Genomic DNA, 461,373 nt, shown 5'->3' with positions numbered 1-461,373 from the left:
GAAATTTACAGCATGATTTGGTTGAATCTTTCAAAGCGACCTTAGAAGAAACACTAGAAGCAAGCTTACTTTTGCATGTAATTGACAGCAGTAGCCCCAACATGCCTGAACAAATTGAAGCAGTAGAATCTGTGCTGAAAGAAATTGGAGCCGATGCACCACTTCTTCATGTTTACAATAAAATTGATCTCAGCGGTGATACGGCAAAAATTATTTATAAAGCAGCGGATTTACCTGATCGCGTTTATGTTTCTGCGCATTCTGGGCAGGGATTGGATTTACTAAGCCAAGCTGTTCAACAATGCCTCATGGGACAGTTACAACATTTCGACTTAGTTCTCAAACCTGCTTACGGTAAACTACGCACACAACTTTATACACTCAATGTCATTCAAACTGAACAATATGATGAGCAAGGTGATTTGCATTTATCAGTTTGTATTGCTCCACAAAAATTGCATCAACTGATCAAACAAGCACATCTACCATTAGATGAAATTCTTGGAAACCAAGCAGCTTTATTTCACAGGCCTTTGGAAGAATTTGAAAAGTAAGCATCAATGTAATAATCGTTTATAAGTGAGAGTTAGAAAAAAGATGAAAGAAATTGATTGGACAGCCTGGTTTTGCACGATTCTATTAATTATTGTATTTCGTGAAGGTGCTGTTGCTATTACCACGGTCTTTCATCATCCAGAATTAGGTAATCTCGTCGGACTGATCAGCTTACTTGCAACTTTATTAATTTGGAGAAGATTTAGAAAAATATCCAATCGTCTTATAGATACCAACAACAAAATCATGAAAGAAAGTGCTTTTGCCTTTTTACCAATCTGTGCTGGCTCTTTGATCATGTTGGTACATTTAGGCAAAGAAATTCCAATCTTTTTATTTGTCTTAACCTTGAGTACTTTATTGCCATTGTGGATTTACGCCAAAATGGCGAAACGCTGGTTATAGGAGTTCATGAATATGTTAATGGTTATATATGGATTCGTGATTACCTTAATCAGTTATCTCATCGCAAAACCTTTAAACAAAAAAATTCCACAGATTCCATTAATTGTTTTTGCGATGTTTATTGTGATCGGACTACTCGCAATTTTGGGTATACCCTATGAACAGTACATGAATAATGTGAATGGTGTCTTTAATCATTTGCTTGGTTATGTGACTGTCGCTTTGGCAATTCCACTGGCTGCAATGCGTTATGATGATTTACCAATTAAATCGATGATTGGCATTTTGTGTTTTGCAAGTATCAGTGCAGTTGCATTGCCGATGGGGCTTGCATATTTATTACACATGTCAGAACCAACAATTATGGCTTTTGCAACCCGAGCTGTAACGACGCCAATTGCTCTGAATATTGCCACACTATTACACGCTCCTCTGATGATGGTATCACTGATTGTGATTTTATCTGGAGTCATTGGCGCCGCATTTTCTCCGTGGATTTTAAAACATATCCATGATGAACGGGCTTCAGGCTTAGCTTTAGGTTTGGCTGCTCATGCAATTGGTACAGCACAAGCATGGCAGCGAGGCCCTGTTACAGGTCGTTATGCTGCTTTTGGTATGGCTGTGAATGGTGTATTTACTGCTATATGGCTACCCACTTTTATTTTGTCTCTTTCTTAATTTGTCACAAAGATGTCAATTTATATTGAACTAGTTGTCAAAAATCCTACATAATGAAAGTTCAAACGTTAAAAGGATTTTTAATGATGGGAAAACAATTATTCGGTGCGTTGATTTTATCTGTAATGAGTAGTCTAAGCTTTGCAGAAGATATTACAGGTATGTGGCAAAGTATCGATGACAAAACTGGTGCACCAAAAGCTTTAGTCGAAATTCGTAAAGAAGCGAACGGTACTTATGCGGGTAAGATTGTAAAGATTACTCCACGTGCGGGTTACACACCAAAAGAAACGTGTGTAGACTGCCCAGCACCATATACCAATAAACCTATTTTAGGCTTAGACGTGATGACAGGCCTAAAACAAGGTGAGGGGCTGAACTATGTTAATGGTCGTATTCTAGATCCAAATTCTGGCAAAGTTTATAGTATGAAAGCAAAATTAAGTTCTAATGGCAAACGCTTACATTTGCGAGGCTATGTTGGCGTATCTGCATTAGGTCGTAATCAAATTTGGCTTCGCGATGAATAAATTTTAAAACGACATAATCACGCCGACCATCTATATTGGATCAAATTGATCACGGTTTAGCACTATAAAACACCTTTATTTCTTTCAGAATTAAGGGTGTTTTTTTATTAAATTTTAAAAAATTCCTTGAAATTTCAATTATTAATAAAATACACAATTGTAAAATAATAATTGAATCTAGGATTAAAAATCCGAAATAATAGAGAGACAATAATAGTGGCTGAGTAGCTTAGACATGTACACAAAACTCATTACGTTTTTCTTCTTATTTAGTCTTAGCCATCTGACTTTTGCACAAGATATCGTAGGTACTTGGCAAAGCGTTGACGATGTAACAGGAGCGCCTAAAGGACAGGTTGAAATTATCAAAGAAGCTGATGGAACTTATATTGGTAAAGTTATTAAAATTACCCCGCGAACAGGTTATACACCAAAAGAATTCTGTACGGGTTGCCCTGCTCCTTACACGAACAAACCCATCTTAGGCTTAAATGTAATTACTAAGCTGAAGTATAAAAAGGATTTGTCTTATGCAGATGGAAAAATTTTAGATCCAAACACTGGTCGTATGTATAGTCTCGCAGCAAAGTTAAGTAACAATGGACAAAGGTTACATCTACGAGGTTATGTTGGCGTATCAGTATTGGGTCGTAGTCAAATCTGGATTCGTGTGAATAACTAAAAATCTAATCAATAAAAAAGCCCTCAATTTAAGGGCTTTTTTATATTGCTATAACTGTAGTTTAATGGCTTTGTAACTTTGCGTAGTCAATCAAAACATTTGCAGCTTCTGTAATAAAGGTTTCTTCTTCAGGCAATGCTGGTCGTGCATAAGCTTTCATTTTGGCACGTGACTCAATTAATGCATCAATCGAAGCCTGATAGCTTTCCCAGTTGGCATAAGGTGCCTGACCTGTCGCTATACGACGCTGATTTTCAGCATTGAGTGTTTGCTTTTCTAAATCAATTAGCTCAGCTCGACGTTGAGCAATATCTAACTCAACTTTCTTCTGATCAGAACTTTTTTGTGCGATCAGTTTTCGAGCTTCTAAATAATTAAATTGTGAATCAGCTTTCACCCGCTGTTCAGAAGATTGGGTAAGCTTAGCAATATACGGTTGCACAGAACCTTCGCGCTTGAAAGGAGCTGTTGGAATGGTATCCCATTTCAATGCATTTTTAGCTTTACGCTCACCAAACTCTTCATTGTAAATATCAACAAGTTTGATATCAGGAATCACGCCTTTGTTCTGCGTACTTCCACCCGTGACACGATAGAATTTACGTTGAGTTAACGTTGCCTGACCATGTGCTAAGGAGTCTAATTGAACCTGAGCGGTGCCTTTTCCTGTCGTGGTACTACCTATAATAATACCGCGCTCATAATCTTGGATTGCCGCAGAATAAATCTCACTCGCAGATGCAGAGGCTAAGTTAACAAGCACTGCCATTGGCCCAGCATAAATTTGCTCTCCGCCATCAGTGTCTTCAAAGACATTCACATTGCCATTGCCATCCCGAATTTGTACGACTGGACCAGACTTAATCACCTGACCCAGCATACGAGCAACTTCTTCTAATGAACCACCTGGGTCATTACGTAAATCAACCAGAATACCTTCTACTTTCTGTGCTTTAAGAGATTCAAATGCTTTTGCTGTATCTTCTGAAACTGAACGATATTCTGTACCAGCTCGACGTGAACGATAATCGAAATAGAAAGATGGAATTTCAATCACACCGAAAAGATGTTTTTTTCCATCACGTGTAATTTCAACTGTACGTGAACGAACACCCGCATCTTCTTCCTGAATCACATCTCGAACTAAACTCACATTACGTGCTTGGCTCATGGAAGCACCCGCACCGAGTAAGCGAACCGTTACTTTAGTTCCACGCTTACCACGAATCAATCCAACAATTTCTGAACTCGACCAACCAATGACATCAATCATTTTTTCGCCGTCTTGGGCAACGCCAATGATTCGATCTCCTGATTTGATTTGACCAGATTTACTCGCTGGCCCACCTTCAACAATGGTTTCAATCTTGGTGTAATCTTCATTACCTCGTTCTGGGCGAATAGATACCCCAATGCCTTCAAGTTGCAATGTGGTCTGGCGATTTAATTCCATCGCATCAATAGGAGGGTAATAATTACTATGTGGATCGTAAGTTGCCAACATTGCATTTAATGTTTTATCTAAAACATCATCGCTCTTTACACGACCAATACGTTCAAGCTGGCGCGTATAACGTTTTGTCAGCGTTTGTACTGGTGTTAAATCTTCTGGACCAGTTAAATCCTGACCATTTGCAAGCGATGGATCAGCTTTCAAAGCCTTTTGCTTCGCTTGCTCTTCTTCTTTGCTAATCGTTAAATTAATTAGCTGAGACACCAACATTCTCTGCCAATGTGCTTGTTGCTCGGCAGAAGTCTGAAAATAAGGCGCTTTTTCGCGATCAATATCAAGGTAAACACCCTTTTGCTGTAAATTTTGTGGCTTCTTCAATTCAGCCAACATAAATTCGTAGAATTGTTTCAAGCGTTCACGATATTGGGCATGAATCGCAAAAGGTCCAGTTAGGTTTCCTGCTTTTAATGAGCTACCAAAATTTGAACCATATTTATTTTTATATTCTGAAACTTCACTGCTCAGAAATAATGAATGATCTGGATCTAAGCTATCCAAATACATATCTAAAATACGATTTGATGTCGCAGCATCTAAACGCATATTCAGATAATGCTGACGATCAACTAATGTTGCCAACTGACGTGCGACCAATGCTTGTTCTTGTGATGGCTTGATCACGGTTGAAACAACAGGAGCTTCCGTTGCCGCAAATGCCTCATTCATTGTATGAGAAAAAAATAAACCACCAGTCGCGATTGCAACTGCACACGCTATCATTTGAAGTTTCATAAAATTTTGGTACTTCCTTGGATATGGCAATTATTACATGCTAGTACAATCAATATGAACATATTTCATTCAATATTTTTACCAAACTGTAGTACAGGTTAATCATTATAAATAAATGACCAACAAGCACTTATCATCAATATCATGTAGTTTTATCATATTCTGTACTGACAAAATGTAGCAAATCATTGCACAATTTAGCTATCGCTTTTTTTTACATCAAAATTCAAATGGAATCTATATGATCGGCGCATTGATGCTAGACGTTGCTGGCACAGAACTTACTCAAGAAGATATTGAACTATTACAAGCTCCGCAAGTCGGTGGCATGATTTTATTTGCACGAAATATTGAGTCTCCTCAACAAGTTCGTGCTTTAACTGATCATATGCGCCAAGTCCGTCCAGATATTCTGATTGCTGTCGATCAAGAAGGTGGGCGTGTTCAACGTTTAAGACAAGGCTTCACCTTGTTACCTGCAATGGGGCGACTTGGTGAACATTATGTACATCATCCCGAACAAGCAATTGAGTTAGCCCAACAGTGTGGTTGGTTAATGGCAACTGAAGTTCTCGCTGTAGGTATTGATTTTAGTTTTGCTCCAGTCTTAGATCTCAATGATATTAGTGATGTGATTGGTGATCGAAGCTTTGCTAAAAATATGCAAGACATCGTTCCACTAGCTGATGCCTTTATGCGTGGAATGAAACAAGCAGGCATGGCGACAACTGGAAAACATTTCCCTGGACATGGTTCTGTAAAAGCTGATTCACATGTCGCTGCGGCGATTGATAGTCGCTCATATCAAGAAATTTACGACAAAGATATGCAAAGCTTTATCAAATTAATGCCTCAACTTGATGCTTTAATGCCTGCGCATGTGATTTATGATCAAGTCGATCCAAACCCTGCTGGCTTTTCTTCATTTTGGCTGCAAAATATCTTGCGCCAGCAGTTCAAATTTGACGGCGTTTTGTTCTCTGATGATCTCAGTATGCAAGCTGCATGTGTTGCTGGTGGTGCTGATGCACGTATTCAAGCGGCATTAAATGCGGGTTGTGATATGGGATTAGTGTGCAATGATCGAACAGCAGCATGTACAGCTTTAGATGGCATTCAAAAATTGGCTTTACCAAATCAACAACGTCTAGAGCGTATGCGCGGTAAAATTCCAAACATCCAAGTAGGCTCGACACTAAATTTAGATGAAAGTTGGCAGAACGCAAAAAAAGTCATTGAAGACTTTAAGAATTCGTTTTAACTTGCTAATAAGCAAAAGATGATTTAACACACCATCTTCAATTGATCTATTTAAAAATGAATAGGTCAATTTCCTCGCGCAAATGGGTTGTGCATGGGAACAGAATAAAATGAAAAAAATTGAGTCTAGGACAGATGACACAACAACTTTCGAAACACCGCCATATTTCTTTTACTGCACACTATACCGGCTATATTTGGTATCAAATGGGCATTTCCCATCCTGCATTAGCGACAACTAAAGGAAAAACACTAGCAGCCTTAGTCCATCCGATTGAAAGTTGGGCAGAAAAGTATGTTGGTGGAAGTATGCGAACAACCTTGAAACAACGCCATACCATGCTTGATACGCATTTAGAGCAATTGATTCAGCAATATCCAAACCTACAAGTACTTGAAATTGCATGTGGCTTATCGCCACGAGGTTGGTGGTTTAGACAGCATCACCCAGACATTTGCTATCGTGAGCTTGACTTACCTGATATGGCCGCTACAAAACAAGCAGCATTACAACAAATTGAACCACATGTTGATGATGTCCTATCCGTTGATTTATTTACAGAAGCATTTGCAAACGTATTTAAAGTCTTTGACCCTAAACGACCTCTGGTGATTATTAGTGAAGGCTTAATTAACTACTTTGAAAAGCCGTTACTTCAGCAACTTATTCAAGCAATTGCGATCTATGGGCGCGACTTCAAAGAACTTCATTATTTAACCGATCTTTATCCAGAACCCACTCAAAATAAATTAGCAACCATTATCTGGAATAGTAGTCGTTTATTGAAATTAATGTCACGCAGCGCTTTTAGCTTCCACTTTAAGACACCAGCGGAGGTAGAGAATTTTTTTCATGAAGCTGGTTTTAAGCAAGTTGAAGTGCTTCAACCTAAAGAATTCTTTGAACAAACACATTTAGAAAACAAGGAACAGCATCTCGGTGATCTTGTTTGGATGATTCAAGCCACCAATAAATAAAAGTCAAAAAAAGAGAAGTGAATTCAAAACACTTCTCTTTTAAAATTCTATTAAAGATAATTAAATTTGTTTCTGACGCTCAATAAAACGAGACAAACGATCCGCAACGTCGAAACTACCGTGTTTAAACAAGATACGTAAACCCTGTTCAGTTGCCTCAAATGTTAAACATTCTATTTTAAACTCACCTTCTTCATCAGCTAAATGTAAGGCTAAATCTCGTGGATGCTGGCTAACAAAATCAAGCTGATCCAAATGATCAAGTTTTAAATACACCCCAAAGAACGTAATATCTACAATCTTTACTGCTACTTCGGTATCTGAATGTCGATGTGATAATTTAGTGTCTGGTTTTAAAACAGGGATACGTTCTTCACCACGACGCTCAATGTTTTTCATCTGTTCGCGGTTCATTGGAATAACACCATCAAGATTGTCGATGGATTCTCCCTTTAAAAACGTAGTAAAAAGCGTCATCGTTTCTTTGCGGCGTTGTAATTGTGGAACATGGTCTGCATTGGCAATTAATGCAAATTCCATATTATTACATTGCAAAGCAAAGTCAGCATTTTCATGTGGCAAAGTAAAGCTGTCGTACTGCCCTGCTGCAACGAGAGTTTTACACTGCGCAACAGGTACATCGCTTAAACGGAGTAGTCGATTGCAATTAATCTCGTAACGCTCACGTTCAGTTGCAGTAAACTCTGCCATCTGTCTAAAGAATAAACGTTTTGCAGTTGGAGACATCCGCGTTTTATCAAGCTTGGCATGATTCACAAGATACAAAATAACTGCTTGCCCAAACTCCTCCATACGATCTTCACGCATCAAGTGTAAAGATTCCTCGAGCAACATACGCCAGCTTTTACGGGTTTTTTGCATCACACCCATCAAGACCATGCGATCAATCAGTTCAGGGCGTTGGTGTGCAAATGAAGATGCAACAACTGATCCCAACGACATGCCCATGACCGAAACTTTATCAATCCCAACAATATCAAGCCATTGACCCAACATTTTCGATAAATCTGGTAATTCAAGAATTCCTGCTGACTCGCCTGTATCCACATTTCGAATCTGCTGATTTGCGCCCATTGATGGTAAATCAATCAATATGACAGGTCCACTCTCAAAGAGTTGCTCGACACAATACTTATAAGAGTTAAAATTTTGAAATGCGCCCCCGACAATTACAATTGGCGTATTGTAGATCGTCTTAGGATCTGCAATTGCCATATATTCAATTTTCCAACCATCTATCCATGTAGTACGCGCTGGTTGTTTAAAACTGTTTTTATTGTATATGTCGAAAAAACCAAACCCTGTGTAGGTATGATTTAAATCCGAGTCCATTTGGATTATGGAATTCATATCCTTCCTCCATCCTTGTTTATTTTTTTGCTGTAATTAGTCTCATTTTTAGTGAGTTCTAGTTACAAGTTAACAAATTTATAAAATTTGTATTACATTTATCCTATACATTTTTCATTCTATACAAATGCATGATTTATACGCAATCATTTCCTTAACCACTTATCTTGTTTAGATCAATAATATTTTTCAAAATATGTAATCAGCTTGTAAATTCAATTTTAAATCAAAAGAGCTACTCAAAATTTACAATCTATAATTTTTTGAATTATCAGTTCAGCCTATTCATTGTTCAGCATTTGACTGTTACTATCATTATAAATATATGCAATCGTCAAAATGCTATGCAAGATTCTATTCAAAACTATATGCAACAGGTTGGTACTCAGGCGCGTAAAGCGTCTCGTATCTTAATGAGCGCATCAACGCATCTAAAGAACCATGCTCTGTCTGCAATTTATACTGCTTTAGAAAATAATCAAGCACAAATTTTGGCAGCCAATCAAATTGATATGCAAAATGGTCACCAACGTCAATTAGATTCTGCCCTCCTTGATCGTCTTGAACTCACTCCTGCTCGCTTTAAAGGCATGCTACAAGGGTTAAAAGATGTTATTGCACTTGTTGACCCAATCGGCGAAATTACGGATTTAGCTTACCGTCCATCGGGTATTCAACTCGGTAAAATGCGGGTTCCTTTAGGTGTAATCGGTATGATCTACGAATCGAGACCGAATGTTACCCTTGAAGCCGCATCATTAGCACTAAAGTCAGGAAATGCCATTATTCTACGCGGTGGTTCAGAAGCAATTGAATCGAATAAAGCAATTGCAATCGCAATTCAGCATGGTTTACAAATTGCTGGCTTACCTGAACATGCTGTTCAAGTGATTGACACACCTGACCGCGCAGCAGTAGGTCATTTAATCACAATGACTGAATTTGTAGACGTGATTGTCCCTCGTGGCGGTAAAAGCTTGATTGAACGTGTAACGAATGAAGCACGTATTCCTGTGATCAAGCATTTAGATGGCAATTGCCATGTTTTTGTTGAAGCACAAGCAGATTTACAAAAAGCATTACCAATTGCGCTCAACTCAAAAACACATCGTTATGGCGTATGTAATGCGATGGAAACATTACTTGTTGATGAAGAAATTGCAGAAGATTTCCTACCAAGTATTGCTGAACTATATGCAGATAAACAAGTTGAACTAAGAGGTTGTGCGGAAACACAACGTATCTTAGGTGAGTCTGTTAAAACAGCCACCGAAGAAGATTGGTACACTGAATATTTAGGTCCTATTCTTGCAATCAAAGTCGTTACAGGTATGGATGAAGCAATCGAACATATTAATAAATATGGTTCTCATCATACCGATGCGATTATTACTGAAAACTTTAGTCTAGCACGTGAGTTTCTCGCACGAGTTGATTCAAGTTCAGTGATGATCAATGCTTCAACCCGCTTTGCTGATGGCTTTGAATATGGCCTCGGTGCAGAAATAGGAATTTCAACAGACAAAATTCATGCACGCGGTCCAGTTGGTCTGGAAGGTCTAACCTCTCAGAAATGGATCGTATTTGGTGATGGTCAAATACGCCAATAAGGCATTTAGATCCAAGTAAAACGCTGCACGGTAAAGCTCATTTATTTGATCTTTATCGTGTTTTCACATATTTTCATACAAAAAACCTGATCAAAATAAACAGATTCATCCTAAGAAGTTTGTATTTACACTCTATAATCATTAGATTCAATTATAAATCAGTTGTATAGGCTAAAGTCTATCTTCGCCAATATGACAACCCATGTTAAAACATTGCACGTGATTGCTCTGCTCGACACGTTGCAGCAAGATCAAAAGTGTTCGTCATAAAATTCAAAATTTGTTAGGTGTTCAAACGTGGCTAAATCTGTACTTGTAATTAACTGTGGTTCATCTTCAATCAAATACGCGCTTATCTCAGAACGCCGTGAAGATCGTATTTATGGATTAGCAGAAAACTTAGGTTCTGCTGAAGCGCGGATCAAAGGCGTTACGATTGGTGGTGAACCACTTGAACTTTCGATTCCACATGCAGATCACGCCAAAGCACTTGAAACTCTTCTTGCACGTTTAGCGAACTACAATCCACAAGCGATCGGTCATCGTGTTGTTCATGGTGGCAATTTAACCAAAGCAGAACTATTAACACCTGAAATTGTAAGCCGCATCGAAGCTGCAACACCACTTGCACCTTTGCACAATCCTGCACATTTGATTGGGATTGAAGCAACCATGCGTTTGTTCCCTGAATTACCTCAGGTTGCTGTATTTGACACTGCATTCCATCAAACCATGCCTGAACACGCGTATCGTTATGCTCTACCACAAAATTTATATACTGAACACCATGTCCGTCGCTATGGTTTTCATGGAACAAGCCACGCTTATGTGACTGAACGTGCAAGTGAACTCGCAGGTGCAAAAAATCAAGGGGGCTGGCTCAGTGCTCACTTAGGCAATGGTAGTTCAACTTGTGCGGTTTGGAATGGTCAAAGTCTTGATACTTCTATGGGCATGACTCCATTAGAAGGTGTAGTGATGGGTACACGTAGTGGTGATGTTGACCCAAGCCTACATTTATTCCTTGCAAGTAATTTAGGCTGGAGTATCCAGAAAATTGACAGTATGTTGAATAAAGAAAGTGGCTTGCTTGGCTTATCTGGTCTGTCAAACGACATGCGCACTTTAGTTGAAGCTTCGGGTAATGGTCATGAAGGAGCAACACTGGCGATTGAAGTATTCTGCTATCGTTTAGCAAAATCATTATCTGCTTTGAGCTGTGGTTTACCGCGTTTAGATGGTTTAGTTTTCACGGGTGGAATCGGTGAAAACTCAGCTTATGTTCGTGAAAAAACCTTGGCTTATCTACCACACTTTGGTTTGCAATTTAGTGCAGAAAAAAATAATGCCTTAGCACGCGGCACTGAAGGTCGAATCGATAATGGCACAGGTCCACAAATTTGGGTTGTACCTACAGACGAAGAAGGACGCATTGCGAAAGAAACGCGTCAAGTCATTGAACAGCTCGCTTAATTCACAAAATTTAGATAAATTTTAAGGTTCTTATGAATACGATTTTACTGATTCCAACAGGTGAAGGGGTTGGTCTTACATCTGCCTGTTTAGGAATGATCTACGCTTTAGACTGTAAAGGGATTAATGCTGGTTTTCTTAAACCATTTTCTCAATTAGCAGATTCAACCGTTGATCGTACTGCAACACTTTATCGTCATTTATTTCAACATCAATCTGTTGAACCGATTGCTTATGAAAAGCTCACCCAGCTTCTTGGTTTAGGCGAAACAGATGAGCTACTCGAAGAAGCTGTTGCACTGCATCGTAAAATCTCAGCCAATCACGATGTGATTATTGTAGAAGGACTTGTTCCAAATGGACAAGATCACTTTGCCAGTGAAATTAATGCCGCACTTGCACAAGCACTCGATGCCCAAGTCGTTTTGGTCAGCACAGCAGATTTAGCAGACCCACGTAAAACAGCTGAAAAAGTTGATGCACATTTGCGTCAATTCGGAGGTGCTGCATCACCGCGCACCACAGGCATTTTATTTATGCGAACCAAAGGTCTTCCTGAAAGTACAGCAGCAATTCCTGTCACACTTGATCCAAGTTTGCGTTTAGATAAGCAAATTGCTGAATTTTCAATACAATTACAACGTTACAATCGTTTTATTGGCACAAGTGAATTACCTATCATTGGTTTAGTGCCATTCAGTAATATTCTCAGCGTACCGCGTAGCTTAGATATTGCCACTGTTGTTAATGGTACTTGGTTAAATGAGGGTGAAGCAAAACAACGCCGTATTTTACATACCAGTTTAATCGCATCGGATATTGAAGCCGAATTACATAAATTTGTTGCTGGCGAACTCATCATTAGTGCATCTCAACGTACAGATGCCCTACTTGCAGCAAGTCTTGCAAGCAGTAATGGAATTCCTTTGGCGGGTTTAGTTTTAGCTGAACAAGCCGCTCCAGCCGCGAATATTTTAGAATTCTGCCAAGGTGCTATTAAACAAGGTCTACCAATTTTACACACTTCGCTAGACACATTAGAAACAGCACAACGCCTATATCATTTTGGCAATGAAATTCCCGTAGATGATATTGAGCGTGCTGAACAAGTGACGCGTTTTGTTTCAAGCCATCTTGATAATAGTTGGCTCGATCAACATACCCAGAACAACCTGAATCCACGATTATCTCCATCTGCATTCCGCTACGAGCTAGTACAAAAATCGATTGCTGCGAAAAAACGCATTGTACTACCTGAAGGTGATGAACCTCGTACTGTACAAGCCGCAGCGATTTGCCAATCACGTGGTATTGCTGAATGTATTTTATTAGCGAAACCTGAAGCTGTTGCTGAAGTTGCTAAAGCGCGTGGTATTCAGCTTCCAGCTGATCTGCAAATTATTGATCCCGATAGTATTCGTGACCAATATATTGAACCTATGGTTGAATTACGCAAAGGTAAGCTAGATGCATTACAAGCAAAAGCACAGCTACAAGATACTGTAGTCCTCGGTACGATGATGTTGGCACTTGATCAAGTCGATGGCTTAGTATCTGGCGCAATTCATACCACTGCCAATACCGTTCGACCTGCATTTCAATTGATTAAAACAGCCCCGAACTACTCATTAGTTTCATCAATCTTCTTTATGTTGTTGCCTGATGAAGTTTATGTCTACGGCGATTGTGCAATTAATCCAGATCCAAATGCTGAACAGCTTGCTGAAATTGCGATTCAATCTGCAGACTCTGCTAAAGCCTTTGGTCTTGATCCGCGTATTGCCATGATTAGTTATTCAACAGGTACGTCAGGTGCAGGTGCCGATGTTGAAAAAGTGGCTGAAGCAACCAAGATCGCCCAACAACGTCGTCCTGATTTACTGATTGATGGGCCTCTACAATACGATGCGGCTTCAGTTGAAAGCGTTGGACGTCAAAAAGCACCTGAATCTAAAGTTGCGGGTCGTGCCAATGTATTTATTTTCCCTGATCTCAATACTGGTAACACCACCTATAAAGCAGTACAACGTGCAGCGAATGTGGTCAGTGTCGGTCCAATGCTACAAGGCTTAAACAAGCCCGTAAATGATTTGTCTCGCGGTGCTTTGGTTGATGATATTGTGTTTACCATTGCCTTAACGGCGATTCAGGCAGCGCAACAGGATTAAATCACGATCTTGATATTATAAAAAACCATCTACCAGATAAAAAGTAGATGGTTTTTTATTAGACTTGTTTTTCCATGCGGCCAGCCACACATAAGGAAAACTAAAAATTTCAACACGTCTCCTGCCTATTTAGACCTTTAGCCAAATCTAAGCTAAAACTCCCACATTCATTGCTTTTTGTCATATAATTTAGCCCGCCAGCTAATCGCCCGCTCAAGAGAAATTTGATATGACAACGATCATCAAACAAGATGACTTGATTACATCAATCAAGGATGCCCTGCAGTTTATTTCTTACTATCACCCACAAGACTTCATCCAAGCGATGAGCCGTGCTTATGATCGTGAAGAAAACAAAGCTGCAAAAGATGCTATTGCCCAAATCCTGATCAACTCACGTATGTGTGCTGAAGGTCACCGACCAATCTGTCAGGATACAGGGATCGTTAACGTTTTCCTTGAAGTCGGCTTAGATGTTAAATTTGATTTAACCATGAGCTTGGATGATGCTGTAAACGAAGGTGTACGCCAAGGTTACCTAGAAAACTCAAACGTACTCCGTGCTTCTGTTTTAGCAGACCCAGCTTTTGGTCGTAAAAATACCAAAGACAATACCCCTGCCGTGATTCACTACAAACTCGTTCCGGGTAACAAAGTAGATATTACAGTTGCTGCCAAAGGTGGCGGTTCAGAAAATAAATCTAAACTTGCGATGTTAAACCCATCTGATTCAATTGTGGATTGGGTACTTAAAACTGTTCCAACGATGGGTGCAGGCTGGTGTCCACCAGGTATGCTCGGTATTGGTATCGGTGGTACTGCTGAAAAAGCCATGATGCTTGCCAAAGAAGCACTTATGGAAGAAATCAACATGGACGAATTACTTCGTCGTGGCCCACAAAGCAAAATGGAAGAACTCCGTATCGAGATCTTCGAGAAAGTGAATGCGTTGGGTATTGGCGCACAAGGTCTGGGTGGTTTAACCACAGTTCTTGATATTAAAATCAAAGATTACCCATGCCACGCAGCAGGTAAGCCAGTGGGTATGATTCCAAACTGTGCTGCCACACGCCACGCACACTTCCAGTTGGATGGTACTGGTGTTGCACATATCCAAGCACCTAAACTTGAAGACTACCCTGCTGTAACATGGGATTCATCTCAATCTAAACGTGTCAACCTTGATACCATTACTCAAGAAGAAATGAATGCTTGGAAGCCAGGCGATACATTACTTCTCAATGGTACCATTTATACAGGTCGTGATGCTGCACATAAGCGCATGGTTGACATGCTAAATAATGGCGAAGAACTTCCAGTCGATCTAAAAGGTAAATTCATTTACTACGTTGGTCCTGTTGATCCTGTTCGTGATGAAGTCGTTGGTCCTGCAGGCCCGACAACCGCAACCCGTATGGATAAGTTCACTCGTCAAGTGTTAGAAGCAACTGGCTTGTTCGGCATGATCGGTAAAGCGGATCGTGGTCCAGCGGCTGTTGAAGCAATCAAAGACAATAAAGCAACTTACTTAATGGCTGTGGGTGGCGCTGCTTACCTCGTGTCTAAAGCAGTTCGTGAAGCTGAAGTTGTTGCATTTGCTGACCTAGGTATGGAAGCCATCTACAAGTTTGTGGTTGAAGATATGCCTGTTTCTGTTGCAGTTGATGTGAATGGTACGTCTATCCACGCGACTGCGCCAAAAATCTGGCAAGCCAAGATTGGCAAGATTCCAGTAGTTGATGCTGCCGCTCAATAATACTCATACAATAATCTTAGCCGAATCATCGTATTCGGCTATTTTTTTGCCTAAAGCATCTGTTAAATTATAAAAAACAATAAGGATAACAAGATGAATAAAACAATATCGATCCTAATAATGAGTCTTTGCTGTGTCATGGCAACAGAAAATACATTTGCCAGTCCTGCTCAAAAAAAATCTGTAAAAGAACTAATTAGACTCAGTGATTTAGAAAACCTTTTACATTCGTCTCTAGATGAGATGCAGCCTGCATTAGACTCTAAAGCCGAAAGTATGCTTTTAAAAATTTTGGGTAAAGAGAGACTGACAACCAATCAAGAACATCTAGCACTTGTAGAACTCAGTCAATTATTAAAAGACAAAAGTTCAAAAATGTTTATGCGGCCTGAAACATTACAAACAATTGAGCAAATTTATACAGAAACACTGAGTGAAGAGGAAGTACAAGCTTATTTAAAATTTTTGCGAACGCCAGAAGGAAAATCAATCAACCAAAAAAATTTAACAATTAGCAGCAATGTTTTTCAATACATGAATAATTTAAATCAAAAGACCTTAAATGATCCTGAGCAAAATTTAAAACTCAAAGAGCAGCTTTTAAGCATCATCAAACCCTTAATTCAAGATGAATAAACGCTGCTCAATATTGACTACCACGTCAATGGATTCCAAAGTTTAAATGGCTTAACCAATAAGACCTCAGATTTTTCATCATACTTAGCTGGCTTTAACTCTTGAGGCTTAGACCGAATTTTACCTGAGGCATCTTGTGCCACAAAGTTATAGCTTGATGATTTTAGGCGAGTAAAGGCAATTTCCTGATGTGCGACTTTATCGGGCATGATCATAAATGGTCCCGTATGTTCGCTGCGAGAAATCTTATTTTCTTCATCATATTTAATAAAATAAGTTTGTGATGCATCAACCGTGAAATCTAAATACTTTGGTTTTTGGAAATGCATACCAGCCAATGGGCGGCTCACACTCAAACGATAGGTACCTGCTGGTAGTTCCACCCAATAATAGTGATTATGCAATAGGCTTGGGATTCGATGCCCATTAATAAATAAGTTTGCTGCTGCAATTTCTTGACGATTCCAACGTGTATCTGGACGATACAAATAAACCACCGCGGCTTGTTCATTTTGTGGTTTGATCGGTGTGTAAAATTGACCTAATTTTTGATTGACCCATCCACCAACAGTAAAACCTCCCACATGATACTGATCAAGCAGACCTGGCTCTTTTGTTGTATCTACTGGAGGTAAAGTTGCTGTGAGTGTTGTCGTATTTTCTTCAACTGTCTTATGACTTTGACAACCAGCCAATACCCCTGCACAACATAATGACAATATTAAATAACGCATGATATCCCTCAAGGCGTTTTCTTGGATTTATTTTTAACAGCGCAAAACTATGCGGATTTTCCAATTTTTAAGATTAACACCTCATTAATTAATTGCAAATAAAAAAAGCATGAAAAGTCTAAGCTTTCATGCTTTTTAGATGAATGAGAATTAAGCAGATTTTGAATCAATAACTTTCAAATCTTTCTTTTCAACTAATTCCGGTGTTGTCACTTGTGGTAAACGTTCAGCTTTAAATGTTGGCTTAGCTGTACCATTAATTACAGCTTCATCCACAATAACCGTCCCCACATCACTACGACTTGGTAAGTCATACATGGTTTCTAGCAAAACGTTTTCTAAAATTGAGCGTAAGCCACGCGCACCCGTATTTCGTTCAAGTGCTTTCTTCGCTACAGCACGCAATGCAGATTCATCAAAAACAAGATCAACATTTTCCATCGTGAAAAGATACTGATATTGGCGAGTTAATGCATTTTTAGGCTCTGTCAGAATTTGCATTAATGCTTCTTCATCCAGTTCTTCTAAAGTTGCAATCACAGGCAAACGACCAATAAACTCAGGAATCAAACCAAATTTGACTAAATCAGTTGCTTCGACTTGACGGAACAACTCAGAGACTTTTTTACTGTCGTCCTTATTCTTCACATCAGCCGTGAATCCAATACCGCCTTTCTCTTGACGTTGTTGTACAATTTTCTCTAAACCAGAGAATGCACCACCACAAATAAATAAAATATTTGAGGTATCAATTTGAATGAATTCTTGTTGCGGATGCTTACGACCACCTTGTGGCGGAATAGAAGCAACGGTGCCTTCAATCATTTTCAATAATGCTTGTTGTACACCTTCACCCGATACGTCACGAGTAATTGATGGATTCTCCGATTTACGGGTAATCTTATCAATCTCATCAATATAGATAATACCTTTCTGCGCTTTTTCTACATCGTAGTCCGCTTTCTGCAATAACTTTTGTACGATATTTTCAACATCTTCACCCACATAACCCGCTTCTGTGAGTGTCGTTGCATCTGCCATGGCAAAAGGAACATCCAATAAGCGTGCAAGTGTTTGCGCAAGCAAGGTCTTACCTGAACCTGTTGGTCCAATCAACAAGATATTACTTTTCGCAATCTCAATATCTTGATGTGCATGATGCGACTGACCAACTTTCAAACGCTTATAATGATTATAGACCGCAACAGATAGTGTTTTCTTTGCAACATCTTGTCCAATGACATATTGATCCAACGCAGCACGTATCTCATGTGGTTTAGGCAAAGCTTTAGTCGCCCAGTCACCTGCTTCAACTTGTTGACTGGTTTGCACTAAATCTAAGCAGACATCCACACACTCATTACAAATATATGCGTCCTCACCTGCAATCAATTTTCCAACTTCAGATTGTGTCTTACCACAAAATGAACAATGCTTTTGTCCTTGAGGATGTTCGGACATATTTACTCCACAACTTAAATCTTAAAAACTAGGGACGTTTGCTTAATACTTGGTCAACTAAACCATATTCTTTAGCTGCTTGTGCAGTCATAAAATTGTCACGATCTGTGTCACGTGCAATTCTTTCATAATCTTGACCACTATGCTCAGCCATCAGACGGTTTAGACGCTCTTTGATATAAAGAATTTCACGTGCATGAATTTCGATATCAGACGCTTGACCACGGAAACCACCGAGTGGTTGGTGAATCATCACGCGTGCATTTTCAAGACAGTAACGTTTTCCTTTAGCACCCGCATTCAATAAGAATGCACCCATTGAAGCCGCTTGTCCCATGCAATATGTAACAACATCTGGCTTAATAAACTGCATAGTGTCATAAATTGCCATACCAGCAGTTACTGAGCCACCCGGTGAGTTGATATAAAGATGGATATCTTTCTCTGGATTCTCAGCTTCCAGAAACAACATCTGCGCAACGATAAGATTCGCCATGTTATCTTCCACTTCACCAGTCAAGAAGATCACACGCTCACGTAACAAACGTGAAAAAATATCAAATGAACGCTCACCACGTGATGACTGCTCAACGACTACAGGAACTAAAGCATTTTCAATTGTTGGAACATACATATGTTTATTTATTCCTAAATTATTGTGACTCGATCATGCCAACAATATGAGGGATAATCGCCGAAATTGCAAAAGGTTCAACCCTAAATATTCGACTATTTAGACTAAAAGCTGGCAATTTTTCGATAAATTAACACTTTCATAACACGGATAAAAAAAGGCGCATTAAGCGCCTTTCTTCTGAACTTTTAAAAGATTAGCCACGACGAGCTTGTTGTTCTTTTAATAAGTCTTCGTAGCTTACAGCCACATCATTTACTTTAGCAGCAGCCAAGATGTGATCAACAACTTGGTCTTCTAGCACAACTGCTTCGATTTGAGCACGTTGTTGTTTGTCATTTTTGAAGTATTCAACCACTTCTGTTGGATCTTCATAAGAAGAAGCCATGTCATCGATGTAAGCTTCAACACGTGCTTGATCAACTTCAAGTTTAGCATCAGCTAATACTTTGCTAACCAATACACCAAGCTTCACTGATTTTTCAGCTTGTTCTTTGAACAACTCATCCGGAAGCATGCTGCTGTCAAATGCGCCAGCGCCCTGACCACCAAACTGTTGCGTGAACTGCTGAATCATTTGTTGACGTTGACGGTCAATTTCTTGAGCAACCATAGAAGCTGGAACTTCAATTTCGTTTGCAGCGACAAGTGCATCAAATGCAGCTTGTTTAACTTGGTTACGAAGACCGTTGCGAACTTCACGTTCCATATTTTTACGAACGTCAGCTTTTAACTTGTCCAAGCCTTCTTCTTCAGTTAAACCAAAGATTTTTAAGAATTCAGCATCAATTTCTGGAAGTTTTTGTTTTTCAACAAGTTTTACAGTGATTTTGAACTGAGCTGCTTTACCCGCTAAGTTTTCAGCTTGGTAATCTTCAGGGAAAGTAACATCAATCACTTTCTCTTCGCCTTTCTTCATTCCGATGATGCCATCTTCAAAACCAGGAATCATACGACCAGAACCAAGAACAAGTTTAAAGTCTTCAGCAGCACCACCTTCAAACTTCTCGCCATCAACTGTACCTTCGAAGTCGAAAGTCACTTGCATGTCTTTTTTCGCCATGCCCTTGGTTTCAACCCATGAAGCACGTTGCTTTTGCAAGTTTTCAATCATTAAATCAACATCAGCATCGTTGATTTCTGATGATTTACGATCAATCTCTAAGTCAGCAAAAGCTTTCACTTCTACTTCTGGATACACTTCTACAGTCGCTTCATAAACTAAAGCGTCATCTTTGTTTTCAACTTTTTCAATGTTCGGCATGCCTACAGCATTGATTTTTTCTTGTTGAATTGCTTCGAATACTGTATCGCGAATAAGGTCATTCACAACTTCTTGATAGATGCTCGCACCATATTCACGGCGAACAACATTTAAAGGCACTTTACCTGGACGGAAGCCGTTGATCTTCACAGTTTTGGCAGTGCGTTTTAAGCGAGCTTCAAATTGCTCGTTAACACGGCTCGTCGGTACAGAAACATTTAAACGACGGGCAACGCCCGAAACCGCTTCAGTCGTTACTTGCATGGCTTCCTCGATATTTAGTTAGTAGTAACAATTTTTAAAGTGCCACATTATATGACAACTTTGCTGATATACAAAATTCGACAAGCATTCTAGCAGTAAAAGTTGATCTGAACATATCAGCAAGTCATCCACGATTTATTATTTTTCATAATTTATGAACACACTCGGTTGTTTTTGGGTAATTTCGTGAAGAATTCTATTAGATCAATATGCTTAATTTTCACCCAATCAATTACAACACAATCTTACATTTCGCTACACTATTCTATTTCTTTTTCCAAATTTATATGATCCAAGCATCGTTAAATCCAATCGAGAAAAATTGCATATAAGAATAAGAATAATTATTATTTGCATGAATTTTAAGGTTTACATGGATACGATATGTCTTCTTTTATCAGAACACGTAAGAAGTTTGTTTCATCTGCGATTGCATCATCTCTTTCTATGATTGCAACTGCAGCAATCGCGCAAGATAAAGAAAATGTGGTTCAACTCCCAACGATTCATGCAGAAGCAACTGCTGAACAATTAAAAGTTGATGTATCTGCAAACAAAAAATATGTTGCACCATTAAAAGACACACCAAAGACAGTGTCTGTCTTATCTCAAAAGTTATTGAAAGAAACAAATTCAAATACTTTATTAGAAGCACTTCGTAATGAGCCTGGTATCACACTAGGTGCTGGTGAAGGCGGCATTCCGTATACAGATATTCCTTATATTCGTGGTTATAACGGACAAAGCGCGATCTATGTAGATGGTGTGCGCAACTCAACAACTCAAACACGTGATATGTTTGCGATTGAACAAGTCGAAGTAACTAAAGGCTCAAGCTCTGCTCTAACTGGCGGAAGTGGTGTTGGTGGCAGTATCAACATGATTCCAAAAGTTGCGCATGAAGGTGATGAATATCAAGGAAGTGTTGCAGGCGGCACAGATAACTATAAGCATATCGTACTTGACGCAAACAAAGACTTTGGTAATGGAATCGCGGGTCGTGTTATTGCGATGGGTCATGAAAATGAGAAACCAGGACAGCACAATGGTGCAGAATATGCTCGTGTTGGTATTGCGCCTAGTCTAGCTTTCGGTTTAGGAACTGAAAACCGTGCGACCTTAAGTTACTACTTTATCAAAAGTAATGATGAGCCAGATTCAGGCATTCCATTTAACAACCCTAACAATCCACCTCCAGGCTCGATCAAAGCTGATGGTCGCCCAACAAATGTAAAACAAGGTTCTTACTATGGCTGGAAGGATCGTGATTTTGATAAGCGTGAAAACCACATTGGCTCATTGAAGCTTGAACATGATTTTAATGATGACTTAACAGTTTCAAACACTACAACATATAGCCATTCTAAAGCAAGCTATATGTATACAAATCCAGATGATTCACAAAGCAATATCTACAAAGGTAAAGTCTACCGTCGTGCAACACAGACCATTCGTGACACCGATGCATTTACCGACCAACTTTCTTTAGCTGGGAAATTCAAAACTGGAGCATTAGCACATAGCTTCAATGTTGGTGCTGAATATAATCGAGAAGAAACCAATCGCGGTAACTATAATATTAGTTATCCTGGATATACAGGTACAACGACTGCTGGTTTCAATGATAAATGTAATGATAACAATGGCTGGTGCACGGATCTCAATAATCCAAGTCCGAATGATCCATGGTTAGGCACACTCACACCAAATACTAAACAGACTACTATGACCAACGAAACAGTATCTGTATATGCATTAGACAGTATTGAGTTCAATAAATATTGGTTATTAAGTCTTGGCGTACGCTGGGATCAATTTGATACAGAATTAAAATATAACAAAAATGTAACAGCTCGTGGTGCGACAACGCCAGCAGGTACTGTGTATTCAAATGATACAGACTACTTCTCTTATCAAGCAGGTGTAGTATTCCGCCCAACAGAGCATGGTAGTATCTATGCAAGTTTCGCAACTGCTGCCAACCCTGTAGGTATCGATCCTGATCTTGATTCACTTAGTGCTTCAAATAAAGACTTAGAACCAGAAAAAGCTCGTACATTTGAGATCGGAACGAAATGGAGCCTTTGGAACAACCGTGCCAATGCGACAGCTGCAATCTTCCGTACTGAGAAGCAAAATACACGTATTAATATAGATGCGAATACAGTAACTAATGCTGGTGAAAGTAAAGTTGATGGTTTTGAACTTGCTTTGACAGGTCACATTACTGATAAATGGGAAATGGCACTTGGCTATAGCTACTTAGATAGCGAATTAACCAAAGCAGCTTATAACTTAGTTGCTCAAGAAGGTCGTCCTCTTCCATTCGTTGCTAAACAGAGTGCTAACTTATGGAGCACATACCAAGTACTTCCAAAATTAACACTTGGTGCAGGCGTTCAATATCGCGATCAAGTTTTTGCGAATACCAATCCAAACACTGCAACCACTTCAACGAAAATTTTACCAACGTTTACTATCTACAATGCGATGGCAAAGTATGATGTAAACAAGAACGTAAACTTACAGTTGAATGTAAACAACATTTCAGATAAGCGCTATTTTACAAGTGCTCATGCTTCACACTATGCAAACGAAGGTGATGGCCGCAACGCAGTTCTTGCGATCAACTTTAAGTACTAAATCCCTTAAAAAAATTAGGGTATTTACTTAAACTCATCTAAAATAGCCTCTCTATGAGGCTATTTTTTATAACAATCAATTTAAAGGGATATGCTCAGTGATCCATCACATTCCGAATGTTTTGACAAAAGAACAAGTCGCCGAATTCCGTAAATTAATGGAAGCAGCAGATTGGGTCGGTGGAAAAATTACAGCAGGCACACTCTCAGCATCCGTAAAACGTAATCAACAACTTTCAGAGAGTGACCCTTTAACCCACCAACTTAGTGCACTTGTGATGGATGCAATTTGGAAAAATCCAACTTTCCAAGCAGCTGCACTCCCCAAGCAAATGATTCCACCTTTGTTTAATCGCTACGATGAACACGAAAGTTTTGGTTTTCATGTCGATAATTCAATTCGTTTAGTGAGAGGGACTCATCAACAACTTCGTACAGATTTATCGTGTACTTTATTTTTGAGTGAACCTGAAGAATATGATGGTGGTGATCTCGTTATTGAAGATACTTATGGCTACCATGAAGTGAAATTACCAGCAGGTGATGTCGTACTCTACCCTTCAACAAGCTTGCATGAAGTCAGTAGTATTACGCATGGCACCCGTTTTGCTTCTTTCTTTTGGGTACAAAGTTTGATTAGAGATGATCAAAAGCGTCATATGCTGTTTAATTTGGATGAAAGTATTCGTCAACTTCGCATAGATCATGGTGATGCATATCCAGAAGTAATGAAACTCACCAATATTTATCACAATCTCATTCGTATGTGGTCAGAACTCTGACCACTTCATTTTTTCGCCATGCTGAATAAATTCCATAATTTTTATTAAAAAATAGACTTATTTAGAAAAAATATCCCACTCAACTATCAATTCTTGCAAAAAACAGGAAAACATTTTCCACAATTAAGAGCTAGAATGCTGTTATAGACCTTTGCAGCCAGCTTATTTTCACCTAGACTGATTCAAATTAGGTGATTAAGATAACTGCAAAACCCAATACTTTTGCTTTGAACGGTAGATGATGAAAACAAGTGATGATTTTAGCCATCCGTCTGATATAAAAAACCTCACTGCTCTCCTGATGCTGCGCCTCGCGCGCGTATAAATTTTTACCTAGATTTTAGGTACTCAATACATATTCTCTTTAAATTGATTCTTATAGACACCATATATATTCGTAGCACGTTGCATTTATTTTGAAGCAGCAACCATGCTACAACAAGGAGTTATCTCATGATGTTGGCTGACCCAAGCAAAAAATACCGCCGTATGTATCAACGAGTGGATTTACCAGATCGTCAATGGCCGAATAACGAAATCAACCAAGCACCGATTTGGATGAGTACCGACCTTCGTGATGGTAACCAAGCGATTTTTGAACCAATGAATATGGATCAAAAATTAAAGATGTTCCACATGTTAGTCAAAATCGGCTTTAAACATATTGAAATTGGTTTCCCTTCAGCATCTCAAATTGACTTTGACTTTACTCGCAAGTTAATTGAAGAAGATTTGATTCCAGAAGATGTGTATATCGAAGTTTTGGTTCAAGCTCGAGATCATTTAATTGCGCGTACCTTTGAGTCTTTGGTTGGTGCAAAACGTGCGATTGTGCATATCTACAATTCAAACTCACCAACATTCCGTCAAAAAGTGTTGAATGTAGATGCAAACGGCGCAAAGCAACTTGCCATTAATGCAGCAAATAAAGTCAAAGAATACGCAGCACAATATCCTGAAACAGAATGGATTTTCCAATATAGCCCTGAATGTTTCTCAGCAACAGAATTAGAAGTTGCCAAAGATGTTTGTGATGCGGTCACGGAAATTTGGGAAGCGTCTCCAACCAATAAAGTGATCTTAAACTTGCCTGCAACGGTTGAAGTTTCAACACCAAATGTCTATGCCGATCAAATCGAATGGATGCACCGTAACTTGGCGCGTCGTGATGGCGTGATTATCTCAGTTCACTGTCACAATGACCGTGGTTGTGGTATCGCTGCTTCTGAATTGGCGATCATGGCGGGTGCTGATCGTGTTGAAGGTTGCGTGTTTGGTAATGGTGAACGTACAGGTAACGTCGATGTTGCTGCGATTGCCTTGAACATGTATACCCAAGGTGTTGCACCAAACTTAGACTTCTCTAATATCAATGAAATCATTGCAACTGTTGAAGAATGTACAGGTTTACCTGTGCACCCACGTCATCCATATGCAGGTGATTTAGTCTTTACCGCATTCTCTGGTTCACACCAAGATGCGATTAAAAAAGGCTTCGAATTCCAGAAAAACGAAGAGATCTGGGATATGCCGTACTTACCAATCGACCCTAAAGATTTAGGTCGTGATTATGATGCGGTGATTCGTGTCAACAGCCAATCTGGTAAAGGTGGTATTGCGTATTTATTGGAATCAAATTACAACGTTGCTTTACCACGCCGAGTACAAATCGAGTTCAGCCAAATCGTACAGCAACATACTGATGAAAACGGTACAGAAATCAGTGCACATGAAATCTGGACCTTATTTCAAAATACCTATGTGGATGTGAAAAATAGCCATTACCAAACCAAACATTATCAGTTGTCTGATATCAATGGCACACAAATCATTGAATTAGATATTGAAATTAACGGTGAAGTACAACGTTTACGCGGTGAAGGTAACGGTCCAATTTCGGCGATGCTCGATGCGTTACAATTGCCAATTGATGTTGTAAATTATGAAGAACGTAGTATCAGTTCTGGTGCAAATGCTAAAGCACTTGCCTTAATTGAACTTCAGGTCAAAGGCACAGGTAAGAGCGCATTTGGTGCAGGGATTCATGACAACATTGTCACCTCATCCATTGAAGCGATTATTGCATGTACCAATCGTTTAATTGAACAAGGCGTACTTACAACTGAGCAAGTTGCTGCTGCGGCAGTTTAAGCAAAGCTAAGTTGTAATATCAGAAAAAATGACTTTTGAAAGGATACCTGAATTGGTATCCTTTTATTATTGATCAAAGATTTATACAAGGCGAATCATTCCAGTGTCTTTTCCATCGGATTCAGTGGGTTTAGTCACACCACAAAAATTTCAATTTGAGCAACCATTAGAGCTTGAATGTGGGCGTATCCTGCCACGTTTTGATTTGATGGTTGAAACCTATGGAACACTTAATGCAGATAAATCCAATGCAATCTTAATTTGCCATGCATTATCTGGGCATCATCATGCTGCGGGTTATCATCATGCAGATGATAAAAAAGCAGGTTGGTGGGATAGCTGTATTGGTCCCGGAAAAGCGATTGATACCAATCATTTTTTTATTGTTTCCTTAAATAATATTGGTGGTTGTAATGGTTCAACAGGCCCAACATCGCCAAACCCTGAAAACGAAAATCGTCCTTATGGTCCAGATTTTCCATTAGTCACTGTTCGTGACTGGGTGAAGACCCAAGCCATGCTATCTGATCGCCTCGGAATTGATGTTTGGTTTGCCGTGATTGGTGGTTCGTTAGGTGGCATGCAAGCACTACAATGGTCATTGGACTATGCTGATCGTTTAAAAAAATGTGTCATTATTGCCAGTGCACCAAAATTATCGGCACAAAATATTGCCTTTAATGAAGTTGCTCGCCAATCGATTCTCTCTGATCCAGATTTCCATCATGGGCGTTACTTGGAACATGACAGTTATCCAAAACGTGGGTTAATTTTGGCGCGTATGGTCGGTCATATTACGTATTTGTCTGAAGAAGCCATGAAACAGAAATTTGGTCGTGATTTGAAATCTGGCAAATTTATGTACGGCTTTGATGTCGAATTCCAAGTTGAAAGTTATTTACGTTATCAAGGCGAACAATTTAGTCGCAATTTTGATGCAAATACTTACTTGATTATGACCAAGGCCTTGGATTATTTTGATCCATCTCGTGAGTATGAACATTCCTTGACTAAAGCAATGAGCAAGCCTAAATGCAAATTCTTGGTGATTTCATTTACGACTGACTGGCGTTTTAGCCCAAGTCGTTCACAAGAATTAGTTGATGCTCTAATTGATAATCATAAGCCCGTCAGTTACTTAGATATTGATGCAGAACAAGGTCATGATTCGTTCTTGTTCCCTATCCCACTCTATGTGAAAACATTAAGAGCCTTTTTAGGTGGAGAACAACAGTTGCACGCTACACCGCAGGAGCAGCACTAATGCGAATAGACCAACGACTCGCTGAAAAATGGATCAGCCCGAACTCTAGCGTATTAGACTTAGGCTGTGGTGATGGTGAATTACTGGCGCATATGAGCAAACAGCACAATATTCGTGCTTATGGCTTAGAAATCGATCAAGAAAAGATTGCAATTGCCATCAGTCGAGGGTTAAATATTATCCAACAGGATTTAAACTTGGGTTTAAGCCGTTTTGCCGACCAGTCGTTTGACTCTGTGGTTATGGCACAAGCTTTGCAAGCTGTAGATGCGCCCGATGTATTACTTCGTGATATGGTGCGTGTCGGAAAACAGGCAATTATTACTTTTCCAAACTTTGCGTATTGGAAGACTCGTTCTTTTCTTGCATTGAAAGGGAAAATGCCTGTTTCGGAAGCTTTACCCTATATGTGGTATAACACCCCGAATATTCATTTATGTACTTTCCGTGACTTTGAAGCCCTATGTGCTGAGAATCGGATTAAAATTATTAATCGACTTGCCGTCAATGGTGACCAACAAGGTAGTATGCTCAGTAAGCATATGCCGAACCTATTTGGTGAAGTCGCAATTTATCGAGTGAGCGCTCTATGAAAAAGACATTTATCAGCACATTTTTATTTGGTCTGATCAGTATACAAGCGCACGCTGACTATGTTGCTCAACCACAATCAGTTGCAACACAGGCAGCGCGATATTCAGTGATGGGTATCAGTGAATTACAAAGCGCAGCAAAATCTGGTCAAGCTGGGGCACAGTTTTACTTAGCAACCCGTTACCAGTTTGGTAAAGAAGTGGCTAAAGATGAAAAACAAGCTTTCACTTTATTCAAGGCAGCAGCAGATCAAGGTTTATCTGCGGCGCAATTGAATGTCGGTCGTATGTATGCAGATGGCATCGGTACGAAGAAAGATGAAGCTTTGGCGCGTAAATATTTCGAGAAAGCGGCGAGTAATGGCGATAACCGTGCTAGCTTTAATCTCGCGATGATGGAAGAGCAAAAGAAAAACTATGTTGGTGCTTACCAATGGTATGAGCTTTCAACACGTGACGGTATGCTGGATACTAAAGTCATTAGTCTTTCTGAAGGTAAGAAAACAGCGTTGGCTGCAAACTTAACTCAGGACCAGATTCGTACTGCACGTGACCGTGCTGATAAATGGATTCAAGCGCAATAATCTTTTTAGATTTATTGAATGATATAAAAACCGACTTGTGATAGTCGGTTTTTGTTTTTTTAGAATACATTCCATAATTGGATTAAAACCAATACTTTTGCATCGCTTTTAAAAATTCTTGTGTTATTAAGTCATCAGACTTTAGGTTAATGATGGCATCAATACTACAATTTAGACATAAAGCGGTATTAGCATCATCACACCAATCTTGAATGTTTTTATAATCAAAAATATCCAGGCAATAAAAACAACCACAAAATGCGCTATCTCTTAAAATATGACGATGATAGCTTGAAGATTTATGAGCTTTAACGACGTCAGCTTGATCAAAATTATTCATTACTCTAACTAGAATGGTAGAGATTATTACTTATACCTATTATGAAATAGCACATACACAAGATATGCTCAAATTTTTCTAAATTCTAAACCTATCATCAAGAATACGATAAGATACACCTAATTCTCGTTAACAGCATTATAAATATGTCTACTCCATCATGGCTTAATCAAGGCAGCCTTGTGCTTGCAAGCAATAACAAAGGTAAAATTGCTGAATTTGATCATCTTTTTCAGCAACTCAATCTGCCTGTTGAAATTATTCCCCAAGGAAAACTCAACATTGAAGATGCCATCGAAGATGGTTTGAGTTTTGTGGAAAATGCCATTATCAAGGCACGCCATGCATCTAAGCTATCAGGTAAACCTGCGATTGCGGATGACTCTGGTTTATGTGTTCCAATCTTAGGTGGTGCACCAGGGATTTACTCTGCACGCTATGCAGGCGAACATGGTAATGATGCTGCCAACAACCAAAAACTATTGGCTGATCTTGCACCTTTGCGTAAAGATGGCGAAGCAATTGAAGGTATGTTCGTGTGTGTATTGGCTTTAGTTACACATGCCGAAGATCCATTGCCACAAATCTTTCAAGGCATTTGGAAAGGTGAAATCCTAGAAGCAGCGCGCGGTGAGAATGGGTTTGGCTATGATCCATTATTCTGGCTACCAGAACTCAATCTTTCAAGTGCTGAACTTAGCAAAGCTGACAAAAATAAAATCAGTCATCGTGGTCAAGCAATGCAGCTGTTTAAAGCAAGTTTGATTTAAAGATCATTTGCCCTAGCTAAAACCTAGGGCAAATTATTTAAATCTAGATTGAATAAAAATACTGAATAATGAGTAAAAAACTTACCTCAACGAAGCATTAATTACAAACCAAAAAGTAAAAAATTTTCCATCAATCTACTTAATCTCATAATTTTTTGTCGCAAAATTGCAATATAAGTGTCACATCTTTGTCATGCCAAACTGTTGAGATATAACCAAAGTTATATAGGAATAGAATTATGGCTGGTTTATCAATTTGGCACGTCGTTATTTTTGCAATTGTCGTGATTTTACTATTCGGTACATCAAAGCTTAAAAATTTAGGCAAAGATGTTGGTGGTGCTGTTAAAGATTTCAAAAAGTCTATTAAAGAAGATGAAGTTACTGCGCCACTCAATGAGCCTCGTACCATTGATGCTCAAGTTAAAAATGCTGAAAGCTCAGTAAAAAGCTAAGCGAGCGGAATTATGCTGAACTTGGGAATGACTGAGATTTTTTGCTTTGCAGTTATTGCATTATTGGTTCTCGGTCCTGATAAATTACCTGAAGCTGCTCGATTTGTAGCAAAATGGTATGGGAAAATTAAAAAATTTATCAACAATATTCAGAATGAAATTGATCGAGAGCTCCGTCTTTCTGAGTTCCGCGAAGAAATGCAAAAAGAAATTGAAAAGATTACTGAGCTTGAACGTCGGCTACAAAAACAATTAGATGAATTAAAAACTCAAAATCATGAGGTAGAGACTGCGCCATCAGTAACTAAACCTCAAAATTCGATTCGCTATGTGCCATATCACTCAAGTTCTATTATTCCTTTTTGTGTTCAATACCAAAAATCATCTGTGATTGGTATGGAAGCATACCCATCGTTGAATCAGTTTGATAACGAATTAAAGATTGCCGTATGAGCCAATTACCATCAACTTCAGTCAGTACTGAAGAAACCCTACAACAAATGCCGGTCATGCAGCATTTAATCGTACTTCGCCAATATCTTTTTAAGATTGTTGGCGTAACAATTTTTCTGTTTTTTTGTTTATTACCTTTTAGAAATCAAACCTATCAATGGCTGTCTGAACCATTGAGACAACAATTACCCGCAACATCAACCATGATTGCGACGGATGTCACGGCGACATTTATGGCCCCCTTTAAGCTCAACCTGTTTGTCGCTTTTATGCTGGCAATGCCCTATATCATTTATCAAATTTGGTCATTTATAAAACCTGCACTATATGAAAAAGAACGCCACTTAGCCATTCCCCTATTGTTGGGCAGTATTGTGTTGTTCTATTTAGGAGTGGCTTTTGCCTACTTCATTACCTTGCCAGCCATTCTGCATTTCTTTATTAGTGTGTCTCCTGAAACTGTTGCACCTATGACAGATATTAATAGTTATCTGAGCTTCTGCTTAAAACTATTCTTGGTTTTTGGTTTTACCTTTGAAATTCCAATTATTACTCTAGTGCTGATTTTGATTGGTGCCGTGAGTACAGAAAGCCTCATTGAAAAACGCCGTTTTATTGTTGTTGGATGCTTTTTCGTGGCGATGTTTGTTACCCCACCTGATGCTTTATCCATGATTATGCTGGCTGTTCCGATGTGGATGCTATTTGAAATCGGTTTACTTTTTGGAAAAATATTAGAAAAGCGTAAAGCAGTTTCAGAATAATAATATCTCTGTTGAATCCCTGAATAATCTCAGGGATTTTTTTATTTTAAAATTATATTTTTCATATATTTATAAAAATTAAATTGTCTTCAAACTGCCTTAAAAGTGTCAAAAAAATGTCATCTATCAAACATAAAATCAATGTAGATTTATTTACCATTTATTAAAGATATGGATTTATTATGACAACCAATACAAATCAGCCAAGTCGTCGTGATATTTTAAAGTGGTTCGCGGGTGTTCCGTTTTTACCACTCGGGGCAATGGGCACAGCAGCAGCTTTAGCAGGTTGCAATGATAATAACGATACTACCGTTACCCCAACCGTACCTGCTGCAAAATTTAAAAATGCAAAATTTACACCTATGGCGGCACCTTCAACTGTACCAGAGATGGCTACAACTTCAGTTAAATCTGCTTTGACGATTACGTGGGATGACAATACAACCACCGAGTACAAACTGGGTTATCAGGAGTTTTTCCGTACAGGTGCGGAAGTTGATAACATTGATGGTGGAAAAATCATTGCAGGTAGTTATTATGATATTAATAATCAACCGATTAAAGATACTTCTGTAATCGGTCAAGAACGCCAGTTTTTCTCTGACTCTCCTGATGGTTCATCTTTAATCCACATCAATGGCGCTTCTGTATCTGGTGTGGCTAACCCTGTATTCCACGTTGTTCAATTTGAATACACGACTAAAAATCTGGCAAATCAAAATATGTACGGCAAGTTGCCATCACCAATTGCGGTGCTTACGCTGGATCAGGATCAAAAGACGGGTCATCTGGCATTGAAGAAATACCACAATGTCGATATGTCTAAAGTTCATGGTCTATGGATCACCTGTGGTGCTAGCCTTTCTCCGTGGAATACTCACCTTTCAAGTGAAGAATATGAGCCTGATGCATTTGACCAAATCGGTTCAGATCTGGCAATGCTCAAAGCATATAGTAAAAATCTATATGGCAATGAAAATACTGCAAATGCCTATAACTATGGTCATTTGCCAGAAATCATCCTTGATGGCAAAGGGCGTGCAAAAGCAGTTAAACACTACTGCTTAGGTCGTATTTCACATGAACTGATTCAAGTCATGCCAGATAACCGCACTGTAATCATGGGTGACGATTACACTAACGGTGGTTTCTTCATGTTTATTGCAGACAAAGAAAAAGACTTATCTGCTGGAACATTATATGTTGCGAAATACACATCAGAATTGAATGAGACCTCTACCGCCGCAATCAAATGGATCAAGTTAGGTCATACTGATAGTAAGACCATCGAAGACCTCGTGAATGTTCGAGGAATCAAATCTGAAAACATTATGGAAAGCTTGAAAACAGCACCAGCTGATTTAACAGGTTATACCAAGATTGTGTTAGATGGAAAATCGCTGTGGGTTAAACTGAAAGAAGCCAACAATGGCTTTAGCAAAGCTGAGATTGAGCTTGCTGCTGCATTCCTAGAAACACATCGATATGCTGCCCTAAAAGGCGGTAGTATGGCTTTCACAAAAATGGAAGGTACTACCGTAAATATTAAAGATAAAGTTGCTTACTCTGCACTTGCCAATATTCAAGAATCAATGATTGGTGGAAATGCAGCTTGGGTTGAATCACATAATGTTAAGTTTAAGAGCACGCTAAAAGCAGGTGGTGTCCTTGGACATGACCTCAAAGGTAGCCAAGTTGATCATCTTAATAATGTGATCAATAGTGAATGGACACCTTACCAAAGCCATATGGTTCTTATGGGTAAAGATATTACTGTGGATAGCTTAGGTAACACGGCAGATCCAAATAATATTGCAAGCCCAGACAATTTAAAATTCTCTGAAACTTTACGCACATTATTCATTGGTGAAGACAGTGGTAACCATACCAATAACTTCCTATGGGCATATAATGTTGATACTAAGTCTTTAGATCGTATCCTCTCTACTCCAGCAGGTGCAGAGTCAACAGGTTTACATGCGGTGGATTCGGTCAACGGTTGGACTTATATCATGAGCAATTTCCAGCATCCAGGCGACAGCTCAAAGATTCCAGCAGATGTAAAAACAGCAGTGCTAAAAAACTATAACAATGGCTTTAGCGCGTGCGTGGGCTATATCACGGCGGATATTTTGCCATCAGTTGAGAAAAAGGCTGCAACTACAAAGTAAGCCAGATTATTCAATGCAGATGCCGACCTTATGTCGGCATTTGTTATTTCAGCAAGTCAATCTTCATTTCCACAATATTTCCCTGATCTCCACCCTGTTGGGACTTTTCCAGCCACAGCCATTGCTCAGCTGTCAGCCTTAAAAAATTTGAACAGCGTGTGCCATAAATTGGGCTTTGAATAAAAGTTGAAGATAATAATTCCTCCATCTCCACACTAATCCCTGTATCTGGTAACAAATCTGGAATAATTTTTCGTTCATCTTCCAAAATATCCCAGACTGAATATTGCAAATCAGATTCTGTCATCGTTGATTGTTGCAACATTGGTAAAAATTCTTGCGTAAAGCGTTTACGTAAATGTTTGGTTTTCTCCCAATCTTCTGACATTAAACCGTTGGAAACAACATAAACACCATTCGCTAAGACTTGTGGTGCTTCCCCCCGATTACTCATATAAACCGCTTGCTCTCGATCACCAACAAACAAATTAAAACCAGCGTAGTCCTGTTGTTGCTGTTCTAATTGTTGTGCAAAACGAAAGGGGGCTAAATCACTTTCTAAAAAAGACTGGATTAAATGCCCACGTGAAGTTGAATATTGGTTCTTATCTCGTCCATTGCGAAAATTAGTCACGATTGCCCAACGCCCAGACTCAGTGACCCCCATCCATGCCCCACCTGACTGTAAATCTTGCCCAGCAATTATCGAACTGTGATCCCATCGATGTAAAACAGTACTTGGTCGATGATAAAATTCATCACGATTTGAAATTAAACACAACGGCATATCATCAAGAACATGCCATGCAAAAGCGACAATACACATTGATTCTGTTTTCACTCATTTAGCGTCTGTTGACTTTCACATTGAATGTACAACATTTTTCACATCATTCCGCTACAATCTGCTCAAAACTTAATTTCAAATTCTAAATTGAGGAACAGCAATGCTGACCTATCCAAATATTGATCCAGTGGCACTGAGTTTAGGGCCAGTCAAGGTACACTGGTACGGATTGATGTATCTCTTGGCATTTTTATGCGCTTGGGGCTTAGCCTCTTATCGTGCTAAACAACGTGATGGTTGGACTGCCGATATGGTCTCCGATCTGGTGTTTTATGGCGCTCTAGGCGTCGTACTTGGTGGTCGTATTGGCTATGTCTTGTTTTATGAGTTTGGCAAATTCTTAGAAAACCCGCTTTGGTTATTCCAAGTCTGGACAGGTGGAATGAGCTTTCACGGCGGTTTCTTGGGTGTCATGATCGCAATGCTATTCTGGTGTAAGAAATATCAGAAAACATGGTTTCAAACCTTGGACTTTATTGCACCCTGTGTACCGACAGGTTTGATGTTTGGTCGTATCGGTAATTTTATTGGTGGTGAATTGTATGGTCGTCAAGTTCAAGACCTTAGCTATCCATTTGGTATGATTTTTCCAACTGATCCTTTAGGTTTAGTTCGCCATCCGTCGCAAATTTATCAAGCGCTCTGTGAAGGTCTGATTCTATTTATCATACTTTGGTGGTTTAGTGCTAAACCACGTCCTCGTATGGCGGTTTCAGCATTATTCCTAATGGGCTACGGAGTTGCACGTTTCTTTATGGAGTTCTTCCGTCAGCCCGATGCAGATCAAGGTTTTATTCTATTCGGTTGGATGACTAAAGGTCAGATTCTCACTGTACCAATGTTACTGATTGGACTGTGGATGATGTGGTATGCCTATCAGAAAAAAATCTACGATTGGCAAATTAAAAAATAAAATAATGGGAGCAGATGCTCCCATTTTTAGATCTAAACTTTTCCTAACAACGCTTTTACGACATCACCTAAACGTTTGCCCTGCGCTTCACAAAGGATTTTTTCATCCTGACTTAGGCTCTGGTCATGGCGAGGCCCACTGACATGACTTGCACCATAGGGTGTGCCGCCTGTTTTGGTATTGGATAATGCAGGAATTGAGTTGGGTAAGCCCAGTATCACCATGCCATGATGAAATAATGGCGGCAACATGCTCAGCAAAGTACTTTCCTGCCCACCATGCATCGAGCCAGAAGAGGTAAACACACATGCTGGTTTATTGTGCAATGCGCCATTCAGCCATAAACTGGTGGTTTGATCCCAGAAATACTTCATCTCACTGGCCATGTTGCCAAAACGTGTTGGTGAACCAAGTGCCAAACCTGAGCAATACGTCAAATCATCTAAAGTACAATAAACATCCCCCTCTACAGGAATGCTTGGTTCTGCTTGGGTAACAACAGTTGCGAGATTAGGAACGGTTCGAATACGAGCTGTGATACCAGAAGACTCAATTCCATCGGCAATTAGATGAGCCATTTCTCGAGTTGAACCATATTTACTGTAATAAAGAACAAGAACGTAAGGTTGCATCACTTTAATAAATTTTGTTAAAAAGAACACTATACGACATTTTTCCTCTTTTTAGCTGTAGTCAATGCTGTGCTAACACAGGATTTTATTAAAAATAACTAGGATAGAACCCATGATCTTAAATCGTTATCTAAAAAATCTGCCTTTTTTAGAAAAAACATGGTTTCAATTTATTGTATTTGTGTTACGGCGTTTCGAAGCTGATCGCTGTAGAGAACAAGCTGGAGGACTCACCTACACCACCTTGTTTGCAGTTGTTCCAATGCTGACCGTTTTCTTAGTCATTATCTCATCAATTAAAGCTTTAGAGCCTGCTCGACAACAACTACAGCAATTGATTTACAGTAATTTTTTACCAAAAAGTACCATTGCCTTTGACAAAGCATTGAACGCATTTACAGATAAATCCAGTAATCTCACAATTATTGGGGTGCTATTTCTGTTTGTGACCACCGTACTTATGCTCACCTCAATCGAAAATGTCTTTAATCGTATTTGGCGTGTCAAAGAAACTCGAACAGGTCTTGTTGGTTTTATGCGTTATTGGACAATCATCTCTTTAGGTCCAATCATTCTAGGCAGTGCTTTTGTACTTTCATCTACTGTCGCCTCAATGAATATTCTGAGCAATAATTTTGCGGGCTATCAATTAGATGGCTCCTTCCTTTTATGGCTTATTTCATTCCTACTTACAATTGTTGGCTTTTTCATTCTTTACTGGACCATTCCTAATCGTAGCGTCCCTATTCTTTCCGCTGTTATTGCTGCATGTTTTAGCGCAACAGTATTTGAAATTTTAAAAAATTTCTTTGGCTGGATTATGAGTAATTTCACCAGTTATGAAATTGTGTATGGTGCTTTTGCTGCTGTTCCAATCTTCCTTCTGTGGATTTATTTGTCTTGGAACATTATCTTATTAGGCGTAGAAATCAGTTATGCACTGACTGCTTTTCATTCAGATAAAGAACAAAAGCGTCATCCTATCTTAATGTTATTAGACATATTGGAGTTATTTTATAAAAAGCAACAAATTGGAGAAAGTGTCAGTGAACAAGAACTTGTTGGGATTATTGGACGTGGTGAATTAGGACGTTTACCTGCATATATCTTACAGTTAGAAAAACAGAATTTAGTCAAACGTACAGACAACGATGAGTATGTATTGGCTAGAAATCTTGCGCAAGTCGATTTCTGGAGTTTCTTTACCGCACTTCCATATCCGTTACCTCTACGCCCCGATGTTCTCAATGTGCATCAGGATGATGAATGGATGGAACGACTTGGCCCAGCCCTCATCGAGAGTAATGATTATTTAGCTGCAAAACTTTCGATTCCTCTTTCGACGATCTTTGAACAGAAGTAAAAGAAAAGACCTCAACTGAGGTCTTTCTTTTACTATCTCGCTTATACGAAATTAGGTAGACGCTATTTATTAACAGCACGTGTTTTTAATCATTATGCTTGAACAAATGTATCCCAATCATATTCTCCTGATTGGGTTATTAGTTTCATAGTTAATTGATCATTTGGGTGTAATGCCCCGACGCCAGCAGGCGTACCCGTCATAATAACATCACCCGCTTCCAAACTAAATGACTGATTAATTTCAACCAATAATGCACCAATATCAAAAATCATGTCTTGGCTAAAACCATGTTGGCGTTCAACGCCATTAATCATTAAAACAAGCTCTAACTGTTGTAAATCGCCAATTTCATCCGCTTCAACCCAGTCTGCCAAGATACATGCACCGTCAAAAGCTTTTGCTCGCTCCCAAGGCTGCCCTTTCGCTTTTAAGTCATTCTGCAAATCACGTAAAGTTAAATCCAACCCTAAAGTCACAGCACCAATCGCTTCTAAAGCTTTGCTTGGATTGGTTTCCTGCGACAATGGGTGTGCGATCTGCAAACAAATTTCACATTCAAAATGACATTCACCCAAAGCCTGATTCCAACGGGCACCTTGGGCTAAGCTACTCAAACTACTTGGTGGTTTGATAAATAAAATTGGGCGATCAGGAATTGCATTACCTAGTTCTTTCGCATGTTCAGCATAATTTCTGCCTACACAAACAATTTTTGACGGACGTGTGCTCATAAAAGCTCCTTGTTCCTTAAATCGCGAATGAAGTTATTTTTTAAAACTATTTTCAAATTTGGTTTGATCTGCTGGATCATTGAATGAACGCTTTGGAACAATAATGACGGTATGATTCTTCAGCTCTAACATATACGTGAGCTTTCCAACTGCAAAAGATTGCACCTCAGCATACTGCGCTATTTGCTTTTTACCTGTTGAATAAAGTTCAAAATGATCTTGATAAAGGTCAATTCCCTGCTCACTTTTTCCAAATTGGTAGCGAACAAATTGACGTTTAAACAACATCGGTAACAACCAATAGCGCATCAATCCTTGCATAATCAGAAAAAAAGCACCTAATGCAACGTAATAACGACCAACGTCTGAGAAACCTAAATAGATTCCCCAACCAATAATTGCAATACTAATAACAGGTGTTAGAAAACGACTAAAGGTCTTTTTACCAAAAGTGACAAGAGCAAAACCATCTTGTGATTCTTCTAAATTAAGATAATAGCGCACAGATACAGTTGGACGTTGTTCAGACATTTTTGATTTCAATTTGTTTCATCATGGATGGGCGTAAATATTACACCAGTTTAGGGGCTAAGACGTTGTTTTACACAATATGGCTATTCTTTACACACAAAAAAATTTATAACTATTTTCCAATTTACTGGCATTGATCAAGATTGAAATGCTGAATTTCTAACTCAGTCACTTATAAAAAATCAAAGGAATGTGATGTCTTATTTTACCCGCCTGCTATGTACAGGTATTTTATTCGGGATCAGTCAAATTGGTTTTACTCAAATCATGACATGGACAGACAATATCCCAAGCGCTTTACAACCTTTTCAAAATAACCCCCAGCTTTTGGCAAACTACACGCAAAATAATATTTTCATTTATGCGCATCCAACAACTAAAACTAACCTCCCCACTCTCAAATCCAATTCACAACCAAACGCCAGTTTTACATCCGCAGCACTTATTGTTCCTACCAATGTACAACAGGTTACTAAGACCCTGACTGACTTTAATCACTATGTCGGTCTATTTCCAACACTTAAATCGGCCAAAATACTAGAACAATCTGGCAATACTGTAAAAATGAAATATCGTGTCTCCATTCCAACGCCTATTCCAGTGCTCAATTTTAATGAAGACGTTACCTTACAGCATCAGATTAAATCGAACAGTATTTCCAGTTTAGTGATTGATTCTCCTATTCCATACGGTTTAGGAAAGTTTGAATGGTTTGCCTTAGATGATCATCGAACTTTAATTACGCTCACCCAGTGGGGAGATTTAAATCAACCTAAAGGTTTTATTTTTAAAAAAATTCTGAATGCGATTCCAGAGGTCAAATTAGGGATTCCAAGCTCAACCAATGCTTTTATCCTAGAATCACTTCGAACACGCTTTATTAAACAGAATATCGTTGCCTTAAATTCAGGACAAATACCAAGCCCTCAATTAAATGAAGCTCAATTGGCTAAGATTGCACAACTGAGTCAGACTGCACAGCAGCCTGTAAGCTACCTACATGCACCGACTAGTATTTTGTACACCCATGGACGTGAAGCCATGCGCTTCACCACCACCTATCAGTTTTATCAACAGCCAACACAGCGATTAAATAAATGGTTAAACCCTTTAGCCTATCAAGAATTATTTCCAAGACAAATCAAGAAAATCATCACCTCTCCAATCCAAAATCAGGGTCAAGATGCGGATATTCAAGTGAATGTGGGTTTAGGTGTGATTAATATTCCTTTTGCATTTAAGCTGCATTTCAACTATCCAAATACTGTTGAAAATAACTTTTATGCCAATGGTGGTGATTTACGATTGATTAAAGGAAAAATGATTGCCTCAGAGCTTAATCAAGGTACTTTATTTAAAATCACTAGCTCAATGAAAATTGATGAAAAAGCACCCTTTTTATTAAGGGCTATGCGAAGTTTACCCTATCATGATGTACTCCCCGCAGTTGGTGGTAATACTGTGTTTGTTCAGAAAATTAAAACAAAAATGTAAGGCACAAAAAAACCGCATTTAAGCGGTTTTTTTCAATCTTTATCTTTCGATAAATTCAAATTGGTGCGCTCAGAGAGATTCGAACTCCCGACCCCTTAGTTCGTAGCCAAGTGCTCTATCCAGCTGAGCTATGAGCGCATATTTGATGGAGCGCATTATACGCATTTTTTCCCTATCGATAAGTGTTTTTTAATAAAATAGAAATCAAATGGTGATAGATTGATCGTTACAAGTTTATAACACAATAGTTATTATATTTAAAAACAGCATAAGCAACTGATTTTATTATTAATAAAAAAATGAAGCGCCTTAATTTGAACATCAAATAGATATTTTATCGTTTAACTATTCCAACTTAAAGGCACAAAAAAACCGCAATTAAGCGGTTTCTTCTATTAAGTTGGTGCGCTCAGAGAGATTCGAACTCCCGACCCCTTAGTTCGTAGCCAAGTGCTCTATCCAGCTGAGCTATGAGCGCATTACTTATGTGCCTATTCAGGCGTGTGTTACATTAATCTTTACTTGGTGCGCTCAGAGAGATTCGAACTCCCGACCCCTTAGTTCGTAGCCAAGTGCTCTATCCAGCTGAGCTATGAGCGCTTTAAGTAAAGTGGCGGTGAGAGAGGGATTCGAACCCTCGATACAGTTACCCGTATGCATCCTTAGCAGGGATGTGGTTTCAGCCACTCACCCATCTCACCGTAACACGAGCGCAATAATACAAACTAAAACCGCATTACACAAGGGATGTTCCTGTTTTTTTCTGCTTTTTCAGTTCAATCAAATACTTTTTAATCAATTTCCGCATATTTTCAGCATTTTTTAACTCAACGCTTGTTAATATAGTGTTCTCTCCTTTATTCAGATTGGACAATAAACAGAATCTTGCAATCTTTGACGTGCAGTTAAAGTTTGAATGACTTATGCTAAACCGATCTGCCAGATGTGAAATGAAACGATATGACTACAAATTGGGTTGATCCCGAAGCAAAAGCAGAAGCGCAACGTTACGATAATCCTATTCCTAGCCGAACTCTTATTCTAACTACATTAGAACAATTAAAAACTGCACAGTCTCATGCAGAACTGGTTGATCACTTTAATATCCCAGATCAAAAAAGTATTGATGCATTGAATCATCGTTTAAGTGCAATGGTTCGCGACGGTCAGTTAATGAAAGATGGTTTTAAATACCAACCTGCAACCGATTTACCAAACCATGAAGCAACGGTCTATATCAACAGTAAAGGTCTAGGTACGGCCAATATCGCAGGTCAGGATGATGTACTCTTACCTGAACGTGAATTACGTCTAGTCTTTAATGGTGATCGCGTTAAAGTACGCCAAACTTCTGTTGACCGTAAAGGTAAAGCTTGGGGCTTTATTACCGAAGTCGTTCAACGTCGTGTCAAACAAATTATTGGTAAAGTCGCTGAACATGAAGGTGAATACTTTATTCAGCCAAGCAATCCAAATCAGCACCAACCAATTACCTTAGAAAAAGAATTGATTGAACATGCCAATGCCAAAGTTGGCGATATGCTACGTGTTGCGATTGATGATTACCCGACTCGTGAAGAATTAGCGACAGGTCATGTTGTACAGTCTATGGCGGACAAAGCTGACACTGAAATTATTATTCCGCAAACCATTTTAGAATTTGGTTTGCCTTATGAATTTCCAGAAGCCGTCATTAAAGAAGCTGAGAGTTTTAAAGAACCTTCAGAACAAGATCGCAAAGGTCGTGTTGATTTACGCGATTTACCACTCGTCACGATTGATGGCGAAGATGCCCGTGACTTTGACGATGCCGTGTATGCAGAGAAGCGTGCAGGCGGTGGTTACCGTGTTGTCGTGGCAATTGCAGACGTGAGCCATTATGTCCGTTTAGGCTCACCTTTAAATGAAGAAGCTGAAGAACGTGGTACATCGGTTTATTTCCCACACTTTGTTTTGCCAATGCTGCCAGAAGCATTATCGAATGGATTGTGTTCTCTCAATCCACATGTTGACCGTCTGTGTATGGTCTGCGATTTAAAGTTGTCTCGTGCAGGTAAAGTCACAGGTTATGAGTTCTACCCTGCGGTGATGCATTCCAAAGCACGTTTGACCTATAATCAGGTGGCTGCTTATTTTGACGGCGCAACCGATGCCATTCCACAAGATAAAAGCGTTCATAAATCGTTAAATACCCTATTCCAGCTGTATCAGACACTAAAAGAACTACGTGCCAAACGTCATGCGATGGAATTTGAAACCATTGAAACCTACATGACCTTTGATGAGTTGGGCGGCATTAAAGAAATCTTGCCACGTACTCGTAATGATGCGCATAAACTGATTGAAGAATGCATGTTATTGGCGAACGTTGCCGCAGCTGAATACTCATTAGAACATGATATTCCAATGTTGTATCGTGTACATGAAGCGCCAGAATTCTCACGTATTCAAAAAGTCCGTGATTTCGTCAAATTACTCGGTTTGCCATTTCCAGAGCAACCAACCCAAGCTGATTACCAAGCCGTGATTGAAGCGACCAAAGATCGTTTAGATGCGCCAAGTATTCATGCAGTGTTATTACGCTCAATGATGCAAGCCTATTATGGTGCGAATAATGCAGGACATTATGGTCTTGCTTATGAAGCTTATACGCATTTCACTTCACCAATTCGTCGTTACCCAGATTTATTGTTACACCGCGCAATTAAAGCCTATCTCGATAAGAAAGCTTATCCATTGTCTGGTGCGGCTTTAGATGATGCAGGTGAGCATTTTTCACAAACTGAACGTCGAGCCGATGAAGCTTCACGCAGCGTCACCACATGGTTGAAATGCCATTATATGCAACAGCATTTAGGCGATGAGTTTGTTGGTATCATTAGTGCGGTGACTGAGTTTGGTCTATTTGTGACGCTGAAAGACCTCTATGTCGATGGCATGATTCATGTCAGTCAGCTCGGTGAAGACTTCTTCCTGTATGATCAAGCCAGCCAAAGTTTGATTGGTCAGAATCGTGGACAGTCATTTAGCCTCGGTGATGAAGTCAAAATTCAAGTGGCGGGCGTAAATCTGGAAGAACGTAAGATTGACTTCCAATTGGTTCAACAACTGACGCATTTGGGACGTACAATTCGTCAAAAAGCGCCAAGAACCAATACTTCAAATCGTGCTTCAACCACTGAAGAGGTATTTGGCAAACCACAATCGACAACAGCTAAAGTTAGTGAAGATGGCGAAAAGCCTGTGCGTAAGAAAAAGGATAAGAGCAAATCAAGTTCTAATTCTTATACCAAAAAAACAGGTAAAAAATCTTCTGCGAAGTCTGAAAGCAAAGAAAAGCCAAAGAAGAAAGTGAAAAAGAAAAAGTCGAATGCCAAGACCAAGAGTGAATAACATTTAATTAGAGAGCTTCGGCTCTCTAATTTTTTGGTCTTGATATATGTGCGTTAGAAATGAATAAAATTTATAGAACAACAAAATACTCATCTAATAAATAATCAATCAGCCTTGATTTATAGAGGCTTAAGCCCTACATCTATAATTATGTTTAAAGATGAATATGGCAAAAATACAATGACACTCCAACAACCGACACTCCCCCTTCCTCAATTTCATCAAATTCAACTTGCCGATTTAAAACAACAGATCGAACAAACGATTCAAAACGGTCAGAACTTCTTAAATCAACTCAATAAAGTTCCGCAAGGCTCTGAAGCCCAACGAGCAACCTTGGCAGAAGTTGATCAACTTGAAAATAACATGAGCGAATCGTGGGGCATTTTGTCACATCTCAATGCAGTCATGAACAATGCCGAAACCCGTGAAGTGTATCAAGCCCTGTTACCAAGTTTAAGTGAATACTATACGCAGCTTGGACAACACACAGTGCTGTATCAAACCTATCAGCAGATTCATGATAGTAATGTATTTCAAACATTGAGCGAAGCACAACAAAGCGCGATTAAACTGGCGCTACGTGACTTTAAACTGTCGGGTGTTGCACTCCAAGGCGAAGCGAAAAAACGTTATGCAGAAATCTCGGCACGTTTGTCTCAGTTATCTTCAGACTTCTCAAATCACGTCTTAGATGCCACCCAAGCCTACTTTAAACCGCTAACAGAAGCGCAACTTAAAGGCTTACCGCAAAGCAGTGTTGAATTATTAAAACAATACGGACAACAACGTGAGCTGGAGCAAGCCGTTGCCACACTGGATTTCCCTGCTTATTTTGCGATTATGACCTATGCCGATGATCGTGAATTAAGAGAAGAACTCTACAAAGCTTATGTGACCCGTGCATCTGAGCAGTCCGACAAGACTGAATTTGACAATACACCTGTGATGGAGGAAATCCTGAGCTTACGTCAGGAGATGGCGCAACTGCTTGGCTTTAATAACTTCGCTGAATATTCCCTTGCCAGCAAAATGGCACCCGATGTTGAAACTGTTCATCAATTCTTAGTGGATTTGGCAGAGCATGCGCGTACGCCTGCACTGGCTGAAATTGCTGAACTCAAAAGCATTGCACAACAAGATGGAATTGAGGAACTCAAACCTTGGGATGCAACCTATTATTCTGAGAAGTTGAAACAGCAGCAATTCAATCTTTCTCAAGAAGCGCTTAAACCGTATTTCCCTGCGCCAAAAGTGGTGGACGGTTTATTCAAGATCGTGCAACGTCTTTATGGAATTCAAATCGTCGAACGCCAAGCCCCTGTTTGGCAAAATGATGTACGTTATTTTGAAATTGAAGATCAAGGTCAAGTGGTCGGTGGTTTCTATTTTGACTTATATGCCCGTAACGGCAAACGCGGTGGCGCATGGATGAGTGGTTTCCGTTCTCGTGTGCAAACGGCCAATGGTCTACAAAAACCAATTTGCTATATGGTGTGTAACTTTACCCCACCGATTGGCGATCAACCTGCGCTACTCACCCACGATGAAGTCATTACTTTATTCCATGAGTTTGGTCATGGCTTACACCATATGTTGACCGAAGTAGATAACATCTCTGTTGCAGGCACACACGGCGTGGCTTGGGATGCGGTGGAGTTACCAAGTCAGTTTATGGAATTCTGGGCATGGGATAATGAAAGTTTAGATGTACTCAGTGAACACACCGAAACTAAGCAAACTTTGCCACAAGAATTGCTGTCTGCGTTACTCAATGCGCGTTTCTTCCAATCAGGCATGCAAACATTACGTCAGATTGAATTTGCATTGTTTGACCTAAGCATTCACCGTCAGGCACCTGCCTTAAACAGTCAGCAAATCCAAGCGACACTGGACGATATTCGCGATAAATTTGCCGTGGTTCCTGCGGTACCTTATAACCGTTTTCAACATAGTTTCAGCCATATTTTTGCAGGCGGTTATGCGGCAGGCTATTACTCTTATAAATGGGCAGAAGTTTTAGCGAGTGATGCCTTCGATCGCTTCGAAAGCGAAGGTATTTTTAACACTGAGACAGGCAAAGAGTTTAGAAAGTTTATTCTAGCAGTTGGCGGAAAAGATACTGCACTTGATTCATTTCGCAATTTCCGAAAAAGAGAACCAAAAATAGATGCATTATTACGCCATCAAGGTTGGACGAACACCAATAAAACCGCTTAAACTACGTCATTATTGTTCACAGGGTGGTAATTAACTGACATGAAAAGACAGTTCATCGCGGGTGCAAAATGCCCTAAATGTGGCGCCTTAGATCGTGTGGTTAAGATCATCACTGTGGATGACGAGTGGATTGAATGTATCGAATGTGCTTATAGCGAAAAACGCCCGACCCACGTGGAAGAGCAACAAACCGCTGAGCCAGATGAAATTGGGGTGATACAATTCAAACCTCGTCATTTTGACTAGAAGGTTAAAAATGATGTCCACATACCAAACTCAAAATTCCAAATTATTATGGATGATAATTGGTGGAATTAGCGTTGTTGTGGTTTTGTTTCTTGCAATTCAATGGTTTTTATCACAAAAAAATCAGAAATCGACAAGCACAGCTACACAACCAATTGCCGAAAAAACAATTATATCCAAAGCAGAAACAACTGTTAGTCCAAATATAAATACGGCGAGCAGTGAAGTTGCTGCACCAATACAATTAGTCGAAGAGTCAATTGTCAAATCACCACTTCCGAGCAATGACAGTTTAGCCAAAGAAGAGATTGCAAAGCTAGATGATATTCAACAGCAACTACAAGACCAACAGCGTGACTTGAAACAACAAAATAATGATGTTGATACTTTACTTAAGCTCAAAGAAGATCAAATTAAACTTTTGGAGGCTCAAATCTCCGCACAACATAAATCTTAAAACAACAAAAGGTTTAATCCAGTTTAAAAGCACATTTCTTTCATCCGTTGAGAAGCATAGAATAACTTTAGTCTCAAAGCCTCGCGTCTAATATGAATTCACTTCAAACTAATCGTAACCTTTTACTTGCGATTGGTTGCCTAACAACCTCGGCCCTTCTCTTTTCGATCATGGGTATCTGTATTCGTTATGCATCACATACGGTTGATAACTATACAATTGTATTTTTCCGCAACGTGGTTGGACTCATCCTGTTTCTGCCTTTTATTTTTAAACAAGGTATTGGCTTTGTAAAAACAGAAAAACTATGGATGCATAGTTGGCGTAGTATTGTTGGACTTGCAGCTATGTATGGTTTCTTTTACGCAATTGCGCATTTAAAGCTATCAAATGCAATGGTATTTACCTACTCTTCCCCAATTTTTATTCCAGTTATTGCATGGTTATTTCTAAAAGAAAAAATCACCATTGCTATGCTTTGTGCCGCGGGACTCGGCTTTATTGGGGTGTTCTGTGTGGCTAAACCCGATCAAGGTCTACTGAACTGGATTTCGGTGATTGGTATCGCCTCTAGCTTACTTGCATCAATGGCTTTTGTAACCGTTCGAGCACTCACTCAAACCGAACCACCTGAACGCATCGTATTTTATTTCTGCTTGATAGGATCAGCACTTTCTGTGATTCCAATGTTTTGGATGTGGCGAACCTATCATGTAAAAGAATTATTATTTTTGATTGGCGCAGGGATACTTGCGAATGTCAGCCAAATTTTTATGTCTCATGCTTATCGACTTGCGCCAGCAGGACAAATTGCACCTGTGAATTATATAGCCATTATTTTTGCAGGTGTATGGGGCTTCTTACTTTGGGATGAAGTACCTGATTTATACAGCGTGATTGGATTTTGTATTATTTTGCTGGCAATTTTATTATGCAGTCCATTGAGTCAACGTCAAAAGAAAATGATTCAACACTAAAATATTTGATCTTTAAAAATAACTTATCAACATTAATAATGTCTAAAGCATTTTAAATCTTAAAAAATAAAAAAGCACCCGAAGGTGCTTTTTTATTTCAACACTTAGTGTTTATACCAACCAAACATTTGGAAGATATATGGTGCATAAGTCACCAACACTAAAGATGAGAACAATACGATAATCGGTAATAACCAACGCTCATAACGATAATAGAAACTTGTGTATTTCTCTTTTGCTTCCTTATCAGCGGCTGATACTTCTTCATCCCCAACTGAGAGTCGCGTCAACAAATGGTTTAATGCAACAGGTGGTGTTACATAACCAAATTCGAATGCAACCAATACGATCATCCAGAAGTGAATCGGATGAATACCGTTCTCATAAGCAACTGGCGCTACTGTCGCAGCAACTAAGATTACCGCACCAAATGGATCTGTAGTCATACCAATAATTGCAAGTAAAATTGCAATAAAGGCAAGAGAAATATAGATATTATCCAAGTGAGTTGGTAATAACTCAACCACTTCAGCACGCTCGATTAAACCACCAACGCTCGCAGATAATGCCATCAGTAGAATCAAGGCACCGATATGACCCACTGTTTCTGAAGTTGCAAAACGTAATGCCCCACCAAAACCAAAACTCTTACCACCATGAGGATCATGGCTTTTTAAGAAGTCTGATTTCTGTTCATGTTCAAGAACTAATGCCTCATGCTTTGCATCAATAACTGGAGCTGGTGCAAGTTTTGCTGCAAACAATTTGTCAAACAAAATCATTGCAATCAACACCAATGGTAAAATCATTGGCGCTGTAAATTCATTCATTGATGTATCTAACGCAAGTTTATAGAACATCACAACTGCAAAACCAATGATTACATAAGGAATCACAGGTACACATGCACGTAGCATTCCAGGTACAGCAACTTTTGGTGAAGCAACACGGAACTTTTCTTCAGCAAGAATCAATGAAACGCCAAGGAAAATAAATGCAGTTAACCAGAAAACATAGATACCATGATCAAATAATTCTGTAGACGTTACATGGCGGCTATCTAGCATTGAAATCAAAATTACAAGTAAGCATGGACGAATCACCACACCTAAAGAACCCGACATTGCCGATACAGCTAATGCATATTGACGGCGCGCACCAGAGTTCCAAACCTCTTTATAAATGATTGCACCTGCGGCAATAACGAAAATACCAGAAGCGCCTGTATATGCTGTTGGAATTGCCGCTGCAATTAAGATTAACCAAGTTAAAGTTTCAGGTGCTAGATTCCACGGACGCAGGATATTTAAGAATAAATCCATCACACGCGTTTGGGTCAGTAACATACCTGCCCAAATAAACAATGCAAGGTTTAAGAAAATACCAGAGAACTCAACAATAATTCCCAAGTAGATCCCTTGCCCCATTGGATAATCCATGAAGAAAGTAAAGATTATCCCCGTGATCAGTGACATCTGTGCATACAATGGTACGCTCAGCACCGCCAAACCAAAATTACCTTTAGGTTGCGCTGTTTTAGGAATTAAAAATAATTGCACTAAGCTGATTACGGTTAAAGAGACAAAGAGTGCTATCCATAACCATGAAATCGCCAATGTCTTCGTAGTCAATTCTACGCCAGAATTCAGCAACGAGTTATATTGACTAATTGTCGATAAACTCAGTAGAGCATTACCTACAACCATATATGCTGAATAGACACGATAGTCCATCTTCGTTTTAGGTGCACGTAAACCAATGTGGTGATAGCGTAAAGAAGCTGTGATAGATGTAAACAACACCATAATCAGTAAAAGTACAGTCTGGTTTTCAGAACCTAACTTAAAAATACCGAAGAATGTGGTTTCAACTTGACGATAAGTACGAATACTTGGATGAGCTTCCAAGTGCTTCATTGCTTTATCATAGAACTGATATTTTTCTTCACACTGTTGTTGTGCAGCTAATAAAGAAGCGCGTACATCTGATTCAGATGCTGTACCAAACATACTTGCAAACTCATCAGCAGCATTTGCTTTCATCTGCTCTTGAACTTGCGCTTCAATATTAGGATGTCGATCACAAGATGGTTTTTCAGGTTCAGCTCGTAAAAACGAATACTGCATTCCTATTTTTTCATCACCATACAAACGCTCCCCCATACGGAGCATTTGACCGTGAATCATCTCGCCAGTACCAATAAGCAAAGTCATTAGCAACAAAGCAAGAATGATGAATGTTGATATCCAATCATTCCAGATATAACCCAGTCGGGCTAATCCAGACTTTTTCTCTTGATCATTTTGCATGTATATTCCAGTTTATTGTTATCAACACCCATCCAAAGATGTTGAATCATGCGATGTCCATGGTTGATAGATAAGTGAATTTACCCTCTTCGTAACCAATCCCTTTTAACCGCCTAAATTTGCAGCAATCTTTCCCAAAAAAGAATGACTACAATCATTTTTTTGTTGGTTTTTTTTATCAACTTATATGTTCTCTCTCTCTATCCTTCTTAACAATGAATAACCTAACCCACAGAACAAACCACCAATCGCACCAATCAAATGAGCTTCTGTCAAAACAGGACTACCAATTAACTGTGCAGTACCCGTCTGGCCAAAAGTATTTTCCCATATTAATTTTGCTGAGATCAGCAACAAGACCAATAAGGCAAATTTTCTTTCTTTGGGATATTTCAGATACACGAGACCAACAGCAACATATAATCCATGCAACACGCCAGAAAGACCAGCATATGCATCGATATAAGGTAAGTAGAAATAAAAGGTAAGACTAATAAACGGAGGAAGGATTAAAAGCAGAACACATAAGTGCCAATTACGAGCATGAGGAAAAATAAAAGGTAAACATGCAAATGCCAGCATATTTAAGAAAAAATGCATCCATCCAACATGAACCCAATGTGCAGTCCATAAACGCCAAAACTCAGCGAATAAACTAGGTTTCCAATAAATGAAGTGATCTGCAAATACTTGCAAGCACGCTGATATAGAAACACATACAGCGATTAAAATAACTTTCGGTATCCATACGTGATCTTTCATCCATTACCACCCCATGAAAAAACTGACCTTTTACCAGTTTAAATGTTTCACTTGTAAAAGGTCGTTTAATTCAAGTTTACTCTGCTGGTGCTGATGCGCCATCTCCATCATCAAATAAAGCATCCAATTCAGATGAACTTTCTTTCTTATCGTCCCAGAAAGAAGTCAAACCTTCATCACCAGAACGTACACCTGTATTTTCAGTCCAATAACGATCAGCTATACCACGGACCATCAAACCAGCCATCTTATCGATCAATCTAAATTGAGGATTTACTGGTTTATCTTCACCTGTTGCAGCAGCATAAGAACGGAAAGCATCACGCAGTTTGGCATCATCACCACTTGCTTGTGCAGCAACTGCATATAATGCATGTGATAAACGAACACCTTTTTTCTCACCAATTTGCATTGATTCTTTCATGGTTGCATAAGGTTCAGGTTTACCGTCACCCGCACCTGGTAATAAAGTCCAAATCACTGCGCGCGTCGCCATCGGCGCGCCCCAGAATTTTTCATTATCCAAACAGGTCATGCCACGCTCAACAATACCCGCAATATCTTTCGGGACATTAACCGCACCACCAGAGTTAATATCATTGGTCATCGCTTGCAGACCACTTACCATCCCTAAAAGGTAAACTGTCTGATCTAAATCATTGCGCATTGTTGGGCATGAATCACCCAATTTATATTTATATTTTGATTCCCAACGATTTGCAAAAAGTTGATAACCTGCATATTGACGTTCAGCAGCAATCCCCGCCCAACGTTTTTGTTCAATACGAGCATCTTGAGCTTCAGAAACTTGACCTGCTTTCGAAGCACGCAAATAGCGGAGTTCCGCTTCTAAGGCTTTATTTTCAGCACAAATACCTGCTGAGGTATACAATAACACCGCCATACGTGTTGGATCAGCACCCATATCCTTGGTTGACATCACCGCTGGAGTTAAGGCATTACCTGAATTACACACCATTTCGGCGTCATCCATCGCCAAAATTGGTGGAACAATATGATTTTCACTAAAACTTAATGCGACATTAGCCCCTGTTTTAATGATTTGTGAACACCCTGATAATATTGATGTTGTGAGTAACGCAACCGCCACACCCTGTCCCATTTTTTGGAATTTAGACATTCTTCCTGTCCTCTAATTAATTTGTTTTTCCTTTTAGACGTACCTTATCAGATGCAATACTTGAATTAAAGAGTAATTGCTCTAATTTAACATGCCCATTCTGACACAATTCACAGATAAGCGAATTGACAGAGAGTTGAAAATACAAAAATTTTAGGCAAAAAAAAGTAGCATTGCGACGGTTCAGCACATGCTACTTATTAACTGGTAAAAACTTGAAACTCTTTATCTTTTAGTTTTGTTGAAAGTAATCCTTGAGTAATGTTCCCGCTCTTCCTATAACAATTGCAAAAACAATTGCAATCACAAGAAACGACCATGTTGGAATTTCCATTACTTTGGACCTCCACCACACTTTACGTTGGTGTTTGTACTTTAACGAAAATGAATACAAGTTGATGGTCAGATTGTCTGACAATTTATATTTTCACGAAATTTCAGAATATTTAATCTAACAATTTAAATGAACGCAAAGTAAAACCAACATAAAAAATTGAAAATAAACATATAATTAATTATATACAGTTGTAGAATTGTCCAACAATTAAAGCATTTTTATTAATAATTTTAACTTTTTCCACTGCGAAATTGACAATTGATCCCACCAAATCGTTAAAGGTTGGTACTGAGTATCAGAAAAATAAATCGTAATATAAGCTTGGTGATCAATAATTTTAGTGATTGTTCGACCTTGGATTGCGATAGAAGTATCCACAAACTCAAATGACCAATGCTGATGATCCAAATACTCAAAACGCTTTATTAAAGGACGCCGTAACAATAGAACCCAAAATAAAACCATCACAACAAGACTAAGCAGCCAAAATGAAAGAGTTAGCAATTGGTAGGCTAAAATTAGAACAGTGACAAAAACAAAAAGTTGCAATACAAGCGAAAATCGACTGTATTGCAACTCAAAAACACGATTAGCCATGAACATAATGTTTTAATTTTCGAATAAAATCTTTTAACTCAGCACGAGGTGGCTCACCCACTTCCATAAACCAATCCAATAAATCTGGATCTTCTTGATCAACCAACTCTGCAAATAGCGCCTTTTCATCAGCATCGGCGGTTAAATAATAGTTTTTAACATAAGGATCGAAATACACATCAATTTCTTTTAAACCACGACGTGCGCGATAAACGACCTTACGTTCTTCCAAACTTATTTCATCAGACATTATTTGTTCCACTATGCAACAATTTTATAGTCATAGTGTACTCGATCCCCCATTAACTTCGCAGCGTTTTTTCTCAAGTGACCAAATACATCAATCAAATTGAGCATTGATCACATTGTTCACTATTTTCAATTTCTTGTATCGTGATGATGATCGTTTATATCCAATGACTAGGGAAAAAATAACAAATGCAATCAGGTGCAATTCGTCCAATTCCAAATATGCTCCCACGTAAGCTATTTACTTCTGATCATGAAGCATTTCGTGAAACTGTACGTAAATTTTATGAAAAAGAAGTTGTGCCAAATATTGAAAAATATGAGAAACAACAACATGTTGACCGTGACTTATGGAACAAAGCAGGTGAACTAGGTTTACTCTGTACCACAATGCCAGAACAATATGGTGGCTCTGGGGTTGATCGTTTGTACAGTATGATTCTCATTGAAGAACAAGCTTATGCAATGGACTCAAGTACAGGTTTCTCATTACACTCAGACATCGTTGCCAATTATGTCAATAACTTTGGTAATGAGGAACAAAAACAACATTGGTTGCCAAAAATGGCAACAGGTGAAACAGTTACAGCGATTGCCATGACTGAACCAGGTACAGGTTCAGATCTTCAAGCAGTTCGTACTACAGCTGTGCTTGATGGCGATGAGTATGTCATTAATGGTTCAAAAATTTTCATTACCAATGGCTACCTTTGTGACATGGCAATTGTCGTCTGTAAAACAGGCAACAATGAAAAAGGCTCAGCAAATTTATCATTAATCATCGTTGAAGCTGATCGTGCTGGTTTTAGTAAAGGTAAACCTTTAAATAAAATTGGTATGAAAGGTCAGGACACCTGTGAACTGTTCTTTGATAACGTCCGTGTACCGAAAGAAAACTTACTGGGCATGGAAGGTATGGGTTTTATCATGTTGATGAAAGAACTGGCTTGGGAACGTATGTTGGTTGCGATTATTTGCCAAGCAGGTGCAGAAGCAGCATTTGCGCATACTGTTCAATACACCAAAGATCGTAAAGCATTTGGCAAAGCCATTAGTACCTTCCAAAATACACGGTTTAAATTAGCTGAATTACGTACTGAAATTGATTTCTGCCGTACTTATTTAGATCGTTGTATGGAATTACAACTCGAAGAAAGCTTAGGTGTGGATGCCGCAGCAGCAGCCAAATACAAAATTTCAGATATGTTCTCAAAAGTTGTAGATGATTGCTTACAGTTACATGGTGGCTATGGTTATATGTTGGAGTATCCAATTGCACGTGCCTACATCGATAACCGTGCTAACCGTATTTATGCGGGAACAAATGAAATTATGAAAGAATTAATTTCTCGTACACTTTAAACATAAATTGGAAAGTTAAAGGGATCGTGTTTAATTACACGATCTTTTTTATTTATTTAGTTTCAGATTTTTCAGTTGTTTGAGCTGGCGTAGGCGTTGGATTCATTCGTGCCATTAGTTGCTTTACCGTTGGATTATCAATATGTTGCTGCATAGTGACATTCAAAGCAGTACGTGCATTTTGCGTAGTGAAATGTGCAACTTCACTCCCTATCTCACTGGCTTTTTTAGCCCATGCTTTCCCTTCTGTAGATTGATAAAAGGTTAATGCGGCTTGTAATTCCTTTTGACTAAATGTTTCAACATAGCGTTGAATAATGAATTGCTTACGCTGTTCACTATTTAAATTTTTGATCAAATCTACGTAAAAATTTTCAGGTATATCTTTAGGCAAACGCATTCGGATTTGCTCTAAAATCATTTTATCAGTGTTTTGTAAACCTTGTTCGGTTCCATCTACAGATACCAATTTTTGAGCAATAACTTCTTTCTGTTTTACATCATCAGCAAAAACAAATGTACTGAATAATAATGTCCCCAAGATTAATAGCTTTTTCACTCAGTCATCCCTGTTTTAAATGTTATTGCGCTCAATATACGCGATATTTTTTATATTTAAATAGCCACTCAAATAAAAACCCTATGCAACTGCATAGGGTTTAAAAACATTCAAGCAAAACTTATGAGACTAATTTTGGCTTACGATTTGTTTGATCGCCACGCTTATGAAATTCTAAAACCCCGTCATTAAACTTGGCATCTTTCAGTTCTTTACGATCAGCTAGGTAATTATTGGTGATCTTCCACGGTGCTTGTTTACCTTGTTTAGGCATTACATCAGCTGCACGTGCAATATAACCAGAAGACATTTTACCCATGATTGTATCATTTTCACGCTGTAAAGGATCAGCATGTGCAATCACTTCATCAAAACCATTTTTATCCATATGATTGATTAAGCGACAGATATAATCAGCTGCAATATCAACCTTTAATGTCCATGAAGCATTGATATAACCAATGATCATCGCCATGTTAGGGACATCACTCATCATCACGCCTTGATACAGCATATGTTGAGATGTGTTCATTGGCTTACCGTCAATTGAACCTTGCACCCCACCTAGAATCTGAATTTCTAAACCAGTTGCCGAGATCACAATATCCGCTTCTAAATGTTTTCCAGATTTTAATTGGATACCATTCGCAGTGAACTTCTCAATTTGATCCGTTTCAACGCTTGCCTTACCTTCACGTAATGCCTTGAACAAATCACCGTCTGGCACAACACATAAACGTTGATCCCATGGATTATAGCTTGGCGTAAAGTGTTTCATATCCACTTTACCTTTAAGCTGTAATTCAATTCCTTTCAACAATAAACGACGTACAGTTTTCGGATATTTTTGAGCTAATGCATAAATAGCACGTTGCATACCAATATTACGTGCACGAGTAAATTTATACGCCGTTTCCTCAGACATAAATTTACGTGTTTTCTCATAAATAAAGTCAATTGAAGGAATCGTAGCAATATAAGTTGGTGAACGTTGTAACATCGTCACGTGCCCTGCCCCACCTTTCACCATTGAAGGTACAAGCGTAATTGCAGTTGCACCACTACCAATAATCACCACTTTCTTACCCGTATAATCTAAATTTTCTGGCCAATGTTGTGGGTGAATAAACTGACCTTTGAAATCTTCTTGTTTCGGGAATTTAGGTGCATAACCCTGATCATAGTTATAGTAACCGGTACAACCGATGACAAAATTTGCAGACCAATTTTGTTTTTTCTTATTGTTATCTTCGATCTCAACTAACCATTTTTTCTTTGTAGAATCATAGTTTGCTGAAATAACACGATGGCCAAAGCGAATTTTATCTTTTAACTGATTTTCACTGATCACATCGCTTAAATAGCCCTTGATTTCAGCGCCACTTGCCAATACTTTATCTTTTGCCCATGGCTTGAAGTTAAAACCAAAAGTTGACATGTCCGAATCAGAACGAATACCAGGGTAACGGAATAAATCCCAAGTCCCACCAAAGCTCTCACGACGCTCTAAAATCTCAAAGTTACGTTGTGGACAGTTTTTAGAAAGATGCACAGCCAACCCAATTCCAGAGATACCTGCACCAATAATTAATACATCAACTTGCTTTTCCATTTTTTTTATACCCTGTATAAACCATGACTTTATTAAAGCACAAATTTGACAATACACAATGTCAAGTTTATTCATTCATCGGCTTTTTCATATCAGTTCGGGACATTTTTAAGAAACATAAGGGAAAAATCTTGAGATTTTTACTTGGGTTTACGTTTAAACTATGTTGTATTGAATACGAAAAATTAAGCATAAATCTTTATAAAATTTTTTAATTGAAGATTTTTTAGAAAAATAAATGTTATAAAACACATTAAAAAAAGTTCATCAATCCCTTAGAAAATCCATTAATTTGTTTATTCGCTTGAAGTATCAATACTTTTAAAAAAGACAACTCTACTTTTTAGTTGTTCAACTTCATTCTTGATTTCACTTAGATCATTGTCACTGAGATTATATGAAGTTGTTATTTCTCCGTTTAATGCTAGCCCCACACCATTAGAAAATGCAGACAGAATAGCACCAGATAAATGATAGAAATTATCAGCATCTGGTAAATAATTCGGCTTAAAAAGATAGCTTTCATCATCAGATAAATTATTTATCCAATCATATTCTGATACAACATACCAAATATTGGATAATTTTTTACACTTATTGAATCTGGACTTAGAGCTGCTGCTTCGGCTGTAATGAATCCTAATACCTATCTATCATACAAATTTCCATTGTATCCAAATATAAAATTAGCATGCCGCCTTTTCAATCCATTAATAAAACAATATTTTTCAGAATCCATGATCTTCTTACTTATAGTAGTAATACTCGTATTGACTTATCTAATTGTATCTTGATGATTTTATTTTAAACATTATTAAACAATAAAAAAGGTCGGTTATTACACCGACCTTTTTTGGAACAACTGACTGTTCTACACGTAGAAGTATTATTTTACTTCACGGTCAACGAGTTCAACGTAAGCCATCGGTGCAGCATCACCTGCACGGAAGCCCGCTTTAAGAACACGAAGATAACCGCCGTTACGTTCTTTGTAACGAGGGCCAAGAACGGTAAATAATTTACCAACAGTTGCTGCTGAACGAGTACGAGCAAACGCTAAACGACGGTTTGCAACAGTATCGTTTTTAGCCAAAGTGATTAAAGGCTCAGCAACACGACGAAGTTCTTTCGCCTTAGGCAAAGTTGTCTTAATTAACTCGTGCTCTACTAAAGCATTTGTTAAGTTTTGAAACAACGCCTTACGGTGGCTGCTTGTACGGCCTAATTTCACACCACTATTACGATGACGCATGGTGATAGTCCTACTTAATTAACGGCTACGATAGGCAAATCGGTCATCCATACGGAGGCTAGCTGGTGGCCAGTTCTCTAAACGCATGCCGAGTTGTAAACCTTTCGATGCCAAAACATCTTTGATCTCTGTTAACGATTTTTTACCTAAGTTAGGAGTTTTTAACAACTCAACTTCAGTACGTTGAACAAGATCACCAATGTAGTAAATATTTTCTGCCTTCAAACAGTTAGCAGAACGAACAGTAAGCTCGAGATCATCTACTGGACGAAGCAAAATTGGGTCAACTTCTTCGCGAGGTTCTTGAGCGACAGGAGTTTGATCTTTCTGAAGATCAACAAAAATTGCAATTTGTTGTTGCAAGATCGTTGCCGCTTTGCGGATAGCTTCTTCTGGATCAACAGTTCCGTTAGTCTCAAGATCGATCACTAACTTATCAAGATCGGTACGCTGTTCTACACGAGCATTTTCTACTGTGTAAGAAACACGCTTGATTGGGCTATAAGAAGCATCTAACTGTAAACGACCTACTGGGCGTGTTTCACCTTCTGGGAAACGAGAGTCAGATGTCTCATAACCACGACCTTGAGCTACTTTAAGGCGCATTTTCAATGAACCAGAAGAACTCAAAGTACCAATTAAATGATCAGGGTTAACCACTTCAACATTATGAGGTAAACGAAGGTCAGCTGCTGTTACGTCACCTGCACCTTGCTTCTCTAATGTTAAATATGCTTCATTTTGATCGAACAGCTTAATAGACAATCCTTTTAGGTTCAGCAAGAGCTCGACGATGTCCTGCTGCAAGCCTTCTAAAGTACTGTACTCGTGCTCGACGCCTTCTATCTCAACTTCAACCACAGCAGCGCCAGGTAAAGAAGACAATAGAATGCGACGTAAAGCATTACCTAGAGTATGGCCAAAACCACGCTCTAAAGGCTCAAGAATCACTTTTGCCGAGGTCCCGCTCACCGCTTCGACCTTGATCGCTTGCGGAGTTAGAAACTCGTTTGCAGTACGCGTCATTTATTGCTACCTCAAGGATTATTTAGAATACAATTCTACAATCAAGCTTTCGTTGATTTCAGCAGGTAAATCAGAGCGATCTGGTGCAGCTTTAAACGTACCTTCCAACTTAGAATGATCAACTTCCATCCAAGCAGGGATACCACGTTGAGCAGCTAATTCAATCGCGTTTTTGATACGCAATTGTTGTTTAGCACCTTCATGCACTGCAATTACATCACCCGCTTTTACTTGAATAGACGCAATATTTACACGACGACCATTTAAAGTAATAGAACGGTGAGATACCAACTGACGAGCTTCTGAACGTGTAGAACCAAAACCCATGCGATAAACTACGTTATCAAGACGGCTTTCAAGCAATTTCAACAAGTTTTCACCAGTTGCGCCTTTAACACGAGCTGCTTCTTTATAGTAGTTACTAAATTGACGCTCTAACACACCGTACATACGACGTACTTTTTGTTTTTCACGTAATTGTAGTGAATACTCAGATTGCTTACCACCACGAGCCTGACCATGTTGACCAGGTGCTTTATTGTGTTTTTTGGTTTTTACATCAAACGGTTTAACGCCTGATTTAAGTTGCAGGTCTGTCCCTTCGCGGCGAGAGAGTTTGCATTTTGGACCAATATAACGAGCCATGAATGTTTCTCCTTACACGCGACGTTTTTTAGGTGGACGGCAACCGTTGTGAGGAATTGGTGTCACATCGGTAATGCTGTTAATCTTATAACCCACTGCGCCTAATGCACGAACCGCAGACTCACGACCTGGACCAGGACCTTTTACAAGGACATCTAGGTTTTTCAAACCGTAATCCAAAGCTGCTTTACCAGCAACTTCAGCAGCTACCTGAGCAGCGAACGGAGTTGATTTACGTGAACCACGGAAGCCTTGTCCACCTGAGGTAGCCCAAGCCAATGCATTACCTTGACGATCGGTAATCGTTACAATGGTGTTATTAAAAGACGCGTGAATGTGTGCAACACCTTCAGAGACGGTACGAGTGACCTTCTTGCGTGTGCGAGTATCTTTAGCCATCTTTTAGCTTCCAGAAATCTTACTTTTTAATCGGTTTGCGCGGACCTTTACGGGTACGTGCGTTAGTTTTGGTGCGTTGTCCACGAACAGGCAAGCTGCGACGATGACGAAGACCGCGGTAGCAGCCTAAATCCATTAAACGTTTAATGTTCATGGAAATTTCGCGACGTAAATCACCTTCGGTCGGAACCTTAGCAACTTCTGCACGAATCGCATCAAGCTGAGCATCATCTAATTCACGGATTTTTGTAGTCTCAGTAATACCTACAGTTGCTAAGATGTTCTTAGCAGTGTGGCGACCGATACCAAAAATATACGTGAGAGAGATAACAGCATGCTTGTTATCCGGAATGTTTACACCGGCAATACGAGCCATTCAATTTTCTCCAAAAAGGCAGTCAAGATAATCAACCGCCCCACAAAAATCTTGAGGGGCGGATAATAACCTAATTAGCCTACTGAAATCAACAGGTCTTAATTAAATTAACCTTGACGCTGCTTATGACGAGGTTCTGCGCTACAAATCACGCGAATAACCCCATTACGACGGATAACTTTGCAGCTACCACAAATTTTCTTTACAGAAGCTTGTACTTTCATGATGAAACCTCTAAGTGCGCTTATCCCTTAGGATGAGCAGTCGTTTTTCTCATTAACGTTTGATTATCATATTGATGCGAAGTAAGGTGCGCTTGAAGTTGCGCCATAAAGTCCATTACTACTACAACTACAATCAGTAAAGATGTTCCACCCAAATGGAATGGAATACTAAACGAACTTTGTAGCACCATAGGCATTAAACACACTACAGTAATGTAAATTGCACCAATAAAAGTCAAACGGTTAAGAATATGATCTAAATAACGAGCCGTTTGCTCACCTGGGCGGATACCAGGCACATATGCTCCGCTGCGTTTTAAGTTCTCTGCAACTTCTTTCGGGCTAAATACTAGCGCTGTATAGAAATAACAGAAGAAAATAATTAACGCACCAAACAGCATTAAATACAACGGCTGTCCAGGCGATAACACCAATGCCAGATCTTGTAGGCTACGCTTCACAATCCCTGCATTTGGATCAGCACTACCTAACCATTGCCCCAAACTCGCTGGAAATAATAACAGTGAGCTTGCAAAAATCGCTGGAATCACACCGGCCATATTAATTTTTAATGGCAAATGCGTTTGCTGTGCAGTAAAAACACGACGACCTTGTTGCTTTTGTGCATAGTTCACTGGAATACGACGTTGTGCTTTTTCAATAAACACAATCGCAGCTAAAACGGCTAATGAGAGTAAGCCAAATACAGCCAAACCAATTAAACTTCCTTGACCATTATCTACAGACGTAAACGACTGTATTACAAGATTTGGCAAGCCTGCCACAATACCTGCAAAAATGATCATCGAGATACCATTACCAACACCACGTTCGGTAATTTGCTCTCCTAACCACATCAGAAACATTGTTCCCGCAACTAACGAAGTAACTGCAGGAACATAGAATGCTAAGCCTGATGTCAAAGTAATACCTTGACTGATCAAACCAGCACACATCCCTACACCTTGCACGAGTGCAAGGAATAAGGTGCCATAACGTGTATATTGATTGATCTTTCGTTTGCCTTGCTCGCCTTCTTTTTTCAAAGCTTCTAACGAAGGAACAACCGTAGACATTAACTGCACGATAATCGATGCAGAAATGTACGGCATAATCCCCAACGCTAGAATCGACATGCGTTCTAATGCACCGCCAGAGAACATATTAAATAAGCCTAAGAAGGTACCTTCATTCGCCTTAAAAAACTGTGCTAGCGCTATATTATCAATACCTGGCAACGGAATATGCGCTCCTAGTCGAAAGACCAATAACGCGCCAATCAAAAACATTAATCGACGAATAATTTCACGATATTTCACATGAAATGGTTGGCCTTTCATCATGTTTACATGACCTGAAGAACTAGGAGTCATAGACACTCGAGATTACTCCTCGACTTTACCGCCAGCAGCTTCAACAGCAGCTTTAGCGCCTTTAGTCAACACAACACCTTGAACAGTGAATGCGCGAGTGATTTCACCAGAAAGAACGATGCGAGCACGAATTTGATCACAACGAACAACGTTCGCAGCTTTTAAAGTTTCAAGGCTAATTACATCACCTTCAACTTTATTCAATTCAGACAAACGTACTTCAGCAGTTTTCAAAGCGATTTGGCTAGTGAAACCGAATTTTGGTAAACGACGATATAACGCTGTTTGACCGCCTTCAAAGCCTGGACGAGTACCACCACTTTTACGTGAGTTTTGACCCTTGATACCACGACCACCAGTCTTACCAACGCCAGAGCCGATACCACGACCTAGACGACGATTTTCACGCTTAGCACCTTCAGCAGGTGCAAGTTCATTTAAACGCAGAGTCATGGCTTATTCCTCTACACTAACCATATAGTAAACTTTGTTGATCATACCACGGTTAGAAGGCGTATCTTGCACTTCTACAGTATGACCAATACGACGCAGACCTAGACCTTGTAAGCAAAGTTTATGATTTTTTAAACGATGCGAAGAAGATTTAGTCTGGGTAACTTTAATCGTTTTCATGATTGATTACCCTTGAATTTGTTCTACTGAAAGACCACGTTTCGCAGCGACTTTCTCAGGAGAAGTCATATCACGCAAACCTTTGAAAGTTGCGTTTACTACGTTAGCAGCATTTGTAGAACCATAACATTTAGCAAGTACGTTATGTACACCTGCAGCTTCGAGAACAGCACGCATCGCGCCACCAGCAATTACGCCAGTACCTTCTGAAGCAGGTTGCATGTATACACGGCTTGCACCATGACGAGCATTCACAGGGTGTTGTAAAGTAGTCCCCGCAAGGTCTACAGTAATCATGTTACGACGTGCAGCTTCAAGTGCTTTAGAAATAGCAGCTGGAACTTCACGCGCTTTACCACGACCAAAACCTACACGACCATTACCATCACCCACAACAGTTAATGCTGTGAAAGAGAAGATACGACCACCCTTAACAACTTTGGCTACACGATCAACGGCAACCAGCTTTTCAACGAGACCTTCGTTTTGTTCAACTTTCGCCATGATTAGAACTCCAAGCCGCCTTCACGAGCAGCATCAGCCAAGGCTTTGATACGACCATGATATTTAAAACCAGAACGGTCAAATGCAACTTTAGTAACGCCAGCTGCTTTCGCACGTTCTGCGATTAAAGCACCAACCTTAGTTGCTGCATCGATATTACCAGTCGCACCACTACGCAAAGATGCATCTAAAGTTGAAGCTTGCGCTAAAACTTTGCCACCATCTGCTGAAATAACTTGAGCATAGATGTGACGCGGAGTGCGGTTTACACACAAACGAGTCGCACCCAATGCACGAATGTGCAAGCGTGTGCTTTTTGCACGACGCAAACGGGTTTGTTTCTTTTCGTTCATAAGAACCTCGCGCCTTATTTCTTCTTAGCTTCTTTACGAAGAATAACTTCATCCGAATAACGAACACCTTTACCTTTATATGGTTCAGGAGAACGGTATGCACGGATTTCCGCTGCTACTTGACCTAACAACTGCTTGTTTGCTGATTTCAAAATGATTTCAGTTGCAGTTGGAGTTTCCGCTGTTACACCTTCTGGTAAAGCGTAGTCAATTGGGTGTGAATAACCTAAAGCAAGGTTAACGACAGTGCCTTTAACTGCTGCTTTGTAACCAACACCAACTAGCTGTAACTTACGTTCGAAGCCTTCGCTAACACCTTTTACAAGGTTGTTCAATACAGCGCGAGCAGTACCAGCTTGCATCCAAGCATCTTTCGACTCTTTAACTGGAGCAAGTTGAAGTTTACCTTCTTCCTGTTTTAGCTCGACCAGCGCATGCAGGTTGAAAGACAATGTACCTTTAGTGCCTTTCACTTCGACCTGCCGGCCGTTCTGAGTAACTGTTACACCATTAGGTACAGCTACTGGGGCTTTAGCCACACGAGACATGAGGAATCACCTATTAAGAAACAAAAGCAATAACTTCACCACCAACGCCCGCAGCACGTGCAGCGCGATCAGTCATGATGCCTTTGCTTGTAGAAACAATTGCAATACCTAAACCTTGCTTAACGCTTGGAAGTGCATCTTTACCGCGATACTGACGTAGACCAGGACGGCTTACGCGCTTCACAGTTTCGATAACTGGTTTGCCTTCGAAATATTTTAACGTAATAGTCAAAGTAGCTTTTGCATCTTCTTGAGCAACTTCTACATTTGAAATATAACCTTCTTGTTGAAGAACGTTTGCAATAGCAACCTTCAACTTAGAAGAAGGCATAGAAACAACTTGTTTCTTTGCCATTTGAGCGTTACGAACACGCGTTAACATGTCGGCAACGGTATCTTGCATACTCATTATAGTCGCTCCTTACCAGCTTGCTTTAACAACGCCTGGTACATCACCCTGCATTACTGTATCGCGTAATTTGTTACGGCTTAAACCGAACTTACGGAAGTAACCATGAGGACGACCAGTTAAACCACAGCGGTTACGAAGACGTACTGGAGATGCATTACGTGGTAATGCTTGTAACTTCATCATCGCTTCGAAACGCTCTTCATCAGATGCATTTACGTTTGCAATCGTTGCTTTTAATTCAGCACGTTTTGCAGCGTATTTAGCAACTGTCTTTTCGCGTTTCAATTCGCGATTAATCATACCTTTCTTAGCCATATCGACCTCTTATTTGAACGGGAAGCCGAATGCACGCATAAGCGCACGGCCTTCGTCATCGCTACGAGCAGTGGTCGTAATAGTGATATCTAAACCACGGATACGATCAATTTTGTCAAAATCGATTTCAGGGAAAACGATCTGCTCTTTTAAACCCATAGAGTAGTTACCACGACCATCAAATGATTTCGAAGAGAAACCACGGAAGTCACGGATACGAGGGATAGCGATCGAGATCAAGCGATCCAAGAATTCGTACATTTGGTCGCCACGTAAAGTAACTTTACAACCAATTGGCCAACCATCACGGATTTTAAAACCAGCGATTGATTTACGTGCAAGTGTCACAACTGGTTTTTGACCAGCAATCAGTTGCATATCAGCAACAGCGCCATCTAATAATTTCTTATCAGTTGCAGCTGCGCCTACACCCATATTCAGAGTGATTTTCGTGATGCGAGGAATATCCATCACATTCTTAACGCCAAGTTCTTCTTGTAACTTCGCTTTAAGTTCGTCGTTATAACGTGCTTTAAGTCTGGCCATCGCCTATTCAACCTATTACTTCGCTACCGCCACTGATTCACCATTTGATTTATAAACACGAGTTTTCGCGCCATCAATCACTTGGTAACCAATACGGTCAGCCTTTTGGGTTGTAGCATTAAAAATTGCCACGTTTGAAATATGAAGCGTTGCCTCTTGAGTAACGATACCGCCTTCAGCGCCAGTTACACGGTTTGGCTTTTGATGCTTCTTCACTAAGTTAAGACCTTCGACCTTAACTCGATCTTCAGAAACAGACAAAACAACACCTTGTTTGCCTTTTTCTTTACCTGCGATCACAATTACTTGATCGCCTTTTTTAATCTTAGCCATGATTGCCTCTTATAAAACTTCAGGAGCCAATGAAATGATTTTCATGAACTGTTCAGTACGAAGTTCACGAGTCACTGGTCCGAAGATACGAGTCGCAATCGGAGCTTTGTTGTTGTTCAAAATAACAGCTGCGTTATCGTCGAAACGAATAACAGAACCATCTGGACGACGGATGCCGAATTTTGTACGTACAACTACAGCATTCATCACGTCACCTTTTTTAACACGTGCGCGCGGAATTGCTTCTTTTACAGTAACTTTAATAATATCGCCAACTGAAGCATAACGACGGTGTGAACCACCAAGTACTTTAATACATTGTACGCGGCGTGCACCACTGTTGTCTGCTACGTCGAGCATACTTTCGGTTTGAATCATTGCCCTACTCCAAAACCGAGCATCACCGGTCGCAATTTCGAAAGGCTCAAAGAGTACTCGAAATTGTCCGATGATGCAACAAGAACGTCTAATTACTCAGCAGCTGCTTCAACGACTTCCACTAAAGTCCAAGCTTTAGTTTTAGAAATTGGGCGGCTTTCTTTGATGGTCACTAAGTCGCCAGTTTTAGCAACATTGTTCTCATCATGAGCGTGTAATTTAGTTGAACGGCGGATTGATTTGCCGTACAACGGGTGTTGAACGCGGCGTTCAATAAGCACAACAATAGACTTGTCCATTTTGTCACTTACAACTTTGCCGGTTAACGTGCGGACTGTTTTTTCACTCATTGTCCGTTCCCCTGTTTTTCGGTAAGGAGTGTCTTGATACGAGCAATTGTCTTACGAGCAATTTGCACTTCATGCGATTTGCCTAATTGACCAGTTGCTTTCGCCATACGAAGACGGAATTGGTTAAGCTGTTGCTCATCAAGCAAAGCTTTCAACTCTTCTACCGACTTTTCACGTAGATCTTTAATTTTCATTACATCACCGTCCGAGTCACGATAGTGGTTTTAAACGGGAGTTTAGCAGCGGCTAAAGCAAAAGCTTCACGCGCTAACTCATCGCTAACACCTTCAATTTCGTACAGGATCTTACCTGGCTGGATCTGACAAACCCAGTATTCCACACTACCCTTACCTTTACCCATACGAACTTCTAATGGTTTTTCGGTAATTGGTTTGTCTGGGAATACGCGGATGAAGATTTTACCACCACGTTTAATACGACGGCTAATGGTACGACGTGCAGCTTCAATCTGACGCGCAGTCATACGACCACGTTCAGTTGCTTTAATTGCAATCGAACCAAATGATACTGTACTACCACGATGCGCTAGACCAGTGTTACGGCCTTTGTGCACTTTACGGAATTTGGTACGTTTAGGTTGCAACATGGATTATTCTCCCTTGTCAGCAGCACGGTCACCGCGACGACCACGACGCTCTTGACCTTCACCACGACCACGACCGCGTTTAGCTGGACGCTCTTCAGCAGGAGCAGGGTTCATGACTTGTTTCATGCCACCTAAAATCTCGCCACGGAAAATCCAAACTTTAACACCGATCGTACCGTATGTTGTTTCTGCACGCATAGTAGCATAGTCGATGTCAGCACGAAGTGTATGCAAAGGTACACGACCTTCACGATACCACTCAGTACGAGCGATCTCTGCACCACCTAAACGGCCAGAAACTTCAACTTTGATACCTTTAGCGCCAGCACGCATTGTGTTTTGAACCGCACGCTTCATAGCACGACGGAACATAACACGCTTTTCTAATTGAGAAGCAATTGCTTCAGCAACTAAACGTGCATCCAAGTCAGGGCGATCAATTTCATTGATGCTAACTTGAGCTGGAACACCCATAATGTTGGTGAGTTCGCGCTGTAATTTCTCAATATCTTCGCCTTTCTTACCGATCACGATACCAGGACGAGCAGTGCTAATTGTTACTTTAGCAGCACCTGTAGGACGTTCGATAAGAATATTGCTTACCATCGCATTCTTAAGTTTTTTAAGCAAAAACTCACGAACTTGAAGATCTTTAAGCAAGTATTCAGCGTATTGTTTCGGACTCGCATACCAGTTAGCGTTATGACGTTTCACAACACCTAGGCGGATACCGATTGGATGAACCTTCTGACCCATATCAAACCCCTACCTTAACGGTGATGTGACAAGTACGCTTAGTAATACGATCTGCACGGCCTTTAGCACGTGGCATAATACGTTTAAGGCTCATGCCTTCATCAACGTAAATCGTAGTTACTTTAAGGTCATCAACATCTAAGCTGTTGTTATGTTCAGCATTCGCGATTGCAGATTCAAGTGCTTTTTTAACGAGCACAGCTGCTTTCTTGTTGCTGAAGTTCAAAATGTCTATCGCACGTGCAACCGACTTACCACGGATCAAATCAGCAACTAAACGTGCTTTTTGTGCCGAGATAGCGGCACCGCGTAATTTAGCAGTTACTTCCATCATAGCACCTATTAACGTTTAGACTTCTTATCAACACCGTGACCACGATAGGTACGAGTTGGTGCGAATTCACCCAATTTATGACCAACCATGTGTTCAGTAACAATTACTGGAACGTGGTTACGGCCATTGTGAACAGAAATTGTTAAACCAACAAAGTCTGGAAGGATCATTGAACGACGTGACCATGTTTTGATCGGCTTACGGTTGTTAGCAGCAATCGCAGCTTCAACCTTAGCGAACAAATGCGCGTCGACGAATGGACCTTTTTTTAATGAACGAGGCATTATTCAGATTCCCTTACTTGACGCGACGGTCGCGAATAATCATCTTAGTCGTACGCTTATTGGTACGTGTCTTGTACCCTTTAGCTTTTTGACCCCATGGACTTACAGGTTGAATACCTTTACTACGTCCTTCACCACCACCGTGCGGGTGATCTACCGGGTTCATCGCCATACCACGAACGGTAGGACGAATACCACGCCAGCGCGCAGCACCAGCTTTACCCAATGAACGAAGGTTGCTTTCTTGGTTAGAAACTTCACCAATTACAGCACGACATTCAACGTGTACTTTACGCATTTCACCAGAACGTAAACGAACGATAGCGTAAGAACCATCACGACCCAACAACTGAACTGAAGTACCAGCCGAACGTGCTAATTGAGCACCTTTACCGATTTTAAGTTCAAGGTTGTGAAGCGTAGAACCGATTGGCATATTGCGAAGTGGCAAGCAGTTACCTGGACGAATTGGAGCATCGTTACCAGATTGTACTTTATCACCAGCACGTAAGCCTTTAGGTGCAATGATGTAACGACGTTCACCATCAGCATATTTCAATAAAGCAATATGAGCTGTACGGTTAGGATCGTATTCGATGCGCTCTACAGTCGCTGGAATACCATCTTTGTTACGTTTAAAGTCAACAATACGGTAGTTTTGCTTATGACCACCACCCACGTGACGTGTAGTGATGTGACCATTATTATTACGACCACCAGTACGTTTTTTAGCTTCTACCAACGGTGCATAAGGAGCGCCTTTGTGAAGATGGTCATGAACCACTTTCTCTACAAAGCGACGTCCTGGAGACGTTGGCTTACATTTTTGAATTGGCATAATTCTCGTCCTTATTCCGCTGCGTTTTCAGCGGTATCGCCCAAGTCAGCCATTTCTACATCTTGGCCAGCTTTCAGGGTGACGTATGCTTTTTTCACATCAGAACGACGTCCTAATGTTTTACCAAAGCGTTTTGTTTTACCTTTAGTGATCGTTGTATTAACTTTTACAACTTCAACACCAAAGAGCTGCTCAACTGCTTTTTTGATTTCAAGTTTGTTTGCATTTAATGCAACTTTGAACACTTGAACACCAGCAGTATCACCTAAAACTTGTGCTTTTTCTGAGAATACTGGTCCTAATAGGACTTGATAGATACGTTCGTTGTTCATCCGAGTTCTACCTCAATTTTCTTAGCAGCAGCTACAGACATTACAACTTTATCAAATGCAATCAAGCTAACAGGATCAATAGCAGTAGCATCAACCACATCAACGTGTGGAAGGTTGCGAGCTGCAAGATACAAGTTCTCATCTACAGCATCTGTAATGATCAATGCACGAGTTGCATTCAAGTCTGTAAGTTTTGCAAGCAAGTCTTTAGTTTTTGGAGCTGCAACAGCAAACTCTTCAACCAATACAAGACGATCTTGGCGAACAAGTTCAGCTAAGATACATTGCATTGCACCGCGATACATCTTACGGTTTACTTTTTGAGACCAATCTTGTGGGCGAGCAGCAAAAGTTTTACCACCACCAACCCAGATCGGGCTACGAATAGAACCCGCACGAGCGCGACCAGTACCTTTTTGACGGAATGGTTTTTTACCACCGCCAGAAACGTCTGCACGTGATTTCTGAGCCTTCGAACCTTGACGACCACCAGCTAAGTAAGCTGTAACAACTTGGTGTACAAGCGCTTCGTTAAACTCACGTCCGAAAGCAACTTCAGACAATTCAACAGCAGAGCCGGAAACAGTTTTTAAATTCACAGTATTTCCCCTCAGGCCTTGATGGTAGGACGTACAATAACGTCACCATTCGTTGCACCAGGAACAGCACCCTTAACAACTAAAACAGAACGTTCAGCGTCAATAGATACAATTTCAAGACCTTGAACTGTTACGCGTTCATCACCTAAGTGACCAGCCATTTTCTTGCCTTTGAACACGCGACCAGGAGTCTGGTTTTGACCTGTAGAACCTAATACACGGTGAGATACAGAGTTACCATGAGTAGCATCTTGCGTACGGAAATTCCAACGCTTAACACCACCTTGGAAGCCTTTACCTTTTGATTGACCAGTTACGTCAACAATTTGACCAACTGTGAACAAATCAACACCGATAGAAGCACCAACTTCACGGCCTTCAAGCTCAGCTTCAGTAACACGGAACTCTTTAACTAAACGACCAGCAGCAACACCCGCTTTCGCGAAGTGACCTTTCTGAGCGTTAGTTACGCGCGATTCGCGACGTTCACCAGTAGTTACTTGGATTGCTTGATAACCATCAGTTTCAAGTGTTTTGATTTGCGTAATGCGGTTTGGATCGACTTCGATCACTGTTACTGGAACAGAAACACCTGCTTCAGTAAAGATGCGAGTCATACCACATTTGCGACCGACTAAACCAATAGCCATGTGCATAAACCTCTAAAAAAGCGGCCTAATTAACTTAGAGTTAATTAACCGAAAGCCTTAACCCAAAGCGATCTGAACATCAACACCAGCAGCAAGATCTAACTTCATCAATGCATCAACAGTTTTATCTGTAGGTTGAACGATGTCGATCAAACGTTTATAAGTGCGGATTTCGTACTGATCACGAGCGTCTTTGTTGACGTGTGGTGAAGTAAGAACGTTGAAGCGTTCGATGCGAGTAGGCATCGGGATTGGACCACACACTTGTGCGCCAGTACGCTTAGCGGTTTCTACGATCTCTTGAGCAGATTGATCAATCAGGCGATGATCAAAAGACTTCAAACGGATACGAATTCTCTGGTTAGACATACCAGTAAACTCCAAGCCAAATATATAAAGAATCACCCATGACGCACCTCACCTTATTGGCAAGTGTCAAGGGCAGTGAAAATCACTAAGGTCATGATCGATGCCACGACTGTAATGCGTTAACTACTTTCTTCGTAGTGAACGCCCTCCATTTGAGGGTCGCCCATTATAACGATTGTTTAAGTCTTATGCAATTCTTCTTTTATTTTTTTAGTTTTATAGTTGATTAAGCATTCACCACATACTCTATTGCTCGATTTAGTAATTGATTACCCTGTTCAAACTTACTTTTAATCGTTTTTTTTAATTCTGCGATTGGCTGAACATATTCACCATTAAATGCCGCACTATCTTCTTCATTTTCAATCAACAATTGCAAAGCATGTGGTGTCATTTCAGGATGAAATTGAAACCCCAGTACATTGCGCCCAATTTGATACATTTGATTTTGACAAACATTATTCTGCGCTAAACGGACTCCTCCACGGGGTATTTCGAAGGTTTCACTATGCCACTGCATAATGTTAATTTTTTCTGGTATTTGAAAGTAATTTTCGGGTACGTGTGAAACACGACCCACGTCCATCCAACCTAACTCTTGATGTTGATTTCGACTCACAGATGCACCGAGTGCATTGGCAATCAGTTGCCCCCCTAAACATAAACCAATCGCAGGCTTACCCGCAGAGAGATAACGTCTTAACCATCTTTTTTCCAATTTTAACCAAGGATAATTTGCTTCGTCATTCACACTCATGGTTCCCCCCATAATGATCAGCAAATCAACTTCATCAATATTAGGTAGGGCCTCCAATTCAAGAGATAAATCAACGGGTAAAGCAAAGAACTCTGTGGCGGTAATTTTTGCTTGATGTGCCTTTAAATATTCATAGCAACTGCCAAAACCTTCACCAGCAATGTGCTGAAAATAATGCACTCTTAAATGCGACTTCATGCGCGTAAACCTATTGTAGTTAGAATGATAATTAGTCTTAGCAAAAATAAAGCCAGTTTTGACTAAAAGCTTTGATTCGTAACGATTCTGTACAAAATATGCAAATCACTAGCAGGATTCGATATTTTCTCTTAACCTAAATCATTCTATTGATTTAATTTTGCCCCATGACTAAACAAAATAGCTTACAAACCACACTCATTCATGCACCACGCCAAGCTCCCCAATACATAGAAACGATTCAACCTCCCCTATTTCGCGCATCAACGATTATTTTTAAAACAACAGCGCACCTTTTTGATCGCCACTGGACTGACCCTTATGATTATAGTTATGGCACACACGGTACACCGACGACGTTTACATTAGGAGATAATATTGCTCGAATTGAAGGTGGAAATTATTGTTTACTTGCACCCAGTGGCTTATCTGCAATCAATTTAGTAAATAGTACTTTTTTAAGCTCAGGGGATGAAGTTTGGGTTGCAGACAATATTTATGGCCCAAATCTGGAACACTTAAAGAATCTGCAAGACCGTTACGGCATTCACGTCAAAATCTACAACCCAATTGATGCAAATAGCTTTCAACCAACTGAAAAAGCTAAATTAATTTGGCTAGAGGCGGCAGGTTCTGTCACCTTAGAATTTCCCGACCTCAAAAATCTGGTTAAAAAAGCTCAGCAAGCGAATGTTCTCACTGCATTGGATAATACATGGGGTGCAGGGCTAGCTTTTAATGCATTTGATTTTTCAGATGAGCATTTGTCTGTGGACATCACTATACATGCACTCACCAAATACCCAAGCGGTGGTGGCGATATTTTAATGGGTTCAGTGGTTACACGAGATCCGCAATTACATCATAAACTGTACCGTATGCATGCAACCCAAGGGATCTGTGTTTCAGGCGATGATACCGCACAAATTCAACGTAGCTTGGCTCATATGCCACTTCGTTATGAACAACAATCTAACAGTGCAATAGCAGTGCTTGATTGGCTAAAGCAACAATCTCAATTTTGCCAAGTTTTACATCCAAGTGATGCCAACTCAGCAGGCCATTTATTTTGGCAGCAAGTCTGTGAAACAGGAAAAAGTGCAGGTTTAGTCAGTGTCATTTTCAAACCTGAATATGATCTCGCAGCGATTCGAAAATTCTGCGATAGCTTAAACTTATTTAAGTTGGGATTCAGTTGGGGTGGCCCTGTCAGCCTTGTTATGCTTTATGATTTAAAACAGATGCGAGAACTAGAAAATACACATTTACAACAAGGTTTATTGGTTCGCTTCTGCATAGGACTAGAACATCCAAACGATTTAATCCAAGATATTCAAAACGCACTAAAACAACTCGAATGAAATAAAGCATAGGTGAAGAATGAATACACCCATTATTATTGCAAAAAAAACCTCAGATACAACGCAAGATATTGTTTTACATTCTCAATTTGCAAACCGCCACGGTTTAATTGCAGGTGCGACAGGCACAGGTAAAACAGTGACTCTGAAGGTATTAGCCGAAAGTTTCTCACGGCTGGGCGTACCTGTCTTTTTGGCAGATGCTAAAGGTGATGTCTCTAGTTTGGCTAAAGCAGGAAGTAGCAACCCCAAATTTGATGAGCGTTTAAAAAACTTACAACTTGAACCCATTCCATTTGCTGCTTCCCCTGTTATTTTTTGGGATTTATTTGGGCAACAAGGTCATCCTATTCGTACCACAATTTCAGAAATTGGTCCGTTACTTTTGGCACAAATGCTCAATCTGAATGACACACAAGAAGGCGTTCTTTCGGCCGTTTTCCGCGTTGCAGATGATCAAGGGCTTTTATTAATTGATTTCAAAGACCTTAAAGCAATGCTGACCTATGTCAGCGAAAATGCAGCCGAATTAAAAGCTGAATATGGCAACCTTTCTCCAGCTAGTCTTGGGGCGATTCAACGTAATTTATTGGCTTTAGGTGATCAAGGTGGAGAGCAATTTTTTGGTGAGCCTAGCCTGAATATTCTCGATTTTATTCAGACCGATACCAATGGTCATGGCTATATCAATATCTTAGCTGCCGACAAGTTGATGAATACCCCGAAGCTTTATGCCACATTCCTGTTATGGATGCTTTCTGAGCTATTTGAGCAGCTTCCAGAAGTTGGCGATATGGATAAGCCGAAACTGGTGTTCTTCTTCGATGAGGCTCATTTGTTATTTGATAATGCCAGTCCAGCCTTGCAACAGAAAATCGAACAGGTAGTTCGCCTGATTCGCTCTAAAGGTGTGGGAATTTATTTTATTACCCAAAACCCACTGGATTTACCGGAAAGTGTCTTAGGGCAATTAGGCAACCGTGTGCAACATGCCTTACGTGCATTTACTCCAAAAGATCAAAAGGCGGTCAAAACCGCAGCGGATACCTTTCGAGCCAATCCAGCATTCAAAGTTGATCAAGCGATTACAGAACTTGCTGTAGGTGAAGCATTAATTAGTTGTCTAGATGAGCAAGGGACACCGCAAATTGTAGAGCGCGGTTGGGTCATGCCACCTTACTCTTCATTTACGCCAATCACGCCAGAAGAACGCCAAATTATTATTTCGCAAAGTATTGTTGCAGATGTTTATGATCAAGCTGTGGATCGTGATAGTGCTTATGAAATGCTGCAAAAGAAAGTGCTACAACAGTCTCAACAAAAACAGGCAGATGAATTAGAAAAGCAGCAAAGCAAAGAACAAGATGCTTTAGCCAAACAACAGGCGAAAGAACAAGAACGCTTTGCAAAAGAGCAACAAAAAGCCGCAGAGAAAGCACAACGAGATCGAGAGAAACTCACCCAAGATATTGTGGGAACTTTTGCAAAAAGTGCGGCTCGTAGCTTGGGCGGCTCTACAGGTCAAAAGATCGTTCGCGGTTTACTTGGTTCATTATTTGGCAAATAAAAATCTTTATTATTTTAAAAATCAGAGGATAATCATTTATCCCCTATTTTTTTATGGTTTTAGTCAAAACAGATCTTGCAAATAAATTTTATAAGGTATATTTTAAATATATCTTATAAATGATAGCCAAGAGAGATCACCCATGACTCCGCAGCAAATTGACCTTGTAAAAGCAACTGTACCTGTACTCCGTGAAAATGGTGTGGCACTCACTGGTTACTTTTACAACCGTATGTTAGGTAATAACCCCGAATTAAAAGAAACCTTCAATATGGGGCATCAACGTAGTGGTGCACAAGCACAAGCACTTGCGGGTGCTGTACTAGCTTATGCGGAAAATATTGAAGATCCTTCTGTACTTTTACCTGTGGTCGAATTGATTGCACACAAACATGTGAGCTTGAATATTCAATCACCTGATTACAGTATTGTGGGTGAGAACCTACTACACTCTATCAGTGAAGTACTGAATATTTCGATGGAAGATCCATTGATTGGTGCATGGGCGGCCGCTTATGGTCAATTAGCTGACTTATTTATTAGCACTGAAAAAGCGATCTATGATCAACATCAACAAACCAAAGGCAGTTGGTTAGGTTGGCGTAATTTCAAAATTGCCAAAAAAGTCGTTGAAAGCGATGAAATTACTTCATTCTATCTCGCACCTGTGGATGGTGGTGAATTACCTAAATATGAAGCGGGTCAATACATTTCAGTTCGCGTGTTTGTACCTGAACTCAATTTAAGACAACCACGTCAATACACACTATCAACAAGTCCTCAAGCAGATTACTTACGTATTTCAGTCAAACGTGAGGATGAAAAAGGTGAGTTAGCAGGTGGTTGGGTATCAAGCACCTTACATGGCTTGGCTGAGGGTTCAGAAATTGAGGTATCTGCACCTACAGGCAACTTCTACCTGATTGATAGCAAAAAACGTAATGTGTTTATCAGTGGTGGTGTTGGCTTAACTCCAATGATTGCTATGCTGAATCAATTAGTGACAGAAGATATGCCTCAGCCTGTCAGCTTTATTCATGCCTGCCGTAGCAGTCAGGTGCATGCCATGAAACAGCATATTCATGAGTTAAAGGCAAAATATCCACGCCTGAGCACATTTACTGCCTATGAATTCCCACATGAAAGTGATGTGCTAGGTGAAGATTATGACGTTGCTGGCCGTCTGGATTTAGCAGCGATGGATGCCGCTTTACTGCCAATCAATGCAGACTATTATCTGTGTGGTCCAATGCCATTTATGGCGGAACAGCATAAGGCACTGGTTGCCCGTGGTATTCCTGCCGAAAACATTCATAGCGAAGCATTCGGTACGGGTGGCGTAAAACTCAGCTAATCGGTGCTGCGTTTTGCATAGGGCTAGTCTATGTTAGACTAGCCCTTTCTGTTTAAAGCAATAGATTGAGTGAAAACCCATGCAACTCAATAAGTTTACTGATTATGCACTCAGAATCTTAATGTATGTCGCTCGTCCGAGTGATGTACCGTATACGATTGCAGATATTGCACGGGACTTGCATGTATCCCAAAATCATTTAGTGAAAATCGTTCACTTCATGGGAAAACAGCATTGGATTGTAACGATTCGCGGCAAAGGCGGTGGACTTCGTTTAAATCCAGAAGCCAAAAGTTTAAAACTAGGTGAAATTGTTCGTATCCTACAAGGCAATCATCAAATCGTAGAATGTAATACGCCACCTTGTGTTTTACGCTCTCATTGCGGACTGAAAAGTATTTTGGATCAAGCTTTAGAATGTTTTTATCAAAGCCTAGATCAATATACACTTGGAGAAGTGCTGCAATATGGCATTCTTCCCTCTTCTACAAATTCAAATATTGATTTTTTACAACTCGTTCAAAAAGCCTAAACATCAAGATTCGCACGAATCTCTCACATCCTTTATAATAGTCGTTGCTATTTCAATTCAAAAAGTAAGCTTCTATGCGTCGTAGTGAAAAATCGAAAGACACCAAAGCCAAACTCGCACCTAAACAAAAAATCAGTTATGAAAAAAAGACTGATCCTGCAGTAACCGCATATGCAGTGCAGTCTTTGACTTGGTTACGCCAAGCTGAATTTTTGATGAGTGCACCTAAACTGGATTTGTGCGTAGAAGATACAGGTTATGAAATCGCATTTGCAGGTCGTTCCAATGCAGGAAAATCGAGTGCAATTAATGCTTTAACCAATCAAAAGCAACTCGCACGCGCTTCAAAAAGACCTGGGCGCACGCAAATGATTAACTTTTTTAGCTTAGGTAATCCAGATCAACGTTTGGTCGATTTACCAGGTTATGGTTATGCGGCTGTACCTGAAGCCATGAAAATCGTATGGCAGAAAGAACTTGAGAACTATCTAATCCATCGTAAAAGCTTACAAGGCTTAGTACTGTTAATGGACATCCGCCATCCATTACAACATTTTGACTTAATGATGCTGGAATGGGCACATTCACGCCATTTGTTTGTGCATATCCTGCTTACTAAAGCCGATAAATTAAACCGTGGCCCTGCCAATAAAGTACTATTAGAAATTAAGCAGCAGTTGAAGAAAATGAAACTTGATTTCTCGATTCAATTATTCTCTTCACTCAATCGAATTGGTTTAGAAGAATTGGCAAGCGTCATGGGTGGCCGTTTACATTTCACACTTGATCAACCAGCAGAATTTGACCTTGATCAGATCCCAGAAGCTTCAGAAGTAGACGTCGAAGAATAAATAATGCATTTTATACAACTTGATGCATTAAATAATTTCTAATTGTCCCGAATTGCTAAACACAAACACTAGGTAGTTTTCATATACTGCTTAGTGTTGGTTCATTGCACTATCGATTAGGACTAAACGATGAAATTACTATCAATTATGAAGAACAAAGTGCTTGGTTCTTCGATTGACTATAAAATTCTCCCACGCAAAGTGAAGTTTGACTGGAAAAAAACACCAGTGGATTGGATTCCAAACCAGCCTTATGCCAGTTATTTTATTAATGAAATTAACAATATTTTGCCTGCTGGTGAGTTTTGGTTCTGCCGCTTATACAACAAAGTTCTTCCAGAAATTACTGATGAAAAATTAAAACAAGACGTTCAAGCATTTATTCGCCAAGAAGCGATGCATGCGGTTGCACATACGTCTGCGAACAAAGAATATCTTAGCCAACGTAATATTGATATTCAGCGTAATCTCGATATTATGGATTTCTTATTTAACAAAGCTTTAGCTGATAAGCCTTTTGGTAAAGAAGTTCCTAAAATACTTGACCATCAATGGGATTTGTTCCGTCTAGGCATCATTGCAACAGTTGAACACATGACTTGTGTATTGGGTAAATACGCACTGTATAACAAACGTTGGGAAGAGCTCGGTGCCGATCCTGAAATGATTGATCTGATTAAATGGCATGGTTCTGAAGAAATCGAACATCGTACCGTTGCCTTTGATCTATATCGTCATTTAGGTGGTGGTTATATTGCACGTTATTACATGAGTGTCGCTGTAATCGTAGGTGTACTTGGTTTATGGGTTGATGGCGCGGCACATATCATGGGTCAAGATCCTCGTTTTACCGACAAAAAACCAAGCTTATTTAGACCATGGGTTTGGATGGAATGGTACAAAATTGGTCGTCAAGATAATCAGGTTTTACCAAATCCAATTTGGTTAGTCGCTCAACAAATCGACTATCTCATGCCTTGGTATGATCCTGTGAAAGAAGGTAATACTCAAGATGCGGTGAATTATTTAAATAATTCACCAGCAGCAAAACGCGCTTTACAACAAGCTGCATAAGCATTTCAATAAAAAAGCAGGAGTCTTCTCCTGCTTTTTTTATTTCTTAAATCGCATCAACTTGATTCAACTTCTGCTTGCTTAGCATAACGATCAACAACAACGCTGATCATCATATCACCCTGTACATTCACCACTGTTCGTACAGTATCTAATACTCGATCAATCGGTAATAAAATCGCAATCGCTTCCGCAGGCAAACCAACTGATTGTAAAACCATAATCATGGTCACCATACCTGCGCTGGGAATACCTGGTGCTCCCAATGAAGCAATCATGGCAGTTAAACATACGATAATTTGCTGTGTTAAGCTCAAGTCCAAGCCTATCAAATTTGCAATAAACAAAGCAGCGGCTGCCTCATAAAGTGCAGTACCATCCATATTTAATTGTGTTCCTAAAGGAATCACAAATCCTGCCGTCTGTGGTCGCACACCTAAATTTTCTTGTGCACATTTCATACTGAGTGGCATCGTCGCGGAACTTGAACTAGTCGCAAATGCAGTGACCAAAGCTGTGCGTGCACCTTTAAAGAAAGTGATTGGATTCATTTTTCCAAAAATCCAAAGTAATGTCGGCAAAACAACAGCACCGTGAAAAATCGTTGTTCCTGTGACAACCATTGCGAATTCCACTAAACGACTTAACACGGAAAGATCTTCGCTCGCGATCAATTTAGCAAGCAATGCAAAAATACCGATTGGCGCTAGCTTCATCACCCAACCCACAAGCATCATCATCATGACAAAGAATTGTTGGCAGGTATTGCGAACCAAACTAAAGCTTTCACCCCCTTTGACTAATGCGACTCCAAGGAATAACGCAAAGACCACAACTGCAAGTACATTACCCTCACTAAATGCTTTAAAAGGATTGATCAAGGTATTTTGGATAAAACTGGTCAGAAAACTTGAAGGCGTCAGCGTATCTGGCGTCTGATGGTTTTGCATGGCTTCTTGGAAGATTTGAATATCTACGCCTTTACCTACTTCAAATAGATGTGCACAACTAATCCCTAAAATCAAAGCTAAGGTTGTCGTCGTGAGACAGCTTAATGCTGTAATTTTCCAAACTCGCCCAAATTGTCCACCAGCCTGTAAATTTGAAACACCTACAACGATCGAACTAAAAATAAGTGGGATGAGCAACATTTTTAGTAAACCAATAAAAATACTGCTTAAAATCCCCAGCCCATACAAACTATGTTCAGCAAAACTAGTCTGCGGATACAAAGTCAAGAAGAACCCATATATAACACCCAGTACGGCTGCGATTAGAATTTGTGTATTTAAATTCATTCTGATTAATAAAATATTTTAGCTTGTGGGTACTATGGCACGCTCATATTGAAGAATCGAGCAATTTTTTGTCACAACCTTATGACAAAAAAAGCCATCTAAACGATGGCTTTAATTTGAATTTTTCAAATCTAACTTACTGGGTTTCAATTTCTCTTAAGCGAATTAGCCCCTCTTGCACAGTGCTACATACCAGCTGACCATTCTGCCACATGCGTCCAAAATTCAGACCACGTGAACTGGCACTAATCGTTGCTTCCATATCGTAAAGCATCCAATCATCAGCACGTAACGGGCGATGGAAGTAAATGGTATGATCAATACTTGCACATTGTAAATTTGGCGAAATCCAAGATAACCCGTGTGGACGCAGTGCTGTAGTCATCAAAGTAAAGTCTGAATAAAACGCAACGATGGCTTGATGTAATGAAACGTCATCAACATTTTCTGCAATACGATCATGGGTACGAATGTAGTGCGCATAATATGGTGCTTCAGGCTGCGGCTGAAAAGGATTAACTGGTCGAGTTGGTCTAATTTCCACATGACGTTCGCGCATAAAACTCGTACGTGCATTTTCTGGAACGAAATTGAGCATACTTTCTTTTAATTCTTTCTCAGACTTCAGCTCTTCAGGACTCGGATACTCTGGTTCTTTATGTTGATAATTTAAGCCTTCTTCTGGATTGGCAAAAGATACCATCGCCGAGAAAATTGTACGTCCATGTTGGATCGCACGCACTTGTCGACTTGCAAAACTTTTACCATCTCGCAATGGATCAACTTCATAAATGATCGGTGCATCGACATCACCACCATATAAAAAATAAGCATGCAACGAATGTGCTGGACGGTTTGTGGTATATGACGCCGCTCTTAATGCTTGTCCAAGAACTTGCCCACCGAATACTCGTTTCCCAACCAAATTGCGACTGTTGCCTCGGAAAATATGTTCTTCCAACTTTTCCAAAGTCAAAAGTTCAACCAGTTCTTGAGTTAACGCATTCATGTAATAGCCTTCCAACATCAATGAGGAGAGATCAACTAATCCATTCAGGATTGATCATTTCGATTGTGCCACAAATTCCAATAAATATGCTCAGGATAAAATGATTCATCCGTCACATTAATCTTTATTTATAACCGCTAAAAATACGATTTTTAACGATAAAATCTACCAAATACGCTATATTTTGTCAGAAAATAACATATCGTTTCATGGCAGAATATCGCAGAATGTCGTGTTGACGTTTGTGTTCATCGAGCTATGCCGTACGCTGTGGTTTACGGCACTATAACAACGCCTCATGCTCAAGGTTATCATTTAGGAGTCTGTAATGTCCAAGACTGGATTTGGTCAAATGTATCGCCAACTGTCGAGTAAGTTACTTGACCTTGTGGTCACTCCACATGTTCTTGGTGAAGTTCCTACAGAATCAACAACAACTGAGCAAAGCACACCAGATTCAAATAAAGTGATTTGTTATGTACTACAAAATTATTCACGTAGTAATGCTTTGGTAGTTGATGGTGAAACGCGTCGCCTTCATCTAAAGCCGGCTTTGGATGCCATGAGTTTTGGAACTTATCATGAAAAAAACTCGATTCTATTTTTACATCAGAATGAAAATAACTTTTTTAATACTCAAACATATCCCCCACGCCTTCTACAGTTGATCGAAGCATTAGAACAAAATCAAGAAGTAGATGTTCAATTAGTTCCCGTTACAGTACTTTGGGGACGCTCACCTGATAAAGAAGATTCATGGTTTAAATTATTATTTTCTGATACTTGGGCAACACCAGGTACTGTTAAGCAACTCATGAATATTGGCTTACATGGGCGTGATTCATATTTAGAATTCCATGAACCTCAATCTCTACGTGAATTGGTAGATTATGCCAAGAGACATCATCCAAACATCTCTCCTGCCACGTATATCGCAAGTTCACTAGATGGCTACCTAGACCAGCAACGCGAAGTGGTACTTGGGCCTGACTTGTCAGACCGCCGCAACGTGATGCAGTCTATCATTAAGGCACCCGATGTACAGGATGCCATTCGCCGTGAAAGCATTCAGCATAAAATCAGCATGCTTGAGGCAGAACGCCGCGCAATTGGCTATGTCAATGAAATCGTTTCTGATTATTCAGCGTCAGCAGTACGCTTCGCAGATATGGCTTTAACACGATTATGGACACAACTATATGATGGCGTTGAAGTTCATAATTTCAGTACAGTTCGCGAACTTGCGAAAGACTATGAAATTATTTACACACCATGCCACCGTAGCCATATCGACTATTTATTATTGTCCTATGTGATTTATAAACGTGGCTTGATGATTCCATATATTGCTGCGGGTGATAACCTGAACTTACCTTTTGTAGGTCAGTTATTGCGTGGAGGCGGTGCATTTTTCATACGCCGCTCATTCCGCGGAAATGCACTGTATACTTCTGTATTTAAAGAATATTTATACACCATTCTATCGCGCAATACGCCTATCGAGTACTTCATTGAAGGCGGTCGTTCACGTACTGGTCGCTTGCTACCACCGAAGACAGGTATGCTTGCAATGACCGTACATGGTCATTTACGCGGTCGTGCTAAGCCAATCGTATTCTTACCGACATATATTGGTTATGAGCGCTTGATGGAAGGCTCAACTTATGTAGGTGAAATGCAAGGTAAGCCAAAAGAAGCAGAATCAATTTTCGGTATCGTCAAAACTTTACGTAAAATTGAAAGAATTTTTGGCAAGGTACACGTTAACTTTGGTGAACCTGTTTTCCTCGATGATATTTTAAAGCAGCATAATGCAGACAAAATTCAGATCGAAAAAAATGATGCGCCAATTCCAGCTGAAGTATCGAATGTTGTTTCAAGCTCAGCTAATGTTATTTTAGAAAATATTAACCGCGCGGTGGTCATCAACCCTGTTTCATTATTATCTTTGATCTTATTAGCAACACCAAAGCATACATTAGATGAAGAGATCTGTGCGAAACAGCTTGATATTTATCGTGATTTAGCGACTCAACAACCATATGATGAACGCACGCAAGTCACTTCTTTATCAGGTAAAGAAATCATTGCTTATGGTCTAAAGCTCAAACTGATCAAACGTGTGCAGCATGTTCTAGGTGATATTATTGCCATAGAAGACAATCAAGCTGTTTTATTAACCTATTTCCGTAACAACATCTTGCATGCTTTTGTCTTACCATCACTGGTTGCATCATTGGTTGAACATAACGGTAAGATTAATAAAACAGATTTAAGTAATGTGATTCGTACATTGTATCCATTCTTAAAAGCTGAATTATTCATGAAGTGGAAAGCTTCTGAATTGCAACAGCATATTGATAACTATATCAACGCACTTGTTCAAATTGGTCTAATTTTCCAAGATCATGATGGGAACTTATTTAGCCCAACACCAAACAGTGAAGAGCATCAGAAACTTTTGACTTTAGGCATGCCAGTTAAACAAAGCTTAGAGCGTTATTACATGACGCTTGCACTGATCACCCAACGTGGTTCTGGCAACATTTCAACCAAACAAGTCGAAGAGTTAAGTCACTTATTAGGTCAACGCCTATCTGTACTATATGAATTTAACTCACCTGAGTTCTTTGATAAGTCTTTATTCCAGAGCTTTATTAAGGTTCTAACACAACAAAATTACATTCGTAATAATGAACATGGTTTCATTGAATATGATGATAATTTCAGTGAAATGGCCGCAGGTGCACAGTTGGTACTGGATGAAACGACCTTGCAAATGTTGCAACACATCACAACATTTACAGATAAAGAACTTGCAACCGCTTTAGAAGCAATGGCTTCTCAACAGGCAAAACGTCGTTTAAAACGCAAGAAAGCTTAATGTTTCGGTATTCACTTCTGATGGGTTAGTCAAAAAAATTGGCTAACCCAATTTATTTGCGGCATTCTAAATATTTCGGATCATCTAGACATCTGAGTCGTTTGATTAGCTCGACAAAATAGGCATCGTAGTAACCTGAATCCACATAACGATTACGAATCTTAGCAACCAGCGCCTCATAGCCCTGCTTTTCATAACCCGAAATATCAGCCCAATAATACGCTGGTAAATGATTTTCCCATTGCATTGCTTGTGCAGCTAAAACATTACTATTTTTTACAAACCAAGTTCGGATTTGGTGTCCAAAACCATTGGGATACGCTTGAGGTCGAATCACAATATTAATTGCGAAATACGCGACTGGAAAATTGACAACTTGGGTCGATTCACCAAACTCTTTTTTCAAGTTATAAGGTAATACGCCATACGCTGGTGCAGCCAATATATCGATCTTCTTTTGCTTGAAAGAATCAACTGCCGTAGCAAAATCCACATAAACAGGTTTTGCCGATACACTTTGTACCAATGCCAATTGAGGCGGATTATTTTCCAAAATACCAATGGTCTTATTCTTTAATTGTGAAACTTTCCTGATCTGCTGAGTATTCATGGTCATATATGCCGTGCCAATTGGAATCATGCCTAGCACTTCATAATTTTGATCTAGCATACGTTTTTCGACATTTGGATTGGTCAATAACTGCAACAACATACGTGCAACACGATTGTTTGAAATCAAACCAATTCCACTGGTACTTCCCATAAAATGGTTGTAACGATAGGTATGAAAATTAGATGCCACTAAACCTGAACATTTATTTTGGTCAAATGCCTGAATCGCATTTTTTTCATCCTTAAAAGTATCAAATTTCAACTGAGTTTTATGTTGAAGTGCATAGAGACGAATATCTTGTAAACGACGACTAATATCGCCCTGAGTACTCAATGGATCAAACACACACCATGTTTGTGCGCCCGCCCAACTTGTTGTTGCTACCAACACCAGCATCATCGTAAAAATTATTTTTCTCATATCCACCCCTTAATGCCTCATCACAAACCATGTGCACAACTCAGGCAGTTCCTTTACGGAATCTGTTGGTATTTTATCATCAAAATCTATACCAACTATTCAAATTGTCTTGCAGTTTAATCTAGGGTTTGTTGAGAATTACCGAGAGTTAATTAAACTAGCGCACAATTGAATCATGGCTTCAAAACTCGTATCTGTTTTACAACTACGCATCGCTATACGTTTAAATTCTTTTAACTTACAGAAATAGTTTTCAATGAGATGACGCCATTTATACATAATCGTATCAAATGCTCTCATTACTTTTCGATTAGATTTGGGTGGGATCACCACTTTCACTTTACGTTCATTTAGTTCTTGAATCAGCCAATCTGCATCAAATGCTTTATCCGCTAGTAATGCTTGAAAATCAACATCTTCAATTAAAGGTTTGGTTTCTACTAAATCGTGATATTGACCAGGCATTAATCGAAACTTAATGAGGTTGCCTAGACTATCCACTAAGGCAAGAATTTTACAGGTCATTCCACCTCGAGATTTACCTATAGACTGTTTGAAAGTCCCCCTTTTGCACCTTGCCCATGTCGATGAACTTTAACAATCGTTCCATCAATCATGGCGTATTCCAAATCAACATCTTCATTTACAGATGCAAAAATAGTTTCAAATACACCAGCTTTCACCCAGTCACGGTATCTTTTAAAGACGGTATTCCATTTACCAAAATGAGGAGGTAGATCACGCCATGGACTGCCTGTACGGGCAATCCAGAGGACTGCTTCTAAGAATAATCGATTATCTTTTCCACTACGACCTCGATCGGTCACTTTACCTAGGCAAAAAGGTTCCATTTTTGCCCATTGGGCATCAGTAAGTATGTATCTATCCATAGTACTATTATAAATTAATCAGTTGCCTTTGTTAATTCTCAACAAGCCCTAATTATTTTTCATTATCATGTACCGACAACAGCGTCTGATAGTCATTAAAGCAAATCTGATGTTCAAATTTAAATCCCGTTTGTGGCAATCGAGTTGCATAAATTCGCTTCCCAGTTACTTGCTCAGACATAAGTTGCAACTGAGGCAAGTTTAAATATTGTTGAAACCAACTTAATATTTCATGCATGGGTAAAGGATTGTTATTACTAATAATATAACTTGATTCCACAATATCTATGACAGCTAATAACGCTAAAAACTTGGCTAAATCATCGATATGAATTCGATTACTAAAATGTATCGTTGGATAAGTCAGTGTTTGTTCAGCAAGCTTTTTTAAACGAGCAATTGAGGTCCCATAAATTCCTGCTGGTCGGACAATAATGCTCTGATGAGGATAATGTGATTGCCACAACAACTCCATCTTCCGAAGCAGATGTCCCTGCTCATCGATGGGTTGAATGAATGATTCATCATCGATTCGCTCCCCTGCATTTTCACCATAGACTCGTGTCGAAGAAACGATGATGATACGTCGAACAGGATGATTTTTGAGAGCATTAGCAATTGGTTCAACGCTATCAACATAGGTTTGTTGATATGCTTCTATGCCGCTCTGCGAAGGTGCAAGAATGACATAAACCAAATCAATTGGATCAAGCTGAGTCAAATCTAAATAATGTATATCTTGGATATAGTGTCTTGCATAACAATCCATTTTTGGACTACGGCTAATTGTGCTAATGTGGTGACCTTGCTCAAATAAGTGTTTAGCAACGCGCTGAGATGTTTTACCATAACCAATAAATAAAATATGCATATACACCCTTGAATAGAGATGACTTCAGTCCAGCAATTACAAGGTGTTGGTGCCGCCGCAGCAACCCTATTAAAAAAGCTTCATATTTTTAGCACGGATGATTTGCTGTTTCATCTTCCTCGTGACTATGAAGATCGTAGCACCATTATTCCAATGAATCAGCTGGTTGTTGGACGAAGTTATTTGCTCGAAGGTGAGGTTCGATCCGTAGATTTTCCTCCAGGCAAAAAGAAATCACTTGCAGCCTTATTACAAGATGATTTTGGCAAGGTTACTTTACGGTTTTATCACATTTATAAGGGATTAACTGATCGCATCAAAATGGGACAACAGCTTCGAATATTCGGTGAAGTTCGTGTTGGAGCACGCGGTCTTGAAATGTATCATCCAGAAATACAAGTCATCCAACAGCATACGCCGTTACCCAAAACCCAACTCACGGCAATTTATCCTAGCACTGAAGGTCTGACACAGCCTAAATTACGTGAATATATTCGTCAAGCGTTACAACATCATAGCGATGACTTGGCTGAGTTATTACCGACTAAATACAGCAACGGCTATGAACTTAAACAAGCATTAGAATATATTCATGAGCCACCTGTTGATGCCAACATGCAACAACTCAATCAAGGTTCGCATCCTGCCCAACAACGATTAATTTTTGAAGAGCTAGTCGCCCATCAAATTAGCCTATTAACACGCCGTGCCTATATCCGCCAAATTGCTGCACCTCGTTTTGATAGCAGTAAGGTCTTGGCTAAGGCATTATTAGATGGTCTTCCTTTTCAAATGACCAATGCACAAAAACGAGTTTCTAAGGAAATCTTGCAAGATCTCAAGCAAAATCAACCGATGCTCCGCTTAGTCCAAGGTGATGTAGGAGCAGGTAAAACACTCGTTGCAGCAGTTGCAGCCTGCCATGCACTAGAAGCAGACTGGCAAGTTGCACTGATGGCACCGACTGAGATCTTAGCAGAACAACATTATTTAAATTTTAAACGCTGGTTTGAGCCACTAGGCATCCAAGTGGTATGGCTTTCAGGCAAACAAAAAGGCAAAGCACGTACACAAGCTGAACAACAAATTAAACAAGGGCATGCACAACTTATTGTCGGTACGCATGCTTTATTCCAAGATGCCGTGGAATTTTCTAAACTAGGCTTGGTTATTATTGATGAACAACATCGTTTCGGGGTCGATCAACGCCTTGCTTTAAGAAATAAAGGCGCTAATCAATTTACCCCACATCAATTGGTGATGACAGCCACCCCGATTCCCCGCACACTCGCGATGAGTGCTTATGGTGATTTAGATACTTCAATTATTGACGAGCTCCCCCCGGGACGCACCACAATTCAAACCGTAACAATTCCTTTAGATCGCCGTGAACAAGTCCTGCAACGGATTGCCAGCAACTGTCGTGAAGGTAAACAAGCATATTGGGTCTGCACCTTAGTGGAACAATCTGAAACCCTAGATGCTCAAGCCGCCGAAGCCACCTATCAAGAAATCAAGGAACGCTTTCCAGACATCAATATTGGTCTGGTCCACGGCAAAATGAAAGCAGATGAAAAACAAGCGGTCATGCAAGCCTTTAAAGATAATCAATCACAACTGTTAATTGCCACTACCGTGATTGAGGTTGGGGTCGATGTACCCAATGCATCCATCATGGTCATTGAGAATGCTGAACGTTTGGGTCTCTCGCAATTGCACCAACTTCGAGGGCGTGTTGGGCGTGGTGCTACCGCTAGTTTTTGCGCTCTACTCTACAAAGTACCTTTGTCTCAAAATGGTCAGGAGCGACTGTCTATTTTACGAGAAAGTAATGATGGTTTCGTAATTGCTGAAAAAGATTTGGAAATACGCGGTCCGGGTGAACTCTTAGGAACAAAACAAACTGGGGATATGGGCTTCCGTGTGGCACGTTTAGAACGTGATGATCATTTACTCACACAAGCCCATTATGTGGCTGAACAAATTCTAAAAGATTATCCACAGCATGCTGATGGACTATTAAAACGCTGGCTACCTGAAGCCCCAAGATACGCCTATGTTTAAATTAATTCAAACATCAGCAAAACAAATCTTTGATTATCTAACGCCATGTAGCCTGTGTGATATTGGGATTAGGAAGCAATACGGAGTATGTCAAAGTTGTTGGAATCAGTTACCTTGGTTAAAACAATCCATTCAACGTAATCAACAACAAATATTTGTTGTATGCCATTATCAATATCCGATTGATCGCATCATTCAGCAATTTAAATATGAACAAAAATTGCATCATCAACGACTATTGGAAGGACTGCTACAACAACTCAAGCTTCCTAAAGTTCATGCCATCGTTCCAATGCCGATTTCAACTGATCGATTAGTTGAACGAGGTTTCAACCAAACGCTTTTACTGGCCCAAGCACTTAGTAAAAGCTTAAATATCCCTATCTGGCAACCTATACAACGCTTGGATCAACACTCGCAAAAAGGCTTATCGCGCATCGAAAGACTAGAAAATATTGAACAGCAATTTGTGGCTGCACCGCCCAATCATCTTCGTTATCGCAAAGTCTTGATCGTCGATGATGTCGTCACAACGGGCAGTTCAATTACCGCCTTATCTCAAGTCTTGCAACAACTTGGCTGCCAACAGGTTTATAGTATTTGTTTAGCAGCCCCTATCCGTAATAATGCTAGTTCTCTAAATTTTGCTGACACCATGGAATCACCACGTGTTGAGTAAGAGGTGCAAGTAAAGTGACTTGATCTTCCAAATCAATCCATTTCATCTCTGCAATTTCCGCAGCGATACGTGGTGTTTGTTTCAGTTTCACCTCATAAACATAACTCACTAACAGATGATCAGGCTCATTTGCAGCAGCCGTTTCAAAGCGCCCGATAAACTGTTTGATCTCAGATTCACACGCGATTTCCTCTAAAATTTCACGCTGTATTGCAATTTCAGGCGCTTCATTCAGTTCCAGTTTTCCACCCACCTGCATAAATGCCTGCGTATTCTGTTTACGCACTAAAAGCAATTGATTTTGGTCATTTAAAATGACAGCGGCAGCCACAGTAATCGTTTTCAATACCCTTTCCTCACACTTAAATTTCAACCGATGCATTCATTACAATGGAACTAAAGAACCATAAACTCGGTATTGTCCTGCTCAGCCATGACTTATCTAGACAACGATAATTTTTTAGATCAATAGAACCATAATCTGGCAGCCTCACACAAAAAACACATATAGAATTCATACAATTAAAACCGTTTTATATAACTGTCATGCTGATAAAGTAGGCTGTGTAACAAGATTTTTTAGAAATTAACGTTTAGGCAAGTGTTTTTCGTTTCATCCTTGTCTAAAATACACGCTGGTTTTCGGTACAATGCTGAAAATCTCACATTGGCTGCGCGAGGAAAAAAGACATGCTTGAAGCCTTTTATGCCACAGAGCGCGGTAGTCTAGAAGATGCAACAATCAATGGGAGTTTTGATCTCCACCCTGAATTGGTTTGGATTGATCTAATTGCTCCATCTCAAGAAGAACAACAGTGGGTATTTGATGCTTACGAGCGAAACCTACCAACATTAAAATCACTTGAAGACATTTCCTCATCCGCACGATTTTACCGTGATGATGATGGCATCTTGCATATCAGTACATATTTTTTAACAAAGAATAAAAATTATCAGGTCGATGGCGATACAGATGAGTCATCTCATATGCTTGCAACAGTACAAACAGTTGCCTTCATTCTGCATAAAGATCGTTTGTTTACCATGCGTGGCGAAAAATTAGTTGCATTTCGTGCCTTCCGTGCGCGTGCACGCCGTAATGATTACAATATGGACTATAAAGATCCCACTTGGATCTTGCTCGGGTTACTTGAAGCAAAACTAGATGAGCTTGCGGATATCTTGGAAGATATCCACAAAGACTTGGAAAGATACTCCACAGAAGTACTCAATAACCATCATCGTGAAACCCTGCTCGATCTTGATGACATGATTACACGACTCGCACAACAAGAAGATATGCTTGGAAAGGCGCAACTGTGTTTGATCGATTTACGTCGTGTGCTTACCTTCCTTTCTCGTCCTCGAGCTTTAGGCAGTCATATTTATGATGCAGATATTCGAGAATTAAGTGAGGATGTCCGTTCACTGGTCGAACATGATGCATTCTTATTCCAGAAAGTCCGCTTCTTACTGGATACCACATCAGGCTTCATTAACACCGAACAGAATGACACAATTCGTCGATTCTCGATCTTACCAAGTATGCTTGCCCCTCCGATGCTGATTGCTAGTATTTATGGCATGAACACTGAGGTCTTACCTTTCGCACATGGTAGTCTGAGTTTCTGGATTGTAGCGAGTATCCTGATGGCGTTCCTTGTACTCCCAATGGTGTACTTCCGCTGGAAGAAATGGATTTAATAAAAAAGCACCTTGCGGTGCTTTTTTATTACAAGACTTTTTTCATATCAATTTCAAATCATCTTGCAAATGACAGGCTTGGATGATTTTCAGCATCTTATCAGACACATTTTTAAAATGCAGCCCTTTACTTTCAGGTGTCTGACGCAGCCATTGCACCAATACCGCTAAAGAAAGGGTATTTCCTTGTTCAAGCTGACCCAGATCAACAATGAGAGGAAAACTCTTATGTTGCTGGATATGCTTTAAACCTGCTCGATAAACCTGTTCTGCATTCGAGAAATCAATTGTTTTTGAAACAATTAATTGCTGATCAATATACTGAATCACCCGTCACCTACTTATTTTTTATTAACAGCAGCATCTGCATCTGGCTTAAAGGTTGCAATCGCTTTATTCAGATCACCACCATTGCGCTTAACAGTAGCAGCAAACTGATTACGGAATTGCAAGCCTAAATCAATACCAGAGACATTAATATTACGGACTTTCCATTGGTCGCCTTTATCTGTCAACTGGAACGATACAGGGATTTTCTCACCATTATGCAAGAAGTCTAATGTAACAACGGGATTCTTACTATTGGTCGACTTAAAAGGACGCATAGTATAACTTTGGTTGGTATATTTAGCGAAAGCACCACCATAATTTTCAATAATCACCGCACGGAAATTTTGTTCAAACTGAGCACGTTGCGCAGCAGTTGTATATTGATTGTTTGCATACGTACCTAATACGATACGTGTAAATGCTTGTGAATCAACATACGGATCAAGGTTTTGACGAATAATCGATTTAACTAAAGCAGGATTACTTTGTAATTTCGCATGATCTGCTTTTAGACGTGTAATTAAACCATCAGCAACACGTTTAACAAAATCAGGTGGGGTTTCTGTTGGTGCTGCAAATGCAGCACTCGCAAGCATGGTTGATAATACACTTGCTGTTAACGTCTGTTTCAATAATGTATTCACTTCAATCTCCTAACCTGAATTACTCAACAAATGATGGTTCTGCTTCAGTAGCAAGTGGCTGCGATGCCGAACTCTCTGAAGTTGTTGAGCTTGATGTGGCTTTACCAGCACCACCAGTAATAAATTTACTGATCAAATCTTCTAAATCCATTGTACCTTGGGTATTTGAAACAACATCACCACGCTTTAGGTAATTCACACCACCACCTGGTACAACTTTCAAATACTTCTCACCCAGTAAGCCATTGGTTGCAACCATAATATAAGCATCCTCATCCAAACTGGTGATGTAGGTCATGTTACTGATAAGTTGCTGTTCCATTGCTTTTTGTTTCGCAGCATCAGCTTGTTGATAATCTGAGCTATAACGCAATTCTTCTAAGGCATTTTTCTGCACTTGTTTTAATTGCTCAGTATTAAAGCTGGTTAATTTACCATCCAAATCAAACTTAACTGTTGCTAAACGTGTTACTGGATCAAGCGTAATAGACTCTACACGGCCAATAGTCACACCACTCATGGTCACCTTTGCTCGTGGTTTTAAACCATTTACGTTGTCAAACTGCGCTGTCATGCTATAGCTATCACGTAGATTTGTACCCACTAAACCACTAACTTTCATCGCAAGAAAAAATAGAGCGATACCGAAGATAATCACAAAAATACCTACGGCCAGCTCACTAGTACGTGATTTCATTAAATCCCTCCGAACATGACCGCAGTCAACACGAAATCAAAACCTAATACACAAAGTGAAGAATATACGACCGTTCTGGTCATCGAAGTCGCGATACCCTCTGGTGTTGGATCACAAGCATAACCTTGATAGACCGCAACCCATGTACAAATCAGCGCAAAAACAATACTTTTAATAATAGTGCCATTAAAAATATCATGCCCAAACTGAACTGTACTTTGCATACCACCCCAGAAAGAACCTTCATCAGCACCTAAAAAATCTACGCCAACCAACTTGCCGCCAATGATACCGATCGTTGCAAAAATCACAGTCAACATCGGCAAACTCACAATACCTGCCCACAAACGCGGAGCCACAATTTGACGAAGTGGATCAACGCCAATCATTTCCATACTGGCCAATTGTTCACTCTGTTTCATTGAACCAATTTCGGCAGTGAGAGCCGAGCCTGCGCGCCCTGCAAATAGTAATGCAGCAACAACCGCAGCAAGTTCACGTAACAAAGTTAACGAAATCGCTGTCCCTAACATAGCTTCACTACCAAAAGTGACCAAAATGCTATACATCTGTAAGCCAAGGACAGCGCCAATAAACAAACCTGACACAGCAATAATCAGCAGAGACATGACCCCAACACGATGCATTTGATAGACAAAGCGTTGAAAGCCACCCTTTGAAGGCGCTGAAAATAAAATCTGGATGAGCATAAGTGATGCTGCACCTATCCCCTTTATTCGCTCAATAACGAGTCTACCTAACCAGGCAATCGTATTCATGCACGAACCTCGTTATCTAAATATGCTTGATGAGTAAATTGATATTCAACAGGGCCCTCAGCTGAGCCTGTTAAAAATTGACGTACAAATGGGGAAGCATGTGCCTGTAGCTGCTCAGGTGAACCTTCACCCTGAATTTTGCCTTCAGCAACCACATAAATATAATCAGCAATCGATAATGTCTCTGCGACATCATGCGAGACAATAATTGTTGTTAAGTCTAAAGCTTCACGCAAAGAACGAATCAATCGTGTTAGAACACCTTTAACAATTGGATCTTGGCCAGCGAATGGCTCATCATACATAATCAATTCTGGATCAAGTGCAATCGCACGCGCTAAGGCAACACGACGATTCATACCTCCTGAAAGTTCAGATGGCATTAAGGGTTCAGCACCACGTAGCCCAACCGACTCCAACTTTAAAGCGACTAACTCAGCAATCAAATGTTCTGGTAATTGTGTATGCGCACGAATAGGAAATGCAACATTTTCATAAACTGACATATCAGTAAATAACGCACCGCTCTGGAATAACATCCCCATACGTGCGCGTGCAGCAAACAAGTCTGGACGAGACATGGCTGCAATATTTTTACCATCGAGCAATACTTCACCATGATCAGGGATTAACTGCCCACCAATCAAACGGAGCAAAGTGGTCTTACCTGTTCCTGAAGGTCCCATAATTGCAGTAATTTGACCACGTCGAATTTTAAGACTGACATCATCATAAATGACGCGTTCCCCTCGGTTAAAGCTCAAGTTTTTAACTTCAATGAGGGCTTCAGCATCGAGAGGAGATTTGTTATTCATACTGGCATTCATTCCTGCACTTTTTATGCACGCATACTATACACTGAAAGATTAAGCGCTTGTTTTTATTTTGATATGCTACGTATGAAGATTATTAATTTATGTAATTGTTCTTTTTATCAACTTCTGTGCTCAACTCATGTTGTGAACTTGCATTCAAAGAATCGGTATTATTGCGTGCAATAAGTGCATATGCAAAAAATAACCCATTACAAAGCATTAAAATAACAAATAGACAAGGCAACCCTTCACCACAAATGAATGACCATATTTGACTTAAAAGACTTTTATTTTGTTTAAGTTTATTCATTTCTTCTATAAAATTTGAATTAGTAGACATTTTTTTAATTTTACATGACTAATCTTAAATAAAAAAGCCAGTTTTACAACTGGCTCTTCTTTTCATCGGTTTTTTTAACGATTAAAAATCGTTTTTGCGACGACGGTCACCACCGAAGCCACCTTCACGTGCTGGACGATCACCAAAATCACGCTTTGGACGGTCTTCACCACCGAAACTACGCTTTGGACGGTCTTCACCACCGAAACTACGTTTTGGGCGATCTTCACCACCGAAACTACGTTTTGGACGGTCACCAAAACCACCTTCACGTTGTGGGCGATCACCAAAATCGCGCTTTGGACGGTCGCCGAAGCTACCTTCACGACGTGGTTTGTAATCTACACGGTTACCACGATTGTCATCATTCGAATCAAAACGCGGTTTATCATTGAAACCACCTTCACGACGCGGGCGATCTGAATTGAACTCGCGACGTGGACGGTCTTCACCACCAAAACTACGCTTTGGACGATCTTCAAAACCACCTTCACGACGTGGGCGATCTGAATTGAACTCGCGACGTGGACGGTCTTCACCACCGAATGATGGACGTTCACCGCGTGGTTTATCATCGAAGCTACGACGTGGACGGTCTTCAAAACCACCTTCACGACGTGGACGATCAGAATTGAATTCGCGACGTGGACGATCTTCACCACCAAATGATGGACGTTCACCACGTGGTTTATCATCGAAGCTACGACGTGGACGATCATCGCCACCTTCACGACGTTTGAAATTGCTTTCGCCTTCAAAACGACGACCGCCACCAAAACCACCACGACCACGACCGCCGCCATCACGACCACCGCGACCACGACCGCCGCCATCACGACCTGAACGTGCAGGAGGTGGAGATGGCTCTAAACCTTCAATTTCAGACACATTTAAACGTGCATCTAAATAATCTTCTAAAGCACGGATTTTGCCACGCTCACGATAAGTCGCAAGTGTAATCGCCTGACCTGTACGACCCGCACGACCTGTACGACCAATACGGTGTACATAGTCTTCGTTTTTCATCGGTAAACCGAAGTTAATCACGTGAGAAATAGTTGGTACGTCTAAACCACGTGCTGCTACGTCAGTTGCAACTAAGATTTTTGCACGACCTTCACGGATGCTGCGTAAACGACGGTTACGAACGGTTTGTGGCATAGCACCATGCAATGCAACAACTGAGTGACCTGCTTCAGCCAATTCTTCAGCAAGCATATCTGTATCTTCTTGCGTGCTTGCAAAGACAACAGCTTGATCTACTGACTCGTCAGACAACCAGTGAGTAAGTAATTTTTTCTTATGCTCAAAACCATCTGTCCAATGTAATGTTTGTGTTACATCAGTGTTAGTGCTGTGACCAGTTTCAATTGCGATACGTTGTGGATCATTCATCATACGTTCAGCAAGACGAATAATACGATCAGCAAAAGTCGCAGAGAACATTAATGTTTGATTACGGTTTGCAGCTAACTCGCCAATTGCTTCTAAATCTTCAGAGAAGCCTAGATCAAGCATACGGTCAGCTTCGTCGACGATTAACGATTCAACTTTATCAAGTTTCAATTGGCGACGATTTACCAAGTCAAGCAAACGACCTGGCGTTGCAACAATCACTTGTGCGCCTTTAAGCTGTTGAATTTGCTTACCAAAAGGCATACCACCCATGATTGCAGCAATACGAACACCTTTCATATGACGTACAAATGCAATCGCATCTTGGCTTACTTGTTGAGCCAATTCACGCGTAGGACATAAAACCAAGATGCTTGGTTGAGTCACAGCTTTCATGCGTTCTTTAAATGGCACAAAAGTTTCCTGACCTGCCAAAGCATTTAATGTAGGGAGTAAAAATGCTGCAGTTTTACCAGAACCTGTCTGGCTTGAAACTAATAAATCTTTTCCATCTAACGCAGCTGGAATCGCTTGTTCTTGCACAGGAGTTGGGCTTGTAAAACCTAAACCTTCTAGGGCTTGTTGTAAGGTTTCGTGCAAAGAAAATTCGGCAAAAGTTTTGCTCATAGAGAGTTTCACCCTAATGGGTGCTCCATTTTAATAAATACAAAAAATAGACATCGGCAAAAAGCGGCAAAGCGACTCAAGCTGAAAATAGATGAAGTTCAGCGGCAATCCGAATAACGACGATGTGGACTAAACGCACGCTTGATTACTGCCTCAACCTGAAGAATCGCTAAGCGATTTGGGCGCAAGATATGGTCCTCTCTATGGACAGCGTGCGCTAATATGAATAGAACTGAATGTTCAGGTAATGAACTGGAATTTAAGTGCGTGGGCGGATTATAGCAGAATAATTTTAAAAGTCACCCTTTTTAATAGGTTTTTCTACTGGATCACCTTTATTATTTTTATCTGACCGATTAAAAAAGATGAAATTATAAAAATAACTCCTTCATTATGATCAGATCATAATTAAAAAACCCTCAAATTATTGAGGGTTTTTTAATCTAAAATTTATTTTGCAGCATCGCCCCAAGCTGGAACAACTGTTTGCATCAATGGTTTTAACATTTTCAATGAGCAAGCAAGTACTTGACCATTATCAAATGATTCATTACCACCACGAGCATCCACAACCACACCGCCCGCTTCTTTTACAATCAGCTCACCCGCAGCAATATCCCACGGTTTTAAACCAAGCTCAAAGAAACCATCAAAACGACCTGCAGCGACATAAGCTAAATCCAAAGCAGCAGAGCCACCACGACGGATTTGCGCGCCTGATTTAGTTACAGCCAACAAAGAAGCGAAATGTTGTTCTGCATAAGAAACAATTTCACCATTACGTTTCGCACGATAAGGATGACCTACCGCAAGGAATGTGTTTTCTAAAGAGTCTTTAACATTGACACGGATACGGCGTTGGTTCATGACTGCGCCACGACCACGGCTTGCAGAGAATAATTCATCACGCACTGGATCATAGATCACACCGTGCTGAGTTACGCCTTTATGTTGTACAGCGATAGAAATACAGAAATGAGGAAAACCGTTGATAAAGTTTTGAGTACCATCTAAAGGATCAATCACCCAGCACCAATCTGCATCGTGACCTTTACCTTCTTGCATACCAAACTCTTCACCAAGGAAGCTATGGTTTTTATAACTTTTACGAAGCGTATCAATTGTAAGTTGTTCCAAGTAACGATCAACACGTGTTACTGGACCATCAATGCCCTTTTCTTCAACTTGTAAATCGAGTTTATGACGATTTTGATGTGCCTTTAAAAGCTCTTGACCAACTGTTTGAGCCGCACGCGCAGCCATAACCACCATAGGTTCCATTGAACACCCACTACAAATTTGAAGATTTTGACAAAGAATAATGCATAAAAGCCCTTACATTCTATCAAATATAAGGGCTTTTAGGGGAAAAATGTTTACGAAAGATTATTTTCTAATTTACAAAGCGTTAGCGATCTATAACCAAGCTTTCTCAATTGAAGCAAAAATGCCTTGTCCATCTAAACCACAATCTGCAAGCATTTGCTGATGAGTTGCTTGATGTAAAAATGCATCTGGCAAACCTAGATTTAAAATTGGCTTAATGATTTTAGCTTGTGCTAAAAATTCATTTACTGCACTTCCCGCACCCGCCATAACCGCATGCTCTTCCACAGTTACAAACAGTTGAGTACGAGGCGTTAAATCACGAATGATTTGTTCATCCAATGGCTTCACAAAACGCATATTCACTACACGTACAGCAACCGAATGTTTACTTGCAAATAATTCTGCTGCTTCAACTGATGCTGCAACACGACTACCAAAAGCAAGGATACTGATCTGCTGATCTGCGTCCTGATTAAATTGCGCAACGATTTCAGCTTTACCAATTTCTAAAGCAGTCATTTGCTGTTGAATTTCAGCACCTGTACCAACACCACGTGGATAACGTACGGCAGTTGGTCCATTATAGTGATATGCCGTATGCAACATCTGGCGACATTCATTTTCATCTTTTGGTGCCATGATCACCATGTTAGGTACAGTACGCATATAGGCATAATCATATGCACCTGCATGGGTCGGACCATCTTCACCGACCAAACCAGCACGATCAATCCCAAAAGTGACATCTAGATTTTGCAAAGCAACATCATGGATCAATTGATCATAACCACGTTGTAAAAAGGTCGAATAGATTGCTACAACGGGTTTTAAACCTTCACACGCCATACCCGCTGCTAAAGTCACTGCATGTTGTTCAGCAATCGCAACATCAAAGAAACGTTCAGGGTATTGCTTTGCAAACTGAACCATCCCTGAACCTTCACACATCGCTGGAGTGATTGCGAGTAAACGATCGTCTTGCGCTGCTTCATCACATAACCATTGTCCAAACACGTCCGAGTATTTAGGCGGTGATTTTTTTGCAGGTGCAGATGCTCTAGCTGCTATTTTAGTAATCGCATGATAGGTAATCGGGTCTGCTTCAGCAGGCGCAAATCCTTTACCCTTTTTGGTATAAATATGAACTAAACGAGGGCCTTTACGTTTTTTTAGCGCATGAAAAACTTGTGTGAGTTGTTCAACATCATGCCCATCAAATGGCCCAAAATAATCAAAACCAATCGCTTTAAATAAGTTATCCGCCGCATCTGTTGCAGACTGATGTAATCGTGAGTTATAAGTCCATTTGGGATGTGGTTGAACATAGGCTTCACCTTGTTCATCTACATTGACCAGTTGACCTGTTTCCCAAATTGCAGCCAAGTGTTTAGCAAAACCGCCGGTACTGCATGAAATCGACATATCGTTATCATTTAAAATAACGATCAGATCAGCATCATGTGCAACCGCATCATTCATGGCTTCAAATGCCATACCTGCTGTCATTGCACCATCACCAACAATTGCAACCACATCACACGGATCTTTTTGATAACGACGCGCAAGCGACATTCCTAGACCCGCAGAAATTGCTGTTGACGAATGCCCTACACCAAAGGTATCAAATTCAGACTCTTCACGCGCAGGGAAAGCAGCTAAACCATCTTTACTACGAATCGTAGTAATTCGCTCACGACGCCCCGTCAGTACTTTATGTGGATATGCTTGATGACCCACATCCCAAACTAAACGATCATCTGGTGTATTGAAACAGTAGTGCAAAGCAACTGTCAGTTCAATCACACCTAAATTTGCGCCAAAGTGGCCACCGCTTTGCCCTGCCGCATACAAAATATATTGACGCAACTCATCCGCCACTTGTGCGAGTTGGCTTTGCTCGAGCTGACGTAATTGTTGTGGATGATCAATTCCATCTAACAATGGCGTAACAGGACGTTGAGTTGGAATTTCGGTATACAACATAATGTGGCAAAGCCTTTTTAAGCCTGGCAAATCCGAAGCTGGGTTAAATGGGGGCAATCATACAATTAAATACGATCTACCTTCAATCAGCCACATGTGCGAATGATGTAGTGCTGAACATTCTCAAGCCAATCTTAAACAACTGACTTACAGATTATCCTGAATTATGTCACTGTTTATCAACCATTATTGTGTGCTTTCTATGAAAAAGAAAAACTTATGTGAAAAATCAGAACTTGCAATTCACTCAATCTTCACACATTAAGCTATACTTTGACAGTTTTTACTAACATAGCGAGCTCTCTGTGCCGATTGAATTTATTGCAACATCAAAGCTACCAACTGCTTTTGGTGACTTCAATATTTCTGTGTTTCAAGACCCTCAAACAGGCGAAGAACATGTGGCGCTTTCTAAAGGTTTAGAAACTCCCCCAACAGGACCTGTTTTAGTCCGTATTCATTCAGAATGCTTAACAGGTGATGCTTTCGCTTCATTAAAGTGTGACTGTGGTCCTCAATTACAAGCGACCCAACGTTTGATTAATGAAGCAGGTCAAGGTGTGATTTTATATCTACGCCAAGAAGGTCGTGGGATTGGTTTAACGAATAAAATCCGCGCCTATGCTTTACAAGATCAAGGGCATGATACGGTTGATGCTAACTTATTGTTAAATCTTCCTGCGGATGCACGTCGTTATGATATGTGTAGCATTATGCTGGATCATCTACAAATCAAAGAAGTTAAGTTAATTACGAATAACCCGTTAAAACTTAAAGCCCTAACTGATTTAGACATTAATGTGGTTGAGCGTGTACCGTTAACAGTAGGTCGTAACCCATTTAATGAACAATATTTAAAGACCAAACGTGAGCGTATGGATCATCTTTACCAGAAGGATGACTTCTAAGTCATCCTTGATTCAATCAATCTCATGATAATTCGAAAAATAAGCGATTGTTTTATATCGTCATAGAAAAAATACGGTTATTGGGTATTTTGCGGCGAAGATGTAAATCAAATGCCATGCAAATATTTCTTACGAATGGTTTGCCTTGTTCGGTTACTTGAATATCCTTTGATGTCATCTTTAACAAACCGTCATTCTGCATTTCCTCTAGTTGTGCTAATACTTCAGGTAACTCTGGAAAATACAATGCTTCATTCTGCCATGAAGTACTAAAGTGACACATTAAATTGAGTATATGTTGGCGAATGACTAAATCCTCTTCTGTTAAAAGATGTCCACGATATACAGGAATCTCATTCTTCTCTAAACGTGCATAATAATCTTCTAGCGTTTTTTCATTTTGCGCAAAGCTGTACCAACTATCACTAATTGAAGACAAACCTAGGCCAATCATGACTTGCGTTTTTGATGAGGTATACCCCATGAAATTACGATGCAGATTTTCTTGTTGGAAAGCTTGATACATTTTGTCATGTTCCAAAGCAAAGTGATCCATACCAATTTCATGATAACCCTGTGCTAAAAGTTTTCTCTTTCCCTCCTCATATAACTGGCGTTTCAACTCATCTTTAGGTACGTCCTGATCTTTAAAACCACGCTGTCCATTGCCCTTAATCCAAGGTACATGAGCATAGCTATAAAATGCTAAACGATCTGGCTTTAGACTATTCGTTTGTTCAATCGTATGTAACACATCAGTCAAGTTCTGAAATGGTAAACCAAAGACCAAGTCATGTGAAATCGAGGTATAGCCAATTTCCCGTGCCCACGTTGTAACCTGTTGTACATGAGCAAATGGTTGAATACGGTGAATTGCTTTCTGAACTTTTTCATTATAGTCCTGCACCCCATAACTTACTCGGCGAAAACCAAGATCATATAGGGCTTGTAAATGCTCTCGAGTCGTATTATTAGGATGCCCTTCGAAACTAAATTCATATTCATCGCATATATCTGCATTTGCCAATAACCCATTAATCAACTCGATCAAGTGTTGTACAGAGAAAAATGTCGGAGTTCCTCCGCCCAAATGAATTTCTTTAATCCGCGGTTTGTCGACAAGCAACTGGCAGTACAACTCCCATTCTTTTAACACGGCTTGAATATAAGGTTGTTCCACTTCATGGCGCTTGGTCACACGCTTATGACAACCACAAAAAGTGCACAAACTTTCACAAAACGGCAAATGGATATATAAACTAATCCCTTCACTCGTATTTGTCTCATCAAATGCCCGTTTTAAAGTTTGCTTCCACATTTCCAAACTAAAATCTTGTTCTTGCCAGTACGGAACAGTCGGATAACTGGTGTAACGTGGTCCTGCAACATTGTATTTTTGAATAAGTGAATGAACTTGAGTCATAACGTGCCTATCTGATGTTCAGCTTGCAACAACAAGCATTATCAATACATTCTGCTGAGCTTAACCCAAGAAATCAACCAACTCTTTTGGTCGGAATAATTATGGTTAGATCGATTAGATCCTTTAAGCTGTTCAACTATCTAATTGCAGTTTGAATCAAAAAATCAGCTTATTTTTTTTATGATTTCATGGTACATATCCTTCCATCTTTTTTAATGATTAGAAGGTTGAAATGCAGCATCCAACTTCAGCTGATATTCAACGTGTTCGTGAGTTTTTACTCGATCTACAGGCACGGATTTGTGCAGGGCTAGAGCAACAGGAACGTGCAGGCGGTGGTACCGCTGAATTTATCATTGATGATTGGCAACGAACCGAAGGTGGTGGTGGTCGCTCTCGCGTTTTGCAAAATGGTGACGTGATTGAAAAAGGCGGAGTGATGTTTTCCCATATCAACATCAGTAAACTTCCTGCTTCTGCAACGGAACGCCATCCTCAAATCGCAGGTGCAAAAGCACAAGCTTTGGGCGTTTCTTTAGTGATTCATCCTAAAAATCCCAATATCCCAACTTCACATGCAAATGTACGTTTATTTGTTGCTGAACCTGAGGGTCAAGACCCTGTTTGGTGGTTTGGGGGGGGCTTTGATCTCACACCTTTCTATCCAGATGATCAAGATATTCAAAACTGGCATCAAACCGCTTATGACTTATGCCAACCATTTGGCGAACATGTTTATGCTGAACATAAACAATGGTGTGATGATTATTTCTACTTAAAACATCGTGATGAACAACGTGGTGTAGGTGGTTTATTCTTTGATGATTTGAACCAATGGGACTTCGAAACTTGCTTTAAATATATTCAAGCCGTTGGTAATGGTTATTTAGCAGCGATCTTGCCTATTTTTGAAAAGCATCGTGAACAGCCGTATACCGAAGCGCAGCGTGAGTTTCAGTTGTATCGCCGTGGTCGCTATGTAGAATATAACTTGGTGTATGACCGTGGTACGTTGTTTGGCTTACAAACAGGTGGACGTATTGAATCCATTTTAGTGAGTTTACCGAATCTTGCAGGCTGGTCGTATCGTCCTGAATGGGATGAAAACTCGCCTGAAAAACGTCTCACCGATTATTATTTAAAACCAAGAGATTGGTTGAGTTTAAATAAGTAATTGACCGTAATTGTTCAAAGCACCTGAATTTAGGTGCTTTTTTGTACCTAAAGATTATCGTATATTGTCTCAGCATAAGCATTCAAATATGTTTAATAGCCTCTGTCCCCTCTTTCAACTTTGGATAAAAGTATGACCAAACAATTTGCTGTCATTGGGAATCCGATTGAACAATCCCGCTCACCAGAATTGCATCATGCTTTTGCAGCAAAAACCGGCGTTGATTTAAACTATAAAAAAATTCTTGCACCCTTAGATGGTTTTGAAAGAACAACAAAAGATTTTTTTGCTCATGATGGCATTGGAATGAATGTAACTGTGCCATTTAAAGAACAAGCATTTGCCTTATGCGACCAACTCACTGAGCGTGCAAAAATTGCAAAAGCTGTGAACACCTTGTGGATGCAAGATGGCAAACTATTTGGAGATAATACCGATGGTCAGGGTTTAGTTGCCGCCATTCAAGCCTTAGGTTGGGACCTTAAAAATAGTCGCATTTTAATTTTAGGTGCTGGTGGTGCAACACGTGGTGTCATTTATCCTTTAGTACAAGCAGGTGCAAAACAGATTGTCATTGCCAATCGTACACTTGCTCGAGCTGAACAATTGGTCTCAGATTTAAAAGATGCCGTGCCACAGGCACAACTCTCAGCGCTCAGCTTGGAACAACTTGTTGGTGAATTTGACTTTGTCATCAATGCCACTTCTGCCAGCTTAACTGGTGATACTTTACAGCTTCCTGAATGCTTGGTTTTTCACCATGCTTATGAAATGGCTTATGGCAAACCCTCGAGCTTTTTGAATCAAGCTCAAGAGCGTCAAGTTCCATCAACAGATGGTTTTGGTATGTTGGTGGGTCAAGCAATTGAAGCTTTTTCTATTTGGAATGGGGTCAAACCTGAATTAAAAGATTTCTTATAACCCATCTATAAATTAGTAAGCAAAAAAGAACCTGCATTGCGCAGGTTCTTTTCAAGTAACCACCAATTATTTTGCCGTTAGCATTTTCAAATACACTTCTTTAAAGATTTCATAATCAATGAATTCATTGTGCTCAATCTTTAATGATTTAATGCTCTTTTCAGATAACTGATTTTTACGAGCATCGACATATACTTGTCCCAAAATCGTTGCGGTTTGTGCTAATAGTAGTTTTTCCTCACTCGAAATTCCATTAGCACGCTCAAATTGAACTTGATACTGTTGAGCAAATAGCTGCTGTGGCTGCTTATATTGAGCTTGTAGATTTTTCCAAGCTTGACGATCTTTATCACCATGCATCGCATCATTTACAATACGATTAACAGCTTGTCCCAACTTGTCATCAAACTGATCATCTTGCTCAAGATGATGTTTCTTCTGTAATGCTTCAATGCTCTTCAACGCCTTACCTTGTGGGTTATAGATGTCATCTGTGGCATACCAATAGGCATAAACAGACGCGATTTCCTGCAATTCCTGACTTGTATAACGTTGTGCAATTTCTGCTTTATTTTCTATCAGCTTGGCAATAAATACTGCTTTAAATGTTTGCTCATAACTGTGTGTAGCATCATATCGCTGTTCTGCAATGATTTTGAGTTGATCTTCTAAAGATAACGTATAAGGTTCAGCTGAACGCTCTTGAATGCCAGTCTGTCCCAGTTTCTCTGAGAAACTGCCGATTGCTTGTTCCAACATTGAACCTTTACTTGCTTCAGCCCATGTTTTCGCTCGTTTCAATTGAGCCTGATCAATTGGCGTTGCTTGGCCATAATTGGAAATCAACATATCTGCTTTAAGATTAAAACGAGACTTCAGTTCAGGGAGTGCATAATTCAAATCATAATCAATTTTAACTGCTCGCCCTTGTGCATCTAAACCAATATCCATGGTAAATGGATTACGTTTGTCTTGAGGAGGCAATGCTTTTTCAATCTCAGCCTGATGCTTAATCCATAGTGCTTTAAATGCCTGATCATCAATAAATTGATTTTCATCATATACAGCAAATTCTTTTTCTACGCTTTGTAATTTTTCAACATAAGATAGAAAACCTGATTCGGATTTTTTCGTATTAAAAACATCAATATCGTAAATACTTTCACAATACTGTGCATCTCCATAAGCAGCCTGTTGAGCATGCTGAAGCGCTGTACATTGGGCCTCTGTTAAACCTTGCTGATCTTCTGAGGAAGAAGCTGCATCTGCGGCAGCATCAGCTGATTCTGAATCGTCAGCAACTATCCCATCTTCTTTAGCAGCATCCATCGCTTGCTGCGCTGCATCGGATACCTTTGGATCAGCTTCATCTTCAACACCAAAGTGCTGATTCACTAAACGATATAATTGCTGACTGACGACACTTGCATCATCTGCGGAATCTTTACTCGCTAATATGGATGCCGCTGCATCAGGCTTGGTTTTGCTTACAGCATTGGTTTCATCAGCAATCAGCTTTTCTAAGTTTTGTTCTTTAATATTTAAAATGCTTTGCATTAAATATTTTTCATTCACTTTGCTGTACAAATTCGCTTGTAAAATTAATTCTTCAATCGATGTTTTTAAGCGAATTTTTTCGACTACTCCTAAATTTCGATCAGCAGCGGAGACAGACAATGCTTGAATGTTATTTTGATCAGCCAAACGGTAATAAATAGCACTTGAAGCTTTCACATACTCTGCAAATTTTTTGTAATCCACTTGCTTAAACATTGCCTGATATTTTGAAAAATCCAAATAAGCTAAATTATTTTGATTTTCTTTGTTCACCAAATACGGCATCAAAGCAAAGTAATTGATATAAAACTTATAATTATTTAAATCTAGAACCATCGGCACTTTTGCTTGAACTAACAAGGTTGGTTTTTCATAACGTGCTGTCAGATTAAACGACCCCATTTTCTGACGATAGTGGACTGAGCCATCATATTCAAATTGCATATCATTCAATATATTGGTCATGATCTGAGCAAATTTATCAGCTTTAGAACCACCAGAACTTTTGGGCTGTTGTGCCAAGGCATTATAGAGTGCCTGCTTTTGTTTGCTGTTTAAATTAACCTTTTGTTCTTGTAAATATTGATCCACTTTTTGTTTGAGTGCTGCATCTAAAGCCGCCCTTTCTGACGAGGTGTTTGATTTATTTTGATCTAGGTCGACATGAATTTTAAATTTGCCACGATAATCGTAACTCGGATATTCATACATTGCATTAAGACTATTAATTGCCTTTTGCTCTAAATTCTGAGAACCTGAATTGGTTTTAATGACATGCTGTGAACATGCAGAAACACTAAGACCTAACAAGCATAATGTTAAATATTTTAAACGCATAGTTTTACCAAATACCCTTATATCATTATATTTACAACTGTAAATTTAATCATTTTCATATTTAAAATGAGTTTCAAACAGCAACAAAAAGTTGACTTTTGCACGCCTCTCTCATCTGATTAATTCGCTTTTCTGACAGTCTTTTCCATAGTGTTTATCAATGTATTTTTATCACCATTGTGAATAATCAAAGTATCGAAACAGATAATCCAAAACGATTCAAATACAGGATTAAGATTATGCCAGCTTATAAAGCCCCGCTCCGTGATATTCGCTTCTTAATGAATGAAGTGTTTGATTATCCTGCACACTACCAAACTTTGGCAAGTGGACAGAATGCTGATAAAGATACAGTTGATATGATTCTTGAAGGTGCGGCAGATTACTGCGAAAACGTACTTTCTCCACTGAACCAATCGGGTGATGAAGAAGGCTGTACCTTTAACAACGGCGAAGTAACAACACCTAAAGGCTTCAAGGAAGCTTATGACCAATTCGTCATGGGTGGCTGGCAAGGTCTTTCTTACCCAGAAGAGTTTGGTGGTCAAGGCCTGCCAATGTCTTTAAACCTCATCAAGTCTGAAATGATGGGTACTGCAAACTGGTCATTCACCATGTACCCTGGTTTAAGTACAGGTTGTATGAACACCATCATCCAGTTCGGTACAGATGAGCAAAAAGCGACTTATATGCCTAAACTGGTTGAAGGTACTTGGTCAGGCACAATGTGCTTAACAGAACCTCAATGTGGTACAGACTTAGGTCAAGTTAAAACTAAAGCTGAACCTGCTGCTGATGGTACTTATAAAATCTCTGGTACTAAAATCTTCATCTCTGCGGGTGAGCATGATTTAACTGAAAACATTATCCACATCGTACTTGCACGTCTTCCAGACGCACCTGCTGGTACCCGTGGTATTTCATTATTTATCGTGCCTAAGTTTATCCCAACTGCTGACGGCGGTGTAGGTGAGCGCAATACCGTATCTTGTGGTTCAATCGAACACAAAATGGGTATCCGTGCTTCAGCAACTGCTGTATTGAACTTTGACAATGCAACTGGTTACCTCATCGGTGAAATCAACAAAGGTTTACATGCAATGTTTACCTTCATGAACACTGCACGTATCGGTACAGCGGTTCAAGGTATTGCTCACGCTGAACTTTCTTTCCAAGGTGCATTACCTTATGCGAAAGATCGTATGTCTATGCGTGCCCTTTCTGGTAAGAAAGAGCCTGAGCGTGTAGCTGATGCGATTATTCACCATGCTGATGTTCGTCGTATGTTGTTAACTCAAAAAGCGGTTGCAGAAGGCGGTCGTTCAATGATCTACCACGCTGCAAAACTTGCAGACAAGATGGCGGATGCATTGGCAAGTGGTGATCAAGCTGCTTATGAAGCTGCCGATGACAAACTTGGTTTCTATACTCCAATTCTTAAAGGTTTCTTGACTGAATTAGGTTTGGAAGCTGCAAACCATGGTATCCAAGTATATGGCGGTCATGGTTTCATCAAAGAATGGGGCATGGAACAAATCGCACGTGATGCACGTATCTCAACATTGTATGAAGGTACAACGGGTGTCCAAGCACTTGACTTATTAGGTCGTAAAGTTCTTTTAAGCTCAAAAGGTAAAGTTGTTCGTGACTATACTGCTGAAATCTTAAAATTCTGTGCTGCACATGCTCGCAACAAGTATTTACGTCGCTTCGCTTGGGACTTAACTAAGGTTTGCGCTCAATGGAACACATTAACTGTTCGCATTATGCTTGCAGCACGTAAAGACCGTGACATCGTATCTTCTGCTTCTGCTGATTTCTTGATGTTCTCTGGTTATGTAATGATGGCTTACTTCTGGGCTCAACAAGCAGTGATTGCTTCTGAAAAACTAGAAGCTGGTAACGGCATTGAAACGCCTGAATTCTATAAAGCAAAAATCAAAGTTGCAGATTTCTACTTTGACCGTTTATTGCCACGTGCACAAGGTCACGCAGAATCAATGGTAACGACTTCACGTACTTTGACTTCACTTGCTCCAGAACACTTCAGCTTCGATTACTAATCGGAACTGACAAAAAAGAGCGCTTGATGCGCTCTTTTTTATACTCATTTTTCTATTCCGCCTTTTCAAACACATAGGCTTTTTTAGGAAATGGATATTCCTTAAAGAACTTACGGTTGCGACCCTGATCCCCATTCCAGATTTTATCCAGATCCATCACAAGATTCTGGTCCTGATTGATCCGATAATATAAATTCACATCCACCGCATCACAGCGCACAACGATCTCTTGTTCTGTGGGCTCAACATGCCATTGCACCTGCTTACAGGTTCGCTCTATTTTGGCCATATTGCGCGATGGATCTGAACCCAAACGCCCGAAACTGGTATTGGTCCAATAAACTGAACCATCTTCTAATAAATTTAAGATATATTCCGCTTCTTTTTCATCTTTGACACAACCGGCAAATGCATCAGTACAAGGAATACGCGCATGATAGCGCCCAACATATTGCATATCTTGTTGAGTCGGTTGCGTCATATGTTTAGAAGCAACATGAGGAACTGTTGCTTGTCCAGCAACCTCAGTCAGTGACATTCCTTCACTTGCACTTGTTAGTGCTTGCTCAGCATCTAACATGACTGGAATAGAACTTTCATCACTAGTTGGCTGCGCTTGGTTTGATGTTTTCATTGAATCTGGATGATAGCTATCACAAGCACTCAAGCCCAAACTCAATAAAAATCCTACACTAACATGCTGTAAGAAGAACCTGAACTGCATATCCACAAATCTCTAATATCAACATCGTTGTCACACTTTTTTCAAAAACATCCGATGGTTCTGCAAAATATAGGAAGCATTTCAATATTCGTCTATTCCCTCAAATGGGTAATTATGGCGGACGTAACTTGATGAAATAGCAAATTAACAAAGCAGTATGCTTTAAGTCGGTGCATTTTAGGTGATACTGTCGTTTTTTCCATCAGCCTTTTACACACCGTAACGATTCTCCCATCTGTTTAAACTTTAAAAAAACCAGTTCATCCCTATCTCATTATTAACAGCGACTTATCATGAATGAAGCCTCATGCTATTGCTGTATCAAATATTTTAGGAGAAAAATTAAATGACCAATTCTGGTTTATATCGCTCAAACCGACAAAGCATGATCGCTGGTGTAATGGGCGGTATTGCGGAACGTTTTGGTTGGAATGCAAATTTATTACGCTTGATCTTTGTAGTGATTTCACTCATGAGCGCAGCTTTCCCTGGTATTTTGGTTTACCTGATTTTGTGGTTAGTAATTCCAAAACAACAGCAAAGTCGCGTTGATTATGTACAAGGCTATAATCAGCCCGTAAAAACCGTTTATGAAGACCAAAGCATAAAACGTTAATTTCTTTGCCTCTTTTGGTCGCTACGGTTGAATTTCCCCCTAATACAACCGTAGCTTTTTTTTATTCTGATTGAAGCTTTTGACGATTGAGTTGTTGTTGAAGCGCAGCGATCATATCCGCACGACTAATCATGCCAATCAAACGTTGATTTTCCACGACAGGAATATAATTAAAAGATTTTTCTACAAAATAAGGAATAAGATCTTGAATCGGTTGTAGCGGATCAACCGTTACCACGCGATGACTCATAATCTGCTTTACATAATGCTGCCATGAATTTCTTGGATCGGCGGCCCCCTTAAACCATTCCACCACCTCATATAAAGCCAGCGTTCCAACCAGTTTTTCTTCCATATTAACCACAGGCAGGCTCATCAGGTTAACTTCCTTGAACTTCTCTAACGCCTGATGAATATCATCATCTTCATGCAGCTTGATCACATCCTGACTCATGATATCGCGACAGATAAAATGACTGTTCAAGCGTTCACTTGCATGTTCCTGTGCTTCCAGAATGATTTTTTCCAGATCGTATTGGCTGATGTCCAGCAACTCGGTGTGTTGTTCCAAAGCATATTCAATGTCTTTCGGTTGAATCGAGACTTTTTGTGTCGGTGTCGGGTCTTTAGAACGCTCATTGACATGCGCTGTAATCGGATAATGACGTCCAATCAAACGATTGAAAAAGACAGCAATCAACAAAAGTAAAATTGAGTTGAGTAATACGGGATATAAAATAAAGTGGAATCCTAAACGATGTACAGCATCACCGCCTAAAACCGCGGTAATCGCCACTGCACCGCTTGGAGGATGCAATGAATCAGTTGTCATCATCATAAAAATGGCTAACCCAACTGCGACACTAAAAGCAGAGGTTAAATCAGGTAATAACTGTGTGCATGTCACACCAATTAAACCAGCCAATATGTTGCCAACCACAACATTCCACGGCTGCGCTAAAGGACTATTCGGAACTGCAAAAAGCAGTACAGAAGAGGCACCCATCGGGGCGATATACCATGCATTCATACCGCCCAATACATACCAACTAATTAAAGAGGATATTGCTAAACCACAAAGCGCACCAAATCCTGAAAGTAAACGTTCTTTCAAAGGTAATACTTTGTAATTCGGTTTTAAGAAATTTAGCCAGTCTGATTGGGTTAAGCTCACAATGCACCTTGCTGGAATAGTGTTGTTTCATTGGTTGCAGCAGTATACGCCGACTCAGACTGAAGATGTATTTAAATTACAGTTTTAAATAATAACGAAAACTGATCAAGGTTAATTTAAATACTCCTCCAATTGCTCCAATCGCTCTGCATATTTTTGCATGGGGCAAAACTCATACATCGGCGAACCGATATAAGCACCAGCATTTACCTGCACAATCTGCTTTGCATATAAAGTTTTGGTTCTGGTACTACAGATCTCCACCACAGCATTATTGATATTGCCCAGTTTTAGCTGTTGAATTATGTCATCGACACATTGGCTATAAGGATCTATCGCTTTATCTTACGTTTTGGCAAATACCAAAGTACTCAAACAAGCCATAATCAGTACTGCTGTTTTTAAAACTAATTTAGTCATGAATGTGCTCTTTTGTTATGTTGGTATTTTTAAAATAATAATCAAAAAAATGCCTTAAACATATTTTTCATTCAAATATCGCCAATAACGTTTTGGCAAATATTGCACATGCAATTTCACATTCTGACGTTCTTTAATATTGATACTATTGAAATAATCTTTCCAAAGCTGATCATATAATTCTTCTTGTTCATCTAATTCTAATTGGAAGTTTTGACTAGCCCCATTTTCAATATTACAGTCAATCTGATGAGCATCTAGAGACACCTCATGAATCTCGTGTAAGTCATAATACAGTCCATATTTGCGTTGTTCGTCATAAATTAACCAACGTTGATCTTGATAACGACGCTTAAAATGCGGCTGTATCAAAGGAAGCACATTAAAATCAGGACGAACCAAACTTAAAAACAATCCATCTGTGGTTTTCTTAAACCGCACAAATGCTTCCATACGATGCTTTTCGCGTCCCACCTTTTTCGTCCATTGCGAAATCGCTAAAACACTGGGATGAGAGTAATTTTTTTCGACTGAATGTTGATGCCGAAAAACATAGATACAGTAATTAAATAAATGCTGATAGGCATCCAACGATTCCGACAAATAAGCAAAATAAAATTGCCTCAGAGATGAATGCGAAAGTTTCTGCTGTAAGGCTGACCAAACACGTGCTGCATGTTGCTCGTGATTTGGAATTTCAACTACAGTGGCAAATAAACCATGCTGTGCACCTTGGTTTAAACACAATTGCACGTGGAATTCTTTAAATTGAAAAGCACGAAATACGCAGTTGAGTAAACCGACCATAGAGCCATCAAAGTAGTAATAAACCACCGCATCACTGAGCATGTTTAAAATCCTAAACTCAATTGCGGTGACAGTTGTTTCACGTATTTAGATGAACCCTGCGTTAATATTTGCTGACGAATATCAGTCGTAGAAAGTTCCTTTTGAAACCGTGGACTGTCTTCACAGCGAATAAAAAACTGGGCACGTGAATACGCCACACCGAGTTGCTTCAATAAATCAGTATGTATCTTGCCAAAACGACGCGCTTGCACGATTTTCTTGGCTGACTTTACGCCGATGCCTGGTACACGAAGGATCATACGATAGTCAGCACGATTTAAATCCACTGGAAACTGCTCAGGATGACGCAACGCCCAACTCAGTTTTGGGTCTACATCCAAATCTAAATGTGGGTGTTTTTCATTGACGATCTCATTGACTTCAAAACCATAAAAACGCATCAACCAATCACTTTGATAAAGACGATTTTCACGCAACAGAGGTGGCGCCGAACCGACCGCTGGTAAATAGTTATTTTCTGTGTTGATTGGAATATAACCTGAGAAATACACCCGTTTCAGTTTAAATTCCTTGTAATGTCGATCTGCCATCACAAGTACGTCTTGATCAGTTTCTTGATGTGCGCCGACCACCATTTGGGTGGTCTGCCCTGCGGGTACATATTTCGGCACATGCTTAATAATTTGACGTTCATCTTTGAGTTGAATCAGTCGATCTCGTACTAAGCCTAAGTCTTTTTGTACTTCCTGATGTGATTTTTCAGGAGCAAATGCTTTTAACCCAACCTCGGTTGGCATTTCTAGATTAATGCTCATGCGGTCAGCATAAAGCCCTGCTTCATGAATCAGTTCAGGCGATGCACCTGGAATAGTTTTGAGATGAATATAGCCATTAAAATTTTCTTCGAGACGTAGCTTTTTCACCACTTGAAGCATCCGTTCCATCGTATAGTCAGCAGATTTAAAAATGCCTGAGCTTAGGAATAATCCCTCTATATAATTACGACGATAAAAATTAATGGTCAGGTCAACCACTTCTTGTACGGTAAATGCAGCACGTTTGACATCATTGGAACGGCGTGACACACAATAGGCACAATCAAAAATGCAGACATTGCTGAACAGGATTTTCAGTAAAGAAACACAACGCCCATCTTCGGTGTAACTATGGCAAATCCCTGCCCGACTGGCATCGCCTAAACCTTTGTCTTTATTTTTACGGTCACTACCACTGGAGGAACAGGACACATCATATTTAGCTGCGTCCGCAAGAATTTGTAATTTTTCACGAATGCGATCAGACATAGCAAACACCTCAGTGACAACATCATTTCAAAGCTAACATTTCATGATTTGAAAATTAAGATTGGTAAAGATGTTATGCGTCATGAGGTGACGTTTATGTGAATGGTCTCCCATTCAGGACTTTGCCAACTGGGAAAATATTTCTGCTATTGGGTCCGTTTTGAATTGACTCGAAAATTAAACAAAAGCGTTTAAATAATTTATTATCAGAACTTGTCGCTGAAACGCTCGAATCCTTTGCACTGCACCCGAAAATCCTTATACTTAACCACAATTTTTGTTTGATTCCAGTGGATGCACCATGAGTCGTGCTATATCGCATATTGATACATTTCAGGGCTTAATTCTTGCCCTACAAAACTATTGGGCGGAGCAAGGCTGCGTCGTATTACAACCATATGATATGGAAATGGGTGCAGGAACATTCCACACTGCAACTTTCTTACGCGCATTAGGTCCAGAAACTTGGAACGCGGCTTATGTTCAACCATCACGTCGTCCTAAAGATGGTCGTTATGGTGAGAACCCAAACCGCTTACAACACTATTATCAGTTCCAAGTGGTACTTAAGCCAAACCCAGACAATATCCAACAGCTTTATCTTGATTCGTTAAAAGCGATCGGCATCGATACACTGACTCACGATATTCGCTTCGTAGAAGACAACTGGGAATCTCCAACACTAGGCGCTTGGGGCTTAGGTTGGGAAGTTTGGTTAAATGGTATGGAAGTGACTCAGTTCACTTACTTCCAGCAAGTCGGTGGTGTTGAATGCTACCCTGTTACTGGTGAAATCACATACGGTTTAGAACGTCTTGCAATGTACCTTCAAGGCGTAGACTCAGTTTACGATCTTGTTTGGACCAAAGGTCAATTCGGTACAGTCACTTACGGTGATGTATTCCATCAAAATGAAGTGGAACAATCGACCTATAACTTCGAATATGCGCCAGTCGATAAATTATTTGAATTATTCGATTTCTATGAAGCTGAAGCAGCTCGTTTAATGGAAGCTGAACTTCCACTTCCTGCTTATGAGCAAGTGATTAAAGCATCGCATAGCTTTAACTTATTGGATGCGCGTGGTGCGATTTCTGTAACTGAGCGTCAACGTTATATTTTACGTGTTCGTACCTTAGCGCGTTCAATCGCTCAAAGTTATGTGGCTGCGCGTGCGAAACTCGGTTTCCCAATGGCAGAACCACATTTGCGTGATGAAGTATTAGCGCAGTTAAAAGCACAAGTTGAAGCAGAAGCAGCACAAAACAAAGCCAATGCATAAATGGGAAAAAATCTGATTTAGGAAAATAAAATGCCAAGTGTTGTGATTGAAGTAAGACGTGAATACTCAACTGAACAAGAAATAGCAATCATTGATGCTGTTCAGTCTGCTTTGGTACAACACTTTCATATTCCTGAAAAAGACAAACATATCCGTTTTTTCGCTCATTTACCGCATCGTTTTGCTTGTCCACCACATCAAGATCAACCTGAGTTTTATACTCAAATTAGTATTGATGCATTTGCTGGACGTTCTGTGGATGCAAAGCGCAATCTTTATCAAGGGATTGTCAATAACCTTGAAGTGCTCGGCATACCACCAAAATACGTGACGATTATTATTCGAGATATTCCCTTAGAAAATTGGGGTATCCGTGGCGGTCAAGCAGCGTGTGATGTTGCATTGGGATTTAAGGTAGATGTTTAGATCATCTTGCTTATGACAGATAAATATTTTTAGAAGACATTTGAAATGACACATACCGTACTATTTGAATTGGGCTGTGAAGAACTTCCACCCAAAAGCTTAAAAACTTTACGTGATGCTTTAAAAGCTGAAACGGAAAAAGGCTTAAAAGATGCAGGCTTAAATTTTGCTGCGATCGAAGCTTATGCTGCACCACGTCGTTTAGCGCTCAAAATTGTTGATATTGATGCTGCTCAAGCAGACACACAAAAACGTTTTGACGGCCCTGCTGTTCAAGCCGCTTATGATGCAGAAGGCAAACCAACTAAAGCACTTGAAGGCTTTATGCGTGGTCAAGGCATCACGGTTGATCAGCTTTCGACGTTCCAAGCAGGCAAAGTTGAAAAAGTTTGCTTTTTGAAAGATGTGAAAGGTCAAAGTCTTGATGCTTTACTGCCACAAATTTTACAAACTGCATTAGACAACTTACCAATCGCAAAACGTATGCGTTCAGCAGCAAGTCGTACTGAATTCGTGCGTCCAGTAAAATGGGTCGTATTGTTGAAAGATGATCAAGTGGTTGAAGCAATCATTCAAGATCATAAAGCAGGTAATGTGACTTATGGTCACCGTTTCCATGCACCTGAAGCCGTGACTTTGGCGCATGCAAATGACTACCTTGCTGCTTTAGAAAAAGCTTATGTCGTTGCGAATTTTGAAAAGCGTCAAGCAACCATTCAAGAACAAGTGAAAACGTTAGCTGATGAAGTCAATGCCACTGCGATTGTTCCAGCGGACTTACTTGATGAAGTCACCAGCTTGGTTGAATGGCCAGTTGCATTACGTGCGACTTTTGAAGAGCGTTATTTAGCTGTTCCTCAAGAAGCCTTAATTACAACCATGCAGGACAACCAAAAGTATTTCTGTTTGGTCAATAGCGACAACAAATTACAGCCTTATTTCATCACCATTTCAAATATTGAGTCGAAAGATCCGACTCAAATTATTGAAGGGAATGAGAAAGTTGTACGCCCTCGTTTGTCTGATGCAGAATTCTTCTTCTTACAAGACCAGAAGCAACCGCTTGCATCTCGTAAAGAAAAACTCGCCAATATGGTATTCCAAGCGCAATTGGGCACACTTTGGAACAAATCAGAACGTATTGCTAAATTGGCTGTGGCATTGTCTCCAATTACAGGTGCAAATGCAGCCGATGCTGAAAAAGCAGCTTTACTGGCTAAATGTGATTTGACCTCTGAACTTGTGGGTGAATTCCCTGAACTTCAAGGGATTGCAGGCACGTATTATGCTCGCCTTGAAGGTGAGAATCATGAAGTTGCTGAAGCTTTAGGTGAACAATACTTACCTAAGTTTGCGGGTGACGTGTTACCACAAACCAAGACAGGTACAACGATTGCGCTTGCAGATCGTTTAGATACGCTTGTTGGTATTTTTGGTATTGGTCAAGCGCCTACGGGTTCTAAAGACCCATTTGCATTACGCCGTTCTGCAATCGGCATCTTACGTTTGATCATTGAAAATGAACTCGATGTGACGATTGAAGAACTGGTGAACTTTGCGCTTCAAGGTTATGGTGACGTGGTTAAAGATCATGACAAGACGCGTGCGGATGCCGTTGCGTTCCTTGAAGGTCGTTACCGTGCTAAGTATGAAGACCAAGGCGTAGCAGTTGATGTGATTCAAGCGGTTCAAGCACTTGCTCCAAAATCTCCTCTTGATTTTGATAAGCGTGTGACTGCGGTCAATCATTTCCGTACTTTACCAGAAGCGGCTGCATTGGCTGCGGCTAATAAGCGTGTTGCCAATATTCTTGCGAAAGAAGCAACACCTGAAGGTGCTGTGGTTGAAGCAAATCTAGTTGAAGTGGCTGAAAAAGCACTTTATGCAGAATTATCAGCTTTAACACCAGTGGTTCAGCCTTTACTTGCTGCACGTAACTATACAGAAGCCTTGTCTAAGCTTGCTGCACTTCGTGCGCCTATTGATGCTTTCTTTGAAGGTGTAATGGTGATGGCAGATGATGCTGAATTGAAAGCCAACCGTTTACGTTTATTGGCTCAGTTGCGTGATTTATTTACAGCAATTGCAGATGTAAGTGTGCTGCAGGGTTAAGTATTTATAATTCTTGATCTTTCAAATAAACCCCGCTATACAATAGCGGGGTTTATTGTAAATTAGAAGAATTATGAAAAGTTTAGAATTATCTATTGTTAATTTATTTATGTGGGGAGGAAAATCTTCTTATAGTGGCGGACCTAATGATACAACTATAATAAAGTGTGATGGCTATACGTTTAAATTTAAACAATATGATATTCATTTAAAACATAAAGACTTTGAAAATGAAAGAAAAGTGACTACACATGTTGAAGTGCAATACACTGAAGAAACGCAAATACCACAAATTTTCGAAATTATTGATGATATATGCTACTTACTATCTTTTGCCCAACAATCATATGTTCGTTGTGAAACCTTTGCCCTAAACTCAACTCAATCTCGACCACACTCTGATGTACAAACTATGCGTGCACAAAAGAATATTATTGATATGCATGGTTTAGAAATTTGCAACTTTATTGAGGAAACTTACCCAACATTCAAAAAACTAAAGTCATCTAGGCAGCTAACTGTTGTATTTGACTATTTATGTGAAGCCAATCGTGCAAATCTAGCCACAGAAGCATCACTTATTTTGCATTATGTAATTATTGAAAACTTGAAACACACCTATGCTCAAGTAAATGGCTTTAATAAACGTAATGGGACAAAATTTTCTCACCCTTCATATCCCGATTTAGAGAAAGAACCTGGAGATATAGAAAATTACAAAGAAATTACTGAGAAAAAGAAAAAATTATACCGTCACATAAAATATGGGGAATGTGGTTCGAATGAAATGATTAAACGCGCCTTTGAAGATATTGGCATCTCAAGAACAATAACAGATGCAATTGTAGATAAGAGAAATAAAATAATTCACGAAGGTCTATTATTACCTTTAAACGATTCTCAATATTCAAAGCAAGCTAGAGAAGACAAAAATGAAGCTAGTAATCTAATAAGAGAATACTTGCTCACTCTTCTAAACTATAAAGGCACTTATTGGCTAAGTCATGATCGAATAGGACCGTCAGGGCTTATTGATTAAGTACCATCCCAAGAAGTTTTCATTTACCCAAAGCACAACGGTTTACGCACTGTATCAATTTCACATCACCTACATTCTTTTCTTGAACTTGACGATAAGCTATAAAACTTGAATTGCAACGTTATTGCCAAAAGGATAGAAAGATGATGAAAAAAGTACCTGCTCTGTGTTTAACGACTGCACTGATCGCATCCTCTTCTCTCTGGGCAACCGAAAATACAACAGCCACAAATGCAAACACGACTACGGCTGAAAAAACACTCCCTTATGGTGACAACCCGAGCCTTGGTCGTGTGTTACTGTATAAAACAGGCAAAGGGCTACAAAACTTAGGTGATTCAATTCAAGGTGCATCTGAAAACACATCACAAAAAATGAGTGAAAAGTGGAAAACCACCAAAGAATACACTGCTGAACAATCTGTCATTGTTCAGGAACAAACCGAAAAAGCCAAACAATATACTGCTAAAAAATGGCAAGACACCAAGGATGCGGTTGTTGGTACAAATAATGGAAATGTGCCAATCGAACGTGCTGAACTTAGTCAGCCATGATCAAATTAATACGATTGAACAAAATTTATAGGAATGAATGAAACAATGACAGTTATGCCTTTTAAAACCATTTTGCTTTGTTTAGTTAGTAGTATTGGCTTTACCGCGTGTTCAACGCTCTCTTCTCAAACCGAGCAGCCTTTACAGCAACTGCAAGTGGTTCAGAACATTGATGCCCTACCCGATACCAAGACCAATGCCGCATCCTTAAATAAATACAAGAATCATTGCATGATCCAGTTTACAGGTTATTTTGATGGTGGGCAGAGTACGGAATCATGGGAATTTAAAGGCAATCAGTTGAGTCGGGCTTTTTCTGAGACCTATCAATATGTGCCGAATCGTTTATTCAATGCGGCCACTGAAAAACCTGTATTAGATCAGAAAACGCGAAAAACCACAGTATTTGACATTCAGAAACCTGAAGTAAAACATAACTTTGACAAGTTAAAAAGCTACTTTAACCAAACCGTTTTGGACCAATGTGGCTAAGTTTGTCATCTCCACAATTTCTATCCAAAGTGTTTTTAAGGTGTAATCTGGTTGTAAAGTTTTGCTGAAATGCATACATTTCTGCTTTTTGCCCGTTATGATGCAGTTGCGTTGATGAAGTACCCCAAACGGTACATCGCTAAGGAAATCGCAATGAAGAAAATGATCAAAACAGCTATCGTGACAACAAGTATTCTCGCTTCTGCCTCTATTTTCGCACAAAATGTTGGGGTCAATGCCAATGGCTCAGCTCAGGTTAATGTCCAGTCTGGTGGCTTGATTAGCGGTGTTGCAGGTGCGGTCAAAAATACTGCTCAGGGCGTAGGTCACGCAGCACATCATGTTGGCCATGCTGCTGTACACACAGGTGTAAATGTGGGTTCACAGGTGGTAGACAAAACCGCGAAAGTGGTTAAAAACACTAAGGATTATGCGGTAGAGAAAGCTGCTGATGGCAAGGAGTTTGCTGCTGAAAAAAGAGTAGAAGCAAAAAAACGTCATCAGCAACATCAGGCTGAGCAAAAGTCGATTGGCCTGAATACCCAAGCAGGGGTTAACGTTGGAAACTCATCCATTCAGGCACAAACGGGCTTGAATGCAGACAGGAAACAGGCTCAGGCAGGTGCCAATGTTGGTGTGAAAGTATTAGGTGTAAATGCGAACGTAAATACCAATGCAAAAGTGGGTACAAACTAATTTTCGAACCCATCGTTAAAAGCCCTTTGCTTAAGCAAAGGGCTTTTGATTATGTGATTTAGTCTATCAATTGTAGTTTGGTCTGCTCATCTGCATGATTTTCAATAAAATGTCCCTGCCCATGATCATCACAACTCAAGGTCAAGTTTTTATAACTGAGTTGATAAAATTCAGGATAGCGTTTAAAAATCAATAAAGACTGATCCAAAGCCAAAGCTTCACCCACTTTAACTAACTTATGAATCCCACGATCATTCATCGTCAAAACATAAGATTCTGCATTTAACTCAAGTTCAACAACGGCATTCGCACTAGCTTTCAATGGCAGCAAATATTGTTGATTCGCCTGAATTGCTTCAGCGTTATAAGCCTCTAGCTTTAAGCTAACTAAATTAAAAACTAACCATGTATTTTGAATCGTGAGAATGGTTGGCACTGAGCTGTCCATCTGTTGGATAAAATGCGGATGAATACCTAACTTCCGTAAATTTTGCTCAGTACCCTGTTGTAGATTAAATAATTGTTGAACCAATTTTTGCTTAAGAACAGCATCAAAATAACGTTCATCTAATTCAAAATCGTTATTTTGCAAGATTCGTAATAAAACTTGATGATGCCTGCTCAATAATGCATCTAGTACATGGCGATAGTAGAACTTACTTTGCTTTTTAACCTCTCGAACGCGCTTATAAAAATAAGTAATCTCAAAAGGTTGCTCAACAAAATCATTGAGTAATTGCGAACTTGCCAAAACCGAGAGTGCTTCATGTCCTGTAAAAGGCAAATGAATCACCTGCATCTTTGGTAATAAGGGCTGTATTTTTAAGAAATGTTCTTTATCTTCTGCATAATATGGATCATAGACAATGATGTATTCACGAGATGAATCCACTTCATCTGCCTGAATTTGCATATTTTGATGAATAGATGCGTCAAAAAATTCTGCATAACGGCGATCATGAACCACATCAGGGTCTATCGAATATTGTGGTACAAAAGCAACGATTTTATGCATATTCAATAAATTAGAATATTTAATCGCAGCATAGCCCCCCATTGATCCACCATAACCCACAATCTGCTCAAACTGTTGTAAGGTCGGTTGAATCTGTCGCTGCATTTCAAGCATGCTGCTTTGAGGAAACCAAGATTTTTGCTTCGGCATAATACCGATGACATTGTATTGATATTTTATGAGTGATTTTTCAGCATTAATTGACATTCCTTTGGCACGACTAATCAAATCGCCAAACGAAACCACTAAAGTGTCACTTGAACCTTTTAAAAAAATAACGCGAATATGTTCATCTTCAAATATTATTTGCTTATCCATGCTCACACTGAAAAATTAATCCTAGGCTTGTCGCAAAAAGCCATCAAATGATGTCTTTGCCAAACCCTATTTGCGGAGTATCTTATTTTATAGAGATAAGACAGATTAAAAAGCGCAAAAAATGACACAATCCTTACATCCTTCGGCTCAAAAAGGCTTTAGTTTAGGGGCTGAACTGTATCAACAAGTTCGTCCCAGTTACCCACCAGAAATCGTCTTTTGGCTGCAAGATCAGCTCAAAGTCGGTGAAAATTCCACTGTTATTGACCTCGGTTCAGGGACTGGCAAATTCTTACCTTTCCTGCTTCAGACACAGGCAAAAGTGATTGCAGTTGAACCTGTGACAGCGATGCGAGAACAACTGGAGCAAAGCTATAGCACAGTCGAATGTCTACAAACTTCAAGCGATCAACTTCTGGTGAAGGATGAATCCATTAACGCCATTATTTGTGCCCAATCTTTTCACTGGTTCTCAAATATCGAAACGCTCAAGGAAATGTATCGGGTATTAATTCCTACGGGGCATCTTGGACTGCTTTGGAATCAACGTGATATTACTGTTGACTGGGTCAAAGCGTTGGCTGATGAAATCGCACCATTTGAAGCAGATACACCACGTTATCATAGTGAGAAATGGAAACAGGTTTTTGAGCAACAACAGCTCTTTCAATTCAACGGTCTTCAGACCTTTCAACTCAAACATACAGGCACAGTAGAACAAGTGGTCAGCAAACGCTTACTTTCCACGAGTTTTATTGCAGCAATGCCAGAACATCAACAACAGCAATTGAAAGCAAGATTTGAACAAATTGTATTTGATTTTACAGGCCAAACTGCTCAAGATCAGATTGATTTTCCTTATACAACCTTTGCCTACCATTTCCAAAAAATAGCAAAGTAACAATAAATCAGGTGTTTCTATGACCTTTAAATTTAAAACCACGATTGCACTCAGTTGCTTGATCGGCTCTACACTATTACTGAGTGCTTGTAACAAAGACCCTAAAGCACCCTCTCAGCAAGAACAGCAAACTCAAAACTCTAATGATGCCATTGGTCAGCTTAAGCAAATCCCGATTAAGCAGTTCCCTACAACGGCTGACGATGCACATGATATTGCAATTTTAGATGACTATGACCGTCGTTTTACCGAAATGAGCGACAGTATGGAAATAGAGCTGGCGAAGATGAAAGAAGCCAATACGCTCACTCCAGCGTTTGAACAGCAACGCCAAAAAGATAATGTTCAATCGGCATTGAATATGCTGAAAGAGTTAGAACTTAAAACAGAACAAGGTCGTTATATTCAAGGACTTTTATATGAATACTGGGATAATCAAGCCAAAGTACTCGAGCAAAGTACCTTAGCGAGTACCACAGAAAATACTGATACGGCCAAACAAGTTGATCATTTAAATGAATATCTACATGCGCAAAGCCAACTACACCATTGGAAAAGTTCTCAACCAACAGAAACTAAAAAGGCGAGTGAGTGATATAAAAAATTGAGGGTCATACGACCCTCTCTTGTTCAACAAGATTAGATTTTTTGTTTTTCTATCCACTGAATTGAATTAACACGGAATAACTCACAAGCACCATCACCCGTATCCGTAGGTGTTAAAGAAGATCGCCAAACCAAATCTTTATCCCGAATCTCAACCAACTCACCTTTCAACTGCACCAAATCCCCACGCTTCACTTGTTTGATTTGCTGGGCAATTGCAGGATTTGCGGGAATAATATGCATATTGGAAACCATTTGCATGGCTTGATTTGCAGGAACAGGCAGCTTATCTATTTTCCAATTCAAATAGCGGTCATATTGATTTACTGAGATTTTACGTGCGATCTCGGGCTTGGCAAACAAACCCCAACTCACGGCATAATCAATCGGAGAAAATTTTGCTTGTTCGTCATCTTGGTACATTTTAGAACCAAGAATACGGAAGTTGCCATAAAAAGGCTGTAACACCGAAATAGACTGATCCTTTGCGATCGGCGATAAACCATTGGCAATGTTATATTCTATTCCGCTGGTCGATGCATGTGTCTGCCCAAGCATAACCACCATGCCTAAACTCATCCATAGACGTTTTTTCATGGCTTATCACCCTCAAAATCTAACTAAATTCTTAGAAAAGCGTATATCTTCATAGTATGCTTAGACGATGAAAAAAATTACTTTTTTTAGTAACAATCAAACTTACTTTAGTCATATTTTTGTGGCTTTGTTACTGATTTCTCTAATCTGAATCAACGAATGGATCTCTATGATTTATCAATTCTATCAACGTCGAGTTTTCCCATATTTACTCAATCAAGTCATGCAGACTGCAAGTTTGATGGATAAGCGTCGTGAATTATTGGTTCCTATCGAAGGTGAAGTCCTCGAAATAGGTTTTGGTACAGGTTTAAATATTCCTTTCTATGGCAATGTTGACTCACTTTATGCTTTGGAACCCAATCCAGACATTTATCATCTTGCCGTTGAACGAGTTCAGCATGCGCCTTTTTATATTAAGCATGTACAATCCAGCGCAGAAAAACTTCCATTCGCCGATGCAAGTTTAGATCATATTGTTTCCACATGGACTCTCTGTAGTATTCCAAAACTTGATGTCGCCTTAGCAGAAATTTATCGAGTATTGAAACCTACAGGCACCTTTCATTTAATTGAGCATGTGAAACATCCTGACTCGATCAAATTACAATCCTTACAGACCCTACTCACTCCGCTACAAAAAAGGATTGGAGATGGATGCCATCTCAATCGCGATATTGAACGACACCTTGCACAAGCTAAATTTAAATTTCTTGAAAAAGAATATTTTGATGCAGATGGTATTCCTGCGATTGCACAAAAAATGCTATTGGCTCGCGTGCAAAAGGTATAAATTCAAAGCAGTCATTAATTTTCAAAATCAATTCTTAGCGTTTCAAAACGAATACGTCCTTCACGTACTGCTTGAGCAATTGCCTGCTGTCCTTTGCTCAAGCGCGCACCGCCACTTTTAATATCAAGTAGAATCACTTCAATATCATCCGCAGTCCCATCACCATCACGAAAATCGGTATAGCCATCAAAAACCACGTAATCGACAGGATCACCGAGAAATTTTGCATCACTGGGTAAATACTGAAATTCAGGTAAAATCGGCGCAAACTGTTCTGCCATTTTTCCTTTTAACACCGCACGACTGGTATTTACACTACGTTTCTGTGCATCTAGCAAAGCTTGCTTATGTTCTAATTCTAATTCAGCAATATATTTTTCATATTCCGCCTGAATACGACCATTCCGCGTATTGGACAAAATCAGCGTGGTAATCACAACACCAATACAACCACCAATTAACATTGCAAGCCAAACTGACATAAAACTTTCCTTTTTCTGAATCTGCTATTTAACTGCAACATTAAACTTTTGTCATGTGTCACACACTCTACTGAAAAAGATGCTAAGGTATAGTTGAATACAAAATGCTTGTTAAAAAATCTAATTTCATGAAAACCATATTAATTGCAAATCAAAAAGGTGGCTGTGGTAAAACCATGACAGCCATTACGCTTGCCGCAGCAATGTCACAAAAGGGCTATAAGGTTGCGTTGGCTGATGCTGATAACCAAAAATCATCATTACAATGGTTAAAACAACGCCCTGAAAATGTTGCTGCCATTCAAAGCCTCGACTGGAGGCATGAGAAATCAATTGGTGATGCACCTAAACATCTCGATTATTTAATCATTGATGCTCCAGGCGCACTGTCAGGTGAGCATGCAGAACAATTGGTCAGCGAAGCCCATGCGATTGTGACCCCTTTACAGCCCTCATTCTTTGATATTGATAGTACGCGTCGATTCCTAAAACATTTACAAGACATCAAACGTATACGTAAAGGAAAAGTACAAATTCTGTTGATTGCCAATCGCGTGAAAGCGAATAGCTCTAGTTCAAAAGACATTCAAGACTTCTTTAATAAGATTGAACAAGAGCCTGTCGCATGGATTTCAGAACGTAGTGCTTATGGCACGTTGGCTATGCAAGGTTTAAGTATTTTTGATAAACCACAGAAAAATTTTGTGAGTATTCAAAGCCAATGGCAACCCGTTCTGAATCAGTTAGTCGATGATCCAAGTGAATGGTTTTAAGCCGCCTTGCTCCATTAGCAGGATGGAACAAGGCATGAGGCCATTGATGTAACTGCATTAATAAAACTTATCTTTATTTAGGTTCAATGAAAGGTGCGGGATTTGGGCTAGTTTGGTCTGTGTCATCACCCTCATCTTTCAGGTTATGCCTCATTTCATCACTATCGAGGTTTTCCATAGCTTTACGAATGGTCTCGTTACCGTGACTGCCATCATTTAACTGGATTGCCTGTTCACGTTCCACACCTTGCTCCTGTAGTGCATTTTCAGGATTTTTAGGAATATCTTCCCTTTCTATAGCCTGCTGTAATTGATCACTGTCCGTCAGGCCTTCCACTTGCTGATAACTGAGTTTATCACCGTTCAAGAGGGTAGCCACTGCGCTTTCGGCTTGTGTACCATTGCTGTTATTCGGTTGTGAATGATGGTCCTGACCTGTTTTTGGAGAGGTATTGTCCTGATTATTTGAATGTGTCATCGAACTGCTCCTTAAATTCACTTTATGGATGTGTGATGAATTCAATATAACAATACGCTTTGTAACTCTTTGCCAACTCTTGTATTAAAGTCGATAGCAAATGTTGCTATGGTAAGTTGCTGTATTGCAGTCTTAAAACTTTCGTAAATGCTGAGATATACATATTGCCGATCACGAGCCACTCCATTGAAAATAATCGGCTGGCTGAAACATGCCAGCGGTTTAGCCCCTGATTCAATTTAGAGATTTCAACGTGAAATTACTGAATGAAAATTTTACTGGACGCATTTTTCAGTTAATATGATTTTATTCAACTTTTAGCCCTAGAGACGGAAGCTTGTGCAACAATACGCTCCCACATTACAACGTGTTTTATTGTTTGGACTGTTCTTTGTCTTAATGTATTTGGGATTCAGCATTCTCAAATACTTTATCGTCCCTGTTCTTTGGGCAGCGATTATTGCTTATATGACATGGCCTGTTTATTTATGGGTACAACGTCGCTTTTTTGGTGAAAATCGACCAACGCTAAATGCAACGATCATGATTACGTTGGTCATTTTAGTGATTGGGGTTCCCTTTGTTTGTGCCATTTTCATGCTGCAACTCGAAGGCCGAAATTTATATTTTAATTTACAAAAACAATTATTTTCAGGTCATATTCAGGTCCCCGAGTTTATAAAAACACTTCCGATTGTTGGTAAGGATATCAGTCGTACAGTCAATGAATTAAGTGCCGATCCGAATAGTATTGCCAAGAATGTTGCCGAATGGATACAAGGTCATTTGAGCTATGGCCGTTTTGTACTGAGCGAGATTAGTCGGAATTTAGTTAAACTGACATTTGCCATCATGACGTTGTTCTTTTTCTATCGTGATGGGCAAATGATTTTATCTCAGGTGAGTCGCGCCTTAGAAAAGATCATTGGTCCTCGCGTACATCATTATCTAGACACCATTTCAGAAACAACACGCGCTGTAGTGTATGGCGTGGGATTAACTGCTGTGGCACAAGCCATTTTAGCAGGTCTCAGTTACTTTGTAGCAGGTGTGCCTAACCCAATGCTACTCACCATGGTCACCTTTATTTTGGCCTTAATTCCATTTGGAACTCCCATCTCCTATTTAGGGGTTGGTTTATGGCTATTTGCTCAAGGCCAAACTGTCGAAGCAATTGGTGTGATTACATGGGGTCTCTTGATTGTAAGTAGTTCAGATAATGTGATTCGACCTTTAGTTATCTCAGGCGCAACTCAAATTCCATTCATTTTAATTATGTTTGGTGTGCTAGGAGGAATCGCAAGTTTTGGTTTAGTAGGCTTATTTATTGGTCCAGTCATCTTAGCTATTTTATTGGCAATCTGGCGTGAATGGCTGCATGAGAATGTTCAGGAGCCAATCGCTGCCATTGAAGCGCCACCTGAAACAAAGTCGTAATCTACTTACACGATTTACCATTTAATCTTACTGACAACTTGCGAGTTATCCCATACTTTATTTGAATCAAACAAATAAAGCTGATAGATAAGGATAATTTGCAATGATTTCAATGATTCAAAAGTTTTCCCTACTGAGTTGCCTCGGACTAAGTATCGCCGCCTGTTCATCGGTTAATCTGGATAACAACGCAGATAAAATCCAGACACAGCCTACATCAGCAGACCAAAAACAACTCATACAAGTTTACCAAGTCGATGCCAAAGGTGTAGGTGCATCCATTGGAACAGTAACATTTAAACAAACAGCAAAAGGTTTATTAATTACCCCCGCGCTTGGAAAACTTTCCCCAGGTGAACATGGTTTTCATATCCATGAAAACGGCTCATGTGAAGCAGCATTAAAGGATGGCAAAATGGGAGCCGCCCTTGCTGCTGGTAGTCACTTCAACCCAGAGAAAGTTGCCCATCACGGTACGCCACTGGATGGACATTTAGGTGATCTACCAGCCCTAACCGTGAATGACAAGGGTTTTGCAACAACGCCTGTGCTTGCCCCACGCCTGAAACTTACCGATATTCAGGGTCGGGCAATCATGATTCACGCAGGTGGCGATAACTATTCAGATTCACCTAAGCCTTTGGGCGGTGGCGGAGATCGGGTTGCCTGTGGTGTGATTAAGTAAAAAGTATTTTAGGCACTGTGGGTATCTAAAAAGATATCCACAGTTTCGTGGATATTTTATGCAGCTACAAATGACTACACTATTGGTTCAGCATATTATTCACTAATTGATCCCCTCGGCTTTACGTTCTTGCATCACTTGTTTGAGCACAGCTCTTGGTTGCATAAACCAAAAACCGATCAAACTGACACTCGCTAATGCAAAAGCCCAAATATGGAAATGCGTATAAAGTACACGCACCAATTCTATAATCACAAAGAAACTCATCATCAATAGCATTGAAACAGCCGCAGCGACTGTCCCTTTGGATACTTCTGAAGACATTAATGCAAAACGATATAAAACTGAAAAACTAATCCCCTCTCCTAAGCTTATTAAGGTCATACCGATCAATAAACACGGCACTAGATAAGTTTGCCAAATCACACCTAATACCAGAAATAAGGTTCCGAGCAACATAATGGGTAGACCCATCAAAATCGTTTTACCTAGAGGAAAACAATCAATAATCTTAATCAGAATAATATTTCCCGCAATAAGCCCGAAAAATACAGGAAATTGCGCTAAACCATATTGCACACTACTGAGCTTTAACTCATCGACCAAGATGATGGGTGACAGCGCAATCCACAGCATTAATGGCATCCCAACCAAAGGTAAAGCAATGCTTAACCCTAAGAAACGGCGATTGGTGAATACTTTTTTAAAATCATCAAAAATATAAATAAAAGGTTGTCTCGCTCGACGCTCTGGGGTTGCTGGCATAAATTTATTTAGACCAAACCAACTCAGGAATGAAAGGATTGCAATCGCAACAAAACCCCAATGCCAAGAGACATAATCAATCAGAAATGCACCAAGAACAGGCCCAAGTAATGGCGCAAGCAATGAGATATTGGCCATTAATGCCATCACTTTAATGGCATCACGTTCCTCAAATGTTTCCTGAATTGCAGCATAACCCACTGCCGAAATGACCGTAAGGCCAATTCCCTGTAAGAAACGTAAGGTCAGGAATTGTTGGATATTCTGCGTCAATAAGATGAGCAAACAACAGATGGTAAAGAATGCCACGCCTGCCAATAATACTTTCTTACGTCCAAGACGGTCTGACAGAGGTCCAAGCAACCAAGCAACGCTTGCTCCACCCAATAAATAAAAAGACATGGAAGATGGTGCCCATGTTGCACTAACACCGAATTGTTCTGTAATTGCCAACATTGCTGGCTGAATTAAGTCATTACCAATATAGACTGAAAATTCGAATAGCACTAAAGCTAATGGAAACATGAGCGTTATACGGTTTAACGTCATGCTTTGATTGTTCGTCATCATGTTCTATTCACAAAAATAACCAATTCGCGTGCATCCATTTCCTTGAAAAAAAGAAAATAGATTCCGCACCACGTCATTTTATGGTTCTGATTTAAATTAAATTTTGATTTTCATGCAGTGAGAGCGCATGTAATAAATGTGGAAACACCATATTCACAAGGTGTATAAATTGCGTGAGATTCGTAAATATTTTACCTATCGTAAAAATTTACAAGCGCAACTTTAGCACCTTTTAAAAATGCCTGCAATTTAAGCAATAAAATGAATTGTGTGGATATGTGAATAACCAAAAAGTTATCCACATTTTTGTCTATATTTTATCCAGCACCAAATTACAGCTCAGGTTTAAGAGCACAATTCAAACTGGAATTTATTGGTATTGTCCCCTCTCGCACACTGATAGCTTTGTTTTTTATTTACAATCTTCCAGACTTGTTGATCACGCTTTAACTCATATTCGGTACGAATAGCTGCAACAGAATCATCTAATTGGGCTTGTTCAACAGTGATTTCCGCATCTGTTGGGTTTTCAGCACGATTAAACTGCTGATCAATTTTGAGATTAGTTTCATCATGAAATAAATTTGGTTGATCGAGTAAAACCGCATGTATTGCTGTACTTTTTTGTACCGCTGCTTGTTGCTGTGACTGTGTAATCGGCTGATTACATGCGGCTAAAAATAAGCTACACCCTAAAACCATCCAAATTTTATACATTTTGTACCTTTCCTATTTACCACATGCATTTATGCTACTATGCAAAACTGGATTTCAAAGCAACAAAATGTATGTGACTTATGAGAGATTTGTTGTATTGATCAATCATTTGAACATCATCACAAGTCAATAAAAAAACAAATTTTATAACATAAACATCACCACGGATTAGGCATCACCAATGTCAGATTTAGCAAAAAAATTAGCAATTATTTTAGTCCTCAGTAGTACGATTGTCGGCTGTTCGAAAAAAGAAGAAAGTGCTGCAAGCGATGCATCTGTAGCGACAGAAAGTGCGGCGCCCAATAGTGAAACAATTCGAGCAAATGCAGCAAAAAACCCCGAACAGTTAGTAAGCACACAACAAAGTGCTCTCGAACAAAATCGGCAATTAATTAAAAGTGCTGAATTGAAATTTGAAGTGAACGATGTATTAAAAACCACATCTACGCTTGAGCAACAGTTATTGCAATACAATGGCTATATTGAGAATAAGCAAATTGACTATCAAGTGAGTGACCGTTCTCAACATGATCGTATCGATGGAACCGTGGATATTTATGAAAAAATCACGCCGACGGTACAACTGATGGTACGTATTCCAAATGATCAGGTGACAACATTTCTAAATCATTTACTGCCTTTAATGCTGAATTTTAATACACAAAGCTATGAAGCAAAACGTTATGAATTAAAACTGTTAGAAGAGAAACTCAATACAGCAAACCAAAGTAATAGCGCATCCAATACAGTAAATAATCAATTACAACAGCTCACTGATTTAGAAGTGAAAGATCGCCTAGCGTATAGCACCATTCGTTTAGAATTTTTCCAACAGCCAAAAGTGCGTAAGAGTCATGACCTCAATATTCATCGTATTGCATCACTAGACAGCGATCCATTACTCACCCGAATAGCCGAAGCATTCAAAATCGGACTATCATATTTTAAAGGAACGCTCATATGGTTGATCCAATTTTGGGCGTTTTATATCGTGATTATTGCAATTTGGTTGATCCGTAAAGCCTATAAAACACGAAAACAGAACCCATAATTATTGATTTTTAGTCAATAGTATTTTGCTTATTTATACATTTTTACTCATGAATAGATTCTCTAAAATGTGTCTAAGTTCTAGAAATCTATTTTTGAGTTTAATTTTATGAGCAATATTTTAATTATTAATGGTGCTAAACAATTCGCTCACTCGAATGGTGAATTGAATGACACCTTAACTGATTTTTCCGAATCACATTTAAAAACCTTAGGTCATACGATACAAGTAACACGTACCGACAGTGACTATGACATCCAAGCCGAAATTGAAAAATATTTATGGGCAGATGTAGTGATCTATCAGATGCCAGGCTGGTGGATGGGTGCACCATGGACCATGAAAAAATATATTGATGATGTTTTTACGATTGGTCATGGTTCTCTCTATGCAAGCGATGGACGTAGCCGTTCTGATGCTTCTAAAAAGTATGGTTCAGGTGGCTTGATTCAAGGTAAAAAATACATGTTGTCGTTGACATGGAATGCACCAATGGAAGCGTTCACTGATCTTGACCAATTCTTTCACGGCGTGGGCGTTGATGGTGTTTATTTACCTTTCCATAAAGCCAATCAATTCTTGGGTATGGAATCATTACCTACATTTATCGTCAATGATGTAATCAAAATGCCTGATGTCCCAAGCTACATCGAAGCTTATAAAGCACATTTAGATCAGCTTTTTGCGACTGCCCATTAAGAGAGAAACCCTATGTTGACGATTATTTCAGAAATTCAGACACATGCAGGTGCAGAACATCGCCAAGCAGTTTTAGATGCTTTCCAAAAAATCATTCCAACTGTACTGGCAGAGGATGGTTGTCATGGCTATGTCCCATTGATTGATCACCTGCCAGCGATTGCTATGCAGACGCAAGATGAAAATAGCATTGTGATGTTAGAAAAATGGCAAAGTACTGCTCATCTCGAAGCACATATGCAAACTGCGCATATGCAGCAGCATTTTGAAGCAACCAAAGCGCATGTTGCTGATGTGAAAATCCGTATTCTAAACAGTGGGATTTAATAGATAAAACCATTAACCTAAGTTCGACATTAAATATAATCTTCAGAAATGCGTTCACTGAATATTTAAGTCGAACTTAGATAATAAATAAGCGAATCATTTTATTAATAATAATATTGTTTTAAATGGCGACTATATTCAGTTAAATAACACGCTAAGCCCTCTCGACGATCAGCTTTTTGCATTTCTTTAGCGGCTAATTGCTCAATTTTGATTTCCAATAAATTCAGAATCGCGGCTTGTTCCACTTCAGGAAGTTGGGCTTTTTCTTTCTGCTGTTTTTTAATTTCTAAATAATCCTCTGCCCAATGACGTAATGGATCATGCTCAGAGACTTGCACAAATAAATCGGTAATCAATAATTCAGGCATGACTTCTTGGGTTGCTAACTCTGCCGACATCAAACCACGAATTGAATAAAATACTTTCTTATAAGTAAAATTATCCGCAGTTTGCATTACTTTCATGCCACCTTTTGCCAGTGATAAATAATGATGATATAGCGCACTATAATCGATTCGCTCAATCAGTCCATCGCGAAAGCTTTGCCATTCTGGAAAAGCATTAAAATAAACAATATGTGCTCTGGCCCATTCCAATACCGTTGGGTTACTTTTTGCCAATAAGCCAAACATTTTATCGAGGTCATAAGAGACAAAGTCAAAATCACCATCCATGATTTCGATCAGATCACGGTACTTTTTATAATCAAAATATTGGTCTTTGCTTGGTAGATGAAAACCGCGCACATCATAGTCACTGTCAGGGCTTGCCATACCCCATAAACGACTCCCACTTTCAATATAAAATAGTGGAATATCTTGGCGTTGTTCGAATAGTTTTTCGATTTCTTGGTGAATGTTCATATTTCTCTCTAAGATTCGATTAAACGAGAATTTTATTATTTGTAACCTGTCAATTTGATTCTCTACCCTTAGTTTGTCCAATAAAAAATAGTATTTTTAATTTACTAGCTAAGTTAACCTATAACACATCAGTAAAATAGATAAATCCTATCCGTTCATTTTTTAAGTTATGGAGCTCGTAATTCCTAAAGAAATTTAATTCTCCGTCATAACAAAGAAAATTTATCTCACAATGAATAAGCTCTCCTAATATCCATGAAGAGAAGTCTTTGAATATAAATGAACAAGAGTAAAATAGATTTCCAATTTTTACTCTCAACAGAATACGCATACACTTTACATTATGTTCATTATAAGAATGATCAATATAATCTCCATATACTTGATCACTCTCTAGATAAATATAAGCTTGAATTTTCATATTGGTTTTATAAAAAAAGTGCATCTTTCGATACGCTTTTAACAGAAATTCTTTTATTTAATCAAGCATTAAAGATCAAATAATTTTCCTGGGTTCATAATCCCATTCGGATCAAATGCCAATTTCAATGCTTTCATATATTCAATTTCTTCAGGCGAACGAGAATATTCTAAATATGGCTTTTTAGTCATCCCCACACCATGTTCGGCAGAGATCGAACCATCATATTTTTTCACAGTCTCAAACACATATTTATTCACCACCTGACACTTCGCAAAGAATTCGTCTTTAGTTAGGTTTTCAGGTTTTAAAATATTTAAGTGCAAGTTACCGTCACCAATATGACCGAACCAGCAGATTTCAAAATCTGGATAGTTTTGTGAAACGATTGCATCAATTTCTGAGATAAACGCAGGGACATGCGAAATTAACACTGAAATATCATTCTTATAAGGAATATACGGCGCAATTGACTCTGAAATATCTTCACGTAAACGCCATAAGCTTTGAGCTTGTTCTAAGCTTTGACTCATTACGCCATCAATCACCCAACCCTGTTCCATACAATGCTCAAAAATCTGCATTGCTTTGTCCATAATCGGCTCATACGGCGCTTCAAATTCAAGTAATACATAGAATGGGCAAGTTGTTTCAAATGGACGTTGTACATGACCACGATCCAACACTTTTTGCATTGCCACTTCACCAAAGAACTCGAATGCGGTTAAGTCGATTTCTTTTTGGAAAGCATGTAATACAGGCATCACCGCTTCAAAGTCAGGCGTACCCAATACCATGACTTGTAGGTTTTGTGGTTGACGCTCAAGTTTAATCTCAGCCTCTGTCACCAAACCTAATGTGCCTTCTCCACCGATAAACAAATGCTGCAACGCATAACCCGTCGCATTTTTAATCATGCCTTTGTTTAAACGTAAAATGTCACCTTTACCCGTAACAACCGTTAAACCAAGCACCCAGTTACGTGTCATGCCGTATTTGATGACTTTAATACCGCCTGCATTGGTTCCGATATTTCCACCAATTTGACTAGAACCTGTCGATGCAAAATCAACTGGGTAATACATGCCTTGTTGTTCGGCATAATTTTGCAATTGCTCAGTCACCACGCCTGCTTGGACACGAACCATACGATCCGCTGGCAAGAATTCCAAGATTTGATTCATCTTGTCAAAGCTAATCACGATCTCGCCATTGTTCGCTACCGCACCAGCAGATAAACCTGTACGACCACCTGATGGCGTGATTGCCACTTTAAAACGGTTCGCCAGTTTTACAATCTCTTGAACTTGTTCAGTGCTTGATGGAAAAACGATGACTGATGGGTTCGGATCAAAGTGCTTAGTATGATCTCGTCCCCAATTTTCCAAGCTATCGGCATCAGTTTTAATACGGTTTTCACCCACGATTGCCGTTAAGAGGGTCAATAACTCGGGTGTTAAAGCGACTGGAGCATTCATCGTTTTCAGGCCTAGTAAGAAAGAGATATAGGACTTCTGGATGATCCTGAATGTATTTCAAGGGCTTGAAAACAAAGGATTCAAAAACATCCAAAATATAGAAACGCTAGCGAACTATCAAACTGTCTACACAACGAGTTCGAGCTTCGTATTCCTTTATTTTACATGTAAGCAAGCGAGGGATAAAGCACAGGATAAACATCTCGTCATAACAAAATGTGTATATGAACTAAAATTCATTCGAAACTGAAAAAATCTCAACAATTATGCTGAGCTAATTTTAAACGAAATATCTATAACACAAAGCTCTATGCTATGATACCGCAACTAAATTTTGGCCTTTGTAGCGGAGCCGTAATGAGCCAACATCTATCACTACCTAAAGACAAAATCCGTTTCCTTTTGCTTGAAGGTGTGCATCAAAATGCCATCGATACATTAAACGCTGCGGGTTATACCAACATCGATTACCACAAAACTGCGCTTGAAGGCGAAGCTTTGAAAGAAGCGATCAAAGATGCGCACTTTATTGGTATTCGTTCGCGTACTCAATTGACTGAAGAAATCTTTGAAGCAGCGAATAAATTGATTGCGGTTGGTTGTTTCTGTATTGGTACTAACCAAGTTGATTTAAAAGCAGCAATGTCTCGTGGTATTCCTGTTTTCAACGCACCGTATTCGAATACGCGTTCTGTAGCAGAATTGGTTCTTGCTGAAGCAATTTTATTACTTCGTCGTGTACCTGAAAAATCAAAAGATACGCATGCAGGTGGTTGGAACAAATCGGCTGTTGGTTCATACGAAACTCGTGGTAAAACATTAGGTATCGTAGGTTACGGTTCTATCGGCTCTCAACTTTCAGTTTTAGCTGAAAGCTTAGGTATGAAAGTTTGCTATTATGATGCGGTAACTAAATTACCGTTAGGTAATGCACGCCAAGTCGGTTCTTTAGATGAGCTTTTAGAAACTGCTGATGTGGTTTCTTTACACGTTCCTGATGTTCCTTCTACGCGTAACTTCTTCAAGAAAGAACAGTTTGCGAAAATGAAGCCTGGTTCAATCTTCATTAATGCGGCACGTGGTACATGTGTCATCATTGAAGATTTGGCAGATGCGATTAAATCTGGTCACATCGCTGGCGCTGCAGTAGACGTATTCCCGAAAGAGCCAAAAGCAAATGGTGAAGAATTCCAATCTCCACTTCGCGGCTTAGACAACGTGATTTTAACACCGCACGTGGGTGGTTCTACGATGGAAGCGCAAGCAAACATCGGTTTAGAAGTTGCTGAAAAATTCGTTGCGTATTCAGATAAAGGTATGACACTTTCTGCGGTGAACTTCCCAGAAATCGCATTACCACTTTCTGATGGTCAACATCGTTTACTTCACATCCACAAAAACGTTCCTGGTGTATTGTCTAAGATCAATACATTGTTCGCTGAACAAGGAATCAATATCTCTGGTCAATCTTTAATGACTAAAGGTGATATCGGTTACTTGGTAATGGATGTTGATGCATCTGCTTCTCAAGAAGCACTTGATACCTTAAGCCAAGTTGAAGGCACAATTCGTGTACGTGTATTGTTCTAAGCTAAATTTAGAATAATCTATAAAAAGCCACAGCAATAGCTGTGGCTTTTTTATTCGCATTTGAATTATTATGTGAATAATATACCAATTGTTCAAATAATAAGTTGCTTCTCTAATGTTAAAAACCCCACTTCATGCCTTATTGTTATTAATGATTGCCATGTTGTGTGTACAAGGAAGCGGTTCTTTAGCCAAAATTCTGTTCCAAAGTTTTCCAGTCCTTACCGTATCAGCCATGCGTCTGTTTTTTGGTGCACTCATTTTAGCGGTAATTTTTAAAATTTGGACCATCAACTTCAAAGTGGTTCGTTGGAAAGCGATTCTCAGCTATGGTTTTGCACTTGCTGGAATGAACGCCCTGTTTTATTTATCACTAGAGCGTTTGCCTTTGGGCTTAGCGGTTGCCTTTGAGTTTATCGGCCCTTTAAGTGTTGCACTATTTCATGCACGACAGCGCTATGATTTTATTTGGGTGGGTTGCGCTATTCTAGGTTTGGTATTGCTATTTCCTCTACAACAAGCACAACAACATCTAGATTTAGTCGGTGTATTTTTCGCTGTGGCTGCAGGTGCATGTTGGGCGCTATACATTATCGCAGGTCAAAAACCATCAGGTATTTCAGGTAATCATACGGTTTGTTTAGGCATGAGTATTGGTATGCTGTGTTTATTACCTTTCGCCATCTTTTCAGGGGCGCTTGATCGTGTCATTGAATTGCCAAATATCTACTATTTTATTGGACTTGCAATCTTAGCAAGTGCATTGCCCTTTACTTTAGAAATGATCGCTTTAAGAAGCCTAACTCCTTTAAGTTTTGGAACACTCATGAGTCTTGAACCTGCCGTAGCTGCATTATCAGGATTTATTTTTCTGGGTGAGACTTTATTGTGGAATCAATGGCTTGCGCTTGGCACGATTATCATCGCATCGATCGGTTGTACATTTACCACTCAACATGCTCGACAGCAAAAAGTGAATAAATAAAATGAAAGCGCTCCATCACGATGTACTGTCTTCATCTTATAATCAAACCACCTATCTTGTAGGTATTTTTTACTTTGCTTTTGTAGATCTTCCATGAAAAATATCCAGTTGGTCGCGGTGCTGTACATGGTTCTTTCCATGGTGGCTTATCAAATCAGCGCTTCATTTGCCAAACAACTTATTGCAACACTTGATCCACTGACCGTCACGATTCTACGACTCTGTTTTGCAACGATTTTGGTTGCGATCATGTTCCGCTCATGGAAAGTGATCGCTAAACTGAAATACCTAAAATGGCGAGATTTACTGCTATATAGCGCTTCTTTGGGCTGTATGAATATCTTGTTTTATAGCTCTTTAGGGAAGCTCCCTCAAGGCATTGCGGTCGGTTTAGAATTCATCGGTCCTCTTGGTTTAGCTTTACTTTCAATTAAGCAGCGTAGTGATTACATCTGGGTAGCTTTTGCTGTCTTAGGAATTGCACTGATGGTGCCTTGGCATGATGCAAATACCGAGCATTTTTCTTATCTTGGCGCGGCGTGTGCTTTAGGTGCTGGACTATTTTGGGCATTTTATATTTATTTCGGACATCGAGTTGTGCAACAGAATATTGGGATGCATGCCTTAACCATCGCAATTGGTTTATCTGCCCTGACCTTACTTCCCTTTGGTCTGTGGAGTAATGCACCTGCTCTACTCGACACTCAATATTGGGGTAAAGCTTTAGTCATAGCAATTCTAGCAACAGCTATTCCTTATGCACTCGATCTCATGGCACTAAAACGTTTAAGTAAACTCAGCTATGGTACGCTTTCAAGCCTTGCACCTGCGCTTGCTGCTTTAGCAGGACTCGTGTTACTGCATGAACAAATTAGCCTGATTCAATGGGTGGCATTGGGCTGTATTATGATTGCATCGGTTGGAGTGACCTTACGTGGGGAAAAATTTCAAACACAGTAAGAGCACTCCTTACTGCTCATTTTCGTTATAACGAAAATGAGCGATCTGCATTTTTATATTTCTGATATTCAGTAAGATATTTTTTACCTAGTTTTTCCTTTTCATCATCCCCTAAAATTTTTCCAGCCTGTTGGAAAAATTTATGTTCCTCTTCCTTTAAATGATGATGGACTTTTTCACTTAATTGTTTTGCTGTCGCTAACCAACTCGGATTACTCATATCAGTTTCTTCTAATTTTTCAACCAGTTCATCCATTTCATGATGCTCAGATAAAGCATGGCGGGTAATGTCTAAACCCACATCATCAAACATTAGAGGAATATATAAATAACGGTCTTCGGCAACTGAATGCACATAGAGTTCATTCTTAAGCTGTTTAAATAAATCTTCCCTTTCTTGAGTATGTCCGCTGGTCTGAATTAATCGTTCAGCTAAGTTACGTTGTTGTTCGTGGCTTTCTCTGAGTGCCTCAAATATATTCATTCTTTACCTCTGCGATGGCTAGCATAATCAACACTTACTTCAATTCTTATCTAGTTGATCTGTTTGGCTGAGCTTTCATATTAAAAAATGATACTTTTTTAAACAGCGATGTTTGCGTAGGTTTTTGTATGGAAAGTTTATTTTTATAGATTAAACTGCAACAAAGATTTGATAAGCCAACCAACAAATTAAAATACTGACCAAAATCAAAAATAAAATACGAATAAAACCACTACCGTATTTCAAAGCCAAACGTACACCCAATAATGAACCTGCAATATTGGCAGCCGCCATCATAAAACCAAGCTGAAAGAAGATATGCCCTGCGGGAATAAAAAAACTCAGTGCCGCCAGATTAGTCATAAAATTGCCAATCTTGGATAATGCAGAAGCATGTAAAAAATCGACTTGAAGAAAGCGAATAAAAAAGAAGATAAAGAAGCTACCTGTACCTGGACCAAAGATTCCATCATAGAAACCGATCGCTAAACTACCCAATGCGGCAAAAAATAATAATTTTGGTGTGATGTGTTGATCAACATGTACTTGCCCAAATTGCTTTTTCATAAAGGTATAAATCGCAATCACAATCAGCATGACTAAGACAATCGGTCTTAATATATGAGTAGGCACCAATGAAACGCAGGCTGCACCTACATACGCACTGACAAAAGCAAAAATTGCGATCACCCATAATAATGACCACTGCAACTTTACTCGACGTACAAATGAAAAAGCTGCTGAACCGGTTCCAAAAATAGAGGCAAGTTTATTTGTTCCAAATAATGTTGCAGGAGCCGTTTGTGGTAATGCACCCATTAATGCTGGAATCTGAATTAACCCACCACCACCAACTGCCGCATCAATTGTTCCCGCACAGAATGCAAAGAACACCAAACTCAGAATCAGCTCCCATTCCATCAACACTAACTCTATAAATTCAACAAACGTTTTGGCACAAGACGCTTTTTATCTGTAATTTCAGCTAAGCCTAAACAACGCTCACCATCGAATACCAATACTTCAGCAGCAGCTTCGTGCTCAATATTACTTTCTTGACCATTACCAAAATATTTTTCACGCCCTTCGGGTAATTGAACCCGTGGAAAATGCTCAACAGGTGCATAAACAGGCAACAATAATGCATCCCGCTGTTCCTGAGTAAGCCCTTCTAAATATTCGATGGTATAACTTGGATTAATTTCAAAATGACCCGTTTGAGTACGATGTAATTTTGTTAAATGTCCACCGCAGCCCAAAGCTTCACCAATATCTTCACCTAACACTCGGATGTAAGTTCCTTTAGAACACGTCACATCTAAGGTCAAACTGTCTTCGGTAAAACTTAAAAGCTTGAGTTCATAAATAGTGACTGGACGCGCTTCACGCTCAATTTCAATTCCTTGGCGCGCTAACTCATACAAAGGGCGACCTTCTCGTTTCAGTGCCGAATACATCGGTGGCACTTGCTTGATATCACCACGAAACTGTTCTAGAACCTGTTCAATATTAGCTTCAGTTAATGCAGGCACATCTCTTTGTTGAAGAATTTCCCCTTCAACATCACCCGTAGCAGTTGTTTGTCCAAGTTTTACTGTTGTTTGATAACGTTTGGTAGAATCCAATAAATAATGCGAAAACTTGGTTGCCTCCCCTAAGCAAATCGGTAATAAACCTGTTGCAAGCGGATCTAAAGCACCTGTATGTCCTGCTTTCTGTGCATTAAAAAGTCGACGTACTTTTTGCAATGCCGAATTAGAACTTAAACCTAACGGCTTATTTAATAAGAAAACACCACTCAGATGGCGATAAGAACTTTTTTTCATAAATGAAAAGTCAAAGTATAAAACGGTATTTTATCAAAACTATTCATCGGATTTTTAAAAATTAAACGCTCAAAAAAACAACATTCATGATAAATTTATATTCGTTTCCGAAATTAAAAGCAAATGGATTATGCTTAATGAATAAAAATGGAAAAAAAATAGCATTATTATGTAGCTTATTGATCATTTCAGCAGTCACGCTGAGTGTATTGTATTGGTTATATCCAAATCAGTCTCAGCAATCACTTGATTCAACTGATGAATATAGCAACAACAGTAATCCATCACAGCTGCATAAGAGTCCAAAGAATATCAATCAACTCGATACTTCTTTTAATAGCACCAGCCAAATGGATACTGAGATTGACTGCAAATTACAATTCAATAGCGCTAAGCATTTAATTGTGAATGAACGCACGCGGAATTGTTTTGAGTATTTTATTTCTCAATACGGCGAGCGAAATATTGATGAAATTCGGCATAACTTTCAGCTTTATATCGCTAAAACATTTCAAGCTTCACAACAACAGCAAGTTTTAACCTTATGGTCACGTTATTTAGAATATCGCCAAGAGCTCAGTAAATTACAGACTCAACAACCCACACAGGAAAGCTATCAATATTTTCAAACTATTTTTAATTCGATGCATGATTTAAAGCAGCGTTTTTTTTCAAATACCGAAATTGAGGGACTGTTTGGATCAGAGGATATCTATCAACAATACACCCTTGATCGCATGAAAATTCTAGAAAATAACGGATTAGATGCATCAGCGAAAGCAAAACAGCTACAACAACGTTTTGAGCAGCTTCCTCAAGATTGGCAAGATAACCTCAGAGATTTATCTAAGCTCGATGATTTACATTCATTAACTGCACAAATCAAAGCAAGACATGGCTCAAGCCAAGAGCTGCGTGATATGCGTGTCAGTTTAGTTGGAGAGGCTGCTACTCAGCGTTTAGAGCAACTCGATCAACAACGATCTGATTGGAAACAGCGAGTTCAAGCCTATCTTGATGAGCGTAAAACAATTGTAGATAGCAATATGAGCACTTCAGCCAAGGATCAAGCCATTCAACAGCTCAAACAACAACAGTTCCAGTCTCCACAGGAACAGCAACGTCTACAAACATTTGAAACGGTTCATGACCAAGGAGGCACCTTACCTTTTAGCAACTAGGAACACGTAATACAAGACATTGAAATAATGCGATTTAGCAAGGATGCAATGTCAGTTCGCAAGAACATCAAGACCCTGATGAAAACAAAAATCGAGAGAAATATCATGCAAAAACTAATCCGCTGTCTTGCACTATCTATGATAGCAATTAGCGTATCAACAAGTTACGCATCAAACGCAACACAAGTTACAGGTACGGCCTCCTCTACTTATGCAAAAACCAAATATCCGATGGTCTTTGTACATGGTGTCGCAGGTTTTTCACGTGTAGGAAGTGATCCTCTAGGAGTTGATTACTGGCATCAAATCCTACCTGACCTTGCTCGTAATGGTGCAAATGTCTGGGCGACACGACTTTCACCTTTTAACTCAAATGAAATTCGTGGTGAACAACTCGCGCAACAAGTTGAAGAAATTATTGCGATTACTGGACAACCTAAAGTTAATTTAATTGGTCATAGCCAAGGCGGTCCAACGATCCGTTACGTGGCTGGCATTATGCCAAGTAAAGTTGCATCATTAACCAGTGTAAGCGGAACCCATAAAGGCTCACCCGTTGCCAGTTTGATTATGAATGTAGATGGTACTGTCTTAGGTACAGCTGGCTCTGCCGTCGTGAACTTTTTCTCAGGAGCGATTACATGGTCACAAGGACTTAATCCAAAAAGCTATCCTCACGATGCTTTAGCCGCTGGACGTAGTATTTCGGTAGAAGGTTCAACCAAATTCAATACACGATTCCCAATGGGCGTACCAACTACAACATGTGGCGAAGGTAATTATCAAGAGAAAGGAATATATATGTATTCATTCTCAGGGACTCAAGCAGTCACAAACATTCTTGACCCTCTTGATCCACTATTTGCAGGTACGAGCCTAATTGTCGATATTAAAGGAGATAATGATGGTATGGTAAGCCGTTGTAGCGCTAAGTTTGGACGTACAATTAGAGATAATCTCCCTTGGAATCATGCAGATGAAGTGAATCAGGTTTTAGGTTTGAAATCACTGTTTGCACCTGATCCAATTGATATTTATCGTCAACATGCCAATCGACTAAAATTACAAGGATTATAAAACAGCCATAAAAAAATGCGCCAAAGGCGCATTTTTTTGCTTTACAACAAAGTTAAAATTAACCTTGTTTACGAGCTGGTAACTTTTCACGAATACGTGCAGCTTTACCAGACAACTCGCGTAGGTAGTAAAGTTTAGCACGACGAACGTCACCACGACGTTTCACTTCGATTTTAGCAACGATTGGAGAGTGAGTTTGGAAAACACGCTCAACACCAACACCGCTAGAGATTTTACGAACTGTGAAAGCAGAGTTTAAACCACGGTTTTTCTTCGCGATTACAACACCTTCAAATGCTTGAAGACGCTCACGGTCACCCTCTTTTACTTTAACTTGAACGATAACAGTGTCACCAGGAGCAAAAGCAGGGATATCAGTTTTTAACTGTGCATTTTCAACAGCTTGAACTAAAGGATGTTTACCACTCATTGTGGAATCTCCAATATGTGCGGGAGAGAAGAGGTCTCTTACACCGCTGAGGATAGAGGCTAAAACGCATATCGCTCGTTTAACTTTCCCTTTAAAGCAAAATTACCCTAAAGAGCCTATTTTCAACTTAAACTCAGTTTAAGTAGTAACTCGAAGCAAAGCTTCTCGTCTGTTGCAAACACAAACTTCTAATAGTTTAGTCTTGCGAATCTTTTAGCCATTTTTTTTGCTGTTTAGTCAACTCAACTTTTTCCACCAACTCTGGTCGACGCTCTAAAGTTCGTTGATAACGCTGCAAAAAACGCCATTTCTCAATATTGGCATGATGTCCTGATTTCAGTACCTCAGGCACATCTAACCCTTCGAAATGGTCTGGCTTGGTATATTGTGGACAATCCAGTAAACCATCCACAAAAGAATCTTGGATCGCAGATTGCTCGTCAGACATGACATTCGGCAAACGGCGAATAATACTATCAAGCAACACCATCGCTGGCAGTTCACCACCCGATAAAACGTAATCCCCAATTGACCATTCTTGATCAACATAATGCTGGATTAAACGCTCATCAACTCCTTCATAACGCCCACACAATACAATCAAACCATCATAATCAAGGAATTGTTGTACTGCCTGTTCATTTAAAGTTTTCCCTTGCGGTGACATATACACCACTGGGGCATGAACACAGCCTGCTTGTGTTGCAAGTTGTTTGGCATGGTTAATCGCTTTTGCCAAAGGCTCAGCCATCATCACCATACCAGGACCACCACCGAAAGGACGTTCATCCACTCGTTTGTAGTTGCCCTCTGCAAAATCTCGTGGGTTAATGCAAGTCACTTGCACGATGTCACGCTTTGCTGCACGCCCGCTAATTCCGTGCGCTGTAATCGCTTCAAACATTTCAGGAAATAATGTGATGACTGCAAAAAACACCGCAGACTCCTTTATTTTCCTGCTGCGCTACTATTCCAAAAAGGATTAGTAGTCTACGCCCCAATTGACGTAAATACGACCAGCTTCAAGATCAACGCGTTGTACCACATCTTTATGCCAAGGAATCATTCGCTCTTCAGCATCAATGCTATCAGGTGTCGCTTTCACGACCATGACATCATTAGCACCGGTTTCAAACAGTTCGTAGATTTGACCGAGATTCACTTCTTGTTCTTCATCATTAAGACCTAACACTGTTAGACCTTTAAGATCAGACCAGTAGTACTCGTCTACATCTGCTTTAGGAAGCTGTGATTTGGCAATCCAGATATTTGCACCAACTAAGTTTTCTGCACCCGTGCGATCATTCACGCCTTTTAATGCAACAACCAAGCCTTTGCCATGTGGTTTCCAACGTTTTACATCTATGGTTTGCCAACCTGCCTTGGTCTCAATGTACCAAGGAAGGTAGTCAAACATATTGCTCATAGGTTCTGTATTAGAATAAACCCAGAGCCACCCATTCAATCCATAAGCTGAACGTAACTGTCCAATCTGAATACGATCTTCTGGCACATTCTGTGTTGATGTCATGGGCTACCTACGACAATTATGCAGTAGTTGCAGCTTTTTTAGCTTGAGCAGCTAAAGAAGCAACGCGATCTGAAGGTTGAGCACCTTGAGCAACCCAATGAGCAAAACGGTCAGCATCTAAACGAACTTTTTCAGCTTTACCTTGAGCAGTTGGGTTAAAGAAACCAATACGTTCGATGAAACGACCATCACGTGCATTGCGGCTATCAGTTACAATGATTTGATAGAATGGGCGTTTTTTTGCACCACCGCGCGCTAAACGAATAACAACCATGAGAACAACCTTATAATTTTTACGGATTATCCCTGCGCCGACCATCGGCAACACTTCAAACCCCTTTCATAGAGGGCGATATTCTACGCTATATTTGATCCGAATAAAAGATGCTTTTTAAAGTTATCCGCAAGTTTGAATTTATCTTTCGGACCACGCTAAACACGTACCCGAAGCGTCGTCTGTTCCTTTGTACCAACACTGCTGGTTTGCAGCGTTTAAACTCACAGCCCCATCACCAAGTTGGGCACCAGCAGGCGTAGCCAACAAATACCATGCATTTAAGTTTGCATTTGCATCAGACAAATCAACAAATTTCGTAGGATCAGTTGCATCTTGTGTTTTCAGACTGATTGTATACGTCTGATCTCCTGTAATTGGAAAACTCGAATTACCACCGATTACTGATAAACTTGCACCACTTAGACTACGATTTACTAATTTATAACTTGATAATTTATGCGAAAGCTCCATCAGATAAGATTGAACTTCAATCCGCTTGGCTCGTTTGGTATAGTTTTGGTAGCTGGGATAAGCAATAGCAGCAATAATCGCAATAATGGCAATCACGATCATCAGCTCAATTAGTGTAAATCCCTGTTTGATTTTGCTCATCATTTTACCAATCCTTTGAGTCATTACCACAATCATCACTGGTTGATGTTAATATAGGTGTAGAACTACTTGAATCGTAAGGTTTCATACACTTTAGCCCTAACGAATTAATTAAAAGTGAATCAGACTTCTTTAGAATCAAACTTTTACTTTGGTTCGGTACAGCAATAATTTTCCAGCCTTGTCCCAATGCAGAATCTTCCAGCGACTGAGTTTGCGGATTAGCCTTGAGTGTATCACTTGTGGCATAGGTATAATTAATATCCATTACCCTGATTTGATAATCATATTCAGTACTACTACTTCCATAAGGGAGGTTCACGATCCCTTTCTGCCCACTTCCTGTATTTTGATGTTCAGGAATATACCCCGCATAAGTCAATTGTTTACTACGGTAATTTTCCAACCGTTCAGAAATTTTTAACATTTCTGCCTGAGCCTGAGCTTTTCGTGTTTTTACAATAAAATATTGATAGCTTGGGATGGCAATCGCTGCAAAAATTGCAACGATTACCAATGCCACCATCAACTCCAGCAAGGTAAAGCCTTTGGAGGATTTTAACATTTATTAAATACCTCCTTAACGTTCATACCATCGGGTTGGTTTGATTTTACGGGCTTGTGAATAACTATACAAATTCTGATTAGTCAATGATGTTTTATTATCAGGACAATGCCCCACACAAGCCTCCTGATTAGCAGCGACAGCTCCTACCAACCCCGAAGTACGAGAATTTTCTGTGGTTAACCCCATAATTGGACCTAAAATACCCTGATAATCCTGTTTAACGTAGGCTGCACAATCCGCATACGGTGCACAAATACGATGCGTAGTTGACAGTCCCTGCACACCTCCACCACAACCACTTGCAACTCCATTTAAACTTGCTTGAGAATCGTACACATTGACATATAGATCATTAGAAACCAATTGAGACTCTTCAAACGATTTTGAATATTTTTGTGTACTATTATCTCCCACAGAACTTAAATCAAATTTCCAGCCACGTTTTGCACCTGATGGTCCCATTTCAGCAACAGCCTTGTCATCGCTAATACTTCCATTCGTTCCCCAACTACTAATCGTAGTGCTGGTTTTACCCAATATACCACGAGCCAGAATATTACTGCTGGTGGCGACTGCTTTAAAGTTAGCGTCTGCATAAGTTGTGCTTTCAATTCCTTTTACTGCAGCATCATAGTCCAGAATTCCATAGACCTTGTTACGCGTATTACTTGCTTCCAGTGGGAAGCTACGATTACCCGAACCTGCGCTAACCAATACAAAACGATTAGTACCATCCCCAAATATTGCTGTCGTTAAACGATCATAAAAACGTGGTACAAATAGATTACTTCCTGAACCCTCTCTCAGGTCGGCAATCCTTTTCACACGCACACCAACATTGACATCGGTTGCGGTCGAGGTTTGGGCAGCATTATTTAAATCTACACGGAACATTTGCCCACCAAGGTCAGCAAAATAGATCATGTCGGCTAAACCATCTGCATCATAATCACGTACTACAGGCTGCCCAACAACACTGTACAGCATCTCTGACGATGTGATTTTTTTATAGCTATCTGCTACGGCTGTTGTATCTGAACTTGCCATCCATAACAATGTACCATTACTCGCATCAACAATATAAATTGCATTGCCCTGCGTTGCAGTTGTCGGTTCAGTAAATGTTGCATTGTTTCTTTCATAAACAGCAGCATCATAACCTCCACCAAAGATCAGTACACGTTTACGTACCCCTTTCACACGAATATCCGCAAGTGTTGGCTTAGACCAAATCTGTCCCATACGAGAGAAACCTGTCGTACTTGGGGTAATACGGAACAATAAGGATGGACTTGTTGGCGTTTTGATATTTAAACCATACAATGCTGCACCCCCCATACGTAAACCACCATAAATATTGATTTTAGTTGCTTCGTATTTGGTCGTTGATGCTGTACCCGATGTTGTGGTTTTTACCTTAAAGGTATTGTCTGCTGTCCATGGCGCATCTACGCCATAAGACATTGTGCCAGTGGTTTTAAATTCCCAGTTTGCCAGCGTCTTACCACTATCATTATCGAGAGTTTCTTTAGGTACAAAGACAGATTGCTCTTCACCGTTGCTGGCATCCACCACATGCAATCCGCCCTCCATCGAACCATACACCACATATTCTTTACGGCTACCAACCCCATTACCATCACTATTAAGGGTAGCAGACTGCGTCACCACCAATGGTGTAGAGTGAATCACTCCACCCAAATAACGGTAAGGACTCGTTGGCGTGGTTGCCAAACCATTTACATCTGATGTTGTTAAGGTCGTACCTGCGCTCGCTTGATATCCCAAATAATTGAGCAAGTTATAACGTTGCGCCACAGTTATATTGGTAGTATTTGATAATGCGGCTGGATCTGTACCTGAATAGTCCGTTGCCAGATTGGCTTTTGTCACTTTTTTAAGTGTTGTACCATCTATGGTAAACACGTTACGAATACTGTCTGATTTACTTGGTTCATTCTCTATATTTAATGTAGAAGGTACAGGAATTTTATTCCATGCCCCACCACTCTTGACTGAGGAGTGATCATCTGTGGTTGCGGCAATTGACCATAAGTCTTTAGCGCTACTATTAATCACCTGTTGATTATTGGTGGTGGTATAAATAGCATTATTACCACTGTCTTTTAATGTTCCTCCTAGCACTTTATATTTTTTCAAGTTACCAGCCCATGTCATTACATTAGTTGCCTCTTGAGGTAAAATCATGGGGAAAAAACCTGTACTCATCATCCTGGTTTGATCCAGTGGATCACGCGGTACAGAAATTGAACCTAAACTGGAAGGAGGAAAGGTTACTTTTACATTGTTTACAAAGTTAATAATACTATTTTTAATATCATCTGAGTTTTCAGCATAATAGAAGCCACCATCGCCATAATCCTTACTTCCCCACAGACAGGCATTTTTGGCATCATCATTTGGTGCACTGGCACAATTGTAAGTTCCATCTGCATTTTTGGTTAAACCTGCAAAAGATGCTCCAAACCCTACTACCGCCGTTTTAATATTCATATCAGCAGGATTTTTTTGCGTATTAGAACTGTCCGTACGGTTACGCAGCTTTTTGGCATATTCACCAATATATTCCCAACCCCCTGTTTCCCCAGAGAACAGACCCGATTTTAAGGCAGGAGAAATCAATACACCCGACCCTATTGGTTTGGCAGAAAAGCCATATGTTCCAGCTGGGCTACCTATTGTTAAAGTACTGGTGAGCGTATCATTCATGATCGCTCTTGCCATGGTATCTTTGGTGGAGTTGGGCGCACCATCGGTTAAGAAATAAATCCCATTACCATCACAGGTATTGGTTGAACCACCTGCATTATATTTATTTCCAGCCGCATTTTTGGTGTCACTGGCAGAATAAGAAATCCCACCACTCAGGTTATCTGTATAGCCATTTTTATCTTCGGTTAAAGCAAAAGGATTGGTTCTATATGCGACCAAGTTACGAAAATTCTTGATTGAATCTCCATCCCAAGCGACGGCTGCCACAGGCTCAATATCCATAGGTGGGTAATCGACTTTCATCCAGCCGCCATAACGCCAACCTGATGGAAATTTTGCATATAAATCCCAGTCCTTACTCAACGTTCCCATTGCACTATTGACTTGAGCCTGATTTTGTTTAGTCCATCCCCCACTGCCATCAGGTGCATAGACTCCAGCAGTCACCGTTGAAGCTTTTACTATAGAGCCATCGCGGAAGGGCCAGTTATTGACACATTGATTAACATTCCCGCTTCCACCTAAAGCATTTGTTGTCCCCCTCGTTGTGCCAAGTGCGACACAAACAAAATAGGTTTGATCATTCAAGTCCCCTGAACTACTTCTATTTCGCATAATCGCTGTACCATCATAAAGATAAGATACAACGCCTGATGCGGTGCTGGTTCGGGTTTGTGTCCCCATCATATAGGCAGCAGCTTCGGCATAGGCATGGGCGGTGGGTGTACCACTGGAGGCTTTTTTAATATTTTGTGGTGGATTTTTTGATGAATAGCGTTGTTTAGATACTGTAGTACCCCCATCAGATTCAGTATCTGCGGCTGAACCATCTTGCTTGGTGGTGGTATCCAAAGACTGGAATTGAGCAATCGCCTGAGCCAGTTTTAGACGTTGCGCTCGTCCATTAGCATCTTTGGTTAATGCTGCGCTTGGTACAAGAATATTGCCCGAGTGACCATCAACCAATTGAATATTACTGGTGGATGACCCTACTTTTAAGGCAGTTTGGGTAGAAAAGTGCCCCAAACCAATACTCACCCCCGAAAATCCATCCTCATCCGCCAAAAGCGTGATAATCGCATCTTTTAAACGCGATAAACGGTCGAATTTTCCCGTACTGCTTTCAATCAGCTTACCATTACTATTAACTGTTGCCGTACCGCAACCACGAACATAATAAGGGACTGTTATGCCGTCAATCACCACTTCTTTATAAAAAGATGTTTTATTCCTTGTTGGATTGGTGACCAGTGTATCATTCACTTTGACTTGATTACGGGTATCTTTCGCATTGTATTGAAATTCAAGTACATTACCAGCTTTATTACCACCAGACTCATGAACATTGGTATTGGAACATAAGGGTGTCGTTACATCCCCTGGGCTACCATATTGGTTGGTGCTGGGCAGCACTAAAGAACTAATCCCCATACTTCCTGAAGTATCCAGCATCAGTAAAATTGAGGTTTTCCCTGTGGTATTACCCTTATAAAGCGTTAAATCACTGGCGAAAGTCGCAGTACTGGTTGGCAAAAGTCCAACTGGGAGCATTGCCATCATTATTACAAGAGGTTTTAATTTCATTTTATTCTCCCATTCCTTTTAGCTATTGCTCTTACTATCAGACAAACGCACCACATACTCTGCCGTTTGCGTATTGATAGGCACACCCAACTTATTTAAACACTCATGTAGAGTCTCAACTTTCACCTGTGCAGGTGAAGCACTACTATCCGCTCTATTTCTAAGCAGTGAATCATCCATCATGCGTTGCTTTAAACAGATATTCATATCATCCACCGAAGCCGAAGCAAGCGCTGGAGTAAATGATGTTACTGTGACCCGAACACGCTTGGTTTCAATATTTGCTGCATCCTTTAAATCATTGCCTTTTGCAGCCAGATCGAAACGCCCCATTTCAACTGCTGGGTCGTCAGGATTCACCACAGCAACTTGTGTCACCAATGCCTTACGACTAATGGAGAACATCGTGGCAGGGTTACACACTGCATCATAATTTCCCGACTCTGCCGTACTTTTTGCATCTGTTGTGGTTGCTGAATTACGTTCGATAATACGAAATTCACGCAAATCAAAAAATAAGTTATTTTTTAAAGCATTATCAGAACCTACCTCAGTTGGTTTAAAACAAAACTGGAGTTCCAAACCCTGATTACCATCCAGAAAAACCTGACCAATTGGCGTACCACCTAAATTAGTTGCTTCATTGTCATTAAAGTTCTTTTCTAATCGTGCTAAAGCAACATCAGAGGTTTGCATTAATAAAGTTTGTACTTGCGCACTAGTCGCCATTTTTAAATTAAAAATACTATGGCGTATGGCATACACACCACCAATACTAATCAGCACCAATAAAATCAGCACTACAATAAGGGTTGAACCTTGCTGATAGGAATTTTTTTTCATGGAATGGTGTCTCCTAAACCACCATTACGTAATGCAACGGTTGTCGTGTATACATGGCGCATATATTTATCGTTCGGTGCAGTTAGCGTTTTATCCAGAATCTTATAAGTCCCAACAGTACCATTTGGAACTGTTTCATTAGAGCGAGTCAGTAATCCAAGATTAATGCCTGTAATGGCAGGACGATGCGCTGGGGTCGCAGTGGTATTATCACTATCAACAACTAGAGCCAAGTAGTCATTTATTCCCATGGTTGCAATGGTATTGTTGCTATTCCGCACCATAAGCTGTATACGCATATACTCTACATTCCGAGCAATCATCTCCCCTCCCAAACCATAATCGGCATTGAGCGTTTCTGTAGCTGCAATTGTCGTGGTATTCGTACCGACAGTATGGGTCTGGTTAACTGGCTCTCCTTGTGCAGTAAATAAAGCATCTGAACAATATAAATCTGCTTCATTACTGCTACTTCTTTTTTTAATATAGTAGCGCTCAACTACATACCAACCACGGGTCAAAGCCGTTAAACTACGCACTGGACCTTTAACATTCCGCCCTGTACAGGTCACCATATTTTCAGGAGCCTGATAAATAATTACCAATTGGTCACTTTTAGGGTATGTACTGACAGCACTGTCGTTATAGGCATTTTTAGAGATATAGTTATCCCCTGTTATATTAGAACCATCCGCTTTCTTTAAACCTTTTAAATTACCATCTGGCGTTGCTGGAGGTGTACCTGCTCCCGTTGTGGTTTGGGCACTCAACACAATACCACCATAACGTGTCTCGTCATTCATTGCCCCTGCATTGCCATGATTGGCTAAACGGATATTTTTAGTCACTGCATTTAAACCAAAAACCCCACTGTCCTGCACAGAAGCTGCTGCGGTCTGAATTCGATAATTGACCTGCCCACTCACCAAGAGTTGAATGGCTACAGCAACCAGAATTAAGCCCAATGTTAGGGAAATCATTAACTCAATGAGGGTAAAACCAGTCTGGTGTAATTTATTCATCAATATGCCTCCAGCACTAAACAGTGTGAATCAGGCGCATATTTACCATCTGTACTATTTAAACAACGATCGCTAACAGTACCTGCTCCAATGGTTGCTGTGGTTGAATCCCATGCGGCAATCAAACAAAGTCGGGTTTGGGCACTAGAGGTATTGGCACAATCTGCCACACCTAAACTTATACCCTTAGTATCTGCAAACTGCTTTTGGGCATACAAATCAGCCAAAGCCTGGTTGTCACTATTACAATTTTTCGCTGCAACACATGTAGGTACGGTAGTGGGAACTGCTGCTTTATAATTCCCCGTGGTATTGATACGAATTTTTTCTGCCAAACCATTTAAAATAACCAAAGCATCAGAACGATTTAAGGCTTCATCTGTCGCTGCGGTCGCTCTTACCTGTAACGCAACAAAACCTAAAATTGCAATCGATAGAATGACCATTGCAACTAGCACCTCCATCATCCCCACACCTTTTTGGGCGTTATACATCATTTTTTTCATTAACACGCCCCACCCTCTGTTACTGTAATGACACCTGGCCCATCTACATTAATTGCAAAAGATTTATTGTTACCACATAAGGTAATGGTTTTATTTGTAGTAATCCCCTGCGGATTAAACAAGAAATTATTATCACTTCCTGATTTTATAGAAACGAGACTATCAATTTTTGGAAGTAATACACTGTCCGTTTTCTGCTTATCTGAAAGTGAACCGTATCCTGTAATATTTGCACCACAACTGTCTTTAGTAATGGTACTCGGACAAATGACTGTGGGACTACGTGTTAGAATCGCTCGGCTGCGTCCTTGTTGAATGCCTGTTTTCATTTCCATTACAGATAGTTTAAGTTTCTGATTGATTTGCATTGTACGAAAAGAAGGAGCGGCCATCATTGCAATAATCGCAAAAACGGCAATCGTCACCAACAACTCAATTAAGGTGAATCCCCGATTGTTCCTCATCGCTTACACCCAACTCTTTTAAAATTCCTTACTCTATATTAAATTGTATTCTTACAGAACCAATACAAAGCAGATAAGCATCATAAAAAAACGGATGGAGTGTCGTCCATCCGTTTTGAGTTCACATTTTTCTATAGGAATTAGGCCTGTATCACCTGTATTCGCAACTCTTTGGGTAGACTAAAAGTAATATTTTCCTCTCGCCCCTGTAACTCTTGTGGAGGTGTTGCACCCCAATCCTGTAAACGCTGGATCACTTGTTTAATCAGTATCTCTGGTGCAGATGCACCTGCAGTCACACCGATTTTACTTTCCTGCTTAAACCATTCTTTTTCAAGCTGATCAGCATTATCCACGAGATAAGCAGATTTCCCCATCCGCTCTGCCAACTCACGTAAGCGATTTGAATTCGATGAATTCGGAGAACCTACCACCAACACTACATCACATTGTTCCGCCAAATCACGTACCGCATCTTGACGATTTTGAGTGGCATAACAAATATCATCTTTCCTCGGACCTTGGATCTTAGGAAATTTAGTTCTTAAGGCATCGATGACCTTAGCCGTATCATCAATCGAAAGCGTCGTTTGAGTGACAAATGCAACTTTATCAGGATGCTCAACTACCAAAGCTTCAACATCTTCTTCATCTTCAACCAGATAAATCTTTCCGCCGCTAGACTTATCATATTGCCCCATGGTCCCCTCAACTTCAGGATGCCCCTCATGCCCAATTAAGATTGCTTCCGTTCCTTCTCTAGCATATTTCGTGACCTCAATATGTACTTTAGTCACTAAAGGACAAGTTGCGTCAAATACTTTTAGACCTCGACGATCCGCTTCTTGTTGTACCGCTTTTGAAACACCATGAGCACTAAAAATTACAATCGAGCCATCTGGCACTTGATCCAGCTCATCAACAAACACTGCGCCACGCTGACGTAGATCATCAACCACAAACTTGTTGTGTACGACTTCATGACGGACATAAATTGGCGGATTAAAACATTCTAGTGCGCGATTGACGATTGCTATCGCACGGTCAACACCAGCACAGAAACCTCGCGGATTGGCCAATACAATTTCCATAACATCCTCTCTTATCACCTGAATATTTATGCCAAACTATTTCGTTTAATGGCACGCTACACTACAATAGCCAAGATATTTTATCATATCAGGAAAAATATCATGTCGGGTCTATTGTTTGTCGTTTCTGCGGCATCAGGAACGGGCAAAACATCTCTCGTAAAAGCCCTACTCGATCGAGTCAGCAATTTACACGTTTCTGTCTCTCATACTACACGTGGTCAACGCCCTGGTGAACTTGACGGTGTTCACTATCATTTTACTGATACTGAAACTTTTTTAGCTCAAGTAGAACAAGGTGGTTTTATTGAGTATGCAGAAGTATTTGGTAATTACTACGGTACATCTCAAGCCAAAGTCAAAGAACAATTACAACAAGGTCATGATGTATTACTCGAAATTGACTGGCAGGGTGCCGATCAAGTTCGTCGACTTTTTCCTGAATCAAAACAAATCTTTATCTTGCCGCCAACTCAATATGATTTAAGACAACGATTATCTAATCGAGGAACAGATTCAGTTGAAGTAATTGAACATCGTTTAAGTTGTGCTGTAGAAGATATGCGTCATTTCGCAAATTTCGATTACATCATCATCAATGATGATTTCAATAAAGCTGTTCATGATTTAGAAGCAATTATTACAGCAAATCGTTTAGTTACCTTACAGCAAAGTGCTCGTCACCAGCAATTAATTGAAAAGTTAATCACCCTTAATCGCGAATAACTTGAGTCTTATTTAAAAGCCTTTTATACTATTTAGTCTTTTCAAATGTAATGTTCAAACGAGACAACTTATGGCACGTGTAACCGTTGAAGATTGTTTAGACCACGTAGATAACCGTTTTGAGTTAGTACTGGTAGCGAGTAAACGTGCACGCCAATTAGCACGTCAAGGTATGGAACCAACTGTAGAATGGGATAATGATAAACCAACAGTCGTTTCATTACGCGAAATTGCGGCAGGTCATGTCACTAAAGAAATTTTAAAACAACGCGATCAAGATTATCAGACTTCAAATCTTGATATGGTGTTGTCTACAAACTCATTAAATTTAGAAGGCTTCTCTTTCTAAATTTGATTTGCTTTGTCTAAAAGCCCATTGTGAATACACTGGGCTTTTTTGTTTGTTGAAAATTTCAGTGCTATATTGGTAAAAACAATATATTTCATTGAAAAAATTTACGAGTTTTTCTAATGAACAAATTGACAAGTTTCACAATATGCTTTTCATTAGAAGCTAATCTTATTTATTCCTGAATTCATGTTATAAAAGGTGTTTTATGCCAGGCGAAGAGGTCAGCCAAGCCAAGCAACAACTCAAGGTCATTATTGAAGCCTATCTTAAAGATAGTGATATTCAGAGTGTACTTGCTGCCTGTGATTTTGCTGATTTAGCACATAGTGGTGTTATGCGAAAAAGCGGTGAACCCTATGTTCTTCATCCTATTGCTGTGAGTTGCATTCTGGCGCATATGCGTTTAGATGCCGAGACGCTTATGGCAGCTTTATTACACGATGTCATTGAAGATACCGAATTTAGCAAAGATGAGATTGGTGAAAAATTTGGATCTGTTGTTGCCGAACTTGTTGATGGTGTGACCAAACTCAGCCACTCTAGTGATAAGGAATATAATAAGGCGGCATCATTCCGCAAAATTCTACAAGCCACCTTACAAGATCCTCGTGTCATTATTATTAAACTCGCAGATCGCTATCATAATATGACGACTTTAGGCGCATTACGTCCAGATAAACGAGCACGTATCGCGCAAGAAACCTTTGATATTTTCGTACCTATGGCACGTTTAGTCGGTATGAATGAAATGGCCGACAACCTAGAACACTTATGTTATCAAAATCTTGATTTGGATATGTTTAATGATGTGCAAACCGCATTATTAGAAACCAAACCCAAACGTTGTGAATACCAAGCAGTATGGGAGCAAAAATTATCAGATTTGCTTAAAAAATATAATCTACAAGGTCGTATTAAAAAGAAAAATAATAATATTGAATTACTACGTCATTTCGTAAAAAGTGAAATTGATTTAAATGAGCTCAGTCATAGCCATGCCTTTGAAATTATTTTAAATAGCATTGCAGACTGTGATCGTCTCGTTGAAGCATTAAAAGATAATTTCCAAGTTTTACAATATAACGATTATATTCGCCGCCCATTACCGGGTGGTAATCAATCATTAATGATTAAGCTAAAAGGTGAAAAAACAACATTATCTTTGACGATCCAAACCGAATTAATGCGTAAAGCTGCTCGTTTTGGTGTAGTACTCGGGGAGAATGCACCTCAAGCATGCCGTTCGGCAATTCAAGCTTCGATGCAGAACCTAAATACGCTCATAGACAGTGATTGTGCAAAAACCACTTTTAGTGACTTACTTGATTATTTACATCAGGAAAAAATTTGGGTCTATACGCCACACGGCCAATTACATGAACTTCCTCAAGGCGCGACTGTCGTCGACTTCGCCTACTCAGCCAGCCTGTTTTTAGGCAATCATGCCGTTGGCTCAAAAGTGGATGGTGAAATTCGTCCTCTTTCAACCCCATTGCATAGCGGACAAGTAGTTGAAATTATCACAGACGTATTAGCAACACCGAATCCAGATTGGCTCAGTTTTATTAATACTCAAAAAGCACGCCGTGCATTACAGAATTTGTTAAGAGAACAAGACATTGATGAGCAACGTCTTGTCGGTCAACAAGCACTTAATCGCGCTTTAAAACTATTTCATCGCTCTATAGATGACCTTTCAGCAGAAGACTGGATTAGTGTGCTTGAGTGGCGACATTTAGCTAATAAAGATACGCTATTTGAACAAATCGCAGTTGGGGATTTATTACCTCAATTGGTTGCAAATCATTTATTTGCTCAAGATTACCATTCTCAGCATCATGAAACTTCTGATCGCTTGATTTTAGGAACTGAGGGTGTTGATGTAAAATATGCACACTGTTGCAATCCTGTGCTTGGCGATCCAATTCAGGGACATTTATCTCGACGTGGTTTAATCGTACACCGTTCACGCTGCCGTAATTTACTGCATGAACAGCACCTCCATCCTGAAAACATTATGCCTTTACACTGGCAATCAGAAGAAATTGATGATGTTCGCTTTAGTGCTTTCTTATGTATTCATATGACGATGAGTGACGAACAAATTTCTGACCTGATTTATCAATGCCGAAAGGCCAAAACAGGCGTAGAAATGGTCTATTCACAAGACCAGAAAACCTATGTGAATATAGTCGTGAGCAATCGAAATCAAATTGCCCAAATTATTCGTGATTTACGCATGCATTTTGGCTTCCCACGGATTGAACGCTTAAATATGCCAATCGCCCAACCAGAGGTTGCAAAAGTCAGTTAATCGTTTAATACACGATGTTCGCCCAGAATTAAAATTGAAAGATTCCTTATTCTTAAAGCTAATGAATCATTTGCAAACAATTGCGACTAAACAGTATTCGACCGTTTCGGAGCCAAACTTTTGTGTTAAAGTCACATTGTTTAAGATAGAAACAATGACATAGGAGAGCTTAATGTCACGTCAAGTTATTCATACTGAACACGCCCCTGCTGCTATCGGAACATATTCTCAAGCAATTCTTGTTGGCAATACGCTCTATCTTTCAGGTCAAATTGGCTTAGACCCATACAGTATGGAACTTGTAGAAGGTATTGAGGCTCAGATTCGTCGTGTATTCGACAATCTAAAAGCAGTATGTGCAGCCGCAGGTGGCAGCTTAGCAGATATCGCTAAATTGAATATCTTCCTTACAGATCTTTCTCACTTCCAATTGGTGAATCAAATTATGGGCGAATATTTTGCCCAGCCCTATCCAGCTCGTGCAGCATTGGGTGTCGCAAGCCTACCTAAAGGTGCATTAGTCGAAATGGATGGTATTGTTATCATTCCAACACAGAATTAAATGCGATATTTATCAAATAGATAAAATAAAGAAAGAATACTACCGATCAGGTGGTATTTTTTTATTCAAATTCTCAATAAGAATATATTCACTCTAAGAATGAAATTCATTGACAAACGATAACAATTATCAATAATATCAATTATCGCATTAATATTTGTGGATCACTCCCATGTATGTCTGTTTATGCCGTGGAATCACAGATCAAGATATCAAAGACGCTGTTGCAAACGGCGCTGAAAGTTATCGTGAAATTCGTGATTTACTCGACTTAGGCACTTGCTGTGGTCGTTGTGCACCCGAAGCCCGTTCTATTATTAGTGATGAGCTCGCAGAAATAGCTGCTCGTATTTCAGTTGCTGCATAATCTAAATTAATCCAATATCTCAACAACCTCATTTAACGATCTGTTTACGACTACACCCCTTCTTGTCGAACTTTAACCACTCCTCAGATAAGCGGTTTTTTTATTTCAGTGATTCACTTTAGTACCAATCCAAAATGCTTTTCGTATTTTGATTGTGATTTTCATTTGCCGTTCTATAATTTACTCGTCAGATTATTATTTGTTGATTAAAATCATATAAATTGCCTTAAAAACTAGGGCATCATGGTGTTATGGAGTAAGTGCAATGAAAGGCAATCGAGACGTGATTAATCAACTGAATCAGGTGCTTTATCACCATTTAACTGCAATTAACCAATATTTTTTACACTCTCGTATGTTTAATGACTGGGGAATTGAAAAACTTGGCTCCGCTGAATATAAAGAATCAATTCGTCAAATGAAGCATGCGGATAAGGTCATTGAACGGATCTTATTCTTAGAAGGCCTACCTAATTTACAGCATCTAGGCAAGTTGTATATTGGACAACATACCATCGAAGTCCTCAATTGCGACATTCGTAAAGTAAAAGAAAACATTGAAGCGATTAAACAAGCTGTTGAACTTGCTGAAGCACAACAAGACTACGTTACACGTGATTTAGTTCAGGAAATATTAGAGAAAGAAGAAGAATATTGGGACTGGCTTGATACCCAACTCGACCTCATTGAAAATGTGGGTATTGAAAACTATATCCAAAGCCAAATTTAAAGCATGTCATCTACTTTATCCCTTAAAAGATAAAGTAGATGAATTTTACAAGTTTATTTATTATTTAATTCCATAATTTCTACCAAGCTTATTTTTTGCTTATACAATTGTTGTAAAACAAATAATTGTTGCTCCGCTTCATCAAGCTTATGATTATAAACAAGTAATTGTGCATATTTTTTTAAATTATAAGGTGTAGCCTTATTTTCAACCATTTCGCCAATTACGCTAAGATCTGAATCAGACATCAATGTCTGAGGCTTTAAAGCAATCCAATCTAATCTTTGCTGAAATTGAGTAAGTATCAATATTTTAGAACTTCCCAATATTTCTTCTGAAACTGGTTTTTGCTTAAAAACCAATTTACTATTCTCTTGGAACAGTTTGTAATCTCGCCAAATCAACAGTAAGACAATCAGAGAAACGAGCCATACACAACGAATAATATTTCGATGTAAGCTAACACCGTTTAAATTTGGCGTTTGAGCTTGAATTAACCCCAACAAAAAACCCATTGGCAATAAAAAGTAAGCATAACGCTGCGGAAACTCCAACATCGCATGCATCAAAATTGCGCTGACCATTAATATTGCCACAATCGAAATTGTATCTTTTGCATTTTTACTTAACCAAAATAACCAAATCGCAAAGTACGCAATAATTAAAAAGCCTAATGGCAAACCATTCCAAACCAACAGATCTAACACGATATTATGCGCGCTATTAAACCAAACTTGCACGGTATTAAAATGAATACTTTCCACAACCGCGACACTTGTTTGATTCCAGCCATAACCAAACCACGGACGCTCACCTATGGCATGTATAATTTGCATCCACATCCCAAGACGCTCATGCCCTGAACCTGCACGTTGTGCTAGTGATGCTGTATGGGTTACCGCCTCTCCAACACTTGTCGTCATGACTTGTGCGATAATAGGCAATAAATAGCCCGCAATTAAAAAATAAGTAGCAGCCCAACCAAATAACTTAATAAAATTAAGCCTTGGTTTATTCTTATATTGCTTAATCACCCAATAGATACAAATAAAAATACAGACTAGGAAGGAAGTACGTGACTGAGTTAAGCAGATCGCAAATAAGATAGATAAGCTTGCTGGGATAAGTAGCCACAAAGATGCTTTATGCGTTTCATATAAGAACAATGCCCCCATTAAACCTATAATCAAAAATGTAGCTAAATTATTGGGTTGACCAAAATTTGCATATGGGCGGTTACCTTTGAGCTGAATAACCCAATTAAAGTTTGACTCTAAATTCAACCATTGAACAATCGCAATCAAACTACTTATAAAAGCAACGCTCAGTACGATATAACTCAACCCTTGCATAGAGCGTTGACGATTTTCAGATGTAGAGGACAGGTTATATCCACCTATCATCATCAACCAAAACATAAAAACATATGAAAAACTTAGCAATGCCACACTAAAATCTGGAACGAGTCCAAATAGCCATTGAAATACAGGAATCAAAAGCAACGGCAACATCAAAAGTTGTGGTTTAGGAATTCTAATATTTTGTTTGAACAAAACACCCAGTAACGCCAAAGCAGCTCCGAAGCTTGCCAGCTCACTGGAAAATGTCACCCAGGGATAGGTATGAAATGGTGATAGCCAAGCGAAGCTAAGTAAGAGGCTAGCAAGAATGAGACATAGAAATGGCATACTTTATACAGAATAAAAAGGCTTAGTGAATTATATCGCTAAGCCTTAACACACAAATTAAATATAAGATAAAAACTACAATTTACTTCCAAGGGCGAAGATCTACAATTTTAACAACTTCACCTTTTTCTTTATTAATCAATACCGTCATATCGACTGCTGTTGCTTTGAGTGGAACAAAAGCATCTGCTTGAGGATATTTGGCTAAAATTTTCTGTACAGATTGCTGATCATTGAATTGCTTAAGCAATTCCAAGTTTTGGGCACGTTGTTGGATTTGGTGTTTAACTTCAGCCATCGGTACATAACGCTCAGGTTTTTGAGCGATGGAAATCCCGCCCATCACTTCTACAAACATATCATCATTGCGAGTTTGGATATCTTTGGCAAGTTCCACACCTACATATTGAGGTTTAAACCATGAAGGTTTTTGAAATTCTGACTGTGCTTGCTGAATATTACTGTCAACCAATTCATTTTTTCTAACCAATTCAAAACGATCTACATTATAAACCAACCATGCAGGCCGACCTTGTTCAATACTAAACACCCCATAACACAAAGCCACAATTTGAATGAAAATAATGACACCTAGGTCAAATTTGAGTGTTTTTTTACCTTCTTTATAGACTAACAAGCCTAAAAGTGGTCCTAAAATCACGTCGATGGCCAATAACATTAAAAAGATATGGGTCACGCCAACAGCTGTCGCAAGTGAAGATGGATACCAAATAAAAAAGACTACTCCAACGACCGATAAAGCGACTAAAAATGAGAGCAATAAATGGCTAAGGAAAAACTTTAGGCGTTTGGACATAGAAAAGAGCTCTAGTTCATATACAGACTTTATTTCAGAATATCTGCACTGCCGATTGATATTCTACTAGAAAAATCACGAATTTTATCTTCTGCAATTTTTTCAAATTTAATGCGGTTAGAACTAAATTGTTCTTTGACTGAATCATTTCTATTTTCGGGCTTAATATCTTGCAAAGCTTCTTGAGAAATTTGAATTATTATTCTTTGAGTTACCCCCGCTTCAACATTAATCCCAAATTTTTCATTTTTGCATATTTACCAGTAAAAATTAATATTTTTAATATTCATTTTCATCACCCTATAGAACTTAATTCCAAAAAAAGACTGGCGAACCAGTCTTTTTTTTTGCATAAATTAACGACAGTTAGATGGAGCTAGTTTTGCTTCCAAAGTACCTGCTGTCATTGTAGAAACTTTTTTAGTCGCACCAGCAGCTAGACATTGCCATTGAACAGCATCAGCTGGTGGAGTATACGCTGATGTTGAGTCAGGAAGTGCAGCAGGAGTAGCACCACCAGTGAAAGGAGCTAGAATTAGTGTATTCTTAGAAGCTGGAGCAACAGGAGTATCATACGTAATTGTAATCTCACCTGTTTTATCATCTACAGCAACCGTTTTAACATTGGCAGTAGCTGCTGGTGTAGCCCAACCTAAACTATACTTAGCACCATTAGATGCATTTTCAGCAACAGCAGTTTTTGCACTACCAGCCAAAGATAAGCCTTCCGTTACTTTCGCACGCTTGGTGTAATCCTGATACGCAGGAATCGCAACCGCAGCCAAGATACCGATAATCGCCACAACGATCATTAATTCAATACAATCCATAAATTAATACATATGGACGAATACTATATAATTGATTTTTATTATATTAATTTTAATTTTACCTTGTCCATATGGTCGTATGTTCATGTAGACATGAAAGAATAAACTGTCCATGTCATTTAACTTCAAAATCCAAGGAATTTAAAGTCATAAATTCAATAATAAAGTGCAACTGTGATGGTCTAATAAAGCTGGACGCTCAAATCGGTGGTAAACTTCACCCTAATTCTGTTCTAAACAAGTTAATTCAACAGGCTAGAAAGAAAATACTAAAGTTTAATTCTCAAATACATGCGAAAATTATCTTCATCGAAGGTATGACTCATAAGCAGACTCAACAAATTAAAGATGATTTAAACAACCTTCAACAAAAAGATATAGACTAGCTTATACCTAATAAAGTGACGGCTGTCCTTTATACTATCGAACTTTTTACTCGAATCCACCGTTTATTGTCTATAAGATATTACTATGAAGCAAAAAAAAACAGTACTGGTTTTAGCATCAACTTATCCACGCTGGGAAAATGATCATGAGCCTGGGTTTGTTCATGAACTCTGTAAAAGACTTACTCAGCAATTTCATGTAATTGCACTTGTACCCGATGCTGTAAATGCCGATCCGAATGGGTTCCTAGATGGTGTTCAGGTCGTTCGTTATAAATATGCCCCTAAAAAATTACAATTATTGGTCAATAATGGCGGCATTGTTAACAATTTGAAAGCTTTTTGGTGGAAATGGTTGCTTGTTCCTAGTTTTCTGATAGGACAATATTTTGCAGTTAGAAAAATTTTAGATACACAAAAGGTTGATGTTATTCATGCACATTGGTTAATTCCACAAGGTTGGATAGCAAGTCGATTTAGCAAACAATTCAATCTTCCTTATATTGTAACTTCACACGGTGGAGATCTATTTGGGTTACAGGGGAATATGCTCACGAAAATAAAAAAACAGGTTGCTGAAGATGCCACTACGATGACAGTGGTTAGTCAGGCTATGCAAGACTATTTGTCACAAATGTGCATACGACCTCAACATCTAGATGTAATTCCAATGGGAGTAGACTTACAGCATCGGTTTATTCCAAACCCTAATATAAAACGCCATCATAATGAGTTGCTTTTTGTAGGGCGATTGGTGCCAAAAAAAGGGCTCAACTTTTTGTTGGATGCCTTGGCTATTTTAGTGAATAAGCATCCTGAATTACGTTTAAATATTGTTGGGTTTGGCCCTGAAGAGTCTGCATTAAAACAACAAGTTGCACGATTGAATCTTGGAAAAAATGTTAACTTTTTGGGTGCACGCTCACAAGACCAGTTACCTCAAATGTATCAACAAGCGACACTTTTTGTGGCACCTTTTGTGCGAGCAGATAATGGGGATCAAGAAGGATTACCCGTTGCGTTGATGGAAGCGATTGGTTGTGGTTGTCCTGCAGTAGTTGGACATGTGGTTGGAATAGAAGACTTACTCGGTGAAGATATTCAGCATATTGCAGTTCATCCGCATAATACTCAAGAATTGGTATCTGCCATTTCAAAAACACTAAATGAACCGACATTAGCAGCTGAACGTACTTTAAGGATTCGACAGCATGCGCTGAAATTAATTGATTGGGATAGTGTTGCTTATGCCTATGGCAATATCTTAAAAGACAGCATTCAAAATTTTAACACTAAAATTTCAATGCAGTAATCATTGGTTCAAGACGCTGTATAATAGTAGCCCAATCCTCAACAACAATACTTTGTTGTTGCGGAGATTGTAATTGCTGTTGAATTTTTGAGGCTAAATCATTGGCATTGCCTGTCTGAAATAGAACTTGTGGTGAATCTCTAAACAAGTAACTCATCTCACCAATATTCGCTACAACGACAGGTAAATCGCATGCCAACATTTCATAGGCTTTTTGAGGGAAGCAATAACGTCCAAAAGGGGTATCTAAAATTGAAATGATGCCAAGATCTAAAGCTTGAAAAAGTGTCGAAATTTCATGGTGTGCTAAACTACCCAAATAATGGACTCGTTCTTCTTCGGGAGGTGGATAATCAGGTTGATAGGGGCCTGCAAGTACTAAATGTACGTTAGGCATTTCATGTTTAAGTTTTTCCCATGCTTGATAAATTACTTCCACACCTTTGTCTTTATACAATCCACCTGCCGTGCCAATATATTGTTTATTCGGTAGTAAACCAAATCTTTCCCGTGCATTAGATTTATTACCGGACCTAAAGGTAGTTAGATCAACCGTGCTTGGTAGAGAAATAACTTTAGCTTGTGCTGCATAATCATGAATCACTAATTCTGCTAATGGTTGACTAGTTGTTGTGACTAATTGAGCTTGGCAGACTGCTTGACGTAAAAGATGCTTCATACCAGGGATGCGAGCTTGCCCAAAGCCTTCAAAATTGTCATAGAGATCTGCTATGAAGGGTACTTTAAGCCGTTTAGCACACCATGCACCCCAAACAATATGTGGAATATCTGATGCAGCAATAACAATATCTGGTTGGTATTGTTTTAATTTTTGTAAAAGTAAAAAAGGATAAGTGAATAATCCCAGTTTTTTTAAGCCCTTATAACTTTTTGAGTGCCAAATAAGTTTTTTTTCATGATTGGACTCATCCCAAGTGCCTTCATGATGTGATTGATAACTCAAACAAAAACATTCAACTTGGTGCCCAAGATGTGCCAATTGATTCGGAATCTCGTATAAACGCGCATATTTATCTAAAATGACATCTTTAGACATATATTGTCGTTTACACAAGAATGCGATTTTCAATTATTTTTTCTCCAGTATTTTATCTACAGCATTCAACGCCGCACCTACAACTTGATCCATATTGTAATAGCGATACTCTGCTAAACGACCAACAAAAGTAACATTTTTTTCACAGTCTGCTAAGGATTTGTACTTTTTGAATAAAGCCTCGTTTTCATCACGTGGAATTGGGTAGTAAGGATCACCTTCAGCTGTTGGATACTCCCGAACAATTGAGGTGGCAGGGTGTTGTTGCCCTGTAAGGTGTTTAAATTCAGTAATGCGAGTAAATTCAAAGTCATTTGGATAGTTTATAGTTCCGACACTTTGGTATTGTTTAGTATTTTCTAGGTGTTGATGCTCAAAGCGTAAGGAGCGGTAAGGTAGCTTGCCAAATTTATAGTCATAAAACTCATCTATACAACCTGTATAAATCAGATGATCATACTCGACACCTTGTGCCAGCAAATCTTTATAGTCTGTACTTAATTTAACCGTAATGTTTGGATGATTCAGCATATTTTCAAACATAGCTGTATAACCATGTAATGGCATTGTTTGATAAGTATCGGTAAAGTATCGGTCATCGGTATTGGTACGTGTTGGAATACGTGCCGCTACACCTGCTTTTAACTGTGAAGGATCTAGCCCCCACTGTTTTTTGGTGTAGTTTAAGAAGAACTTTTCATATAAATCTCGACCGACTGAATTAAGTACAACATCTTCACTGGTTAGTACTTTTTCTTTTGGTTCACGTACTTTTTCAAAATATTCAGCTGCTTGTTCTTCAGTTAAATCTAAACCATAAAGTTGATTGAGGGTGTCTCTATTAATCGGGAAGGGATATTCCTGACCATTGACTACGCCACGTACCCGATGTTCGTAGGGGCACCATTCGGTAAATTGGGATAAATAGTTAAATATACGCTCACTATTGGTGTGAAAAATATGAGGACCGTATTGATGGATTAAGATGCCATGTCCATCTTTTACATCATAAGCATTGCCAGCGATATGATCTCGACGATCTATAACTAATACTTTATGTCCTGCCTCTGCCAATTCACGGGCTGTAACTGAACCAGCGAAGCCAGCACCAATAATCAGAACGTTCATTTCTATATTAATCCTCTATGTTCGTGGCGTTTTCCACTTTGAGCTGTCAAACCATCGTACAAACCCAAATAATAAGCTTTCAACTGTAGATATTTATTTTTTTCAACCAGCATCGAGATGCATAATCGAAATAAAATACTGGGTATGGTTTGTGAATAGAGCTTAAACCCAAAATACTTCTTTGCGATAAAAATTCTATTCCGCGTATCGTAGTAACGTTTCCATGGGGGTAACGATACGTAGTTAATTTTTTTGCCTAATATTTTATATTCTTGATGTTGCGCTTTCGGGTGTTCAATTAAACTTTGCCCTGTTAGATAAAGTTTAAAGCCCGCTTGCTTTGCTCTTAAACAATACTCGGTGTCATCAGCAGCGATAAAGAACGAAGTGTCAGGCAACCCAATTTTTTCAACGATTTCACGGTGAATCATAAACCCTAAAAAAGGTAAAGAATACACTTCCATTTCCGCTAAGATATCTGCTGGATTATGCGTTGCTCGCCAAATGTCACCGTTCTTTACGGTCATCTCCCATGAGATTTGTTGATCTTGTATCGCTAAAGACGCATAAATATGTTGAGGTGTCGCATACTTCATTAGTTCTTCGAGAGCTGTAAGATATGGCATAGCATCATCATCCATCATCCAGACATAATCAGCTCCCTGTTCAAAAGCATACTGCATCCCTGCGGAAAAGCCCCCTGCGCCACCTGTATTTTGTGCTAAGGAAAGAAGTTGCATACATGGATTTTCTAATAAACCAGATTGATGCAATTCCTGTAGTGTTCCATCCGTAGAAGCGTTGTCTACAATGATAATTTTACTCAGTGACTGAGTTTGATTGGCTAAGGCAGTTAAACACTGCATGAGCAATTGTTTCCGATTATATGTAACCACAACAGCGAAAACTATAGGTGCGGTTTCAATCATCTAAGATCCTTTGAACAGACTGTAGGTTTTATAAATGATGCGATGAATTTTAGGATTTGCAGCAAAAATAGCAGGGAAAAGCATGTACCGCCAACAAGTTGTTTTATTCAATGAACGTAAAAAAGAGAGTAATAAAAAACATTCTTTTTCGATACATCTCTGAACAAATGCCGTGGCGACAAAACGATCTTCAGCAGCTCTTTTGGTCTGTTGATCAGCATTTACACAATCAACATCATGAACAATTTGTTTAGCGACATAATAATTGGTTTTTAGTCGATAAAGCATTCGATTACGATGTCGAGAAAAACCTTCATTTTCTAACTTTCGTGGCAACCAAACCGAAACATTTTGACGGTATAAGACGAGAGGCTCATGTATATAACTGACGCCATTACTTAAACTCGCTCTTATGGTTAAAGGAATATCTTCAATATTTACATTGGGTAATAAACCGCCAAACGAATTATTTAAATTTTTTGCATAAGCACCACTCGCACCCATGAGCAAATGCACACCATTTTCTGGCTTATATGAAATCAAATTATAGGCTATTGGTTTTAATTCAGATAAAGCAACGACAAGATTTCCACAGTCACGACCATCTTGATCGATTAATTTTGCATCACTATAAATTGCATCAACTTTTTTGTCTAACTCTAACCATCGATCTACAACACCACTAACACGTTGGGGTAAAGATATATCATCACCTGCAGCAAATACGATGAATTCACCTTTTGCCATTTTAAATGCAATATTGACATGTTCCCCAATTCCAAGATTAGTGGGATTAATGTTTAACGCAACTTTGTGCTTCCCAGAATAATCTTGAATAATGGACTGAATAATACCTACAGTATTGTCTGTCGAATGATCATCTGAAATAATTACCTCTAAATTTGGATAATCTTGCGCAAGGGCTGATTCGACAGCCTGTTTAATATACTTCTCTTGATTGTATGAAAATAAGAACAATGTAATTAAAGGGGAATTATTCAATTTAATAAACCTCAGTAATATTATTTTCTATTTTAACCAAAGCTTGACTTAAAAAGTTACGAAACTCGTTAGGATTCAAATAGTATTCCCCATGTATACCCTCGTTCTGACTCTGTTCAGCCAAAATAAAATTCATATCAAGATCAAATAAATGAGAAATAGTTGAATAAACTGAAAAATTTGCAGTCTTCGGGGTGAGCCAACTAATAATTAAAGTATTCTTCTTGCAAAAGATTAAATTTGTAAAAAAAGCACCACTAGGGGCTACGATCAACTTGGCATTAGAAAACAACTGGACTTGTTCCAAAAAGCTATAATCTTCAATATAAATACATTCAATATTAAAGTCATTCATAATACTAACAACTTCATCTTCATTATAATTCCTCTTGTTATAATTGCTAATCCCCACCCCTCTTCTTATAAAAAATTTTTCTGGAAACTTTTTACTCACAACATTGCTAGAACTAGCGTAAGAAGTAAAAATTCCACTTAATTCAAATAAAACTTCTTTTGAAAAATAGCATTGATTTTCTTCAACCTGACCTTTAACATTAAATAATACGTGATTAAATGTAGTTATATAAAATAGATTTTTAAATTCAACAAAACCACCTTGATTATAAAAAACTATCTGAATATTTAACTTATCTCTCAATATTTCCAATGGTATTCTGAAATTATCTATTTCTTTAACAATCCCATTAACAACTATGCATTCAATATTAAGATTATCAATAATGCTTTTTTTTAGTATTAGAAGCTTGGGCAAAATCTCAATCATCCAATGAAAGTAATTATAAGATCCATTACCTCCCAAAAACAAAGCATTCCTGTTTTCAACAAAAATATCTCTTTTCTCACACTTAAATATAGCACTTACACCATCATGTATAATAAGATGTCCATCAGAATAGTCTGCTACATCCTGCTCAATCCATCGAAATCTCTCTATAAAGGCAACATCTTCCGAATAAAAAGAAGATGAATTCAACACACCAACCACATTTTTTAAAGAATACATATATACATGAGGAACATTTTTATAAAATGATCTATTTTTTCCCTTTATTTTTGGCGTACTTATACGGCATATTTCATTTTCTTTTAAAAATTCTATTTGTTTATATTCATCCATCCACGTAATTTTTCTTTCAACGGTTTTAAACCCATAAATAAAAAAATAAATATTTCTCAAAAAATAATTCAAAAATAATATTTTCCTTATTTTTCTTAAAAAACTATTCATCTCTATACCATTTACCTACATTAATTATTTCTATAATTTTCATTATATCCGCAAGTTCAACTAATGGACTTATTGGTAAACTCAAAACCTCACTATGTATCTGCTCTGAAATAGGAAAACTCATGTCGCTCCACTCCCGATAAGCTTGTTGTTTATGAGGTGGAATAGGATAATGAATCAAAGTTTGTATGTCATGTTCGGCAAAGTATTGTTGTAATGCCTCACGATGTTTAGTGCGAATGACAAATAAATGCCAAACATGCTGCTTATAATCACTAGCGTCTTTTTCTATTTTTGGAAGTTGGATTAAAGGATTCTTTATTCCCTGCAAATACATTTGGGCAACATTACGACGGCACTGTGTTTCTTGATCTAAAAATTGGAGTTTAATATCAAGCATAGCCGCTTGAATTTCATCTAAACGACTATTTACGCCCTGTATAAGATTTTGATATTTCTCATGTGAACCATAATTGCGCAGCGCACGAAGCATTTGAGCAAGCGCTTCGTCGTTGGTCGTAATTGCCCCTGCATCTCCCAAAGCCCCTAGGTTTTTCCCAGGATAAAAACTGAATCCTGACGCATCCCCCCAATTTCCAGCTTTTTTACCGTGCAGTTCTGCACCATGACTTTGTGCAGAATCTTCTAAAACTAATAAGTCATGTTTTTGGGCAATTGCCATGATTTGAGGCATTGCTGCTAGTTGACCATATAAATGAACTGGTAAAATAACTTTAGTTTTGTCTGTAATAGCCGCTTCAATTTTGTTTGGATCAAGATTAAACGTATCTATATCAGGTTCTACCAATACAGGTTTAAGTTGATTGGCGCTGATCGCTAAAATACTTGCTATGTAGGTATTAGATGGCACGATCACTTCATCACCATCTTGTAATTTACCAAGTTCTTTCCAAGCCCTTAAAGTTAAAATAAGTGCATCTAAGCCATTCGCTACGCCAATTGCAAATTTAACCCCACAATAGTTTGCAAAATTTTGCTCGAACAGTTTTAATTCTTGTCCATCAATATACAAACCCGAATCTACGACACGAGTACAAGCTTCAATCAGCTCTGTTCGGTATCGTGTGTTAATGGATCTTAGGTCTAGGAAAGGGATCATAGTTACTTTTCCATCTAAAAATACTAATTACGACAATAGGATTTTACGACTAAAGGCTACGATTAAATCCTGTCCATCCCATATTGGCGCAAAAGACAAAGCATCGCCAATTTTTACAATCCGATCTACTGCCCTTGGAGGAAGATTTAATATGAATTCTTTTAACTCATCTTTTGTAAAACCAAAAGTAGTAAGCGTTTGTTCTTTATCACTAAGCTGTATGGCTAAATCTGTAAGCTGATGAACACGGTTTTCTAAAAATAGCCCATTACCGCAATGTATATTTTTTATGGTTTCTTGTAATGGACATTCTAGTTGTAGTTTGAGTGGATATTCGATTTCTAAGCCTTTATTTCCAGTGGGTTTGGCTAAAGCGACTCCAGCATACTCAAAACTTGCATTGATACGTGCCATGTTCATTGCTTCTGAGTTTTCTATAGGATGCGTTGCTATTTCAATATTTAATGCATTCCAAAATTGCTCCTGTGCTTGCTGAATTGTTTTCTCATCTCCTACCCATGTAATTAAGCGTGGTGAGGAACACGCCTGTTGAGCAAACCAAAATGCATCTTTATAGAAATTTGCCGCAAGCCTGTTTTGTTCTTCGATATTGAGTTTAAGCATTGAATCAGCACGAATAGCACAAATTGAAAATCTGTCTGGAAAGCAAATTTCTGTGGCAGTAGGACGTAACGGGATTGAGCGTATAGCTTGTACAGTACTATTTCCACCCCAAACTATACGAATTAAACAGGCTTCTGATATTTCCTGAGTAATGCTAGTGTTATGCGGATAAGTAAGTAATACGATTCTTTCTTGAATAGGTTTACCAACGCATTCATTCAATGTTTCAGCTAATATATTAATTAAAAACGTTTGTGCATCACTCATCTTTTGTGATACTCGCACAATATTTGTATTACCTGCTAATAAAGAAAGCAACCATGAATACATGAATACAGAATCAACATTACTTGGTGCAATATGAAAAGCTAACCCACGCCCTAGTACAAGGCTGTTTTCTGTTTCTGCAGGGTAGTTTTTTATCAGTTGTTTTAAGTTTGCTCCACGAAACCAATGACCTAATGCGACTAATTCAGGATATTGACGAATACCTTTAGTGGTCAAAAGTTTTTGGGCAAAACATTTAACAAATTCAACACTACGCTCATCAAAAGGTTGCCAAACAAGGCAAGAACTTAGATTTTGTAAAACAATTTTTAATGGGGAATTTGAATTACCTACCCCTAGAATATATTGAATTTCGTTCATTAAAATGCCCGTGTATCACTACAACCGCGAATTTCGGCTTTTGGTAACCGTCCATTTACGGTAAAAAATTCCCCTAATCGACCACATTTACAATTATCTTTACCGTGTATCGTTCCTATATCTTCAGTAAGTAGTGAATGACCAGAATAACTCAATGGAATAGAACTTTGCACTTGAATGATACCCTCTTCCCCTATTTTAACAGGTTTTAAAGTGTATGGATTGCGAATAATTATATTTGAATTACTAGAGGTGTGTAAAAAACCATGTTCACACTCCATATAAATAGTCCCAGCTTGTTCCACCATGCCATAATAGTTATGTACATGCTCAATTCCAAATAGTTTGTTTAAACTAGCTTTAAATACATTGTTACTAACACTCTGCTCTATCAATCGTTTCCAACCACCACCATGAATTAACAAACTACCCTTTGGGAATCTTAGTTTTATACCTTGCTTTATGGCACTTTGATATAACCCTTGCCATACTATGAAAGTAAAACCAAAAATTAATACTGGTGTATTGGTGTATTTATCGAGCCAAGATTTTAGGATAGATGCATCAAGTTCTAGTTTATCATTTAAGCAATAACAGTGATCACGCCCATAAATTGAGAACCCTAAAATACCCGCAGTACGAGCATTAAATTTAGTACGATCTTTGAGTAAATCAGCAGAGTCCACTACGACCATGGGTAAACGTTTATTGCCTAAAAATGAAGCTATGATGGCACTGAGTACCTGTGTCTGGCGGATTGATGTTTCACGATCTAAATAAATATGTGATACAGCCTGCCCAGTCGTACCACTAGAAGTCAGTATTTTAATTATTTCTGATTCTGGTACGCTTTTTAAATTCATTGATTTAAATAGGCTTACAGGTAAGAAAGGTACATCTTCTAAAGATTCGGCTTGTATTGTATTGGGAAAAAGACGTTCGACAATGTTAGCATAAGACGGGCAATTTTTTATATGCAGGGTTGTTAGCTCATTTAATACAGCTAATAATGTTACATCTTTTTGTTTAGCACTAAAACCGTAGGGTTGATGAATATCAAGCAAATTGAAAGAGTGGATCATAAGCTTTTACCCATTAAGGCGAGATAATCCTTTTTGCCCGATGTAAGTAATGGTAAGTGTTCAACCAACACCAATTTCGTCATTGTTGGGTGAATAGCATATTGCTGACGTATATAGTCATGAGCGTATTCAACTAAACTTTCATCAGAACTTTCCAACCATATTATTAAGTAATCATCTTTTCCACTTGCTGCGATAGAAACTTCAAGGTGTGACTGCAATGCCTGTTCCACTTCATCTAAACCAATACGGTGACCACCAACTTTGATAAACCTTTTTATTCTTCCTGTAATATAATAAAAACCTTCTTCATCTTGACGTGCTATATCTCCAGTAGCCAAACATCCTTTGTATTGATCGCCTAATGCTAAGTCTTCTCGTGTTTCAGCATAACCAAGCATCACATTAGAACCATAATAAATAAGCTCACCACTAGTCGGATTAAGTTCTAATTTTCCGTTTGGAACAGGGACACCAATAGAACCAATCTTATTGATAATTGTGTTTGTCGGAACATAGCTAATCCGAGCACAGGCTTCTGTTTGTCCATACATAACAAAGAAATGCAAACCTTTTTCTTGTGCATAATTCGCCACAAAACGTTGTAACTTATCTTCCAAATAACCACCTGCTTGGGTGAGTGTTTTTAAACTAGGTAAGTCTTGCTTAAAAAAAGCTGTGCGATATAACATTTGATACATATAAGGTACACCCGCAAAAGAAGTAACCCTTTGTTTATGCATACGCTCAATAAATTCTCGGCTAAGTACACTATCTGTGTTTAGAACTAAAGTTGCACCTTTTAGTAAGTGGCTATTGATAATCGATAAACCATAGGCATAGCTCATAGGTAGAGAAGTGATAGCTCGTTCGTTCTCATTAATATTTAAATACATTACGATCGAATCAGCATTAGCTTGTAATGAGGATCTTGTTAAACGAACTAATTTAGGACTACCCGTACTACCTGATGTACTAAGTAATAAACTCAGGTCTGTATGCAATTGAGCATCTTTTACATTTTTTTGTAATGTTATCACGCCATTATTTGCAATCCAGTGGGGTTGATAAATATCTTGAAGGTTTTTTAATTGCTCACCAGATATTTGTGAGTCTAATAACAGTAGAACTTGGTGTGTTCGTATGCAAGCAAGATAAAGCACGATATCAACCAAACGATTATCGCACAGAATAAACCCCAATGTTCTTTTGGGAAACTTATATAATTGAACTTCTTGTTCATGAACTAAATTAAGTAGTGAACTATAAGTGTGCTCGTTACCATTTTGAGCGATAATCGCAACATTTTCTGGGGGCTGATTTTCCAATTCCCAAAAGTTCATAGACTCATTCCACCATCAATACCAATAACTTGTCCTGTAATATAACTCGCTTGATCGGAAGCTAAGAAGCTCACAAGATGAGCCACCTCATCAGCTTTCCCCATACGCCCCATGCGTACACGTTGTAAATTTTCTTGATGAATATTTTCACCATGTTGGCTATTTAAATCTGTATCTATATAACCAGGTGCGACAGCATTCACGCGGATTTGATTTGGTGCTAATTCCTTAGCTGCTGATAGCGTAGCACCAATTAAACCTGCTTTTGCTGCCGAATACGGTATTTGCCCTTCATACCCCTGTAAACCGATAATAGAAGACATATTAATGATAGAGCCACTTTTATTTCGCATCATTAATTTGGTCGCGCCTTGCATATGTAGGATCGCAGCCGTGAGATTAATATCAAGTGTATGGGAAAGCTGATCATACGCAATCATTCCTAGTTTTGCGGGTTGCATAATGCCAGCATTATTGACTAGAGCATCTAACTTTTTATATCGTTTAAATATAGCTTGAAAGGCTCTACTTATGGCATGTGGATCAGCTAAATCATAAAATAGTAATAAACTATCTGCACAGGATGAAGGTAATGATTTGAGTAAAGTATTTAAGGATTCCTCATTTCTAGCATGAAGCACGAGCTTATATCCTTCTGCTGCAAGTAAATTTGCACAAGCAGCACCGATACCACGAGAAGCACCTGTTATAAATACAACTTTATCATTCATTTTTAATCCATATATTTAGCAACAATTTCTTTTGCTTTAGCAAAGCTATTCATGTCAATTACATCTTCAGCATCAATCATGATATCAAATTCTTGTTCTATGACAGCAATCAGTGTCATATGTGTGATAGAGTCCCATTCAGGAATAGATGAATATTTTAAATCATCGGCAATCTTATCAATAGAAATACCGATGGTTTCAGCAAATATTTTTTGCAGCTTACTGTCCATTTCAAGTCCTCTTTAATATTAAATCCTATCTTAACAAATTTAATCGAGTTATATGATTATTTTAATAACTTTATTAAAATATTGGGTCACATCTTGCTGTGTTATCATAAAAAATAAATTTTTTTCATCTTCATACATCTCTATTGCTCCCATTTTTTTATGGAAGTTAATAACACCTTCATTTCCTTTCATAACATTAAAATGTGATTTATTGCACTTTAATACTTCAAATCCAAACTTATAAATCAAATATGAACATTCCCAAGCTGAGTATGGTGTTTTATCTTCGTTCAATATCCAACTACCCCAACAAAAGGAATCTTCTTTCAAGTCATATATTCGAACAGTACCACATGGCACACCATCCAAACGCTCAATAATAAAATAAAATTGCTCTTTATTTCCCTCATCAACTTTATATTTTTTAATCCAATCTCTTTGCACTTGAATATCATCGCTAACGTTAGATAAAAATTTGTTATAGCGGCTATCCAATCGAAGTTTTAAAATAAATTCAGCATCTAACTCTTCAACAAAGCGTAGGCGTATTGTCTTTAAACTTAAATTCATTTCACAAACTCTAAAAATTCATCATAATCTCGAATATAATCACTTTCATCATAGTATTCACTTGCCAAGACCAATAATATACAATCTTCAGAAAATTCATGTATTTCACGCCAAGTCATACTTTCAATAACAAGTCCCTGGATAGGTGAGTTTAGGATTATCTCATCCTTCTTAATCCCATTATCTAAAACAAAGCGGCATTGTCCATGAATACAAATAACAAGCTGTTTTAGATCTTTATGCGCATGAAAACCACGTGGTTTATTTGCAGTATTAAAAATATAATATACCCGTTTTATTTCAAAGGGTATGGATTGGTCAGATTCAATTGCTATCAATCCACCACGATCATCACTTAAATTAGGTAAATTAATCAGTTTGATTAAACTCATTTTTCATCTACCAAAGAAATCAAATATCGACCATAATAATTCTTATGCATGCTTCGACCGATGGCTAAAACTTGCTCTTTATTTAACCAACCATTATTAAAGGAAATTTCTTCCAAACATGCAATTTTAAAGCCTTGACGCTTTTCAATGGTTTCTACAAACATTCCTGCTTCCATTAAGCTTTCATGCGTTCCTGTATCTAACCATGCAAAGCCACGACCTAAAAGTTCTACATGTAAATCACCACGTTCAAGATACATCTGATTGACTGTCGTAATTTCCACTTCACCACGCTCTGACGGCTTTACTTTTTTAGCAATCTCGACTACATCATTATCATAAAAATATAGACCAGTTACCGCAAAATTGGATTTAGGCTGCTTTGGTTTCTCTTCTAAAGAAATCACACGTTTATTTTCATTAAATTCCACCACACCAAAGCGTTCTGGATCTTTGACTTGATAACCAAAAACGGTTGCTCCAGTTTTACGACTCACCGCTTTTTGTAACATTGGAGTAAAGCCTTGACCATAAAAAATATTGTCTCCAAGCACCAAACACACATTGTTTTTACCAATAAACTCTTCACCAATGATAAAAGCTTGAGCTAAACCATCAGGGCTAGCTTGAACTGCATAGCTTAATTGGATACCAAACTGCGTACCATCACCTAATAATCGCTTAAATCCATCAATATCTTCAGGCGTACTAATAATTAATATTTCACGTATTCCTGCGAGCATTAATACTGAAATTGGGTAATAAACCATAGGTTTATCATAGATAGGTAATAGCTGTTTAGACACACCTTTAGTGATAGGATATAAACGAGTCCCCGACCCACCAGCTAAAACAATACCTTTTGTTGTATTAGACATTGTTATTAACTCCTAATCTTTCTCGTTGGTAGCTACCATCTTGTACTCGATGACACCAATCTAAATTATTTAAATACCACTCTATGGTTTTTTGAATGCCCGTTTCAAAGGTTTCAATTGGTGACCATCCCAATTCCTTCTTAATTTTCGTTGCATCAATGGCATAACGTAAATCATGCCCAGGACGATCTTTCACAAAAGTAATAAGTTCTTTATAAGACTGTCCATTAGCTTGTGGTTTTAATCTATCTAAAATTTTGCAGATGGTTTCTATGACTTCAATATTTTTCTTTTCATTATTGCCACCAATATTATAGGCTTCGCCTACACATCCTTCAGTCACGACCTTGTATAAAGCACGTGCATGATCCTCAACAAATAGCCAATCTCGAACTTGCTGGCCATTACCATATACAGGTAAGGGTTTTGCCTCTAAGGCATTCAAAATAATTAATGGAATTAATTTTTCAGGGAAGTGATATGGACCATAATTATTAGAACAATTTGTAATAATAACAGGTAGTCCATAAGTTCGATGCCAAGCACGTACTAAGTGGTCTGAACTTGCTTTAGAAGCAGAATATGGAGAACTTGGCGCATAAGGTGTCATTTCTGTAAAAAGATGAGTTGTAGTCTCTAAGTCTCCATACACTTCATCAGTTGAAATATGATGAAAGCGAAATTTTTTCTGAGCCTCACTTTTAAGCTTCATCCAGTACATTCGTGTAGCTTCTAATAATGTATAAGTACCCACTATATTAGTCTGAATAAAGTCGGCAGGACCATCAATTGAACGATCTACATGGGATTCTGCTGCCAGATGCATAATTACATCAGGTTTAAAATCTTTGATTGCTTGTGAAATATCTACAGCATTACAAATATCAATTCTTCTAAACTGGTAGTTTGAATCTTGTTCTATTTCTTTCAGTGACTCTAAATTACCCGCATAAGTTAATTTATCAACATTTAATACACTATGATCTGTTTGTTTAAGGATAAAACGAATTAACGCTGAACCAATAAAACCCGCACCCCCAGTAATTAAGAATCTCATTTAAAGCCCCATTAGCGATAAAGATCAAGTATATGGTCACATTTTTCAACGGCACTTTCCCGATGCGCGATAATCACCATCGTCATTTTTCCATTTAAGTTTTGAATAGCTTCATTCACTGCTTGCTCGGTTTCAGTATCTAGTGCACTGGTCGCTTCATCCATAAATAAAACTTGTGGATTTTTATACAAAGCTCTTGCAATACCTATACGTTGCCGCTGTCCACCTGAAAGCATAACACCACGCTCCCCAACAAGTGTATGATAACCCAAAGGCAATTGACTTTGAATAAAATTATCAATTTGTGCTTGCTTGGCTACAAACTCAACTTGCCTTAAATCTATATCTATTTTCGCTACGCCAAAAGCAATATTTTCTGCAATAGATTTATCTGCCAAATAAATATTCTGTGGTACATAACCAACTAAACCTCTCCATTGGGTTATATTATCTGCTGTCAACTCGACATCATCAATATACACTTTACCTTGTTGTGGGGAGAGTAGGCCCAGCATGATATCCATCAGCGTACTTTTGCCACTGCCGCTTTTTCCAACAATACCCAAGCTAGCGTTTTTTTTAACTTCCAAACTAAAGTTGTTTAGGATGGGAGACTCTATTCGATTGGGATAAGCAAAACTTATATTCTCTAAACGTATGGAATTTTCAAATTTCAAATATTGAGTGCTATCTTTTTCTATATGCTTCAACTCATCTTTTTCTAATGCGAACTCAGGTTTAAGCAGTGACAAGACCTGCTCAGAAAACTTAATTTGAGAAATAGCGCGATACATATTTTGTGCAGCAGGAAGCATACGGTAAGCAGCAAAACCATATAGACCAAGCACAGGCAAAATATGTGACACTTCGTTTCCTGAAACCACTAAAAGCATGGCTAAAACAATTAAGCAACCATAACCTACTGTTTCTATAACATTGAGTGGTACTTGTCCTAGTGTTTCGCGTGTAGCGATATGCCGTGCAAATACACGAGAGGATTCCTCAAATTGCTTAATATATCCATGTTCTGCATTGTTAATCATCACGTCTTTAATACCAGCAAGGGCTTCTTGACAGGTTTGGTAACGCTCTTTGTTGGCTTGGGTAAATTCTTGCCCAATTTGTGTCAGCTTTTTTCGAACTAGCATATAAATGCTGGCGTAAAATAGACCGAGCACAAAAGCTGTTGCAATAGCCATGAGCGGATCATACAGCAGAAGAATGCCGACCATAGATAATAATACAACACCATAAGACATGAGAGTTAAAGCGGGTAAGATCATAGTCCAAATGAGTTGATCGACTTCGGACAGAATGTTCTTAACCAAGGTTGCACTATTTCGCTGAATAAAAAACTCATAGTTTTGTTGCAAATAAGTTTTAAGTAAGCGAGTGGAGAAATAGTGACGCTGTAAACTCGCAAAACGATTCACCGCATATTGGGTCACAATTTTGAATATGGTTGAGCATACAACAATAAATAGTGAGAGAAAGCCTAAATATAGTATAAAGTTTTGTTTATTTGCAGCTCCCGTAAAATCATAGAGCTGCTTTAAATAGGAGTTTGACTCAACAACATTGGGGTTCGATAGTACTGCCAAAAAAGGCATAATAGAAATAACACCAGCCGACTCAATAAAAGCCATCCCCATGACTAAAATGAAAACATAAATGACTTTACGTTTATCTAAGGGCGATAGAATTTGCCAGAGTTGTTCTAAACTATTTAACACGATTCTATTTACTTCTCTTTATACATTAAAGCAGTTATCTGCTCTGAAATTAAACCCATTAAAAAAATCATAATACTGCCTGTATAAAGTAACGCACTCATATTGGTAAAACGACCGTACTCATATAGAGTATATCCATACCATGCCGTCGCTAAAATAAATAATAAAACAGCGATAGGTAAAAACATCTTTAACGGTGAATAAAGTGTCGCAATCTTAAAAATAATTAAAAAGAAGCGTACTCCATCTTTCAGCGGTTGAATATGACTTTTGCCTATGCGTTTAGCCGCATGAATTGGCACATAAGTGACCGAATAACCTGCGCGGAAAAATGCCATGGTGCTAGTAGTTGGATAAGAAAAACCATTAGGCAGTAAATATAAAAATTCACGGAATTTGACTGCACGGACTGCACGAAAACCAGAGGTGAGGTCTTCTACTATTTGTTCAGTCATATATGTGGCAAGGTTGTTGTAAAGTGCATTGGCAATACCACGACCAACACTAGCTTGTGAGCCTTTTTGTCTTGCACCAACAACTAAATCATAGCCTTGTTCAATTTTTTCTAGTAAGTGAGGGATGTCTTGCGGGTCATGCTGTCCATCAGCATCCATAAATATAATAATTTCACCCGTTGCAGTACGTGCGCCTGTTTTAATGGCTGCACCATTACCTTTTGAGTAGGGGTGGGAGACGACTTTTGCTCCAGCAGATTCTGCAACTTGTTTCGTTTGGTCTGTAGAACCATCATTCACCACAATAATTTCATGGGCAATATTGAGCTGCTTAATGCGTTCAATGGTTTGCCCGATTGCCCCTGATTCGTTTTTGGCAGGGAGTACAATACTAAACTTATTTTTCATGTGGTGTGTTATCCACTTTGCTACGTTGACTTTCGATTGATTTGATCGTTTCAGCTAGACTTTTTAAACTTTTACGCCATGCATCACCATTCGCATTTGAAGGTGCATATTGTAGTGCTTCTTTTATCCATGCTAATGTTTTTTCATTATTTGCTTGCTTAAAATAAGTAAGCGCAATTTTTTCTGCGATACTTAAACTTGGATAATTGTAGAAAGCTCGGGTTGCATAGGTTAAATAAGCTTCAGTATTATCCATTTCTTGATAGGTTAGAGCAGTTTCATAATTAACATGATGCATGACATTCGCATTTTGTTTAATTTTGGGAACTTGTGCTGCTACCATTAAAAAATTAAGATAATTTTTTAGTGTCACTCCTGCACATTTCTTTTGTCGAATATTCTCCCCTAAACTAGCAATATTTACCGTGATGTCTGCAGGTAGTGAAATTTTAGCTACATTTTTTTTGAGTGAGTTTAATTGATTAATATTTTGCTGAGATGAGTTTTTTTCACAAGTTTCGGAGAAAACTTGCATTTCTAAAGAAATGTTTTTTGGATGTAATTGAGCAAAATCATTTAGTACCTCAATAGATGCCTCTCTAAAACCTTCTTGTTTGTACTGAGCCGCCAACATTTGTGCTGCTCTAGGTGAGTCTGGTTGATAGGTGCTCCACATTTCAGCAGCCAATAAAGGTTTCCCCCATAATGATGTAATTTGTTGTAAGTTAAATAATAAATATAAAATATAAATACCGCCTAATATGTGCCAAGGACTAAGCCCTTGATATTTTTTATATATCTCAGCAAATAGTACTGCGATTAAAACCACCCAGCCCAAACTGGCTAAATAATTACGGTGCTCAAAATATAATTCTAATGGAATAATACTAGACTCAATCTGATGAGCTGCAAAATACCAAACCAAAGCAAATAATAAAAACTTGCCTAATCTATAGGCTTTGTATTTCCAACCCACAAAAATAGCAACCAGCCATGCTATCAAAGCGACATAAGGTTGCCACATTGTCCAATGATAAACGATATGCCCATCATGAAAAGGTCCTAATAATGCGGCTCTTGGAAGGATGATTTGTTTTAAATATTCCCACAAAATGATGATTTGAGTTGCTAGATGATCAGCTAAACTACGGTCCCGATAAAACTCAAAGTGATGATTAATTCCAGCCCAATTTTTGACTAAATAGAGCAGCATAAACAGAGGAACAATCAAGAGTGCTAAATAAATACCAAGTGTCCACAGTTTAGGATAAGCAGGGTAAGTGATACGTTTTAAGAAATAAAGCTCTAGTAGTGCGAGCATTGTGACAACAACCGCACCATTTTCTTTGGAATACACAGCCAAAATCGTACCAATGACGACCCAGCCGATGACCAGTATCAAATTTAAAATGGGTGACTGTTTGCTCGAAAGATATGTTCTAAAGTACACATAACCTAGTAATGTACTTAGCATAAAAAATGCAGAAACATGGGTCATGCGCTGGATGGGAATCAGATTGGCACTGGCGTGAATCGGTAAAATAACCCAAACCATAGCAACCATGAGGGCAAAAATGTAGCTTTGATTGGTATTATTAATATATATCTTTGCAATATTGAAGACTAATAAAAATATTAAGCAGGCATTCAGTAGATGCCAAATCAGCGTAGTTTTTACAAAACCCCATGGATGATTGTTCATCCAGTCATTATAGTTCGCTAAAAAAGTCAGCAACGAAATCGGGCGGCCTGTTGGGCCTGCCACACCGCCAAAAATAAAATTATTTAAACCTTGCACTGAACTAGCATTGGATAAGTCTTTTAAGTTGATATAATCATCAAACTGCCAAGTTAGCCCCATAGCTTGCAGGTAGATATAAAAAAACGTAACAATAAAGCCCAAGCCCAATAATACAATTGAACCCATTACCCCAAAATTCTGTAATTTTTTTTTCATATCATAAATTCGTTGGACAGGATATAAAAGAACCCGAACGAGTCGGGTTCTTGTTAAGCGAAGTTAAAATTAACGGAACGCTTTTGGACGCCATTTTTGATCAAATGAGCAAGTACCTGTCCAAGAAATACTACCACCGTTATTAGCTGGGGTAACACGACAAGTTCCACCACTAATACTAGAATTTGCCTTGTTGCCATAAGTGGCAACAATTACACCACCTGTTGCCAACTCAACCTTAGTTACATAAGAACCTTTAATTGAAGTCGCTGTTGGTAGACCAGCAGCACTATTCGTTGCTGGAAAAGTACCTGAATCATTAAAAACCTCTGTTACAGATGCTTTTGCTCCAGCCATTAGGTTTACCCCTTCAGTTACTTGGGCACGAATGGTGTAGTCTTGGTAAGCAGGGATCGCAATTGCCGCCAAAATACCAATGATCGCTACAACGATCATCAATTCGATAAGAGTAAAACCCTTTTGCATTGTGTTCATAACATTTCTCCAATGTATAAATTTTTATAAGCCTTTCAAGCTACTTTGTATTTAGCATGTTCTATGCCAATCCTTAGCTTAGCCAATTTTAACGCAAAAAAACAGAGACTTAAAGAATATTCTCTTTGTTCATATATAAATCAATCCTGACACACGAAAGACAAAAATGACAAAAAATGTCAACTTTCGCTTTTTATCTTTAACGTAGTAGAGGTTCAACCTTGATTATTTTCTACTTGTTTTAAAAATGAGCGAAACAAATCACAAAAAAAAGAATTTATAAAGATAGAAATTTTGCTATCCGTCTATCTGAATAAAGAGAATATTCTCTATACAATTAAAAATACAGAATATTATTTTTAAAAAAATTTAAAAAATAAAATCAATAGTTTATATCTACTTCAGTATAATGGGTTCATTCGGCAATTCATTTTGATCATGCAGATCAGTTTTTACATAGTATTGATCCAATATTTGACCAATTTCATTCACGCCACCAGTCACAGCTCGCAAATATTGTTTTTGGGTTAAGTTCACAATGATATTTTGGCAAATTTCATTCCATGTCTCAGCTTGTGTTGCATTTTTTAGTCCCCGATCAATCACAATCTCAACTTTGCGCTCACACAGATTTAAATAAAGCAAAACCCCACTATTGAGTTCAGTATCCCAAACACCTAATTCAGCAAATAGCTGCTGAGCACGTAGCCGTGTATTCTGGTGATAGGCTTGTGAACATGGAATATGTCCTTCTATCACTACCTGAATTTCACCAGCATGACCTTTTTCAGCATGCTGCACAGCCTTAGCGATCTGTATCCTATCGTTTTTATTGAAATAATTATGCATAGAAGATATATAGAGGAAGTGTTTAAACCAGCGCTTTAAGCTTGGTTGAACTTGCTCATCCAGCTTAGGCTGGGTAATAATCTGTGTTGTATCTGTCTTTATTACCATGAGCCTGATGCTCCTCCCCCGCCAAAGCTGCCACCGCCGCCACTATAACCACCTCCACTGCCACCGCCAAAGCCTCCTCCACTGCCCCCTCGCCCACCACTCGACAAAAAGGCCTGAAAAACAAGCTGTGCCAATGAAGTAATAAGTAGAAAAAAAATTCCAATACCGAGTAATAAACTCATCACAAGCCCCGCCCCATTGACTAGTCCTGCAACCGTTGCAGCTACTGCCGCAGTGGAGGCACTTAAACGATTGCCAACAATGAATGAACCGACAATACCAGCGATAAGGATAAATAGCGCCATAGTTAGCGTATTATCTTTCGCTTGCTGCTCGTGTAAGGCTTGGTCATGTTGATCCTTAAGCTCTTGGGCAGCCTGTTGGGCAATTTCAGGGTCAAGGTTCACAATACGGCTAATTTCATCCAAACCTGATGAGATTCCTTGTGCATACTGACCTTGTTTAAAAGAGGGTGTGATCTGATTACGAATAATGCGGCTAAGAACCACATCAGGTAAAACACCTTCGAGACCATAACCTGTTAGAATCTGAATTTTGCGATCATTGACTGCAATTGCCATCAACAAACCATTATCACGTTTAGCAGAACCTAATTGCCATTTTTCACCTGTACGTAAAGCAAAATCAAAAATCGCTTCCTGTCCAGTGGTGGGTACAATAATCACTCCTATCTGAGCTTTACCCTGCTGATACAACGTCAGTATTTTTTGATTGAGTTGCTGTGTTTCCGCCTCACTTAATATTTTGGCTTGATCTATGATGGGCTGATTTAATGTCGGTAAACCACGTATGGATTCACCCTCAGCCATATCATTGGCAACTTGCGGTAAAATAGGTGCTTGTTGTGCTGTAGTGTTTGGTTGTGATTGATTTTGTTGTGGCTGCTGAATCATTTTACCTGCAACAACTAAATCAGTTTCATCTGTTGCAGTCGCAACCTCAGCCCAAACTGTATGTTGAAAAAATAGTGTTACAAAAACAATCATGAGGACAGCCGAAAGCTGCTTAAGTTTTTGTCTAATTTCTTCCAACATATGGCAACTCCAAACCCATTAAGAACAATTTCAAATCTTAATTAAATGAAACTGTTGGCGCTTGCTGCGCAGATTGCTCTGCTTTAAAGTTCTCTTTGGTTTTCATACCAATGACTTTTGCCGTCATTGCTTGTGGGAACTGACGCACATATGAATTGTAATCTTGCACTGTCGTAATATATCGATTACGAGCAACCGCAATTCGATTTTCTGTACCTTCCAATTGTGCTTGTAAATCACGGAATTGTTCATTGGCTTTTAAATCTGGATAATTTTCTGAAACCGCAATTAAACGAGATAATGCACCTGTCAATTGAGTTTGTGCTTGTTGATATTTTTCGAATAGCGCTGGGTCTTCTAAAACTTCTTTATCCACTTTTAAACCCGCAACATTCGAGCGTGCTTGAGTCACCTCTGTGAGCACTTGTTCCTCATGTTTAGCATAGCCTTTCACGACATTAACAAGATTTGGAACTAAATCAGCACGACGTTGATATTGGTTTTGTACTTCTGACCATGAAGCACTCACAGCTTCATCTTTCACTTGCAAAGTATTATATCCACAACCTGTGAACAACAAGCTGCTTGTTAATACTGTTGCTAATGCGGTTTTCTTAATAACTTTCATAAAAATTTATCCTCAGGTTTTTCTTTATATTTTTTGCAATAATTCATTGTAATGTGATTTTTTGTTCGCTGTGTAACATTTATTAAAGTTACTTTATACGTATTTAAATAAAAAAGACATTACTGAATGACCTTGAGTAATGCCTTGTTAAGCACAACATTTATGTTTGTAAAAAATGAATTAACTATATAATTTTGAAAATTTTTCTTCTTGAAAACTGACCATACGATACTCATCTACCATACGTGCGTTCCAATAATTCACTAATTTCGTATAGTCATGTTTCGCAGGATGAAAATCTGCTTGATAATAAGACAAGTATTCTGGAATCAGTTGAATAAACATTTTTCCAAGACCAAAAAAATAAGATGAAAAAATAAAGCCTGCTTGAGCAGGCTTTATCGCAATCAAACTAAAAAGATGAATTAGACACCTAAATAATCTAAAATACCTTCTGCTGCTTGGCGGCCTTCCCAAATTGCAGTCACAACAAGGTCAGAACCACGCACCATATCTCCACCTGCGAAGATTTTTGGATTAGATGTTTGGAATTTAAATTCTTGTTGTTCTGCCGCAACAACACGACCTGAACCATCTAAACTTACATTTGCAGAACCAAACCAATCAGCAGGACTTGGACGGAAACCAAATGCAAGTAATACCGCATCTGCTGGTAAAATTTCTTCAGAACCCGGAACAGGTTCAGGGCTACGACGACCACGGCTATCAGGCTCACCCATTTGGGTAGTCACCACTTTAACACCAGTCACTTTGCCATTCTCGCCCACAATCTCGATCGGTTGGCGATTGAATAGGAATTTTACACCCTCTTCATAGGCATTCTTCACTTCGCGCGCAGAACCCGGCATGTTGCTTTCGTCACGACGGTAAGCACATGTCACATCATGCGCACCTTGGCGTAATGAAGTACGGTTACAGTCCATTGCAGTGTCACCACCACCCAGAACAATCACTTTCTTACCATCAACACTGATGTATTCGCTTGGATCTTTTTCCCAACCTTGGCAACGATTGACGTTAGCAATTAAGAAATCTAGGGCATCGTAAACACCATCAAGATCTTCGCCAGGGAAACCACCTTTCATGTAGGTATAAGTTCCCATCCCCATAAATACGGCATCGTATTCAGCAAGGAGTTGTTCAATCGTTACATCAACACCGATTTCAGTATTTAAGCGGAATTCGATACCCATCCCCGTGAAGATTTCACGACGACGTTTCATCACATCTTTTTCCATTTTAAATTCTGGAATACCAAATGTAAGTAAACCACCAATTTCAGGGCGTTTATCAAATACAACTGGTTTCACACCGCCACGGGCAAGAATATCAGCACAGCCTAAACCCGCTGGACCTGCACCAATAATTGCAACTTTTTTATTCGTCCATTTAACGCCAGACATATCTGGGCGCCAGCCTAAAGCAAAGGCAGTATCGTTGATATATTTTTCTGCATTACCAATCGTGACTGCACCAAAGCCGTCATTTAAGGTACATGCACCTTCACACAAACGGTCTTGCGGACAAACACGACCACAAACTTCTGGCAAGGTATTGGTTTGATGGCAAAGTTCAGCCGCTTGGAAAATTTGACCTTCTGCAATCAGCTTTAACCAGTTTGGAATATAGTTATGTACTGGGCATTTCCATTCACAATATGGGTTACCACATCCTAAACAACGGTGCGTTTGATTCGCAGCAACTTCCGCAGTAAAGGGTTTATAAATTTCCACAAACTCTGCTTTGCGGACAGTAATATCTTTTTTCTCTGGATCTTGGCGTGCTACATCCAGAAATTGAAAGTCATTATTGAGGCGTTCTGCCATGTCTCTCTCCGTGGGTAGGTGCAGTGGTGTCCTTCACCTCTGCACCTGCCTATGTCTTTGCAGTCGTGGAATTATTGTGGATCGGCTTGGGTTGTTTTCAAAAGCGATTGCAAATTAGCAGCTTTTGGTTTTACAAGCCAGAACTTACGACTATAGAAGTCGAACTCATTACGGATTTTGTATGCCCAAGCACTTCCTGTCTCTTGAATATGCTCATCGAGAATACGGAGGAGGTTTTCTTTATGATCTTCCATCGCCTCAGTCGAGATACGATTTAGGTCAATCAACTCATGGTTATAGTAGTCAACAAAGTCGTTATCAAGGTCAAGTACATAAGCGAAACCGCCTGTCATACCCGCACCAAAGTTATGACCAACTTTACCTAAGACAGTTACCACACCACCTGTCATATATTCACAGCAGTGATCGCCAGCACCTTCAATGACTGCAAAAGCACCTGAGTTACGAACAGCGAAACGCTCACCCGCAGTACCAGCAGCAAATAACTTACCGCCAGTCGCACCATACAAACAAGTGTTACCGATGATTGCAGTATTTTGTGTCTGGAACGGTGAACCTTTTGGTGGGAAGATCGACACACGACCACCCGCCATACCTTTACCCACGTAATCGTTTGCATCACCTTCAAGTTTGATATGCAAACCACCAGCGTTCCAAACACCAAGTGACTGACCAGCAGTACCTACAAGATTCATGACTACTGGACTGTTTTCCATACCCAAGTTGCCATAACGACGTGCAATTTCACCAGAAATACGCGCACCGATCGAACGGTCACAGTTACCAACAGTGAAGTTAAACGAACCACCTGTACCCGCTTCAATTGCTGGTAACATCTCAGCCACCATTTTCTCAGCTAAAACACCTTTATCAAATGATGCATTACCTTGAACTTGGCAATACTGAGCTTTGCCTTCAGCAGCAGGATGTGATGTCAATAATGCACTGAGATCAAGATGCGCATGCTTTTCAGTTTCGCCTGGTAAAACCTCAAGCAAATCAACACGACCAATCAAATCTTTGAGTGATGCAACACCTAAAGCAGCCAACCATTCACGTGTTTCTTCAGCAATAAACTTGAAGAAGTTGATTAGCATTTCTGGTTCGCCAATATAATGCTCTTGACGTAAATGGTCTTGCTGTGTTGCGACACCAGTTGCACAGTTATTCAAGTGACAGATACGTAGGTATTTACAACCTAACGCGATCATTGGCGTAGAACCAAAACCAAAGCTTTCAGCACCTAAAATAGCTGCCTTGATCACGTCTAAACCAGTTTTTAAACCACCATCCGTTTGAACACGAACCTTACCACGCAAATCATTTACACGAAGTGCTTGATGCGCTTCACTTAAACCCAATTCCCAAGGCGAGCCCGCGTGGTGAATCGATGAAAGTGGAGATGCTGCTGTACCACCGTCATAACCTGAAATGGTAATAAAGTCAGCGTATGCTTTTGCCACACCAGCCGCAATCGTTCCAACACCTGGCTCTGATACTAGTTTTACCGATACCATCGCTTGAGGATTGACTTGCTTCAAGTCAAAGATCAATTGTGACAAATCTTCAATTGAGTAAATGTCATGATGCGGAGGCGGAGAAATCAAAGTCACACCCGGTACTGAGTAACGTAAACGTGCAATTAAGCCATTCACTTTACCACCTGGTAACTGACCACCCTCACCTGGTTTCGCGCCCTGTGCCACTTTAATCTGCAACACTTCAGCAGACGTTAAGTACGCAGGAGTTACACCAAAACGACCTGATGCAATCTGTTTGATTTTCGAGTTACGAATCGTGCCGTAACGTGCAGGATCTTCACCACCCTCACCAGAGTTCGAACGACCACCAATCGTATTCATCGCAATTGCAATTGCTTCATGTGCTTCTGGAGACAATGCACCTAAAGACATTCCCGCAGAGTCAAAACGCGGTAGAATCTCTTCAATCGTTTCAACTTGATCAATCGCAATCGAATCGGTTGTTTTTAACTTGAATAAGTCACGAATCGTAGCAACTGGACGGTTGTTTACTAGCTCAGCATATTCTTTAAAGTCTTGATATTGACCTGAACGAACCGCTTTATGCAATGAGTTAATCACATCAGGGTTGAACGCATGGTACTCTTTACCGAATACGAATTTGAGTAAACCACCCTGATCAATTGGCTTGCGATTTGACCAAGCTGTGCTTGCCAATTTTTTCTGGTCATTTTCTAAATCAGCGAAAGTCGCACCTTGGATACGACTTGGTACACCAAGGAAACATTTATCCACGACTTCAGATGACAAACCTACTGCTTCAAACAGTTGGCCGCCACGATAAGAGGCAACTGTCGAGATCCCCATTTTAGAAAGAACTTTTAATAGACCTTTCTCAATCCCTTTACGGAAGTTTGCTTGCGCATAAATTGGGTCACCCAATAATTCGCCTTTCGCAACCAAATCATTAATCACGTCATAAGCTAAATACGGGTAAATTGCTGTCGCACCAAAACCTAGCAGTACTGCAAATTGATGTGGATCACGTGCGAAACCTGTCTCAACCAAAATATTTGCATCAGTACGTAAACCAACTTGAATTAAGTAATGATGTACTGCACCAGTTACCAATGCTGAGTTTGCTGGCAAGAAGCCTTCACGAATATTTTTATCGGTCAAAACGATTAAAGTTTTACCATCACGAACAGCTTGTGCAGCTTCTTCACAAATACGTGCAACTGCGGCTTGTAAACCTTCGGTTTCTGCATAATTCAGATTGATATCAGCAACAGCATAACCCGCACGTTCTTTTTCAACATCACGAAGCTGCTGCATTTTTGAATGTGACAATACAGGGCTTGAAATAATGATGCGGTCAGCGTGTTCAGGACCCTGTTCAAACACATTTTGCTCACGACCCAAACATGTTTCCAATGACATTACGATCGATTCACGTAATGGATCGATTGGTGGGTTAGTCACTTGCGCAAACTGTTGACGGAAATAGTCTGATACATGGCGAACTTGACGAGACAAGACTGCCATTGGGGTATCATCACCCATTGAACCAACAGCTTCCTGACCACTTTCTGCGATTGGACGCAAAATCTGATCACGCTCTTCAAATGTCACCATAAACATTTTTTGAGCCGCTTTTAATGCATCACCAGTTAAACCTTGATCACTCAATTGTTCTTCAAGCTGAGGATCCGCTTTCAAACGAATCGCATGGTCACGCAACCATTCACGATACGGACGCATGTTTTTAAGGTGATTGCTGACATCTTTCGTATCAAGCACTTTGCCTGTCAAAGTATCTACAACCAAGATTTGACCAGGACCAACACGACCTTTAGACACAACATCTTCTGGTTCATAACCCCATACACCAATCTCTGATGCAAGCGTGATGTAATCATTTTTGGTAATCACCCAACGTGCAGGGCGTAAACCATTACGATCCAACATACAAATCGCGTGACGACCATCTTGGATCACAAGACCTGCTGGACCATCCCAAGCTTCCATATGCTTAGAGTTAAATTCATAGAATGCACGTAGATCAGCATCTAAAGTTTCAACATTCTGCCATGCTGGTGGAACCAACATACGAAGTGCACGGAATAAGTCCATTCCGCCACCAACAAGAATTTCAAGCATATTGTCTAGGCTTGATGAATCCGAACCAGTACGGTTTACAATCGGATTTAACTCAGTTAAACCCGGCAGTAATGGATTTTCAAACTTTGGCGTACGAGCCAGTGCCCAGTTACGGTTTGCTGTAATGGTGTTAATTTCACCATTATGCGCAAGATAACGGAATGGCTGAGCCAATGGCCAACGTGGCAAAGTATTGGTTGAGAAACGCTGATGGAATACCACAATATGCGATTTTAGACGTTCATCAGCTAAGTCGGTATAGAAGTCAGCAATTGCTGCTGGCATCATTAAGCCTTTATATGTGATAACAGTTGTTGCAAGTGTGGTCACATAGAATAATGGGTCATTTTGTAATTGTTGTTCTGCACGGCGACGAGCTAAAAATAACTTGCGGTTAAATTCAACTTCAGTCAAACCCATTGGGCAGTTCACTAGAATTTGTTCAAATGCTGGGAGTGATTGTAATGCAATTTCACCTAAAGCATCATTATTTGTTGGTACAACACGCCATGCCGCAACCGTTAAACCTTCTGCTGCAATTTCTTTATTTAAAATGTTTTTTGCATTTTGAGCTAAAGCAGGGTCAATATTCAAAAATACTGTGCCTGCAGCAAAAATCTCAGTTAGATTACTGCCTAGCTTCTGAGCTTCTTCACGGAAAAATTGTTTTGGCATTGCCAATAACAATCCGCAACCATCTCCTGTTTTACCATCCGCGGCAATACCACCACGGTGCGTCATGCAACTTAAACTGTGAATCGCAGTTTCGACCAGATGATGGCTTGATTCACCCTTCATATGGGCAATCAGACCAAAACCACAGTTATCCTTAAACTCATCAGGCTGATATAAGCCTTGAGCGGGAGCTACAGTATTAGGCGATGGCATGTGCATAGCGTACCCTTCTTTCAACATGGCTCTTTCGAGCAACAAACAATCAATTCATTTTCTGCGATATTGCCGATCAACTCATATAAAGTTCAATGCTTCGCAAAAACATTTTTCCTGGCGGATTTGCAATATACGCCTTTCTTTAAGAAGAAACAGCGTACTCAAGCATATAAAGTGTTTTCAGTTATTACACCTTCACCAATGTTTGTAAAGCACAAAAACTTTCCATTTCACTAAATTAATTGGGTGTTTAGTGTGAAAAAGTGCAATGAGCAGATAAATTAGCACCACAAGGAAGCAAAAAACATACCAATTAATCATAAATTTACTAAATCATTAAAAAAATTAAAATAACCTTAATTTATAATAGGCTAAAGCTATATCTTATCAGGTTTTTTTGCACCAAAATAAGTCATTTCGCCTTAAAAAAGCGCCAATAATGCTCAAAATTAGTGCAATACTAATTGAATGGATCTACCACATCGCGTTTAGAAGAATCTGAATTTTCTTTCAATTTTTCAGGGTTTTGTGTTGAAGATTGGCTTTGTTTGACGTTTACCACGTTACCTTGAGCATCACGCTGTGTGACTGTTGTCTGAGTTGCTATTGCAGGATCAACTGCTGGCTTTTCTGAACTAACACCCAAACTGCCTTGTGAAACCACCGCCCCTGCAGCCAACAAACTCTCGTCCACTTTAGGTAGCGCTGCGGGTTTTAACTGAATATCATAAAGCTGATTTGTCGCTGTTTTTAATTCATCAAACCCTAAATCATTCACAAACTCTGCATATTTTGATAATTGCTGGGCTTTAGGTTGCACGGATTGCGGAAGTACCAAATTCAATTGAGCAAATTGACGATTTGCTTCCTCCATATTTGGTGACATACCATAAGCAAGAACATATTGTTCTGCCTGATCCTCACCAGTTAAGCGGAAATAAATAAACTTTTTCCGATCTAATCGACTCAACAAAAAATTTTTAACAATTGCTTCATCTGAACTACGAAAAATTTCCATCGTCCATTTTTTCTGATTTTCTTTAATAAATTTAGTGCCACGAAATTCTGGTGCATGCTCATTAGAAACAACAACTCTGGTTGTTAAATCTAGCGGCTTCACCTCATTAGAAAAGGCACCTAGATGAGCAGTTGCAGTCACTTTTTCAGGTTGAATTTGAACTTCAGTTTTAGCTGGTTGATCTACCTCAACCAAAGCATCTCCATCAGTAATTCCCCAAAAGACCAATGCAGCAATCAAGCATACAATTGCAAGCGTGAGCCAGCTGTATTGTTGAATATTTTGCCAGATTGATCTAGAAATAAGCATATTTTTCTCAATATATTGATTATGAAGATTGGTTCGCAAGAATCGTTTGCTTCATTAAATCCACATCAAAATCTTTGGTAATTACCGCTTGGCCTAACTTCTTAAGTAAAACCAAACGTAATTGACCATTGAGCACTTTTTTATCATGCGACATATAAGCCAAAAATTCGTCGAGTGGAATCTGTGGACATGATATCGGTAAATGGGCACGTAGAATAATTCTTTTTGTACGCTCAACATCTTCAGCAGATATCCAACCTAGACGGTGTGACAAATCTGCCGCCATGACCATACCTGTTGCAACCGCTTCACCATGTAACCATACCCCATAACCTAGATAGGATTCGATTGCATGCCCAAAAGTATGCCCTAAATTTAGAAGTGCACGCTCACCCTGCTCTTTTTCATCATTAGCCACAATTCTAGCTTTATGTGCGCATGAGCGATAGACTGCTTCTGCGAGTAAATTCGCATCACGTGCAACAAGCGCATCCATGTTCTGTTCTAACCATACTAGAAAATCCACATCACCTAGTAATGCATATTTAATCACTTCAGCCAAACCAGCAGAAAGTTCACGGTCTGGTAAAGTATCAAGCTGTGCCATATCCGCTAATACAACTTGAGGTTGCTGAAACGCACCCAACATGTTTTTACCTAATGGATGATTGATTCCTGTCTTCCCACCCACACTTGAATCAACTTGAGATAATAATGTAGTTGGTACTTGAATAAAATTCACTCCGCGCTGGAAACAAGCTGATGCAAAACCAGCCATATCACCAATGACTCCACCACCTAATGCAAGCACTGTGCAATCACGATTAAAACCTGATTCCAAAAGCGCATCAAAAATTAAATTCAAATGTTCAATGTCTTTAAATTGCTCACCGTCGGGTAAAATACATTGTGCAATCTGTTTATCTAACTGGCGCAATCCATCAACATAATGTTGCAAATATAATGGTGCAACGGTTGTATTGGAAACCAACATCACTTGTCGACCATGAATATATGGCGCTAGCAAATCTCTGGGATTTAAATTACTTCCAATAAAAATAGGATAGCGACGATCACCCAATTCAACATGTAGTGTTTGCATAAAATTAGACCAACAAGAAAATTACTAAATTTGTTTAGATAAAATAAGCTGTAGAATTTTTTGCGCTAAGTCTCGCGCTGCACCCTGATTTGTTTCAACAATGAAATGTGCAACCTCACGATAAAGTGGATCTCGCACAGTTAACAAATCTCTTAATTTCTTTTCTGGGTTTTCTACTTGCAACAATGGACGATTCTTATCGCGATGAGTTCGCTGTAGCTGAAGCTCTACAGGAGTATATAGATAAACAACGATACCTCGCTGTTTTAAAAACTTTCGATTTTCCGATTGTGTTACCGCACCACCACCAGTCGCCAAAACAAGGGCAGAACGTGCAGTTAGGTCATTTAACACATTAGTTTCACGTGCTCGAAAACCAGATTCGCCCTCTTTTTCAAAAATCCAAGGGATTGTAGCACCTGTTTTACGCTCAATTTCATGATCACTATCAATGAATTCACGCCCCAACAATTCTGCTAAATGTCGACCAACTGTTGTTTTTCCTGCCCCCATCGGCCCTACCAAATAAATATTTGGTAGGGTTTCAAACGCTTTGCCTTGCAACGCGCCACCTATATTAATTGCGATTATTCAAAATATATTAATGATTTCTCGTCAAAGTGTCATTAACAATTCTTGGTGTCACAAAAATAAGTAGTTCACGTTTATTTTCAGTTTTCGAATCACGACGGAATAATTTGCCCATGAAAGGTAAATCACCTAAAAATGGCACCTTGGTTTGTTTGTTTAGATTTTCTTGTTCAAAAATACCGCCTAATACCACCGTTTCACCATTATTAACCAAGACATTAGTATTCACCATGTTTTTATTAAAATAGAATTGTCCTTGAGGGGTTACACCAGCAATACTATCTTTCTTAATATCAAGATTCATTTGAACCTTTCCATCTGGTGTAATACTCGGCGTTACATCTAAACTTAATACCACATCTTTAAATTCGATTTTCGGCGTTGCATTTGCCCCAGTACCCGTTGAGGATGAAAAAGGAACTTGAGTACCTGACTCAATTTTTGCAGTTTGTTTATCCGCAGTCATAACTTTAGGCGTTGAAATGACTTCACCATAACCATCCGCCTGAACCGCAGACAGTTCTAGATCCAGCATAAAATCTGACAAACTGATTAAACCAAAAGCAATACGACTCGCACCTACTGCTGTTGCCCCCAAATCAACATTTAGGTTACTTGGACGTTCAATTTCATATTTCCACCCCCCTGTATCACTATCTTTAGTAGGCTTTCTTAAGTTCCATAAAGTAGTATTACTACCACCTACTAACAAATCATTATTACTAGTAATACCTTGCGATAGAATACCCCATTTAACACCCATTTCTTTCGTAAAATCGGTACTTGCACTGACAATACGTGCCTCAATCATTACCTGCTTAACTGATACATCCAGCAAATCGACCATTTTACGAATTTGATCAATTTTTTGTGACGTGTCATTAATAATCAGTGTATTCGTGCGAGGGTCAGTAGAAATCGTACCACGAGGACTTAACAAACTCCCAACACTATCTCCCAATGGATCAGCATTATTATTCGGACCTGAAGAGCTGTTACCTGAGCCACTATTTTTACCCTGAGTAATTAATTTCTCAATATCAGCAGCTTTTGCATAACTCAACTTAATATATTCTGTTTGTATTGGAGAAAGCTTAATACTTTGTGCAATTGCTTTGGCTTCTTCTTCTTCTGCCTTAATTAACTCAGAAACAGGTGCAATCCAGATTACATTGCCATTACGGCGCTTATCCAAATTCTTGGTTTTTAATACAATATCCAGAACCTGATCCCAAGGCACATCTTTCAACCGCAGCGTAATATTACCTTGTACGGTATCAGCTGCAACCATGTTTATACTGGTAAAATCAGCCAACAGCTGCAGAACTCGACGCACCTCAATATCTTGAAAATCTAATGAAATTTTATTCCCAGTATAGACTTGGGCTTTAGCTTTCGGAGAAGATTTATCTTCTGGGCGCTTAAGACTAATCGTTAATTTATTTTCCGCTTGGTAAGCCATATATTCATAACTACCAGCAGACTGAATGGTGATAACACCGTTACCTTTATCATTATAAGCATCTACACTTGCGACAGGTGTAGCAAAATCGTTGGTATTTAAACGACGCGCCAAATGGGCTGGAATTTTGTTCCCCATTGTTCGCACCACAATCTTACTACCTTGCTGCTGTACATCGACAGGTGTGTTATTTCCCAATAGGTCAATAACAACCAACCCCTCGCCATCCTTACCGCGCTGGAAACCAATATTTGATACACCTTGCTGTGGTTGTCTGACAACCGTAGCATTACGAACAGCATTTACTGGTTGAACTGCATTTATTTTAAGAATAAACGTGTTCCCTTCAACACGTGTCGTAAATGCTCCTGCTTCCTTTAAATTAACAACTAGACGTGAACGCTGATCATCAGCTGCAACATCAATTGTTGATGCTTCATTAGTTGATACTGGTATTGATGCCTGTTTCAAATTTTGTTGCGTTTTATCAAAATCTAAAATCAATCGAGAAGGTTTTTCCAATTGATATGCCTGCGGTTGTGGAGGCAATCCATTAAACATCACACGAATTTCTGTACCTTGATCAGCCAAACTCATTGGAACAATATTCGTCATACTCACTTGTGCAGATGCAGCTTGCATGATTGCGATGGCAACAGCACCCATAGAAAACTGACGAAATGCATGATTCATGGTCTTCGCTTCCCCAAATAAAGAATCTTTAAACTGTTTTTTCATTGTTATTCCCTTAATCTACTGTGCTGGTCCAATTAAAACGAGTGTTCTAGGCCTTTCCACATAACCCTCTCGCCCATCTGGCACAATTTCTATTAAATCAATTTGTGTAGGGCTAATTTTAACTACACGCCCTTGGTTCATACCCAAATAACTACCAACCTGTACACGTTCAATCTGACCATCTGGTGTTTGAATCAAGGCGATCGTGTCATTTTGCTTACCACGCATACTACCTTTCATATTCAAGGCCTCAAGAGCATAACTCTCTAATGGCTGTGGCTGACGATTAAAATTAGGATAAACACGCTTACCTGCCATAATCTTAAGTTCAGCAGCCAGAGAACTTGGCATAAACGGGCTTTTTAACTGATGTGCCGCATAGTTAAATAATGGTACAGGTGTAAATATAGGTGCAGGTTCAATCGGTAAAGGTGGCTGATTGCGAATTTCTGCCATCTGCTGATTGACTGCATCAATACGGGAATCACACCCGACCAATCCAACAGCGAATATCAATCCCAGGAAAATTTTATAATTATTCATTAATGTTGCCCCCCTTGTGCAGGTGGAGTACTTGTAGAATTGGTTACACTTGTAGATGGATTGGCATCTGCTTGCTCATCCGCACCGACATAGCGATAAGTTTTTGCTTTTACCGTATAATTAATGACTGGAATATCAGATTTTTTCTGAGTATCTTCTGTTGCTTCAACCGTAAAATCATGCAGGGTCACAATACGTGGCAGGGCGGCAATACCTGTAGTAAATGCACCAAAAGCATGATAATCCCCCGTAGCTTCAATACTAATGGGCTGCTCAATAAAAAACTCTTGCTTTACTTCATTTTCTAAGCGGATATTTTTAAACTTTAATCCAGAGTTCACACCAGTTAAATTAATATCTTCAACTAAACTTGGAATTTCAGTTTCTTTCGGTAGTTGTTCTAATTGTTGATTGAAATTTGCTTCCATTTCTTGTAATTGAGCTTGATATTGCTGCAAATTACGTAATTTAGAATCTTTTTCTTTAAATTCATTTAATAAACTTTGCTCTTGTGCTTGAGCATTTGCAATATCATCAAGTTGACCTCTAATTACGACAAAATACCCTAGAGCAAGCACAGCCAGAAAAATAAAAATCCAGCAGGTTATTTTGACAGACGCAGGCCAGCTACCGTAGTTATTCATATCCAACGTATTAAATTGTTGGAAGAACTGCTCTACAGTCATCTTCTTTTTCTTGATCGCCACCGTCTCTTGATTTAAATCATCTGACTTCTCTAAGTTCATTGCGCCACTCCTGATGCTGCTGGATCAGCTTCCGCAGTTGTCCCTATTTCCCCTAAATCCACGGTTACAACAAAGCTTCCATAGTTTTCTTCAACACGTGGCACAAGAGATGCTGCTGTTTTATCTTTTTTCTCTTCAGCTGCCAGAAATGAATTCATAAAGGCATTGCGATACCAAGGTGATGCCTCAAGATTACGCAACAGTTCAGCCACTGTATTTGGACTTTCCGCCTTTCCTTCAATGGTGAACTTATCCCCTGTACGGGTAAATTTAGTAAGATACATGGTTGGTGGTGTCACACGTACCAGTTCATCAACCAGACGCACGGTAATTGGACGCTGCCCTTGTAAGCCTTGAATCAACTTCATACGCTCAATGATTGCATTACGTCGTTCTTGCAAACCATCTAATGACTTAAGTTGAGTATCTAAATTCTGGTTAGTACTTACAATTAGCTGATTTGCCTGTTCTTGATCATTCAACTTATGGTCAAAGTACATCCACCCAGAAAAAACTGATACTACGCCTAATGCTGCTACCCCAGCACAAAATGCAACGAACTGTTTCTTTTTTTGTTCTCTTAGCTCATCACGCCAAGGGAGTAAGTTAATCTTTGCCACTAATCAAAACTCCTCAATGCTAAACCACATGCAACCATCAATGAGGAAGCATCATTTTCAATTTTTTTAATATCAATCTGCGGAGAAAAGCCCATTTGTAAGAATGGATTGGAAATGGTGACGCGATAACCTAGTTTTTGTTGTAACAACTTGGCTAAACCAGGAATATTGGCATTACCACCTGCCAATAAAATATGGTCAATCTCATTGAACTGTGATGATGAAAAGAAAAACTGAAGTGAGCGAGCTGCCTGTTGAACTACGGCATCTAAAAAAGGTTCGAGCACTTCCGTATCATAGTCGTCAGGCAGTGTTCTTTCTTTTTTCGCACGCCCAGCCTCTTCAAAAGACAAACCGTAACGGCTCTGAACATCCTGGGTTAGCTGTCGACCACCAAATACCTGTTCACGTGTATAGATAATTTTACCTTTCTGCATGACAGATAAGGTGGTCATAGTATGACCAATATCTAAAATACCAACTGTGTTTGCACCTATTGGCAAAGTATCTGCGAATACACTGAAAGCACGTTCCATGGCATAACTTTCAACATCAGCAATTTTTGCAGATAAATTAGCCAGCTCAAGAACATCTACACGTGTGTCAACATTTTCTGTACGCGTTGCCACTAACAATACATTTACACGATTTGGGTTTGCTAATTTGTCAGGTAAGACTTCAAAATCTAGACTTACTTCATCCAATGGGAACGGAATGTATTGCTCAGCATCCATACGAATTTGAACTTCTCGTTCATCGGCTGTCATATCTGCATCCATTTCAATGATTTTATTAATCACCATTGAAGTTGGCACAGCTATAGCCACATTCGTCGTATGCGGATTAGCAAGGTTAACGACTCTTTCAAGCGCGTCACCAACTGCTTCTGGATTGATGATGCTTTTTTCTACGACACTGTTTTCAGGCAGTGGCATCACAGCATAGCTTTCAACCCAATATCTACCGTTCTTTACAGAGAGCTCCAATAACTTAACAGTTGTCGAACTAATATCGACACCCACTAACCCCTTATTTGGTTTACGATATAACCTGAGCACAGTACATTCCTATTTATTTTTTTATCCCCAAAAATACAACTCACTAATTTGTTTTGGTCTTTAATTGATACGGATACAATATCTCATCTAACAATCCGTAAGGCTAAAGGATATACTGACCATAATTAGTTTGCCATTCGCTCTTATTAAAACTTACTTATTATGAAAAAGCTATCCAGTTCTGGTATTGTTCGTCCATTTTTTTTGATGCTTATTATTATATTAGTCTCACTTCCAATGGGATTTTATGGCATGTATCTCTATCTAGCACCCTCTTTGCCTGATATGAGTTCATTAAAAAAGGCACCTTTACTAAAACCATTGCAAGTTTACACGGCAGATAATAAGTTAATTGCAGAATATGGCGGCAAACTTTCCATTCCAGTGAAATACGAACAGATTCCACCAGCGTTTATCCATGCATTTCTAGCAGCAGAAGATTCGTCATTTTTTGAACATAATGGGATTAGTTTTAAGGGCTTGGGGCGAGCACTAACAGAATCTATTACAGGGTCAGATGTACAAACTGGTGGTTCAACCATTACCATGCAGGTAGCAAAAAACTATTATTTGAGTCCAGAACGAACACTTAAACGCAAACTAACTGAAGTTTTTCTTGCTCGCAAAATCGAGCAAAATCTCACCAAACAAGAAATTCTAAGCTCATACGTCAATAAGATCTTCTTAGGCAAAAATGCTTACGGAATTGCTGCAGCTGCACAAATCTATTACAACAAAAATATTAATCAACTTACCATTGCGCAAATGGCAATGATTGCAGGATTACCGAAAGCACCATCAAAATACAACCCTGTCGTCAATCCTGAACGCGCACTTGAACGCCGGAATTGGATTTTAGGGCGTATGCTACAACTTGGCTATATTAATCAGAGTCAATATCAAAAAGCTGTTGCTGAGCCAATCAACCTGAATATGATTGATCGCTCTGTCAGTAATGTTTTCCCGTACGTTGGCGAAATGGTTCGTTCAGAATTGGTTGAAAACTTTGGCGAGCAAGCAATTGATTCAGGATATAAGGTATATACGACGATTGATAGTAACCGTCAACGTTACGCTGAAGAATCAATTCAAGACGGTTTAGAAGCCTATGATCGCCGCCATGGTTGGCGTGGACCAGAAGCACATGACAAACCTCTTAACCAGTTTGTTCCATATGCAAACACCTATCCAGCACAAGTCATAAAAGTGAATAACAATTCTTTTGATGCCTTGATGCAAGATGGCTCAACAGTTACCGTAAATTGGGCAGGAATGTCATGGGTTCGCCCTTATCGGAATGCGAACAGTGTAGGCGGCGCTATGTCGAATGCTTCACAAATCGTTAAAGTGAAAGATATTATTCGATTACGCCCCAATGAAAACAAAACCGTTTGGTCTTTAGTACAGGTTCCTAAAGTTCAAGGTCAATTGATTGCATTGAATCCAAATGATGGCTCCATAGAAGCTGTTGTTGGCGGCTATAGTTTTTATCAATCTAAGTTTAACCGTGCGTTACAAGGGTGGAGACAACCAGGTTCAACTATTAAACCATTTGTTTATGCATTGGCACTTGAACGTGGTATGACACCTTATAGCATGGTGAACGATAGCCCCATCAGTATTGGTAAATGGTCTCCAAAAAACTCCGATGGACGCTATCTTGGGATGATCCCCCTGCGCCGTGCGCTCTATTTATCACGAAATACTGTATCAGTCCGACTATTGCAAACTGTGGGAATTGAACGCACACGCCAACTATTTATGGATTTTGGATTACAAGAAGATCAAATTCCTCGTAACTACACAATCGCATTAGGAACACCTCTAGTACTCCCTGTGCAAATGGCTACAGGCTACGCCACTTTTGCAAATGGCGGTTATCGCATTCAGCCCCATTTTATTAAACGAATAGAAGATGCATCAGGCAAAGTAATTTATGAAGCAAATCCAGAATACGCTTGTATCCCTTGTATTAGTGATCCAAATGCCTATGCAACAGCCGATGCTATTCAAGAGCAAGATGCTGTAAATGAAATCACCAATGAAACTTTAGATGATGTATCTGCCGCATCTGAAACTGTTACATCTAACTCTCAAACAGCCGCAACGACAAATAGTAATTATCGCCAAGCGCAACGCATTTTAAAATCTAGCTCAGCTTATGATATGGCTAATATTTTACGCGATGTGATTCAGCATGGTACTGGACGAGCAGCACTTAAAATCGGTCGTAACGATTTAGGTGGAAAAACAGGAACAACCAATGATGCAAAAGATGCATGGTTTGCAGGTTTTAATGGAAAATTAGTTGCAATCGCCTGGGTTGGTTTTGATCAACCTCGTACACTCGGTCGACGTGAATATGGCGGAGTTGCTGCTTTACCAATTTGGACGAATTTCATGGCGAATTCGCTTAAAGATACGCCATCAGCTTGGGTACATTTCGATAAAGACGCGAAAGATCCAATTTCATTCGACAAATTACAACTGGAGAAAAATGAAGGGCAAAAAGAATATCGTGCTTCCCCACCGTTGGCACGCCCACTTTATCGTCCTGCTCCTGTTGCACCAACTCGCTCCGCGCAAACTGACTTCTCAGATTTACCAGATACAGCACCATCTGATGAAGAGCAAATTATTGTTCCAGCGATGGAAACAGCATCACCCCAAAAAGAACATGATGGTATTGAAAATTTAATTAATAATATTCAATAAGTAAATTTAAAAGAAGCCATCAAATTGATGGCTTCTTTCTTTTTTGGAATACATAAATTTGAAAAGCGGCTGTCACTAAGAAATGCTGTTCTTGTTCTAAAATCATTCTTCGTTCAGGATTCGCTTTATAAGCATAAGGTGTCATAGCAATCAAATTTTTTAGCGCTTGTTGATCTAACTCGATTGCACTCTCGACAAGCTGTTGTTGCTGCAATTCAAATTGACCATCTAGCTGTTCTAAAAATTTTTCTGGTTCGTGTAAATTTACTTGCTCAAATAAAGCTTCACGCAACCTATAGAGATGTCGAGGTGCAGGTGTCACCACAATCAGATGACCATTCTCTTGAAGAACACGTGTAATCTCTTCTTGTGGAATTGGACTAAATAAACTAGTACACACGTCGATTGAATGATCCTGTACGAGCAATGTTGCACCCGTCCCAACAACCCAAGTGACTTTGGAGTTGAGTTTTGCAGCTCGTTGTACAGCTGTTTTAGCAATGTCCACACCTATACAGTGTTGAGTATGCGCTTGCATCGCACTGGTGTAATAACCTTCACCACAACCAATATCTAAAATAGTTTTCGGCCTGAGCCGCTGCAACAGTTCAACAATCGCCTGCTGTAACGGCTGATAAGCACCTGTTTGCAAAAATTCACGACGAGCCAATACCGACTCTGCAGTATCCCCTGGTGTCTTACTATGCTTATGTTGTACGACATGCAGATTGACATAACCTTGTTTGGCGACATCATAATGATGGCCTTTTTCACAACGCCAAGAACGCTCAACCAAATTCAATGATTGGCGACAAACAGGACACATCAATAAATTCATCTATTTTCTCCAAACATAAAAAAAGCTGGTGATCACCAGCTTCTTTTTGAATCATGGTTTAACGCAACTTTAAGGTCATTAAGCCTAACACAACAAGGAAAATGGTAATAATCCAAAAACGAATAACAACCTGTGTTTCCTTCCAACCTTGTTTTTCATAATGATGGTGTAAAGGTGCCATCAAGAAAACGCGCTTATTCCGCATTCGTAATGAACCAATTTGTAAAAACACAGAAACGGCTTCCATTACAAAGACACCACCCATAATCGCAAAAACGATTTCTTGGCGGACCATAACAGCAATTGTACCTAGCATCGCACCAAGTGCCAAAGCCCCGACATCACCCATGAATACTTGAGCAGGATGCGCATTATACCAAAGGAAAGCCAAACCTGCGCCAACCATGGCTGAACACACCACCACCAGTTCAGAGGTATATTTTACATAGGAAATATGCAAATAATTGGCAAACCGAATATCACCTGATAAATAGGCAAATACACCCAAACCTGCTGCAACCATGACAATTGGCATAATTGCCAATCCATCCAATCCATCCGTCAGATTGACTGCATTTGACGCCCCATTAATCACCAAATAAGTGAAAACAATAAATGCTAAACCAAACGGCACCGCTGAAAGTGGAATGGAGAGATTCTTAAAGAATGGAATCAGCAAATCTAGCATATTTGCAGTATTCATTGGATTATCTTGTTGCTTTGCAATTAGATATAAAGCAATACCAGCACCTAATGATGCCACAGAAGTCCAAAAGAATTTTTTACGTGCAGGTAAACCAGCATTATCTTTATAACGAACTTTAATCCAGTCATCTGCCCAACCAACAGCACCAAAGACCACCATAACACCCAATACAATCCAAACATAAGGGTTTGATAAATCAGCCCATAATAAGGTACTAATACCAATTGAGAGCAGAATTAAGATCCCGCCCATCGTTGGTGTTCCCATCTTCTTCGCATGATTTTCAGGAGCAAATGAGCTTACTGCCTGACCATATTTTAAGGCTTGTAATTTACGGATCATCACAGGCCCCAAAGCCAAGCCAATGGTCAAAGCAGTTAATACACTCAACAAAGAGCGTAATGTTAAATAACGAACCACTTGGAAAGAGCTGTTATAGCCTGCCAATTGTTCAAATAACCATAACAACATTTAAATCTTCTCCATCAAGTCAGCCATCAACGTTTCCATATGGGTATAGCGAGAACCTTTAAATAGGAAACTCATGTGCTGGGGTTGATGTGTCTCTACTAAACTCATTAAAAATGACAAAGCTTGCCCCTGATTCAGAAAAGCTTGTAATTTTTTACCGTATTGTGTGCTTCTTGCACCTTCTTGAGTGGCAGGTGAGAATTCACCCACTGCAACTACAAAATGAATACCTTGCATCGAAACCAAATCTCGGCCCAACAAATAATGTTGTTGCGCTGCTGTACTTCCAAGCTCACCAATATCCCCGATTACCATCACTTTAATGCCCGTTTGTTGAGCAAGAACTTCTGCTGCTGCACGCATTGAAGTTGGATTGGCATTATAAGTATCATCAATGAATAAGTGATTTTGGTGTTGAATAAAATTCAGACGCCCTTTGGCACCCTGTGCTTGTTCTAAGCCTTGTACAACATCATCAAGCGCAATCCCAATTGCCAAGGCAAATGCTGTTGCAGCAGTTGCATTTTGCACATTATGAGCACCTGCAAACGGTAGATCTACTGTACGGATACCCTGTGGAGTATGTAAATTGAATTTTGCTGATTGAGGATGTAATTCAACCTCTGTCGCAAACACATCGCCACCATCACCAAAACTCAACATTGAATGAGCTTGAGCATTTTCACGAATAGTCGCTGTAAAATCATCATCAGCGGGAACAACCGATATTCCGTCAGGCAAAATATGCGAATAGATTTCTGATTTAGCGCGACAAATGCCCTCACGGCCACCAAATTCACCCAAATGCGCTGTACCAATATTCAAAATCCCCGCCACATGTGGCTGCACCAGATTCGAGGTGTAATCAATTTCACCTTGGTGACTGGCACCCAACTCCATCACAGCATATTGATGCTCCTGACGCAGTTCCAGCAACATCATCGGCACACCCAAATCATTATTCAGGTTGCCACGCGTGATCAAGGTTGGTGCTAAACGGGATAAAATACTACCCAACATTTCTTTCGTGGTGGTTTTACCACTACTGCCTGTTAAAGCAATCACTTTCAACTGTGGATTTTGCTGACGGCGATACGCTCCAAGATGCCCTAAAGCCAAACGTGTATCTTTAACGACGAGTTGTGCAATATCTGCATCAATTGGGCGCTCTACGATGGCAATCTCACAACCTTGCGTCGCCACTTGTGCTACAAAATTATGAGCATCAAAGCGCTCACCTTTTAAAGCAAGAAAAACATCTCCAGCTTCAGCATGACGAGAGTCAGTCAAAATACGTTTAATTTCGCTTTGTGGAATCTTATGATTATGCCATCCACCTTGAGTCGCTTGTTGTAATTGCTCTGCTGTCCAAGGTTCTAGTGGAACGGTGCTGGTTGTTGAAGTATGCATACGCTTTATTTACCTTTTAACCTTAGTGTGCAGGATAAGCTGAATCTACAGAATGTGGCTGAGCATTAATCGCAGATTGCACTTCGACTACATCATCAAACCAGTGACGAACGCCATCTACTTCCTGATAGTTTTCATGACCTTTGCCAGCAATCACGACAATATCTCCAGCTTGAGCTTGAGCAACCACAAATTTAATCGCTTCACGGCGATCATGAATTTCATGTACGCTGTGTTCTGCAAAATCAATTCCCTGCTTCATATCAGCAAAAATCTGTTCAGGGTTTTCAGTTCGTGGATTATCCGAGGTGAGAACTACTGGATTAGCATGATCAAGCGCAGCCTGAGTCATTAAAGGACGCTTACCGCGATCGCGATCACCACCGCAGCCAAATACCGCCCATAATTGTCCAGTGACATGACGTTTCAACGTGGTTAACACCTGAATCAATGCATCAGGTGTATGTGCATAATCAACGACAAATAGACGATCCGCATCTTGAATGACTTGCATTCGTCCTGGTGCACCCTTAAGTTGCGGAACAAACTGCACTAAATCAGCAAGCGAAAAACCAGCATATTCTGCTGCAATCAAGCTTGCTAATAAATTTTCTACATTAAAATGTCCAAGCAATGGGCTTTGCACAGCAAATCTACCTGTTGGACTAATCAATGTAAAACTTGCACCACTCAAGCGATATTGCAAATGATCAATATAATAATCCGCAGAAGTTTGAGTCAAAGAATAAGTCAAAACTTTCGGTTTTGATGGATTTTCTTTCGCAGCAGCCAGCATCACGTTTGCATGTGCATCGTCGATGTTAATCACAACGACTTTTAATGTAGTAAATTTAAATAATAGCGCCTTAGCTTCTGCATAAGCCTCTAAAGTACCGTGATAATCCAAATGATCACGACTTAAATTACTATAAACTGCTATCTCAAGATCGCAACCATTCAGACGACCTTGTTCCAGACCATGCGAACTCGCCTCAAGTGCAACAAAATTAGCCCCTTGTTTAGCGTAATCATGCAATGCCTGCTGTAATTGCAGCGCATCTAAAGTGGTGTGGGTTGAGGGGGTCAAGTTTGGCAAGATACCATTGCCTGTTGTCCCCATCACTGCACAGCCTTGCCCTTGCGAACTAATTAACTCTGCAATTAAGCGTGAAATCGTGGTTTTACCATTGGTACCTGTGACTGCAATACCACGTAATAACTCTACAGGATCGACCGCTTGTAAATATTGCTGCTGCCATTCACCCATAAGAAAACGTACTTCAGGGCAAACCCATTCGTTCGCAAGCCCCAAACTTGTTTCACTAATGACCGCCAATGCCCCTGCATTCAGCGCATTTTGTGCAAATTGACGGGTTTTTTCAGGTTGGCTATAACTACTTAAAGCAATAAAAATCTGCCCAACTTCAATCTTACGGCTGTCTAGACAAAAGCCTTGAAAAGGCTGAGTGAACCAAGCCGCATCGATATGAATCGGATATATCTGCTGAAAACTAATCGACATAATCTACCTACGGATTGGATTTTATAGAGGTATCAAGTGGTTTATCTAAAGGTACATTCAGTAATCGTAGCGATTCTTGCATAATTCTCGCAAAAACGGGCGCTGCAACGAGACCACCATAATAACGACCTTGAGGATTTTCAACGACGACAATCATCGCCAGACGAGGATCACTCACTGGAGCAATCCCAGCAAATAAGGCACGATATTCATTACTCGAATAACCTTTACGGTCAGCTCGTAATTTATGTGCCGTACCTGTTTTACCACCCACACGATAACCAGGAATATTGGCCTGTGTAGCTGTACCACCTGGCATAGTAACTTGCTCAAGCATCAATAACACTTGATCTGCAATCTTAGGATCAAGAACTTGCTTACCTTGGGGTGCTTGATCTAATTTTCTAAGACTTAATGGCATTTCCACACCATGGTTTGCGAGCATCGCATAACCTTGTGCAACTTGGAGAATGGTTGCGTTTAAGCCATAACCATACGCCATCGTACCCAACTGAGAGGGGTTCAACTTATCACCCGAATACAACAGCCCTGCGCTCTCGCCTGGAAATTTCACATCAGAACGATGCCCAAAACCGACACGACGGAAGAATGATGGAATCGCATCTTTAGGTAACGATAACGCAAGTTTGGCTGAACCCACGTTAGATGATTTAACAATAATACCTGTCAGGGTTAATGCACCATAGTTGTGTGTATCACGAATGGTATGCCATCCCAACTTCATTGAACCTGGTGAGGTATTCACGATTGTGTTTGGCGTGTATTTGCCACTTTCCAAGGCAGCTGCAACAGTAAATGGCTTCATCGTCGAACCCGGTTCGAACATATCGATTGCACCACGGTTACGCATTGCATCTTTGTTGGCTAAACCATTTTTATCATTTGGGTTATATGACGGCCAACTGGTCATTGCTAAAATTTCACCAGTTTTTACATCTACAGCAATAGCGGTTGCCGAACGAGCATTATTTGCAACACCAGCAGCGGTCAATTCACGATACATAATATATTGCAAACGTGAGTCGATACTGAGCGTGACATTTTCACCTGACTCGACTTCTTTAATCACTTCTGAGACTTTAAGACGATTACCTTTTTTATCCCGAATAATTTTTTGTTCACCATCGACGCCTGACAACTGTTTATTCAGTTGCATCTCTAAACCTTCAACCCCAACACCTTCACTATTGGTTAAACCAATAATTTGTGCATTCGGCTGTGGTTGCGGATAGTAACGCTTATACGTCTTTTCAGCATAAACCCCTTGAAAGTTTCGCTTGGTAATGAGGTCAGCTTGCTGTGGTGGAATTTCTTTTTGTAGTACCAAATAACGTGAGCGTGGACGAGCTTCCATTTGCTTTTTGAGATCAGCACGGTCTACACCAACCGCATCTGCCAACTCATCCAAATTCAAGTTTTTATCAGGTAATTGACGTTTTAATTTTCGGTTATGTGGATCTTTTTTTAATTCGGCTGTGATTTCATCAAATTGCTGTTTCGTTTCCCAATAATCTCTTGGGTCAATCACAATTTTCATGATCGGTGTACTAATCGCTAAAGGCACTCCGTGGCGATCACTAATCACACCACGCATTGCTTCTAGGCGTTCCGTACGCAAAATATTGGCATTCGCTTTATTTTGTAAAAAGTCTTTATTGACCACTTGCACATAAAATGCACGTGCAATCAATACAATAAAGCACAGCAATACCGTACCCCAAAGCAAATAAAATCGCCACATGTCTAAAGCAAGTGTCGGTCTTTCAGAAATAGACTGCTGTTTTTTTCGTATTGGTTTACTTCGCTTATCTGCCATACAGCATGCCTTATTTGTCTTGCTTTGAAGTCATAGGTAAAGAAATCACAACCGTTTGTGCTGCGGGTGGTGAAAACATCCGCAATTGTGTAACAGCACGAGAGCCAATCTGCGCAGTTGCACCAAACGTTTGCTGTTCAATCAGCAAGCGCCCCCATTCTGCATTCAGATCGTCTCTTTCACGCATATAAGCACTTAAATCACGATAATCATGACGATATTCAAACACTTGAAAGACCACCATCATTGCGCTTGTGAATACCATCGCAATCAGCACAGCATACACTACAACTTTTTTCAGTCCTTTCTTGCTGCTAGATATGATCTCATCATCATTCTTTTTATTCATTATCTGCCTTTCTGCTCTAAACGCTCTGCTACACGTAACCATGCACTACGTGAACGAGGATTTGCTTTTACTTCTGCTTCACTCGCACGAATACGAGACACTTTCTTTAAACGTCGCGTATCAACCTGTGCTTGAGGCATTCCCCAACCATGATCTTCCGCTAAAGTTGATTCTTTTTGAATAAATTGTTTAATCAAACGATCTTCCAAAGAGTGGAAGCTAATCACAGCTAACTGTCCTTGTACTTTCAACAATTCTACAGCTTGCGGTAAAAACGTTTCAATATCATCAAGCTCTTTGTTAATTGCAATACGAATCGCTTGGAAAGTACGCGTTGCAGGATGTTTATGCTTTTCCCATTTCGGATGAGCAACTTTGACAATTTCTGCAAGTTGAGCAGTTGTCGTAATTTCACCTGCCAATTTAATCGCTTTGGCAATACGACGGCTATAACGCTCTTCGCCATATTGGAAAATAATATTGGCTAATTTTTCTTCTTCGATTTCAAGTAACCATTCCGCCGCAGTTAAACCTTGAGAATTATCCATACGCATGTCTAGTGGGCCATCTTGCATAAAGCTAAACCCACGTTCTGCTTGGTCAAGTTGTGGTGAAGACACACCCAAATCGGCCATAATGCCGTCAACTTCGGTAATACCAATATTTATTAATTCCGCCTGAATATCGGCAAAACTGGCATGAATAATTTTAAACCGCGAATCTTCTTGTTCTAATTGTGCGGCAACTTCAAGTGCCTGAGGATCTTTATCAAAGGCGTAAACACGCGCATTTTGATCCAATTTGGAAAGTAAGAGCTTGGTATGCCCTCCTCGACCAAACGTTGCATCGACAAAAATACCAGTATCGCGACCTGCCAATACGCCATCAACGGTTTCATGAAGTAAGACAGAAATATGCGACATAACAATAGGATCAATAGCTAAAAATGTAACTGCACATTATCACCTTGTTTTATCCCAGTACCAAACGACTTTTTGTAGAGAATTCTTAACTTTTCATAGATAAAACCGTTTTCTTATCATTTTTTATGCAACAAAAAAGCAAATACTCCGTGTATTTGCTTTCCCATATCCAATCACAAATTTTATATATAATTTATTTACTGTTTATCTGCATAAATTTGATCAAAAATCGCACCATTCACAAAGTGGGTTTTTTGCGCTTTTGCCCATCCACCAAATACATCATTAATGCTGAAGAGTTTGATCTTTGGAAATTGTTTTGCATATTTTGCTGCAACTTGCGGATTACGTGGACGGAAATAATGTTTTGCTGCAAGTTCCTGCCCTAAAGGTGAATAAAGAAAATTTAAATAACCGCGCGCTAAATTGCGATGACCATCTTTATCCACGGTTTTATCTACAATCGCAACTGAAGGCTCAGCCAAAATCGAAATTGATGGATAAACAATATCGTATTTATCTTTACCTAAACCTTGGGTCGCCAATAAAGCTTCATTTTCCCATGACAGTAACACATCGCCTATACCTCGCTCAGCGAATGTAGTTAAAGAACCCCGCGCTCCCGAATCAAGTACTTTGACATTTTGGTATAATTTTTTCACTAAATCACGGGCTTTAGCATCATTACCACCGGGTTGTTTCAAGGCATAGCTCCATGCAGATAAATAAATCCAACGCGGTGCACCCACTGTTTTCGGATTTGGGGTAATAATTTCGACACCCGCTTTGGTGAGATCATTCCAATCACGGATATTTTTCGGATTTCCTTTGCGCACAAGGAAGACAACCGTTGATGTGTAAGGTGCAGAATTATTTTTAAATTGTTTTTGCCAATCTTTACGAATGAGACCTGCATTGGCAATTTCATCAATATCATTCGCCAAAGCCAATGTCACAACATCAGCCTGTAAACCATCAATTACCGATCTTGCCTGTTTGCCTGAACCACCATGCGATTGTTTAAAATCGACCTCTTGACCTGTACGCTGTTTCCAATATTGACCAAATGCTTGGTTATATTCTTGATAAAACTCTCGTGTTGGATCATAAGATACATTTAAGAACGTTGTAGCTGCCTGCGCTATGCTACTTAAACCCAAAGCAAGCAATGCTGCGGCGATCACTGTTTTCATTTATTATTCACTCATTTTCTGTATATCTGTGACCACTATATTTATTTAAAAATAATTTACAATCAAATAGTTATATCAATAATTTAGAAATTATTCTTTTTTTTATATATCGCAATATTAAGGATGTATTGCAGTTAAAATGCTAAGTGTTTATTCATGTTATTTTTATTTTGAGAAAAATTATCATTCTCCACTTTTTCTACACATTTGCTTGTTAGATTTGATTTGCACATATTCTAGCCATCAGGCTTACAATACCCAAAAGTGTGTTTGTTTGTTTATTATTTTTTGTAAAAAGTGTGACGTAGTTATACTTTTTATTAAAATTTATGTTTGAATCGTATGATTAAAGCAATACTATAGTCATTTAGTTAGTCTTGTAGACTCGAAGTCATGAAGGGGATGTTACCGTGCAAGCATCAAAACTTAAAAAAACACTATGCTTAAGCTTATTTTTGGTGTTTTCTATTCAAGTTGGACATGCAGCCGCAATTAAAGAAAACAATAATATTAAAATGATAGACAAATCGTCTTCGTTAATTGTGAAAGCGCTTGATCAACAAAAACGTAATACAGCCATGTTGCCTTCAACAGATGACGAATTAAAAATGTTGAATACGATCCGTACAACGCCAACGCAAACGTTCTTTGCAAGCCAACACGAACGTTTTTCACGCTTTGTTCAGACTATTTTTCAACCGCACACATCTTGATCTTTTCAATATGTAACGCTCTACATGTTTAAATAAGCCTAGTCATGCTGTGACTAGGCTTTTTCGTTATAATAGTTTCAATTTTAATTTAAGCTTCGATAATTTATGAAAGTTCGTACCCGTATTGCGCCTTCTCCTACAGGTTTCCCTCATGTAGGTACTGCTTATATTGCGTTATTTAATTTATGTTTTGCTAAACAGCACGGCGGTGAATTTATTTTACGTATTGAGGATACAGATCAACTCCGTTCAACACCTGAATCAGAAAAGATGATTTTAGATTCTTTACGTTGGTTAGGATTGAACTGGTCAGAAGGTCCAGATGTGGGCGGCCCTCATGCGCCGTATCGTCAATCGGAACGTATGGGGATTTACAAACAATATGCCTTAGATTTGGTTGAAAAAGGACATGCTTTCTATTGTTTCGCAACAGCAGAAGAGCTAGACCAAATGCGTGCAGAGCAGCAAGCACGTGGTGAAACGCCAAAATATGATGGGCGTGGCTTAAAACTTTCACAAGAAGAAGTACAACAACGCCTTGCTGCGGGTGAACCACATGTCATTCGAATGAAAGTACCTGAAGATGGTATTTGTAAGATTAATGATTTGCTTCGTGGTGAAGTGGAGATTCCCTGGGCACAAGTTGACATGCAAGTGTTGCTAAAAACGGATGGTTTACCAACTTATCACCTTGCTAATGTCGTGGATGATCATTTGATGGAAATTACCCATGTATTACGTGGGGAAGAATGGCTGCCTTCAGCGCCTAAGCATCAGTTGCTTTACCAATATTTTGGTTGGGAAATGCCAACTTTATGTCATATGCCATTGTTACGTAACCCAGATAAATCAAAACTGTCTAAACGTAAGAACCCAACTTCTATTAACTATTATCGCGACATCGGTGTATTACCAGAAGCATTATTGAATTATTTAGGTCGCATGGGTTGGTCAATGCCTGATGAGCGTGAAGTATTCACATTACAGGACATGGTTGAAAACTTTGATGTACAGCGTGTTTCATTAGGCGGCCCAATCTTTGATGTTGAAAAACTTAATTGGCTGAACGGTCAATGGATCAAAGGCTTAACACCGGGACAACTTCTAGATCGCCTATTAACATGGAAAAGCGACCGTCAAACACTTGAAGACATTGCGGCTGCGATTCAACCTCGTATCAATCTACTCTCAGAAGCTGTGAATTGGGCTGGTTTCTATTTCAATCACATGCCACAAATCAGTAAAGAACAGTTTGAAAGCAAAAAATTGACCGAAGAACAAGTTCGTCAAAGCTTACAATTTGCAATTTGGCGCTTAGAAAGTCAGTTTACGTGGAATAATGATACTGTCAGCCAAACACTGATGGATTTAGCCACTCAAATGGAAGTTAAACTTCGTGACTTTATGCCAGCATTCTTTATTGCGATTGCGGGTTCAACGAGTTCAACGCCTGTGATGCAATCTATGGTAACACTAGGTCCTGATTTGACTTTTGCACGTTTACGTCATGCCTTAGAAATCGTAGGTGGGCCAAGCAAGAAAGAACTTAAAGTTTGGGAAAAATTAAACGAATCACTCAAACTGCCGAAAAATGATGCAAATAGTGAGAATTAATTCAGTTTAATCATTGACGTGTGAGCGCATTCACCCTAATATTGCGCTCACACAAACTGGGGTCATAGCTCAGTTGGTAGAGCGCTACAATGGCATTGTAGAGGTCAGCAGTTCGATCCTGCTTGGCTCCACCAAACTTTAATTTGTGTTGCCTCAATAAGTCCCTATCGTCTAGAGGCCTAGGACATCGCCCTTTCACGGCGGTAACCGGGGTTCGAATCCCCGTAGGGACGCCATATTTTATGCAAAATAATTAAAATTATAATTTTCAACTAAACATTCATTCATTCAGATTGCACATTTCAAAATTTTACATAAAATACCCGCTTCTCCACGCTTGGACAAATTGTGGTATGCAATCTTCCAACTCAAATGCTACCTCTGAATCAAAAACATTAAAACGTGCAATGAGCACCCGTCACCTAGTGATGCTTTCATTGGGCGGTGCAATTGGTACAGGTTTATTTTTAGGTTCTGGCGAGGTCATCGCTCAAACAGGTCCTATCGGCGCAATTATTGCCTACTTTTTAGGTGGTTTAATTGCCTATATGGTCATGCTCTGTTTAGGTGAGCTCGCAGTACATATGCCTGTGGCTGGATCTTTTGGCGCATACGCTCAAAAATATATTGGCCCAGGAACGGGTTATATGATTTCTTGGCTGTATTGGCTGACATGGACCGCAACGCTTGGTACAGAATTTACTGCCGCAGCCTTACTCATGCAAGAATGGTTCCCTCATATTTCAATGTGGATTTGGACCATTATTTTTGCAATTACAATTTTAGGATTAAATTTAAGTTCAACCCGCATTTTTGCTGAATCAGAATTTTGGCTTGCATTAGTCAAAGTCGTTACTGTTATTGTCTTTATCCTTTTAGGTTTATGCGCAATTTTTGGTTTCATTCCATTCCAAGGCACTGAATCAGCACCGTTATTTCATAACTTAACGGCACATGGTTGGTTTCCACAAGGTCTTTTTCCAATTTTCACCACGATGTTAATTGTTAACTTTGCCTTTTCTGGAACTGAACTCATTGGTGTTGCCGCAGGTGAAACCAAAAATCCAGCTGAAAATGTTCCGAAAGCAATTAATGCAGCAATTTGGCGACTATTAATTTTCTTTGTGGGTACGATTGTTGTTATTAGTGCATTACTTCCTTTCCATATAACTGGCCTAGGCGGTGATGGAGTGAGTAGCAGCCCTTTCGTAACAGTATTTAAATACATCGGTATTCCATATGCCGACGATATTATTCGCTTCGTGATTATTACTGCCTTATTATCCGCTGCAAACTCAGGTCTCTATGCGGCTTCTCGCATGATGTGGTCTTTATCTGATCAACGCCAACTGCCAAGCATATTCTCAAAATTGTCTAAGAGTGGTACGCCTATCATTGCGCTAGTGGTAACCATGTTTGGCGCAATTCCCGGATTGCTATCTGAGCATTTTGCCCCAGAGACAATTTTCAAGAATTTACTAGGTGTTGCTGCATTTACCATGGTCATCGTATGGATGAGTATTTGTTGGAGTCAGTTTAACTTTAGACGCCAATGGTACAAGGCTGGACATTCAGCAAAAGATTTAAAATTTGCTGCACCACTTTATCCAATCGTTCCCATCTTAGGTTTTGTTTTCTGTTTAATTACAGGTCTCAGCATGGCATACGATCCTGAAATGCAGGCTGGCTTTATCGGATGTTTATTATTCATTGCTGCGTGTTATTTAAGTCACTATCTTTTCTATCGTGATCGTAAATAAAATGATAATGAATAAAAAATGCAGCTTAGGCTGCATTTTTTATTTAACTTAAATTAACTTGCTTGATAATTTTACTTTAACTTCTTTATTTTGATTATTTATTCTACGATATGTTTTATTTTTAGACACTCACAAGATTTTTTTAGATTTTCTTTGGAAAAGTGTTTGACACCCTATCCAATTCACCCTAATATACGCCCACCTCTGAAACGTCCCTATCGTCTAGAGGCCTAGGACATCGCCCTTTCACGGCGGTAACCGGGGTTCGAATCCCCGTAGGGACGCCAATATTTATTATTGTTTTCAGATGTATGCCTCATATAAGTCCCTATCGTCTAGAGGCCTAGGACATCGCCCTTTCACGGCGGTAACCGGGGTTCGAATCCCCGTAGGGACGCCAAATTCTAAAAAGCCACTGCATTGACAGTGGCTTTTTTATTGCTTACTCACTTCCAATTCCAACTTGGACTTCTAAACGCCCAGACTGAACACGTAAGCCTCGGATCTCAAATTGATCAACTAATTGTTGTACCAATTCGCGACTCTCTTGCAAAATATTAAGTCCTGGCAAAATACTAAAATCAGTCAAGCTTAATAGCTTATCGACCATCCATGAGCGGTTATTAATGAAATCAATAAAACCCGCTTCTTCAAGGTCGATATACCATAAACGATGCCCTTCTTTTTGAATCCCTGGCACATCACGAATGAGGTGATTAATCAAAAATGGGATCGGTAAGGAATTAATCACTTCAAAGCTGATATTACCAACACGTCTTGCTGCCCAATTTGTTAAAGTACCACCATGACGAATTTGTAAATCCAGATGCTCATCGACCTGACAAAGACGTAAATATTTTTCCTGCCCAATACGACATTCTAAAACATTGAATTCTAAAGACAGACGATACAGGAAACGGCGATAGTGGCCATCTAATTCAATATGAAAGCGATCATTGCCACATTCAATTTTAATATCATCAATTTCAGAACGATCCATACGTTTCCGAATTTGATTATTGAGCAGCATTTCAGGCAAATATAAGGTGATGCTACTTTTCCCTAACGATGCACGTGCCATTGCCAACGCAACTTGACGCGCTGCTTCACTGGTTTCTGATACCATACCACGAACAGTATTTCGCATTCCTTCAACACCACGTTTGGTGTGATGGGTAACTTGATCTAAGGCATCTAAGGCGGCATCTGCAACACCTGCAATATTACGAGAGGTATCACTCGCAAACTCAACAGCATCTTGTGCGTGCTGTAATGTCTTATTGATTAACCGACGTGATAAAGACGGTTTTTCATCTGATGATTCTATATCTGCAGGCATAATATCGAACATTGCCTTTTTGTCATCTTGTCGATTCAAGATGTTCTCCCTCTTCCCTTTCTCAGCAACTCAATTTTGATATGAGCAACAATCTGTTTTATCAACTTATTGGCTGTTTTTATGTAGATTAGCATGCTATTTAGCGCAATTTGCGTCTTTTTGTTGCACACTTTTAAATTAATTTAATCGTCCATTTTCTAAATATGTTTCATTGGTTTTCAATTAATTTGATTAGTTGTGATGTATATAGAATATCTTCATCTGTCTCATGCTGGAATTTCCATTGCTTTGGTAACGAGACTTTAAACAATCTTAAAAAGAAATTTGCACTTAAATCAGGACTCTCCATGCTAACCAACATTAGCTTGTCTTGGGTCGAAAGATGACCTTCTCCCTTTTCGATGCGAGCTAATCGTAATTTTAGAAGTTTGGTAGGCAACATGCGATTCCTTGCGCATTATTCAACACATTCAGTTCACAAATTAGCATGACTGATATTATTTTAGCGAACAGGTTTAGACGAGCTGCGGCCGATATGGATTGCTCGAATCAACTTAATATTTTAAAGATAGTACAAAATAAGTAAGTTTATGTATTTGAACAACGTAGGATTTTAGCTTTTTCACAATTTTCGCTAAAATAAGCAAAACCCTATAGGATAAATCTATGCAATACCGTTGCCCTAAATGTCAAAGCGTGAAAATTATGCCTGTCAGTCAGGGTGCAAATAGCCCTCGTCCCAATGTACCTAAAAGCTTAGTACTATTAGTCCCTGCGATCTTTATTTTACTGATCCTTGTCTTAATTAGTATTGGGATGTGGATTTTTGGAAATGGTGCAGGACAAGGCTTACAAATTGCGACAGTTGCTGTATTTGCTGTGTGTGTAATTGCAGGTGTTCTATTTTGGCGTGATCTTCCTGATTTTAAAATTTCAATGCAAGCCTTTATGCAAGCGCAAAAGCATTGGAAATGTCGTGATTGTAATCACGAATGGCAGAATTAATTTAAAAAATAGAAAAGTTCACATCAGCTCAATGCTGATGTGAATGTTCTTGTTCGGCATGTTGATGCGTATGCTGGCAGTTCATTTCAGCATCATCTTCAATTTGTAATGTCACCTCAGCTATACCATGTTCATGTGCCAACATTTCGGTCGCAGCTTGATGTAATTGCTTACGATCAGCATTTGGTGCAAATAAATGTACGGTCAGATGAATATTCTTTGAGGTAATCGCCCAAACCTTAAGTTGATGAATACTCTCAACACCCTGTAACGCCAATAAGTCGTTACGCAGTTTTTCAATATCCACTTCTTCAGGTACACCTTCAAGGAGAATATTGATACTTTGACGAAGTAAAATCCAAGTTCTTGGTAACACCCAAAACCCAATTGCAACGGCAATAATCGTATCAACCCAATACCAATTGGTGTAGTAAATAATGACCGCACCAATGATCACACCAACTGAGCCAAGCGCATCACTTAACACTTCCAAATAAGCGCCTTTCATATTCAAACTTTCGGCTGCACTCGACATCAAAATCTTCATGGAAATAAGATTAATGACAAGACCCAAAGACGCAACGATAAGCATGCCTACACTTTGAATCTCAGGAGGCTGTGTAAATCGTTGATAAGCTTCGTAAAGGATATAGATTGCAACAAAAAATAGCATGGAAGCATTAAATAACGCCGCCAAGATTTCAAAACGCTGATAACCAAATGTGCGTTTATTATCTGCTGGGCGTTTAGCGATTTTAATCGCAGCCAAAGCAATCGCGAGTGCTGCCGCATCAGTAAACATATGCGCTGCATCGGACAGCAATGCCAAACTTTGTGTAATTAAACCCGCAATAACTTCGACGATTAAAAATGTTGTTGTCAGCACCAACGCAATCGTCAATTTTTTTGCGTTGCCTTCAGTAACTACAGCATGACTATGATCATGCCCTTGATGTCCACTCATGTTGGACTCCTTATCATTATTAGCGTAAAACCCAATGAGTTTTACAAGTCAGCCAAAGTTGAAATGCTTTAGCTGGTTTAGTTTCTTCTTAATAAAATGCTTTACTAAGAAGATAACATAAATAGATTAAATGGTGCTTTCCTGACTTTTGCTGGATTTCGTCTCATTCATCCAACGATAAACGATTGGTAAAATGAGCAAGGTCAGTAAAGTTGATGAAATAATCCCACCAATCACCACAGTTGCTAAAGGACGTTGCACCTCTGCACCAGTACCAGTCGCAATTGCCATTGGAATAAAGCCAAGCGAAGCAACAAAAGCCGTCATTAATACAGGACGTAATCTTAAGATTGCTCCCTGCCATGTGGCTTTATGCACATCAAACTGCTCACGAAGTTCTTTAATAAAACTCAGCATCACAAGACCATTCAGCACGGCGACACCAGAGAGCGCAATAAAACCAACACCTGCTGACATCGACAAGGGAATATCGCGTAACCACAGCGCCACCAAACCGCCAGATAGGGCAAATGGCACGCCACTAAATACCAGCAAGCTTTCTTTAAAGTTATTAAACACCGCCATCAACAGAACAAAGATCATCAGCAATGCCAATGGCACCACAATCTGCATTCTGGCTTTTGCCGAGGCCAGATTTTCAAACTGACCGCCATAACCAAGCCAATAACCGCTTGGTAATTTTTGCTGAGATAATTTCTGCTGCATTTCACCCACAAATGAGCCCAAATCACGGTCGCGTACGTTGGTGGTGACTACAACACGGCGCTTGCCATTTTCACGGCTGACTTGCGCCAAGCCTAAAATATTCTCCACTTTTGCCACGTCTTGCAGTTTGATCAAACCACCATTCGGTAGTTGAATCGGTAACATCGCCAATTGCTGCGGCGTACGCATCCCATCATCCAAACGCACCACAAAATCAAAACGACGGTCACCCTGTAAAATCTGCCCAACACTTTGTCCACCAATACTGGCAGCAACCAAATCCTGAATGGATTTCACCGATAAACCATATTGTGCAGCCAGTGCGTGATCGATATCGACATTGAGCAAAGGTAAGCCATCAGTCTGCTCGACTTTGACTTCACTTGCACCAGTAATCGTTCTCAAGGTTTGCGCGACTTTTTCTGCTTCTTGGTTCAGAACCTGCATATCATCACCAAAAATTTTCACCCCAATATCACTACGTACGCCTGAAATCAGTTCGTTGAAACGTAATTCAATCGGCTGAGAAAACTCACTGTTGTTGCCTGGAATTTTCTCAACATAGGCCAACATTTTGGTTCGAAGCTCGTCAATGGTTTCCGATTTATCTGGCCATTGATCACGCGGCTTTAACAAAACGATTGCATCAGAAATATTAGGGGGCATCACATCCGTTGCCACTTCGGCCGTACCTGTACGGGCAAAGATCGCCTTGATTTCTGGAAACTCTGCGAGTAATTGCTTCTCAACACTTTCCTGAATCTTCAGTGATTCTTCAATTCCTGTACTTGGTGCACGCATCAACTGTAAAGCAAAGTCACCTTCACTCAGTTGTGGCGCAAACTCACTACCGACACGCGAACCAATCGCAGCGGTGAGTATCAAAATAGTCACTGCACCGGCCACCACCACATAGCGGAAAGCATAGGCTTTATCCAGCAAGGATTTATAACCGCTTTTTAATGCCGCCATCCAACGGCTTTCTTTCTCTTTGACCTCACCGGTAACAAATAATGCCACCGCAGCAGGGACGAAAGTCACCGATAAAATAATGGCACCGATCAAGGCCAAGACCACGGTCATTGCCATTGGATGGAACATTTTCGCTTCTACACCTGCCAGTGCAAAGATTGGCAAATACACCACCATAATGATGATTTGTCCAAAAATCAGCGGACGTCTTGCCTGTTTTGCCGCCAAGAAGACTTCGGTAAAGCGTTCAGAACGGGTCAGGAGTCGACCTTTATGGTGTTGAGCCTCTGCCAGCCGTCGGATACAGTTTTCGACAATCACCACCGCACCATCGACGATAATACCGAAGTCCAATGCGCCTAAACTCATCAGGTTGGCACTGATTTTCTGCTCCGCCATCCCTGTCAGGGTAAACAGCATGGATAAGGGAATAATACAGGCGGTAATCAATGCCGCACGGAAGTTACCTAAGAACACAAACAGGATCACAATCACCAAGATTGCGCCTTCAATCAGGTTCTTCGCCACCGTCTTAATGGCTTTATCAACCAAGTTACTGCGGTTATATACTGTTTCGACCACCACCCCTTCAGGTAATGAACGTTTGATTTCCTGCATTTTGCTGTCGAGTGCTTGAGCGATGGATTTACTGTTCTCACCCATCATCATCATCGCGATACCCAGTACGGTTTCTTCACCGTTATAGGTGGCACCACCTGTTCTCAGATCATGTCCAATCGAAACTGTTGCAACATCGGCAACACGAATCGGCAAGCCATTCTTGGTACTGACCGTGACATTCTCAATGTCTTGTACGGTTTTCAACATCCCCGGAATACGTACGGTAAGCTGCTGACCATTTTCTTCAATAAAACCCGCACCGCGGTTTTCATTATTTTCAGTGAGTACAGTTTGCAAATCGGTTAAGGGAATTTGCAGTTGTTGCAAACGTTTCAGATCGGGGGAAACCACATAGGTCTTGTTATATCCCCCAATGGTATTGATTTCAGCAACACCTGGCACACGTTGTAATTGAGGACGAACAATCCAGTCCTGAATTTCACGCAGGTCCATAGCCTCATAAGGCGTACCATCTGCCTTTTTGGCATTCGGTTCAGCCTTGATCACCCATTGATAGATCTCGCCTAGCCCCGTTGAAATCGGTGACATTTGTGGATCAATATCATCAGGCAAAGCACTCTTGGCTTCCTGTAAGCGCTGGTTAATCAGCTGGCGTGCCCAATAGATATCGGTACCATCTTTAAAGATCACCGTGACTTGGGACAAGCCGTAACGCGAGATGGAACGGGTTTGTTCCAAGTTCGGAATACCCGACATGGCATTTTCAATCGGATAAGTAATGCGTTGTTCAACCTCAGGGGCAGTGAATCCTCCCGCCTGACTGTTAATCTGCACCTGCACGTTGGTAATGTCAGGTACGGCATCAATCGACAGTTTTTGGTAGCTATAAATACCGACCCCGATCCATGCCACCACAAACAGCATGACCCAAATCGCATTGCGGATTGAAAACTGAATAATCCGATCAAACAGGCCTTCCGCGGGAGGAAGCTGCAACTTATCTTTAGTGTCCATGCTCAGCCTCTCCCTTCTCGATCTCAGATTTCAAAAGGAAACTGCCTTGACTGACATATTGTTGCTTTTCAGTCAGACCCGATTGGATTTCCACCCACTGCCCATCACTTGAGTAATTACCCAGTTGTACAGGTGTTGGAGTGAAATGCATTTGGTCTTTCTCTTGCTTAGCGACAAAAACCGTGGCTTTACCCTCGATCTGCTGAATCGCCCCTTTGGCAACACGAAGCACAGGCTTCTTGTCCGTACCATCTAATAACACGTTTACCATCAAATTAGGTCGAAGTTCTTTGGCTGGGGTTAACACTTTGGCACGCACCTGCAAACGACCTGTCTGCGTATCTGCTGCGGTGGTCAAAGTCTGGATTTGTGCTTTAAAGCTATTATTGGTTTGCAGCGACTTAAACTCGATCTGCTGATCTGGTTGGACATTGATGTTATTGACGCTTGGTAAAATAAACTCAATCCAGAGTTGATCCAGCTGATCAATCACAAATAACTGCTTATCTGCGGTAATTTGCTCTCCCACCACAATATCTTTCAGACTCACCACACCGCTTAAAGGTGCAGTCAAGACATAGCGACCCTGACTGCCACTGGATGCGCCCAAGGCAGATAAGCGGCTACGTGCAGCTTGTACCTGAATCTGTGCCTGACGATAGGCATTGTAGGCACGTTGATAATCCTGACGTGCAGAAACCCCTTGTTCCCAAAGTTGTTTTTCACGTTGATAATCTTGCTGTGCAAGGGTTAAAGCTTCTTGTGCAATACTTAAATTAGCCTGCTGATCTACCAGATCAGGGATAAATAGAGTGGCTAAAACTTGCCCTTTCTTGACTTGTTGGTCAAGTACCGCATTAACACTTTCCACACGCCCAGCAAAGGTTGCTGAAACATGCGCTTGCTGATCAGTATTGGTCACCAGTTTTGCTGGGTAAGCAAATTGCTGTCCGACTTCACCCACACCAACCTGAGCCAGCTTAACCCCATATTCAGTCATCTGTTTTGGGCTGAGATTTAAGCTACCTTCCTCACTTTCCGCCTGCCCAGCCTCACCTTCTGTATGTCCTTCCTCACCTTCGCCATGACTATCAGCTGCTGCATCACTGCTGGCTTTGTTCTTGCCCGTGAAAAATAATAACGCGCTCAGGACTAAGCCAACGGCAATAACCAGAATGACCCAGAACCACTGCTTTTTAGATTTATTTGTCGACATTATTCTGCTCCTACTACAGCGGGAAGGTTATTGGTATCTTTCCAGAGGGTTTGATTAATCTGATTTAAGGCATCACTTGAACTCACCATACTCAGCTCAATTCCTAGTGCTAAACTTTCTGCATCAATTTGCTTTTGCCATGCACTCTTGAGTAACTGCACTTTATTTAAACGTTGATCCTGCAATTGCATGGTGGCTTGCTGCACATCGGTAATGGCATATTTACCGACTTTGAAACCGAGCAACATTTTCTCTTGTACCGTTTCAGACAATGGAATTTGTCGTTGATTGACGAGATCGAACTGTTGTTTCAATCCCGCCAACTCTGCTGTTAAGGTCTGAATCGCATTCAAGTTCTGCTGCTTGTAAAACTGTTGCTGTTTGACCAGTAAATCTTGTTTGGCATTGGCAATTCGCAATGAATACTGTTGACGATTAAAAATATTCAACGGGATATCGATACCCACTCGGAACTTGTTATCGGTCGAATTGGTTTCTGCGCTTTTACTTTGCACCATGCCTAAATTGACGGTTGGATTTGGTCGGTTGGATACTTTTAAATAATCGATATTGGCTTTTTGACGCACGATATCGAGTTGAATAGCACGCTCAAATAAATTGTTCTGCAAATAATCTTGCAAATCATTTTGTTGTGGCCAGACATTGCTTGCCTGAGTAGAGAAGCGGTTATCGGTACTGCCCCACAGATTTGCCAATTGACGCTTTGCAGTGGCTAAAGAGAGTTCGGTTTGTTGAAACAACCGTTGATTTTCAATATGCGCCATCAAGGTACGATCTAAATCGACCTGCGCAATGCTGCCCGCTTTGAGTCTTAAGCGAGTTGCATCCAAAGTGTCCTGACTGGTTTTTAACTGTGCCTGAACCACATCATGTTCCAGCTCTAGCACCACGACTTGCGACCATAGATATTTAACTGCTAACTCAAGTTGCGCATTGTAGAGTTCCTGATTAAGGCCCACTTGAGATGCTTGTACATCGGCAAGCTTAACCGCAGCACGACGTTGACCAAAAATGTCTAATTTTTGTGAAACACCAAATTCCAACTCTTTGTCTTTGCCTGACCTAAAGTCGGTTTGCTGAATAGAAATACTTGGATTCGACCATAACCCGGCTTGTTTCACATTGGCCTCAGCGATTCCTTGCTGCGTTTGCCACACCCCTGTGCCTGCCTGATATTGTTTCACATCCTGCAAGATTTGCTCAAAATTCAGATTACGTTGTGCAGCCTTGGTTGCAGGCTGATTTGCATCAAGTAAAGATTCTGCGGCAATGGATGGACTCAAAATAGCAGTGCTTAAGGCAAGTGCCAACACTGACCACTTCAATGACAATTGAGTACGATTTTTTCGCGTATGCTGCTCAACTGCATGAATACGCTGATTTAAACTAGAAGACATATAAAGCCCCGCAAAGTAATAAGAATGCGGTGGGCTATTTTTCGGCTACCCCACCTATAGCGGGGTTGATAAAGGCGGCGGATTTAGCCCTGAAAGATGTGGAGACTGATAGAAGTTGGACCAGTAATATTTTTGTTCTACGTCCTGACTGTGCAACATCGGTTCATTTACACGTTGCTGAACTTCAGCCACCACCACATGAAAACAAGATGGCAGATGGTCATGATGATCTTGCAAGCTTAACGGCATGGGTAAATCAGAAGCATCTTGATCTGCAACTACTGCATGTTTTTCAGAAACATCTAAATTTTCAGGGATATGATGCCCAAAATGATTCAACGTACGATATTCAGTCGGCTGTTCATGCGCACAAAAAGCCGCCGCCACATTCCAAAAACTTTGGAACATGAACAAACTCAGCAAGAGTGTCATAAATACAGCAGAACGTTGCACGTTACACCAACTGTTCAAAATTTGCGTCACTATAGCAAATAAAGTACATGTAATAAAATTACATTAAACGAACTAAAACAAGATCGTCCTGAAATTTAGCTTTATCGCACAATCCTTGATTTGTATTTATAATTTCTGAAAATAAAAAAACCAGCTCGAGAGCTGGTTTTTTTAGACAGGAAATTAACCTGTAATCTTTTTATACTTTGTACGTTTAGTTGCTGCTGCATCCCCTAAACGAGACTGACGGTATGCTTCGTATTCTGCATAGTTACCTGTGTAGAATTCTGGCTGTTCATTCTCAAATGACAAGATGTGCGTTGCAATACGGTCAAGGAACCAACGGTCATGCGATACCACCATCACAGTACCTGGGAATACAAGAATTGCATCCTCAAGCGCACGTAAAGTTTCGATATCCAAGTCGTTCGATGGCTCATCCAGTAAGATAACGTTTGCACCTAACTGTAAGATCTTGGCAAGTTGTAAGCGGTTACGCTCACCACCAGACAATTCACCTACACGTTTTTGCTGATCTTGACCTTTAAAGTTAAAGCGACCGATATAAGCACGTGATGCAATTTCGTAATCACCAATTTTGAGGATATCTAAACCACCAGAAACTTCTTCCCAAACGGTTTTGTTGTTATCCAAGGTGTCACGGATCTGACCCACATAAGCCACTTTAACTGACTCACCTAAAGTCACCGTACCTGTATCAGGTTGCTGTTCGCCAGTCATCATACGGAATAGCGTGGTTTTACCCGCACCGTTTGGACCCACGATACCCACAATCGCTGTAGGAGGTACAGTAAACGTTAAGTTTTCGTAAAGTAAGCGACCATCGAATGATTTACTGATGCCTTCAACTTCTACAACTTTGTTACCCAAACGTGGGCCAGGTGGAATGTAGATTTCAGAAGTTTCATTACGCTGTTGGAATTCACGTGAGTTAAGTTCTTCAAAACGCTCCATACGCGCTTTGTTTTTCTTCTGCTGGCCTTTGGCATTTGAACGAACCCATTCAAGTTCTTTTTTCAATGCTTTCGCAAAAGATTCTTCTTGTTTGTTCTCTTGCTCTAGGCGGGCATTCTTTTGTTCCAGCCAAGAAGAGTAGTTACCTTGATAAGGAATCCCCATGCCACGGTCAAGTTCAAGAATCCACTCAGCCACGTTATCCAAGAAATAACGGTCATGCGTAATCGCAACGATCGTACCAGGGAAATCTTTCAAGAAACGCTCTAACCAAGATACTGATTCAGCATCTAAATGGTTCGTTGGTTCGTCAAGAAGCAGCATGTCTGGCTTAGACAACAATAAACGACACAATGCCACACGACGACGCTCACCACCTGAAAGCAAAGACACGTCAGCATCCCATGCAGGCAGGTTCAAGGCATCTGCAGCAATTTCAAGCTGATTATTCAGATTATGTGCATCCCAAGCATGGATGATTGATTCTAATTTTTCCTGCTCTTTTGCAAGCGCATCGAAATCTGCATCAGGCTCAGCATATTCTGCAAAAACCTGATCAAGACGCGCTAAAGCATCAAGTGCTTCACGTACACCATCTTCAACGTTACCACGAACATCTTTGGTTGGATCTAATGGCGGCTCTTGTTCTAAGTAACCGATTTTGATTCCTGGTTGTGCACGTGCTTCACCTGAGAAATCTTTATCTACGCCAGCCATAATACGGAGTAAGGTAGATTTACCTGCACCGTTCAAACCAAGCACACCAATTTTTGCGCCTGGGAAAAATGATAAAGAGATGTCTTTTAAGATTTCGCGCTTCGGCGGAACCATTTTCGACACTCGATTCATCGTATAAATATATTGGGCCACGCAGGACTCCTCAATTGAAAAAACAATAAATCGCAAAAAGCGAAAAATAATCGCACGTATTATACGCTGAAAACGGGATTAACATGAAGTTAAGATCATCTTTGTTTCATCCAATCAAAGGATTTTCTTTTTCAAGACATTACACAATTTTGTCTTCAAAACAGAATCATGGCTTTCAATCGCTTATTATTTTGTTTATATGAATAAAAACGCAATAAATCGCATAAATTATGCACCATTTTGGATAGCTTTTCGGCTACACTCGATCAGTATTTAACTCACGTAGATGATGTAATCATGACCTATAAAGATGAAACTTTAGCCATTCATGCGGGATATTCACCAGAAGCCACTACAAAGGCTGTTGCTGTACCTATTTATCAAACCACGTCTTATGCATTTGATAATACACAACATGGTGCTGACTTATTCGATTTAAAAGTTCAGGGCAATATTTACACCCGTATTATGAATCCAACCACCGCCGTACTCGAACAACGCCTCGCAGCGCTTGAAGGTGGTATTGGTGCATTGGCTCTAGCCTCAGGTATGGCAGCGATCACCTATTCGATTCAAACGATTGCCGAAGCAGGTGACAACATTGCCTCGGTTTCAACCCTGTATGGCGGAACTTACAACCTGTTTGCACACACCTTGCCAAAACAGGGCATCGAGGTGCGCTTCTTTGATTATCAAAATCCAGACGCGTTACGCACCATTATTGATGATAAAACCAAACTGGTGTTTGTTGAATCGATTGGTAATCCACTTGGCAATATCATTGATCTGGAAGCGATTGCCAAAATTGCCCATGAATATGGTGTGCCTGTGATTGTCGACAATACCGTGGCAACACCTGCCCTGCTCAAGCCATTTGAATTTGGTGCAGATATTGTGATCCATTCCCTCACCAAATATATTGGCGGTCATGGCAACAGCATCGGTGGTGTGATTGTCGATAGCGGCAAGTTTCCGTGGGGTCAATACCCAGAACGTTTTAAAGCCTTAAATACACCTGACCCAAGCTATCATGGGGTCAACTATGTTGAAGTTCTAGGTGAAGCTGCTTATATCGCACGTGCACGCGTTGTTCCGCTACGCAATACAGGCGCAGCCATTAGTCCGCTGAGTGTGTTTTTGATCTTACAAGGCTTAGAAACTTTAAGCCTTCGTATGGAGCGCCATACGGAGAATGCTCTGAAAGTTGCAAATTATTTGAAACAACATCCAAAAGTAAAATGGGTCAATTATGCAGGTTTAAGTGACCATCCACAGCATCATTTGGCACAAAAGTATGTGAAAGGTAAACCTTCTGCGATTCTTTCTTTTGGCGTACAAGATGGCTTAGAAGGCAGTACTCGTTTTATCGATGCATTACAGCTATTTACACGTCTGGTGAATATTGGGGATGCCAAAAGTCTGGCCTGCCACCCAGCAACCACCACCCACCGCCAGCTCAATGCAGAGGAACTTAAATCGGCAGGGGTCAGTGAAGACCTTGTGCGCTTGTCTATTGGTATTGAGCATATTGATGACCTGATTGCCGACCTTGAACAGGCGCTTGCTCAGGTTTAAATTCAATGAAATCAATGAGCCCTTAACATAGGGCTTTTTTTCTATGCAAAATTCGGAAAATATAATATCATTTTTAAAATATCGGTTTATTTTTTTAGAGTTTTTACTCTAAAAAGATATTAAATTTCAAACATTTACACTAGACAAACAAAAAATATCGGTTAATATACATACAAAATAAAGTGCAGTGCCTAATCACAACCATGACGGCAATGCAAACAACAGCTTGATTAATGTAGGACACGTACATGAACGCAAAACTTAAAAAACTTTTTCAACAAAAAGTCGACGGTAAAACAATCATTGTTACTGGTGCATCAAGTGGTATTGGTTTAACAGTTTCAAAATATCTTGCTCAAGCTGGCGCTCATGTCTTGTTGCTTGCTCGTACTAAAGAAAAATTAGATGAAGTCAAAGCTGAGATTGAAGCTGAGGGTGGAAAAGCTTCTGTTTTTCCATGTGACCTTAACGACATGGAATCAATTGATGCAGTTTCAAAAGAAATTTTAGCTGCTGTTGATCACATCGATATTTTAGTGAATAACGCAGGTCGTTCAATTCGTCGTGCTGTACATGAGTCTGTTGATCGTTTCCATGATTTCGAACGTACAATGCAATTAAATTACTTCGGTGCAGTACGTTTGGTATTGAATATCTTGCCACACATGATGCAACGTAAAGACGGTCAAATCATCAATATCAGTTCGATTGGTGTACTTGCAAATGCAACCCGCTTCTCTGCTTATGTAGCGTCTAAAGCGGCATTGGATGCATTTAGCCGTTGTTTATCTGCTGAAGTTCACTCACACAAAATTGCAATCACTTCGATTTATATGCCGTTAGTGCGTACCCCAATGATTGCACCAACTAAAATCTATAAATATGTACCGACGCTTTCTCCTGAACAAGCAGCAGACTTGATTGCTTATGCGATTGTGAAACGTCCGAAAAAGATCGCAACCAACTTAGGTCGTCTCGCATCAATTACTTATGCGATTGCACCGGATGTAAATAATATTTTGATGTCGATCGGCTTTAACTTATTCCCAAGCTCTACAGCATCTATCGGTGAGCAAGAGAAATTAAATCTTGTACAACGTGCCTATGCGCGCTTGTTCCCAGGTGAACACTGGTAATCTTGTGATTCCGATTTTAAAAACAGCGTATCTCTAGATACGCTGTTTTTTATGATTTAAATAATTTTTGTGGATGTTGTTTGTTTCATCCAATCTGTTGTTTTTGTAATGGCATCCGCTAAATCCCCTGTCTGTATATCCCAACGCTGTCTAAATTGTTTAAGCGGTTCTAAGTCCAGTTGTTCAGTCCTCAAAAAACTTAACATCTCAGCCGACATTTCTAATTGATTTGCCAACCATGTCCAATTCGAAATTAATCGTAAAATAGTCAGCGGCACATGTTGTTTCGGTGCAGAGACATTGAATTGTTGAGCAATCATTTTCGTCAATTCAGACAAAAAATGTTCTGCTCTGGGGCAACTAATAAGGACTGGCTCACTAAACCTGAATCTGTTGCAGCTTGCACTATCACTTTGCATAGATCATCTACGCTCACCAAAGGCAGATAATGTTTTGGTGTTGCAGGAATTGCTCTCATTTTAGAGCATAATCTATATGCTCCCAATCTTTTAATTTAACTAATTCAACCAGAACACCAATCCATAAAAACACGCCAAACTCAGAATAATCGTCAACAAGGTATGTCTAACCTTATACGCAATCACAATGGTTACAATCGTGGCCAGAAAATAAGGATTGAGCAGGGTTGAACGAAATATGCCCTGCTCATCCATAAACACAATCGGAGTCGCAATTGCCGTCAGTAAACACGGTGCGGAGTACTGCAAAGATTGTTGAAACCATTTGGGTAAACGCAAAGGCAGATTTGGTTCAAGTAGAATATAGCGATTCATAAACACCACAATTGCGAGAATAATCAGCAGAAACCAACTCATGCTGTGCGCTCCCTAAAATTCTGTAAGCAGGTTGCCGCAAACATTCCAATCACACCCGCCATAATCGCGGCACTTTTAAAACCTAAGCTTAGAAAAACAACGGTTAAAAGAACCGAAACCAATACTCCAACCAAAGTATTTAAGTTTTTAATAAATGGAACTACGATTGCGATAAATGTCGCAACAATCGAAAAATCGAGATGATATTGATCTAAATTTGGCAGAGAGGAAGCCAACACAATACCGCCAATACTACACAATACCCAAGCCAAATAGAAAAAACTGCCAGCCCCAAGCAAAAAATAAATATAATATTCACGCTTATGAATACCAACAGCAAACAATTCATCAGTCAGCAAAAAACCAAATAACAAACGCTGTTTTAATGGCAGTCTGGCAATTTCTTCACGAAAATATAGAGCATACAAATAATGCTGTGTGGTAATCAAAAATACTGAAATGATAATGGTGAGTGCAGGTGTACCCGCCATAACTAAACCCAGTGTCATCAACTGCGCTGCACCAGCAAAAACCAATGCAGACATTCCTATGGCTTGCCCAGTGGTCAGGCCAGCCTGAATCGCCATTGAGCCTGCCAGCAAGCCCCACGGCAATACCGCGAAACATAGCGGCAGTATTTTGATCACTCCTTGTAAAAAAGCATGCTGGGGGGAAGAAAGATTTTCAGTAGAATCTGGGGACATAAGAACAACAAGTTTGCGTTGGGAACTGAGGAATTATAATAAAGTTCAACATAAAAAGCGGAAAAATCATCTATTTTGAATGTAAAAAACCTCCCCGAAGGAAGGTTTTGTAAGTAGATTAAATTAGGTTATTTAGAACCTTTAATCCCTGCTTGTAATAACAAAGCACCTAAACCACCGATTTTTTGCTCTTGTGGTTTTTCAGTTTTTGGCTTGTTATTTTGTGGACGCTTAAAGTCACCTTCTTTACGTGGCGGACGTTGACCTTGAGGCTTACGCTCTGAACGTTCAGTTCGTTCTTGCTGTGGGCGCTGTTGTTGGCGTGGCGCTTTAGCAGGTACGGAACCTTCTGCACGCATACTTAAGTTCACACGATTACGCTCCACATCAACTTGCATCACACGTACTTGCACAATTTGACCTGGTTTCACCACTTTATGTGGATCAGAAACAAATTCATTTGCAAGTTCAGAGATATGCACTAAACCATCTTGATGTACACCCACATCTACGAACGCGCCAAAGTTGGTCACATTGGTCACTACACCTTCAAGCTGCATGCCTTCAGTGAGTTGAGCAACTTCTGTAATATCTTCACGGAACTTGGCAGTACGAAACTCTGGACGTGGATCACGTGCAGGCTTTTCAAGTTCAGCTAAAATATCTTGAATCGTTGGCAAACCAAACTTGTCATCAACAAACTCATCTGCTTTGATTTGGCGGATAATTTCAGTATTACCAATAATGTCTTTTACTGTTGTGGCTTTTGCTGCAACAATCTTTTCAACCACGCCATAACTTTCTGGGTGAACCGCTGATGCATCCAATGGCTCAGAACCATTTTGAACACGTAAGAAGCCTGCTGATTGTTCAAAAGTACGCTCACCTAAACGTGGCACTTTTTTCAAGGCTTGACGGTTGTCGAAACGACCATGTTCTTTACGATATTCAACGATTTGCTGTGCAATCGCTTTGTTTAAACCTGCAATATATGCCAAGATCGCTGGAGATGCGGTATTTACATCTACGCCAACTGCATTCACACAGTCTTCAACCACAGCATCTAATGTTTTTGCTAAACCAGTTTGATTCACATCATGCTGATATTGACCCACACCAATGGATTTCGGATCAATCTTCACAAGTTCAGCCAATGGATCTTGTAAACGGCGCGCAATTGAAACCGCGCCACGAATTGAAACATCAAGCTCTGGTAATTCTTGAGAAGCAAGTTCACTTGCCGAATAAACCGATGCACCTGCTTCACTGACGGTGATACGCGTCAGTTTCAAGTCAGCATTGGCAGCCATCATTTCTGCAACAACTGCTTCAGTTTCACGACTTGCTGTACCATTACCAATCGCAATAAGTTCCACGTGGAACTCTCGGCATAAACGAGCTAACTCAGCAATTGAACCTTGTTTATCTTCTTTCGGTGCAAACGGGTAAATCGTACTATGTGCTAGAACATTGCCTGCGTCACTCACAACCGCAAGCTTTACGCCTGTACGGATACCAGGATCAACACCTAAAGTGGTACGACCACCTGCAGGTGCAGAAAGGAGTAAATGACGTAAATTTTCAGCAAACACATCCATTGCTTCAGCTTCAGCAGCTAAGCGCTTATCAGTCAATAACGAATGTTCGATTTGCGGACGAATCTTACCAAGCCAAAATAATTTTGCAGTTTGTTTTAAATAATCTTGACGGCTTTGAGGCTGAATTTGTTCAAGATTATATTCAGTTTCAATACGAGCTAACGGCGTATCATCTTCGCCGTCTACTTTTAAACCCAATACATTTTCTTGACGACCACGTAACATCGCCAATAAACGATGCGAAGGTAATTTATTTAGGTTTTCAGAAAACTCAAAATAATCACGGAATTTTTTACCGACTTCTTTTTTCTCTTCAGAAGCAACTGCGCTCTTAAGAACTGCTGTTTTAGAGAAAATTTGTTTTAATTCAGTAGTTAATCCAATATTTTGTGCCCAGTCATCAATCAAGATGTGCTGAATTGCATCAAGTTGGCTTTCGACATCTGGATAATCTTCATGACTAAAATCTGCCAATGCCTCAGTTGGATCAACTTGATCGGCAATAATTTTTTCAGCTATTGGACCTAAACCAGCTTCTTTTGCCTTAAATGATTTACTGGTACGTTTTGGACGGTACGGTGCATAAATTTCTTCTAATGCATTTTTAGTTTCTGCTGCATTCACACGCGCCAATAAATTATCACTTAATTTATCTTGTTCTTGTAAAGATTGAATCACCTTTTCACGACGCTCGTATAAATCACGTAGATAAGTTAAACGCGTGTCGAGTTGGCGTAATTGCGTATCGTCTAAGCCCTGCGTGACTTCTTTACGGTAACGTGCAATAAAAGGAACGCTAGCGCCTTCATCAATTAAACGAATAGCAGCTTCTACTTGGTTTGGACGTACGGCAAGTTCATTTGCCAACTGCTGAACTAAGTCAGTCATCGTGATTGATTCCACAAGGGTTAAGTCTAAAAGCACTGATTATAAAGTCCGTGACTATAAAATCCACTATTGTTTTTTTGAATATTTTTAGAGTAGATTATGCTAATTGATAAATACTTATAAAATACTAAGAATTTTTCGCCTAAATATTGAAAAATAGATCGATTGTCATAATTTTACCTGTATACATTTGGTATCTATCTCTTGATTTTATTGGCAATATTTGTTGCTTTATAACATAGCCAAAACTGTGCAATGAATCGTATACTCAAAGGTCTATTGATATTTCACAATCGCATTGCATAAAGACGATGACAATAAACGATAAAGGAGCACATCATGAGTTTAGTTGTACCTGCCGAATCGACGGAAACTGTACACCATGAGACAGACCGGGTCGAACGCATCTTAGTGGTCGATGATGATGTGCGTCTGCGTACCCTATTACAACGCTTTTTAGAAGATAAAGGCTTTGTGGTAAAAACTGCCCATGATGCAACCCAAATGGACCGTTTACTGCAACGTGAATTGTTCTCGCTGATCGTGCTCGATTTTATGCTCCCAGTAGAAGATGGTTTAAGTATTTGCCGTCGTTTACGTCAGTCTAATATCGACACACCGATTATCATGCTCACTGCACGTGGTAGTGATTCTGACCGCATCGCGGGTCTTGAAGCAGGTGCAGATGATTATTTACCAAAACCATTCAACCCAAATGAGCTATTAGCGCGAATTCGTGCTGTTTTACGTCGCCAAGTCCGTGAAGTGCCAGGCGCACCAAGCCAACAAGTGGAAGTGGTGAGCTTTGGTCCTTGGTCGCTCGACCTTTCTACACGCACTTTAACGCGTGAAGGTCAGGTGGTCACGTTAACGACAGGTGAATTTGCAGTATTAAAAGCTTTGGTTCAGCACCCTCGCGAACCTTTAACTCGTGATAAATTGATGAATTTGGCACGTGGTCGTGAATGGGGTGCTATGGAGCGCTCGATTGATGTCCAAGTCTCTCGTTTACGTCGTTTAATCGAAGATAATCCTGCGCGTGCCCGTTATATTCAAACGGTTTGGGGTGTAGGTTACGTATTTGTTCCAGATGGTGCTGAGTAAGTGCGGGAAACTCAACCTTGAAGCTTGAACCGATTGATCCACAAGCATTTACAGATTTCGCGACTTATTCAGAAAGACCGCGAACAAAATGGGAACGTTTTTTAGATAAAATTAAACCACGTTCTGCGGCCATGCGTACCACGATCTTGGTATTGTTCACGGTCGTTTTTAGCTTGTTTATGTCCTTGTGGTTCTTTTGGCGAACTTTATATTTACCAGAATTACAACAACATGCGCGTTATCTCGCCATTGAGCTTGAATTAGTCAATAATCCAGATATCCGTATTTTACATCGCGATACAGAAGTTGATGTCGATACATGGCTTAAAAACCGTATTGGTATTGAATACATCACTGACCCCAAAGAATTTCCAAAAATTGAAGATAAATTCTTAGCCGAGTTATTTACCAACCAAATCGAAACCAAACTTGCGAAAGAACTAGGAGTCGATAACGCTGATAACGTTACTGTATATTTTAAATTCAAACCAATACCACGTATTTGGATTCAAACGCCTGAAATGCATGGCAACTGGGTGCGTGAACCACTAAAAACGTATACTAACTACAGCGTGGAACTAATTGCAGCATGGCTATTTGGCGTTCCAATTATTTCTTCAATTATTATTTTAATTCTAGTCCGACAAATGAATCGACCATTACGTCGTTTACAGAATGCTGCCAACAATTATAGTAAAACTGGTAAAGCACCTTATCTTGATACCAATCATGGGCCACTCGAAATACGTCAAGTAAACCAAGCATTCAACCATATGGTATATACGCTTGAGCAAACTGAACGCGATCGACAAATCATGCTAGCAGGAATTTCACATGATTTACGTACGCCACTGACGCGTATCCGCCTGACCGCAGAAATGCTCCCAGATGAGTTTTTCCGCGAAGGTCTAATTTACGATGTAGATGATATGGATGCGATCCTGAATCAATTTATTTCGTATATGCGAGATGGATCTGATGAAGAACTATCACAAACCAATATTAATACATTGCTTCAAGAAGTCGCTGTACAATTTAAGCCCTTAGATATTCGTTTTGAAGCACAACAGTTACCTATCATTCCTGCCCGAAGCCTATCTTTAAAACGTTTGATTGCAAATTTAGTCAACAACGCCAAACGTTATGGCGCAGAACCAATTGAATTATCGGCAAGCCATGTAGATGATCATATTCTGATTACCGTCGCTGATCATGGTGAAGGTATTCCACCCGATCAAGTGGAAGAACTCATGCAACCCTTTGTTCGTGGTAATTCAGCACGCACGATTCAAGGAAGTGGCCTCGGCTTAGCCATTGTAAAACGTATTGTTGACATTCATCAGGGACAGATCAACATCCGCAACCGAGAGCAAGGCGGTTTAGAAGTGGTGATTTCACTTCCACTCAACCATGAAAATCTTGAAGAATCTCAAACGAATGCAATTGATAAAATTAAACAGAGCATAACTGAACATTTTTAGAACAATTCATGCTGGAAAAATAACTCTTTTTATCTCTGAAAAAGTATCACGCATTTCACATATTAGACCTTAGCCGTAGTCCAATTCCCTTTTCAAGTTTTAACGCTAAAATCCATATCTAACTAAGAAGTATATTGAGAATGGATCATGTCTTTAAGTCGTATTCGCCTTGCTACCCTACATGACAAAGTGATGAGCGCTGAACAGGCTGCTCGCTTTATTGAAAATGATATGACGGTTGGTATGAGTGGTTTTACTCGTGCTGGAGAAGCGAAAGCTGTGCCACAAGCATTGGTCGAACAAGCTAAAAAAAATCCGTTAAAAATCACATTAATTACGGGTGCAAGCCTAGGGAATGACTTAGACAAACAATTGACGGAAGCAGGTGTACTTGCTCGTCGTATGCCATTCCAAGTTGATAATACTTTACGTCGCGCCATTAATAATGGTGAAGTAATGTTTATCGACCAACATTTGTCTGAAACTGTTGAGCAAATGCGTAATCAACAGCTTAAACGTCCAGATATTGCTGTGATTGAAGCTGTTGCGATTACAGAAGATGGTCATATCGTACCGACAACCTCTGTAGGCAACTCTGCAAGTTTCGCGATTTTTGCTGAAAAAGTGATCGTTGAAATTAATACCTCATTGAGCGAAAACTTTGAGGGCTTACACGATATTTATATTCCAACATATCGTCCAACACGTACCCCACTTCCATTAACTCAAGTCGATGATCGTATTGGTTCAACTGCAATCCAAATTGACCCAGCAAAAATCGTAGGCATCGTTTTTAATAATACGGCCGACTCACCTTCAACTGTGACTGCGCCTGACGATGAAACTCAAGGGATTGCAAATCACCTTATCGCTTTCTTTGAAAAAGAAGTTGCTGCAGGTCGTTTAGCGAAAAATCTAGGTCCTTTACAAGCGGGTATTGGTTCTATTGCAAACGCTGTTCTCACTGGTTTGAAAGATTCAAACTTCGAAGATCTTGTGATGTACTCTGAAGTACTTCAAGACTGTACGTTTGAGTTGATCGATGCAGGTAAAATGAAATTTGCTTCTGGTAGCTCAATTACACTTTCAGCTCAGTGTGGCGAGCGTGTATTTGGCAATCTAGAGCACTACAAAGATAAATTAGTCTTACGTCCACAAGAAATTTCAAATCACCCTGAAATTGTGCGTCGCTTAGGTATTATTGGGATCAACACTGCCCTTGAATTTGATATTTATGGCAATGTGAACTCAACTCACGTTTGCGGTACAAAAATGATGAATGGTATCGGCGGTTCAGGTGATTTTGCACGTAATGCTCACCTTGCAATCTTTGTTACCAAGTCAATCGCAAAAGGTGGTGATATTTCATCAATCGTACCAATGGTAAGCCACGTTGATCATAATGAGCATGATGTTGACATTCTGGTAACTGAAGTTGGTTTAGCAGATTTACGTGGCTTAGCACCTCGTGAGCGCGCACGTGTGATTATTGACAACTGCGTACACCCACTTTATCAAGCTGCCTTAAATGATTATTTTGATCGTGCCTGCGAGCGCGGTGGCCATACACCTCATATTCTTCGTGAAGCACTGTCATGGCATGCGAACTTCGAAGAAACAGGTCATATGTTAGCAAACGAAAAATTAGCAAAAACTGCTTAATTTTTTACTGCACATCTTGAAAAAGGCTGAATCTATTTGATTCAGCCTTTTTCGTTTTGATCAGAATTTCAGACCATATGAAACACCTAAAATATGCTGATCCATTTCAAGATTAGCTTCACCACCGCCAAAGTTCAAAGGAATAGATTGACTTCCTTTTACGGTTTCTTTCAAACCATAGGTATATGCAACACTAAGCTCCTGTGCACGATCAATATTCCACGTCGCCCCCACGCTGAGATGATCTTGAATTACACCAGGTGCAAGAATATTCAAGAAGGTTTGATCTTGAGGAATTGGCTGATCATTATGGCTATATCCAGCTCTTATCGTCACTTGTGGACTAACTTGATATGCCGCACCAATCCTGTAAACGTTGATATCTTTCCAACCAAAACCCTGACCTTTTTCTGAACCAAAACCATTACCCGCCATCACCGAAGCTAGACTAAAAGGATTTCCAACTGAATCTACATCCGAATAATTAATACGCGCTATATCGGTTAATACAGTTAATGCAGGCGTCAATTGAAAAGCGGCTCCTACGCCGTAGCTCTCCGGTACATCAAAACCTCCTGCTTGAGCAAATAAACCGCGATATTGATCAAATTTGTCCGATTTAATTTTTGAAGAATAATTTGCACCAACAGTTACGACATCATTTAGCTTGGCACTCCAGCCGACTTTAACACCTATGCCTGTAGCAGAATCCTTACCATTATTACTCAGTTTTTGCCCATCAACAGAAAATGGTGCAAAACCTGAAATTCCTTTAGCTTCAAATCGTTGATAAAGAATGTTGGTCGCAATACCGATGGATTGGTTTTCGCTATAACGCCAAGCCACAGATGGAGAAATAAAAATCTGCGCTAAATCCACCCCTGCCTCACCTGTATTCCCAAAAGCTGCATACGGATTTTTCTTGTAGGAGGTATTCATACCGCCGTTACCATAAATCGCTAAACCCAAAGCAACCGTATCATTTACTTTCTTATTGACCGCAAATTCAGGTAGAACAAAATATTCACGTCCATTGCCACTGTAATGACCGTTGGCACCTGCCAAATTCCCCTCAATTTCAGCAGAACGCTTAGGGTTAAATATAGTCGCGCCAATATCGACACGACTGTCTAACCAAGCCAATCCAGAAGGATTATTCGCAATCGTTAAAGCATCGTTAAATGCCGCTATGGAGGCTCCTGCGTTTCCCTGCACCTTTACCCCATAGCCATGCATAAAATAACCTGTTGTCGCGAATACTGATGACGATAAAGCGGATAAAAATAATGTAGGAAGTGTAAACCCAAGCAACTTTTGCATAACTTATCTTCAGTAAAAATAATATATGTACAAGTATATTGTTTTTCTTTTATTCAGATAACTAAGTTAATTTGAGAAGCATATTCTTTTTATTCATAAACAGATTTTTTGATCAAAACACATCCCATTTTGCTTCATGCATAAAAGAGCCCTAAACTTGAGTTTAGGGCTTTTTGAATATGGTGGCGGGACCCAGGATCGAACTGGGGACACACGGATTTTCAATCCGTTGCTCTACCGACTGAGCTATCGCGCCAATGGGGTGTATTAAGCCGTATCTCAGCTCAATAGTCAATAATTATCATGAGCTTTTGATTTGATTGCCCATTTTTCACGCAATCAATTTTGGGTAAAAAAAATCCCCGATGGGATCGGGGATTGAAAATACAATTTATGGTGGCGGGACCCAGGATCGAACTGGGGACACACGGATTTTCAATCCGTTGCTCTACCGACTGAGCTATCGCGCCAAAGTGGGCGTATTAAACAATGTTTACACACGTGCGTCAAGCAAATTTGTGGATTTTCCTATCAAACGTCTAATTTTACTGCAAATCGCAAACCAATTAGACTTTAATTCTAGATTTTGCCCAAATGCGATAAACAACGATGAATTGCCCCACAACCTGGTTCAAAATGCTTTACACCTTGTTCCTCTTCGATACGGCACACTTCTTCAACCAAACGCTCTGCAACCCCACGTCCACGATTGGATGGATGTACGACAATATATTCTAAAACACGGCTTTCACCTTGTCCTGTTGCCCAAATTGCACCTATAATTTTGGTGTTAAATTCAGCGGTATAAACTGTGGTATATTGCTGTAGATTTTGCGCAAGTTGCTCCATTGCATCTTGCCCATCACCAAACTCTGGGCTGGTATCGTAGAGTCGCTCGAGCTGAGTACGAATTCCTAGATTATCTAGTGTACTGTAAGCATGTACGGTAATAGGCATTGATAAACCCTCCTGAGCAAACTATGATGCTGTCACTTTTTCGTCACAGCGAAACTATCGGTTTTTAATTCTATCATTTTTGACGTTTTTTGAGGAACGTGTCCATGACGCAACGTATCAGTGAAGTGGTAAGAAACACCAACGAAACCAAAATTCGAGTTCGTCTCAATCTCGATGGTACGGGTCAAGGCACACTCAACACTGGAGTTCCATTTTTAGACCATATGATTGATCAAATCAAGCGTCATGGTTTATTTGATATCGATATTCATTGCGATGGTGACTTAGAAATTGATGATCACCATACTGTTGAAGATTGTGGAATCACCTTGGGGCAAGCATTTGCACAAGCTTTAGGTGATAAAAAAGGCTTACGTCGTTATGGGCATTTTTATGCACCACTTGATGAAGCACTTTCTCGTGTTATTGTTGATCTATCTGGTCGTCCGGGTTTATTTATGGATATTCCATTCACTCGCGCTCGTATCGGCACGTTTGATGTCGATTTGTTCTCTGAGTTTTTCCAAGGTTTTGTCAACCATGCACTGATCACGCTGCATATTGACAACCTGAAAGGCAAAAACAGCCACCACCAGATTGAAAGTGTGTTTAAGGCGTTGGCTCGCGCATTGCGTATGGCATGTGAAATTGATCCACGTGCAGAAAATACCATTGCTTCGACCAAAGGTAGCTTGTAATGACACGTATTGCTTTACTTGATTATGGTATGGGTAATTTACACTCTGCAGCAAAAGCTTTAGAGCATGTGGGTGCAATTGTCGATGTGACCAATGATCCAAAACTGATTGCTAAAGCAGATAAAATTGTATTTCCTGGCGTAGGTGCCATGCGTGACTGTATGCGAGGCATGCATGAGGCAGGAATTGATGAAGTCGTTCGTCAAGCGGCTTTTAACAAACCTGTACTCGCGATTTGTGTTGGCATGCAAGCATTGCTACAAAGCTCTGAAGAGAATGGTGGCGTAGAAGCTTTGGGTATTTTTGAGGGTGTGGTCAAACACTTCCCTGAAATTCCGAATTTAAAAGTTCCGCACATGGGTTGGAACCAAGTACATCAACTTGATCCAAGTCATCCGATGTGGAATAACATTGAGCAGGACGCACGTTTCTATTTTGTGCATAGTTATTATGTTGAGCCAAAAGATTCGACTATTACGGCGGCAACCTGTGATTATGGCGTGAATTTCTGTACGGCGATTCACAAAGACAATTTATTCGCGACCCAATTCCATCCTGAGAAAAGTCATATTGCTGGTTTGCAGTTGTTAAAAAACTTTGTGGAATGGAAGATTTAATCCAATCAAACAGCAGCAATACGCTGAATAACGATTTTCCATAATGAAAAAGCCAAGTTTTCTCACTTGGCTTTTTCATTTCCATAAAACTGTTTAAGCTCAACCAAAAATTTTGAGTTTCATAAAATGGAAATGTAGCAACAAACAACTCTTTTAAAAACTGCGATTGCTCTACTTTTCCAACGCTATTTTGTCAAAAACAAAAAAATCAGCACTTCAAACTGGTCTGTCAAACAGCTAAGTCCTCAACAAATCAATTATGCTGCCGCCGATGCTTATGCCGCATTGTTGATATACCAATACCTATATCATCAGCAGTTACTACCTCCTCAAATTCAACAACAAATAGTAAGAATACTTCAAGGTTCAGCAGACAAGGCTTAGCGATTGATCAATACTTTGTTAATATGTAACCAATTTAAACTTTATGATGACGCTAGGAGCGAAAGCATGCTAATCATCCCTGCAATTGACCTGAAAGATGGTAAATGTGTTCGTTTAAAACAAGGACGTATGGAAGACGATACCGTTTTCTCTGATGATCCTGTCGCAACTGCACAACATTGGGTTGATGAAGGCGCACGTCGTTTACATTTAGTTGATTTAAATGGTGCTTTCGCAGGTACGCCAATTCACAAACCTGTGGTGGAAGCGATTGCACGTGCACAACCAGAACTTCCAATTCAAATTGGTGGTGGTATTCGCTCACTTGAAACCATTGAGCACTATTTGGAAGCAGGCGTATCTTTCGTCATCATTGGCACAAAAGCAGTAAAAGAACCTGAATTTGTTGAAGAGGCATGCAAACGCTTTGCAGGTCATATCATTGTTGGCATTGATGCCATCAATGGTATGGTTGCGACAGATGGCTGGGCAAATGTAACTGACGTGAAGGCAACTGATCTTGCAAAACGTTTTGCAGATGCTGGTGTTTCAAGCATTGTTTATACCGATATCGCACGTGATGGTATGATGCAAGGTGTTAACGTTGAGCAAACTGTTCATTTAGCACAATACTCTGGCTTACCTGTGATCGCTTCAGGTGGTGTGACCAATCTGGATGATGTTCGCAACCTGAAAGGCCAGCAAGGTATTTTAGGTGCGATTACAGGTCGTGCAATTTATGAAGGTACTCTCAACCTTCGTGAGGCTCAGTTATTGCTGGATGAAGATCGCCTGTAATCTGATGCAAAAGAAGCTATCTTTTCGATGGCTTCTTTTTTATTTAATACAACACATTACGAATAAATTTTAATACGCATGTGCCACGATTAATATAACGATAGCTCACATCACTTTCAAAAAGCATTGACTGACCTGCGTAAATCACACGAGTTTCATTTTCAAATTCAAGGCTTAACTCCCCTTCTAAAACATAAATGAGTTCTCGCCAGCCGATTGGATCTGCATCGGCACAATATTCCTCTCCTACCGCAAGTGACCAATTCCACAACTCAGTTTGGGTATGTGTTGATACAGCAGCCAAAAGTGTCGCATGGCTGTCTTGAGCTTTTCCTTGCCATGCAAGCGCATTCACAATTGCGTTTTCACTTACCTCAGGATTACTCACGAGTCTTTTAAAATCGACAGCCAAAACAGCAGCAATCGCATCTAGCTTGGCTAAACTAATATTTACTTGTCCTGTTTCCAAGGCAGCAATAGTCCGTCGACTCACACCTGCCCGATCCGCTAATTCTTGTTGGCTGAGTTGTGATTGATCGCGGAAATAACGAATATTTTTTCCTACATATTGCAGAACAGTTTCAGCTTGGTTCATTTACATTCGTAGTCAAATTAATTTAAGTGCAATATATTGCACAAAACTCTAAAATAATACAATATGTGCAATATATTGCACTCCCATCTTAGGTTTGTTGTTGTGACATCTTTATCTCAATCTCCCAAAGCAGCTCAATTTGCACTCATTTTCATTACCATGATTTGGGGTGGAACTTTTCTAGCGGTGCAATACGCTCTGAATTTTAGTAGCCCTATGTTTTTTGTGGGTTGTCGTTTTGCTATCGCAGCCTTGGCGATTTTTTTAATCTCAATAAAATCAATGCGTGGGTTAACTTTAAAAGAAATACTTGCAGGAACGGCGATTGGTATCGTGATTGCGATTGGTTATGGCACCCAAACCATTGCGTTACAAACGATTTTAAGTAGTGAATCTGCCTTTTTAACCGCACTGTATGTGCCTCTTGTCCCTATTTTAATGTGGGTTATTTTCCAAAAAAGACCTTCTCTGATGACATGGTTAGGAACTGCACTCGCTTTTACTGGATTAGTGCTTTTAACTGGAAATGGCATCTCCAATATCAGTTTAAGCTATGGACAAACACTGACCTTAATTTGTGCCTTTTTGATTGCGCTAGAAATTATTTTGATTGGTTATTTCGCAGGAAAAGTTAATTTAAGACGAGTCACCGTTATTCAATTGGCTGTTGCATCATTTTTATCATTTGCCAGTATGCCATTGGTTGGCGAACATAATATTCCTAGTTTTTCATGGCAATTAAGCATTCTAGTGCTTAGTTTGGGTTTAGCCAGTGCACTGATTCAATTTGTAATGAATTGGGCACAACGAATGGTCGACCCAACCCGTGCTGCAATTATTTATGCAGGTGAACCTGTTTGGGCAGGTGTATTTGGAAGAGTCGCAGGCGAGCGATTACCATTATTGGCTTTATTCGGTGGGTGTTTAGTGGTGCTTGGTGTTTTAGTCAGTGAATTAAAATTCAAAATATTAGAAAAGAAAAAGAGAGCTAAATAGTGCCCCCTTTCTATAATCTATGGTGCTTTCTTTTTTAACAACATCTGTGGCTGATAATATTCAACCGTTGGTATCTGTTCATAGAATGGGTGCAATAATGTTTTCCACTGCTGATATTCAGGAGATTTCCTAAAACCTTCAGTATGATTTTCGACACGATCCCAAAAGACCATCAAAATATAGCGATGCTGGTCTTCGACATGTTTAATGAGCTGTACAGCATTCAAACCTTCCATTGGATAAATAATCTCTTTGGCTTGCTGAAAAGCCAATTCAAAAGCTTCACATTGATCAGGCTTAATATTTAAATGCACATGCGCAATAATCATGGTTGATCCAATTTATTGATACATTGGCTTATTATCATTTAATGCAATTAAACCTCGAATTGCCCGATAAACAATCCAGACCCATGCAGCAAAAATCACGAAACCACAAAATATAGTACTTGAGAGTGCGACACCTGCAAAAGCATTGGCATTATCGCCTGTAAAAAACAGAAAGAAAAATGGGATAAATGCAATGATATTCCAAGCCAAATACCACCAAAAGGTACGAATTTGCCAAGTAAAATGACTCTCAAAAATTGAACCTTGCACATCACTACGTTTTACATAGTTAATAATTAAAGCAATAATCGCCAACAAACCACCACTAAAAATCGCAATGATATAAAGGACATAGAGAACCAAAGTTAAGGTGCGGTTTGGATCTTGATCAACGGAATAATTCATTTTTATTTATCTCCAAAAACTCTCCTCCCAATTAATAAAACACGTTGAGTGGAGAAATTAACCAACATATCAACAATATATGAAAGACTATGGTACAGAAATAAATCTTACGAAACGGTTGTTTTTGTGTTTTATGTCTCAGTTTTTGCTGAGCAAGCCACCCTCCACACCAACCACCCAAAGAATCCACGATATGCAAAGTCTGCTCTGGAACACGGCGATTTCCCAATTGTGCTGCTTCTTTGTCTTGCGCATACAACCAATAACTAACGACATTCATCAAGCTAACAAACAGCAAAGTATACGGCGGCAGCAATTTACTAAAACTTGCAATCAGCATAAATACAATATAAATCACAATACCAATCTGCATCGCTGACCAACGCTTGGCAGATGTCGGCTGAGCAGGTTTGCTGCGATGTTCAATTACTTGTGATGCTTTTAAATAAGTTGCTTGCTGAGCGCGATAACGACCGCGCTCATCCAAAATGACTACATATTCCAAGGCACACCCCACAATTGGACGCGGCCCTGTGCGAGCAAAGTCTTTGATATGGATAAAAACACGATCTTTATGTGCATCATTCGGTTGAATAAAGCCATAGCCTTTATCATCGAACCATTCAACTAAACGCCCTTGATCTCGCATATTCCTACCCTAAACCTAAAACTTGTTGTAAACGGTTTTGTAACATCATGCGCATTTCCATAGGGTTTTTTTGTGAAATATCTTCACCTGTCCGCCCTTCTGCTGCATTTTTCTGTGCGACCTGTAAACGCATACACCAAAAACGACAAGCAGCCATTGCTAGGAAAATATCCAGACAAGCCAATTCATCTTGTGTCAGTGGACGAATGCTTTGATAAGCACCTAAGAATGCCTCAGCTTTTTCTATATCCAAATGGGCTTGTGGATAAGCTGTACAGAAGTCATTGATACTAATCGCAATATCAAATAGCCATTCATCTTGATTGAGTTCATAAAAATCAAGAATACCTTGTAATTGATCTCCCTGAAACAAGGTATTATCCCGAAATAAATCAGAATGAATAAAGCCTATTGGTCGGTTTGGATATGCTTGCGTAATCACTGTAAATAAGTGAAAGACCTGATTTAAAAGTTGTTGATCTGCTTGAATCAATTGAGGACGTAATTGGTTTGCTACTTCAGACCAGTATTGATGATTGCGATTAAAATCACGTTCCAAAGGAAAGCCCTGCAAAGCCAAATGCAATTTTGCCTGCGCTTGAGCAATCGCCTGTACTTGTTTAATACTGGCTTGTTCAGGATGTTCACCCATCAAACGAGGTGCAATCTGAGCAGGTTTATCTGCAATGCTATGAATCGCCTGCCCATTGTATTTTAAGGGCACCGCCACAGGTACGCCTGCCTTACCCAAACAATCCAGTACAGGTACCAGTTCACCTGCCCCCTCAGCATCTAATTCTTCAAAAACCGTTAAAACATAGTGTTGTTTTGATTGATCCACCAAAAAATAATTGGTGTTTTGAATACCGCCTTGGATTGGAATCAGGTCAATTACTGCTAAACCATAAGGCTCAGCGAATGCTTGAACTTCTTCTAAACTCAACGGGGTATAAACCGACATGGAAAACCTGCAAAAAATAGCTGTGAAGTTTGATAGAATACCTGTTCCCTCCATGAAGGTGTAGCACCCCTTTCTTTATTGGCGATTTTTTGGAAAATTTTATGCTCGCAAAACGTATTATCCCTTGCTTAGATGTTGATAATGGTCGAGTCGTCAAAGGCGTTCAATTTCTTGATATTCGTGACGCAGGTGACCCTGTTGAAGTCGCACGTCGTTATAACGAACAAGGCGCCGATGAAATTACATTTTTAGATATTACTGCTACCCATCATGGACGCGATACGACTTACCGTACGGTAGAACGTATGGCTGAAAGCGTGTTTGTACCTTTAACTGTTGGTGGTGGTGTCCGTAAAGTTGAAGATATTCGTTTATTACTAAATGCAGGTGCTGATAAAGTCAGTATCAACTCGGCAGCGGTATTTACCCCTGAGTTTGTTCAAGAAGCTTCTCAACGTTTTGGCGCACAATGTATTGTGGTCGCAATTGATGCGAAAAAAACTGGCGAAAATAAGTGGGAAATCTTTACCCACGGTGGTCGTAAGCCAACAGGAATTGATGCGATTGAATGGGCTGTGAAAATGGCTGACTTCGGTGCGGGCGAATTGCTGATTACCAGTATGGATGCCGATGGAACCAAAGCGGGTTATGACATTGCCTTGATGCGTCAGATCAATGATCGTGTCAATATTCCGACCATCGCATCAGGTGGCGTAGGCAATTTACAACATTTGGCTGACGGAATTTTGAAAGGCGGTGCAGATGCGGTACTGGCTGCTTCAATTTTCCATTTTGGTCAACATACAATTCCAGAAGCTAAGCAATATTTGGCTGAGCAAGGGATTGAAATGCGTCTTTAAACGCGAGTATTACTTAAAAAACAACCTCTCAAAATCATCGTTTGAGAGGTTTTTTTATTCACTCAACATTTCCTCAGACAAAAAAATACCTTGCGGAGCAAGGCATGGAAACTGCGTTTATACAACGCTAGAGGGTAAACGTGAATTTTTTCATTTTGATTAAATTCTGAGCACTTTCAATGCTTGAGCTAAGATAACGGGATAACACATAAAAATATTGACATTAAAAACTCATTTTATTGACAATTCACGACATGACTCATGAAAGCATCGTCACAATGCTTATGCTTTATGGTCACATGTCGCATTTTCCACTAAGCCACTGATTCTTGTTGCTCCGCATCGGCTACAGGTGGTGTCACTAACTTTGGTTTTTGCTCAACCCACTTCGCAGGGAAAACCGATTCAATCGCTTGCGTCAATGCTTTTGAAAGTGGTGCAGGTAACGGTAGACCGAGTGGATTGGCTTCTTTTAAATCAGCCGAGGACACCACACGCGTTCCCATCACATAATCAAACCATGGTCGCGTTACACACCAGTTAGCATCTTGATTTGAGTTCATGTGATGATCATAGTGCCACGGGATCGTGCGCTTCGCCCAATCAGGCTCAAGATGGGCACGGCGATGAACATAATAATAATTCCCCGCACTATAAATCGCTGCAAGTGCCATGCCTTTTGAAAAAGGATAGAACACAACACTGGCCACACCTGCCACAACAGCAAGTGACATTAATTCATTTCGAGTACGCCAGCTATCCAAACCTTCAACATAACAGTCATCGGAAAACTCTTGCTTACGCACTTCACGATGATGTGCCCAGTGTGATTCCATCTGTTTTGGCGTTGGACTGAAACGTGGCTTGCCTTTACGGTGTACCCCATGCAATAGATATTTATGAGCAAACCATTCATATGCATTTGCAACTGCCAAACCTGCAACAAAACCCTTCAACATGGTTTTCTCCAAATGTTTCCTTATTTTTTTAAAGATATAAATTTTTGTAGGCGAAGTATTGACGATACGATATATTTATATTGACAAAACACGACAGAATAAGGAGTAGACAGGATGTCCCAACTCAAGAACTATACAGGCTCTGTTTATGGCGGATTAGGGCATTTATTAAAGGCTTATTGCGAAACAAAAAATATTGAAATTCCTGAGCAATTACAACAAGTCCAAAATCTTGAACGTTTTGATTACGTCGTTTGGCGTGACTTACTTGAAGATCTTAATCGTTTAAATCCCAAGACAGGTTTAGGCTTAGAAATTGCAGAGCACGTACAACCTAAACATTTAGGAATTATTGCTTATCTCGCACTGTCATGTGAAAACTTGGGCGAAGCATTGGCGCGTTATCATGATTTTCATCGCTTAATTTATGATGGTAGCCCTCTCGTCGTTGAATTTAACCCACCCTACGCATCAATCCGCTGGGAAGCTCCAGAACCCAACCCAACCCAATTAACAGATGAAATTGCAATTGCGCTGATGGTGCAATTCCTTAAGTTATTTATGTCAGGTGAAGATCTCAATCTACACGAAGTGCATTTTGTGAATACCGCACCGAAAAACATTATGGTTTATGAGCAGTATTTCCGTTGTAAAGTCCGTTTTGATCAGCCTAAAACTCAGCTACTTCTACCTGTTACCGAAGCCTTTAAGCCACTTCGAACAGGCGATCACACTTTACAGCAATTGTTGCTACAACAAGCTCAAGCTTTATTGGATAAGCTTCCCAATTCCACTCAACTCGATCAACGCTTGCAACATACAATTATGACTGGATTACAAAAAAATCAATATCAGATTGATTTTATCGCTGAGAAATTGGGACTTTCTGTACGACAATTACAGCGTCATTTACAGCAGCAAAACACAACCTTTCAGGAGCGTGTCCAACAAGTCCGCTTTATGTTGGCTACAGAATACTTAAAAGATCCGCACCTGAGTTTGCAAGAAATCTCTTTATTACTTTGCTACTCAGAACAAAGTGCTTTTCAACGTGCTTTTAAACTTTGGACAGGACAAACTCCTCAACAATGGCGAAAGAACAATACCATTTATAGTTCTTAATCAAATTGATAAGGAAACGATGGTTTCTTAAAGCATTTTTTATAGAAATGGATTTTCGATTTCCTGTTCAGGTGGGCGCTGAATTTTCTCAGGGAGATTTTCCTGCTCCAGGGCTGTCACTACCTCATTCATAAAGGCCTGCAACTTTCTGGCAGCCTGTAAACCAACCTGATCTTTAGTGATCTGTAGGTTTCCATATAGACTGACACAATCGACCTGATTTTCCAGCGTCAGGTCATAGATTGCCGAAGACTCATTTCCATCCACAAAAGGCTTAAACATCTCGTTCCCTCATTGTTATTCTCTTTTCATCACAGTGAGCCAAACCCTGATAATTTTCAATAGGCCCTACATTATCTCAACAATTGTAAAAAATACTGAACCAATGCATCAATCAATTGCTTGATTAAAGCTTGTTTGGTTTCCTCATCAATCTGCGGCAAATTAGTCTCATCAGTTTGTGTCTTCCCAGAAGAGAATTGCTGCTGTTGTGCTTGAATACTTGCCGTGGTTGCTTCTTCAGCACATTGACTTTGTCTATCCCAACTCACATAGCTAATTTCTTTATTGGCTTTAACTTGTTGTGCCGATGTAGGCAATTGATAAACATTACGCTTTTGTTGTTCTGTGAGTTGTGGAAATAAATTAATTCCTAACTTTTCTTCTAAATAGCAGATGCTCACCACTTTAACCTGTAATGAATCATTATTCGGTGCATAGTACGCCCCAATAATCCCCTGTTTAGGTAAATACACGGCTTTGTATACCGCTGTAGGAACTATTACGCCATTCCCTATGGTTTTTAAGCGCTTCGCTTCAAAAATTGGTCCAGTCACAACATAAGCATCTTTATGTTGTTTAGTCACAATAGAACGTACTGCTTCTTCGAGTTTACGCCAAACTTCCTGATTATTCTTCGGTGATTGTGGCACCATATTGGCTAAAGAAAAACTGTCATGTTGTGCCGCAGTGTTATTCATATCGCCATTCGGTGCCATATGTCCACGATCGTACCCAGAACCACGGTAGTCCGCTAACAATGCACGATGAGCTAGAGGCACTCGTGTTTCTTCGTGAAAACTATCTTCGCGCTTGATTTTAATACTTAAACGATCTGGGGTAAGGTATTCCGCTGACCACAATGGTGTTTTTGAAATACCTGAATACATCACATTAAAATCATTAAAACATAAAGCATAACTATCTTTTTTTAGACTTTCTTTTGTAAGTAAAGGAGGAACATCTCGATAAAATTGTTCTAAGCAAGCACCATGACTCGATGGCAAAGGAATTAATTTAGAAATTTTCTCATTACCAAATGCAATCGCGAAACTGCCTGTTGCGATCAAAGCAAGAACAATTTTTCCAAAATTTTGGCTCAAAAAAGCAAATTGTGTTTTACTCTTTTTGGTTGTTTTCTTCGCCATAACTAAATCAAAATCAATATGAATGCGAAGCTTAGCAATTCCATATTCAACTGTATATTGAGATAAAGCAAAGAACGACACTTTATGTCGCAAAACTGTTCACTTGATCACCAGATAATAAAAAAGGCACTCTAAAGTGCCTTTTTTTATGTTACCTAAATTTCAATTTGACTGCCTAACTCCACAACACGGTTGGTTGGAATTTGATAGAAGTCACTCACAGGGCTAGTATTACGTTGCATTGAGATAAATAAGCGTTCGCGCCACGGAGACATACCATCTCCCACACTATGAACAATACGATCACGTGAAATAAAGAAGCTAATTTGCATCAAATCGTATTCAAAGCCTAACTCTTCGTAAGCTTGAATCAAGGCTTTTGGCACATTAGGTTCATCTTTAAAACCGTAGAAAATTTTGATGCGATAGAAATGCTCATTCAACGTTTCAACACTAATTCGCTCCTCTTGAGGAACAAATGGAACATCTTCAATCACAACCGTGACTAAAATATTACGCTCATGTAGTACTTTATTGTGCTTAATATTATGTAGCATCGCATGCGGAACAACATTAGGCGTTCCGGTTAAAAAGACTGCATCGCCAGGTACCCGATGAACATTGTCCCCAATACTTTTCACAAATAAATCGAGTGATAGGGTGTCATGTTCAAGCTTAGCAAAAGTAAGCTCACGCCCACGTTTCCACGTCATCAGGATCATAACCGCGACTGCACCGATCAATAACGGTACCCAACCACCTGAGAACATTTTTAATGATGCTGCTGCGACCAGTACGGATTCCAAAATGAAGAATGGAATAATCAACAGCATCACTTTTGGTAAGCTCCATTTCCATGCATAATATATGAATACAGCAACCAAAATTGTGTCACATAACATGGTTAAGGTCACAGCCAAGCCATAAGCACTTGCAAGGTTTGAGCTGGTTTTAAAAATTAAAATTAAGATGACAATCGAGATCAGCAATAACCAATTCAGAAATGGCACATAAATTTGTCCTTCTTCAGAATCAGAAGTATGTTTAATGCCTAAACGTGGTAAATAACCCAATTGGATTGCTTGACGAGCTAAAGAGAAAACCCCAGAAATAACGGCCTGTGATGCAATCACAGCTGCCATCGTTGCCAAGATAATCATTGGGTACAAAGCCCAACTTGGGACTAGTAAATAGAATGGATTTTCAATCGCCGCAGGATTGCGAAGTAACAGCGCACCTTGTCCAGCATAATTTAATACAAGGCAAGGCAAAACGACACTAAACCAACCGAAACGAATTGGACGCGGTCCAAAATGCCCCATATCTGCATATAAGGCTTCACCACCTGTGACCGTCAGAACAACAGCACCCATAATAAAAAATGCTTGTACAGGATGAGTGAAAATAAACTGAATTGCCCAATGAGGACTAACCATACCGAGTACGATTGGTGTTTGCACGACGCTAATGACACCCAAGATCCCCAATGACAAAAACCAGAGTAGCGTAATTGGCCCAAAAAATTTACCAACAAACGCGGTTCCGTGTTTTTGCATTAAAAATAATGTCGTTACAATCACGATTGCAATTGGCACAATAAACGGATCAAGTACATTGGTTGCAATTGATAGACCTTCAACAGCGGAAAGTACTGAGATTGCAGGCGTAATAATACCGTCACCAAAAAATAGCGATGCCCCAACAAAACCAATCGCAATTAAATAAATCTTCTTACTATCGGATATTTTTGCTTTGCGTAGATTCAAAGCAAGTAAAGCCATGATTCCACCTTCACCATTGTTATCCGCACGCATAACAATCGCGATGTATTTAATACTGATAATCAGCATTAAACACCAAAAAATAATCGACAAGATTCCCAATACATTTTCAGGTTGAATTCCTAAGCCATGTGCAGCATGGAAGGATTCTTTCAAAGCGTACAGAGGACTGGTTCCAATGTCTCCAAACACCACCCCTAATGCTGCCAATGCAGTGGCAGGTAAGGCTGCTTTTTTTGCAGTACTTTGCATATATTGTCTTCAATATAGAACGTTATATTCCTTAATATTATCATTAGCCAAGAAGTTTTTCTGCAAATCTGTTCGACTACAACTTGGCAGTCTGCTTTTTTTTAGTTACTATCGCACACCTTGGTGAGGTGTCCGAGTGGCTTAAGGAGCACGCCTGGAAAGTGTGTATACGTTTGCGCGTATCGAGGGTTCGAATCCCTCTCTCACCGCCAAGTTTACTTTCTATGATATCTCATAGAGTCCTAAAAGCTTAAATCTAAAGGGTTTAAGCTTTTTTTATTGCCTTATGTTTTCCAATTAGCCCTATTGAATCCTGAGATAATTGGGGGTATAACTGGGGGTATAATAAATTACCTCCATTTTTATACCCCCAAATTTCCACGGGAAGCGTTGCAATGCTTACAGATGCTCAGGTCAGAAAGATCAAACCTGCTGAAAAGAAAACCAAATATTCTGATGAAAAAGGCATGTATCTGGAAGTCACTCCATCAGGTGGTATGCACTGGCGTATGAAATTTCGTATTAATGGCAAAGAAAATATTTTTAGTATTGGTACATATCCCGACACTACACTTGCTCAAGCAAGAAGAATTCGGGATGAAGCCCGCCTAAAGTTAAAAGATGGAATTAACCCAAACGAAGCAAAGAAACAAAGAAAATTGCAGGTAGATGAAAGCACGCTTTTCAGAGCACTTGCTATGGAATGGATGCAAGACCGTAAAGCCGTTATAAAAGAAGCGACTTACTTACGTGATTTATCGGTATTTGAAAAAGATCTATTCCCTGATCTAGGCGATATGCCAATTGATCAAATTAAGGGGAAAGATGTACTCGCTTGCGCCAAAAAAATTGAAGAGCGTGGTGCATTAGAAATGGCAAAACGCTCTATCCCTTTAACTGGTCGTATTTTCCGTTTTGCAATTCGTAAAGGTATTATTGAGAACGATCCTACCCCACACTTAGGAGAAGCTCTTAAGCCACGTAAAGTAAAGAATATGGCTCGTCTGGATATTTCAGAGTTCCCAGCCTTTCTTGAACGTATGGATCGCTATCGCGGCAATCCTATCATTCGATCAGCCCTACAGTTGATGACGCTTACTTTTGTCAGAACTGCCGAGCTCAGAATGATGGAGTGGAATGAGATTGATTATGAGAATCATTTATGGAGAATTCCAGCACACAAAATGAAAATGGCAATGCCTCATATTGTGCCTCTCTCCAAACAGGCTTTAGATATACTGGAAAAGATTCAACCAATCACTGGTATAAAACAGTACGTTTTCTATAATTACACTACAGCTAAGCCAATAAGTAGTAATGCCCTTTTATGCGCAATTCGGACGATGGGTTATAACGGTAAAATGACGGGTCATGGTTTTCGTGGGCTTGCATCTACAACCTTGCATGAGCAAGGCTATATGCATGATGCGATTGAAATCCAGCTAGCTCATAGGGTTGGGAATGCTGTATCTCAAGCTTATAACCATGCACAACATCTTGAGTATCGGGTTAAGATGATGCAGGAATGGTCTGATTTTATTGATGGGTTGAGAAGTTAACCTATTCCTTTTCCTAGATAAATATGGCTTAGGAAAAAAGGATTCAAAAGGCTACCTCACTTGACTTTTACATAAATTCTTTAATCCTTTTAAGATCAAATGAATAATTTCATCAATAAATTGGCTACTAATAAGCCTATTATATTCCTCAGCTGTTAATCCACTTCTTTGAGCCAAGCTTTCAATTGTTAAACTTTGAATTGTTAAATATATCTGATCATAATGAGGTGTATTTGATCTTTCATTGAGAAAATTCATAAAGTTTTTATAGTCGGAATCATTCTTTTCCTGCCATTCTTGAGTTAGTACCTCAGATATTTTATTTGAGCTGATTGAATCGCAAATATGTTTTACCACCCCACCAAAACCACCAATCAGAAAAATTGGCTTGTTAAATTTTAATGCTATATAAAACTCTTCCAGAACACCTGGTAGAAATCCCTTATATTTCTGAATTTTTCCACCTGCGAAAATTCTAATGTCAGACTCTTCAATAGATTTTTCTCTCATCATACTTAAACTTTTAGAGAATATGTATCTATCTTGGAAAGTTTTAATCTCAAGCCATGAAGATTGATCCACTTCCCCATGAAACTCTTTAGGTAAATCGTAATTTATTTGATTTAACACATCATGATAGTCAGCCTGATAATCTAATGATTCAGGAAGACAGTGCAAAGGCCAGGCTAAATGATTTTCTACCTTGAATGATTGTTCAGGAAGTCTATTTTTGAGGATACTCGCCTCTTCTAGAATAAATTCTGTAAAACCATTCGCTCTCAAATCCCCTCCATAAATAAGAATATTATTATTAACTAGTAAATGTCGTGCAAGCTCTTGAGAAAGCCTCTTCAGCTCATCAGGATGAATATGCAATATATCAAAATCTATTTCACCACAATCTGAGATAGAAATACCTACCCTTAAATGCTGCTCTTTTTCTTCTGTATTAGACCATAGTGGAGTGCACACCTTGACCTTAAGAAAAGTGATCCAATCCATTTCTTCTGCATAGATAGGAGGTTCAGGATAACAAATCGTTAGTTCATCAACTTTCATTTCCTCCTTTAAATATACTATCTGTTGAATTTCTGGAGGTCTCGCTAATATTTTCGCAGATTTGTCTATCCATGCCTGTTCTTTATAGTACTCTAGTAAAGATTGAGAATATCTAAATCTAATAGTTTCCATTAATGCAGCAATTAAAATATTTAGGATTTCTTCTTCTAGCGGTATTTTACCTGGTGTGATATGTACACATGGAACATTACCAGATGGGGGGAATATTCTATCTTCATATATCTGAAGACAATTTACAGAGATAATTGGCCTATCATGCTTTTTTGCTTCTAATATTTCTCTTTGGCACCAATAGCGTGATGAATACTCATCAGTTGTAATTGAAATAAGAGTAGACCTTTGAATATGTTTTATTATTTCCTCATTAAATTTATACCCCACTGAAATTTCTGAAGCATCAAAGAAATTCCTCATATTTGTACCATCAATATATCTCTTTATAGCTCGAGCATAAGTTTCACCTGTCCCTCCTTTCTTAGCATGACTCAGAAAAAGTTGGATTGAAGACTCTATCCCCACAGCCCCATCCACCAAATCACTAAAACCAAAACGGAATAGTTCATGAGAAAGAGATAAAATTGATAGCTGACTCTTAATTTGTTGATCGAATTCATAAGCCCGAACAAAATTCAAATTTTTTAATCCCCCATCCTCCCCAGAATGCTTTAGAGCATAATTATCTAAAGCAATTGGTACAAGATAATTAGAGGTGTTACTTGGAAGATTGTTTAAGTATTCTCTCCATTTAGCGCAAATGAGTGTATTTCTACTTAAACAAATAAAAATTACATTTTTTTGTGCAATAGGTAGGGGAAAATCTTTAGGAGATTCATTTAATGAACTGTAGAAAAAAGTTGGAATATTTAACTCACGTGAAAAAGGCCGCTCTATATCACGAGTCAGATATCTACGAAATAATCCACAAACTTCCTCAAAACTAGCTTCATCTTTCTTGTGCCAAATGAAATGTGCAGCCAAAGGAGGACTAATAGCATTTCCCATATTTCTCACCAATACCAATATTAATCAATAACTTAAAACATTTAATTAATAAATAAGAGGTTTTACTATCATTGTAATGAATATTAAAACCTAAATACGTAATTTTTTTCTTTACGAGATAAAGTAAAACCTCTTCGTAACCAGAGACACCCAGCCTCAAGGCTATACTATAATTACGCTTATATAGTCTCATCAACTAGTCTATTGATCCTAGACAGTATTGTGGACAGCGTCTCCCTCTAAATTCTTAAAATATTTCTGTTCAAATGCTTCAGGACTTAACCAGCCATTTGCAGAATGCCTTCTAATTCGATTGTAATAAATCTCAATATAATCAAACAAGACTGCATTCACCTCTTTTCGAGTGGGAAATACACTGCGATGTATCACATGACCTTTCAACGTATGAAAGAAGCTTTCAGTCACTGCATTATCCCAACAATTCCCCCTACGTGACATGCTTTGAATACAGTTGTTTGTTAATAATAACATCCTAAAATCACGACTACAGTACTGTGAGCCTTGGTCCGAATGCACCATGACACCTGTTGGATAACCCTGACGCGCCATTGCATAATTAAATGCATCACATACCAATTGACGATCTATCCGATGGCTGGTTTGCCAACCTATAATACGACGACTAAATAAATCTAGCATCACGCATAAGTACAACCAACCGTCTTTAGTTCGAACATAGGTAATGTCGGTTGTCCAAACTTTATTTGGCAGAGTGACTGTAAACTGGCGATCTAACAGATTCGGTGCCGTCGGCAAACGATGATTTGAATCAGTCGTATACTTATATTTACGTGCAATCTTACTGCGTAAACCGAGCTTTTTTAGCATCCTTCCAACTGTACGTTCACTCATGCAGTAACCTAAATCATGCATGTCGTGCACCAATGACGGTGCTCCTAAGCGAGCATGGTGTTGCCAATATACAGCTTTTAAATCAGCGTACTTCTGCTTGACGTATATCTGTCTCTTTCGCCAAGCATAGTAGCCCGAAGTGCTAACACCTAGGCATTTACAGGCAGAAGAAACCGTAATTTCAGTCACAGCTAGACCTTGGATTACCGTGTACTTTTCTTGGCATGATCTGTCAGGAAGTACACATGCGCCTTTTTTAAAATATGATTGGCTTCCCTGAGTTGTTTGACTTCTTTTTCTAAATCGAAAATACGTTGCTGTTCTGGCGAGAGCTGTCTTTTGCTGGAACCAGTTGGGTTGGCCTCACGAATCCATTTATCTAATGTTGAATAACCCACACCTAATTTCTGGGCGATAGCAGCCACAGATTCGTGCGAGTTTGAAAGTGCATAATTAATTGCTTGCTGTTTAAATTCTGGACTAAAGCGTTTAGCCATTTTTTACATCTCCAAAGTTAACTTTACGTTAGCTTTAGAGGGAAGCATTGTCCATTATTTTGGCTAGGATCATATATCACTAGTAAAATCATCAAAGTGCTAATGATTTTACCTTTCAAGTCTTACTCATTTTCGCAATAATAACTTATAATTTCTTTAGCATATAGAATACTTCGATCTAATAATTAGACTCTTAAAAATATAATTTTTATTAAATATTAGTTAAAAAAAACTAAACATTAAAAAATTCTCATCTGGACTTGATTTCTTTTTAAAAAACCCTATTTATAAAATCATATTATTTAAAAGGTAAATTGAGTAAAATGCCGAAGAAGAATATTTTTATTAGTCATATTCATGCAGATGATGAGGGACTACAAAAAACAAAGGATCTTGTAAGAGATAAAGGATTTGATATTAGAGATTTCTCTATTAGTGCAGACAAACCAAATGACGCAAAAGCAGAAGACTATATTAAATATCAAATTTTAGCTCCTAGAATCAAGCAGTGTTCTATCCTGATGGTTTATATCACACCTGAAACAAAAAATAGCTATTGGGTTAACTGGGAAATCGAATATGCACAAAAGCTAGGAATTCGAATTGTAGGTGTATGGGCACACGGTCATCAAGATTGTGATATTCCAGAGGCATTAGACAATTGTGCAGATGCAATTGTAGGTTGGAATAGCAACTGTCTAGTAAAAGCAATAACAGGAACACCAACATTTGAGCACTATAAAGCTCCATATGTTGCTCGACATTTATGTGGATAATTTATGAAAGTTTTTTCGTATGTCGTGGATAGAGATATAGGTTTTGCACCTAACCCTTTTTTTGGTTTCTGTACTTTAGCGACATGTAAACCAGATATCCGTAAATTTGCAAAGGTAGAAGACTGGATAATTGGTACAAGTTCTACTACCGAAAATAAGCCAAAGCATATAGTCTTTGCAATGAAAGTTACTGAAAAAATGACTTTTAATGAATACTGGAATGACTCAAGATTTACGAATAAAAAACCATTTCTCTCTGGTTCTAGAAAATATCAATACGGAGACAATATTTATTATCAAGAAAATAAGAAGTGGCTCCAATTGCCATCTCATCATACTGAAGAGGATGGTAGCCCGAATCTATTAAACATTAAAAAAGATACAAAATCTGATTATGTGTTAATTAGCAACCATTACTATTATTTTGGTAATAATAGTATCCCTATTCCCACAGATCTAGAGCAGATTATAAAAAAAAGACGAGGTTTTAAATATGTCAATACAAAACTCAATAATAAATTATTTGATTTATTAGAGAAACACTCTTTAGGTATTCATGGTAACCCTCTTGAATGGGAGGCGTTATTCCTAAAAAATAAGCAGCTCACTTTAGATTTCTAAGCTTTAGGTGGTAATAATCTAATCACAAGTACTATTAACGAGATAAATGTAAAAATAAGTAACCCCGTACGAATAAGTAACTTGCCCTCAATTGTATTTACTTCCTTTCTTAAGTCCAAAATCTCTTTATTATATTTTTCTTTAATTTCATCAATTTCTTTCTTCAATTTAAAGGGGGAAAATATATCGCCAGACATATCTGTAACTTTATCACTAGTAATATTTAGTACAGTATCCTGTTTTTTTACAAAATATTTTTTATAATCCTCTTCATTTGCGCCACTTTTATCTAAATCAGCATACCAAATTAAAGCAAAAGGATTACCTTTCTCTAGAACAACATCACTAGGCCCTGCATTATAAACAGAAAATGTTAGCTTTCCTTTCCAACCTGGATCCACATGAAATCCTGAGACATTGATTAAGCCTTTATATTTATATTTTGCTTTAAAAGAAATAAAAGCAATTGCGTCATTAGGAACCTGAACAATTTCCTCTGTAATAAGCAAAGCGAACTGACCTTTAGGAATAATAAACTGTGAGTTACTATCAGTAAGTATTTTTTTGACTTTAGTATCAGTATCCGAGCTAGGTGTAATATATACCTCATTACCAATTGTTAAAGCTATTGATGCACAATCAATATTATTTCCTCCCTTATAATTGGGTAAAAGAAGCTCAATATTTTTTTTTAATTTATGCCCACTCCAAAACATTACCGTAGATATCCTTCTTTATAATTTCCTAAACTAGAAAAATAAGGATTTTTTTCCTCAACAGCAAACAACCTCTTAGCTATTTCTTTATCTATTTCTTTAATATCATATTTCTTACATAATGCTGATAATATTTTAAATATTGATAAAGAATAACTCTCAAAATTTTCCCTATAGGGATGCCTTTCCATATGGTCCATAGATTCGACCGTTTTTAATACTCTTCCTGAAAGAATGCAAAGATCCATTGCTAACTCTAAACAGCAATTTTCACTTTCCTCATATTTTTGCTGAGAGATATAATCTTGCCCAACCGAATGAATAAGCTGATCAAGACTAGTTTGATCTGTTACACTATTATCACGCAATTGATCACTAACTAAGCATAAAAAAATATTAGCGTATGAGAGGTTAATGATAAGGGAGTCGATGAGTTTCTTCTTTATGATTTCTTCATCTTGATTGATTCGAATAGCTTCTAAAAGTTGCCCACAATATTTTCCAATATGAGCAGCCATATGTCGTGCCTTATCTTGAGTATTAAGCACCCAAATATCTTTATGATAGCAATTGTCATGTTGCAATTGCTTAAACTCTAATTCTTTAAGGATTTTAAAGGCCGACATTTTTTGCTTCCTATTTCTACAACATATAGTATCAAAGAGACAACTACACCACGAAATATAGCATGTTTTGTTAGGTTTAGATAAGTCCTTGTATACAACATCATCCAATTGGGCAACTAATAAAATAAAACATAAGACTTTATACAAGAAGATTGCTAAGCAAACTATAACTATATTTATCAATATATTAGAAAAAACCCATAAACCTGATGTTAGGTTCAAGGAGAGATAGAGGACAACCCCAATAGCATAAATTATTAATATTACATTTCCTAATATGAAAGTAGGCCAAAGAACGCTTTTTTTGCATTTTAAATGCAATGAATACTCACCTCTACCATCGATAACATCCACCAGTGCATGGCTGATATTAAAGAGATAAAAAATAAAATTTAAATTAGGAAGCTCTCGCCGTATACAATATGCAACAAATCTGGCACTAACGTTCGGATATGTAGTTAATTGTTGTGCATATATCTCACGAAGTAGTTTTTCCTGATCCTTTTTCACATCCAGATATCGCTCACTAAAATTTTTTATTAATTTGCTCTGCTCACCTAAACTTAAATATTTCTCCAGGCCTATTGAATTATATTTATATATCATCAACTTAATTAAACAAATTATATAAACTATTATTGAATACAATAGGAAATACTTGCTTAGAAAATTTACACTATCTATCCAGTTCATGTGAATTTTTCATATATTAATAGTGATTGTAATCCTATCAAACTAACTACCTCACTTTCCACATAAAACCAATTAAATCACCTACATATATAAAAATTATATTTTTTATTCTAGATCTTGAATTCTTACAATAAGTAAGATAATCTTACCAAAAATAGTAAGATTATCTTACCAAACAATGTGAGGCTAAAATGAATAAAAAAGATATTGAAGCTGCATTAATAAGTACATTACAAGAAATTCAACAGGTTAGTGGATTGGCATGCCCATCCTTAACAAAAAATATCACTCCTCTTGAGGACCTCCCTCAATTTGACAGCAAAGTATGGCCTATTGCCGTATGCTTGATTGGTGAAAAGTTAGGTATTGACCTTCCAAATGATGTAAATATTTTTAAAAAGGAAGAAAGCTGTGATTCATTAGATATATCTGAGATTGTCAATAAAGTTTTCTCTCTAGTGGAGAATTCAATCCAAATTGAAACCAAAAAGGTTTATCTTTAATGAATATTGAAAATTTAGAAGATGCTCGATTAAAACTAGCGTCACGATTAAAAGAGGCCCGTAAAGCAGCTGGCCTTACACAAGGACATGTTGCAAAAATTCTTAACCTACATAGACCTACTATATCAGAGATCGAGTCAGGAAATCGACGAGTTACTTCTGAGGAATTAAAAGCTTTTGCAGACATATATGATGTAACAGTAAGTTGGCTTATTGGTGAAACTGAAGAGTCTTTAGCAATAGATGATCCAAGGCTTCAACTAGCTGCTAGGGAACTAAGTAAATTAAAAGATGATGATTTAGATCGATTATTACGACTACTTGCATCCATGCGAGATTCCTCTAAATAACTTAGTAGGTAGTTAATGAATATTCTCTCAATTAATAGGCAAGAACTCTTTATGCAAGGGATGCAACTTGCATTAAAGACACGCCTTAAAGCAGGCTTCAATGTTAAGTCACCAATTTGTATCTATAAGTTATGTGAAATAGAAAATGTAATTGTGCGGTTTAACGATATTAACATGGAGGGTATGTATGATCGTAAGCCTAAACCCAGAATACATTTGTCGGCACTAAGACCACTGGGAAGAAGAGCTTTTACATGTGCTCATGAACTAGGTCATCATTTATTTGGGCATGGTTCAACAATTGATGAGCTCCACTCTCAAATCAATAATATTCAGCAGCATCCTAATGAAATTCTTGCTGATGCTTTTGCATCAAATATCTTAATGCCTACACTAGGTATAAAAGAAGCATTTGCAAAAAGGAAAATAGCTCTCAATAACGCTACTGCATTAGATATGTACGCAATTGCTTGTAATTTTGGAGTTGGGCAATCTACTTTAGTAAATCATTTAGCATATGGTATAAATTTAATCTCAAAGTCTCATAGGGATAAACTTGGGAAAATTACCCCCAAAATGATAAGGACAGAAATATTAGGTATTGAAGTACCTGAGCCTTTGATATTCACTGATATATATTGGAATAATGAAACCTTAGACATGGAAAAAGGGGCACTTGTGCTCATACCTCACGGTACTTTTGTAGATGTGAACATGTTATCCTTTCATAGTGAAAATCAGTTTGGAAAAGTATTCCGTGCAATAAAATGCGGTATTACTCGCATAGCTATTCCAGGCACAACATGGGCTACCATTGTGAGAATTGCTCCTCCAAAATACTTGGGCTTAGCAAAATTTCGTCATTTAGAGGAGGATGTTGATGAGTAAATACTCTAGCCAATTTGGTTCTGTCCATATAGTTGATGACAATCTATCACGTGCATGGGCGAAAATTATCCAGCATATACAACAACATCCTCAGAATGAAATCACCCCATTAATTCTATCCCTAACAGGTTTTGACAATAATGGACAACCTAATGAAATTGAAGGCTTCTCAAATGAGTTGAATAATTTATTAATCCAAAGAAATTTTCGAAAAGTTGAGGATGTTGCAAATACTATTTTCCCTAAAATACTATGGCAAACTTGTGGAAATGACAGACATAAGCTTTACAATCGATATTCTAAAGTCTTTGAAACTTATAAAGCGTATAACCCTAGAGAGAATAATAGAGGTTCATACTTTGAACGCCTAATTAACTATGGGAATGAAGATAACAAAATAAATCAATTAGAATGGATTATCTCACAACAGAATTCAAGGAAAGGTGTACGACGCTCAATGCTCCAAGCCAGCATATTTGACCCTTATAAAGATCATGTAGCTACAGCACAATTACAATTCCCATGTATGCAGCACATGAGCTTTGAGCCAACAGAAGATGGTCTTGTCGTCAATGCATTTTATGCGACTCAACAACTTTTCATAAAAGCTTATGGAAACTATTTAGGTATAGCTCAGTTAGGTGCTTTCATGGCACATGAAATGAATATACCTCTCTTCAAAGTGAATGTATTTGTAGGCATTGCAAAATTAGAAAAAATTCCTAAGAATGATGTACAATTAAAAAATTTAGTTGCGTTAGCGCAATTGAAAAATTGATCCTTATCAGGATAAACCTATCTCATTTTTAGCAGCCAGAGTCTACTGTGAATTCTTTCCTTGATACCTATTACGATCCTCAAACTAGTAACAAGGTCGAATATACAAAAAAAATTATTATGGATAAGTCACAATCGAGCCTATCTCCACTTAAGCAACTTAAGACATCACCTGTATATGATACTTACTGGAGATTTGCAGCGGAAAGACAAAAAATTTATTTTGACAGATTAGATCAACAACCCACCCCTTGGACTTCTGACCCTATAATACAGGTACATAAGTTCACCAATGCCTATAGAGCAGCAGACAGAGTCAGTCAATTTTTAATTAAGCATGTAATTTATCGAGAAGATCTCCCAGCTACAAATGAAGAGGTCTTTTTCAGAATTATGCTATTTAAATTTTTTAATAAGATCGAGACATGGCAACTTCTTGAATCGTCATTGGGCTGTATTACTTTTAAAGATTATAGTTTTGATAGATATGATACCATTCTAAAAAATGAAATGTTGAAAGGTAAAAGAATTTATTCAGCAGCTTATATTATGCCTCCTGGAAAAATAGCTTATGGATATGCTCAAAAACATCAGAATCACTTAAAACTATTAGAAGCAATGATGAGCGATAAGCTTGTAGATAAAATTGCAAAGTTAAAAAAAATGCAAAGAGCTTTTGAACTTATTAAAAGCTATCCTACTATAGGCGATTTTCTAGCCTACCAATTTATTACTGATATTAATTATAGTGAAATAACGGACTTTTCTGAAATGGACTTTGTTATACCAGGTCCAGGTGCAAAAGACGGATTAAGAAAATGTTTTAAACATCATGCAGGATTAAGCGAGCCAGAATTAATAAGAGTTATGGCCGACTATCAGGAAGAAGAGTTCGAGAGGTTAAATCTAAATTTTAAATCTCTATGGGGGCGTCGCTTGCAATTAATTGATTGTCAAAATTTATTCTGTGAAGTTGATAAATATTCAAGATTGGCTCATCCAGAAATTGCTGGAATTTCTGGTAGAACACGAATCAAGCAGAAATATGTTTCAACTGGACCTCTTCAAGCTCCTTGGTTTCCCCCAAAATGGGACATCAATACGAAAATTGATAGTTATTTAAGAGGTAATGGAATAAAACCTAAGATTTTTACAAACTAAGATTTTATTCTTTAATTGAGATAGTTATGATGAGCCAATATATTATTTGTCATGGGATTGATCTTTTAGATCTAGATGATTTTTCTAAAATCTTTAACCATTTCCCTACCCAATTTAAAAATGTCTACTTCACTAAAAATGAGCAATTATTGGTAAAGGCTAATGCCAATATGATAGAAAAATTTTCCTCACGTTTTGCAGTAAAAGAAGCCGTAATGAAAGCACTTAAAGTCGGTTGGGGAAATGGTATAGCTTTTACTGATATTGAGGTAATGACGGAAACATCTGGATCATTATCAATTAAGCTATATCGGAAGCTAGAAGAAATACGAGAAGAAAAAGGAATCAAATACTGGTCAGTAAGTACAAGTCATTCACGTACTACAGTAATTGCAAGCGTAATTGGTACCTCCATATAGATGTTTTATATATAAAAAGTCTTTTGTATTTCTTTGATGGCTTAATTACAGATATAGCATTACGATATCTACAATAAATATTAATTTATGAAAACTTATATTCCATTCGATGCTACTGCATTACCATTTACACAACTTACCAGCAAGCAATTTGAACAATATTGCGAATGGCTACTTTATAAAGACAAAGAGTTAACCAATGTTCACCGTATTAAAGGTAATGGACACTATCAGGGTGGGCTTGATATTTGTGCCAATTTTGTAAAATCCCCTAAAAAGCTAGCTGTATATGAATGCAAATGCTGGGGAAATTTATCAATTCAAGAACTAGATAAAACTATAAAAAAGTTCAAACAAAACAACTTACTTCCTAACATAAATAAATATGTCATTATCCTTGCGCAAGAAGAAGTACCTAGAAATATTTCGAAGAAATGGCATGAGATACACAAAGAACTACATGCTTTAGGAATTGAGTCCGAGTTATGGACAGCCGTAACTTTAACCATAATGTCACAGCCCTATCCAGACATTGTTAGCAAGTTCTTTCCCATGGCTCCTGAAAGTCAGTTTTACAATGAATGGATGCTTAGAACTCACTTTATTGAGACATTACATAAAGCGTTAATTGATCCTGATGAAAATAATCGAGAAGCGGCTAAAGAATTTCTTGATTTCTCTTCATTAAACTATTCAGATTTTGACGAATCCTTTTTTGAAGATGGCAATTGGAAAATTAAAAAAAAGTGGATTGAAATTTCGGCTTTATTACCTACACAAAACCATGTCGGCTCTGCCACTATTACGGTTAAAACTCATGATGCTCATGGGGTAAGTGTTATTCTAGAAAACAAATGGATGTTAGAAAATTTCTTAGGGAACTCAGGAGAACCTATCCACTCTCGCTATAGACCATTTTATATTGGTACCCCATCAAATCAATCTGGGGTTATAGACTTACAAAACTGTCACTTTAATCTACCAATTGAAGTTATTCAACAAATTACAGAAGTTGCAGACAATCTTACTACTGCCTATCTCGGAGCAATACAAAAAATTGAAGACATATGGAAAGCTTATAACTTTCCTTTTATTTCAAGGAATGGTCGAACATACGTTGCTTTATGTACATTGTCCAAGGAAATTTGGGACCTAATGATTAAATTTACGAACGTTCATGATGTAGATAATGGAGACACTGAATGGCATATATTTTCAGCATCTCGAAATTTCATACAACTATATACAGGAGAAAAATATAAACCTGTAGAAGATGTTTATCATGGTATGTTTTGGGCAGAAAACATTGAAGATATCAATGACAAAGATGAACTTACCTTGTTATGGGAACCGCCCCTTAGCAAAATCCCTGTATCAGAAAAACAATGGTGGTCTTGTCAAACTTCATTTGAATGGATAACAGAGAGATTTATTCCTGAAGTTATTAGCTGGGATAAAAAGAAAAGCATTTTTACTTATTTTTCCACCTTAAAAAGAATTAAAGGTTTCAAGGATCTAGAAGACTTTGGTTATATCAGAGACATTCGTGAGTTTGCTTTGCTAAAGGATCACTACTATCGGACTTTAGGTATATTGAAAACTATTAAGTTACTTCAAGCTTTTTACATCTCCCATCACAGCAATCGAGCCTATTTCACAACTAATGAAATTTCACAGCTCTATCTTTGTCTAATTCCTTTAGTCGAAAATGCAAAAGGCTATTTTTCTTATATTTCTTCAAAGCTCGATTTCTATAATGAAGAATTTGCAAATTTTGAGGAACTTCTTAATGCACTCAGAGGTAGAGTAGAAGAAGATATTTTTTTAATGAATAATCATGAAATTGAACTTATTTTCAGAGCCATGTGTGAATGTATCTATGGTGATGAATCATGGATAGACATCAATCTACAAGAGAAAATTTATTTAGCTCTTAAACCTTTTATAGAATTTCATGACCGTCAACTACTTATAGATAGATACTCTAAATTTATGTAAACGCTTAGGGCTTATTTATCCACAATAAATATCCATTCTCCTTTGCCTGCTGATACGCCCAACTCGCAACACTATGCGAACGTTGAATATTCGCCAGAAAACCCAGCTTTGATAACTCATCTGTAATAAGGCAATCAAAGTTCTGGTTTCTTTCCTGCCATTGAAATAAAAACTCTTCTGATGCCAAGAAATCACTTTTAGCCGAATTGCACTTCTCATCTGCAAGCACAAAATTATGACCTGTATCTGCTGGGTACATAGCCCAAGGTATGAAATGATCCACAGCCCACTTATTGTGTTTAATTGGCTTTTGACAGTAAAAACACTTACATTCCTGTAGGTCAACCAAGAACTCTCCTACTTGACGAAGCTGATTTCGGCTTGGTTCAAACATGAATGTTGCCAAATCAGGCAAGCCATCTAGAACCAATAAATTACCTTTATTTAACCTGACAAAATCAACCCATTTTTTCTGGCATAGCTCTTCAATAATTTCACTGAATTGACGTAAGCAATACATGACATTTGGCAAAAGTATAAGTTGTTTTTGAGAATCCTCTAAATGATATAAAAATTCAATATTTTGACCTTTCAAATTTTGCAGGTAAGTTACAGGCATCTTCCTTACGATGTCAGCCACTTTCTTTTTCAATTGCAGCCAATACACATGATCTCGTCTGGCTAAGGCAAGAGATTTATAACTTTGTTGGGCAATGTGAATTAAGCTGATAATTCCTGCTTGCTTACCATTATTCTGTTGTAACAGGAACGGTTCATTTTCATTAAAATAAAATGGAAGAGTCTGTTTCCAGTATAAATCTATAAATTTTTCAGCAACATCCAAATAATCTAAGGTTAAGCTTTCATCAGTATCACTTCCCTGCTCAATTGCCAGACGACATAGGCTCATTAACAAGGCAAACTTATAAGTCGAAGAAAAACTTCCTGAATGTAAAATTTGCTGGATTTGTTTCAGGAACTTGAGCTGCTGTTGTGGTGTAGGTATAGATACTGACATTATTTATTCAATTTTGTTTTTGAAATACGATATTCAGCCAATCTTCATTATGATCGGGACGTTTATCAATGGTAATCCATTGTTGTAACAGTAAGATATTATCAAAATTTTTTAGTAAATTCTGCGCCTGTGATTCATCCATATCTGTAAATTGTCTCCCATCCTTGTAACGGTCTCCCTCACCATATTTAAATGACATATAGCAGATACCATTAACTTTTAATGCTTTTAGTATTTTTTCCAGTACCTCATGCAAGCGTTTTCTTTCACAATGTAATAGTGAAGCACATGCCCAAATACCATCATACTGATTTAGCTCAGATAACTCATAGAAGCTTTCAAAACGTACATCAATTCCAGCTAACTCACTTGCCTTATCAACCATTTCCTTTGAATAATCTGTTGCAGCAACCTGATAGCCCTTATTCTTGAAAGCTAACGCATCCCTACCTGAACCACAGCCTAAATCGAGTATAAAGGCATGATCTGGTAGGTAGCGTAAAAATGGTTGGTATAGGCTTTCCATATCCACTTGAAAAGTAGACTCAAAAAACGCTAATGCATTGATATCGTAATAATCTAAATTCTGTTTCATTTATATCATTGGTAATTTCTTTCAATTCTACCAAAAAAATAAGGGAGCAAAAGCTCCCACTATTATTCTTCTCGGCTTTCCAACTTAGACTCAATCCACTGATGGATTTCCCAAGCTGACCAACCAATGCGCATTTCAGTCAATCGTATAGGCTGGGGAAATGTAGGATCATAATACTTTGACTCCTTATTGATCATTTCATAAATTTTAGATCGACTAAGGGCAGTAAATTCAACTACATGCTTAATATTAATGATTTGGTTCATCTGAAAAGTTTGACCTGTGAACGCATTCATGATGTTTTTCTCCTGATCAATGATGCGAGCGCATTTCGCTCAAACAATAGGCCAATTCCGTAAGAAATTATTTTTACTAGTTCAAGGCCTGTACCGACTGTTGCAAACCTTTCTGAATATCCTGAACATGGCCTAAGTCATGAGTTTGTTGTTGCTGCTCTGGCTTCGATTCATCACTGTAAAACTCCTCAACAATATCCAAACCCTCTTCTCCACCCACCTCAAAGCTTGCATTGCCATAACCCTGCCGTGCCACATGATCCAACGCCTCCTGATAAAATCCTGCCACCTTGCTTTGTTCATCCATCTGCTTGGCTGAGATAATTGCCTCCTGTAAATTGATCCCATCACGTAAAGTTAAGTCCACGTAGTAAATCGGGGTACGGTAGCTTTGGGTGGTGCTTTTACCTCTTAAAGTCAGTTGTAAAGGTAGGCATGAAAGCAAATCACCTGATGCAGCATGGTAGTAACGCAACCGTGCCGCCAAAGTACGGATACTATTAAAGCCTGTGGTTCTAAAGATGAATGTGCCAAATTCATCTGATTCATCCAAATTGACATACAGCCTACCGTAGGGTTTGCATAGCCCACCTTGCGCCAGTGGACATAAATCAGGGGATGGACATAGATGCTGTTCAATACCATTTTGCCCAAGTCGCTGACAGGTTTCCCCATTGCCTGAACAGATCAAGCGTCCAGTCTGGCGGTCAAACAGGCTGTACTCTGCCCGCAGGTTTAGTTCAGGATCATTAAAGATCATCCGTACAGGTATGGTTCTCAGTTTCTGGTTTTGTGCCTTGGCACGTAACTGCTCATCCAATGGATGTTTCACCCAGCCGTCCTTGTTCTGAATCTGACTGGTGATGGTAAATTGGTCGTCCCGTTCAGGCAGTCGTTTTCCGTTCTTTTCGACAATCTTGCCGATGCTAATACGACCTAAAACAGGTGGTGTGATGGCTAAACCTTTAATCATAGGTATGTCCTCTGGTATTTTCTTACTGATTCACTGCTTTATGTGAAACGTTGGAAATATTGAATAAATAGATGTGATCGATCAGCAAAAGCCCGTCCATATTGTTCTTCCCTCGGGAAGAACAGGGGCGGCTTTTGTCATTTTTGAATTTGAAGGAATTTTTAGGTCACTTTATCCACCATTGGGATAAATCTGAAAACGCCTTGTTCCTGCTTTGGTTTGAGGAAACTGCTGTAAATATTCAGGGTATTGTTTAAGCAAGGATTTGCTGTCTAGGCTGATAGAGTCTTGTGACTTTTTCCAAGTGACTGAACCACCTGTAAATACCGCTCGCTCAGCCTCTTTCATCATCATTTGCAGTTGATGTTTCAGCTCATCGAAATACTGCTGGTGCTGTTCAACCTTGTGCTTCTCCTCTATAAGCTGGTTGAATAAGTAGTTGGCCTGTTCATTTTGGGTGAGGTCTTCCACCAGTAAGGGTACTTGTTCAGGGTAGAGTTGTTGCAGGGCTTTGGCTGCTGAATCTGAAGCATCAACACTGGGTGGAATATCCGATTCCACACATTGCCAGAAGTGACGTTCGGCATTAATCAGGTGTTGAATCACGGTTTCATTGCGTGTGACTTTGAAGATTTTAGTTTCATGCCCACAGATCAAGGCACAGATATGTGCTGCCTGTTTGCCTGTTACTGCGAGTTGATGTTGTACTTGGCATAGTACATACAGTGGTACACCATCCCGCCATAGTTTTGAGCCGTACTCGCCTACAGTTTTACATTCTAAGATTTGAACTTCTTCATTGCCCACCACGGCATAATCCAAATTAGCCAACATAAAGTGTTTGTCTTCATCAGGATGTTGCAGCACTGCATTGACTCGACGGACTTTGTGGTTGGTGTGCATGCTGTAGTATTCAGCCACCAAGGGTTCAAGTTGTTTACCCCAGTACAAGGGTGCATAGCCTGCACTTTCGTCCTCAATATTTTGTTGCATCCGACCTGTTTTAATCATCCACAGTTCCAGCATCGACAGATAAGGATTAAGTCCACAGGCGGTGGCGGCATCACTGCTACCGATGCCCTGTTTTCGGACTTCAAGCCATTGCTGGTAGTTCATCTGCTTGGTGTTGGCAAAGCGTTTGGCTGTGGGTATTTTTGCTTTTCGGGGTAGACGTTTGCTTCGTGTCCCAACTTCAATCTGCTGACTCTGTTGGTTTAGGTTCGGTAAATAAGGTTGTAGTGGTGGATGGTTTAGGGTGTATTGAATCTGGGTATTGATATTCATTGGACTGTCCTAGTGGGTAAAATGGAAATTTGCGGCATAAAAAAGCTGCATCCGAAGATGCAGCTTTAGAAAATAAATTTGAGTTAAGTTTGCTTAGGCTAATTTAGGCAATCATTCTTAAGGCCTGTTCCAGTCCACGCTGTTTAACAACTGCACCCGCACCGAACCAAGCCGAATCAAGACGGTAGTCCTGACTCATGGCTCGACGCTCGTGGTCAACAAATTCCGTGATACTGCACAACAAACCGTAGGCGGTATCCTTGGCTGAGCTAAGTTCAGCCCCTCGCCCATGTCCATTAAACATGGTCATCACCTTGGACATGGCACGCCCATTGGGTTCAGTTTTATTGTCAGCTTTGTTCGTTGTGGATATTACTGGTACTTGATTTGGCATTGCTGCATTACGGTAGAACTGGACAATACTTTCATCCTGCTCGGCAATACTCAGGCTGGTATTGTTAAACACTGCATCAAAATAGGCTGCGGCTTCCTGCTGTGTCACTTTACGCTGGCTGAGTTGTTTCATTTCATACATGTGCTCATCCCATGCACGAACCGAGATGCCGAGTTGCTGTTTCACTTTCTCTGCATCAAATCGGGTACTGTGGGGAACCTTGACCACACCAGCATTGTTCGCTGTGCTGTTGTGTGCTTTGAGTGCAATCGCTAAAGTGTTGTTACACACCACACGAATCGAAGTAAATTGTGCTGTGGTGGCAAGGGTTCCATCACAGGCAGTTGCCAATAAAATGTAGCCATTACTGATATCCTTGCCTTTTAAAGCTGAGCTTTGTCCTGTTTTAGCTAGTGCCCAGAATTTCTTGCCACCTTTCAGTACCCCTGCGGTTTCCAGTTCAAAACCTGATTGTTCAGTCAGGTCTTTGTAGAAATGCAGGATTTCCATGGGCTGTACTTCCTGAAAGCGTTGGCTAACGACGGATAAAGGTGCATGGGTATCAGAGCGGTACAGCACCCGTTGTTCCTCAAACGGCATGATGATGCTCTGCCCTTTTTCATTTTGTGCCATGTAGCTAACATCCGAAGACTCAATGCGCCAGTCCATGCCTGCCTGTTGTGCCCAGACCTCAATGGGTTGGTTTGGTGTGAGTTCATTGCCTAGGCCATGCCAAGGGGTTTGTCCTACAAATGCCATAGTTTCAACTAAATGTGCCATATGGTTTTCCTTTTAAAAGATTGAAATTGCATGATGCAAATTCAGATTTTGTGCATAAAAAAAGGCCTGCTGGGGGAGCAGGCCAAAGTGAGAAGTTGTTAAATGCTTTTGAATACATTGATTCACCTAGATGGTATATATCTGAAATTTGTTTAAATTCATTTTGTTCATCATTTAATTTTTCTGAATCAATAAATTGACGTGTTCTTTTTCAGCGATTATGATTCCCATGCTGGCCTACATTGCCAGTCGGTTTTGACAGACCGCTTATTGGGTTGCATCAGAGTTATTCTTTTCTGAGGGATAATTTTGAGGGTATATCTCGTCTCCTCCCGTTGCGGTAGGACGGGAGTGGGACACTTTCGAGTGTGCTGGTGTCAATCCAATCCAGTCTGTCAACCCTCTCTCGTTCTGCCACCATAATAATGTTTTGGTAGAACTTCTTTTCCCTAAGAGAATTCTATTAACATGGAAAAATATAAGTTATCAATCCTTTGCGGGGCTATGGTATTAACTGCTTGTGGCGGTGGTAATGGCGGCAATAACAACTCTACAGAAGTAAAACCTGAACCAATCCCTACTCCAACCTGTACAAATACCCAGTATCTTGAGGGAAATATTTGTAAGGACAAAGTCGCTCAAACCATCACAGGTCTAACCTTACCCAACTCAATCAATGTAGACCAAACAGTGTCTTTATCTGCTCAATCCAGTGCAGGCTTAGTACTTACATATACCAGTAAAACGGTTGATCATTGCCGTATTACTGGTGATCTTGGTCAGCAAAAAGTTGAAATGTTTAGTGTTGGCGTATGTACCATTGAAGCCAATCAGGCTGGTAATGGTAAAACACTTGCAGCACTCCCTGTTTCCGCTTCATCCACCATCTTGCCAGTGCTGACGACAACAGGTATTACCTTGTGTGGTACGAATGATAAAAATAACCTTGTTTGTAACGCATCTAATCTGGGTGAACTACTCGGCTTAGGACAGGATGCTGAAGTTCAGGCTGGGAAAAAAATGACCTATAGCCTGATAAAACATAACAATGATGAGTGTATCAAGGATCAGATCACTGGTTTAGTCTGGGAACAAAAAACCGCAGATGCAAAATTACGTGACAGCAACTGGCGTTACTCTTGGTTCAATGCGAATACTCAAACCAATGGTGGCAATGCAGGTTCGCAGGCTAGCTCGACTACCTGTGGCTCTACGCTAACAAGTTGTAATACAACTGCTTATATCGAAGCCCTGAATAAAGCTAACTATTGTGGTTATAGTGACTGGCGATTACCAACCCGTAGTGAACTGATCAATCTGACAGATTACTCATCAAATCAACCCTCTTTAAATCCTATCTTTACCAATACGACTGTTGTAGATCGTTATTGGTCATCAACCACGAGTGCGAAACAAAGTACTCAGGCATGGATGTCTGACTTTAAGGATGGTGCAGCCAGTCCTGCTTTCAAGGACTATATGGGACATATCCGTGCGGTACGTGCCAGCCAATAACAACACCACTTAAAGATAAAAAAGGATTCTAAAATGAAAGCATCTTATAACGCTTTGTTGATTACTGTTATGAGTACCTTATTGGCTCACACTACTTATGCACAAACCTGTAACAGCCAAATCAAAAAAGTTGTACCTGACACACGTTACCAAATTGTTGAAGGTAGCAATGGCAGCGAAGTGAAAGACATTAAAACAGGTCTGATCTGGCAACGTTGTAGCGTAGGGCAAATGTGGGCAAATAATCAATGTTACGGTACACCACAGAGCTATACATGGTCAGAAGCATTACAAAAAACCAAAGCTTTGGGTAACGGTTATCGCTTGCCCAATGTAAAGGAATTACAAACTTTGGTTGAAGAAGCCTGTGTAAGCCCTGCCATCAATGAAACAATTTTTCCGACAACTGCCATCAATGACTATTGGTCATCATCTCCAAAGGCCAGTGATAACCGTTATGCGTGGTCAGTCAATTTTGAGGAAGGTACAGTCAATAGTGATTCCATTTACTACAAGACTGCCAAAAAATTTAATGTTCGTGCTGTTAGAAATTCCAATTAAAACATTTTTGTCGATTGCCTGAGTGCTGCTTATTCAGGTGATCGTCATGCCTTATGGAGGAAAGGTCTATGAATAAGCCAAATAAGGCATGGATGATCTCAGCATCTTTCCTGCTACTGACCGCTTGCAGTAAACAGGAACCTGATATTAAACAGCCTCAAACAACTGAAGCTAAACCAGCCGAACATTCCAGACTTGACCAATTGAAGTTATATGCGATTAAACAAATGTACGCTGAAACTCAAAAAGTAGAATCTGGCAACGACACACTTCCTCGTTATTCCACAGATAGATTTAAGTCAATCCTAGAGATGACCAAACAGTTTCCTGGGGAAATCTGTGGATACAATAGCGACGTTATCATGATGTCACAGGCTCCTGACTATACCAAAATGAATTTCAGCTATAGCTTAAATCAACAGGGTCAGGTTATTGCCAATCTTGGTCGGGAATCGATTGTTTACGAATTAGTGTGTTCTGCCAATTCTTGTTTGGTAGATGATGTGATTTTTCCTGAATATGGAAACAGGCTAAGTTCAGATATTCAAAAAGAGTGTGGTGAACTGGCTCAATATCATCAAGAGCAACAAGCGGCGCAAGAACAACCCCATTACCAATTTTCTTATCATATTGAAAGCCAAAACATGAGTTTTGGAAATCAATCTACCACTATATACACCCTCGTTATTTCATCAGAGTCAGATAATCCCGTAGAACTCAACAAAATTAGTGTCAATCGAGGTAATTGTCCTGTTCACATCATTGGAGACCAAAACAATATTCTTCAATTTGGGCAGAATTTCAAGTTAAGACTACATTGTGATGGAGTCGATGTTAAAGAGGTACGTCTGCTCGTTGACAAGGACAAAGAATTCGTAATGAAGTCTCGGTACTAAATAACGAACGTATTGCCATGAGTAAACGGCATGGTCAACAGCCAAAAAGGAATTAAATATGAAAAATATAAATGTATTCAAAACCACTTTACTCGGTGCATTGTTAGCAACCTCATGTGGCCTATATGCAAATCCACTACCAAGCTATAAAGGTATCCCCAAATCAGACCCTAAATTCGCACAGTTTATGCAAAAAAATAATAATAAACTGGTTCAACTCGACCTTACCATTAAAGACCCTAGTGAATATGATGACATCAGCTATGGATATAAAGGCGTAAGTCCAACATTCTATATCCCGCCTAAAGGCAAGCTCTATTATGATATCTATATCGATTGTGACAAAATTGATAATCCAAATGCGGAGAATAGCATTCAGAGATGCTCGCCATATGTAAAATGGAATACACAGACGGGGCGATTAACAGGCAAGTTTAAGGTTCTGGACAAAGGTAAAAACGGAATGGGTAATAGGCTCTTCATGCTTGTTGCAGTTAAATAAAGAATTTATGACCCTCAAAAAACAGGGAGGCATAAATTGCTTCCCTGTCTTTCTTCAGTAAAAGGATTGCCCACAATGCTGGCATTGAAAGCAAGTCTGCACAGTTTGGGTTGAAGCAGAACCAAACACTGTACCCAATAAACCACCGACTACGGCTCCAGCAATCCCTCCAACCAAGGGGGACACAGGCAAGGTTTTTGATAATGCAGCACCCATCGTGGCAAATGATGCTGACGATGCCAGACTTTGGTTGCCAGCTTGTGAACCGCTATTTTGTACAACACGGATCACATGCTCTGAATGGCAATATGGACAATTGATTTGCATAAGATGTACCTCTGAAATAAGAAAGGCTTACCATTGTGGTAAGCCAATAAAGAGAAGATGTTTCTCATCTAGATGGTACATATCCAAGATTATTTATAGATTATGAATTATTCCGATAACGACGATAATTACGACGATAGCTGCCTGTGCCAAAAGTACGCATTCTATAAGGTTTCACACGTAGGTACTGATCAGTCTTTTCGGGGTTGACCAAATATGAACATGCACTCTTCGCATTTTCCACAGACTTATGATCAGTTCGATAAATCATCCCAACACCTAGTTTATCCAGCTTTCTAAACTGTTCTTTATGCTCCGTACTGTTACAATTAAAACCATAGCCATCTTGTTGCGTTATCTGCTTCCAGCGCTCAATTACCTCATTGGCATAGTAGTAATCTTGTTTTCTCACTGCACCGTTATAAATCAATAATAAATGGCAATGGTAGCCTTTTTCTTCCCCTTGTTCTAATGCCCAAGCATATCCCTCTAGATCACTAAAACACTTGTCCCCATCCTGAATATATCCAATAAGCTTACGGACATCATCCCTAAATAAACGAATATCAATATTGGCGTGTTCTTCTTTCAAATAAGCCAAGTCCACCCTGACAAATAACAGCTTGCTATAGTGCTGAATTAATTGATCAATATAGGTGATTAGTTGCTGACGGTTATGTGCCTCTGATTCTTCAAATTCATCTACTTCCCTTTCATGATGTCGTACAAAGCGATGAAAGATATTTTTGATTTCATTAAATGTCATCTTATTCAGTTGTGCATAGTCAACCTTGCCATAAATGGTATTTTGCTTTTTCAACTCTAGAAAAGCTTGAATATAGGCTGAATACCATAGGCTAGCATCATATTCATAGTTTATTTTCTGTATGAGGCTCACAAGTTCTTGCTTAAAGCCATCCCATGCACGTCTGTCAGATATGGTTCGTTTAACAAATGCCTCTATTTCGATTATTAACTTTGAGTGATTACATGTTGGGTAACGATTCATGACCTAATCTCCTATGTGTTATGACGCTACATAAGAGAGGTGAAATATGTTTTGAATTACAGGTGATCACTCTTGTCGAGACTGTAAATAAAACTGAGTAATTATATCTCTTCAGATTTCCATATAGTTTGTACCATGATGTTCTGTAATACTGTTATTTGTAATAGTTGCAATATCACATTATTATTAATATTTAATAATATTAATAACCTACTAAGCAAACACACATGAACCAAGTATAAGAATAGGCATTTAGCCAGCATTTCATCTCTTCAAACAAAATATATCTCCATAGACACAACGGAGTAGTTGCTGGAAATCATGTTTTTAAGCTATCCCTTTCAACGATATGGAAGCGGAAGTTATCTCCAACCTAAGAAAATTATAAATAAAATGATGGAGGCTAAAGCTCCCATATAGACACACTCATCGGCTATTCAACTTGTTCTCAATCCATTGATGCACTTCCAGAACAGACTAATCAATCCGACCAGTGGTTAAATATATAGGCTTCGAAAATGTAGGTCATAACACCTCATTTTAGTGTTTATAAGCCTGTAATAGTGGCGGCTGATACCTCTTTAAAGAACACAACGTGCTTTAGATCGATGATCAGATGCATGGTAAAGGTTTCACCAACAAATATATTCATTCTGAATTCTCCTCAATGATTAGACTGAGCTGATTTCGCTCAAATAATCATTAAGTTATGTAAAATTAATATCAAAATTGCATTTTCAGGCTCAATACTATTTTTCCGCTTCATATTTATTACTAGATATCACATTTACTACTCTCTACCGCATCAAGAACCCGTTGAATGAATTTAGATCTAAGGTCATCAGAGGAAATTACTTGCTCTTTCTTATCAACATGTTGCTGATCGACACTCTCAGCTTCCTCAATTTTTGACTGAACTAAAGTAGTTGCCTGTTTAGGTTTTGATTGTTTTCTTTTATCTGAAACTACATGCCCTTTCAAAAACTGATCCATATTTTTACTACGATCACTTTCTTCACTCGGGATAAGATTTTCTAGCACATCAAATTTCCATCGGCACAACAGCCCATGAGCCGAATAAAAATCTGCAATTTCAGCTTTGAACAACCCTAATGTTTTACTGTCATGATATCTAATAAGTAAAATATCGGAAGGGTTCCCAGATGTTATCAATTGGCATGATTCAGCTTTAAGATTCCCATCTTTAAAAACATTCATGTAGTTTGGTCGTGTGGCTGCTGATGCTTTTTTATTCTTAGAAATTTTTTGCTCTTTTGTAGAAATATAGAATTTCCAGTACTCACTTACCTTTGTGCTGGTTTCAACCATATGAACTTTATTTTTCTGATCATCATAATCCAATAAATTCTTAGCACTAAAAATCATTGTAATATCAGCATTTAGCACATTATCTATAAATACACGTGTACCCACATAAGCAACTAGACTCTCACCACTGATTTTTCTGGTACGGTTCAAATTTTTTAAAAAGTCTGTAAGCAACGCATTAAACGCTGTAACATTCTCCGTTGGGGTAAAAGCTTCATTTGGTTGATAGGAAAACTCCATCCGAAAAGCAAATACATCGTGCTTGATTGCTTTATTTAAATAATATTTTGCTTTAGCTTGATTGCGTTTGACACTAACTACTTCCTGTTTTTCAATGTCAAATAAGATAGGTTCCCCTTTTAAAGTTTTAGCACGATAATATTCTACATCCTTAAAACGGGTCAGATATGACTTAAGATTATCTACCCCAGACAAACTTTTCTGAAAACTCCATGGATTCTCCACAAACAGGCGCAGAAATACTCTTACCCGCCACCCAACATAGGCTAAGTCCCTTATTTGTTCTATTAAACTAAGACCAAGTTGATTTAACTGTTGCCCTATCACCAAATACTGCTTTGCTTGCTGTGATAAACATTTCAAGGGCGATTTTTCAATCTGACTTTGTGGCAAATATTCTTCAATCAATGCCTGAATTGGGTTGTGCTGGATCAACCGCATGAAATGCTCAATAGATACTAATAACTGTACACAGTTCTCCTGCTCTCTCCACCCTATAGGCAACTTGTTTTTGTATTGCAAATAAAGTAATGCTAACAGCTTTAAATCATCTTTGGCCTTTTTTGGTAAATTATTATTTTTCCAAATCTTCTTACTTTCAGTACTGAAGTCCAAATCAATAAAATTATCAATTCTTTCAATTTCCGTTTTGGTCTGATGTTGCCGATGACTGATACTCTGATTATTAACAGGAGGTCTTTCAATTATCCCTAGCGAAACAGAATGTTCATCATGTCTATCCACATAAGGACTATCAGCTATGCATGAGAGATTAGGCTTAAGGAAATAATCAACACAATATAAGTAGCCAAGTACCCAATATTCAAATGCCTGCCTTTCTGACTTAGAACGTGCCTTAATGACATCTTTGTATTTACTATCCACCAAGTGGAACAGGCGCCCCAAATCACGTATATCAACTTTAAAAGGCTCAGTACCCCAATGGTCATTAGCATTCATCTGTAATTCTAATTCTTGTTGGATAGCTGCCCGAACCATTCTTAAATCCAACGAACCATGGCCTTTAAACAATAATACCCACTGTAAAATAAGGCTTGCATTTTGTCCAATCTCAATACGTGAATACTCAGCAAGCAAACCATACCTATCCGCCAGTAAACGAAAACAACCTTGTAAACCATCCCTCTTCTTGCCTAACGTAACCCACATCTTTTTTATTGTAGTTTCTTGTGGTGTCAATTTGATCTCAAGGCACATTACACGTAATGACTTATGTTTTGCCAGAAATTGATTAAATTGATTTTTACCTTTTTCAAACTTTTCAAAAACATCTATCTTCATTTCATCAGCAAATAGCTCGACTGCTACTGGATCGATCTTTTTTATATTTTCCGATTCAGCAAGTTTCTGTTGTTGACTTATTTCATCTAACTCAGACTGTTTTTCTACTGCTGACTCCTCAATCAAAGTTATTGGTTCTGTCTGCCCTACATGTACACCACCCAAATACTTCTCGAAGAAATCAAAAATAGCTTCGTGGGGAAATGTTTCAACTTTCCACTCACCCCCTTTTTTCCAAAAAGGAGAATCAGGATACTTCGTAAGGTACGCAATATAGGATTTTACATTCTTACTAAAAAAGTGCGTTGGTCGTGCACAATCAATTAAGTCACGCTCAACACGCAATTCTTCATAAAACCTTATAATCTGATTTAGTCTTTGTTCATCGCCATGTTCTTGGGCAACGAAAAATTCATCCCGTGTAGGATAGGCTCTGTCATAAACCAAGCCAAGCTGACGTTCTAGATTCTCCAATAGACATATAGTTTCAAAAAAAATGCCCTCAGAAATCTTTTTACTGCGATCTTTGTAGCTTGCCCATTTATGGTCATATCTTTTTTTCAAGAGACGAAAAAGATCTTCATCCCTGATCAAATACACATCTGAATCGTAACTCTTAGGATAGGTACCAGCATGTTTCGGTCGGTCTGTATACACGTCATCCACCTATTGATTCAATACAATTAATAACTCTGTAAAATAAAACCTGATAGCCTTTAGTAAACAGATAAATATTTAGCTAATATACTACATATAACGTAGGTATTTTCTATGCTATACACTTTAAAATATAAAAAATCTAGATTAAAATTCCAATAAAATAAACAAAATTATCCAGTTTTAAACATCTATTATTCCATTAGATAAATCATCATTCGATTATGCCATCAACATCAGTCATGTCGATTTTTTTAATTTTTATCGACATAACCTCCTATCATGTTTATGCTATCGACATAACTTACGCTCATGTCGATTTTTCCTATTCGTATCGACATAACAATAAATACTGGAATAAATACGATGACCCAATGGAAAGCAACTGAACCATATAACGATCTCCCCCCATTACCACCTGAACAGGATGTAGAGACCAAGACAGTACTCAAGCTATGTATTGAAGCCAGAGCAGCATTGGCTGAGTTAAAGCAGGCAGGCGAACTTATCCCGAACCAAACGATCCTGATTAATATCATTTCCCTATTGGAAGCAAAGGACAGCTCTGAAATTGAGAATATTGTCACCACTACAGACAAGCTATTCCAGCACGCACACGGTCATGATGATCAAGCTGACCACGCCACAAAAGAAGCCTTAAGGTGTCGAACGGCACTCTATAAAGGTATGCAGTCCATTTCAGAACGTCCTCTAAATACACGTACCGCTATCGAAATATGTCAAACGATTAAAGGTGTGGATTTGGATATCCGTGCAACTACAGGCACAGCATTGAAAAATAGCTACACAGGGACGGTAATTTACACGCCACCCTATGGGCAGGAAACCATCCGTAACCTGTTATCAAACCTAGATCAATTTTTACATTACAACGAAGACATCGATCCATTAGTCAAAATGGCAATTGCTCATTATCAGTTTGAAGCCATTCATCCTTTTGTTGATGGCAATGGGCGTACAGGACGAACTCTCAATATTCTGTATTTGATGGATCAGCAACTACTCACCTTGCCAACCCTCTATCTGAGCCGTTTTATCAGTCAAAATAAAGCTAGATACTACGAACTGCTATTGAGTGTAACTACACAAGAAAATTGGCAAGAATGGATTTTATTCATGCTACAGGCAGTGAAAAATAGTAGTGAATGGACAATTGCCAAAATCAAAGCGATCCAACAATTGCATGAACATAGCATCGAATACATTAAAAACCATGCTGAAAAGATTTACTCAAGGGAATTAGTTGATGTAATTTTTGAACAACCCTATTGCCGTATTTCTAATCTGGTGGACAAAGGCATTGCCAAAAGGCAAGCTGCATCCACCTATCTAAAGAAATTAGTTGAGTTAGGAGTGCTAGAAGAAATCGCTGTTGGCAAGGAAAAGTTATTTCTACATCCAAAGCTTTTGCACCTCGTAACCAGTAATGAAAACCAATTTAGCCCTTATAGCAATTCGTAGACGTAGCTCAAGTAAACTATCTGAGTTTTTACTACAGTGCATATTCATACCTACAATAGAAATGTTTCTTATTTATAGTAGATCAATTAATTAAATTAGCCATATGGCTAACTTATTAACCCGAGAGCAGACTATGGCAAGTGGAGCTAAGATTGGCAAAAAAGTACGTGCAGCAAGAAAATCTCTCGGATACACACAACTAAAGTTATCTGAATTGATACGAATCAATAAAACCACTATTTCCGAAATTGAGAATGGACGTTTTACTGGAGCTTTTTATATTTTTGAACATGTATTGGATGCTGTTGGCTTACAATTTGAAGTCACTGAAAAGAAACACACTCTACCCGACTGGGATCAGATTGAGAGCATGTTCTCTGAGGATGATGAATAAATACTTTTAATTTTACCCGCATACGGAATGTATTTCTATTTTTCTACAAAAACTGGGAATATAGTCCCAGTTTTAAAAGACGTTCTGGGAAGAAAATATTTATACTGGATGTTATTCACCAAACAATTGATCTTACTGTTGCAGGTGTCTAGCGGCTCATCTTTAAGATACTTAAGGGAAAATAGAAATTCATGTATAATTAAGAACAGCAGAGGTGAGCCTCGATGTAAATTTTTCCCTTGGCGATTCAGCGTCCCTACCTTCATGTAGTTGGGGGTATAACTGGGGGTAAAATAAAAAATACTATTTAAAAGTTCCATTAATTATCATATATTTAAATTAAAAAGTTTATTCCCTCTCTCGCCAAGATTATTTCAGACGACATCCGACGATGTCTGAAAAGCTTAGACCTAAAGGGTTTAGGCTTTTTTTATGCCCAATACACTACGGCGAATAACGGTAGTATACCGACAACTTTGTCGGTATATTTGTCGGTATAAATCAGAATCAGCCAAATTTTGACCCCCAAATTTCCATGGAATTAGCTTCAAATCCTAGGTTGAAAGCTATTTAAAACCATTGATTGATTGGAATTTACTGCGGTCAATTTGGGGGGAATTGATAAAAAATCAACAATCAAATTAAATTTATCTGTTTGCTCATTTTTTCGCTTGTTTTTTTAAATAGATTCTGTAGAATTATCGCCACGTTGCCGGCATAGCTCAGTTGGTAGAGCAACTGACTTGTAATCAGTAGGTCCACAGTTCGAATCCGTGTGCCGGCACCATCAAATTCAAAAAAGGCTTACTTTTAAAGATTAAGCCTTTTTTATTGCCTAATTTTTAACTGCGCTGACCTGAATATAATGCACTAAACCATCTTGATAGAGTTTTCTACATAACTTTGCTGTCATATCAATTTTTAATTGTGCCAAGTCAAAATGTTTCCTTTGTTTTCTCTTATTTTCAATATAGACAGCAAAACCATTTAAAACAGGTTCGGAAAAATCCTGAATTTCAATCTGGGTAAATCCTTTTTGTATAAGCTTTTGTGTTAATTGTTGTTCACCCATTAAATTTTGCCAATTTACATCAGCGCTTTTGAGCAAATAACGGTATTGTTGTTTTTTTAAATTTGAACACTCTCGCCAAGCATCTGACCACATCAAATAATGAAATGCAATTCGACCTTTTGAATTCAAAACCAAAGATGTCGAATTGAGAAATGAATTCAAATCACTGTGATAAGCTGCATCTATACACAGCACTACATCAAATAAATTTAAAAGTTGCAGTGCGTTTAAATTCAAAAATGATCCACAATGAATTTGAACTTGGGCTAATTGTTTTTGAATTCGTTTGGCATATTCTGGCTGTAGCTCAACCGCACTGAGTTGTTGAATCTGATAATACCTAAGCCAATGTAAAAGACTTGCTCCCTGTCCACAGCCCAGATCTAAAACATGATCAGATTGTTTGAGTTGAATAGAAGCAGCGATTTGATCCGCTAGGCTTTGGCAAGCCTGTGGGTAATCATCATATTGGTTCTGCCAATAACCTAAATTACTCCAAGCAAGTAGAGAATCATCTCCGAGACGTTTTGCATCTATTGCATATTTATGTCCGAAAACTTTCTCAATCCATCCTTGCTTGGAGTAAGCCATATTTAATAACCCAGTTCTGGCGCAACTGAAACTTTCGGTTTAAGCCCAACGAAAGGCAATGGCGCACCTAAAATTTCAGAAATATGCATCGCCGAGGTCACCGCAGATTCTAAAATTGGTAATCCATCACATGACCACGAACCACAATAAAACACTTTACGATTGAGGTCTAAATGACGTTTTTGAATTTGTTTATTCAATGCAACTGTCTCTGAATCAACAACAGCACGGGTGAGCTGTACCTTAGAAATAATTTTCTTAGGGTCAATATCAATTACAGGGCACCAAGTTTGGAATACGGCATTTTTGCCGACTAGGCTTGGTTCGATTGAATTAATCCACACAGTGAATTGCTGGCGGCTAAAATTCCGATCCATCATATAACTTAATACTGCCCAATCTTTACGGCGTTGTGGCATCACGATTGGATCGGTGTGAATAACCAAATCACCTTGTTCAAAACGGAACTTTTTCAGTAATGCAATATCATCTGCAAATTGTGGTTGCTTGAGAAAATTTTCAATGGCTGGTGTTGGTGTTGCAATAACAACTCGATCGAACAATTGGCTTGCACCTTGTCCATTTTCTACCAAAATCTTATCGCCTTGTTCTTCTACTTTTTCAACAGGTGAGCCACTATGGATAGTAATTCCATCAATGAGTCGATTCACGAGTGCAGGTGTTCCCCCTTTCATTCGCAATAAAGCTTCACCTTCTGTGAGTTGGCGAATAAATTCTAATAGGGGCTTGGCTGGCCACTCACCAATCGTTTTTGGATGGCATGTGCAAATGGTATAAAGCACTGGCATTACCGTACCATGCCAGAACACTTCCTCAATATGGTATTGATTCATGAACTCAGCTAGGGTGATGTCTTGATTATCTGATTTGAAAAATTGATGTACAGCTGTTTTGAGTTGTAGCATCCCTTTTACCAGACGCCAGCCATATTGCTGTATCCCTTTACGGTTATTAATAATTGGGAAATTTCCAATTCGGCTACGTGAAGTTGTTAGCCAAGTATCTGTTTTATCTTCAAATAACCAACTACAAGCCATAAATGTACGCACAGGGAACGTTTCTATTCCCAAATAGCTGGCTAAACTTAAAGTATTTTTCCAAAGTTTTGGGTTCATCACACGTAATGGTGCATCAATTAAGCCCCCATCAAAGTCTATACTGTGACTGTCCATGCCGCGCCCAGCAAGTGCTTCGAATATCGTTACGTTATGTCCTGCATCATGTAGGATTCTGGCTGAGGCAAGTCCTGCCATACCACTGCCGATAATTGCAATATCCAAAATTATGTCCCATCAGTTGATGATTTTTCTTGATTATGACTGATAGTTAACCTAAATACGGTATTAAAAAATACCATATTCTGCATTTAAGCTAAACTTTTGTCTTAATGTGTCCATTCACTTATTGTTACATTTTAACACACTTCTTATTTTAAGCTTAAATCAATGATAATATTAACTATATTTTTTTATACATTAAATAAATATACATAACATTCTTTATTTTTCCATTTTTACCCTGTTAGGGACTTTGCAAAGCTGAAATTTAGCGCTATTGTGATTAAATAATAATCAGAATCGAGTCACGTAACAAACTGGATAATAATAAGTGACCTAATATTAAAACAATCAATAGAGAGCCTTATAGCGAAAGCCCATAACTTTAAAGGAGTTATGGGCTTTGTTATATGTGTCTGTATATAAGGAAAATTAAGCTTTACATGCTGCCAAATTTACCACGATTGAAATCATTGATCGCATCTTTAATCTCAGCTTTGCTATTCATAACAAATGGCCCATAACCTTCAATCGGTTCATTCAAAGGTTGACCTGTTAAAATCAAGAATTTACTGTCTTGCTCAGCCTTGATCTTAAAATCAATTTCTTCACGGCTCAGTACAACCAAGCTTGGTGCTGCAATGTGTTGAGCATCATTTAAAATCACCTCACCAGAAAGTAGCACCAACAATGTGGTATGTCCTTCGGTCACATAAAACGTGTGTGCTTGACCCGCCACAATTTTACCATCCCAAACATTGACTGGACTGAATGTTGTAGCTGCGCCAATTGTCTCTTGATATTGCCCAGCAATCACACGCAATTCACTCCCTACATCATCCAAGTGAATGCTTTGGATATCTGTTGCTTCAATAGCTTGATATTTTGCAGGCGTCATTTTCGAATGAGCTGGCAAATTTACCCATAGTTGTACCATTTCAAACAAACCACCTTGATGAGCAAATTCAGGGGAATGAAATTCTTGATGTAGAACACCACCTCCAGCTGTCATCCATTGCACATCACCAGCTTTAATTGTACCACCGCCACCACTTGAATCCTTATGTGTCACTTCACCTTGATAGGCAATCGTTACGGTCTTAAAACCGCGGTGCGGATGGGTACCCACTCCTTGTTGAGCAGTTGTTGGTTCAAAACGGTACGGCGCTGCATAATCTAAAAGTAAAAATGGGCTAATCGCTTGTCCCAAACGATCATAAGAAAACAAATTGTACACAGGGAAACCATCACCAACCCAGTGCATATTTTTATTTTGATAGATACCAAGAACTTTCTTCATTTAGTTTCTCCTATTCAGGTAGAAATTCTTTTCTTGAGACTCATTTTACGCCTTGATGATCAACGCTTATAGATATGGTTTAACAACAAATTATTCCACAAACAGGACAATCTTAAATTTTATAGATAATTTAGTACTAAATTAGGGTCTGTTGACATTTGCTGTATAAAAAATAGCGAGTAAGTAAAATTCAATATTTTTTTAAAAATAAAAAAAGGCATAAAACCAAGTTCATGCCTTTTTTGAATCAGAAGATCTAAAACAATTTAACAAAACCTACTCTCTAGGGTGTGCTAAAATGGTAAATCATCATCTAAATCAGCAGGGGCAGTCGCAGGCTGAGGTGCTGATTTTGGTGTATTAAAACCATTTCCTGCTTGTGGACTACCAGCATAATTACCTTGATTACCGCCAGCAAAACCTCCGCCCTGACCATAACCATTTTGGTTGTTGTTATAACCCGTATTTTGGTAACCACCACCTTGGTTATTGTTGTTATTAAAACGTGGTTGATTAAAGTCACCGCCGCCTTGTTCGCTTTGTTGACGCGTATCTAACATTTGCATTTGATCGCCACGAATTTCAGTACTGTAACGCTCTTGACCGTTTTGATCTGTCCATTGACGAGTACGTAATGAACCTTCGATATAAACTTTTGAACCTTTACGCAAATATTGCTGTGCAATTTCGCCTAAACGGTTGTGTAACACAATACGATGCCATTCTGTTTGTTCTTTACGCTCGCCTGTATTCTTATCTGTCCAAGACTCACTTGTTGCAATCGAAAATTGAGTCAGGGATCCACCATTTGGAAAAGTTTTGGTTTCAGGATCTTTACCCAAAGTACCTACTAAAATAACTTTATTCACACCACGCATTAGCTGTCTTCATCCTATATATTTCTATGTTTTACTTTATAAGAGTTATGTTTAAATGGCTACCTCTTTGCCAATCAAGTGCGTTAAATCTTGTCGTCCAGCATCATCTATACACTGTTTATCGACTTTAATATAAGCAACTTGTTGTTCAGGCATCACCACGACTTCTTCAATACCACGAATTGCCAACAATTTTGAAGTCCATTCGTCCGTTTGTGTCATTTGAGGTAGAGGCAACACAATTGAAGACAAATATCGAGGTTGAGCCAGCCCAAAACTGACCAACAACCAAAGTATAGCAATCCCAGAGAGGACACTCCAGCCAAGTGCAGTATTCTGTAACATCAGAAGCTGTCCGCCCAAAGTACCCCCAAAAAAAGCACCTAAGAATTGGCTACTGGCATTTATTCCCATCGCAGTTGCTTTAGATTGAATAGGTGCAACTTTCGATAACCAAGATGGCAATAACGCTTCCATGACATTGAAGGCGATAAAGAAAATACCAAGCCCTGCGAGCAATACATATTTCGATTCATAACCAAAAATAAGAATCAGTAAACCCACAATAATTCCAGCAATTGCTGACAAGAAAATACCACGCATTTTGCGATATTTTTCAGCAATAATAATACTTGGGAAAGCAAAGAACAGACTCAGCACCAATAATGGTAAATAAATCAAACCATGTTTTGCCAGTGGAATTTGTGCATATTCAATCAACTGAGAAGGAATATAAATAAACATTGCCGTGAGCAATAAGTGCAGAGAAAAAACAGAGACATGTAAGCGATTCAGATCGCCCATTTGAATGACTTGTTTCAACTGCGATAAATAACCTTGTTGGAAATTGCGATGATGTCGTGTGACTTTAGGCACGAGCAATAACATCAAAATCGCAGCCAATCCCATAATCGTTGTCACGAAAAATAGTCCAGAAATACCGACTAAGCTAGTGAGCCAAGGCCCTAAACTAAATGCCACTACGAAAGACAAGCCAATACTCATCCCCATCGCTGCCATGGCTTTAGTCCGCTGTTCTTCACGGGTCACATCGGCCAGTAAAGCCATGACTACGGCTGAAACTGCACCTGCACCTGCAATCGCACGACCAATAATCACACCATAAATTGTGTCAGATAAACCTGCTATCGCACCACCAATCGCAAATAAGAGCAAACCCAGTACAACCAATGGTTTACGACTAAAACGATCAGCCAACAAACTAAACGGAATCTGCAAAATTGCTTGTGTTAAACCATAGACCCCTACAGCTAAACCAATGAGGGCAGGCGTGGCATATTGATAAGATTGTCCTGCCACTGAAAAGACAGGAATAATCATGAACAAACCCAACATGCGTAAGGCAAAAATGCTGCTTAAGGCAAAAGTTGAACGGCGTTCTAAAGCATTCATTATTGATAAGACACTATAACTGGCTTAGCGAATTATAAGCGATTCGCTTAACAAGGTTGTAAGTAGATTATGAAAAACACAATCTTTAGGAGAAAAAATAAAGGAGCAAATCGTGCTCCTTTATTTAAAATATACCACTTAGCTGAAAATAAGCTTAAGAAGCTTGCTGTTCTCGCTTGCTATATTGAATCGATGCGATCACGGCCCAAACGATAAAGGCAACCCCGATCAAGCCCGTTACAACTTCAGGTACATGTAAGCCTGTACCACTTGCGATCATGATAAATGCCAAAGCGCCAATCGCATAATGCGCACCATGTTCCAAGAAAATATAAGCATCTAACGTGCCCTTTTCAACAAGATAGATGGTCATTGAACGGACAAACATTGCACCAATCGCAAGACCTAACATAATAATGACAACATCACTGGTAATCGCGAATGCACCGATCACACCATCAAAACTGAACGATGCATCTAGGACTTCAAGATATAAAAAACCACCAAAACCAGCTTTCACGACACCTGAAGCAGCGCCATTTGCATCATGCGTAACCGCATTACCATTTTCATCAATCTCTGGCTCACCACCAAGGAGATGACTAAGCACCTGTACGCCAATATATACGACAATACCCCAAATCCCTGCCATGGTCACAGCCAAACGTACAGACTCTTCAACATTGGCTGCCATAATAATCATGGCAATCAATGCGAGAAAAACAGACATGGCAGGTACACTGGCTAAATTTGCTAATTTTGCTTCTAACCACTTAAACCAATGCGTTTCTTTACCATCATCAAAGAAGAAGTTTAAAAACACCATTAACAGGAAAGTACCACCAAACGCTGAAATTTCAGCATGATGTGCCATTAAACGTTCTGAATAGGTTTTTGGATCATTCAATGCCATTTTAGCGACTTCAATCATGCCCATATCTGCCGTCACAGCAACAATAACGACAGGGAAAATCAAACGCATACCAAACACGGCGATTAGAATACCCACCGTTAAAAAAATCATTTTCCAAAAATGATCCCAATTACGTAATACCGAAGCATTTACCACAGCATTATCAAAGGATAGCGAAACTTCCATTACGGCCAAGATCGCAGTAATGGTCAATGCTTTAAGCATCGTAGCTACGCCTGCTTCAGGGCCATGCGTGTAGCCCCAATAGGCAGATAGTGCTAAACACACTACCGTAAAGAATATAGAAAAACGAAAATGCTTCATGAACAGCCTTATGCGAAATCGTTGAGTTATAAAAATGTAGCTATTGTAGGCGAGTTTCGACCCAAAAAGAGAAAAGATTGTTGGACTTGTTTGGCAAAAGAAACCATCCAAACCAGACTCTGTTATAGTGCTGAAAGATTTCTTTTATATGTACTTTAATAGGTTCATTTCATGACGTTTTCTCAAGATGTATGGCAACGTAATCACGATTTATATCAAAAAATATTAGCTCTACCATTCAATCAAGAACTAGCTAAGGGTACTTTAGATCGTAAAGCATTTTGTCATTATGTGATTCAAGATGCTCACTATTTACTAGCTTATGGTCGTGCGCTTGCTGTAGCTGCGGCAAAAGCCTATGAAGCAGATGATGTGATTCAATTTTCGGAAGCAGCAAAAATTGCGATTATTGTAGAACGTAGCCTGCATAGTGATTTTATGCAGGAATTTGACATCAGCAAAGCTGAGTTTGAAGGGACACCATTAACACTTGCCTGCCACCATTACACCTCTTTCCTAACCGCAACAGCTTGGTCAGAAAGTTATCCTGTGATTTTGGCAGCATTGCTTCCCTGTTTTTGGATTTATGCTGAGGTTGGTAAAGACATCGTAAACCAATCAGTTCCTAATAATCCGTATCAAGCATGGATTGATACCTATGCAGGTGAAGAATTTAATACGGCAGTGCGCAATGTGATTGCAACTGTAGATAAAGTGGCAGCACGTTGTGATCAAGACACTTTGGCGAAAATGCATGCTGCATACACTATGGGTGCAAAACTGGAATGGTTGTTTTGGGACAGTGCGTATCAGCAACGCCAATGGTTAGGTTTAGATCAAGCTTAATCGTCTAGCAGACCTTCATTTACATTTTTCACAGACATAAAAAAGCCCCTCATAGGGGCTTAGTCGTATATCGTATTGTCCGATATACTGTATGAGGCTCATCTCAAACTGGCTGCATTAAAACATAAATCAGATCGAGTGAATACCTTTAATTGCTTAAAAAAAGTTAACCGCAATTAAGGCAAGCAATGCGGGTACAGATTGGATATAAATAATTTTTTTTTGCTTGCCGTCAAAGCACCATAAATACCTGCAATCAACACACACTAAAAAGAAATTTGCCAAAGCCACCGCATAGGTTTCAGGTGCAATGAGTGCCCAAAACAAACCTGCTGCAAGAAACCCGTTATAAAGACCTTGGTTCTGCGCTAAATTTAGTGAGTTGGGCTTTTTCCAAGCTATTACCAAAAGCCTTTAAACGTGCATACGCACTTTGTTCAGTATGCTGCCAAAGCTGTTCGACTTGTACTTTATAGTCAGCCATGTACTGTTCTAATAGGGCACAACCAAATGCCTCTTTAGACGCAAAATAGTGGTAGAACGAACCTTTTGGCACGTCACAGGCTTTTAAAATTTCTTGTAAACCAACTCCCACAAAACTTTTACGCAATAACAATTCAAAACTAGTATCCAAGATATGTTGTCGAGTTGCTTCACTCTTGATTGATCGTTTCATAGCCACACCATAAATTAATATTAGACCAGTCATGTAGTAAATTTATGTATTTTTATTCTGCAACAGCTTTACGGTAGTAAAATCAAAAAAGGAATGATAAAAATACAACTCGGTCAGGATGTGATACTCGTTATAAATGTGATTTAACCGTCACAATTTGTCGTTTTAAATATTTTTATACCTCTTGAACAATTTTAAGGCGCTATCATATAAGACCCATTCAACAGCAAAATGCTGCTCAGAAATTATTTTAAATTGATTAGTATTGAGCTTTCTTTCAATACATTCAACTTAAATAATGAATGATCTATGAGATTGCTGTTCAATGTATTTTGATCTTCTATTTGCATATTACTGAGATGTTTTCATGAGCCAAAGTCATATCCGTATTCGAGGCGCACGTACCCATAATTTAAAGAATGTGTCACTCGATATTCCACGTGACAAATTTGTGGTGATCACAGGGCTTTCAGGTTCAGGAAAATCATCCCTTGCATTTGACACTTTATATGCTGAAGGTCAGCGTCGCTATGTCGAATCACTTTCAGCTTATGCACGCCAATTCCTTTCGCAAATGGAAAAACCTGAAGTTGACTCAATCGAAGGTTTATCACCTGCGATTGCAATTGAGCAGAAGTCAACTAGCCATAACCCTCGTTCAACTGTCGGGACAATTACCGAAATTTATGACTATTTGCGTTTGCTTTACGCACGTGTTGGAACGCCTTACTGTCCTGAACATGATCTCCCAATGGTGGCACAAACCATTTCAGAAATGGTTGATGCGGTAAAAGGATTAGAAGAAGGCACTGCCCTGATGCTACTTGCACCAGTAGTGCGCGAGCGTAAGGGTGAATACACCCAATTATTTGAACAATTACAAGGTCAAGGGTTTGTCCGTGCGCGTGTCGATGGTGAAATCATTGATATTGATACCCCACCTGAATTAGACAAAAAGAAAAAACATACCATCGAAGTCGTGGTTGATCGCTTTAAAGTCCGTGACGATCTCGGCAATCGTATTGCAGAATCGTTTGAAACTGCATTACGTCTAGGTAGTGATATTGCGGTGTTGTCGTGGATAAATGGCGAACATCCTGAACGTGTGTTCTCTGCAAAACATTCATGTCCTGAATGTGACCGTGCCGTAGCTGAACTTGAACCACGATTATTCTCATTTAATAATCCATTTGGTGCTTGCTCTGTCTGTGACGGTCTAGGAACACGCAGCCATTTCAGCGCAGAAAAACTGATTCCAAATCCAGAAGTTTCGATCAGCCAAGGGGCGATTCGTGGTTGGGACAGACAACGTCCGTATTACTACACCATGCTGCAAAAAGTAGCGGATCATTTCAGTATTGATCTCGATCAGCCTTGGAATAGTTTAGATAAAGACACCCAAAAGAAATTTTTACAAGGCACAGGCAAAGAGAAAATCGACCTCAGTTATATCGATGAACGTGGTCGTAAACACAGTCGTGTGCAAGCCTTTGAAGGAATTCTGCCACATTTAGAACGCCGTTATCGTGAAACTGAATCGAATTATGTGCGTGATGATCTCGCACAATATTTATCCAATGCAGCTTGTGATGCCTGTGATGGTTCACGTCTCAATGAAATTTCACGCCATGTTCGTGTTAAAGATAAGACCATCGCACAAATCACCAAGATGTCGATTGGTGACGCTGAAAACTACTATCAAGACCTCAATCTTGAAGGTGCCAAAGGTGAAATCGCCGATAAAATCTTTAAAGAGATTCGTGAACGTTTACATTTCCTCGTCAGTGTCGGTTTAAATTATCTCAGTCTTGCACGTTCAGCCGAAACATTATCAGGTGGTGAAGCACAACGTATTCGCCTCGCATCGCAAATTGGTGCAGGCCTAATGGGTGTGATGTATGTACTGGATGAGCCATCTATTGGTCTGCATCAACGTGACAATGATCGCCTATTACAAACCTTAATTCGCTTACGTGATTTGGGTAATACGGTGCTTGTGGTTGAGCATGATGAAGACGCGATTCGTGCTGCGGATCATATTATTGATATTGGTCCTGGTGCAGGTATTCATGGTGGTGCAATTATTGCCGAAGGCACTTATGATGAGTTGGCAAGCCATGCTGACTCCCTTACAGGTCAATATCTCTCAGGCAAATTGAAGATTGAAGTACCGAAACAGCGTACCCAATCACCTCGTCCAAATGAAGTGATCAAGCTGTCTGGTGCGAGTGGACATAACCTGCAAAATGTCGATCTGACCATTCCTCTCGGCATTATGACCTGTGTCACAGGCGTATCAGGTTCAGGAAAATCAACGCTGATTAACCGTACCTTATTACCTTTAGCTGCGACCCAGCTCAATGGTGCAACCACACTGACCGCAGAAAAGTTTGATTCGATTGATGGTTTACAGCACTTAGATAAAGTGGTTGATATTGACCAAAGTCCGATTGGTCGTACCCCACGTTCGAATCCTGCCACATATACAGGCTTATTTACCCCAATTCGTGAGTTATTTGCACAAACGCCTGAAGCCAAAGCACGTGGTTACAGCGCAGGTCGTTTCTCGTTTAACGTAAAAGGCGGACGTTGTGAAGCCTGTGAAGGCGACGGCATGATCAAGGTCGCAATGCACTTCCTACCTGATATGTATGTGCCTTGTGATGCCTGCCATGGCAAGCGTTATAACCGTGAAACTTTAGAGGTTGGTTATAAAGGCAAGAACATTTCAGACGTGTTAGAAATGACCGTAGAAGATGCTGCTGAATTCTTTAGTGCCATTCCTGTGATTCACCGCCGTTTAGATACCTTAATGCAAGTAGGTCTAGGCTATATTCGTTTAGGTCAAGCAGCAACCACGCTTTCAGGTGGTGAAGCGCAACGGGTTAAATTAGCGCGTGAGTTAGCAAAACGTGATACAGGTAAAACCTTATATATCTTGGATGAGCCGACAACAGGTCTACATTTCCATGATATTGCTAAGTTACTCGACATTTTGTATGAGCTACGCAATAAGGGTAATACCATTGTGGTGATTGAGCATAATTTGGATGTGATCAAAACCGCAGACTGGGTAATTGACCTTGGTCCTGAAGGTGGTTCTGGTGGTGGTCAAATCATTGCCGAAGGTACACCTGAGCAAGTCGCTGAAGTTGAGATTTCTCACACAGGGCGTTTCTTGAAGCCAATGTTGAAATAAATTTAATCGGTTCTCAAGTACTGGCGTAAATTTAGGTTGATTTCGTTTCTCTAGCTTGAATTTACGCCAACTCAAAGGTCATATCTTAAAAAATGGATAAAGAACGGGCAAAAAAAAGCTCAACCTTGGGGAAAGTCGAGCTAGTAAAACACAATATATTGAGAAAATGTTACGAGAGAATAAAATGCAAATTAAATACCTCTCCGCAACAATTATGTGAATTATATCTCAAAAAGTAAAGTCGATTAAATAGATCAAGTTTAAATTTACAATCGTTTTTCCAAATTAAATTAGCTCTTAAAATTGAACTTCCCAAATTTTTTAATTGTCATGCTTCATTTACAAATTAAATTAATCACATAACACAATTTTAATGAGATTAAAATCACATTTTTATTGGTGATTTATTACAGTTTTACGACATATTAAAACGAAAAAAACGATAAACTCACCCGAATTAAACAATTAATAAATATCGTTTCGAAACAAGGTTACTCTCTTAAATAGTAGATGAAAACAACCTATATAGTCCGCACGCAAAAAACCAATACAATACCGATATGAGTTATCCAATACATTTTAGAAAGAAACTATTAGCCAAGCTTGAAGAAGGTCAATCTATCCGAGCGGTTGCTCAGCACTTCGAAATTAATAAAAATACAATTGTCGAATGGAAAAAACGAATCGAAATAAAAAGAACTCGACCAAGAAAACCATCTAAAGTTGATGATGATGCCTTACGTGTAGATGTTGAGCAATATCCTGATGATTATCAATATGAACGCGCTGCTCGTTTTGGTTGTGGTACTTCTACAATTGGTGATGCGCTCAAGCGTCTAAATATTACAGTTAAAAAAAGACCTTACGGCACCCGAAAGCAAAAACAGAACTCAGAGAACAGTATTTAAAAGATTTAAACCGATTAAGGTATCAACACCCGATTATCTATCTTGATGAAAGTGGATTTAAATCTCATGAACATAGACCTCATGGTTATTCAAAACAGGGAACTCCTTGTTATGGAAAATATAATTGGCAATTAAAAAATCAAACCAACGCAATAGGAGCAATCCATGAGGGTAAATTATTTGCAGTTGGTTTATTTGATAGCAAAGTAAATTCGGATGTATTTCATTTTTGGGTAGATAAGTTTTTATTACCAGAATTACCTCGAATAGTGTAATTGTCATGGACAATGCAGCCTTCCATAAACGACAAGATATACAAGATCTATTAGCCCAACATGGGCATCAAATACTTTGGTTACCACCTTATAGTCCTGACCTTAATCCTATTGAAAAAATGTGGGCATGGGTGAAAGCAAAAAGGAAAAAATGGTTGGTTAACTCAATAGATAAGCTTTTTAGTCGTTTCTTTAACGAGTGTATGGGTAATTAAGCGGGTTGACTATAGCTCTTGGATATAACTTTGCTAATCTTGATGATACTAAATCTCAAAATTTAGGTGTTAAAGCCGAAGCCTATGTACCAACACCTTACGCTCCTGCATATGCAAGCTTAAGCTATAGTGCGACTGATAATGACGGCAAATATGGCGAGAATGATGACCGTGGTCAGCGTTGGGCTGTTGAATTTGGTTCGGTAATCGCTCCTAACTTCCTTATTGCTGTAGGTTATACAAATGTTGTAGAACAAACATCTTTGGATACTTTCAAAATCTTAAATAAAGGTTTTGGTAAAGCAGTTGGTGAAACAGCGACTATCGCTGACAAGCAAGATGCAATCACTGCTCGTACTAAATACGTTGGTGCTATCGATGGCACGCCTATGTCAATCGGTTTCGAAACAGGTATCGTTTACGGTGAAGACACTGCATACGAGTTAAAAACTGATTTGTACCTAAACTCTAAATTTAGCACAGGTGTTTCATACGCTAAATCAAGTTTTGCAGATACACCTGATTCAGCTTGGGGCGTTAATGTAAACTACTTTATTACTCCAGCAGTTGCTGTAGGTGCAAGCTATTTAAATGCGAATGCTGTAGGTACTGATGAAGATATGCAAACTATTGGCTTAAACGCTAAAGTACGCTTCTAATGCAGTCATAGATGTTCTAATTCAGCATCTATGCATAAAAAAACCCAGTTCATGAACTGGGTTTTTTTATTGTCTTTAAACATTTGAATAAACGAATGAGTTATTCAACTTGTTAATTACATCTTTTTATCTTCGATATTTAATGCACTAATTGCTAAAACAGCTTGCGTACGGTTTTGTACGCCTAATTTGCGGAAAATTGCTGTCACATGCGCTTTGATCGTGGCTTCTGATACGTCTAACTCATAAGCAATTTGTTTATTGAGCAGACCTTCTGCAACCATCATCAATACACGAAACTGTTGTGGTGTAAGCGATTGCAAACGTTCTGCCAACGCGGTTTCATCCGCAGCTCTTGGATCGAAACCATGATGCATGGCTAAATTCGGCGGTAGCCAAATTTCACCCTCTAATACATGTTTAATTGCTTCGCCAATATGACTTGGGTGTGATGATTTCGGGATATACCCCATTGCACCATGTGCAATTGCACGTTGGATAATCGAGACTTCTTCATGTGCTGATACAACAATGATTGGAATCGCTGGGTATTGTGCTCGTACGTATACCAAGGCAGAAAAACCAGATGCGCCGGGTAAATTCAGATCAAGTAATACGAGATCAGGTTCTGCACCATGCTCTAAGCGCTCGTAGAATTCATCGACATCCGCAGTTTCCTGAATCTGTGCTTGAGGAAGACTATATCGAACCGCTTGAATTAAAGCATGTCTAAATAAAGGGTGGTCGTCTACAATTAAAATATTCATAAGCGCTGAGCTGTCTGCGAGTACGTCACTGTACGGTGTTTATTCAAATTTAATCTATCTTAGCCTATTTTTTAAATGAACTGTTGGTTAGACATCAAAACTTGTTTATTTCATCATAAATGCAAAACAATACAAACATTGATATAACTCACACAACATAGACCAATCAATACCTACTATACAGAAATAACCAATAGAAACAGAGTATTAAATTCATTTAATTTTTTCTACTGAATCCTTTATAGGTATATATACAAAACAGATAAGCTTGCAGCATTTCCTTATTTTACAACTTGGCATGCGGTGTAGATAAATAAATAGCAATTCGAAATGATCTTTTAGGCCACTATTATGTCCAATCACAATACTCTCGCTACTCCCCTTAATATTGTTGCCGTATCTGGTGGTTTAAACAGCCCATCAAAAACAGAAAGTTTAGTTCAGGCGATTCTTGATGAACTTTCAGAGGCGATTAATATTAAAGTACATTTCGTCAAGCTGAGTGAAATTGGGCCGTTATTGGGTGGTGCGATTTATCGTAATCAGCTGCCACAACGCGTACAAGATGATTTGGCTGCGGTTGAAGCCGCAGATGCTTTAATTGTTGGAACACCTGTTTATCGTGCTTCATTTACAGGCTTATTTAAACATTTCTTCGACTTTGTTGAGCAAACAGCTTTGGTTGATGTACCTGTGTTACTCGCCGCTTCAGGTGGCAGTGACCGTCATGCACTGGTGTTAGAACATCAATTACGCCCTTTATTCAGTTTTTTCCAAGCACAAACCTTACCGATTGGGGCCTATGCCACTGATCGTGATTTCACGCCTGAATACACGGTAAAAAGCGAACAATTGTCTGATCGCGTTACCTTGGCTGTGGCACGTGCTTTACCAATTTTGGAATGGGCACCTGCCAAAGGCCAACGTGCTGCTGCCATCAAAGCCAAAACTGAGCAAGCCAATCAGAATCTCGGCATCAATAAACAAATCGAACAAGCAGAAGTCTTACCATCTGCGGCAGTACCGAATCTGGATGCAGCTGAATCTCGCTTACACCCGAAGTCAGCCAAGAAGTTAACCCACGTCGCATAAACCATATCTTTTATGAAGGATACAACGATGACAATAACAACATTAGCAATTAAATTTGCCTATTGGGTTCCTAATGTGAGTGGTGGTCTCGTTGTAAGCAATATTGAACAACGTACTGACTGGAGCTATGACTACAATGTGCGCCTCGCACAAACAGCGGAACGAAGCGGCTTTGAATATGCCCTTACACAAATCCGTTTTACCGCTGGTTATGGCGCAGAAAACCAACATGAATCCGTGAGTTTCAGCCATGCTTTATTGGCAAAAACCGAAAAACTCAAAGTCATTGCAGCGATCCTACCAGGCCCTTGGAAACCTGTACTCGCCGCTAAACAACTGGCGACCATTCACTACCTCACCCAAGGGCGTATTGCGATTAATGTGGTCAGCGGCTGGTTCCGTGGCGAATTTGATGCGATTGGCGAACCTTGGCCTGAGCATGATGAACGTTATGTTCGTTCGGAGGAATTTATTCGTACCCTCAAAGGTATCTGGACAGCTGACAATTACAGCTTTGATGGCAAATATTACCGATTCCAAAATTACACGCTTAAACCGAAACCTTTGCAAAAACCTTATATCGAAGTGTTTCAAGGTGGCAGTTCCCGTGCAGCACGTAATATGGCCGCGCGTGTATCAGACTGGTATTTTACCAACGGCAATAGCGTTGAAGAAATCAAGAAGCAAGTTGATGATGTTCGCAGCAAGGCCAAGCTGACCAACCGAGACGTCAAAATAGGCGTTAATGCCTTTATCATTGCCCGTGATACTGAGGAAGAAGCCAAAGCAGTACTGAATGAAATCATAGCTCAAGCCAATGTCGAAGCGGTGAATGCCTTCGGTGATGCCACCCGTGAAGCAGGTGCAGCAGCCCCTGAGCGTGAGGGCAATTGGGCAAAATCGACCTTTGATGATTTGGTTCAATACAATGATGGTTTTAAAACAAATCTGATCGGTACGCCGCAGCAAATTGCGGAACGTATTGTGGCCCTAAAAAATGTGGGGGTTGATCTGGTGCTTTCAGGCTTTCTACATTTTATTGAAGAAGTAGAATATTTTGGAGCAAAAGTTCTACCGTTAGTCCGTCAACTTGAGCAACAACAGGAACAGCGTCTCGCAGCAAAATCAGCTTAGTTTTCAGTGCTGAATAAGAAGAAAAACAAAAGAAATGGCAAATCTTCCCCCAAGGCTCGGCTTGGGGCTTTTTTTATTTTAACGGGTCTCAATTTCCCGCATGACCGTTTCAACCGAATATCGGCACCACTGCGACAGTTGCTCAATAAATTCATTTAATTGTGATGGATTAAAATGGCTAACAATCATATAGCAGGCGTTGCCGAGAATTTTAAAACACTCATCCACTTGCTCATATTGTTTGACCAAACGCTCAACCTCAATAAAAGCTTGCTGATCATTCATAAACAGTTGGATGAATTGTTTATGTTCATATTTTATCGCGATGGTGTAATTTTTGATAAAGCCTGCATCCATTAACTGTGCAATACGAGCGCCAACGGCCTGCCCAGTCCGATGCACCCGCTGTCCAATTTCTTTATGGCTTAAACGCGAATCTTGTTTTAGCAATTCAATAATTTTCAGATCAATCGGATCAAGTTCAATATTCATTTTTCATTACGAAAGAAAACCAGCAACAATGCTTTCATCTGAATATAGCGGATTTTTCACACTTCCCCTACTCTTGTTTTATCTTAACGTTGGAAGAAAAAAATGATGAAACAAGCCTTACTGATTATTGATGTCCAAAACGATTATTTTAAAAATGGCAAAATGGAATTGGTCAATCCAGACCTTGCTCTAGCGCAAACCAATCTATTGGAAGACCATTTTATTCAAAACAATTTACCGATTATTTATATTCAGCATATTAACCCTGCCTCTGCCAGTTTCTTTCAGGAAAATACCGTGGGTGTTGAATTACATCCTCAACTTAAAGTCACAGATCAATCAGTGATTGTCAAAAAGCATTTTCCCAATAGCTTTTTGGAAACCAATCTTCAAACCATCCTTGAACAACATCAAGTTGAACAGTTAGTGATCACAGGTATGATGACCCATGTCTGTATTGACTCAGGGACACGTGCAGCTAAAGAACTTGGATACCAACCCATTGTGATCGCAGATGCCACTGCAACCCGTGATCTTGAACATGATGCTAAGATCGTCAAAGCAGCCGATGTACAAACGGCATTTTTATCTGCACTCGGTTTCTTTGCCACAGTACAAAACACGGCTGATTTTTTAGCAAAGAATTAAATCATGCAGAAAAAAAGAGCGTTCCATCGAACGCTCTTTTTAAATTTGAATAGGTTTATCGGTTTGGATAAACCGTGGCAATCAGATGTTCAACCACAGCCGGCTCAGCCAATGTTGAGGTATCGCCTAAGCTATCCAATTCATTTGCCGCAATCTTTCTTAGGATACGGCGCATGATTTTACCTGAACGAGTTTTCGGCAAAGCAGGCGCCCAATGCAGTGCATCAGGGGTAGCCACTGGCCCAAGCACTTTACGCACCCAGCTCACCAACTCCTTGCGTAGCTCCTCAGATTCCGCCACATCGGCTTGCAAGGTGACAAAAGTACAAATCCCTTGACCTTTAATGTCATGTGGCATACCAACAACTGCCGCTTCAGCCACTGCTTCATGTGCAACCAATGCACTTTCAATCTCGGCTGTCCCTAAACGATGACCTGAAATGTTCAGTACATCATCAACACGCCCAGTGATCCAATAATAGCCATCGGCATCACGGCGTGCACCATCACCAGTAAAATAATAGCCTTTAAAAGTTGAGAAATAAGCTTCAATAAAGCGCTCTGGATCGCCCCAAATCGTTCTCATTTGGCCCGGCCATGAGTCTTTAATGACCAAATTACCTTCTGTTGCTCCGTCCAATTCATTTCCTTCGCCATCGACTAACGCAGGTTGTACTCCAAAGAATGGACGTGTTGCTGAACCCGGTTTGAGTGCGGTTGCACCCGGCAATGGTGAAATTAAAATGCCACCTGTTTCTGTTTGCCACCAAGTATCGACAATTGGGCAACGGCCTTCACCCACCACTTCATGGTACCAGTTCCATGCTTCAGGGTTAATTGGTTCACCGACTGAACCCAGCAAACGTAAACTACTCCGATCACTTTCACGCACGTAGGCATCGCCTTCACGCATCATGGCGCGAATTGCAGTTGGTGCAGTATATAAAATCGTGATGTTATGTTTATCAATCACATGACCAATACGTGCCCAAGTTGGATATTGTGGAATTCCCTCGAACATGACCGTAGTAGTGGCATTACTCAACGGACCATAAAGTAAATAACTATGTCCCGTAATCCAGCCTACATCTGCAGTACACCAATACACATCATCTTCTTTTAGATCAAAGACTTCTCTAAAAGTAGTGTTGACATAAACCAGATAACCACCTGTGGTATGTAACACGCCTTTCGGTTTTCCTGTTGAACCCGAGGTGTACAGAATGAAGAGCGGATCTTCTGCTTTCATCGGTTCTGGTGGACAGTGTTCATTTACTTCCATAATCGCAAGGTGATACCAAACGTCACGCTCAGCATTGAACTGAATCGGATTCCCTGTACGATGCACCACAATCACATTTTCGACACTACTGGTGCCATCAATTTCTAAGGCTGCATCTACATTTTCTTTCAGTGGAATAAGCTTACCGCCGCGCATGCCCGCATCCGCAGTAATCACTAATTTTGCTTGACTATCTTCGATACGGCTAGCCAATGAGTCTGGTGAGAACCCACCAAACACCACACAATGCACAGCACCAATTCGTGCACAGGCCAACATGGCAATCGCTGCCTCAGGCACCATTGGCATATATAGCACCACACGATCACCCTTGCGAATGCCTTGTTTTTTTAGCACATTGGCAAAACGACAGACTTCATCGTGGAGTTCAGAAAATGAAATGATTTTATGACGTGAAGGATGATCACCTTCCCAGATAATCGCAGGCTTTAAAGGATTATCTTTAAGATGACGATCTAAACAGTTGGCTGAAACATTCAGTTCACCATCGGCGAACCACTCAATTTTGAAATTATCTGCGTTAAAACTTGTATTTTTAACCTGTGTGAATGGTTTGATCCAATCAATATTTTTTGCTTCTTGTGCCCAAAATACTTCGGGTTGCTCAATTGAATCCTGATAACGTTTGAAATAGTCTGCTTCCGAGATTCTTGCCATTTCTTTGAATTTATCAGGCACTGGGTAGATTTCTTTCATAGCTCACTTCCTTTGTTTTTTATTTCATACCTTAGATATACACATCTATTTTTCGGGTATATTTTGTTTTCTCTCACAGTATGGTCATCATTTACAAGAGCAAACAATGCGGCTTTGGTCGTAAGAATGTTATGCTTTAGCAACCAAATTTTTTTCAAAAATTTACTCAAAATAATTTAAATTTGAACTGCTTGTCTATGCTTTTTACTTTTAAAATAAGTGATTATTTTGATCATTGCTAAGACCTTAAAAGATTTAATAATCAAAAAATAGGAATTCATCATGTTCGATCAAACACGATCTGCCCCAATTCAGCCTCAATACGATCATCCTTTATCTGCTAAAGGACGTTTTAATCGCTTAAGCTATCTAGGTTGGTATGGTTTGTTGAGTGTCAGTTGGACGGTTCTTTTCATTCTTATTGCCACAATTTCGGCGAGTCTAAGTGTAAATAATGTACAGATTCATGAACCAATCTTATCTGCATTTTCAGGAATCGGAGGAATTGCGCTGATTGCACTATGGTTTGCTGGTTTTTATTTTCAGATCATTTTTTTAATCCGACGCTTACATGATCTGAATAAAACAGGGTGGCTATGTCTATTATTACTGGTGCCAATCCTTCAATTCTTTTTTACACTTTATGTCTTATTTGCAGCAGGCACACCTCATCGCAATGATTATGGCGATGTCCGCCCATCCACCACATGGGAAAAACTATTTGCATGGATCATGATTATATTCAGTTTAACGATGATATGTGGCATGTTTATCTTTAGCTATTATTTTGCTAGCCCTGACTTTTGGGGTACACCAACCCAGATCTTACAAAATACAACTGAGTATTTTTAATACTTTATCGAACAGCCAAATTTGAGCTACTCAATCAATAAAACCGTTACGGAATTTATCATGCATGATCAGTATAAATTCATTATGATAGCTCCCCTAATAAATTCCTTACGTTGCGAAATAGAGATTTTCCCGTGGCAAATGAGCAAACGACATTAACTGAGGTCGCTAAAGATACTGGTGAATTGATTCATCAAGCAGGTGCAAAAACCACGCAAACGGTATTGGCACATACTGAAAAATATCATGATGCCTATACCACGATTGACAAGATCATCGACAGTTTCTGGCAACGGGTTCCCTATATTTGCATCGCCATTGCGGTGTTTGTCATCTTTTGGCTACTGACTAAGTTATTTAAATTCTTTATTCACAAAACTTTGGAAAACCGTAGCTATACCCGACAAAACTTGGTATTAGTGCTCAACCGTGTCGGAAGCACTTTTATTCTATTCTTTGGTTTTTTAATTGGATTGGTCATCGCTATTCCAGGTTTCACCCCAAGCCAGTTAATCGGAGCATTGGGAATCGGTTCTGTTGCAATCGGTTTCGCTTTCAAAGATATTTTCCAAAACTTGCTATCAGGTATCTTAATTTTACTCAGTGAACCTTTCCGCATCGGCGATGATATTGTTGTGAATGGTTTTGAAGGCAATGTTGAAGATATCCAAATTCGCGCAACCTTTTTACGCTCACCTGATGGTCGCCGTATCGTGATTCCCAACGCAACGGTCTACACCAGTGCCGTGACAGTGAACAATGCCTACCAGCGCCGCCGTTGTGAGTTTATAGTGGGTATTGGCTATGAAGATGATATGCAGAAAGCAAAAAAAATCATTATGGATATTTTAGACCGTAATCTCAATGTACTGAGCCAACCCGGTTTCTCGGTCAATGTCACCGCACTTGCAGATTTTTCGATTAATTTAACCGTCCGTTGGTGGGTAAATACCACAGAAACCACCACATCTGCATCAATTAGTGAAATTCAAGAACTGGTTGTAACAGCCTTCGATGAAAAAGGAATTTCGATTCCTTACCCAGTACAAGAAGTCAAAGTGTATCGTGGTGATCAATCTGATCATACAGAGAACTTAGATAAATAATCGCCCTAAAATATGTGATACTGCTGTTTCAGTTCGTAAAATTCGGTTGCCTAAGCTCATCGCTTGGCAGCCGTTTTTTATGAGCAGATCAACCTCATACGGAATAAATCCACCTTCTGGGCCAACAATTAAGTGACATGAATGTTGAATCGCATAAGGCATCTGCTGTTCTGCATAAGGGTGTGCGACATAAGCAGGTTTCTGATCCGAAATAAATGTAGGCAAAACATCTTCAACAAAAGGTTTAAAGCGTTTATACAATTGAATTTCAGGTGCAATCGTGTCGCCTGCTTGCTCTAAACCTAAAGTCACATAATCATCGAGTTGCTGTAAAAATGGGCTTTGCCAATAGCTTTTATCCACCCGATAACTATGAATCAAACTGATCCGTTCCACGCCTAAAGTCACCGCATCCATGATGATACGGCGTAACACTTTAGGGCGTGGCAAAGCAAGAATTAAATGAACAGGTAACTTTGCTGGGATTGCTTCAACCTGAATTGGTCTTATGCGAATCTGTTGCTCAGAAACAGATATTACTTCCGTAAGATAGCGTTGACCATTACGCACGCCGACTTTTAAAGTATCACCACAATTCAACTGAATATGCTGTTGTAAATGTTGGAGTTGACGTTGATTTTCAATCTGCCAGATATTATCTGTTGTCGTGATTTGATTAGGTTCAAGTAAAACAATATTCATGACAAAGCTTTAAATTCTAAATAATGATCAATCAATTGAATATGCTTTTGGAGTGAGCCTTTATTTCGTTGCAGAACCAATTCGGCCTGTTCAATCAATTGCTGAGTCTGTATTCGGTCATCTAAACAACTCAAAAGTTGCTGTACCACTTGTACAGCATCTGTTCCAATCAAAATTCCGTGTTCCGCTACAAACTCATCCACGATACTTTGGAAATTAAAATAGCGTGGGCCAATCACAGTCGGTACATCTAAAACCATCGGTTCTAAAATATTATGTCCGCCACCTGGCTCATTCAATGAACCACCAACAAAACAAGCTTGGCTGAGTGCATACCATAACCACATTTCACCCATACTATCGGCTAGAAAAACCTGTGTATCAGTTTGAATTGGCTGTTTAAGACTACGGCGTTGCGTATTTAAATTTAAACTTTGACAAATTTTATACACCTCATCAAAACGCTCAGGATGACGTGGTACCACAATACAGAGCAAATTTGGATTTGAATTTAAATGTGGTTGTAATTGTCTTAATAAATTTTCTTCTTCAGGTGAATGTGTGCTAGCTAAGGTAATCACTTGACGATCGGCCAATTGCCATTGCTGTCTCAACTGTTCCGCCTGCTGGATATAGTGTTGTGGTGCTGCAATATCAAACTTGATATTACCCACCACCTGACTCTTGGCTTGATCTAGCCCCAAATCCATATAACGCTGTTGTGTCGCGATGTCCTGAGCTAACAACCATGTGAGTTGCTGCAACATCGGCTGTGTTAAACGACGAACTTTACCATAACCTTTGGCTGATTTTGCTGAAAGACGAGCATTCAATAAGATACATGGGATTTGTTGCTGTTTCGCTTGGGCAATTAAGTTTGGCCAAATTTCAGTTTCAACTAGAGCAAGAAGTTTCGGTTGATACAACTCAAAAAATTGTTTCAGTAATGGTTTTTGATCAACAGGCAAATAGACCGCCTGAAAAAGTGTCGGATATTTTTCGGAAAATAAACTCTTGGCTCTGGCTTGTCCTGTCTTGGTGGTATTGGTCACTAAAACTGAATGTCCAAGTTTTAGATAGTGCTCAATCAGAGGTTGAGCAGCATTCGTTTCTCCAACCGATACCACATGAAACCAAATCGTATTTAAATTTTTAGGGGGCTGAAATGGTCCAAAACGCTCTAGACACTCTTGCTGAAATAGTGCATCACTTTCAGCCCGTTGTTTAATTTTCCAACGGTATAAAGGCTTGAGACATATCAGTAAAAAGTTATACCAAAATGGTGTTTGCTGTACTGCGTTTTGCTGCGCCATCCTAGACCATAATTTAGAATTTGATTTCAGCTCATTATGCGGAAGTTTCATATGCATTGACAATTGATTATTGTATGTTGCACTTTGATTAAATATTTCTTTATAAAGAAAAATGATATCTTAGAACAAAGAATAATCCATTTTGAGAAAAACAATGCAGCCTGATTGGTTCAAACAAATAAAGCAACCTTCTGATGAAACAACACAAGAATATCTACCTCGTCATCCATTTCAAATTATTCTCCCTTTTTTAATTCTAGCGTTACTGTGCTGCTTATGGGCGCTTCTAGCCAGTCACTTAGGCGCATTAATGAAAGCCAGTTTTTTACTTGTGGTTCCCTTTATTATTGGCGCACTGATTGTATATATCCAGAATTACCGAAAGGCTGTTTCATTTATACAAAGTTTTAAAGTGATTATTATTTTCCTCGTTTTGCTCTTATTGTTCTCGATTGTTGTACTACATGAAGGTGCTATTTGCGTTGTAATTATGACCCCGATTTTATTGGGCGGTATACTGATTGGCGCTTTATTCATGAAAGGGCTGTGTTACAAAATATGGAAACCGAATAAGGGCATTTATAGCCTCGTATTATTACCATTTATTCTGCTGCCTATCCCTGAGAAAACCCAACTGCATTATGATCATGTTGATCGCAGTGTTCTGATCAATGCTCCTGCCAAGGTCATTTGGCAACAACTCAATCATGCCGACAATATTCAACCACATGAATTTAAACCGAGTGTGTTATACAGCATTGGTGTGCCTTATCCTGTTTCGGGGTTGACTAAACCGATGAATGAAGGATTGATCCGATATTCAACTTGGCAAAAAAATATTCATTTTGAGGAAATTATTCAACAATCCAAACCTAATCAATATCTCAGTTGGACCTATCGTTTCTCCCCAACCTCCATTCCTCAAGGCGCGCTAGATGATCATGTCAGCATTGGAGGGAAATATTTTGATCTTCGATATACCTCGTTTGAATTGACACCAATCAATGATCAGCAAACTAAGCTCACACTAAAAATTGATTATCGAATTAGCACCGAAGTCAATTTTTATGCCAATCAGATTGCACAATTGATGGTGCATGATTTTTCCAATGTGATTCTGGATTTTTATAAGAATCGAAGTGAACAGGCAGTACAGCAAATTAAGTCTTAAAAGTAAAAAATCAAGCGGCTAATGATCCGCTTGATCTTTCATCTGAGTTCAGTTCAGATTATTTTTATCCAGCACAGGTTGCTTAGGCTTCCAACTATTCAAAGGTAGGATAATCGGTATAACCTTCTGCACCTGCACCATATAAAGTATCAAATTGAACCTGATTTAAAGGCAAATCATGTTCCAAACGTTCTAATAGATCTGGATTGGCAATATAAGCTAATCCAAATGCCACGGCATCTGCTTGCTCAGTTTTTAAAATTTGTTTTGCTGAAGCTGGTGTTAATTTCTCGTTAGCAATCCACACCCCTTTGAATTTAGGGCGGAGTTTTGGCAATAAGCTGTCTTCTGCTTCATATTCACGGGTAAAGATAAAGGCCACATTGCGCTGATCCAGTTGTTCAACCACATAACCAAAAGTCGCGAGTGGATTATCATCACCCATGTCATGTGAATCACCACGCGGTGCCAAATGCACACCCACCCGACCTGCACCCCATACCTCAATAAAGGCATCCACAATTTGCAACAACAAGCGCGCGCGGTTTTCAATTGAACCACCATACTCATCATCACGAATATTGGTGCTACTTTGCAGGAACTGATCGATCAGGTAACCATTGGCTGCATGCAACTCAACACCATCAAAACCTGCTGCTTTCGCTAACTCAGCCGCATGTTTATATTGTGCGACGATTTCTTGGATTTCTTCATGCGATAAAGCACGAGGGGTCACATAAGCACGTTTCGGACGCAGTAAGCTGACCTCACCTGCGGGTCGAATGGCACTAGGTGCTACAGGCGTATCACCGTCCAATAAATCAGGGTGCGAAATACGACCGACATGCCATAGCTGAACCACAATCTTTGAACCTTGCGCATGCACTGCTTCAACAATTTTGTTCCACGCTTGAGCTTGTTCTTGTGACCATAAGCCTGGCGTATTGGCGTAGCCAGCAGCTTTCGGACTAATCACCGTCGCTTCAGTGATAATTAAGCCCGCATTGGCACGTTGTTGATAGTATTCCACCATTAAATCGTTTGGAATACGCTCAACACCACTACGAGCTCTCGTCAAAGGTGATAAAACCAAACGGTTTTTAATCGTAAAATCACCCACTTGTAACGCAGAATTTAGTCCAGCCATGATCGCCTCAATTTACACTTATTCAGTTAAAGTGTTTGTTTTAAATGTTCGATATATTGCTGAATCAAAGCTTCATTTCTGGTGAAATAGGACCACTGCCCATATTTCTCAACCTGAATCAAACCTGCCTGCTGTAACACAGACAAATGATTTGACATGGTTGATTGTGCAACTTTGCCTAGACGTTCAATATGACCCGCACATACGCCTCGTTCAAAACTGCCACCACATTCCTGCACCGGTAAAAATTGCTCAGGCTGTTTCAGCCACTGCAAAATCTGTCGGCGTAATGGATTGGCTAAGGCTTTGCTAATAATGTCAATATCCATAGACTCACCATGTTGATCAAGCGGCAAAACTTTGTTCAGCACCTAAACCCAGTATATCGTATTTTTTAAATATTAATATCTGTTTTTTTCGATATTAATATCCTATTTTTTCGATTAACTAAACAATGCTGAACGAAGCCACTTTGATATATTTGTTTTCATTGAATAAAGTCTCCATCCGCTCAAGAATAGGAGACTTTTTCTCACACTTTAAATTCGAGTATTCCCTCTCCTGACAGGATAAGGCTAGGGAGAGGGCAAGAGATTTATAGACCTTGCTTTAAACTTGCTTCAATGAACTTATCCAAATCACCATCAAGCACGGCTTTGGTGTTTGAATTTTCAATCCCTGTACGCAAATCTTTAATACGTGAATCATCTAGGACATAAGAACGAATCTGACTGCCCCAACCAATATCTGACTTCGAGTCTTCCAATGCTTGAGCTGCTTCATTACGTTTGCTCATCTCTAACTCATAGAGTTTGGCACGTAACTGTTTCCATGCATGGTCACGGTTCGCATGCTGTGAACGTTGGTTCTGACATGCCACCACGATACCTGTTGGTGCGTGAGTGAGACGAACTGCCGAATCGGTTTTGTTAATGTGCTGACCACCCGCACCCGAAGCACGGTAAGTATCGGTACGGACATCCGATGGATTAATATCAATTTCGATATTGTCATCAATCTCAGGTGAGATAAATACTGCCGAGAATGAGGTATGACGGTTGTTATTACTGTCAAATGGTGACTTACGCACTAAACGGTGTACGCCACTTTCGGTACGTAACCAGCCATAAGCAAACTCGCCATCGACACGGATGGTTGCGGATTTAATTCCCGCTACATCGCCGTCAGACACTTCCATCAATTCAGCTTTAAAGCCATGACGTTCGATCCAACGCAGATACATCCGCAGTAACATCGATGCCCAGTCTTGTGCTTCCGTACCACCAGAACCTGATTGGATTTCAAGGAAACAGGGATTTGGATCCATTGGATTACTAAACATGCGGCGGAATTCTAAGTTACCTAAAGCCTGTTCAGCACTATCAAGTTCAGCCTGAACATCTTCTAGTAAAGTTTCATCATCAGCTTCTACAGCCAAATCAAGCATCGCTTTAGCATCATCTAGCTGCTCTGCAAGACGATCAAATACACCTAAAGTATTTTCTAAACTGCCCTTTTCTTTCGCAATCGCTTGCGCACGACTCTGATCATTCCAAATCGTTGGGTCTTCTAGTTCTCTTAAAACTTCTTCTAAACGCTCAGCCTTTAGATCGTAGTCAAAGATACCCCCGTAGTGTTTGGCTACGATCAGATAAATCTTTCAATTGGACTAAGTACGGATTAATTTCCACGCGTATTTTCTCACAATATTTTTCACTCAATCTCATATTTTAACATAACTGGTTTGTGCGACACAGCCATGTATTTTTAACTAAATTCAGCAGTTCATCCGATACATGGAAATGTATTTTGCTTATATAATTTCATGTTTAAAACTGACTCTGATTACACTAAAAATACGAATAAACACAATCCATCCTAAGTTTTAATAAATCAAAACACTAATATTTTTTATTTAAAATCAATTACATACTAATTAAAATTTACATTTTATCTACGTTTGTACCGTGCAGTTACTTTCTTAAGATTGACGATTAAATAATTTTCTCTAGACTAAAAGTTGTAACAAAAAGTGTAATTAATATTCATTTGGTTCATTATCTCAACAGGGGCATAACCATGAAAAAATTAGCAATAGCATCAGCACTTTTATCTGCGATTGCAGTAACAGGCACTGCTCATGCGTATCAAGCTGAAGTGGGTGGTTCATATACCTATACAGATTGGGACGATTTTGATAGCACAAACAATTTTGGTGTGGATGGGACTTATTATTTCAATCCAGTCCAAACACGTAATGCACCACTTGCAGAAGCAGCGTTCTTAAACCGTGCTAGCAACGTGAAAGCCAATGTTAACTATGCCGACAATAGTGGCGTAAAAGATACAAACTATGGCGCAGGTGTTGAATATTTCGTACCAAATAGTGATTTCTATTTAAGTGGTAATGTCGGTCGTAGTGAGCGTGAAGTAGACAATACTGCCATCGATCAAAAAGTAACAACCTACGGCGCAGAAGTTGGTTACTTACCTGCTCCAGGCTTATTACTTGCATTAGGTGTGAAAGGTTACGACGAGAAAAATGGTAAAGACGGCGCTGATCCAACTGTACGTGCTAAATATGTCACTCAAGTTGGTGGGAAAGATGTCAACTTAGAAGCTTATGGCGCATTTGGTGATTTAGATGAATACCGTGTTAAAGGTGACTACTATCTAGATAAAACACTGAGTGTTGGTGCAGATTATTACAATAACGACCTAACAAATCGTGATGAATGGGGTATCTCTGCGAAGAAATTCCTGAATCAACAAGTGAGCTTAGAAGGTCGTGTTGGTTTTGGTGATGACTATAATACCTATGGTATCCGTGGTGCATACCGCTTCTAAGCAATTATGCTAGATAAAAAATCCGCTCTACTGAGCGGATTTTTTATTGTGCGAGATGTGATATTTGCAATTGCAGACTCGTATTGCCATTAAAAACGTTACGCTCCAGCGTATACACTAGGTCAACATAGCCAAGCATCGGATTGAACTCAAAACGATCTGCCGCATTAAAGACAATCGCATCTACAACTTGCTGTCCGAGTGCCAGCTTTAGCTTTAAATGCTGGTCTTTCAACCAGCGATAATCCATCACTTTAAATCTTCCCTCAAATTGAGGAATTGGAAATTTTTGTCCCCAAGGACCTAGCCGATCAATCCAGTCTAGCGTTTCAAGATGTAAACTAGCATCAGTTAACTCACCATCTGTCCATAGAGTCGCTTGGAATAAATTTTCATCCATTTCAGCAATTGATTGAATAAAAACTGTTTTAAATTCATCAAAATTATCTTTTTTTAAGGTCAAACCTGCTGCTGCGGCATGACCACCAAAATGGCTAACTAAATGTGGGTATTGTTCTGCGACTTGCTCAATAGTATCGCGAATATGAACACCTTCAATCGAACGCGCAGAGCCTTTAATATGTATCCCATCTTCATCAGGAGCAAATACTAAACTTGGTCGGTGAAACTGTTCCTTTAGACGCCCAGCTACAATCCCTATTACCCCTTGATGCCACTGTTCATCAAACATCACCAGTGCAGCAGGTAAAGAATCTGCCTGTAGCTGCACATGCTGTAATGCACTGATCGCTTGCTGTTTCATCTCAGCTTCAACTTGACGACGTTCTACATTCAGTTGATTGAGCTGCTGTGCAATTGGATAAGCTGTTTCTAGATCTGGAGCCAATAAACACTCAATACCTATTCGCATGCTCTCCATACGACCAGCCGCATTAATTCGAGGGCCGAGCACGAAACCTAAATCTTGAGCGCGTAAACTTGCAGCGTCTCGTTTTGCAATATCCAATAATGCTAAAATTCCTGCACGACATTGATGTTGCTGAATTCGTTTTAAGCCAGCATCCACTAAAATACGGTTATTATAATCAAGCGATGCAACATCAGCATAAGTTCCCAACGCAACCAAATCTAAATACTGAGTGACTTTACTGGTACTTTTTCCCTGCTGAGCGCGGTAACTGGCTAACTTTGCCAGCACATAAAATGCCACCCCAACCCCAGCCAATGCTTTGCTTGGAAAGTCACAGCCCAACTGGTTAGGATTCACCACCGCCTCTGCGGATGGAGTTGGTTTGGTCGTCAGGTGGTGGTCGGTAATAATGACCTGCATACCCAAAGTTTGAGCAGTCTCCACCCCTGCATGACTCGATATACCATTATCTACAGTAATCAAAAGATCTGGCTGATAGCTTTGCTTTGCCAACTCAGCAATTTTAGGGGTTAAGCCATAACCGTACTTAAAGCGATCAGGCACTAAATATTCAACCACCGCACCCATCTCTTGCAACACTAACACCATCAGGGCGGTACTGGTCGCACCATCGGCATCATAATCGCCAATAATGACAATCTTCTGCTGCTGGTCAATCGCCTGATCGATCAGTTCAACCGCCGTGTCCAGTCCCTTGAGACTGGGTGCAAGCAGATGCTTGAGTTTAAGCTCAAGTTCCTGTTTAGACTGAACGCCACGTCGTGCCAATATTTCAGCAATAAACGTAGGCACGCCCTGAAATTGTTCAGGGCGTGTCAAAAATGGTCTTTGTTGAATTTGAATCATTGTCATTTATGGCATCAAGCGTTGAATAATCCAAAGTCCATTTTGTTTTTCATAACTTAAACGGTCATGTAAACGGTTTGGTCGTCCTTGCCAGAATTCATAATAATCTGCATCTAAACGATAACCACCCCAAAATTCGGGTTTATCCAACTCAGTTTCATGTACTTGGTTTTGTAAGTTTTGAAAACGCTGTTGCAGTAACTCACGGCTTTCAATAACACCACTTTGTGGTGTACTAATATGTGCTGCAATCTGACTATCACGTGGACGCTTATGGTAATAATCCGTCGATTCCTGTTCTGAAATCTTGGAAACCTGACCACCGATACGTACCTGACGTTCTAAACTCGGCCAGTAAAATAAAAGTTCAGCATAAGGATTTTCCGCAAGGTCTAATCCTTTCTGACTATCATAATTGGTGTAAAAATCATAACCAGCTTCTGTTGCACCACGTAACAAAACGGTTCGCACGTGTGGCCGACCTTGAGCATTTGCTGTCGCCAAAGACATCGCATACGGTTCATGTAATTGAGCAGTGAGTGCATGATTGAACCAACTCAAGAATTGCTCATGGGGATTTACACTGATCTGGGATTCGTGTAACTCACCTTGTTCATAACTTAAACGAAGTTCACTCAGGTCTTTAATGACATCATTCATTATTACTCTCCTTTAAGCAGCTTGAGCATGAGCTCTGACTGCATCGGCTAAATGATTTGCGATGGCATCCACTTCCTGCTGTTGATCTCCTTCTACCATAACTCGAATCACAGGTTCAGTACCTGATTTACGAATCAAAATACGTCCACGCCCAGTCAATTGTTGTTCAGCTTTTTCAAATTCAGCAACAAGAGCAGGAACAGCATATGGATCAATCATATGCTGTAAACGAACATTGATTAACACCTGTGGAAATAATTCAAAGTCTGCAACTAATTCATGTAATGCTTTCTCTTGCTCAACCATCACCGTGAGCACTTGTAGAGCGGCAATAATCGCATCACCAGTTGTGCTCTTATCCAACGTTAAGATATGACCTGAAGGTTCACCACCTGTAACCCAACCATTTTCTTCTAATGCCTGTAATACATAGCGGTCACCGACTTTTGCGCGCACAAAACCGACATCCGCTTTTTGTAATGCTAACTCAAGTGCCATATTACTCATGACTGTTCCAACAATACCTACTGGTTTATTTTTAGCCTGAGTAGCAAGGATATACAGAATATGATCACCATCTACCAGTTGACCATTTTTATCTACCATCACGACACGATCTGCATCACCATCAAACGCAATACCTAAATCAGCTTGGTGATCAACCACGGCCTTTTGTAGAAATTCAGGATGGGTTGATCCACAATTTTCATTGATATTTAAACCATCTGGTTCATTAAAAAGCGGGATTACTTTCGCACCTAGCTCTCTAAAAACTGAAGGACCAACGCTATATGCTGCGCCGTTAGCACAATCCACTACAATTGTGAGATTACTAAGATCGAAGTGGTATGGAAATGTTGATTTACAGAATTCGATGTATCGACCATTTGCATCTTTTACACGAACACTTTTACCTAGGTTAGCCGTATCATCAATCACTAAATCTTTTTCTAATTCTTGATTGATCTCATTTTGTAAGGCATCTGGGAGTTTTTTACCTTCACCTGAGAAAAATTTAATCCCATTATCAAAGTAAGGGTTATGTGATGCTGAAATCACAATACCTGCATGTGCATGCAAAGCACGTGTTAAATGCGCTATAGCAGGCGTTGGTAATGGTCCCAACAAATGCACATACACACCTGCTGCGTTTAAACCTGCTTGGAGAGCTGCTTCTAGAATATAACCTGATAAACGCGTATCTTTACCCATAACCACAATTGGTTTGTTTTTAGGACTATTTCTTTTTAATACTTTTCCTGCTGCAAATCCTAATTTTAATGCAAATTCAGGGGTAATCGGCATTTGTCCAAATTTGCCACGAATTCCATCAGTTCCAAAATAGCTCATTCTTTACTCGCTTTCTTATCTTTATATGACGTATCGTCATATCATTTTTCATCTGTTTTACTTTACACCAAAACAAAAAAACCGTCAGTGGACTGACGGTTTTTTTTATTGCCAAAATTACTAAAGATCAACCTACACGATAGTTTGGTGCTTCTTTAGTAATCGTCACATCATGAACATGTGATTCAGACATGCCTGCCGAAGTAATTTTCACAAATTTTGCATTTTGACGAAGATCTTCAATCACAGATGAACCTGTATAGCCCATAGAAGAACGTAAACCACCCATCATTTGGTGTACGATGTTACCCATAGGACCTTTATAAGGAACACGACCTTCAATACCTTCTGGTACTAATTTTTCAGCACCCGCTTTAGAGTCTTGGAAATAACGGTCAGCAGAGCCAGTTGCTCCCGCCATTGCACCCAATGAACCCATACCACGATACGCTTTATAGTAGCGACCTTGGAAGAATTCAACTTCACCTGGCGCTTCTTCAGTACCAGCAAGGAGTGAACCGACCATGATCGTGCTCGCACCTGCGCCAATCGCTTTCGCCATATCGCCAGAGAAACGAATACCACCATCTGCGATCAATGGAATTTGATCTTTTAGTGCATTGGCAACACTATCAATTGCCGAAATCTGCGGCATACCAATACCTGCCACAATACGTGTCGTACAGATCGAACCAGGGCCAATACCCACTTTAACGGCATCTGCACCTGCATCTAACAATGCTAAAGCTGCATCACCTGTTGCAATGTTTCCACCAATCACTTGAACTTGTGGATAATTTGTTTTTACCCAACGTACACGTTCAATTACACCCGCTGAGTGACCATGTGCCGTATCTACGACAATCACATCTACACCCGCATCGACTAATGCTTCCACACGGCTTGGTGTTTCTACACCTGTACCGACCGCAGCACCCACACGTAAACGACCAAGGTCATCTTTACAGCTGCTTGGATAGCTTTCCGCTTTACGGAAGTCAGTGACTGTAATTAAACCTTTGAGTTCATTCTGTTCACCAACAACTAGAACTTTTTCAATACGATGCTTTTGTAGCAATGCTTGAATATTTTCTTTCGACTCACCTTCACGAACAGTCACTAAACGGTCTTGACCTGTCATGATATTGCTTACTGGTTGTTCAAGATTGGTTTCAAAACGAGTATCACGACCTGTGACAATACCCACAACTTTGCCATCTTTTACAACAGGTACACCACTAATATTATTCGCTTGGGTAATTGCAATAAGTTCACGTACTGTCGTTTCAGGCGTTACTGTGATTGGGTCTTTCACCATTCCAGCTTCGAATTTTTTTACACGGCGTACTTCCGCAGCTTGTGCAGCGATATCCATGTTTTTATGCAAAATACCAATACCACCATTTTGCGCCATTGCAATCGCCATACGAGACTCAGTCACCGTATCCATTGCAGCAGAAACGAGAGGGATATTCAGTTGAATTCCGCGAGTTAAACGTGTCTTTAAGGAGACATCTTTTGGGAGAACAGTTGAGTAGGCAGGAAGTAATAAGACATCATCGAAGGTTAACGCTTCTTGAACGATGGTCAGCATAACAATCTCACTGGTAATTTCCGTGAGCTATTATAAACAAATTTCGATGTGATTTTCATTTTCTATGATGAAAATAATTTGATAAGCGCGTAGAAACGCTTCACTACGACGCCTTATGTCATTTAAGCAACATCGATACAGTTAACAAACTTGATCATAATTCTCATTATTTTCTGAATCTTGTTGTTCAATATTAATCAATGGGATGAGATTGTGCGCAAGTCGTGCTTTATTACAATGATCATCCGCAATCTGAACCTCTTTACACGTTGAGCTTCGAATGGCGTAGATCGAACAACTGACTTGCTGTCCTACTTCTCCTTGTAATGCGATACATTTGACTTGAGCTTGGTTGGTACCTTTCATACAAGAATAAACGGCTGTGAGCGGTTCGACCATGTTTGCAGGCATCCGTTCTGCTTCAGCCCAATAAAAAGAAACACGATAATTTGCACAGCATGCACCACAACTCACGCATGCATCTGAGCTTGCAACTTGAGACAACATTTTTCTTAAAATTCTCGTTATCAAATTAATTTTTTGTAACTTGAATCCTAAGAAAAGTTGTTGATGAACACAATAGATTTATAGAAAAAATATTATGAATTCATTTAGGTCGGACAACTAAACACATACTCATTCATTAAATCTACGCCACATTCCAGACCCTCAATCCAGTCCAGAAACTGGTTGATCATCTCTTTTCCAACAAATGCGGTGCCATGCTGCGGCACAATCATGTCGAGGTCCATCTGGCGAACCATATTCACCCATAAACGGATGACCTTGTTGGAACACATATAACGCTGGTGGAAGCCTTTCATCTTCTTGATGTGAGCTTCAAAATCGGCAATCGGCTGGCTGGCATCATCAACAATTGAGGCCCCCATATCCCCTGAAAAAAGAATTTTGGCGACTGGATCATAAAACTGGAAGTTGCCCACCGAATGCAAAAAGTGAGCAGGAATCGCTACGATTGCTGATTCACCTAAAGGAATCACTTGTCCAGTATCGGCAAGCTCAATTAAGCGCTCTTCCCAATTCCCTTTCATTCGATCACTCATAAATGCTGAGTTTAAATGCGGTAAAAAGCGTGCCCATAATTTAGATGCCACTACTTTCGCATCGGTATAAACTAACCAACGTGGCATCGAAGTAATAATATCGGGGTCTTGATGGGATGCCATCACATAATCCAAATTTTTCAATTTGGTATAGCGGTTTAACTCCATGGTTAAAGGAACATAGGTGAGATCACCACCTGGATCTAGAACCGCTGCACGATCGTGATCAATAATTAAAAATTGATTGGCTTGAATGCCTTCGCCCTTGACCAAACTGGTAAAACTAATGCATTTATGCGTACCATTATCAAATAGTATTTGCGATGTAGTCCGCTCAAAACTCATATCAACCCCATAAAAATTTTTTAAATATGAAATATTTTAATTCCTTAATAAAATAATGGGATTTTATTATTGTTTCAATCAAATATTGTACTTTTATCATAATTTATAAAAAAAGATCCATGCATAAATGATGGATCTTTTTTGCGATTTAAATTTAATTAGAAGAAATAATGCTGTACCAAGGTTGAAATACCAACGACTAAGAAAATCGCAGCACCAATTTTATGAATAAGTGAAATTGGTAACTTATCAGCTAACTTATCGCCGATAAATACTGCTGGCGCATTCGCTAACATCATGCCAAGCGTTGTACCACACATGACCCAAAAAATACTGTCAAAACGTGCAGCTAAAGCAACTGTAGCAATTTGGGTTTTATCACCAATTTCAGCCAAGAAAAATAGAATAAAAGTTGCACCAAATACGCCGAATTTTTGCCATTTATTAATACTTTCAGTTTCATCCCCTAATTCATCAGGAATGAGCATCCAAATCGCCATACCAATAAAACCAAGTGCCAAAATCCATAATAGAATTTCAGGACTTAGGACAGTCGTAATCCATTGACCTAATACCGCAGAGATACCATGATTAATCGTGGTAGCCAGTAAAATTGCAATTAAAATCGGAACGGGTTTACGGAAACGTGCCGCGAGTAATAATGCCAGCAATTGTGTTTTATCGCCCATTTCAGCAAGGGCAACAATTGATGTGGAGATGAGGAATTCATACATAGTTGAATGCTCTGGCTAGCAAAATATACCGATGACCTACCCCTCCTGCTAGCCAAAATCAAGTAGATTGATGCAGAGTGATAAATCAAAGGTCTTGCCAACAAAAGCACAGCTAAACAGCTGTTCTTGGTTCTTTGCTATGATGACCATGTTCTGTGGAACAATTATGTTGACCATCACCTCTTTACTTTGCGTAAAGAGCGGCTACTCCCCAATGAAGTGATACTAGTTTATCAAACTCTTTAAATTTTTTAAATCACTATGCCCAAAATTTTTGGTAACCCCAAATTAGCAAACGGGCAATCCCCAATAACAAAGCTAAATTCACACTCAAGCCAAAAAAACCAAAAATCCCCCAACCACTTGCACCGCCAACATTTTGAGCTTGATATTCCATGCTAACCACAATTGTTGCAGCTAACACTTCCAAACCCATGACGATGTACATCACCCAATCTGATGCAAAATGTAGAAAATTGACCCACAAGCCCATTAATACAAAAATAATCAGTAATATCGGTAATACAACTCGATAAATGATTAACATCCTTGCTCCTTATTCCGAATAAATACTTCTTTCAACTATATTAATTTTAGACAAAAGCTTGCACAAATAAAGTCGATTTTTTAATGCTATAAAATAGAAAACCTCGCATATGCGAGGTTTCCATCGTTGAAAAGTACTAGAGCAATAGGCTACGAATATCTTTTAAAAGCTTGGTCAACTTATTGGTAAAACGTGCTGCGTCAGCACCATTAATCACACGGTGGTCATAAGACAATGACAACGGCAACATTAAGCGCGGATCAAAGTCTTTACCATTCCACACAGGTTGCATGGTTGCAGGAGATATACCTAAAATCGCGACTTGCGGCCAATTGACCAACGGCGTAAATGCAGTACCACCAATACTGCCTAAGCTGGTAATGGTAAAATTGGCACCTTGTAGATCTTTCGGTGACAATTTACGATCACGGGCTTTTTGGCTGAGTTCAGCCAATTCTGCTGCAATTTGCTTAATTGATTTTTGATCAGGATTGCGCAATACAGGCACTGTTAAACCATCTGGGGTTGCAACCGCAATACCCATATGAATTTCGTTACGCAATAATACTGACTTCTGATCATCAGCCAAATGCCCCGCAAAATACGGCTCTTCTTTTAACAAGTGCGCAACCGCTTTGGCAATAAAGGCCAAGATGGTTAAGCTCAAGCCTTGTTTTTTAAAGCCATCTTTCAGTTCGCCACGCCATGCTTCAAGCTCGGTAATATCCGCCAAGTCAAACTGCGTCACTTGCGGAATAAAGTTATTCAATGACAGCTGTGGCACAGACACTTGCTGTAAACGCGTCATCGCTTTCACTTCACCGCCACCAAATGAACTAAAGTCTGGTAACTTCGGCAAGCCTGAAGCCACTGGAGTGGCTTGCGTTGCAGCAGTCGGTTGTGGTGCGGTCAGACGTGTTTTCACATAAGCAAAGACATCGTCCTTCATCACACGACCGTGCTCACCTGATGCTTTGACCTGCCCAAGAACAACACCTAACTCACGTGCCAGTTTACGCACGGCTGGACCCGCATAGACCTTGGCATTGTCAGCTTCTTGCGCTTTGGTCAGTTTCTCAGCTTGTGCAGGCGCACTTGGGGCTGCTGTCGCTGCCGCCTGTGGTTTTGCTGGTACTGCTTGAGTCGCAGGCGTAGCGGCTGATTGAGCTTTTGGCGCTGCTGTTGGTGCAGCGGTCGAGCCACTCACTTCAATCGTTGCTAATGCCATGCCTTGACGAACTTCTTGATTCGCAGACACATGGATTGCTTTCACAATCCCTGCAACCGAGCTTGGTACTTCAACCGATGCCTTATCTGATTCAACCACGCATAGGCTTTGTTGAGCTTCAACACGATCACCAACATTGACCAGAATTTCTGAAACAAGAGCTTTTTCTACACCTAGATCAGGTATTTCAATTTCAACATGACCCGTTGAGATATTCGTTGCAACTGGTGCCTCAGTCGTTGCGACTGGCGCTTCTGTTTGAGTTGGAGTTGCTTGTGGTTCTGGTGCAGCAGCCGAACTTGCGGTCTTGACCTGAATCAAAACCACACCTTCTTTGATGCTATCGCCTTCTTTAATCTGGATCGCTTCCACAATCCCCGCAACCGAGCTTGGGACTTCTACAGTCGCTTTGTCCGATTCAACCACCACAATACTTTGTTCAGGTTCAATCTGATCACCCACTTTGACCAATACTTCTGCAACCAGCGCTTTTTCCACACCGATATCGGGAACTTTTACATCCACAATCTGGCTTGCTGTCACTGCTGGAGCAGCAACTGGTTGTGCTTTTGTTTCAGCTTCGACAGGTTTTACTTCTGCTTTTGGCGCTTCTGACTTCGGTGCATCGTTTGCAGGTGCTTCAGCGGCAGACTCAGACTCTAACTCAATCAATGCGATGCCTTCAGTCACTTCATCGCCCTGTTGAACCAGAATACTTTTAATGATCCCTGCCGCCGTGCTTGGGACTTCTACCGTTGCTTTATCTGACTCTAAAACCAGAAGGCTATCCTCAACTGCAACTTGGTCGCCGACTTTGACCAAGATTTCTGCAACAAGTGCTTTATCTACGCCAATATCAGGTGCTTGGATTTGCATAATTATTTCCCCTCACCTGTTTGTGTTTCATTGTATTCAGCAACTGCCTGGACTTCTGGATGCGCTTGTGGCGCCCATGCCACTGGACGATCCGTATCTAACTCAAAGTTAGAAATTGCATCTTTCACTAAACGTGCATCTACCTCACCTTCGTCCGCTAATTTTTTCAAAGTCGCAACCACGATATGTGCAGCATCAACACCAAAGAAACTACGTAAGTTGGCACGTGTATCTGAACGGCCGTAACCATCTGTACCTAATGCAACAAATGGACGACCATCTGGTAAATATGCACGGATTTGTTCACTGTACGCACGCATATGGTCTGTCGCAGAAACAACAATACCTTCAGTACCACGTAACTGTTTAGATACCCAAGATTCTTTCACGTCTTCAGTAAGCGGGTGTAAGCGGTTATATTCTTCGCATGCCATCCCATCACGTGACAACTCGTTGAAGCTGGTTACACTCCAAACGTTTGAATGGATTTGGTATTCATCACGTAAGATTTTCGCAGCTTTGATCACCTCACGAAGAATGACACCTGAACCCAGTAATTGAACTGTTGCTTTTTCATCTTTTTCGAACAAGTACATACCACGTTTAATGCCTTCCTCAGCGCCTTCTGGCATTGCAGGATGCTCGTAGTTTTCGTTCATTACGGTTAAGTAATAGAACACTCGCTCTTGGTTTACATACATGCGTTGTAAACCATCGTGTACGATCACAGCCAATTCATAACCAAAACATGGATCATAAGATACACAGTTTGGAATGGTGTTCGCCAAGATATGTGAATGACCATCTTGGTGCTGTAAACCTTCACCATTCAATGTGGTACGGCCAGCAGTCGCACCAAGTAAGAAACCTTGTGCCTGTGCGTCACCCGCAGCCCATGCAATATCCCCAATACGTTGGAAACCAAACATTGAGTAGTACATGTACATTGGAATCATCGGCAAGTTATTGGTTGAATAACTGGTTGCCAATGCAGCCCACGCACTCATCGCACCTGCTTCGTTAATCCCCTCTTGCAGCATGTGACCGTCACTTGCTTCACGATAATGCATCAACTGTTCTTGATCTTCTGGCGTATATTTCTGACCATGCGCAGCATAAATACCGAGCTGACGGAACATCCCTTCTAAACCGAAAGTACGTGCTTCGTCTGGAACGATTGGAACGACACGGTCTTTAATTGCTTTTTCTTTCAATAATGCAGCAATTAAACGAACCATCAGCATCGTGGTCGATTGCTCTTTACCGCCAGAGCCATTTAATACAGCATCAAATACTGATAATTCAGGAATCGCTAAAGTTTCACTCTCTTTACGACGTGCAGGTAGATAACCGCCTAACGCTTCACGACGCGCCTTCATATATTTCAATTCAGGCGAGTTTTCACTTGGACGATAGAAAGGCACTTCTTCTAATTGCTCATCGTTAAATGGCAAATTGAAGCGATCACGTACATATTTTAAAGATTCGATTTGCATCTTTTTGATTTGATGCGTTTTGTTTACTGCTTCAATTTCATCAGACAAGCCATAACCTTTAACAGTTTTCGCTAAGATTACAGTGGGTTGACCTTTGGCTGTACATGCTTCTGCATAGGCTGCAAAAACTTTGTACGGGTCATGACCACCACGATTTAGATTATCAATATCTTCATCGCTTAGGTCTTTAATCAACTCAGCCGCTTCTGGGTATTTACCAAAGAATTTTTCGCGTGCATATGCACCGCCCTTCACTTGTAAGCGTTGGTATTCGCCATCCAGTGTTTCTTCCATAACCGCTTTTAAAGCACCAGTGCTGTCTTTAGCCAGTAGTGGATCCCAATGACGGCCCCACACCACTTTAATCACACGCCATCCCGCACCACGGAATAAAGATTCTAATTCTTGAATAATTTTACCGTTACCACGTACAGGACCATCGAGACGCTGTAAGTTACAGTTCACCACCCAAATCAGGTTATCCAGCTTTTCACGACCAGCAAGTGAAATTGCACCCGTACTTTCTGGCTCATCCATCTCACCATCGCCCAGATATGCCCAGACTTTACGATTTTCTTCTTTGATCAAACCACGATTCATCAAGTACTTTTGAATGTGTGCTTGGTAAATCGACATAATTGGACCCAAACCCATGGATACAGTTGGGAATTGCCAATAGTCCGGCATTAAATACGGATGTGGATAACTCGGAAGACCATTACCACCCACTTCACGGCGGAAATTATTCAATTGATCTTCAGTTAAACGCCCTTCCAAAAATGAACGTGCGTAAATACCAGGGGCACAATGACCCTGATAATAAATCATGTCACCGCCGAAATTGTCCGAGGCAGCACGAAAGAAATGGTTAAAGCCCACATCGTACAAAGTGGCGGAAGATGCGAAGCTGGCAAGATGCCCACCAAGATCATCGCCTGTTTTATTGGCACGTAATACCATCGCCAAGGCATTCCAACGAATCAAAGCACGAATACGACGCTCCATATCTTGGTCGCCTGGCATCGCTGGTTGTTCTTCAACAGAAATCGTATTGAGATAAGGTGTATTTAAGCGTTGGATCGGAACATGTTTTGCAATAGCCTGTTGATAAAGTTTTTCTAATAAGAATGCGGCGCGTTCCGTGCCCATATGTTGTAATACTGAATCAAATGCTTCTTGCCATTCCTGGGTTTCCTGCGCGTCTGAGTCGCCATAAAACGCCATACAATTCACCTTTTCCCTTAAGTTATTTTGACCTTATATATTTATCATGTTTTGGTGCTATGGAGGTATCGCCCCAAATGAATACAAATTCCCTTAATATTTTCTTGCTAAATAGTCATTGACTCAAATGAAACAAAAAACATAAAAAAACGCCAATTAAGGCGCTTTCTTTTTAAATTTAATATACAACTGTTAACAAATTAGCTTAAGGCAACATGGCAAGATAAGTTGTTGGATTTTTACGTTGACCATCTTTGACAACTTCAAAATGCAAATGTGGTCCCGTACAACGTCCAGTACAGCCTACATTGGCAATATGTTCGCCTGCACTAACGCGATCACCCGCATTCACCATTAAGCGTGAAGCGTGAGCATAACGAGTGATATAACCGTTGCCATGATCGATTTCAACATATTGACCATAACCTGACCCCCAACCTGATTTGGTTACAACACCAGAACCTGTTGAATAAATAGCTGTACCTGATGGTGCCGCTAAATCAACACCCGAATGATGACGTGTCGTTCCTAATAAGGTACGGTTACCCCATGTTGAACTTACCCGCCCTTCTTGAAGTGGGTGATTAACTAACCACGAATAACGTGTATTTGCTGAAAAAGATGGTGCATTATCTTCGGCAGTCGATGAAATCGCTGAACGACCATATTTTCTTTCGATCGTAGCATTATTCAATTCAATGGTTTTTTCGCGCAATTTAACTGATACATTCGATACGGCAGGCAAATCAATATCATCAGGATGGCTATAAGAACCTTGTGCTAAGGTTTTAGATAATTGCTCTAGGCGGTCACCATCTGTTGCTTGACCAATATTTTGATAATCTGCAAAAGCAACTGAAGCGGCTGAAGCAGCGAGTGAGAATGCAAGTAAAATACGACGCATATGCATAAAAAAACCTCTTGAAACAGTCCTTAAATAGTTCCTTTATCATCTGTTCCTTGATAACAGTTAAAATGAACGCTTAAGATGAGCCGATAACCTCGAAGGAAGTTAACATGTCTGAACCTAGCAACGTTTTTCAACAGAAAGGACAACACATAAAAACTGGAAACTTAACGTTTCTGACTACGCAAGTGACTCGATGGAAACAACTTACGAAAATTATTCAACCTATACTGCCCCAACCAGAGCAATGGCAGGTTGTTTGTTATCAACATGGCGTTCTGATCATAACTGGTGAAAATCAAGCGATGATTAGTCAACTCAGCTATTTACAAAGCAACTATGTTGCGCAGTTAGCTCAATTAGAAGGACTCAAAGACTTACGAAAAATCCAAGTTCGCCTAAGAAACAAAATGAATGTTCCTCGTGAACCTTCTCCCCCATCTAAAACACTTTCTTCAGAAACCCAAGAGCAGTTACGCAGCGCCGCTGAATATGTGAGCGACCCTAAGCTTAGCCAAGCTTTACTACGTTTGGCAAGCAATAAAAATTAAACTACTTATCTTAGGTATCGAAATATACACTTATTTTATGTGAACTAAATCTCAACTTTTATTGTTATAATATAACATAACCAATAAAAGACAATGACTTATATCACACTCACATAAGAAATTGGACAATCATTATCGTTATTAAATGTTACAATTTCATAACTGCTCGGATCATTTTGAACATTGCGTAACAGCTGATTATTGAGTGCATGCCCTGATTTATAGCCATCAAACTTAGCAATTACCTGATGACCCAATAAATATAAATCACCAACGGCATCTAAAATCTTATGACGCACGAACTCATCAGCAAAGCGTAATCCCTCTTCATTGACCACACCTGTATCATCAACACCAATCGCGTTCTCTAAACTCGCCCCTAAAGCCAGATTATTCGCCTTTAAATAATCAAGATCTTTCATAAAGCCAAAAGTTCGCGCTTCACTGACTTCGTATACAAAAGTTTCCGTTGAAAAATCAATCGACACGGATTGGTATTCTTTAGCAAATGCGGGATGATCAAAATCAATCGTAAAATTGAGTTGAAAACCTGAATGCGGGGTGAAAATAGCACGCTTATCTTCAATAAGTGCTTCAACAGGTTTTAGAATTCTAATAAATTTCTTTGGTGCATCTTGCTCTGCTAACTCACCTTGCATGAGTAAATAGATAAATGGACCTGCACTGCCATCCATAATAGGTACTTCAGAAGCAGAGACCTCGATGATTAAATTATCAATGCCTAATCCCGCTATAGCACTCATCACATGCTCAATCGTACCGACTTTTATATCTTCTCGCACAAGATTGGAACACATAAATGCTTCTTGAATGAGTAAAGCATTCGCAGGAATTTCTACAGGAGGATTGAGGTCAATACGGCGAAAGATAATACCTCCATCAATATGGTGAGGAACAAAATTAATCAGCACCTTTTGACCACTATGCAGACCAATACCGCTCGCTTTCACCACACGCTTGAGAGTACGTTGTTTCACCATACCATGACAACTTCATTTGCAAAAACCGATATAACTTAGCATATTTTGCCATTTTAAAAAAATAAAAAAGGGAGCAATTACTTACCCCCTTTCTCTAAACATATGATTTTATTATTTACGCTGCTGATTTTTCAGATAGTCTTGAATACTCATTGGCGATGAACGTGGTGTAGAACTTGGCGCTGCTGTAGCAGGTGCGTCTACATTTGCACGTTTACTGATCGCCGGAACATCATCTTCATCTACAGGTTGTTGGGTTTTAGCGATTGTTGTTGGCGTATGAGTTACTGTACGTTTTTTGGGTTCGGTATCATTGGCATTACGTGTCAAACCTGTTGCAATTACAGTCACACGCAGCTCATCACGCGAATCTGGGTCAAATACCGTACCATAGAAAATTTCACCTTCATCCAAATCAACAATCTGGTTGACCACTTCTGAAATAATGTCAATTTCACGTCCAGTAATATCTTCGCCACCTGTGATATTCACCAATGCACCTTTTGCATTAGTGAGATTCACATTATCAAGCAACGGGCTACGGATAGCCTGTTCAGCCGCCTGACGAGCACGATCTTCACCACGTCCTGTACCCGATCCCATCATTGCGTAACCGCGAGTACTCATAGCTGTTTTCAGATCAGCGAAGTCGAGATTCATATGACCATGGTTCACTACAAGATCAAAAATACTCCGTACCGCATTAAGTAATACATCATCTGCCTTTTTATAAGCATCTTTCATTGAAATATCACCATAAACGCTGAGTAAGCGTTGGTTTGGAATAATAATCAATGAATCAACATGCTCTTCTAAAGCTTCAATACCTTTTTCTGCTAATTTTTGGCGGCGGCGACCTTCAAAATTAAACGGAGTCGTTACCACACCCACGGTCAAGATGCCCATTTCTTTGGCGACCTCTGCAACCACTGGAGCGGCACCTGTACCAGTACCACCACCCATACCCGCGGTGACAAAGACCATATCTGTGCCTTCAAGGTGCTGGCGAATCACTTCACGACTCTCTTCACCAGAAATTTGCCCCATCTCTGGTTTACCACCACAACCTAAACCACGCGTACTTTGTTCACCAATCTGAATTTTAAAAGGCGCATTCATGCTATCGAGTGCCTGTTTATCAGTATTGGCACAAATAAATTTTACACCTTGGATATCTGATTGCACCATATGTTGGACGGCATTACCACCACCACCACCGACACCAAATACTGTGAAACGGGCTTGACCGTTGCCATCGTCTAGTTCATCTTCTACCAATTCAAATGAGGTCATGACCTTTAGATTTCCTAATATATAAAATGGCAGTCACTTCAGCCCGTTACTGCCCTGATTTTTAAAACAACCGATGTTAAGATGCTGTTCAATAATAGCTAGCTTGTCAAGTACAACGGCTCACTATTACAACTTCTTAACAAATTTTCCCCAAAATACGTACAACTTAAAATATAGCTTTTAATTTGCTATTTAATGCATTCCAACCATTGGTCACTCGATCCATAAAACTTCGATCATTCGATTCTTCTGGTTCTTCTACTGCATCCTGCAAATCACTTTGGCTAAACATCAATAATCCTGACGCTGTCGCATACATCGAACGACGTAATGCAGCAAGATGTTGGTCTTCAGCATAGACCTGTAAAGGTGGATTACCTAAATGTGCAGATACTCCAAGCATACGACGTGCCAAATTCACCATACCTTCAATTTGACAAGCATCACCTGTGAGTACTACACCATGATATAAACCATGAATTGCCCCGCTATGCTCTAACTCTTCACGAATTAATGTAAAGATTTCTTCATAACGCGCAATAATAATTTCTGCAAGCTCAATACGACTAATGGTCTGCTGTCCATCAATCGCTTGCACTTGAATCATATGGTCAGGTTTCACTACACTGAGATCAACACAACCATGTAAAATTTTAATACGTTCAGCTTCTTCAGTGGTCGTTTGTAAAACCGCTGCAATATCGCGGGTCACATTTTCACCACCACGTTGCAAGGTACGTACTAATGCTAAACGACCATCTAAATATACTGCGATATTGGTAATCCCTGCACCAATATCAACTAAGCATACGCCATATTCTTTTTCATCTTTGAGCAAACTAGCTTCAGCCGTAGCTAAACTAGATACCACCATTTTCTCTACCCCGATATTCGCACCTTTCATGGCACGATCAAGGTTTTGCATGGTATTAATCGGCATCATCATCAATTGATAATGCCCAGTCATGCTATGAGCCGACATATTGACTGGGTTCTGCACCCATTCAGCCGAATCGCCCAACTCGAAGCCTAATGGAACAGCACTTGCAAAATAATAATCTGGCGATACATGGCTCGCTTTGGCTAACTCTAATGCTCTAACCACTTCATTTGTCGTAATAATATGATCATGATTAGCTACTGGTGTACGGCCTGATGCGTAAAAACTTTGCAATTCAGTACTTGGAATTGACACCCATGCGCTATGGATACGACACTCCGCCATATCTTCGGCTTCAGAAACTGCATTTTTAATCGCAGCAATCACCTTATCCAAGCTTACAATTTTGCCTTTAACCATGCCTCGGTTGCGAGCAGTTGCCATGCCAATCACTTGGATCTTATCCGGTGCATGGACCTTACCAATCAAAACTGAGACTTTATGCGTCCCAATATCAATCGCAACAACTGAGGAAACAGCTTCACTCATTACTTCATTACCATATCTTTTGTTGTTTAGTACGGGCAAACTGCCTGTTATTTTCAAGCCACGTATTATGGCTTTGCCTCAATTGCCCCTGCAAGGCTTGTGTCATCAATCGTTACAACTAACTGACCGTTGACAATCTTTGGCGGGATTGCGTTTTTCCATTGAATAGCGAGACCATTCCGATAACGTAAATCAATTGCTGAGATTTTCGACCATACAGGTTTAAGTTCCGTTTGTGCCAAATGGCTTAAGCGTTGAAGCTTATTCATGGTTTGATCTTGATCAACAATAATCCGTAGACCTGAATCAAACTGCATAAACCACGTCATGCGCTCAGTTAAATACAGCTCCTTTAAGCGCAGGCTCGCTGGATGAAACAACTGGTTGATTTCATTATAGCGGCGCATCATCATTTTGGATTGGCTGACTGGCCCATGTAAAAGTGGCAAGTTTGGATGTACTTTTAATACAGCTTCACTAAAGACATCACCATTGTCACTGAGCAAACGCCCTGTTCCCCAACGCGCAATTGCGTGACGCGGCATAACTCTTACACGAATCCCATTCGGCCAAGCTCGTGATACCACGACACGGTCAACCCAAGACACTTTTAACGCCTGATCTCGAATTTGCTCTAAATCGGAAGTGAAATAGTTATCTTTGATTATTGGACTTAGATATTGTACTAACTGCTGATTTTCAATATCCGAGTTAGTCCCAACCACCTGTAATTGTGCGACTTTTGCATCAGTCATCACTTTATATAAGCCATATAGACCAATTGCCAATACAATAAAAGCAATGACCAACAACGCCCAGCCACCCGCATTCACCATTTTTTGTTTCTGTGAAGGCGGTTTCTCATGAATCGAGCTAATGGCTGGCCGTGTTTTACGGCGCATAGAAGCAGGGAGTTGAGCCATATATCATTAAGCCGATTGGGTTAAAGTTTGCTCTAAAATTGCAACACAGAGCTGATCGAAACTATAACCTACGGCTTGAGCTGCTTTAGGCACTAAAGAATGACTGGTCATTCCCGGTACGGTATTGACTTCTAACAACCAGAAATTGCCTTGCTCATCCTGCATTGCATCAATACGACCCCAACCTTCCGCACCGACTGCTTGAAAAGCACGTAGACACAATGCCTGTAAGCTTTTCTCTTCATCTTCGCTTAAACCACAAGGAATGCCATATTCCACGTCATTGCGTTGATACTTTGCCTCATAGTCATAGAAAGCAACGTCTGCGGGTGGCTGTAAACGAATCACAGGCAACGGCTGACCATTCAAGAATGAAATGGTGAATTCACGACCCGTAATCCACTTTTCAGCCATTACCACAGCATCATGCTGTGTCGCTTTTTCAATTGCAGCGGCAAAATCCTCTGCTTTCTCAACCTTACTCATGCCGACACTCGAACCTTCGTGCACTGGCTTGATAATCACAGGCAAACCTAAATCTGCAATGACTGCATCCAGATCTGAATCTTTTGTAATGATGCGGTATGGTGCGGTTGGTAAATCACTGCCCTGCCAAATTTGTTTGGTTTTGACTTTGTCCATCCCAATCGCAGAACCCTGCACACCCGTACCTGTGTATGGAAGGTTTAACCACTCCAACACACCTTGGATCTGACCATCTTCACCACCACGACCATGCAATACGATAAAAGCACGATCATAACCGACCAACTCAGTCACGCTTCGCTCTTGTGGATCAAATGCTTCTGCTTGCACACCTGAGCGCAACAAAGCCTCTAAAACGGCTTGACCACTATCCAATGACACAGCACGTTCAGCTGACTTCCCACCAAACAACACAGCAACTTTGCCGAATTTTGCAGCATTTGACACGTTTATATCCTTAAAACTGTAAAACTTTTATATTCACGAAAATAAATTATTTGGCATACAAACGATGCTGAGCCAATTCTACCGAAATTGCGCCCACGTTACCCGCGCCTTGTGTTAATAACAAGTCATTCGCTTGTAACACTTTTTGTAAAACATTCGGCAAATTGCCATCAACTGGATCAACTAGAATCGGTTCAACTTGACCACGTAGACGAATACTGCGTGCCAAAGCTCGACTATCCGCCCCCACAATCGGTTTTTCACCCGCTGGATAGACTTCCAGTAATAAGAGTTGATCCACTTGTGATAACACATCGACAAAATCATCAAAACAATCACGAGTACGACTAAAACGGTGTGGTTGAAACAACATCACCAAACGACGGTCTGGATGGCTGGCACGCGCTGCTTTAATGGTGGCTTCTACCTCTTTCGGATGGTGACCATAGTCATCCACCAATTTCACCAAGCCTTCGCCCACTGCAAATTCACCTTGAACTTGGAAGCGACGACCCACTCCACTAAAGCCTTCTAAAGCACGGCAAATCGCACCATCAGAAACACCTTCATCAGTTGCCACACCAATCGCAGCCAATGCATTCAAGACATTATGCAAACCTGGCTGATTGATGGTGACACGTAATGGCTCACGATCTTTACGCAGTACAGTAAAGTGCGATTGCATACCTTCTTGTAACACATCCACAGCACGAATATCGTTATCTTCACCAAAACCATAGGTCAGCGTTGGACGACCAATACGAGGAAGAATTTCACGGATATTGGCATCATCACCACAAACGACTGCCAAACCATAGAATGGTAAATTATGTAAGAACTGAATAAAGGTATCTTTTAACTTATCAAAGCTACCTTCATAGGTGTCCATATGATCTGCATCAATATTGGTCACGATCGCAGCCATCGGTTGCAAATACAAGAAAGATGCATCTGACTCATCAGCTTCTGCTACGATAAAACGGCTTTCACCCAGTGCGGCATTGACACCTGTGCTATTCAGCAAACCACCAATCACGTAAGTTGGATCTAGATTTTCTTCTGCCAGCATCGTCGTTAATAAACTAGTCGTTGTGGTTTTACCATGCGTTCCAGCGACTGCAATACCATGACGGTAGCGCATTAACTCCCCTAGCATTTCTGCACGACGTACAATTGGGGTACGTTGTTCAATCGCAGCTTTAATTTCTGGATTTTCAGGATCAATCGCAGTTGATACCACGAGCACATTGGCATTTTTAATATTTTCAGCCGAATGCCCAATATAAACTTTAATACCATTGCTTTCGAGTTGCGCTGTGGTCTTTGAGGCTTTGATGTCTGAACCAGAAATTTTATAACCTTGATTGGCTAATACCTCGGCGATACCACACATCCCCGCACCACCAATCCCAACAAAGTGGATATGTTTAATACGGCGCATTTCTGGCACTTTGATGAGCTTTTTGGCTTGGTTTGGATTTGTTGGAGACATAAATAAACTCGAATTACAATTTTTTAATCAGATCAACCACATGCTGAGTTGCATTCGGTTGTGCTTGTTGACGTGCTTTAATTGCCATTTCAGACAGTAGTTGGCGATTTAATAATGTGGCTAACAACTCATCTAAAACAGTGGGTGTCATGTCTGCTTGTTGACAAATTTTCGCAGCGCCGACATTTGCTAAAAATTTCGCATTTGCAGTCTGGTGATCATCCACTGCGATAGGCAGCGGAACAAACACTGCAGCAAGACCCGCAGTTGCGACTTCTGTAACCGTTAATGCACCAGCACGGCAAATAATTAAATCAGCGTCACTGTAGGCTTTTGCCATATCATGAATAAAAGGCTCAACCTGAATATTTAAATTTGCAGATGCATCCTGATAACGTTGACGCGTAATCTCTTGCTGATTTTGGCCGCATTGATGAAACACATTCAATGGAACATTGACCTTTTTCAGAGCTTCAGGCAAACGCTCATTCAGTGCTTGTGCACCCAGTGAACCACCAACAATCAAAATATTCAGTGGTAATTGTGCTTGCTCACGGGTTTGATAACGCCATGATGGGTTCAAAATCGCAGTAATCTCAGCACGTACAGGATTACCTGTGGTCACGACTTTATCACTGTTTGCAAATGTATTTGGAAAAGCCTGACACACGGTCTTGGCAATACGTGCCAATTGGGTGTTGGTAAATCCTGCAATCGCATTCTGTTCATGGATTAACACAGGAATACCGAGTAAACGTGCTGCTAAACCACCTGGTCCAGCGACATAACCGCCGAAACCCGCCACAGCATCAATATTTAATTGCTTCATATAGCGCATCGCGCTTAATGTTGCTTTTAGAATTTTAAATGGCGCACTCAACTTACGTAAAATACCATTACCGCGTACGCCTTGAATATCAATTTGATAAATCGGAATATTGTGATCTTTGAGTAACCGATTTTCCATTCCCGTAGGCGTTGCTAGCCAAGAGACTTGGCAGCCATCCTGTTGCAGTTGTTTGGCAACAGCAAGCGCAGGGAAAACATGTCCACCTGTGCCAGCGGCCATCATCATGACATGTTTAGGTTTATTCTGTGGCGAATTGGTCACGGTCTAATTCTTCAACTCAAAAGAAGGTTATCGTCTATTGTTTTCGGAAGTTATTCTAATCCTAAAGCTTCATTCACGAAAAGCGAATTTCACCTGTTTACAACAGAAAGCTGAGCTTTTTTTAATTCTTTGTTGAAAACAAGGTTCTACCAATATCCAAACGCCCATTTGCACATAAATTTAATCCAAATACAAACGGGCAGTTTGGTCAAAAAATGGCGTAATCTTAGCTGTTTCGCCCTGCTTCTAGCACATCAAATAAATTATCTGCAATCGAGGTACCAAACTGAGCATCAATCTCACGAATACAGGTCGGACTGGTGACATTTATTTCAGTCACATAATTACCAATCACATCAAGCCCCACAAAAACCAAACCTTTTTCACGCAGGAAAGGACCGACTTTTGCCGCAATCATTTTGTCATTTTCAGTGAGTGGACGCGCTTGACCTAGACCACCTGCCGCCAAATTACCTCGTACTTCACCATTTTGCGGAATACGCGCTAAACAATATGGAATCGGTTCACCATTGACCATCAAGATACGCTTATCACCTTCAACAATTTCAGGAATATAACGTTGTGCCATGATTGGACATGTGCCCATTTCGGTGAGCATTTCCAGAGTTGAACCAATATTTACCCCATCTTGGTATAAACGGAAAATCCCCATACCGCCCATGCCATCCAAAGGCTTCACAATCACATCGCCATGTTCTTTAATAAATTCACGAATTAGGCTTTGTTGAGACGTCACCAAAGTCGGTACTTGTAACTCTGGGAATTGAGTTGCGAACAGCTTTTCATTACAGTCACGTAGCGATTGTGGTTTGTTAATAATCCACGCCCCTTCACGTTCAGCCTGTTCCAAAATATAAGTGGTATAGACAAAATTCATATCAAACGGTGGGTCTTTACGCATCAACACCACATCGTAATCCGCCAATGACTCTTTTCGCTTCTCACCCAACTCATAATAATGATCGTAATCTTCAAAGACTTTAAGCGGTGAAATCAAACCAAAGGCTTTACCCTGATCAATATATAAATCGTGTTGTAATACATAACCCAATTCATGACCGCGACGGCTTGCCGCCCATAACATTGCCATGGTTGAATCTTTCTTAAGATTCACCGTTTCAATTGGATCCATCACTACAAGTACACGCATAATTTAACGCTCATATTTTTTAATCTTGGCAAAAGTATAGCGAAGTTTATTGATGTTGTTTAAACAAGTTATGTAATTATTAAATCTAAAAAATTCTAATTTATTCAAATCACTAGATTCGATTTATTTAAATAGACAATTTTCTGAGTGATAAAAGTTAAAAAATTACTGGTAGATGATTTCGATACCAGTAATTTTTAAAGCATTGCATTTTAAAGTCAAATTAAGCCAAAAGTTTTTGAATATCTTTGCTAATTTTTTCAGGTTTAGTCGTTGGTGAATAGCGTTTGATGACTTCACCATTTTGGTTAATCAAAAACTTGGTAAAATTCCATTTGATACTTTCACTACCTAAGATACCTTTGGCTTCTGAGGTGAGGTATTTATAAATCGGATGCGCATTTGAACCATTCACATCGATTTTGGCAAACATTGGAAATGACACGCCATAGTTACGCTGACAGAAGCTGCCAATTTCTTCGTTGCTTGATGGGTCTTGGTTAGCAAACTGGTTACACGGAAAGCCTAAAACCACTAAACCTTGTTGTTGATAGTCCTGATATAGCTTCTCAAGTCCTTCAAATTGTGGGGTTAAGCCACATTGACTTGCCGTGTTCACCACCAATAAAACTTTGCCTTGATAGTCTGCAAAGTTCTTTTGCTCGCCTTCTAAAAGTTCAGCCTGAAAATCATAAATTGTGGTCATACCAAATCTCTCTCTGATTCAATCCATCTTATTTGCCTAATAGCTTTGTCTATTTGTTCAGCTATGCGAATTAATATTGCACACAATTATATTGTGTGCAAGTTAATTATGCGCAATATACTTTTTATGTTAATCAAACTATACTGTGAGTTCGCAAAGATGACGTTGAGGAGCAAAGCATGACTGAATTTTCTTACTTGGATAATCAAGTGTGTTTTGCGATGTATTCCGCGACCAATGCGATGATTCGTCAATATCGTCCCTTGCTTCAGGAATACGACCTGACCTATCCGCAATTTATTGTGTTGCTGGCTTTATATGAAAAGGACAATGTGACGTTGTCTGAAATTGGTCAGAAGACCTTTTTTGATTCGGGCACGCTGACGCCAATTATTAAAAAACTTGAAGAAAAACAGTTTTTAAAGCGCATTGCGGTGAAAGAAGATGAGCGTATGAAAAAGGTGATCTTGCTGGAAAAAGCACTTGCTGCAAAAGATGACATTACCTTAATTCCGTTTAAACTCGCCTGCTCTTTGGGTGTTGATCCGAATGATTTGGTGGCGATTCATAATCTATGCCATCGTTTTTTAAAGGGTTTGGAGGATTCTAAATTCGAAAGTTTGAGTGAATAAATGCAGCAAGCGATTGTTGGTTTTCATATCGATGAAGAAAATCATTGGGTTGCTGATCTCGCCTGTGGTCATACGCAGCATGTGCGCCATAATCCACCGTGGCAAAATCGCCCTTGGGTGTTAACAGAACAAGGGCGTAAGGAAAAATTAGGTGTGATGTTGGAATGTAAGACGTGTGAGGAGAAGTGATTCGCATAAGAGATTTTATGTTAAGTCGTCACTATTGTCGTTCAATGATAAATAACTTCAATTAACATCTGGACACATATATCTGGGTCTGGTATATAGTGGTTTTAAAATCCAAATTGAAGTTATTGTTATGTTGAAACTAGGTACAGTGTTTAGTGGTATAGGGGCAATTGAACATGCTCTTGAACGGTTATCTATACCGCATGATATTGCTTTTGCATGTGATAATGGAAATATTGAAATAGATCTTGAACGAGATGAAATCGAGAAAAATTTGGCGGATTTGAGTGGTTTTAAAGAAAAAAAAGCTTATGTTGATGAGCTTTATACTAAGAAAAAAAAGAAAAATTTTGTGGAGGAAAGCTATCAAGCAAATTACAACATTCCTCAAAAACACTTTCATTATGATGTTCGATTTTTGGATGGATACCAATATAGAAATGAAATTGATTTATTTGTAGGGGGAAGCCCTTGCCAATCATTTTCTATGGTAGGTAAGCGAGGTGGATTTGAAGATACGAGAGGTACTCTTTTCTATGAGTTTGCTCGTTTAGTTAATGAAATTAGACCTAAAGTCTTCATTTATGAGAATGTTAAAGGTGTTTTAAGTCATGATGATGGTAATACTTGGACAATTATGCAAAATGTTTTCAGTGATTTAGGCTATAAATGGCATTCCCAAGTTTTAAACTCTAAGAATTATGGTATTCCCCAAAATCGTGAACGATTATTTGTTGTTGGATTTTTAGATCAAACTGTTGAATTTGAGTTCCCAAAACCTCAAGTTTTGACAAAAACAATGCAAGATTTTCTATTGGAAAATACGCCTGAAAAATATTACTTAGGTGACAAAGGCATTGATTTTGTAACAAGTACTAAAAATCTGAATAAGCAATACACACAAATCAATGGTTCAATTGGTTTATGTCAAAAAGCTAATCAACAATTTAATTGGCATGGTGATTTTATTTTTGAAGAGTTACCTAACCCAATTGATGAAAAATATTTCCTTTCTGAAAAACTTGTAAATTATGTGATGGCAACAGGTACGAAAGGCTTTTATACAAGACCAAAAATAGATCTTGAAATAGCTCGTCCACTTTTAGCTACTATGACTAAAATGCACCGAGCAGGTGTTGATAATTATGTAACGACACAAGGTCGTATCCGTAAGCTAACACCACGAGAGTGCTTACGACTAATGGGATTCTGTGACAGCTTTAAGATAGTTGTATCTGATACACAGGCTTATCGACAAGCTGGTAACTCGATTGTAGTTGATGTTTTGATAGCTATTTTAGTGCAAATCAAACAAGTTGTTAGTTTTGAAGAAAAAAATTTTCAAAAACAATTAGATTTGATCTAATACCTATCTAGTTTAAACTAATCTGCTTATTCATCAGCAGATTAGTTTTATTTTCTTAAATGAGGGTTTAGATGGAAATGCAACAACAAATAACTATTGATAATCAAATTTTTGATGTACTGGATGTTAAAGAAAAAATTACTATTGCAGATTCTTTTGTTGTAAACAGTAATAAAATAGGAAGAGGAAATGGTGAAGCAAAATTATATGTAGGTAATGACAGTGAGGAGTTAAGATGGTTCTTTGGGAAAAGACCTTTCGAGATTAAGTGCTTTTTACTAAAAAAAGATCTTATTAAGTATTTACAGGACACACAAATTGAGTATCAAAAGCCTGAGCAATTTTATCGAAGTAAAGATAAGCTCCCTGATCTATTTGAAGAGCGTTTCGAAAGGATTAAATCTCTACCAGATAATATAGTTTTATTTGAAGCGGAAGAACAAGATCAGATAGCTGGGCCAAGAATATATATAAACTCTAGTAATAGTTTCTATCAAATATTAAGGGAACTATCTCTCCCTAACATCACATACATTTCTGTACTTAAACTAAAAAATATTCAAACTAGAGAAATATCATTCTACTTTAAATTGTTTGCAGACTACTTTGGAGAAGTAGAACACCCAGCTATTATTGAAGAGGAAATAGATAACTCTGCTAACGAACAAACAAGACAAGCTAGAAAAGGACATGGTATTTATAGAAGTAAACTTTTGGATCTATGCCCATTTTGTCCAATTACTATGATTACTGACGATCGTTTATTAATTGCTAGTCATATTAAGCCTTGGGTTGATAGTGATACATTTGAAAAAACAGACCCCTATAATGGTTTTATGCTTAGCCCAACTTTCGATTTTCTATTTGATAGAGGATTTATGTCCTTTACGGATGATAAAAAAGTGATGCTTTCTCCTTTCTTATCAAAAATGACATATTCAAAAATAGGTATAAGTGATAATAAAAATATCCCAATGTTACCAGTAGAAGGAAGAGAGGAATATCTAAAATATCATCGGGAAAATATCTTTAAATCTGGTGGAGATATTTAGATTGATTGCACTTATTTAGTATTTCTACAATTAACATAATACACCTTAAGTGAAATACTTGAACTTTTAACATAAATATCAATATCTTAAATTAGGTCGCTCTAGGGTTCAGCGCACTAGAGCGGCTTTTTCATGACTATTCACGTTTCACGCTTATTTTTCAATCATTATTTCCAATTATTGATGAATTAAACTCAACAAAAAAGGAAGCCTTCGCCACTGCTGTCCCACAAATATCACAAGAAGAACCTCAATTGAGGTTCTTCTTGTTTTCGCCATTTTTTATCAGGCACAAAGAGTGACCTTAAAAGTTTCCTTTCAAATAAATTGACCTGAATAATTCTCAGTAAACGCTGAACACTCCATCCTTCTTGTGCCATGTGTTTAGCGAAGTTCACCAGCAAATAGGCAATTAATGCAATCCATATTTGCGTTTGTATCGCATTGCGGCTTCGACCTAGAAATGACTTCAGTTTTAAATTCTGCTTGATGGCTTTAAAGAATAACTCAATCTTCCAGCGATCTTTATAAATTGCAGCAATGGTGGATGCTGCCAGATGAAAGTTGTTGCTCAGAAATTCGAATGTTCTTTTCTTATCTGTATCATAAAACTCTATACGTCTTAATAATTCAGGTGCGCCTCTTTTCTTGGCATGCGCACTGCTCAATTCAATACATTCATCCGCAATAATCCCTTTAGTCTCTAATACGCTGCGGCTTGATTTAACTTGATAAACTGTCTTTGGGCGTAGCCGGGTTACAAAGCTGACGTTCTGAAGTGTCAACTGAGCAAACCATTGATAATCAACATATCCTTTATCAAAGACGATAATGCTGCCAGCAGGAAATTTAAATGCTCTGCCTTGCACCATATCATTTTCAATACCATCCCCAAGCGCTACAAATTCAGGAATGGTATTGCTGTGATTTAAGCCAACACTGAGTTTAATACTGGCTTTGGATTCATGCACTTTTGCCCATGCGCACAATGACAGTGAAAGATCAATATGACTGGCATCTAGTGAATACAGCGGATTTTTGAATCTAAATTTATGTGCAGTTTTAGAGTTTTCACAGCGCTGAAGCAGCTGTGTGAACAATTGCTGATACAGGCTGGCGGGCTGTTCTTCGTTGAGTCTTGCTAAGGTGCTTCGCGCAATTCTCTTCGCGCCAAGATGATAGAGCTTTTCCTGCTGGGATTCGAGATTGGATTGAATGTCTCTTAAGCTTTGCCGACAAGAAAGTTGGGACATCAATATGGCAACAAACTGATCCCAGCGGGTGGCTGATCTTAATTTTTGCCCAGAGTGGTGCAGTTTAGCCAGACGTTCAAAATCTTGTCTTAGAATGGGTTTGAGTAATTGATGAAATACGGTATTCTGATGTGACAAAACCTGAGTCCTTTATAGTTAAAGTGTTTGTTTGCACTCATATTTTAACTATTTAGACTCAGGTTTTTTTTATTTAAAGCAAACTATGGGACAGTAGTGAGCCTTCGCTTCCTTTTTGCTTACACTTAAAACTTAGATGCCATATTTTTCACGATAAGCCTGCATATTGGCTAAAGCGTCTTTCTCGCCTTTGGCATCCAAATAATCCATCAAATCTTTCATTGTGATTAAAGCATGCACAGGGATTTCGAGTTCTTTTTGTACTTCCTGAATCGCTGAAAGCTCCCCTTGACCACGCTCTTGACGATCTAATGCAACCAACACCCCTGCAATCGTCGCACCCGCATTTTTTAAGATGGTCACTACTTCACGAATCGCAGTCCCCGCAGTGATTACATCATCAATGATCCAGACTTTCTGGCCAGCAACAGATGCGCCAACCAACACACCGCCTTCACCATGATCTTTGGCTTCTTTACGGTTAAAACCCCAAGGAACGCTCTTACCATGTACTTGAGACAAGGCCACCGCAGTTGCTGCTACAAAAGGAATGCCTTTGTACGCAGGACCAAAAATCACACCAACGTTTTCACACTGAACCAATTTATCAGCATAACCTTGTGCTAACAAAGACAACGCTTCGCCATCATTGAGCAAACCTGCGTTAAAGAAATAAGGACTGACACGGCCTGATTTTAAGGTAAACTCACCAAATTTAAGCACTCCACGTGATAATGCGAGTTCGATAAAAGCTTGCGGATGAAATGACACAGGCGTTGTCATATAAGGTGCTCCAAATTCTTCAATTGAGGTTAAACAGACGTATGATACCAAAGGATAGCTATCCAAGTGATGTAAAAATTCTTCGAGTCGTTTCAATTAACGTAAATGGCTTGCGCTCATCAGTCACCAAAGGCTTGCTCGAATGGTTAGAACAGTCTGGTGCCGATGTGGTATGTATGCAAGAAAGCCGCATTACCCACGAACAATGGACCGATAAATTTAAACCTGAAGGTTGGTACACTCATCTCTTCCCTGCTGAACGTGCAGGTTATGCAGGTACGGCGATTTATAGCCGCTTACCCTTTGTCTCAGTCAAAGATGGTTTAGGTTTTGAACTTGCGGACTCTCAAGGTCGTTTTGTTACCGCAGAATTTGATTTAGGTCTGTCACATCCTGTTCATATTGCTTCCTTATACTTACCATCAGGTTCAAGCGGTGATGAAGCACAAGCACGTAAAGATTTATTTCTTCAAGAATACGCCCAAATACTCAAACAATGGCGAGATGAAAATAAATCGATCATCGTGTGTGGTGATTACAATATCGTGCATAAGCGTATTGATATTAAAAACTGGTCAGGCAATCAGAAATCATCTGGCTGTTTACCGCATGAACGTGCATGGCTTGACCATATTTATGATGAACTTGGCTATGTGGATACCTTCCGTGAGGTACGAAAAGAAGCTGAATTGTATTCATGGTGGTCAAATCGTGGTCAAGCACGTGCGAAAAATGTCGGTTGGCGTATCGACTATCAAGCCTGCTCTCCTGATTGGAAAGCACGCACTGCAAATGCTTGGGTGTATAAAGAACAATGGTTTAGTGACCATGCACCTGTGATTATTGATTATAAAATACACGAATAAGTGAACAATTGTTCACTTTGTCCGTCTCTTTAGCTTACATATCATGTCGTTTTTTGTGTATTTTTATTTACCAGCTGTAACGGCATTATAGCACCACGGCACAGGGAAGCGGTCAGGATGACCAAAAAAGGATAGGACGCCGTAGGAAGACAAAATAAACTTAGATTAAGTTTATTTGCAAGGATGAGACATTGGACGTTGAAATGAGACCCGCATGATCAGGATGATTAGATGCGGGTTTTCTCTTTTTTAGATATAAAATATTTTTCCTCTGCTTTGTATTTAGCCGTTTAGTTCAAAAACTTAGAAAGATTTAGTCATTTAATCTACGCTTAATACATAACATCGATTCACTTGATAAAAATTTTCAACTGGTACATTCCCTGCCTTTTAAGTTAGGCTTTAACGCATATCTTTCATTGTGTTGTTATGGTTTTCAGTATGTTTAAAATTTATGGAATTAAAAATTGTAATTCGATGAAAAAAGCCTTTGATGCACTACAAGCAAAAGGAATTTCTTACGAATTTCATGATTATAAAAAACAAGGGATTGATGCCGACACTTTAGCAATTTGGCTAAAAGAGATTGGCGCAGATAAGGTTCTAAATAAAAAAGGTACGACTTGGCGTAAATTAACCGAAGCAGAACAGGCTCATGCAACAAGTAATCAGGAAAATTTGATTGAAACTTTAATTGCTCAGCCGAGTTTGATTAAACGTCCCGTTTTACAAACGCCTGAAGGCTTTGTAATTGGCTTTGATGAAGCGACTTATCAAAACCTCTCCGCTTAAAGAAATAAAATAAAAAACCGAGTCACAGGACTCGGTTTTTTCAGTTCAAACTCAAATTAGTTGGCACGAACCCAAGTCTGGTTACGACCGAGTGCTGCAACACCGATATAGCCACGTAGTTTTAGCTTCTTGCCACCCTCGGTCAATTCAGCTTTCAACTTGTAGGTTTTGCCGTTTTTAGGGTCAAGAATTGAACCATTATCATAATTTGTTCCACCCACGTTCTTCAGGTTACGCACAATCGTCACACCTTTAAGTGGTTTGTTGTGGTAGGTTCCTTCACATTTAGAACAGGCATCTTCCTGCCCTGGAACTAAATACTTTTGAATAGACGCTGTTAATGAACCGTCCTTTTGCTCAGTAAACTTCACAATCGCCTTTGGCTGCTTGGTTTCATCATCGATTGTCTGCCAAACGCTACCGTTTAATGCATCTGCCGCATTGGCAAAAGCGGTTAAACCGAGTAATCCTAGTGCTAAAGCAATTTTCTTCATTTTTGTAATATCCTTAAGGGGTCTTTTCAAGACTAAAAGTATTGAGAATTTCTATCAATATTGCAATGCTTGATTATGACTATTGGGTATAGCCTGAGCAACAACAAAACATTGCTGTAATTACAGCGCAAGACACATGAGTCAAAACTCTCTTAGTTATATAGTGAACTAACAATATGGAAAAATTATGAAATTTGGTACTGTCTGGAAATATTATTTTACTGAATCGCTACTAAAAGCGACCATTCGCACGCCAAGTCAGTTTAATTTGGCCCCAAATGCTTTACGCCCCTTGCTTGACCAACTTTGTCGTCTATTCCCCCAAAATCCCACAGTACAAATTCGACCATTGCGCTTAGCAGGCGTGCGTGGTGAAGAAATCAAGGCACAAGCGTCTGCCACACAACTTATTTTTCATATTCATGGCGGTGCTTTTTTCCTGGGGAGTTTAAGTACGCATCGGGCCCTTATGACTGATATTGCTGCGCGCACGCAAATGCAAGTGGTTCATATGGATTATCCGCTTGCGCCTGAACATCCCTACCCTGAGGCAATTGACGCCATTTTTGATGTCTATCAGGCGCTTCTGGTACAAGGTATCCAACCCAAAGATATTATTATTTCGGGGGATTCTTGTGGTGCCAATCTCGCGTTGGCATTGTGCTTACGATTAAAAGCACAACCTGACCTCATGCCAAGCGGTTTAATTTTAATGTCACCCTATTTAGATCTGACCCTCACCAGTGAATCATTACGCTTTAACCAAAAACATGATGCTCTGCTCTCTATTGAAGCCTTACAAGCAGGAATTAATCATTACTTAAAAGATGGTGTACAAGCGGATGATCCGCGTGTTTCTCCTCTATTTGATGATCTTAAAGGCTTACCGCCAACACTGGTGCAAGTCGGTTCAAAAGAAATTTTACTGGATGATTCAAAACGCTTTAGAGAAAAAGCTGAAAAAGCTGGAGTCAAAGTACACTTTAAACTTTACACAGGCATGTGGCATAATTTCCAGATGTTCAATGCATGGTTCCCTGAAGCAAAACAGGCACTGGCGGATATTGCGGATTTCGCCCATTCACTTGACCGTGACTAGGCCGCTTAAATTTTATGCAAAAATGGTCAGCTATGTCTGACCATTGTCACTGTTAATTTAATTTTGTCATCATAAAATAAATCTGATTGGATATTCACATCACCCCCCTTTTTTCAAAAAATTTTCCCGTTATAATTTGCATTAAAAAGCCTAGAACTAGACTTTTTTCTCATTCCAAAGATGTTATTGTTATTTTAATTATTATTCTTCAATATTTTGAGGACAACTCTACAGTTTCTACGGAATCTCATTGCATATAAGGATGCATGCCAATGGTCAAGATTCGTTTGAATTGGAATCGAGCAACCGACCCGGTACAGGGTTGGGGCATTGTGTCTTTTTTTCAAAATCAACTGTTGAGGAATTGGACACTGCTCAATAAAACCATGCTTATACTGTCGCTTAGTATATTTATCAACTTGTTTATGTTGGCTTGGGACTTGTTTGTCTTGTACCACCCGCAATTCTACCCATGGGTCAACTTAGCAGTTATTCATACGCATTTGTCGTTGGGTATGATATTTATGTCGGTTTTTATCGGCTTATTACTGCTTTGTCATTTTTGCAGTCAACAGCGCTGGGTCGAAAAATTCATGCCGATGCTCAGTGTGCAGCTGTTTACATTGGTGTTGCTCTTACATGGTTACTTTGTTGGAAGTTTTAGCCCCACTACTATGGTCGGTTATGTCGGTTGGGCTGGTGTTGGCTTAATTTTATTTGAGCGCAGAGTTGTCTATTTTTCGCTGTTCCCTGCCACCATTTTTCTGTTGTTATGTAATTACCTGAGCATGATCGGGAGCATTACCTATGCACCATTGTTCAACATGCAGGCCATGCAGCAGACCATTTTGCATCCATTTTGGCTACAAAGCCTATTGTTCTTTCTAGTACCGTTGATACTGTCTTGTTGGTTTTTGTTTGAAATTTTACTCACTCAATGGCGTATTCGTGAAGCCACCATTGCAACGCTCAGCCGTATTGACCCACTGACCAATGTCATGAATCGACGCAGTATTGCAAATCAGTTAGAGCAACTGCATCAACAGCGCAAAGCCTTATATTCGGTGGTGTTGCTCGACCTCGATCATTTTAAACATATTAATGATAATTATGGCCACGACATGGGCGATCAGGTACTGATTCAGGTGGCGGAATGTTTAGCACAGCATGTGCGTGAGCAAGACATGATTGGACGCTTTGGTGGCGAAGAATTTATTTTATTATTGCCCAATACCACCACAGAGCAAGCACAGCACGTGGCAGAGCGTTGTCGCATTGCGCTGACCGAGTTAAACTTTGTTTACGAGCAACAGCAACCGTTTAGCATTAGTGCCAGTTTTGGCGTTAGCAGCTCGCAAAACGCCAGTGAACCGCAGCAAATTATCCGTCAAGCCGATCAAGCCTTGTATGCAGTTAAAACCGCTGGGCGCAATCAAGTGCAAATTTATTGTAAATAGCCGTGCATATTAAGACTGTAAATATTGTAGTCGATGCTGCCGATACGGCTCATCAAAAGGCACAAACATCTGTTCTTGCTTCGCTGCCGCAATCCACTGCTGAACGGATGCCAAAGCCAATATCTTTTGCATATAACTTTGGCTAGAAGCAGAGATGGGTAATTTATAACATTCAAAACGCATTACTACAGGCGCATAAAAGGCATCGGCTAGACTAAACTCACCACATAAAAACTGCTCTTCACTTGGTCGCTCTGACCAAATTTGATCAATTCGAGCGACGTCATTCCGTAATTGCTCATGGTCAGCCCAAAGCTGTTTTCCAATATGGGACAAATCAGCCTCAACATTCATTGGACACAAATTACGTAAACTTTGAAAGCTACTGTGCATTTCCGCACTGATACAACGCGCCCTTGCCCGTAATGTTTTATCCCGTGGTAACAATGCCTGTTCAGGGTGCTGCTCAGCAATATATTCACAAATCGCGAGACTATCCCAAATAATCAAATCATCATGCATGAGTGTTGGGACTTTGCCCGTTGAATTCAATTTTAAAATCTCAGTTTTAAATTGGCTATTAGGTTCAAAACTATCAAATTGAATTAAATGCTCCTGAAATGGAATGCCAAGTTGTTTGAATAAAATCCACGGTCGCATCGACCAAGTTGAATAATTTTTATTTCCAATAAACAATTGATACATGATTATAATTTCCCTTTCAGCAAGGTGAGTTGTTGTAATAATTCTGATTTTTGAAAAGCACCAGTTAAACGCAGCGAACGTACTTCTTGTTGTTTTTGATCTAAAAATAAATAGGTTGGCGGTCCTAAAATGTCCCATTGATTTAATAAAGCCTGATGCGACGCATCATAATGACTTAAATCAAGTTTAATCAAATAATAGTGAGATAATGCCTGTTGAACTTCTGCATCTTTTAATACACGATGCTCAATGGGCTGACAAGCCACACACCAGTCTGCATACACATCAATCACAATGGCCTGATCTTTGGGTGCGTTGGCTAGAATCCGCTCAAAATCAGCAGCGGTTGTTGCGACATGCCACTCTGCTAATTTATCTGCCTGAACTGCGCTTAAATTTTGAATATGTTGATATTGGTTAAAAGCTAAAAACGGAACTGAGATCATCAGCAACAATGCATATAACCACTGTAATTGCCCTTTCTTCACAAACAGACGATATATCGCGAAACCAATAAATGCCATGCCCAATACAAGACTAAGTATTTGAATCGCTAATTCAGGTAATAACGGACGGATAAAATAAATACTTAACGCCAACATCAAAAAGGCAAAAATAACCTTAATTTGATGCATCCATTCCCCTGCTTTCGGTAGTGCCTTTGCACCTAGAACACTGGCAAGCAGTAATGGAATACCCATACCAAATCCCAAGGTGAATAATAGTAGAGCACCTTGCCACTGATTTTGCGTTTGTGAAATAAAGAGTAATGTACCCGCTAAAGGTGCAGTCATACACGGACCGACTAACAATGCTGAGATCATGCCCATGATACTTGCACCAAGCAAAGTCCCACCTTGTTGCACTGACTGCATTTGGTCGAGGCGATTCACCCATTTCTGCGGCAGTTTCAATTCAAATAAACCAAACAGATTTAAAGCGAATACAACGAACAATAGACTAAATGCAACTAATGTCGCAGGTTGCTGTAACCATCGTTGGAAATTTAGCCCTGCCACAGAGGCAATTAAACCCAATACGGCATAGATCATTGCCATACTAAATACAAAAGTAAGTGCAATCGTCCACGCTTTAACGCCTTTATGTTCACGAACAATCAATGAGGTCAAAATCGGCAACATTGGTAAAGAACACGGCGTAAATGCCAATAAAATTCCTAAACCTAGAAATAATAACAAGCTATAAGCAAGAGAGTGCTGTGCCAATGTGCTTGACCACTGTTGGTCTTGCGCCATATTGGTTGAATCATCCAGCTTTACATCATTAGATTTTTCAGTTGTAAGTTCATCCGTCTCTGCGGTCTGAGCATTTAAGCTATTCGCAGAACGAGCAACATCTAAAAAACGTTTTTGTGAATTAGAACTGACATTTTCGACACTGACCAACCCATCAGCATCGGTTTGAAATTCAATATTTTGAGGTGGATAGCAAATACGGTCTTTGGCACAACCCTGCCATGTAACACGATAATGTTGAGACGCTTGAGTGCTAATCTCAAACTCTGCTTGCTGATAATAAACTTGGCTATGACCATAGTTTTCATCGTACTGTTCAATTGCTTTGGGTAATTTCAACGTAACAGGTTGATTGCCTTGTTGAACCTCAAATTTATGTTGATAGAGATAATAATTAGGCTGAATGGTCCAGTGTAACCGCGCTTGATTGGTTTTGGTCGATTCAACTGAAAATGCAAATGCCTGTTCAGGAGTCAGTAACGGTGCTGATAGATTGTCTTGAGCGTAAACCAAAGACGTACATAACAACAATAAAGTAGCCAAAAAGTAGCGCATTAATTGGCTAATGTACCCACCCTGAACAGACATTTTCATGTTCATCTCACTGTAACTCTTCCGATAACTTAAGACTCATTTTGTAGAATGATTTCAAAAGTTAGCGGAGATTTTGACTAGAATAAAACAGATAAACCTAAACCACCGTTATAGCTTTTTTGATCGCCATTCAAATCCACACCTATACTGGCATCAAGTTGAGCTCGATCATTTAAGCTATAGACTAAACCTGTTCCTAAACCATATTCATAGTCTTGGCTTTCTGCTTTACGATAAACAAACTCTGAAAAACCAGATAATTTACCCGCAATTTTATAATCAATGGTTGGAATTGCAGTCACGGCCCAATCACTGTTTTGTGCTTCATAACGCATGGTAATTGATGTACCCAGCAAATCGCTGAACTTATACGCAACTGCTGAAGTGAGGCTATAAATATCATCTTGATTCGTGAATTCATCATTGCCAGTCGCAATAATCGCTTCTGCTAACAATGCCATTGTTAAACGATCATCTTTTAAATTAATCGCCTTTTTCAAACCAATACTGACATCACCTAAACCGTTGGTTTCTTTTTTCATGCCTGCATATTTATGTTGCTGCCAAACTGGCCCTTGCCAACCCAATTGTAATTCCAAACCATCAGCTAAACCTGTACGCAATAACATATCTGCATTCAGGGTTAAGGTTTTGTCTTTTGCCCCAGCAACATTGTCCTGCTGATAGCTGACCGAGGGTAGTCCCTGTTCCCAAGCCAAATGCCCTACTGGCGTAATCCCCGTGCCCATGCCAGCCCCAGGACGGTCAAAAGAAAATTCTGCTGCAAATGTTGCTGTTGTCATGATTGATGCAGCAACCAAGCCTAATACTTGAAACTTTTCCATTGTTCTCCCCTTTATATCTTGTTGGCTAGAGTTATGCCGTTAGCTCTTTTGACATTTTTGCGCCATGTTTGCGTAATAATTCGAGTGTTTCACGCTCTTCTACCAAAGATTCTGACCAGTCAATTTCATCAAAATCACAATCAAAAAACAGTTGGCTAATTGAAGACAAAATCGTTAGACCCTCTTCATCTCTTGTGTTTGGATCGACTTTTTCATCGAGTAAGCGTTGAACCACAGGTGCGCATGCTGAACTTGCAGCATCCCAAAGCGGACCATAAAACTCTTCCGCATCCCATAAATGAAGATTGGCTTTCGCTTGAATTAATGCTTCTAAAATGTCTTGATAAACTTGTAATTGTTGTTGTTTGTCTGCTTCAGTCAATGGCTGACCTGCTTCATAAGCTTCACAGACATTCTCCCACCACACAAATAAGCCATCACATAAAATAGAGACTGGGAAACCATGTTCAGGATCAATAAAGTTCGGGTCGAGTCCTTCAGCAAGTAAAGATTGCACTTGGTCTAAATCGAGTTTTTGTATGGCTTGCACCAAGGCCTGCTGTTGCTTACTTAACATGACCAATTCTCACAATGTATTTAATGTTTCTATTATGCCGAATATCCCGACAGGATTTTATAAAACAACCTAAAAATCATGTATAAATTTGATATACACAAAAAAAAAGCCCAAAACTGGACTTTTTTTTCGCGTTTATCTTTACGCTTCATCATCAACTTTTACATCGTCATCGACGTCAACATATTCTGGTAAACCACCACGGTGATGGTCTTTTTTCTCATATAAATGTTCCAGGCTGCGTTTTAGTTTATCAATCGCACCATGGATAGATGCATCGATATTTGCCGCCTTGTTTGTCACAGCAACAGGTTTCAGGCCTGCTGGACGAGCTTCGATCATACAACGTTTGTCATGATCGCCCGTTTTCTCCCCATTCTCATCACTAATATGAACCGAAAAATGTGTAATACGCTCGCTATAGCGTTGAAATTCTTGCGTAAGTTCTGCACGGACATAACTAATTAAACGTTCGCTACCTTGAATGTTCTTATCTGTACGGATTTCAATATTCATAAATATCTTCCTCTCTTTTCTATTGAGACGGTGCTACAAAACTTTGTTATCTGGCACACTTTGAGCATGCATTCATTCAGTGCAGTTGTATATTCTGATTATGTAAATGCTTGTGGTCTCCTTGCTTCGCATCTGTTGCTTTTCAGTAGTTAAGAAGATCTTCTATAACTCCAATATCTGACTTTCATAACAAATATGCAAGCTGATTTTTGACATTTTTATTAAAACTTGATCAAAAAGATTTTTAAATTCATTGGCTTTTTTCTTTTGGTCGGCTCTATACAAATCTTTTGAGCATCTGGTCAAATTTGGCTTTATTTTTGCTTAATTCCTTGTATGCTTGACACGCCATTTTTGGGGGGATTTTTTAAATGCAATTGAAGCAACTTGCAGCGACTTGTTTATTGGTATCTACAGCAGCTTTCGTTCAGGCAAAGCCTATTTGGCAAGATTTTAGCCTCACTGGTTTATACGGTGAGAACTATGAAGTTGTCGATGAAAAACAAACGACTTTAACTGTCGAATACGCTGCAAAAGTACAATATGCCGACGTATTCTTCTTTATGGATCGTATGCGTGGTGGTGACGACAACAAAAGTACCTATTTCGAACTTTCTCCTCGTTTGAGCTTAGGCGAAATTTCTGGTCAAAAACTTGCTTTCGGCCCAGTCAAAGATGTGTTGATCTCAACAACATGGGAAAGCAATAGTGCCAATGGCAATAACTTTGACAACTTCTTGTACGGCGTAGGCTTTGATTTAGCAATTCCATATTTCCAATATGCGAATATAAACTTTTACCGTGCCAATAATGAAAAAACTGCTGATGACTATCAAATGACGATTGCCTATGCATTGCCATTTAAAGTATCAACTGAAGATTTCTTGGTCGATGGTTTCCTTGACTGGTCAAGTGCTGCACACGACGGTAACGAGCGTCACGCAAGTGAACTCAACTGGACGACTCAATATAAGTGGAATGTTGGTAAACATATTTCACCTGAAACACGTTTATATTTAGGTATTGAACACTCTGTTTGGAATAACAAATTTGGTATCCAAGGCAGCGACGAAAACAATGTCAGTGCTTTAGTGAAATATCATTTCTAAACAGTCAATCAATTGAAAAACAGCAAGCTTAGTCTTGCTGTTTTTTTTGCAATCACGCATATTCAGAATATGTGAACTTTCATTAATTCATCCATGCCATTCAAACTTAAGCTTGCAGCACATCCTTTGCATTCACCTTATCAAATTCGTTTTGCCACGATAAATGATTTGGAACAGATTCTTACGATTTATAATCATGAAATCCTGATGGGTACAGCCAACTGGAACGATCAAGCTGTTGCTTTAGAACAATATCAACAACGTTTTCAAGACATGCAACAGCAGCAATTCCCAATGATTGTGGTTGAAGACCAACACCATAATAAAGTTGCTGGCTATGCCTACTATGCTGCATTTCGTAGTATCAGCGGCTATCGTCAGAGTATCGAACATTCTGTTTTTGTTGATCCAAGCTACGCACGTCAAGGTCTAGGCAAAGCCTTGATGCAACAACTGATCCATCTCGCGATACAACAAAACATGCATATCATGGTGGCTGCGATTGATAGTGAAAATATGGGTTCAATCGTATTACATCAACAACTTGGTTTTATTCAAACTGGCTATATGCCACAAGTGGGACAAAAATTTGGACAATGGCGTGACTTGGTTTGGATGCAGCTACAACTTTCAACTACTCAATAAAAAAGCCTCTTACGAGGCTTTTATTAAATCGCCACCAATTCCCTTATTCCCTTTTCAGGCATTTCCGCACCTTGCCCCTGTGCGATCACTTGTCCACGCGCCATCACCGTATAGTTATCTGCAAGCTCTTCAGCAAAATCATAAAACTGCTCGACTAAGACAATCGCCATTTCCCCTTGATCTGCTAATTTACGAATCACTCGACCAATGTCTTTGATGATCGAGGGCTGAATCCCCTCAGTCGGTTCATCCAAAATCAAGACTCTTGGCTCCGAAGCCAACGCTCTCGCAATCGCGAGCTGTTGCTGTTGACCACCTGACAAATCTCCACCACGGCGATGCTTCATTTCATCCAAGACAGGAAAAATTTCGTAGAGATGACTCGGTACTTTCCGCGTTTTCGCACCTGAAAATTTCGCCATACCAATTAAGATATTTTCCTCTACGGTTAAAGTTGAAAAAATATCTCGTCCTTGCGGCACGTAAGCCAATCCTGCACGTACTCGTTGCTCAGGGGACATTTTGGCAATATCTTTGCCATCTAGCAAAATCTGCCCTGATTTAATCGGGAGAATCCCCATCAAGCATTTCAGCAACGTGGTTTTACCAACGCCATTCCGTCCTAGAACGACACTGCATTCCCCTACAGGCGCTTGAAAAGACACGTCACGCAGAATATGACTACCACCATAAAACTGGTTAACTTCTTTCACTTCTAACATGGCAGTCTCCTAGCGTCCCAAATACTTTTCAATCACATCTTCATTGGCTTGTACCTCTGCCAATGTGCCCTCTGCCAAAATTGCGCCTTGCGCCAATACCGTAACTTTCTCGCTGATAGTGTCAATAAAGCTCATGTCATGCTCCACGACCACCAGCGTATGATTTTTTTTCAATTCCAAACACAATTCAGCAGTGCGTTCTGTTTCCGCATCAGTCATTCCTGCCACAGGCTCATCCAATAAAATCAGCTTCGGACGTTGCATCAATAACATACCGATTTCTAACCACTGCTTTTGACCATGCGATAATAATCCTGCGGGCTTTTTTACAAATTCCTTTAAGCGAATTTGCTCCAAACTTTCCTCCAGTGCTAACTGTGCTTCTGGATCAAGTCGGCTAAACAAACTTTTTTTCACTCGCTTATCGCGTGGTGCAGCGAGTAGTAAATTTTCCATGACTGTAAAATTTTCAAATACCGTTGGTTTTTGAAATTTTCGTCCAATCCCAGCTTCTGCGATTTCCTCGGTACTCATTTTGGCAAGATCATAGTTTTGTCCAAAAAAAGCAGTGCCCGTGGTTGGACGAGTTTTCCCTGTAATCACATCCATTAATGTGGTTTTCCCCGCACCATTAGGTCCAATGATGCAGCGTAATTCACCCTCAGCGATGTACAGTGATAAATCATTTAACGCACGAAACGAATCAAACCACACACTGACTTTTTCTAAATACAAGGCAATCCCATGACTAAAGTCTGCGCCCTCAGTTTTGGCGCGTCCATAACCCTCGCCGAGTTGACCGCCATGTTGAGCAGAGTCTACGAATAAATCACTCATTTAATTGCTCTCCTTTTTAAAACGGTCAAATAAACCAATCACACCTTTCGGTAAGAAAATCGTCACCACGATAAATAGAGCACCTAAGATCAATAACCATGCTTCTGGTGCTGCAACTGTGAAATAAGTCTTCACAGCATTGATTAAACCTGCACCAAGAATCGGTCCAATCAAGGTACCACGACCACCTGCGGCAACCCACACTGCCATTTCAATCGAGTTGACTGGATTCATTTCACTTGGGTTAATAATGCCCACCTGTGGCACATACAACGCCCCTGCGATACCTGCAATCACTGCCGATAGCACCCATGCTGAAAGCTTGTACCACAGTGTGCGATAGCCCAAATATTGCAAACGGTTTTCACTGTCACGAATCGCGCCAAGCACTCGACCATAAGGACGATTCATCAGTTGACGTAAGCCGATAAAACACAGCATCAAAACCAAAGCAGTGACAAAACATAAAGTGGCACGCATCGGCGCTGAAGTGATATCAAAACCGAGTAAGGTTTTAAAACCCGTGAAGCCATTGTTACCACCAAAACCCGTCTCATTGCGGAAGAACAAGAGTGCCGCTGCAAAGGTCATGGCTTGGGTAATAATTGAGAAATACACACCCTTGATTTTGGAGCGGAAAGCAAAGAAACCAAAAATAAAGGCAACTAATGCAGGCACAGATAAAACCAAGATCATCGCCCAAGCAAAATGCTCAGTGCCCACCCAATACCAAGGGAGTTCTGTCCAACTGAGGAACCGCATGAAATCAGGTAAGCCATCGCCTGCGGATTCACGCATCAAATACATGCCAAAGGCATAACCACCGAGGGCGAAATATAAACCGTGCCCCAAGCTTAAAATCCCCGCATAGCCCCACACTAAATCCAATGCTAAAGCGACCAAAGCCAAGCACATGATTTTGCCAATCAACGTAATCCAATACGCTGACAGATAAAATGTCGAATCAGGGGATAACAGATGTAACCACGGTAAGCTCAATAACACGGCAAAACATACGGCAATCGCAATTGCACTATACGGTTTATCTGCAAATAAAGAAGTGATTTTCATTGGCTTACTCCACGAAACGACCTTTGATGGCAAACAAACCTTGTGGACGCTTTTGGATAAACAAAATCACAAGAACCAAGAGAATAATTTTTGCTAAAACCGCACCTAGACCAATCTCCAAAACTGTACCGCTAATCCCTAAACCTAAGGCTGCAAGTACTGCCCCCCATACTTGACCCACACCACCGACGACAACGACAAGGAAGGCATCAATAATGTAGTTTTGCCCGAGATCAGGGCCGACATTGCCGACTTGTGCTAACGCACAACCTGCCAATCCAGCTAAGCCTGAACCTAAGCCAAATGCCAGCATGTCGATACGTGCAGAACGAATGCCCACGGCACGCGCCATTTGACGGTTTTGTGTCACAGCACGGATAAATAATCCGAAACGGGTTTTATTTAATAAGAAAACTAAAAGCAGTAAGACCGCCACAGTAAAACCAATAATCGCAATACGGTTATATGGCAACATCAAGCTTGGCGTCAGGGCAATACCACCACTGAGCCATGCGACATTCGACACTTCAACATTCTGTGCACCAAAGATCATGCGAACCGATTGCATCAAGATTAAGCTCACCCCAAAGGTTGCCAATAATGTTTCTAGTTGGCGACCATACAACGGGCGAATCACAGTACGTTCAATCAACATACCGATCAACGCACTCACCAGAAATGCAGCAGGAATCGCAGCCAATAAATACCAATCAACCAAGCCTGCAAAGTGCGTTTTAAAAAAACTTTGAATGACGTAAGTGGTATAAGCACCGATCATGATGAGTTCACCATGTGCCATATTGATGACACCAAGCAAACCATAGGTGATTGCAAGACCAAGCGCTGCTAAAAGTAAAATACTAGCGGTACTGAGACCTGAAAATACATGCCCTGACCATTCACTGATTTGAATGCGCGTTTTAATTTTATTTTGTGCTTCAAGCAAAGCTGCTTTTAATGCAGGATTACTTTGTGGCTGTTGTAAGCTTTGGTTAATCAATGCGAATACATCGGGACGATTCGAATCCCCTAAAACTTTTACTGCTTCGATCTTAGTAAACTCATCTGAGCTATTAAAATCTAAACGTGCTTTCAGTTGTGCCAAACGTGCTTTAACCGCTTCACTTTTTTCATTGAGATAGAGTTGTTTGATCGTTGATACATCGAGCTCATCTAAATTATTTTCTAAAATGTCCACCGCAGCTAAACGTTGTGCTGCATCGTCTGAATTGAGTTTAACTTTGGCTTGTCCAAAGTTCAGTGCCTTACGTAAAGTATTGACCAGCGTCACTTGAGATAAATCTGAGGGCCAAGTGTCGATGGCTTGCAATTGCGGATAACTTAATAGTTTTTCATCGTTTTTTAAAATGTAAGTATGACCTGAACTATCGGTATATAACTCATTTTGATCAATATACGCGACCAATTGATCGAGTTGCTCAATACTGGCTGGCCATTGATTCAACATGGCACGGCGAGTAGCAAAGTCAGATTTAACAAAAGTTTGGATGGCATCCTGAGAAGTTGTAGACGTCACGGTTGTTGGTGAGGTAACTTCTGCCCATGCAGGATTAAACATGATCTGTGCCATGATGCAGAGCATTGCCAAAACATAGTGTTTCGCCATAAGACTCCCCCTTATATTTTCTATTTAAACCAATCAATCAGAAATAAAACTAAGAAAAACCTGCTGCCAAAACAGCAGGTTGCATGGAACAATTATTTAGGAATATATGGGCTCCAAGGCTCAGCTTTGATGGTTTGAGGCGTTTTATAAACCACATCAAATTGACCATCACCACGGATTTGTCCGATCATCACAGGTTTATGTAAATGGTGATTGGTTTCATCCATTTTGAGGGTATAACCTGATGGCGCAGCAAAAGTTTGACCTGCCATCGCATCACGAACTTTATCAACGTCCGTTGTACCTGCTTTTTCAACCGCTTGTTTCCACATATTGATACCAACATAAGTCGCTTCCATCGGATCATTGGTCACAACTTTATCGGCATTTGGAAGTTTGTACTCCACCGCATATTGCTTGAATTTATTCACAAACTCGGTGTTTTTCGGATTTTTAACTGACATGAAATAGTTCCATGCCGCTAAATGACCCACCAATGGTTTGGTATCAATTCCACGTAATTCTTCTTCGCCAACTGAGAAAGCCATCACTGGAATATCAGCAGCTTTAATACCTTGGTTACCTAACTCACGATAGAAAGGAACATTGGAATCGCCATTAATGGTGGAGATCACCGCAGTCTTTTTACCTGCGGAGAATTTCTTGATATTGGCAACAATAGTTTGGTAGTTGCTATGACCAAATGGCGTGTACTCTTCCATGATGTCTGCATCGGCAACACCTTTAGACTTCAGGAAAGCACGCAGGATTTTATTGGTGGTGCGTGGGTAGACGTAATCTGTACCGAGTAAAACAAAACGTTGTGCTTTACCCCCCTCATCACCCATTAAATATTCCACCGCAGGAATGGCTTGCTGATTCGGTGCTGCACCTGTATAGAAAATATTTTTAGACTGTTCCTGACCTTCATATTGCACTGGATAGAACAATAAACCATTTAACTCTTCAACCACAGGAAGAACCGACTTACGCGATACTGATGTCCAGCAACCGAAAATAACGGCAACTTTGTCCTGAGTAATTAACTGACGTGCTTTTTCAGCAAATAGCGGCCAATCTGATGCTGGGTCAACAATGACAGGTTCGAGTTTTTTACCCATCACCCCGCCATTGGCATTGATTTCATTAATGGTCATCAATGCAGTATCTTTCAGAGAGGTCTCAGAAATTGCCATCGTGCCAGAGAGTGAATGTAAAATCCCCACCTTAATGGTGTCACCACTTGCGGCTGGTGCTGCCGCCTTGGTTTCTGTTTTTGCTGCTTCTGTTTTTTCGGCTGGTTTAGAACAACCGACCAGTCCTACCCCCATCATCGCTGCCATAAGAACGGACATTGACATTAATTTGTTTTGCATCTTTGTTCTCCACAGATTGATCTTTTGATTTTTACTGAGTGGAGTTATTCAATTTTTATGCCAACAATTTAAGCTATTGTTTTATTTTAATATTTATTAAATAAAATAAATAAGAATCCAATCTTGTATACAACATTGCATACAAAAAGAACGAGATGAACTAAAATGATGCAGATTAATTTATCCTAAATATGGCTAGACCCTAGATAAAGAAAAGCCAAGCATGCAAGCTTGGCTGACTCATCCATTTAACTAATCGTTTAAACCACAATATCCGCTAAATTACCTTTCTGTTCTAACCAATGCTTACGATCACTCGAACGTTTTTTTGCCAGCAATTTATCTAATAACCCTGCGGTAAAATGCGCATCATCCAAATCAAGTTGGACTAAACGGCGCGTATTTGGGTCCATTGTGGTTTCACGCAATTGACTCGCATTCATCTCACCCAATCCTTTAAATCGAGTGATTTGCGGATTTTTATTACCTTTCACTTTTTTCAAAATGCTTTCGAGTTCACTATCATCTAGCGCATAATAAACATCTTTACCAATATCAATACGATACAGTGGTGGCATTGCGACAAACAAATGACCATCTTCAACTAAAGTCGGGAAATGTTTCACAAACAAGGCACAGAGTAATGTCGCGATATGTAGACCATCAGAATCTGCGTCGGCAAGAATACAGATTTTGCCATAACGTAATTCAGATAGATCATCGCTACCCGGATCAACCCCTATGGCAATCGCAATATCATGTACCTCTTGAGAAGCGAGCACCTCATCCGAAGATACTTCCCATGTATTTAGAATTTTTCCACGAATCGGCATAATCGCTTGGAAATTCTTGTCACGCGCTTGTTTAGCACTTCCACCTGCCGAATCCCCTTCGACAATAAACAACTCACTGTCTTCACGCGTTAAACCGACACAATCAGCCAGTTTTCCGGGTAACGCAGGACCAGAGACGATCTTTTTACGCTCCACTTTTTTCGCTGCTTTTAAGCGACGCCCAGCTTTAGCAATTGCCATTTCAGCTAACTGCGTTGCAATCTCAGCATGTTGGTTTAACCATAAAGCAAAGGCATCTTTGGCAATATTCAGCACAATATTGGAGGCTTCACGACTGGATAAACGCTCTTTGGTCTGCCCCGAAAATTGCGGTTCTTGGAATTTCAGCGATAGAATGAAATTGACCCCATCCCAAACATCTTCTGCCGAAAGTTTCATATTACGTGGTAATAAATTACGTAATTCACAGAACTCGCGTAGAGCCTCCGTGACCCCTGAACGCAATCCATTGACATGCGTACCACCTTGCGCGGTTGGAATCAGGTTGACGTAGCTTTCCTGAATCTGCTCACCCCCCTCGACATTCCAACAGATCGCAAATTCACACGCGGCTCGCTCTGCTTGTCCACTACTGACAAATGCAGGATCAGGTAAAATCTCTCGACCCTCAAGTTCATCCATTAAATAGTCGACTAGACCATTTTCAAACTGCCATTCAATTTTTTCATTATTGATTTTATCGTCATAAATAATTTTTAAGCCCGCCGCTAAAACGGCTTTAGCTTTCAAATTATGCTTCAATGCTTTTAGTGCAAATTTTGGACTATCAAAGTATTTTGCTTCTGGCCAAAAGCGAACGGTTGTTCCTGTCGCACGTTTCGCAACTTTACCTTCTAACACCGATAATGGTGCAACAGGTTCACCTTGTTCAAACGCCATTTGATACAAGTTACCTTGGCGTTGTACCGCAACCTCAACGCGTGTTGATAAAGCATTCACGACAGAAATACCGACACCATGTAAACCACCAGAAAATTGATAATTATCGGTACTGAATTTTCCGCCTGCATGTAATTTGGTCAAAATAATTTCGATACCACTTTGTCCATATTCAGGATGAATATCGACTGGCATACCTCGTCCATTATCTTCGACTGACAATGAACCATCTTCATAGACCGTGACACAAATTTGATTGGCATGTCCTGCAAGTGCTTCATCCACCGCATTGTCAATCACCTCTTGCGCCAAATGGTTTGGACGTGAGGTATCGGTATACATACCGGGACGACGACGAACAGGATCTAAACCTGAAAGAACTTCAAGGGATTGTGCCGTGTATTGTGTCACTGGGTCTGACTTCCTTATTAGAGGGCTGTCGATAAAAATCGGAGTACGAAAGGTAATTTTTCTTCAAAATCATCCATTGCATGATTACCATCAGCGTCGGTTAAAATCAATGCAGATGGCTGTGCTGCATTATAATAACGTTGTGCTTGACGATAATCCAAGACTTCGTCACCTCGTTGCAACAGTACAAGAATTTTATCAGCATGCTTTAACTTCGTGTCAGCAATTGATTGTAATTGCTGCAATTGGTCGGCATCGAGTGTCCATGAATCAGTGACTTTGAGTGGGATTTGTTCAATCCCGAATAAATCTTCGAATAACTGCCATGGTTGCATAGCAGGATTAATCAGTACAGCAGGGCATCCATATTTTGCGACAAGATATGTCGCATAGAATCCCCCTAAGCTACTTCCAACCAATCTCACTTGATCGAGTGGTAAACTTTCAATCAGCTTAGAAACATCTCTTAAAACGTGTTCAGGCGGTTTATTCAAATCAGGTAAATGCACATCAGCATGCTCAACATTTGTGCAATATTGTTCTAATTGTTGCCCCTTTTTTGACATGGGGCTGCTTTGAAAGCCATGTAAATAAATAATTAGCATACGCACCATAATAGACAACAGCTTGACTTATTATCAAATAAATCACATTATTTAGGTTAATAGATAAATAAATAACAATATAAATTACATTTAAGCTTGATATTGTCTGACACAAAAAACGATAGTGCGCTCCGTTCATCAGTATTCTAAAAAAATTACTTATGAAACACATAAGATATAAGCGTTTGTTGTAGTTTATCTAAAGAATATTAAGTCAATTACTTCAAACCTTCGGTATATATCAAGGATGGGGAAATCAATATGCCAAGTTTAACGCCTCTGCATGAAACCTACTGCAAATGGGACAGTACACCCCCGAGTCAGGCAGATGTTTTGGAAGGTTTGGCGCAAGTTGTGAGCACCAGCTTAAGTGGTGTTCACGAATTGGTGCAATTAGTGCAAACAGAAGTGTTACGGACAACACTTGGTTTAAGCGCACAAAAAGCTAAAAAATTACAGAAACTTCCACAGTTACAAAAATTTTATCAATTTTCTTATGACACATTACAGAAGTACGGTAGCAATTTTCTTGCACCAAGTTTACGTCATATTATTGAAAAATTCCCTGTGCTGCATGATAAACCCCTGACACCAACACTGCATTTCGTGGTGGGTGCATTAAACGGGATTTTTGGAGACTTTTTCTTAAAACAACACAACCCAATGGCTTTACCTATGGTGCTTTATGATCATTATGGATCATTACAACAAGGTGAATTAACTGGTCGTATTGTCATTCTTACACATGGTCTGTGTATGAATCATCTCAGCTGGTCAAATAGCCGTTATGGTGGAATTGGTGAACGTCTGCTTGCGCAACGGGACAACAACACCATGTTATATCTGAACTACAATACAGGGCGTCGTATTTCTGCAAATGGTCGAAGCTTTGCCAATGTACTTGAAGATTTAGTACAACGGAATCCAAGAATCACCAGCATTGATTTAATCGGACATAGTATGGGTGGCTTGGTTTCTCGTAGTGCCCTATTTTATGGCAAACAGAATCTCTATCAATGGGTGCATATGGTTGAGAATTTAGTTTGTATTGGTTCGCCACATCATGGTGCGGCGCTAGAACGCTTTGGTTTTATTTTGCAAGATAAATTGGGCGCGTTCCCTTTTATTAGCTTAATTGGTCAACTGATCAACATTCGTAGTAATGGTATTTTAGATTTGCGTCATGGCAGTGTTCGAGATGACGATTGGGAACATAATAATGCACGTATTGGCTTTGCTGATGATAATCGTAAACCTGCACCATTACCCTCTCATATCAATACCTTCTTAATCGCAGGTACTTTAGAATTTGAGAAATTGCGTAATAAAGCACTCTCTGTCATTGGCGATTATTTGGTCAGTGTGGAAAGTGCGCTAGGTGAACATCAAAATCCACGCTTCCAACTTAAATTACCAGAAACCCATAAAGCCGTATTCTATGGTTTAAACCATTTTGAAATTCAGTACCATTCGAGTGTTGCTGAACAGATTACACGTTGGTTATATCCCGATGTTGACGAAGTCGTTGAGGAAGGTATCCAAACACATTTAATCAATGTTCCGAATAATTATACTTTTGATGATTTAGATGGCATCGTAGAAACCTGATGTCAGTCTTCTTGATCTAAAAAAAAAGCCAACGTATCGTTGGCTTTTTTATTATTTAGCAACACTATAATGTCTAAACAACTGCCACAAACATACCAATAAGATCAAACTAAAATACAGCAACGACCACACGGGTAGAGATTGTCCTAAGAAAGTCCAATCTATTACTGCACATTCGCCTGAACCTGAAAGCACTTCCTGAAATACCGCTTTCATTGGCAATGCATCAACTAAATAGTCCAAGCCTGGACCACAACTTGGCACCTTATCAGGTGGTAAATGCTGTAGCCAAACATGACGAGATGCAACGCCCACTGACCAACCGATGGATAAGGTTGCTAATAGTGCATAAAAACGTTTAAAACCATTTGAAATCGGATTATGAATAAATGCGACTAAGGCAATCAATCCCATTCCAATTAAGCCAATACGTTGGAAAATACACAGTGGGCAAGGCTCTAAACCTTGCACATGTTCTAAATACAACGCAAACGAGATACCAATAATACTCGTTAGTACCAATAATGCACTAACTAAGCGGTAAGTCCATCGCATGGGAAGTCCTCTAAAATTTTAACGGTATTGCGCAAGATATTGTTCAAAGCTGATGTCGTTATCTTGTTCAAGTTGCGCCTGTTTTTGCAACGATGTTTGCGCTAATTCTGCAAAATATTGTTCTCTTTCTGCACTCAGCTGATGTTGCTCATAACGATTGACATGTTGTTGAGCCATGACACTCCCAAAGCTCCATGTCCCACCATGATCCAAAGTATCTTTAATCACATGCGCGGAAAGCGTATTTTCAACATGATCTAAACGCTGCTGCATCACTTGGATTGCCTCAGAATATAACTGTGAACCATCCATTTGATCTAACAAAGTAGCGCAGTCTTGAATCGCATTTAAATGACGTTGTGCCCAATCATGCAGTGAAACTATTGTTTCACCATCTATAATTTTAGCATCTACTGCACGTCCACGATTGACCACTTCAGTTTGATTATGATCAATCTGTTCCTGTTCATCGGCAAATAAATCAGGACTGTCATTTAATACACAATACAATGCTAAACTTTCAAGAAAACCCGCTGAAATTTCATCAATTCCAATCGCACTATAAGGGTTCACATCTACGGCACGTAATTCTACATAGCCAACACCACGATTCTTCAAAGCTTGTGATGGGGTTTCACCTGCTTGTGGTACTTGTTTCGGACGAACTAGACTGTAGTATTCATTTTCGATTTGGAGCACGTGATCATTGATTTGAATCGGCTCACCCTGTTTATCATTTAAACCTAAATCGGTAAATTCAGGATAAGGGGTATGTACCGCTTTCTGTAATCCATCAAGATAATCGTGTAGATCGTTATAATGGATGCCCAATTCTTTTTGTGCTGAATTTTGGTATCCCAAGCGCCCCATGCGTAAGGCAGTTGCTTCAGGTAAATAGAGAGTGCCCTTGACCAGTGGCTGTAGATGATGTTCACGGCCTGTTAGGAAACAGCGGCAGACCGATGGGCTTGCACCCAACAAATACATCACTAAAGGGGTAAGTCGGATAAAGTTTCGAATCAGGCCAAAATAACGATGGCTACGATAATCCTGCAAACTGAGTTGTTTTAATTCTGGCTTGGTTTCATGTTGTTGCAATACTGCAAACAATTGATCAGGAAAAGATAAATTGTAATGCACGCCAGAAATGGTTTGCATACGGCGGCCATAACGTACACCTAAACCATGACGGTATAAGGTTTTAAAGCGGCCAATATTAGAAGTGCCGTACTGTGCTAATCGAATATTTTCTTCATTATCATCCAACATACACGGCATGGACAGTGGCCATAATCTTTCGCCTTCTTCTAGCTGCTGATGTACCACGCTATGAATATCTCTTAATTCATCTAATGCAGCCGCGATGGTTGTTTTCGGTGTAGTAATAAACTCCATCAATGCTTCTGAATAATCTGTCGTAATATGCGGATGTGTTAGTGCAGAACCTAAAGCTTCTGGATGATTTTTTTGTGATAAAAATCCATTGCTTTGCATACGTAAACTTTCGCGTTCAATACCGCGTAGCATCCCCTTTAATAGCGAAGCATCTACACAAGTCGGTATCACAGAGGAAGAATGTATGCTGGGTTGATTCATAATTTATATGCTCGCTTATTTAAGATCAGCCAACCACATAAATGGTCGCGACTTGGTTATTCTGCCAATTATAACGACAATTGTGATCTAGTCATCTGATTTAGTTTGGCAATTTTTATCACAATCTTGTTATATAAGACATGCTGAAATTGTGATTTTATTAAAAATAAATCTTCCCATGAGCACTGAACTATGCAAGCAGAGGATATTCTTAATTTTTGGTTTAATCCTGAACACCGTTCACTTTGGTTTGCCAAAAGTGATGAATTTGATGCAAAAATTCGCGACCAATTTCAAATAATTCACCATCAAGCAATCCAAGCAGAGCTTTGGTCTTGGCGACACACACCAGAAGGTCGTTTAGCCGAAATCATTGTGTTGGATCAATTTTCTCGCAACTTATATCGTGATCAAGCGCAAGCTTTTGCCTATGACAACATGGCATTGATGCTTGCTCAAGAAGCAATTAGTTTACAACTCGATGCTCAACTGAATCCCGAACAACGCTCATTTTTATATATGCCATTTATGCATAGTGAATCTAAATTAATGCACGAGTTTGCTTTAAAACTGTTCCAACGTTTAGGGAACGAAATTAATTTGAGCTTTGAAAAAAAGCATAAAGTGATTATTGACCGTTTTGGGCGTTATCCACATCGTAATGCCATCTTAGGTCGAAGCTCGACACCTGAAGAACTGACCTTTTTAACACAACCAAATAGCAGCTTTTAAGTCTTTCGTCTCCTGAGACATTGAACATAGGAATTGCAAAATGAAATCTTTATTCATATGTGCCCCTCTCCTTGTTACATTAACACTGGCAGGATGTGTAACTGTTCCATCAAAACCCAAAACCTTCGATCAACTGGGTCAATTCACCGCTTATCCATTGAATAACAAAACTTACCGTATTGGTTTCCAAGCAGATAATAATTTGAGTTATGGTACGGCAGAGGAAATTACTTTACTCAAAGCCGCACAAACTACAGTCAAAAACGGTTTCCGTTATTTTACTGTTGTTGATGATCCGAGTAACGCACGACATAAAACGCAACGCCAAGCTGTGATTTATCCGACACCCTCTTATTACCCATATGGTTATTATCGCCGACATCCTGCCTTTTGGCCTGACCCATTCTATGATATGCCTCAAGTGGTCAATCTTGATCCAATCCAAGTGTCGTATACTATCGAGTGTTTTCAGACTCAGCAGCAATCACCTGATGCTTTTGATGCGCAACTCATTTTGCAATCATTAGGGCAAAAATACGGATTGAGTCCAACAGGAGACGTGTTGCAGCCCCCTGTACTACCTCAAAACAAAAAGTAAATTGATAAGGATGACTCAATGAATTCAGTCGAAGAAATCCACGTACCGAGCCTGCAAAGAAGTAAGTACTTCGCCACTATGGCATTGATCATTGCGGTTGTAGCATGGATTGGCTTAATGGTCGCGGCGCATTTTTTACCTGAATATAAATGGGTCATTCATATTTTTATGTTAGGTGCGGAAGCAGGTGTAGTTGGTGGGCTGGCTGATTGGTACGCTGTCACTGTACTTTTCCGCAATCCTTTTGGAAAAATGCCTTTACCCAAACTATTGCGTGACCATACCGAAATCATTCCACGGAATAAAGCGCGTATTGCAGAATCAATGGGCCGCTTTGTACAAGAAAACTTTTTATCTCCTCAAATCGTTGAACGCAGTTTAAAAAATGCTGACCTCAGTTTGGCCGTCGGTCAATGGCTAGCCAACCCTCAAAATAACCAACAAGTCGTACAGATGATTCAACATACTGTACCGAAAATTTTTGAATTTGTGAGCCAAGATCAAATTGCCTACTTTGTGCAAAACAATAGTGTACAATGGGTACGCAGTACCAAAATCAATAATCTCGCCAGTGAAATGTTACGTGCTGTTTTGGAAAATGACTTCCATCAAGACGTATTACAACGCGGTCTTGATTTAGCGCATGAGTGGATGGTCTCTCATCCTGAAAAGGCACGAGATCTATCACGTAAACTGTTCCAAGAATTAGGTGTTTGGAAACTAGCCAAAGGCGCAAGCTGGATTGGGATTGATGTGCAACAACGGACAATTGACTCACTGATTGAAAAAGTTGAATCCATGCTGGCCAACCCTGAACATCCGTGGCGGCAGGACATTGAAACCACCACGCATAATCTAATGTTACAGCTTGCGGACAGCAACAGTGAAGCCAGCAAGCGCTTAAATCAGAGCAAGGATGATGTGCTGGACAGTCCGCAGGTGCTGAACTTTATTAGTGGTGCTGTGGCAATTTTATGTGATGCGATTAAAACAGATTTAATGCAGGAACATTCAGGCATTGCCACCAATTTACGAGCAGCTCTTCAACAATTGGGTGAAAGTCTGATTCAGAATGAAAAAGTCCGTCAGGTTCTGAATGAGAAAATGGTCGGCTTAGCGACGAATTTCAGTGAGCAATACAGCGACAAGATCATCCGTTATATCAGCGAACGTATCCACGAGTGGGATTCACGCGAAATGATCGCCAAAATCGAGAGTGAGGTGGGTGGTGATTTACACATGATCCGCGTCAACGGTGTGATTGTCGGTGCTTTTATTGGTTTAGCACTCGGTATCATTCGTGCCATTGTTGAAAATGTTTTATAAATAGCAACAGAACGATGGGGGAATTTGCTCCTCATCGTTATGCAGATTGCGCCAGTTGCTGTTTACTTTCTTGATAATAACGAATCAAAGTATCTGTATCTTGTTTTAAAAATGCAGTTAGATAGGCTTTCACTTGTACCAATGAAAGTTGTTTAAAATGAACTTTTTCTTTCGCCTGTCGTGTAACCAATCCAAACATTTGTTTTTTAGCAACAACTACAGGAATGTCTGTCTTGACAATAAAGTTAAGTTCCTGAGATGACCCATAGGTATTCAATACGATTTCGATCGTCTGTTCTGTCTTTTCATCGGTAATGGTAAACGTTGGGCTAGCACCATCAAGCTGCAGCCAACGGCTTAATTGTTTTTTCCAGCCCATTTTATCAAAAAGAGTTAATACCCCAATGGTATTCAGTGCCTCAAGCTGCTCTACATCTTTTAAATCAATATGATGTGGGTAGCGTATTTTTAGATCGAAACTGTCCATTACTCTATGTCCCATTTCACGATAATTGGTATTTAATTGAACCCCTCGATAGAAATTATAGCGCTTTACAGCAGCAACTAAAATAGCGTATCACAATGAAAAATAACAAATTTTTTAGACAATTTTCAATAAAAAATGACCAATTCCGTCACTATTGTTTTTATTCAGACACAATTACCTGATTTTTCCTGACATAAGACACCTTTTTCAGTCGATTAACGGTAAAATTCAACCTTTACCTTAATCACAATAACTTGGTCAGGCATCACTTTTCACTATACAATCACGGCAAAACAAAACGTCAATCAGGTTAAAAACAATGTTGCAGCTTCAGTCAAAACTTCCAAGCCAAGGCGTGACTATTTTTAGCGTGATGACTGAACTCGCACAACGACTGAATGCACTGAATCTGTCTCAAGGCTTCCCCGATTTCCCTGCTCCACCTGCATTGCTTGAAGCGCTGAGCCAAGCCACGCTTTCAGGTTATAACCAATACCCTGCGGGAGATGGTGTTTTAGTCCTCAGAGAACAACTGGCCAAACAGTTTTTACAGCGAGATCAACTGCAACTCGATCCTGTCACCGAAATTACTATTACCCCTGGCGCAACCATTGCGATTTTTTGTGCCATTCAAGCCTGTATCCATGCAGATGATGAAGTTATTATTTTTGACCCGAGCTATGACAGCTATGCCCCTGCAGTACAACTGGCAGGGGGGAAATCCGTTCATATCCATTTAGAAGCACCAACATTTCAGGTGAATTGGCAAAAAGTTAAAGATTGTATCAATGCAAAAACTCGCATGATTATCGTCAATACACCGCATAATCCGACTGGTGCGATTTGGTCAGAACAAGACTGGCATCAACTGATTGAACTCATTCAAGATAAAAATATCGTTGTGCTCTCTGATGAGGTCTATGAACATCTCATTTTTGATGGACAAAAACATTTTAGTGCACTGCAATTCCCCGAATTACGTGAACGCAGTTATGTAATCGGTTCTTTTGGAAAAAGTTATCATGTCACAGGTTGGAAAACGGGTTATTGCGTTGCAGCACCACATTTAATGCGTTTGTTTCGTCAAATATATCAATTTGCCAATTTTTGCGGAACCACACCTTGCCAAATAGCATTAGCGAACTATATGCAGCAACATCCTGAGCATGTTCAGGAACTCCCGAACTTTTATCAGACAAAACGGGATCTTTTTAATACCCAGATTCAAAACTCACGTTTCCAATTTATTGCATCACAAGGCACTTATTTCCAAAATCTCGATTACAGTGCGATTCGCCCTGACTTGAATGATGTGGAAATGTGCCAATTCCTCGCAGAGCAACACAAAATTGTCGCGATTCCTATTTCCGTTTTTTATCAACAAGCGCCCGAGTCACTACGCCTGATTCGATTCTGCTTTGCCAAAACTGATCAGACTTTACAACGTGCAGGAGCAATCCTTGCAGAGTGTTGATCAACAAAAATAAACCGAACAATCATGACGTCAATATGACCGATGATGGTATGGTGGAAAAAGAAAAAATAGAAACGTTTCTGGGCGAAGCGTGAAGGAAATAGAATGACACCCCGCCAACCTTTGGTCATGCAACCCAATCTCTGGAAAACATTTTTTGTTTTTCTGGTTCCCTTGATTGCCACCAACATTTTACAGAACTTATCAGGAACGATTAATACCATCTTTGTCGGTCAAATGATGGGAGTAGATGCGATTGCTGCAGTGTCTGTATTCTTCCCAATTCTTTTCTTTTTATTGGCATTTGTGATCGGGATCTCCGCGGGAACGACTGTACTGATTGGACAGGCATGGGGTGCCCAGAATCTTGAGAAAGTGCGCTGTGTGATTGGTTCCACCCTGTTCATGACCCTGATTGGCGGTAGTGTGATTGCGGTTTTAGGTTGGAGCTTTGCCGAGCAGATTTTGCAATTATTAGGTACAGATCCTAAAGTCATGCACCTCTCTCTGCCCTATGTTCGATGGATGCTGGTGGGTAGTCCATTATTGTTTGTCTATATTATTTATACTTCGATTTTACGCGGTGTCGGTGATAGTGTTACCCCTCTAATTGCATTGAGCCTAACCAGTCTGATTGGTTTGGCGGTAACACCTGTTTTGCTCAAAGGCTATTTTGGATTCCCTGCTCTGGGCATTGTCGCGCCTGCTGTTGCAACAATCATGGGATATGCCGCAGTCCTTATTTTTCTGAGCTTCTATCTCAATTATAAGAACCATCCACTGAAAATAGATGCCCGTCTATTGAAAAGTATTCGTCACGATAGCAACCTAAGCAAACTAATCTTAAAGCTTGGTATCCCAACAGGCATCCAAATGGTGACAACTTCATTGGCAGGCTTAGTCATTATTGGTTTGGTTAATCATTATGGTGCACACGCGACCGCAGCATATGGTGCAGTGAACCAAGTACTCAACTATATTCAATTTCCAGCCCTCTCTATTTCAATTGCGGCTTCTATTTTTGCCGCTCAAGCGATTGGTGCAGGCAAACCCGAACTATTAGCCAAAGTCACACGAACCGCTTTGGGAATGAATGTCATATTTACTGGTAGTTTGATCACTTTGGCTTACTTATTTTCCAAATATTTAATGGCTCTATTTATTACCGATCACAGCGTCATTGAACTTGGGCAGCAGCTCTTATTTATTGTGTTATGGTCAATTTTATTCTTCGGTGCGAGTGCTATTTTTGCTTCAATCATGCGGGCTAGTGGAACCGTCAATGTTCCCATGATGATTAATATTCTCACTATTATTCTAATTGAAGTCCCTTGTGCCTATTGGTTTAGTTCGTTATGGGGCTTAACGGGCATTTGGACTGCTTATGCACTTTCTTTTGTCTGCTTATGCATATTACAAGCCTCTTATTATCAGTTCGTTTGGAAGAAAACCAAGATCAAAGTCCTTATTTAAAAATTTCTTTGATCCTCAAATAAAAAAGCCATTCTCTAAGAATGGCTTTTTTATGCTTGCAACTTACATCATTTTCGTTGCAATCGCTGCAAGACGTTGATAACCCGTTGGGAATAAACGCTGGAAAGAATCCACAATACGCGCATCTGTACCGATCAGCAGACGGCGTTTATCTTTCAATACTGCATTTAAAATCTGACGTGCAGCTTCTTCTGGCGGTGTACGTAAGAATTTATCAAACTGCTTGATTGACTTGTTCGGGTCCATACCCAAGCTCTTTAAACTGTCATTCATTTTCGCCGCTTTTGCGATATTGGTACGGATACCACCTGGGTGTACACAAAGAGAACTTACGCCACTCTTTTCAATATCAAGTTCTTGACGTAATGATTCAGTAAAACCACGTACCGCAAATTTTGTTGCATTGTATGCGGATTGTGTTGGTTGCGAAGTTAAACCAAAAATACTTGAGATATTGATGATATGACCATCTTTGGTTTGCTTAATGAATGGTAAAAATTCTTTGGTGCCGTAAACCACGCCCCAAAAGTTAATGCCTACAATCCATTCCAAATCTTCATAACTTGCGCCTTCAACAGTTGAGCCAAGTGCCACACCTGCGTTATTAAAAATCATATTCACTGAGCCATGATCTTGAACAGTTTCTTGCGCCCATTGCTTCACCGCTGCACGGTTTGAAACATCAAGAACTTTGGTCGTTACTTTGATTGGATTTTGTTTTACCAACTCAACAGTTTGCGCTAATCCTTTCTCATTGATATCACTCAATGACAAATGGCAACCTTGTTTAGCCAATAAAATTGCCAATTGCTGTCCAATCCCAGAACCTGCACCTGTGATCGCTGCGACTTTATTTTTAAAATTTTTCATTGCCTATCCTTTGTATTTCGAATGATATGCACACATTTGTCTTGATCATGTGCAGTTTAAGCTATAACCAATATAATTTTGACAATACGTGTTGTCAATATAGTACACTACAGCTTTAAGACAAATGGCAATAACCAACATATTGCTTGTCATATTAGGTCTATTTACATTTCATGACGTAAGATGTTTAGACACGATGAAATAAGTTTTACGAAATTTAGTTATTATAAATTCGCAAGACTTGTTTAAAATGCAAATAAATCTTAGACATACGATTTAAAGACTTTTTAGGGAACGGTTTTTCCATGGCAACAGAAGATCTAGCGACACGCAAGAAAAATAATATCGAAGCGAAAGAGCGTCAGTTTAAAGGTCTCTCTTTAACTGAACGCAAAGAAGCTCGCCGCGAAAAATTGATTGAAGCAGGCATTGCGACCTATGGTACACAGGGTTTTTTTTCGGTCACTGTCAAAGATGTCTGTAATGAAGCCAAGCTGACTGAGCGTTATTTTTATGAATCATTTAAGAAAAGTGAGGAGCTTTTCCAAACGGTATTCTTAAAAATGATTGGCAAAATGCAAAATTGTTTAACCCAAGCTGTGCTCATGGCTGCACCTGAACCTAAGAATATGGTCACGGCAGGTTTATCCGCATTATTAAGTACAATTAAAGATGACCCTCGTATGGCACGAATTATTTATATCGATGCCATGTTGGTTCAAGACCTGCATAATCAAGCCACGATTCAGGAAACCTTGACCCAATTTGATCGTATTATTCAAGCATTCATGATGATTACCATGCCAAATGCACCCCAAAGTGGTGAAGAAGTTTCATTAATGGCAACAGGTTTAAATGGATATGTGACGCATATTATTATTCGTTGGGTTTCCGAAGGTTTTAAACAGCCTTTAGAAGATGTGTTATCTGCTTGTTGTGCTGTGTTTTTATCATTTATTGAAACCACCTCACAAAAAAATTAAAATCGTTTTACAGTTTTGTGACGAACAAAATAAAAAGGTTTCGATGGTATTAAAAAAATGAATTCATTTATTTTATTTGCAAACAACTTGTCATTATTTGGTCACTACTCTGCCTTAGAATTGTCACAATTTATTGCTAAATTCGACTTTATTAACTCTTTTGCAATGATATTGTCATAATTAATCTTTGTAATAAGCCTGTCATAACAACAAAACGGTTCACCGTTACAGATTTTAAGGGTATTGCGCAGTGAAAGATGACTATATTTTAATTGTCGATGATGAGCTACCGATCCGCGAAATGATCCATACCTCTTTGGATATGGCAGGCTTCCAATGTTTACAAGCTGAGGATGCAAAACAAGCGCATCAGATTATCGTCGATCAGCGTCCTGCTCTTATTTTGCTGGATTGGATGCTACCGGGTGGTGTCAGTGGTGTAGATCTATGCCGTCGTCTCAAACGTGATGAAAACTTAGCTGAAATTCCTGTCATCATGCTGACAGCACGTGGTGAAGAAGACCATAAAGTGCAAGGGCTAGATGCGGGTGCAGATGATTACATGACCAAACCATTCTCTACACGTGAATTGGTTTCTCGTATCAAAGCTGTATTGCGTCGTGCAAATGCACTCAGTGGCGAAAAAGTCATTGATGCTAATGGCTTAATGCTTGATCCAGTCAGTCAGCGTGTGAGCTTTGGTAACAGTATTCTCGATATGGGTCCAACCGAATATCGTTTATTGGCTTTCTTTATGACGCACCCTGAACGTGCGTATACACGTGCACAATTACTGGATCAAGTTTGGGGCGGTAATGTCTATATCGAAGATCGTACCATTGACGTGCATATCCGACGTTTACGCAAAGTCTTAGAACCTTTTGGCGTAGATCGTTTTGTACAAACAGTACGTGGCACAGGCTATCGTTTTTCTACACGAGCTGATTTAGCAGCAGGTTAAAATCCTTTATGTATGAACCTTATCCCGTCCCTGAACTGGCACGTGAACATCAACGTTTCCGTCACAGCAATTTATGGACGTTTGCAAAACAAGATCTAAGACTGCTACTTTTTTTCTTATTGATTGCGAGCTTAATTGGATTCGGGGTTGGATACTTTTGGAGCTGTATTTTTGTCGCGTTTGTCGTTTTTTTTATACTCCAACTGCGCTCACTGTATTTAGTCAATGAGTGGATCTCAAATCGTCCCTATGATGTTCCCCCAAATCTAAGCGGTATTTGGGGTGCATTATTATTTAATGTCTATCGAGCGCAGCGACAAGAACGTATCGTTCAAGCCGAAATGGTAGGTTTGATTGATCGTGCTCAATCATCTCTGGTTGCATTGGCGGAAGCTGTCGTTTTGATTGATGACCAACATCAGATTGAATGGTGGAACCCCGCTGCCGAAAAGTTATTAGGTATCAATCCTTTGGATCGCGGACGTAATTTACTGGCTATTTTGCGTCAACCCAGCTTTATTGAATATTTTAATCATATCGATCAAGCACCTGATGGTATCCGTTTACAGGCTCAAATGGACGAAGACCGATATGTGCAAGTCAAGTTAACTCGTTTTGGTGGTGAAAGCCGCTTATTGGTGGCATATGACACTACTCGCGTACATAATCTTGAACAAATGCGTAAAGACTTCGTGGACAACATTTCTCATGAATTACGTACACCGCTCACCGTATTGAGTGGTTATATCGAAACATTTATCGATCAAGATGACATTACTCCTCGCTGGAAACGCGCTTTCACTCAAATGCAATCACAAACCAAACGCATGAATGCATTGGTGAATGATTTATTGCTTTTATCCAATTTAGAGAACAATAAAAAAGTTGCTAAAAATCAAATTATTGACATGGCAAATTTGATGAATCAATTATTTGATGATGCGCGTGCTTATAATCTCGATTATGGTCATACTTTAAATTTAGATATCGACAGTCATTGTGATTTAATCGGCTCTGATATGGAAATTGCCAGTGCGTTTAGTAATTTAATCACCAATGCAATTAAATACACACCGAAAGGTGGCATTATTACGATTGGCTGGCATGAAGATGGCGATCACGCTTACTTTACCGTACAAGATAATGGGATTGGCATTAATCCAAAACATCTACCCCGTTTAACTGAGCGCTTCTATCGTGTTGACAGCGCACGTAGCCGTCAGACAGGGGGGACAGGTTTAGGCTTAGCAATTGTCAAACATGTGTTAATGCAACATGGCGCCCATTTAGAAATTAGCTCCAAAGAAAACGAAGGCTCAACCTTTACCGCTGTCTTTCCCAAAGAACGTTTGTATCGTATAGGTTAAAATAGAGGGAGCTAAAATTGCTCCCTAAATATTTGATATTACAATTTAATTACAATAATAATATAATAATATTTTGATTAATTTCACCGCTCACACATTTCTCTTTAGACGTAATATATTTTATGAATTCTCATTTCTTTCGTAGTTTCGCCTTTCTCCTAGGCTTAAGTAGTTCATTTTCAGCAATCGCCATGCCTACTGATCCATTGATCGGTACTTGGAAAGTGGTAGATGAACGGAGTGGTTCTTATCTATCTGATATTGTGATCAGACGTAATTCTAAAACTGAACAATACAGTGCTGTCATTGTGAAAATGTACCCTCAAGGCAAAGAGGCGATTCCTACACTATGCACCCCTTGTACTGGTGCTTTAAAAAATCAGCCGATTATTGGTATGGAAGTACTGAGTAATCTTAAAATGCTGAATCTAAATGAAGAGTTTGGACAAGGTGTATGGATCAATCCTTATGATGGATATAAATATACTTTGAATGCGCGTTTAAGCAAAACAGGTAAAATGCTCACAATAAATGCGAAAAACCCGAATAATAATACGTTTAGAAATATGACGTGGATTCGTCTCTAAATTTGAAATCTTTCCTTCAAATTAGATTAAAAATCCATCAAAAAGAGCGTATATAAATACGCTCTTTTTTCAAATAATTCTTTGATTTTGAGATCAATAACACATAGATAAAAATACATTTCAAATGAAGGAATGACTTAAACAGATACAGGTTTCGACTCTACCAAATGACTGGGTAAATCAAAAATATGGTCGAAAAGATAATTATAAACAAAGGTATAACAAGGTATCAGAACCATCAGGCTTAAATCTAACAAAAATGCTTTTATTAAACTGATCTGCATGATCCTAGACAAGTTATTGTGGCGAGTAAACATTATGCTTTACCCGATCCACGCATTCTGGTTTCTGAAACTTATTGGATGACTGATAATTTGTCGATGGCAATTCAGATGGTCGAGCAAGGATTGGGCTGGGGAAATTTTCCCCTTTCTGTTGTGAAAGCGCATTTTAACCAGCAAAGTTTAGTTCGTTTAGCATTTAGTGATACGACCAATCGGTTAGATATGCCAATTCATGCGATTTGGCCAAGCTACAAACCGCTCAGCCAATCTCTGCAATTTCTTATTGAGTTTTGGGCAAAACAAATTCAAATCGAATAAAAAAAAGCCCGACATCCTGTCGGGCTTTTTCGTATTTCGCACTTTAGGTATAACTCCTGTTCTACCTCACGTCCTGATGCTCAAACTTATCATTCTTGTTTTATGTTTTGGAACTTCCTGTTCCTGATGAGTTGATATTAGGTGATTTGGATCGGTACGAATATGGGTCATTGACTGGAATTGGTGTAAGAAAAAACGTACAGATACGATTAGAGCTCGGCAAAACATATCAAAATTTCTTAGAGAGAATATAATTTTTTTCAAATCGACCTCTCTACAGGCTATTGAGATTTAAAAAACGAATAGGATATCGATCTTAATAAAATAAGATCAAAGCATTTCACATAGTGCCAATTGTGTTAAATTAATCAGTAATTTTTTATAAATAATAGTAATATATTTTTTTAATTTGGCGAACTATTATGTCTAATACCAATAGAGTAAACTCATTTAATGACTTCAAAAATGCCATGCCTCACCAAATTAATGAATATTTTTCTAATAAAAAATTAGAGGAGTTATCAATTCATGAATTAGTTTATACTTATTTGAATGTGAACTGGAATGTAACTAAACTTAAAAATCGTAAAGTTAGTACAAGCTTGCATGATTTAGTAGAAAATATTAGAGCTTCTTACAATAATAATCGAACTAGAACTTATACACCATTACTTGGTTGTTTTATGATTTTAGATCAGTTGGGTAGTATTGTTAATGATCCAAATAAATCATTAAAAAATGGAATAAAACAGATTCTAGATTTGCATACATATGATGAAAAAACTATCCAATATTTATTGGCTCTAAGGAATGGACTAATCCATGATGGGAGTTTGACTAGTCGTGCGCAATATGCAGGACAATATCATACTATTCTTAGACTTGAACCGACATTAGCAACAACCATTGAATTTCCATCAACTGATTGGAATGGTGTTTTTGAAAATGAATTAAGTATTTACTGCTCTAAAATTAATTCAAAGCGATTTTTTGATGAGGTCTTAATAATAATTGACTTGGTTAAAGAAGCTCTCTTGGATAACCGATTAAACTTAAAGATAAGTGATGAAAAAGAATTTTTCTATAAGTTTTTATTTTAAATATTTTCTAAAACCAACATAATACGCCTTATGCGAAATACGTAAAACAAAAAGCCCCTATCTAGGGGCTTTTTAAACTCAACTCTAAATTAAACCGAGTGACCTAAACGCTCACCCATCACTACAGTAGAATTGGCTTTAAACTGCTCTTCCCACACCATTTTATCTTTTTCAAATAAAACCACAGCAGTAGAACCTAAGTAGAAACGACCTAACTCAGCCCCTTTATCTAACTGCATTTGGTGATGTTGTAATTCAACACGACCTGTTGGTTTTACTTTACCCGTTGCAACAGTTTCAATGCCTGCCACAATCATTGCGCCGACCAAAACTACTGCCATACGACCCAGCTCGGTATCAAACAAGCACACCATACGTTCATTACGTGCAAACAAACCTGGTACATTTTCAGCAGTGGTTTGGTTTACTGAAAATAACTCACCTGGAATATATAAAGTTTCGGTCAACGTGCCCGCCAATGGCATATGTACACGGTGATAATCTTTTGGTGATAAATAAACAGTTGCAAACTGACCATCTACAAATGGCTTTGCAAGTTGCGGATCACCAATCAATTTCTCTACAGAAAAACTTTGACCTTTGGCTTGGAAAATATCACCTGCCTCGATCTTACCCAACTGAGAAATTGCACCATCTGCAGGACAAACAATACTATCTGCACGCTCGTCCACACCGCGTACACCTTCCTTCAATGCACGGGTGAAGAACTCATTAAATGATTTATATTGATTCGGATTAGTCTGCTCAGCAATGCTCATGTCAATGCCGTATTTCGCTTTGAATGCCTGAATCACAGCAGTTTTTACCAAAACATTTTCACTGGCTGCCACTTTGCCGATAACACGGCTCAGTTGATGTTGAGGTACTAAGTTTTGTGCTTTGATAAAAAGTTGTTTTTTTAGGTCTGCTGAAAAACTCAAGATGGTGACTCCCCTGAAATAATAGGACTATCGAGGCGATTGCCCCATTCACTCCACGCACCATCGTAGGCTCTCACTTGCCAATTGAGTAATTTTGCCAAGATATACGCCAAGCCCGAACGGTGATGTGACTGACAATACACCACCACAGGTTGTTGTAAATTAAAGCCTAATTGTTCCAAACGTTGTTGAGTGCGTTCAAGCGGGTGTAATTTTAGATGATTTTCACGATTTAGGGCAGTACTCCATTCAAAATGCAAAGCATTTGGGATGTGACCACCACGTCGCGCAGCAAGACGTAAACCCGTATATTCATCTATGGTACGGCAGTCCCAAAGTTGAATATTCTTATGATTGACTTCATTGAGGAGTTCATCATATTCAATACGATGCTGTTGTACTGCCTGCTCATCAATAGCAACTAACTCTGCAACAGGTTTATATGGTTCAACTTCAGACGTGGTTGGTAAACCTGCACCTAACCAGCCATGAATACCACCATTAATCAAACTGGTGCGGTTAAAACCAAGACAATGTAAATTCCAGATTAAACGCCCTGCCCACGCACCACCTTCATCGTCATAAACGACAATATGATGTTGAGATGAAATATTTAATTTTTCGACGAGAGCTTGTAAACCTGCTAAATCAGGTAATACACCATTCGCTTGTTCATGCTGTGCAACCAAGAATTTAGGCTGTAAATGAATGGCATGGGGAATATGCAATTGTTCATAAACCGATGCTCGGCTTAAATCAACGACACGAATCAGCTCATGTCCTAAATAAGGTACAAGTTCTTCAGGCTCAATCAGTAAACCCAGTTTAAAATCTACATCAGTCATTTTTATGCTATTTTCTATCCGCATTGAATCAATTTTAACATAGCCGACTTTTTATCTTTGTCTGATTTTTTGCTTTCAATTAGCAGAAAATCAGCTATAGATTAGCTGACCTCTTCGATCTCAAACACCTGTCTTAAATATGCAAGGAAAGTTTCATTGTCAGTCATGGTTTTGCCCGAACTATCGGAAATTTTGGCCACCGATTGACCATTACACTCAACTAACTTCAATACAATATTTAGAGGTTTTTGCCCCATATCATTGGTCAGATTCGTCCCAATACCAAAACTGACTTGAAAACGATCTTTAAAATATTGATGCAATAGCCATGCTTTTTCTAAATTGAGACCATCACTAAAGGTCAGCATTTTGGTTTTGGTATCAATCTTTAATTTGCGGTAGTGCGCATACGCTTTATCCCCCCATTCATAGGGATCGCCACTGTCATGACGTAAGCCATCAAACAGCTTGGCAAAATACAGGTCAAAATCACGCAGGAACGCATCCATTCCAACCACATCGGTCAAAGCAATGCCTAAATCGCCACGATATTCTTGCACCCATGCTTCTAGAGCCGCTTTTTGAAAATTACGTAATCGGACATCTAAAGCTTGAAACGCTTGTAAAAACTCATGTGCCATGGTTCCAATCGGGCTAATACCCAACTCTTTCGCCAATAGTACGTTGCTGGTGCCACGAAACACTTGCGGTGCAGCCTCATGAAACGCCTGCACTACATGCTTTTGCCAGTCAAAACTATAACGGCGGCGAGTACCAAAATCTGAAACCAAAAATGGCGGATCATTGTCCTGCTGTAGCTGGGCATAGTGTTGCAGTTGGACCAACTTGTGCTGTAATCGGCGCTCACCCTCAACCCAGACCTCATCGGTACGGATGCGGCGGAAATACAACTCATTGACGATCGCCAATACAAAAATCTCAAACATCATGGCCTGAACCATCGGCCCTTCAATCCGAATATCTAACCGACCTGATTCATCAATACTGGCTTGGATAAAACGTCTTTTTAGCTGGAATAATTCAAGGTAATCAACAAAATCACTTTTGATGAAACGTAAAGAACGAAGATATTGCAACTCATCTTCAGCAAAACGCAATTCACAGAGTAAATCAAGCTGATGATTTAGATCTTCTAGAATCTCAACCAAAGGATAAACCGTATCTTCTAAGTTTCGACAGCGAAATAAATACACGCTATGCGTCTGTGGAAATTGATGCAGCACCACTTGTAGCATGGTGAATTTATATAAGTCAGTGTCGAGTAAAGATCGAATAATGGCAGACATAGCGGATGGTTATAACCGATTCTTTTGCATAATAGCTATTCTTATACAACCAAATGGCTGGGATTGAATAGTAGACTTTTGCTGCACAACTCATTTTTATATGCGGTGTCTGTTACACTGCCTCACTCTATTTCACCTATTTTTTAATCTTATGCGCGCATTAATTCAACGAGTTTTAGAAGCGAAAGTCGTGGTTGAGGGTCAAACCACTGGCGAAATTCAGCACGGCTTACTCGTATTCTTAGGTCTAGGTAAAAGCGATACTTTAGAGCAAGGACAAAAGCTCATTGATAAGATTTTAAAATATCGAATATTTGATGATGAACAAGGCAAAATGGGGTGGAATCTAAGCCAAGCTCAGGGTGGACTTTTATTGGTTTCACAATTTACTTTGATGGCGCAAACACAAAAAGGCTTACGCCCTGACTTTGGACCTGCCATGCCGCCAGCCGAAGCGAAAGCTTTGTATGAGCAATTGGTTGAGTATGCACGTCAACAATTTGCTCATGTCCAAACAGGTATTTTTGCTGCTGATATGAAAGTTCATTTAATTAATGATGGGCCTGTGACTTTTAATTTAGAAATTGAATAAATGAGACATAAAAAAAACTCCCTTTTAGGGAGTTTTCTTTCAGGTTGGTTTATTTACCTGTTTTTTCTTTAATAAATGCACGTGCTTGGCGAATTTTTTCTTTTACTGGTTTTGGCACTTTCGGTGGAATCAATTTAGCTGCTTGGTTAAACCAAACTAACAAGCTGAAGTCACCTTCCATTTTAATGCTGCCATCTTGCATACCTGTCATGAATGCAGTTGGATCACCCTTCACCAAAGTTTTTACGCCTTGCTCACTTGAAGCAAATTGCAAAATAAAATCAGCTTTTTCAGGACTACCCGCAACCGTATCAATTTTGCCACGGTTCACAATAATCTGGCGTGCCAAACCTAAATCTGTACCAATTTGAATACGAAATTCACGATCATGAACCAATTCAATAAACTTTGGGCTTGTACGTGCCAATTGCTTCATACGTAACGCCAAACCTGCCACTAATAGATCAAGTGGATCAGTGCTTACATCAACGATCGGTAACTGAATCACAGGTAAAGAAGAAAGCTTCATGACATTTATGCCTACAGTATAATGATGAAAATTAAGACAACCGTATCCTAGCACAATTGTCGATAGGTCTGTAAAAGCTTTGTTGCAGAAAGTTAGCACAAAAAAGGCATGCTGAGCATGCCTTTGATGTAGTTCAAATTATTATAAATTATCGGCTAGAACATTGTTGTTGGTCATCCTTATAGACTGGCGTATGTTCAATATACTGACGTTTCGCCAATTGCTTTTGTGTTTGTTTGTCTTCACGTAAAAGTATGAATGTAACCGTTACCATCGCAAGGCTTAAGGCTGTCAAATAACTATAGGCGACCGACATTTCGAACATGGTTTGCATACCAAAGCGCACCGCTTCTAATAATCCCCAACTCAACATACCCGCTAGCATAAAGCCTAACCAACGACGATAAGGAGAAAAGAAAACAGCAATAACTGCGACAGCGATTAAGCCAAATCCAACCCACATGGTGAAATTCGCTGCTTCCATAGAAACCTCCGTCTTTAAAAAGTGGTTTGGATCGTGTCCAAACCTCATATTTGTTCTGTAATCTCTAAACAATATTCGGTGTTGCATTAACGTCTTTATGCATTATGGAGGGTTTTTTATAGAAAAAAAGAGCTTGAAATTAACCATACGACACAAGGTGTCGCAATATGCTTTTGTCATTACATTTTTTAAAATTACAAAAGTCTCAAAGTGCTATATAGCATCAATTACGGCGTGTCATTACAAAAAAATATCGATCTTTTTAATCATTCAGAAACTTTTTTCAGAATTTTTTTATCGTTGTTTTTCTATACATTTAGACATAAATATGACGGAATTGTGACGTATTTAAAATAAAAAATGCCGCTTGAAAAACGGCATTGGATAAAGCTTAAACAATTTGGGCATTTTTAGAACAATCCGTCTTTAAGCACGGTTCAGGTCCTTGTCATGCATTCCTAGCAAGTACAAGACACCATCCAGACCGACACTTGAAATTGCCTGATTGGCATTTTGACGCACCAGTGGTTTAGCGCGGAACGCCACGCCTAAACCTGCGATTGATAGCATTGGTAGATCATTAGCACCATCACCAACAGCCATCGCCTGCTCTAATGAGATTCCCATTTTGTCTGCCAATTGACGCAATAATTCAGCCTTACGTGCGCCATCCACGATCGCACCTTTGACTTCACCTGTCACCAACCCGTCTTGTACATCTAAAATATTGGCATGTACCTCATCAATACCGAGCTTTGCTTGTAAATATTCAGCAAAATACTGGAAACCACCCGATAAGATTGCCGTTTTATATCCCAATGCTTTCAGAGTTGAGATTAAACGTTCCGCCCCTTCCGTCACGGTTAAACGTTCTGCAATTTTAGGTAATACAGAAGCATCCAAGCCTTTTAATAATGCAACACGTGCACGAAAACTTTGTTGGAAATCGAGTTCACCTTGCATGGCACGCTCAGTAATTTCAGCGACCTGTTCACCGACACCTGCTTCTAGCGCCAATTCATCAATCACCTCTTGTTCAATCAAGGTTGAGTCCATATCGAAACAAACCAAACGACGATTACGACGGTAAGCATTATCTTCTTGTACCGCCACATCAATATTCAGCTCACCTGACAAACTCAAACATGCAGCTCGCATCGCTTGTGCATCCAACATTTGTCCACTTAAACCAAACTGAACACAGGCACGACGTGGAAATTGGCTTTCTCCATCGAGATCTAAACGACCAGATAAGCGTGTTACTGTTTCAATATTGAAGCCCTGACTCGATACAATTTTAGTGACTGCCTGCAAATGCGCAGCCGTAAGCTCAGGTGCAAGTGCCGTCACGATATAACGTGTACGCCCACCTTCACTCACCCATTGATCATATTCTGCGTTAGAGATTGGTTTAAATCGCACAGTTAAGCCAATATCATGTGCTAAAATCAGGATCTCTTTCATTGCCAATGCGGTTGCAGTCTCATTATCCGATGCCACAACAATCCCAAGGGTGAGTTGATTATGGATAACAGCCTGACCCACATCGAGTATTTGCAAAGAATGTACGGAGAGCACCTGCATTAATCGAGTAAACTGATTCGGTTGATCTGGTCCTAAAAAGGATATAAGAATGATTTCTCGCATGAATTGACTCGTGGTTGAGCGACAACTATTGTATGTAAGAATCATAACATAACCTGACCTGAATCTATTTGACTCTTATTTATCTTGGAAGTTTAACTTGAATGCGCCACGCCAAGGGCTATTTGCTAGCCTGCTGATCGTAAGTTTTGCACTGCATACCTTTTTACTGGTGATTGCAACGACACATCAACTCAATGAAAACCGCACCAGTCAGGGACAACTGATGACCAGTCAGCTTGTGGCAGATAGCCTTTCAGAACTGGAACCTGCCAACACGGTCTCATTGGCACTGGTGGCCAACCGTTATGCAACCAACCCAAGTGTCGCATCCATTCGTATCCTCGATGCCAATAAACAAGTCCTTGCAACCAGTGGTATGGCAAAGACCCGTCAAGGTGAAGTCTTTGTTCGAGATGCGCTACAAAATGAAAAGAAAGTTGGAACGGTTGAAATTACGCTTATCCAACCAAGTATTGGTGAAATCTTACGCACGCAGTGGCTGGCGATTTTGGCATCTTTATTTATTCATGGGTTGATCTGGTTGGCGTATCGTGCCATTGCACGTCCAACACGTAGTGAATATTTAGCTCGTATTAACCAAGAAAATCATCTTAAACATGAAATTCAACGTTTAACTCAGGCTCTCGCACTTGAGAAGCAAAATACAGCCACGTTAGTTGCACAAGCACAGCAACAGGCAAAAGCTCAACCAAAATCACGTATTGAGAAGAAGCCAGCCGAACAAACCCAGCTTGACCACGAAACGCTGGCGCTGAATATCCAGTTTTATGATCCAAAGCAGTTGCTAAGCAGTGTAAACCAGTCAGTCTCGGTTCCCTACTTCAAGCTTTGCCAGTTATTTTTAGATAAAAGTATTGATCTGTGTAGCAGACATTATCAAATGGATGCCTCACATATTCATGTGGTACAGGAATTTAATGCCGAGGGTGCCACATTATCAACCACACTGGAAAAGCCACATGCGCTTGAATGTTTGATGATGGTAGGTGCGGTGTTCCAGTTATTGGCAGAGGTGCTGTACAAGCGATACCGTGAAGATAAACGTTTTGCACTACAAACACGCGGTGCTGTTGCTAGTGCTGTAGAAGCGATGCAATTAGATGCGATTGAGGCATCAAAACGCCTCACCCAGCATCTGCATGCAAAAGAGGCTGCCTTGCACCTGAGCCACGAACAGCTTAAAACCATTCAAAATAGTTATGAACTGGTGGCAATGCCAAACCCAAGCAATATCATGACCCGTCATGCCTTTATGATTAACGGCATGAATGAGCAGTGTGCCACTTTGGCGCAAAATCTGCGTACTGAAATTTTGATGGGTAAAAAAGTAAAAGCTTCGACTGAATCTTAGCTCGATCGAATGTATCGGTTCAAATTCAAAATGCAACGCTCCCTTACAGGGCTATAAATGCCCATTAGGATAAACCGTTGCTTTATTATTTGCTTGATTCACTTTTTTAATTGATAAAGAAGCACAGGCGAAATTTTCTAAAATGCGGTAAACTATGCTCGGTTTATCGAATATGAGTGCCTTGAAAGGCAATAATAAGGTGAAAGCGAATGCCGCTGAGTCGTGTTGAAGAGCTTGTCGCAGATATTCGTGCAGGCAAAATGGTCATCCTGATGGATGATGAAGATCGTGAAAATGAAGGTGACTTGGTCATCGCTGCAACGCATGTTCGCCCTGAAGATATTAACTTCATGATTACGCATGCACGCGGCCTAGTTTGCCTAACTTTGAGTCGTGATCGCTGTAAACAGCTTAATTTACCGTTAATGGTAGATCAAAACGGTGCACAACATGCCACTAACTTCACGCTGTCGATTGAAGCAGCTGAAGGGATCAGTACCGGTATCTCCGCTGCTGAACGCGCGCATACAATTCGCACCGCAGTTGCAGCACATGCTAAACCAAGCGATATCGTTCAACCTGGTCATATTTTTCCATTGATGGCTCAACCAGGCGGTGTATTGCACCGTGCAGGTCATACCGAAGCTGGATGTGACTTAACACGCTTAGCAGGTCTAGAGCCTGCCTCTGTTATCTGTGAAATTATCAATGAAGATGGCACCATGGCACGCCGTCCAGACTTAGAAGTTTTTGCAGAAAAACATGGTTTAAAAATCGGTACAATTGCGGATCTGATCCATTACCGCATGACCAATGAACAAACTGTTGAACGTTTGTCTCAAGAAACCATTGATACTGAATACGGTACATTTGAACTGTATAAATATCGTGAAATTGGTAATCCAGATATCCATTTAGCTTTAGTAAAAGGCGAACCAAAACAAGGCATCACCACTGTTCGTGTGCATGGTTTTAATCCTGTTCGCGACTTATTAAAATTAAATAAGGCCGATGGTTCGGCAGCGTGGAATTTAGATCTAGCAATGAAAACAATTGCTGCAAGCGAGCGCGGTGTATTGGTATGGATTGGACAGGACCATCTGGAAGATCTGGGTCATGCGATTCATCACCTGAATCAGCCAAAGCCATTGAAATCCAATGCTGCCCTTTCCCAGCAATATCAGACCATTGGTGTTGGCGCGCAGATTTTACGAGATTTAGGTGTTGAAAAAATGAAGCTTCTGAGTTCTCCACTTCGTTTCAATGCCCTGTCAGGATTTAATTTAGAGGTAGTGGAATACATCACTGCCGATCAAATCACAGCAAAATAATCGAGGTTGCTATGGCAATTCGCCGAATTGAAGGTTTATTACATCTCGCAAGCGAAGGTCGTTATGCGATCTTAGTAGGACGTTTCAACAGCTTCGTAGTTGAACATTTACTTGAAGGCGCGATCGACACTTTAAAACGTCATGGCGTTTCAGAAGATGCGATTACTGTTATTCACGCACCAGGTGCGTGGGAACTTCCTATCGTTGCAAAAAAATTAGCGGCTTCAAACAAATTTGATGCCATTATTGCACTCGGTGCAGTGATCCGTGGTAGCACACCACATTTTGATTTCGTTGCAGGTGAATGTGCGAAAGGTTTAGGTGTAGTTGCACTTGAAAGCACAATGCCTGTGATCAATGGTGTCTTAACGACAGACAGCATTGAACAGGCAATTGAACGTTCTGGTACGAAAGCAGGAAACAAAGGTAGCGAAGCTGCACTGACTGCAATCGAAATGGTTAACTTATTAAAGGCAATTTAAAGCATGTCGCAAACACTTCAGGCCGCTTATGCAGCGAAACGCAAAGCACGTCGTTTTGCTGTACAAGGGATTTATGAATGGCAAATGAGTCATAATCCTGTCCATGAAATTGAAGCACGTACACGTGTAGAAAATGCGATGCACAAAGTTGACCTTAACTATTACCATGAATTGCTCACTCAAGTGGTTGCTCAACATGAAGCTTTAGATGAGTTACTCATCCCTGTACTTGATCGTGAGTTAACTGCACTAGATGGTGTAGAACTTGCAACCTTACGACTTGGTGCTTATGAATTACGAGATCATCTCGAAGTTCCATACCGCGTTGTACTTGATGAAGCAATTGAGCTAGCAAAACACTTTGGTGGTGCAGACAGCCATAAATACATCAATGGTGTATTAGACCGTCTTTCATCAAAGCTTCGTGAAGCTGAAAAACAACAAGCAAAATAATAGGCTTGATGTTGCATGGCTGAGTTTTCCATTATTGAACGGTACTTTAAACGTACATCAAAATCTGATGTCAGTTTAGGTATCGGTGATGACTCAGCCATTGTGACTCCTCCTCCCTCACAACAACTCGTGATCTGTGCAGATACATTGGTTGCTGGTCGACATTTTCCCTTAGATACCTCTGCCCATGCCATTGGCTGGAAAAGTGTCGCGGTCAATTTATCTGATCTCGCCGCCATGGGTGCAAAACCGCATAGTATTTTACTGGCATTAAGCCTACCAACAGTTGATCATGGCTGGCTGGCTGGCTTTAGTCAGGGCTTGTTCGATTGCTGCGATCAATTTGGTGTCAGCCTGATTGGTGGTGATACCACTCAAAGTACCCAACTCACTATAAGTGTCACCGCTTTAGGCTGGATTGAACAAGGTCAAGCCATCACGCGTGCAGGCGCACAAGTCGGCGACTATGTCTGTATTAGTGGACAGATTGGTGATGCCGCCTTTGGATTACAACATTTAGGGCATCCTTTACAACAACGCCTAGATTATCCAACACCTCGTTGTAATTTGGGGCAACAGCTTAAAGGTTTAGCCTCAAGTATGATTGATGTTTCAGATGGACTCGCACAAGATTTAGGACATATTCTGAACGCCTCAAAAGTAGGTGCAACATTACAGCTTGAACAGCTTCCGATAGATCAGTCACTAAAAGAATTAGATTTGAGACAAATTTGGCATTATGCGCTTGCAGGTGGTGATGATTACGAATTATGTTTTACAATATCACCGCAAAATTTTGAAAAACTGTCGCGACAACAATTAGATGTTCCGCTTACAATAATCGGCAAAATTACCCAAAAAACTGGATTGTTATTTGAGTATATGGGTGAAAATTACCCACTACAAATTCATGGATACCAACATTTTGCATAAGCCACCGATTCACTTCAAACAGATGACTTGGTTCGATCGCTGCATCGTTTTCTGCGGTGTCGGCTTTGGTTCTGGCCTCAGTCCTAAAGCACCTGGAACATTCGGTTCAGCCTTTGCCCTGCTGTTTGTGCCATTGTGGCTACAATTGGGTTTCTATGGCAGCTTGATTGCCATCCTGATCATGTCGGTTGTGGGCATTTATATCTGCGGACACACAGCCAAAGTCATCAATGTGCATGATGATGGTCGAATTGTGTGGGATGAGTTCGCAGGACAATCCATTACGCTATTGCCCTTGCTCTATGTACAGCAATTAAACTGGTTATGGGTCATTGTCGGTTTTATTTTTTTCCGTATATTTGACATCTGGAAACCATTTCCGATTAGTTGGGCAGACCAAAAAGTTACTGGTGGTCTAGGGATTATGCTTGATGACATCATTGCAGGTATTTGGGCTGCGCTTTGTATTTTTATGATTCATTTTTATTTTTTGACTTAAGCCATTGAATTAGAGTTAGTTATGTCAACAACTGTGATTATTCTTGCAGCGGGGAAAGGAACGCGAATGCGTTCACAACTACCAAAAGTATTACAACCACTTGCAGGCCGCCCCCTCCTCGGTCACGTCATTCAAACGGCGAAAAAATTACATGCCCAAAATATTATTACGATTTATGGTCATGGTGGTGAACTCGTTAAGCAAAGCTTCGCCGCAGAACAAATTGAGTGGGTTGAACAAGCAGAACAACTAGGAACAGGTCATGCTGTTCAAATGACTCTCCCTGTTTTACCCCAAGATGGTATTTCTTTGATTTTATATGGGGATGTTCCTCTGGTTCGTCAAAGCACGCTTGAGCAGTTGCTTGAAGCTTCTAGCCAATCTGGTATTGGTATGATCACCCTAAATGTTGAAAATCCAACAGGCTATGGTCGTATCGTTCGTCAAGCAAATAAGATTCAAGCGATTGTTGAGCATAAAGATGCCAATGACGAACAGCGTCTAATACAAGAAATCAACACGGGTATTTATTGTGTAAGTAATGCCAAATTACATCAATGGTTGCCAAAACTTTCGAATAACAATGTTCAAGGTGAATATTACCTTACGGATATCGTGGCAATGGCCGTTGCGGATGGCTTAGAAATTGCTTCAATTCAACCTGAGCTTGAATTTGAAGTTGAAGGTGTGAATGACCGCCTACAACTTGCAACTTTGGAACGTCAATTTCAGCAACAACAAGCAAAAGAATTAATGCAACAAGGCGTACATTTAATTGATCCAAATCGTTTTGACCTACGTGGAACTGTGAAATGTGGTCAAGATGTACAAATTGATATCAATGTCATTATTGAAGGTGATTGCGAATTAGGTGACAACGTTCAACTTGGCGCAGGCTGTATTTTAAAAAATACTCGTATTGCGGCAGGCACTAAAGTTCAAGCCTATAGCATTTTTGAGAATGCGATCGTTGGAGAAAACACTCAAATCGGTCCTTTCGCCCGTCTTCGTCCAGGCGCAAATCTTGCGAATGATGTGCATATTGGCAACTTCGTCGAAGTTAAAAATTCAAATATTGGTGTAGGCTCTAAAGCCAATCACTTTACTTATCTAGGTGATGCAGATATAGGTGCTGATTGTAATATTGGTGCAGGAACCATCACTTGTAATTATGATGGCGCAAATAAACATCGTACTGTGATTGAAGACAATGTATTTATTGGTACCAATAACTCATTGGTTGCACCAATTAAAATTGCTCAAGGTGCAACCACAGGTGCAGGCTCAACTTTAACTCGAGATGTGGCAGAGCATAGTTTAGCTGTCGAACGATCAAAACAGTTTGAAAAAGCAAATTATCAGCGCCCCCAAAAGCTGAAAAAATAAGAGGATAAAATTATGTGTGGTATTGTTGGTGGCGTTGCTGAACGATGTGTAACTGATATTCTGATTGAAGGATTAAAACGTCTTGAATATCGCGGTTATGACTCTGCGGGTTTAGCGTTATTGAATAATCAACAAATCTTACGCGAACGTCGTGTAGGTAAAGTTGCAAATTTAGCTGAAGCAGTATCTGAGCAGCATTTGACTGGTAATGTAGGTATTGCACATACCCGTTGGGCAACCCATGGTAAACCGACTGAAAATAATGCTCATCCACATGTTTCAGGTGATGTCGCTGTTGTACATAACGGTATTATTGAAAACTACCAAGAGCTTAAAGATGAATTACAAGCGCTAGGTTATATCTTTACCTCACAAACAGATACTGAAGTTGTTGCTCATCTTGTCAACGATGCTTTAAAGCAAACTGATAGCTTACTTGAAGCTGTACAAAAAGTTATTCCTCGCCTAAAAGGCGCTTTTGCACTGGGTATTGTGCATACCGAACACCCTGATGAACTGATCACTGTGCGCAAAGGTTCACCATTGGTGATCGGTGTAGGTATTGGCGAGAACTTTATTAGTTCAGACCAATTGGCTTTATTACCTGTTACTAATCGCTTCGTTTATTTGGAAGAAGGCGATATTGCCCGCTTAACCCGTAACAGCATTGAAGTATTTGTTGATGGTGAACGCGTTGAACGTCCAATCAAAGAACTGGATGCAACCGTCAGCAATGCATCAAAAGGCGAATATAAGCATTTCATGCTCAAAGAAATTTATGAGCAACCAGAAGCGATTCAACAAACGATTTCACAAGCATTAAATGGCAATAATTTGCGTGAAGATTTTCTTCAACATGCCAATGCGGATTTTGACAAAATTCAGCAAGTACAAATCATTGCCTGCGGTACTAGCTACCATGCAGGTATGATTGCAAAATACTGGTTCGAGCAATTGATTGGTGTACCTTGCCAAGTTGAGATTGCCAGTGAATTCCGTTATCGCACGCCTGTCATTGTTGCTCATACACTGTATATCTGTATTTCTCAGTCTGGAGAAACTGCGGATACGTTGGCTGCATTACGCGAAACACAAAAACGCGCTCAAGCTCAGAACATCGACATTAGTACCATGACCATTTGTAACGTTGCCACTTCATCAATGGTTCGCGAAACAGATCATCATTTACTCACGCTTGCAGGTCCTGAAATCGGCGTTGCATCAACCAAAGCCTTTACCACTCAACTTGCAGCATTGATGTTGTTGATCTTAAAAATTGGTCAAGTTAAACAACGTCTTGCAGATGCTCAATTGAAGGAAATTACAGAAGCGCTATGGCATTGCCCGAAAGTAATTTTAGATACTTTACAAGGCAATACTGAAATTCTGCGTCTATCAGCACTCTTCGTTGAGAAAAACCACTGCTTGTTCTTAGGACGTGGCACACACTTCCCTATCGCTCTAGAAGGCGCATTGAAACTGAAAGAAATTTCATACATTCATGCTGAAGGATATGCGGCTGGCGAATTAAAGCATGGTCCATTGGCTTTAGTAGACAATGAGATGCCAGTCGTGATCTTGGCTCCACAAGATGAAATGCTCGATAAGTTAAAATCGAATATGGAAGAAGTTCAAGCTCGTGGTGGAGAACTATTTGTTTTTGCTGATGAAAACAGTGGTATTCATGGTAAAGATCGCCAACATGTCGTTCATGTTCCAGCTGTCAATGAATGGTTAGCACCAATTGTGTACAGTATTCCTGTGCAATTGCTCTCGTATCATGTGGCTGTATTACGTGGTACCGACGTTGACCAACCACGTAACCTTGCCAAGAGCGTAACAGTCGAATAATTACAAAATAAAAAAAGGAGGGTTAGCCCTCCTTTTTTATTGCCATTGATGATCAGATTTAAGCCACATACCGACTGCTTTTATGATTCAAAAGAATAATTGAATTTAAAATAACAGCCCCTAAAATTGAAATTAGAATCAATTTCCAATCTACGAAAAACAACGAAACTAATAAGATGGTAACATCAATTCCCATCTGCACTTTACCTGCTGGAATGTTAAAGCGTTCTTGTAAATATAGAACCAAGAGGTTGATTCCTCCTAAGCTTGAACGATGGCGAAATAAAATCAGAAAGCTTACCCCCATCAACACATTCGCAAAAATCGCAGCATAAATTGGATTTACACTAGATAAATGAAAAAAATGAGGAATAATTTCAGTAAAACCAGCTAATAATCCAACGGCAATAAATGTCTTGACGACCAATGCCATGCCCATTTTTTTATAAGCAAAATAATAAAATGGAATATTGATCAGGAAAAATAAGATGCCAAACTTCAGGTCGGTAATATAGTGGATCAACAACGATAAGCCCGCTGTACCACCTGTCATAATCCCTGCTTGCTGCAATAAATTCATGGCAAACGATAAAATGAATGTACCAATTAACATGGCCAATCCATCTTCAATCTTAGAGTGTTGGTCAATCACGGGCATGACTGGACTGACCAAAGATATATTCTGATCGGTATTCATAAGGATACAACTCAATAGGAGAACAGCAGCAGGGAGAAAGATCTTTCAAAGAAAGACATGGTATATTTGATCATTTTTATTAAAATTTCGCAATTTATTCTTATATTTTTATCATAAATGCAATTTATACTCAAAATATCCTTTTTTGAATAATCTTTATGCAATAAAGTCCAATGCTTCAGTTTGAATGATATTGATCTAAGAGAAAGATTTTTTACTTAATCGCGATCCCATTTTCTTTTAATTTTTCCAGCACAATCGATGTATTTAAATTACTGACGCCAAAGTTACTAGATGACAAAATCCCAATCAATTTGACCATTTCATCTAAATTTTTCACTGCAACCTTCAGTGCAAAATCATAACTTCCTGTGAGTTTATGAATATCTTTCACCGCAGGTTCATTTAAAAGAAAGTCAACAAAGCGATCGTGTGTCGCATCATTGTAGTTTTGCAATTTCACTTCAATAATGCCCATGATCGGTGTTGGATCTGCGCTTAATGCGATTTGCGCATAGTAACCCGTAATAATTTTATTTTGTTCAAGCTGAATACGACGACGTGAACATTGAGAAGTTGATAATCCCACCAATTCTGCTAATTCTTGATTAGCTAATCTTCCATTCATTTGTAAATAATGAATAATTTTCTGATCAAAATCATCAAGTTCAACTGACATAAAATGCTCAATTCTGTCTGAAGTTAGAGTTTATCTGATATTGATTTATCAGTTTTATAAGTTTAACGCCTTTGGATCAAGCGGCTCAAGCTTATGACAAAATTGTAGTCGATTGAATACGCTCAATCCCTTGCTCTAACATTCTTTGCCATGCGCTTTGTAGTGAACCATCCAAATCAATCGCTTTACAGGCATCTTCAATGACATAAGTTTTAAAGCCCATCTGTGCAGCATCTAAGGCGGTCCACGCCACGCAAAAGTCTGTGGCAATCCCTACGATATATACTGTATCAATTTGATGTTCTGTTAAATAACCCTTTAAACCTGTTGGAGTTTTACGATCTGCTTCCATAAAAGCAGAATAACTATCAATATCGGCATGAAAGCCTTTACGAATTATCAGTTGTGCAGTTGGAACATCCAGATCAGGATGAAATTCCGCATCGTGAGTGCCTTGAACACAATGTTTCGGCCATAACACTTGGGTACCATACGGCAATTCAATGGTTTCAAACGGTACTTTATCGTCGTGATTATCTGCAAAAGAAATATGTTGCTCAGGATGCCAGTCCTGTGTCAGCACGATATGCTCAAACTTTTTTGCAAGTTGATTAATAATCGGAATAATTTGATCTGCTTTTGCAACGGCCAAATTCCCCCCAGGAGTAAATCCATTTTGGACATCAACAACAATTAATGCGACATGATGAGTTTGTGTCTGCATAGCATGCTCCAGTTTTAAGCTTGTATTTTTACAATACCCTGCTGATTATGTTCTGGCTACTCATGTTTTCACTTTTACAAAAGATGAAAACGATTCAAGATAAAGATGAATTAAAGTTTTCCACAGTTTGACTAAAGCATATTGTTCTTATGCCTCCGATCAGTCATAATTTGCGTAATTGTCATTCAACCCGATCGAATTGTTGGATGACCAATCAAAATACTGCAACCATCCAATATTTCGTTTCAACTAATTCAATCTCGGATGGGAAAATAGGATAGTTTTTTAAAATGACTCAGCTAGCACAGAATATTCAAGGCTCAATTGTCGCAATCGTCACCCCTATGTTTGAAGATGGCAGCGTAGATTGGAAGAGTCTTGAGAAGCTCGTTGAGTGGCATATTCAACAAGGTACACATAGTATTGTTGCGGTCGGCACGACGGGCGAAGCGTCTACATTAAGCATGGAAGAACACACACAAGTCATCAAAGAAGTGATTCGTGTAGCCAACAAACGTATTCCAATTATCGCAGGCACAGGTGCAAATTCAACGCGTGAAGCGATTGAATTGACTAAAGCTGCAAAAGAATTAGGTGCTGATGCGGCCTTACTCGTTACGCCATATTATAATAAACCAACACAAGAAGGCCTATATCAACACTACAAGGCAATCGCTGAAGCCGTTGATATTCCACAAATTCTTTATAATGTACCAGGTCGTACTGGTGTCGATATGCAAAACGAAACCGTTATTCGTCTTGCTGATGTTAAAAACATTATTGGTATTAAAGATGCAACAGGCGATGTACCACGTGGTCAAGCCCTCATCGAAGGTTTAAATAATAAAATCGCTGTTTATTCAGGTGATGATGAAACTGCTTGGGAACTGATTTTACTGGGTGCAAAAGGTAATATCTCTGTAACAGCCAATGTTGCACCAAAGCAAATGAGCGAAATTTGTGAAGCTGCGTTAGCTGGAGATAAAGCAAAAGCACAAAGCTTGAATCAACAAATTGCAAATCTACACAATATTTTGTTTTGCGAATCAAACCCAATTCCTGTGAAATGGGCATTGCATGAGATGGGCTCAATTGGTACAGGTATTCGCCTACCATTAACCGCTCTAGCACAACAATATCGTGAACCGCTCCGCACAGATTTAAAAGCTGCGGGAATTATTTAATACGAGCAATTTATGATGCAATTACGTCTTGGTGTTGTCCTAGTCATTTCAGCTTTAAGTTTGGCTGGTTGTGGTCGTTTTGCCCTCAATAATCATTCTTTAGATTATAAAAAAGCACAAGCACTTGAACCACTCAAATTTCCTGAGGGCATAACGGCAAGACCATTTACGCCATTGTATCCAGCGCCTACGGTTGATCCACTTGCAATTGAGCATGCACCAAAGCTTGAAAATGAAAGTGGCAACCGCTATGCATTGCCTCGTCCAAAAGCGATGCAAAATTCAGCCGATAATACTTCAGCAACCGCTTCAACAGTGGGTCGCCCACAGCTTGTCACTGATGGGAATAAAAACCCATTACTCAAAGTTGATGGCCCGACCGCAAGTGCATGGCAATATACTTTTGCAACCTTGAGCAGCCTCAACTACAAAGTTATTTCACAAGCAGAAAATGGCTATGAAGCAACGATTAAGGTAGGTGATCAAAATTACCTACTTAAATTATCGGCTGTAGGCTCAAGCAATACAGTTGCGCTATTCAAACTTGATACAACATTTGCAGACCCTGCCGTTGCAGCTGAAGTGTTAACCCAGATTTACCAAAATTGGCCAGCCTAGTCGTTTACTAGGCATACTTTTTCAAAAGGTTCCCCCATGTTAAAACAAACCTTGCTCTATACTGGTAAAGCAAAATCTGTATATGAAACAGATAATGCTGATCACCTGATTTTAGTCTTTCGTGATGATGCATCAGCATTCAATGGCGAAAAAATCGAGCAACTAGATCGTAAAGGCAAGGTGAACAACCGTTTTAATGCCTTCATCATGGAAAAGTTGGCTGAAGCGGGTATCGAAACTCATTTTGAAAAGTTACTTTCTCCAACAGAAGTGCTTGTGAAGAAATTACAAATGATTCCTGTGGAATGTGTGATTCGTAACTACGCAGCAGGTTCATTATGCCGCCGTTTAGGTGTTGAAGAAGGTAAAGAGTTAACACCACCAACATTTGAATTGTTCTTCAAAGATGATGCGCTTGGCGACCCAATGGTCAATGAATCTCAAGCAATTGCTTTAGGTTGGGCAACAGCACCTCAACTTGAAAAAATGAAAGAACTGACTTACCAAGTGAATGATGTACTGAAAGCATTATTCGATGCAGGTAATATGATTCTGGTTGATTTCAAACTTGAATTCGGTGTATTCCACGATCGTATCGTATTGGGTGATGAATTCTCTCCAGACGGTTGCCGTTTATGGGATAAAGACACCAAGAAAAAATTAGACAAAGACCGTTTCCGCCAAGGTTTAGGTGGTGTGGTTGAGGCTTATGAAGAAGTTGCTGCACGTTTAGGCATTAACTTAGATAATATCTAAGCCTTAAGCTGCCGTTCTTAATAAAAACCAGCCTGATTAGGCTGGTTTTTTATTGGTTTATCTAATTTCCCAGTTTCTGATAAATCAGATTCCCTTAAGTTATCGTGCCCTTATGTTCATCTTCAAAATATTGATAAGCTGCCCAATCCGTCATCGATTTTAAAGCCATATAGGGACTCACGCACTCATCTGCACCTAATACATAATTACTGCGTGTCACTCGATTTACAGTTGCATCTAACATCATCAAACTATTCGGCGGCACAACAGGTGCATCATGATGCTCTGTAAAAATAAGCTGTTTCTTCAAAGCACTTGCCGTTGGTGAAATGCGTGCTGCTCTCGCCTCATCTAAGGTTTGTTGACGATGCCAATCCCCCCAATAGAACGTATGCAATGAGAAGAAAGATGGAATAATATCCAAGGCTTTCAGTTGATCCAGTTGATCGTCACGAATCGTTTGAGGACGAAATGAATACTATGAAATTAAAATATCTTTGTAAGCCTACTAGGGCTTGTTGAGAATTAACAAAGGCAACTGATTAATTTATAATAGTACTATGGATAGATACATACTTACTGATGCCCAATGGGCAAAAATGGAACCTTTTTGCCTAGGTAAAGTGACCGATCGAGGTCGTAGTGGAAAAGATAATCGATTATTCTTAGAAGCAGTCCTCTGGATTGCCCGTACAGGCAGTCCATGGCGTGATCTACCTCCTCATTTTGGTAAATGGAATACCGTCTTTAAAAGATACCGTGACTGGGTGAAAGCTGGTGTATTTGAAACTATTTTTGCATCTGTAAATGAAGATGTTGATTTGGAATACGCCATGATTGATGGAACGATTGTTAAAGTTCATCGACATGGGCAAGGTGCAAAAGGGGGACTTTCAAACAGTCTATAGGTAAATCTCGAGGTGGAATGACCTGTAAAATTCTTGCCTTAGTGGATAGTCTAGGCAACCTCATTAAGTTTCGATTAATGCCTGGTCAATATCACGATTTAGTAGAAACCAAACCTTTAATTGAAGATGTTGATTTTCAAGCATTACTAGCGGATAAAGCATTTGATGCAGATTGGCTGATTCAAGAACTAAATGAACGTAAAGTGAAAGTGGTGATCCCACCCAAATCTAATCGAAAAGTAATGAGAGCATTTGATACGATTATGTATAAATGGCGTCATCTCATTGAAAACTATTTCTGTAAGTTAAAAGAATTTAAACGTATAGCGATGCGTAGTTGTAAAACAGATACGAGTTTTGAAGCCATGATTCAATTGTGCGCTAGTTTAATTAACTCTCGGTAATTCTCAACAAACCCTAGAGACTTTAATTGCAATATCATCCACATAGCGACTATAGGGAGTAGCTAAAACAATACTTATCATCACTGTAAACAAACTCGCCCACAGACCCGCTACCCAATACGAAAAACCCAATTGAATATGAAATAGATTAAAACAAGGAATTGCTAAAGCATAAATCACAGCAAGATGAATCAAATAAATAGAAAATGAGATCTTGCCTAAGAAAACTAAAAATGGTGAATCAAAAAATTGTGCTAACCATTTGCCTTTTAATACCGCATACACGATACAAAAACCGCCAATAAAATTCAGATAATCGTAGGTTTGCTCACCTAAAAATTGAGCAAAAATCCGATAACTCAAACTCTCGTTATGCGCACCACAGAAATATAGCCCCAGCGTGAATAGCAACACAGATAGCCCTGTTGCTAATTCTGATGCATATAGAAGTAAACCCATACCTAAAATAAAACTCAGGATACCGAGTAATACTGTTTGTGAAATCGTATAGGCTATCGCAATACTCAACAGCAAGAACAGACCTGCAAGCATCGGTCGTTTGCTATAAAAATAACTGGCGAAATAAATTACCAATGAACCGAGCAGCTCAATCTGCATCGTCCACAACACCCAGTTATAGCTTGAGTCCCCAAATAAAAATGCTCCGATACTGCCCTCATACAAAGCAGTGGAAAGTTTAGGATGAGAATTAGCTAAGGCAGCGCCCCATTCCGAGACATGGGAAACATCGACAGGCACATAACAGACCAAATAGGCAATCACACAGGAAACAAAGGCGGGAATCGCCAAACGAGGATAACGTTTCAGCAATGACTTTTTTAATCGTTCAGTTGCATTTGGCTTGTTTAAACTGGAAAGGCTCAAGACATAGCCGCTCAGGACAAAGAACACAAAAACCGCGCCTGTTCCTGAATAGAAAAATGCCAGTGGTGAGTTATGCAACTGGGCGAAAAAAGCATATTGCGGAACCGCACTTTCTCCAAAATTATGCAGTTGTGGAAAGAATGTCAGCGACAGGTGCGACAACACCACTGCAAGGCAGGCTAAGCCTCGGATACTTTCCGCAGCATTGATTTTGTTTGTGATCATGGCAGAGCTTTATCATCCGTGATAAACGGCGATAATGCGACCTTTTTCCCTGACCTGTCTAGGGGCGCTTACAAAAAAAAGAATGCCCAAGCTATCCTTTCAAATCAGAGATTGGAACAAGGTCGTCATATCATTGCTGCTGTTGTTCCTGCTGCCAACGGCGTTGCTGCAAACGTTCGGCTTCAACTTCACGTTTATTTAAGGCTCGCTCATACAGCTTCGTACCCCGCAACTCAGGCGGCAAATATTCCTGTAAAACAAAATGCTCAGGATAATGATGCGGATAGAGATAATCCACGCCATAACCTTGTTGCTTCATCAATTTGGTTGGCGCATTACGTAGATGCAACGGCACAGGTAAATTCGCAGTTTTTTCGGCAAGCTCCAAAGCTCGGTTAATGGCGAGATAGGTACTATTACTTTTCGGGCTGGTTGCGAGATATACAGCACATTGACCTAAGATAATTCGTGCTTCAGGCATACCGACCGCTTGTACTGAACGAAAACACTCACCTGCCAACAACAAGGCATTCGGATTCGAGTTGCCAATATCTTCTGATGCTGCAATCAACATTCGACGTGCAATAAAAACAGGGTCTTCACCACCTTTGAGCATGCGTGCCATCCAATATAGGGTCGCATCCGCATCGCTACCACGAATCGACTTGATAAAGGCCGAAACCAAATCATAATGCTGCTCACCTGATTTGTCATAACGTGCAATATTCTGCTGTGCGACTTTAACCACAATTGCATTGGTCACGATATTTTCAATATCAGGCTCAAAAGTACTGGCAATTAAATCAATCAAATTAAGCGCTTTACGTGCATCACCCGCAGCAAATTGAATCAGCGCATCATATTCTTCAATCTGAATAAAACGCTCTTTCAAAAACTTATCACTTTGAATGGCTTTATTGATCAGGGTTTGAATCGCATCAGCATCCAAACTATTTAAGGTATAAACCTGACAACGAGAAAGCAGTGCACTATTCACTTCAAAAGATGGATTCTCTGTGGTTGCACCAATCAAAGTGATTTTGCCTTTTTCAACTGCATTCAGTAAGGCATCTTGCTGCGACTTATTAAAGCGGTGGATCTCGTCAATAAACACTACTGATGTCAGTAAATCACCGCTTTCCGCAATCACTTCGCGCAGCTCTTTTACGCCCGTACTTAATGCAGATAAACTAATAAAAGGGCGATCAACTGCCTGTGCCAATAACAAAGCAATTGTAGTCTTACCCACCCCTGGCGGCCCCCAAAAGATAATCGAAGGCAAATGCCCCTGATCAATCATTTGGCGTAACGGTGCATGCTCACCGAGCAAATGATCTTGCCCGATGATTTCTGACAAATCACGAGGGCGTAAGCGTTCAGGTAAAGGAATATGCGTATCTGACATCATCACGGACTTTATACTGTTTTATCCTAGTCTATTGCGTCTGGTTCAAATCTACAATTTGAATCTGCAACCACGCGACATTCTATTGCGCAGTATTCTTTTGAAGTAACTGCTGCATGACATGGTAGCTTGCAGTAATTCGAGCTTCATTCGGAAAATTAGTGTTAGCGAGCATCACAATTCCAATCTTCTGCTGCGGAATAAATGCAGCATAGGCACCAAAGCCATTACTTGAACCAGTTTTATTAAACAATGTTGCTGCTGGAGCACGCTTTGGTTGTTTGATCGGTGTGACGATATGACTTTCTAAAGCCATTTTGCTGGAATTATCTTGTAAAAGTGTTTCAAGCTTAACAGGATAAGCATATTGCTCCCAGCCTAGCCCTTGGGTCATCGCACCAACTTTAAAATATCCCACATGCGTTGTTTCAACCGCTGCTCTTAAAGACTGTTTTAGCTTTTGTGGGTGAATTTGAATATTGTCGTGCCGTACCAACGTTGGTCTTTGGCTGCCATCTTTGAAAATATTGAAGCATGTCCTGCTGACTAACAACTTCATCTGGAAATTGCAGCGGAAAGCCACCTGCAGTATATATACCTAAATTTAAAATCGTAGCTTTATTCACTGCGGTATTTTTTAATTCTGGGAAATACTTGGCGGGATGATCCGACAATAATAACTGCCCTTGCGCCTGTGCATAGCCCGCCAAAGTTGCATTAAAGGTCTTACTGACTGAGCCAAGTTCAAATAAAGTATGGTTACTTACGGGTTGTTGGTTTGATTTTGATGCCAAGCCATAATTGATAAAATAATGCTTACCATCGAATGTGACACCGACCGCTAATCCAGGAATCTTATATTGATCTAATAATGGTTTAAATTGTTGATCTACAATTTCCCTAACTTGCTGCTCACTGAGCGGTTTTGCCCAAATCGAAGAATTACAGAATAAAAGCCCTGCAAGTAAAAAAAGCATTCTTGATGCGATCATGTCTATTTCCCAAACCCATTTCATTCAAACAAAGAGGCTCTCAAACCACATCGAACTCTCAGTGTTCATCATATGGGAATGTATAGATAAAATACTGCTAAAGTATTGTTTTTTATTGATAAAAACACAGTTATAAGAAATATATATCAAGATCTAACGTACCCAACGTACGACATAATCTTCTATATCATCTTCATTTATATCTTGTTCTGAAATACAGCGTCCAGCAGCCGATTTCTTCGCTTTAATCACACTCTGACGTGAACCCGTATTTAAATAATGCCATGACGGTAAATTTTTACCTTCATTCAAACGACGATAAGCACAACTAGGAGGTAACCATGTAATTGTTTGCAATCGTTCAGGTGTCAATTGAATACAATCTGCAACATGCTGTTGACGATTCGGATAATCAGAACAACGTGCCGTTTTACAATCTAATAATTTACATGCAACTTTGGTATATGCGACTTCTGCCGTTTCTTCATCTTCAAGCTTAACCAAACAACATAAACCGCAACCATCACACAATGCCTCCCACTCAGTATTATTCAACTGATCAAGTGGATATAGTTTCCAAAAGTTAGCGCGCAATTCGGTAGACATGGCAAATGTTTTAGGCTTTAAAAATTTGTGTTGATTATAGCATTTATTCTCAATCAAGCCGTTTTCCAAGCGACTTAAGCGATTAACAATACTTAAGTTATTGAACATTTCAACCACAGAAACACCACATTTGGTGCGAAAAATACACGCTATAGTAATCTCATAACGATAAATTTAGGAGTAAGTAATATGTTCCGTTGGGCTATTATCTTTGCAGTGATTGCATTAATCGCCAGTTTATTAGGTTTTGGTGGTGTTGCTGGTTTATCCAAAGACTTTGCCGTCATTTTATTAGTGGTCGCGGCTATTCTTGCTGTAGTGGGTTTCTTATCACGCGGTAAAGTTTAGTTTAAACAGAAATAAAAATTCAGAAAGAAAAAAGAAGAATCGCCGTATTCTTCTTTTTTTATTATCATCATTTCAGCCGAATAAAAATTTGTCTTTCCGCTAGCATCATCAATTTTTTGCTGTTTTATGCTTTAATCAAAGCATTGAAAATATAGATCAGGATTAAAAAATGAGCTTTCCAATTACAACGCGTGAAATTGAATATACCGCCCCAGATGGTCAACGCCTTATTGGCTATTTTGCGACACCTATCCGAGATGTACCAGTTGCAGGAGTTATTGTTGCTCCAGAGTGGTGGGGACGTACCGAATATACCGAGCAACGTGCGCGTGAACTTGCAGAACACGGTTTTGCCGCTCTCGCAATTGATATGTATGGAGACAAAAAAGTTACCTCTGATGTTCCTCAAGCATCTGCATGGATGATGCAAACATTTGATCATGTAGACACCGTGGTTGAGCGTGCTCAAGCAGGCTTAGATGCTTTAAAAGCACAACCAGAGGTCAATACTGAAAAATTGGCAGCAATTGGTTTTTGTTATGGTGGTAAAGTAGTTCTGGATTTGGCGCGATCTGGTGCCGATTTGAAAGCTGTAGTGACCTTCCACGCGAATTTAAGCCCGAAAGCACCTGCACAAAAAGGAAAGATTCAGGCTGAAATTCTTGTATTACATGGTGAGATCGACACCATGGTTTCTTTAGATGATGTCGCAAGCTTCCGTCAGGAAATGCACGATGCAGAAGTCGATCATGAAGTGATTATTTTTGAAAATGCCAAACATGGCTTTAGTAATCCCCTCGCAGATGAGCGAGCTAAAGCAAATAATGTTGACTTAGGCTATAACGCCGAAGCTGAACATCAAGGATTAGAAGCCATGTATGAATTACTAGATAAACATTTAACCTGATTCAAAATATTGGCATAAACTTTCACAAAGACTTCATTCTGTGTAGGTGGCATTTATGTCTCCTACACACGAACAAATGTTTTTATCATTTAAATAAGTCCACGATTATATTTTCATTATACTAAGCCTCTGCTTTTGATTGTTCTGATTCATGTCTGATTTCTCATTTTCTGATGCACTACTCACGTGGTTCGACCAACATGGCCGCCACGATTTACCATGGCAAGTCGCTGATGATCCCTACAAAGTGTGGGTATCAGAAATCATGCTACAACAGACTCAAGTTAAAACTGTTCTGCAATATTTTGATCGCTTTATCGAAAGATTTCCAACCGTAGACGATCTTGGTCAGGCCAGTTGGGATGAGGTTGCCCCTTATTGGGCTGGTTTAGGCTACTATGCCCGTGCACGCAATCTGCACAAAGCCGCTGTTATCGTAAAGCAGAAAGGAAAGTTTCCTGAAACATTAGAACAGTGGATTGAATTACCAGGCATTGGCCGTTCAACCGCTGGTGCATTAATGTCTCTTGGCTTACGACAATATGGCGTCATTATGGATGGCAATGTGAAACGAGTTTTAGCACGTTTTTTTGCGATTGAAGATGATTTATCCAAGCCACAGCATGAGCGTGCTTTATGGCAAATTGCGGAACAGCTGTGTCCGAAAGAACGTAACCATGATTACACCCAAGCAATCATGGATTTGGGTGCTACCGTCTGCACACCGAAAAAGCCTTTGTGTTTATACTGCCCAATGCAACAACACTGTCAGGCCTATCAACAAGGTTTAGAACAAGAACTCCCATTTAAAAAAGCAAAAAAACCTGTCCCTGTTAAAACGGCGAATGTGCTCCTAATTCAAGCAGGTCGTGAGTGGCTTTGGCAACAACGTGAAGCCCACGGTCTATGGGGAGGTTTGTATTGTCTGCCTATCATTGAAGAGGCAACTGAATTACAACAGATTGAACAACAATTTAAGCTGCAAGCTCAAGTATCATCACTACAGATTAGTCATAGTTTTACTCACTTTACATGGATACTGCATGAACAACTGTTCCACGTGGAACATGACCAAAAAGAACAGCTCAGCATTGAACTGAATGGAATATGGCTCTGTCCAGAAGCCGCGATTGCCAAAGGCATTCCAACGGCCATGAAAAAACTGATTACAGCCAAACAAAAGGCCTAAAACCTGCATGCTGTAAATTCGAACGCAAGGAGTTTGTGTGCGTTACCTGATTTCCCATACGGTTCTTGCCCTATTGATGCTGATCCTTTCAGCCTGTACCACTGCACCAAAGAAGCCCGTGCCCTTGCCTAATACACAGGTGAACAAGCTCCAGATGATGCGTCTGGACAGTCGCCTGCCCGTTCCCGTCAAGGGGATCAGTCGAACTCAATTGCGAGATAGCTGGGGCGCAGCACGCAGTCAGGGGCGTAGTCATGAAGGCATTGACATCATGGCGGAACGTGGTACGAAAGTGTATAGTGCCACTGAGGGCTTAGTGGCTGATTTACGTAATAATAATCTAGGCGGCAAGGTGATCTGGATTCTTGGACCTGCTGGTTCATGGCATTATTATGCACATCTGGATGGTCACAAACGTGGTCTCAATGTTGGGGATTATGTCCGCAAAGGTGACCTGATCGGCTATGTGGGCAATACAGGCAATGCTCGCCATACCGCCCCACATTTACACTATGGCATTTATCTCAATGGCAAAGGGCGTGGCGCAGTCAATCCATACCCATACTTACGTTAGGAATACAGCATGTCAGAAGCATTGATTGAACGTCTGGTTGAATTTGCAGAATCAGGTAATCAGCAGAAAATCATTATCAATGGCACCAGCTATCAGGGCTGGATCATGGAAATTACTGAAGATGCCCTACTGATCAGCACAGGTTTTGCAGATAAATCAGGCAAGGACTTTTGGCTGAAATTTACTGATTTAAATACAGCTGAACTGTATTATTGGGACACTCGCCCAAATGAATGGGTGGCATTCACACTTTCATGATTTTATATGAATAACAATAGGAAGCATCAAATATGACGATTCAACGCTGTGGCTGGTGCTCCAATGATCCACTCTATATTAGCTACCACGATGAAGAATGGGGCAAAGTAGAACAAGATGAAAATCGATTATTTGAGATGCTTTGTCTTGAAGGTCAACAAGCTGGATTATCATGGATTACCGTGCTAAAAAAGCGCGAGAATTACCGTTCACACTTCTTTCACTATCCAATTACTAAGATTGCTGAGTTTACTGATGGTCAACTCGAAGACAAACTGAGTGATGCAGGATTAATTCGTCATCTAGGTAAACTTAAAGCGATTCGAGACAATGCAATTGCATGGCAGCAACTCAAAAATGAAGTTGGTGATGTATCTGATTGGCTATGGGCCTTTGTTGACCATCAGACTCCAAATAACGATGTCATTCATTATCGTGATGCACCTGCACAAACCGAACTCAGTCAAAAACTTTCAAAAACACTGAAGAAACGTGGTTTTAAATTTGTTGGTCCCACAACGTGTTATGCGTTTATGCAAGCGGTAGGAATGGTCAACGATCACGAAAATCACTGTCATTTTAAATAATACGAATTCATTTTGCTTTCCAAGGAGTTATCGAATGAGCAATAACCAAATTCGTGCTTATGCTGCAATGAAAGCAGGAGAGCAATTGGTTCCTTATCAATTTGATGCAGGTGAATTAAAGCCACATCAGGTTGAAGTTAAAGTTGAATACTGCGGTTTATGTCACTCAGATTTGTCTGTGATCAATAATGAATGGCATTCATCCGTTTATCCTGCTGTCGCTGGACATGAAATTATTGGCACAATTATCGCACTCGGTTCAGAAGCCAAAGGACTGAAACTTGGTCAACGTGTTGGCATTGGTTGGACAGCTGAAAGTTGTCAAGCATGCGATCCTTGTATTGGTGGTCATCAAGTTTTATGTACGGGTGGCAGCGTTGCGACTATCGTTGGTCATGCGGGTGGCTTTGCAGAAAAAGTTCGCGCAGGTTGGCAATGGGTAATTCCTCTACCAGAAGATTTGGATCCTGAAAGTGCAGGACCATTGCTGTGTGGTGGCATCACCGTATTTGATCCCTTGCTGAAACATCACATTCAGGCCACCCATCATGTTGGTGTCATTGGGATTGGTGGTTTAGGGCATATGGCCATCAAACTACTTAAAGCTTGGGGTTGTGAGATTACTGCATTTAGTTCAAATCCAGACAAAACTGAAGAACTCAAAGCCATGGGCGCTGACCATGTGGTGAATAGTCGTGATGCTCAAGCGATCAAAGCACAACGTGGCAAATTTGATCTATTGCTTAGTACCGTCAACGTAACTCTGAATTGGCAAGCCTATCTCAATACCTTGGCACCGAATGGTAGTATGCATTTCTTGGGTATTACCTTAGAGCCTATTCCAGTTTCTGTAGGTACTATCATGAGTGGTGCCAAATCGGTTACAGCTTCACCAACTGGGTCACCTTTAGCACTGCGTCAACTACTACAATTTGCCGCACGTAAAAATATTGCGCCACAAATTGAGCTATTTCCAATGTCTCAACTCAATGAAGCCATTGAACGACTCCATTCAGGTCAAGCACGTTATCGTATCGTACTTAAAGCAGACTTTGATTAATTTAAAACCGACAACATACGCTCTCTCACCCAATCCGCCAACTGTTGAATTGCTTGGCGGATTTCGGTGGTCAACGCATGCCCTGCATTTAAACACAGAAAATGCTGATTTGGCACAGGACTATTTAAAAACCCAGAATCAACAGACTTATGAGTTTTGGCGGCTGGAAAAAGTGCAGACTCAGGCCCAACAAAGTACACTCAGGCTGACCTATAAACAACCGACCGAAAATGGCGTGATCATGTCGAGTTTGCTACTCCCGACAGTGGAGTTTATATGTCGCCAGCAACAACAGCAACAGGTCAAAGTTGCAGTACAACAACCGACTGGACAACTTGTTCAAGTTTTAGAACTCAAACTTGCCGAAACAGCTATTGGCAAACAAAAAATCCATGACTTAACTGCTCAGTCAAAAACTCAATAAATAAGCGAACCCGTTTCGGCAAATGCGCTTGTTGATAATACACAGCATGGATGCTTTGATAAGACTGCTCAATCTGATCTTCAAATAGTGCTTCAAGGCGCCCTTCTTTCATATCCTGCCAGATTTCAAATTCTGATAATCGGGCAATGCCCTGCCCACGCAAACAGAGTTGTCGAACAGTTTCGCCACTCGATGCTTTTACTTTCGGTTGGGCTTGAAAATACTCACCATCAATTTTAATGGGCCAAGTATTGATATAAGTGGGACGGGTGAAGCCAATCACATCATGCTCAATTAATGTCTGAGCTTGTACAGGTCTCCCCTTACGCTGTAAATATTCAGGACTGGCTACAATATAAATTCGGCTTTTACACACCAATTTCGCATGCAGACTGGAATCATGTAATTCACCAAAACGAAACGCCACATCAGTCTTATGTTCTAATAGATCTATCACTAAATCATTACTATTCAGCTCAATCTCAATATTGGGATAACTTTGTCTGAACTTATGTACCAATGGCGTAATGACATGCAGAATAAACGGCGTGGCTGAGTCAATCCGAATCACACCCGAGGTATCCTGATCCGATTTTTCTAGAGCTTCTTCAGCTGCACTTAAATCACTGAGAATTTTACGCGCATGTTGTAAAAATTGTTGTCCTTCTTGGGTCAGTTTTAACTTTCGAGTCGTGCGCTCTAGCAAGGTGACTCCAAGCTTTGACTCTAGACGACTGAGAGAGCGGCTCATTCCCGATGCCGTCTGTCCAAGCCGCTCAGCAGCAGCAATAAACGATCCTGTATCGACAATGGTCATAAAAGCAAGTAGTTCTTCTACCGTAGATTTCATTGCCACCTCGTTAATTATTGATATTTAGTCAACTATATTTTGCAAATTCATCTATTTTTTAGCAACAATAATCATCGCAAAATTGCAGCCATCAACAGAATAGTGAAAAAGATTAAGCGAACAATCTGTGTATCGCTCAATTTGGTTGAGTTTAATCCTGCTTCACCGACCTTTATCATCCGGATGCTGGTCTGGATAGGGATGGTTTTTTCGAGTTTGCTCATCCCTTCGGTGGCAAGCTGGCTAATGTATCAGTGCATAAAAAAGCCTGATTGAATCAGGCTTTTCACTCTTAGATTTATTTAAGCAATTCAGGCAAATGTGGCTGTGCATATAATGGGTTGTAAATTTCTTTCCTCATCTTCATCAGCATTTGATACGGTTGCTGCTGCACAAACATATTCACAAAACTCAATGGAATCGAACCTGCTGGGTCGGCATAACCACTAGTCATAACTTTAACCTTATTATTGGCAAGTCTTTGGAACGTCCAATCTCCTGTATATTGATTCAAACGAATCACATCAGGTTGTTCAGGGTAACTATTTTTAATCGCGTTATTCTTAATACTAATACTGCCATCAGCATTCTTATTCATTTTGCCTTTAATGACCAAGTCACGGTCTTTCAAAGGAAATGGGAAATCTAACAGCATATACAGGGTAAATTCCCCTTTCTTTTCATCCCGAGACAAAAGCTGTGCCTTAGCAACATAAGGCACCCATTGGGGTGTGCGCTCAACATCAAGTACTACCGCAACTGCCCGTTCCAAAGGCACATCAAAAGTCGTTTCTGCTTTGTACTGAAAGACCGGATTATTCTCTGTTTGGTAGGTCCAAACTTTAATATTATTGCGATGTAAACTCAGTTTAGGTGCTTCTGCGGCACTGACGACTAAACTTGTCGCACTTAGCAGTGTAGCAAGAACAATATGCTTTTTATTCATGTCATGCTCAATTGTTGTAATGATGGCAAGAGCTTGTTGTATCTCTATCAGAAAGAAAGCTCAACAAGCTCTTTTATAGTACAAAAAAGTACCTTTTAAACTTCAATCTCGTTAAAGCCTAAAACATCTTTCATATCATATTTACGAGCTTCGCGACCGACGACCCATGCAGCCGCACGAACAGCGCCTGAAGCAAAATTCATTCGATTGGTCGCTTTATGTGTGACTTCAACACGTTCACCCTCACCAATAAACATCACGGTATGTTCACCGACGATGTCGCCACCACGAATGGTTTGAAAGCCAATACTTTGACGCTCACGAGCACCTGTATGACCTTCACGACAATACACAGCATCCGTTTTCAAGTCACGACCTAAAGTATCTGCAATCGCCTCGCCCATCATAAATGCAGTACCAGATGGCGCATCCACTTTGTGACGGTGATGTGATTCGATGATTTCGATATCAACGCTATCACCAAACACTTTCGCTGCAAGCTCTAATAATTTGATTGAAACATTCACACCAACTGAATAGTTAGCAGCATAAACGACTGGAGTCTGTGTTGCGGTTTCATCTAAGAAAGCCTTTTGTTCATCCGACATCCCTGTGGTGCCAATCACCATTGCAACACCTGCCTCACGGCATAACTTTAAGTGTTGTTCAGTGGCAACAGGCGCAGTGAAATCAATCACGACATCACAGTCTTTTAAAACTTCACTTAAACTTCCCACAATCTTGACGCCGATGTTGCCAATCCCTGCAAGTTCCCCTGCATCTGCACCCACCAAACTACTTTCTGGACGTTCAACAGCTGCTGCGAGTTGGTAGCCTGCTTGTTGTACTGCTTGAATCAGAATACGCCCCATGCGTCCGCCTGCACCCAAGATTCCAATGCGTGGAGAAGTCGACATAATTTTTCCTAGTCTTTTATTTAAACAATTGAGCTACTATAGCAAAACTCTGTGCCTACGCTAAAAAATTCCCATAAAAAAACCTGCCGCAGCAGGTTTTTTATTGATGCTAATTAATCAAACAAGCGATCAAAGAAAGATTTTTTCTTTGGTGATGCAGCATGACCATCACCATCAAACGACGCTTGTAATTCTTTCAACAATTCACGTTGGCGACTGTTTAAATTCACAGGTGTTTCTACCACGATACGGCACAATAAGTCACCGACCATGCTGCTACGTACAGGACGAACACCTTTACCACGTAAGCGGAATAGCTTACCTGTTTGAGTACCTTCTGGGATTTTTAAGCTGACGCGACCATCAAGCGTCGGGATTTCAATTTCTTTGCCCAATGCAGCATCGGCAATACTGACTGGCACATCCATATATAGATCTGCACCGTCACGTTGGAAGACTTCGTGTTCACGAACTACGACTTCAACGTATAAATCACCCGCTTGACCATCACGAATCGCTTCACCTTTACCTGTTAAGCGAACACGATCGCCGTTGTCCACACCAGCAGGAATAGTGACTTCAAGCGTTTGTTGACGATCGGCAACACCCGAACCATGACAGGTATTACAAGGGTTTTTGATAATTTTGCCTTGCCCGCGGCAAGTACTACAAGTTTGTTGAACTGAGAAGAAACCTTGCTGCATACGTACTTGACCAGCACCATGGCAGGTACGACACGTCTCAACATCATTTGGATTCTTAGAACCTTTACCATCACATGTTTCACACGGCGCTGGTGCAGTAAAAGTAATCGTTTTTTTCACGCCTTTGACTGCTTCTTCAAGCGTCAATTCCATCACATAGCGAAGATCAGAGCCACGACGTTGGCGTTGTTGTTGGCGACCACCGCCACCACCGAAAGCACCACCAAAAATATCACCAAATTGGCTAAAGATGTCTTCTGCACTAAAACCACCACCGAAGCCACCGCCGCCACCAAAACCGCCCTCAAAAGCGCTATGGCCAGCACGATCATACATGCTGCGTTTTTCGCCATCAGAAAGTACTTCGTAAGCCTCTGCTGCTTCTTTAAACTTTTCTTCCGCTTCAGCATTGTCTGGGTTACGATCTGGATGATATTTCATCGCCAACTTACGATAGGCTTTTTTAATCTCATCATCACTTGCGGTTTTCGAAACGCCTAAAACCTCATAATAATCACGTTTAGCCATGGTTGGCGATGCTCCTCACGGAATTGGTTCAATCTCTACAAATAAATAAGCTCTGTTGACATTTTATTAACAAAGTCAACAGAGCCTTAATGTGGGCACTACTATAAATTTACAAGGTCTAGCACAATAAAAAAGCGATAAAATTAGAATACCGCTTTATTTTTAAAATACTTAGCAACACCTTTGATCCATGCATTTAATAAAAACAACCATGCGATTGCACTGAAAATCACACCTGCAACGGTCATTCCTGTCACCCACAATGCACTATCCCATGCAAAAAAGAACAGTGGAATAAACCACAGGGCAGCAAAGAAAGCCATTAGAATAAACAGCAGCACATTACGCATAATCCACAGTGCATGCGCGTGTATCCATACTTCAGCATTATTCGCAGTCGCAACTTTTCGTGCCAGCAGATACGCAAACACTGCAAACACGATTGTAAATAATGCAAGAAACATGAACACGTACGAAATCGCCACATAACGGCGATGCTGCTCAATATTGTCTTGCCCCATGCTCTAGATCACCTCATTCACTGCATTTTGCCAAACCAGTCATGCAATGAAATTCAATTATTTTTTGGTCTTAAAATATAGGTGCTACTATATTGAAATTTTCAATATTTCGCACCTTTATTCACAAAATAATTATGATAGATGTGTTGCTTTCTTGACCTTAAACCACGCTGCATAGAGTGCAGGCAGGAAAAACAGGGTCAACAGGGTAGCCACAATCAAGCCACCCATAATCGCAACCGCCATCGGACCAAAGAAAATACTGCGTGATAATGGAATCATCGCAAGTACTGCGGCAAGTGCGGTTAAGACAATTGGGCGGAAACGGCGCATGGTGGCACCAATCACCGCGTCCCACGGTTCATGCCCTGCCTGAATGTCCTGCTCAATCTGGTCAATCAGGATCAATGAATTCCGCATAATCATTCCAGATAAAGCAATTGTCCCTAACATCGCGACAAAACCAAAAGGCTTATTGAACAAAAGTAAGAATGCAACAACGCCAATCAAACCCAATGGTGCTGTCAATAAAACAATCGTTGCGCGTGACATACTACGTAATTGAATCATCAGCAAAGTCATCACCACAGCCAAGAATAATGGCATGCCTGCATTCACCGAATTTTGACCTTTTGCAGACTCTTCAACCGTACCACCGACTTCCACTAAGTAACCATTGGGTAAATCAGCACGTAAAGCTTGCATTTTGTCTGCCAATTGCTGAACCACTGTTGCAGGTTGTAAATTGGTTCGAATATCCGCGCGGACTGTAATCGTTGGTAGACGATTACGATGCCAAATCAGACCTTCTTCAAAACGTGACTCAATTTTTGCTATTTGCGCTAGAGGTACAGTGGTGCCTTTGGTGGTTGGCACAGCTAAATTTGCTAACGAAGCCACTTCAACACGTTCCGACTTATCACCACGTAAACGAATTTCAATGAGTTCACGTTTTTCACGATATTGATTCATCACCGCCCCTGTCACAGAAGCGTTTAGGAAATTAGCTAAATCAACACTGGAAACACCCATTTGACGAGCACGATCTTGGTCAATTTCAATTGCAATAATTTTGCTTGGCTCGCCCCAATCTAAATGTACGTTGGTTGTATTGGGATCTTCACTTAAAACTTTAGCCACTTTTTGTGCCTCTGCCCGAACCGTTGCCAGATCTTCACCTGAGACCCGATACTGCAATGGATAACCCACAGGTGGGCCATTTTCGAGTAAAGACACACGAGTACGAACCTGTGGCAACAACTGCTTGATTTGCGTCTCTAAAGAACGACGGATTTCATCACGATCATCTAAAGATGATGCCAGCACCACAAACTGGGCAAAACTGGCTTGTGGAAGTTGTTGGTCTAAAGGTAAGTAAAAACGTGGTGAACCTGTTCCAACATAAGCGACATAATTATCAATCCCTTTTTGTTTGGATAGGAATTGTTCTACCTTATGTACTGCTTGTTCTGTCGCCGTTAGTGAAGCCCCCTCCTCCAGTTTTAAGTCCACCAGAATTTCTGCACGATTCGATGGTGGGAAGAATTGTTGCGGTACCAACTTAAACATCGCAACAGACAATACAAAGATACCGACCGTAATAGCAATCACCGTTTTACGATAGGTAATACAGATTTCGACGATATGCCTGAAGGATTGATAGAACTTGGATTGGTAAGGATCATGATGCTGACCATGCGACTCAACCACTGGTGCAGGTTGCTTGCGTAACCTTGCCCATAAACGTAAATACCATGCCGCTTGTTGATTCTGTTTGGTGAAATCAGGTAATAATTTTTCACCTAAATAAGGAACAAATAAAACAGCAGCAATCCATGACACGATCAATGCAATCGTCACCACCTGGAAAATAGAACGTGTGTATTCACCTGTTCCAGATTGTGCCGTGGCAATTGGCAAGAAACCTGCTGCGGTAATCAATGTACCTGTGAGCATTGGAAAGGCGGTGGTTTGCCAAGCAAAACCTGCCGCTTTTAATCGACTGTAACCCTGCTCCATTTTAATCGCCATCATTTCAACGGCGATAATGGCATCATCAACCAACAAACCAAGTGCAAGAATTAATGCACCCAAAGAAATCTTGTGTAGCCCTACATCAAATAAGCTCATCCCTGCAAACGTCATCGCCAGTACCAACGGTATCGACAATGCAACGACCAGCCCTGTACGGAAACCAAGCGAGAAGAAACTCACCAGTAAAACGATAATCACCGCTTCAGCCAGAACTTTTAAAAATTCTTGAATACTGCGTTGCACCGCTACAGGCTGATCTGAAACCTTTTGCAGTTTCATGCCCAAAGGTAAGCTCTTTTGTAAGCTATTAAATTCAGTTTCTAGGTTTTTGCCCAGTGCAATGATGTCTCCACCTTTGCGCATCGACACCGCAATCCCAATGCCGTTCTCGCCCATGAAACGCATACGTGGCTGAGCAGGTTCACTGAAACCACGATAGACTTCGGCAACATCACCCAATTGAATGGTTTTATTCCCGACCAACAACGGCATTTTTTTCAGGTCATCGACACTATGTAAATGCCCACTGACACGAATTTGAATACGGTCAGTACCTGTTTCAAAGAAACCTGCACCTGCCATATCATTTTGCTTTTGAATCGCTTCCTGAATTGCAGTAACGGGTACACCGAGCTGAACAGCTTTAGTATTGGATAATTCAATCCAGATTTTCTGATCTTGCAGACCAACGAGATTGACTTTGCTGACATCTTTGACCCGTTGCAATTGTAGTTGCAAACGATCGGCATATTCTTTCATTACCGCATAGTCAAAATCTTTGCCCGTCAGGACATAAATATTCCCGAAGGTATCGCCAAATTCATCATTAAAAAATGGCCCTTGCACGCCACTTGGTAGCTGTGAACGTACATCATTGACCTTTTTACGCACGTTATACCAAATATCAGGAATCTGCTCAGAACGATAGGAATCCTTAGCAATAAACGTGACCATAGATTCCCCAGGCCGTGAATATGCCCGAATATTTTCATATTGCCCTGTGGTCATCAGTTCTTTTTCAATACGATCTGTCACCAGCGTTGCAACTTCCTGTGCGGTTGCGCCTGGCCAATAGGTCTGCACCACCATCACCTTAAAGGTAAAGGGTGGGTCCTCACTCTGAGAGAGCTTGGAATACGACATCACCCCGACAATGCCCAGCAACAGCATAAAGTAGAGAATGATACCCTTATTCTTAAGCGCCCATTCTGAAAGGTTAAATTTCATAATCAGGCTCCCGCTTTTACCGTGACTTCACGATTATCACGGTCTACAGGATGAATCTTTTGCTGATCACGCAACAGGTGTACACCACCAACCACAACCCAATCTGAAGCTTTTAGACCTGAAAGAATAGGCACACTGTCACGGCTATAAGTTCCCAAAGTCACAGGAACTTTACGTAAGGTTTGATTGGGATTGACCACCCAGACATAGGCTTGTTGATCATTGGCAGTGACGCTGGATAAGGGCACGCTCAGGACATTGTTTTCATTTGCCACAAAGAACACTCGTGCGCTTTGTCCAAGTTGAATCGTGGACTGTCCTTCAAGCAGGGAGACCTTGACAGTAAAGGTACGCGACTGGTCAGCGGCTGGTGAGACCTCACGGACTTTTGCCGCAAAACGTGCTTCTGGCTGAGACCATAAGGTGACCCAGGCAGGCTGCCCGACTTTAATGGTACTGACTGCCTGTTCAGGCACACCAAACACCACCTCACGCTCCCCATCAATCGCCAGTTGATAGGCAGCCTGCCCTGCCGCCACCACCTGTCCTGTTTCAATATTGCGTTGGGTAATCACCCCATTTTTATTGGAGACCAACTGGTTATAGCCTGTTTGGTTAGAGGAAACCTCATAGTTTGAACGGGCCTGTTGCAGTGTTGCCTGTGCCGACTCATACTGGTTTTTAATAGCATCAAATTGTGAACGGCTGACCGCATTAACAGGCAAAAGTTGTTGATAACGCTTATATTCTTCCAATGCAATTTTTGCGGCGGCCTGTGCACTGTCCAGTTGGGCTTTGGCCGCATTCATTTGCAACTGGGCATCTTTCACATCCAGTTTTGCCAACACCTGCCCAACCTTAACCCGATCTCCAACATCGGCATAACGTTCGGTAATCTGCCCCCCGACACGGAATGCCAGTGCGGTCTGCTGTCTGGCCTGCACATCACCTGCATAGCTTTTCTGGTCAATATGGTTGCTACTCGGCTGCGTCACCATAACATAAGGAATTTCCTCAGTTTTGGGCATCTCTTTCTGACATGCGCTGAGGATGACACTACTGACAATGACTAACCCCAATATGATACGATTGATCTGATTCATCTATTTTGCGCTCTTATTCAAATTGATTTTTAGGGCGTGATATGGGCATTATCATAAATTGTTTAATTTTTAATTAATATACTCATGAGTACATTAATTAAAAATTAAATAGAGAACACTGATTTTCAACTGAATTAAAAGAGAACGACAACATGCAGACAACCAGTGGTCGTCCCAAAGATTTAGAAAAAAGAGCCAGAATTTTGCAAGCTGCAAAATCTATTTTTCTAAAAATGGGCTATCACGCCACCAATATGGACCAGATTGCCAAAGAGGCGGCTGTCACCAAACTCACGGTGTACAACCATTTTCAGGACAAGGCCAATCTGTTTACCTGTGCGATTGAGGAGAGCTGTGAGGAGTCCATTCGGGCAAAGCAGTTTGAACTCACACCTGAGTCCGACTTTAGGCAGGCATTGTATTTAATGTGCCAGCGCGCCCTGGGCATTATTTACCTGCCTGAAGCGCTGAAGCTGGATCGGGTGCTGTTTGAACTTGCTGCTGAACAAAGCCCGCTCACCCAGCAGTTTTTTGATGCCTCACACACACGTATGTGTAATGTCTGGTGTGGTTTTTTTGAGCAAGCTATCGCCTTTAAATTTATTCAGGCAGACGCGCCACTCAAGCAAACAGAGCTAATCATCTCGCTGATGTTAGGTATCCGTCATCAACAGGTGTTACTGGGTCTAGCCCCAGTGCCCACGGCGGATGAAATCGATCAGATCATTCAACATGCCATCGAGATTTTTTTGCTTAAATATCAACCGACAATTTAGAGAAAATTCACATTTTTTTACGTTCTGCTCTTGGAATGTCTCCCAATCGCGCTATAGTCGAGTGAGAACAACAGGAGAATTAGAATGATTCAGCAAATCACTGCTCCATTACGTGAAGATGTCCGCTTACTCGGCAATTTACTTGGAGAGACCTTAAAGCAACATGCTGGGCAAGATTTGTTTAATCAGATTGAACAAATTCGCGCATTAGCCAAAGGTGCACGTGACGGCCAGATCGAAGCAGAAAAACAGCTCGAACAATTGTTTCTCGGTTTAAAAGATGAAGAGATTTTGCCGCTGACTCGAGCATTCTCACATTTTCTGAACTTCGCCAACATTGCGGAACAATATCATGTAGTGCGTAGTCGTCGTCAGGCTGAGTTTGACGAACAAGCCCCTAATCCAAATCCTTTGTCACATTTATTTGAAAAATTCAAAACTGAACAGATCAACTCAAAACAATTATTCGAACAAATCTGCGATTTAAAAATTGAATTGGTACTTACAGCGCATCCAACCGAAGTCAGTCGTCGTACCTTGATTCAAAAATATGATGATATTACCGATTGCCTATCTCAACTGGATCAGCAAAAACTAACACCTCGTGAACGCCAACAAACCATCGCCACCCTGAAACAATTGGTCAGTTCAGCTTGGCAGACAGACGAAATTCGCCAACATCGCCCGACCCCTGTCGATGAAGCAAAGTGGGGCTTTGCGACGATTGAACAAACTTTGTGGAATGCTGTACCTAAGTTTATTCGTGAGCTGAATGAACTGACTCAACAGCATTGTGAACAAAACTTACCGCTCAATATCGCGCCAATTCGCTTTGCCTCATGGATGGGCGGTGATCGTGATGGCAATCCCAATGTCACCCATCAAGTCACCCAAGAAGTATTATGGTTATCACGTTGGCAGGCAGCTGATTTATATCTACGTGATATTGAAAATCTACGTTGGGAATTATCTATTCAAAGTTGTTCTGAGGAACTGACTCAAGCATTAGGCTATGAACACCCTGAACCGTATCGTGAATATCTGCGCGACACCCGTGAACGTTTAAAAGCCACCCGCTATTGGTTGGGGCAACGCTTACAAGGCCATGAAGCTGATGATAGTCAGATCATTCGAAATAAAGATGAATTATTACAGCCCTTATTACTCTGCTATCGCTCCTTAATCGAGAGTAACCTCGCTGAAATCGCCAATGGGCAATTGCTTGATTTTATATACCGAATCAATTGTTTTGGAATTGAGTTACTCAAACTCGATATTCGCCAAGAATCAGGTCGACATCGTCAAGCCATTTCAGCGATTACTGAATATCTAGGTCTAGGCAATTTTGAATCATGGACTGAACAGGCTCGTCAAAACTTCCTGATTCAGGAACTACAAAGTAAACGCCCTTTACTGCCTAAATATTTCAATGAACCCGAAGGCAGCTTGATTCAACATCCTGATGTGCTTGAAGTCTTTGCGACCATGCGCACTTTGGCTGAACAACCAACTGAGAGCTTGGGTGCTTATATTATTTCGATGGCAGAATATCCAAGTGACGTCTTAGCTGTTTTACTCTTACAAAAAGAAGCTGGTATCCAAGATCCTCTCCGAGTGGTGCCCTTATTTGAAACCTTAAAAGATCTTGATGGTGCAGCCAAAACCATGAATACCTTATTCAATATGCATTGGTATAAACAGCATATTCAAGGCAAACATGAAGTGATGATCGGCTATTCAGACTCGGCAAAGGATGCGGGCTTTATGTCGGCAAACTGGGCACAATATCGTGCGCAAGAAGAACTCACCGCTGTCGCTCGAGAACATGGGGTGCAATTGACTCTATTTCATGGTCGTGGCGGTTCAATCAGTCGTGGCGGTGCACCAACACAACAAGCCTTGTTCTCACAACCACCAGGCTCAATCTCTGGAGCAATTCGTGTCACTGAACAGGGTGAAATGATTCGCTTTAAATTTGGTTTAGAAGGCATCGCGCTACAAAATTTGGAAATCTATACAGCGGCAACATTAGAAGCAACGTTATTGCCACCGCCAGAGCCAAAGAAACAATGGCGTGATTTGATGAATCAAATGACTGATTTATCGGTACAGGTTTATCGACAAACTGTGCGTGAAAATCCGAATTTTGTCAGTTATCTACGCACGGTCACGCCTGAGTTAGAATTACAAATGCTACCGCTTGGTTCACGCCCAGCCAAACGCAAAGTCAGCGGTGGCATAGAATCTCTTCGAGCGATTCCTTGGGTATTTGCATGGACACAAATCCGCTTGATGCTGCCCGCTTGGTTGGGTACAGGCACGGCGATCAATCAGGTACATGGACAACACCAAAATACCTTAAATGAAATGCTTGAACAGTGGCCGTATTTCCAAACTTTAATTGATATGCTGGAAATGGTTTTATCCAAATCTGATGCAGATATTGCGTTGTACTATGAATCTCATCTCACCCAAGATCAGGACTTAAAAAACTTGGGGGTTGAATTACGCCAACGCCTACAAAATGCTGTAGATACCTTGCTCAGTCTTAAAGGGGAGTCTAAGCTTTTGAGTAATAATGAAGTGCTTGACCAATCTATGCAGGTGCGGAAACCATATTTATTGCCTCTGCATTTATTACAAGCAGAGCTGATGAAACGCCGTCGTCTGTATTTAGCCGAGCATCAAACCGAGCATAGCCCTGTCGATCATGCCTTAATGGTGAGTATTGCAGGCATTGCGGCAGGTTTGCGCAATACTGGCTAAATAAGAGCCTTGCCATCAACATAAATCACAGGTGTTGATGGCAAGATTGGCAAAACATTCCATTTTTAGAAAAAAATTAGAAAATATTTTTTAAATAAGATAGTTAACTTTTCAAATAATTTAGAAAAAAATAAATAATAAATACGATAGTTTATTTTGAAACACATTTTACCAAAAGGTAAAAATACAGATGTAAAAAACATGATCTGGCAATATTCTCAATGACTTATAGGTGAAAGCTCGTTTTAAGACAGGGTATCATACCCGCTGATATCACATAATGAGTCTCATCTATGTCAAATTGGTTTCCAAAATGGCAGCCGTATCAGGGAAAGATTGATCATCGCCCTGTCGCGACAAATGAATATTTACCGCCCTTACAAAGTGCGGTATTAGGGGTACAACACGCATTTGCAATGTTTGGTGCAACTGTTCTTGCCCCCCTTCTGATGGGCTTTAGCCCTAACCTTGCCATCTTAATGTCAGGGATTTGTACTATTATTTTCTTCTTGATCACGGGTGGTCGTGTTCCAAGTTATTTAGGCTCAAGCTTTGCATTTATTGGTGTCGTTGCAGCCGCAACTGGTCATATTACTGGGTCAGGAGCCAATCCAAACCTTGCAGTTGCGCTTGGTGGAATTGTTGCCTGTGGTATTTTTTATGCCTTGATCGGTTTTGCGGTCATGCTCACAGGCACGCGTTGGATTGAGAAACTCATGCCACCTGTTGTCACAGGCGCTGTGGTGATGATTATTGGTCTCAACCTTGCACCCGTTACTATTAAAGGCGTTGCTGGACAGCCTTTTGAAATGTGGATGGCACTCATCACTGTATTAAGCATGGGCATTATTGCTGTATTTACCAAGGGCTTATTACAACGTTTATTACTGTTAGTGGGTTTATTGATTGCTTATGCCGTATATGTGGTTGCAACAAATATTCTAGGATTTGGTAAACCGATTGATTTCTCCCAAATCGCAGCAGCACCATGGTTTGGTATCCCAACTTTTTCACACCCAACTTTTGATTTAAATGCAATTTTAATTATTGCTCCCGTTGCATTGATTTTAGTCGCTGAAAATCTAGGTCACATCAAAGCAGTCGGTTCAATGACAGGCGAAGATCTTACACCTCAACTGGGTAAAGCTTTTGTTGCGGATGGTTTGGCCACAACGTTATCGGGTAGTGTTGGTGCACCGGGTATGACCACCTATGGTGAAAATATTGGTGTGATGGCAGTCACCCGTGTTTATTCTACGATTGTATTTGTAATCGCTGGCGTATTTGCAATTTTCTTGGGGCTGTCTCCTAAATTTGGCGCAGTGATTAGTACGATCCCGACAGCAGTCCTTACGGGTGCTTCGATCGTAGTATTTGGTTTAATTACCATTGCAGGTGCAAAAATCTGGATCGAAAATAAAGTCGATTTTTCTAATAATAAAAACCTTATTGTTGCATCTGTCACTATTATTTTAGGTGCAGGTAACTTTGAATTACTGTTTGGTAGCTTTAATTTAGGGGGAATTGGAACCGCAACTTTTGCTGCGATTTTCCTGAACCTGTTATTCAGTTTAAAAGATAAACATTAGCATCGTGGGCAGCTTCGACTGCCTTTTTATTTATTCCCGACTTTCCTGCTTATATTTATCTTCCAAAACATTGCTGATAATACTTTCAATCATCCAAACTCGATACAAACTATTAAAAACATAGCTCTGTCCATCTATACGTAATTCCAGTACAGGAAAATCTGGCTGATGCTTTTGCTGACAGAGTTCATCATTCTGTTTCAACAAAGCTTCAACATCCTGTTCGGTAATGTTGTCAATCTCTAAACGCTTCTGCATACGTTGAAAGTGGGTTTTGAAAGAAAGATCTTTGCCACGCGTCCAAACACCTTGCAATATCTCATGAATACAATCGATCAGTTCTTCTTCAGGCACGCTATAAAATAGTTTTGCCATTTCATAAGTTGCTTCTTTAGTAGGCCGACAGAATGGGGTGAATGCCACCTGTGTACGTTTGGAAACACGGGTCGCCAAACTCCAGTCAAACCAATCTCGCCCATGATAGCTCAGCGGATAAACGCTCAATTGAATATTATAATAATTGGCCAGTTCTTCTTTGATATAAGCCAATAATAGCCAACTCATCGGGTCTTCAAGTGCAATATACAGATCTAATTCTGGATGTAAGCTTTGGACTTCTGTCAGTGACTCACCATCATTAATGAGATGCTCACGCCATTCAATATGATTAATCAGAAAAATTGGATTTCCGGTGAGTAATTTTTGTTGTTTCAAACGGCGTGTAAGGCGTAATAAATCATCAACGGCCTGATATTTACGCTCACCAAATTCGAAGTAACTGGCTGCAACAGGCACATCTTTAAAAATACGTTCAGGATAATCTTGAGGTGTTTGATGCTGACTTGCCATCGCATAAAGAGTACGTAATTTCCCATATTGTTGTTGCCATAACATGTGGAATACATCTTCGAGTAAATGTAAAAAATTGTGTTCTCTCAGAGGGGTATTTTTTAGAATTATTTCTGCTTGTTGTAATGCTTCTGGACTAGGTATTTCAGGGGTTTCATCGAAACCAAACCGATGTTGTTTGGCGAGAATTTTAGCATCATTCAAACAATAACTCTGCCAATCTTGTTCTGACATACCATTAGGAGGCTCGGCACCCTGTCTTGAAATAATCACTTTTAAAGGTTTTAGTTCATCACTCAAAATTTCATTGAGCTGATCAAGCTGTTGTACTGCAAGATAGCTATAAACATCGTCTAAACGCAGGTAAATACTTAAACCCTGTTCCGTGGGCAACACCGCCTGACGAGAAGGTTTTTGATAGAACCAACTCGATCGGATGGGATCAAACCAACGACGTAACAAAGACATGTCGATCGCCTCTAATGATTATAAAGTGATGAATGGATAAGCTTTCTCTAACTTGAATTCAAACAAGTGAGCAAATAAGTATAATGAGTATCTTATAAAATCAGAAAAAAGTCCCTCTTTATCGTAATAAAGAGGGATGATAAACATTGTCGCTTAGCAATAGTTTACAGAACGCGTACAGCACCTTTCGCAGCACTGGTTGAATGCAAAGCATAAATTTTCAAAGATTTTGAAACTTTTCGCTTACGCTCTTCCGCTGGATGCCAACCTTTGGCTTCTTGAGCTGTACGGCGGTGCGCCATGGTTGCATCATCAACATCAAGGTGAATGGTACGATTCGGAATATCAATTTGGATAGTATCACCATCTTCAACCAGACCAATTGCACCACCTTCCGCTGCTTCTGGAGACACGTGACCAATTGATAAACCTGAAGAACCACCAGAGAAGCGACCATCAGTAATCAACGCACAGTCCTTACCCAAACCTTTCGACTTCAAGTAACTGGTTGGGTACAACATTTCCTGCATGCCTGGACCACCACGTGGGCCTTCATAACGAATGACAACGATGTCACCTGCCACGATCTTATGATCTAAAATCGCTTCAACCGCTGAATCTTGGCTTTCAAAAACACGCGCTGTACCCGTGAATTTAAGAATCGATTCATCCACACCCGCAGTTTTGACGATACAACCATCTAAAGCGATGTTGCCATAAAGGACTGCCAAACCACCATCTTTAGAGAAAGCATGTTCAGCATTACGAATCACACCTTTCTCACGGTCACCATCCAAAGTTGAATAATAACGGTTTTGTGAGAATGCCACTTGAGTTGGAACACCACCCGGTGATGAGCGATAGAACTCATAAACATCTGCATCTTCAGTGCGGATAATATCCCACTTGTCTAAGGCATCTTTTAAGGTTTTTTCATGTACAGTTGGAACTGAGGTTTGCAACAAACCTGCACGATCGAGTTCACCCAAGATCGCCATGATACCCCCAGCACGGTGTACATCTTCCATATGCACATCCGACTTTGCAGGTGCAACTTTAGACAATACAGGTACTTTACGAGATAAATTGTCGATATCATCCATAGTGAAATCAACTTCTGCTTCATGTGCAGCAGCAAGCAAATGCAATACGGTATTGGTAGAACCACCCATTGCAATATCCAAAGTCATCGCATTTTCAAAAGCGGCTTTGGTTGCAATTGAGCGTGGCAGAATGCTGTCGTCATTTTGTTCATAATAACGTTTCGCTAGTTCAACCACTAAACGACCCGCTTTTAAGAACAATTTTTCACGGTTAGCGTGAGTTGCAACAATAGAACCATTACCCGGCAATGATAAACCCAAAGCTTCAGTTAGACAGTTCATTGAGTTTGCAGTAAACATACCCGAACATGAACCACACGTCGGACATGCCGAACGCTCAAATGCTGCAACTTCTTCATCGGTATAGCTTTCATCTGCTGCAACGACCATGGCATCAACTAAGTCGATTGCCTTTTCATCACCACGGAATTTGACTTTACCCGCTTCCATCGGACCGCCAGACACGAACACCACTGGGATATTCAAGCGCATTGCAGCCATCAGCATTCCCGGTGTGATCTTGTCACAGTTCGAGATACACACCATGGCATCGGCACAATGGGCATTGACCATGTATTCAACTGAGTCCGCAATCAAATCACGTGATGGCAATGAATACAACATGCCGTCATGCCCCATCGCAATACCATCATCTACCGCGATGGTATTAAATTCTTTCGCTACACCACCAGCAGCTTCAATTTCTCGTGCAACCAGTTGCCCTAAATCTTTAAGATGCACGTGACCTGGAACGAATTGGGTAAATGAGTTGACGACCGCAATAATTGGTTTGCCAAAATCTTCATCTTTCATACCTGTCGCACGCCATAAACCGCGCGCGCCAGCCATATTTCTTCCATGTGTTGATGTTTTCGAACGATAATCAGGCATTTTTTATTCCCAACAAGTTTGTGCTCGAGATGAATAGGACATTCTCTCTGGCGAAATGATACTGAGCTTTTCCCATCATACTACAAGTTATCGTTTAACTGATGACCAGCGAACCTATCTTTTTTTGTTCAAAGACAATTCCTTTCACCTAATTAGGGGCTAGTGGCTTTTTGGCTTATAATTTGGGGCAATTTTTCTGTGGATTATCTTTGTGAAGATCATTTTTGCTGGTACGCCTGAATTTGCGGCAACCGCATTGGCGGCATTATTAAAAACCCCGCACCAGATTATCGCGGTTTATACCCAGCCTGACCGTAAGGCAGGTCGTGGACAAAAATTAACGCCATCGCCTGTAAAGCAACTTGCACTTGAACACGATTTACCCGTTTACCAACCTTTGAATTTTAAAGCGTCTACCGAAGAAGGCTTGGCAGCTCGACAAGAACTCGCTGCTCTAGGCGCTGATGTCATGGTAGTCGCTGCTTACGGTCTGATCTTGCCACAAGCCGTTTTAGATACCCCAAAGTACGGTTGTTTAAACATTCACGGTTCTCTATTACCTCGTTGGCGTGGAGCAGCTCCGATTCAACGTGCAATCGCAACAGGAGATGCTGAAACAGGTATCACCATCATGCAAATGGCGGCAGGTTTAGATACGGGCGATATGATGTATAAAACCTATTGCCCAATTACTGCGGAAGATACCTCTGCCACATTGCATGACAAACTGGCCATTCAGGGTGCAGAAGCGATTTGTACCGTGCTTGAATCAGAGCAAAGCTTGCAGGATTTTATCGAAAAACGTGAAGTACAAGATGAAGCACTCACCGTCTATGCACATAAATTGATTAAAGCAGAAGCTCGGATTGATTGGAGTGTGAATGCTAGTCAAATCGATCGTAATATTCGGGCTTTTAATCCTTGGCCCGTGGCTTTTATCCAACTGGATGAAAGCAATGCTTTAAGGGTTTGGAATTCGATCCTATCTGAACACAGTAAAACGGATGCTCAATTGGGTGAAATCATAGCAATTGATAAACAAGGCGTACATGTTGCCTGTGGCGACAATAGCACAGTGTGCTTAACCAGTTTGCAATGGCCAGGTGCTAAAGCCCTCAATCCAGTTCAAATAGCTCAAACCCAAAAATTACATCTTGGACAAATTCTTCCATGAGCCAATCGAATCAATCATCTGCAAAAAATTTGAACCTGCGTGCGCAAGTGATCAAAACACTTTTGGCTGTTCAAAATGGGCAATCTTTGTCTTCCGTTTTAAATCAACATATCAATATCGTTTCTGAACGTGACCGTGGTTTATATCATGAGCTTACTTTAGGTTGTTTACGCCAATGGTATTCGTTAAAAGCCATTACCTTACCGTTGCTCACAAAGCCATTAGACAATGAAGCACTCGAAAGTTGTTTATATCTAGGTTTATATCAAATTTTATGTACGCGCATTCCGGTACATGCTGCGATTTCAGAAACGGTAAATGCGGCTAAGCAACTCGGTTTCGAACCCATGAGTGGTTTGGTGAATGCGATTCTGCGTCGTGTTTCACGTGAAACAGCGGAATTTCAAACAGCTTTGAATAGTACGCATGGTTTACCAAGCTGGTTATTCAAGCGACTTAAAAAAGATTGGCCTGAGCAAGCAGAGACTCTATGCCAAGCCTTAAAACAAGTCGCTCCACTCACTCTCCGCATCAATCAACGCCAAGTCAGTCGTAACGAATATTTAGAGATTTTGGACGAAGAGCAGATTGATGCTCGTGCTTGCACGCTTTCAGATGTGGGTATTGTTTTGGAGCAAACGGGCAATATTACCCATTTACCGGGTTTTGAAGAAGGCGGTTTTTCTGTTCAGGATGAACATGCCCAATTGTGCGCGATGCTTTTACCGAATTTAGATAATAAAGTTGTTGTCGATGCCTGTGCTGCACCAGGTGGCAAAACTGCGCATATTGTTGAGCGCTTTAACCCTCAAAAACTGATTGCGCTGGATCATGATGCCAAACGTTTATTGCGTGTTTCTGAAAATTTAGAACGTCTTGCCTTAAATGACAACAATGTTGAGATTATTACCGCTGATGCCACCACTTGGCAGACACCAGAACCCGTCGATTGTATCGTGCTGGATGCACCTTGTTCTGCAACAGGTGTGATTCGTCGCCACCCCGATATTCGTCTGCTCAGACAATCAACCGATATCGCACAAACGGTTGAATTACAAAAACAGATTCTTCAACAAATGTGGCAACAACTCAAAGTTGGTGGAACGCTGTTGTATATCACCTGCTCCATTCTAAAAGCTGAGAATGAACAGCAAATGGCGGCATTCTTCGCCGCACATGCCAATGCCGAAGAAATTAAAATCAATGCGGATTGGGGTATTGAACAGACTTATGGTCGCCAATTATTACCGTCTGCGCACTCTGGCGATGGTTTCTATTATTGCCGAATTAAAAAATTGGCATAATCAAAATAAAAAAGCAGGCTTCAAAGCCTGCTGTTTTTGAATCTATTTTAAAGCGTATGATGATCTTTAACTTCTTCAAGAACATCATCTAAATCTTCTGGATTCTTCATCAGGTGGCGAATCGACAAAGCGAGTCCACCCCATAAAAACACCATTGAAATAATCATCATTACGATTGCTGAAGTATTCATAACTGCGCTCCTAGCGATCTTTCATTTTGCTGAGTATAACTGCAACGACAGCACAGAAAATCACACTGCCCCACCCAAAGATACCTTGCAAGCTCATGCTATACGTATCGTAACCATTTTTGACCAAGTTAAACACAGTCATGCTCAATGTGGTTAATAAGATCAAAGAGGTGATCACAGTTAAAGTGAAATCCCAACCTTTACCCAATTGAATCGTCGAAATACGGTTCACATGATCACGAAGTTCGATTAAAGCTGAACGCTTAAACCAAGCCACACTGATGATGGATAATAATGCACCACCAATAATCCCGATGTTATTGATAAAGTGATCCACAATATCAACCAGTTTAATCGCATTTACGCTTGAAAATAAGATAACTGAAACGAGTGCGCTACCACCACCAATGATGGTTACTGCTTTCTTGCGGCTCCATTTTAACTTATCTTGCATGGCTGCAATCGGTACTTCCAAGATACTGACCATGGAAGAAATACCAGCGACAAAAAGCGAAGAGAAGAACAATAGACCAAATAAATCTGCACCTGCACCCAAGCTTGAAATGATTTTTGGAAAGGCAATAAATGCCAGACCAATACCACCACTGACGACATCTTGTACTTCTTTACCCGCGGTATGAGCCATAAAACCCAATGCTGCAAAAATACCAATACCGGCCAAGATCTCAGTTGAAGCATTGGCAAAACCAACGATCAACCCCGAACCTGTTAAATTGGTTTTCGGCTTTAAGTAAGAGGAGTATGTCACCATGATCCCGAAGCCAACGGATAGCGAGAAGAATGTATGGCCATACGCCGCCAGCCACACTTTATAGTCCATCATCGCAGACCAGTTCGGCGTGAAGAATGCATTTAAGCCTTCAGCGGCACCAGGTAAACGTAATGATTGAATTACCAGAACTGTGAACAGGACGAATAACAAAGGCATGAAAATCTTATTTGATAATTCAACACCTTTTTTAACACCACCATACAAAATCACTAAGGTCAGCGCCCAAATCCCAACAATTGGCCAAAATAAATGGCTGACAAACTGCAAATCAAAGCCAGTTGCTTTCGAGGTCTGTAAGTACGTATTAAAGAAGAAACTTTCTGGGTCACTGCCCCACGCCTGACCAATCGAGAAATACACATAACTTCCCGCCCACGTCAGTACGCTAGCATAGTACAAACCAATAATGATACAGACACAGACTTGCCACCAACCTAGTGTTTCACCACCTTTAAATAAAGCACGATATGCTTTAGGGGGTGAGCCTGTACTACGATGTCCAGTCGCATAATCTAAAAATAAAAGAGGTAAACCAGCCGTAATTAGTGCGAGTAAATACGGAATAAGAAACGCACCACCACCATTTTCGTAGGCAACATAAGGAAAGCGCCAAATATTACCTAAACCTACAGCCGAACCAACGGCTGCAATAATAAAACCAGATCGTGATGTCCAGTTTTCACGAGAATCTGCCATATGACACCTAAATATATACCGCTGGCATTTTTCATACTGCGTTAGGTTTTATTATCCAACAGACATGAAAAGTGCCATAAAAAATATTGTTTTGCTTGCATGAAATTCCAACCTTTTGGGCCTCTCATTTTCATGAACAAACAAGCAAAAACCAAACCATCTTCCTTAAAGATTGGATTTTGTTTTTCTGCTTTTTAATAGCCGAACAATACCTGTTTTTATTTCTTTTTACTGTAATTTCTGTCTGAAAAATTATGTTTTTTAAATAACTGATTATTTTTTAACTGAATGAAATTTTGACCTTACAGTCAATTTATAAAATCAAGTATACAACCTAATCAAGCGAAGCCAGAACTCCGCTTGAACTTCTATTTTATTGTTTAATTGCGAGCAAGCGTTCTTCTTGCATATCACGAATCGCTGAGTGAATTCCTTCGCGACCTAAGCCTGAGTCTTTCACACCGCCATACGGCATGTTATCGACACGGAATGTAGGCACATCATTAATGATGACTCCACCAACATGCAAATGATCCCATGCATACAGCATTTTATTCAGATTTTGCGTATATACCCCTGCCTGTAAACCAAAACGACTTTGATTAATTGTATTAATACCCTGCTCAAACTCTTTAAATTTTTCTAAAATGGCAACGGGGCCAAATGCTTCATCCTTATAGATTTCTAGTTTGGCATCAACATTCTCCAGTAAAGTCGGTTCAAATAATACACCTTGTAAATGTCCTCCCGTCAGAACCTTTGCCCCTTTTTTCTCGGCTTTATCAACCCATTTTTTCAGGCGAACAGCTTCAGCTTCCTTAATCATCGGACCTACCAATGTGGTATTGAGCTTTGGATCATCTACTTTAATTTTTTTCAGTTTCGCAATCAGTTTCTTTTTCACTTCCACATAAAGATCAGCATGCACTAAAATCCGCTGCACACTGATACAAACTTGCCCTGCATGCCCATAAGCGGCACTGATCAAACGATCAATCAGCGCCTCATCAATCACGGTATCTGCATCGATCAGAACCGCAGCGTTGCCACCCAGTTCCAAAGTAACTTTCTTGCGCCCTGCACGCGCTTTCATGTCCCAACCAACCTGATCTGACCCCGTAAAGCTGAGTAATTTAAAACGATCATCTGTTACCAAAATATCCGCTGCTTGGCGATCACAAGGCAACACTGACCATGAGCCTTTTGGTAAATCAGTTTCCGCCAAAACTTTGGCAATCATTAATGCACTGATCGGTGTCAAACTCGCAGGCTTCAATACAAATGGACAACCTGCTGCAATTGCAGGTGCGATCTTGTGTGCAACCAGATTTAAAGGGAAATTAAATGGGCTAATCAGCGAAACTGCACCAATTGGCACATGCTTAACCATACCTCGAAAACGAGCAGCCGCAGGCGTTACTGCCAAAGGCAACATTCGACCATCATCAAGTTGTGTGACCGCATCTGCAGCCAATTGGAACGTATTTATCAGACGTTCCACTTCGGCACTTGCGGCACCTCGCGGCTTACCCCCCTCAATAATCAATATTTCTGTCAATTCTTCACGTAATTCATTAAAACGTTTAACGCAATGTAATAGAACTTTTTGTTTTTCAAATGGCTTAAGCGTCGCCATATCTACCTCAGCTTTAACTGAAGCAGAAATTGCTTTTTCCAACACTTTTTCATCTGCTAACGCAACTCGAGCATAGACCGTATTAGTATATTTATCATGAACTTCTAACCACTGACCTGTCGCTACTGCTTTCCCTGCAACATACAAAGGATAATCCACAACATTTTGTGCATCGGTCATTATTCTTCATCCCATAATTAAAATTTAAAATTAGACTACTGTATATTTTCAAATATCACTATATGATTCGCCCAATCACTGATGAATTCACAACAATTCATTACGGTTTTTGATATGAATTAGGACAATTGAATGAAAATATTAAAAATATCAATCTTAGCTTTAGGGACAAGTCTGTGTGATCTAGCACAAGCAGATGTAATTGGCGTGAAAGCAGATGCAAGCTATTGGTCTTATGATGGTAAGAATCAAGTTCAACCCAATAATACAACGTCTTTATCCAACCAAACTGGCGTAGATAATCTTCTATTGGATCCTTACGCAAACTCTCGAGAATATAATTTAGACCGTAAAGGCTCAGCTCAAATTTCGCTTGCATTTGAGCACCCGATTCCACTCATTCCAAATGCAAAAATTCGCTATGTGAATTTAAAATCACAAACTGAAAATGAAGTTGCAGGTCAGCCAGTTTATGACTTGAACATAGACCATACCGATTTCATTTTATATTATGAAATCTTGGATACTATCGTAAATGCAGATATTGGTTTAGGCGCAACCAGTTTAAATGGTGATGTTAAAACACTCGGTTTAAGCAAAACAGACATCGATAAAACTGTTCCTGTGATCTATGGATCGGCGGGTGTAAAACTGCCGTTTACTGGTCTAAGTGCCAAAGCAGAACTCTTATATAGCAACTTTAATGATACTAAAATTACCGATGCGCAAGCAGAATTACAATATAACTTTATTGATAATCTGTTGGTCGATGTTGGCTTGAAAGCTGGCTACCGTATCTTAGACATTAAATTAGATGACTACGAAAAAAACGATCTTAAATTTAATTTTAAAGGTCCTTATATCGGTTTAGATGTTCATTTCTAAATCCTAATAAGCTGAGAAACGGAATCTATAGATTCCGTTTTTTATCGCTTATCATTTCATCATTCCCGATTGATGTACGCCAAAACCTACAATAATCTCAGCGATTGGCGAATATCCCATTCTAAAGTTTTCACATATCATATAAAGCATAGAGAGACAGGAAGTCTCATTGAAAATAACAAAATACGCAGGAAGCGGTCGTTCATAAGGAATATAAACGACAATAAGCTGAATACTAAGAAGCCCCGTCAGGATGATGGGGCTTCTTTTTATTTATCATTTTATGCGTGATTTAAAGAGTTTTTAGATAGACAACCACATCGGTATTTTCTGCCATTTCAGCAAGCTGTAAGGCGGTGTATTCACCTTTATAAGCGACATTAGCCCCTTTGCTCACCAGTAGCTTCACGACAGCTAAATGATCATTCTCGGCAGCAGCTTGAAGCGCGCTATAACCTTCATCATCGGTCTGGTTTGGATCTATTCCCTCTACCAATAATTGCTCGACTTGTTCCACATCACCAAGGGATGCCCAATACACTAGCTCAGGGAGATGCAATTCTTCATCATCTTCAGGCAGTGGAGAAAAAGAGTTGAGTTTCATAATCATTTTCCTAAAACTATAAATTGACTCAATTTAACTCATAGTAAATGATTTTTCAGTAGAGCTATCATATATAAAAATCTCTTTGAAATTATGTTCAATATTTAAAGCTCTAACTTTTTCTTCTAAAATATTCCATTCTTTTGAAAAATAGCCTATATCTAACTCGCAACAAATAACGGCTTTGTTGCACAAATAGACGAAAGGTAGAGTTGTTCTAATCTTCAGATATTTATGCAACAGCCACCGTTTTAGCTGTACCAAGTTGAGTAAATTTATTCAAAATATCGACTCTTATTTGCAAGTCAACCACCTGACGATTAAAGCATCGACTAGATACACCTTGTCCAAGTCGTTTCAAGGCAAACATTTTAGTCTCTATTCGGGATCGTCGATGATAACCAATATCTCGTTTCCACTGCTTTTGACCCTTGTCCCAACAGCCTTGTACTGCATGATTCCTTGCTTTACCAATTTCATTTTCTGCCCATAAAGCAGCATTGGAACGAGGAGGGATAATTACATTTGCTTGCCGTTTCAAAATCGCATCATAACAATTCACTGTGTCATAAGCACCATCAGCCCTGACAGATGCAATGGGTTCATCAATTTGATCTAAAAGAGGTTGGAGCATTTCAGCATCACCATATTGGCAGGTCGTGACTTCAACCGCTTGTATTTCTCCACTGTTTGCATCTGTCGCAAGATGTAATTTCAGCCATTGACGATGTTGGTTTACGCCATGTTTTTTACGCACCCATTCCCCATCACCTGTAACTTTGATCCCTGTGCTATCAACTAAAATATGCAAGTCTTCCTGTGGATTTTTTGCTGATTTATGTAGAAGTGGCTGGAGCTTATCTGCTCGCCGACTCAATGTTGAGAAGTCTGGAACATTCCAGTCGAGGTGAGCCATTTGAAAAAGGCTTTGAATGAAACCTTGTGTTTGGCGTAAAGCCAGTTGGAACAGGTTTCGTATCGTCAGGGCAAATTGAATTGCTATATCAGTGTAGGTAGGTTGACGTCCTTTTTTTCCAGTAGGTGTTGCAGACCATTGCATTTGGGGATCAAACCAAATGGTGAAAGCACCCCGTTGACGTAAAGCCTGATTGTACTCAGACCAGTTCGTTGTTTTGTATCGGCTTTTTGATTCTGTATTCATCTAACATGTATGGGGATAAAATTTATTTATGCAACAAAGCCACAAATAACTAAAATTGTGTTTTCTGGATAATTTTTTCTCATTTTCTTATGGATTCTTAGAGCAATTAAATCTACAAAATGTTCAATAAAACTAGGATTATCATAGCTAATACATTCTGTATTTATATTCTTACCAATCTTCTTAACTCCATCAGCTGCATAACAATACCCCTGCTTATTTAATAATTCTCTTACCAAATATTCTTTACAGCACAAGTTACTTCTAGGAAATAACTTTCCTCCATTACTTTAATTTCAGCATCAAAACATGCTGCACGTGATGTCCAACAAACTTGAATATAATTTCCTAATCTATATTTAGTTCTTACATATACTGAAATTGGAAGAATTTCTTCTATTAATTCTTTTATATTACGAGGTCTTTTACTTAACTCATAACCATCTCGATCGTGCTCTTTAACATATTCAAATAGATCATAGGCTATTCTGCAGAACTCCAATCCGTCTACATAGCGATCTTTTAACTTATTGAAAAATTAAGCCTCATCTTGCCAATCTAATTGTTTCATAGAATTTGAATAATAATTTTAATAAAAGAACAGTACATAAAACTCTTTGCCAAAAAAACACCCCTAACCGTTAGGTTAGGGGTGTTTAGATTTAAAAGCTGGCGATGACTTACTCTCACATGGCAAATGCCACACTACCATCAGCGCTAAGAGGTTTCACTTCTGAGTTCGGGAAGGGATCAGGTGGTTCACTCTTGCTATTGTCGCCAGCAAACTGTTGTGGTGTTTTGGGGTCTTATTGATCATGTTGTGTTTTCACTTCATGTCTGCCTTACTTACGAACCAAAGAGTTATTAACGGATTAGATATTGAGTCTAACTTTGTGTTCAGCATTTTAACTAGTTTTCACACTAAATCAAGTTATGTATTGAATTTATCTTGAATACAACAACTGTTTGGGTGTTGTATAGTCAAGCCTCACGAGCAATTAGTATTGGTCAGCTTCACACGTCACCGTGCTTCCACACCCAACCTATCAACGTCCTAGTCTCGAACGGCTCTTTAGAGGAATAAATTCCTAGGGAAATCTTATCTTGAGGTAGGCTTCCCGCTTAGATGCTTTCAGCGGTTATCCCTTCCGAACATAGCTACCCGGCGATGCGACTGGCGTCACAACCGGTACACCAGAGGTTCGTCCACTCTGGTCCTCTCGTACTAGGAGCAGATCCTCTCAAATTTCCAGCGCCCACGGTAGATAGGGACCGAACTGTCTCACGACGTTCTAAACCCAGCTCGCGTACCTCTTTAAATGGCGAACAGCCATACCCTTGGGACCTGCTTCAGCCCCAGGATGAGATGAGCCGACATCGAGGTGCCAAACACCGCCGTCGATATGAACTCTTGGGCGGTATCAGCCTGTTATCCCCAGAGTACCTTTTATCCGTTGAGCGATGGCCTTTCCATACAGAACCACCGGATCACTAAGACCTACTTTCGTACCTGCTCGACTTGTGGGTCTCGCAGTTAAGCGCGCTTTTGCCTTTATACTCTACGCGTGATTTCCGACCACGCTGAGCGCACCTTCGTACTCCTCCGTTACTCTTTAGGAGGAGACCGCCCCAGTCAAACTACCCACCAGACATGGTCCTCGCCCCGGATTACGGGGCAGAGTTAGAACCTCAACATTACCAGGGTGGTATTTCAAGGACGGCTCCATTGGAACTAGCGTTCCAACTTCAAAGCCTCCCACCTATCCTACACAAGTAAGGTCAAAGTTCAATGTCAAGCTGCAGTAAAGGTTCACGGGGTCTTTCCGTCTAGCCGCGGGTACACTGCATCTTCACAGCGATTTCGATTTCACTGAGCCTCTGCTGGAGACAGCGCCGCCATCATTATGCCATTCGTGCAGGTCGGAACTTACCCGACAAGGAATTTCGCTACCTTAGGACCGTTATAGTTACGGCCGCCGTTTACTGGGGCTTCGATCAAGAGCTTCGCTTACGCTAACCCCATCAATTAACCTTCCAGCACCGGGCAGGCATCACACCCTATACGTCCACTTTCGTGTTTGCAGAGTGCTATGTTTTTAATAAACAGTTGCAGCGGCCTGGTTTCTGTGGCTGCCAATAGCTCAGGGAGCAAGTCCCATCACCGTCAGCAGCGTACCTTCTCCCGAAGTTACGGTACCATTTTGCCTAGTTCCTTCAGCAGAGTTCTCTCAAGCGCTTTGGTCTACTCGACCTGACCACCTGTGTCGGTTTCGGGTACGATTCCTGTGTAACTGAAGCTTAGAGACTTTTCCTGGAAGCATGGTATCAGCCACTTCACTGTACAAGTACAGCTTGCTATCAGTTCTCAGCATAGAGTACCCCGGATTTGCCTAAGATACATGCCTACAACCTTCCACCTGGACAACCAACGCCAGGCTGACTTAACCTTCTCCGTCCTCTCATCGCATTACACAGAAGTATTGGAATATTAACCAATTTCCCATCGACTACGCCTTTCGGCCTCGCCTTAGGGGTCGACTCACCCAGCCCCGATTAACGTTGGACTGGAACCCTTGGTCTTTCAGCGAACGGGTTTTTCACCCGTTTTGTCGTTACTCACGTCAGCATTCGCACTTCTGATACCTCCAGCATACTTCTCAATACACCTTCATCGGCTTACAGAACGCTCCCCTACCACTTGACTAATGTCAAATCCGCAGCTTCGGCACATAGTTTTAGCCCCGTTACATCTTCCGCGCAGGCCGACTCGACTAGTGAGCTATTACGCTTTCTTTAAAGGGTGGCTGCTTCTAAGCCAACCTCCTAGCTGTCTATGCCTTCCCACATCGTTTCCCACTTAACTATGATTTTGGGGCCTTAGCTGGCGGTCTGGATTGTTTTCCTCTTGACTACGGACGTTAGCACCCGCAGTCTGTCTCCCGGATAGTACTCATTGGTATTCGGAGTTTGCATCGGTTTGGTAAGTCGGGATGACCCCCTAGCCGAAACAGTGCTCTACCCCCAATGGTATTCGTCCGAGGCGCTACCTAAATAGCTTTCGGGGAGAACCAGCTATCACCAGGCTTGATTAGCCTTTCACCCCTATCCACAAGTCATCCCCTGGCTTTTCAACGACAGTGGGTTCGGTCCTCCAGTTAGTGTTACCCAACCTTCAACCTGCTCATGGATAGATCGCCTGGTTTCGGGTCTACACCCAGCAACTAAACGCCCTATTAAGACTCGATTTCTCTACGGCTCCCCTATACGGTTAACCTTGCTACTGAATGTAAGTCGCTGACCCATTATACAAAAGGTACGCAGTCACCGAACAAGTCGGCTCCCACTGCTTGTATGCATGCGGTTTCAGGATCTATTTCACTCCCCTCACAGGGGTTCTTTTCGCCTTTCCCTCACGGTACTGGTTCACTATCGGTCAGTCAGGAGTATTTAGCCTTGGAGGATGGTCCCCCCATATTCAGACAAGGTTTCACGTGCCTCGCCCTACTCGTCATCATTGTGTGTGCCCTTTCGTGTACGGGAATATCACCCTCTACGTTCGCACTTCCCAGAGCGTTCCACTAGAACACACACAACTTAATGGGCTGATCCCCGTTCGCTCGCCGCTACTAAGGGAATCTCAATTGATTTCTTTTCCTAAGGGTACTGAGATGTTTCACTTCCCCTCGTTCGCTTCATAAGCCTATGTATTCAGCTTATGATACCCGCCTTATAGCGGGTGGGTTCCCCCATTCAGAAATCTCCGGATCAAAGGATATTTGCCGCCTCCCCGGAGCTTTTCGCAGGCTATCACGTCTTTCTTCGCCTCTGACTGCCAAGGCATCCACCACATGCACTTAATTACTTGACTATACAACCCCAAACAGTCGTTAACACATACAAGTGAGTGTTAGCGTTGCAAACTTAATTGCTACTGGTTTGTTGTCTGTGAATTTAATCACCATACAGCTTCAATCTAAATTCATATACCAAAACGCTTGATTCAGTGTTTTTGCTAGTTCTCAATATGTTTAAATCAATCAAATTACTTCGATCAACTTAAATTCTTGAGTGAACAATTTATTTCAGACTCAATTTTCTAATCTGTTAATGATTAACTACCACCTCGTCAGCGAGTAGTAAACTGTGATAAATCACAGAAGTTAAGAAGCTATTTGCTTACTAAGTTCTGTAATCTTTAGCTCTAAGCTTCGTTCTATGTGTGCCTGCGCACAGCATAGCTGTTTGCTTAAATTTCAAGGAAAAACGTTGTTTTTCTAATCTTGAAATTTGGTGGAGACTAGGAGAGTCGAACTCCTGACCTCCTGCGTGCAAAGCAGGCGCTCTACCAACTAAGCTAAGTCCCCAGCTTTAATCATAATGAACGACATATCTTTTTATCTAGCAGCTTGTGATTATTCATCACTTCGTCAGTAGTGGTGGGTCTGACAAGACTTGAACTTGTGACCCCACGCTTATCAAGCGTGTGCTCTAACCAACTGAGCTACAGACCCTCAGATACATCTTCGAAGAACAACTTGTTGTGGATTCTTACCGATCGTCAATCTTTCGTTAAGGAGGTGATCCAGCCGCAGGTTCCCCTACGGCTACCTTGTTACGACTTCACCCCAGTCATCGGCCACACCGTGGTAAGCGTCCTCCTTGCGGTTAGACTACCTACTTCTGGTGCAACAAACTCCCATGGTGTGACGGGCGGTGTGTACAAGGCCCGGGAACGTATTCACCGCGGCATTCTGATCCGCGATTACTAGCGATTCCGACTTCATGGAGTCGAGTTGCAGACTCCAATCCGGACTACGATCGGCTTTTTGAGATTAGCATCCTATCGCTAGGTAGCAACCCTTTGTACCGACCATTGTAGCACGTGTGTAGCCCTGGCCGTAAGGGCCATGATGACTTGACGTCGTCCCCGCCTTCCTCCAGTTTGTCACTGGCAGTATCCTTAAAGTTCCCATCCGAAATGCTGGCAAGTAAGGAAAAGGGTTGCGCTCGTTGCGGGACTTAACCCAACATCTCACGACACGAGCTGACGACAGCCATGCAGCACCTGTATCTAGATTCCCGAAGGCACCAATCCATCTCTGGAAAGTTTCTAGTATGTCAAGGCCAGGTAAGGTTCTTCGCGTTGCATCGAATTAAACCACATGCTCCACCGCTTGTGCGGGCCCCCGTCAATTCATTTGAGTTTTAGTCTTGCGACCGTACTCCCCAGGCGGTCTACTTATCGCGTTAGCTGCGCCACTAAAGCCTCAAAGGCCCCAACGGCTAGTAGACATCGTTTACGGCATGGACTACCAGGGTATCTAATCCTGTTTGCTCCCCATGCTTTCGTACCTCAGCGTCAGTATTAGGCCAGATGGCTGCCTTCGCCATCGGTATTCCTCCAGATCTCTACGCATTTCACCGCTACACCTGGAATTCTACCATCCTCTCCCATACTCTAGCTGACCAGTATCGAATGCAATTCCTAAGTTAAGCTCAGGGATTTCACATCCGACTTAATCAGCCGCCTACGCACGCTTTACGCCCAGTAAATCCGATTAACGCTCGCACCCTCTGTATTACCGCGGCTGCTGGCACAGAGTTAGCCGGTGCTTATTCTGCGAGTAACGTCCACTATCCCAGAGTATTAATCCAGGTAGCCTCCTCCTCGCTTAAAGTGCTTTACAACCAAAAGGCCTTCTTCACACACGCGGCATGGCTGGATCAGGCTTCCGCCCATTGTCCAATATTCCCCACTGCTGCCTCCCGTAGGAGTCTGGGCCGTGTCTCAGTCCCAGTGTGGCGGATCATCCTCTCAGACCCGCTACAGATCGTCGCCTTGGTAGGCCTTTACCCCACCAACTAGCTAATCCGACTTAGGCTCATCATTTAGCGCAAGGTCCGAAGATCCCCTGCTTTCTCCCGTAGGACGTATGCGGTATTAGCATCCCTTTCGGAATGTTGTCCCCCACTAAATGGCAGATTCCTAAGCATTACTCACCCGTCCGCCGCTAAGATAAGGTGCAAGCACCTCATCCCCGCTCGACTTGCATGTGTTAAGCCTGCCGCCAGCGTTCAATCTGAGCCATGATCAAACTCTTCAGTTAAAATCATTTTGCACCTTAGTTAAGACAAGGTGCTAATTCTGGCTCATCAATTTTCTGACTAAAAATTCGCTCAAATAAACTTCGAGAAATTTCTACCATTCAATCAATGAAATATTTTCGATCGATCAATCAGTAAAAATCCACACAAGTTGTTCTTCTATTCTCTTAATGATCTTCTCGATGATTCGTCATCATCAAGCTAGGTCGGCTATGTTACTCTAATCTAAATTAAAGTCAACAGGTAATTTCGATATTTTTAAAACTCACCAACCAACCCAAGAACCTAACTACTTTAGCCAAATCCTTGTTTCTCAACAAGTTTTTATCTGCATCACCGCCGATGGATGTGCATTCTACACCATTCCTCTCCCAACACAACCCCCTTTTTTATTATTTTCTTTTGCATGTTTCTTTTTTCTACAAAATTAGTGTTTTCGTTGTTTTTATCAGCTATTTACGTATAAAAAGCAGGCTAATGGCCTGCTCTTTATTTTTTCCATTGTGATTTAATCAGTAAAAGTCACACGAGCAATCGCTTTTTTACCCGATTGGATGATTAAAGTGACATTCTCTTTTACAGAGAAGCTCATATCAACCACGTTCCAGTCAACTTTAACCGCACCACGACCCACGGCATCTTTTGCAGCAGCTGCATTTGGGTTTAAACCAGCAACACGAAGAATTGTGGCAATAAATAACTCACCACCAAACTCACCACGAGAAATCGTCACTTCTGGCGTATCTTCAGGTACTTCGCCTTCGGTTACACGATTGCCTGCGCTCTTGTGTGCATTTTCAGCCGCTTCTGCATCATGGAAACGCTCCACCAGCTCAAGTGCCAAGATACGTTTGATTTCTTGTGGATTGCGACCCGCAGCCATTTCATCCAGCAAGACTTTGATTTCATCCAGTGCCTTAAAGCTGAGTAAATCAAAGTAGCGTTCAATCAAGCTATCTGGCATTGACAGGATTTTTTGGTACATTGCGCCTGGGGTATCAAATACACCAATATAGTTGCCTAAAGATTTTGACATCTTATTGACGCCATCTAAACCTTCAAGAATCGGTACAGTGATGCAGACTTGTGATTCTTGACCGTAACGACCTTGTAAAGTACGTCCCATGAGCAAGTTAAAAGTTTGGTCTGTTCCACCTAACTCAACATCTGCTTCAAGCGCAATCGAGTCATAGCCTTGTACCAATGGATATAAAAACTCATGGATCGCGATTGGCTGGTGGTTGTTATAGCGCTTGGTAAAGTCATCACGTTCCAGCATACGTGATACAGTTTGCTGACTTGCCAATTGAATTAAATCAGCTGCAGTTTTTTGGCTAAACCATTCTGAGTTAAAACGAACTTTGGTTTTATTTGGATCTAAAATTTTAAAAACTTGTTCTTGATAAGTCTTGGCATTGGCAAGTACTTGCTCTTGCGACAACGGCGGACGTGTTGCACTTTTGCCTGTTGGGTCACCGATCATGGCGGTATAATCACCAATCAAGAAAGTAACCTCATGTCCCAAATCTTGGAAGGTTTTTAATTTATTGATTAGAACCGTATGTCCTAAGTGTAAATCAGGAGCCGTTGGGTCAAAGCCTGCTTTTACACGGAGTGGACGATTCTCTTTCAGTTTTTTCAATAAATCTTCATCAGAGATAATCTCGTGCGTGCCTCGTTGAATGAGAGCAAGCTGTTCTTCGGCTGGCAAGAAATTTGACATCACAAAACCTAAACACATCAGTTATTCAATTTGTGCGATATACTAACATTTTTTCAGCATCTTGCAGGATAAGTTGTATATGAGCGCGATCTATATTGGTGTAATGACAGGCACGAGCATGGATGGTGTTGATATTGTTGCAAGTTCATTTGACCCTTTAACACTACATGCCACACTGACTGTGCCTTTTGAGCCTGAATTACGTGATGAATTAATGGCTTTAACGCTTCCTGACGACAATGAAATTGATCGTATGGGTAAAGCCGATGTCGCTTTGGCACAAATGATTGGACATGGCATTAATACGCTGATTGAAAGGAACAATTTAGATCGTAATCAAATCAAGGCTATTGGTTCTCATGGGCAAACTATTCGCCATCGCCCTGAGCATGGCTTTACCTTACAAATTGGTGATCCAAATATCATCACTGAAATTACTCAACTCCCTGTGGTTTCTGATTTTCGGCGTCGTGATATGGCCGCAGGAGGGCAAGGTGCTCCTTTAGTGCCAGCTTTCCATCAAGCTTTGTTTCAGCATGACAGAATCCATCGTGTCATTTTGAATTTAGGCGGTATTGCCAATGTCAGTATGTTGCCTGCAAATGACCTTGACGGTGTTTATGGCTTTGATACAGGCCCTGCAAATATATTAATGGATGCATGGTGTCATCGTCATACAGGGCATCCATACGATGAAAATGGCGACTGGGCTGCTTATGGCCATCCAATACGCTCCCTATTAGATCGATTGCACTCACACGAATACTTTTCGAAAGAACCTCCAAAAAGTACAGGTCGCGAAGACTTCAATATTGATTGGTTAGATGATCAACTGATCGATTGGCGCAATGATTTAACCTATGACGAACTCGAAGATACACCTGAAAATATTCAAGCGACCTTACTGAAACTTACCGTAAGGGCAATTCAAAAAGCAGTCTATCGTTCTAGCATGGAAACAGGCGAACTCTACGTTTGTGGCGGCGGTGCTTATAATTCTTATTTATTGGAACAATTACGTTGGCGCTTACGCAAACACAATTGGTCAGTACAAACCACGGATGCTCTTGGCTTAGCACCGACATGGGTCGAAGCGACGGCGTTTGCATGGTTAGCCATGCGTTTCGTTGAACAACTGAGTGGGAATTTACCTACTGTGACAGGCGCTTCAGGTGATCGTATATTGGGAACCATCACCGCTGTTTAAACTTAAAGCAATAAAAAAGCTTCTCGAATTGAGAAGCTTTTTTATCATTAGAATCTATTAAATCGAGAAAGATGATCCACAACCGCAAGTTGTCGTTGCATTCGGGTTTTGCACCACAAAGCGAGAACCTTCCAGTCCTTCAAGATAATCAACCACTGAGCCAACCAAGTATTGATAGCTAAGTGAATCAACTAACATTTTAACGTCGCCATTGGTAAATTCAGCATCATCTTCATTAACACTTTCAGCGAAATTAAAACCATAAGAAAAGCCTGAGCATCCACCACCCGTTACATAAACACGTAACATCAAGTCGTTATTCCCTTCACTTTCGCGTAATTGACGAACTTTGTTGGCAGCATTATCTGACAATTCAAGAGCTTGGGCATTCATGGTAGATATTCCTCAGACTTCAATACGTCTTTCATAAATAAAAGACCCGATATTCAGTATAGCATACTCAATATCGGGTCTGTATCTGAAGTTTAAAGTGCGATTAAGGACTTTTTAACAGATTATTTATAATTCTCTTCCTGCAAAGCACATTCAAAATTTTTAGCATCTTCGCGACAACGGAATTGCCATAACAACTTCATCATACGCTTATCGTAAATTCCTTTTGCTGTCAGGTTAATACGTGCCTCACGCATTAATTTTTGATAGCCAGGTTTATCAGCAGGAGGTACTTCCATCCAGTATTTTTGTGGAATATCCGCTTTCATTTTACCCAAGATACCAAAAGCACGTGGCAATTGTGCCTTCACCCATTCTCTTGATTTTTGACCAAAACCAGCAGGGAATTTATCAGGATGGATAATCAGGTTGCCTGTCACCTGCAAGATTGGGTAATTGACAATCGCCCCTTTAGTACCTAAACCTTTGTAAAGTTCTAATGGTTTAAACGCGGCAGCAGGTGCACCTATGATGTCAACCTGACCATTATTAAATTTAGCACCAAAATTAGTGATATCTGAACTTACAGCTTGAGCACCCACTTGTGAAGCCATAATTTTTTGTGCTTCATCATAGTCTAAAACCGCAATTTTTTTACCTGCAGCTTTTGCAACGGTATTGATATTACGGTCATTTACTAATAAATATGCATCACCAATCGGAATCACACCAGCCACTTCATATTTGCCATTCACCATCGCTTTGGCAAAAGTTGGACTGGCTAACCCTTGCATCACTTTGACAGCAAGCTTAAGGTCGGTGATAGCACCAATTGCATCTAATGAGCCTGTAAATGGATTGAATTGTCGGCCTCGCATACCTGTGATACTGACGCCATCACATTTCCCTGCTTTAAAATCTTCAGCAATTACAGCTTCATTCGTCGCTACTTTGAGTTCAATATCTGCACCCCAAGTTTTAGCTGCAAGCTGATAATCTTTCATTAATGCATATACATCGCCGCTTTTACCTACGATGTCAAATACACACATTGTTTGTTTTGCTTGAGCTGCAACAGAGACAGTTGCTATGCCTGTTGCAAGTAGTAAAGGCTTAAACCATTGCATATTATTTTTCCTTTGCATCTATATTGTTTTGTTGCGAAACATTTACGTATATGAAGAGCAACGTTCTATCCTAATAAGGTCTTCAAATGAATATATGTTTAAATACAGTCGTTTTTAATCTTCCTGATTAAAACATATTTTAAATCTTCTCGATTTCATTTGTTTTTATATGAGTATGATTGCGATATTTCTATATAAAGACAATGACTTAAATGACAAGCACTTAAAAACAAAAAGCCTAGAAAAATCTAGGCTTTAAGTTACTTTTATGGCATTTGATGATTATTCACCAGGTAATGCACATTCAAAGTTCGCTTTGTCTACTGAACAACGTGCTTTCTTCAATACTGACATCATACTAGCATCATAAATACCACGTTTAGTCATTTCTAAACGACCATCACGCATTAGTTTTTGATATTTTAACTTGTCTTCAGCAGTTAAGTTCATTTTGTATTTTGCTGGAATTTCAGCTTCATAACGTTTTATCATTGCGAAAGATTTTGGAAGTTGCTTCACAAAATAATCACGAGATTTTTGGCCAAAACCAGCTGGGAATTTTTCTGGGCGCAACACAAGATCCGCAGTCACTTGTAACACTGGGAAGTTAAACATCGCACCGTTAGCACCTAAGCCTTTGCTCAACTCTAATGGCTTATATGCATAAGCAGGAGCACCTACCATATCTACTTGGCCATTGTTAAATTTAGCAGCAAAGTTAGAAATATCAGAAAGTACAGCTTGTGCACCTACGCGTTGTACCATAATTTTTTGCGCGTCATCATAACCCAATACTGCAAATTTTTTACCCGCTGCTTTTTCGATTGAGTTAATGCTCTTATCACGCACGAAAATATAAGCCGCACCTAATGGAGCAATACCACCAACTTCGTATTTATTACCACCAAGGTTAGTTACCATTTTTGCTGCATTACGTTGATCTAGAACATAAGTAATCGCACGTTGAGCGATTTCATTACTTGGCGCACCACCTAAAGAGTCAATAGAACCCGCAAACTTGTTATATGGACGAGCACGCATTGCTGTCATTGCTACAGCAGCACATTTACCCGCTTTAAAGTTATTATCAGCGACTTGTTCATCTGTGATTGCAAGAAGGTTTACATCAGCGCCCCAGCCTTTTGCTGCAAGTGCCCAGTCCTGCATCATTTTGTATGATTCACCTGACTTTCCTAATAAGTCGAATACACACACATCAATTGCTGCTTGAGTAGAAGCAGATACACCTAAGATCGAAGTTGCTGCAATAGCTAACGCAATTTTTTTCATATTTTTCATCCTTCCACAAACTTTATGTTTGTCTCCTTGTTCGAAGCAAATATTAATCATGTTTTTCAAAAAAAAATAGAGCTTGTGCTCTATTTTTATGTCAATAATGTTTACTTTTTGTCCTTTTTATCTCATTCACTTATTTTCATAAACATATTTGTGATAAGTGATGACTTTCGTTAATCAATTTATAAATTCAGGAACAAAACTATAACTATTCGGCACTCAAAGAACATTCAAAGTTAGTGCGTTCAACCGTACAACGTGCTCGTTTGAGGACGTTCATCATGCTGGCATCGTAGACTCCTTGTCTGGTCAAGTTCATTCGTCCATCACGCAACATTTTTTGATAGCGAATTTTATCTTCACTAGACAATGTAATTCTTTTCGCATTCATACCCGCTTCTAAACGCTGTACCATTGCGAAGTTACTTGGCAATTTGTTCACGAACCATTGTCGAGATTGGGTACCAAAACCACTTGGGAATTGCCCAGGGCGAATAATTAAATCCCCCGTGATGTTCACAACTGGAAAATTAAATAATGCGCCATTTGCTAAACCTTTACTAATTTCTAAAGGTTTATATGCATATGCTGGTGCAGCAATTACATCTACCTGACCACTATTAAACTTCTTCACAAAATCTGAAATATCAGAGGGTACAGCAACAAGATTTATGCTTTCAACAATCGTTTTTTGCGCTTGATCATAATGTAAATACGCAAATTTTTTGCCTTTGGCCTTTTCAATCGTATCTATATTTTTATCACGTACGAAAGTATAGGCTAAGCCAACTTGAATAATACCAACAACTTCGTATTTCTCACCATTGGTTGTTGCAGTTAAACGGTGTTGGTTACGCTTATCAAGCACATAAGTAATTGCTTTCTGTGCAATCGCATTGCTAGTCACCGCACCTATAGCATCAACAGATCCTGCAAATTTATTATATTTACGAGCACGCATAGAGGTCATATAAACCCCGTCACATTTGCCCGCATCAAAATCTTTTTCTGCTTTCTCTTCGTCCTGATAAGGGATCAGCTCAACATCAGCTTGCCATGTTTTTGAGGCAAGCTTCCACTCTTCAACAAGTTTGTAAGACTCGCCAGCTTTTCCCAATAGATCAAATACACAAATTTCTTGTTTTGCCTGTACAGGAGTAGTCATGACAAATAGAGTCGCAGCACTCAATGCCAAAAGTCCTTTTTTCATTTTGTTTTCCCTTATTTGCTGTTTTTGCATATTTTTCCACCACCGAGAGACGAATATAGTCAGATCTTAACTAAAAGCCTAGTCCTTTTATTTACATACATCGGGTTTTACTGATTTTTAATAGTACTCATCACATTTTACTCATTGATAAAATATCTATTTTCCCTATCAAATGATTTGTTCAAATCACCACACAATTCAATCTGGATTCAGATTTTTATTCACCTCCCAATGAACATTCAAAACGGGTTCTTTCCACTGAACAACGTGCCCGTTTCAACACGCCCATCATCACTGGGTCATAAATACCATCTTTGGTAAAACGGATTCGTTGCTCCCTGAAAAGTTTTTCATAATTCTCAACTTCTTGCTTAGAAAGCGAATATTTATATTTTGTTGGAATGGCATCCTCAAGCCGTTTAATCATGGCAAAACTTGTTGGAATTTGTTGTATAAACCATTCCCGTGAATTCAGAGAGAAACCTGCGGGAAAAGAATTTGGGCGAATAATCAACTCAATCGTAATATTCACAACAGGAACGTTGTCAAACATTGCCCCTATTGTTCCCAGTCCTTTCTCAATTTCCAGAGCTTTATAGGCATAGGCAGGCGATGCAATCACATCGGCCTGATTGGCATTAAATTTTTTGGCAAAATCAGAAACGTCTGATGGCAACCCAACCATTCCGATTGCTTCAAGAATTTTCCTTTGTGCATCATCATGTTTCAGATAAGCAAATTTTTTGCCTTTGGCTTTAGCAAGCGAGTTGATACTTTTATCATGTACAAAAATATAGGCCAGACCAAACTGGGAAATCCCTGCAACCTCAAAGGTATCTCCATCTATTGTTGTGATCAGACGGCGTTTATTACGCTTATCCAACGCAAAATGGATCGCTTTTTTTGCCACCTGATTATTGATCACACCACCAATTGCATCTATTGAACCTGCAAACTTATTGTATTTACGGGCGCGCATGGAGGTCATATATACTCCCTCACACTCACCAGCTTCAAAATCATTCTGTGCCTTGGCTTCGTCCTTATAGGGAACCAACTGAATCTTGGCTTGCCAAACCTGTGCAGCCAGCGCCCATTCCTCCGCGACTTTATACACTTCTCCCGCTTTTCCCATCGGATCAAACACACAAATTTTTTGTTTTGCCTGAGTTTGACCCGCAACGCTGAACAATGTTGCAGCAGCTAAAGCGAATAATCCTTTATTCATTACATTCTCCCTATAGAATTATTTAATCATCAAAAATTTAAAATCTATTCACCACCCAGTGAACATTCAAAATTGGTACGTTCTACAGTACAACGCGCACGCTTTAAAACGCTCATCATACTGGCGTCATAAATCCCCCGTTTAGTTAAACCAATTCGAGCTTCACGCAAAATTTGCTGATAACGCATTTTGTCTTCATTGCTCAGATTCATTTTATATTTCGCTGGTAGTTCAGCCTCGATTCTTTGGATTAATGCAAAATTATTATTCAAACGATTCAAGAACCAATTTCTTGAATTTTGACCAAAGTTGCTTGAGAATTTTTCAGGACGAATGATCAGGTCCATGGTCATGTTGACAGCTGGAAAAGTAATAATTGCCCCATCATTTCCCAAACCTTTAAAGAGTTCTAATGGTTTATAGGCATAAGCTGGTGCTGCCATAATATCGGCTTGGCCATTGTTAAATTTTTTAGCGATATCGGAAATGTCCGAAAGGACCGCTTGCCCACCCAAGCTTTTAACAACGATTTTTTGTGCTTCATCATAGCCGAGAACAGCAAATTTTTTACCTTTGATGTGCTCAATAGTATCCATTTTTTTATCTTTAACGAAAATATAAGCCAGACCAATTTGTGATATACCGACAACTTCGTAGACCTGATTACCTATACTACTGGTCAGACGACGTTGATTACGCTTATCTAAGGCAAAACTAATGGCTTTTTGTGCAATTGCATAACTCGGTACAGCACCAATCGCATCGACAGAACCTGCAAATTTGTTATAACTCCGCGCACGCATAGATGTCATGTACACACCATCACATTTGCCCTGCTCGAAATCATTCTGGGCCTGAGCTTCATTTTGATAACCCAGTAAAGTGATGTCACTGCGCCATGTTTTGGCCGCCAAAGCCCATTCCTCCATCGCCTTATAGGCCTCGCCAGATTTTCCCAACAAGTCAAAAACACAAATTTTAGTATCTGCATTGACCTGCATACTTCCCCCCAACATCAGCATTGCCCCCACGGCAAGAATTGCTTTGTTCATCCCTAATCCTGTCACTATACTTTTAATCTTGTTGCTTATTTTTCACTAAAACTAAATAATAATCTGATTTGCATCACAAAAATAGAGCTTTTACTCTATTTTTTATTGGTAGAATGATTTAATTCGATCAGTTTGATCTGTAATATAAAAATTTGCATTCATGGGCGATCACCTTAAAATGCAGCTATCTCATCGCTATTTTGCATACTCATGATTCAATTTGACCAAGTTTCATTACGCCGTGGTGGGCGAGTTCTATTTCAAAAAGCATCGATGCAGCTTCACCCTGGCTGGAAAATTGGTCTTACTGGCGTGAATGGCGCAGGCAAATCAACACTATTTGCTGCTTTCTTAGGTGACTTGGTTGCAGATGAAGGGAATCTAACTCGTCCAGCGGTTTGGACTGTGGCACACATGGCTCAGGAAATTAAAGCCTTAGAAATGCCAGCAATTGATTTTGTTTTGTCTGGTGACGAAGAATATTGGGACATTCAAGAAAAATTAGCGCATCCAGATCAACTGAGTAATGATGATTTAGCTAAATTACATGGTCGATTTGATGAAATTCATGGTTATGCAGCACCTGCGAAAGCAGCCCAATTAATGGCAGGTTTAGGATTTCTTGACCATCAAATCCGTTTAAATGTCGCAAGCTTCTCTGGTGGTTGGCGGATGCGTTTAAACTTAGCACGCACCTTAATGAGTCGTTCAGACTTACTGTTATTAGATGAACCAACGAACCATTTGGACTTAGACGCCATCTTATGGCTAGAAGATTGGCTTAAAGCCTATGAAGGAACATTGGTGCTGATTTCGCATGACCGTGATTTTCTCGATGCAATTACGGATCATATTCTTCATATTGAAAATCAAGAATTAACTTTATATACAGGCAACTACTCTACCTTTGAAACGACACGTAGCGAGCGCTTAGCACAACAACAACAGGCTTTTGAAAAGCAACAAGAAACGCGCGCCCATCTGCAAAAATTTATTGATCGCTTTAAAGCCAAAGCAACTAAGGCTCGCCAAGCGCAAAGCCGTATCAAACAGTTGGAACGCATGCAACAACTTGCACCTGCTCATGTCGATACGCCATTTACCTTTAGTTTCCGTGAACCCACCAAAATGAGTTCACCCTTGCTGAGTTTAGATGCAGCGACTATTGGTTATGGCGATAAAATGATTGCTGAAAAAATTCGCCTGCAAATTACTCCAAGTTCTCGTATTGGTTTACTAGGGATGAACGGCGCGGGTAAATCAACGCTGATCAAAACTTTAGTGGGTGATTTACCATTACTTGCAGGCGAACGTAAAGCCTCAGAATTACTCAATATTGGATATTTTGCTCAGCACCAGATGGATGCTTTAGATGCTAATGCCAGTCCAATGCTACAATTGGCTCGTATTGCTGATAAAAAGATCAGTGAAGCCGCATTGCGTGCTTTTTTAGGTGGATTTGGCTTTAGTGGCGAACGTATGGATACGCCGTGTGAAAGCTTTTCAGGTGGCGAACGTGCTCGCTTAGCTTTGGCGCTGATCGTATGGCAGCGCCCAAATGTTTTAATTCTAGATGAACCGACCAACCATTTAGACTTAGATATGCGCCATGCTTTAAGTATGGCTCTACAAGATTTCGATGGTGCAGTGGTCTTAGTTTCACATGAACGTCAACTGATCGCCAGTGTCTGTGATGATCTACTTTTAGTACATGCAGGAAAATGTACGGAGTTTGAGGGTGATTTACAAGACTATGCCAAGTGGTTACGTGAAGCGCGCCAACAGCTCATTAATTCACAGAATGCAGTACAGCAACAAACAGTAGCGTCTCAAAATACAGCAGCTAAAGTTGACAAAGAAGCACAACGTAAAGAAGCCGCTCGTCGTCGTGAAATAACTCATCCTATTCGAAAAAATATTGAGAAAGCTGAAACTCAAATTGAAAAGATTCAGCCACGCTTAGCTGCAATTGAAAATGAATTAGCAGATAGCACTCTGTATGAAGCTCATCGTAAAGATGATTTAATCAAGCTAATGAATGAACAAACTGAGCTAAAATCTAAGCTGGAACAGTACGAAGAACAACTGTTAGAGTTGATGATGGAGCTTGAAGAGTTAGAAAGTTCTTTTGAAGTTTAAAATAAATGCCTAATTCTCTTTTTGGGAATTAGGCTTTTTCTAATCATAGAAAAATAAATAACGACATTACGATTTGCTTAGAGACTAAAAAATAATAAAAATACCGATAAAAGTGTCATGATTCTGCCAATCATTTCAGATCAGGTCTAAATTGGAATTTCCTCATAAAATTGAGCTTTAGGTTCAGGCTAGATATACTCAACCTGATCATTTTAAAGTTATTACTTTTAAATGCACATCGAGAACTAAGTTCATTTTATATTTTTGTACTTCAATTTGGTGAGTACTCGATTTTGGATCATACAAACTGAATGAATTCTTTAGATTTTATTTTTAACTTTGAACATATTCTTCCCATTTTAATTCAAGAATATGGCTTATGGATTTATGCGATCCTATTTTTGATTATCTTTTCAGAAACCGCCTTTGTGTTTATGTTCTTTTTACCAGGCGATAGTCTTTTACTCACCGTAGGCGCTTTATGTTCAGTTATTGAATTTATGCATTTGGGTTATATGATTAGCTTACTTTTTATAGCCGCAGCTTTAGGCTACATGGTGAATTATCACATTGGTCGTCATGTTGGTGACCGAATTTTTAATATGGAATCTCGATTTATCAAACAAGAATATCTAAAGAAAACTAATACATTTTTCTTAAAACATGGCGGGAAAACTATTCTATTGGCTCGTTTTATCCCATTTGCACGTTCTTTTGCGCCTTTAGCCGCTGGTTCTAGTGCTATGAATTATACCCATTTCGTAATTTATAATATCTTAGGCGCGCTATTGTGGATTAGTGTGCTGGTCACTGCTGGTTATTTATTTGGACATGCACTCATTCAAGTCAGCGATTTAGTTAAAACCTAATCAACGGAATGTTCCACGTGAAACCTTCATATAAGAAAAGGCGATGCATCAAGCATCGCCTTTTCTTATATACGAGAGAAATAATACAAACTAAATCTCACATTAATTTAATTAAGCATCAATATCCGCATTTAGTGCATTTTCTTCGATGAAGGCACGACGTGGTTCTACATCATCACCCATCAAACAAGAGAACATACGATCTGCTTCAATTGCATCATCAATGGTCACTTGCAACATATTTCGATTTTCAGGATCCATCGTCGTTTCCCAAAGCTGCTCAGCATTCATCTCACCCAAACCTTTATAGCGTTGGATCATCATGCCACGGCGCGAGTCTTGTAAAATATGTTGCCATACTTGATGGAAATTACTTACCTGAATACGACGCTCGCCTTTTTGCAGATAAGCTCCTTCTTCAAGTAACTTAAACCAGCTCTTCGAATTCTTCAATAAACGCGCATATTCAGCAGAATTTAACAGACCAGCATCGAGTAAATACGAATGCGGTAAGTTATGTACATAGACAGTGACACGTGGCCAATAATGTGCTGATTTCTCACCTTGTGCATTTTCACGTTCAAACGTTTCTAATATAATCTCAGGACGTAAGCTTGGTTGTAACTTTTCAATTGCAACACGTAATTGCTCAGCCCATGATTCAACATAGTCACGTTCATGATTGTGATCTGTTTTAAATGCATCCAGCTCAAGTAAACCATCCAATAAACTTGCAGGATAGCGTTGAGTGAGGCGTTGTAAGCTCTTCTGTGACACCTGATAATCCGCAATCACACTCGCTAATGCTGCACCATTAATCGCTGGTGCTTCAGCGCTGACATGTAATGCAAGTTCATCAATCGCATTAGAAATTAGGTAAGTTTCAAGTGCATCATTATCTTTGATGTACTGTTCTTGCTTACCTTTCTTCAACTTATACAATGGTGGCTGTGCAATATAAATATATCCACGCTCAACCAATTCTGGCATTTGACGGAAGAAGAAGGTCAATAACAAGGTACGAATATGTGAACCATCCACGTCCGCATCGGTCATGATAATGATTTTGTGATAACGCAATTTGTCTGGATTGTATTCTTCACGCCCAATCCCACAACCTAAAGCAGTGATGAGTGTACCAACTTCTTGACTTGAAATCATCTTATCAAAGCGCGCACGTTCAACGTTCAAGATTTTACCTTTCAACGGTAAAATCGCCTGCATTTTACGGTTACGACCTTGTTTAGCACTACCGCCCGCAGAGTCACCCTCGACTAGATACAGTTCAGACAATGCTGGGTCTTTTTCTTGACAGTCTGCCAATTTACCAGGCAAACCTGCGATGTCTAAAGCACTCTTACGACGGGTCATTTCGCGTGCTTTACGCGCTGCATCACGCGCACGCGCCGCATCAATGATCTTACCTGCAATCGATTTCGCTGCTTGTGGATTTTCCAGTAAATAAGCAGAAAACTCTTTGTTCATGGCCTGCTCTACCGCAGGTTTTACTTCACTCGAAACCAATTTTTCTTTGGTTTGTGAAGAGAATTTAGGATCAGGTACTTTCACTGAAATAATTGCAGTTAAACCTTCACGGGCATCGTCACCTGTGACAGCAACTTTTTCTTTTTTCAATAAACTTTCATTTTCCATGTAGCTGTTTAAGCCACGAGTCAATGCTGCACGGAAACCTGCAAGGTGTGTACCACCATCTTTTTGCGGAATGTTATTGGTAAAGCAACGTACATTTTCCTGATAACTATCATTCCACTGCAACGCAACTTCAACCCCAATACCATTGTCAGCAGCAACGGTAAAATGAAAAATATCATTCAAATGGTGTTTACCTTCGTTAATATATTTAACGAATTCAGATAAACCGCCTTCATAGTCATAAACATGCTCAAGATTGACACGCTCATCACGTAAAACGATTCGAACACCTGCATTCAAGAAAGATAGCTCTCTTAAACGACGTGCCAAAATATCAACACTAAAAATGGTTTGGCTAAACGTTAGCTCACTTGGCCAAAAACGAACCGTTGTACCCGATTTATCTGTTTCACCAATCACACGTAATGGATATTGTGAATCACCATGCTGATATTCTTGCTCGTGAATTTGTCCAGCACGATAAATTGTAAGTTGTAATTTTTTTGATAAAGCATTTACAACTGAAACGCCTACACCGTGTAAACCGCCTGACACCTTATAGCTATTATCATCAAACTTACCACCCGCATGCAGAATGGTCAAAATCACTTCTGCCGCAGATATCCCCTCTTCTGGGTGAATATCTGTTGGAATACCACGACCATTATCGGATACGCTGACCGACTCATCCTCATGGATCGTGACTAAAATTTCATCACAATGTCCTGCTAAAGCTTCATCGATGGCATTATCCACCACCTCAAACACCATATGGTGTAAACCTGTACCGTCATCAGTGTCACCGATATACATACCAGGACGTTTACGAACCGCGTCTAATCCACGTAAAACTTTGATACTAGAGGAATCATAAGCTTTTTCATTTGATTGTTCTGTTTGAGAGACTGATTGAGACTCTGAACTCATGGTTACTCCCTAGTAAATATTAATCTATCCAAAAATGAGGAAATAAAATTATGGTGCAGCAAGACTGACTTGACCGTGAACAACGTGGAATAATTGAAAAGAAATCGACAAATCCTGTAAGTGTTTTAATACCGACGCATGGTCTAAGGTGGTCATAAAAACTTGACTTCCTAACTGACTCAATCGCTCAATTAACCGTTGTTGTGCGGTCTCATCTAACTCTGCTGTCAGATCATCTAATAATACCACAGTTTCCTTATTACTCGCATGCAGCATTGCAATTTGTGACAGTTTTAATGCCATGATTAACAACTTTTTTTGCCCACGAGAGAGTACATCATCCGCATTGCCAAAAGGTGTTTTTAACCGTAAATCAGCACGATGCGGACCATACTCAGTATAACGCCGATCTAGATCTTTTTGATGCTGCTGAACCAAGTCTTGCAATAGACCTTGCTCAGTATGAAAACCAGGATTGTATTCCAGTTCTATCTCAAGATTAGGTAGCAGAATTTTTAAATCTTCATGGAAAAATTGGTTCCATTGCTCAACAATACTGACCCGTTGTGAATGCAGCATTTCGCCATAATCACTGAGCATTTTATTCCAAGGCTCTAAATCAGCCAAAGTCAGATTGCGCCGTGTCTTGAGCAAACTATTCCGTTGTTTGAGTGCTCGAGAATAATACTGCCATGCAAAATAAAACTCAGGTTCCACGTGGAACATTAACCAATCTAATAACTGTCGCCTAGGCTTTGCGCCGTGGTCAATGATATCGGTACTTTGTGGATCGATATGCTGTAAAGGTAATAATTTTGCCAGTTGACCTTGAGTCGCAATGGTATCGCCATTGACCTTAATCACCTGTTCGCCCGAAGCCAGCTTTTGCATGCCAATACGTTCAGTGGCAGATTGCGCAAAAACAATCGCATCGCCGGCTTCATATTGAATGTAATGTTTTGGAATATGGGTGCGAAATGAACGCCCTGTTGCCAGTAAATGAATAGCCTCTAGAACTGACGTTTTTCCAGAACCATTTGCGCCGTAAAAAATATTAAACGGTTGCAACTCATGGAGTGCAACCGTCTTTAAATTACGTACACGTTCGATATTTAAACGCGTGATTTGCATGCTTTAAAACTCAAACATCAATCGTCATTAAACTCGCATTGGCATCACGACATAAGTTTGATCAGGATGCGCTGGATCTTGAACAAGCACCGACTGATTGGCTTCACTCATGCTCATTTTCACGTCATCACCATCCAACACACCAAGTACTTCAAGGATATATTGCGCATTAAATGACATTTCTAAAGGTGCATCTTGATATTGAATTGCAATATCTTCAACCGCCTCATCTTGTTCTGGGTTATTGGCACGCAACTGCAATGAATCTTGATTAAAATTCAAGAAAACACCACGAAGTTTTTCATTACTTAAAATAGCAACACGTTGTAAAGATTGCTTAAAGACATCATGAGCAATAAAGACATGCTTGTCACCATTTTTAGGAATCACACGGCGATAATCAGGGAACTTTCCATCAATTAGTTTAGTGGTGAAACGCACGGTAATATCGCCATGCTCTTTATCACGGCTTGGCGTATTGATGGTGACATTCAACAATTCACGTCCAATCAGCAAGGTCAGTTGTTCATCCTCAATGCTGAGTAAACGCTGTAATTCACTAACCGCCTTGCGTGGCACAATGGCCTGAATTGATGTGGAGGCTGTCGATGAAGCAGACACTTCACACAATGCCAGACGGTGACCATCTGTTGTGACTGTACGCAATTGATTGTGATCAATTTCCAGCAGTGTACCCGTTAGATAGAAACGAACATCCTGAACCGCCATCGCAAAGGCTGTTTTTTCAAATAAACGTTTTAATTCACGCTGAGTGACTTGAACCTGAGTACCTTGACTATTGTCAGTCGTGAGTAATGGATAATCTTCTGCTGGAAGGGTACCTAATACGAAACGGCTATTGCCTGATTTTAAAATACAGCGTTGGTCTTCTGTTATTTGCAAATCAATCAAGGCTGCTGTCGGAAGGGATTTACAGATTTCAACGAGTTTACGTGCAGGAACAGTTGTTTCACCCACCTCTAAACAAGCACCTTCAGATAAAGTTGTGCTTGCGACTAATTCAACTTCTAAATCAGAACCCGTAATCGTTAAGGCCTGTTGAGTGGTTTGAATTTTGACATTTGAAAGAATATTCAAAGTATGGCGACGCTCAACAGCCCCCACCACATGTGATAAAACGTTGACTAAACTTTCTTTAGCGATTTTCAAACGCACGATTTTATTCCTCTTACAACAGAAGCTGATATGAATGTTAGCAGTGTACTATGCTGCACTTAAAAGTAGTTTGCAACTCTGAAAAATAGATTAACTTTGTAACAGACGAAGTAAGTTTTTATAATCTTCATTAAAAATTGGATCTTGTTCGCGCAAGCTGACCACTTTTTCGCAGGCATGCATCACGGTACTATGATCACGGCCACCAAATGCCATTCCAATCTCAGGAAAACTATCCCCTGTCAGCTCTCGGGCTAGCCCCATCGCTAATTGGCGTGGACGTGCATAAATACGGGTGCGCTTAGGTCCAATTAATTCTTTTAATGGGATACGGAAATATTCACTGACGACGCGCTGAATATTTTCCACACTAATGGTGCGTGCACGAATCGCTAAAACATCTTTTAATGACTCACGCACCACATCCAAATCAATCGCAGTGCCTTTAAAACGTGAGATAGCCACCACCTTATTGAGGGCACCTTCAAGTTCACGAACGTTTGCGACCACTTGTTGTGCAATGAATAAAGCACAATTTCGTGGCAAATCTACCCCACTATTTTCAGCTTTTTTTAGCAAAATTTCGATACGTGTTTCAATATCTGGTGGCTCAACACCAACAGATAATCCCCAAGAGAATCGAGAAACCAAACGCGGATCCAATTCCGTGAGTTCTTTTGGATAACGGTCTGAAGTTAAAATAATTTGTTTAGATTCATCCAGTAAAGCATTGAATGTATAAAAGAATTCAACAAGGCTTGCTTCTTTACCAGCAAGCAAATGAATATCATCAACCAACAATAAATCTAAAGAACGACAATTTTTCTTAAACTCTTCAACCTTACCTTTCTGCAATGAACTGACAAAGTCTTGTACAAAACTTTCCGAGGTCATATACATGACACGTGCATTCGGTTTGGCTTGTAAAAGTGCATTCCCTACGGCTTGCATCAAGTGTGTTTTACCCAAACCTGTTGGACCATATAAAAATAAAGGATTGTGCTGAGATGCGCCTAATTGGGTTAATACCTTACGGCAAGTCTCAGCAGCCATTTGGTTAGAACGGCCTTCAACAAATAAAGAGAATGTAAATAATGGGTTGAGTTGTCTTTTCTTTGGTATTTTCGCGACATTTTGACTTGGTTGCACCAAATCAGTTTCTTTCTTAGCTTTAATAGGAACGATTGGAGTGGTTGAAGTGTTTCCTAAAGCAGCTGTCGTGGTTGCAGGTTGCTCATGAGAAGACAAAATAGTACCTGGACGCGAATCAACCAAGATTTCAACCTGACGTACTCGACCTTCCGATAATTGCTCAGCAAGAATTGAAATTAACTCTAAATGGTTGTCTTGAATATAACGTGTCCAATATGGATTAGGTGCATATAAACGCATCACACCGTCAACTTCTTCAGCAACCAAAGGACGAATCCACATCGCAAAGACGTTGTCAGAGAGCTCTTGTCGCAAGCGAGTTAAGCAGTCTGTCCAGAGCAT

Annotated in this window: 428 protein-coding genes, 14 tRNA genes, 3 rRNA genes, 13 pseudogenes and 1 riboswitch (1 of these 459 only partly in view); of the genes and pseudogenes, 180 read left to right on the top strand and 278 right to left on the bottom strand. The window is 39.9% G+C overall.

The window, feature by feature from the left end; translation table 11 throughout:
* The 5 genes from hflX to CDG55_RS03495 form a co-directional block, all read left to right on the top strand.
* On the top strand, nt 1–554 hold the final stretch of the coding sequence (hflX, locus tag CDG55_RS03515; protein WP_087536495.1) for a ribosome rescue GTPase HflX. 775 nt of this gene lie to the left of the window's left edge; only the last 554 of its 1,329 coding nucleotides appear in the window; the start codon falls outside the window, past its left edge; it ends in the stop codon at nt 552–554.
* Nucleotides 555–597: 43 nt separating this feature from the next.
* On the top strand, nt 598–960 hold the full coding sequence (locus CDG55_RS03510; protein ID WP_004660470.1) for a hypothetical protein: 363 nt from the start codon (nt 598–600) through the stop codon (nt 958–960).
* Nucleotides 961–972: 12 nt separating this feature from the next.
* Complete coding sequence (locus tag CDG55_RS03505; RefSeq protein WP_005156147.1) at nt 973–1,641, top strand: LrgB family protein; 669 nt, start codon at nt 973–975, stop codon at nt 1,639–1,641.
* Between the two features lie 86 nt (nt 1,642–1,727).
* Complete coding sequence (locus tag CDG55_RS03500) at nt 1,728–2,171, top strand: DUF2147 domain-containing protein (protein WP_162620852.1); 444 nt, start codon at nt 1,728–1,730, stop codon at nt 2,169–2,171.
* Nucleotides 2,172–2,406: 235 nt separating this feature from the next.
* Nucleotides 2,407–2,853, top strand: a complete 447-nt coding sequence (locus CDG55_RS03495) for a DUF2147 domain-containing protein (protein WP_005156153.1) — start codon at nt 2,407–2,409, stop codon at nt 2,851–2,853.
* A 61-nt stretch (nt 2,854–2,914) separates the two neighbouring features.
* On the opposite strand, the gene CDG55_RS03490 is transcribed toward CDG55_RS03495, so the two are convergent.
* On the bottom strand, nt 2,915–5,098 hold the full coding sequence (locus CDG55_RS03490; protein ID WP_087536493.1) for a carboxy terminal-processing peptidase: 2,184 nt from the start codon (nt 5,096–5,098) through the stop codon (nt 2,915–2,917).
* 241 nt (nt 5,099–5,339) lie between these two features.
* On the opposite strand from CDG55_RS03490, the gene nagZ reads away from it, so the two are divergent.
* Together nagZ and CDG55_RS03480 are read left to right on the top strand one after the other, a co-directional pair.
* Nucleotides 5,340–6,359: a beta-N-acetylhexosaminidase gene (gene nagZ / locus CDG55_RS03485; protein WP_087536492.1), complete on the top strand. Its 1,020-nt coding sequence runs from the start codon at nt 5,340–5,342 to the stop codon at nt 6,357–6,359.
* A gap of 134 nt (nt 6,360–6,493) precedes the next feature.
* Nucleotides 6,494–7,336 carry a class I SAM-dependent methyltransferase gene (locus CDG55_RS03480; RefSeq protein ID WP_087536491.1) on the top strand — a complete coding sequence of 281 codons (843 nt, stop codon included), beginning with the start codon at nt 6,494–6,496 and terminating at the stop codon, nt 7,334–7,336.
* Between the two features lie 60 nt (nt 7,337–7,396).
* On the opposite strand, the gene CDG55_RS03475 is transcribed toward CDG55_RS03480, so the two are convergent.
* Entirely contained in the window at nt 7,397–8,707 is a 1,311-nt protein-coding gene (locus CDG55_RS03475; protein WP_087536490.1) for an alpha/beta fold hydrolase, read from the bottom strand.
* 344 nt (nt 8,708–9,051) lie between these two features.
* On the opposite strand from CDG55_RS03475, the gene CDG55_RS03470 reads away from it, so the two are divergent.
* From CDG55_RS03470 to CDG55_RS03450, 5 genes are all read left to right on the top strand, one after another.
* Nucleotides 9,052–10,317: a glutamate-5-semialdehyde dehydrogenase gene (locus tag CDG55_RS03470; protein ID WP_005156167.1), complete on the top strand. Its 1,266-nt coding sequence runs from the start codon at nt 9,052–9,054 to the stop codon at nt 10,315–10,317.
* 297 nt (nt 10,318–10,614) lie between these two features.
* On the top strand, nt 10,615–11,790 hold the full coding sequence (locus CDG55_RS03465) for an acetate/propionate family kinase (RefSeq protein ID WP_087536489.1): 1,176 nt from the start codon (nt 10,615–10,617) through the stop codon (nt 11,788–11,790).
* A 32-nt stretch (nt 11,791–11,822) separates the two neighbouring features.
* Nucleotides 11,823–13,958 carry a phosphate acetyltransferase gene (pta, locus tag CDG55_RS03460; protein ID WP_087536488.1) on the top strand — a complete coding sequence of 712 codons (2,136 nt, stop codon included), beginning with the start codon at nt 11,823–11,825 and terminating at the stop codon, nt 13,956–13,958.
* Nucleotides 13,959–14,187: 229 nt separating this feature from the next.
* Nucleotides 14,188–15,714, top strand: a complete 1,527-nt coding sequence (locus tag CDG55_RS03455) for a fumarate hydratase (RefSeq protein ID WP_005156176.1) — start codon at nt 14,188–14,190, stop codon at nt 15,712–15,714.
* A gap of 93 nt (nt 15,715–15,807) precedes the next feature.
* Nucleotides 15,808–16,350, top strand: a complete 543-nt coding sequence (locus CDG55_RS03450; protein WP_087536487.1) for a DUF2059 domain-containing protein — start codon at nt 15,808–15,810, stop codon at nt 16,348–16,350.
* A gap of 17 nt (nt 16,351–16,367) precedes the next feature.
* Here the strand turns inward: CDG55_RS03450 and CDG55_RS03445 are convergent, their stop codons facing one another.
* From CDG55_RS03445 to tig, 4 genes are all read right to left on the bottom strand, one after another.
* Entirely contained in the window at nt 16,368–17,084 is a 717-nt protein-coding gene (locus tag CDG55_RS03445; protein WP_005156180.1) for a DUF2846 domain-containing protein, read from the bottom strand.
* 150 nt (nt 17,085–17,234) lie between these two features.
* Entirely contained in the window at nt 17,235–18,545 is a 1,311-nt protein-coding gene (gene clpX, locus CDG55_RS03440) for an ATP-dependent Clp protease ATP-binding subunit ClpX (RefSeq protein WP_004660446.1), read from the bottom strand.
* A 28-nt stretch (nt 18,546–18,573) separates the two neighbouring features.
* Nucleotides 18,574–19,179, bottom strand: a complete 606-nt coding sequence (clpP, locus tag CDG55_RS03435) for an ATP-dependent Clp endopeptidase proteolytic subunit ClpP (RefSeq protein WP_004660445.1) — start codon at nt 19,177–19,179, stop codon at nt 18,574–18,576.
* A gap of 196 nt (nt 19,180–19,375) precedes the next feature.
* A complete protein-coding gene (gene tig / locus CDG55_RS03430; RefSeq protein WP_087536486.1) occupies nt 19,376–20,707 on the bottom strand; it encodes a trigger factor in 1,332 nt (443 codons plus the stop codon).
* Between the two features lie 384 nt (nt 20,708–21,091).
* On the opposite strand from tig, the gene CDG55_RS03425 reads away from it, so the two are divergent.
* From CDG55_RS03425 to CDG55_RS03400, 6 genes are all read left to right on the top strand, one after another.
* Complete coding sequence (locus CDG55_RS03425) at nt 21,092–23,350, top strand: TonB-dependent receptor (RefSeq protein WP_087536485.1); 2,259 nt, start codon at nt 21,092–21,094, stop codon at nt 23,348–23,350.
* 97 nt (nt 23,351–23,447) lie between these two features.
* Nucleotides 23,448–24,131, top strand: coding sequence for a Fe2+-dependent dioxygenase (locus tag CDG55_RS03420; protein WP_213066147.1), 684 nt, complete (start codon nt 23,448–23,450; stop codon nt 24,129–24,131).
* 453 nt (nt 24,132–24,584) lie between these two features.
* Nucleotides 24,585–26,282, top strand: coding sequence for a 2-isopropylmalate synthase (gene leuA / locus CDG55_RS03415; RefSeq protein ID WP_087536483.1), 1,698 nt, complete (start codon nt 24,585–24,587; stop codon nt 26,280–26,282).
* A gap of 103 nt (nt 26,283–26,385) precedes the next feature.
* A complete protein-coding gene (metX, locus tag CDG55_RS03410; protein WP_087536482.1) occupies nt 26,386–27,546 on the top strand; it encodes a homoserine O-succinyltransferase MetX in 1,161 nt (386 codons plus the stop codon).
* Complete coding sequence (metW, locus tag CDG55_RS03405) at nt 27,546–28,139, top strand: methionine biosynthesis protein MetW (RefSeq protein WP_004660432.1); 594 nt, start codon at nt 27,546–27,548, stop codon at nt 28,137–28,139. Before metX ends, metW begins: the two co-directional genes overlap by 1 nt.
* Nucleotides 28,136–28,723 (top strand): tetratricopeptide repeat protein, encoded by a 588-nt coding sequence (locus CDG55_RS03400; protein ID WP_004964242.1) that lies wholly within the window; start codon nt 28,136–28,138, stop codon nt 28,721–28,723. The genes metW and CDG55_RS03400 overlap by 4 nt, the downstream gene beginning before the upstream one ends.
* Before the next feature lie 82 nt (nt 28,724–28,805).
* Here the strand turns inward: CDG55_RS03400 and CDG55_RS03395 are convergent, their stop codons facing one another.
* A complete protein-coding gene (locus CDG55_RS03395; RefSeq protein ID WP_087536481.1) occupies nt 28,806–29,063 on the bottom strand; it encodes a cytoplasmic protein in 258 nt (85 codons plus the stop codon).
* Between the two features lie 146 nt (nt 29,064–29,209).
* Here CDG55_RS03395 and rdgB point away from each other — a divergent pair, with 146 nt between their 5' ends.
* From rdgB to CDG55_RS03370, 5 genes are all read left to right on the top strand, one after another.
* On the top strand, nt 29,210–29,833 hold the full coding sequence (rdgB, locus tag CDG55_RS03390) for an RdgB/HAM1 family non-canonical purine NTP pyrophosphatase (RefSeq protein WP_087536480.1): 624 nt from the start codon (nt 29,210–29,212) through the stop codon (nt 29,831–29,833).
* 239 nt (nt 29,834–30,072) lie between these two features.
* Nucleotides 30,073–30,288, top strand: coding sequence for a twin-arginine translocase TatA/TatE family subunit (gene tatA, locus CDG55_RS03385; protein WP_087536479.1), 216 nt, complete (start codon nt 30,073–30,075; stop codon nt 30,286–30,288).
* Between the two features lie 12 nt (nt 30,289–30,300).
* Nucleotides 30,301–30,741 (top strand): Sec-independent protein translocase protein TatB, encoded by a 441-nt coding sequence (tatB, locus tag CDG55_RS03380; protein ID WP_087536478.1) that lies wholly within the window; start codon nt 30,301–30,303, stop codon nt 30,739–30,741.
* Nucleotides 30,738–31,505, top strand: a complete 768-nt coding sequence (gene tatC, locus CDG55_RS03375) for a twin-arginine translocase subunit TatC (RefSeq protein WP_087536477.1) — start codon at nt 30,738–30,740, stop codon at nt 31,503–31,505. Before tatB ends, tatC begins: the two co-directional genes overlap by 4 nt.
* Before the next feature lie 182 nt (nt 31,506–31,687).
* A complete protein-coding gene (locus CDG55_RS03370; protein WP_087536476.1) occupies nt 31,688–33,679 on the top strand; it encodes a PhoX family protein in 1,992 nt (663 codons plus the stop codon).
* A gap of 43 nt (nt 33,680–33,722) precedes the next feature.
* On the opposite strand, the gene CDG55_RS03365 is transcribed toward CDG55_RS03370, so the two are convergent.
* Nucleotides 33,723–34,505, bottom strand: coding sequence for an NRDE family protein (locus CDG55_RS03365; protein WP_087536475.1), 783 nt, complete (start codon nt 34,503–34,505; stop codon nt 33,723–33,725).
* A 121-nt stretch (nt 34,506–34,626) separates the two neighbouring features.
* Here CDG55_RS03365 and lgt point away from each other — a divergent pair, with 121 nt between their 5' ends.
* Nucleotides 34,627–35,439, top strand: a complete 813-nt coding sequence (gene lgt, locus CDG55_RS03360; RefSeq protein ID WP_087536474.1) for a prolipoprotein diacylglyceryl transferase — start codon at nt 34,627–34,629, stop codon at nt 35,437–35,439.
* 32 nt (nt 35,440–35,471) lie between these two features.
* Here the strand turns inward: lgt and wrbA are convergent, their stop codons facing one another.
* Nucleotides 35,472–36,071, bottom strand: coding sequence for an NAD(P)H:quinone oxidoreductase (gene wrbA / locus CDG55_RS03355; RefSeq protein WP_087536501.1), 600 nt, complete (start codon nt 36,069–36,071; stop codon nt 35,472–35,474).
* Nucleotides 36,072–36,183: 112 nt separating this feature from the next.
* Between wrbA and CDG55_RS03350 the strand changes: the two genes are divergently transcribed.
* Nucleotides 36,184–37,434 carry a YihY family inner membrane protein gene (locus CDG55_RS03350; RefSeq protein ID WP_087536473.1) on the top strand — a complete coding sequence of 417 codons (1,251 nt, stop codon included), beginning with the start codon at nt 36,184–36,186 and terminating at the stop codon, nt 37,432–37,434.
* A gap of 92 nt (nt 37,435–37,526) precedes the next feature.
* Here CDG55_RS03350 and CDG55_RS03345 read toward each other — a convergent pair whose 3' ends face one another.
* Complete coding sequence (locus CDG55_RS03345) at nt 37,527–38,168, bottom strand: fumarylacetoacetate hydrolase family protein (protein ID WP_087536472.1); 642 nt, start codon at nt 38,166–38,168, stop codon at nt 37,527–37,529.
* Between the two features lie 33 nt (nt 38,169–38,201).
* Complete coding sequence (locus CDG55_RS03340) at nt 38,202–38,699, bottom strand: YcxB family protein (RefSeq protein WP_005156231.1); 498 nt, start codon at nt 38,697–38,699, stop codon at nt 38,202–38,204.
* A 195-nt stretch (nt 38,700–38,894) separates the two neighbouring features.
* Between CDG55_RS03340 and CDG55_RS03335 the strand changes: the two genes are divergently transcribed.
* On the top strand, nt 38,895–40,193 hold the full coding sequence (locus tag CDG55_RS03335; RefSeq protein ID WP_087536471.1) for a hypothetical protein: 1,299 nt from the start codon (nt 38,895–38,897) through the stop codon (nt 40,191–40,193).
* Nucleotides 40,194–40,254: 61 nt separating this feature from the next.
* Here CDG55_RS03335 and CDG55_RS03330 read toward each other — a convergent pair.
* From CDG55_RS03330 to CDG55_RS03315, 4 genes are all read right to left on the bottom strand, one after another.
* Nucleotides 40,255–40,331, bottom strand: a tRNA-Arg gene (locus CDG55_RS03330).
* Between the two features lie 263 nt (nt 40,332–40,594).
* Nucleotides 40,595–40,671: transfer RNA gene (locus CDG55_RS03325), tRNA-Arg, on the bottom strand.
* Nucleotides 40,672–40,716: 45 nt separating this feature from the next.
* Nucleotides 40,717–40,793, bottom strand: a tRNA-Arg gene (locus CDG55_RS03320).
* A gap of 11 nt (nt 40,794–40,804) precedes the next feature.
* Nucleotides 40,805–40,894: transfer RNA gene (locus tag CDG55_RS03315), tRNA-Ser, on the bottom strand.
* A gap of 259 nt (nt 40,895–41,153) precedes the next feature.
* Between CDG55_RS03315 and rnr the strand changes: the two genes are divergently transcribed.
* From rnr to CDG55_RS03290, 5 genes are all read left to right on the top strand, one after another.
* Nucleotides 41,154–43,586, top strand: coding sequence for a ribonuclease R (gene rnr, locus CDG55_RS03310; RefSeq protein WP_087536470.1), 2,433 nt, complete (start codon nt 41,154–41,156; stop codon nt 43,584–43,586).
* A 180-nt stretch (nt 43,587–43,766) separates the two neighbouring features.
* Nucleotides 43,767–45,806 carry a M3 family metallopeptidase gene (locus tag CDG55_RS03305; RefSeq protein WP_087536500.1) on the top strand — a complete coding sequence of 680 codons (2,040 nt, stop codon included), beginning with the start codon at nt 43,767–43,769 and terminating at the stop codon, nt 45,804–45,806.
* Nucleotides 45,807–45,845: 39 nt separating this feature from the next.
* A complete protein-coding gene (locus CDG55_RS03300) occupies nt 45,846–46,052 on the top strand; it encodes a YheV family putative metal-binding protein (RefSeq protein ID WP_087536469.1) in 207 nt (68 codons plus the stop codon).
* 10 nt (nt 46,053–46,062) lie between these two features.
* Entirely contained in the window at nt 46,063–46,509 is a 447-nt protein-coding gene (locus CDG55_RS03295; protein ID WP_087536468.1) for a hypothetical protein, read from the top strand.
* Nucleotides 46,510–46,601: 92 nt separating this feature from the next.
* Nucleotides 46,602–47,486: a DMT family transporter gene (locus tag CDG55_RS03290; protein WP_087536467.1), complete on the top strand. Its 885-nt coding sequence runs from the start codon at nt 46,602–46,604 to the stop codon at nt 47,484–47,486.
* Between the two features lie 104 nt (nt 47,487–47,590).
* Here the strand turns inward: CDG55_RS03290 and CDG55_RS03285 are convergent, their stop codons facing one another.
* From CDG55_RS03285 to CDG55_RS03265, 5 genes are all read right to left on the bottom strand, one after another.
* Entirely contained in the window at nt 47,591–49,795 is a 2,205-nt protein-coding gene (locus tag CDG55_RS03285) for a TRAP transporter large permease subunit (protein WP_087536466.1), read from the bottom strand.
* Nucleotides 49,796–49,978: 183 nt separating this feature from the next.
* The gene (rrtA, locus tag CDG55_RS03280) at nt 49,979–50,557 is read right to left on the bottom strand and encodes a rhombosortase (RefSeq protein WP_087536465.1); all 579 of its coding nucleotides are present in this window, start codon (nt 50,555–50,557) and stop codon (nt 49,979–49,981) included.
* A gap of 76 nt (nt 50,558–50,633) precedes the next feature.
* Nucleotides 50,634–51,698, bottom strand: a complete 1,065-nt coding sequence (locus tag CDG55_RS03275) for a hypothetical protein (RefSeq protein ID WP_087536464.1) — start codon at nt 51,696–51,698, stop codon at nt 50,634–50,636.
* Nucleotides 51,699–52,242: 544 nt separating this feature from the next.
* A complete protein-coding gene (locus CDG55_RS03270; RefSeq protein WP_087536463.1) occupies nt 52,243–52,638 on the bottom strand; it encodes a hypothetical protein in 396 nt (131 codons plus the stop codon).
* On the bottom strand, nt 52,625–52,882 hold the full coding sequence (locus tag CDG55_RS03265; protein WP_004660383.1) for a succinate dehydrogenase assembly factor 2: 258 nt from the start codon (nt 52,880–52,882) through the stop codon (nt 52,625–52,627). The genes CDG55_RS03270 and CDG55_RS03265 overlap by 14 nt, the downstream gene beginning before the upstream one ends.
* 188 nt (nt 52,883–53,070) lie before the next feature.
* On the opposite strand from CDG55_RS03265, the gene CDG55_RS03260 reads away from it, so the two are divergent.
* Nucleotides 53,071–54,243 carry an acyl-CoA dehydrogenase family protein gene (locus CDG55_RS03260; RefSeq protein ID WP_004660381.1) on the top strand — a complete coding sequence of 391 codons (1,173 nt, stop codon included), beginning with the start codon at nt 53,071–53,073 and terminating at the stop codon, nt 54,241–54,243.
* Between the two features lie 52 nt (nt 54,244–54,295).
* Here CDG55_RS03260 and CDG55_RS03255 read toward each other — a convergent pair whose 3' ends face one another.
* From CDG55_RS03255 to CDG55_RS03100, 31 genes and pseudogenes are all read right to left on the bottom strand, one after another.
* Nucleotides 54,296–54,802: a DUF2059 domain-containing protein gene (locus CDG55_RS03255; RefSeq protein ID WP_087536462.1), complete on the bottom strand. Its 507-nt coding sequence runs from the start codon at nt 54,800–54,802 to the stop codon at nt 54,296–54,298.
* A 121-nt stretch (nt 54,803–54,923) separates the two neighbouring features.
* Nucleotides 54,924–56,414: a flavin-containing monooxygenase gene (locus tag CDG55_RS03250; RefSeq protein ID WP_087536461.1), complete on the bottom strand. Its 1,491-nt coding sequence runs from the start codon at nt 56,412–56,414 to the stop codon at nt 54,924–54,926.
* A gap of 886 nt (nt 56,415–57,300) precedes the next feature.
* Entirely contained in the window at nt 57,301–57,666 is a 366-nt protein-coding gene (rplQ, locus tag CDG55_RS03240) for a 50S ribosomal protein L17 (protein WP_004641032.1), read from the bottom strand.
* Between the two features lie 18 nt (nt 57,667–57,684).
* Nucleotides 57,685–58,692 carry a DNA-directed RNA polymerase subunit alpha gene (locus tag CDG55_RS03235; protein ID WP_004660372.1) on the bottom strand — a complete coding sequence of 336 codons (1,008 nt, stop codon included), beginning with the start codon at nt 58,690–58,692 and terminating at the stop codon, nt 57,685–57,687.
* A gap of 18 nt (nt 58,693–58,710) precedes the next feature.
* Nucleotides 58,711–59,337: a 30S ribosomal protein S4 gene (gene rpsD / locus CDG55_RS03230; RefSeq protein ID WP_004641035.1), complete on the bottom strand. Its 627-nt coding sequence runs from the start codon at nt 59,335–59,337 to the stop codon at nt 58,711–58,713.
* Between the two features lie 12 nt (nt 59,338–59,349).
* Nucleotides 59,350–59,736 (bottom strand): 30S ribosomal protein S11, encoded by a 387-nt coding sequence (rpsK, locus tag CDG55_RS03225; protein ID WP_001040166.1) that lies wholly within the window; start codon nt 59,734–59,736, stop codon nt 59,350–59,352.
* Between the two features lie 19 nt (nt 59,737–59,755).
* Nucleotides 59,756–60,112, bottom strand: coding sequence for a 30S ribosomal protein S13 (gene rpsM / locus CDG55_RS03220; protein ID WP_000090816.1), 357 nt, complete (start codon nt 60,110–60,112; stop codon nt 59,756–59,758).
* A gap of 107 nt (nt 60,113–60,219) precedes the next feature.
* Nucleotides 60,220–60,336: a 50S ribosomal protein L36 gene (gene rpmJ / locus CDG55_RS03215; RefSeq protein ID WP_000867907.1), complete on the bottom strand. Its 117-nt coding sequence runs from the start codon at nt 60,334–60,336 to the stop codon at nt 60,220–60,222.
* Nucleotides 60,337–60,356: 20 nt separating this feature from the next.
* The gene (gene secY, locus CDG55_RS03210; protein WP_171287530.1) at nt 60,357–61,676 is read right to left on the bottom strand and encodes a preprotein translocase subunit SecY; all 1,320 of its coding nucleotides are present in this window, start codon (nt 61,674–61,676) and stop codon (nt 60,357–60,359) included.
* A gap of 45 nt (nt 61,677–61,721) precedes the next feature.
* A complete protein-coding gene (rplO, locus tag CDG55_RS03205) occupies nt 61,722–62,162 on the bottom strand; it encodes a 50S ribosomal protein L15 (protein ID WP_087536459.1) in 441 nt (146 codons plus the stop codon).
* Nucleotides 62,163–62,165: 3 nt separating this feature from the next.
* Nucleotides 62,166–62,342: a 50S ribosomal protein L30 gene (gene rpmD, locus CDG55_RS03200; RefSeq protein ID WP_000849088.1), complete on the bottom strand. Its 177-nt coding sequence runs from the start codon at nt 62,340–62,342 to the stop codon at nt 62,166–62,168.
* A 6-nt stretch (nt 62,343–62,348) separates the two neighbouring features.
* Nucleotides 62,349–62,846: a 30S ribosomal protein S5 gene (rpsE, locus tag CDG55_RS03195; RefSeq protein ID WP_004657688.1), complete on the bottom strand. Its 498-nt coding sequence runs from the start codon at nt 62,844–62,846 to the stop codon at nt 62,349–62,351.
* Nucleotides 62,847–62,848: 2 nt separating this feature from the next.
* Complete coding sequence (rplR, locus tag CDG55_RS03190; protein ID WP_004660364.1) at nt 62,849–63,199, bottom strand: 50S ribosomal protein L18; 351 nt, start codon at nt 63,197–63,199, stop codon at nt 62,849–62,851.
* Between the two features lie 14 nt (nt 63,200–63,213).
* Nucleotides 63,214–63,747, bottom strand: a complete 534-nt coding sequence (rplF, locus tag CDG55_RS03185; protein WP_005156281.1) for a 50S ribosomal protein L6 — start codon at nt 63,745–63,747, stop codon at nt 63,214–63,216.
* A gap of 13 nt (nt 63,748–63,760) precedes the next feature.
* Complete coding sequence (rpsH, locus tag CDG55_RS03180; RefSeq protein ID WP_004660361.1) at nt 63,761–64,156, bottom strand: 30S ribosomal protein S8; 396 nt, start codon at nt 64,154–64,156, stop codon at nt 63,761–63,763.
* Nucleotides 64,157–64,168: 12 nt separating this feature from the next.
* On the bottom strand, nt 64,169–64,474 hold the full coding sequence (gene rpsN, locus CDG55_RS03175; protein WP_004660360.1) for a 30S ribosomal protein S14: 306 nt from the start codon (nt 64,472–64,474) through the stop codon (nt 64,169–64,171).
* 9 nt (nt 64,475–64,483) lie between these two features.
* Nucleotides 64,484–65,020: a 50S ribosomal protein L5 gene (rplE, locus tag CDG55_RS03170; RefSeq protein WP_004660357.1), complete on the bottom strand. Its 537-nt coding sequence runs from the start codon at nt 65,018–65,020 to the stop codon at nt 64,484–64,486.
* A gap of 15 nt (nt 65,021–65,035) precedes the next feature.
* Complete coding sequence (gene rplX, locus CDG55_RS03165) at nt 65,036–65,353, bottom strand: 50S ribosomal protein L24 (RefSeq protein ID WP_004641054.1); 318 nt, start codon at nt 65,351–65,353, stop codon at nt 65,036–65,038.
* 9 nt (nt 65,354–65,362) lie between these two features.
* Nucleotides 65,363–65,731, bottom strand: a complete 369-nt coding sequence (gene rplN, locus CDG55_RS03160) for a 50S ribosomal protein L14 (RefSeq protein WP_004657680.1) — start codon at nt 65,729–65,731, stop codon at nt 65,363–65,365.
* A 92-nt stretch (nt 65,732–65,823) separates the two neighbouring features.
* Complete coding sequence (gene rpsQ / locus CDG55_RS03155) at nt 65,824–66,081, bottom strand: 30S ribosomal protein S17 (RefSeq protein ID WP_004641057.1); 258 nt, start codon at nt 66,079–66,081, stop codon at nt 65,824–65,826.
* A complete protein-coding gene (rpmC, locus tag CDG55_RS03150; RefSeq protein ID WP_004660354.1) occupies nt 66,078–66,275 on the bottom strand; it encodes a 50S ribosomal protein L29 in 198 nt (65 codons plus the stop codon). The genes rpsQ and rpmC overlap by 4 nt, the downstream gene beginning before the upstream one ends.
* The gene (gene rplP / locus CDG55_RS03145) at nt 66,275–66,688 is read right to left on the bottom strand and encodes a 50S ribosomal protein L16 (RefSeq protein ID WP_004657678.1); all 414 of its coding nucleotides are present in this window, start codon (nt 66,686–66,688) and stop codon (nt 66,275–66,277) included. The genes rpmC and rplP overlap by 1 nt, the downstream gene beginning before the upstream one ends.
* Nucleotides 66,628–67,444, bottom strand: a pseudogene (gene rpsC / locus CDG55_RS03140) (30S ribosomal protein S3). The gene rplP and the pseudogene rpsC overlap by 61 nt, the downstream one beginning before the upstream one ends.
* 1 nt (nt 67,445) lies before the next feature.
* Nucleotides 67,446–67,775 (bottom strand): 50S ribosomal protein L22, encoded by a 330-nt coding sequence (gene rplV, locus CDG55_RS03135; RefSeq protein ID WP_004657676.1) that lies wholly within the window; start codon nt 67,773–67,775, stop codon nt 67,446–67,448.
* An 11-nt stretch (nt 67,776–67,786) separates the two neighbouring features.
* Nucleotides 67,787–68,062, bottom strand: coding sequence for a 30S ribosomal protein S19 (gene rpsS, locus CDG55_RS03130; protein WP_004641066.1), 276 nt, complete (start codon nt 68,060–68,062; stop codon nt 67,787–67,789).
* 13 nt (nt 68,063–68,075) lie between these two features.
* Nucleotides 68,076–68,900 (bottom strand): 50S ribosomal protein L2, encoded by an 825-nt coding sequence (rplB, locus tag CDG55_RS03125; protein WP_004660349.1) that lies wholly within the window; start codon nt 68,898–68,900, stop codon nt 68,076–68,078.
* Between the two features lie 11 nt (nt 68,901–68,911).
* Nucleotides 68,912–69,232, bottom strand: coding sequence for a 50S ribosomal protein L23 (gene rplW, locus CDG55_RS03120; protein WP_038346096.1), 321 nt, complete (start codon nt 69,230–69,232; stop codon nt 68,912–68,914).
* Nucleotides 69,229–69,831 (bottom strand): 50S ribosomal protein L4, encoded by a 603-nt coding sequence (rplD, locus tag CDG55_RS03115; RefSeq protein ID WP_004660347.1) that lies wholly within the window; start codon nt 69,829–69,831, stop codon nt 69,229–69,231. The genes rplW and rplD overlap by 4 nt, the downstream gene beginning before the upstream one ends.
* An 11-nt stretch (nt 69,832–69,842) precedes the next feature.
* Complete coding sequence (rplC, locus tag CDG55_RS03110) at nt 69,843–70,481, bottom strand: 50S ribosomal protein L3 (protein WP_004777442.1); 639 nt, start codon at nt 70,479–70,481, stop codon at nt 69,843–69,845.
* Nucleotides 70,482–70,538: 57 nt separating this feature from the next.
* On the bottom strand, nt 70,539–70,850 hold the full coding sequence (gene rpsJ, locus CDG55_RS03105) for a 30S ribosomal protein S10 (protein WP_000070912.1): 312 nt from the start codon (nt 70,848–70,850) through the stop codon (nt 70,539–70,541).
* A gap of 226 nt (nt 70,851–71,076) precedes the next feature.
* Nucleotides 71,077–71,805, bottom strand: a complete 729-nt coding sequence (locus tag CDG55_RS03100) for a type 1 glutamine amidotransferase (RefSeq protein ID WP_087536458.1) — start codon at nt 71,803–71,805, stop codon at nt 71,077–71,079.
* Nucleotides 71,806–71,972: 167 nt separating this feature from the next.
* Here CDG55_RS03100 and CDG55_RS03095 point away from each other — a divergent pair, with 167 nt between their 5' ends.
* The 6 genes from CDG55_RS03095 (at nt 71,973) to CDG55_RS03070 (ending at nt 78,544) form a co-directional block, all read left to right on the top strand.
* Entirely contained in the window at nt 71,973–73,166 is a 1,194-nt protein-coding gene (locus CDG55_RS03095) for a PLP-dependent transferase (RefSeq protein ID WP_087536457.1), read from the top strand.
* A 19-nt stretch (nt 73,167–73,185) separates the two neighbouring features.
* The gene (locus tag CDG55_RS03090; RefSeq protein WP_087536456.1) at nt 73,186–74,733 is read left to right on the top strand and encodes a helicase HerA-like domain-containing protein; all 1,548 of its coding nucleotides are present in this window, start codon (nt 73,186–73,188) and stop codon (nt 74,731–74,733) included.
* A 142-nt stretch (nt 74,734–74,875) separates the two neighbouring features.
* Nucleotides 74,876–76,087, top strand: a complete 1,212-nt coding sequence (gene hmpA, locus CDG55_RS03085) for an NO-inducible flavohemoprotein (protein ID WP_087536455.1) — start codon at nt 74,876–74,878, stop codon at nt 76,085–76,087.
* A gap of 79 nt (nt 76,088–76,166) precedes the next feature.
* A complete protein-coding gene (locus CDG55_RS03080; protein ID WP_087536454.1) occupies nt 76,167–76,619 on the top strand; it encodes an RrF2 family transcriptional regulator in 453 nt (150 codons plus the stop codon).
* Between the two features lie 74 nt (nt 76,620–76,693).
* On the top strand, nt 76,694–77,470 hold the full coding sequence (gene yihA / locus CDG55_RS03075; protein ID WP_087536453.1) for a ribosome biogenesis GTP-binding protein YihA/YsxC: 777 nt from the start codon (nt 76,694–76,696) through the stop codon (nt 77,468–77,470).
* A 129-nt stretch (nt 77,471–77,599) separates the two neighbouring features.
* Nucleotides 77,600–78,544 carry a metal-dependent hydrolase gene (locus CDG55_RS03070; RefSeq protein ID WP_087536452.1) on the top strand — a complete coding sequence of 315 codons (945 nt, stop codon included), beginning with the start codon at nt 77,600–77,602 and terminating at the stop codon, nt 78,542–78,544.
* A 56-nt stretch (nt 78,545–78,600) separates the two neighbouring features.
* Here the strand turns inward: CDG55_RS03070 and CDG55_RS03065 are convergent, their stop codons facing one another.
* Nucleotides 78,601–79,842 (bottom strand): dicarboxylate/amino acid:cation symporter, encoded by a 1,242-nt coding sequence (locus CDG55_RS03065; protein WP_087536451.1) that lies wholly within the window; start codon nt 79,840–79,842, stop codon nt 78,601–78,603.
* Nucleotides 79,843–79,978: 136 nt separating this feature from the next.
* Nucleotides 79,979–80,851, bottom strand: a complete 873-nt coding sequence (locus CDG55_RS03060) for an acyl-CoA thioesterase (protein WP_004660328.1) — start codon at nt 80,849–80,851, stop codon at nt 79,979–79,981.
* Nucleotides 80,852–81,179: 328 nt separating this feature from the next.
* Between CDG55_RS03060 and plsB the strand changes: the two genes are divergently transcribed.
* A complete protein-coding gene (gene plsB, locus CDG55_RS03055; protein WP_087536450.1) occupies nt 81,180–83,735 on the top strand; it encodes a glycerol-3-phosphate 1-O-acyltransferase PlsB in 2,556 nt (851 codons plus the stop codon).
* Between the two features lie 52 nt (nt 83,736–83,787).
* On the opposite strand, the gene CDG55_RS03050 is transcribed toward plsB, so the two are convergent.
* From CDG55_RS03050 to CDG55_RS03040, 3 genes and pseudogenes are all read right to left on the bottom strand, one after another.
* Nucleotides 83,788–84,768, bottom strand: coding sequence for a putative solute-binding protein (locus CDG55_RS03050; RefSeq protein WP_087536449.1), 981 nt, complete (start codon nt 84,766–84,768; stop codon nt 83,788–83,790).
* A gap of 138 nt (nt 84,769–84,906) precedes the next feature.
* Nucleotides 84,907–85,619 (bottom strand): annotated as a pseudogene (locus tag CDG55_RS03045) (IS5 family transposase).
* A 91-nt stretch (nt 85,620–85,710) separates the two neighbouring features.
* Nucleotides 85,711–86,529: an NAD-dependent epimerase/dehydratase family protein gene (locus CDG55_RS03040; protein WP_087536053.1), complete on the bottom strand. Its 819-nt coding sequence runs from the start codon at nt 86,527–86,529 to the stop codon at nt 85,711–85,713.
* 18 nt (nt 86,530–86,547) lie between these two features.
* On the opposite strand from CDG55_RS03040, the gene recG reads away from it, so the two are divergent.
* Both recG and CDG55_RS03030 read left to right on the top strand, forming a co-directional pair.
* Nucleotides 86,548–88,593: an ATP-dependent DNA helicase RecG gene (gene recG, locus CDG55_RS03035; RefSeq protein ID WP_087536052.1), complete on the top strand. Its 2,046-nt coding sequence runs from the start codon at nt 86,548–86,550 to the stop codon at nt 88,591–88,593.
* Nucleotides 88,586–89,272 (top strand): ComF family protein, encoded by a 687-nt coding sequence (locus tag CDG55_RS03030; protein WP_087536051.1) that lies wholly within the window; start codon nt 88,586–88,588, stop codon nt 89,270–89,272. The genes recG and CDG55_RS03030 overlap by 8 nt, the downstream gene beginning before the upstream one ends.
* Here the strand turns inward: CDG55_RS03030 and CDG55_RS03025 are convergent.
* Nucleotides 89,223–89,618, bottom strand: a complete 396-nt coding sequence (locus CDG55_RS03025; RefSeq protein WP_171287506.1) for an NUDIX hydrolase — start codon at nt 89,616–89,618, stop codon at nt 89,223–89,225. The genes CDG55_RS03030 and CDG55_RS03025 overlap by 50 nt on opposite strands.
* Nucleotides 89,619–89,962: 344 nt before the next feature.
* Here CDG55_RS03025 and CDG55_RS03020 point away from each other — a divergent pair, with 344 nt between their 5' ends.
* Complete coding sequence (locus tag CDG55_RS03020) at nt 89,963–90,976, top strand: CorA family divalent cation transporter (RefSeq protein ID WP_087536049.1); 1,014 nt, start codon at nt 89,963–89,965, stop codon at nt 90,974–90,976.
* Nucleotides 90,977–91,018: 42 nt separating this feature from the next.
* Here the strand turns inward: CDG55_RS03020 and CDG55_RS03015 are convergent, their stop codons facing one another.
* The 8 genes from CDG55_RS03015 to dxs all read right to left on the bottom strand — a co-directional run bounded on the left by CDG55_RS03015 (nt 91,019) and on the right by dxs (nt 99,915).
* Nucleotides 91,019–91,306, bottom strand: coding sequence for an STAS domain-containing protein (locus CDG55_RS03015; RefSeq protein WP_005156331.1), 288 nt, complete (start codon nt 91,304–91,306; stop codon nt 91,019–91,021).
* Between the two features lie 11 nt (nt 91,307–91,317).
* Complete coding sequence (locus CDG55_RS03010; protein WP_005156334.1) at nt 91,318–91,950, bottom strand: MlaC/ttg2D family ABC transporter substrate-binding protein; 633 nt, start codon at nt 91,948–91,950, stop codon at nt 91,318–91,320.
* Between the two features lie 19 nt (nt 91,951–91,969).
* Nucleotides 91,970–92,647, bottom strand: a complete 678-nt coding sequence (locus CDG55_RS03005; protein WP_087536048.1) for an outer membrane lipid asymmetry maintenance protein MlaD — start codon at nt 92,645–92,647, stop codon at nt 91,970–91,972.
* Nucleotides 92,647–93,426 carry a lipid asymmetry maintenance ABC transporter permease subunit MlaE gene (gene mlaE, locus CDG55_RS03000; protein ID WP_004660307.1) on the bottom strand — a complete coding sequence of 260 codons (780 nt, stop codon included), beginning with the start codon at nt 93,424–93,426 and terminating at the stop codon, nt 92,647–92,649. The genes CDG55_RS03005 and mlaE overlap by 1 nt, the downstream gene beginning before the upstream one ends.
* Complete coding sequence (locus CDG55_RS02995; protein WP_005156344.1) at nt 93,423–94,241, bottom strand: ABC transporter ATP-binding protein; 819 nt, start codon at nt 94,239–94,241, stop codon at nt 93,423–93,425. The genes mlaE and CDG55_RS02995 overlap by 4 nt, the downstream gene beginning before the upstream one ends.
* Before the next feature lie 421 nt (nt 94,242–94,662).
* Complete coding sequence (locus CDG55_RS02985) at nt 94,663–96,603, bottom strand: DEAD/DEAH box helicase (RefSeq protein ID WP_087536046.1); 1,941 nt, start codon at nt 96,601–96,603, stop codon at nt 94,663–94,665.
* A gap of 450 nt (nt 96,604–97,053) precedes the next feature.
* On the bottom strand, nt 97,054–97,884 hold the full coding sequence (locus CDG55_RS02980; protein WP_087536045.1) for an inositol monophosphatase family protein: 831 nt from the start codon (nt 97,882–97,884) through the stop codon (nt 97,054–97,056).
* A 135-nt stretch (nt 97,885–98,019) separates the two neighbouring features.
* Nucleotides 98,020–99,915 carry a 1-deoxy-D-xylulose-5-phosphate synthase gene (gene dxs, locus CDG55_RS02975; protein WP_087536044.1) on the bottom strand — a complete coding sequence of 632 codons (1,896 nt, stop codon included), beginning with the start codon at nt 99,913–99,915 and terminating at the stop codon, nt 98,020–98,022.
* 305 nt (nt 99,916–100,220) lie between these two features.
* Here dxs and ribA point away from each other — a divergent pair, with 305 nt between their 5' ends.
* On the top strand, nt 100,221–100,823 hold the full coding sequence (gene ribA, locus CDG55_RS02970) for a GTP cyclohydrolase II (RefSeq protein WP_004660293.1): 603 nt from the start codon (nt 100,221–100,223) through the stop codon (nt 100,821–100,823).
* A gap of 52 nt (nt 100,824–100,875) precedes the next feature.
* On the opposite strand, the gene hemN is transcribed toward ribA, so the two are convergent.
* A complete protein-coding gene (gene hemN, locus CDG55_RS02965) occupies nt 100,876–102,246 on the bottom strand; it encodes an oxygen-independent coproporphyrinogen III oxidase (protein WP_087536043.1) in 1,371 nt (456 codons plus the stop codon).
* 232 nt (nt 102,247–102,478) lie between these two features.
* On the opposite strand from hemN, the gene hemF reads away from it, so the two are divergent.
* Together hemF and aroE are read left to right on the top strand one after the other, a co-directional pair.
* A complete protein-coding gene (gene hemF, locus CDG55_RS02960; protein ID WP_087536042.1) occupies nt 102,479–103,420 on the top strand; it encodes an oxygen-dependent coproporphyrinogen oxidase in 942 nt (313 codons plus the stop codon).
* Between the two features lie 132 nt (nt 103,421–103,552).
* Entirely contained in the window at nt 103,553–104,341 is a 789-nt protein-coding gene (aroE, locus tag CDG55_RS02955; protein WP_087536041.1) for a shikimate dehydrogenase, read from the top strand.
* Between the two features lie 66 nt (nt 104,342–104,407).
* Here the strand turns inward: aroE and CDG55_RS02950 are convergent, their stop codons facing one another.
* The gene (locus CDG55_RS02950) at nt 104,408–106,735 is read right to left on the bottom strand and encodes a hypothetical protein (RefSeq protein ID WP_087536040.1); all 2,328 of its coding nucleotides are present in this window, start codon (nt 106,733–106,735) and stop codon (nt 104,408–104,410) included.
* A gap of 239 nt (nt 106,736–106,974) precedes the next feature.
* On the opposite strand from CDG55_RS02950, the gene CDG55_RS02945 reads away from it, so the two are divergent.
* Nucleotides 106,975–108,798 (top strand): acyl-CoA dehydrogenase C-terminal domain-containing protein, encoded by a 1,824-nt coding sequence (locus tag CDG55_RS02945; RefSeq protein WP_087536039.1) that lies wholly within the window; start codon nt 106,975–106,977, stop codon nt 108,796–108,798.
* A gap of 52 nt (nt 108,799–108,850) precedes the next feature.
* On the opposite strand, the gene CDG55_RS02940 is transcribed toward CDG55_RS02945, so the two are convergent.
* Nucleotides 108,851–109,522, bottom strand: coding sequence for a hypothetical protein (locus CDG55_RS02940; protein ID WP_087536038.1), 672 nt, complete (start codon nt 109,520–109,522; stop codon nt 108,851–108,853).
* Between the two features lie 346 nt (nt 109,523–109,868).
* Between CDG55_RS02940 and CDG55_RS02935 the strand changes: the two genes are divergently transcribed.
* Entirely contained in the window at nt 109,869–110,138 is a 270-nt protein-coding gene (locus CDG55_RS02935; RefSeq protein WP_005156379.1) for a PspC domain-containing protein, read from the top strand.
* 61 nt (nt 110,139–110,199) lie between these two features.
* Here CDG55_RS02935 and CDG55_RS02930 read toward each other — a convergent pair whose 3' ends face one another.
* The 4 genes and pseudogenes from CDG55_RS02930 to CDG55_RS02915 all read right to left on the bottom strand — a co-directional run bounded on the left by CDG55_RS02930 (nt 110,200) and on the right by CDG55_RS02915 (nt 113,846).
* Nucleotides 110,200–111,312, bottom strand: coding sequence for an HPP family protein (locus tag CDG55_RS02930; RefSeq protein ID WP_087536037.1), 1,113 nt, complete (start codon nt 111,310–111,312; stop codon nt 110,200–110,202).
* Nucleotides 111,313–111,423: 111 nt separating this feature from the next.
* A pseudogene (locus tag CDG55_RS02925) lies at nt 111,424–111,732 on the bottom strand (hypothetical protein).
* 54 nt (nt 111,733–111,786) lie between these two features.
* The gene (locus CDG55_RS02920) at nt 111,787–112,581 is read right to left on the bottom strand and encodes a TIGR03915 family putative DNA repair protein (protein WP_087536036.1); all 795 of its coding nucleotides are present in this window, start codon (nt 112,579–112,581) and stop codon (nt 111,787–111,789) included.
* Nucleotides 112,582–112,583: 2 nt separating this feature from the next.
* A complete protein-coding gene (locus CDG55_RS02915) occupies nt 112,584–113,846 on the bottom strand; it encodes a putative DNA modification/repair radical SAM protein (RefSeq protein ID WP_004757055.1) in 1,263 nt (420 codons plus the stop codon).
* Nucleotides 113,847–114,147: 301 nt separating this feature from the next.
* Between CDG55_RS02915 and glyQ the strand changes: the two genes are divergently transcribed.
* The 7 genes from glyQ to CDG55_RS02880 all read left to right on the top strand — a co-directional run bounded on the left by glyQ (nt 114,148) and on the right by CDG55_RS02880 (nt 120,447).
* Nucleotides 114,148–115,128: a glycine--tRNA ligase subunit alpha gene (glyQ, locus tag CDG55_RS02910; RefSeq protein WP_005403278.1), complete on the top strand. Its 981-nt coding sequence runs from the start codon at nt 114,148–114,150 to the stop codon at nt 115,126–115,128.
* Between the two features lie 30 nt (nt 115,129–115,158).
* Nucleotides 115,159–115,554 (top strand): tautomerase family protein, encoded by a 396-nt coding sequence (locus CDG55_RS02905; protein ID WP_004678669.1) that lies wholly within the window; start codon nt 115,159–115,161, stop codon nt 115,552–115,554.
* 45 nt (nt 115,555–115,599) lie between these two features.
* Entirely contained in the window at nt 115,600–117,666 is a 2,067-nt protein-coding gene (gene glyS, locus CDG55_RS02900; protein ID WP_087536035.1) for a glycine--tRNA ligase subunit beta, read from the top strand.
* A 73-nt stretch (nt 117,667–117,739) separates the two neighbouring features.
* Nucleotides 117,740–118,705 (top strand): hypothetical protein, encoded by a 966-nt coding sequence (locus tag CDG55_RS02895; RefSeq protein WP_087536034.1) that lies wholly within the window; start codon nt 117,740–117,742, stop codon nt 118,703–118,705.
* Nucleotides 118,706–118,851: 146 nt separating this feature from the next.
* A complete protein-coding gene (locus CDG55_RS02890; RefSeq protein WP_087536061.1) occupies nt 118,852–119,259 on the top strand; it encodes a hypothetical protein in 408 nt (135 codons plus the stop codon).
* 45 nt (nt 119,260–119,304) lie between these two features.
* Nucleotides 119,305–119,751 carry a hypothetical protein gene (locus tag CDG55_RS02885; protein ID WP_087536033.1) on the top strand — a complete coding sequence of 149 codons (447 nt, stop codon included), beginning with the start codon at nt 119,305–119,307 and terminating at the stop codon, nt 119,749–119,751.
* A 153-nt stretch (nt 119,752–119,904) separates the two neighbouring features.
* Nucleotides 119,905–120,447 carry a hypothetical protein gene (locus CDG55_RS02880; protein ID WP_087536060.1) on the top strand — a complete coding sequence of 181 codons (543 nt, stop codon included), beginning with the start codon at nt 119,905–119,907 and terminating at the stop codon, nt 120,445–120,447.
* Nucleotides 120,448–120,505: 58 nt separating this feature from the next.
* On the opposite strand, the gene CDG55_RS02875 is transcribed toward CDG55_RS02880, so the two are convergent.
* Complete coding sequence (locus tag CDG55_RS02875; RefSeq protein WP_087536032.1) at nt 120,506–121,780, bottom strand: hypothetical protein; 1,275 nt, start codon at nt 121,778–121,780, stop codon at nt 120,506–120,508.
* A gap of 121 nt (nt 121,781–121,901) precedes the next feature.
* Here CDG55_RS02875 and CDG55_RS02870 point away from each other — a divergent pair, with 121 nt between their 5' ends.
* Nucleotides 121,902–122,681, top strand: a complete 780-nt coding sequence (locus CDG55_RS02870) for a class I SAM-dependent methyltransferase (RefSeq protein ID WP_087536031.1) — start codon at nt 121,902–121,904, stop codon at nt 122,679–122,681.
* A gap of 19 nt (nt 122,682–122,700) precedes the next feature.
* Entirely contained in the window at nt 122,701–123,276 is a 576-nt protein-coding gene (locus CDG55_RS02865; protein WP_087536030.1) for a hypothetical protein, read from the top strand.
* Between the two features lie 44 nt (nt 123,277–123,320).
* Here CDG55_RS02865 and CDG55_RS02860 read toward each other — a convergent pair whose 3' ends face one another.
* On the bottom strand, nt 123,321–123,884 hold the full coding sequence (locus CDG55_RS02860) for a hypothetical protein (protein ID WP_087536029.1): 564 nt from the start codon (nt 123,882–123,884) through the stop codon (nt 123,321–123,323).
* A gap of 169 nt (nt 123,885–124,053) precedes the next feature.
* On the opposite strand from CDG55_RS02860, the gene CDG55_RS02855 reads away from it, so the two are divergent.
* Nucleotides 124,054–124,677, top strand: coding sequence for a class I SAM-dependent methyltransferase (locus tag CDG55_RS02855; RefSeq protein ID WP_087536028.1), 624 nt, complete (start codon nt 124,054–124,056; stop codon nt 124,675–124,677).
* A 14-nt stretch (nt 124,678–124,691) separates the two neighbouring features.
* Here the strand turns inward: CDG55_RS02855 and CDG55_RS02850 are convergent, their stop codons facing one another.
* Complete coding sequence (locus CDG55_RS02850) at nt 124,692–125,159, bottom strand: Holliday junction resolvase-like protein (protein ID WP_005156416.1); 468 nt, start codon at nt 125,157–125,159, stop codon at nt 124,692–124,694.
* Between the two features lie 128 nt (nt 125,160–125,287).
* Here CDG55_RS02850 and CDG55_RS02845 point away from each other — a divergent pair, with 128 nt between their 5' ends.
* Nucleotides 125,288–125,932 (top strand): ParA family protein, encoded by a 645-nt coding sequence (locus CDG55_RS02845; protein ID WP_087536059.1) that lies wholly within the window; start codon nt 125,288–125,290, stop codon nt 125,930–125,932.
* Between the two features lie 73 nt (nt 125,933–126,005).
* Here the strand turns inward: CDG55_RS02845 and CDG55_RS02840 are convergent, their stop codons facing one another.
* The gene (locus CDG55_RS02840; RefSeq protein WP_087536027.1) at nt 126,006–126,410 is read right to left on the bottom strand and encodes a hypothetical protein; all 405 of its coding nucleotides are present in this window, start codon (nt 126,408–126,410) and stop codon (nt 126,006–126,008) included.
* Between the two features lie 339 nt (nt 126,411–126,749).
* On the opposite strand from CDG55_RS02840, the gene CDG55_RS02835 reads away from it, so the two are divergent.
* Together CDG55_RS02835 and sodC are read left to right on the top strand one after the other, a co-directional pair.
* Nucleotides 126,750–127,847 carry an AI-2E family transporter gene (locus tag CDG55_RS02835; protein WP_087536026.1) on the top strand — a complete coding sequence of 366 codons (1,098 nt, stop codon included), beginning with the start codon at nt 126,750–126,752 and terminating at the stop codon, nt 127,845–127,847.
* Between the two features lie 103 nt (nt 127,848–127,950).
* Nucleotides 127,951–128,532, top strand: coding sequence for a superoxide dismutase family protein (sodC, locus tag CDG55_RS02830; protein WP_087536025.1), 582 nt, complete (start codon nt 127,951–127,953; stop codon nt 128,530–128,532).
* 102 nt (nt 128,533–128,634) lie between these two features.
* Here the strand turns inward: sodC and CDG55_RS02825 are convergent, their stop codons facing one another.
* The gene (locus CDG55_RS02825; RefSeq protein WP_162620849.1) at nt 128,635–129,864 is read right to left on the bottom strand and encodes an MFS transporter; all 1,230 of its coding nucleotides are present in this window, start codon (nt 129,862–129,864) and stop codon (nt 128,635–128,637) included.
* Nucleotides 129,865–130,212: 348 nt separating this feature from the next.
* Nucleotides 130,213–130,584 carry a hypothetical protein gene (locus tag CDG55_RS02820; RefSeq protein ID WP_087536024.1) on the bottom strand — a complete coding sequence of 124 codons (372 nt, stop codon included), beginning with the start codon at nt 130,582–130,584 and terminating at the stop codon, nt 130,213–130,215.
* A gap of 181 nt (nt 130,585–130,765) precedes the next feature.
* Here CDG55_RS02820 and CDG55_RS02815 point away from each other — a divergent pair, with 181 nt between their 5' ends.
* The 3 genes from CDG55_RS02815 (at nt 130,766) to CDG55_RS02805 (ending at nt 132,664) form a co-directional block, all read left to right on the top strand.
* Nucleotides 130,766–131,638: a DUF4349 domain-containing protein gene (locus CDG55_RS02815; RefSeq protein ID WP_087536023.1), complete on the top strand. Its 873-nt coding sequence runs from the start codon at nt 130,766–130,768 to the stop codon at nt 131,636–131,638.
* Between the two features lie 108 nt (nt 131,639–131,746).
* Nucleotides 131,747–132,337 (top strand): NAD(P)H-dependent oxidoreductase, encoded by a 591-nt coding sequence (locus CDG55_RS02810; protein ID WP_087536022.1) that lies wholly within the window; start codon nt 131,747–131,749, stop codon nt 132,335–132,337.
* A gap of 12 nt (nt 132,338–132,349) precedes the next feature.
* Nucleotides 132,350–132,664 (top strand): putative quinol monooxygenase, encoded by a 315-nt coding sequence (locus CDG55_RS02805; RefSeq protein WP_087536021.1) that lies wholly within the window; start codon nt 132,350–132,352, stop codon nt 132,662–132,664.
* 104 nt (nt 132,665–132,768) lie between these two features.
* Here CDG55_RS02805 and CDG55_RS02800 read toward each other — a convergent pair whose 3' ends face one another.
* Complete coding sequence (locus CDG55_RS02800) at nt 132,769–133,530, bottom strand: DNA polymerase beta superfamily protein (protein ID WP_087536020.1); 762 nt, start codon at nt 133,528–133,530, stop codon at nt 132,769–132,771.
* A gap of 489 nt (nt 133,531–134,019) precedes the next feature.
* Nucleotides 134,020–135,429 carry an FAD-binding oxidoreductase gene (locus tag CDG55_RS02790; protein ID WP_005403295.1) on the bottom strand — a complete coding sequence of 470 codons (1,410 nt, stop codon included), beginning with the start codon at nt 135,427–135,429 and terminating at the stop codon, nt 134,020–134,022.
* Nucleotides 135,430–135,786: 357 nt separating this feature from the next.
* Here CDG55_RS02790 and serA point away from each other — a divergent pair, with 357 nt between their 5' ends.
* The 3 genes from serA (at nt 135,787) to CDG55_RS02770 (ending at nt 138,964) form a co-directional block, all read left to right on the top strand.
* Complete coding sequence (gene serA, locus CDG55_RS02780) at nt 135,787–137,019, top strand: phosphoglycerate dehydrogenase (protein ID WP_087536017.1); 1,233 nt, start codon at nt 135,787–135,789, stop codon at nt 137,017–137,019.
* 115 nt (nt 137,020–137,134) lie between these two features.
* Complete coding sequence (locus CDG55_RS02775; protein WP_087536016.1) at nt 137,135–138,004, top strand: EamA family transporter; 870 nt, start codon at nt 137,135–137,137, stop codon at nt 138,002–138,004.
* A gap of 93 nt (nt 138,005–138,097) precedes the next feature.
* Complete coding sequence (locus tag CDG55_RS02770; protein ID WP_087536015.1) at nt 138,098–138,964, top strand: EamA family transporter; 867 nt, start codon at nt 138,098–138,100, stop codon at nt 138,962–138,964.
* A 25-nt stretch (nt 138,965–138,989) separates the two neighbouring features.
* Here CDG55_RS02770 and CDG55_RS02765 read toward each other — a convergent pair whose 3' ends face one another.
* From CDG55_RS02765 to truB, 3 genes are all read right to left on the bottom strand, one after another.
* On the bottom strand, nt 138,990–139,448 hold the full coding sequence (locus CDG55_RS02765; RefSeq protein WP_087536014.1) for a hemerythrin domain-containing protein: 459 nt from the start codon (nt 139,446–139,448) through the stop codon (nt 138,990–138,992).
* 150 nt (nt 139,449–139,598) lie between these two features.
* Nucleotides 139,599–140,369: a sulfite exporter TauE/SafE family protein gene (locus CDG55_RS02760; RefSeq protein ID WP_087536013.1), complete on the bottom strand. Its 771-nt coding sequence runs from the start codon at nt 140,367–140,369 to the stop codon at nt 139,599–139,601.
* Nucleotides 140,370–140,380: 11 nt separating this feature from the next.
* Nucleotides 140,381–141,274: a tRNA pseudouridine(55) synthase TruB gene (gene truB, locus CDG55_RS02755; protein ID WP_004660218.1), complete on the bottom strand. Its 894-nt coding sequence runs from the start codon at nt 141,272–141,274 to the stop codon at nt 140,381–140,383.
* Nucleotides 141,275–141,411: 137 nt separating this feature from the next.
* Here truB and CDG55_RS02750 point away from each other — a divergent pair, with 137 nt between their 5' ends.
* Nucleotides 141,412–142,455, top strand: coding sequence for a lipase secretion chaperone (locus tag CDG55_RS02750; RefSeq protein WP_087536012.1), 1,044 nt, complete (start codon nt 141,412–141,414; stop codon nt 142,453–142,455).
* A 105-nt stretch (nt 142,456–142,560) separates the two neighbouring features.
* Complete coding sequence (locus CDG55_RS02745) at nt 142,561–143,532, top strand: lipase family alpha/beta hydrolase (RefSeq protein WP_087536057.1); 972 nt, start codon at nt 142,561–142,563, stop codon at nt 143,530–143,532.
* Nucleotides 143,533–143,590: 58 nt separating this feature from the next.
* On the opposite strand, the gene rplS is transcribed toward CDG55_RS02745, so the two are convergent.
* The 12 genes from rplS to ispH form a co-directional block, all read right to left on the bottom strand.
* The gene (gene rplS, locus CDG55_RS02740; RefSeq protein ID WP_004660214.1) at nt 143,591–143,962 is read right to left on the bottom strand and encodes a 50S ribosomal protein L19; all 372 of its coding nucleotides are present in this window, start codon (nt 143,960–143,962) and stop codon (nt 143,591–143,593) included.
* A gap of 196 nt (nt 143,963–144,158) precedes the next feature.
* The gene (gene trmD, locus CDG55_RS02735) at nt 144,159–144,899 is read right to left on the bottom strand and encodes a tRNA (guanosine(37)-N1)-methyltransferase TrmD (RefSeq protein ID WP_087536011.1); all 741 of its coding nucleotides are present in this window, start codon (nt 144,897–144,899) and stop codon (nt 144,159–144,161) included.
* A gap of 45 nt (nt 144,900–144,944) precedes the next feature.
* On the bottom strand, nt 144,945–145,493 hold the full coding sequence (rimM, locus tag CDG55_RS02730) for a ribosome maturation factor RimM (protein WP_046739974.1): 549 nt from the start codon (nt 145,491–145,493) through the stop codon (nt 144,945–144,947).
* A 16-nt stretch (nt 145,494–145,509) separates the two neighbouring features.
* The gene (gene rpsP / locus CDG55_RS02725) at nt 145,510–145,767 is read right to left on the bottom strand and encodes a 30S ribosomal protein S16 (protein WP_004660208.1); all 258 of its coding nucleotides are present in this window, start codon (nt 145,765–145,767) and stop codon (nt 145,510–145,512) included.
* 141 nt (nt 145,768–145,908) lie between these two features.
* Nucleotides 145,909–146,385, bottom strand: a complete 477-nt coding sequence (locus CDG55_RS02720; protein WP_087536010.1) for a type IV pilin protein — start codon at nt 146,383–146,385, stop codon at nt 145,909–145,911.
* Nucleotide 146,386: 1 nt separating this feature from the next.
* A complete protein-coding gene (locus CDG55_RS02715) occupies nt 146,387–146,947 on the bottom strand; it encodes a type IV pilin protein (RefSeq protein WP_087536009.1) in 561 nt (186 codons plus the stop codon).
* Between the two features lie 15 nt (nt 146,948–146,962).
* Nucleotides 146,963–151,267 carry a hypothetical protein gene (locus CDG55_RS02710; RefSeq protein ID WP_087536008.1) on the bottom strand — a complete coding sequence of 1,435 codons (4,305 nt, stop codon included), beginning with the start codon at nt 151,265–151,267 and terminating at the stop codon, nt 146,963–146,965.
* A gap of 18 nt (nt 151,268–151,285) precedes the next feature.
* Nucleotides 151,286–152,110, bottom strand: a complete 825-nt coding sequence (locus CDG55_RS02705) for a hypothetical protein (protein WP_087536007.1) — start codon at nt 152,108–152,110, stop codon at nt 151,286–151,288.
* On the bottom strand, nt 152,107–153,132 hold the full coding sequence (locus CDG55_RS02700; RefSeq protein ID WP_004757015.1) for a PilW family protein: 1,026 nt from the start codon (nt 153,130–153,132) through the stop codon (nt 152,107–152,109). The genes CDG55_RS02705 and CDG55_RS02700 overlap by 4 nt, the downstream gene beginning before the upstream one ends.
* The gene (gene pilV, locus CDG55_RS02695; RefSeq protein ID WP_228127129.1) at nt 153,132–153,638 is read right to left on the bottom strand and encodes a type IV pilus modification protein PilV; all 507 of its coding nucleotides are present in this window, start codon (nt 153,636–153,638) and stop codon (nt 153,132–153,134) included. Before pilV ends, CDG55_RS02700 begins: the two co-directional genes overlap by 1 nt.
* A complete protein-coding gene (locus tag CDG55_RS02690; RefSeq protein WP_087536006.1) occupies nt 153,638–154,102 on the bottom strand; it encodes a GspH/FimT family pseudopilin in 465 nt (154 codons plus the stop codon). The genes pilV and CDG55_RS02690 overlap by 1 nt, the downstream gene beginning before the upstream one ends.
* Nucleotides 154,103–154,242: 140 nt before the next feature.
* Nucleotides 154,243–155,193: a 4-hydroxy-3-methylbut-2-enyl diphosphate reductase gene (gene ispH / locus CDG55_RS02685; protein ID WP_087536005.1), complete on the bottom strand. Its 951-nt coding sequence runs from the start codon at nt 155,191–155,193 to the stop codon at nt 154,243–154,245.
* 102 nt (nt 155,194–155,295) lie between these two features.
* On the opposite strand from ispH, the gene gmk reads away from it, so the two are divergent.
* The 6 genes from gmk to bfr all read left to right on the top strand — a co-directional run bounded on the left by gmk (nt 155,296) and on the right by bfr (nt 160,244).
* Nucleotides 155,296–155,919 carry a guanylate kinase gene (gene gmk / locus CDG55_RS02680; RefSeq protein WP_004660188.1) on the top strand — a complete coding sequence of 208 codons (624 nt, stop codon included), beginning with the start codon at nt 155,296–155,298 and terminating at the stop codon, nt 155,917–155,919.
* Between the two features lie 70 nt (nt 155,920–155,989).
* Nucleotides 155,990–156,268 (top strand): DNA-directed RNA polymerase subunit omega, encoded by a 279-nt coding sequence (gene rpoZ, locus CDG55_RS02675; protein ID WP_004660187.1) that lies wholly within the window; start codon nt 155,990–155,992, stop codon nt 156,266–156,268.
* 208 nt (nt 156,269–156,476) lie between these two features.
* Nucleotides 156,477–158,585, top strand: coding sequence for a RelA/SpoT family protein (locus CDG55_RS02670; RefSeq protein ID WP_087536004.1), 2,109 nt, complete (start codon nt 156,477–156,479; stop codon nt 158,583–158,585).
* A gap of 172 nt (nt 158,586–158,757) precedes the next feature.
* Nucleotides 158,758–159,147, top strand: coding sequence for a RidA family protein (locus CDG55_RS02665; RefSeq protein ID WP_004660185.1), 390 nt, complete (start codon nt 158,758–158,760; stop codon nt 159,145–159,147).
* A gap of 172 nt (nt 159,148–159,319) precedes the next feature.
* Entirely contained in the window at nt 159,320–159,514 is a 195-nt protein-coding gene (locus tag CDG55_RS02660; RefSeq protein ID WP_004660183.1) for a bacterioferritin-associated ferredoxin, read from the top strand.
* Nucleotides 159,515–159,779: 265 nt separating this feature from the next.
* Nucleotides 159,780–160,244, top strand: a complete 465-nt coding sequence (bfr, locus tag CDG55_RS02655) for a heteropolymeric bacterioferritin subunit Bfr (protein WP_087536003.1) — start codon at nt 159,780–159,782, stop codon at nt 160,242–160,244.
* A gap of 53 nt (nt 160,245–160,297) precedes the next feature.
* Here bfr and CDG55_RS02650 read toward each other — a convergent pair whose 3' ends face one another.
* The 3 genes from CDG55_RS02650 to CDG55_RS02640 form a co-directional block, all read right to left on the bottom strand.
* Nucleotides 160,298–161,932: an O-antigen ligase family protein gene (locus CDG55_RS02650; protein WP_087536002.1), complete on the bottom strand. Its 1,635-nt coding sequence runs from the start codon at nt 161,930–161,932 to the stop codon at nt 160,298–160,300.
* Nucleotides 161,933–162,014: 82 nt separating this feature from the next.
* Complete coding sequence (tfpZ, locus tag CDG55_RS02645; protein ID WP_087536001.1) at nt 162,015–162,749, bottom strand: TfpX/TfpZ family type IV pilin accessory protein; 735 nt, start codon at nt 162,747–162,749, stop codon at nt 162,015–162,017.
* Between the two features lie 356 nt (nt 162,750–163,105).
* A complete protein-coding gene (locus CDG55_RS02640) occupies nt 163,106–163,579 on the bottom strand; it encodes a pilin (RefSeq protein ID WP_087536000.1) in 474 nt (157 codons plus the stop codon).
* Nucleotides 163,580–164,050: 471 nt separating this feature from the next.
* Here CDG55_RS02640 and CDG55_RS02630 point away from each other — a divergent pair, with 471 nt between their 5' ends.
* The gene (locus tag CDG55_RS02630) at nt 164,051–165,277 is read left to right on the top strand and encodes a glycosyltransferase family 4 protein (RefSeq protein WP_087535998.1); all 1,227 of its coding nucleotides are present in this window, start codon (nt 164,051–164,053) and stop codon (nt 165,275–165,277) included.
* Here the strand turns inward: CDG55_RS02630 and CDG55_RS02625 are convergent.
* The 33 genes and pseudogenes from CDG55_RS02625 to CDG55_RS02460 all read right to left on the bottom strand — a co-directional run bounded on the left by CDG55_RS02625 (nt 165,258) and on the right by CDG55_RS02460 (nt 201,592).
* Nucleotides 165,258–166,334 (bottom strand): glycosyltransferase family 4 protein, encoded by a 1,077-nt coding sequence (locus CDG55_RS02625; RefSeq protein WP_228252565.1) that lies wholly within the window; start codon nt 166,332–166,334, stop codon nt 165,258–165,260. The two genes, CDG55_RS02630 and CDG55_RS02625, sit on opposite strands and share 20 nt — an antisense overlap.
* Nucleotides 166,335–166,367: 33 nt before the next feature.
* Nucleotides 166,368–167,462 carry a UDP-galactopyranose mutase gene (gene glf, locus CDG55_RS02620; protein ID WP_171287505.1) on the bottom strand — a complete coding sequence of 365 codons (1,095 nt, stop codon included), beginning with the start codon at nt 167,460–167,462 and terminating at the stop codon, nt 166,368–166,370.
* A 2-nt stretch (nt 167,463–167,464) separates the two neighbouring features.
* Complete coding sequence (locus CDG55_RS02615) at nt 167,465–168,328, bottom strand: glycosyltransferase family 2 protein (RefSeq protein WP_162620827.1); 864 nt, start codon at nt 168,326–168,328, stop codon at nt 167,465–167,467.
* 63 nt (nt 168,329–168,391) lie between these two features.
* Nucleotides 168,392–169,393, bottom strand: a complete 1,002-nt coding sequence (locus CDG55_RS02610) for a glycosyltransferase (protein WP_162620826.1) — start codon at nt 169,391–169,393, stop codon at nt 168,392–168,394.
* A 1-nt stretch (nt 169,394) separates the two neighbouring features.
* Nucleotides 169,395–170,642: a glycosyltransferase family 61 protein gene (locus CDG55_RS02605; RefSeq protein WP_087535993.1), complete on the bottom strand. Its 1,248-nt coding sequence runs from the start codon at nt 170,640–170,642 to the stop codon at nt 169,395–169,397.
* Nucleotides 170,635–171,762 carry a DegT/DnrJ/EryC1/StrS family aminotransferase gene (locus CDG55_RS02600; RefSeq protein WP_087535992.1) on the bottom strand — a complete coding sequence of 376 codons (1,128 nt, stop codon included), beginning with the start codon at nt 171,760–171,762 and terminating at the stop codon, nt 170,635–170,637. The genes CDG55_RS02605 and CDG55_RS02600 overlap by 8 nt, the downstream gene beginning before the upstream one ends.
* A gap of 27 nt (nt 171,763–171,789) precedes the next feature.
* The gene (locus CDG55_RS02595; protein ID WP_087535991.1) at nt 171,790–173,034 is read right to left on the bottom strand and encodes an acyl-CoA reductase; all 1,245 of its coding nucleotides are present in this window, start codon (nt 173,032–173,034) and stop codon (nt 171,790–171,792) included.
* A complete protein-coding gene (locus tag CDG55_RS02590) occupies nt 173,034–174,116 on the bottom strand; it encodes an acyl-protein synthetase (RefSeq protein WP_087535990.1) in 1,083 nt (360 codons plus the stop codon). The genes CDG55_RS02595 and CDG55_RS02590 overlap by 1 nt, the downstream gene beginning before the upstream one ends.
* On the bottom strand, nt 174,113–175,459 hold the full coding sequence (locus CDG55_RS02585; RefSeq protein ID WP_087535989.1) for an AMP-binding protein: 1,347 nt from the start codon (nt 175,457–175,459) through the stop codon (nt 174,113–174,115). Before CDG55_RS02585 ends, CDG55_RS02590 begins: the two co-directional genes overlap by 4 nt.
* Nucleotides 175,456–176,190 (bottom strand): SDR family NAD(P)-dependent oxidoreductase, encoded by a 735-nt coding sequence (locus CDG55_RS02580; protein WP_087535988.1) that lies wholly within the window; start codon nt 176,188–176,190, stop codon nt 175,456–175,458. The genes CDG55_RS02585 and CDG55_RS02580 overlap by 4 nt, the downstream gene beginning before the upstream one ends.
* Before the next feature lie 2 nt (nt 176,191–176,192).
* Nucleotides 176,193–176,420: an acyl carrier protein gene (locus CDG55_RS02575; protein ID WP_087535987.1), complete on the bottom strand. Its 228-nt coding sequence runs from the start codon at nt 176,418–176,420 to the stop codon at nt 176,193–176,195.
* Nucleotides 176,421–176,468: 48 nt separating this feature from the next.
* Nucleotides 176,469–176,990, bottom strand: a complete 522-nt coding sequence (locus tag CDG55_RS02570) for a GNAT family N-acetyltransferase (RefSeq protein ID WP_087535986.1) — start codon at nt 176,988–176,990, stop codon at nt 176,469–176,471.
* Nucleotides 176,987–177,382 carry a sugar 3,4-ketoisomerase gene (locus CDG55_RS02565; protein WP_087535985.1) on the bottom strand — a complete coding sequence of 132 codons (396 nt, stop codon included), beginning with the start codon at nt 177,380–177,382 and terminating at the stop codon, nt 176,987–176,989. The genes CDG55_RS02570 and CDG55_RS02565 overlap by 4 nt, the downstream gene beginning before the upstream one ends.
* Nucleotides 177,379–178,260: a glucose-1-phosphate thymidylyltransferase RfbA gene (gene rfbA, locus CDG55_RS02560; RefSeq protein WP_087535984.1), complete on the bottom strand. Its 882-nt coding sequence runs from the start codon at nt 178,258–178,260 to the stop codon at nt 177,379–177,381. The genes CDG55_RS02565 and rfbA overlap by 4 nt, the downstream gene beginning before the upstream one ends.
* Nucleotides 178,253–179,317 (bottom strand): dTDP-glucose 4,6-dehydratase, encoded by a 1,065-nt coding sequence (rfbB, locus tag CDG55_RS02555; RefSeq protein WP_087535983.1) that lies wholly within the window; start codon nt 179,315–179,317, stop codon nt 178,253–178,255. The genes rfbA and rfbB overlap by 8 nt, the downstream gene beginning before the upstream one ends.
* Nucleotides 179,318–179,328: 11 nt before the next feature.
* Nucleotides 179,329–181,050 (bottom strand): ABC transporter ATP-binding protein, encoded by a 1,722-nt coding sequence (locus CDG55_RS02550; protein ID WP_087535982.1) that lies wholly within the window; start codon nt 181,048–181,050, stop codon nt 179,329–179,331.
* 8 nt (nt 181,051–181,058) lie between these two features.
* Nucleotides 181,059–181,913 carry a glycosyltransferase family 2 protein gene (locus CDG55_RS02545; RefSeq protein WP_087535981.1) on the bottom strand — a complete coding sequence of 285 codons (855 nt, stop codon included), beginning with the start codon at nt 181,911–181,913 and terminating at the stop codon, nt 181,059–181,061.
* Complete coding sequence (locus tag CDG55_RS02540) at nt 181,903–183,870, bottom strand: hypothetical protein (RefSeq protein WP_087535980.1); 1,968 nt, start codon at nt 183,868–183,870, stop codon at nt 181,903–181,905. Before CDG55_RS02540 ends, CDG55_RS02545 begins: the two co-directional genes overlap by 11 nt.
* 69 nt (nt 183,871–183,939) lie before the next feature.
* Entirely contained in the window at nt 183,940–184,356 is a 417-nt protein-coding gene (locus CDG55_RS02535; protein WP_416333005.1) for a pilin, read from the bottom strand.
* 405 nt (nt 184,357–184,761) lie between these two features.
* Complete coding sequence (locus CDG55_RS02530; RefSeq protein ID WP_087535978.1) at nt 184,762–185,322, bottom strand: TPM domain-containing protein; 561 nt, start codon at nt 185,320–185,322, stop codon at nt 184,762–184,764.
* Nucleotides 185,316–186,329: a TPM domain-containing protein gene (locus tag CDG55_RS02525; RefSeq protein ID WP_416333004.1), complete on the bottom strand. Its 1,014-nt coding sequence runs from the start codon at nt 186,327–186,329 to the stop codon at nt 185,316–185,318. Before CDG55_RS02525 ends, CDG55_RS02530 begins: the two co-directional genes overlap by 7 nt.
* An 85-nt stretch (nt 186,330–186,414) precedes the next feature.
* On the bottom strand, nt 186,415–187,005 hold the full coding sequence (locus tag CDG55_RS02520; RefSeq protein WP_087535976.1) for a LemA family protein: 591 nt from the start codon (nt 187,003–187,005) through the stop codon (nt 186,415–186,417).
* A gap of 180 nt (nt 187,006–187,185) precedes the next feature.
* Nucleotides 187,186–187,359: pseudogene (locus CDG55_RS02515) on the bottom strand (metal-dependent hydrolase); the annotation flags it as partial.
* Between the two features lie 71 nt (nt 187,360–187,430).
* Entirely contained in the window at nt 187,431–188,852 is a 1,422-nt protein-coding gene (locus CDG55_RS02510; protein ID WP_087535974.1) for an FAD-dependent oxidoreductase, read from the bottom strand.
* Nucleotides 188,853–188,923: 71 nt separating this feature from the next.
* Nucleotides 188,924–193,402, bottom strand: a complete 4,479-nt coding sequence (gltB, locus tag CDG55_RS02505; protein WP_171287504.1) for a glutamate synthase large subunit — start codon at nt 193,400–193,402, stop codon at nt 188,924–188,926.
* Between the two features lie 463 nt (nt 193,403–193,865).
* Nucleotides 193,866–194,732, bottom strand: a complete 867-nt coding sequence (locus CDG55_RS02495) for a hypothetical protein (RefSeq protein ID WP_087535972.1) — start codon at nt 194,730–194,732, stop codon at nt 193,866–193,868.
* A 19-nt stretch (nt 194,733–194,751) separates the two neighbouring features.
* Complete coding sequence (gene aroB, locus CDG55_RS02490; protein WP_087535971.1) at nt 194,752–195,834, bottom strand: 3-dehydroquinate synthase; 1,083 nt, start codon at nt 195,832–195,834, stop codon at nt 194,752–194,754.
* 24 nt (nt 195,835–195,858) lie between these two features.
* Nucleotides 195,859–196,425 carry a shikimate kinase AroK gene (gene aroK / locus CDG55_RS02485; RefSeq protein ID WP_087535970.1) on the bottom strand — a complete coding sequence of 189 codons (567 nt, stop codon included), beginning with the start codon at nt 196,423–196,425 and terminating at the stop codon, nt 195,859–195,861.
* 10 nt (nt 196,426–196,435) lie between these two features.
* Nucleotides 196,436–198,580, bottom strand: a complete 2,145-nt coding sequence (gene pilQ, locus CDG55_RS02480; RefSeq protein WP_162620847.1) for a type IV pilus secretin PilQ family protein — start codon at nt 198,578–198,580, stop codon at nt 196,436–196,438.
* Nucleotides 198,581–198,640: 60 nt separating this feature from the next.
* Nucleotides 198,641–199,168: a pilus assembly protein PilP gene (locus CDG55_RS02475; protein ID WP_087535968.1), complete on the bottom strand. Its 528-nt coding sequence runs from the start codon at nt 199,166–199,168 to the stop codon at nt 198,641–198,643.
* A complete protein-coding gene (locus CDG55_RS02470) occupies nt 199,168–199,914 on the bottom strand; it encodes a type 4a pilus biogenesis protein PilO (protein ID WP_087535967.1) in 747 nt (248 codons plus the stop codon). Before CDG55_RS02470 ends, CDG55_RS02475 begins: the two co-directional genes overlap by 1 nt.
* A complete protein-coding gene (locus tag CDG55_RS02465; RefSeq protein ID WP_087535966.1) occupies nt 199,911–200,534 on the bottom strand; it encodes a PilN domain-containing protein in 624 nt (207 codons plus the stop codon). The genes CDG55_RS02470 and CDG55_RS02465 overlap by 4 nt, the downstream gene beginning before the upstream one ends.
* Entirely contained in the window at nt 200,534–201,592 is a 1,059-nt protein-coding gene (locus CDG55_RS02460; RefSeq protein WP_087535965.1) for a pilus assembly protein PilM, read from the bottom strand. The genes CDG55_RS02465 and CDG55_RS02460 overlap by 1 nt, the downstream gene beginning before the upstream one ends.
* A 162-nt stretch (nt 201,593–201,754) precedes the next feature.
* Between CDG55_RS02460 and ponA the strand changes: the two genes are divergently transcribed.
* Entirely contained in the window at nt 201,755–204,307 is a 2,553-nt protein-coding gene (ponA, locus tag CDG55_RS02455; RefSeq protein WP_087535964.1) for a penicillin-binding protein PBP1a, read from the top strand.
* A gap of 19 nt (nt 204,308–204,326) precedes the next feature.
* Here ponA and CDG55_RS02450 read toward each other — a convergent pair whose 3' ends face one another.
* The 8 genes and pseudogenes from CDG55_RS02450 to CDG55_RS02415 form a co-directional block, all read right to left on the bottom strand.
* A complete protein-coding gene (locus CDG55_RS02450; protein ID WP_087535963.1) occupies nt 204,327–205,145 on the bottom strand; it encodes a putative RNA methyltransferase in 819 nt (272 codons plus the stop codon).
* A 58-nt stretch (nt 205,146–205,203) separates the two neighbouring features.
* Nucleotides 205,204–206,322, bottom strand: a complete 1,119-nt coding sequence (mraY, locus tag CDG55_RS02445) for a phospho-N-acetylmuramoyl-pentapeptide-transferase (protein WP_004660135.1) — start codon at nt 206,320–206,322, stop codon at nt 205,204–205,206.
* A complete protein-coding gene (locus tag CDG55_RS02440) occupies nt 206,323–207,732 on the bottom strand; it encodes a UDP-N-acetylmuramoyl-tripeptide--D-alanyl-D-alanine ligase (RefSeq protein ID WP_087535962.1) in 1,410 nt (469 codons plus the stop codon).
* Between the two features lie 22 nt (nt 207,733–207,754).
* On the bottom strand, nt 207,755–209,254 hold the full coding sequence (locus CDG55_RS02435; RefSeq protein WP_087535961.1) for a UDP-N-acetylmuramoyl-L-alanyl-D-glutamate--2,6-diaminopimelate ligase: 1,500 nt from the start codon (nt 209,252–209,254) through the stop codon (nt 207,755–207,757).
* Nucleotides 209,255–209,257: 3 nt separating this feature from the next.
* Nucleotides 209,258–211,091 (bottom strand): annotated as a pseudogene (gene ftsI / locus CDG55_RS02430) (penicillin-binding protein PBP3).
* Nucleotides 211,092–211,101: 10 nt separating this feature from the next.
* Entirely contained in the window at nt 211,102–211,440 is a 339-nt protein-coding gene (ftsL, locus tag CDG55_RS02425) for a cell division protein FtsL (RefSeq protein ID WP_004660120.1), read from the bottom strand.
* Nucleotides 211,440–212,363, bottom strand: coding sequence for a 16S rRNA (cytosine(1402)-N(4))-methyltransferase RsmH (rsmH, locus tag CDG55_RS02420; RefSeq protein ID WP_087535959.1), 924 nt, complete (start codon nt 212,361–212,363; stop codon nt 211,440–211,442). Before rsmH ends, ftsL begins: the two co-directional genes overlap by 1 nt.
* Nucleotides 212,364–212,560: 197 nt before the next feature.
* Complete coding sequence (locus tag CDG55_RS02415) at nt 212,561–213,556, bottom strand: sulfate ABC transporter substrate-binding protein (RefSeq protein ID WP_087535958.1); 996 nt, start codon at nt 213,554–213,556, stop codon at nt 212,561–212,563.
* A 467-nt stretch (nt 213,557–214,023) separates the two neighbouring features.
* On the opposite strand from CDG55_RS02415, the gene CDG55_RS02410 reads away from it, so the two are divergent.
* The 7 genes from CDG55_RS02410 to CDG55_RS02380 all read left to right on the top strand — a co-directional run bounded on the left by CDG55_RS02410 (nt 214,024) and on the right by CDG55_RS02380 (nt 218,043).
* A complete protein-coding gene (locus CDG55_RS02410; RefSeq protein WP_372616323.1) occupies nt 214,024–214,269 on the top strand; it encodes a DUF4179 domain-containing protein in 246 nt (81 codons plus the stop codon).
* 105 nt (nt 214,270–214,374) lie between these two features.
* Nucleotides 214,375–215,883: a glutamate--tRNA ligase gene (gltX, locus tag CDG55_RS02405; protein ID WP_004660111.1), complete on the top strand. Its 1,509-nt coding sequence runs from the start codon at nt 214,375–214,377 to the stop codon at nt 215,881–215,883.
* A gap of 58 nt (nt 215,884–215,941) precedes the next feature.
* A tRNA-Ala gene (locus CDG55_RS02400) sits at nt 215,942–216,017 on the top strand.
* A 26-nt stretch (nt 216,018–216,043) separates the two neighbouring features.
* Nucleotides 216,044–216,119: transfer RNA gene (locus tag CDG55_RS02395), tRNA-Glu, on the top strand.
* A 117-nt stretch (nt 216,120–216,236) separates the two neighbouring features.
* Nucleotides 216,237–217,643, top strand: coding sequence for an amino acid permease (locus CDG55_RS02390; RefSeq protein ID WP_087535957.1), 1,407 nt, complete (start codon nt 216,237–216,239; stop codon nt 217,641–217,643).
* Nucleotides 217,644–217,854: 211 nt separating this feature from the next.
* Nucleotides 217,855–217,930 (top strand) — tRNA-Glu (locus CDG55_RS02385).
* Nucleotides 217,931–217,967: 37 nt separating this feature from the next.
* Nucleotides 217,968–218,043 (top strand) — tRNA-Glu (locus tag CDG55_RS02380).
* Between the two features lie 42 nt (nt 218,044–218,085).
* Here CDG55_RS02380 and CDG55_RS02375 read toward each other — a convergent pair.
* Together CDG55_RS02375 and CDG55_RS02370 are read right to left on the bottom strand one after the other, a co-directional pair.
* Nucleotides 218,086–219,021: a hypothetical protein gene (locus CDG55_RS02375; RefSeq protein ID WP_087535956.1), complete on the bottom strand. Its 936-nt coding sequence runs from the start codon at nt 219,019–219,021 to the stop codon at nt 218,086–218,088.
* A gap of 172 nt (nt 219,022–219,193) precedes the next feature.
* A pseudogene (locus tag CDG55_RS02370) lies at nt 219,194–219,424 on the bottom strand (hypothetical protein); the annotation flags it as partial.
* Nucleotides 219,425–219,648: 224 nt separating this feature from the next.
* On the opposite strand from CDG55_RS02370, the gene CDG55_RS02365 reads away from it, so the two are divergent.
* Nucleotides 219,649–219,987: a hypothetical protein gene (locus CDG55_RS02365; RefSeq protein WP_004909706.1), complete on the top strand. Its 339-nt coding sequence runs from the start codon at nt 219,649–219,651 to the stop codon at nt 219,985–219,987.
* A gap of 28 nt (nt 219,988–220,015) precedes the next feature.
* On the opposite strand, the gene CDG55_RS02360 is transcribed toward CDG55_RS02365, so the two are convergent.
* The 6 genes from CDG55_RS02360 to ettA all read right to left on the bottom strand — a co-directional run bounded on the left by CDG55_RS02360 (nt 220,016) and on the right by ettA (nt 229,177).
* Nucleotides 220,016–220,951, bottom strand: a complete 936-nt coding sequence (locus CDG55_RS02360) for a cation diffusion facilitator family transporter (RefSeq protein WP_004909708.1) — start codon at nt 220,949–220,951, stop codon at nt 220,016–220,018.
* Between the two features lie 126 nt (nt 220,952–221,077).
* A complete protein-coding gene (locus tag CDG55_RS02355; protein ID WP_004909710.1) occupies nt 221,078–224,245 on the bottom strand; it encodes an efflux RND transporter permease subunit in 3,168 nt (1,055 codons plus the stop codon).
* On the bottom strand, nt 224,235–225,461 hold the full coding sequence (locus tag CDG55_RS02350) for an efflux RND transporter periplasmic adaptor subunit (RefSeq protein ID WP_087535955.1): 1,227 nt from the start codon (nt 225,459–225,461) through the stop codon (nt 224,235–224,237). The genes CDG55_RS02355 and CDG55_RS02350 overlap by 11 nt, the downstream gene beginning before the upstream one ends.
* Nucleotides 225,461–226,879, bottom strand: a complete 1,419-nt coding sequence (locus CDG55_RS02345) for a TolC family protein (protein ID WP_087535954.1) — start codon at nt 226,877–226,879, stop codon at nt 225,461–225,463. Before CDG55_RS02345 ends, CDG55_RS02350 begins: the two co-directional genes overlap by 1 nt.
* 54 nt (nt 226,880–226,933) lie before the next feature.
* Nucleotides 226,934–227,332 (bottom strand): cation efflux protein, CzcI-like, encoded by a 399-nt coding sequence (locus CDG55_RS02340; protein ID WP_205666451.1) that lies wholly within the window; start codon nt 227,330–227,332, stop codon nt 226,934–226,936.
* 183 nt (nt 227,333–227,515) lie between these two features.
* On the bottom strand, nt 227,516–229,177 hold the full coding sequence (gene ettA / locus CDG55_RS02335) for an energy-dependent translational throttle protein EttA (protein WP_087535953.1): 1,662 nt from the start codon (nt 229,175–229,177) through the stop codon (nt 227,516–227,518).
* Nucleotides 229,178–229,474: 297 nt separating this feature from the next.
* Here ettA and CDG55_RS02330 point away from each other — a divergent pair, with 297 nt between their 5' ends.
* Entirely contained in the window at nt 229,475–230,752 is a 1,278-nt protein-coding gene (locus CDG55_RS02330) for an O-acetylhomoserine aminocarboxypropyltransferase/cysteine synthase family protein (RefSeq protein WP_087535952.1), read from the top strand.
* 248 nt (nt 230,753–231,000) lie between these two features.
* Complete coding sequence (locus CDG55_RS02325; RefSeq protein WP_005156652.1) at nt 231,001–231,888, top strand: SDR family NAD(P)-dependent oxidoreductase; 888 nt, start codon at nt 231,001–231,003, stop codon at nt 231,886–231,888.
* Between the two features lie 56 nt (nt 231,889–231,944).
* Here CDG55_RS02325 and CDG55_RS02320 read toward each other — a convergent pair whose 3' ends face one another.
* The 4 genes from CDG55_RS02320 to CDG55_RS02305 form a co-directional block, all read right to left on the bottom strand.
* Nucleotides 231,945–232,226 carry a hypothetical protein gene (locus CDG55_RS02320; RefSeq protein ID WP_228252564.1) on the bottom strand — a complete coding sequence of 94 codons (282 nt, stop codon included), beginning with the start codon at nt 232,224–232,226 and terminating at the stop codon, nt 231,945–231,947.
* Between the two features lie 180 nt (nt 232,227–232,406).
* Complete coding sequence (locus tag CDG55_RS02315) at nt 232,407–232,724, bottom strand: AzlD domain-containing protein (protein ID WP_087535951.1); 318 nt, start codon at nt 232,722–232,724, stop codon at nt 232,407–232,409.
* Nucleotides 232,721–233,428, bottom strand: a complete 708-nt coding sequence (locus CDG55_RS02310; protein ID WP_087535950.1) for an AzlC family ABC transporter permease — start codon at nt 233,426–233,428, stop codon at nt 232,721–232,723. Before CDG55_RS02310 ends, CDG55_RS02315 begins: the two co-directional genes overlap by 4 nt.
* A 128-nt stretch (nt 233,429–233,556) precedes the next feature.
* Nucleotides 233,557–235,914 (bottom strand): Tex family protein, encoded by a 2,358-nt coding sequence (locus tag CDG55_RS02305; RefSeq protein WP_087535949.1) that lies wholly within the window; start codon nt 235,912–235,914, stop codon nt 233,557–233,559.
* Between the two features lie 339 nt (nt 235,915–236,253).
* On the opposite strand from CDG55_RS02305, the gene ompR reads away from it, so the two are divergent.
* From ompR to CDG55_RS02290, 3 genes are all read left to right on the top strand, one after another.
* Nucleotides 236,254–237,018: a two-component system response regulator OmpR gene (gene ompR / locus CDG55_RS02300; RefSeq protein ID WP_004657337.1), complete on the top strand. Its 765-nt coding sequence runs from the start codon at nt 236,254–236,256 to the stop codon at nt 237,016–237,018.
* A 17-nt stretch (nt 237,019–237,035) separates the two neighbouring features.
* A complete protein-coding gene (locus CDG55_RS02295) occupies nt 237,036–238,499 on the top strand; it encodes an ATP-binding protein (RefSeq protein WP_087535948.1) in 1,464 nt (487 codons plus the stop codon).
* Nucleotides 238,500–238,646: 147 nt separating this feature from the next.
* Nucleotides 238,647–240,161, top strand: a complete 1,515-nt coding sequence (locus CDG55_RS02290) for an acetyl-CoA hydrolase/transferase family protein (RefSeq protein WP_004660065.1) — start codon at nt 238,647–238,649, stop codon at nt 240,159–240,161.
* A gap of 60 nt (nt 240,162–240,221) precedes the next feature.
* Here the strand turns inward: CDG55_RS02290 and CDG55_RS02285 are convergent, their stop codons facing one another.
* The 4 genes from CDG55_RS02285 to CDG55_RS02270 form a co-directional block, all read right to left on the bottom strand.
* Nucleotides 240,222–241,481, bottom strand: coding sequence for an OmpP1/FadL family transporter (locus CDG55_RS02285; RefSeq protein ID WP_087535947.1), 1,260 nt, complete (start codon nt 241,479–241,481; stop codon nt 240,222–240,224).
* Nucleotides 241,482–241,661: 180 nt separating this feature from the next.
* A tRNA-Phe gene (locus tag CDG55_RS02280) sits at nt 241,662–241,737 on the bottom strand.
* 138 nt (nt 241,738–241,875) lie between these two features.
* Nucleotides 241,876–241,951, bottom strand: a tRNA-Phe gene (locus CDG55_RS02275).
* A gap of 109 nt (nt 241,952–242,060) precedes the next feature.
* Nucleotides 242,061–242,438 (bottom strand): GNAT family N-acetyltransferase, encoded by a 378-nt coding sequence (locus CDG55_RS02270; protein WP_005156683.1) that lies wholly within the window; start codon nt 242,436–242,438, stop codon nt 242,061–242,063.
* A gap of 104 nt (nt 242,439–242,542) precedes the next feature.
* Between CDG55_RS02270 and hisB the strand changes: the two genes are divergently transcribed.
* The 4 genes and pseudogenes from hisB (at nt 242,543) to hisA (ending at nt 244,935) form a co-directional block, all read left to right on the top strand.
* Nucleotides 242,543–243,136: an imidazoleglycerol-phosphate dehydratase HisB gene (gene hisB / locus CDG55_RS02265; protein ID WP_087535946.1), complete on the top strand. Its 594-nt coding sequence runs from the start codon at nt 242,543–242,545 to the stop codon at nt 243,134–243,136.
* Nucleotides 243,136–243,753: an imidazole glycerol phosphate synthase subunit HisH gene (gene hisH, locus CDG55_RS02260; protein WP_087535945.1), complete on the top strand. Its 618-nt coding sequence runs from the start codon at nt 243,136–243,138 to the stop codon at nt 243,751–243,753. The genes hisB and hisH overlap by 1 nt, the downstream gene beginning before the upstream one ends.
* A gap of 153 nt (nt 243,754–243,906) precedes the next feature.
* Nucleotides 243,907–244,137: pseudogene (locus CDG55_RS02255) on the top strand (3'-5' exonuclease domain-containing protein 2); the annotation flags it as partial.
* A 66-nt stretch (nt 244,138–244,203) separates the two neighbouring features.
* On the top strand, nt 244,204–244,935 hold the full coding sequence (gene hisA / locus CDG55_RS02250) for a 1-(5-phosphoribosyl)-5-[(5-phosphoribosylamino)methylideneamino]imidazole-4-carboxamide isomerase (RefSeq protein WP_087535944.1): 732 nt from the start codon (nt 244,204–244,206) through the stop codon (nt 244,933–244,935).
* Nucleotides 244,936–244,978: 43 nt separating this feature from the next.
* Here the strand turns inward: hisA and CDG55_RS02245 are convergent, their stop codons facing one another.
* A complete protein-coding gene (locus CDG55_RS02245) occupies nt 244,979–245,530 on the bottom strand; it encodes a helix-turn-helix domain-containing protein (protein WP_087535943.1) in 552 nt (183 codons plus the stop codon).
* Nucleotides 245,531–245,593: 63 nt separating this feature from the next.
* Here CDG55_RS02245 and CDG55_RS02240 point away from each other — a divergent pair, with 63 nt between their 5' ends.
* Nucleotides 245,594–246,526: a DMT family transporter gene (locus CDG55_RS02240; protein WP_416333001.1), complete on the top strand. Its 933-nt coding sequence runs from the start codon at nt 245,594–245,596 to the stop codon at nt 246,524–246,526.
* Nucleotides 246,527–246,543: 17 nt separating this feature from the next.
* On the opposite strand, the gene CDG55_RS02235 is transcribed toward CDG55_RS02240, so the two are convergent.
* Genes CDG55_RS02235 through CDG55_RS02220 form a run of 4 tightly spaced genes read right to left on the bottom strand, consistent with a single transcriptional unit; the run spans nt 246,544 to nt 248,870 of the window.
* Nucleotides 246,544–246,855 (bottom strand): antibiotic biosynthesis monooxygenase family protein, encoded by a 312-nt coding sequence (locus CDG55_RS02235; RefSeq protein WP_087535941.1) that lies wholly within the window; start codon nt 246,853–246,855, stop codon nt 246,544–246,546.
* 12 nt (nt 246,856–246,867) lie between these two features.
* Nucleotides 246,868–247,260, bottom strand: a complete 393-nt coding sequence (locus CDG55_RS02230) for a DUF4870 family protein (RefSeq protein ID WP_005156704.1) — start codon at nt 247,258–247,260, stop codon at nt 246,868–246,870.
* Nucleotides 247,261–247,291: 31 nt separating this feature from the next.
* Nucleotides 247,292–247,909: a DUF1294 domain-containing protein gene (locus tag CDG55_RS02225; protein ID WP_005156707.1), complete on the bottom strand. Its 618-nt coding sequence runs from the start codon at nt 247,907–247,909 to the stop codon at nt 247,292–247,294.
* Nucleotides 247,910–247,913: 4 nt separating this feature from the next.
* Nucleotides 247,914–248,870 (bottom strand): homoserine kinase, encoded by a 957-nt coding sequence (locus tag CDG55_RS02220; RefSeq protein ID WP_087535940.1) that lies wholly within the window; start codon nt 248,868–248,870, stop codon nt 247,914–247,916.
* 101 nt (nt 248,871–248,971) lie between these two features.
* Between CDG55_RS02220 and hisF the strand changes: the two genes are divergently transcribed.
* Nucleotides 248,972–249,730 carry an imidazole glycerol phosphate synthase subunit HisF gene (gene hisF, locus CDG55_RS02215; protein ID WP_004659983.1) on the top strand — a complete coding sequence of 253 codons (759 nt, stop codon included), beginning with the start codon at nt 248,972–248,974 and terminating at the stop codon, nt 249,728–249,730.
* Nucleotides 249,731–250,044: 314 nt separating this feature from the next.
* Here the strand turns inward: hisF and CDG55_RS02210 are convergent, their stop codons facing one another.
* Nucleotides 250,045–250,689 (bottom strand): sterol desaturase family protein, encoded by a 645-nt coding sequence (locus tag CDG55_RS02210; protein ID WP_087535939.1) that lies wholly within the window; start codon nt 250,687–250,689, stop codon nt 250,045–250,047.
* A gap of 114 nt (nt 250,690–250,803) precedes the next feature.
* Here CDG55_RS02210 and CDG55_RS02205 point away from each other — a divergent pair, with 114 nt between their 5' ends.
* Nucleotides 250,804–251,811, top strand: a complete 1,008-nt coding sequence (locus CDG55_RS02205; RefSeq protein WP_087535938.1) for an AraC family transcriptional regulator — start codon at nt 250,804–250,806, stop codon at nt 251,809–251,811.
* 39 nt (nt 251,812–251,850) lie between these two features.
* On the opposite strand, the gene CDG55_RS02200 is transcribed toward CDG55_RS02205, so the two are convergent.
* From CDG55_RS02200 to CDG55_RS02190, 3 genes are all read right to left on the bottom strand, one after another.
* On the bottom strand, nt 251,851–252,093 hold the full coding sequence (locus tag CDG55_RS02200) for a hypothetical protein (protein ID WP_005156717.1): 243 nt from the start codon (nt 252,091–252,093) through the stop codon (nt 251,851–251,853).
* Between the two features lie 71 nt (nt 252,094–252,164).
* Nucleotides 252,165–253,238 carry a DNA/RNA non-specific endonuclease gene (locus CDG55_RS02195; RefSeq protein WP_087536056.1) on the bottom strand — a complete coding sequence of 358 codons (1,074 nt, stop codon included), beginning with the start codon at nt 253,236–253,238 and terminating at the stop codon, nt 252,165–252,167.
* A gap of 155 nt (nt 253,239–253,393) precedes the next feature.
* Nucleotides 253,394–255,271, bottom strand: a complete 1,878-nt coding sequence (locus CDG55_RS02190; RefSeq protein WP_087535937.1) for a potassium transporter Kup — start codon at nt 255,269–255,271, stop codon at nt 253,394–253,396.
* A 122-nt stretch (nt 255,272–255,393) separates the two neighbouring features.
* Here CDG55_RS02190 and CDG55_RS02185 point away from each other — a divergent pair.
* Together CDG55_RS02185 and CDG55_RS02180 are read left to right on the top strand one after the other, a co-directional pair.
* Nucleotides 255,394–255,483, top strand: a tRNA-Ser gene (locus CDG55_RS02185).
* A 183-nt stretch (nt 255,484–255,666) separates the two neighbouring features.
* Nucleotides 255,667–256,830 carry a tyrosine-type recombinase/integrase gene (locus CDG55_RS02180; RefSeq protein WP_087535936.1) on the top strand — a complete coding sequence of 388 codons (1,164 nt, stop codon included), beginning with the start codon at nt 255,667–255,669 and terminating at the stop codon, nt 256,828–256,830.
* A gap of 51 nt (nt 256,831–256,881) precedes the next feature.
* Here the strand turns inward: CDG55_RS02180 and CDG55_RS15445 are convergent, their stop codons facing one another.
* Nucleotides 256,882–258,912, bottom strand: coding sequence for a TIR domain-containing protein (locus CDG55_RS15445; protein ID WP_111313903.1), 2,031 nt, complete (start codon nt 258,910–258,912; stop codon nt 256,882–256,884).
* Between the two features lie 210 nt (nt 258,913–259,122).
* Nucleotides 259,123–260,282, bottom strand: a protein-coding gene (locus CDG55_RS02165; RefSeq protein WP_087535934.1) for an IS3 family transposase whose coding sequence is annotated in 2 segments (ribosomal slippage) — nt 259,123–260,036 and nt 260,036–260,282 — 1,161 coding nt in all. Because the reading frame shifts where the segments join, the coding sequence is not laid out codon by codon here.
* Between the two features lie 323 nt (nt 260,283–260,605).
* Between CDG55_RS02165 and CDG55_RS02160 the strand changes: the two genes are divergently transcribed.
* Both CDG55_RS02160 and CDG55_RS02155 read left to right on the top strand, forming a co-directional pair.
* The gene (locus tag CDG55_RS02160) at nt 260,606–261,058 is read left to right on the top strand and encodes a TIR domain-containing protein (protein ID WP_087535933.1); all 453 of its coding nucleotides are present in this window, start codon (nt 260,606–260,608) and stop codon (nt 261,056–261,058) included.
* 3 nt (nt 261,059–261,061) lie between these two features.
* Nucleotides 261,062–261,679, top strand: coding sequence for a hypothetical protein (locus CDG55_RS02155; RefSeq protein ID WP_087535932.1), 618 nt, complete (start codon nt 261,062–261,064; stop codon nt 261,677–261,679).
* Here the strand turns inward: CDG55_RS02155 and CDG55_RS02150 are convergent.
* Both CDG55_RS02150 and CDG55_RS02145 read right to left on the bottom strand, forming a co-directional pair.
* Nucleotides 261,676–262,395, bottom strand: coding sequence for a dCTP deaminase domain-containing protein (locus CDG55_RS02150; RefSeq protein WP_087535931.1), 720 nt, complete (start codon nt 262,393–262,395; stop codon nt 261,676–261,678). The genes CDG55_RS02155 and CDG55_RS02150 overlap by 4 nt on opposite strands.
* Nucleotides 262,395–263,714 carry a hypothetical protein gene (locus CDG55_RS02145; protein ID WP_087535930.1) on the bottom strand — a complete coding sequence of 440 codons (1,320 nt, stop codon included), beginning with the start codon at nt 263,712–263,714 and terminating at the stop codon, nt 262,395–262,397. Before CDG55_RS02145 ends, CDG55_RS02150 begins: the two co-directional genes overlap by 1 nt.
* A 191-nt stretch (nt 263,715–263,905) precedes the next feature.
* Between CDG55_RS02145 and CDG55_RS02140 the strand changes: the two genes are divergently transcribed.
* From CDG55_RS02140 to CDG55_RS02110, 7 genes are all read left to right on the top strand, one after another.
* Nucleotides 263,906–264,217 (top strand): hypothetical protein, encoded by a 312-nt coding sequence (locus CDG55_RS02140; RefSeq protein ID WP_087535929.1) that lies wholly within the window; start codon nt 263,906–263,908, stop codon nt 264,215–264,217.
* Nucleotides 264,217–264,567 (top strand): helix-turn-helix domain-containing protein, encoded by a 351-nt coding sequence (locus tag CDG55_RS02135; RefSeq protein ID WP_087535928.1) that lies wholly within the window; start codon nt 264,217–264,219, stop codon nt 264,565–264,567. The genes CDG55_RS02140 and CDG55_RS02135 overlap by 1 nt, the downstream gene beginning before the upstream one ends.
* 15 nt (nt 264,568–264,582) lie before the next feature.
* Entirely contained in the window at nt 264,583–265,455 is an 873-nt protein-coding gene (locus CDG55_RS02130; protein ID WP_087535927.1) for an ImmA/IrrE family metallo-endopeptidase, read from the top strand.
* Complete coding sequence (locus CDG55_RS02125) at nt 265,448–266,233, top strand: thymidylate synthase (RefSeq protein ID WP_087535926.1); 786 nt, start codon at nt 265,448–265,450, stop codon at nt 266,231–266,233. Before CDG55_RS02130 ends, CDG55_RS02125 begins: the two co-directional genes overlap by 8 nt.
* A gap of 47 nt (nt 266,234–266,280) precedes the next feature.
* Nucleotides 266,281–267,393, top strand: coding sequence for a nucleotide kinase domain-containing protein (locus CDG55_RS02120; RefSeq protein WP_228252563.1), 1,113 nt, complete (start codon nt 266,281–266,283; stop codon nt 267,391–267,393).
* A 26-nt stretch (nt 267,394–267,419) separates the two neighbouring features.
* Nucleotides 267,420–267,812, top strand: coding sequence for a holo-ACP synthase (gene acpS / locus CDG55_RS02115; RefSeq protein WP_087535925.1), 393 nt, complete (start codon nt 267,420–267,422; stop codon nt 267,810–267,812).
* An 87-nt stretch (nt 267,813–267,899) separates the two neighbouring features.
* Complete coding sequence (locus tag CDG55_RS02110) at nt 267,900–269,810, top strand: hypothetical protein (RefSeq protein ID WP_087535924.1); 1,911 nt, start codon at nt 267,900–267,902, stop codon at nt 269,808–269,810.
* Nucleotides 269,811–269,814: 4 nt separating this feature from the next.
* On the opposite strand, the gene CDG55_RS02105 is transcribed toward CDG55_RS02110, so the two are convergent.
* The 6 genes from CDG55_RS02105 to CDG55_RS02080 form a co-directional block, all read right to left on the bottom strand.
* Complete coding sequence (locus CDG55_RS02105) at nt 269,815–270,828, bottom strand: HNH endonuclease signature motif containing protein (protein ID WP_087535923.1); 1,014 nt, start codon at nt 270,826–270,828, stop codon at nt 269,815–269,817.
* A gap of 7 nt (nt 270,829–270,835) precedes the next feature.
* Nucleotides 270,836–271,423 carry a class I SAM-dependent methyltransferase gene (locus tag CDG55_RS02100; protein WP_087535922.1) on the bottom strand — a complete coding sequence of 196 codons (588 nt, stop codon included), beginning with the start codon at nt 271,421–271,423 and terminating at the stop codon, nt 270,836–270,838.
* Nucleotides 271,424–271,485: 62 nt separating this feature from the next.
* Complete coding sequence (locus CDG55_RS02095; RefSeq protein ID WP_087535921.1) at nt 271,486–271,719, bottom strand: helix-turn-helix transcriptional regulator; 234 nt, start codon at nt 271,717–271,719, stop codon at nt 271,486–271,488.
* Nucleotides 271,720–271,795: 76 nt separating this feature from the next.
* Nucleotides 271,796–272,692 (bottom strand): hydrolase or metal-binding protein, encoded by an 897-nt coding sequence (locus CDG55_RS02090; protein ID WP_087535920.1) that lies wholly within the window; start codon nt 272,690–272,692, stop codon nt 271,796–271,798.
* Between the two features lie 171 nt (nt 272,693–272,863).
* Nucleotides 272,864–273,976, bottom strand: coding sequence for a YqaJ viral recombinase family protein (locus CDG55_RS02085; protein WP_087535919.1), 1,113 nt, complete (start codon nt 273,974–273,976; stop codon nt 272,864–272,866).
* A 103-nt stretch (nt 273,977–274,079) separates the two neighbouring features.
* A complete protein-coding gene (locus CDG55_RS02080; protein WP_111313902.1) occupies nt 274,080–275,150 on the bottom strand; it encodes a DUF932 domain-containing protein in 1,071 nt (356 codons plus the stop codon).
* A gap of 468 nt (nt 275,151–275,618) precedes the next feature.
* Between CDG55_RS02080 and CDG55_RS02075 the strand changes: the two genes are divergently transcribed.
* The 4 genes from CDG55_RS02075 to CDG55_RS02060 all read left to right on the top strand — a co-directional run bounded on the left by CDG55_RS02075 (nt 275,619) and on the right by CDG55_RS02060 (nt 278,624).
* Nucleotides 275,619–276,665, top strand: coding sequence for a DUF1566 domain-containing protein (locus tag CDG55_RS02075; RefSeq protein ID WP_111313901.1), 1,047 nt, complete (start codon nt 275,619–275,621; stop codon nt 276,663–276,665).
* Nucleotides 276,666–276,698: 33 nt separating this feature from the next.
* The gene (locus tag CDG55_RS02070; RefSeq protein WP_087537520.1) at nt 276,699–277,226 is read left to right on the top strand and encodes a DUF1566 domain-containing protein; all 528 of its coding nucleotides are present in this window, start codon (nt 276,699–276,701) and stop codon (nt 277,224–277,226) included.
* 68 nt (nt 277,227–277,294) lie between these two features.
* Nucleotides 277,295–278,122 carry a hypothetical protein gene (locus tag CDG55_RS02065; protein WP_087537521.1) on the top strand — a complete coding sequence of 276 codons (828 nt, stop codon included), beginning with the start codon at nt 277,295–277,297 and terminating at the stop codon, nt 278,120–278,122.
* Between the two features lie 58 nt (nt 278,123–278,180).
* Entirely contained in the window at nt 278,181–278,624 is a 444-nt protein-coding gene (locus CDG55_RS02060) for a hypothetical protein (RefSeq protein WP_087537522.1), read from the top strand.
* Between the two features lie 54 nt (nt 278,625–278,678).
* Here the strand turns inward: CDG55_RS02060 and CDG55_RS02055 are convergent, their stop codons facing one another.
* From CDG55_RS02055 to CDG55_RS02040, 3 genes are all read right to left on the bottom strand, one after another.
* The gene (locus CDG55_RS02055; protein ID WP_087537018.1) at nt 278,679–278,951 is read right to left on the bottom strand and encodes a hypothetical protein; all 273 of its coding nucleotides are present in this window, start codon (nt 278,949–278,951) and stop codon (nt 278,679–278,681) included.
* A 100-nt stretch (nt 278,952–279,051) separates the two neighbouring features.
* Nucleotides 279,052–279,960, bottom strand: coding sequence for a YagK/YfjJ domain-containing protein (locus tag CDG55_RS02050; RefSeq protein WP_087537019.1), 909 nt, complete (start codon nt 279,958–279,960; stop codon nt 279,052–279,054).
* A 774-nt stretch (nt 279,961–280,734) separates the two neighbouring features.
* Complete coding sequence (locus CDG55_RS02040) at nt 280,735–283,488, bottom strand: hypothetical protein (RefSeq protein ID WP_162620825.1); 2,754 nt, start codon at nt 283,486–283,488, stop codon at nt 280,735–280,737.
* Nucleotides 283,489–283,854: 366 nt separating this feature from the next.
* Here CDG55_RS02040 and fic point away from each other — a divergent pair, with 366 nt between their 5' ends.
* The 3 genes from fic (at nt 283,855) to CDG55_RS02020 (ending at nt 286,151) form a co-directional block, all read left to right on the top strand.
* Entirely contained in the window at nt 283,855–284,970 is a 1,116-nt protein-coding gene (gene fic / locus CDG55_RS02035) for a protein adenylyltransferase Fic (protein WP_087537021.1), read from the top strand.
* Nucleotides 284,971–285,103: 133 nt separating this feature from the next.
* On the top strand, nt 285,104–285,364 hold the full coding sequence (locus tag CDG55_RS02030) for a helix-turn-helix domain-containing protein (RefSeq protein ID WP_087537022.1): 261 nt from the start codon (nt 285,104–285,106) through the stop codon (nt 285,362–285,364).
* Nucleotides 285,365–286,075: 711 nt separating this feature from the next.
* Nucleotides 286,076–286,151 (top strand) — tRNA-Thr (locus CDG55_RS02020).
* Nucleotides 286,152–286,199: 48 nt separating this feature from the next.
* On the opposite strand, the gene CDG55_RS02015 is transcribed toward CDG55_RS02020, so the two are convergent.
* The 6 genes from CDG55_RS02015 to CDG55_RS01990 form a co-directional block, all read right to left on the bottom strand.
* The gene (locus CDG55_RS02015) at nt 286,200–287,027 is read right to left on the bottom strand and encodes an SAM-dependent methyltransferase (protein ID WP_087537024.1); all 828 of its coding nucleotides are present in this window, start codon (nt 287,025–287,027) and stop codon (nt 286,200–286,202) included.
* Nucleotides 287,028–287,029: 2 nt separating this feature from the next.
* The gene (locus CDG55_RS02010) at nt 287,030–288,328 is read right to left on the bottom strand and encodes an FAD-dependent oxidoreductase (RefSeq protein ID WP_087537025.1); all 1,299 of its coding nucleotides are present in this window, start codon (nt 288,326–288,328) and stop codon (nt 287,030–287,032) included.
* Between the two features lie 436 nt (nt 288,329–288,764).
* Complete coding sequence (locus tag CDG55_RS02005) at nt 288,765–289,625, bottom strand: pirin family protein (protein ID WP_087537026.1); 861 nt, start codon at nt 289,623–289,625, stop codon at nt 288,765–288,767.
* A 293-nt stretch (nt 289,626–289,918) separates the two neighbouring features.
* Complete coding sequence (ssb, locus tag CDG55_RS02000) at nt 289,919–290,503, bottom strand: single-stranded DNA-binding protein (protein ID WP_005156773.1); 585 nt, start codon at nt 290,501–290,503, stop codon at nt 289,919–289,921.
* A 51-nt stretch (nt 290,504–290,554) separates the two neighbouring features.
* Nucleotides 290,555–291,919, bottom strand: coding sequence for an MFS transporter (locus tag CDG55_RS01995; protein ID WP_034602552.1), 1,365 nt, complete (start codon nt 291,917–291,919; stop codon nt 290,555–290,557).
* A gap of 151 nt (nt 291,920–292,070) precedes the next feature.
* Entirely contained in the window at nt 292,071–293,153 is a 1,083-nt protein-coding gene (locus CDG55_RS01990; RefSeq protein ID WP_005156777.1) for a DUF475 domain-containing protein, read from the bottom strand.
* Nucleotides 293,154–293,324: 171 nt separating this feature from the next.
* Between CDG55_RS01990 and tenA the strand changes: the two genes are divergently transcribed.
* Entirely contained in the window at nt 293,325–293,999 is a 675-nt protein-coding gene (gene tenA, locus CDG55_RS01985) for a thiaminase II (RefSeq protein ID WP_087537027.1), read from the top strand.
* A gap of 156 nt (nt 294,000–294,155) precedes the next feature.
* Here tenA and CDG55_RS01980 read toward each other — a convergent pair whose 3' ends face one another.
* Both CDG55_RS01980 and CDG55_RS01975 read right to left on the bottom strand, forming a co-directional pair.
* Entirely contained in the window at nt 294,156–294,326 is a 171-nt protein-coding gene (locus tag CDG55_RS01980) for a DUF1304 family protein (protein WP_413772785.1), read from the bottom strand.
* Nucleotides 294,327–294,348: 22 nt separating this feature from the next.
* A pseudogene (locus CDG55_RS01975) lies at nt 294,349–294,675 on the bottom strand (TetR/AcrR family transcriptional regulator); the annotation flags it as partial.
* Nucleotides 294,676–295,042: 367 nt separating this feature from the next.
* On the opposite strand from CDG55_RS01975, the gene uvrA reads away from it, so the two are divergent.
* The 5 genes and pseudogenes from uvrA to CDG55_RS01955 all read left to right on the top strand — a co-directional run.
* Nucleotides 295,043–297,874, top strand: a complete 2,832-nt coding sequence (gene uvrA / locus CDG55_RS01970) for an excinuclease ABC subunit UvrA (RefSeq protein WP_087537029.1) — start codon at nt 295,043–295,045, stop codon at nt 297,872–297,874.
* Between the two features lie 560 nt (nt 297,875–298,434).
* Complete coding sequence (locus CDG55_RS01965; protein WP_087537030.1) at nt 298,435–298,782, top strand: IS630 transposase-related protein; 348 nt, start codon at nt 298,435–298,437, stop codon at nt 298,780–298,782.
* A gap of 32 nt (nt 298,783–298,814) precedes the next feature.
* Nucleotides 298,815–299,057, top strand: coding sequence for a transposase (locus tag CDG55_RS15635; RefSeq protein ID WP_213066150.1), 243 nt, complete (start codon nt 298,815–298,817; stop codon nt 299,055–299,057).
* A 5-nt stretch (nt 299,058–299,062) separates the two neighbouring features.
* Complete coding sequence (locus tag CDG55_RS15570) at nt 299,063–299,272, top strand: transposase (protein WP_004703693.1); 210 nt, start codon at nt 299,063–299,065, stop codon at nt 299,270–299,272.
* A gap of 11 nt (nt 299,273–299,283) precedes the next feature.
* A pseudogene (locus CDG55_RS01955) lies at nt 299,284–299,931 on the top strand (carbapenem susceptibility porin CarO); the annotation flags it as partial.
* Nucleotides 299,932–300,047: 116 nt separating this feature from the next.
* Here CDG55_RS01955 and CDG55_RS01950 read toward each other — a convergent pair.
* Nucleotides 300,048–300,698, bottom strand: a complete 651-nt coding sequence (locus tag CDG55_RS01950; RefSeq protein WP_005156795.1) for a response regulator — start codon at nt 300,696–300,698, stop codon at nt 300,048–300,050.
* A gap of 351 nt (nt 300,699–301,049) precedes the next feature.
* Between CDG55_RS01950 and msuE the strand changes: the two genes are divergently transcribed.
* Nucleotides 301,050–301,790: an FMN reductase gene (gene msuE / locus CDG55_RS01945; RefSeq protein WP_087537031.1), complete on the top strand. Its 741-nt coding sequence runs from the start codon at nt 301,050–301,052 to the stop codon at nt 301,788–301,790.
* A gap of 27 nt (nt 301,791–301,817) precedes the next feature.
* Nucleotides 301,818–302,924: a dimethylsulfone monooxygenase SfnG gene (sfnG, locus tag CDG55_RS01940; protein ID WP_087537032.1), complete on the top strand. Its 1,107-nt coding sequence runs from the start codon at nt 301,818–301,820 to the stop codon at nt 302,922–302,924.
* A gap of 78 nt (nt 302,925–303,002) precedes the next feature.
* On the opposite strand, the gene CDG55_RS01935 is transcribed toward sfnG, so the two are convergent.
* On the bottom strand, nt 303,003–303,416 hold the full coding sequence (locus tag CDG55_RS01935) for an Lrp/AsnC family transcriptional regulator (protein WP_087537033.1): 414 nt from the start codon (nt 303,414–303,416) through the stop codon (nt 303,003–303,005).
* Between the two features lie 105 nt (nt 303,417–303,521).
* On the opposite strand from CDG55_RS01935, the gene CDG55_RS01930 reads away from it, so the two are divergent.
* On the top strand, nt 303,522–304,064 hold the full coding sequence (locus tag CDG55_RS01930) for a cysteine hydrolase family protein (protein WP_087537062.1): 543 nt from the start codon (nt 303,522–303,524) through the stop codon (nt 304,062–304,064).
* A 55-nt stretch (nt 304,065–304,119) separates the two neighbouring features.
* Here the strand turns inward: CDG55_RS01930 and acs are convergent, their stop codons facing one another.
* Nucleotides 304,120–306,063 carry an acetate--CoA ligase gene (acs, locus tag CDG55_RS01925; protein ID WP_087537034.1) on the bottom strand — a complete coding sequence of 648 codons (1,944 nt, stop codon included), beginning with the start codon at nt 306,061–306,063 and terminating at the stop codon, nt 304,120–304,122.
* 282 nt (nt 306,064–306,345) lie between these two features.
* On the opposite strand from acs, the gene CDG55_RS01920 reads away from it, so the two are divergent.
* Together CDG55_RS01920 and CDG55_RS01915 are read left to right on the top strand one after the other, a co-directional pair.
* A complete protein-coding gene (locus CDG55_RS01920) occupies nt 306,346–306,915 on the top strand; it encodes a DUF805 domain-containing protein (protein ID WP_087537035.1) in 570 nt (189 codons plus the stop codon).
* A gap of 134 nt (nt 306,916–307,049) precedes the next feature.
* The gene (locus tag CDG55_RS01915) at nt 307,050–308,021 is read left to right on the top strand and encodes a mechanosensitive ion channel family protein (RefSeq protein ID WP_087537036.1); all 972 of its coding nucleotides are present in this window, start codon (nt 307,050–307,052) and stop codon (nt 308,019–308,021) included.
* Here CDG55_RS01915 and CDG55_RS01910 read toward each other — a convergent pair.
* Nucleotides 308,010–308,723 carry a 16S rRNA (uracil(1498)-N(3))-methyltransferase gene (locus CDG55_RS01910; RefSeq protein ID WP_087537037.1) on the bottom strand — a complete coding sequence of 238 codons (714 nt, stop codon included), beginning with the start codon at nt 308,721–308,723 and terminating at the stop codon, nt 308,010–308,012. The two genes, CDG55_RS01915 and CDG55_RS01910, sit on opposite strands and share 12 nt — an antisense overlap.
* A complete protein-coding gene (locus CDG55_RS01905) occupies nt 308,720–310,036 on the bottom strand; it encodes a 3-deoxy-D-manno-octulosonic acid transferase (RefSeq protein ID WP_087537038.1) in 1,317 nt (438 codons plus the stop codon). Before CDG55_RS01905 ends, CDG55_RS01910 begins: the two co-directional genes overlap by 4 nt.
* Before the next feature lie 154 nt (nt 310,037–310,190).
* On the opposite strand from CDG55_RS01905, the gene CDG55_RS01900 reads away from it, so the two are divergent.
* Nucleotides 310,191–311,207, top strand: coding sequence for a hypothetical protein (locus tag CDG55_RS01900; RefSeq protein ID WP_087537039.1), 1,017 nt, complete (start codon nt 310,191–310,193; stop codon nt 311,205–311,207).
* A 94-nt stretch (nt 311,208–311,301) separates the two neighbouring features.
* On the opposite strand, the gene CDG55_RS01895 is transcribed toward CDG55_RS01900, so the two are convergent.
* From CDG55_RS01895 to prfB, 3 genes are all read right to left on the bottom strand, one after another.
* Nucleotides 311,302–312,354 (bottom strand): alkene reductase, encoded by a 1,053-nt coding sequence (locus CDG55_RS01895; protein WP_087537040.1) that lies wholly within the window; start codon nt 312,352–312,354, stop codon nt 311,302–311,304.
* Nucleotides 312,355–312,380: 26 nt separating this feature from the next.
* Nucleotides 312,381–312,683: an ArsR/SmtB family transcription factor gene (locus tag CDG55_RS01890; protein ID WP_034602558.1), complete on the bottom strand. Its 303-nt coding sequence runs from the start codon at nt 312,681–312,683 to the stop codon at nt 312,381–312,383.
* A 266-nt stretch (nt 312,684–312,949) separates the two neighbouring features.
* A protein-coding gene (prfB, locus tag CDG55_RS01885; RefSeq protein ID WP_111313900.1) for a peptide chain release factor 2 occupies nt 312,950–314,045 on the bottom strand; the annotation gives its coding sequence in 2 pieces (ribosomal slippage) (nt 312,950–313,972 and nt 313,974–314,045; 1,095 coding nt in all).
* A gap of 388 nt (nt 314,046–314,433) precedes the next feature.
* Between prfB and CDG55_RS01880 the strand changes: the two genes are divergently transcribed.
* A complete protein-coding gene (locus CDG55_RS01880; RefSeq protein ID WP_087537042.1) occupies nt 314,434–315,201 on the top strand; it encodes a putative porin in 768 nt (255 codons plus the stop codon).
* 43 nt (nt 315,202–315,244) lie between these two features.
* Here CDG55_RS01880 and recJ read toward each other — a convergent pair whose 3' ends face one another.
* From recJ to CDG55_RS01820, 11 genes are all read right to left on the bottom strand, one after another.
* Nucleotides 315,245–316,945, bottom strand: coding sequence for a single-stranded-DNA-specific exonuclease RecJ (gene recJ / locus CDG55_RS01875; RefSeq protein ID WP_087537043.1), 1,701 nt, complete (start codon nt 316,943–316,945; stop codon nt 315,245–315,247).
* Nucleotides 316,946–317,599 (bottom strand): pyridoxamine 5'-phosphate oxidase, encoded by a 654-nt coding sequence (gene pdxH / locus CDG55_RS01870; protein ID WP_087537044.1) that lies wholly within the window; start codon nt 317,597–317,599, stop codon nt 316,946–316,948.
* Between the two features lie 12 nt (nt 317,600–317,611).
* Nucleotides 317,612–318,949 carry a phosphoglucosamine mutase gene (gene glmM, locus CDG55_RS01865; protein ID WP_087537045.1) on the bottom strand — a complete coding sequence of 446 codons (1,338 nt, stop codon included), beginning with the start codon at nt 318,947–318,949 and terminating at the stop codon, nt 317,612–317,614.
* A 127-nt stretch (nt 318,950–319,076) separates the two neighbouring features.
* Nucleotides 319,077–320,543, bottom strand: a complete 1,467-nt coding sequence (guaB, locus tag CDG55_RS01860) for an IMP dehydrogenase (RefSeq protein ID WP_087537046.1) — start codon at nt 320,541–320,543, stop codon at nt 319,077–319,079.
* Nucleotides 320,544–320,684: 141 nt separating this feature from the next.
* Nucleotides 320,685–321,050 (bottom strand): YkgJ family cysteine cluster protein, encoded by a 366-nt coding sequence (locus CDG55_RS01855; protein ID WP_004659898.1) that lies wholly within the window; start codon nt 321,048–321,050, stop codon nt 320,685–320,687.
* 104 nt (nt 321,051–321,154) lie between these two features.
* Nucleotides 321,155–321,952 carry an MBL fold metallo-hydrolase gene (locus tag CDG55_RS01850; RefSeq protein WP_087537047.1) on the bottom strand — a complete coding sequence of 266 codons (798 nt, stop codon included), beginning with the start codon at nt 321,950–321,952 and terminating at the stop codon, nt 321,155–321,157.
* A gap of 158 nt (nt 321,953–322,110) precedes the next feature.
* Nucleotides 322,111–322,686 (bottom strand): TMEM165/GDT1 family protein, encoded by a 576-nt coding sequence (locus CDG55_RS01845; protein WP_087537048.1) that lies wholly within the window; start codon nt 322,684–322,686, stop codon nt 322,111–322,113.
* 84 nt (nt 322,687–322,770) lie between these two features.
* A riboswitch (yybP-ykoY riboswitch) is annotated at nt 322,771–322,911 on the bottom strand.
* Between the two features lie 34 nt (nt 322,912–322,945).
* Nucleotides 322,946–323,233: a hypothetical protein gene (locus tag CDG55_RS01835; protein WP_046739814.1), complete on the bottom strand. Its 288-nt coding sequence runs from the start codon at nt 323,231–323,233 to the stop codon at nt 322,946–322,948.
* Between the two features lie 136 nt (nt 323,234–323,369).
* Nucleotides 323,370–325,337: a 2-oxo acid dehydrogenase subunit E2 gene (locus CDG55_RS01830; RefSeq protein ID WP_087537049.1), complete on the bottom strand. Its 1,968-nt coding sequence runs from the start codon at nt 325,335–325,337 to the stop codon at nt 323,370–323,372.
* Nucleotides 325,338–325,339: 2 nt separating this feature from the next.
* The gene (gene aceE / locus CDG55_RS01825) at nt 325,340–328,057 is read right to left on the bottom strand and encodes a pyruvate dehydrogenase (acetyl-transferring), homodimeric type (RefSeq protein WP_087537050.1); all 2,718 of its coding nucleotides are present in this window, start codon (nt 328,055–328,057) and stop codon (nt 325,340–325,342) included.
* A gap of 205 nt (nt 328,058–328,262) precedes the next feature.
* A complete protein-coding gene (locus CDG55_RS01820; RefSeq protein ID WP_087537051.1) occupies nt 328,263–328,967 on the bottom strand; it encodes a M23 family metallopeptidase in 705 nt (234 codons plus the stop codon).
* 107 nt (nt 328,968–329,074) lie between these two features.
* On the opposite strand from CDG55_RS01820, the gene CDG55_RS01815 reads away from it, so the two are divergent.
* Nucleotides 329,075–329,515, top strand: a complete 441-nt coding sequence (locus CDG55_RS01815) for a DUF721 domain-containing protein (RefSeq protein WP_087537052.1) — start codon at nt 329,075–329,077, stop codon at nt 329,513–329,515.
* Between the two features lie 98 nt (nt 329,516–329,613).
* Here CDG55_RS01815 and lpxC read toward each other — a convergent pair whose 3' ends face one another.
* The 9 genes from lpxC to CDG55_RS01770 all read right to left on the bottom strand — a co-directional run bounded on the left by lpxC (nt 329,614) and on the right by CDG55_RS01770 (nt 339,574).
* On the bottom strand, nt 329,614–330,516 hold the full coding sequence (lpxC, locus tag CDG55_RS01810; RefSeq protein ID WP_005156853.1) for a UDP-3-O-acyl-N-acetylglucosamine deacetylase: 903 nt from the start codon (nt 330,514–330,516) through the stop codon (nt 329,614–329,616).
* Nucleotides 330,517–330,627: 111 nt separating this feature from the next.
* The gene (gene ftsZ, locus CDG55_RS01805) at nt 330,628–331,809 is read right to left on the bottom strand and encodes a cell division protein FtsZ (protein WP_005156855.1); all 1,182 of its coding nucleotides are present in this window, start codon (nt 331,807–331,809) and stop codon (nt 330,628–330,630) included.
* Between the two features lie 166 nt (nt 331,810–331,975).
* A complete protein-coding gene (gene ftsA / locus CDG55_RS01800) occupies nt 331,976–333,238 on the bottom strand; it encodes a cell division protein FtsA (RefSeq protein ID WP_087537053.1) in 1,263 nt (420 codons plus the stop codon).
* Nucleotides 333,239–333,303: 65 nt separating this feature from the next.
* Nucleotides 333,304–334,161, bottom strand: coding sequence for a cell division protein FtsQ/DivIB (locus CDG55_RS01795; RefSeq protein WP_087537054.1), 858 nt, complete (start codon nt 334,159–334,161; stop codon nt 333,304–333,306).
* Between the two features lie 6 nt (nt 334,162–334,167).
* Nucleotides 334,168–335,094 (bottom strand): D-alanine--D-alanine ligase, encoded by a 927-nt coding sequence (locus CDG55_RS01790; RefSeq protein WP_046739819.1) that lies wholly within the window; start codon nt 335,092–335,094, stop codon nt 334,168–334,170.
* Between the two features lie 46 nt (nt 335,095–335,140).
* On the bottom strand, nt 335,141–336,586 hold the full coding sequence (gene murC, locus CDG55_RS01785; protein WP_087537055.1) for a UDP-N-acetylmuramate--L-alanine ligase: 1,446 nt from the start codon (nt 336,584–336,586) through the stop codon (nt 335,141–335,143).
* A gap of 13 nt (nt 336,587–336,599) precedes the next feature.
* The gene (gene murG, locus CDG55_RS01780) at nt 336,600–337,697 is read right to left on the bottom strand and encodes an undecaprenyldiphospho-muramoylpentapeptide beta-N-acetylglucosaminyltransferase (protein WP_087537056.1); all 1,098 of its coding nucleotides are present in this window, start codon (nt 337,695–337,697) and stop codon (nt 336,600–336,602) included.
* A 226-nt stretch (nt 337,698–337,923) separates the two neighbouring features.
* Nucleotides 337,924–338,868, bottom strand: a complete 945-nt coding sequence (gene gshB / locus CDG55_RS01775) for a glutathione synthase (RefSeq protein WP_087537057.1) — start codon at nt 338,866–338,868, stop codon at nt 337,924–337,926.
* A gap of 223 nt (nt 338,869–339,091) precedes the next feature.
* Complete coding sequence (locus CDG55_RS01770) at nt 339,092–339,574, bottom strand: glutathione peroxidase (protein WP_087537058.1); 483 nt, start codon at nt 339,572–339,574, stop codon at nt 339,092–339,094.
* Nucleotides 339,575–339,753: 179 nt separating this feature from the next.
* Here CDG55_RS01770 and CDG55_RS01765 point away from each other — a divergent pair, with 179 nt between their 5' ends.
* From CDG55_RS01765 to CDG55_RS01750, 4 genes are all read left to right on the top strand, one after another.
* Nucleotides 339,754–340,206, top strand: coding sequence for a MarR family winged helix-turn-helix transcriptional regulator (locus tag CDG55_RS01765; protein WP_087537059.1), 453 nt, complete (start codon nt 339,754–339,756; stop codon nt 340,204–340,206).
* A complete protein-coding gene (locus CDG55_RS01760; protein WP_087537060.1) occupies nt 340,207–340,395 on the top strand; it encodes a DUF3565 domain-containing protein in 189 nt (62 codons plus the stop codon).
* 130 nt (nt 340,396–340,525) lie between these two features.
* On the top strand, nt 340,526–341,761 hold the full coding sequence (locus CDG55_RS01755) for a DNA cytosine methyltransferase (RefSeq protein ID WP_087537061.1): 1,236 nt from the start codon (nt 340,526–340,528) through the stop codon (nt 341,759–341,761).
* A gap of 71 nt (nt 341,762–341,832) precedes the next feature.
* A complete protein-coding gene (locus CDG55_RS01750; RefSeq protein ID WP_213066146.1) occupies nt 341,833–342,813 on the top strand; it encodes an HNH endonuclease in 981 nt (326 codons plus the stop codon).
* Between the two features lie 236 nt (nt 342,814–343,049).
* Here CDG55_RS01750 and CDG55_RS01745 read toward each other — a convergent pair whose 3' ends face one another.
* Entirely contained in the window at nt 343,050–344,204 is a 1,155-nt protein-coding gene (locus CDG55_RS01745) for an IS4 family transposase (protein WP_005003123.1), read from the bottom strand.
* Between the two features lie 132 nt (nt 344,205–344,336).
* On the bottom strand, nt 344,337–344,987 hold the full coding sequence (gene pyrE / locus CDG55_RS01740) for an orotate phosphoribosyltransferase (protein WP_004659863.1): 651 nt from the start codon (nt 344,985–344,987) through the stop codon (nt 344,337–344,339).
* Between the two features lie 41 nt (nt 344,988–345,028).
* Here pyrE and CDG55_RS01735 point away from each other — a divergent pair, with 41 nt between their 5' ends.
* Both CDG55_RS01735 and CDG55_RS01730 read left to right on the top strand, forming a co-directional pair.
* Nucleotides 345,029–345,853 (top strand): exodeoxyribonuclease III, encoded by an 825-nt coding sequence (locus CDG55_RS01735; protein WP_087537238.1) that lies wholly within the window; start codon nt 345,029–345,031, stop codon nt 345,851–345,853.
* A 441-nt stretch (nt 345,854–346,294) separates the two neighbouring features.
* Nucleotides 346,295–346,645, top strand: a complete 351-nt coding sequence (locus tag CDG55_RS01730; protein ID WP_087537239.1) for an arsenate reductase — start codon at nt 346,295–346,297, stop codon at nt 346,643–346,645.
* A 56-nt stretch (nt 346,646–346,701) separates the two neighbouring features.
* Here the strand turns inward: CDG55_RS01730 and CDG55_RS01725 are convergent, their stop codons facing one another.
* The gene (locus CDG55_RS01725; RefSeq protein WP_087537240.1) at nt 346,702–347,139 is read right to left on the bottom strand and encodes a DUF2147 domain-containing protein; all 438 of its coding nucleotides are present in this window, start codon (nt 347,137–347,139) and stop codon (nt 346,702–346,704) included.
* Nucleotides 347,140–347,326: 187 nt separating this feature from the next.
* Here CDG55_RS01725 and CDG55_RS01720 point away from each other — a divergent pair, with 187 nt between their 5' ends.
* Nucleotides 347,327–348,238: an alpha/beta hydrolase gene (locus tag CDG55_RS01720; protein WP_004679056.1), complete on the top strand. Its 912-nt coding sequence runs from the start codon at nt 347,327–347,329 to the stop codon at nt 348,236–348,238.
* Nucleotides 348,239–348,510: 272 nt separating this feature from the next.
* Nucleotides 348,511–349,695: a GGDEF domain-containing protein gene (locus CDG55_RS01715; RefSeq protein WP_087537241.1), complete on the top strand. Its 1,185-nt coding sequence runs from the start codon at nt 348,511–348,513 to the stop codon at nt 349,693–349,695.
* Nucleotides 349,696–349,704: 9 nt separating this feature from the next.
* Here CDG55_RS01715 and CDG55_RS01710 read toward each other — a convergent pair whose 3' ends face one another.
* From CDG55_RS01710 to CDG55_RS01690, 5 genes are all read right to left on the bottom strand, one after another.
* The gene (locus CDG55_RS01710) at nt 349,705–350,400 is read right to left on the bottom strand and encodes a glutathione S-transferase family protein (RefSeq protein ID WP_087537242.1); all 696 of its coding nucleotides are present in this window, start codon (nt 350,398–350,400) and stop codon (nt 349,705–349,707) included.
* Between the two features lie 2 nt (nt 350,401–350,402).
* A complete protein-coding gene (gene dsbD / locus CDG55_RS01705) occupies nt 350,403–352,250 on the bottom strand; it encodes a protein-disulfide reductase DsbD (RefSeq protein WP_087537272.1) in 1,848 nt (615 codons plus the stop codon).
* A 77-nt stretch (nt 352,251–352,327) separates the two neighbouring features.
* Nucleotides 352,328–353,095, bottom strand: coding sequence for a transporter (locus CDG55_RS01700; protein ID WP_087537243.1), 768 nt, complete (start codon nt 353,093–353,095; stop codon nt 352,328–352,330).
* A 31-nt stretch (nt 353,096–353,126) separates the two neighbouring features.
* Nucleotides 353,127–353,672 (bottom strand): ankyrin repeat domain-containing protein, encoded by a 546-nt coding sequence (locus CDG55_RS01695; protein ID WP_005156927.1) that lies wholly within the window; start codon nt 353,670–353,672, stop codon nt 353,127–353,129.
* 141 nt (nt 353,673–353,813) lie between these two features.
* Nucleotides 353,814–354,188 (bottom strand): HPF/RaiA family ribosome-associated protein, encoded by a 375-nt coding sequence (locus CDG55_RS01690; protein ID WP_087537244.1) that lies wholly within the window; start codon nt 354,186–354,188, stop codon nt 353,814–353,816.
* 371 nt (nt 354,189–354,559) lie between these two features.
* On the opposite strand from CDG55_RS01690, the gene CDG55_RS01685 reads away from it, so the two are divergent.
* On the top strand, nt 354,560–355,297 hold the full coding sequence (locus CDG55_RS01685; protein WP_087537245.1) for an outer membrane protein OmpK: 738 nt from the start codon (nt 354,560–354,562) through the stop codon (nt 355,295–355,297).
* 93 nt (nt 355,298–355,390) lie between these two features.
* Nucleotides 355,391–355,942: a GNAT family N-acetyltransferase gene (locus CDG55_RS01680; protein WP_087537246.1), complete on the top strand. Its 552-nt coding sequence runs from the start codon at nt 355,391–355,393 to the stop codon at nt 355,940–355,942.
* Nucleotides 355,943–355,965: 23 nt separating this feature from the next.
* On the opposite strand, the gene urtE is transcribed toward CDG55_RS01680, so the two are convergent.
* From urtE to CDG55_RS01645, 7 genes are all read right to left on the bottom strand, one after another.
* Nucleotides 355,966–356,664: an urea ABC transporter ATP-binding subunit UrtE gene (gene urtE / locus CDG55_RS01675; RefSeq protein ID WP_087537247.1), complete on the bottom strand. Its 699-nt coding sequence runs from the start codon at nt 356,662–356,664 to the stop codon at nt 355,966–355,968.
* A 9-nt stretch (nt 356,665–356,673) separates the two neighbouring features.
* On the bottom strand, nt 356,674–357,501 hold the full coding sequence (urtD, locus tag CDG55_RS01670) for an urea ABC transporter ATP-binding protein UrtD (protein ID WP_004951221.1): 828 nt from the start codon (nt 357,499–357,501) through the stop codon (nt 356,674–356,676).
* Complete coding sequence (urtC, locus tag CDG55_RS01665) at nt 357,502–358,572, bottom strand: urea ABC transporter permease subunit UrtC (protein WP_087537248.1); 1,071 nt, start codon at nt 358,570–358,572, stop codon at nt 357,502–357,504.
* 4 nt (nt 358,573–358,576) lie between these two features.
* The gene (urtB, locus tag CDG55_RS01660; RefSeq protein WP_087537249.1) at nt 358,577–360,199 is read right to left on the bottom strand and encodes an urea ABC transporter permease subunit UrtB; all 1,623 of its coding nucleotides are present in this window, start codon (nt 360,197–360,199) and stop codon (nt 358,577–358,579) included.
* Nucleotides 360,200–360,291: 92 nt separating this feature from the next.
* The gene (gene urtA, locus CDG55_RS01655; protein ID WP_087537250.1) at nt 360,292–361,575 is read right to left on the bottom strand and encodes an urea ABC transporter substrate-binding protein; all 1,284 of its coding nucleotides are present in this window, start codon (nt 361,573–361,575) and stop codon (nt 360,292–360,294) included.
* Between the two features lie 260 nt (nt 361,576–361,835).
* The gene (gene parE / locus CDG55_RS01650) at nt 361,836–363,719 is read right to left on the bottom strand and encodes a DNA topoisomerase IV subunit B (protein WP_087537251.1); all 1,884 of its coding nucleotides are present in this window, start codon (nt 363,717–363,719) and stop codon (nt 361,836–361,838) included.
* A gap of 17 nt (nt 363,720–363,736) precedes the next feature.
* Nucleotides 363,737–364,324, bottom strand: a complete 588-nt coding sequence (locus CDG55_RS01645; protein WP_087537252.1) for a YqiA/YcfP family alpha/beta fold hydrolase — start codon at nt 364,322–364,324, stop codon at nt 363,737–363,739.
* A 261-nt stretch (nt 364,325–364,585) separates the two neighbouring features.
* Here CDG55_RS01645 and CDG55_RS01635 point away from each other — a divergent pair, with 261 nt between their 5' ends.
* Nucleotides 364,586–365,932, top strand: a complete 1,347-nt coding sequence (locus CDG55_RS01635; RefSeq protein ID WP_087537253.1) for a hypothetical protein — start codon at nt 364,586–364,588, stop codon at nt 365,930–365,932.
* Between the two features lie 51 nt (nt 365,933–365,983).
* Here the strand turns inward: CDG55_RS01635 and CDG55_RS01630 are convergent, their stop codons facing one another.
* Both CDG55_RS01630 and gshA read right to left on the bottom strand, forming a co-directional pair.
* Nucleotides 365,984–366,487, bottom strand: a complete 504-nt coding sequence (locus CDG55_RS01630) for a disulfide bond formation protein B (protein WP_087537254.1) — start codon at nt 366,485–366,487, stop codon at nt 365,984–365,986.
* An 18-nt stretch (nt 366,488–366,505) separates the two neighbouring features.
* Complete coding sequence (gene gshA, locus CDG55_RS01625; RefSeq protein ID WP_087537255.1) at nt 366,506–368,083, bottom strand: glutamate--cysteine ligase; 1,578 nt, start codon at nt 368,081–368,083, stop codon at nt 366,506–366,508.
* A 192-nt stretch (nt 368,084–368,275) separates the two neighbouring features.
* Between gshA and CDG55_RS01620 the strand changes: the two genes are divergently transcribed.
* From CDG55_RS01620 to CDG55_RS01610, 3 genes are read left to right on the top strand one after another with little or no spacing between them, the layout of a single operon-like run.
* Complete coding sequence (locus CDG55_RS01620) at nt 368,276–368,815, top strand: DUF924 family protein (RefSeq protein ID WP_087537256.1); 540 nt, start codon at nt 368,276–368,278, stop codon at nt 368,813–368,815.
* A 40-nt stretch (nt 368,816–368,855) separates the two neighbouring features.
* A complete protein-coding gene (locus CDG55_RS01615) occupies nt 368,856–369,413 on the top strand; it encodes a CC0125/CC1285 family lipoprotein (RefSeq protein ID WP_087537257.1) in 558 nt (185 codons plus the stop codon).
* Nucleotides 369,414–369,431: 18 nt separating this feature from the next.
* Nucleotides 369,432–370,739, top strand: a complete 1,308-nt coding sequence (locus tag CDG55_RS01610) for a DUF445 domain-containing protein (protein WP_087537258.1) — start codon at nt 369,432–369,434, stop codon at nt 370,737–370,739.
* A 37-nt stretch (nt 370,740–370,776) separates the two neighbouring features.
* On the opposite strand, the gene CDG55_RS01605 is transcribed toward CDG55_RS01610, so the two are convergent.
* Nucleotides 370,777–371,226 carry a hypothetical protein gene (locus CDG55_RS01605; RefSeq protein WP_087537259.1) on the bottom strand — a complete coding sequence of 150 codons (450 nt, stop codon included), beginning with the start codon at nt 371,224–371,226 and terminating at the stop codon, nt 370,777–370,779.
* A gap of 319 nt (nt 371,227–371,545) precedes the next feature.
* Between CDG55_RS01605 and CDG55_RS01600 the strand changes: the two genes are divergently transcribed.
* The gene (locus CDG55_RS01600; RefSeq protein ID WP_087537260.1) at nt 371,546–372,700 is read left to right on the top strand and encodes a methionine aminotransferase; all 1,155 of its coding nucleotides are present in this window, start codon (nt 371,546–371,548) and stop codon (nt 372,698–372,700) included.
* Nucleotides 372,701–372,805: 105 nt separating this feature from the next.
* Nucleotides 372,806–374,173 (top strand): MATE family efflux transporter, encoded by a 1,368-nt coding sequence (locus CDG55_RS01595; protein ID WP_087537261.1) that lies wholly within the window; start codon nt 372,806–372,808, stop codon nt 374,171–374,173.
* 63 nt (nt 374,174–374,236) lie between these two features.
* Here the strand turns inward: CDG55_RS01595 and CDG55_RS01590 are convergent, their stop codons facing one another.
* Complete coding sequence (locus CDG55_RS01590; protein WP_087537262.1) at nt 374,237–375,064, bottom strand: SDR family NAD(P)-dependent oxidoreductase; 828 nt, start codon at nt 375,062–375,064, stop codon at nt 374,237–374,239.
* 305 nt (nt 375,065–375,369) lie between these two features.
* Here CDG55_RS01590 and CDG55_RS01585 point away from each other — a divergent pair, with 305 nt between their 5' ends.
* From CDG55_RS01585 to CDG55_RS01570, 4 genes are all read left to right on the top strand, one after another.
* Nucleotides 375,370–376,047, top strand: coding sequence for a TetR/AcrR family transcriptional regulator (locus CDG55_RS01585; protein ID WP_087537263.1), 678 nt, complete (start codon nt 375,370–375,372; stop codon nt 376,045–376,047).
* A 250-nt stretch (nt 376,048–376,297) separates the two neighbouring features.
* A complete protein-coding gene (gene phoB / locus CDG55_RS01580) occupies nt 376,298–377,008 on the top strand; it encodes a phosphate regulon transcriptional regulator PhoB (RefSeq protein WP_004659793.1) in 711 nt (236 codons plus the stop codon).
* Between the two features lie 8 nt (nt 377,009–377,016).
* Complete coding sequence (phoR, locus tag CDG55_RS01575) at nt 377,017–378,375, top strand: phosphate regulon sensor histidine kinase PhoR (RefSeq protein WP_004659791.1); 1,359 nt, start codon at nt 377,017–377,019, stop codon at nt 378,373–378,375.
* 122 nt (nt 378,376–378,497) lie between these two features.
* Nucleotides 378,498–378,962: a DUF2147 domain-containing protein gene (locus CDG55_RS01570; protein WP_005156997.1), complete on the top strand. Its 465-nt coding sequence runs from the start codon at nt 378,498–378,500 to the stop codon at nt 378,960–378,962.
* A 137-nt stretch (nt 378,963–379,099) separates the two neighbouring features.
* Here the strand turns inward: CDG55_RS01570 and CDG55_RS01565 are convergent.
* A pseudogene (locus CDG55_RS01565) lies at nt 379,100–379,246 on the bottom strand (chlorhexidine efflux transporter); the annotation flags it as partial.
* Between CDG55_RS01565 and CDG55_RS01560 the strand changes: the two are divergent.
* Nucleotides 379,235–379,564 (top strand): annotated as a pseudogene (locus CDG55_RS01560) (LysR substrate-binding domain-containing protein); the annotation flags it as partial. The pseudogenes CDG55_RS01565 and CDG55_RS01560 sit on opposite strands and share 12 nt — an antisense overlap.
* A 422-nt stretch (nt 379,565–379,986) precedes the next feature.
* Nucleotides 379,987–380,664, top strand: coding sequence for a hypothetical protein (locus tag CDG55_RS01555; RefSeq protein ID WP_005157002.1), 678 nt, complete (start codon nt 379,987–379,989; stop codon nt 380,662–380,664).
* 89 nt (nt 380,665–380,753) lie between these two features.
* Here the strand turns inward: CDG55_RS01555 and asd are convergent, their stop codons facing one another.
* The 3 genes from asd to pncB form a co-directional block, all read right to left on the bottom strand.
* Entirely contained in the window at nt 380,754–381,605 is an 852-nt protein-coding gene (asd, locus tag CDG55_RS01550) for an archaetidylserine decarboxylase (protein ID WP_087537264.1), read from the bottom strand.
* Nucleotides 381,602–382,450, bottom strand: a complete 849-nt coding sequence (locus CDG55_RS01545) for a sulfurtransferase (protein ID WP_005157008.1) — start codon at nt 382,448–382,450, stop codon at nt 381,602–381,604. The genes asd and CDG55_RS01545 overlap by 4 nt, the downstream gene beginning before the upstream one ends.
* Before the next feature lie 101 nt (nt 382,451–382,551).
* A complete protein-coding gene (gene pncB / locus CDG55_RS01540; RefSeq protein ID WP_005157017.1) occupies nt 382,552–383,757 on the bottom strand; it encodes a nicotinate phosphoribosyltransferase in 1,206 nt (401 codons plus the stop codon).
* A gap of 151 nt (nt 383,758–383,908) precedes the next feature.
* On the opposite strand from pncB, the gene dtd reads away from it, so the two are divergent.
* A complete protein-coding gene (dtd, locus tag CDG55_RS01535) occupies nt 383,909–384,349 on the top strand; it encodes a D-aminoacyl-tRNA deacylase (RefSeq protein WP_005157019.1) in 441 nt (146 codons plus the stop codon).
* Nucleotides 384,350–384,398: 49 nt separating this feature from the next.
* Here dtd and CDG55_RS01530 read toward each other — a convergent pair whose 3' ends face one another.
* From CDG55_RS01530 to serB, 3 genes are all read right to left on the bottom strand, one after another.
* Nucleotides 384,399–384,878: a hypothetical protein gene (locus tag CDG55_RS01530; protein WP_004659770.1), complete on the bottom strand. Its 480-nt coding sequence runs from the start codon at nt 384,876–384,878 to the stop codon at nt 384,399–384,401.
* 148 nt (nt 384,879–385,026) lie between these two features.
* Nucleotides 385,027–385,362 (bottom strand): ciprofloxacin tolerance protein AciT, encoded by a 336-nt coding sequence (gene aciT / locus CDG55_RS01525; protein ID WP_005157022.1) that lies wholly within the window; start codon nt 385,360–385,362, stop codon nt 385,027–385,029.
* Between the two features lie 426 nt (nt 385,363–385,788).
* Complete coding sequence (gene serB / locus CDG55_RS01520) at nt 385,789–387,009, bottom strand: phosphoserine phosphatase SerB (RefSeq protein ID WP_005157023.1); 1,221 nt, start codon at nt 387,007–387,009, stop codon at nt 385,789–385,791.
* 97 nt (nt 387,010–387,106) lie between these two features.
* Between serB and CDG55_RS01515 the strand changes: the two genes are divergently transcribed.
* The 8 genes from CDG55_RS01515 to glmS all read left to right on the top strand — a co-directional run bounded on the left by CDG55_RS01515 (nt 387,107) and on the right by glmS (nt 395,316).
* Nucleotides 387,107–388,381: a hypothetical protein gene (locus CDG55_RS01515; protein ID WP_087537265.1), complete on the top strand. Its 1,275-nt coding sequence runs from the start codon at nt 387,107–387,109 to the stop codon at nt 388,379–388,381.
* A gap of 209 nt (nt 388,382–388,590) precedes the next feature.
* Nucleotides 388,591–389,712 carry a bifunctional 3,4-dihydroxy-2-butanone-4-phosphate synthase/GTP cyclohydrolase II gene (gene ribBA, locus CDG55_RS01510; protein WP_087537266.1) on the top strand — a complete coding sequence of 374 codons (1,122 nt, stop codon included), beginning with the start codon at nt 388,591–388,593 and terminating at the stop codon, nt 389,710–389,712.
* A gap of 11 nt (nt 389,713–389,723) precedes the next feature.
* A complete protein-coding gene (gene ribE / locus CDG55_RS01505; protein WP_004659764.1) occupies nt 389,724–390,194 on the top strand; it encodes a 6,7-dimethyl-8-ribityllumazine synthase in 471 nt (156 codons plus the stop codon).
* A gap of 3 nt (nt 390,195–390,197) precedes the next feature.
* Entirely contained in the window at nt 390,198–390,647 is a 450-nt protein-coding gene (gene nusB, locus CDG55_RS01500) for a transcription antitermination factor NusB (RefSeq protein ID WP_004659763.1), read from the top strand.
* A 15-nt stretch (nt 390,648–390,662) separates the two neighbouring features.
* Entirely contained in the window at nt 390,663–391,580 is a 918-nt protein-coding gene (gene thiL, locus CDG55_RS01495) for a thiamine-phosphate kinase (protein ID WP_087537267.1), read from the top strand.
* Nucleotides 391,558–392,079, top strand: coding sequence for a phosphatidylglycerophosphatase A (locus CDG55_RS01490; RefSeq protein WP_087537268.1), 522 nt, complete (start codon nt 391,558–391,560; stop codon nt 392,077–392,079). Before thiL ends, CDG55_RS01490 begins: the two co-directional genes overlap by 23 nt.
* Before the next feature lie 21 nt (nt 392,080–392,100).
* Nucleotides 392,101–393,465, top strand: coding sequence for a bifunctional UDP-N-acetylglucosamine diphosphorylase/glucosamine-1-phosphate N-acetyltransferase GlmU (gene glmU / locus CDG55_RS01485; protein ID WP_005157040.1), 1,365 nt, complete (start codon nt 392,101–392,103; stop codon nt 393,463–393,465).
* A 12-nt stretch (nt 393,466–393,477) separates the two neighbouring features.
* Nucleotides 393,478–395,316, top strand: a complete 1,839-nt coding sequence (gene glmS / locus CDG55_RS01480) for a glutamine--fructose-6-phosphate transaminase (isomerizing) (RefSeq protein ID WP_087537269.1) — start codon at nt 393,478–393,480, stop codon at nt 395,314–395,316.
* Between the two features lie 58 nt (nt 395,317–395,374).
* Here glmS and CDG55_RS01475 read toward each other — a convergent pair whose 3' ends face one another.
* From CDG55_RS01475 to pncA, 3 genes are all read right to left on the bottom strand, one after another.
* On the bottom strand, nt 395,375–396,013 hold the full coding sequence (locus tag CDG55_RS01475) for a YitT family protein (protein ID WP_005157043.1): 639 nt from the start codon (nt 396,011–396,013) through the stop codon (nt 395,375–395,377).
* Between the two features lie 214 nt (nt 396,014–396,227).
* Nucleotides 396,228–396,692, bottom strand: a complete 465-nt coding sequence (locus CDG55_RS01470) for an Lrp/AsnC family transcriptional regulator (RefSeq protein ID WP_087537270.1) — start codon at nt 396,690–396,692, stop codon at nt 396,228–396,230.
* Nucleotides 396,693–396,783: 91 nt separating this feature from the next.
* On the bottom strand, nt 396,784–397,416 hold the full coding sequence (pncA, locus tag CDG55_RS01465; protein ID WP_087537271.1) for a bifunctional nicotinamidase/pyrazinamidase: 633 nt from the start codon (nt 397,414–397,416) through the stop codon (nt 396,784–396,786).
* 290 nt (nt 397,417–397,706) lie between these two features.
* On the opposite strand from pncA, the gene dapA reads away from it, so the two are divergent.
* Genes dapA through purC form a run of 3 tightly spaced genes read left to right on the top strand, consistent with a single transcriptional unit; the run spans nt 397,707 to nt 399,974 of the window.
* Nucleotides 397,707–398,600 carry a 4-hydroxy-tetrahydrodipicolinate synthase gene (gene dapA, locus CDG55_RS01460; RefSeq protein WP_005157049.1) on the top strand — a complete coding sequence of 298 codons (894 nt, stop codon included), beginning with the start codon at nt 397,707–397,709 and terminating at the stop codon, nt 398,598–398,600.
* A gap of 15 nt (nt 398,601–398,615) precedes the next feature.
* Nucleotides 398,616–399,218: a hypothetical protein gene (locus CDG55_RS01455; RefSeq protein ID WP_034602567.1), complete on the top strand. Its 603-nt coding sequence runs from the start codon at nt 398,616–398,618 to the stop codon at nt 399,216–399,218.
* Nucleotides 399,219–399,254: 36 nt separating this feature from the next.
* Nucleotides 399,255–399,974, top strand: coding sequence for a phosphoribosylaminoimidazolesuccinocarboxamide synthase (gene purC, locus CDG55_RS01450; protein WP_004659747.1), 720 nt, complete (start codon nt 399,255–399,257; stop codon nt 399,972–399,974).
* 97 nt (nt 399,975–400,071) lie between these two features.
* Here purC and CDG55_RS01445 read toward each other — a convergent pair.
* Nucleotides 400,072–400,437: pseudogene (locus tag CDG55_RS01445) on the bottom strand (amidohydrolase family protein); the annotation flags it as partial.
* Between the two features lie 97 nt (nt 400,438–400,534).
* Between CDG55_RS01445 and CDG55_RS01440 the strand changes: the two are divergent.
* A protein-coding gene (locus tag CDG55_RS01440; RefSeq protein ID WP_101495461.1) for an IS5 family transposase occupies nt 400,535–401,286 on the top strand; the annotation gives its coding sequence in 2 pieces (ribosomal slippage) (nt 400,535–400,871 and nt 400,871–401,286; 753 coding nt in all).
* 3 nt (nt 401,287–401,289) lie between these two features.
* Here the strand turns inward: CDG55_RS01440 and CDG55_RS01435 are convergent.
* The 4 genes and pseudogenes from CDG55_RS01435 to CDG55_RS01420 all read right to left on the bottom strand — a co-directional run bounded on the left by CDG55_RS01435 (nt 401,290) and on the right by CDG55_RS01420 (nt 405,399).
* Nucleotides 401,290–402,396, bottom strand: a complete 1,107-nt coding sequence (locus CDG55_RS01435) for an acyltransferase family protein (RefSeq protein WP_087537366.1) — start codon at nt 402,394–402,396, stop codon at nt 401,290–401,292.
* A 130-nt stretch (nt 402,397–402,526) separates the two neighbouring features.
* Nucleotides 402,527–403,801, bottom strand: a complete 1,275-nt coding sequence (locus CDG55_RS01430) for a replication-associated recombination protein A (protein WP_162620846.1) — start codon at nt 403,799–403,801, stop codon at nt 402,527–402,529.
* Between the two features lie 82 nt (nt 403,802–403,883).
* Nucleotides 403,884–404,817 (bottom strand): annotated as a pseudogene (locus CDG55_RS01425) (serine hydrolase).
* Nucleotides 404,818–404,946: 129 nt separating this feature from the next.
* Entirely contained in the window at nt 404,947–405,399 is a 453-nt protein-coding gene (locus CDG55_RS01420; RefSeq protein WP_034602613.1) for a YcgN family cysteine cluster protein, read from the bottom strand.
* Nucleotides 405,400–405,588: 189 nt separating this feature from the next.
* Here CDG55_RS01420 and CDG55_RS01415 point away from each other — a divergent pair, with 189 nt between their 5' ends.
* The 8 genes from CDG55_RS01415 (at nt 405,589) to CDG55_RS01380 (ending at nt 410,746) form a co-directional block, all read left to right on the top strand.
* Nucleotides 405,589–405,747 carry a DUF1328 domain-containing protein gene (locus CDG55_RS01415; protein WP_004878181.1) on the top strand — a complete coding sequence of 53 codons (159 nt, stop codon included), beginning with the start codon at nt 405,589–405,591 and terminating at the stop codon, nt 405,745–405,747.
* A 169-nt stretch (nt 405,748–405,916) separates the two neighbouring features.
* Nucleotides 405,917–406,654: a dienelactone hydrolase family protein gene (locus CDG55_RS01410; RefSeq protein ID WP_005157062.1), complete on the top strand. Its 738-nt coding sequence runs from the start codon at nt 405,917–405,919 to the stop codon at nt 406,652–406,654.
* A 151-nt stretch (nt 406,655–406,805) separates the two neighbouring features.
* Nucleotides 406,806–407,843 carry an A/G-specific adenine glycosylase gene (mutY, locus tag CDG55_RS01405; protein WP_005157068.1) on the top strand — a complete coding sequence of 346 codons (1,038 nt, stop codon included), beginning with the start codon at nt 406,806–406,808 and terminating at the stop codon, nt 407,841–407,843.
* A gap of 76 nt (nt 407,844–407,919) precedes the next feature.
* A complete protein-coding gene (locus tag CDG55_RS01400; RefSeq protein ID WP_218647818.1) occupies nt 407,920–408,417 on the top strand; it encodes a M23 family metallopeptidase in 498 nt (165 codons plus the stop codon).
* A 9-nt stretch (nt 408,418–408,426) separates the two neighbouring features.
* Nucleotides 408,427–408,675: a hypothetical protein gene (locus CDG55_RS01395; RefSeq protein ID WP_005157074.1), complete on the top strand. Its 249-nt coding sequence runs from the start codon at nt 408,427–408,429 to the stop codon at nt 408,673–408,675.
* A gap of 32 nt (nt 408,676–408,707) precedes the next feature.
* The gene (locus tag CDG55_RS01390) at nt 408,708–409,262 is read left to right on the top strand and encodes a DNA-3-methyladenine glycosylase I (protein ID WP_087537367.1); all 555 of its coding nucleotides are present in this window, start codon (nt 408,708–408,710) and stop codon (nt 409,260–409,262) included.
* A gap of 34 nt (nt 409,263–409,296) precedes the next feature.
* Complete coding sequence (ahr, locus tag CDG55_RS01385; RefSeq protein WP_087537368.1) at nt 409,297–410,322, top strand: NADPH-dependent aldehyde reductase Ahr; 1,026 nt, start codon at nt 409,297–409,299, stop codon at nt 410,320–410,322.
* Nucleotides 410,315–410,746 carry a hypothetical protein gene (locus tag CDG55_RS01380; protein WP_228252581.1) on the top strand — a complete coding sequence of 144 codons (432 nt, stop codon included), beginning with the start codon at nt 410,315–410,317 and terminating at the stop codon, nt 410,744–410,746. The genes ahr and CDG55_RS01380 overlap by 8 nt, the downstream gene beginning before the upstream one ends.
* Here the strand turns inward: CDG55_RS01380 and CDG55_RS01375 are convergent.
* The 7 genes from CDG55_RS01375 to CDG55_RS01345 form a co-directional block, all read right to left on the bottom strand.
* Nucleotides 410,694–411,596: a LysR substrate-binding domain-containing protein gene (locus CDG55_RS01375; RefSeq protein ID WP_087537369.1), complete on the bottom strand. Its 903-nt coding sequence runs from the start codon at nt 411,594–411,596 to the stop codon at nt 410,694–410,696. The genes CDG55_RS01380 and CDG55_RS01375 overlap by 53 nt on opposite strands.
* Before the next feature lie 298 nt (nt 411,597–411,894).
* Complete coding sequence (locus tag CDG55_RS01370; protein ID WP_005157093.1) at nt 411,895–412,542, bottom strand: START domain-containing protein; 648 nt, start codon at nt 412,540–412,542, stop codon at nt 411,895–411,897.
* A gap of 95 nt (nt 412,543–412,637) precedes the next feature.
* Nucleotides 412,638–413,459, bottom strand: coding sequence for a 4-hydroxy-tetrahydrodipicolinate reductase (gene dapB / locus CDG55_RS01365; RefSeq protein ID WP_004659711.1), 822 nt, complete (start codon nt 413,457–413,459; stop codon nt 412,638–412,640).
* A 113-nt stretch (nt 413,460–413,572) separates the two neighbouring features.
* A complete protein-coding gene (dnaJ, locus tag CDG55_RS01360; RefSeq protein ID WP_005219116.1) occupies nt 413,573–414,691 on the bottom strand; it encodes a molecular chaperone DnaJ in 1,119 nt (372 codons plus the stop codon).
* Between the two features lie 143 nt (nt 414,692–414,834).
* Nucleotides 414,835–415,212, bottom strand: coding sequence for a hypothetical protein (locus CDG55_RS01355; RefSeq protein WP_005157101.1), 378 nt, complete (start codon nt 415,210–415,212; stop codon nt 414,835–414,837).
* Nucleotides 415,213–415,344: 132 nt separating this feature from the next.
* Complete coding sequence (locus CDG55_RS01350) at nt 415,345–418,473, bottom strand: efflux RND transporter permease subunit (protein ID WP_087537370.1); 3,129 nt, start codon at nt 418,471–418,473, stop codon at nt 415,345–415,347.
* Nucleotides 418,474–418,475: 2 nt separating this feature from the next.
* Nucleotides 418,476–419,576, bottom strand: a complete 1,101-nt coding sequence (locus CDG55_RS01345) for an efflux RND transporter periplasmic adaptor subunit (RefSeq protein WP_087537371.1) — start codon at nt 419,574–419,576, stop codon at nt 418,476–418,478.
* A gap of 152 nt (nt 419,577–419,728) precedes the next feature.
* On the opposite strand from CDG55_RS01345, the gene CDG55_RS01340 reads away from it, so the two are divergent.
* From CDG55_RS01340 to CDG55_RS01330, 3 genes are all read left to right on the top strand, one after another.
* A complete protein-coding gene (locus CDG55_RS01340) occupies nt 419,729–420,352 on the top strand; it encodes a TetR/AcrR family transcriptional regulator (RefSeq protein WP_087537372.1) in 624 nt (207 codons plus the stop codon).
* Nucleotides 420,353–420,436: 84 nt separating this feature from the next.
* Entirely contained in the window at nt 420,437–423,118 is a 2,682-nt protein-coding gene (gene ppc / locus CDG55_RS01335; protein WP_087537373.1) for a phosphoenolpyruvate carboxylase, read from the top strand.
* A 293-nt stretch (nt 423,119–423,411) separates the two neighbouring features.
* Nucleotides 423,412–424,707 (top strand): solute carrier family 23 protein, encoded by a 1,296-nt coding sequence (locus CDG55_RS01330; protein ID WP_087537374.1) that lies wholly within the window; start codon nt 423,412–423,414, stop codon nt 424,705–424,707.
* Nucleotides 424,708–424,737: 30 nt separating this feature from the next.
* Here CDG55_RS01330 and CDG55_RS01325 read toward each other — a convergent pair whose 3' ends face one another.
* Both CDG55_RS01325 and ilvD read right to left on the bottom strand, forming a co-directional pair.
* A complete protein-coding gene (locus CDG55_RS01325) occupies nt 424,738–426,024 on the bottom strand; it encodes a hypothetical protein (RefSeq protein WP_087537375.1) in 1,287 nt (428 codons plus the stop codon).
* Between the two features lie 164 nt (nt 426,025–426,188).
* Nucleotides 426,189–428,018 (bottom strand): dihydroxy-acid dehydratase, encoded by a 1,830-nt coding sequence (gene ilvD / locus CDG55_RS01320; protein ID WP_087537376.1) that lies wholly within the window; start codon nt 428,016–428,018, stop codon nt 426,189–426,191.
* 211 nt (nt 428,019–428,229) lie between these two features.
* Between ilvD and fmt the strand changes: the two genes are divergently transcribed.
* Both fmt and rsmB read left to right on the top strand, forming a co-directional pair.
* Entirely contained in the window at nt 428,230–429,192 is a 963-nt protein-coding gene (fmt, locus tag CDG55_RS01315) for a methionyl-tRNA formyltransferase (RefSeq protein ID WP_087537377.1), read from the top strand.
* On the top strand, nt 429,189–430,496 hold the full coding sequence (rsmB, locus tag CDG55_RS01310; protein ID WP_087537378.1) for a 16S rRNA (cytosine(967)-C(5))-methyltransferase RsmB: 1,308 nt from the start codon (nt 429,189–429,191) through the stop codon (nt 430,494–430,496). The genes fmt and rsmB overlap by 4 nt, the downstream gene beginning before the upstream one ends.
* Before the next feature lie 47 nt (nt 430,497–430,543).
* On the opposite strand, the gene CDG55_RS01305 is transcribed toward rsmB, so the two are convergent.
* The 3 genes from CDG55_RS01305 to CDG55_RS01295 form a co-directional block, all read right to left on the bottom strand.
* Nucleotides 430,544–430,687 carry a methionine/alanine import family NSS transporter small subunit gene (locus CDG55_RS01305; RefSeq protein WP_087537379.1) on the bottom strand — a complete coding sequence of 48 codons (144 nt, stop codon included), beginning with the start codon at nt 430,685–430,687 and terminating at the stop codon, nt 430,544–430,546.
* Nucleotides 430,688–430,697: 10 nt separating this feature from the next.
* Entirely contained in the window at nt 430,698–432,176 is a 1,479-nt protein-coding gene (locus CDG55_RS01300; RefSeq protein WP_087537380.1) for a sodium-dependent transporter, read from the bottom strand.
* Between the two features lie 373 nt (nt 432,177–432,549).
* Entirely contained in the window at nt 432,550–433,992 is a 1,443-nt protein-coding gene (locus tag CDG55_RS01295) for an aldehyde dehydrogenase family protein (RefSeq protein ID WP_087537381.1), read from the bottom strand.
* 132 nt (nt 433,993–434,124) lie between these two features.
* Here CDG55_RS01295 and CDG55_RS01290 point away from each other — a divergent pair, with 132 nt between their 5' ends.
* A complete protein-coding gene (locus CDG55_RS01290; protein WP_087537382.1) occupies nt 434,125–434,877 on the top strand; it encodes a TIGR04219 family outer membrane beta-barrel protein in 753 nt (250 codons plus the stop codon).
* 292 nt (nt 434,878–435,169) lie between these two features.
* Here the strand turns inward: CDG55_RS01290 and CDG55_RS01285 are convergent, their stop codons facing one another.
* From CDG55_RS01285 to tyrS, 9 genes are all read right to left on the bottom strand, one after another.
* On the bottom strand, nt 435,170–435,481 hold the full coding sequence (locus CDG55_RS01285; protein WP_087537383.1) for an ankyrin repeat domain-containing protein: 312 nt from the start codon (nt 435,479–435,481) through the stop codon (nt 435,170–435,172).
* A 232-nt stretch (nt 435,482–435,713) separates the two neighbouring features.
* Nucleotides 435,714–436,643 carry an IS5-like element ISAba10 family transposase gene (locus tag CDG55_RS01275; protein ID WP_111313897.1) on the bottom strand — a complete coding sequence of 310 codons (930 nt, stop codon included), beginning with the start codon at nt 436,641–436,643 and terminating at the stop codon, nt 435,714–435,716.
* A 26-nt stretch (nt 436,644–436,669) separates the two neighbouring features.
* Nucleotides 436,670–436,900 carry a hypothetical protein gene (locus CDG55_RS15435; protein ID WP_228252562.1) on the bottom strand — a complete coding sequence of 77 codons (231 nt, stop codon included), beginning with the start codon at nt 436,898–436,900 and terminating at the stop codon, nt 436,670–436,672.
* A 410-nt stretch (nt 436,901–437,310) separates the two neighbouring features.
* Nucleotides 437,311–437,425 (bottom strand): 5S ribosomal RNA (gene rrf / locus CDG55_RS01265).
* A 195-nt stretch (nt 437,426–437,620) separates the two neighbouring features.
* Nucleotides 437,621–440,511: ribosomal RNA gene (locus CDG55_RS01260) — 23S ribosomal RNA — on the bottom strand.
* Nucleotides 440,512–440,931: 420 nt separating this feature from the next.
* Nucleotides 440,932–441,007, bottom strand: a tRNA-Ala gene (locus CDG55_RS01255).
* Nucleotides 441,008–441,077: 70 nt separating this feature from the next.
* A tRNA-Ile gene (locus CDG55_RS01250) sits at nt 441,078–441,154 on the bottom strand.
* Between the two features lie 59 nt (nt 441,155–441,213).
* Nucleotides 441,214–442,750 (bottom strand): 16S ribosomal RNA (locus CDG55_RS01245).
* Together the 16S, 23S and 5S rRNA genes with 2 tRNA genes alongside form the textbook arrangement of a ribosomal RNA operon.
* Before the next feature lie 506 nt (nt 442,751–443,256).
* A complete protein-coding gene (gene tyrS / locus CDG55_RS01240) occupies nt 443,257–444,489 on the bottom strand; it encodes a tyrosine--tRNA ligase (protein WP_087537343.1) in 1,233 nt (410 codons plus the stop codon).
* A gap of 61 nt (nt 444,490–444,550) precedes the next feature.
* Here tyrS and CDG55_RS01235 point away from each other — a divergent pair, with 61 nt between their 5' ends.
* Nucleotides 444,551–445,678 (top strand): anhydro-N-acetylmuramic acid kinase, encoded by a 1,128-nt coding sequence (locus CDG55_RS01235; RefSeq protein WP_087537342.1) that lies wholly within the window; start codon nt 444,551–444,553, stop codon nt 445,676–445,678.
* Between the two features lie 57 nt (nt 445,679–445,735).
* On the opposite strand, the gene erpA is transcribed toward CDG55_RS01235, so the two are convergent.
* From erpA to CDG55_RS01205, 6 genes are all read right to left on the bottom strand, one after another.
* On the bottom strand, nt 445,736–446,071 hold the full coding sequence (gene erpA / locus CDG55_RS01230; protein ID WP_005158950.1) for an iron-sulfur cluster insertion protein ErpA: 336 nt from the start codon (nt 446,069–446,071) through the stop codon (nt 445,736–445,738).
* 122 nt (nt 446,072–446,193) lie between these two features.
* Nucleotides 446,194–447,198, bottom strand: coding sequence for a putative solute-binding protein (locus CDG55_RS01225; protein WP_087537341.1), 1,005 nt, complete (start codon nt 447,196–447,198; stop codon nt 446,194–446,196).
* 282 nt (nt 447,199–447,480) lie between these two features.
* Entirely contained in the window at nt 447,481–448,488 is a 1,008-nt protein-coding gene (locus CDG55_RS01220) for a putative solute-binding protein (protein WP_087537345.1), read from the bottom strand.
* 214 nt (nt 448,489–448,702) lie between these two features.
* Nucleotides 448,703–449,704, bottom strand: a complete 1,002-nt coding sequence (locus tag CDG55_RS01215) for a putative solute-binding protein (RefSeq protein ID WP_087537340.1) — start codon at nt 449,702–449,704, stop codon at nt 448,703–448,705.
* 217 nt (nt 449,705–449,921) lie between these two features.
* Nucleotides 449,922–450,932, bottom strand: coding sequence for a putative solute-binding protein (locus CDG55_RS01210; RefSeq protein WP_087537339.1), 1,011 nt, complete (start codon nt 450,930–450,932; stop codon nt 449,922–449,924).
* A 44-nt stretch (nt 450,933–450,976) separates the two neighbouring features.
* On the bottom strand, nt 450,977–451,984 hold the full coding sequence (locus tag CDG55_RS01205; protein ID WP_087537338.1) for a putative solute-binding protein: 1,008 nt from the start codon (nt 451,982–451,984) through the stop codon (nt 450,977–450,979).
* A 210-nt stretch (nt 451,985–452,194) separates the two neighbouring features.
* On the opposite strand from CDG55_RS01205, the gene CDG55_RS01200 reads away from it, so the two are divergent.
* Nucleotides 452,195–454,123: an ATP-binding cassette domain-containing protein gene (locus CDG55_RS01200; protein ID WP_087537337.1), complete on the top strand. Its 1,929-nt coding sequence runs from the start codon at nt 452,195–452,197 to the stop codon at nt 454,121–454,123.
* A gap of 311 nt (nt 454,124–454,434) precedes the next feature.
* On the top strand, nt 454,435–454,992 hold the full coding sequence (locus CDG55_RS01195) for a VTT domain-containing protein (RefSeq protein WP_087537336.1): 558 nt from the start codon (nt 454,435–454,437) through the stop codon (nt 454,990–454,992).
* Between the two features lie 111 nt (nt 454,993–455,103).
* Here the strand turns inward: CDG55_RS01195 and gyrB are convergent, their stop codons facing one another.
* The 4 genes from gyrB to dnaA all read right to left on the bottom strand — a co-directional run bounded on the left by gyrB (nt 455,104) and on the right by dnaA (nt 461,373).
* Nucleotides 455,104–457,572: a DNA topoisomerase (ATP-hydrolyzing) subunit B gene (gene gyrB, locus CDG55_RS01190; protein ID WP_087537335.1), complete on the bottom strand. Its 2,469-nt coding sequence runs from the start codon at nt 457,570–457,572 to the stop codon at nt 455,104–455,106.
* Between the two features lie 48 nt (nt 457,573–457,620).
* Nucleotides 457,621–458,703 (bottom strand): DNA replication/repair protein RecF, encoded by a 1,083-nt coding sequence (gene recF / locus CDG55_RS01185; RefSeq protein WP_005158912.1) that lies wholly within the window; start codon nt 458,701–458,703, stop codon nt 457,621–457,623.
* A gap of 27 nt (nt 458,704–458,730) precedes the next feature.
* Nucleotides 458,731–459,879, bottom strand: coding sequence for a DNA polymerase III subunit beta (gene dnaN / locus CDG55_RS01180; RefSeq protein WP_087537334.1), 1,149 nt, complete (start codon nt 459,877–459,879; stop codon nt 458,731–458,733).
* A 90-nt stretch (nt 459,880–459,969) separates the two neighbouring features.
* Nucleotides 459,970–461,373 carry a chromosomal replication initiator protein DnaA gene (dnaA, locus tag CDG55_RS01175; RefSeq protein ID WP_087537333.1) on the bottom strand — a complete coding sequence of 468 codons (1,404 nt, stop codon included), beginning with the start codon at nt 461,371–461,373 and terminating at the stop codon, nt 459,970–459,972.

Origin of the sequence: Acinetobacter sp. WCHA45 (genome assembly GCF_002165255.2) — a bacterium.
Classification (GTDB): domain Bacteria; phylum Pseudomonadota; class Gammaproteobacteria; order Pseudomonadales; family Moraxellaceae; genus Acinetobacter.
Note: the sequence above shows the minus strand (reverse complement) of the source record. Positions and strands in the feature narration are given on the sequence as shown.

What these genes read in the sequence shown, in the direction of transcription:
- CDG55_RS03510 (WP_004660470.1), top strand. Translation starts at nt 598, where the DNA reads ATGAAAGAAATTGATTGGACAGCCTGGTTTTGCACGATTCTATTAATT.
- CDG55_RS03505 (WP_005156147.1), top strand. Translation starts at nt 973, where the DNA reads ATGTTAATGGTTATATATGGATTCGTGATTACCTTAATCAGTTATCTC.
- CDG55_RS03500 (WP_162620852.1), top strand. Translation starts at nt 1,728, where the DNA reads ATGGGAAAACAATTATTCGGTGCGTTGATTTTATCTGTAATGAGTAGT.
- CDG55_RS03495 (WP_005156153.1), top strand. Translation starts at nt 2,407, where the DNA reads ATGTACACAAAACTCATTACGTTTTTCTTCTTATTTAGTCTTAGCCAT.
- CDG55_RS03490 (WP_087536493.1), bottom strand. Translation starts at nt 5,098, where the DNA reads ATGAAACTTCAAATGATAGCGTGTGCAGTTGCAATCGCGACTGGTGGT.
- nagZ (WP_087536492.1), top strand. Translation starts at nt 5,340, where the DNA reads ATGATCGGCGCATTGATGCTAGACGTTGCTGGCACAGAACTTACTCAA.
- CDG55_RS03480 (WP_087536491.1), top strand. Translation starts at nt 6,494, where the DNA reads ATGACACAACAACTTTCGAAACACCGCCATATTTCTTTTACTGCACAC.
- CDG55_RS03475 (WP_087536490.1), bottom strand. Translation starts at nt 8,707, where the DNA reads ATGAATTCCATAATCCAAATGGACTCGGATTTAAATCATACCTACACA.
- CDG55_RS03470 (WP_005156167.1), top strand. Translation starts at nt 9,052, where the DNA reads ATGCAAGATTCTATTCAAAACTATATGCAACAGGTTGGTACTCAGGCG.
- pta (WP_087536488.1), top strand. Translation starts at nt 11,823, where the DNA reads ATGAATACGATTTTACTGATTCCAACAGGTGAAGGGGTTGGTCTTACA.
- CDG55_RS03455 (WP_005156176.1), top strand. Translation starts at nt 14,188, where the DNA reads ATGACAACGATCATCAAACAAGATGACTTGATTACATCAATCAAGGAT.
- CDG55_RS03450 (WP_087536487.1), top strand. Translation starts at nt 15,808, where the DNA reads ATGAATAAAACAATATCGATCCTAATAATGAGTCTTTGCTGTGTCATG.
- CDG55_RS03445 (WP_005156180.1), bottom strand. Translation starts at nt 17,084, where the DNA reads ATGCGTTATTTAATATTGTCATTATGTTGTGCAGGGGTATTGGCTGGT.
- clpX (WP_004660446.1), bottom strand. Translation starts at nt 18,545, where the DNA reads ATGTCCGAACATCCTCAAGGACAAAAGCATTGTTCATTTTGTGGTAAG.
- clpP (WP_004660445.1), bottom strand. Translation starts at nt 19,179, where the DNA reads ATGTATGTTCCAACAATTGAAAATGCTTTAGTTCCTGTAGTCGTTGAG.
- tig (WP_087536486.1), bottom strand. Translation starts at nt 20,707, where the DNA reads ATGCAAGTAACGACTGAAGCGGTTTCGGGCGTTGCCCGTCGTTTAAAT.
- CDG55_RS03425 (WP_087536485.1), top strand. Translation starts at nt 21,092, where the DNA reads ATGTCTTCTTTTATCAGAACACGTAAGAAGTTTGTTTCATCTGCGATT.
- leuA (WP_087536483.1), top strand. Translation starts at nt 24,585, where the DNA reads ATGATGTTGGCTGACCCAAGCAAAAAATACCGCCGTATGTATCAACGA.
- metW (WP_004660432.1), top strand. Translation starts at nt 27,546, where the DNA reads ATGCGAATAGACCAACGACTCGCTGAAAAATGGATCAGCCCGAACTCT.
- CDG55_RS03400 (WP_004964242.1), top strand. Translation starts at nt 28,136, where the DNA reads ATGAAAAAGACATTTATCAGCACATTTTTATTTGGTCTGATCAGTATA.
- CDG55_RS03395 (WP_087536481.1), bottom strand. Translation starts at nt 29,063, where the DNA reads ATGAATAATTTTGATCAAGCTGACGTCGTTAAAGCTCATAAATCTTCA.
- rdgB (WP_087536480.1), top strand. Translation starts at nt 29,210, where the DNA reads ATGTCTACTCCATCATGGCTTAATCAAGGCAGCCTTGTGCTTGCAAGC.
- tatA (WP_087536479.1), top strand. Translation starts at nt 30,073, where the DNA reads ATGGCTGGTTTATCAATTTGGCACGTCGTTATTTTTGCAATTGTCGTG.
- tatB (WP_087536478.1), top strand. Translation starts at nt 30,301, where the DNA reads ATGCTGAACTTGGGAATGACTGAGATTTTTTGCTTTGCAGTTATTGCA.
- tatC (WP_087536477.1), top strand. Translation starts at nt 30,738, where the DNA reads ATGAGCCAATTACCATCAACTTCAGTCAGTACTGAAGAAACCCTACAA.
- CDG55_RS03370 (WP_087536476.1), top strand. Translation starts at nt 31,688, where the DNA reads ATGACAACCAATACAAATCAGCCAAGTCGTCGTGATATTTTAAAGTGG.
- CDG55_RS03365 (WP_087536475.1), bottom strand. Translation starts at nt 34,505, where the DNA reads ATGTGTATTGTCGCTTTTGCATGGCATGTTCTTGATGATATGCCGTTG.
- lgt (WP_087536474.1), top strand. Translation starts at nt 34,627, where the DNA reads ATGCTGACCTATCCAAATATTGATCCAGTGGCACTGAGTTTAGGGCCA.
- wrbA (WP_087536501.1), bottom strand. Translation starts at nt 36,071, where the DNA reads ATGCAACCTTACGTTCTTGTTCTTTATTACAGTAAATATGGTTCAACT.
- CDG55_RS03350 (WP_087536473.1), top strand. Translation starts at nt 36,184, where the DNA reads ATGATCTTAAATCGTTATCTAAAAAATCTGCCTTTTTTAGAAAAAACA.
- CDG55_RS03345 (WP_087536472.1), bottom strand. Translation starts at nt 38,168, where the DNA reads ATGAGCACACGTCCGTCAAAAATTGTTTGTGTAGGCAGAAATTATGCT.
- CDG55_RS03340 (WP_005156231.1), bottom strand. Translation starts at nt 38,699, where the DNA reads ATGTCTGAACAACGTCCAACTGTATCTGTGCGCTATTATCTTAATTTA.
- CDG55_RS03335 (WP_087536471.1), top strand. Translation starts at nt 38,895, where the DNA reads ATGTCTTATTTTACCCGCCTGCTATGTACAGGTATTTTATTCGGGATC.
- rnr (WP_087536470.1), top strand. Translation starts at nt 41,154, where the DNA reads ATGACTACAAATTGGGTTGATCCCGAAGCAAAAGCAGAAGCGCAACGT.
- CDG55_RS03305 (WP_087536500.1), top strand. Translation starts at nt 43,767, where the DNA reads ATGACACTCCAACAACCGACACTCCCCCTTCCTCAATTTCATCAAATT.
- CDG55_RS03300 (WP_087536469.1), top strand. Translation starts at nt 45,846, where the DNA reads ATGAAAAGACAGTTCATCGCGGGTGCAAAATGCCCTAAATGTGGCGCC.
- CDG55_RS03295 (WP_087536468.1), top strand. Translation starts at nt 46,063, where the DNA reads ATGATGTCCACATACCAAACTCAAAATTCCAAATTATTATGGATGATA.
- CDG55_RS03290 (WP_087536467.1), top strand. Translation starts at nt 46,602, where the DNA reads ATGAATTCACTTCAAACTAATCGTAACCTTTTACTTGCGATTGGTTGC.
- CDG55_RS03285 (WP_087536466.1), bottom strand. Translation starts at nt 49,795, where the DNA reads ATGCAAAATGATCAAGAGAAAAAGTCTGGATTAGCCCGACTGGGTTAT.
- rrtA (WP_087536465.1), bottom strand. Translation starts at nt 50,557, where the DNA reads ATGAAAGATCACGTATGGATACCGAAAGTTATTTTAATCGCTGTATGT.
- CDG55_RS03275 (WP_087536464.1), bottom strand. Translation starts at nt 51,698, where the DNA reads ATGTCTAAATTCCAAAAAATGGGACAGGGTGTGGCGGTTGCGTTACTC.
- CDG55_RS03270 (WP_087536463.1), bottom strand. Translation starts at nt 52,638, where the DNA reads ATGTTCATGGCTAATCGTGTTTTTGAGTTGCAATACAGTCGATTTTCG.
- CDG55_RS03265 (WP_004660383.1), bottom strand. Translation starts at nt 52,882, where the DNA reads ATGTCTGATGAAATAAGTTTGGAAGAACGTAAGGTCGTTTATCGCGCA.
- CDG55_RS03260 (WP_004660381.1), top strand. Translation starts at nt 53,071, where the DNA reads ATGCAATCAGGTGCAATTCGTCCAATTCCAAATATGCTCCCACGTAAG.
- CDG55_RS03250 (WP_087536461.1), bottom strand. Translation starts at nt 56,414, where the DNA reads ATGGAAAAGCAAGTTGATGTATTAATTATTGGTGCAGGTATCTCTGGA.
- rplQ (WP_004641032.1), bottom strand. Translation starts at nt 57,666, where the DNA reads ATGCGTCATCGTAATAGTGGTGTGAAATTAGGCCGTACAAGCAGCCAC.
- CDG55_RS03235 (WP_004660372.1), bottom strand. Translation starts at nt 58,692, where the DNA reads ATGACGCGTACTGCAAACGAGTTTCTAACTCCGCAAGCGATCAAGGTC.
- rpsD (WP_004641035.1), bottom strand. Translation starts at nt 59,337, where the DNA reads ATGGCTCGTTATATTGGTCCAAAATGCAAACTCTCTCGCCGCGAAGGG.
- rpsK (WP_001040166.1), bottom strand. Translation starts at nt 59,736, where the DNA reads ATGGCTAAAGATACTCGCACACGCAAGAAGGTCACTCGTACCGTCTCT.
- rpsM (WP_000090816.1), bottom strand. Translation starts at nt 60,112, where the DNA reads ATGGCTCGTATTGCCGGTGTAAACATTCCGGATAACAAGCATGCTGTT.
- rpmJ (WP_000867907.1), bottom strand. Translation starts at nt 60,336, where the DNA reads ATGAAAGTACAAGCTTCTGTAAAGAAAATTTGTGGTAGCTGCAAAGTT.
- secY (WP_171287530.1), bottom strand. Translation starts at nt 61,676, where the DNA reads ATGAAAGGCCAACCATTTCATGTGAAATATCGTGAAATTATTCGTCGA.
- rplO (WP_087536459.1), bottom strand. Translation starts at nt 62,162, where the DNA reads ATGACTCTGCGTTTAAATGAACTTGCACCTGCTGAAGGTGCTAAGCGT.
- rpmD (WP_000849088.1), bottom strand. Translation starts at nt 62,342, where the DNA reads ATGAAAACGATTAAAGTTACCCAGACTAAATCTTCTTCGCATCGTTTA.
- rpsE (WP_004657688.1), bottom strand. Translation starts at nt 62,846, where the DNA reads ATGGCGAAAGTTGAACAAAACGAAGGTCTCGTTGAAAAGCTGGTTGCC.
- rplR (WP_004660364.1), bottom strand. Translation starts at nt 63,199, where the DNA reads ATGAACGAAAAGAAACAAACCCGTTTGCGTCGTGCAAAAAGCACACGC.
- rplF (WP_005156281.1), bottom strand. Translation starts at nt 63,747, where the DNA reads ATGTCTCGTGTGGCTAAAGCCCCAGTAGCTGTACCTAATGGTGTAACA.
- rpsH (WP_004660361.1), bottom strand. Translation starts at nt 64,156, where the DNA reads ATGAGTATGCAAGATACCGTTGCCGACATGTTAACGCGTGTTCGTAAC.
- rpsN (WP_004660360.1), bottom strand. Translation starts at nt 64,474, where the DNA reads ATGGCTAAGAAAGGTATGATTAATCGCGAATTGAAACGCGAAAAGACA.
- rplE (WP_004660357.1), bottom strand. Translation starts at nt 65,020, where the DNA reads ATGGCCAGACTTAAAGCACGTTATAACGACGAACTTAAAGCGAAGTTA.
- rplX (WP_004641054.1), bottom strand. Translation starts at nt 65,353, where the DNA reads ATGGCTAAGATTAAAAAAGGCGATCAAGTAATTGTGATCGCAGGTAAA.
- rplN (WP_004657680.1), bottom strand. Translation starts at nt 65,731, where the DNA reads ATGATTCAAACCGAAAGTATGCTCGACGTAGCAGACAACAGTGGTGCA.
- rpsQ (WP_004641057.1), bottom strand. Translation starts at nt 66,081, where the DNA reads ATGAGTGAAAAAACAGTCCGCACGTTAACCGGCAAAGTTGTAAGTGAC.
- rpmC (WP_004660354.1), bottom strand. Translation starts at nt 66,275, where the DNA reads ATGAAAATTAAAGATCTACGTGAAAAGTCGGTAGAAGAGTTGAAAGCT.
- rplP (WP_004657678.1), bottom strand. Translation starts at nt 66,688, where the DNA reads ATGTTGCAACCTAAACGTACCAAATTCCGTAAAGTGCACAAAGGCCGT.
- rplV (WP_004657676.1), bottom strand. Translation starts at nt 67,775, where the DNA reads ATGGAAGTAACTGCTAAATTACGCGGTGCCGCTATCTCGGCACAAAAA.
- rpsS (WP_004641066.1), bottom strand. Translation starts at nt 68,062, where the DNA reads ATGCCTCGTTCATTAAAAAAAGGTCCATTCGTCGACGCGCATTTGTTC.
- rplB (WP_004660349.1), bottom strand. Translation starts at nt 68,900, where the DNA reads ATGCCAATTCAAAAATGTAAGCCAACGTCTCCAGGACGTCGCTTTGTA.
- rplW (WP_038346096.1), bottom strand. Translation starts at nt 69,232, where the DNA reads ATGAACAACGAACGTATCTATCAAGTCCTATTAGGACCAGTATTCTCA.
- rplC (WP_004777442.1), bottom strand. Translation starts at nt 70,481, where the DNA reads ATGGCTATTGGTTTAGTCGGTCGCAAATGTGGTATGACTCGCATCTTT.
- rpsJ (WP_000070912.1), bottom strand. Translation starts at nt 70,850, where the DNA reads ATGTCTAACCAGAGAATTCGTATCCGTTTGAAGTCTTTTGATCATCGC.
- CDG55_RS03100 (WP_087536458.1), bottom strand. Translation starts at nt 71,805, where the DNA reads ATGAAGTCGCATTTAAGAGTGCATTATTTTCAGCACATTGCTGGTGAA.
- CDG55_RS03095 (WP_087536457.1), top strand. Translation starts at nt 71,973, where the DNA reads ATGACTAAACAAAATAGCTTACAAACCACACTCATTCATGCACCACGC.
- CDG55_RS03090 (WP_087536456.1), top strand. Translation starts at nt 73,186, where the DNA reads ATGAATACACCCATTATTATTGCAAAAAAAACCTCAGATACAACGCAA.
- hmpA (WP_087536455.1), top strand. Translation starts at nt 74,876, where the DNA reads ATGACTCCGCAGCAAATTGACCTTGTAAAAGCAACTGTACCTGTACTC.
- CDG55_RS03080 (WP_087536454.1), top strand. Translation starts at nt 76,167, where the DNA reads ATGCAACTCAATAAGTTTACTGATTATGCACTCAGAATCTTAATGTAT.
- yihA (WP_087536453.1), top strand. Translation starts at nt 76,694, where the DNA reads ATGCGTCGTAGTGAAAAATCGAAAGACACCAAAGCCAAACTCGCACCT.
- CDG55_RS03070 (WP_087536452.1), top strand. Translation starts at nt 77,600, where the DNA reads ATGAAATTACTATCAATTATGAAGAACAAAGTGCTTGGTTCTTCGATT.
- CDG55_RS03065 (WP_087536451.1), bottom strand. Translation starts at nt 79,842, where the DNA reads ATGAATTTAAATACACAAATTCTAATCGCAGCCGTACTGGGTGTTATA.
- CDG55_RS03060 (WP_004660328.1), bottom strand. Translation starts at nt 80,851, where the DNA reads ATGAATGCGTTAACTCAAGAACTGGTTGAACTTTTGACTTTGGAAAAG.
- plsB (WP_087536450.1), top strand. Translation starts at nt 81,180, where the DNA reads ATGTCCAAGACTGGATTTGGTCAAATGTATCGCCAACTGTCGAGTAAG.
- CDG55_RS03050 (WP_087536449.1), bottom strand. Translation starts at nt 84,768, where the DNA reads ATGAGAAAAATAATTTTTACGATGATGCTGGTGTTGGTAGCAACAACA.
- CDG55_RS03040 (WP_087536053.1), bottom strand. Translation starts at nt 86,529, where the DNA reads ATGCATATTTTATTTATTGGTTATGGTAAAACATCTCAGCGCGTTGCT.
- recG (WP_087536052.1), top strand. Translation starts at nt 86,548, where the DNA reads ATGACTTCAGTCCAGCAATTACAAGGTGTTGGTGCCGCCGCAGCAACC.
- CDG55_RS03030 (WP_087536051.1), top strand. Translation starts at nt 88,586, where the DNA reads ATGTTTAAATTAATTCAAACATCAGCAAAACAAATCTTTGATTATCTA.
- CDG55_RS03020 (WP_087536049.1), top strand. Translation starts at nt 89,963, where the DNA reads ATGCTTGAAGCCTTTTATGCCACAGAGCGCGGTAGTCTAGAAGATGCA.
- CDG55_RS03005 (WP_087536048.1), bottom strand. Translation starts at nt 92,647, where the DNA reads ATGAAATCACGTACTAGTGAGCTGGCCGTAGGTATTTTTGTGATTATC.
- mlaE (WP_004660307.1), bottom strand. Translation starts at nt 93,426, where the DNA reads ATGAATACGATTGCCTGGTTAGGTAGACTCGTTATTGAGCGAATAAAG.
- CDG55_RS02995 (WP_005156344.1), bottom strand. Translation starts at nt 94,241, where the DNA reads ATGAATAACAAATCTCCTCTCGATGCTGAAGCCCTCATTGAAGTTAAA.
- CDG55_RS02985 (WP_087536046.1), bottom strand. Translation starts at nt 96,603, where the DNA reads ATGAGCAAAACTTTTGCCGAATTTTCTTTGCACGAAACCTTACAACAA.
- CDG55_RS02980 (WP_087536045.1), bottom strand. Translation starts at nt 97,884, where the DNA reads ATGGAACCTATGGTGGTTATGGCTGCGCGTGCGGCTCAAACAGTTGGT.
- dxs (WP_087536044.1), bottom strand. Translation starts at nt 99,915, where the DNA reads ATGTTGTATACCGAAATTCCAACTCAACGTCCTGTTACGCCATTGTTA.
- hemN (WP_087536043.1), bottom strand. Translation starts at nt 102,246, where the DNA reads ATGACTCAAGTTCATTCACTTATTCAAAAATACAATGTTGCAGGACCA.
- hemF (WP_087536042.1), top strand. Translation starts at nt 102,479, where the DNA reads ATGCAGCATCCAACTTCAGCTGATATTCAACGTGTTCGTGAGTTTTTA.
- aroE (WP_087536041.1), top strand. Translation starts at nt 103,553, where the DNA reads ATGACCAAACAATTTGCTGTCATTGGGAATCCGATTGAACAATCCCGC.
- CDG55_RS02950 (WP_087536040.1), bottom strand. Translation starts at nt 106,735, where the DNA reads ATGCGTTTAAAATATTTAACATTATGCTTGTTAGGTCTTAGTGTTTCT.
- CDG55_RS02945 (WP_087536039.1), top strand. Translation starts at nt 106,975, where the DNA reads ATGCCAGCTTATAAAGCCCCGCTCCGTGATATTCGCTTCTTAATGAAT.
- CDG55_RS02940 (WP_087536038.1), bottom strand. Translation starts at nt 109,522, where the DNA reads ATGCAGTTCAGGTTCTTCTTACAGCATGTTAGTGTAGGATTTTTATTG.
- CDG55_RS02935 (WP_005156379.1), top strand. Translation starts at nt 109,869, where the DNA reads ATGACCAATTCTGGTTTATATCGCTCAAACCGACAAAGCATGATCGCT.
- CDG55_RS02920 (WP_087536036.1), bottom strand. Translation starts at nt 112,581, where the DNA reads ATGCTCAGTGATGCGGTGGTTTATTACTACTTTGATGGCTCTATGGTC.
- CDG55_RS02915 (WP_004757055.1), bottom strand. Translation starts at nt 113,846, where the DNA reads ATGTCTGATCGCATTCGTGAAAAATTACAAATTCTTGCGGACGCAGCT.
- glyQ (WP_005403278.1), top strand. Translation starts at nt 114,148, where the DNA reads ATGAGTCGTGCTATATCGCATATTGATACATTTCAGGGCTTAATTCTT.
- CDG55_RS02905 (WP_004678669.1), top strand. Translation starts at nt 115,159, where the DNA reads ATGCCAAGTGTTGTGATTGAAGTAAGACGTGAATACTCAACTGAACAA.
- glyS (WP_087536035.1), top strand. Translation starts at nt 115,600, where the DNA reads ATGACACATACCGTACTATTTGAATTGGGCTGTGAAGAACTTCCACCC.
- CDG55_RS02895 (WP_087536034.1), top strand. Translation starts at nt 117,740, where the DNA reads ATGAAAAGTTTAGAATTATCTATTGTTAATTTATTTATGTGGGGAGGA.
- CDG55_RS02890 (WP_087536061.1), top strand. Translation starts at nt 118,852, where the DNA reads ATGAAAAAAGTACCTGCTCTGTGTTTAACGACTGCACTGATCGCATCC.
- CDG55_RS02885 (WP_087536033.1), top strand. Translation starts at nt 119,305, where the DNA reads ATGACAGTTATGCCTTTTAAAACCATTTTGCTTTGTTTAGTTAGTAGT.
- CDG55_RS02880 (WP_087536060.1), top strand. Translation starts at nt 119,905, where the DNA reads ATGAAGAAAATGATCAAAACAGCTATCGTGACAACAAGTATTCTCGCT.
- CDG55_RS02875 (WP_087536032.1), bottom strand. Translation starts at nt 121,780, where the DNA reads ATGGATAAGCAAATAATATTTGAAGATGAACATATTCGCGTTATTTTT.
- CDG55_RS02870 (WP_087536031.1), top strand. Translation starts at nt 121,902, where the DNA reads ATGACACAATCCTTACATCCTTCGGCTCAAAAAGGCTTTAGTTTAGGG.
- CDG55_RS02865 (WP_087536030.1), top strand. Translation starts at nt 122,701, where the DNA reads ATGACCTTTAAATTTAAAACCACGATTGCACTCAGTTGCTTGATCGGC.
- CDG55_RS02860 (WP_087536029.1), bottom strand. Translation starts at nt 123,884, where the DNA reads ATGAAAAAACGTCTATGGATGAGTTTAGGCATGGTGGTTATGCTTGGG.
- CDG55_RS02855 (WP_087536028.1), top strand. Translation starts at nt 124,054, where the DNA reads ATGATTTATCAATTCTATCAACGTCGAGTTTTCCCATATTTACTCAAT.
- CDG55_RS02850 (WP_005156416.1), bottom strand. Translation starts at nt 125,159, where the DNA reads ATGTCAGTTTGGCTTGCAATGTTAATTGGTGGTTGTATTGGTGTTGTG.
- CDG55_RS02845 (WP_087536059.1), top strand. Translation starts at nt 125,288, where the DNA reads ATGAAAACCATATTAATTGCAAATCAAAAAGGTGGCTGTGGTAAAACC.
- CDG55_RS02840 (WP_087536027.1), bottom strand. Translation starts at nt 126,410, where the DNA reads ATGACACATTCAAATAATCAGGACAATACCTCTCCAAAAACAGGTCAG.
- sodC (WP_087536025.1), top strand. Translation starts at nt 127,951, where the DNA reads ATGATTTCAATGATTCAAAAGTTTTCCCTACTGAGTTGCCTCGGACTA.
- CDG55_RS02825 (WP_162620849.1), bottom strand. Translation starts at nt 129,864, where the DNA reads ATGACGAACAATCAAAGCATGACGTTAAACCGTATAACGCTCATGTTT.
- CDG55_RS02820 (WP_087536024.1), bottom strand. Translation starts at nt 130,584, where the DNA reads ATGTATAAAATTTGGATGGTTTTAGGGTGTAGCTTATTTTTAGCCGCA.
- CDG55_RS02815 (WP_087536023.1), top strand. Translation starts at nt 130,766, where the DNA reads ATGTCAGATTTAGCAAAAAAATTAGCAATTATTTTAGTCCTCAGTAGT.
- CDG55_RS02810 (WP_087536022.1), top strand. Translation starts at nt 131,747, where the DNA reads ATGAGCAATATTTTAATTATTAATGGTGCTAAACAATTCGCTCACTCG.
- CDG55_RS02805 (WP_087536021.1), top strand. Translation starts at nt 132,350, where the DNA reads ATGTTGACGATTATTTCAGAAATTCAGACACATGCAGGTGCAGAACAT.
- CDG55_RS02800 (WP_087536020.1), bottom strand. Translation starts at nt 133,530, where the DNA reads ATGAACATTCACCAAGAAATCGAAAAACTATTCGAACAACGCCAAGAT.
- CDG55_RS02790 (WP_005403295.1), bottom strand. Translation starts at nt 135,429, where the DNA reads ATGAATGCTCCAGTCGCTTTAACACCCGAGTTATTGACCCTCTTAACG.
- serA (WP_087536017.1), top strand. Translation starts at nt 135,787, where the DNA reads ATGAGCCAACATCTATCACTACCTAAAGACAAAATCCGTTTCCTTTTG.
- CDG55_RS02775 (WP_087536016.1), top strand. Translation starts at nt 137,135, where the DNA reads ATGTTAAAAACCCCACTTCATGCCTTATTGTTATTAATGATTGCCATG.
- CDG55_RS02770 (WP_087536015.1), top strand. Translation starts at nt 138,098, where the DNA reads ATGAAAAATATCCAGTTGGTCGCGGTGCTGTACATGGTTCTTTCCATG.
- CDG55_RS02765 (WP_087536014.1), bottom strand. Translation starts at nt 139,448, where the DNA reads ATGAATATATTTGAGGCACTCAGAGAAAGCCACGAACAACAACGTAAC.
- CDG55_RS02760 (WP_087536013.1), bottom strand. Translation starts at nt 140,369, where the DNA reads ATGGAATGGGAGCTGATTCTGAGTTTGGTGTTCTTTGCATTCTGTGCG.
- truB (WP_004660218.1), bottom strand. Translation starts at nt 141,274, where the DNA reads ATGAAAAAAAGTTCTTATCGCCATCTGAGTGGTGTTTTCTTATTAAAT.
- CDG55_RS02750 (WP_087536012.1), top strand. Translation starts at nt 141,412, where the DNA reads ATGAATAAAAATGGAAAAAAAATAGCATTATTATGTAGCTTATTGATC.
- CDG55_RS02745 (WP_087536057.1), top strand. Translation starts at nt 142,561, where the DNA reads ATGCAAAAACTAATCCGCTGTCTTGCACTATCTATGATAGCAATTAGC.
- rplS (WP_004660214.1), bottom strand. Translation starts at nt 143,962, where the DNA reads ATGAGTGGTAAACATCCTTTAGTTCAAGCTGTTGAAAATGCACAGTTA.
- rimM (WP_046739974.1), bottom strand. Translation starts at nt 145,493, where the DNA reads ATGACATCAACACAGAATGTGCCAGAAGATCGTATTCAGATTGGACAG.
- rpsP (WP_004660208.1), bottom strand. Translation starts at nt 145,767, where the DNA reads ATGGTTGTTATTCGTTTAGCGCGCGGTGGTGCAAAAAAACGCCCATTC.
- CDG55_RS02720 (WP_087536010.1), bottom strand. Translation starts at nt 146,385, where the DNA reads ATGATGAGCAAAATCAAACAGGGATTTACACTAATTGAGCTGATGATC.
- CDG55_RS02715 (WP_087536009.1), bottom strand. Translation starts at nt 146,947, where the DNA reads ATGTTAAAATCCTCCAAAGGCTTTACCTTGCTGGAGTTGATGGTGGCA.
- CDG55_RS02710 (WP_087536008.1), bottom strand. Translation starts at nt 151,267, where the DNA reads ATGAAATTAAAACCTCTTGTAATAATGATGGCAATGCTCCCAGTTGGA.
- CDG55_RS02705 (WP_087536007.1), bottom strand. Translation starts at nt 152,110, where the DNA reads ATGAAAAAAAATTCCTATCAGCAAGGTTCAACCCTTATTGTAGTGCTG.
- CDG55_RS02700 (WP_004757015.1), bottom strand. Translation starts at nt 153,132, where the DNA reads ATGAATAAATTACACCAGACTGGTTTTACCCTCATTGAGTTAATGATT.
- pilV (WP_228127129.1), bottom strand. Translation starts at nt 153,638, where the DNA reads ATGAAAAAAATGATGTATAACGCCCAAAAAGGTGTGGGGATGATGGAG.
- CDG55_RS02690 (WP_087536006.1), bottom strand. Translation starts at nt 154,102, where the DNA reads ATGAGGAACAATCGGGGATTCACCTTAATTGAGTTGTTGGTGACGATT.
- ispH (WP_087536005.1), bottom strand. Translation starts at nt 155,193, where the DNA reads ATGGAAATTGTATTGGCCAATCCGCGAGGTTTCTGTGCTGGTGTTGAC.
- gmk (WP_004660188.1), top strand. Translation starts at nt 155,296, where the DNA reads ATGTCGGGTCTATTGTTTGTCGTTTCTGCGGCATCAGGAACGGGCAAA.
- rpoZ (WP_004660187.1), top strand. Translation starts at nt 155,990, where the DNA reads ATGGCACGTGTAACCGTTGAAGATTGTTTAGACCACGTAGATAACCGT.
- CDG55_RS02670 (WP_087536004.1), top strand. Translation starts at nt 156,477, where the DNA reads ATGCCAGGCGAAGAGGTCAGCCAAGCCAAGCAACAACTCAAGGTCATT.
- CDG55_RS02665 (WP_004660185.1), top strand. Translation starts at nt 158,758, where the DNA reads ATGTCACGTCAAGTTATTCATACTGAACACGCCCCTGCTGCTATCGGA.
- CDG55_RS02660 (WP_004660183.1), top strand. Translation starts at nt 159,320, where the DNA reads ATGTATGTCTGTTTATGCCGTGGAATCACAGATCAAGATATCAAAGAC.
- bfr (WP_087536003.1), top strand. Translation starts at nt 159,780, where the DNA reads ATGAAAGGCAATCGAGACGTGATTAATCAACTGAATCAGGTGCTTTAT.
- CDG55_RS02650 (WP_087536002.1), bottom strand. Translation starts at nt 161,932, where the DNA reads ATGCCATTTCTATGTCTCATTCTTGCTAGCCTCTTACTTAGCTTCGCT.
- tfpZ (WP_087536001.1), bottom strand. Translation starts at nt 162,749, where the DNA reads ATGTCCAAACGCCTAAAGTTTTTCCTTAGCCATTTATTGCTCTCATTT.
- CDG55_RS02640 (WP_087536000.1), bottom strand. Translation starts at nt 163,579, where the DNA reads ATGGATTGTATTGAATTAATGATCGTTGTGGCGATTATCGGTATCTTG.
- CDG55_RS02630 (WP_087535998.1), top strand. Translation starts at nt 164,051, where the DNA reads ATGAAGCAAAAAAAAACAGTACTGGTTTTAGCATCAACTTATCCACGC.
- CDG55_RS02625 (WP_228252565.1), bottom strand. Translation starts at nt 166,334, where the DNA reads ATGTCTAAAGATGTCATTTTAGATAAATATGCGCGTTTATACGAGATT.
- glf (WP_171287505.1), bottom strand. Translation starts at nt 167,462, where the DNA reads ATGAACGTTCTGATTATTGGTGCTGGCTTCGCTGGTTCAGTTACAGCC.
- CDG55_RS02615 (WP_162620827.1), bottom strand. Translation starts at nt 168,328, where the DNA reads ATGCAGTGTTTAACTGCCTTAGCCAATCAAACTCAGTCACTGAGTAAA.
- CDG55_RS02605 (WP_087535993.1), bottom strand. Translation starts at nt 170,642, where the DNA reads ATGAATAGTTTTTTAAGAAAAATAAGGAAAATATTATTTTTGAATTAT.
- CDG55_RS02600 (WP_087535992.1), bottom strand. Translation starts at nt 171,762, where the DNA reads ATGATCCCTTTCCTAGACCTAAGATCCATTAACACACGATACCGAACA.
- CDG55_RS02595 (WP_087535991.1), bottom strand. Translation starts at nt 173,034, where the DNA reads ATGAACGAAATTCAATATATTCTAGGGGTAGGTAATTCAAATTCCCCA.
- CDG55_RS02590 (WP_087535990.1), bottom strand. Translation starts at nt 174,116, where the DNA reads ATGATCCACTCTTTCAATTTGCTTGATATTCATCAACCCTACGGTTTT.
- CDG55_RS02585 (WP_087535989.1), bottom strand. Translation starts at nt 175,459, where the DNA reads ATGAACTTTTGGGAATTGGAAAATCAGCCCCCAGAAAATGTTGCGATT.
- CDG55_RS02580 (WP_087535988.1), bottom strand. Translation starts at nt 176,190, where the DNA reads ATGAATGATAAAGTTGTATTTATAACAGGTGCTTCTCGTGGTATCGGT.
- CDG55_RS02575 (WP_087535987.1), bottom strand. Translation starts at nt 176,420, where the DNA reads ATGGACAGTAAGCTGCAAAAAATATTTGCTGAAACCATCGGTATTTCT.
- CDG55_RS02570 (WP_087535986.1), bottom strand. Translation starts at nt 176,990, where the DNA reads ATGAATTTAAGTTTAAAGACAATACGCCTACGCTTTGTTGAAGAGTTA.
- CDG55_RS02565 (WP_087535985.1), bottom strand. Translation starts at nt 177,382, where the DNA reads ATGAGTTTAATCAAACTGATTAATTTACCTAATTTAAGTGATGATCGT.
- rfbA (WP_087535984.1), bottom strand. Translation starts at nt 178,260, where the DNA reads ATGTCTAATACAACAAAAGGTATTGTTTTAGCTGGTGGGTCGGGGACT.
- rfbB (WP_087535983.1), bottom strand. Translation starts at nt 179,317, where the DNA reads ATGAGATTCTTAATTACTGGGGGTGCGGGTTTTATTGGTTCAGCGTTA.
- CDG55_RS02545 (WP_087535981.1), bottom strand. Translation starts at nt 181,913, where the DNA reads ATGAAAAATAAGTTTAGTATTGTACTCCCTGCCAAAAACGAATCAGGG.
- CDG55_RS02540 (WP_087535980.1), bottom strand. Translation starts at nt 183,870, where the DNA reads ATGAAAAAAAAATTACAGAATTTTGGGGTAATGGGTTCAATTGTATTA.
- CDG55_RS02535 (WP_416333005.1), bottom strand. Translation starts at nt 184,356, where the DNA reads ATGCAAAAGGGTTTTACTCTTATCGAATTGATGATCGTTGTAGCGATC.
- CDG55_RS02530 (WP_087535978.1), bottom strand. Translation starts at nt 185,322, where the DNA reads ATGGTAATAAAGACAGATACAACACAGATTATTACCCAGCCTAAGCTG.
- CDG55_RS02525 (WP_416333004.1), bottom strand. Translation starts at nt 186,329, where the DNA reads ATGATTGTTTTTGTAACACTATTTTTTCAACATACAGTTTGGGCTGAG.
- CDG55_RS02520 (WP_087535976.1), bottom strand. Translation starts at nt 187,005, where the DNA reads ATGAAAGTTATTAAGAAAACCGCATTAGCAACAGTATTAACAAGCAGC.
- CDG55_RS02510 (WP_087535974.1), bottom strand. Translation starts at nt 188,852, where the DNA reads ATGGCAGAACGCCTCAATAATGACTTTCAATTTCTGGATGTAGCACGC.
- gltB (WP_171287504.1), bottom strand. Translation starts at nt 193,402, where the DNA reads ATGCCATCGCCTAATACTGTAGCTCCCGCTCAAGGCTTATATCAGCCT.
- CDG55_RS02495 (WP_087535972.1), bottom strand. Translation starts at nt 194,732, where the DNA reads ATGCTTATTTCTAGATCAATCTGGCAAAATATTCAACAATACAGCTGG.
- aroB (WP_087535971.1), bottom strand. Translation starts at nt 195,834, where the DNA reads ATGCAAACACTACATGTTGAATTGGGTGATCGTCGCTATCCTATTTTT.
- pilQ (WP_162620847.1), bottom strand. Translation starts at nt 198,580, where the DNA reads ATGAATCATGCATTTCGTCAGTTTTCTATGGGTGCTGTTGCCATCGCA.
- CDG55_RS02475 (WP_087535968.1), bottom strand. Translation starts at nt 199,168, where the DNA reads ATGAATAATTATAAAATTTTCCTGGGATTGATATTCGCTGTTGGATTG.
- CDG55_RS02470 (WP_087535967.1), bottom strand. Translation starts at nt 199,914, where the DNA reads ATGAACTTAGAGAAGTCAGATGATTTAAATCAAGAGACGGTGGCGATC.
- ponA (WP_087535964.1), top strand. Translation starts at nt 201,755, where the DNA reads ATGAAAAAGCTATCCAGTTCTGGTATTGTTCGTCCATTTTTTTTGATG.
- CDG55_RS02450 (WP_087535963.1), bottom strand. Translation starts at nt 205,145, where the DNA reads ATGAATTTATTGATGTGTCCTGTTTGTCGCCAATCATTGAATTTGGTT.
- mraY (WP_004660135.1), bottom strand. Translation starts at nt 206,322, where the DNA reads ATGTTGTTATGGTTATTTGAACAATTGGCAGGCTATAACAGCTCTTTC.
- CDG55_RS02440 (WP_087535962.1), bottom strand. Translation starts at nt 207,732, where the DNA reads ATGCATACTTCAACAACCAGCACCGTTCCACTAGAACCTTGGACAGCA.
- CDG55_RS02435 (WP_087535961.1), bottom strand. Translation starts at nt 209,254, where the DNA reads ATGTCGATTAGTTTTCAGCAGATATATCCGATTCATATCGATGCGGCT.
- ftsL (WP_004660120.1), bottom strand. Translation starts at nt 211,440, where the DNA reads ATGAATAAAAAGAATGATGATGAGATCATATCTAGCAGCAAGAAAGGA.
- rsmH (WP_087535959.1), bottom strand. Translation starts at nt 212,363, where the DNA reads ATGTCGCATATTTCTGTCTTACTTCATGAAACCGTTGATGGCGTATTG.
- CDG55_RS02415 (WP_087535958.1), bottom strand. Translation starts at nt 213,556, where the DNA reads ATGAAAACAGTGATCGCCGCAGCATTGCTTGCTTTGGGTTTAAGTAGC.
- gltX (WP_004660111.1), top strand. Translation starts at nt 214,375, where the DNA reads ATGAAAGTTCGTACCCGTATTGCGCCTTCTCCTACAGGTTTCCCTCAT.
- CDG55_RS02390 (WP_087535957.1), top strand. Translation starts at nt 216,237, where the DNA reads ATGCAATCTTCCAACTCAAATGCTACCTCTGAATCAAAAACATTAAAA.
- CDG55_RS02365 (WP_004909706.1), top strand. Translation starts at nt 219,649, where the DNA reads ATGCAATACCGTTGCCCTAAATGTCAAAGCGTGAAAATTATGCCTGTC.
- CDG55_RS02360 (WP_004909708.1), bottom strand. Translation starts at nt 220,951, where the DNA reads ATGAGTGGACATCAAGGGCATGATCATAGTCATGCTGTAGTTACTGAA.
- CDG55_RS02355 (WP_004909710.1), bottom strand. Translation starts at nt 224,245, where the DNA reads ATGGACACTAAAGATAAGTTGCAGCTTCCTCCCGCGGAAGGCCTGTTT.
- CDG55_RS02350 (WP_087535955.1), bottom strand. Translation starts at nt 225,461, where the DNA reads ATGTCGACAAATAAATCTAAAAAGCAGTGGTTCTGGGTCATTCTGGTT.
- CDG55_RS02345 (WP_087535954.1), bottom strand. Translation starts at nt 226,879, where the DNA reads ATGTCTTCTAGTTTAAATCAGCGTATTCATGCAGTTGAGCAGCATACG.
- CDG55_RS02330 (WP_087535952.1), top strand. Translation starts at nt 229,475, where the DNA reads ATGACCTATAAAGATGAAACTTTAGCCATTCATGCGGGATATTCACCA.
- CDG55_RS02325 (WP_005156652.1), top strand. Translation starts at nt 231,001, where the DNA reads ATGAACGCAAAACTTAAAAAACTTTTTCAACAAAAAGTCGACGGTAAA.
- CDG55_RS02315 (WP_087535951.1), bottom strand. Translation starts at nt 232,724, where the DNA reads ATGAGTTGGTTTCTGCTGATTATTCTCGCAATTGTGGTGTTTATGAAT.
- CDG55_RS02310 (WP_087535950.1), bottom strand. Translation starts at nt 233,428, where the DNA reads ATGTCCCCAGATTCTACTGAAAATCTTTCTTCCCCCCAGCATGCTTTT.
- CDG55_RS02305 (WP_087535949.1), bottom strand. Translation starts at nt 235,914, where the DNA reads ATGACTGACTTAGTTCAGCAGTTGGCAAATGAACTTGCCGTACGTCCA.
- ompR (WP_004657337.1), top strand. Translation starts at nt 236,254, where the DNA reads ATGAGTTTAGTTGTACCTGCCGAATCGACGGAAACTGTACACCATGAG.
- CDG55_RS02290 (WP_004660065.1), top strand. Translation starts at nt 238,647, where the DNA reads ATGTCTTTAAGTCGTATTCGCCTTGCTACCCTACATGACAAAGTGATG.
- CDG55_RS02285 (WP_087535947.1), bottom strand. Translation starts at nt 241,481, where the DNA reads ATGCAAAAGTTGCTTGGGTTTACACTTCCTACATTATTTTTATCCGCT.
- CDG55_RS02270 (WP_005156683.1), bottom strand. Translation starts at nt 242,438, where the DNA reads ATGCCTATTACCGTACATGCTTACAGTACACTAGATAATCTAGGAATT.
- hisB (WP_087535946.1), top strand. Translation starts at nt 242,543, where the DNA reads ATGACGCAACGTATCAGTGAAGTGGTAAGAAACACCAACGAAACCAAA.
- hisH (WP_087535945.1), top strand. Translation starts at nt 243,136, where the DNA reads ATGACACGTATTGCTTTACTTGATTATGGTATGGGTAATTTACACTCT.
- hisA (WP_087535944.1), top strand. Translation starts at nt 244,204, where the DNA reads ATGCTAATCATCCCTGCAATTGACCTGAAAGATGGTAAATGTGTTCGT.
- CDG55_RS02245 (WP_087535943.1), bottom strand. Translation starts at nt 245,530, where the DNA reads ATGAACCAAGCTGAAACTGTTCTGCAATATGTAGGAAAAAATATTCGT.
- CDG55_RS02240 (WP_416333001.1), top strand. Translation starts at nt 245,594, where the DNA reads ATGTGCAATATATTGCACTCCCATCTTAGGTTTGTTGTTGTGACATCT.
- CDG55_RS02235 (WP_087535941.1), bottom strand. Translation starts at nt 246,855, where the DNA reads ATGATTATTGCGCATGTGCATTTAAATATTAAGCCTGATCAATGTGAA.
- CDG55_RS02230 (WP_005156704.1), bottom strand. Translation starts at nt 247,260, where the DNA reads ATGAATTATTCCGTTGATCAAGATCCAAACCGCACCTTAACTTTGGTT.
- CDG55_RS02225 (WP_005156707.1), bottom strand. Translation starts at nt 247,909, where the DNA reads ATGCGAGATCAAGGGCGTTTAGTTGAATGGTTCGATGATAAAGGCTAT.
- CDG55_RS02220 (WP_087535940.1), bottom strand. Translation starts at nt 248,870, where the DNA reads ATGTCGGTTTATACCCCGTTGAGTTTAGAAGAAGTTCAAGCATTCGCT.
- hisF (WP_004659983.1), top strand. Translation starts at nt 248,972, where the DNA reads ATGCTCGCAAAACGTATTATCCCTTGCTTAGATGTTGATAATGGTCGA.
- CDG55_RS02210 (WP_087535939.1), bottom strand. Translation starts at nt 250,689, where the DNA reads ATGTTGAAGGGTTTTGTTGCAGGTTTGGCAGTTGCAAATGCATATGAA.
- CDG55_RS02205 (WP_087535938.1), top strand. Translation starts at nt 250,804, where the DNA reads ATGTCCCAACTCAAGAACTATACAGGCTCTGTTTATGGCGGATTAGGG.
- CDG55_RS02200 (WP_005156717.1), bottom strand. Translation starts at nt 252,093, where the DNA reads ATGTTTAAGCCTTTTGTGGATGGAAATGAGTCTTCGGCAATCTATGAC.
- CDG55_RS02195 (WP_087536056.1), bottom strand. Translation starts at nt 253,238, where the DNA reads ATGGCGAAGAAAACAACCAAAAAGAGTAAAACACAATTTGCTTTTTTG.
- CDG55_RS02190 (WP_087535937.1), bottom strand. Translation starts at nt 255,271, where the DNA reads ATGCAAAGTACTGCAAAAAAAGCAGCCTTACCTGCCACTGCATTGGCA.
- CDG55_RS02180 (WP_087535936.1), top strand. Translation starts at nt 255,667, where the DNA reads ATGCTTACAGATGCTCAGGTCAGAAAGATCAAACCTGCTGAAAAGAAA.
- CDG55_RS15445 (WP_111313903.1), bottom strand. Translation starts at nt 258,912, where the DNA reads ATGGGAAATGCTATTAGTCCTCCTTTGGCTGCACATTTCATTTGGCAC.
- CDG55_RS02160 (WP_087535933.1), top strand. Translation starts at nt 260,606, where the DNA reads ATGCCGAAGAAGAATATTTTTATTAGTCATATTCATGCAGATGATGAG.
- CDG55_RS02155 (WP_087535932.1), top strand. Translation starts at nt 261,062, where the DNA reads ATGAAAGTTTTTTCGTATGTCGTGGATAGAGATATAGGTTTTGCACCT.
- CDG55_RS02150 (WP_087535931.1), bottom strand. Translation starts at nt 262,395, where the DNA reads ATGTTTTGGAGTGGGCATAAATTAAAAAAAAATATTGAGCTTCTTTTA.
- CDG55_RS02145 (WP_087535930.1), bottom strand. Translation starts at nt 263,714, where the DNA reads ATGAACTGGATAGATAGTGTAAATTTTCTAAGCAAGTATTTCCTATTG.
- CDG55_RS02140 (WP_087535929.1), top strand. Translation starts at nt 263,906, where the DNA reads ATGAATAAAAAAGATATTGAAGCTGCATTAATAAGTACATTACAAGAA.
- CDG55_RS02135 (WP_087535928.1), top strand. Translation starts at nt 264,217, where the DNA reads ATGAATATTGAAAATTTAGAAGATGCTCGATTAAAACTAGCGTCACGA.
- CDG55_RS02130 (WP_087535927.1), top strand. Translation starts at nt 264,583, where the DNA reads ATGAATATTCTCTCAATTAATAGGCAAGAACTCTTTATGCAAGGGATG.
- CDG55_RS02125 (WP_087535926.1), top strand. Translation starts at nt 265,448, where the DNA reads ATGAGTAAATACTCTAGCCAATTTGGTTCTGTCCATATAGTTGATGAC.
- acpS (WP_087535925.1), top strand. Translation starts at nt 267,420, where the DNA reads ATGATGAGCCAATATATTATTTGTCATGGGATTGATCTTTTAGATCTA.
- CDG55_RS02110 (WP_087535924.1), top strand. Translation starts at nt 267,900, where the DNA reads ATGAAAACTTATATTCCATTCGATGCTACTGCATTACCATTTACACAA.
- CDG55_RS02105 (WP_087535923.1), bottom strand. Translation starts at nt 270,828, where the DNA reads ATGTCAGTATCTATACCTACACCACAACAGCAGCTCAAGTTCCTGAAA.
- CDG55_RS02100 (WP_087535922.1), bottom strand. Translation starts at nt 271,423, where the DNA reads ATGAAACAGAATTTAGATTATTACGATATCAATGCATTAGCGTTTTTT.
- CDG55_RS02095 (WP_087535921.1), bottom strand. Translation starts at nt 271,719, where the DNA reads ATGAATGCGTTCACAGGTCAAACTTTTCAGATGAACCAAATCATTAAT.
- CDG55_RS02090 (WP_087535920.1), bottom strand. Translation starts at nt 272,692, where the DNA reads ATGATTAAAGGTTTAGCCATCACACCACCTGTTTTAGGTCGTATTAGC.
- CDG55_RS02085 (WP_087535919.1), bottom strand. Translation starts at nt 273,976, where the DNA reads ATGAATATCAATACCCAGATTCAATACACCCTAAACCATCCACCACTA.
- CDG55_RS02080 (WP_111313902.1), bottom strand. Translation starts at nt 275,150, where the DNA reads ATGGCACATTTAGTTGAAACTATGGCATTTGTAGGACAAACCCCTTGG.
- CDG55_RS02075 (WP_111313901.1), top strand. Translation starts at nt 275,619, where the DNA reads ATGGAAAAATATAAGTTATCAATCCTTTGCGGGGCTATGGTATTAACT.
- CDG55_RS02070 (WP_087537520.1), top strand. Translation starts at nt 276,699, where the DNA reads ATGAAAGCATCTTATAACGCTTTGTTGATTACTGTTATGAGTACCTTA.
- CDG55_RS02065 (WP_087537521.1), top strand. Translation starts at nt 277,295, where the DNA reads ATGAATAAGCCAAATAAGGCATGGATGATCTCAGCATCTTTCCTGCTA.
- CDG55_RS02060 (WP_087537522.1), top strand. Translation starts at nt 278,181, where the DNA reads ATGAAAAATATAAATGTATTCAAAACCACTTTACTCGGTGCATTGTTA.
- CDG55_RS02055 (WP_087537018.1), bottom strand. Translation starts at nt 278,951, where the DNA reads ATGCAAATCAATTGTCCATATTGCCATTCAGAGCATGTGATCCGTGTT.
- CDG55_RS02050 (WP_087537019.1), bottom strand. Translation starts at nt 279,960, where the DNA reads ATGAATCGTTACCCAACATGTAATCACTCAAAGTTAATAATCGAAATA.
- fic (WP_087537021.1), top strand. Translation starts at nt 283,855, where the DNA reads ATGACCCAATGGAAAGCAACTGAACCATATAACGATCTCCCCCCATTA.
- CDG55_RS02030 (WP_087537022.1), top strand. Translation starts at nt 285,104, where the DNA reads ATGGCAAGTGGAGCTAAGATTGGCAAAAAAGTACGTGCAGCAAGAAAA.
- CDG55_RS02015 (WP_087537024.1), bottom strand. Translation starts at nt 287,027, where the DNA reads ATGGCTTACTCCAAGCAAGGATGGATTGAGAAAGTTTTCGGACATAAA.
- CDG55_RS02005 (WP_087537026.1), bottom strand. Translation starts at nt 289,625, where the DNA reads ATGAAGAAAGTTCTTGGTATCTATCAAAATAAAAATATGCACTGGGTT.
- ssb (WP_005156773.1), bottom strand. Translation starts at nt 290,503, where the DNA reads ATGCGTGGTGTGAATAAAGTTATTTTAGTAGGTACTTTGGGTAAAGAT.
- CDG55_RS01990 (WP_005156777.1), bottom strand. Translation starts at nt 293,153, where the DNA reads ATGAAGCATTTTCGTTTTTCTATATTCTTTACGGTAGTGTGTTTAGCA.
- tenA (WP_087537027.1), top strand. Translation starts at nt 293,325, where the DNA reads ATGACGTTTTCTCAAGATGTATGGCAACGTAATCACGATTTATATCAA.
- uvrA (WP_087537029.1), top strand. Translation starts at nt 295,043, where the DNA reads ATGAGCCAAAGTCATATCCGTATTCGAGGCGCACGTACCCATAATTTA.
- CDG55_RS01965 (WP_087537030.1), top strand. Translation starts at nt 298,435, where the DNA reads ATGAGTTATCCAATACATTTTAGAAAGAAACTATTAGCCAAGCTTGAA.
- CDG55_RS15570 (WP_004703693.1), top strand. Translation starts at nt 299,063, where the DNA reads ATGGACAATGCAGCCTTCCATAAACGACAAGATATACAAGATCTATTA.
- CDG55_RS01950 (WP_005156795.1), bottom strand. Translation starts at nt 300,698, where the DNA reads ATGAATATTTTAATTGTAGACGACCACCCTTTATTTAGACATGCTTTA.
- msuE (WP_087537031.1), top strand. Translation starts at nt 301,050, where the DNA reads ATGTCCAATCACAATACTCTCGCTACTCCCCTTAATATTGTTGCCGTA.
- sfnG (WP_087537032.1), top strand. Translation starts at nt 301,818, where the DNA reads ATGACAATAACAACATTAGCAATTAAATTTGCCTATTGGGTTCCTAAT.
- CDG55_RS01935 (WP_087537033.1), bottom strand. Translation starts at nt 303,416, where the DNA reads ATGAATATTGAACTTGATCCGATTGATCTGAAAATTATTGAATTGCTA.
- CDG55_RS01930 (WP_087537062.1), top strand. Translation starts at nt 303,522, where the DNA reads ATGAAACAAGCCTTACTGATTATTGATGTCCAAAACGATTATTTTAAA.
- acs (WP_087537034.1), bottom strand. Translation starts at nt 306,063, where the DNA reads ATGAAAGAAATCTACCCAGTGCCTGATAAATTCAAAGAAATGGCAAGA.
- CDG55_RS01920 (WP_087537035.1), top strand. Translation starts at nt 306,346, where the DNA reads ATGTTCGATCAAACACGATCTGCCCCAATTCAGCCTCAATACGATCAT.
- CDG55_RS01910 (WP_087537037.1), bottom strand. Translation starts at nt 308,723, where the DNA reads ATGAATATTGTTTTACTTGAACCTAATCAAATCACGACAACAGATAAT.
- CDG55_RS01905 (WP_087537038.1), bottom strand. Translation starts at nt 310,036, where the DNA reads ATGGCGCAGCAAAACGCAGTACAGCAAACACCATTTTGGTATAACTTT.
- CDG55_RS01900 (WP_087537039.1), top strand. Translation starts at nt 310,191, where the DNA reads ATGCAGCCTGATTGGTTCAAACAAATAAAGCAACCTTCTGATGAAACA.
- CDG55_RS01895 (WP_087537040.1), bottom strand. Translation starts at nt 312,354, where the DNA reads ATGGCTGGACTAAATTCTGCGTTACAAGTGGGTGATTTTACGATTAAA.
- CDG55_RS01890 (WP_034602558.1), bottom strand. Translation starts at nt 312,683, where the DNA reads ATGGATATTGACATTATTAGCAAAGCCTTAGCCAATCCATTACGCCGA.
- CDG55_RS01880 (WP_087537042.1), top strand. Translation starts at nt 314,434, where the DNA reads ATGAAAAAATTAGCAATAGCATCAGCACTTTTATCTGCGATTGCAGTA.
- recJ (WP_087537043.1), bottom strand. Translation starts at nt 316,945, where the DNA reads ATGACAATGATTCAAATTCAACAAAGACCATTTTTGACACGCCCTGAA.
- pdxH (WP_087537044.1), bottom strand. Translation starts at nt 317,599, where the DNA reads ATGAATGATGTCATTAAAGACCTGAGTGAACTTCGTTTAAGTTATGAA.
- glmM (WP_087537045.1), bottom strand. Translation starts at nt 318,949, where the DNA reads ATGAGCTATTTTGGAACTGATGGAATTCGTGGCAAATTTGGACAAATG.
- guaB (WP_087537046.1), bottom strand. Translation starts at nt 320,543, where the DNA reads ATGCTGACCATCGTTCAAGAAGCGTTAACCTTCGATGATGTCTTATTA.
- CDG55_RS01855 (WP_004659898.1), bottom strand. Translation starts at nt 321,050, where the DNA reads ATGTTGTCTCAAGTTGCAAGCTCAGATGCATGCGTGAGTTGTGGTGCA.
- CDG55_RS01850 (WP_087537047.1), bottom strand. Translation starts at nt 321,952, where the DNA reads ATGAGTTTTGAGCGGACTACATCGCAAATACTATTTGATAATGGTACG.
- CDG55_RS01845 (WP_087537048.1), bottom strand. Translation starts at nt 322,686, where the DNA reads ATGTATGAATTCCTCATCTCCACATCAATTGTTGCCCTTGCTGAAATG.
- CDG55_RS01835 (WP_046739814.1), bottom strand. Translation starts at nt 323,233, where the DNA reads ATGTTAATCATTTATCGAGTTGTATTACCGATATTACTGATTATTTTT.
- CDG55_RS01830 (WP_087537049.1), bottom strand. Translation starts at nt 325,337, where the DNA reads ATGCAAATCCAAGCACCTGATATTGGCGTAGATAAAGCACTTGTTGCA.
- aceE (WP_087537050.1), bottom strand. Translation starts at nt 328,057, where the DNA reads ATGGCGTTTTATGGCGACTCAGACGCGCAGGAAACCCAGGAATGGCAA.
- CDG55_RS01820 (WP_087537051.1), bottom strand. Translation starts at nt 328,967, where the DNA reads ATGCATATGCGTCGTATTTTACTTGCATTCTCACTCGCTGCTTCAGCC.
- CDG55_RS01815 (WP_087537052.1), top strand. Translation starts at nt 329,075, where the DNA reads ATGTCTGAACCTAGCAACGTTTTTCAACAGAAAGGACAACACATAAAA.
- lpxC (WP_005156853.1), bottom strand. Translation starts at nt 330,516, where the DNA reads ATGGTGAAACAACGTACTCTCAAGCGTGTGGTGAAAGCGAGCGGTATT.
- ftsZ (WP_005156855.1), bottom strand. Translation starts at nt 331,809, where the DNA reads ATGACCTCATTTGAATTGGTAGAAGATGAACTAGACGATGGCAACGGT.
- ftsA (WP_087537053.1), bottom strand. Translation starts at nt 333,238, where the DNA reads ATGAGTGAAGCTGTTTCCTCAGTTGTTGCGATTGATATTGGGACGCAT.
- CDG55_RS01795 (WP_087537054.1), bottom strand. Translation starts at nt 334,161, where the DNA reads ATGGCTCAACTCCCTGCTTCTATGCGCCGTAAAACACGGCCAGCCATT.
- murC (WP_087537055.1), bottom strand. Translation starts at nt 336,586, where the DNA reads ATGTCTCCAACAAATCCAAACCAAGCCAAAAAGCTCATCAAAGTGCCA.
- gshB (WP_087537057.1), bottom strand. Translation starts at nt 338,868, where the DNA reads ATGCGTGTACTTGTAGTGATGGATCCAATTGAAACGGTGAATCTTAAG.
- CDG55_RS01770 (WP_087537058.1), bottom strand. Translation starts at nt 339,574, where the DNA reads ATGACCACAATTTATGATTTTCAGGCTGAACTTTTAGAAGGCGAGCAA.
- CDG55_RS01765 (WP_087537059.1), top strand. Translation starts at nt 339,754, where the DNA reads ATGACTGAATTTTCTTACTTGGATAATCAAGTGTGTTTTGCGATGTAT.
- CDG55_RS01760 (WP_087537060.1), top strand. Translation starts at nt 340,207, where the DNA reads ATGCAGCAAGCGATTGTTGGTTTTCATATCGATGAAGAAAATCATTGG.
- CDG55_RS01755 (WP_087537061.1), top strand. Translation starts at nt 340,526, where the DNA reads ATGTTGAAACTAGGTACAGTGTTTAGTGGTATAGGGGCAATTGAACAT.
- CDG55_RS01750 (WP_213066146.1), top strand. Translation starts at nt 341,833, where the DNA reads ATGGAAATGCAACAACAAATAACTATTGATAATCAAATTTTTGATGTA.
- pyrE (WP_004659863.1), bottom strand. Translation starts at nt 344,987, where the DNA reads ATGACAACGCCTGTGTCATTTCATCCGCAAGCTTTTATCGAACTCGCA.
- CDG55_RS01735 (WP_087537238.1), top strand. Translation starts at nt 345,029, where the DNA reads ATGATACCAAAGGATAGCTATCCAAGTGATGTAAAAATTCTTCGAGTC.
- CDG55_RS01730 (WP_087537239.1), top strand. Translation starts at nt 346,295, where the DNA reads ATGTTTAAAATTTATGGAATTAAAAATTGTAATTCGATGAAAAAAGCC.
- CDG55_RS01725 (WP_087537240.1), bottom strand. Translation starts at nt 347,139, where the DNA reads ATGAAGAAAATTGCTTTAGCACTAGGATTACTCGGTTTAACCGCTTTT.
- CDG55_RS01720 (WP_004679056.1), top strand. Translation starts at nt 347,327, where the DNA reads ATGAAATTTGGTACTGTCTGGAAATATTATTTTACTGAATCGCTACTA.
- CDG55_RS01715 (WP_087537241.1), top strand. Translation starts at nt 348,511, where the DNA reads ATGGTCAAGATTCGTTTGAATTGGAATCGAGCAACCGACCCGGTACAG.
- CDG55_RS01710 (WP_087537242.1), bottom strand. Translation starts at nt 350,400, where the DNA reads ATGTATCAATTGTTTATTGGAAATAAAAATTATTCAACTTGGTCGATG.
- dsbD (WP_087537272.1), bottom strand. Translation starts at nt 352,250, where the DNA reads ATGAAAATGTCTGTTCAGGGTGGGTACATTAGCCAATTAATGCGCTAC.
- CDG55_RS01700 (WP_087537243.1), bottom strand. Translation starts at nt 353,095, where the DNA reads ATGGAAAAGTTTCAAGTATTAGGCTTGGTTGCTGCATCAATCATGACA.
- CDG55_RS01695 (WP_005156927.1), bottom strand. Translation starts at nt 353,672, where the DNA reads ATGTTAAGTAAGCAACAGCAGGCCTTGGTGCAAGCCATACAAAAACTC.
- CDG55_RS01690 (WP_087537244.1), bottom strand. Translation starts at nt 354,188, where the DNA reads ATGAATATTGAAATCCGTACAGATAAGAACATTCAAGGTAGCGAACGT.
- CDG55_RS01685 (WP_087537245.1), top strand. Translation starts at nt 354,560, where the DNA reads ATGCAATTGAAGCAACTTGCAGCGACTTGTTTATTGGTATCTACAGCA.
- CDG55_RS01680 (WP_087537246.1), top strand. Translation starts at nt 355,391, where the DNA reads ATGCCATTCAAACTTAAGCTTGCAGCACATCCTTTGCATTCACCTTAT.
- urtE (WP_087537247.1), bottom strand. Translation starts at nt 356,664, where the DNA reads ATGTTAGAAGTGAAAGAAGTTAACCAGTTTTATGGTGGTAGTCATATT.
- urtD (WP_004951221.1), bottom strand. Translation starts at nt 357,501, where the DNA reads ATGAGTGATTTATTCGTAGACTCTGCTCAACATGGCGGTCAACTCGGC.
- urtC (WP_087537248.1), bottom strand. Translation starts at nt 358,572, where the DNA reads ATGAAAATCACTTCTTTATTTGCAGATAAACCGTATAGTGCAATTGCG.
- urtB (WP_087537249.1), bottom strand. Translation starts at nt 360,199, where the DNA reads ATGGCGAAACACTATGTTTTGGCAATGCTCTGCATCATGGCACAGATC.
- urtA (WP_087537250.1), bottom strand. Translation starts at nt 361,575, where the DNA reads ATGCAAAACAAATTAATGTCAATGTCCGTTCTTATGGCAGCGATGATG.
- CDG55_RS01645 (WP_087537252.1), bottom strand. Translation starts at nt 364,324, where the DNA reads ATGCTAATTATTTATTTACATGGCTTTCAAAGCAGCCCCATGTCAAAA.
- CDG55_RS01635 (WP_087537253.1), top strand. Translation starts at nt 364,586, where the DNA reads ATGCCAAGTTTAACGCCTCTGCATGAAACCTACTGCAAATGGGACAGT.
- CDG55_RS01630 (WP_087537254.1), bottom strand. Translation starts at nt 366,487, where the DNA reads ATGCGATGGACTTACCGCTTAGTTAGTGCATTATTGGTACTAACGAGT.
- gshA (WP_087537255.1), bottom strand. Translation starts at nt 368,083, where the DNA reads ATGAATCAACCCAGCATACATTCTTCCTCTGTGATACCGACTTGTGTA.
- CDG55_RS01620 (WP_087537256.1), top strand. Translation starts at nt 368,276, where the DNA reads ATGCAAGCAGAGGATATTCTTAATTTTTGGTTTAATCCTGAACACCGT.
- CDG55_RS01615 (WP_087537257.1), top strand. Translation starts at nt 368,856, where the DNA reads ATGAAATCTTTATTCATATGTGCCCCTCTCCTTGTTACATTAACACTG.
- CDG55_RS01610 (WP_087537258.1), top strand. Translation starts at nt 369,432, where the DNA reads ATGAATTCAGTCGAAGAAATCCACGTACCGAGCCTGCAAAGAAGTAAG.
- CDG55_RS01605 (WP_087537259.1), bottom strand. Translation starts at nt 371,226, where the DNA reads ATGGACAGTTTCGATCTAAAAATACGCTACCCACATCATATTGATTTA.
- CDG55_RS01600 (WP_087537260.1), top strand. Translation starts at nt 371,546, where the DNA reads ATGTTGCAGCTTCAGTCAAAACTTCCAAGCCAAGGCGTGACTATTTTT.
- CDG55_RS01595 (WP_087537261.1), top strand. Translation starts at nt 372,806, where the DNA reads ATGACACCCCGCCAACCTTTGGTCATGCAACCCAATCTCTGGAAAACA.
- CDG55_RS01590 (WP_087537262.1), bottom strand. Translation starts at nt 375,064, where the DNA reads ATGAAAAATTTTAAAAATAAAGTCGCAGCGATCACAGGTGCAGGTTCT.
- CDG55_RS01585 (WP_087537263.1), top strand. Translation starts at nt 375,370, where the DNA reads ATGGCAACAGAAGATCTAGCGACACGCAAGAAAAATAATATCGAAGCG.
- phoR (WP_004659791.1), top strand. Translation starts at nt 377,017, where the DNA reads ATGTATGAACCTTATCCCGTCCCTGAACTGGCACGTGAACATCAACGT.
- CDG55_RS01570 (WP_005156997.1), top strand. Translation starts at nt 378,498, where the DNA reads ATGAATTCTCATTTCTTTCGTAGTTTCGCCTTTCTCCTAGGCTTAAGT.
- CDG55_RS01555 (WP_005157002.1), top strand. Translation starts at nt 379,987, where the DNA reads ATGTCTAATACCAATAGAGTAAACTCATTTAATGACTTCAAAAATGCC.
- CDG55_RS01545 (WP_005157008.1), bottom strand. Translation starts at nt 382,450, where the DNA reads ATGACTGATGTAGATTTTAAACTGGGTTTACTGATTGAGCCTGAAGAA.
- pncB (WP_005157017.1), bottom strand. Translation starts at nt 383,757, where the DNA reads ATGTCTGCCATTATTCGATCTTTACTCGACACTGACTTATATAAATTC.
- dtd (WP_005157019.1), top strand. Translation starts at nt 383,909, where the DNA reads ATGCGCGCATTAATTCAACGAGTTTTAGAAGCGAAAGTCGTGGTTGAG.
- CDG55_RS01530 (WP_004659770.1), bottom strand. Translation starts at nt 384,878, where the DNA reads ATGAAGCTTTCTTCTTTACCTGTGATTCAGTTACCGATCGTTGATGTA.
- aciT (WP_005157022.1), bottom strand. Translation starts at nt 385,362, where the DNA reads ATGGAAGCAGCGAATTTCACCATGTGGGTTGGATTTGGCTTAATCGCT.
- serB (WP_005157023.1), bottom strand. Translation starts at nt 387,009, where the DNA reads ATGCGAGAAATCATTCTTATATCCTTTTTAGGACCAGATCAACCGAAT.
- ribBA (WP_087537266.1), top strand. Translation starts at nt 388,591, where the DNA reads ATGCCGCTGAGTCGTGTTGAAGAGCTTGTCGCAGATATTCGTGCAGGC.
- ribE (WP_004659764.1), top strand. Translation starts at nt 389,724, where the DNA reads ATGGCAATTCGCCGAATTGAAGGTTTATTACATCTCGCAAGCGAAGGT.
- nusB (WP_004659763.1), top strand. Translation starts at nt 390,198, where the DNA reads ATGTCGCAAACACTTCAGGCCGCTTATGCAGCGAAACGCAAAGCACGT.
- thiL (WP_087537267.1), top strand. Translation starts at nt 390,663, where the DNA reads ATGGCTGAGTTTTCCATTATTGAACGGTACTTTAAACGTACATCAAAA.
- CDG55_RS01490 (WP_087537268.1), top strand. Translation starts at nt 391,558, where the DNA reads ATGGATACCAACATTTTGCATAAGCCACCGATTCACTTCAAACAGATG.
- glmU (WP_005157040.1), top strand. Translation starts at nt 392,101, where the DNA reads ATGTCAACAACTGTGATTATTCTTGCAGCGGGGAAAGGAACGCGAATG.
- glmS (WP_087537269.1), top strand. Translation starts at nt 393,478, where the DNA reads ATGTGTGGTATTGTTGGTGGCGTTGCTGAACGATGTGTAACTGATATT.
- CDG55_RS01475 (WP_005157043.1), bottom strand. Translation starts at nt 396,013, where the DNA reads ATGAATACCGATCAGAATATATCTTTGGTCAGTCCAGTCATGCCCGTG.
- CDG55_RS01470 (WP_087537270.1), bottom strand. Translation starts at nt 396,692, where the DNA reads ATGTCAGTTGAACTTGATGATTTTGATCAGAAAATTATTCATTATTTA.
- pncA (WP_087537271.1), bottom strand. Translation starts at nt 397,416, where the DNA reads ATGCAGACACAAACTCATCATGTCGCATTAATTGTTGTTGATGTCCAA.
- dapA (WP_005157049.1), top strand. Translation starts at nt 397,707, where the DNA reads ATGACTCAGCTAGCACAGAATATTCAAGGCTCAATTGTCGCAATCGTC.
- CDG55_RS01455 (WP_034602567.1), top strand. Translation starts at nt 398,616, where the DNA reads ATGCAATTACGTCTTGGTGTTGTCCTAGTCATTTCAGCTTTAAGTTTG.
- purC (WP_004659747.1), top strand. Translation starts at nt 399,255, where the DNA reads ATGTTAAAACAAACCTTGCTCTATACTGGTAAAGCAAAATCTGTATAT.
- CDG55_RS01435 (WP_087537366.1), bottom strand. Translation starts at nt 402,396, where the DNA reads ATGATCACAAACAAAATCAATGCTGCGGAAAGTATCCGAGGCTTAGCC.
- CDG55_RS01430 (WP_162620846.1), bottom strand. Translation starts at nt 403,801, where the DNA reads ATGTCAGATACGCATATTCCTTTACCTGAACGCTTACGCCCTCGTGAT.
- CDG55_RS01420 (WP_034602613.1), bottom strand. Translation starts at nt 405,399, where the DNA reads ATGTCTACCGAATTGCGCGCTAACTTTTGGAAACTATATCCACTTGAT.
- CDG55_RS01415 (WP_004878181.1), top strand. Translation starts at nt 405,589, where the DNA reads ATGTTCCGTTGGGCTATTATCTTTGCAGTGATTGCATTAATCGCCAGT.
- CDG55_RS01410 (WP_005157062.1), top strand. Translation starts at nt 405,917, where the DNA reads ATGAGCTTTCCAATTACAACGCGTGAAATTGAATATACCGCCCCAGAT.
- mutY (WP_005157068.1), top strand. Translation starts at nt 406,806, where the DNA reads ATGTCTGATTTCTCATTTTCTGATGCACTACTCACGTGGTTCGACCAA.
- CDG55_RS01400 (WP_218647818.1), top strand. Translation starts at nt 407,920, where the DNA reads ATGCTGATCCTTTCAGCCTGTACCACTGCACCAAAGAAGCCCGTGCCC.
- CDG55_RS01395 (WP_005157074.1), top strand. Translation starts at nt 408,427, where the DNA reads ATGTCAGAAGCATTGATTGAACGTCTGGTTGAATTTGCAGAATCAGGT.
- CDG55_RS01390 (WP_087537367.1), top strand. Translation starts at nt 408,708, where the DNA reads ATGACGATTCAACGCTGTGGCTGGTGCTCCAATGATCCACTCTATATT.
- ahr (WP_087537368.1), top strand. Translation starts at nt 409,297, where the DNA reads ATGAGCAATAACCAAATTCGTGCTTATGCTGCAATGAAAGCAGGAGAG.
- CDG55_RS01375 (WP_087537369.1), bottom strand. Translation starts at nt 411,596, where the DNA reads ATGAAATCTACGGTAGAAGAACTACTTGCTTTTATGACCATTGTCGAT.
- CDG55_RS01370 (WP_005157093.1), bottom strand. Translation starts at nt 412,542, where the DNA reads ATGAATAAAAAGCATATTGTTCTTGCTACACTGCTAAGTGCGACAAGT.
- dapB (WP_004659711.1), bottom strand. Translation starts at nt 413,459, where the DNA reads ATGTCGACTTCTCCACGCATTGGAATCTTGGGTGCAGGCGGACGCATG.
- dnaJ (WP_005219116.1), bottom strand. Translation starts at nt 414,691, where the DNA reads ATGGCTAAACGTGATTATTATGAGGTTTTAGGCGTTTCGAAAACCGCA.
- CDG55_RS01355 (WP_005157101.1), bottom strand. Translation starts at nt 415,212, where the DNA reads ATGGGGCAAGACAATATTGAGCAGCATCGCCGTTATGTGGCGATTTCG.
- CDG55_RS01350 (WP_087537370.1), bottom strand. Translation starts at nt 418,473, where the DNA reads ATGAAATTTAACCTTTCAGAATGGGCGCTTAAGAATAAGGGTATCATT.
- CDG55_RS01345 (WP_087537371.1), bottom strand. Translation starts at nt 419,576, where the DNA reads ATGAATCAGATCAATCGTATCATATTGGGGTTAGTCATTGTCAGTAGT.
- CDG55_RS01340 (WP_087537372.1), top strand. Translation starts at nt 419,729, where the DNA reads ATGCAGACAACCAGTGGTCGTCCCAAAGATTTAGAAAAAAGAGCCAGA.
- ppc (WP_087537373.1), top strand. Translation starts at nt 420,437, where the DNA reads ATGATTCAGCAAATCACTGCTCCATTACGTGAAGATGTCCGCTTACTC.
- CDG55_RS01330 (WP_087537374.1), top strand. Translation starts at nt 423,412, where the DNA reads ATGTCAAATTGGTTTCCAAAATGGCAGCCGTATCAGGGAAAGATTGAT.
- CDG55_RS01325 (WP_087537375.1), bottom strand. Translation starts at nt 426,024, where the DNA reads ATGTCTTTGTTACGTCGTTGGTTTGATCCCATCCGATCGAGTTGGTTC.
- ilvD (WP_087537376.1), bottom strand. Translation starts at nt 428,018, where the DNA reads ATGCCTGATTATCGTTCGAAAACATCAACACATGGAAGAAATATGGCT.
- rsmB (WP_087537378.1), top strand. Translation starts at nt 429,189, where the DNA reads ATGAGCCAATCGAATCAATCATCTGCAAAAAATTTGAACCTGCGTGCG.
- CDG55_RS01305 (WP_087537379.1), bottom strand. Translation starts at nt 430,687, where the DNA reads ATGAATACTTCAGCAATCGTAATGATGATTATTTCAATGGTGTTTTTA.
- CDG55_RS01300 (WP_087537380.1), bottom strand. Translation starts at nt 432,176, where the DNA reads ATGGCAGATTCTCGTGAAAACTGGACATCACGATCTGGTTTTATTATT.
- CDG55_RS01295 (WP_087537381.1), bottom strand. Translation starts at nt 433,992, where the DNA reads ATGACCGATGCACAAAATGTTGTGGATTATCCTTTGTATGTTGCAGGG.
- CDG55_RS01290 (WP_087537382.1), top strand. Translation starts at nt 434,125, where the DNA reads ATGAAAATATTAAAAATATCAATCTTAGCTTTAGGGACAAGTCTGTGT.
- CDG55_RS01285 (WP_087537383.1), bottom strand. Translation starts at nt 435,481, where the DNA reads ATGAAACTCAACTCTTTTTCTCCACTGCCTGAAGATGATGAAGAATTG.
- CDG55_RS01275 (WP_111313897.1), bottom strand. Translation starts at nt 436,643, where the DNA reads ATGAATACAGAATCAAAAAGCCGATACAAAACAACGAACTGGTCTGAG.
- tyrS (WP_087537343.1), bottom strand. Translation starts at nt 444,489, where the DNA reads ATGTGTTTAGGTTTTGTGATGTCAAATTTCTTGCCAGCCGAAGAACAG.
- CDG55_RS01235 (WP_087537342.1), top strand. Translation starts at nt 444,551, where the DNA reads ATGAGCGCGATCTATATTGGTGTAATGACAGGCACGAGCATGGATGGT.
- erpA (WP_005158950.1), bottom strand. Translation starts at nt 446,071, where the DNA reads ATGAATGCCCAAGCTCTTGAATTGTCAGATAATGCTGCCAACAAAGTT.
- CDG55_RS01225 (WP_087537341.1), bottom strand. Translation starts at nt 447,198, where the DNA reads ATGCAATGGTTTAAGCCTTTACTACTTGCAACAGGCATAGCAACTGTC.
- CDG55_RS01220 (WP_087537345.1), bottom strand. Translation starts at nt 448,488, where the DNA reads ATGAAAAAAATTGCGTTAGCTATTGCAGCAACTTCGATCTTAGGTGTA.
- CDG55_RS01215 (WP_087537340.1), bottom strand. Translation starts at nt 449,704, where the DNA reads ATGAAAAAAGGACTTTTGGCATTGAGTGCTGCGACTCTATTTGTCATG.
- CDG55_RS01210 (WP_087537339.1), bottom strand. Translation starts at nt 450,932, where the DNA reads ATGAATAAAGGATTATTCGCTTTAGCTGCTGCAACATTGTTCAGCGTT.
- CDG55_RS01205 (WP_087537338.1), bottom strand. Translation starts at nt 451,984, where the DNA reads ATGAACAAAGCAATTCTTGCCGTGGGGGCAATGCTGATGTTGGGGGGA.
- CDG55_RS01200 (WP_087537337.1), top strand. Translation starts at nt 452,195, where the DNA reads ATGATTCAATTTGACCAAGTTTCATTACGCCGTGGTGGGCGAGTTCTA.
- CDG55_RS01195 (WP_087537336.1), top strand. Translation starts at nt 454,435, where the DNA reads ATGAATTCTTTAGATTTTATTTTTAACTTTGAACATATTCTTCCCATT.
- gyrB (WP_087537335.1), bottom strand. Translation starts at nt 457,572, where the DNA reads ATGAGTTCAGAGTCTCAATCAGTCTCTCAAACAGAACAATCAAATGAA.
- recF (WP_005158912.1), bottom strand. Translation starts at nt 458,703, where the DNA reads ATGCAAATCACGCGTTTAAATATCGAACGTGTACGTAATTTAAAGACG.
- dnaA (WP_087537333.1), bottom strand. Translation starts at nt 461,373, where the DNA reads ATGCTCTGGACAGACTGCTTAACTCGCTTGCGACAAGAGCTCTCTGAC.